This window comes from Mycobacterium shimoidei (assembly GCF_900417275.1).
GTDB lineage: Bacteria > Actinomycetota > Actinomycetes > Mycobacteriales > Mycobacteriaceae > Mycobacterium > Mycobacterium shimoidei.
In genome coordinates this window covers 2,239,275-2,700,647 of sequence record NZ_UEGW01000001.1, presented here as the reverse complement: position 1 = coordinate 2,700,647, position 461,373 = coordinate 2,239,275, and the positions used below count along the sequence as shown (strand labels likewise).

The following is a 461,373-nucleotide window of genomic DNA, read 5'->3' as shown; positions in this document are numbered from 1 at the left end:
CGCGGCCCGGAATCAACGGCATCCGTCATGTCACACCCTCGCCGGCAGGCTTGCCCAGCCCCTGACACTTGTGGTGCGAGCGCGCTTCGCTTTGTCGTAGTCGACCTCCCAGTCGGGCCATCTGGTGAGCACTTCTTCGAGCGCTATGCGTGCCTGAAGCCGCGCCAGCGCCGCACCGAGACAGAAGTGGATACCGTGCCCAAAGGAAAGATGAGCGGCCTGCCGGTGAATGTCGAATCTGTCGGGGTCGGCGAACTGCCTCTCATCGCGGTTGGCCGATCCGTTGAGCAGCAACATCACCGACCCCTCGGGCACCTGCTGCCCATAATGTTCGACGTCACGGGCGACATAGCGTGCCTGCACGGGCGACGGAGCCTCGTAGCGCAGCACTTCCTCGACCGCGCCGGGTATAAGGCTGAAATCCGCTGCGAGCTCGTGGCGCTGGTCCGGATGGTCCGACAACAGTTGCCCTGCGAAGCCGATCAACCGCGTCGTCGTCTCGTTGCCGGCGCCAACGAGCGTGCCCGCGTAGGTCAGCACCTCGGTGCGGGTCAACCGCCTGCAGCTGCCGTCGGGTTCCTCGATCTCAGCGTTGACCAGTTCGGTCATCAGATCATCGGAGGGATGTTCGTAGCGCCAGTCGATGAATTCCTCCAACATTGAGCCTTGCCGCGTCAGCGTGTCATCGGCGATTTCGGCCAGCCCCCCGTCTTTGAGTTCAAGTAGCCGGTCCGTGTTTTGCCGGATCGCGACCTGCCTATCCTCGGGTATGCCCAGTAGGTATCCGATGGTGCGCATTGGCATCCAGGCGCCGAGGTCGGCGATGAAGTCGAACGTGTCGGAGTCCGTATGAGGCTCCAACGCGCGCCTGCAAAACTCCCTGGCCAGCGGTTCGATGGCCGCCATCCGCCGTGGCGTGAAAACCCCGGACAACAACCGGCGGTGCAGGTCGTGAATCGGCGGGTCCTCGAACAGGATGATGCCGGGTGGTACGTCGACCCCGTTGAGGATGATGTCGATGGTCGTGCCTTTACCGGACCGATAATCCCTCCAGTTCACCAGCTCGCGGGCGACATCTGAGTACCTGCTCAACGCGTAGAAGCCGTACTTGTCGTTGTGATACAGCGGCGCGACGTCACGCAGCTGCCTCCACGCTGGGTACGGGTCGTCATCGATCTCGAAGTCAAATGGGTCGTAGTATGGGTCAACCTTCACCCTGTATGTCACATCACGAGAATAGGCGTTATCGGCCGCAGGCAAGGCTTTTTGCCTTCCATCCCGCTGATCGGGGGCTACCCGGACTTCGGCAACGGGACCTCAGGCGCGTTTTAGCTGTACGTCTAGCCTCAAATCACCGTCGACCGGTTTGTCCAGTGTGCGACGAATGGAGCGATCGCGGAAAGGTCGTAAAGCCCCGGGTCGGCCGCGATTACCGTCGGTATTGCGTTGACCGCATGCATGGCGGTGGCCAAGCAAGCCCGTTCGGAGTGATCCTCGTCGTGCGAGCCGATCACGAGGTGGAGCCTCATGTTCGGCTCGCCGTCGAAGGTCACCTCGTAGCCGATCTCTGTCGGCCAGTCCGGTGCGAGATCATCAGCCATGCGGGTGAGGTGCTCGACCGCTAATGTGGTTGCGCCACAATCGACCTCGACACCGAATCGCATGGCGGCAACCGTTCCGGCGGGGATCTCGCCGGCAGCCACCGTCAACGGCCGCGGTGTGGTCTGGACTTCGCGGAACCCCTGCACGGACCTGATCTTGAGCCCCAGCGACTGCGCGAGCACGGTGGCACTGCCGATCCAGGCACTCGCCGCGTACTCGGTGTTCGCCAGCAGCGGCGTGGTGTCTTCGGGCGTATGCCCGAACCCCATCGCATTGAAGATCAGGTCATGGCTGGCGTACGTCGAGTAGTTGAGCACTTCACGGACGCTGATCCGACCGACGCGTGCGGTGAGTCGCGACAGGATGGGTACCAACGATTCGCCGACGAATCCCGGATATATGCCAAGTCCGAGAAACGAGGATTGCCCTGTGCGACACGCATTCTCGATGCCATCTGCCAGCGATGCATGTAGCGACCGGGGATGGATGAACCGGCTTCCAGTGGCCACGACGTTCTTGCCCGACGCGAGCAGCTCGCAGACGTCGGCAAAACAGCCCGGGGTATCGGTTTCGACCTTGCCCATGTAAAGGACCACATCCGCGTCGGTGCTGATGATCTCGTCGCGATCGGCAGTAGTACAAAGTCCGAGTTCGCGGGCACCGCACAGCGTGCCTGCGTCCACCCCTGCCTTCGCAGGGTCGTAGACACGCACCCCGACCAGTTCGAGATCCGCCCGTGCGATGACGTGACGAAGTGACATCATCCCGGTAACGCCGGTCGCCCACTGGATCACCCGTGTCATCACAAACCTCGCGCTCAGTCCCACACCACGTCTAGCCGCGGCGGGGAACGGAACATCGTGCCGGTGATGTACGGCGGCGGCGCGTCCGGGTCGAGCCGCAGTCCGGGGAGTTCATCGAACAAAGCGTTGAAAATTTTAGTGGTCTCGAGCCTGGCCAGATGCATACCAAGGCACACATGTGCTCCGTGAGCGAAGCCGATGTGCGGCTTGCGATCCCGGAAGATGTCGAACGATTCGGCATCGTCCCATCGGGTCTCGTCGTGATTGGCGCTTCCCAGGTTGAGCATCATGGTCGCACCCTTGGGAATTTGCATTCCGCCTATCTCGGTATCGCAGGTCACCTCGCGCATGAAGTTCAGCAGCGGGGTTTCCCAGCGGATACCTTCTTCGATGGCTTGCGGCAGCAGGGTGCGGTCGTTGCGCACGGCATCGAGTTGGTCGGGGTGGGTCAGCAGCGCCAGCGCGAGACTGGCCGTCGACCGTGACGTCGTCTCCGCGCCAGCCGGCAGCAGGTTACGCATGAAACCGTAGATTTGTTCGTCGGACATCTTCACACCGTTGACTTCGGCGCCAGCCAAGATCGAAACCATGTCGTCCTTCGGCGCTTTGCGCCGGTCGGCCAGAATCCCGACGAAATACTCCTTCATCTCGGCCGATGCGCGCAACGCGCATTCCATGTCCCCCCTAAAACCCAGCAGGTCGATGGCGAGTCGATGGAACTGCAGCACATCGGAATCCGGAAGCCCCAACAGCGCCGCGATCACCCGCACCGGGATTGGCATGAAGACCGCATCGACGAGGTCGACGCGCTTGGCCTCCTTGAATTTCCCGATGGTTCTGGCCACCAACGGACCGACGAGTTCGACATCCCAGCGCTTCATCGAAGAGCGGGCGAAGGCGAACTCATGCAATTTGCGGTAAACCGCGTGTTCGGGTTCCTGCATCTCCAGGATCGTCGGACCCTGGAGCGGTCGAACGACATCTTCGTAACATCGCGTGCTGAAAGTGATGTTGTCGGTGAAGATCGCCTTGACGGTGTCGAACGTGTAAGCGGTGAAGGTCGGTGGCCCGTCACCCGAATTGCCGACCATCCCCATCTCCGGCCAGCCGGCGTGCACGGGGCCCTTCGCACGAAGTTCCTTCAGCAGCGGATATGGCGACGCGTCGCCATCGGCCCCCATGCCTTCGTTGAATCTGGCCTGCGCATCCCGAATGCTTTGTTCAAGCTGCTCGACAGTCGCCGCCTCGGCCATCTGACGACCCCTCACTGCTGCATCGGTTCAACCAACATACACACTGGTGGTTGATAACCTACATGATGTAGGTTGAGTAAAGCCAGTAACGGTAGATACGCGAAAGAGCTACCAGGAGCATTCGATTGGCAACTCGGGTCGTGCAATGGGCTACCGGGGCCGTGGGTCGCGCGGCCCTGCAGGAACTGATTGAGAATCCCGATTACCAGTTAGTCGGGGTGCTGGTGTACGACCCCTCCAAGGCTGGGCAGGACGCCGGGACATTGTGCGGGCTACCACCCACAACGGGAGTGCTCGCCACCATGGACAAAGAGGAGATCTTCGGCCTTGGCGCCGACGTCGTCGTCCACGCCGCCAGCAAGGCCCATGCCGTCGAAACCAACGCCGAAGATATCTGCCGACTGCTGGCGTCTGGAACCAGTGTCGTCACGACCACCTCATACAACCATCTGCCCACCTACGGGACGCAGACGGAACGCGCCTTTGTCGACGCGTGCCGTGCAGGCAAGTCTCGCTTCCACGCGGCGGGTGAAAATCCGGGCTTCATGTTCGAACGCCTGGTCGCCACGGTCACGGCGCTGTCGAAGACCATTGACCGAATCGACCTCTATGAGGCTACGGACGTGTCGGGGGTCGACAGCAAGCCGATGCTCGTCGATCTGATGGGCATGGGCCGACCACCCGAAGACGTCAGCGTCAATTCCCCAATCATCAAAAAGCTCGATTTGGCCTATCGCCAGGCGCTCAATGCCACCGCGGACGTACTTGGGATCACGTTGTCGCATGTTGACGTGTCCGTCGACTGCACGACACTCCCCCACGACCTCGAGGTGCGCGCCGGCACCATGGAAGCGGGAACCGTCGTTGGACAACGATTTTCGTGGGTCGGCCATTGGTCTGACCGGCCGCTGCTCGCCATCCACGAGGAGTGGGTCCTTACCCGCGACCTCCCGCAATGGGGCCTCAAGCCCCTCGCTCCCGGTGAAAAGGCGCCGTTGATCCGGGCCATCATCAAGGGAAAACCCAGTTTTGAATTACAGCTGGACGTCGGATGGGACGACTCGCCCACCGGAACGCACGCCGAGCCCGGTCATCTCATGATCGCCATGGCTGCGGTGCGCGCGATTCCCGACGTGCTGGCCGCGCCACCGGGCGTCGTAACCGCCCCGGTGTTCGGCGCGATCCGACTAGCGGGGGCCGACACCAACCGCGCGTGAGATGTGGTCGCTGGGCGCAGCGTGGAACACGTGCGCTGAACCGTCCGGCAGGATCCGTCGCGCGATCAAATAGTCCGTGCCCATCCAGCCCTGCCGGATGTAGCGGCCGAATCGCAAATACGTCCCCGGCGCCCCACTGGCCGACGGGATGAGTTTGACCTGTTCGATGCCGTGCTTGACGCCGCCTCCGGTCAACGGGCGTGCCGCCGCGAGCCCGCGCGCGATCACCGTCGCCACGTCGTGAGTAAGACCGGGCATCGAGTGTCGCGGCCTGCGGCCGAAGCGAGCCTCGAAACGATCCAGGAACGCCTGCCCGACGAGATTGCGCTCGTCATAGCTGTCCAGTCCGATCCAGCCCGACAGCTGCCGCATCCACTCGGCGTTGATGTGGGCCATCTCGAATGCGGTGGTGGTGTACCGCGGCGGATCCCACCCGGCCGCCAACAGCGCGTCCGTGAAGCCCCACAGCCCGTGGCCGAACCCGACATGCACCAGGGCGTCTGGTTCGGCATCGCGCAGCTGATTGACGACCTCGGATTTGTCGGCTTCCACTTGCGGTATTGCCACTGTGGTAACAACCTTCAATCCGGCAGCCGAATAAGCCTTTTCGGCGTATGTCAGGTACTCTTTGCCGATCAGAGATGCTTCGTAGGCGATGGCTATCCGGGACCGGCCGTCACCGAGCATCACGGCGGCGAGCATCACGGGCTCTTCGGGCATCGATCCGTTGTTCAGCGCGAACGTCCACTCGCCGAGTGCTCCCTCCGAGCCGGACAGGACGATGTTGGGAACCTTGGCCACTCGTTCGGCGTGTGCGGCTAATGGCACCGCATTGTCGGAGACGTACGGGCCGTAGATCGCTAAACAGCCCTCGGCGACTAATTCGTCGTAGGCGGTTTGCACGGCGTGGTAGGTGCCGTTCGGCAAGCCGACCACATGGCGCTCTACCAGTTCTATCGCCCGGTCGACGAGACCCGCGGAGACCGCCTCGTCGAAGACCAAACGCAGAGTATCGAGGGTGTCGTTGTCGGTGCCCGCCCGAGTCGGATAGTCGTTGAGCAGCCCGACTTTGAGCGGTGCCACCGACCCGTATGCGCGAACCTCTTCGTCTGCCATACCGGCAACATACAACATGAAGGTTGTTGCATCGGGTACGGAAATCGACGTTTACGACGTTTACGATTCCGCATATGCCGGTTATCGGCCGTCGCTGCCGTCCGGCTTTGGTCCGGCCGTAAAGGCCGCGCCCGCGTTGTCGCAACATACATCCTGAATGTTGCTACGATGCTCGGCATGGCAAAGCGCGGCGGCACCGACACGGAGCGTCGGGCAAGGGGCGATCAGACGCGGCGCAACCTCGTCGACGCCGGCCGGACCTTGTTCGTGGAGAGGGGCTATTTCAACACGAGCATCGGCGATCTGGTCGCCGTGTCGGGCGTGGGCACTCGCGGAGCGTTCTATCACCACTTCAGAGATAAAGCTGAGCTTTTCCGCGCGGTATTCGAGGAAGTCGAACGCGACCTGACATTGCGGTCGCTGGCCTCACCGCCGCGTGGCGCCGATCCCTGGGAGCGGCTCTCGGCCGGACTCCAGGGTTTCCTCGAGTCGGCAACCGAGCCCGAGGTTCAACGCGTGATGCTGCTCGACGGCCCAGTCGTGTTGGGCTGGCAGACCCTGCGCGCGATCCAGGAAAGCAACAGCATCGCCCTGATCAACGAGATGGTCCGCGAGGCGATTGCCGAAGGCGTCATCGACGATCAACCTGTCGGCGAACTGACACACATGGTGGTCGCCGCCGTTGAGGAAGGCGCACTGCTCGTCGCGCACGCCAAGCAACCCGCGCAGGCCCGCCGCCGAGCTGCGACCGTGCTCAACCGACTCTTGCTGAGCTTCGCGGCCGAGCCGCGAAAAGTACTGCGACGATAAGGCTTTGCCACAGGCCGCGCCAGTGGCGCAGCTTGCGGAAATGGCTGTTCACACAAACTGAATATCATGCTTCTACGACGGTGATAATGTTCCTCTCGAACTCTTCTCAAGGAGACCACATGCCTGACGTGCCACCTCTGAGAGTGGCTGTGGTCGGAGCGTCCGCAGGGCTTGGCCGGTGCATCGGGATAGGGCTCGCCGGCAAGGGCGCCCGGGTCGCCTTTCTCGCCAGACGACGTGACCGTCTGGCCAACGCCGCGAAAGAGGCCGGCGTTGGTGCCGTCGCCGTCGCCTGCGACGTCACCGACGGCGCGGCGTGCCAAATGGCGATGGCTGACGTAGTCGAAGCATTCGGCGGCCTGGACGCGTTGGTTTACACCACCGGTATCGGCGTGCTCGCCCCGCTGACCGACGTCAGCGCCGAACAGTGGGGGGAGTTGTTTGCCACCAACGTCACCGGCGCGTCACTGATTACGGCGGCCGCGGCGCCACACCTGGCCGCCAGCGCGGGATCAGCGGTGTATCTGTCGTCGCTGAGCGCATCGTACTCAGCGCCCTGGCCGCTGCTCGGCGCCTACGCGGTGTCCAAGGCGGCGCTGGACAAACTCGTGGAGGCATGGCGAATCGAGCATCCGAACATCGGTTTCACTCGGCTCGCAGTGGGCGATTGCTTCGGTGGCGAGGGCGACTCGCAGACCGAGTTCAACAAGACGTGGGATCCCAGGGCACTGGAGGACGCTATCCGCTACTGGATGGACCACGGCTACATGCAGGGCGGCCTCGTCGAAGCCGACCATCTCGTCGACGTCGTCCATTCCGTACTTCGCTGCGGTAACAGCAGTTTCATTCCGAGTTTGACCCTGGTTCCGCGGCCCTCCGGGGCCGTGGCCGAACTTCGACAATGGTGAAGGGCGTCTGAGCGTGACACCCGGACTTTTCCCGAAACGAAAAGAGGCGCGATGAAGTCTAAAGCAGCGGTGTTGCGCGGTGTCGGTGTGGACTGGGAGGTGACCGAAGTAGAGCTCGACCCGCCCCACGCCGGCGAAGTTCTAGTGAGGATGGCCTACGCAGGCATCTGTCACTCCGACGAGCACTTCTATACCGGCGACAGTGTGCCCACCGCGGAGATGGAACAGATGATGCGAGCGTCCGGCCTTCCGGTGCCTGAATGGTTCCCCATGCTTGGCGGCCACGAAGGCTCCGGTGTCGTCGAAGCAGTCGGCCCAGAGGTTACGACGCTCAAACCCGGTGATCACGTGGCCATCTCGTTTCTTCCCGCCTGCGGCAACTGCCGATGGTGCGCCACCGGCTACACCTATCTGTGCGACGTGGGTGCTGACCTCTACGACAAGGCGATGACCACCGACGGCACTCGGCGGCGCCACCTCGGAGATGAAGACCTCATGGCGATGATGCAAGTCGGTACGTTCTCCGAGTACGTGGTGGCATCCGAGCGCTCCCTGGTCAAAGTGCACGACTGGATCCCGCTGGAGGCCGCATCCTTGGTTTCTTGTGGTGTGACAACAGGGTTCGGGTCGGGCTCGGTCGCAGCAGGTACCGAAGTGGGCGACACCGTCGTTGTGGTCGGCGTTGGTGGAATCGGCATGAACGCCGTTCAGGGAGCAAAGGTGGCCGGCGCCAAGCACATCATCGCCGTTGACCCCAACGAGTTCAAACGCGAGATCGCACCGACGTTCGGCGCCACCCACACCGCTGCCGACACTGGTGCCGCGCTGGAGTTGGTCAAGGAAATCACCTGGGGTGTGATGGCCGACCGGGTCGTTCTCACACCCGGGGTGGTGCCGGTGGACATGGTGTTGGTCGCGATGATGTTGTTGCGCAAGGGCGGAACATGTGTGCTGACCGGGATGGCCAAAGTGACCGACATGATGGTGCCGATGATTCTCGGAGACATGGTCAATTCGTGTAAGACGTTCAAGGGTGTGCTCTACGGTGAGATGAACCCACGTGAGGCCATGCCGAAACTACTGTCAATGTACGAGGCGGGCTTGATCAAGCTCGACGAGCTAGTCACGCAGAAATACAAGCTCGACGATATCAACGAGGCCATGAAAGACCTTCGCGCGGGCAAGAACATCCGCGGCGTCATCGCATTCGAGTGACTGTCCGACAACCCCGCACTCAATCCACGATTTCGAATACATGCGATCCGGTGGTAATGAGTTTGCCGCCGGCGCCGTCGTCGTACCCACGCGTGCGCACGGCAATTGTCCGGCCAGGTCCTTTGATCACCTCACCGGCAAACCGGAAGGGACCGTACTTGCCGCGCGCGAGAAACATGACATGAGATGACACGCCTTGAAGTTTGTCGGTGCCGGCGCTGCGCGCTGCATGATCGATTGCTGCCGCCTCAAGAATGACGAACTGAGGTCCGACGTGCAGGGCTGCGTCGGGGGATGCGAACTCGGCGGACAACTCGGGTAACGTCCATGCGCCGTCGCTGCGTCGCCGGCCACCGAAGACCTGCCAAAGCGGCGGCATATTCGGTGCATCGGTGACTTCTATTGGATCAACCTCCATCCGCTGCAGTCCCGGTGGCGGGGTACCGATGCTGACCCCCTGCCCCTCAGTGATCGCCAGCACCCGGTCGGGCTGGTCCGCGTCGACGATTCGAGATCGGCTGTACGCCATCTGCCGGCCGCGTTTTAAGTCCTCGGTCTTCACTTCGAAGCGCTTCACATCGTGCCCGGGATCAACTACCTGGCAGGAATGTATGACCGGGTTCGGTACCGCTTCGAGATCAGTTACCAAACCTCCTTCTGGAGAGGCAATTCCCAGGACCGAGAGCAGAAGTCCACCCGCGCCGTTGCGCATGTCGTTGCGGACAGTCACCGTGTCGTCAGCTGGCCCGGTATTCATCGAGGCATGACGGCGGCCGATGTAACGGTAACTCAGCAATCCACCCCACCGGCGCCGCAACTCCGCTGCATATGCTTCGGGATCCGATGTGAGATCGCGGATGTCGCGTAGCACTGCATCTCCTCCGGTCGCCTGCCCGTTTCAGAATCTATGAGAATAGCAATTCTCTCACTTCGCAAACCAAAATGCCGGGGCGGGCCGTCTCCCTACCGGCGAAATCGTCTGCGGTGTCATCGATTTCGGGTCAGGCTGACCGAAAGGCCCAACAGCGGCTCTAATCGCGAATGTCCGCCGCCTTGTTGGTCGGTATCCCTTACTTCCCGGCCACGTCGCCTTGAAGTCCGCTCACCGGACTTTCAGTTCCCGGCGGCGGTTGGTAGCCGGCCGCCGAGTTTCGGAGCTGCCAGATTTGTTCAGGGCAGTACTGACTGACCGCATAGGAAACCAGGTAGTTCGCCGCGTACTCGTCGTTGGGGGTCACGTCGTTTTTCACATCGCCCATCACTTGGGCAAAGCTCTGGCCGGCACCGACCTTGTCGCAGATCCCGTGGCCGTAGCCGATGGCGTCGCCATTCGGGAAGTTGTAATGGCGTCGCACCGACACGTTGTACAAATAGTCGACGTCCGGCGACGGAACGGCAGATGCCTGTGGGGCTGCCACCAGCGCAGCTGCACTCATCGCGGTGGTGAAGACGAGCATCGGCACAGCCCGTGACCTGCGGCGCCTCCCCGAGGCGAAGCGATTGGCTTCGCTGAGCCGACGGACTGCAGGTATCGCACGGGGAGCAGGCATGCAACTGTCCTAATCGTTTAGTAGGGATGGATTGCTGGTCGTGGTGGCGACCAGGGTCTGTTTCCTGGTTGGTCTGCTGTCAGGTGATGCCTGGTTTGTCCCGACGCTCGACGTCTAGAGAAAGAACGGCGCGCCTGACGGCAGATCACCTCCGGTGGTGGTGGGATGCCGTTGCCCGAGCCCACCGCAGGGTTGACCTCCCGACTGTGTTTCCCGAGCCTTGAGCTCTTCGATAGAACGAGGTCCTGCGGTGAGCTGGAGTCACGGACGGCTAGTGAGATGACGGACCTAAGAGTCCCGCGATTAGGGCGCCGCGTGAGTCCACCGGTGACGGCATAACCATCGATCGAAGGAGTGATGACACCTTGGGCTTGTTTTGTGGAATTGATTGGGCCACTGAACATCACGATGTCGCCGTCATCGACGACGACGGGCGTGTGGTGGCCCGCGGACGGGTCAGCAATGATGCGGCCGGGTTCGCGGCTCTGTTGACGCTGCTGGCTGAGGCCGGTGACAGCGCCGCGCATCCAATCCCGGTGGGGATCGAAACCGATCGCGGACTGTGGGTGGCCGCGCTGCGCGAAACCGGCCGGGTGATCTACCCGATCAACCCACTGGCGGCCTCGCGGTACCGGGCACGGCATGCAGTGTCGGGGGCCAAATCCGATGCCACCGATGCGGTGCTGCTGGCCAATATCGTGCGCACCGATGCCGCCGCGCACCGACCGCTGCCCGCCGACACCGAGCTGGCCCAAGCCATCCGGGTGCTCGCCCGCGCCCAGCAAGATGCGGTTTGGGCGCGTCAGCAGATCGGCAACCAGATCCGCGACCTGCTCAAAGACTTCTACCCGGCCGCCATCGCCGCGTTCGCCGGGCTGCCCGAGGGTGGACTGGCCCGCGCCGACGCCCGCACCATCTTGGCCGCTGCGCCGACCCCAACGCAGGCGGCGACGCTGACTCCCGCCCGGCTGCGCCGACTGCTGACCAAAGCTGGCCGCCGACGCCATCTCGACCGCGATATCGAGCGGTTGCGCGCCGTGTTCACCGACACCTACCTGCACCAACCGCCGGCCGTGGAAAACGCGATGGGCATCCAACTGGCGGCGTTGTTGCGCCAACTCGAGGCCGCCTGCACCGCGGCCGACGAGCTGGCCGAGGCGGCGATCGCCCATTTTGAGCAACACCCGGACGCCAAGATCATCACCAGCTTCCCCGGCCTGGGGATGTTGGCCGGCGCCCGGGTGCTCGCCGAGATCGGCGATGACCGAACCCGCTTCGCTGATGCCCGCGGACTCAAAGCCTTCGCCGGATCCGCCCCCATCACCCGCGCCAGCGGCAAGAAAACCGTTGTCCTGCATCGCCACATCAAGAACCGGCGACTGGCCGCCGTCGGCCCGATCTGGGCACTGGGATCGCTGCGCGCCTCGCCGGGCGCGCGCCGCCACTACGATGCCCGCCGCGCCGCCGGAGACTGGAACCACCAAGCCCAACGGCACCTGTTCAACAAGTTCCTCGGCCAACTCCACCACTGCCTGCAGACCGGCCGGCTCTACAACGAACACCTGGCGTTTCCACCTCCTCTCTCGCTCGCGGCTTGACTCTTAACTTCGTGAGATGTCTTTCTCGTCGCTACTGCTCTATCGCTATATCGTGGCCGCGTCAAGGGGCTCGAGTCTTTGTGCTCCATACGGCAAGACATCCTGCTTGCGTCTACTTTGGCCGTCTGGACTTCTACCTTGACGGCGTCTGGACCGTCTGTAGCCGCACCGACGGATGTAACCCCTATCTATTAGACTAGCATATATTCACATATACGTTCCTGGGGTCCTCAAGTCGACCGCCGCGATGTGTGATCTGGCTATGTTGTCACGCGGCAGGCATACTGATACATTCCCGTCTACAGATGCGCCACGGTGCCGTAGCTCGGGTTGGATACAGCGACGGCTGAGTCTATTTACAAACTTTTACATATTCACTTATCCTGGTCTCTTCAGAGGGCACCCGAGGGCTCTCCAGAGAACAGGGACAACGCCTGGCACCGATGCGCACCGACAATCCATGAGGACTGCTTTTCCGATCACCGAGAGGTATGGCTGTGTATTTGACGCAATCGCTGCACCGCGCCCTGCAGCAACAGCCGGACAGCATCGCCACCGTCTACCGCGGGCGTGTGCGGACAACTGCCGACTCGGTCGAACGGATCGCCCGGTTCGCGGGAGCGCTGCGCGACATCGGTGTCGGGCGCGGCGAGCGAGTCGGTATCCTCGCCCAGAACTCCGACTATTACCACGAGTACCTGTTCGCCGTCCCGTGGGTCGGCGGTGTCCTCAATCCGGTCAACACTCGCTGGAGTCCGGCCGAGATCGCCTTCTCGCTCAGCGATTCCGATACCCGCATCTTGCTAGTCGACGACGCGTTAGCCCATCTTGTCCCCGCGCTGCGTGCCGAGTTCCATGGGCTGCGGACAGTGATCTTGGCCGGGGATGGGCAACTACCCGAGTCTGCGCTCCGCTACGACGATCTCGTGGCCTCGACCGGACCCATTGAAGATACCCGCACGGGCGGTGATGCTTTGCTCGGCATCTTCTACACGGGCGGAACCACCGGTCAACCCAGAGGCGTGATGCTCAGCCACCGCAACGTGCTCACCTCCGCGCTGGGAGCGTTGGCGAGCGGCTACTTCGCAACCGGCGCTGGCCGAGTCTTGCATGTCGCGCCGATGTTTCACCTGGCCGATATCGCTCTCTGGATCATGGGTAACCTCACCGGCTCTACCCATGTATTCCTGCCGAACTTTACCGTCAGTACGGTTTTGAACACTTTTGTCCAACAACAGATCACCACGGCCATGCTGGTGCCGACCATGATCGAGATGCTCGCCGATGACCCAGGCGCAACGCGGCTTGACCTCGGCGGAGTGCGGCACCTAATTTACGGCGCCTCCCCAATCGCAGAGCCGACTCTCCAACGCGCTCGAAAGATCTTCCCCAACGCGGCTTTCACTCAGGCATATGGGATGACAGAACTTTCGCCGATTGCGACCCTGCTCTCTCCCACCGATCATGACGTTCCCATGCTGCTGCGCGCTGCTGGTCGCGCAGCACCGCACACGGAGGTCCGCATCGTTGACGCCGATGATGTCGAGGTACCGCGCGGCGCCGTTGGGGAGGTGATCGTCAGGGGAGAGAATGTCATGCAGGGCTATTGGAATAACGCCGATGCAACAGCTGAGGCGTTACGCAACGGCTGGATGCACACCGGCGACGCCGGCTACATGGACGGTGACGGTTATGTGTTCATCGTCGATCGCATCAAAGACATGATCATCACCGGCGGCGAGAACGTTTACTCCGCGGAGGTCGAAAACGCACTCGCCAAGCACCCTGCGGTGAAAGCATGTGCCGTGATCGGCGTGCCTGACCCGCAATGGGGTGAACGTGTGCATGCCGTCGTGGTGCTCGAGCCGACGCAACGGGTAACAACGGAGGAGTTGCGAGAGCACTGCAAAAAGCTCATCGCCGGCTACAAAGTGCCCCGTAGCGCGGAGTTCGTCGACGCGCTACCACTGTCTGCCACCGGCAAGGTCCTCAAAGTTGCTCTGCGCGAAAGATGCTCGCAAGACGGCAATCAGTGAGGCCCAATCACTGGCGCGCTTGCGCGCTCTTCACGAACTACAAGAGTTACGGAGGGATCGACGATGACCGCACCAGAGCCGAGCACTGTCAGACGCGAAATCCAAGTGTGCAATCCGGCCGATGGATCCATTGTCGGACATGTCGAGGACCAATCAGCGGACGTCGTCGCCGCGACGGTGCAGCAACTTCGGCGACACCAGCCCGACTGGGAATCGATCGGGCCCAAGGGCCGAAAGCATTGGGTGCTGCAACTGCAAGACTGGATCTTCGACAACGCAGCCCACATCGCCGACGTCGTACAACACGAAACCGCCAAACCACGTTTCGATGCCAGCCTCGAGCCTGCCATGGTGGCTGACCTGATCGGTTACTACGCCCGCAACACCGAGAAATTCCTCGCCGACGAGCACCCATCGCCGCATTCACCGCTGGGAAAGGTAAAGAAGCTCACTACGGTATATCGCCCCCACCAGGTGGTTGGCGTGATCACCCCGTGGAACTTTCCGTTCGCCATGCCCGGAATCGACGTCGTACCCGCGCTGCTCGCAGGGGCCGCCGTGATACTGAAACCTTCAGAGGTTACCCCACTGGCCGCGCGAGAATTGCTGCGCGGCTGGACGGAGATCGGCGCACCCCCGGTTTTCGCTGTCTCAACGGGTCGTGGTGACACCGGCGCGGCTGTGGCCGACAACGTCGACTACGTGCAATTCACTGGGTCGACCCGAACCGGTCGCACGATCGCAACGGCGTGCGCGCAGCGGTTGATCCCCTACAGCCTCGAACTCGGTGGCAAGGACCCTGCCATCGTGCTTGACGATGCCGACCTCGACCGTGCCGCATATGGGATCGCGTTCGGCGGGCTACTCAATGCCGGACAGCTGTGTGTTTCGGTCGAACGGGTCTACGTCGAGAAAGCAGTCTACGACGATTTCGTCGCGCGGCTTACCCGGCACGTCGCTGAGCTACGCCAAGGTCAAGACGGTCGAGCCATAAAACACGACATCGGCGCGCTGGCCAACGCGCGTCAACTCGACATCGTCCAACGGCACGTCGACCAGGCCATCGCAGCCGGGGCGCGAGTTACCATAGGCGGCAAGCCAACCGGCGTAGGTACATTCTTCGAACCAACAATACTCGTGGACGTCGACCATTCGATGAGCTGCGTCACCGAGGAAACGTTCGGCCCGACGTTGCCGGTTATGAAAGTCAATGACGAAGCCGAGGCGATCCGGCTGGCCAACGACTCTCCGTATGGTCTATCAGCGACGGTGTGGACCGCCGACAGAGGCCGCGGCGAACGGATCGCCCGTCAGCTCCAAGTCGGCGCCGTCAACATCAATGACATGGCAGCCAACTTGTTCAACTTCGCCCTGCCGATGGGCGGCTGGAAAAAGTCCGGAATCGGCACTCGCTGGGGTGGCGCCGACGGGCTGCGTAAATATTGTCGCGCACAGGCGATCACTACACCACGGTTGCCCATTTTGACCAAGGAACCGATCTGGTTCCCGTTCTCCGCCCCGAAAATAGAGATTATGATTGCAGTGATGCGTGCCGTCAGCGCGCGCGGAACTCGCCGTATTGGCCGCACTCCGAGCAGAAAAGCGAAACGACGAATGGTCACCGCGACGCGGTTGGCACCTTAGTGATTCTATCCTAGCTACCAATTCGGACCATCGATTAAGAAGCTGCATGGTTGTAGCCAGTTACACAACGATATACCGGCAATAACGCCGAAAGTTCGTTAGCGAAGTGAAGTTTTGCTAGTGTAAGCGTGATAGCAACATAAATGTCTGCGAGGAGTACGATGGCCCCGGTCGGTGGCGGCGGCAAGTCAGTGGCGACCCGGCCGGCTAGAGGAACCAGGCCACGCAACCGACGACGGTTGATCATCGAGGCGGCCGCTGACCTGTTCTACAAGCGCGGATATGGCGATGTCACCATGAGTGAGGTCGCCGAAGCAGTGGCCATTGGCCCGTCTGCGTTGTATCGACATTTCAGGGGCAAAGACGATCTGCTGGAAGCTGTGGTCGAAGACAGCTTGGATAACCTCGAGGATGCGTTGCGCGCAGTCGACACGTCGGCCGACATCGCGGAAACGTTGGCCGGTGTAATTCTGCAGCGTCGCAGCGTCGGTGTGCTATGGCGGCGAGAGGCCCGTTATTTGACCGCCCAGGGTCGGCGCCGGCTGCGCACGATCGCTCGACGGATCGGTCAACGACTCGCCGCGCATATCCGTCAGCTACGTCCGAACCTCGGGTCTGCCGAAGCAGATTTGCTGGCATGGTGTGCACTTGGTGTGGCTAACAGCGTTTCATTTCACCGCCTTTCGCTGCCGGAACCAGCATTTACCGCACTGTTGAGTGAGCTTATCGCGATGCCGCTGCACGCTGACGTTGATCTTTTTCCCGCTGATCACGGCGAGCATCACAGTGCGCTCGCCGTGCGCTCACGCCGGGAGGCGATCCTTTCGGCTGCCACGATCCTGTTCGCCGAGAAGGGATTCTCGGCTACTAGCATCGACGACATCGGCGCCGCAGTGGGTATCGCCGGACCTAGCGTCTACAACCACTTCGCAGCTAAGACGGACATCCTGTCGGCGGCGATATTTCGCGGTAACGAGTCATTGTGGCGGGACTTCAGCCGCGCTGTCGCAGGGGCAGCCGATCCGGCCAGTGCGCTGGCGCGGGTGGTGCACAGTTACCAAGTCTTCGCCTTTGAAAATCCCTATCTCGTCGCAACTTTGCTGTCGGAGACCGCCTACTTGCCCGAACCCGACTGTCGCAATGCCCGACGCGCGCAACGGGAGTACATCGACGAGTGGGTACACCTTGCCACGCAAGTACACCTCAACTGGACGCCCATCGAGGCTCGAATTCGGATACAAGCGTGTCAAATGATGATCAATGACGTTGTGCAAATTCGGCATTTGCGTAGCTTCGCCGGTATCAACGCCACACTGGCGGATATCGCCGGTAACCTGCTCGAGGTGACCCCGAGCAATCAGAGCTGAACAGCCGTGTTTGACACACTGTGTGCCATGCCTTTCCGGGTTGCTGAACTACCGCTGAATTTGCAGACCCTGGAGGCTCCTCCGTGTCAGGATGCCCAGTCGGCGTGGGGGGTGGCGGCGGCGCTGAATCGAAGGGCGGGGTCAGCGTAACGGGCATCGGGGACGTCATAGAGCGCGTCGATCGCGGCCCGCAACACAGGGTAGCCAGCGCAGAGCATGGTGATCTCGTCGGTGCCGGGCGACAGCCCTGACGCCGCGAGCATCGCACGCACCGAACTCTCGTAGGTGTTCGTCTCCATCCGTTCCTCCTCGGGCCGAAAAGCAGCTAGCCACAACAGATGGCTGGCCATTGCAAATGCCAGCTGGTGTGCTTCTGGTAAACCTGACCGGCGCGCAATGCGGTCGCCTCGTCAAATGGCCGCGCGGCGATCTGCATTGACAATGGCATCCCGCCTGAAGTGAACCCCATAGGAACCGCGAGCACGGGATTGCCCACAAAATCCCAATAGACGGTGTTGACCAGCCCGGCCAGCCAACTAATGTCTTGGCAGTGTGACTTGAGCAGATCGTAACTGGGTGCACCGACCTTCAGGGTAGGACAGACAATCAGGTCGACCTCGGTGAACAGCTCCGCGAGGGCGTGCTGGGTGACACGGCGAACACGCTGCGCCTGAACGTAATCCGCGCCCGAGACGAGCGCTCCCTGGACAATCATGGCGCGAGTCATGTCGGAATAGTCTTCCCAGCGTCGGGCCAAGTCGTCACGGTGATAGGCGAGCGCTTCCGCCAATACCGTCACGATGCTTCCGGTCACCGCCTCGGCCGAGTAAGGAAGCCGCACATCACGGACATCCGCACCCTGCTCCGCCAGCACCGCCACTGCGGCCTCGAGCGAGGGCAACAGCGCCGGGTCGGCCTCGGCAGTGATCTGCTGCTCTGTCACCACGCCCACCCGGACACCCGCCAGGTCGCCGGTAAGACTCGCAGCGGCAGCGAACGGCGCGTCCACACAGTCGGGGTCGCTGGGATGATGACCCGCGATGACCTCAAGCACCGCAGCGCAGTCCTCCGCGCTCCGGGCCAACGGCCCAACGTGATCCAAGCTGTAGCCGAGCGGTACGCAGCCGGACTTGGGCACCCGGCCGAACGTGGGCATCAGGCCGCTCACCCCGCAGAAACCGGCCGGTATCCGGATGCTGCCAAGCGTATCGGTGCCGATCGCCGCGTAGAACAGACCAGCGGCGACTCCGGCACCGGACCCGGAGCTTGATCCGCCCGGCCAAGCCATAGTGTCCCAGGGGTTGCGCGGAATAGGGAATGGCTTGTCTGCGTCGGTGAGCCCGATGCCGAATTCCATCGCGGAGGTCTTGCCGGTGATGACCGCACCAGCCCGCTTGAGTCGGGCGACAACCGGGGCGTCGCATCCCGCGCCCCAAGCCGAGTCCAGAATCAAGCTCTGCGCCGTGGTCGGACCCTCCGCCATCGCTAGGACGTCCTTGACGCCGCAAGGAATCCCATGCAGCGGACCTCGGTCGACTCCGGCGGCCAGTTCTGCATCGGCCGTCGCGGCCGCGGCCATCGCGTAGTCGTCGAACCTAGCAAGGTAGACACCGATCATGCTGTCGAGCTTCTCGGCCCGCGCGATGACCGCCTCGGTGAGCGCAACAGAAGTGACTGCACCCGAGCGCAGCGCTGCCGCCGTCTCCGTCAGGGTGTTCGGGAAGTCGCCACAGCCGGAGCTCATTCTCCACCTCCGAAGATGCGGTGCCGGTAACTTTCTCGCAGTACGGGGTCGGCCTGCACGTAAGCCCGGCCGGTACCGGCAATGCGGTCGGCCCAGCGCCGCAGCTTCATGGGCATTAGCGACATCAGCAACAGCAAGACGCCCAATCGGCCCGGTACCGTGACGCGAAACTTCCCACGTCTCATCGCCGCAAGTATTGCGATGGCGACGTCGTCGGGGTCGACGGTGGAAAGTCGCTCCATCCAGGTCGGTAGAGAGGCACCGGCCGACAGCTCGGTGCGCACTACACCAGGCAGCACCACAACCACGCTCACGCCGTGCTCACGCACCTCGGCTTCCAACGCCTCGCTGAAACCGAGCACGGCGTGCTTGGTGGCACAGTAGGTCGCCACCGCTGGAAACCCCCTGACCCCGGCCAGCGACGCCACGTTGATGATGACCCCGTTGCCGCGGGGAACGAACCGCTGCATCGCCAGCCGCGAGCCGGCGATCACCCCGCGTAGGTTGATGTCGATTATCCGATCGGTGACTGCCGGGTCCTCATCGAAGAACAAACCGGTGGGCATGATGCCGGCGTTGTTAAGCAATACGTCCACTGGGCCAAGTGCAGCCTCAGCCTGATCGAAAAAGTGCTCGAAGGAGCCGGGATCGGTGACGTCCAGCCATAGCCCCACCACCTCGCTCCCAGTGGCGCCGCCGATTTCGGTGGCGACCTTCTGTGCCAGTTCGGCGTCAAGATCGCCGATCGCAACGCGGGCGCCTACTGCGGAAAACGCCGCTGCGCTCGCTCGACCGATCCCCCGCGCGCCCCCGGTCACGGCCACTGTCCTGCCGCGAAGGTTAGTGCGACTCTCGCTTGCCATCCGCACTCCAGATAAGCTTGAAGTGAATATTGCCTAGTCTTCTGGCTCAATATATTGGCTGATAATCACTTGGGTCAAGGCACCTTTGTCCAGCGTAAGTAAACATCCAAAAGCGAGATAGTTCGCAAGGAAGCGATGATGGCGCGCGCTTTGGCCGCCGTCGCTGATGAGCTGCCTGAACTTCCATAACTCAGCCCGTACGTCCGTCAACACCTGCTGGTGCGCACAAATCACTGCGCATTACCCGGTGGCTACGAAGAGTCGGCTTGCCCTTACTGCTCTGCACCGAGCGCTATCGGCTCGATGACATCGACGATCGCTACGCTGATCTGCTTACAGTGAAACTGTCTGTAATATCATTGATTTCGACTCGAGCTGAGTTGCGCTACCGGCCGCTCCAGCAGTTCGACCGTGACGCCGTCCGGATCCACAACGGTCGCGCACGCGCTGCCGTCCAGCCCGGCCATGATCCGGGGTTTGCCGCCCATGCCCAATGCGTCCAGCCGATCCAGCGCGGGCTGCACCGGTGTCACGAACGACACCAGGAACAGACCGCGGTGCGGCACACCGGGGCCGGGGGGTTCGGGCCGCGGCTCGCCGAGATCGATGAGCTCGAGCTTGCCACCGTCGTTGGCCGCGCCCAGGAACACTGTGCGCACATGGGAGGTCGCCACACCCAGTAGCGGTTCGAGATCGGCGTCGAGCGTGAAGTCGGCAAGCACGTCAAGCCCGACGCCGTCGCGGTAGAACCTCAGCGATACTTCCAGATCGGCCACACACAGCCCGACGTGGTCGACTCCGGTCATACCGGCTCCAGTCTGATCACGATCGCCTTCGACACCGGCGTATTCGATTTTGCCGCAACATTGTCCAGCGCTACCAGCGCATTGGTTTCCGGATAGTAGGCGGCGGCGTTGCCCACCGGCGTGGCGTATTCGACCACCATGAAGTCCTTGGCTCGCCGCTCCTGAACCGTCCCGTCACCGTCGACGAACTCCGACACCAGATCTACCCGGTCGCCTGCTCGCAGGCCGAACTTGGCAATGTCGGCCGCATTGACGAACACCACCCGTCGGCCACCCTTGACACCGCGGTATCGATCGTCGAGACCGTAGATGGTGGTGTTGAACTGGTCGTGACTGCGCAGGGTTTGCAGCACCAGTCGCCCTTCCGGCACCGGCACCCATTGCAGCGGGTTGATCGAGAAGTTGGCCTTGCCTGTGTCAGTGGGGAATTCGCGAGAATCGCGCGGTGGGTGTGGCAGCTGAAATCCGTCGGGCTGGCGAACCCTGGTGTTGTAGTCTTCGCAGCCGGGGACGACGGCGGCGATCGCGTCGCGAATGGTGTCGTAGTCGTTGTTGAACTGCTCCCACGGCACCGGATGGTCGGGACCCAGCAGGGTGCGGGCCAGCTGGCAGATGATCGCGACCTCACTGCGCACCTGATCGCTGGGCGGGGTCAGGCTGCCCCGCGACAGGTGCACCATCGACATCGAATCCTCCACGGACACTTTCTGTTTGACGCCAGCCTGAATATCGCGGTCAGTACGGCCCAGCGACGGCAGGATCAACGCCGTCGCCCCGTGCACCACATGGCTGCGATTGAGCTTGGTCGATACCTGCACGGTCAGCGAACAGCTGCGCAGGGCGGCCTCGGTAACTGCGGTATCCGGGGTCGCGGACGCGAAATTGCCGCCCATGCTCATGAACACCTTGGCCCGCCCGTCGCGCATGGCGCGAATGGCGCCGACGGTGTCCAAACCATGTTTGCGTGGGCTGACGATGCCGAACCGTTCGTCGAGTGCGGCAAGGAACGTTTCGGGCATCTGTTCCCAGATCCCCATCGTGCGATCGCCCTGCACGTTGGAGTGTCCACGCACCGGGCACAAGCCTGCCCCTGGCTTGCCGATCATGCCCCGCATCAGCAGCACGTTGGTGATTTCGGCGATCATCGGCACGGCATGTCGGTGCTGGGTCAGCCCCATCGCCCAGCACGCGACGATCCGCTGCGACGCGGCCATCATGTCGGCGACGCGTTGCAGCTGATCTCGCGAGATCCCGGTTGCCTCCAACACCGTGTCGAGGTCGACCGCGCGGGTATGCGCTTCGTACTCGGCGAAATTCGAGCAATGCGCGGCGATGAAGTCGCGATCCACCACGCTGCCCGGCGCGCGGTCGTCGGCCTCCAGCAGCAGTCGGCCCAGACCTGCGAACAACGCCATGTCGCCGCCGAGGCGGATCTGGACGAACTCGTCGGCGATCGGGATTCCGCGCCCGATGACGCCGTGCACCTTCTGGGGGTCCTTGAACCGGATCAGCCCGGCCTCGGGCAGCGGATTGACCGCGATGATCTTCGCGCCGTTGGCTTTGGCCTTCTCCAGCACCGACAGCATCCGGGGATGGTTGGTACCCGGATTCTGGCCGGCGATCACGATCAGGCCGGCGCGCGTGACGTCCTCGACGGTGACCGAGCCCTTGCCGACGCCGATCGCGTCGACCAACGCCGCGCCCGAGGACTCGTGGCACATGTTCGAGCAGTCGGGCAGGTTGTTGGTGCCGAAGCTGCGCACCATCAGCTGGTACAGAAACGCGGCCTCGTTGCTGGTGCGCCCGGAGGTGTAGAACACCGCCTCATCGGGGCTGGCCAGCCGGTGTAGTTCGTCGGCGATCAGCCGGTAGGCGTCGTCCCAGTCGATCGGACGGTAGTGGGTGTCTCCGGGACGCAGCACCATCGGCTGAGCGAGCCGGCCCTGCTGGCTCAGCCAGTGTTCGGGGCGCGACGCCAGGTCTGCGATCGAATGCCGGGCGAAGAACTCCGCGGTGACCACGTGCCTGGTCGCCTCTTCGGCGACCGCCTTGGCGCCGTTCTCGCAGAATTCGGCAAGCTTGCGGCCACCGTGCTCTTCCGGCCACGCACAGCCCGGGCAGTCGAAACCCTGCCGCTGATTCAGTCGGAGTAGCGAGGCCGCGGTACGGACAACGCCCATCGACGCCAGCCCGCGCCGCAGCGACACCAGCACCGCCTTGACGCCGGCGGCCTCGCGTTTCGGCGGCCTCGCCAGCACCGCGTGCTCGTCGTAGCGCACGTCGACGTCGCGGTCCTTCACGACGTCCATCTTGCCGGACAGCTACCGGAACGAATAACGCACCGGCAGGTGCTTGAGGCCACCGACGAACGTTGTCGCGACGAGCTGCGGGTCGCCGGCCAGCTCGATCGACTTCAGCCGGGGCAGCAGCTCAGTGAAAAAGCTGCTCACCTCCATGCGCGCCAGGGCCGCACCCAGACAGAAGTGCACGCCGTAACCGAAGGCCAGGTGCTTGTTGGGGTCGCGGCCGACGTCGAAACGGAACGGCTCATCGAACACCTCCTCGTCACGGTTCGCCGACACGTAAGACAGCAGTACCGACTCCCCCGCGGCGATCGGGACGCCACGCACGGTGGTGTCGCGTGCCGCGGTGCGCATGAACTCCTTGACGGGAGTCACCCAACGGATCATCTCCTCAGTGGCCAGCGGCATCAATCCCAGATCGTCGCGCAGCCGCTGGTGCTGATCGGGATTCTCGATCAATGCTCGCAAGCCGCCGGAAATCGTCGCGCTGGTGGTGTCGTGGCCGGCGGTGGCGACGATCAAGTAGTACGACACCGTCTCGATGTCCGACAGCGGCTCACCGTCGATGCGCGCGTTGGCGATCGCCGACGACAGGTCCTCGGTCGGGTGTTCGCGACGCGACGCGGTGACCGTGTTGAAGTAGTTGAACATGTCGAGCAGCGCCGGTAGCTGGTCCTCGTTGGTGGTGCCGCGCTTGAACTCGGCGTCGTCGCTGCCGAACAACTCCTGGGTGAGCCGCAGCATTCGGGGAAAGTCCGCCTCCGGGATGCCCAGCAGCGACATGATCACGTAGAGCGGGTAATTGACCGCGACCTCTTGCACGAAATCACATTCCGGTCCGGCGGCTTGCATCTTGTCGACGTAAATCTTGGCCAGCTCGTCGACGCGAACTTTCAGCGCCCGCATCGCCTTGGGGCGAAACCAATCCGCACCGATCGCGCGCATCAGCCGATGTTGCGGATCGTCCAGGTGAATCAGCGTGCGCACCCCCGCTGCCGCTTGCATCTCGTCGCCCTCGGCAGTCGTCAACACCGGGCGCGGCCAGTTGGTGAACAGCATGTTCTCGCGTTCGATATCCATGATGTCGACGTGTCTGGTGATCGCCCAAAACGGTCGATAGTTCGGCACATCCACCCACGACACGGGTGCATTGGCGCGCAGATGTGACAGCGCCGCATGCAATTTCGTCTCGTCGGTATAGGCCATCGGATCGGCCAGCAGCTTGGCGGCGTCGTCCATCGTCGGTGTGCTCATGGCGGCTCCTTACTGACGCAGCTCTTGCAATACCGCGGTGACGGTGGCCTCGGGAAGGGTGGGTGGCAACGACGGCATGACCCGGTCGATCACGCCGTCGCACCGGCTCGCCAGCGCGCTGGCCAGCTTTTCGACCGGCGCGACCACCGCGAACGCCTCGAGCATGTCGTCGTCGATCAGCGAAGCCATCGCATCCCACTCCCCTTTGCGCGAAAGCCGATGCAGCTCGTCCGCCGTTTCCCCCCACCCGTGCAGCTCGAGGACTTTGCGGTAGGCCGGTGTTGATCCGTAGAAGGCGATCTGTTTGCGCACCCGGGCCGCGCCGGCTGCCAATTCGGCGTCGTCCCTGCCGGTTACGGTGAACACCGGGCACGCCACCTCGAATGCGCCCCGCTCACGACCGCAACGCTGCATGCCGCGCTGCACCGCCGGCATCGTCACCTCGTGCAGGTAGCGCTTGGTTGTGAACGCGTGGACCAGCAATCCGTCGGCGACCTCACCGGTCATCTCGGTCATCGCCTCGCCCACAGCGGCGATGAAGACCTTCGGCGCGACAAACGGTTGGGGCTCCGGGGTGAACATCGGGGTCATCAGCGTGTGCGTGTAGAACTCACCCTCGAACGCCAGCCTGGTCCCGTCCTTCCATGCCGCCCAGATCGCATGCAGCGCCAGCACGAATTCGCGCATCCGCCGTACCGGATGGCTCCACGGCATGCTGAATCGCTTTTCGATGTGCGGCTTGACCTGCGTGCCCAGCCCGAGGATGAACCGGCCTTGCGAATAGGTCTGCAGATCCCACCCGAGATTGGCGACGATCATCGGGTTGCGGGCGAATGCCACCGCGATGCTGGTGCCCAGTTCCAGGCGCGAGGTGTGCTCGGCGGCCAGCAGCAGCGGCAGGAACGGGTCGTGATTGATCTCGCCGGTCCAGCAGCCGTCGTAGCCGTGTCGTTCCAACGTGCGCGCCAACTCCGGCACCCGGGCGAGCTCGCTGAAAAGACCGCCGTCGACCTTCATCGGGGCAACAAGCGGATCGCCATGCCGCCGACGCTACAGTAAGCGCTTCAGTAGGGTCAACGGAGGTTAGGCTCGATACGGCCCGTCGACAAGTGAGGACATGCGGATGACCAAGCCCCCGGACTGGGAGGAGACGCTCGACGATCTTGATCGCCGCCGTCAGTACGCGCGGGGCATGGGCGGGCCTGAGCGGCTCGCCAAGCATCGCGAAAAGGGCAAGCTCGACGCGCGGGCGCGCCTGGAGCGGCTGCTGGACCCGGGCTCGTTTCGGGAGCTCGGCACGCTGGTGGGCGGCGAGGCCGCCGCCGCCGATGCGATCATCGTGGGCTCCGGCTTGATCAACGGCTCACCGGTGATGGTGGGCGCCGAAGACTTCACCACGTTGGCCGGCAGCATCGGCCCTGCAGGCAATTCCAAGCGATACCGCATCGCCGAACTGGCGCTGCGCGACAAGATTCCGTTGGTGATGCTGCTGGAGGGCGCCGGCTTTCGGCCCACCGGAGGACACTACGGGCGCAGCCCGACCGACCTGCTTGCCCAGGCGCAGTGCTCGGGGCGTGTTCCCACCGTCAGCGCCGTGCTCGGACCGTCGGCCGGACACGGCGCCCTGGTCGCCCCGGTGTGCGATTTCCGAATCATGAGCCGTCAGGGTGCGATCTTCACCGCGGGACCTCCTGTCGTGAAAGAGTCTACGGGCGAAGACATTTCGAAGGAGGATCTCGGCGGTCCCGACGTCGCGCTGCCCAGCGGGGTGATCCACAACGTCGCCGAGGACGACGAAGCGGTGCTCGACACCGTGCGACGATATTTGTCCTACTTCCCACCCAGCGCATGGTCATATCCCACGTCGCTGCCCCCGGACAAAACCACCGAATTACGGCCGACGCCGGAACTGCTCGACATCGTCTCCCGCGACAATCGCCGCGTCTACGACATGCGCTCGGTGCTCGATGTGGTGTTCGACCGTCCCGACTGGCTGGAGGTGCAGCCGCAATTCGGGCGTGCGATCATCTGCGCGCTCGCCCATCTCGGCGGCCATCCGGTCGCGGTTGTCGCCAACCAGCCACAGGTGCTGGCCGGCTCGATCGACGCCGACGCCGCCGACAAGGCAGCGCATTTCATCATGGTGGCCGACTCGTTTCATCTGCCGATCGTGTTTCTTGCCGACAACCCGGGCATGCTGCCCGGCAGCCGGTCCGAACGCGCGGGCGTGTTACGCGCCGGCGCGCGGATGTTCGCCGCGCAGACCGTGGCCACCACGCTCAAGCTGCATCTCACGCTGCGTAAGGCTTACGGGTTCGGGTCAATGGTCATGTCGCTGTTGAGTTTTGACGCGCAAGTGGCGACGTTCGCCTATCCGGGCGCGACGATGGGCGCGATGAGCGCCGCCGCGTTGAGCCGCGCGTCGCACGCTGGCGAGGACCTCTCGACCCAGTTGCGTAACGCCGAGCTGCAGGCGTCGTATCGGTCCGCCGAACACTTGGGTTTCGACGAGCTCATCGACCCCCGCGAAACCCGCGACGCGCTGCTGACGGCGCTACGGCGCGGCCTGCACAGTCGCCAAGCGGCGCCCGAGCCGGTCACGCGCACCGTGATCCTGCCGTAAGTGGCCCGCGAAAGTGCAACTACCGACGGCGCTTCTCGGGAAACGCGTCGGTAGTTGCACTTTCGCGGTCAGAAGATGTAGTTCTCGCCGCTTGCCCGCACCGTGACGTCGCTGAGACTGATCCCCCAGGGCTGATCGATGACGTGCACCACCGCGTTCGCCAGGTCGTCGGGGGTGATCAACCAGTACTGCATCGAGTCGATATCCATCTGCTCTTGTCCGAGAGTCCCGTCTTGCAGCTTTGCGACGTTCTCCAAGAACTGGGCGGCTTTGTGTCCGACGATGCCGACGGCCGCCGCTTCGTTGACGACCCCGCTGGCGAGGTTGGTTCCCAGCACGCCGGTCGGCTTGATGTTGGTCACCTTGATTTTGCCTTGGGCCTCAACACGTAACGACTCCGAAAGCACATCGACCGCCGCCTTGGTCGCGCTGTAGACCCCGGAGCCCTCGGTTCCGGCGTTGCCGTAGATCGACGAGATGTTGACGACGTGTCCGCGGCCCCGCGCGATCATGGTGTCGTAGACGGCCGCGATCCCGTTCACCACACCCTTGATGTTGATGTCGATCGCTTCGTGCCACTTCTCCCACGCACCTTCGTGATCGGCGAAAAAGGCCAGCGGCATCACGCCCGCGTTGTTCACCATTACGTCGATGGCGCCGTAAGTCTGGACGGCTTTTTGGGCCGCCGCTTTGACTTGGCCCATGTCGGTGACATCGGCGACGCAGCCGATGCCGTCATAGCCAGCAGCACGGATACCGTCGAAAACCTCGTTCAGGGGCTCGGCGTTGACGTCCATGCCGACGACTTTCGCGCCACCGGCAGCACATTTCTCGGAGATCAACCTGCCGAAACCGCTGGCGGCCCCGGTCACGATAATGACCTTGTCTTCCAAATACGTCGACATAACGCTCATGGTCGCATGGCGCGGTACGCGGCGACGACCGGTTCCAATTCATCCGGGGTGGCGCCGTGCATGATCACCGCGTCGGCGCCGTAGTCGAACTCCTGGCGGATGCGCTCCACGCACTGTTGAGGCGATCCGGTGGCCGACGGTTCCAGCCATTCGTCGGGGATTAATCCGGCGATGTGCTCAATCTGCTCGGGTGTGGCTTTGTGGTCGATACCGCCGGCGATGGACGTCACCACTGAGTCTTCCCGAAACCGCTGCAGCACAGCGGGATCCCAACCGTTGGTGCGCACCAACAAATCGCCGTATCCCTGCAGGTAGGTCGCCAGCCGAGCGACGGTCTTCTTCAGCCGCAACTGTTCGGGAAGATGATCGCCGACGGTGGCGAAGCACGACCACACCCGCACGCTGTCCGGATCACGGCCGGCCTTCTCCGCGGCGTCTTTGACAGTGTTCACACAACGCTGCACCGTCTGCGGCGTGAAGTAGGTGTGCAAGATGACATCGTCGAACACCCGCCCGCCCAGGGCGAGCGACCGAGGCCCGAACGCGACCAGCGCCAGCCTGATGTCTTCGTTGAAGTCGGGGTCGAGCACCAGCACCGGGTACTTGCCCATCGGGCCGTCGTGGTTGAAGATCACCTCGCCGTGCCACAGCCGGCGCATGACCTGCGCCCAATCCTCCATCTGCGCGGTCGTCACCGCCGGGATGCCGAACGCACCGTAGATGGCGGCGATGCCGCGCCCGATACCTAACGTGAAGCGTCCGCCGGAAAGCCGGTGCATGGTCGTTGCCCACGACGCGGTGATCAGCGGATGGCGGGTGTTGTGATTGGTTGCGGCGGTGGCGATCTGCATCCGGTTGGTCACCGCGCAGGCAGCGCCGACGAGCGACGACGCCTCCTTGACGTTCCAGCGCTCGGAGATGAACGCGGTGCCGAGCCCCATTTCCTCGCCGCGGCGGGCCTCATCCATCAACGTTGCGGGCCCCTCGCCTCCGGCGCCGGCCAGCAGGTAGTAGCCCAGTTCGTCAAGAACGCGATCGCTCAACTCACTGCTCCGTTTCCCCACGCAGAATCCGTTCCGACACTAGCCTGACAGGCAGGTGACGCCTACTGTAATCGTTACAGTATTGGTCTGGGTCGTACTACCAATACCTCGAACTCGCGAAGAAAGGGCCGATGATGCGGCCCCTCGACGTCATATAGCGCAGGAGGCACGGTGTGAAGGTTCCCTTCACCTGGAAGGTCACCGGGTGGTTCATGATCGGCTGGTCACCGGAGTTTCCGGTCGGCGAGGTCTGCTGCCCGAATTAAGGCCTGAGCCAAGCGATCTGGTGTTGAGCCGCTGGCATGGCGTCGTCCCGACGGGTGGCACCGACCTCGACGCCGTTCTGCGCAATCTTGGAGTCTCCACGATCGTGGTGATGGACGCCGTCAACGCTGCCTACCGGGTCGTGGTGCCCCGCGACGCGGTAACCGTACCGACAAAATATGGTGATGCGATCATCGACAACACGTTGTCTTTGCTCGCAACCATCACCACCACCGAGGACCTGATCAGCGCATGGAACAATCCATGACTGGCAACGCACCACAACCGCGAAAGGCATGATGTCTGACACTGCGACGCAATTCACGGTGCCGGCGGTCGTAGCTGCCGTTGCGGGTGCGATCGGTGACCGCGAGCTGGTCATTCAGGGCGATCGCCGTTACACATACGCGCAGCTCGTCGAGCGGTCCAACCGGCTCGCGGCGTACCTGCACTCGCGGGGGTTGGGGTGTCACACCGAGCGGTCGGCGCTCGCCGGCCATCAGGTGGGACAGGACCTCATCGGCTTGTACGCCTACAACGGCAATGAGTTCGTCGAGTCGCTCCTCGGGGCCTTTGCGGCCCGGGTTGCCCCGTTCAACGTCAATTTCCGCTATGTCAAGAGCGAACTGCAGTACCTGCTCGCCGACAGTGGTGCGACGGCGCTGATCTACCACGCCGCATTCGCGCCGCGGGTGGCCGAGGTGCTGCCCGATCTTCCCCAACTGCGGGTGCTCATCCAGATCGCCGACGATTCGGGCAATGACCTGATCTATGGCGCAGTGGATTACGAGACCATTGTCGAACGCGGCGGACGCGTCGGATCCGAGGCGCCGCCGCCCGTGCAGCCTTCACCCGACGACTTGTACGTGCTTTACACCGGTGGCACCACCGGAATGCCCAAAGGCGTGTTGTGGCGCCAGCACGACATCTTCATGACGTCGTTCGGTGGGCGGAATCTGGTGACCGGTGAGACGGTCGCATCCGTCGACGAGATCGTCGCGGGAGTGTCGCAGAATGCCGGCAGCAAGTTGCTGATCTTGCCACCGCTGATTCACGGCGCGGCCCAATGGAGTGTGATGACGGCCATCACGACCGGTCAGACATTGGTCTTTCCGTCCGTGGTCAACCACCTGGACGCCGACGACGTCATGCGCACCATCGAACGGGAGAAGGTGCAGGCGGTGACGGTGGTCGGGGATGCGATGGCACGGCCGCTGCTGACCGCCATCGAGAAAGGGATCGCCGACGTGTCGTCGCTGGCCGCCGTGGCCAACGGCGGCGCACTGCTGACGCCCTACGTCAAAGAGCGTCTGATCGAGGCGCTGCCCAACGCGATGGTGATGGACGCTGTCGGGTCCTCGGAGACCGGTGGGCAGATGAGCCATTTGTCGATGGCGGGCGCGGTGGCCACCGGCACGTTCAACCCGGGTCCGGACACCTTCGTCGCCGCCGAAGACCTCGGGTCGATCTTGCAACCGGGTCACGACGGCATGGGATGGCTCGTTCAGCGCGGCTATGTTCCGCTCGGCTACAAAGGCGACGCGGCGAAGACCGCCGCAACCTTCCCGGTAATCGACGGCGTGCGCTATGCCGTTCCGGGGGACCGCGCGCGTCACCGCTCCGACGGCGTCATCGAACTGCTCGGCCGCGACTCGGTATGCATCAACTCCGGCGGCGAGAAGATCTTCGTCGAAGAGGTCGAAACCGCAATCGCGTCGCATCCGGCGGTAGCCGACGTGGTGGTCGCGGGCCGGCCCAGCGAGCGGTGGGGACAGGAGGTCGTCGCCGTTGTCGCGCTGACCGAGGGCGCCGACGCCGACGCCGACGAGTTGATTGCGCATGCCGCAAAGTCGTTGGCGCGTTACAAGCTTCCCAAAGCGATCGTGTTCCGGCCCGTCATCGAACGCAGCCCATCCGGCAAGGCGGACTACCGGTGGGCACGAGAGCAAGCAGTCAACGACTGCTAGGCAACGATGCATTCACCGGGCGAAGTGACACCGGTACGAAGCTGATGTGTTCGCGGGCATTCGCGCGGGTGGTGTGGGTCTAGGCTCGAAGAGAGCCAAGGAAAGGTACGCGATGTTTGCAGCGTTCGGATTCGAAACCCTCGGTGTCGTCATCGGCGACATGTACTTCGTCGACCCGACCCCGCTCGAAGGCCAGGCGACCCCGGAACGGGGAGTCAGATTGGAACTGCGCCTTGTCGATCGGGCTGAACCGCAGGGCTCCATCTACGCCGGCGTCCCGATCACCCTCGGCCGACCGGTCTGGCGGGTGGATCTTTTCGGATCAACCGAGAGTCCACCGGGGACGCTGGACCGGGCCCACCATCACCCTCGCTTTAGCGGTTGGGAACCCGGCCGACGGCACTTCGTTCCCGAGTTGTCGGCCGACCCGCTGTCCTGGCTGGCCGGTCAACTGGCTGACCCGGCCGCGGTACTGGACCGTGCAGGCGTCGAGGCCGACGAGGCGTCCGGAGCCGATATCGTCGGACTCGCCGCGGCAGGCCCGGAGATCGTCGCTACGGTGCAACGGATGCTCGATGGCGTACGCGACGGCGAACTGGCTCCCTCCCCCGCCGAGCCGGTTGCTGCCGCCCGCACCGGCTGGCTCTAGTCTCTGGTGACCTTGGTGGCCAATGACGCCAACTTGGCATCGAGTTCCTCTGCAGCATTTAGCAGTTCGCGATTGGGCTCGACGACCATCAACGACGACGGCTTGACGTAGATCAGGCCGCTGTGGTCGTTGTCATCCTCGACAAGCAGCAGCTCGACCGGAGCGAACAGGCCGGCCGTGACGTCGTAGCGCAACATGGTGATGGCGATCAACGGGTTACCGAGGATGACGCGCAACGCCTTACGGTCAATGCCGGCCTTGGTGATCCAGCCGCCGTGGTTGAACAGCCCGAACAACATGAATCCGCTTGGGCCAACATGGCGTTGAACTTCCTGCTGGTAGGACTCCCAGCTATCGGCCGCCGAGGCGATGTCGTCGATCGGTACTGGCGTGTCGCCGATGTCGGCGAGGAGCGCGGCGACCAATTCGTCGTAACTCTTGGAGCTCTCGTAGCGCAACCGGACTCCGTCAAAGCGGGTTTCAGATGCTGGCATGCTGGGCCTCGTCAAGGTCGATACTCGAGTCGTGATCGTGTACGTGGGACGCAGGGGTGCGATCCAGCATGAGGCTCAGCAGTTCGGGTCGACTGTAGTGGCCACTGGCGTCCATGAGGACCTTGCGGGTGTTGATTGATGAGAGGTCGAGATCTGCGACGACGTCGCCCTCGCCAGAGCGCAGCGGCTCGCCCAGATATTCTCCCTGGGGCGTGATGATCGCGGTGAAATTCCCACCAGAGATCGGTCCGATCGGGGCGCCGGTGTCGGCCATGATCTGCGCCTGCTGATCGGCGTCGAGCCAAGCGGTGGCGTTGATGACGAAAGCAGCCGACTCCAACGCGTGATTGCGCACGCTGATCTCGGTCTGCTGCGCGAACAAGTCGCCGCCGAACGATCCTGGAAACATGCTCGAATGGATTTGCTCGCCGTCATCGATCAGGGCATACCGAGCCAGCGCGTTGAAGTGCTCAAAACACGCCAGCTGCCCGATGCGTCCGACCGCAGTATCGACCGCCCGCAATCCGCTGCCGTCGCCCTGTCCCCAGACCATTCGTTCGTGATAAGTCGGCGAGATCTTGCGCCGCCGCTGTAGCAACGTGCCGTCGGCGTCGAACAACAACTGCGTGTTGTACAGCGAACCACCGTCTCGCTCGTTGACCCCGATCGACACCACCATGTTGGCGGCCCGCGCGGCCGCGCTGATCGCATCGACCTCTGGCGACGGTATCGTCACCGCCTGCTCCAGCAGCCTCAGGTGTTCGGACCGCATCTCGAAGGGACGCAGCACGAACGAAAAATACGGGTAGTACGGGATCACGGTCTCCGGGAAGGTCGCGAACTGCACATCGCGCCGCGCCAACTGCTCGATCTTGGCGATCACTCGTTCGACGGTGCCTTCCCGGCTGTAGAGCACCGGGCTGAGTTGCACTGCGGCAGCGCGGATTACGGTCATCGTTATGCCCTTCTAGTCGAGTCGTTCGATGATGGTGGCATTGGCCATCCCGCCGCCCTCGCACATGGTCTGCAACCCGTAGCGACCCCCGCGCTGCTCCAGCGCATTAACCAGCGTCGTCATGATCCGCGCGCCGCTGGCTCCCAACGGGTGTCCGATCGCGATCGCGCCACCGTTGACGTTCGTCCTGGCCAGATCAGCCCCGGTGTCCTTTGCCCACGCCAGCACGACAGGGGCGAACGCCTCGTTGACTTCGAACAGGTCGATGTCGGCCAGCGTCAGTCTCGCGCGTCGCAGCACCTTCTCGGTGGCCGGAATAACCCCGGTGAGCATGTAGAGCGGATCCGAGCCGACCACGGTCGTGGTATGAATTCTGGCCAGCGGTCGCAGCCCGAATCTCCTGGCAGCCTCGCCGCTGGTGATCAGCACCGCCGCGCTGCCATCGGACAACGGTGAGGAGTTGCCGGGCGTGATATGCCAATTGATCTGCGGGAAGCGCGCCTCCAGCGCGGGATCGTAGAAGGCCGGCTTTAGTCCAGCCAGCGTGTCGACGGTGGTGCCGGGCCGGATGATCTCGTCAGTCGCCAGCCCGGCGATCGGGGCGAGTTCATTGTCGAAGAGCCCGTCCTTGGTAGCCCGCGCCGCCTTCTCGTGGCTGGCTGCAGAGAACTCGTCGAGCTCGGCGCGCGACAAACCCCACTTGGCGGCGATCAGCTCGGCGCTGATGCCCTGCGGTACCAAGCCGTCGGGATAGCGCTGCGTCATGCCATCGCCGAACGGGTTGCTGCCCGGCAACAGCGAGCTGCCCATCGGGACCCGGCTCATCGATTCCACCCCGGCAGCGACCACGACGTCGTAGGCGCCGGCGAGCACGCCCTGCGCGGCGAAGCTGATCGCTTGCTGGCTGCTGCCGCACTGCCGGTCGACCGTGGTTCCCGGAACGGACTCGGGGAAACCCGCGCCAAGCAGGGCGTTGCGGGCAATGTTGACGGCCTGATCGCCCACCTGGGTGACGGCGCCGGCGATGACGTCGTCGATCTGGGCCGGGTCGATGCCGGTTCGCGTAACCAGCTCACGCAGGCTGTGCGCCAGCAGGTCGACGGGCAGCACTTCGTGCAAGGCGCCGCCGGGCTTGCCCTTGCCGATCGGAGTGCGTACCGCGCCGACAATGACGGCGTCGCGATCGTGGTATCCGGCCATGACTCCTCCTCGAGTCTGAGTATTGTGCGCTATATTCAGCTATACCACCTGGGTATACTGGAGGCAACTCAGTCCGGAGGTGATTTCGATGACACTCCTGCAGGGCCCGCTCGCTGACCGCGATGCCTGGTCGCCGATTGGCGAATGCGCCATCGAGAAGACCATGGAGGTGCTCGGGACCAAATCCGCGATGCTGATCATGCGCGAGGCGTACTACGGAACCACCCGGTTTGACGACTTCGCCCGACGGGTGGGTATCACCAAGGCCGCGGCCTCAGCGCGGCTCGGCGAACTAGTCGAGCTCGGTCTATTGCGGCGCCAACCGTACCGCGAGCCTGGGCAACGCAGCCGTGAAGAGTATGTGCTCACCGAAGCCGGCCTCGACTTCATGCCGGTGGTGTGGGCAATGTTCGAGTGGGGCCGACGTCACCTGCCGGGCCGTGACCGGCTTCGGTTGACGCACCTGACCTGCGGCGGCGATGCGCAGGTGCAAATACGCTGCACCAAGGGGCATTTAGTGAGTCCTGACGAACTCGGTATGCGACTGGTGAATTCGAAAAAGCCCCGTGGCGCACCCTGATCCGGGACTTGGGCCCGAGCTGGGTCCAGCTTACGGCAGCCGTAGCGCTGCCAATATCATCTACTGTAATATTTACAGTACGATCATTCGGCGGCGACGGGGAGCAGGTGTGGAAGGTCAACTTCGCAACGCCGTACGCAGCGATGACAAGCCCGCCGACTTCCTCCGCAACCCCTACCCGTACTTCGCCCAGAAGCGCCGCGGTGCCGGCGTGTTCCACGGAACGGTCATTGACTACTCGCAAACTCCCGAGTCACTGCGACCCAAAAACTCCTTCGCCGCGCTGTCATTCGAGGCGGTGAACAAGGCGTTTAGAGACGGGCAGGTCTTCAGCTCGGCGTACTACGACAACACTATCGGCCTGTTTATGGGCCCCACCATCTTGGCGATGGAGGGCACAAAACATCGCGAACACCGCAACCTGATATCCGCGGCGTTCAAGTCCAAGGCGCTAGCCCGCTGGGAACCGAGCATCGTTCTGCCGATCTGCAACGCACTCATCGACGAGTTCATCGAAAGCGGCGAGGCCGACCTGGTTCGCCAGTTCACGGTGGAATTTCCCACTCGAGTCATCGCCAAGCTCCTGGGCCTGCCCGCCGAAGACCTGCCGACATTTCGCCGCCGTGCCGTGCAGCTGATCAACTACACCGTCAAGTACGAGCGCGCTTTCGAGGCGTCGGCAGCGTTGAAGGACTACTTTCTCGACCAGATCGAGCAGCGCAGAGCCTCGCCCACCGAAGACATCATTTCAGACCTGGTCACCGCGGAGATCGACGGTGAGAAGCTGACCGATGAAGCTATCTATTCTTTCCTGCGGCTGCTGCTGCCCGCCGGACTGGAGACCACCTACCGTTCGTCCGGCAATCTGCTGTATCTGCTGCTCACCCATCCCGACCAGTTCGATGCGGTGCAAGCCGATCACGAGCTGATCCGGCCCGCGATTGAAGAGGCGCTGCGCTTCGAGACACCGCTGACCACCGTGCAGCGGTTCACCACCGAAGACACCGAGCTGCAAGGGGTCAGCATTCCCACGCGCTCGGCGGTCGACCTGTGTATCGGCTCGGCCAATCGAGACGAACAGCGTTGGGAGCGCTCCGAGGAATTCGACATCTTCCGCAAGCCGGTGCCGCACATCTCCTTCGCGGCAGGCGAACACACCTGCCTGGGCCTTCATCTCGCACGCATGGAGACGCGGGTGGCAATGGAATGCCTGTTGAATCGGGTGAGCAACCTCAAGCTCATCACCGACGACGACCCGCACATCTACGGCCAACCGTTCCGTTCTCCGACGTCGCTTCCGGTGACATTCGACGCGAAGTAGGGTCCGAAAAGTGGTCAAGGTGATGGAGGGCTTTCGAGTCCTGGAAGTTGCACAGTTCACGTTCGTACCGGCGGCCGGCGCCATCCTCGCCGACTGGGGCGCCGACGTCATCAAGGTCGAGCACCCGGTCCGCGGCGATACCCAACGTGGCTTCCTGAACATGGGTGGCATCCAGGTCGACCCGGACCGGCATCCGCTGATGGAGCATCCCAATCGGGGCAAGCGCAGCGTCGGCATCGACATCTCGACGCCGGGGGGCCAGGAAGTGATCTATGAACTGGCAAAGATCTCCGATGTGTTCCTGACCAACTACATGCCCGCGCAGCGGCAAAAGCACAAGTTCGACGTGGAGCACATTCGCGCGGCGAACCCGAACATCGTGTATGCCCGCGGCAGCGCCTACGGCGACAAGGGCCCTGAGCGTGATGTCGGTGGCTATGACGGGACAGTGTTCTGGACGCGCAGCGGGGTAGGGTACGCGCTGACGCCGGAGGAGCTGGGTGGCGCACTGGGACAGGGCATTCCCGCTTTTGGTGATTCCATCGGCGGCATGTTCATTGCCGGAGGTATTTCTGCCGCGCTGCTACATCGTGAGCGAACCGGCGAAGCCCTGGAGTTGGACGTGTCGCTGCTGAGCACGGCCTGGTGGGCCGCTGGGGCGAGTGTGACGCAAGGCATGGAAACCGGAGAAGTGATGCGCACGCCGATGCCTGGATCTACGGCGCCGTCGGTGAATCCCTTCATGGGCAACTACCTGACCTCGGACGGCGGCACGATCAACCTGTGCATCATCAGCCCAACCGGTCTGATCCGCGACACTTTCGAGCATCTCGGCATCCCCGAGGCCGCTGACGATCCCCGCTTCGCCGATGTGCTCTCACTGATACAAAATGCCGATGCAGCTGCCGAGCTTATTGCGAAGGCCTTCGCCGGCAAACCTTTTGACTACTGGCGTCGGCACCTAAAAACCATGAAAGGTCAGTGGGCACCATTCCAAAGCCTCATCGACCTGGCCAACGACGAGCAGGCGATAGCCAACGACATGATCGCTGAAGTCGAGTTGGCCAGCAGCGGAAAACCGTTCAAGGTCGTTCGCGGGCCGGTGCAGTTCAACCACGAACCGCTCGAGACCACCCGAGCCCCACAGCCATCCGAGCACACCGAGGTCGTCCTGCTGGAAACAGGCATGGACTGGGACCGCATTTCCGAACTCAAGGAATCGGGTGCTATTGCATGACTAAGCCCCTGGGCGCCAACCGTCAGGCAGGTGACCCGTAGGCCGGCTTGCCGAGGCCAAGCACGTACTGGGCGATCATATTGCGGAACACCTCTAGGGTGCCGCCGTAGATACCAACCAGCGGCGCGAAGCGATACACATACTCGGCGGCGCCGTCGTCGGCCGCGCCGTCGGTGCCGATCGGCAGCGCCGACGCCGTGCCGAGGATGTCCATCAGGTCCGGTGAGATGTCACGCATCGTCTGGGCGATGGCCACCCGGCCGAAGATGCTCGGCGCGCTCAGTGCCGCCTCCATGCGGGCGGCGCTGCGGCCCAACCGGTACGCCACTGAGCGATCGTCAATGAGCCTGCGCCCGCCAGGATCTTGTTCTCCGGCCTTGGCGGCGGCCTTGTCCACAGCGTCTGCCATGAAACCAGCCTGATGCGCCATGATCGACACATCCTGTAGCCCGTCGGGCGCGGCAGGCACCGCACCGTGCTCGACGTTGAGCGGCTCACGCAACACCGTCCAGCCGCCGTTGACCTCACCGAGCCGATACTTGTCGTCGACCCGCACGTCGCTGTAGTACACGATGTTCGTACGGTCGCCGTCGATCGTGCGGATGCCCTGGATATCGATGCCGGGCGAGTTCAGCGGAACCAGAAACATGGTCAGGCTCTTGTGCTTTTCCGCTTCCGGGTCGGTGTTGGTGATGAGAAAGACGTACTGGCAATTGTGCGCTCCAGTGGTAAACATCTTGGAGCCATTAATGATCCAGCTGGACCCATCCGCGTCGCGCACCGCGCGGGTCTTGCAGGTGGCCACGTCGGACCCGCCTTCGGGTTCTGTGTAACCCAGGCACATTCGCACATGCCCACTGAACACACCCGGCATCACCTCGTCCCGCAGTTCCGGTGACCCGAACTTCGCGACCGATCGCGCGATCATCGCGGTGGTTCCCCAGGTCACCCACGGCGTGTGCGCGCGGCGTTTCTCCAGTTCCCAGATGCGACGTTGAACCCTGCTGAAGCCACCCTCAGACGCCGGCTTCCACTCGCGTTCCAAGTAGCCGGCCGCGCCAAGCGCCAGGTGCACCCCTTCGTCGAAGTTGTCGCCGGTTTCCCGGTCCCGGCGTATGACATCTTCGGTCACATGCGTGCGCAGGAAGTCGCGGACCTCCTCGAGAAATGCCTGGTCGTCATCGGACAACGTGACGCGTGAGAAGTCCACCTAGGCATCCTTCCTCGAACCGCTTTCGCGTGCGGCGATCAACTCGCCGATGTACGTGGCGCTGGCACCGGGGTCGCCGCCGGCGACCGGCCAGCCCCTGGCACGCACCAGATACGCCGTCGCGGCCGCCTCCGCCGAAACACCTAGTCCGCCTTGCACATGCACCGCCATGGTTGCCGCCTTTGCCGCTTCCTCGGCCATGAAAACGAACGCGGCGTGCGCCAGTTCTGGACGCTCCTCGGGTTCGTTGTCCAGGAACCACGCCGCCCGATGCGCCAAACTGCGGCCGCTCTGCACGGTGATCGCCATGTTGGCCAGCGGATGAGAGATGGCCTGCAACGTAGAGATCGGCACGCCCAGCGTGTAGCGGGTCTTGGCGAATTCTGCCGCGATGGTCATGGTTTCTTCGACCAGGCCAACCAGCGCCGCGGCGGAGAGCACCCGCCATTCATCAAGGGCTCGTTGGTATTCGGCCATCGCGCCTGGCCCACTGGCCAAAACAGTTCGGCTGTCGGCGGCCCCTGGGTCAACCCAGGCCATCGGCAGCCGGCCGATGTTGTCCACCTTTGCCGGACGGGTGGCGAAGGTAAGGAGCACCACTGCCCCGTCCTGACTACCATCCCGGACGATGACCTGGTCGGCGATCGACCCGGTCGGCAGCAGCCGAACCCCCGCGACATTGTCCTGTTGCGGGTCGAACGCTGCGAGCTGCCTGCCATTGACCACATCGGATTCCATCGCGCCCAGTCTGGCCAACAGCCGGGCCGCACAGACATGGTCGATCCACGGTACCGGCGCCAGCGACCGACCGATCTCCTCGGCCACCAGCGTCAGATCGACCAGTGTCGCCCCGTCCCCGCCGACGGTGTCCGGTAGGGCCATCGTCGTTGCACCCATTGCGCAGAGCCGCTCCCATAAACTCTTGTCGAAGCCGGATTCCTCTGCAGCGCGGACGGTTTCAATTGGGCAATGGGTCTTGAAAAAGTCGCGGTAGGCGGCCTGCAGCGCCCGGTGGTCTTCGGTCAGGCTGTAATCGAGCCTACGCAGCTCATAGCGGTCCATGCTCAGCGCTCCTCCCGACCACCAAAGAAGAATTCATGTGCGTTGTTGTAGAGATAGTTCTCGAGGACGTCGGCGGGCAGATCCAAAGCGGCCGCTTCGGGGACAACCCGGCGCATTTTCAGCACCGGCCAGTCGGAAGCGAAGATCACCTTGCGCTGCCCGCGGGTCCGCATGTAGTGCAACAGGGTGTCGGGAAGTCGTTTCGGCGACCAGGCCGACGTCATCAGACGCAGGTTTGCGTACTTGATCAACAGTCGAATTGCGATGTCCCACCACGGGTCCGCGCCGTGGATCATGCACAGCTTGAGCTCGGGGAACCGCACGCAGACCCGGTCGAGGTGCATGGGATTTTGCACCTCTCCGGGTATCGGGGGCCCGGGAATGCCGGTGTTGATGCACAGCGGCAGCTCGAGCTCCGCGCACTTGGTGTAGAGCGGATAGTAGACCGCGTCGCTGGGCGGGTATTGGCCGTCACCCCAAAAGCTCGGGCCCACGACCGCATACACGACTGGTAGGTCGTTGACGACGGCACTGAGTTCTCGCAGCGAGGGCATCGGACGTAGCAGGTCGACGCCACCCATCGCCAGTGCGAACCGATCCGGCTTGGCTTCAACGAATTTGCGCGCGGTGATTGACGGCCTGGCGAGATTGTCCATCAGAATGGCCTTGCTCACACCCTGCTCATCCATTTCGTCGAGCAGCGCCGCCAGGTCCACCGGTTCGAACATCGTCTGGGGGCCTTTGAAATAGTCGTCGCGGACTTTGAGCATCCAGGTGGGCTGCTTTTCGGTTTCACCGAAATGCACGTTGACGAGGCAGTCGATCGCTTTCATCTCGACATCGGCGCCTTTACGCTCGCTTGCTGCACTGCTTGGGCTTTGGCCCACCGGTAATCGGCCTTGCCGTTCCCCAGCCGGTGGACGTGCTCGACGACGATGAACTCCTTGGGCGCCTTGAACCGCGCAAGTTGCGAACGGCAATGCGCGTCGAGCACCTCCCGGGCGGCATCGGCGCCACCGCGTAGTTCGACGAGGGCGACGAGTTCTTCACCCCACCGATCGCTCGGCCGCCCCACCACCAAGGCGTCGGCGACCGTTGGATGAGCACGCAGCACCTCTTCGACTTCCTCGACGAACACCTTTTCTCCTCCGGTGTTGACCACCAGCGAGTCGCGGCCGAAAAGCCGCAAGGTGCCGTCGGGTTCCAGGGCGGCGCGATCGCCGGAAATCACCACACGCTTGCCGTCCACGCAGGGAAACGTCTTACGGGTGGCATCGGGGTCGTTGAAATACCCGAGCGGGATGCGCCCCGCCCTGGCGGCCCAACCTACCCCGTGCTCACCGGGCGCGAGGAAGTGGCTGTAGTCCTCGGACACAACCAGGCCGCCTTCTCGCAGGGCGAAACTGTCGACTCGCGCGCCGTGCCGACTGTAGCCGAATCCCATGTTTCCGGTTTCCGACGAGCCGTATCCGTTGATGAGGGTGATGTGGGGCAGCAATTCCAGGAGTGCTTCTTGGTATTTGGGATTCGTCGCGGCACCACCGGTGCCGATCGTGGCCAGCGAAGACAGGTCGTAAGAGCCGCGCCGCAATTCGGCCACCAGCGGTGCGGCATAAGCATCACCGACCATCGTCAGCATGCCGACTCGTTCGCGTTCGGCCGTCTGCCACACCGCTTTCGGGTCAAGCTTCTTGGCGGTGTCGTACAGCACCACCGGAGTGCCGGCCATGATCGCCGCGAATGCGGTCCACATGCCCGCGGCATGCATCAGCGGTGAGACGGCGAACCACGGCGCACTTGGGGCACCACTCACTTTGTCGTGAATTTCCTGGGCCGACGCATGATCGGCTCCAACCATCGACGAAACATAGATATCGGACTGTCGCCACATCACACCCTTGGGCCGACCGGTCGTGCCGCCGGTACAGATCATCAGCAGGTCGTCCGGTGAGGCAGCCACCCGCAGGTCGTTATCTCCCTGCGCCAGCACGTCGTCCAGCGGCACCGCTCCGGGGAGCTCGGGGTTGGCGCTTCCATCCTCGACCGATATCAGCAGCTCGGCGCTGTCACACGACAGCACCTCAGCGAACTTGGCGCCCAGCACACGGTGGTAGATGATCGCCCGCGGCTGCAGGTACTCGAGTAGTTCCTTGACTTCGCGCGGCGCGTAGTTGTAGTTGATGTTCACCGGGACGGTTCGCGCCTTGAGGCAGCCGACGACCATATCGGGATACAGGTCGTTGTACATGACGAGCGCCACCCGGTCTTGTCCGCATTCCCAGTTCTGCAGCGATGCTCGTTCCCGATGAGCACCGAACCCTCTGCCGGTCAAGAAGTTTGCCAGTCGGCTTGTGCGATCCGCCGACTCCCCGAAGGTGCTGCGCCGATCGCCACAGATCGTCATCACCCGGTCCGGGACGACGTCTGCGATCGCGTCGAGAACCGCGCCGATGGTCCACTCGGTCACGGTCAGGCCGCCGAGCCAACCTTGACGCCAAGCAGGTCCAATGCGTTGTCACGCATGATCTTTCGAACATCGGTGTCGCTGAATCCATCAAGCTCTTCGGTGAACGACAGCGGCGACTCGAGGCCCTCTCCGTGCGGCCAGTCGGATCCGAACAGAATCTTGTCCACGCCCATCACCTCGGCGAGGGCAGACAGGTCGTCCTCGTAATAGGGCGCAATCCACACGTTGTTACGCAGCTGCTCGACGGGGTCTTCGGGGAAATACTGCGGCTGGTTGTTGGCTGCCTTTTTCAAACGCTTGATCAACCGGTAAACGAAGTAAGAACCGTTTTCGATGCTGACCACCCGCAATTTCGGGTGCCGGGTGAACACACCATGCACAATCATCGAGGCCATCGTGTCGTGGATTGCGCGGTCGTCGAGCAGCACCTGGTCCAACGGATCCTTGGCGCCAAACCCCTCGAAAGTCGACTTGCCGCCCCACATCGCCGCGATGTGCAGATATCCGCTGTCGCTCAGGTGAAATCCCACCGGTACGCCCGCCTCGGCCAGCCGGGCCCACACTGGATCATGGCTGGGATCGCCCAGTGATCGCGCCTTGATGCGCCCGGGTACCGGCGCCGGCCGCACCAACACCAGCTTCGCGCCACGTGCCAACACGAACTCGACTTCTTCGAGCGCCTTGACCGGATCGGCCAACGAGATAATCGGAGCTGCGATGATTCGGTGATCGGGTCGGTCGAAGCCCCAATCCTCATCCAGCCAAAGGTTGAACGCATGCAGTGACGCCATCGTGGCCTCGATGTCGTCCTTGAGGGCCTCCTCGACGCCGCACGCGAATGTGGGCAACATGAACACCGTCTCGATGCCCTGGGTATCCATCACCTGCACCCTCGCATCCCGGTTCTGGTACTCGGGGTGCTCGGCGAGGCGTTCGACCTTCATCAGCGACGCCGGGTCGACGCCGGCGGGAATCTCGCCGCGGAACAACAAATCCAGGCAGCCCGGCACGATGATCGGATCGAAGGTGGGATTCGGGATGAAGTGGTTGACTCGGTCGCCGATCACGGCCCAGGTGCGCTTGCCATCGCTGAGCATCTGTACGCCGCGCCGCTTGAACTTCTTGTCCAAGTGCCGGGTGAAGGCATCCAGCGGTTCGTAGTAATGGTTGTCGACGTCGATCGCCTGATAACCCAAATTGGTCATGATGATCCTTCGGTATCGGGGCTGCTCAGACCTGGAAAGCTGGGGGCTCGCTTCTCCAGGAAGCTGGTGATCCCTTCGATGACGTCGGGACGCTGCAGCGACTCCTGCAACAGGATTTCGGCCTGCGCACTGGACTGTGCGACGTCGCGCATGGCGTCACCGTAGGCCTGCCTCTTGATCACGGCCATCGAAGCCGGCGAACAGTTGCGGGCGATGTCCTCGGCGTATTCCATCACCCGGTCCATCAGCCGGTCGGCTGCGACGACTTCCTTGACCAGTCCGAGCTCGGCCGCCTCTTCCGCCAGAAAGGTCCGGCCGCTCAGCAGCAGGTCGAGCGCCACCGCCCAGCCGGTCAATCGCGGAAGTATCCAAGAGACACCGTATTCGGCGATGAGACCACGGCGCGCGAACGATGCCGCGAATTTGGCTCCGGCAGCAGCGAATCGGATATCGCACATCAACGCCTGGGTAAGACCGATGCCGGCGCACGAGCCGTTGACAGCGGCGATCACCGGTTTGCTCAACATGGTCAGGTGATACGGCTGTCGCTCCCCGACCAGCTCGTTGAGATTCGGTTGGTCAGGCTTGGCCAATGACTCGCTGGCCGACGCGGTCGACCCGAGGTTGGCGCCGGCACAGAACGCCTTGCCGCGGCCGGTCAGCACGATCACCCGAACGGCGGGGTCCGCTTCGGCGCGGTCCAGGCTGGAGTAGTAGGCCGTGGCGATGTCACCGCCCCAGGTGTTGAGGCGATCCGGCCGGTTGAGCGTCAGGACCGCCACGCCGGTCGGAGTGGTCTCGTACAGCACCGCTTCGCCCGTGGCGACACCTTCAGCGGTGCTCACATGACGCTCCTGTCAGCCAGTGGCGCGTTTCTGGGTGGCCGATCGCGGCCATCCGGCGGAAGCTATTACTCATACTGTATACCTTTCGGTAGCAAGGTCTCGCAAGGTGCGGCCGACGCATCGCCGAACCCCTCCAAGGGCCGACCACCGGTCAAGATCGACCCGGCTCACGCCTTGACCAATCCCAGCCGCCGGTAGGCTTTTTCGATCTGCGCCTTGGCCTCCGGCGGCAGCTCGGCTTGCGGCGGCCGGGAATATGGATAGCCCCCGATCGGCAGGCCCAGCAGCGATGCGGCGTACTTGAATGCACCGCCCCAGTGGGTGAAGTAGTCGGACCGTCCCGGATAGCAGGTGAACCATGAGCCGAGGTCGATGTCGAACTGGTCCAGGCCTGATTCCCGGGCGTAGTCCATCGCCTCGACGAGTTGGTCGTTGACGATCAGATCCCAGTACTCGGAGAGCAGGCGCCGTTGCGGTGTCTCGAACAGGTAGCCGGCGGTGCCCAGCTGGGCCGGGCAGACGATTCCGTCGCGCAGCCAGCCGGCCCGGTACACCGTTTTGTCGCATTCCCACAGCACCAAGTCAGGTGCCAGTTCGTGCAGCAATCGGCTTGCCGCCGGCCGGAAGGCACCCTCCTTGGTCGCACAGACCGCGGGAACCTCGTCGTAGATGCGTGCGCTTTCGGCCGGACTGAGCACATAGCCCGACGATGGTGAATTGAACATGCCGAGCGCGATATCGGTGCGATCCGCAACATATCTGAAGAATCGCAGCGCACCCTCGCCGCCGTGCAACTCCATCATCGGCGTCTGGATATAGGCGATGTCGGCGCCGACCTGCTGGGCGTGCAGCGTCAGATCCAGGCAATCCTTGGCCGACATCGCCGCGGTGCAGGCCTGCACGACTACGTCAGGATTGGCGACGCGCCCCTCCTCGATCGCCACCTCCAGCAACCGCTTGCGTTCGTCCAGCGTCAACGACCAGAACTCGGCCAGGCCGCTGGTGCACCACAACATCGGGTGCCTGAGATCGCCGACGCAATAGCGCACCAAGGCCCGATAGGCATCCCAGTCGATGTCGTCACCGTCGGCTCCGCAAAACGGTGTGTACAGCGAGTCGCCGATTCCCCGTAACGCGCTGCGCGCCCACGAACGGGCCTCACGAGCCGTTGCCATCGTGCGCTCCTTTCGCCGCCGGCCGTATTACGTGAAGTCCGAGCCTCCGTCGACGTTGATGTTCGCCCCGGTCATGTACGAGTTGCGCCGTGACGCCAAAAATGCGACGACCGGCCCGATTTCGTCCGGCAGTCCGGCTCGCGGCAGATGCGCCGGGTGACCGAAATGTTTGTCGATCGCTTTCATCAGCTCATACGGGTTGTCCCCGTCAACACCGACCGATTTCGCCCAGCCCACCAGTGACTCCGAAGCGATGCTGCCCGGAGAGACCACGTTGACCAGGATCTCGTCTTTGGCCAAAAGCAACGACAGGTTCTTGGAGATACTCGTCACCATCGCCTTGGCCGCCGTGTATGCGGGCAGGATCACACTTTGCCGCTGTGTCGAGTGCGCCGAGAAGTTCACGATTCGTGCCCACTGCGCCTTGCGTAACAACGGAAGAGCCGACCGCACGCAGTGCACCATTCCCATCGCGCCCTCGTCGACGGCTTGGCGCCACTGCTCGTCGGTGAGTGACTCGAAGTCACCCTGCACCGTCGGCCCGACCGCGTTGATGAGTATGTTGAGTTCGCCGTCCCAGCGCTGGGCGAGGTCGGCGAACGCGGCGTCGACCGCGTCGGCGTCGGTGACATCGGCCACCAATCCGACGGCATCGGGGCTGCCCCGGTTGGCCAAGTCCGCTGCCGCGCGGTCAAGATCTGGTCGAGACCGGCCGATGATCGCCACTCGGGCGCCGTCGTCGGCCAGGCACCGCGCCGTGGCCAACCCCATGCCGCGCCCGCCGCCGACGACGGCCGCGGTGGCGTTTCTCAGCCCAAGGTCCATGAAATATCAAAACCCCTACGATAGGTATTACAGTAGTAGATCGTAACGGCGACACAGCTGCAATGGTGCCGTTCAGTAGGCCCGCCAGATTTCCCGATGGAGGTGCCCGTAGTGGCGAAACAGGCGACCGCGGAAAAGCGTCAGCGGCGCGAACGCGGGTCCATCAACCCCGACGACATCATCAACGGTGCGTTCGAACTCGCCGAACAGGTCTCCATCGACAACCTGAGCATGCCGCTGCTGGGCAAACACCTCGGCGTCGGAGTCACCAGCATCTACTGGTACTTCCGCAAGAAGGACGATCTGCTCAACGCGATGACCGACCGCGCGCTGCGCAAGTACGTGTTCGACACACCGTATGTCGAAGCCAGCGATTGGCGGGAAACACTGCGCAACCACGCGCGTTCAATGCGTAAGACATTTATGGGCAACCCGATTTTGTGCGACCTGATTCTGATTCGGGCGGCGCTTTCGCCGCGGGCGGCCCGTCTGGGGGTTCAGGAGATCGAGAAGGCGATCGCGGGTCTGGTCGAGGCGGGACTGTCACCCGAGGAAGCCTTTGACACCTACTCCGCGGTCTCAGTCCACGTGCGCGGTTCGGTGGTGCTGCATCGGCTGCAGGAAAAGAACAAGGCGACCGACAACGGCGCTCGCACCATCGAGGACGCCATGGTCATCGATTCCGAATCAACGCCGCTGCTCGCCCAGATGACCGCAAAGGGGTATCACATCGGTGCCGCCGACGACAACAACTTCGAATACGGCCTCGACTGCATTCTCGACCATGCTGCCCGGCTGATCGAGCGGAGGTCGAAAGCGACTGGCAAGCAACGCAAGTCAGCTAAGCCGGGACGAACCAAAGCATCACGCTGAGCTACGGTTCCTCTGGCTCGGGCACGTTGAAATATTCATCGCGCAGCCGAAACGCCTCTTTGGTTCCGTGTTCTGCGCGCGTCTTGACGAAGTTGAACTCGCCGGGCGCGAACTGCAGATTGGTTCCGAACGCGTGGAATAGGTAGCTTGCCACTTCCTCACCCTGATAGGCCTGGCTCTGTTCGACGAGCCGGAACGCCTCCTTGGCGATGACGACGCCGTCAGCCGGCATCTTGGCTGCTTTCTCCGCCCAGTACCGGGCGCGCCTGGCGACCATGCCCGGATCGCAGGTGTCGGTGAAGATTCCCAGGTGCTCGACCGCACCGGCCTCGATGATGTCACCGGTCAGCAACATCCGTCGCGCCAGCACCGGGCCCAACCGATGGAAGAACATGTGCAGGCTGCCCAGCGCCGGTCCCAAGAAACGGGTGGCCGGCATACCGATCTTGGTGTTGCGGGCGATGACCGAGATATCGGTCATCAGAGCCATCTCGAATCCGCCGCCGAGCGCGTAACCACTGATCTCCCCGACGGTGACCTTCGGAAAGCCCATCAGATTGTGATAAAACCCGAACGACTTGCGGTCCACCGCTAGTCGGCGTCGCTGACTGGGCCGGCTCTCGGCGGCCGACTCGCCACGCTCCCCGTACCAGCCGTAGGCGTTGTTCATATCTGCGCCCGTACTGAAAACCCCGTCGGCGCCGCGCAGTAGCACTACCGTCAAGTCGTCGTCTTCGGCGACGCGATCCAGGTATCGGGCGATGGTCTCACGCATTGTCGCGTCGTAGGCGTTGCGTTGCTGCGGATTGTTGAACGTGATGGTGGCGATGCGCTTTTCGGTATCGATCTCGAAGAGAACACGATCATCTGCGGTTGTCATCTGACAGGGTCCTTTCTGCGCACACCATCCGACATGCGTTTTGCCTCGATGGTTTTGTCGCTGCCAAACGCGAGCGTGTTGCGACGCGCGGCGGCGAGATGATCTTGCGCCAGCCGCACCGCTCGTGCGGCGTTGCCGTCGCGGATCGCGGCAAGCAGCCGCTGATGGTCGCGCAGTGCGGCACGTCTGGTCTTGTCCACCATGGCCGTCGGATCGCCGTCGTCACTCCACACCGACGATTCGTGAGCCGACCAGATCAACTCCAAAGAGCCGATCAGCAAAATCATCGGTTCGTTGCCGCACCGAGAGACCAGGGCCTCGTGAAACCGGCGGGCATTCGGAACGTACTGTCCGACATCGTCGAACTGTGCTGTCTGTGCGTCGATTTCGGCCTGCAGATATGGCACGACCTCGGTCATCCGATCCACGCGAGCCGCGCACATCCCAGCGCAGATCGGTTCCAGGTGCAATAAGGCCTCGCTGACGTCGGCCGGCGTCGCCGCGCGGGCCTGCAACACCATGCTGATCATGTGCGCTGTCCGTTCGGCCGTCGGTGCCTGGACAATCGCTCCGCCGACATTGCCACGACGCACCGAGATCAGGCCGTCGGTCTCCAGCAGATGAATTGCCTCACGCAGCGCCGGCGGACTGACACCGAATTCACCGAACAAGCTTTCCTGAGAAGGCAGTTCGTCGCCTTCCTTCAAGCGCCCGGACAAAATGTCGTCGCGTAGTCGCGATGCCAGGATCTCGGCAACCCGAGGTTGGCGGATACGTGCCATGTCAGGGCTTCTCGGCTCGGCGCTTGCCGAACTGATATCCGGCCAGCTTGTCGGGCGGCAGCGCCAACGTATTGACCTCGCCGATACACAGCACCTCGTCGTCGAGCAGCAGCGTCGCCGTCGAGGTGATGCCCCGATCGGTCTGTGCACGGGCGATCTCGAAGCGCAAGTCGGTGAGGATGGGTGTCGGGCGTCGAAAGCGCACGTTGAGCGAACGGGTCTTGCCGGACAAGCCGATCACGCAATTGTGATGTTGGATGACGCAGTCGAAGAAGACGCCGAGAAACCCGCCATGGACCAGCCCGGGCGGCCCCTCGTATACCAACGGGAAATTGACGTGTCCCGATGCATTCTCAGCACCGAGGTCATCGAAGCGGTATTCGGGAAAGCAGGGGTTGAAAGCGCCGATGTCCGTGGCGTGGTCGAGGTACACGCGCCGGTTGCCATCGTCATCAGAGCCGATTCGCGGGGCATAGTCGGCGGGGGCCGCCAGCGTCAGCTGGCGTTCCCATTCGGCGCATTGCGCGAGCATCGCGTCCACCACCGGGTGCGGGTGCTCCAATGCCAGCAGCAGTGAGCTCAGGCGGCGGATGGCGGCGGCTGCGGCGGCGGTCTGAGCGAGCGGCTGCTCGCCAAACCGGGTTGGCTGCGGTCCGCTGCCGTCGGCCATCTGTCCTCTTTCCCGAAGCGGCTGTTCCGCCGCCAGGCTTTCCTTGCTAAGTTATACAGGGTTAGAAATCGTATTGCCTACTGTATGGGTAACCGTAGCGGCGGGAAAGGGCGGATTCAACGGTGAGTCAGCAGCTCGATCCCGGTGCCGACGACGGTTCGATTGAGGTGCGCCGGGACGGCGCGGTTTTGCGCCTCACGCTGGACCGCCCGTCTCGGCGCAACTCGCTCAATCAACCCATGATCGACACGTTCGTCAGCGCTTTGACCGCTGCCGCAACCGATGATTCGTTGCGCGCCATCCATATCCGAGGATCGGGAGGCAACTTCTGCGCGGGCGCTGACTGGATCACGACCAACGACAGCACCCGACCACGGCCGCGCACCGGCGACATTGTTCGGCGCCTCCCCCATACCGCCCACCGGGCGGTCGAACTGATTCACAGCATCCAGTTGCCGGTGGTGTGCACCGTGCAGGGCTGGGCCGTCGGCCTGGGGTGCAATCTTTCGTTGGCTGCCGATTTCACGGTGGCCGCCTGCGACGCGGTGTTCTGGGAACCATTCCTCACCCGGGGCTTCAGCCCGGATTCGGGCTCCACCTGGCTGCTGCCCCGACTGGTCGGGCTGACGCGTGCCAAACAGATGCTGTTGCTGGGTGAGAAAATCGGCGGATCGCAGGCAGCCGAATGGGGTCTGATCCACCAGGCCGTCGCTTCGACTGACCTCGACGAGGCATCCGAGCAACTGTTGACACAGCTGGCCTCCGGGCCCACGGTTGCGATCGGCCTGGCCAAACAGGCCATCAACTACAGCCTGCACGCGGCACTGGGCCAGGCGATGACTCAAGAGCTCTACAACGTCGAGCTGGCTTGCCGCACTGCTGATTTCAAAGAAGGACTTGACGCATTTCGGGAGCGGCGTCCGCCGCAGTTCCGCGGCCGGTGACGACGCACCCAGGCGAAGGGAAGACCATGTCGTACGACACCATCAAATATGAAGTCGACGGCCATAAGGCCACCATCACGTTGAATCGTCCGGATGCCCTCAACGCGCTGAGCCCGCACATGATCACCGAATTGCGTGCTGCCTACGCCGAAGCCGAGAACGACGACCGCATTTGGCTTCTCATCGTGACCGGAGCCGGGCGCGCGTTCTGCACCGGCGCCGACGTCAAGGAGATCCCCGGCGACGGCAAGGTGATCAACGAACGGCCGTACTTGTCGACCTACGAGCAATGGGAGGCCCCGCAGGAGGGTACCCCACCGTTTCGCACCATGGCCAAACCCGTGCTGGCCGCTATCAACGGGATTTGTTGTGGAGCCGGGCTGGACTGGGTCACAACCGGAGACATCGTCATCGCGTCAGACAAAGCTACGTTCTTCGACCCGCACGTCAGCATCGGGTTGGTCGGCGCGCGTGAGCTGGTCCGGTTAGGCCGGGTCGTACCCAGATCGGTCGCTCTGCGGATGGCCTTGATGGGCAAACACGAGCGGATGACCGCGCAGCGAGCCTACGAGCTCGGGATGATCAGCGAGATCGTCGAACACGAGCGGCTGCTGGAGCGTGCCCACGAAATCGCCGATATCGTGAACTCGAATGCACCGCTGGCAGTGCGCGGTACCCGACTGGCGATCATCAAGGGACTGGATCTGCCGCTGCACGAAGCCGAAATGCTGGCCGAATCCTTCCGCGAGCGCAACCTGCACACCGAGGACTCGCTCGAAGGCCCGAAAGCGTTCATGGAAAAACGGACGCCGGAGTGGCAGTGCCGATGAACTTCGAGACCATCACGTTCGAGGTGGATTCCGCCGACCACGTCGCCACCATCACTCTGAACAGGCCGGATCAACTCAACGCGTTCAACCGCACAATGTGCGACGAGATGGCCCAAGCCTGGCAGATCGTCAAAGCCGACGACTCTGTCAACGCAGTGGTGCTGCGCGCAGCCGGTGACCGTGCGTTCAGCGCCGGGCTGGACATCAAGACTCCGTACGGACAGCCCGAAAACATCTGGCATCACGCGGATCCCGGCGAAGCGCTCAGCCCGAAATGGCAGAAGATGTGGAAGCCGGTGGTGTGTGCGGTACAGGGCATGTGCACCGCGGGCGCGTTCTACTTCATCAACGAATCCGACGTCGTCATCTGCTCGACGGACGCCACGTTCTTCGATTCGCATGTCTCGGCGGGTCTGGTCTGTGCACTGGAGCCGATCGGCCTGATGCGCCGCATCGGTCTCGGCGAAACGCTGCGAATCGCGCTGATGGGCAACGACGAGCGCGTCTGCGCCGACACCGCGCTGCGGATCGGACTGGTATCCGAAGTGGTACCTGCAGAACGGCTGTGGGAGCGTGCTCACGAGATCGCCGCAACGATCGCGGACAAGCCCCCGTCGGCAACCCAGGGCAGCGTCAAGGCGATCTGGGAGTCACTGGACAAGCCCTATCGCGTCGCCATGGAACAGGGGCTGATCTACACCCGGCTGGGCAATCCGGTCGGCCTTGCCGAAGTGGCGGCCCGCGGCCAGCGTCCCGCCGTGCAGCCTAGGTTGCGCTGACGATGCATCCGCTCAGTGCGCGTATCGCCGCCGTGCTGGCCATCGACCCGGGCGCCGGGGCCATCGAGTATGAGAACCGCTGGCTTTCCTGGCAGGTGCTCGCGAACATGGCCGGCAAGGTTTGTTCCCTCGTCGGCAGCGATCAGCCTCAGGTCGGCGTTCTGCTGCGCAACACGCCTGCTCATATCGCCGCCCTGCTCGGGGTGCTGCTCAGCGGTGCCACGGTGGTCACCATCAACCCTGTGCGCGGCGACGAGCGCACCCGAGCCGACATCGACCAGTTGGACCTGCCGCTGCTGATCGGCGAACCCGATGATGTGACGGCACTGGCCGACTCCTCGGCGCCGGTGCGGATTTTCGGCCCGGCCGGCGAACTGCTGGCGATCCGAACCGGTGGCCTCGCCGCGGCGCGGCCGGGCGTTGCGGTGCGGATGCTGACCAGCGGCACGACCGGACCGCCCAAGCGGGTCGACCTCACCTACGACATGTTGATCCACAGCGTGTTAGGACCCGACGCGGGCACGCCGCCGACCACGCTGCGGCGCGGCATCGCGATCGTCAGTGCGCCGCTGGTGCACATCGGGGGTGTGTTCCGGGTGCTGCAATGCGTCGTTGAAGCGCGGCCGTTTGTGCTGCTGGACCGCTTCGAGCTCGATCGCTGGCTCGAGGCCGTGCGCAAGCACCAACCACGGACCGTGTCGTTGGTGCCGGCGGCACTGCGCACGGTGTTGCATTCGGACGTGCCGCGGGAGGATCTGCACAGCATCGTCGCCGTGACCTGCGGCACCGCTGCGCTGTCGGCCGACGACGCCGACGCGTTCACCGAAAAGTACGGCATTCCTGTCCTGACATCCTATGCGGCAACGGAATTCGGCGGCGGCGTCGCGGGCTGGACATTGACCGACTACCAAAAGCACTGGCAGACTAAACGCGGCAGTGTCGGCCGCGCCAGCCTCGGGGCACAACTGCGGGTGGTCGACGATGCGGGCACACCGCTGGGAGCGGACCAGATCGGATTATTGGAGGTCAGGCCGGGACAACTGGGGCCGGAGGCGGATTGGATGCGCACCACCGACTTGGCGCGTATCGACGCCGACGGTTTTCTGTGGATCGTGGGTCGCGCCGACCAGGCGATCATCCGCGGCGGCTTCAAGGTGATGCCCGACGACGTGCGGTCCGCCCTGGAGAGTCATTCCGCGGTGGCCGCAGCCGCGGTCGTCGGGAAACCCGATGACCGTCTCGGCGAGACACCGGTTGCGATGGTGGAGCTGCGAGAACCCGGTTCGGTTGACGCTGCTGCCCTGATGGACCATCTGCAGACCCGGCTCGCTCCCTACGAGGTTCCCACCGATATCGTGATCGTCGAATCGATTCCGCGGACACCTTCCGGCAAAGCGGATCTGAGTGCGGTCCGGCAGTTTTTCGCCGCGGCCGTGTCCGGTTGATCCATGTCAGGTGAGTCGCTGACGGTAGGCGCCGTTCTGCACCGGCAAGCGAGGTCCAGAGCCGATCACCCGGTGTTGGTCTGCGACGACGAACGTATCAGTTACTCCGAGGCGCAGCGACGTTCGGCGCTGCTGGCCCGCGGACTCATCGCGCTCGGTGCCGGCAAGGGAAGCCATGTCGGCCTGCTCTACCCCAACGGGGCGGCTTTTGTCGTCGCGATGCTTGCGGCGGCCCGGATCGGCGCGCTCGTCATTCCGTTCTCCACCTTTCTCACCGCGCGGGAGCTGCGCGAGCAACTGGTCGACAGCGATGTGCAAATTTTGCTTGCCGCCCGTTCTTTTCGATCCCACGACTACGTGCAGCGACTAGCCGAAGCGTTGTCGGACCCCGACTTCGCCTCGAAAGACCGGATGTTCAATGCCAGTGTGCCGCAGCTGCGTCATGTGCTGACCGAACCCGACCGGGTGTACCGGCTCGCCGAGTCGGTCGACGAGTCGCTGTTGGCCGCATTGGAAGACGACGTCGACGACTCCGACCCGCTGGCGATCGTCTACACCTCGGGTACGGCGAGCGCCCCGAAGGGGGTGGTCCACACCCACGGGGCGCTGTTGGCTCATCAGCAGAACCTCAACGAGATTCGCGGTCTAGTCGCCGAGGACAAGCTTTTCTGCAACTCACCGTTCTTCTGGATCGGCGGATTTGCCTTCGGGCTACTCGCCACCCTGGTCGCCGGTTCGACGTTGGTGTGCTCCAACGCTTCCGATGCGGCGCGAACGCTCGATCTGCTGGAGGCCGAACGCCCCACCGTCACCAACGGTTTTGTGGCCGGCATCGCCGATTTGGTGCGCCATCCGAGCTTTCCCGACCGAGACCTGTCGTCGATGCGAAGGGGTAACCTCTATCCGCTGTTGGCGCCAGAGGTGCGGCCTGCCGACCCTGAGTTGCGGCACAACATGTTAGGCCTCACCGAAGCGGGAAGCGTGGTGTTGATCAGCGGCGACGAGTCCGATCAACCCGAGTATCGGCGCGGATCGTTCGGCAAGCCGGCGCCCGGTTTCGAGACCAAGATCGTCGATCCGGAAACCGGGGTGCCGGTCGAGACCGGCGAGCTGGGTGAGCTCTGCATCCGCGGCCCCTATGTGATGCAGCGCTATTACAAGCGCAGCCGCGAAGAGTGTTTCGATGCCGATGGCTGGTTTCGCACCGGCGACCTGGTGGCCGCCGACCGCGACGGATTCATGTATTTCGTTCGCCGTCGCGGCGCCATGATCAAGACCGCAGGTGCCAATGTCTCACCGGCCGAGGTGGAGAAGGCGATCAGCAACGTCACCGACGGCGCTGCGGCGCATGTGTTCGGTATCCCCGACCCGGATCGCGGGGAGCTGGTGGCTGCCGTGGTCGTCGTCGATAACGGCAAGCCGTTCGACGAAGATGCGCTTCGCCAGGCACTCAAAGCCGAGCTTTCGGCGTACAAGATTCCAAAACAGATTGCGGCCTTATCGCCGGCCGATGTGCCGCTGCTGCCCAGCGGCAAGGTCGACCTGCGGCGATTACGAAAGATCTTCGATGCCTGAGGGCACCGTCGACGCGGTAGTGCGGTCTCGGGCCGCCGAGTATGGTGCGAAACCCGCAGTGATCGACCCCACGGGGCGCCTTAGCTACCACGAACTCGATTCGAGCACACACGAATTGGCCGCGGCGCTGATCGAAGCGGGCGTCGTCAAAGGCAGCCGAGTCGGGCTGATCATGCCCAACAGTGTTCGCTGGGTGCAGATTGCTATCGCGGTGACCCGCGTCGGCGGAGTATTGGTTCCGTTGAGCACCCTGCTTCGGCCCCCGGAATTGCGGGAGCAGCTTCGGGTCGCGGCGGTGCAGTTCCTCATCGGAGTAGAAGAATTCCGCGGTCACCGGTATCTCGACGAGTTGCAGGATGATCAGCTTCCCGCGCTGCGCCACGTGTGGGCCGCCGACCGGCTGACACCGGCCACAGCCAGCGAGGCCGCCACCAGAATCGTCGACCCGCTCACCGGGACAGTGACACCCGCCGATCCGTTGGTCATCATGTTCACGTCGGGAAGCAGCGGAGCGCCCAAAGGCGTGCTGCATTCGCATGGCAGTGCATTAGGTGCCGTGCAATCGGGTCTCGCGGACCGGTGCATCGACTCGGAAACCCGGCTGTATCTGCCGATGCCGTTCTTCTGGGTGGGCGGTTTCGGCGGCGGCGTGCTCTCGGCGTTGCTTGCCGGCGCCACCCTGGTCACCGAGGAAATTCCGCAGCCGCAAACCACTTTGCAGCTGCTGGAACGCGAACGTGTGACGCTGTTTCGGGGCTGGCCGGAGCAGGCCGATGCGTTTGCACGTCATGCCGGTGCTACGGATCTGTCGGCACTGCGACCGGGAAGCTTGGAGGCACTGCTGCCTGAGGCGCTGCGCGCCGAACCGGGAGCGCGCGCCACGTTGTTCGGCATGACCGAGACGTTTGGTCCCTACTGTGGCTACCGCGCCGATACCGATATGCCGCGATCCGCCTGGGGTAGCTGCGGTAAGCCGTTTCCTGGAATGGAGGTTCGCGTGGCCGATCCCGAAACGGGGCAGCCGGTCCCGCCGGGAACCGTCGGCATGATCCAGGTCCGCGGGCCGCACACACTGCGCGGGATCTGTTGGCGCAGTCGCGAGGAACTGTTCACCGTCGACGGCTACTACCCCACCGGCGACCTGGGCCGCGTTGATGACGACGGGTTTTTGTTCTACCACGGCAGATCCGACGACATGTTCAAGGTGAGCGGCGCCACCGTCTATCCCGGTGAGGTAGAACGGGCATTGCGGGCCATCGACGGCGTCGATTCCGCATTCGTCACCAAGGTGACTGGTGCACAAGGTGATCGCGTGGGTGCGGTCGTGGTGTGCGACCCGACCGTAATGACCGTAGAGCGACTCCGCGAGCAGTCGCGCGCACTGCTGAGCGCTTTCAAGGTACCGGCCGTGTGGCTGCTGGTCGACTCCGACGACGCAATTCCGCGCGGACCTACCGGTAAGGTCGACGCCCGTCGATTGCGGTCAATGCTGGCCGAGGTAAAGGCCGTGACGGACTAGACGCATTGGCGAAGAACCGAAGACCAGAGGTCAATTGCTATGCGCTGCAGTAATTTACAAGCGCTGGTTAACCGAGTGCTTTCATTCGGCCCGTATGACCATTGGAATCGAAATGTCGTCACTGACCAGATCACCGGGAAAACAGGGCGAGATGGCAGAAACGGTTGGCCCAACCCCGTCGACGGCGCCGATGACGATTTGTAGCCTATAGCCGTCTGGGGCATAGCCAAATCGGTTGGGTGTACGAAATCCGTCGCGTTCGATGACATACCAGCCCCAGCTCCGCCAGATATCGCCAGTCTGGGTAACGATCTTGTGCGGATCGGTGCTGGCTGGGAGTTTGAGTTCTCGGACGGTGTTGAAGTCATGGGGCGCGCTGGGGCTGGTGTCGTTGTCATCACAGGGATGGTTGTAGCCCGGCCCGGCATAACCGGTTGCGTCAAGTACCGCTCCTGCCGGCAGGGCTCGCAAGGTCTTCTTCAAGTATTCGAGTACTTTCTCTTGCGCTTCCTGCTGGCTCTTGGGAGTTACGGGCTCTAGTTTCCAACCCGGGGGTGGTGGAGATGTCATCGGTGGTCCTTCAACAATAGTTGGTCCGGATGGGGTGGGCGGTGCTACGGGCGCCTGTCTGTGATCACAACCAACAACGAACCATGTGAACAGGATGGCAACCGCGACGATGCGCCTGTGAGATTGGGACGCGAAAATATTCATTAGTGTGCCTTAACGTGCCTGTCCAATTACGTAAGGCGGTGGCACGTGTGCGATAACGCTTCCCATGTTGGCCAGTGCGGGATTGCCCAGGTCCCAGTAGCTGCTGTGGGCCGGGATGCTAGGCAACCCCCCAGGCCAGGTGGGTCCAGGCGCGGCTTCCAATCGAGTGGCACCGAAATTCGGTGCCATCGGGTCCCCGCCGAGCGTCCACTCGGTCGCGATTCGACCCAAGCCGATGATGTCGTTTTGCGCGCGCATAGCGTAGACATGAGCTCCGGGATCGAGGCTCAACTCGGCAGCGTGGTCGACAAGCACGCCCGGGCTGCCCACCGCGATAATGTTGTTGGCGTCGAGGTGATGCCCACCAGATGCGGCCGCACCAACGAGCGTAGAACCGTAGCTGTGGCCGATCACGGTATCGACCGAGGGCGACCCGACATGTGAGGCTCGCTGGCCGCTCTCGAACGCATCCAAAGCACTTGCACCCGCAAGAGCAGCGTCAGGATGCCGCGCCTCGAAAACGTCCATTGGGCGGTCATAGCCCATCCATGTCGTCACCGCGACCGTTTGGCGCGGATCCGCATCGTGCGCAGCGTTGTACATAGCCGTCGCCTTGGCATCAGCACCGCCGATGGTCGGGAGATCTTGACCCGTTCCCGGTACGAAGATGGCATTGCGAGTTGCCATGTCAGGGTTTCCAATCGCTATGGCGGCATGGCCCTGGTCGTCGATGAGCCCGAGGTAGCGCTGGGGTCCCTTCTTATTCAATTCTGCCTGCACGGCGTTGTAGCCATCGAGGTCATGTTTGGCCGCGGCGAGTTGGGGCAGCAAGGCGTGCAGTTGCGCAGCACTATCGTGATTGCCCATGTAAGCCTGACGGGCGAGCTCGTCGGCCTGCCTTTGAAGCCGGTCGACATTCGCTTGGGCTTGTTGGCGAAGTTCGGTCAGATGCAGCTGGTTGTAGTGGTTTTTGCCTAATTGGTCCGAAGGATCCCAGGGCATGCCCGGGTGATTGCCGATGTTGCGGTCCTGCCTGTAGAGCTGGTCTTTTTGCTCGCGGGTCAGACTTTGCCACCAATCGTGGAATTGCTTGGGATCTTCTGGGACCGACCTGGATGGCCCGTCAACAGATGGTGTGAGTGGCACCTCGCGTCCGTTGGACGCAGGTCGCACGGTTATTGGGCTGGCGGGTGGCTTGCCAAGCCGGGCTGCCCCAGCCTGGACAAGTTCGACGTTCTCAGCGTGCGTTTGTTTGACGAGGCTTTTTATGAAGAAGTCTTTCTGCTCTGCTGTTGCCTGCGCATCATTCGCAACCCGATTGATCAGCTTCTGAGCGTTTTCGACGTTTTCGATGATTTGCTGCTTGGTGCTGATGACCACGCTGGCTGAATCGCGGTAAAGCTTGGCCGCGGCCGCCGAGCCCTGCACATGGGCTTGCAGCGCGGCAATCTGCTGCTGGTGTTTCGTGCGCGCAGCGTTTGCGGCCTGACCCGACCACGCATCATCGTCGAAGAGCCTCGTGCTGCCCCGCTGAAAGACCCACAGCTGATCGTCAACCGCCTTTTGGTCGGCGTCGAACGCCTGAGCGGCATCGAGCAGCGTAGTCTCGTCAACCTCGGGCCACGCTGGCGGCGCAGTCATCTCGTCGCCATATGGCCCACCGGGTCGATCGACGCCCATCGGTTAGCCCGCTGTGGGAAATCCGCACAGTTGCCGGTCGATCTTGCCGCCCAGCGGTTCATCGGTTCCGACATAGGCACGCGCGGCGGTCCCGAGTGCCCGTGCATAGGTGGTCGATTCTTCCTTGACCACTGGTCGATCCGCGACCAGAAGAGTAACAGTGCATGTCACGTGGGCGGCGATCGCCATCGACAACGGATCGGCCCCAGCGGGAGAGACCGGCCGCGGAATCGCTGGGATCGCGTTGGCCGCAGCCAGTAACTCTTGCCCAATGCCGGAAACAATTCCGGGCTTCACCCGCAAGTTAAGCAGCACCATCAGCACCCCCGCCCTGTAATACGTCGTGTGGCGAATATACCGCCCCGTCAGCCCCCTTTAGCGCACCAATTATGGCGAGAACCGAGAAGCGCGCTCACCTTTGCCAGCGGTTGGCCAAGTCAACCTCGGGTTGATCTAGATAAGAGAATGTCCACAACCGATACTCAGGCCGATCCGATGCGCTGCGTGTTCGGGGCAGATGTAGCAAGTCACCACTCATCGATTGTCACACTCCGTACCAGCGACCGCGGCAGTCTTGGTGACCGGACGAGCCCTGCGAAGTGCCCCGCACGCATGGGAGCGTTGAGCGGACGGCAGCACAGGGCGCGCAACAAAGCCCGGAGGTAGCGGACCGCTAGCGCTATCAGCCGGGTTGGACCAGCATTCGCTGATCAGCCCGAAGGCATCATTCTGGCTGATACACATGATCTGGCCATTACTGATTACGGCGCTGGCTTCGACTCCACCGCAACGGTATTGACGTCTCAACACCAATGGGTTGTGCTGCGTGGCACTCATAGTTAGCTCTGCGAACGCGTATTCCGCCGTGAATTCGGGCGCGTAGCGCCGTCGACCACCCCGTGCTCGATCAAGTGGGCGATCAGCGGGGCAGCGCCGGCGGCAAGGTGCTGCGACATGGCTTTGCGGGCAAGCTCGTCATCCCGGTTCTCCAGCGCGGCCAGCACCCGACGGTGGTCCTTGACCGACTGGTCCGGCCAGCCCGGGATAGTGGGAAACACCGATTCTGGGGCGTACCGGGTGATTTGAGACATCAGCTGGGCCAGCTTCGGAGAGTCTGCGGCAACATTGATCGCCCGGTGGAACTCATGGTTGAGACGGACCGTCCGCTCGTCGTCATCACCGGCATAGGCCTTTTCGAGTTGGGCCTGAATCTCCTTGAGCTCACGCAACTGTTCATCGTCGATGTTGAGCGCCGCCCGGGCAGCCAGTTCACCACCGACGTGTGCCTGCACGTTGGCGACGTCGGCGAGATCGCGTCCCGTCACCGGTAAGACGACGAAGCCACGGCGCGGCTGTTGCGCCAGTAGCCCCTCGGCGCGCAGTTCGAAAAGCGCCTCGCGCACCGGCGTGACGCTGATGCCCAGTTCCGCGGCGAGCTGATCCAACCGAACGTATTCGCCCGCAGAGTAGGTCCCGTCGAAGATCCGTTTGCGGACGTAGCGCGCGACATCCTCGGAAAGCTGCGGCCGTGCGGCGAAATCGGGGATGCTCACGTCACACCTTGTACTCGGCCAGCAGCCGCTTGCTGATGATCTGCTTTTGGATCTCGCTGGTTCCCTCACCGATGAGCAGGAACGGCGCGTCGCGCATCAGCCGCTCGATTTCGTATTCCTTGGAGTAGCCGTAGCCGCCGTGGATACGGAAGCTCTGCTGGGTGACCTCCGAGCAGTACTCGCTGGCCAGGTATTTCGCCATTCCGGCCGCGACGTCGTTGCGCTCGCCGGAGTCTTTCAGTCGCGCCGCGTTGACCATCATGAGGTGCGCGGCCTCGACTTTGGTGGCCATTTCCGCTAACTGGAACGCGATGGCCTGATGCTCGGCGATCGGCTTGCCGAAGGTATGGCGTTGCTGCGCATAGCGCACCGCCAATTCGAAGGCGCGTATCGCCACCCCGCAGGCCCGCGCCGAGACGTTGACCCGGCCCACTTCGATGCCGTCCATCATCTGATAGAAGCCCTGCCCCGGTGCTGCGCCCAGGATGTCGTCGGCTTGCGCCACATATCCGTCGAAGATGAACTCGGTGGTGTCGATTCCCTTGTAGCCCAGCTTGTCGATCTTGCCGGGTATCACCAAGCCCGGCGCCACCTCACCGAAGCCGACCGGCTTTTCGATAAGGAACGCCGTCAGGTTGCGGTGCGGCGTGTCCGCTCCCTCGTCGGTGCGAATCAACGCTGCCACCAATGTCGAACTGGCGCCGTTGGTCAGCCACATCTTCTGGCCATTGATGGTGTAGGTGCCGTCGGGATTGCGGGTCGCCCGGGTGCGGATCGCCGCGACATCCGAACCCAGTTCCGGCTCGGACATCGAGAAGGCTCCGCGGACCTCGCCGGTGGCCATCCGCGGCAGCAGCCGCTGCTTCTGCGCATCGGTACCGTGCTGGCGCAGCATGTAGGCCACGATGAAGTGGGTGTTGAGCACCCCGGAAATACTCATCCAGCCGCGCGCCAGCTCCTCGACGCACAGCGCATAGGTCAGCAGCGATTCGCCCAGCCCGCCGTATTCGGCGGGAATCATCAAGCCGAACAACCCCATTTCGCGCATCTGGTCGACGATGGGCTGCGGATAGGTGTCGGCGCGTTCGAACTCCGGCGCGTTGGGGATGACCTCTTTCTCGACGAATTGGCGTACCGTGGCGACGATCTCACTCTGGAACTCGGTAAGACCAACCGTCTGGGCTAGCTTGGTCATTGCGTACCTCTCTCAACCGGCGATCGTTTTTGAGGTTGTCAACCGCTCGATGTCGACTGCGTCCAGCCCCAATCGCTCAGTGAGGACGGCGACGGTGTCGCCGCCAAGTCTGGGCGCGGCCTGGGCGGCCGGGTGGCTGCCGTCCAGCGCAGCCGGCAATCCTGGCGCCAGATAGTCGCCGAGGCCGTCTTGGTGCAGCTGTGAAAACAGCGGATTCCCGGTTACGCGTTCGTCTTCGGCTACCTCGGCGAAGGTGCGGTAGCGCTCGAACAGCACGGTGGTGGCGGATAACGCCGCCGTGATCTCCTCGGCGGTGTGGTCGGCGAACCAGGTCGCGAACAACCCGGAGAGGATATCGCGGCAACGGTACCGCTCGCCCTCGGCGTTGAAGTCGGCGCCGAGCGCCTCGGCCAGCGCCGACACTGCGGCACCGGTTCCCGTCACCTCGACGAGGTCCCGAAAGTGCCTGCCGGTCAACGTGACAACCATGAACGCGATGCCGTCGCGGCTGGTGAAATCCTGGCCGTACTGACCATAGATCGCGTTTCCCAGGCGTTGACGCTCGGTGCCGTTCACCTGAGGCTCGGTCAACAAGCCCAGGTTGCCCGCGGTGGCCAGCGCGACATCTTCCAGCGCAAGACTGATCTGGGCGCCCACGCCGGACTGGTCGCGGCGGCGCACCGCGGCGACGACGGCGAGGGCGGCGTAGAGCCCGCAGCAGACATCCCAGGCCGGCAAGACGTGGTTGATCGGACCGGCATGGTTTGTGGGCCCGGTCACCAGCGGAAATCCGGTTGCGGCGTTGACGGTGTAGTCCACTCCGGTGGACCCGTCGCCGCGGCCGAGCAACTGCACATGGATGACGTCGGCGCGCAGGGCGGCCAGCTGCTCATGCGAGAGCCAGGACATGCCCGCAGCGTTGGTCACCACGATGCCGTCGCCCTCGACGATCAGCCGCTGCACCAAGTTCTGCCCTTCGGCCGAACGCAAATCAATAGTGGCCGAGCGCTTTCCCTTGTTCAGGCCGGTCCAGTAGATCGAGGTTCCGGTTGCGGACAGTGGCCAGCGGTGAACGTCAGCGGCGCCGCCTATCGGATCGACACGGATCACTTCGGCGCCCAACTGCCCCAACGTCATTCCGCACAGTGGCGCTGCCACGAAGCTGGACACTTCGACGACGGTGAGGTCGCGCAGCGGCATGTTCACTGCGCTGAGGCCCGTTCGAACACCGCGGCCAGGCCTTGCCCTCCTCCGATGCACATGGTCTCCAGGCCGAATCGCGCACCCCTGCGATGGAGCTCGCGTGCCAGCGTGGCGAGCATCCGGGCGCCCGTCGCGCCGACCGGGTGGCCCAGTGAAATGCCCGATCCGTGCACGTTGGTGCGCTCGCGGTCGGCGGCGGTGAACTTCCATTCCCGCATCACCGCGAGGGCTTGCGCGGCGAACGCCTCGTTGAGCTCGATCACATCGATGTCGCTCAGGCTCAGCCCGGCCTTACCAAGCGCAATCTCGGTTGCCGGCACGGGGCCGATACCCATCACGTTGGGTGCGACGGCCGCAACGCCCCACGACACCAGCCGCACCAAGGGCCGCAATCCCAGTTCGTCGGCCTTCTCCGGCGTTGTCACCACGCACATCGAGGCGGCATCATTCTGCCCACTGGAGTTCCCCGCCGTCACCGTCGCATCCGGATCCTTATCCAGCAGCACGGGTTTCAGCTTGCTCAACGACTCCACCGACGTGTCGGCGCGCGGATGCTCGTCGGTGTCGATCAGTTCCTCGCCCTGGCGGGTGGGCACAGCGACCGGAATGATTTCCTCGGCGAAGATACCGTCCTTTTGGGCGGCGATGGCCCGCTGATGGGATGCCACCGCAAGCTCGTCCTGCTCGATGCGGGAGATGTTGTACTGCCGGCGGAGGTTTTCCGCAGTCTCCAACATGCCGCCGGGCACCGGGTGGTGGCGACCGCCCGCGGTGGTGCGTCCACGGGCAAGACCGTCGTGCACCCGCACTCCGCTGCGTGCACCGCCCCAGCGCATGTCAGTCGAGTAGAAGATCACATTGCTCATGCTCTCCACGCCGCCGGCAATGACGAGATCATTGTCGCCGCTTGCGATCTGCAAGCACGCCTGAATGACGGCTTGCAGGCCCGACCCGCAGCGGCGGTCAACCTGCATCCCCGGCACCGTCACCGGCAGTCCCGCATCGAGCGCCACTACGCGTCCGATGGCCGGGGCCTCACTGCTGGGATAGCAGTGACCGAGAATGACGTCCTGCACCGACTCCGGTGAGATGCCGGTTCGCTTCAGCAATCCCTTGAGCGCAGCGACGCCGAGGTCAACAGCTGTCTGCGACTTGAGCATTCCCCCGTAGCGGCCGATCGGTGTGCGTACGGGTTCACAGATGACGGTTTGCCGCATTTGTTCAGCCTTACTCAAATATGCCGCCCTCCAGTGACTTCCATCACAGTGCCGGTCATGTACGAGGACAGATCCGAGGCCAGGAATACGGCGACACCGGCGACATCACTGGGTTCGCCAGCGCGCCCCATCGGGATTTCCGCGACCTTCTCGTCCCAGATGCGTTGTGGCAGCGCCTCTGTCATCGCCGAGCGAATCAGACCGGGAGCGATCGCGTTGACCCGGACACCGAGGTAGGCAAGCTCTTTGGCCGCGGCTTTGGTCATGCCCACGATTCCGGCCTTGGCCGCCGAATAGTTGGTCTGGCCGACCATGCCGACCTTGCCCGAGACCGACGACATGTTGATGATGGCGCCGCGTTTGTTCTCCCGCATGATCGCAGCGGCCGTGCGCATGCCGTTCCAGGTGCCCTTCAGATGCACCGCGATCACTTGGTCGAATTGCTCCTCGGTCATCTTGCGCATCGTCGCGTCACGGGTGATCCCGGCGTTGTTGACCATGATGTCCAGGCCACCGAAGCGCTCGACGGCGGTCGCGACAAGTGCTTCCATGTCGGCTGCTGCCGTGACATCGCAGCGAACCGCGAGCGCGACGTCATCGCCACCAAGCCGTTTTGCCGCGGCCTCGGTGGACTCGAAGTTCACGTCGCCCAAAACCACTCGTGCACCTTCGGCCACGAACCGCTCCGCGATTGCGAATCCCAATCCTTGGGCCCCGCCAGTGATGACCGCCGTTTGACCGGTCAGCAACGACACCTGATCACCGTCCTCGCCTCGACTTGCTCAATTTCAGACATCGTATTTCATATATGATCGCCGCGAGCACCGGCCCAAAGGAGCTGTAGTGACCACCGCTGTCGACGACGAAGACTTCCAGGCAATCCTTGCGCAGACTCGTCAATTCGTCCGCACCGCCGTCATGCCTCGCGAGCAGGAGATCCTGGCCGCGGACCGGGTTCCCGACGATCTGCGCGAGCAGGCCAAGAAGATGGGCCTGTTCGGTTACGCCATTCCCCAAGAGTGGGGTGGACTCGGCCTTGATCTCGCTCAGGATGTCGAGCTCGCGATGGAATTGGGCTACACGTCGCTGGCGGTGCGTTCCATGTTCGGCACCAACAACGGCATCGCCGGTCAGGTTTTGGTCGGCTTCGGCACCGACGAACAAAAGGCCCGCTGGCTAGAAGCGCTGGCCTCCGGTGCGGTGGCCTCGTTCGCGTTGACGGAGGCAGGCGCGGGATCGAATCCGGCGGGCTTGCGCACCAAAGCCGTTCGCGACGGAGACGACTGGGTGATCTCCGGCGAGAAGCGCTTCATCACCAACGCGCCGGTCGCTGATTTGTTCGTGGTCTTCGCCCGAACCCGCCCCGCCGATGACGCGGGCCCCGGCATCGCGGTTTTCTTGGTTCCCGCGGATACCGACGGTGTCACGGTCGGCGCCAAGGACGCCAAGATGGGCCAGGAAGGCGCCTGGACTTCCGACGTCAGCTTCGCCGATGTTCGTGTTCCGGCCGGTGCCCTGGTCGGTGGCAGTGAAGACATCGGGTATCGCGCGGCGATGACCTCGTTGGCCCGCGGCCGGATCCACATCGCCGCGCTGGCCGTGGGAGCCGCTCAGCGCGCACTGGACGAGTCGGTGTCCTATGCGGCGACCGCCACGCAGGGCGGCACCCCGATCGGGAATTTCCAGCTGGTGCAGGCGATGATCGCCGACCAACAGACCGGGGTGATGGCCGGACGTGCCCTGGTGCGCGATGCGGCCCGGTTGTGGATCACCGACGAGGACCGCCGCGTTGCGCCGTCGGTCGCCAAGCTGTTCTGCACCGAGATGGCCGGAAAAGTCGCCGACCTCGCGGTGCAGATTCACGGCGGCAGCGGATACATGCGCGAGGTACCGGTGGAGCGGATCTACCGCGACGTCCGCTTGCTGCGCCTCTACGAGGGAACCAGCGAGATTCAGCGACTGATCGTCGGGTCGAACCTGGTCAAGGCGGCGCAGCGCAAACTGGGCTAGAGATAACCGGCCGCCCCATCCTCCGCGAGCGGGCGTGTCCCCGGTCGACACGCCGGGCATCACACCGGTTTTGCGCCCGCTCGCGCCAATGGGTGAGCTGGCAATGGGTGAGCCAATGGGTTACTAGCCGATCAGGTCCAGCGTGCCCAGGTCTCGGATCGCCTGACAGCCCCGGGCCAGCATGGTCAGCACCATCTCGTCGCCGCGGTCGGTGGCAGCGGCGAACGCGAACCCCAGGGCCGAAATCAGCAGAGCCTGCGGCATACCGAGTCGATAATCCCGCCAACAGGTTTCGCGGTCATAACCCTGGACACCGTAACCGCAGAGCACCCCGTGATATGTGTCAACCAGATCCGCCTCGATGCCTGCGCGTAACTCGGGCTGAAGACTGGTGGCGGTGAAGTAGGCCAAATCCCGTGCCGGCAGGCCCACGCCCAGCGTCTGCCAGTCGACCACCGTGATCGTGGTGGCGTCGGGACCGAACAGCATGTTGTCCAAGCGATAGTCACCGTGCAGCAGCGCAAACCGATCTTGCTCGGCGAGCAGCCAAGGAGTGACCAAACCCATTGCAACGCGAAAGGTTTCCCGGTCAGCAGCGGTCATCCGGTTGCCGAGTTTATCCAGCGTGATGTCGGCGCTCATTACTGCAACCTCGCCGAGACCCTTAGCGGAGGCTTCGTCTGGGCGCGTGAAGGCGATGCCCTGGAAATCAAGCCAGCGCGGATCACACCAACTGGGTCCGTGTAGGCCGGCCAGCGCGGTGACAGCGAGGCGTGCCTCCTGCTCACCGCATCCGGCCAGTTGGTCACCTTGCACCGCAGGGGCCTGATCGGCCAACAGCAGCGCATAGTCCATCGCATCGGCGGTGATCGCACAGTAAAAGCAGTGCGGTACCGGGATTTCAACCCGCTGGGCCACCGCGTCGTAGAACGCGCACTCGCTGCGGTAGCCGATCGTGACCCGGTCGCGCACGGTGTCGTCCTGGGCCGGCAACTTGATGACGAAGGTATCCGGCAACCCGCCGGGGTTGTGCGCATAGGTGGCCGATACCCGATACGTCGCACCGGTCTGCCCGGTGCCCACGGCAGTGACGCTGACTTGTGATACCTCGACGGGCCTGCCACGCTCGCTGAGCACGGCTGAGAGCCATTGCGAGGTGACGTCGTCGGGATACCGGGGAATGGCCATGGCCGTACTGTAAGACATACGGCACGGTTACGGCGTCAGCCTGAATTCGAGATGGAGATCGGTCAGGCCGCGCATCTGCCAGGTCGGTTCGTAATTGTAGCGGCGGGCATCTGCCGGACCGTGCTTCGCTTCGCAGATGACGATGTCGGCCATCCGATCGAGAACTCGGTTCAGCGAGATTCTGCCCTCTGCTCGAGCCAACGGTGCCCCAGGGCACGAGTGGTTGCCGCGTCCGAATGCCACATGCTCGCGCACGTTCGGGCGATCGAGGTGAAACCGGTCCGGATCGTCGAACTTGCGACCATCTCGATTGCTCGCGCCGGGCAGCAGCATCACCGTGCTTCCGGCGGCAATCGGGACGTCACCGACACTCGTCGAGGTCCGTGCCATCCGGAAATGCGATTTGACGGGGCTTTCCATCCGCAGCGTCTCTTCGACAAAAGCCAGGATGCGGTCGCGGTTCTCACGCAACAGTGCTTGCAGCTCCGGATCTTCAGCGATCATCCGCATCGCGAAGCTGAGCAGCTTTGTGGTTGTCTCTTGGCCTGCCGCGAACAAGAACGTAGCAAGGCGTACCACGTCGATGAGGTCGGGTGTCGATCCGTCCGGATATTTCGCCTCGGCCAGCTGCGTCAGCACGTCCTCGCGAGGTGCTCGACGGCGTTCGGCGATGTGGGCGGTGAACCTCTCGTCGAGCCATTCCAGCGGGTTATGGGCGCGGGTCAGCGAATTGTCTTTGATGCCACCGACAAATTGGCCCGAGAAGACAGCGCGAAACTCTTCGTGGTCCTCTGCGGGGACGCCGAGCAGGTCGGCAATGACCAGCCCCGAAAAGGGCCTCGCGTAGTCTTCGAGGGATTCGCAGGCGCCACGGGAGACGAATTCGTCAAGCTGCTGGTCGGCCAGGCACCACATGAAGTCTTCGTTTTCCTTGAGCCGCTTGGGGGTCAGCAGCCGGCTGAGTAGGCCGCGCGTGCGGGTGTGCTCTGGCGGATCTTGCGTAACGATGTGTTCGCTCATCGGAATCTGCGAACGATGCTGCTCGATCAGGGCCCCGATGTCGTCGCCCTCGGGTTCGAACGGCAGGCCGGAAAACGGGCCGGCAACCGAGACACACGACGAGAACGCCGGGTCCTTATACACCGCAAGGGCTTCCTGGTAGCCGGTTATGCTCACCACACCTTGTTGAGGTTGCGGCAGCACCGGGCAACGCTCACGCAGGTAGTCGAAGTACGGGTATGGATTGGAAATGAGAGACGCGTCGGTGAAGAAACCGACCGACTCGAAGTCGCTCACCGCGCCCTCCTAGGCCGGTGCGGGATCGAACAGCACCGGCAGCGACGTCGGGGAGCGGAAGATTTGTCCGCGGATGTGCGGGTCATCGCCGTCGGGGTCGAGGCGCAAATTGGGCAAGCGGTCGAGCAACAGGTTCGTCGCCACCCGCATCTCGAGCCGTGCCAAGTGCATCCCCAGGCAGACGTGGACACCGTAGCCGAAACCGATATGCGCTCTGGCCGAACGGAAGATGTCGAAGCGATCCGGATCCGGATACCGGTCGTCTTGCCGGTTGGCCGCACCCAGCATCGGCATGACCGAGGAGCCTGCGGGGATCGGAACGCCGGCCAACTCGGTGTCGCGAGTGGCCACCCGGGTAATGGTCAGCAGCGGCGGTTCCCAGCGAACCGCCTCTTCGATCGCCTGCGGCAACAGCGAGCGGTCAGACCGGACTGCATCGAGTTGATCCGTACTGGAAAGCAATCCGAACAGCATGTTACCCAGCGCCCGGTAGGTGGTCTCGACGCCGGCTGGAAGTAGCAACCGCAGGAAGCAGAAGATCTCTTCGTCGGACAGCTTTTCGCCGTCGATCTCGGCCTGGGCCAGGCCGCTGATGAGATCATCGCGAGGTTCGTCGCGGCGCGCCGCGAGAATCGGCGCGAAATACTCAGCCAATGCTTGCGAAGCGGCACGGCCCCGCTCGGGGTTGATGGTGAAACTCAGCAACGAGATCGACCAACGCTGAAACTGGGGATAGTCCTCTCGCGGCAGGCCCAGCAGACCGGCGATGATCTGGGTCGGGTACGGGAACGTGAATTCCTTCACCAGATCTGCGCTGCCGCGGGTGGCGAACTGGTCGATCAGCTCGTTGCCGATCTTGCCGACCAGTTCGTCCTCCCAGCGCGCCAATGCCTTCTGCGAGAAGGCTTTTGCGACCAAAGACCGGTGACGACCATGCTCTGGCTCGTCCATGCCGAGCATGACGTGCTTACCCAGCACATCGCCGAACGCATCGATGATGATCGCCGACGAGAATGTCTCGTTGTCGCGCAGCATCTGCTGCACTTCTTCGAAGCGGTAGACGATGAAGACCGGTTTGGACTCGTCGTGCGGCATGCCTGACATGTCGAGGCGCTGCACCGGTTGTTCACGGCGCAATCGGGCCAACTCGGTGTAGGGGTCGCGAACGTCACCCGAGACGGCATCGTCGAAGGCCCCGAAGTCCTCGAGATCGTCAAACAGTTGCACTGGTGCCCTTTCTCAGCCCGCGGGATACCCCACAGATTTGATTTCGGTGTACTGGTCGAAGCCCGCGACGCCGTTCTGGCGTCCTACCCCGCTGTACTTGTATCCGCCGAATGGTGTGTCGGCGCCGTACGGAGCGCCGCCGTTGACACCGATGAAACCGGCCCGGATCCGGCGGGCCACTGCCAGTGAGTGCTCCAGGGATCCCGACATCACGTTGCCCGCCAGCCCGTAAAGGTTGTCGTTGGCGATCCGGATCGCGTCTTCCTCATCGTCGAAGGGAATCACGGCCAGCACCGGGCCGAAAATCTCTTCCTGGGCGATCGTCATGGAGTTGTCGACGTCGGTGAAAAGCGTCGGCCGGACAAAGAATCCCTTGTCGAATCCGGTCGGCGCATCCGGACCGCCCACCAATGCGGTGGCGCCCTCTTCGACGCCCTTGTTGATGTAGCCCATCACGCGTTCCCGTTGTTTCGCTGAAATCACTGGGCCGCAGAGAGTTCCGGGATCCTGTGGGTCGCCCGGCATGACGTTCTCGTAGATGCCCTTGAGGATCGCAACGCCCTCGTCGTAGCGAGATCTCGGCAGCAGCATCCGGGTCGGGTTTGCGCACCCCTGCCCGGCGTGCATACACGGCGCGATGCCGATCGCGCAGGCCATCCCGAAATCGGCGTCTTCGAGCACGATGGTGGCCGACTTACCGCCGAGCTCAAGGAAGAGCCGCTTCATGGTCGCCGCGCCTTTTTCCATGATCCGCTTGCCGACCGCCGTCGAGCCGGTGAACGAGATCAGGTCGACCTTCGGCGACAGCGTGAGCTCCTCGCCCACGAGGTGATCCGACGCGGTGACGACGTTGACCACGCCGGGCGGGATATCGGTTTTCTCGGCGATCAGACGACCCAGCCGGGTCGCATTGAACGGAGTGTCCGGCGCCGGCTTGAGTACCACGGTGTTACCGGTGGCAAGGGCCTGTCCGATCTTGTTGATGGTGACTTCGAACGGGAAGTTCCACGGCACGATCGCACCGACCACGCCCACCGGTTCCCGCCATATCTTGCGCGTGGTCAGCGTGCCGGTGAGGCTGATCGTCTTGTCACCGAGGTCGGTTTCCCAGGGATATTCGTCGATGAGCCTGGCCGGATAGCGCAGCGCGTCTTCCAACGGGGCGTCCAGCTGGGGCCCGAAGGTGATCGCCCGCGGCGCGCCGACTTCGAGGATGAGCTCTTCGCGCAGCTCCTCGCGCTCGGCGTCGATCGCCTCGTGCAGCTGCAGCAGGCACCGCTGGCGCAATGCGCGGTCGGTCGACCAATCGGTCTCGTCGAAGGCGCGCCGGGCAGCGTCGATGGCCCGGTGCATGTCTGCTTTCGACGCGTCGGCGACCTCGCCGAGCACCTCCTCGGTGGCGGGATTGATGTTGGTAAAAGTGCCGGCTTGGCCGTCGACGAGTTTGCCGTCGATCATCATCTTGGGCTCGAAGCGGACCTTTACTGCCTCAGTCATGGTTGTCGCTCTCTGTCGATGGGGCTCGGCTTTCCGGCGGGCGTAGCGCGCCGGGACGTGGGATGCCCATCGCAAGACGGGTCACCCTATGGAGAGCCTTACTGGAAAGCAGCCGATTGGCAACCAGCAACATGCGCGCGTCGACGCCGACGGCGCGACGAGCAAACGGGGCGCGGTCTTCCAGGGCCTTGGCGAGGCCCCGTGCGAAACGTTCGGGTGGGCGTGCGAGCAGCCGCATTGCCGCGCGGCCGCGCCGGTCGATTTTGGTGTGGTGGGCGGCGTAGGGCCCGCCGAAATCGCGATAATCCAAGGCCCCGGCGTCGGTGATGATGTCGGTGTCGAAGGTCCCCGTCACCACGACGGTGACGCCGAGTCCGAACGGCGCCACCTCGCCGGCCAGCGATTCGGCCCACCGTTCAAGTGCGCCCTTCGCGGCCGAGTAGGCCGCGATCGCGGGCATGCCCCGGACCCCGCCCTGACTGGAGAGCACCACGATTCGGCCGCGTCCCGCCGCGCGCATCGACCCTAACAGCGCTTTGGTGAGCGATACCGGGCCGAAGACGTGGGTGGCAAACATGCGTTCCCACAGATCCATCGGCGTTTCTTCGAGCATCCCGGCAGCGGCGATCCCCGCGTTGTGCACCAGCGCATGCGGGGCCCCTACGGCTTCGAGGATCGCCTTGGCCGCGGCCGTCACCGAGGCAGAGTCGGTGAGATCCAGTGGGATGCCGATCAGTCGCGGATCGTCGTGTTGGGCGCCGGTCTTCGCGCGCAGCGCGTCAAGACCGGACTCCGGCGAACGCATGGCCGCCACGACACGCCAGCCGTGCTTGTAGAGGTGGGCGGCGGACGCTAAACCGAGTCCGCGCGAAGCGCCGGTGATGACGACGGTGCGCGGCTCACCCATTGCCCGGTCCACACCGTCCGCCGTCAGCCGGTGGTTCGACGTGCGGGCGTCCGTTGGGCTGCGCGCTCATCCAGGTCGACCAGATCCCGACCGAGTACGGTCCGGGCTGCCCGTTCTTCTCGTAAAACCCTTGCGGGTCATACACCTTGGCTTCTGGGTAAGGCCATGGGCACGCGACCGACGTCGCGGTTCTCGTCCACTTGATGATGGCGAATCCGGTGCCATAGCCGAAGTAGGCGACGTTGATGAGGACGAGCATCACCACGAACATGCCCAGCGCGGGCCGGCTGGCGAAAATCCGCGCCCGTTGGGCCAGCTTCTCAGCCACCGTACGACCGGTGTCATCGCGGTAGAGCAGCACGCCGGCCGGAATCATCACGAACGTCACCATCACGGTTTCCCAGATGAACGGGAATTGGTATGGCTTGCCAGCGAATATCGAGCCGAACGGAATCACTTGACTGTAAATGTAGAAGCCGGTGCGAACCAGCGTGACCTCGAGCATCGCATCGATGAGGATCCCTAGCGGCAGAATGATGGCCGCCAAGCTGATCAGCGGGTGACGCCAGACGAACGAGTCGACCGGCCGACGGGCCTGGATCTTGCGCAGGATCCAGATGGCCGGGAAGTAGGGGCCCAGATAGAACATGATGTAGCCGATAACCAAGAACGGTTCCACGGTGGGCGAAATCGAGACCAGTGGCCAATCTTCCGGCCAGTGCCAAAGTTCCGGGTTGTAGACCGCGAAGGGTGACCAGTTCATGATGGGGTCCTGCCAGACGATGAGCGTCGTGACGATGCCCATGAGCAGGACCGGGTGGGCGGGATGTCTGCGCCATGCCACCACGTAGACCGCGACGATGATGCTCATCGAGACGACCGTGAAGATCTGGAACAGATCCAGCCAATGGTGGTAGCCGAACAGCGGCTCCACCGGGCGCGGAGCGCCGCTGACTTCGGGATTGCGGATGCGCGGCGACACCGCACCTTTGCGGGCGTTGGCCGCGATGAGTGCCAGTAACGCAATGGCGATCGCGACCCACAGCCAGCCGATCCACCTGCGGCGCGGCTCCTCGGCGGCCTGGACCTCGGTGGCTGGCGCTGTCTGTTCTGCGGTCATCGGCTACTCCTCACCGAAGCGGTCGACGAGATGTGAGGTGACGCCGTCCGGATCCAGCTTGCGGGCCACCAGATAGCCGGCCCCCACCCAGGCGCGGCGGGTCCAGTTTCCGAACGACACGCGGGTGCCGGGTGCCCCGGAGGCGGCGGGCATCATCTTCACCCGCTCCAGGGCCTCCTTTACGCCGCGTGGACTCAACGGATGTGCGTCGCTCAGTGCGCGCGCCAACGTCATCGCGATGTCCCGGTTGACAACCGGCACACACCATTCCGGCCTGCGACCGTAGGCTTGCTGGTATTCGTCGAGGAACTTCTGCCCGACCATGTTGTTCTCGTCGTACTGGTCGACACCGACCCAACCCATGAACGCGTTCCACATGATCGGATTGAGCCAGGCATTCTGGAACGCGGTACTGGTGAATCGAGGTGGATCCCAGTCCAGCGCTTCGAGAGCCGGGTTGATGAAGACGATCCCGAACCCGAAGCCGCAGTGCACGATCGCCGGCGCCTTCGCTTCGTGCAGCGCACGCACCGCGTCGGAAACATCTTGTGCGGTCTGCGCAATCGAGGCTTCGGCCACAATGCGGATACCCTTGCGCTTGCACGCTGACCGGAAGTTCTTCAGGTAGGTCTCGCCAACGAGCGACTGCTCCTTCAGTACGCCGACCTCGCTATGGCCGCCTTTGGCCAGCAGATCCGACCAGAAGATCGGCTCGTCGGTGAGTGATCCCATCGGGAAGGAGAAGAACCACTCCCCCAGCGCCTCGTCCGAACCGGTGACACTGATCGCCGGCACCTTGAACCGCTCCTCGATCGCCTCGCTGGTGGGAACGGCGTTGTCGGTGATGCTGGGGCCAAAGATCGCCAGGCAACCCTCGTCGCACAGTTCGCCGTAGGCATCGATGACCGCCTTGACCGATCCTTTCGGTAGACCTTCGACCTCGCGGTAGATGATCTCGATGGACCGGTCGATCAGGCCTTGTTCGGTGGCCTGCTTGAACACCAGATCGAACGGCTGGGTCAGGTCTTCGAAGTAGGTTTTCGGAAAACCTTCGGGCAGCCGAAAGTCCATCAGGTAGCCGATTTTGATGGGCTCTGCGGCGCTCTCGTAGGACATCTCACCTCCAGTGGCGCACGACAACGGCCACCGCCCGACGAACGTGACCTAAAATTTGTTCAGACCCTAGCGTGCCTGCCGTCGCATCGTCAATCATCATGTCCGGCTTCGGCAGGCAGATACGCATCGATCATCTCGCCCAGCCCGCTGGCCACCATGGCATCGTCGGTGAGCGGGCCGGCGATGGCGGCGCGGGCGGCGCTGCGCGAGCCGAGCCCCTCCGCGATCAGCCGACCGGCGGCGATCAGCACCCGGGTGGAGGCAACCTCGCGCAATCCCGCGGTGTCCAAGCGTCGGATTGCCTGTCCCAACCGCACCAGCTGGGCCGCGGTTTCATGGTCGACGTTTGCCTCGCAGGCGACGATTTTTTCCTCGACGTCGGCCGTCGGAAAGCCGAACTCAATGGCGACCATGCGTTGTCGGGTGGAGTCCTTCAGGTCCTTCAGAACACTCTGGTATCCGGGGTTGTAGGAGACCACCAGGCAAAAGCCGGGCGCTGCATCAAGCGTTACCCCGAGCCGCTCAATCGGGAGTTGGCGACGGTGATCGGCCAACGGATGCAGTACCACGGTGGTGTCCTGGCGAGCCTCCACCACCTCGTCGAGGTAGCAGATGGCGCCCTCGCGCACCGCGCGCGTCAGTGGTCCGTCGACCCATTCGGTCTCCCCGCCGTGCAACAAGAACCGGCCGACGAGATCGGCCGTGGTCAAGTCGTCGTGGCACGCGACCGTGATCAGCGGCCGATCCAGGTCGTAAGCCATGGCTTCGACGAACCGTGTTTTTCCGCAACCGGTGGGGCCCTTGAGTACTACCGACAGCCCCTGCCGGAACGCCGCTTTGAAGACATACTCCTCGTTGCCTACCGGCACGTAGTAGGGGCGTGGGCGGTCCGTCCCAGTTGCCATGTCCGACAGTCCCTTTCCTGACTCCGTCATGCGATTCGTCGCCGTACGTCCGCTGACCCGAGTGCCGAGCGGAACAGCGGGCCGATCACTTGATGCAGTTGGTCAACCCGCGGGATGGTTGCGTGCGCGGCACTGCCGAACACTCGTTGCAGTTCGCTGACATCTGTGGCGGCGCCGATGGTCAGGCACAAGCAACCGGTCCCCCGGCGACGCGCCTCGGCCAGTGCCCGTCGTGCGTCAGCCGCGCCGTAGTCACGTTCGTAGCCGTGGTCGTAGGCCAAGCCGTCGGATATCACGACCAGCAATCGCCGGGGGGTTCCGGCCCGGCTCTCCAGCACAGCGGCGCCATGGCGGATCGCGGCGCCCAATCTCGAGAAGGCGCCGGGCTTTAAGCCGCATAACCGGCGCAGCGCCAGGGTGTCCAGGTGGTCGTCGAATCGCTTCACCGGCAGAACATGCACGGCGGATCGACCCTGTGATTGAAATGCATAGAGCGCCACCCGATCTCCCAGATCGTGCAGGGCCGCGGTCAAAACAGCCGCCGCTACTCGCTGCTGTTCGTGCACGGTTTGGCCGACGGTCCCCGGTTCGGCCGTCGAACCCGAGACGTCGAGCAGGATCAACACCGAAAGATCGCGCCGGCGGCGCAGACTGTCGAGGTAGACCGCTTCATCCGGCGCCGACCCGGCAATGGTTTCCACCCTCGCCTCGACCGCCGCATCGATGTCGACGTCATCACCCTGGGCCTGCCGGTGATAGCGATCCAGGCCCACACCGAGCCGGGCGAGCGCACGGCGCAATCGATAGCCCTCGGCCAATGGCAGCGAAGCCGTGTCGTCCGGACGAGGCGCGACTTCCTGCACGGTGCACCAGTTCGGTCGGTATTGCCGACGATGAAAGTCCCACTCCGGGTACTGGATTCCGCTCGCCTTGTCAGCATCGGTGTCTTCGGCCCCGAACGTCGCGCTCGATACCACGGCCAGCGCCCCGCCCCGGGTACCCGAACGCGAGCGATGCGTGGGCGCATCCGCACCCGGCTGTCCGTTGCCGCTGAGCTTTCGCACCGAGCTCAACATTTTCTTGAACCACCTGCCGACGACGCCTCCGCCACCCACCGGACTGGAGAAGATGTCCACGACATCGTCGGAGTCGTCGCTGTCGTCGTCGAGGTCCGTCAGATGCTTGCGCTGCCGGCGTGGGTCATGGCGCTCGGTTTTCTGCTTTGGTCCGTCGGCCTTGCTGGCCGTCAACAACTTTCGTGGATGGATTACCCCGAATGAATCAGGTGGCTCCTTGATCACCGCACCGCTGCGCAGCAAAGACAGCGTCGCGGCCGGTGAATCACTGCGACCGGCTACGTCGCGGTCGCAAAGAGTCCACACTGCCGGCGGCAGCAGCTCTTCGCTGGCCGCCAGCGCCCGATGCCCCTCTACCGCAAGGTATCGCGAGGCCAGCGTGCGGCGCCGGCCAAGACGCCGTACGATCGCCGGCTCCAGGCTTCCAGCCGCCAACAGACACGCCTGCACCGCTACCTGTTCAAGCTGGCGTCGCGCACTGGTATCGGCGTCGACGAACACCGTTTTGCCGTCCGTCCACGCCGCCTCACCGCAGACAGCGGCCGCCACTTGGAGATTGCGGCCGGAAAGAGCAGAGGCCAACAAGCTCCATCGCTGCAGCGCACTCGCCGAAATGTTGTTCGCCAACGACTTCCTCGACCGCCCATGTTGACCAAATATCTGTTCCAGCCTAAAGTCCGTCCTGGCCCCCGTCAATCAATCGAGGTGGTGCCCAGAATGATCGATTTCACAGGCCAAGCCGTGGTGGTCACCGGAGCGGGTCGCGGCCTCGGGCGCCTTTACGCCATCGAGTTGGCGCGCCGCGGCGCCTCAGTGGTGGTCAACGACGTCGGCGGAACCATGCACGGTTCGGGAGCTGACGAAACCGTCGCCGGCTCGGTCGTCAACGAGATCCACGCTGCCGGCGGTACGGCGGTAGTGTCACACGACTCGGTGGACAGCCCCGAGGGTGGCGAAGCCATCGTTGATCTGGCGGTAAACCGTTTCGGCCGGCTTGATGCGGTGGTCAGCAATGCCGGCATCTTAACCAGCATCCCGTTTGAGGAGCTGTCGGCCGATGACTGGCGCCGCATGTTGAGCGTGCACCTTGACGGCGGTTTCTATGTGAGTCAGCCGGCGTACCGGGTGATGAAATCGCAGGGCTACGGCCGTTTCGTGTTCATCTCATCGTCTGGCGGAATGTTCGGGCAGCCATTGGAGGCCCACTATGCCGCCGCGAAAGCCGGGCTGGTCGGGCTCGCGAACGTGATCGCGATCGAAGGCCAGCGGCATGGCATCCTCGCCAATACCGTGCTGCCGTTCGGACTTTCGCGAATGGCCACAAACACGGTCGGGGATCCAGAAGCAGTAGAGCAGATCGGCTTTCTCAAAGTGATCCAGCCCGAACTCGTCGTTCCGATCGTCGTCTACCTTGCCAGCCGAGCCTGCGATTTCACCCACCACAACTATTCGGCCTGCGCCGGGCGGTTCGCCAGGGTCTTCGTCGGACTGGGCGAGGGCTGGCTCGCGGACCCCGAGACCAATCCCAGCGCCGACGACATTGCGGAGCACCTATCCGAAGTGACTGCGACGGAACCCTTCACGGTGCCCGGCTCGATCTTCGACGAGGTCTTCGGCGTCTGTGACCGGCTCGGCGTCAACGCGTTTTCGCAGTGATCCACAGCTCTGCGGCTGCACGTCAGCGTAGCTACCGTCTGGTAGCGTTTAACCAAACATTCGTTCAGTCGGTTGGCTTGTGGAGGTGACGTGGCGCGCCGGCAACCAACCGATGCGGCAACCGCCGCGGGCCCTGCCCGTGGTGCCTACGACGACGGAACGCGGCGGACCGAAATCCTTCGAACTGCGGAATCGCTGATCGCGTCATCGGGCTTGCGCACCTCGCTGCAGGAGATCGCGGACGCCGCCGGCATTCTTCCTGGAAGCTTGTACCACCATTTCGAATCCAAGGAAGCGATCCTGGTGGAGCTGCTCCGGCGGTATTACGCCGATCTGGAGCGCATCGGGGCGATTGCTCGCGACAAGCTGGACCAGCCGGGGTCACGACCGGTGTCGGAAGCGATCATCGAGCTGGGTTCAGCCATCGCCCGCTGTGCCGTGGAGCATCGCGCCGCTCTGCAGATGTCGTTTTACGAGGCACCGACCGCAAACCGTGAGCTCGTCGAGCTGCTTCGACACCCGCCGACCGCTGTCCAGGACGCGATGTTGCAGACCCTGCGCGCCGGCAGGTGGAGCGGCTACATCAGGGCAGAGGTCGACCTGCCGACGCTGGCGGACCGGATTTGTCAGTCGATGATGCACGTCGGCCTCGACGTCATCCGCCATACCGCCGCTGCCGATCAGGCAGCCACGCTGCTGTGCCGGATCATGTTGCACGGTTTGGCCAGCCGCCCATACAGCGACAAAGAGTTGGATCGTTCGGCCGCATTCGCCGCTGCCGAGGAAGCAATCAAGACCTGGCCCGAGGAGACCGAATCCGCGGCCAACGACAAAGCGGCGCATGTGCGCGCGGTGGCCCGAGCGGAATTCGGCCGGAAGGGATACGAAGTCACCACAATCCGCGACATCGCGTCGGCAGCGGGCCTGGGCACTGGGACGGTCTATCGGTTGATCGGCTCCAAGGACGAACTGCTTGCCTCGATCATGGAGTCGTTCGGGAAAAAGGCCGGCGGAGGGTTCGTCAGCGTCCTTCGGGCAAACGCGACACCCATCGAGAAGTTGGATGCATTGACGTGGGTCAACATCAATGCGCTGGATCAGTTCCCGGACGAGTGGAAGATTCAGCTTGCCTGGATGCGGCAGTCTCCGCCCGATACTCCTAACCCCGGCCTGCTGTTCACCACGCGGCTGCGGCAACTCAAATCAATGCTGTCCGAAGGTATTCGATCTGGAAACATCCGGATCGACACTCCCTCGATCGAGATGCTGGCACGCTGCGTCATGGACGTCATCTGGATGCCGGAGAACATCGTCCGGGCGCAAGGCAAGAGCGCGGCGCTGATCAATGCCCGTGACACGGTGATACGCGGCGTTGCTGATCGAAATGCCCGCGATTAGCCGCTCGACCTGGCCTTTTGCCGGCCTCATCACCGGGTGGATCCAGGTATTGAACCAAAAATATGTTCCCCGTAAAGTTTTTGCGAGCCCACGCGACGGGCGCAGACAAGAAGGAGAGCAATGACCGGCATCGAGCAATTCCGGTACGACGGCAAGCGAGTCCTCGTCGTGGGTGGCGCCACGGGCATGGGAGCCGCCGCGGCGCAAACGGCAGCGGCGCTCGGCGCCGAGGTGATCGTGATGGATTACGCACCGGTGACCTACGACGCTGCCCGCAAGGTGACCGTCGACCTGTCCGAACGATCCTCAATCGACTCCGCGGTCGAGCAGGTCGGCGGCCCCATCGACGCAATCTTCTCGGCGGCCGGCGTTGCCGACGGGCCGAAGCTGATGAGAGTCAACTTCATCGGTCATCGCCACCTCATCGACCGGCTGCGGGCCGACGGCAAGCTTGCGCGTGGTGGGGCGATCTGCTTCATCTCGTCGGTGGCCGGCATGGGTTGGGAGAACGATCTGCCGCTGCTGCAGGAGTTCTTGGCCACGCCCGACTACGAATCGGCCGATGCCTGGTGCACGGCCCACGAGTCAGAGGGCATCATCCACTACGGGTTCAGCAAGAAGGCCATCAATGCCTACGTGGCAACGCAGGCGTTTCCGCTGCTGAAAGAGGGCGTGCGAATCAACGCCATCTGCCCCGGCCCAACCGATACGCCGCTGGCGCGCGCCAACGCCGACCTGTGGCTCAGCTTCGCCCAGGACTACCGGGACGAGACCGGTTGCCAGATCCACACACCAGAGCAGATGGCCAACACCATGGTCTTTCTCAATAGCGATGCCGCCTCCGGTATCAGCGGCATCACCCTGCTCGTCGACAACGGGCACGTGATGTCGTCGCTCACCGGCGCATATCCGCCCGGCAAGCCCATGATGGACCTGATCATGGGCCGGGTGACGCTCGCCTAGAGCGCATGGCGGGGCGGCGTGATCGGCAGGTCGAGTGAACTCAGCAGCCCCGCAGGTGCATCCACGACGTAGGGCACCGCGTTGACGACGCGCATGGCGGTGGCTGCCATTGCGCCTCGGCCTGCGCCGTTCCCCTCCGGGTCGCCCAATGTCATCGAGCAGTGGATATCGGGATCTCCCTCGATGTCGACACGATAGGTGGCGTCGCGCCGGGACCGGTAGGCCCGCACCATAACCTGATCTTTGTTCAGCTTGGAAGCAGCTGGGATGGCGTACAGCGGCTGTCGACGCCCTTGACCTCGGCTATCGGCGTTGATACGTTCCGGTGGAACAAACTTTAGGTTACGTTCTTTTGTCTCGCGGTGCAGATCTACGCCCAACGGCGAGGAGGAACAGCATGCGCTCTCACCGAGTTGTGGTGTGGTCCACAGGCGGTATCGGTTCGATTGCCGTCCGAATGATCAATCGCCGGCCCGATCTCGAATTGGTCGGGGTGTGGGTGCACTCCCCGGAGAAGGTGGGCAAGGATGCCGGCGAACTCGCGACCGGGGAGCCGATCGGAATCACGGCGTCCAACGATGTGGAGTCGCTGATAGCCCTTCGGCCCGACTGCGTGGTGTATGCGGCAAGCGGACCCGAACGCGATGCCATCGCTATCCCGGACTACGTGCGCCTGCTCTCCGCCGGTATCAACGTGGTCACCACGAGTACGACGCGGCTCGTGAATCCCGTTGCGTACGAACCCTCGACGTGGCGCGATGAGCTTGCCAGCGCCGCCGAGAAGGGCCAGGCATCTTTGTATGCCTCGGGGATAGAGCCCGGCTTCGCGGCCGATTATCTGCCGCTGGTGCTCATGACGCAGTCCGGGTCCATCGAGTCCATCCACGCCTATGAGATCGGACTCTACGATGACTACGGCGTGGCCGACATCATGATCAACGGCTTGGGATTCGGGCGGCCGCTCGACTTTCAGCCCTTCGTCGCCATCCCCGGCGCCATCGCCGGTGAGTGGCAGGGTCAGATCCGGATGATCGCCGACGCATTGGGCGTCGAAGTCCAAGAAGTCCGCGAATCCTACGATCGCAGCACGACGGATCGCACGTTCGAGGTTGCCTTCGGAGTCGTCGAGGCCGGAACCTGTGCCGCGGTGCGGATGCAAGCGATCGGCGTCGTCGACGGACGCGAGTCGATCGTGATCGAGCATGTGACACGGTTAGCGCACGACATCGCACCGGATTGGCCGACAGGGGTGGGCGATCTGTCGTACCGGGTGGTGGTCAAGGGAGAACCGAATATCGACTGCACGATGGCAGTCACGCACGACGACCCGCGTCGCGCCGGCATCCCGCACATGAAATCAGGGGCGGGAGCAATGTTCGCCACCGCCATGCGCGTGGTCAATGCGGTGCCACACGTCGTCGCCGCGCCACCTGGGTTGCTCAGCTCGTTGCACCTGCCACTGACGCTGCCGCAGCACGCCTTCGCCGCAGCCTGAGACCTGACCCACCTCTCGATCCACCCAACTGCTCCCAAGCTGGCGGTGCGACTGGTAAAAAGACCGTGTGAGAGGCCGAATCGTAGCCGCAGCCGTGACCGCTTCGGTGTTGGCGGCAAGCACGTCGGGATGCTTCATGCGAGCCGAGAAAGTACCGCAGAACACAGCTCGAATTACGGTCAACCACCAGACGCGCACCTCACATGCCCTGACGTGCACTCAAGTTCAGTGGTTGTGGACCGCTGACATCAGCGCTGCCCCGGCCCACGTCAAGACGGTCCTCCGGCTGGATGGCGAAGCGCCCAAACCCGAGTCGGTCGACATCGACAACTTCGAGGGCTTCACCGGTGTCGCCAACTCCGGAGTCGGCGACGCCAAAGTGGTGTTCGCTAACAACACCTATACCGTGACGGGCAAGGCGCAAGGGACCGACCCCGACGATGTCAGCGAACCTGCGATAGCGGACTTCAAGATCGAAGTGAGCTGTTGACGATCCGCCAATCGGCGGCCTCGCGCTGCTGACGCCAGAACTCGTCGAAACGCCCACCTGCCGCGAGCAGTTCGTCGACGCCGCCGTCCTCCACCACTCGTCCGCTGTCCACGAAGAGCACCCGATCGGCGTGCCGAATGCTCGCCAGCCGGTGCGCCACGATCACCCGGGTGCGCGGCAGTGGGTCGGCGCTGAGGGCATCGACGACGGCCGCCTCGTTTTCAGTGTCCAGAGCGCTGGTCGCCTCGTCGACAAGAAGTATCGGCGCGGGTTTGAGCAGAGCGCGCGCGATGCTGACTCGTTGGCGCTCACCGCCGGACAGCGCCGAGCCGGCTTCGCCGACGATCGTCTCGGTGCCGTCGGGCAGCCTGCCGGCGAGCTCGTCCACCCGCGCCAGCCGCATCGCGCGGTCGAACTGGTCGTCGCCGGCGCCGGGATCCCCGACATGCACGTTGTCGCGGATCGTGCCATGAAACAAATACGGGTGCTGGAACACCACGCTGCTCACCGCACACCGTGACGCGGGGTCCAGCGTGACGGCATCGACGCCGTCGATCAGAACCCGGCCGCGGGTGGGCTCGTGCAGCCCGGCGATCAGCGCCAGGATGGTGCTTTTGCCCGAGCCGGACGGTCCGACGATCGCTGTCGTAGTTCCGGGCTCCAGCGCGAAACTCACCTGATCGAGCACCGGTGCGCTGGCCTCGTCGTAGTTGAACGTGACGTCGTCGAACTCGATACGCGGGGCGGCATCGGCTCGCAGGATCTCGGTGCCGCTACGGCTGATTGGTGCGGCCAGCACCGACCGGATCCGGTCGAGTGTCGCGCGCGTGCTCTCCAGGGCGGGGGCCAGTTCGCTGATGGTGGTGAACGGCTCCAGATAGCGTGCGATCACGACGATCAACGCGATGGCCTCGGGCACCGAAAGCGTGCCGGTCACTGTCAGCGCGGTGGTCGCACCCGCCAGCAGGATGAGCGCCAGCTGGCTGGCGAGGCTGAACAGCAGCTGCCCCGGTACCTGCATGGCCAGCAACCGCATCGTCGCGCCGTGCTGAGCGACCAGCGCGTCGCCGACCATGCTTCTGGCCGGTTCGACGCGTCGCGCCGCCCGCAACGCCTGCTGGGTTCGGGCGAATTCGATGATCCGCTCGGTGAGCGCGGTGTTGGCCTGGGCTGCCGTAGCGTCGGCGCGCCGCGCCAGGCGCGCGGACGTCCACAGCGCCCCCAGCAGCAGCGGCACACCGCCCAGGGCGGCTAGACCAAGCTGCCAGGAAACCGGAATCAGTGCCAACGCGATGGCCGCCGGCAGCAGAATTGCGGTCATCAGCGGGGTCAGCAGATTGACCACCAGCCCGACGAGCTCGGGCCCCGTGGCCGCGATCGCCTGCCGGGCCGTCGCGGTGTTCTCGGCGGTGAACCACCTCAGCCGGACATCCGGAAGCCGGTCGGCCACGTCGTGCTGGGTGTGGTCGAGCACCGCGAAACCCAGGTCGAACCCGATCCGCGCGGTCGCGGTGTCGACCACCCACCCCATCGCGGTGGCGGCGGTCAGCCAGCCCAGCCACACCAGCGCGTGCTGCATTGTCTGGCTGAACAGCGCCCCCACCAGAGGGACGAGCAGCACCGTGGCCGCTGCCCGCACCGCAACCGAGAAGAACGCCAGCACGGCGTACGTGATCACCTTGGCCCGACGATCGGGTGGAACAAGGCTTATCCAGGTGCGAATCATCGCGCTCCCTCTCGAGCCGCGGTCGCGGCCAGCGCATCAGGCCTACCGCTGTCCCACAGTCGTCGATACCGCCCCCCGGCGGCGAGCAATTCGCCGTGGGTGCCGTGTTCGGCGATGCGGCCGTGATCAAGGACGACGATCTGATCCGCCTCGGTGATGGTGTGCAGCCGGTGGGCGATCACCAGCACCGTGCGCTCTCGGGTCAGCCTGTTAAGCGCTTGCTGCACAAGATATTCCGACTCCGGATCGGCAAACGCAGTGGCCTCGTCGAGGATCAGCACCGGCGTATCCGCGAGGATCGCTCGGGCGATGGTGAGTCGTTGCCGTTCTCCTCCAGAGAGTCCGACCCCGGCGCCCAGCATGGTGTTGTAGCCGTCCGGCAACCGCATGATGCGATCGTGGATCTGCGCCTGGCGAGCCGCGTCCTGAATTTGCGCGGCGGTCGCATCCGGTACGGCCAGCGCGATGTTCTCGGCGACAGTGCCATGCACGAGCTGGGTTTCTTGCAGGACGAAGCCGACCCGCGCGTAGAGCTCGTCGGCGGTCATGGAGCGAATATCCTGTCCGCCAACGCGTATCGCGCCTTGCTCGACGTCATGGAAGCGGGCCAACAGCGCGGCCAGTGTCGACTTGCCTGACCCGGACGGGCCGACCAGCGCGGTGACCGTTCCCGGCCGCAGCGTGAGCGAAACGTCCTGGATCACCGGAACTCCGGGCCGGTAGCCGAAGCTGACGTGGTCGAACACCACCGTCGCCGAGGCGTCGCCAATGCGTGGCCCCCGCTCTTGCTCACTGAGTTCCGGCTCGTCGAGCGTGATCTGCAATCGCCGGGCGGCCAGCATCCCCGCGCGGATGCCACCGAGCCCGTAAGCGATGCCGAGCAGCCGCGAGCCGAACGTGGTGCCCAACAACAAGAACGGCAACAGATTCACCGGGTCCATCCGGCCACTGACGACGAGTAACGTGCCGCTGACCGCAATGACCCACAGGAATGTCGAAGGGCGGGTCACCAGATCCATGAAAGTCTTTTTGTTTGCCAAGGGGCGCTGCCAGCCCACCAGGAATCCGACGTATTCGTCGAGCCGACGCCGGAAGCTGGACGCCGCCGCACCGCCGAAGACCCGAATCACCGGCTGCCCTTCGAGATACGCGCCGGCCTCGCCGCTCATCCGTTCCGCCCAGCGCTGCGATTGTGGGATGCGCGGACCCGACTGGATGGTGATGGCCGACGTCAGCACCAGATAAACCAGGACCGGCACGAACAGCACCAGCGCGACCCGCCAGTCGACGACGAAGAGGTAAACCAGCACGGCCACCGGCGCGACTACCGCGGCTATCGCGTCCGGAATGGCGTGGGTGATGAGGTAATGCAGAGACATTGTGTCGTCTTGCACCAGCTGCTTGATCGAACCCGAACCGCGAGCGGTGAACCAGCCCAACGGCAACCGCGACAGCTTGCTCAATAGCCGTGCGCGCAACAGGCCGGCGAACCGTGCGTCGACGATGTGCAACCACAGCGTCAGCGCGGCGCCGAGCACAGTGCCAACGCCCAGCAAAGCAACCGCAGCGATGGCGACCGTCCACAGCCGCGACGCCGCGGCGCCGGACACCAACAGCCGGGCCAACTCGACGAGCAGCACGAACGGCGCCAGCTGCAGCAGCGTTATGACGGCCTGCAACGCACCGGATGCGATCAGTTTCCACCGCAGCGGTGCCAGCAATCGGCCCGCAGCCTGAGCGCGCCAACGGCCGGGAGAGACCGGTTCTTTCTGTACCGCAACGGTTTCCGATTGGTTTTCAGCCGGCACGCCGGCTGGCCGAGGCTCGTCGCCGCGGCGGATTCCCATCTCGCGTCCCGCGCTCCAGTAGGCCTGGGCATGTATCTCGGATTTGGGAAACCCGAATTCGTCACGCAGCCGCTTGCGAATATTTTTCAGGCTCGCGGCCTCCGGCGTGGCCCAGGCATACCAGTTCGACCAGTCCCGGGTTTCGATCGCGTCGGCCAGCGACTTCTCATCGCGACGAGCCACCCAGTGCACGCGCAGTCGCGGGTGCTGGGCGAGCGGGATCAGCGCGTCGTTGGGGTCGTGTTGCTCGAGGTACAGCTCGATCGGGACATCGTCTGGGACTGTGCCGATGATGCCGTTGATACCCGGTATCGATGCCGCGTCCCCGATCAGGAGATAGCCGGCCGGCTGCTCGTCGGGCACATCGAAACGCGACGAGCCCATCAGCGACATCACCGGGATGGTGGCGCCGGGCTCGACCGTCCGCGCCCACGTCGACGCCGGACCGGCGGGCTCATGCAGCACAACATCGACCGCGAAGCGGCCCGCGGCAACATCAGCCTCGCTGATCGTGTAAGCGCGCTGGAACTCGGTCGTGGACCCTTCCGGGTCGGGAAACCAGAACCGCAGCCACGCCGCCGGTTCGGCTTCCGCATCCTCGAACAAGGTCGGCGAGGTCATCCAGATCCGCACGAAATGTGGTGCGATCCAGACGGTTTCGATCACTGTCGCGGTGTGGTCCCGCGCGCCGAAGCCCCGCAACATTGCGCCTTGAAAGCCGCGCGCCATCAGCGACCCTCTCCGGCTGCGGTCAATTCCGTCACGAACTCGCCGACCGGGCGGCCGGGCGGCAGCAGCGTAACCAGCCCGCGGATTGATGCCGCCAGCAACAGCCGCACGAGCTCAGTACTCGAAACCTGCGGCAGCCCGACGTGGGCGGCACCCAACTGCGGGTTACCGGCCAGCCGATCGGCGGCGGCGTCACGCTCCGCCGCGAACTCATCGGCTTGGTCTCCGCCGGTGACGTCGGCGTTGTGGTCCTCGCGAGCGGCCAGGCTGATCGCCAGCGTGGCAACCGCGCTACTCAAGACCATGGCCGCATCAGCCTCATAGCCGCGCCGGCTCAACGCCTCGACCTCGGCGGCCAACAGCCGGGCACCGGCCTCCCCGCGCGGAAACAGCACCTGAAGGTACGACGCGAGCCCTGGGTGCTCAGCGGTGAAGTCGCGCAGCTGAAGGCCCAACGACAGCAGATGCTGCTCGATATCGGCCCCTGGGTCATCGTGCAGCTCGAGCTCCGCCAGCAGACTCTCACCCACCAGCCGCTCGAGATCCCACCTGCCTTCGACATGGCGGTACAAGGCGGTCGGCGATACCCCTAGCCGGGCAGCGACCGCGTTGATGCTCAGCCGCCGCAGCCCCAGCTCACGGCCCGCCCGGACGATGTCTTCAAGCGCGATGAGCGGAGGTCGCCCTCCCTGACGCGATGTAACGGTCTGCACTTAGATTTCCCCGGCCATAGGTAAGTTACCCCCACAAACTAAGGGTTGCCTTACCAAAGGTCAACCTCGGGTCAGGGTTGCTCGTCAGGCGGTTGGGCGTCGCGGTCAGGGGGCGGCTGTTTCAACCACTTGCTGAGCCGGGCGAGCTGGTCGACAACAATGCCCACGGCCACGAGCATCAGTGTCACCACAATCGCGGTGGTCACAATTTCAATGGTGACAGATACCCGACCCCCTCAGGCAGCATCCTTCATGCACGTCAGCCGTAGATGTCAGTGCATGGTGATTGCATGGCGCTATGACCGAACGAATAACTCGCAGGGTCCACATCGCGCTGGCGGCCACCGCAGTCACCCTGGCTGGGCTTGGAGGCCTCACGTGGGCACCGACCGCCAAGGCCGATCCAATCGACTGCGATTTCACACACACCTGTAGCTACAGCCCGCGGTACAACGGTCCGATACTCAACACTTGGGATGTGCCGGGCACCTACGGCGGCTGGACGACGCTGCCGCTGATCTGCGATCCGATCACTGGCGCGTGCCGACAGTATGTAACGCCGTAGCAGTTCGCGGGTGTACATGAAACAGTCGGTGTAGCAGGATAATTCGTGCGGGCGGAGGGACTCGAACCCTCATGCTCTTTCGAGCGCCGGCACCTAAAGCCGGTGCGTATTCCGTTCCGCCACGCCCGCGCGCGTAGAAATCCTACCGCTCCGCTCATCGACGGATCTGTCGGTGGCCCCGCCTAGTTTTGGTTTAACGCAATGGCGAGAGGAGCGGCGGATGCGATCCGCGGAGGAGTTCGAAGCTGTCCGGGCTCTCATCGCAACCGGTATGAACGACTGCGCTATTGCTCGGGAGACCGGCATTCCGCGCCCCACAGTGCGGGATTGGTGACGCCGACCACAATTGAGTGTAAGAAGTCCGAGCGGATCGTCAACGTGCAACATTGCGCACCGTTTTTCCAACCTTCCCCCGGCTGCGTACTGCTACTTGCTTGGCCTCTATCTCGGCGATGGCTGCATCGTTGGGTACAAGCGCGTCTAGCGGTTGAGGATCGTCCTCGACGCCAAATACCCGGGAATCATCGCTCGGTGCCGCGACGCCATGGACACCGTGATGCCGGGCCAGCGTGCGGCAGCGCAACGTCGTAAGAGTCGTTGCATTGAGGTATCGATGTATTCCAAGCACTGGCCGTGCATATTTCCCCAGCATGGCCCCGGCAGGAAGCACCGCAGGCCCATTCGGCTAGAGCCATGGCAGGAAGTTCTCGTCAAGCAGGCCACCGAGGAATTCATACGCGGATTAATCGATAGCGACGGCTGTCGTGTCGTCGCCAACGATCGAGGTGTCCAAAGCGTCCGCTACCACTTCTCCAACCGATCCGACGACATCCGAGGGCTCTTCTGTGCGGCGCTGGATGATCTCGGTATCCCCTGGACCCGTAACGCCCGGTACCAGATCGCGATCTACCGCAAGGCAGCGACAGCACGGCTGGATGAGTTCGTCGGACCCAAGGCATAAACGCCCAAAGGCCCCCTCGGAGTACCGTCTAGGCGTGTCGACTACACGCCGTCGCAGATGGGCGCTGATCACGCTCGTCTTCGTCGCGGCCACCGGCTTCCTGGCCTTGGGCTGGTGGCAGTGGACGAGATTCCAATCTGCGTCGGGCACCTTTCAGAACCTCGGCTATGCGCTGCAGTGGCCGATGTTCGCCGCCTTCTGCGTGTATGCGTATCGCAAATTCGTCCGCTACGAAGAAACACCGCCAGCGCCACGGCGGGACCGGGGACCGACGCAGATACCGGAGGGGTTGTTGCCCGAACGTCCCAAACCTGCGTCGCCCCAAGATGATGACCCCACCCTGCGGGAGTACAACGCCTACTTGGCTGAACTCGCCAAGCATGACACCGACAACGAGAACAGGACCACCACATGACCCAGCCCGAGACGCCGCACGCGCAGCAGAGCTTGTCAGCTGAGAAAATTCGTCCTGCGCTGCTGGCTTACCGCGTCATGGCATGGGCGACGGGAATCTGGTTGACCTTGCTGTGCTGCGAGATCGTGCTGCACTACGTCTACGGCGTGAAGATCCAGTGGGTTGCCGTGGTGCACGGCTGGGTGTACTTCGTCTACGTGTTAGCCGCATTCAATCTTGCGATCAAAGTCCGCTGGCCGATTGCCAAGACCATTGGCGTATTGCTGGCCGGCACCATCCCGCTGCTCGGCGTAGTCGTCGAGCATTTCGAGACCAAAAGCATCAAGGCCCGCTTCGGGCTATAGCGCGCGTTGATCCGCCAGCGCCCGCAAAGCCGGCAGCAACTTTCTCAGTGCGCGACCGCGGTGCGACACCGCATCCTTGTCAGCCGGACTGAGCTGCGCCGCCGTGCAATTGGAACCCTCGGGAACGAAGACCGGGTCGTATCCGAACCCCCCTTCGCCGCTCGGCTCGTAAGCGATGCGGCCCGGCCATTCACCGCGCACCACCACCTCGCCTGCCTTGGAAACCAACGCGCAGGCCGACACGAACGCCGCGCCGCGCCGCTCGTCGGGCACGTCTCGCAACTGAGCCAACAACAGCGCGGTGTTGGCGGCATCGTCGCCGTGGCGGCCCGCCCAGCGCGCTGACAACACCCCGGGCATGCCGTTCAATGCGTCCACCTCCAGCCCGGAGTCGTCAGCGACCGACGGCAGCCCCGTCTCGGCGAACGCATGACGCGCCTTGGCCAAGGCGTTGTCCTCGAAGGTCGGGCCGGTTTCCGGTACCTCGTCGAACGGCGGCACGTCGTTGAGCGACACCAGCGGGAGCGTCAATCCGGCGGCATCGAGCACCCGACGTAACTCGGCCAGCTTCTTCGGGTTGCGGCTGGCCACCAGCAGGGCGGTCAGGTTCCGAACGCCTTCGGCGGCGTCGGCCCCTCGGGCAGCTCGCCGGGATACGGCAATTCCAAAGCCGCCCGTTGCGCTTCGAAGATTTTGTCGCAGGCACCAAGTGCCGCGTCCAGCATCTTGTCCAGGGTCGAGCGAGGGAACGTCGCACCTTCGCCGGTTCCCTGGATTTCCACCAGCGTCCCGGTGTCGGTGGCGACGACGTTCATGTCGACCTCGGCGCGCGCGTCTTCCTCGTACGGCAGGTCCACCCGGATCCGTCCGTCCACCACACCGACGCTCACCGCAGCGATCGCGCACGACAGCGGCCGTGGATCGGACAGCTTCCCTGCCGCCGACAGGTAGGTCACCGCATCGGCAAGCGCCACGTAAGCACCGGTGATCGCCGCGGTGCGGGTGCCGCCATCGGCCTGCAGCACATCGCAGTCGACCGCGATTGTGTTCTCCCCCAGGGCCGCCAGGTCAATGCACGCCCGCAACGACCGGCCGACCAGCCGGCTGATTTCCTGAGTGCGCCCGGACTGGCGACCCTTCACCGATTCCCGGTCGCTGCGAGTATGGGTGGCCGCCGGCAACATCGCGTACTCAGCGGTGAGCCAACCCGAACCCGACCCCTGGCGCCAGCGCGGCACGCCCTCAATGACGCTCGCCGCACACATGACTTTGGTGTGGCCGAATTCGACCAGCACCGAACCCGCCGGATGTGAGGTGAAGCCACGGGTGATGACCACGGGGCGAATCTCGTGGTCGAGGCGACCGTCTTCTCGTCTGGACACGCCGACCACCCTAACGGGTCGCCGTCGACTCTAACCGCGATCGCAAGCGCTGCGAAGCCTGGTGGCGCGGGTCACCGCGCCGTCGTACGTTCGGCCGCGGCGCCGGTGGAGTGCATGATTTCGAAGGTCTCGCCGCACACCACGGCGTGCACCGGCCCGTCGAATTCGGCCTTGGCCTCGCTGATCACGTCCTCGCGTGAGGTCCACGGCGGGATGTGAGTCAGCAGTAGCTCTCCAACGCGGGCCCGCGCGGCGATTTGGCCCGCTTCAGTGCCGGACAGATGCAAGTTGGCCGGCCGATGCGGCGAATGCGTCCAGGACGCCTCGCAGAGAAAGACGTCGGCGCCGCAGGCCAACTCGACGAGCGCGTCGCAGGACCCGGTGTCGCCGCTGTAGACAAAGGTCGCTCCGTCGGGGTCGGTGAATCGCAGACCGAACGACTCGGTCGGGTGCGCAACCAGCCGCGGCAGAACCGTCAATGCCCCCACGCTCACCGGCTCGCCGTCGACCCAGTGATGGATGTCAAAGATGTCGGTGAAATCGTCGATCTCCCCGCCATACGGCGAGGACGCCGCGCCCAGGCGTGTCCAGGTATCGCTCGGGCCGTACATCAGAGCTTTGCCGGTAGGTGGTGTGGGGTGATAGCGGCGCCATACGAACAGCCCCGGCAGATCCAGGCAATGGTCGGCGTGCAGATGTGACAGCAGCACATGCACCGAACTCGGGTCAGTTTGATGCTGCAGCGCCCCCAGCACACCTCCCCCGAAGTCGATGACCAGTGGTGGTGTGCCCGGCGCACGCAACAGGTAACCCGACGCGGGCGAATCCGGACCTACCACACTGCCCGAGCACCCGAGCACGGTCATTCGCACGGTCCCTACTGTGCCATGCCCGGCGCCCTGTTGGCGAAGACATCACGCTTTACTGTGCGCAAATTGCAACCTGCGTTGTCAGTCAGTGAACCGGGAAGTGGCGATGAACGGGCTGAACACCGGTAACGGCCGGCCCCAGGAACCGGGCCGCCAGATTGGTGAATGCCTCGGGGTCGCCAGTGGCTTCGAAGACGCGGGTCGCCGGCGGCGCGTCGTGCGGACGAAGCAGATCCCGCTCGGTAAGCACCCGCAGCAGCTCCTTGGCGGTCTCCTCGGCGCTGGAAACCAGCGTGACGGGGTCGCCCATCGCCAGCTGGATCACCCCGGACAGCAGTGGGTAATGCGTGCACCCCAGCACCAGCGTGTCGACGCCGGCGCGCTGCAACGGCTCCAGGTAACCCTCGGCCAGACCGAGTATCTGACGGCCGCTGGTGATGCCGCGCTCGACGAAATCGACGAACCGCGGGCACGCCACCGCGGTGATCTCGGTGTCGCGTGCGGCGGCGAACGCGTCCTGATAAGCGTGCGAGTCAATGGTGGCCCGGGTACCGATGACCCCGATGCGGCCGTTGCGGGTCGTGGCGACGGCGCGCCGCACAGCAGGCAGGATCACCTCGATGACGGGCACGTCATAGCGTTCGCGGGCGTCCCGCAGGCAGGCCGAGGACGCGGAGTTGCAGGCGATCACCAACGCCTTGACGCCGCGCTCGACAAGGTCGTCGCCGATGGCCAGCGCATGCGCGCGGATCTCGGGGATGGACAGCGGGCCGTACGGTCCGTTGCCGGTGTCGCCGACGTAGACGATGTCCTCGTCGGGCAGCTGGTCAATGATCGCCCGCGCGACCGTCAGCCCACCGACGCCGGAGTCGAAGACGCCGACGGGCGCCAGTGCGGTGTTCTTAGGGCGCCGCTCCTCCCCATCGCCGCGCTCTGCATCGTCGCCGGCGCGGCTCACGTCGGTAAGGCTCGCCGACGTTCGCGGGCCTTGCGTTCAGGACTGGACAACAAGTACGCGGCGAGCACCCCGGCAATCGCGCCGCACAGATGCCCTTGCCAAGACACACCGCCGCACACATTGAGCACCGGCACAGCGCCCCACAGCACGCCGCCGTAGAGGAACAGCACCAGGATGCCGGTGGCGATCTGCCAGCCCGAGCGAGTGAAGAAGCCGAACACCAACAAGAAGGTCAGCCAGCCGAAGATCAAGCCCGAAGCACCGATGTGATCGGTCTGCCCACACGATGAGCCGACGTTGCCGATCAACCACGTGCCGAAGCCGCCGACGATCCACACGATCGCGGTGGCCCAGACGAATCGCGACAGACCGGCCAACGTGACCAGGAAACCGAGCACCAATGCCGGCCCGGTGTTGGCGATCAGATGCGCCCAGTTGGCGTGCAGCAGCGGCGCGAAAACGATGCCCCACAACCCGTCGGTCTCCAACGGTCGAATCCCGTTGTAATCCCAGTGGTGTCCGCTCAGCTGATCGAAAAGCTCGACGAGGTACAGCACCGCCACGAAGCTGACGATCGTCGTAGCCCCGACCAGCGCCTTGGACCGCTTCTCTGGTTGTTGCGCCGGCTGCGCCGGGGGCTGGGCGCGGCGGATCATTGGCATAGCTGCCCCTGATCGCTTTGCCCCGCATCGTCGCCGGCGGTCAAGCCCATAGCTGCCCTTCTAACGCTTCCTCGGCTTCGTCCAAGGTACCGGCGTAGGCCCCGGTAGACAGGTACTTCCACCCGGCGTCGGCGACGACGAACGCGATATCGGCCCGTTCGCCGGCCTCGACGGCCTTGCGCGCGGTGCCCAGCGCGGCGTGCAGGACCGCACCGGTGGAGATGCCGGCGAAGATGCCCTCGACGTCGATCAGCTCGCGGGTGCGCCGCACCGCGTCGGCGGAGCCGACGGAGTATCGGGTGGTCAGTATGGCCGGGTCATACAGTTCGGGAATGAAGCCCTCGTCGATGTTGCGCAGCGCGTAGACGCCCTCGCCGTAGCGCGGTTCGGCGGCGACGATCTTGATATCCCCGACGTGCTCGCGCAGGAACCGGCCGGTGCCCATCAAGGTGCCCGTCGTGCCCAGCCCCGCCACGAAATGGGTGATCTCCGGCAGGTCGGCCAGCAGCTCGGGGCCGGTGCCTTCATAGTGCGAGTCGGTGTTGGCCCGATTGCCGTACTGGTAGAGCATCACCCAGGACGGGTTGGCCTCGGCCAGCTCCTTGGCCTTGGCCACGGCGGTATTCGATCCGCCTTCGGCCGGCGAGAAGATGATCTGCGCACCGTACAGCTCCAGCAGCTGGCGCCGTTCCACCGACGTGTTCTCCGGCATGACGCAGATCAGCTGGTAGCCCTTCAACCGGGCCGCCATCGCCAGCGAAATGCCGGTGTTGCCACTGGTGGGTTCCAGGATCGTGGCTCCCGGCTTGAGCACCCCGTCGGCCTCGGCCTGCTCGATCATCCGCAGCGCCGGCCTGTCCTTGATGGAGCCGGTCGGGTTGCGGTCTTCCAGCTTGGCCCACAGCCGCACGTGGGGTTCGTCGTCCCAGCGGGGTGATAGCCGGGGCAGGCCGACCAGCGGGGTGTTGCCCACGGCCTGCAACAGCGAGTCGTATCGGGTCATCTAGCCACCGGCGACGGCCGGCAGGATGGTGATCGAGTCGCCGTCAGAGATCGCGGTTTGCAGGCCGCCGGAAAACCGCACGTCCTCGTCATTGACGTAGATGTTGACGAAGCGGTGCAACTTCCCGTCATCGACGAGTCGCTCGGAGATGCCCGAGTAGTTGGTCTCCAGGTCGGCGATCACCTCTTGCAGGGTGCCGCCGCTGGCTTCGACTCGTTTTTGCCCGCCGGTGTGGGGCCGCAGGATGGTCGGGATGGACACGGTAACGCTCATTGGGCTCCTTCAGACTTACCCGGGTTGTCATCGGGCCGCGTCGCGGCCTGCATCGTCGCCGGGTACTCCTCAACGATGGTCACAGGCTCTTCGGTGACAACGCCGTCGACGATGCGGTAGCTGCGCAGCTCGTGGTGGTCGGGGTCGCGGGTGGACACCAACACGTAGTGGGCGTCGGGCTCGGCGGCGAGGCTGATGTCGGTGCGGCTGGGGTAGGCCTCGGTGGCGGTGTGCGAGTGATAGATGACGACCGGCACTTCCCCGGCCTCCTCCATGGCCCGCCACACCTTGAGCTGCTCGGCGGAGTCGAACCGGTAAAACGTCGGCGAGCGCTCGGCGTTGATCATCGCGATGTGCCGTTCTGGCCGGTCGGAACCCTCCGGACCGGCGAGCACACCGCAGGCCTCGTCCGGGTGATCGGCGCGCGCGTGGGCCACTATCGCGTCCACCAGGTCAGCGCGAATTACCAGCACGTCAGCGGTTGCCCCTTGGTTGATCGAACGCTCCGGGCAACAGGCCACGGTAGGTCGGTATTCCGGCCACCGGCTCGGCGACCACCACACCGTGCAGTACCGCGCGGGCCAGGCAGTCGGCGGCCGCCGCCCCGACGACGGTCACCAGCGCGGTCTCCGGCGAGAACGCTGCGGGCGTGTCGGCCGGTGGCGCCACCTCGACGGCGCCGGTGGCCAGCGCGAACACCATATCGCCGTCGATCGCGGTATGCGCAGGCCGGATGGTGCGGGCCAGCCCGTCGTGCGCGGCGACTGCCACGGCCCGGCACCCGGCCGGACTGAGCGCGGCGTCGGTCGCTATCACACCGATCGTGGTGTTCAGCGGGCTCAACCGGCTCTCCAGCGCCGCCAACGCGGCGATCTGCTCGGTCGGTGGCGGCGTCAACCCGAACTCGTCGGACAGGTACGCCAGCCACGGCAGCCCGGTGGCCGGGTTGACGACGTCGCCGGCGGAGTTGACCGCGGCCAACACGCCGACGGTCACGCCGTTGTCGAGGGTCGCCGATGCGGTTCCGATACCCCCTTTGAGCACACCGGCGCGCGCGCCCACCCCGGCGCCGACCGTCCCGACCGCTACGGAATCACCGGCGGCTTCGCATGCGGCGTAACCGAATTCAGCCGTCGGCCGGCAATCCCAGCCCCCGACCTCCAGGTCGAAGATGACCGCGCCGGGCACGATCGGCACAACTCCCCCGTCCATCGCGACGCCGCGTTGGTGTTCTTCCAACCAGCGCATCGCGCCGTCGGCGGCGGCCAGGCCGTAGGCGCTGCCTCCGGCGATCAGCACGGCGTCGACGTAGCGCACGCTTTTGGCCGGATCCAGCAAGTCGGTCTCTCGGCTGCCGGGGGCACCGCCGCGGGCGTCGACGGCACCGACCGTGCCGGGCGGGGTCAAGACGATGGTGACACCGCTGGCCCATCCCTGGCCCAACGTCGCGTCGGGATCGAGCCTGTGATGCTGACCGACGCGGATGCCAGCCACGTCGGTGATCGAGTTCACTGTCGGCCCATCAGCGCCAGCACCAGGTATTCCTGCAAGACGGTCAGCCACTGATACACCTCGAGATGAGGGGCCAGCGGGTGGTCGTCAGGCAGTCGATCCGGCCCTTCGGGGCGGATGTCGAGCATGGTGCCCAGCGCCAAGCGGACGTCGTTGACCGCGGCAATCCATGCGTTCGCGGCGTCCTCGGTGAGCTCGAAACGTCCGCCCTCGTCGGGAACCGTATCCAAGAGTTCTTGCGCCGCATGGCGTTTGGCGTCAATGATTTCCGGTTCGTGCAGGCTCCGCAGCGCTGCGTTCAAGCTGTCCGCAAAATCCGGGTCGTCGTCGTCGGGTTTGGAAAAGTCGGGCAGCAGCCGGCGCATCGTCTCGTTGTCGGGCGGTTCGGTGTTGCCCGTCTTGATGCCGGTGATCTGCTCGAGTTCGTCTGACGGTGAAGAAGATTCCCGTTCGTCGAGCAGACCGACCATTGACGCGACCAGGCTCTTGAGCAGGGTCGCTTCATGCGGTGCCAACGACGACCGAAAACGGGGACCTGCGGCGGTCTCAACCCGCTTCCATTTGCGCACTGTCCGAACCCGAAGCCCTCGGTTTCAGCGATCCTGCTGCATCGTGGCCCATAGTCCGGCCGCATGCAGTTTGGACACGTCGGCTTCCATGGATTCCCTGCTGCCCGACGACACTACGGCCTTGCCCTCGTTGTGCACTTGCAGCATCAGCTTGGTGGCGTGCGGTTCGCTGTAGCCGAACAACTTCTGGAAGACGTACGTCACGTAGTTCATCAAGTTCACCGGATCGTCCCACACGATGGTGACCCACGGTCCGGCGGTGACGTCGACCGGATCGGCGTGGCGTTGTCCTGTGGTGCCCGGCCTGGTCGGTGCTGACGCAGCCATAGCTCAAGGATAGGTGATGGCGGAGTCGTTACCGTTGCAGAGTGGACCACGTTCCGCTGACCGGGCTGCTGACCGACAAGTACGAGTTGACGATGCTGTCGGCGGCGCTGCGAGACGGCACCGCGCAGCGGCGCACCACGTTCGAGATGTATGCGCGCCGGCTGCCCGCCGGCCGGCGATACGGTGTGGTGGCCGGCACCGGCCGATTCTTGGAAGCGTTGCCGCAGTTCAGGTTCGACGATACCGCGCTGGCATCGTTGGCGGCTTTTCTTGACCGGGACACTCTGGACTACCTGCGCGATTTCCGATTTCGGGGCGACATCGACGGCTATGCCGAAGGCGAGCTGTACTTCCCGGGTTCACCGGTGCTTTCGGTGCAGGGCAGCTTCGCCGAATGCATCGTGCTGGAAACGCTGGCGCTGTCGATCTTCAACCACGACAGCGCTATCGCATCGGCCGCCGCCCGCATGGTCAGCGCCGCCGCCGGGCGACCGCTGATCGAAATGGGCTCACGACGCACCCATGAGCAGGCCGCGGTCGCCGCCGCGCGGGCCGCGTACATTGCGGGCTTCGCCGCGTCCTCCAATCTTGAAGCCCAGCGGCGTTACGGGGTGCCGGCCGAGGGCACGGCTGCGCATGCGTTCACTTTGCTGCACACCGGCGTCGACGGACCCGACGAGCAGGCCGCGTTTCGGGCCCAGGTCGATGCGCTGGGCACCGACACCGTCTTGCTGGTGGACACCTACGACGTGACGACCGGAGTCGCCAACGCCGTGGCGGTGGCCGGGCCTGAGCTGGGCGGCGTGCGCCTCGACTCCGGGGAGCTGGGTGTGTTGGCCCGTCAGGTCCGTGAACAGCTCGACCGGCTGGGCGCGACGCAGACCCGGATCGTGGTGTCCGGTGATCTCGACGAGTTCGCGATCGCCGCGCTGCGGGCCGAACCGGTACACAGCTACGGGGTGGGCACCGCGCTGGTCACCGGGTCCGGGGCACCGACGGCCAACATGATCTACAAGTTGGTCGAGGTGGACGGCATCCCGGTGCAGAAGCGCAGCACCCACAAGGAGTCGTATGGCGGCCGCAAGGAAGCCACGCGATTGTCTCGCCCGACGGGCACGATCACCGAGGAGGTCGTGCATCCCGCGGGCCGCCCACCCGAAACCACCGAGTCCTGTCGGCGGCTGACTGTCCCGCTGGTGCGCGACGGGCAGCCGGTCGCCGATGTGGACCTCGGCGTGGCGCGGGAGCGGGTGGCTGCTGGCTTGAGAAGCTTGCCGTGGGAGGGTCTGATGTTGTCGCACGGCGACCCGGCGATCCCGACAACACTGATCCCGGTTCCTCTTAAGGGCCCGCAGACACACCAGGAGTGACCACGGCCGAAGACTTGTCCGTGCCCGACCTGCTGGCGACCGCGGTGGCGGCGTTGGGTGGCAGTGAGCGCAGCGGCCAGCTGCAGATGGCCGCCGCGGTCATGCACGCCTTCGAATCCGGTGAGCATCTGGCTGTGCAGGCCGGTACCGGAACCGGGAAGTCACTGGCCTACCTCGTGCCGGCGATTGTCCGGGCCGTCTCCGATGACACGCCCGTGGTTGTGTCGACCGCCACGATTGCACTACAGCGCCAGCTGGTGGACCGTGACCTACCGCAACTCATCGACTCACTTGCCGACGCGCTTCCCCGCGAACCACGGTTCGCACTGCTGAAAGGCCGACAGAATTACCTGTGCCTGAACAAGATTCACAACGGCGCTAACGAGCCGGACACGCAAGATCAAAGCGAACTTTTCGAGCCGCTGGCCGTCACGGGGTTGGGCCGAGACGTACAACGGCTCACCGCGTGGGCGTCGACGACCGAGTCCGGGGACCGCGACGACCTCAAGCCCGGGGTGGCCGACCGGTCATGGACACAAGTCAGTGTCTCGGCGCGCGAATGCCTGGGCATGGCGCGCTGCCCGTTCGGCGCCGACTGCTTCGCCGAACGGGCGCGCAGCCGGGCCGGCGCCGCCGATATCGTCGTCACCAATCACGCCTTGCTGGCCATCGACGCCGTCGCCGACTCGGCGGTGCTCCCCGAACACCAGCTGCTGGTCGTCGACGAGGCCCACGAGCTGGTCGACCGGGTGACCTCGGTGGCCACCGGCGAACTGTCCGCCACCGCACTGGCAGTCGCCCACCGGCGCGCCGCCCGGCTGATCGAGCCCGAACTGGCCGACCGGTTCGAGGCCGCGACGGCGACACTCTCGTCGGCGATCCACGACGCGGCGCCCGGGCGCATGGACCGGCTCGACGAGGAAATGACCACCTACCTGACCGCACTGCGGGACGCGGCGAACACGGCCCGGTCGGCCATCGATACCGCACCCGCCGACCCGAAAGCGGCCTCGGCGCGCGCCGAGGCGGTCGCCGGCCTCACCGAAATCGCGGCCACCGCGGACCGGGTGTTGACATCGTTCACTCCCCCGATTCCCGAGCGCACCGACGTGGTCTGGCTCGACCACGAGGACAATCGTGGTGCGACGCGGGTGGTGCTGAAGGTGGCTCCGCTGTCGGTGGCGGGACTGCTGCGAAGCCGGGTGTTCGCCGAGTCGACGACGGTGCTGACATCGGCGACGCTGACCGTGGGCGGGTCGTTTGACGCAATGGCCACCGCGTGGGGACTGGCCGGTGACGGCGGTGACGCCTGCGACGGGCCGCGGTGGCGCGGACTTGACGTCGGATCGCCGTTCCAGCACGCCAAGGCCGGAATCCTGTATGTGGCCGCACATCTGCCGCCGCCCGGCCGGGACGGCACCGGCTCGGTCGAGCAGCTGAACGAGATCGCCGACCTGATCACCGCCGCCGGCGGACGCACGCTCGGATTGTTTTCGTCGATGCGGGCGGCCCGGGCCGCGGCTGAGGCGATGGCCGATCGGCTCGACACCCCGGTGCTGTGCCAAGGCGATGACAACACCGCGGCGCTGGTCGCGCAATTCAGCGCCGACGCCGCGACGTCGCTGTTCGGCACGCTGTCGCTGTGGCAGGGCGTCGACGTGCCAGGCCCGTCGTTGTCGTTGGTGATCATCGACCGCATCCCGTTCCCGCGGCCGGACGACCCGCTGCTGTCCGCCCGCCAGCGCGCGGTGGCGGCCCACGGCGGCAACGGCTTCATGGCGGTCGCGGCCAGCCACGCCGCGCTGTTGTTGGCGCAGGGCGCCGGACGGCTGCTGCGCCGAGTCGACGACCGCGGGGTGGTGGCGGTGCTCGATTCTCGGATGGCGACCGCCCGTTACGGCGGCTACTTACGCGCGTCGTTGCCGCCGTTCTGGCCCACCACCGACGGCGCCGCCGTCCGCGCGGCGCTGCAGCGGTTACGGACCGCGCCGCAAGCTTGCGCCGTTTGACGCTCTATTCGCGCTATTCACGGTCGGATCGCTCAGCGAGAGTGACCAAACCCAGCTCAGTCTTGTCGGCCAGCATCGGATGGTTCGGCAGTACCCGCACCGTGTAGCCGACCGCTCCGGCCACCGGCAGCGACGTGGTCGTTGAGAAGACGGCGTCGCCGCCGAACGCGGTGCCGGTATGTGACATCTCGATGGTCACCGGGTCCAGCAGCGTATCGCCCTCGTCGACCCGGCCCACCACCGCCTGCACCGCCACCTCGTCGGGGTTCAGCCCGGCAAGCTGCACGGTCGCGGTCAAGGTGAGACTTGAGCCCAGCACCGGCGTATCGGGCAGACCGGTGCTGTCGACGTCGTTGATGTGCACCTTCGGCCACGCGTCGAATGCCCGTTGCCGATAGGCCGCCAGCTCACGGGCGACATCGAAGTCCGTCCCGATCGTCTTTCGCAGGGATGCCGCCGCCGGGGTGTAGTACTGCTCGACGTAGTCACGCACCATCCGCGACGCCAGCACCTTGGGGCAGAGCGTCGCGACCGTGTGACGCACCATTTCGATCCATCGCGGCGGCACGCCCTGCTCGTCGCGTTCGTAGAACTTCGGCGCCACCGAGTGCTCGAGCAGGTCATAAAGGGCGGCCGCTTCCAGATCGTCGCGGCGGCCCTCGTCGACCATCGGCGACGCCGACGGTATCTCCCAACCGTTTTCGCCGTCGTAGCACTCGTCCCACCAGCCGTCGCGGATGGACAAATTCAACCCGCCGTTCAGCGCGCTTTTCATGCCGGACGTTCCGCAGGCCTCCAGCGGTCGCAGCGGGTTGTTCAGCCACACGTCACAACCCCAGTACAACCGTCGCGCCATCGACATGTCGTAGTCGGGCAGAAACGCGATGCGGTGGCGCACCTCTGGCCGGTCGGCGAATCGCACCACCTGCTGAATCAGCGCTTTGCCGCCGTCGTCCGCGGGATGCGACTTGCCCGCAACAATCATCTGGATGGGCTTTTCGTCGTCGAGCAGCAGCCGCTCGAGCCGCTCCGGGTCACGCAGCATCAACGTCAGCCGCTTGTACGTCGGAACGCGGCGAGCGAATCCGACCGTCAGCACGCCGGGGTCGAAGGCGGTGGAGATCCAGCCCAGCTCGGAGGCGGACGCCCCACGCTCCAGGCAGGAGCGACGCAGCCGCGCGCGGACTTCATCGACCAATTGCGCTCGCAGCTGCGAGCGGATCCACCACAGGTGCCCGGGATCCACCAAATGCATCCGTTGCCAGACCTCGGGCTCGGTGAACGAATCCGATCCAACCAGTTCCCGGCCCAGCCGGATCCACTCCGGCGCCGCCCACGTCGGGGCATGCACGCCGTTGGTGATCGACCCGATCGGCACTTCGTCAGGGTCGAATCCGCGCCACAGGTCGTTGAACATCAACCGGCTCACCCGGCCGTGCAGCCGGGAAACCCCGTTGGCCCGCTGCGCCAGCCGCAAACCCATGTGCGCCATGTTGAACTTGTCCGGATCCGCTTCGGCGCCCAGCGCGAGCATCCGGTCGGTCGCCACCCCGGGTAGTAACCCGGATTGACCATTGCCGTCGGGAGTGTCCTCGAAGTAGCGCCGGACCATCTCGATCGGAAAGCGGTCGATGCCGGCGGGCACCGGCGTGTGGGTGGTGAACACCGTGCTGGAGCGCACCACGGTCAGCGCGGTGTCGAAATCCAGCCCGGCATCGGTGATCAACTCCCGGATGCGTTCGGCCCCGAGGAATCCGGCGTGGCCCTCGTTCATGTGGAAGACCTCCGGCGACGGCAACCCCTCGATCTCGGTGAAGGCGCGGATGGCGCGCACCCCACCGACGCCGGCCAGGATTTCCTGTTTGATGCGGTGGTCCTGGTCGCCGCCGTACAACCGATCGGTGATGCCGCGCAGATCGTGTTCGTTCTCGGGGATGTCGGAGTCCAGCAGCAGCAAGGGAACACGGCCTACCTGCGCGACCCAAATCCGCGCCCGCAGCAGGCCGGCGTCGGGCATGGCCAGCTCGACGAGTACCGGGCGTCCCGGGGCGTCGGTGAGCAGCCGCAGCGGCAGGCCCTGCGGGTCCAGCGAGGGATAGGTTTCGTGCTGCCATCCATCAGCTGTCAGCGACTGGCGGAAATAGCCGGATCGGTAGTACAGGCTGACCCCGATCAAAGGCACACCGAGGTCGGACGCCGACTTCAGGTGGTCCCCGGCCAGAATTCCCAGGCCGCCCGAGTAGTTGGGCAGCACCTCTGCGACGCCGACTTCCATCGAGAAATAGGCGATGCTCGACGGCATCTCGACCCCGGCGCTCTGCTGTTGCTGATACCAGAGCGGACGGGTCAGATAATCGTTGAGATCAGCCGCCAAGGCGTCGAGTTGGTGCAGGAACCCCTCGTCGCCCGCCAACTCGTCCAGACGTGCCGGACTGACGGCACCCAGCAGCGCAACCGGATCCTGCCCGCACTGCGCCCACAGCTCCGGGTCGATCGCCGCGAAGAGATCCTGGGTGGGGTTATCCCACGACCACCTCAGGTTGGTCGACAGTTGCCCCAGCGCCGCCAGGCGCTCCGGAAGGTGCGCGCGAACGGTGAACCGGCGGAGGGCTTTCACGCTCCCCCACCTTACTGACGAGGGGCGGGCCGTGACGTGGCGACAAGAGCGCTTCGTGCACCCCCGGTGTGGTGCGCCATTACGGTGGGTATTGGGCGCAAACAGGCTTTGCCCGCGCAAGACCTAAGTGCAAGAGCCGGGCAACAGAAACGGAGTAACGGTGCCAGGTCGTGTCGAGGTCGATGACGTCCAGCCCGTGGTGTCCTGCGGCGCGTATCCGGCGAAGGCAGTGGTCGGCGAGGTGGTCCCGGTTCGCGCGTCGGTGTGGCGCGACGGTCACGACGCCGTGGCGGCAACTCTGGTGGTCCGTTACCTCGGGCCGCAATACCCGCAGGTCAGTGAGGCCCACCGGGTCAAGGCCGTGCAAGTGGCCCTCAAAGACGGCGCCGAGGCGGCGCCGCGGGTCAAGCCGCAGCTATTGCCGATGACCATGGGTGAAGAGCCCTTCGTCTTTCACGGTCAGTTCGTGCCCGACGCGATCGGTTTGTGGACGTTCCGGGTGGACGGCTGGGGCGATCCCATCCAAAGCTGGCGGCACGCCGTGACGGCCAAGCTCGACGCCGGCCAGGGCGAGGCGGAAATGTCCAACGACCTGCTGGTGGGCGCCCAGCTGCTGGAACGCGCCGCTACCGGGGTACCGCGCACCCAACGCGAGCCGCTGCTCACCGCCGCGGCCGCGTTACGCAAGCCAGGCGACCCGGTGACTCGGGCCGCCGCGGCGCTGAGCCCTGCGGTCGACGAACTGCTCGCGCACTACCCGCTGCGCGAGTTGGTCACTCGCGGCGGCCAGTACGGCGTCTGGGTGGACCGCCCGCAAGCCCGCTTCAGCGCCTGGTACGAGATGTTCCCGCGCTCGACCGGCGGCCGGGACGCCAAAGGAAACCCGGTGCACGGCACCTTCGCCACCGCGATCAAGGCCCTGCCCCGCATCGCGAAGATGGGTTTCGACGTCGTGTACCTGCCACCAATCCACCCGATCGGCAAGATCCACCGCAAAGGCCGCAACAACACCGCCACGGCTGCGCCCGGCGACGTGGGATCGCCATGGGCGATCGGCAGCGACGAGGGCGGTCACGACGCGGTGCACCCCAAACTCGGGACGATCGACGACTTCGACGATTTTGTCGCGGCAGCCCGCGACCTCGGTATGGAGGTCGCCTTGGACCTGGCGCTGCAATGCGCCCCGGACCATCCCTGGGTGCGTGAGCACCGGCAGTGGTTCACCGAGTTGCCCGACGGCACCATCGCCTACGCGGAGAACCCGCCCAAGAAATATCAGGACATCTATCCGCTCAATTTCGACAACGACCCGGCCGGGCTCTACGATGAGGTGCTCCGTGTCGTGCGGCACTGGATTAGCCACGGGGTCAAGTTCTTTCGCGTCGATAACCCGCACACCAAGCCGCCCGACTTCTGGGCATGGCTGATCGCTCAGGTCAAAGCCGTCGACCCTGACGTGTTGTTCCTCTCGGAGGCATTCACCCCACCGGTACGCCAGTATGGGCTCGCCAAATTGGGCTTCACCCAGTCTTATACGTACTTCACCTGGCGCACCGCGAAATGGGAGCTCGTCGAATTCGGGCAAGAGATCGCCGAATTGGCCGACTTCCGTCGCCCGAATCTGTTCGTCAATACCCCCGACATCCTGCACGCAGTCTTGCAGCACAACGGACCCGGCATGTTCGCGATCCGCGCCGTGCTGGCCGCGACGATGGGTCCCGCCTGGGGCATGTACTCCGGTTACGAACTCTATGAGCACCGCGCGGTGCGCGAGGGCAGCGAAGAGTACTTGGATTCGGAGAAGTACGAACTGCGACCCCGCGACTTCGCGGGCGCACTCGCCGAAGGCAAATCGCTCGAGCCGTTCATAACCCAACTCAACAACATTCGGAGGCTGCATCCGGCGCTGCGCGATCTGCGCACCATCCGATTCCACAGCATCGACAACGACGCCTTGCTGGCCTACAGCAAGTTCGATCCGACCAGCGGTGATTGCGTGCTCGTCGTGGTGACCCTGAACGCATTCGGGCCCGAAGAGGCGACGCTGTGGTTAGACATGCCCGCATTGGGTATGGAGCCTTACGAGCGGTTCTGGGTGCGCGACGAGATAACCGGCGAGGAATACCAATGGGGAGCAGCGAATTACATTCGGATCGATCCCGCCCGGGCGGTCGCGCACATTGTCAACATGCCGTTGATCCCCGCCGAGAAGCGATACCCGCTGCTGCACCGGAGGTGACGCCGCGATGAGCCCGACCGACCAACTCGCCGGGGCTCGTCTCGCGCCCGAGCCGAATGACCTGGACCGGCTCCTCGGCGGTGTGCACCACAACCCGCACAGCGTCCTGGGCGCCCATGAGTACTCCGACCACACGGTGATTCGGGCGTTCAAACCACACGCCGCGGAGGTGGTGGCACTCGTCGGCCAGCAGCGCTACCCACTGCAGCACATCGATTCCGGATTGTTCGCGGTCGCGCTGCCATTCACCAACCTGATCGACTACCGGCTCGAGGTCAGATACGACGGTGGTGACTCGCACGTCGTCGCGGATCCATACCGCTTTTTGCCCACATTGGGCGAAATGGACCTGCACCTGTTCTCCGAGGGCCGCCACGAACGGCTGTGGGAAGTGCTGGGCGCGCACCCGCGCTCGTTCACCACGGCCGACGGCGTGGTCTCGGGCGTGTCATTCGCGGTGTGGGCGCCCAACGCGAAGGGCGTCGGCCTGATCGGCGACTTCAACGGTTGGAACGGTAACGACGCGCCGCTGCGGGTGCTGGGCTCGTCGGGTGTTTGGGAGCTGTTTTGGCCCGACTTTCCGCCCGACGGGCTCTACAAGTTCCGCGTGCACGGCGCCGACGGGTCGGTCACCGACCGGGCCGACCCATTCGCGTTCGCCACCGAGGTGCCGCCACACACCGCTTCGCGGGTGTATACCAGCGACTACACCTGGGGCGACGCCGAGTGGATGAGCCAGCGCGCCCAGCGCAATCCGGTTTTCGAGCCGATGAGCACCTACGAGGTGCACCTCGGCTCGTGGCGCCCTGGGCTGAGCTACCGCGATCTCGCGCGCGAGCTGACCGATTATGTGGTGTCCCAAGGGTTTACCCACGTCGAGATGCTGCCCGTTGCCGAGCATCCGTTCGCCGGATCGTGGGGATACCAGGTCACGTCGTACTACGCCCCAACGTCGCGATTCGGCACCCCCGACGACTTCCGGGCGCTGGTCGACGCCCTGCATCAGAACGGCATCGGTGTGATCGTGGACTGGGTTCCGGCTCACTTCCCGAAAGACGCGTGGGCGCTGGGCCGTTTCGACGGCACGCCGCTCTACGAGCATTCCGATCCCAACCGCGGCGAGCAACTCGACTGGGGTACTTACGTATTCGACTTCGGCCGCCCCGAAGTCCGCAACTTCCTGGTGGCCAACGCCCTGTACTGGCTGCAAGAGTTCCACATCGACGGTCTACGGGTCGACGCCGTCGCATCCATGCTCTACCTGGACTACTCACGGCCGGCGGGCGGTTGGACACCCAACATGTATGGCGGACGCGAAAACCTGGAAGCGGTGCAGTTCCTGCAGGAAATGAACGCCACCGCCCACCGGACCGCCCCGGGCATCGTCACCATCGCCGAGGAATCGACTTCGTGGCCAGGCGTTTCGCGGCCGACTAACGTTGGCGGTCTTGGCTTTTCGATGAAGTGGAACATGGGCTGGATGCATGACACGCTCGGCTACATCAGCCACGACCCGGTGCACCGCAGCTATCACCACCACGAAATCACCTTCTCGATGCTGTATGCCTTCAGCGAGAATTTCGTGCTGCCACTCAGCCACGACGAAGTGGTTCACGGCAAGGGCACACTGTGGGGTCGGATGCCGGGCAACGACCATATGAAGGCGGCGTCACTGCGCAGTCTGCTGGCCTATCAATGGGCCCATCCGGGTAAGCAGCTGCTGTTCATGGGACAGGAATTCGGGCAACGGGCCGAATGGTCCGAAGAACGCGGTCTGGACTGGTTTCAGCTCGACGAGAACGGTTTCTCCGCGGGCATCCTACGTCTGGTACGCGACCTCAACGCGATCTATCGCAGCCACCCGGCGCTGTGGAGTCAAGACACCACCCCCGACGGCTACTCCTGGATTGACGCCAACGACTCGGCCAACAACGTGCTGAGCTTTCTGCGCTACGGCAACGACGGTTCAGTGATGGCCTGCGTGTTCAACTTCGCCGGATGCGAACACAGCAACTACCGGCTCGGCCTGCCCACTGCTGGGCGGTGGCGTGAGGTGCTCAACACCGACGCCACCGACTACAACGGCGCCGGTATCGGCAACCTCGGCGGAGTGGACGCCGCCGACGAGCCATGGCATGGCCGGCCGGCGTCGGCGGTCCTGGTGCTACCCCCAACTTCGGCTTTGTGGCTGGAGCCCGAGCAGCGCTAGTACAGTGCGCTGGCCAGGTTGCGCCGGGCCACGATCACCTCGGGGTCTGCCGGATCGAAAAGCTCGAACAATTCGAGGAGCCTGGTGCGCACCGAGGTTCGATCGTCACCGGTGGTCCGGCGCACCAACGCAATCAGCCGTTCGAAGGCGGCCGCCACGTCCTGGTTGAGGATCTGTACGTCGGCAGCGGCGAATGCGGCCTCGATGTCGTCCGGGGCGGCGTCGGCGACGGCAACGGCGTCGGGTTGCCGCGTGGTCGCGCGCATCAGAAACGCGATCTGGCGGAGCGCGCCCTTGGCTTCGGCGTGGTTAGGGTTGGCGTCCAGGATGGCCTGATAGGAGTCGCGCGCCGCAGCGAAGTTGCCCTCTTCGAGGTGCTGACGCGCCTGCGCCAGCGCCGGGTCGACTTCCTCGGCTTCGTCGGAATCGGTTGGGCCGCTGAGCTTTCCGGCCGTCGCCGACAGCAATGAATCCAACCACCGGCGCAACTGCTCGGGCGGCTGCATACCCTGGAAACTGGACAGCGGCTGCCCGGCGGCCAAGGCCACCACGGTGGGGACCACCTCGATCCCGAAGATCTGGGCCACCCGCGGAACAACGTCGACGTTGACGGTGGCCAACGACCACTTGCCGCGATCCTCCGCGGCCAGCGCCGACAAGGTGTCGGCCAGCTGCAGGCATACGTCACTGCGCGGCGACCACAACAGCACGACGACCGGCACCTGGTTGGACCGGACCAGTACCTCGTCTTCGAAGTTCGCCTCGGTGACTTCGACGCCGGCCGATCCGCCAGGCGCAGCGTCGCCAGCGCTGCGCTGCTGGGCTCGCTGTTTGAGGGCGGACAAATCCACCGCTCCGGCCAGGGCGGGGCCGATTGGAGGTCGCGGACGGCTCACGTGATCAAGTTTGGCACGGCGGATTTATCCCCCTGCGACCGGTCGCGGCAGCTTTTGGTGACCAAAATCACACTTCGGTGCCGACGGGTCTCGGTACGCACCCACAGCAATCATTGCCAGAGCGTTAGTCGAACGCCTGTGCGGGCCGTTGCGCGTCAGCCAGCGCGCAGGATGAGCGCGTCACCCTGACCACCGGCACCGCAGAGGGCCGCGACACCGTAGCCCGAGCCTCGACGCGCCAATTCCAGCGCGGCGTGCAAGGTGATGCGCGCTCCCGACATGCCGATCGGGTGGCCGATAGCAATGGCGCCGCCGTTGACGTTGACGATTTCCGGGTCGACGCCGAGCTCTTTGGTCGAAGCCAGCGCCACCGCAGAAAACGCCTCGTTGATCTCGACCACATCGAGCTGATCGACCGAGATACCCTCGCGGGCAAGTGCTTTCTTGATTGCGTTGGCGGGCTGCGACTGCAACGTGGAATCCGGGCCGGCGACTACGCCGTGCGCGCCGATTTCGACCAGCCACGACAATCCCAGTTCGGCGGCCTTGTCCTTGTTCATCACAACAACCGCGGCCGCGCCGTCGGAGATCTGGGACGCCGATCCGGCCGTGATGGTGCCGTCCGGCCGAAACGCCGGCTTGAGATTTGCCAGCGATTCAGCCGTGGTGTTGGCCCGAATGCCCTCGTCCTCGGTGAACTGCAATGGATCACCTTTGCGCTGCGGGATATTCACAGGCACGACCTCGTCGGCGAACACGCCGTCCTTCCAGGCAGCGGCGGCCCGCTGGTGCGACCGGGCAGCGTACTCGTCCTGTTCGCGACGGGTGAACTTGTCGATTTCGTTGCGCTGCTCGGTCAGCGCGCCCATCGGCTGGTCAGTGAACACGTCGTGCAGACCGTCGTAGGCCATGTGGTCCAGGACTGTCACATCGCCGTACTTGTAGCCGGCTCGACTGTCGATCAACAGGTGCGGAGCTTTCGTCATGGACTCCTGCCCGCCGGCTACCACCACGTCGAACTCCCCCGCCCGGATGAGTTGGTCAGCCAGCGCGATCGCGTCGATGCCGGACAGGCACATCTTGTTGATCGTGAGCGCGGGCACATCCCAGCCGATGCCGGCGGCCACCGCGGCCTGGCGGGCTGGCATTTGACCGGCCCCGGCCGTCAGCACCTGCCCCATGATCACGTATTCGACCGCCGACGCGGGAACCTTGGCCTTCTCCAGAGCGCCCGCAATCGCGATAGCACCCAGGTCGGTTGCCGAAAAATCCTTCAGCGAGCCCATCAACTTACCGATCGGCGTGCGTGCTCCAGCAACTATCACCGACGTCGTCATAGATACCTCCGGAAACGGGCGGAAACGGCCGAGGTTGACGGCCGGCGTGACGCAACCTTTCCCGTCAGGTTACCGTGACGTTATGACCCGCGCTGCGACGATGCAGAGCGCAGCGATGAGGAGGAGCAGCGCTATGACCACTGAACACGTTGACGTCCGTCGCACGCTGGCCAGCGCGTTGGTAACGGCGGTCGATCACGTGGGTATCGCGGTGGCAGACCTCGACGCGGCGATCGCGTGGTATCACGACCACCTCGGCATGATCGTGTTGCACGAGGAAGTCAACGACGACCAGGGGATCCGCGAAGCCATGCTGGCGGTGCGCGGCGCCCCGGTCGGCAGCGCGCAGGTGCAGCTGATGGCTCCGCTCGACGAGTCGTCGGTGATCGCGAAATTCCTCGACAAGCGCGGTCCCGGCATCCAGCAACTGGCCTACCGGGTGAGTGATCTGGACGCCCTGACCGAGCGGCTGCGCGACCAGGGTGTGCGGCTGCTCTACGACCAGCCGCGGCGAGGCACAGCGAATTCGCGGATCAACTTCATCCACCCCAAGGACGCCGGCGGCGTCTTGATCGAATTGGTCGAACCGGCCGCCGCGTCAACCGCCGCGAACTAAGACCACCTGCGGGTCGGACCGCGGGTGGCGCGGTTCGCCCAGCACGGCGTGTGCCAGTGCCGCCGATCCTCGATCGCGGCCCCACTCTCCTCCACCGGCCAAACCACCAAATGGGCAGTTCCCGAATGGATTTCGTGGTCGCAGCCGGGGCACCGGTAAGTCTTGGCGGCGCGGGCGCCTGCCACCGGCCGCACCTCGTATTCGTACCCGTCAGGACCGGTTTCCACGCGGCGCACAACCGGCAGCGGCACTACCCGCCGCCGACGCGGTGAGATACGACCCCGAGCCATAACACCAGTTTAGTGAGCCAGCTCAGAACAGTCGGTACTCGTCGCTGTCCATACCTCGCATTTGGTCGTAATCAAGTACAACGCAACGGATTCCGCGGTCCGCGGCCAACGTGCGAGCCTGCGGTTTGATCTGCTGGGCGGCGAGTATTCCGGTTACCGGCGCCAATACGCTGTCGCGGTTGAGCAATTCAAGGTAGCGGGTGAGCTGCTCGACACCGTCGATCTCCCCGCGCCGTTTGACTTCGACCGCCACCGACCGCCCTTGTTCGTCGCGGCACAACAGGTCCACTGGTCCAATAGCGGTCATGTACTCGCGGCGCACCAGGGTGTATCCGGCGCCGAGCAGCTGGACATGCTCGGCCAGCAGCGCCTGCAGATGGGCTTCCACGCCGTCTTTGACCAGCCCGGGATCCACACCCAGGTCGTGGCTGGAGTCGTGCTCGATGGCCTCGACCGTGATCCGCAATTGCTCACCGGCCTTGTTTTGCACCACCCAGACCGGCACTGCGCCGTCGAGCTCCTCAGTAAGCCAGCACGGCGGACTCATCCAGTTCAACGGTTTGTACGCCCGGTCGTCGGCGTGCACGCTCACCGACCCGTCCGCCTTGAACAGCAGCAGCCTGCGCGCGGACGGCAGATGCGCGGTGAGCCGTCCGAGATAGTCGACAGTGCACTGGGCGATCACGAGGCGCACCCCACTCACATTAGGGGTCGTGTCGACGACGATTTAGGCTGACGCCACCATGACGGCCCAGAAATCGGTGGCGCAACGCTTGGGGCGGGTTCTGGAGCGAGTGACCCGTCAAAGCGGCCGGTTGTCCGACACTCCTGCTTATGGGTCCTGGCTTTTGGGCAGCGTGGCCGAAAGTCAGCGCCGCCGGCGGATACGCATCCAGATCATCTTGACCGTCTTCCTCGTGGGGGCGAACTTCATCGGGATCGGCGTGGACCTTTTGTTGCTGACTGTCGCCTTCCCGGTACCGAGCGTTTTCAGCGACGCGCCGTCCTGGCTCACCTTCGGCCTGGTGCCGGCCTACATCGCCGTCGCGGTGATCGTGGGCACCTACTGGATCACCCGGCGCACCGTCGCCGCGCTGCGATGGGCGATCGAAGAACAACGCCCCACCCAGGCCGATGAGCACAACACGTTCGCGGCTCCGGCACGAGTCGCCGTGGCTGCCTTCAGCTTGTGGGCGGTGGGAGCGGCGTTGTTCACAACGCTCTACGGCCTGGCCGACAGCCTGTTCATCCCGCGGATCGCGTTCGCGACGAGCTTCTGCGGTGTCCTGGTCGCCACCGCTTGTTACCTGATCACTGAGTTCACTCTTCGACCGGTCGCGGCCCAAGCGCTCGAGGCCGGACCGCCGCCGCGCCGATTCGCGCCGGGCATCATGGGCCGGACGATGGTGGTCTGGCTGCTCAGTTCGGGGGTGCCCGTCGTCGGCATCGCACTGACGGCTTTCTTCGCGTTGACTCTACGGAATCTGACCCAGACGCAGTTCGGCGTGGCCGTACTGATTCTCGCGATCGCAACCTTGATTTTCGGTTTCATCTTGATGTGGCTGCTGGCCTGGCTCATCGCGACCCCGGTGCGGGTGGTGCGCGCCGCGCTCAAGCGCGTCGAGGACGGCGACCTGCGCGGCAATCTCGTGGTCTTCGACGGCACCGAACTCGGTGAGTTGCAGCGAGGCTTCAACGCGATGGTCAACGGATTGCGCGAGCGCGAGCGGATCCGTGACTTGTTCGGTCGCCATGTCGGCCGTGAGGTCGCCGCGGCCGCCGAACGCGAACGCCCCAAGCTGGGCGGCGAAGAACGCCATGTCGCAGTGGTTTTCGTCGACATCATCGCGTCAACCCAACTGGTGACAAAGCGACCGGCCACCGAGATCGTGCAACTACTCAACCGGTTCTTCGCGGTCATCGTCGACGAGGTCGACCGCCACCGCGGGCTGGTCAACAAATTCGAAGGCGATGCGACACTGGCCATCTTCGGCGCTCCCAATCACCTCGAGCATCCCGAGGACCAGGCGCTGGCCGCCGCCCGCGCGATCGCAGAACGCTTGCGAAACGAGGTGCCGGAGTGCCAAGCGGGGATCGGGGTCGCGGCCGGGCAGGTCGTCGCCGGAAATGTCGGCGCCAAAGAACGGTTCGAGTACACCGTCATCGGCGAGCCGGTCAACGAAGCGGCCCGGCTCAGCGAACTGGCCAAGGAGCAACCGACACTGCTGTTGGCCTCCTCGGAGGCCGTCGACGGCGCCAGCGAAGAGGAGCGAGCCCATTGGTCGTTGGGTGACACCGTCACGCTGCGCGGTCACGACGAGCCGACGCAATTGGCGGTGCCGGTCTAGCAGGGCCTCATTCTGATGTCGCTTTTCCGCTAGTGATGTCGGTCCCCAGGTGTAATCGTTGCAATCGTGCATGAAGACTTCGACCGCTGCTATCGGGCCGTGCAGTCCAAGGACGCCCGGTTCGACGGCTGGTTCGTCACCGCAGTGCTGACCACTGGCGTTTATTGCCGGCCCAGTTGCCCGGTGCGGCCCCCGTTTGCCCGCAACGTCGAGTTCTATCCGACCGCGGCGGCAGCACAGCGAGCCGGCTTTCGGGCATGCAAACGGTGCCGTCCAGACGCCTCGCCCGGCTCGCCGGAGTGGAACGTCCGCGGCGACGTGGTCGCCCGGGCCATGCGACTCATCGCCGACGGAACGGTGGACCGCGAGGGTGTCGGCGGCCTTGCCGCCCGGCTGGGTTACACCGTGCGTCAGCTGGAACGATTGCTGCAAGCTGAACTCGGCGCCGGTCCGCTCGCCCTGGCCCGCGCGCAGCGCACTCAGACCGCGCGGATACTGATCGAGACCACCGACTTGCCGCTGAGCGACGTCGCGTTTGCCGCCGGCTTCTCCAGCATCCGCCAGTTCAACGACACGCTGCGCGCGGTGTGTGACAGCACCCCGACGGAGTTGCGAAAACGCGCCGCCGCGCGCTTCGGCCGCAACCTCAGTTCGCCGAGCGCGGTGACGTTGCGCCTGCCGGTACGCACGCCGTTTGCCTACGAGGGAGTATTCGGCCATCTGGCCGCCGGCGCGATCGCTGGCTGCGAGGAGGTGCGTGACGGGCAATACCGGCGCACCCTGCGGCTGCCGTGCGGCAACGGGATCGTCAGCCTGGCACCGGCGCCCGACCACGTCCGCTGCCAGCTGGTGCTCGACGACTTCCGTGATCTGACGACCGCAATTGCGCGATGCCGACGGCTATTGGATCTCGACGCGGATCCGGAAGCAACGATCGATGTGTTGGCGGCTGACCCCGAGCTCAGGGCCGTGGTGGCCAAGGCACCGGGCCAACGGATTCCGCGCAGTGTCGACGAACAAGAGCTCGCTATTCGTGCCGTGCTGGGCCAGCAGGTGTCGACGAAAGCTGCCAGCACCCACGCGGCCAGGCTGGTGGCCGCCTACGGACAGCCGGTAGACGACGCCGACGGTGCGCTGACTCACACCTTTCCGTCGGTCGAACAGCTCGCCGACATCGACCCGGCCCAGCTGGCCGTGCCGAAATCCCGCCGCCGAACGCTGCTTGCCCTGATCAAGGATCTTGCCGCCGGGACCCTGGTGCTCGATGCCGGCAGCGACTGGGACGCCGCCCGACGACAGCTGCTGACGCTTCCCGGGGTCGGCCCGTGGACTGCCGAAGTGATCGCGATGCGCGGGCTCGGTGATCCGGATGCCTTCCCGGTAAGCGACCTTGGACTGCGGCGGGCCGCCGAACACCTGGGCCTGCCTTCCGGCCAGCGAGCACTTTTGGAGAGAAGCATGGCGTGGCGGCCCTGGCGCTCGTATGCCACCCAGCATCTGTGGACCACACTGGAGCACCCGGTAAACCGTTGGCCTGTAAAGGAGTCCGCATGATTTGCTATCGCACCATCGACAGTCCGATCGGGCCGCTGACACTGGCGGGTCGCGACGGTGTGCTGACCAACCTGCGCATGGTGGATCAGACATACGAGCCGAACCGTAGCGATTGGAAACTCGACGAGAGCGCCTTTCCGGACGCCGTCGATCAGCTCGGGTCGTACTTTGCCGGCGAGCGCACCGACTTCGACCTCGAACTCGCGTTGTCCGGCACGCACTTCCAACGGCGGGTGTGGCAGGCGTTGATGACGATCCCTTACGGGGAAACGCGATCCTACGGGCAGATCGCAGCACAGATCGGAGCGAGCGGGGCGGCCCGCGCGGTGGGACTGGCCAATGGACGAAATCCGATCGCCATTATCGTGCCCTGTCATCGCGTTATCGGGGCAAGCGGAGGGCTTACTGGTTACGGCGGCGGTCTGGACCGCAAACGAACGCTGCTCGAATTGGAAAAAAGGCGAAAAGCGGCGAATCTAACCCTTTTCGATTAGTTTTTTTGCGTGTAAAAAGGGCACCTTGTGGGTGCCCTTTTTGGTGTGTGTTCGGCGGTGTCCTACTTTTCCACCCGGGGTGGGTAGTATCATCGGCGCTGGCAGGCTTAGCTTCCGGGTTCGGGATGGGTCCGGGCGTTTCCCTGCCGCTATTGCCGCCGTAACTCTATTGTNCTTTTTGGTGTGTGTTCGGCGGTGTCCTACTTTTCCACCCGGGGTGGGTAGTATCATCGGCGCTGGCAGGCTTAGCTTCCGGGTTCGGGATGGGTCCGGGCGTTTCCCTGCCGCTATTGCCGCCGTAACTCTATTGTTTTGTGTTTGGTGGTGGGGTGTGGGGTGTTGGTGTGGTTGCGGTGGGTTGTGGGTAAGTTTTCGGCCGGTTAGTGCCAGTTCCCTGCACGCATTGCTGCGCTTGTAGGTCTGGTCTATTGATCCCGTGGTCTGCGGGGGGCCTTATCCCACTGATATGGGTGAGAAGCCTGGTCTTGGAGAAGGTTTCCCGCTTAGATGCTTTCAGCGGTTATCCTGGCCGAACGTGGCTATCCAGCGGTGCCCCTGGTGGGACAACTGGTGCACCAGAGGTTCGTCCGTCCCGGTCCTCTCGTACTAGGGACAGGTTTCCTCAAGCTTCTGACGCGCGCGGCGGATAGAGACCGAACTGTCTCACGACGTTCTAAACCCAGCTCGCGTGCCGCTTTAATGGGCGAACAGCCCAACCCTTGGGACCTGCTCCAGCCCCAGGATGCGACGAGCCGACATCGAGGTGCCAAACCATCCCGTCGATATGGACTCTTGGGGAAGATCAGCCTGTTATCCCCGGGGTACCTTTTATCCGTTGAGCGACACCCCTTCCACTCGGGGGTGCCGGATCGCTAGTCCCGACTTTCGTCCCTGCTTGACATTTTCGTCTCGCAGTCAAGCTCCCTTGTGCTCTTACACTCATCACCTGATTGCCGTACAGGTTGAGGGACCCTTTGGGCGCCTCCGTTCCCTTTTAGGAGGCAACCGCCCCAGTTAAACTACCCGCCAGGCACTGTCCCTGAACCCGGTTCAGGGTTCGAGGTTAGAAGCCCAATACGATCAGAGTGGTATTTCAACAACGACTCCACCCACACTGGCGTGCGGGCTTCACAGTCTCCCACCTATCCTACACAAACCGCATCGAACTCCAATACCAAGTTGTAGTAAAGGTCCCGGGGTCTTTTCGTCCTGCCGCGCGTAACGAGCATCTTTACTCGTACTGCAATTTCGCCGAGTCTATGGTTGAGACAGTTGAGAAGTCGTTACGCCATTCGTGCAGGTCGGAACTTACCCGACAAGGAATTTCGCTACCTTAGGATGGTTATAGTTACCACCGCCGTTTACTGGGGCTTAAATTCTCCGCTTCACCCCCCGAAAAGGGGTTGACGGGTCCTCTTAACCTTCCAGCACCGGGCAGGCGTCAGTCCGTATACCTCGTCTTGCGACTTCGCACGGACCTGTGTTTTTAGTAAACAGTCGCTTCTCACTGTTTTGTGCCACCCACTCCCGCCGCCCCCGGCACGCGGAGTTGACGGTATGCGGGTCCCCCTTCTCCCGAAGTTACGGGGGCATTTTGCCGAGTTCCTTAACCATAGTTCACTCGCACGCCTCGGTATTCTCTACCTGACCACCTGTGTCGGTTTGGGGTACGGGCCGTGTCTGCACTCACTAGAGGCTTTTCTCGGCAGCATAGGATCACCGAATTCACCTCATCCGGCTATGCATCACCTCTCGGGAACACGCCAGACGGATTTGCCTATCTGACTCCCTACGGGCTTGCCCCAGCACATCCACTCACTGGTACGGCTACCTTCCTGCGTCACCCCATCGTTTACCTACTACCAGCGAAGATCCCACGCAGCAGGTACGCGTCGATGATCCGAAGACCACCGATCACGCACCGTTTGGGTGGTTAGTACCGCTGATTCGGTATGGGCGCGCACACACGGGTACGGGAATATCAACCCGTTGTCCATCGACTACGCCTGTCGGCCTCGCCTTAGGTCCCGACTCACCCTGGGCGGACTGGCCTGGCCCAGGAACCCTTGGTCTTCCGGCGGGCAAGGTTCTCACTTGCCTAATCGCTACTCATGCCTGCATTCTCACTCCCCACACCTTCACCACACGATCACTCGGCGGCTTCACCGGTGAGGGGACGCTCCCCTACCCAACAACACCTGACGGTGTCGTTGCCGCGGCTTCGGCGGTGTGCTTGAGCCCCGCTACATTATCGGCGCGCAACCACTTGACCAGTGAGCTATTACGCACTCTTTCAAGGATGGCTGCTTCTAAGCCAACCTCCTGGTTGTCTATGCGACTGCACATCCTTTCCCACTTAGCACACGCTTAGGGGCCTTAGCCGGCGATCTGGGCTGTTTCCCTTTCGACGCACGGAGCTTATCCCCCGCCGTCTCACTGCCACGCTTTACGCACCGGCATTCGGAGTTTGGCTGACGTCAGTAACCTAGTAGGGCCCATCGGCCATCCAGTAGCTCTACCTCCGGCGCGAACCACGCAACGCTGCACCTAAATGCATTTCGGGGAGAACCAGCTATCACGGAGTTTGATTGGCCTTTCACCCCTACCCACAACTCATCCCCTCAGTCTTCAACCTAAGTGGGTTCGGGCCTCCACGCGGTCTTACCCGCGCTTCACCCTGGCCATGGGTAGATCACCCCGCTTCGGGTCCACAACACACCACTACACCCCCAAAAATGGGGGATACGCCCTATTCAGACTCGCTTTCGCTGCGGCTACCCCACCCGGGTTAACCTCGCGACATGTCGCTGACTCGCAGGCTCATTCTTCAAAAGGCACGCCATCACCCCACACAAACGCGGAGGCTTTGACGGATTGTAGGCACACGGTTTCAGGTACTCTTTCACTCCCCTCCCGGGGTACTTTTCACCATTCCCTCACGGTACTCATCCGCTATCGGTCATCAGGAAGTATTCAGGCTTACCGGGTGGTCCCGGCAGATTCACAGCAGATTCCACGGGCCCGCTGCTACTCGGGGACACTGCGACAACAGGCGGCATGTTTTCACCTACCGGACTCTCACCGTCTACGGCAGACCATCCCAGGCCACTTCGGCTAACACACCACTACTGCTGCTGCGGCCGGCGGACCACAGAACACAGACCCCACAACACCACACACACAACCCCCGCCGGGTATCACATGCGCGCGGTTTAGCCATCCTCCGCGTTCGCTCGCCACTACTAACGGAATCACAATTTTGTTTTCTTCTCCTACGGGTACTGAGATGTTTCACTTCCCCGCGTTCCCCCCCACCGCCTATACATTCAACGGTGGGTGACACCACATCACTGGTGCCGGGTTACCCCATTCGGACATCCTCGGATCCACGCTCGGTTGACAACTCCCCGAGGCATATCGCAGCCTCCCACGTCCTTCATCGGCCCCTGATGCCAAGGCATCCACCATGCGCCCTCACACACTTACACACACAAAACCAAAGAAAACAACTCGACAAACAAAACAACCAAGTTTTGCTTGCTAGATGCTCGCAACCACTATCCAACACTCAAACACCACACCCCACCACCAAAGATGAGGCAACAACACCAACCCCAAAGGGCCCGGGTGTTGTCTCAGGACCCAACAGTGTGCTCGGCTTCTCGCTCGTTGTTGTGCACCCAGCCCGCGCCCACTACAGACACGAACTCCTCACGGCTCGACTTCCGCCCACTGCGGAAGCCCCTTTTCGTGGTGCTCCTTAGAAAGGAGGTGATCCAGCCGCACCTTCCGGTACGGCTACCTTGTTACGACTTCGTCCCAATCGCCGATCCCACCTTCGACGGCTCCCTCCCAAACGGGTTAGGCCACCGGCTTCGGGTGTTACCGACTTTCATGACGTGACGGGCGGTGTGTACAAGGCCCGGGAACGTATTCACCGCAGCGTTGCTGATCTGCGATTACTAGCGACTCCGACTTCACGGGGTCGAGTTGCAGACCCCGATCCGAACTGAGACCGGCTTTAACAAGGATTCGCTTAACCTCACGGCATCGCAGCCCTTTGTACCGGCCATTGTAGCATGTGTGAAGCCCTGGACATAAGGGGCATGATGACTTGACGTCATCCCCACCTTCCTCCGAGTTGACCCCGGCAGTCTCTCACGAGTCCCCGCCATCACGCGCTGGCAACATGAGACAAGGGTTGCGCTCGTTGCGGGACTTAACCCAACATCTCACGACACGAGCTGACGACAGCCATGCACCACCTGCACACAGGCCACAAGGGAACGCCTATCTCTAGACGCGTCCTGTGCATGTCAAACCCAGGTAAGGTTCTTCGCGTTGCATCGAATTAATCCACATGCTCCGCCGCTTGTGCGGGCCCCCGTCAATTCCTTTGAGTTTTAGCCTTGCGGCCGTACTCCCCAGGCGGGGTACTTAATGCGTTAGCTACGGCACGGATCCTTAGGAAAGAACCCACACCTAGTACCCACCGTTTACGGCGTGGACTACCAGGGTATCTAATCCTGTTCGCTCCCCACGCTTTCGCTCCTCAGCGTCAGTTACTGCCCAGAGACCCGCCTTCGCCACCGGTGTTCCTCCTGATATCTGCGCATTCCACCGCTACACCAGGAATTCCAGTCTCCCCTGCAGTACTCCAGTCTGCCCGTATCGCCCGCACGCCCACAGTTAAGCTGTGGCATTCCACGAACAACGCGACAAACCACCTACGAGCTCTTTACGCCCAGTAATTCCGGACAACGCTCGCACCCTACGTATTACCGCGGCTGCTGGCACGTAGTTGGCCGGTGCTTCTTCTCCACCTACCGTCACCACGAGAAAACCCGCAGCTTCGTCGATGGTGAAAGAGGTTTACAACCCGAAGGCCGTCATCCCCCACGCGGCGTCGCTGCATCAGGCTTGCGCCCATTGTGCAATATTCCCCACTGCTGCCTCCCGTAGGAGTCTGGGCCGTATCTCAGTCCCAGTGTGGCCGGACACCCTCTCAGGCCGGCTACCCGTCGTCGCCTTGGTAGGCCATCACCCCACCAACAAGCTGATAGGCCGCGGGCCCATCCCACACCGCAAAAGCTTTCCACCACACACCATGCGACATGTGGTCCTATCCGGTATTAGACCCAGTTTCCCAAGCTTATCCCGAAGTGCAGGGCAGATCACCCACGTGTTACTCACCCGTTCGCCACTCGAGTACCCCCCGAAAGGGGCCTTTCCGTTCGACTTGCATGTGTTAAGCACGCCGCCAGCGTTCGTCCTGAGCCAGGATCAAACTCTCCAAACAAAAACCGTTTCAGAGAAACAACCCCGACAAAACAAAACAACCACACCCTGACACGGGGGCATCAGAATGCGGCAAAAACAACAACAAACAAAACCACCAAACACACTATTGAGTTCTCAAACAACACCCGTGAACAGGCAACCCTGCTACTATACTCCGCGACATTAGGGCGGTCAACTCCGATAGTCGCTCCCCTTCGGGGTGGACCGGAGTTGTTTTGTTGCCGCTATTCTACTCGCTCGATCTCGGCGCCGAGACTGACCAGGTTCTCCACAAACAAGGGATAGCCGCGGTCGATGTGGAACACGTCGTGCACCTCGGTGTCGCCGTCGGCCACCAGCCCAGCCAGGACCAGGCCGGCGCCCGCCCGGATGTCCGAGGCCCACACCGGTGCGCTGGACAGTTGCGGGATCCCCCGCACCACGGCGTGATGGCCGTCGGTGCGGGCGTCGGCGCCCAGGCGGATCATCTCCTCGACGAACCGGAAGCGTGCCTCGAAGACGTTTTCGGTAATCATCGACGTGCCGTCCGCGATTGCCGCCAGGCCGATCGCCATCGGCTGCAGATCTGTCGGGAACCCCGGAAACGGCAGCGTCGCAACGTTGATGGCCTTCGGGCGCTCGTATTGGACCACCCGGAAACTGTCGTCGGTCTGGGTGACCGTGGCGCCGGCGTCATGCAGTTTGTGCAGCACGAGCTGCAAGTGCGCCGGGTCGACGCCGGTCACCGTGATGTCCCCGCGGGTCATGGCGGCCGCGATGCCCCAGGTGGCCGCGACGATCCGGTCCCCGATCACACGATGCTCGGTCGGATATAGCCGCGAAACGCCGGTGATCGTCATCGTTGGTGAACCCGCGCCCTCGATCTGTGCCCCCATCTGGTTCAGCATCGTGCACAGGTCGACCACATCGGGCTCGCGTGCCGCGTTGTGGATCGTGGTGACGCCTTCGGCAAGTACCGCGGCCATCAAGATATTTTCGGTCGCTCCCACCGACGGGAACTCGAGCTGAATCTCCGCGCCCCGCAACGTGTCCGCCTGAGCGACGACGCAGCCGTGCTCGATGTTGCAGCGCGCTCCGAGCTGCCGCAGCCCAGCCTGATGCATATCCAGTGGGCGCGATCCGATGGCGTCACCGCCGGGCAGAGCGACCTTGGCCCTCTTGCACCGCCCGACCAGGGGGCCCAATACGCAGACCGACGCGCGGAACTGGCGGACCGCCGCGAAGTCGGCGTCGTACTTCGGCTCGTCCGGGGAGGTGATGCGTGCGGTGTCCCCAGTCAGTTCGACGGTAGCGCCCAGGCCCCGCAGGACTTCTGCCATCAACGGGACATCCAGAATGTCGGGGCAATTGGTGATCGTGCTGGTGCCCTCGGCCAGCAGCGCGGCCGCCATCAACTTGAGGACGCTGTTCTTAGCACCCCCCACAGCCACTTCGCCTGACAACCGGTTCCCGCCGGTCACCACGAAACGCTCCGCCACCCCGGTTAGTTTAGTGAGCGGTATCGCCGCTGTCAGTCGGCCGGTACGGTTTTGACCATGGCCGTACATCTGACCCGCATCTACACCCGCACCGGTGACGACGGGACCACCGGCCTGAGCGATTTCTCACGGGTCTCCAAAAACGATGCCCGCCTGGTGGCATATGCCGACTGCGACGAGGCCAACGCGGCGATCGGCGCCGCTCTCGCCCTGGCAAATCCCGACGAGCGGCTGACCAGGGTGCTCCGACAGATTCAGAACGACCTCTTCGACGCCGGCGCCGACCTTTCCACCCCGGTGGTGGAGAACCCGAAGTACCCCCCGCTGCGGGTGACACAGGATTACGTCGACCGCCTGGAGGCATGGTGCGACGAGTTCAACGAAGGATTGCCGCCGCTGAATTCTTTTGTGCTGCCAGGAGGTTCACCTCTCTCGGCGTTGTTGCACGTAGCTCGCACGGTGGTGCGGCGCGCCGAGCGCTCGGCGTGGGCCGCAGTGGAATCACATCCATCCGGGGTCAACACGTTGCCCGCGAAGTACCTGAATCGGCTGTCCGACTTGCTGTTTATCCTGTCACGGCTGGCCAACCCTGAAGGCGACGTGCTCTGGAAGCCCGGAGGCGGTAGAGCCAAGCCGGCCGAGTAGGTCAGGTACTGCGGCGTCGCGCGCGCGGCGACGGACGTGACTCCAGCCACGACAGAAACGCCGTCAGCGCTCCACGATCCAAAGCGATTTCATAACCGGATCTGCGTTCTTGGATCCCGTCGCGCAGTCCCAGTACCACGATTTCGTCGGTCATGATGTCGAACTCGTCCCCGCGCGGGCCACGACGGGAGATGATCTCGATTCCGCGCCTGCTCAGTCGACGATCGGGCCACAGGCGAACACTGGAGAGCCGGTAGAACGCGGCAGCGTCCCCGTGGTAGCGGACCACCCCGTGCCGCCAACCATGACCTCCGACGGCGGGGGTGTCGCGCAGGATCGCCGCAGTCCCACCTTGCCGCAGTTTCCAGAGCCGGTAGCTCAATGCGATTACGGCAACCGCTAATACGGCAATGAGCACGACCATGGCGGACATGAGCGCGCTCATCGGCGGCCTGGCCCCTAGTCGAGCGCGCCGACAGCGCGCAACCTGGCGCGGCCCCTAGCGGCGATACGAGGATCGTCGGACTCGGAATCCTGCCTTGCGGCGGACTCGTCGATCTCCGACTCGAATTCCGCGGATTCGGCGAGGATCGTGACTCCTTCCTCGGTCACCGACATAAAACCACCGTCGACCGCGATACGCAGATCGTCCTCACCCTCACGTTCGACGCGGACCATGGCGTCGTCGACCAGTTGCGCCACCACCGGGATGTGCCGTGGCAAAATTCCGATTTCGCCGACCGTGGTGCGAGTGAAGAGAAACGTCGCCTTGCCCGACCAGATCTTGCGGTCGACGGCAACGATCTCCACATTCAACTCCGCCATTCACACATACCTTTCGACGGTAACCCTCCCCGCGGGTTAGGAGCCAATCACAGTTTGGCGCCGAAGCTTTCGGCCTTCTTGGCCAGGTCGTCGAGACCACCGATCAAGAAGAAGGCCTGCTCGGGTACATGGTCGAATTCGCCCTTCGTGAGCTTGTCGAAAGCTTCGATGGTTTCCTTCACCGGCACGGTCGAGCCGGGCTGGCCGGTGAATTGCTCGGCGGCCATCATGTTCTGCGAGAGGAACCGCTCGATCCGCCGTGCCCTCTGCACCTGCTGCTTGTCCTCTTCGGAGAGCTCGTCGATACCGAGAATCGCGATGATGTCCTGCAGGTCCTTGTAGCGCTGCAGGATTCGAATTACTTCCTGCGCCACCCGGTAATGCTCTTCGCCAACCACGGCGGGATCCAGGATGGTCGAGCTGGATGCCAACGGGTCCACCGCAGGGAATATGCCCTTCGAGAACACCGCCCGACTCAGCTCGGTGGTGGCATCCAGGTGGGCGAACGTTGTCGCCGGCGCGGGGTCGGTGTAGTCGTCGGCGGGGACGTACACCGCCTGCATCGACGTGATGGATCGACCACGTGTCGAGGTGATGCGCTCCTGGAGCTCGCCCATTTCGTCGGCCAGCGTTGGCTGATAGCCCACCGCCGAGGGCATCCGGCCCAGCAGCGTGGACACCTCCGACCCGGCCTGGGTGAAGCGGAAGATGTTGTCGATGAACAGCAGCACGTCTTGGCCCTGCTCGTCGCGAAAGTACTCGGCCATCGTCAGCGCCGACAACGCCACCCGCATACGGGTGCCGGGCGGCTCGTCCATCTGGCCGAATACCAGCGCGGTGTCCTTGAGCACATCCGCCTCGCCCAGCTCGACCCACAGGTCGTTGCCTTCACGGGTGCGCTCCCCCACACCGGCGAAAACCGAGGTGCCACCGAAGTTTCGCGCGATACGGTTGATCATCTCCTGGATGAGCACGGTCTTGCCGACACCGGCACCGCCGAACAGCGCGATCTTGCCGCCGCGCACATATGGGGTCAGTAGGTCGACGACTTTCAGCCCGGTCTCGAGCATCTCGGTGCGCGGTTCCAGCTCGTCGAACGCCGGTGGCTTGCGGTGAATGGGCCAGTGCTCAAAGTCTTTTCCGTAGCCGGGGTCATCCAGGCAATCGCCAAGCGCATTGAACACATGGCCCTTGACACCGTCACCGACCGGGACCGAGATCGAGTCTCCGGTGTCGATCACGTCGACCCCGCGCACCAGTCCGTCGGTGGGTTGCAGCGAGATGGTGCGCACCAGATTGTCGCCGAGATGCTGTGCTACTTCCAGCGTCAACGTCTTCGCCAGCGACTTGAATGTGACCTCAGCGTGCAGCGCGTTGAACAGCTCAGGCACTGAGCCGCGAGGAAACTCGACGTCGACGACGGGCCCGGTGACCCGCACCACGCGGCCGTGATTATCGGCGCTCTTGGCGTTGTTCGATTTCTGAGCCTGTTTGGTGGTAGCAGCCATATCTTTTCGCTTCCTAAATGGGGCTTATCCAGCGGCCTCGGCGAGCGCGTTTGCGCCACCGACGATTTCGCTGATTTCCTGGGTGATCTGGGCTTGCCGCTCGCGGTTGGCCTGCAGCGTGAGATCTTTGATGAGATCGTCAGCGTTGTCGCTCGCGGACTTCATTGCGCGCTGGCGCGATGCCAGCTCTGATGCAGCGGAATCGAGCATCGCCGCATACACGCGGGTGGTCAGGTAACGCGGCAGCAGCGACTCGAACAGCGTTGTCGCGTCTGGCTCGAATGAGTACAGCGTGTGCAGCTCAGCCGGTCCCTCGACGTACTCCACAACCATTGGAGCGATCCGATGGGCCTCGGCGGACTGCGACATCATCGACTTGAACTCGGTGTAGACGATGTGCAGCTCGTCAACCGCGGGCTTGTCCTCCCGCTCCCGAGCCTCGCCGTTGTTCCCGGCGCCCGCCATGAAGGCGTCCACCAGCGTCTCGGCCACCTCCGCTGCATTCTCGTAGCTGGGTCGCTCGGAGAAACCCGTCCATGACTCGCTGATGTCCCAGTTCCGGAAGCTGTAGTAGTTCAGCGCTTTACGGCCGACGACGTACACCACCGGCGTCTTGCCTTCTTCTCGCAGCAGGGAGAACAGCTCTTCGGCCCGGCGTAAGACATTCGAGTTGTATGCGCCACAAAGACCACGGTCGGACGAGAGCACCAGCACGCCGGCCAGCTTGGGGTCATCCCGCTCGACGAGCAGGGGATGATCCAGGGCGGCTTCCGCCGCCAGGGTGGTCAGCATCCGGGTGATCTCGTCGGCGTAAGGTCTGGCGGCTTCTAACCGGGCTTGCGCCTTGCCGATACGCGAGGTCGCGATCATTTCCTGCGCCTTGGTGATCTTTTTGATCGATTGGGCGGAACGGATCCGGCCTCGCAGTTCGCGAAGTGTGGCAGCCATCTGAGATTACTTCTTCTTCTTTGGCGGCGCGGGCTTGTGAACCTGCACCGCTTCCTTGGCCAGTTCGCCTTCGTCGAGGGCTTCGACGTGCTCATCGGGCACCACCGAGCCGCCACCGGTCGCCGCGAAGCCCTTCTTGAACTCGTTGACCACCTCGGTCAGCTTCTCCGACAATTCTTCGCTGAGCTTCTGTGAGTCCCGGATCTCGGCCAGAATGGCTTCTTCGGAAGCCCGAACGTGGTCGAGGAACTCGCTTTCGAAGCGCCGCACGTCTTCCACCGGAACCGAATCCAGGTGGCCGCCGGTACCGAGGAAGATCGCAACCACTTGCTCTTCCACCGGAACAGGCTGGTTCTGCGGCTGCTTGAGCAACTCGACCAGGCGCTCACCGCGCTCCAGTTGGGCCTTCGATGTGGCGTCGAGATCGGACGCGAAGGCCGCGAACGCCTCCAGCTCGCGGTATTGCGACAGATCCAGTCGCAGCGATCCGGCCACCTCCTTCATCGCCTTGATCTGTGCCGCGCCACCGACTCGCGACACCGACACACCGACGTTGATCGCCGGACGAACACCCTGGTTGAACAGGTCGGACTCCAAAAAGCACTGCCCGTCGGTGATCGAGATGACGTTGGTCGGGATGTAGGCCGAGATGTCGTTTGCCTTGGTCTCGATGATCGGCAGCCCGGTCAACGAGCCGCCACCGAGTTCGTCAGAAAGCTTGGCGCAGCGCTCCAGCAAGCGCGAGTGCAGGTAGAACACGTCACCCGGATAGGCTTCGCGGCCGGGTGGGCGCCGCAGCAACAGCGAAATGGCTCGGTACGCCTCGGCCTGCTTGCTCAGGTCGTCGAACACGATCAGCACGTGCTTGCCTTCGTACATCCAGTGCTGAGCAATCGCCGAACCTGTATATGGCGCAAGCCATTTGAAGCCAGCGGAATCAGATGCGGGAGCGGCCACAATCGTGGTGTAGTCCATCGCGCCGCCCTCTTCGAGCGTGTGGTGGACCGAAGCGATCGTGGTGCCCTTCTGCCCGATCGCGACGTACACGCACCGCACCTGCTTATCAGGGTCGCCGGATTCCCAGTTCTGGCGCTGGTTGAGGATCGTGTCGACGCACACCGCGGTCTTGCCGGTCTTACGGTCGCCGATGATCAGCTGACGCTGTCCGCGTCCGATCGGGGTCATCGAATCGATGGCCTTGATCCCGGTCTGCAGCGGCTCTTTCACGCCCTGCCGTTGCACCACCGATGGGGCCTGGATCTCCAGCGCCCGGCGCTGGTCGGATTCGATGTCGCCGCGACCGTCGATCGGCTGACCGAGCGGGTTGACCACCCGGCCCAGGAACCCGTCGCCGACCGGGACGGACAAGACGTCGCCGGTGCGCTTAACCTGCTGGCCCTCTGCGATTTTTTCGAAGTCGCCGAGAATCACCGCGCCGACGCTGTGCTCGTCGAGGTTGAGCGCGACACCCAACACTCCGCCGGGGAATTCGAGTAGTTCCTGCGTCATCACCGACGGCAAGCCCTCGACGTGCGCAATACCGTCACCGGCGTCGATGACGGTACCGACCTCTTCACGAGCGGTGTCAGAGGTAAACGAGCTAACGTATTCCTCGATCGCGCCCTGAATGTCTTCAGCGGAGATTGTCAACTCTGCCATGGCTTTTCGTCTTCCTGCTTGTTGATTGGGGTATCTGGTCGTGGTTCAGGCTGGTGGGTGTGTCAGTCGGGTAGCTGGGTCTGTGCTTTGGCCAGGCGCGACGATAACGTCCCGTCGATCACCTCGTCGCCGACCGAGATCGAGAGGCCACCCAGTAGGCCGGGGTCGACTTGCATCTGCAGTGTCACCGGGTGACCGTAGATGCGGCTCAGCACCTCGGTGACACGGGTGCGTTGGGTGTCGGTCAGTTCGGTAGCCGCGGTGACGTGCGCGACGACCTCGCCGCGGCGAGCCACCGCCACTTCGGCGAGCCGCAGGACGGCTTCCTCGGCGGGTTGACCGCGCAGCAACTCTATGGTTTGCGACAGCAGCGCCGCCGCGATCGGGTTGACGCCGCCTGCGCTGTCAAGCACCTTGCGCAGCAAGCTGACCCGACCTTCGGCGGGCGCGGCGTAGTCGCCCAGCAGAATCGCCAGCCGCGGCTCGGCGTCGAGAATGCGGCTGAAGCGGAATAGCTGGTCTTCGACCTCGTCGACCTGACCGGCGCGTTCGGCCCGCATCAGCAAGGCGTGCCGGGCAATATGTTCGATGGCGTCGATCAGATCGGAGTTGGCCGACCAGCGTTCCGAGACAGCGCTTCTGAGAAGCTCGAGGGCGGGGTCGCCCACTTTGCCCGACACCAACCGCTCGAGCAGTTGGACTCGGGGTCCGGCATCTTCGGCCGGCACAGTCAGATACCGGGTGACCACGGCCTCGCGCTGTAGCAATGCGGCCACGGACGCCAGTTCGTCGGCGAGGGTCGACAGCCCCTCGTCGTCAAGGTCCTTCGATATCTCACCGAAGCGGTCGACCAGGTCGGTCAACGCCCGCCGGCTGGCCGAGCGCATCTTCGTCAGGACGGGATAGTCGATCTCGGCTTCCGACGGTGCCATGGCTTCGAGGTCATCGAGGAAACGGTCGACGGTGCCTGCTTGCTGTTCCGGGTCAGCCACGTACGAGCGCACCAGTTCGCCTGCCCGCCGCACGGATTCGGCGCCAATGTCCTGGCGCAGCTGGCGAACCAGCTGAGCACGCAGCAGCTCGACCTGCTTGGCGCCTTGGGTTTTGATCCGCTCGACCTCGACGTCAGCTTGGGCTCGCAGTTGCTCGGCGATCCGTTCGGCGTCGATGCGGGCTTCTTCGGTGACCCGATGCGCCTCGGCCTTGGCCTCTTCCAGCGCCGCGGCGTGGGCCCGGCCGGCTTCTTCCAGCCTCTTGGCCGCTGCGGCGGAATCTTCCAACTCACGTCGCACGGTTTCTTGCCGGTCGGCCATCAGCTTGCGCACCGGCGGTACGACAAAGCGCCATACCAGCCACACGATGACGATGAACCCGGCTAGCTGCCCCACGAAAGTCGACACTGCGGCTACCGCCCCGATCCGGTCGTAGTGACTGAGGTGGTGATCTCGACCCCGATGATGCGGCTCGCCAGCGTCGTGGCCATGCCCTCTACCCGAGAGTGCAGCTCCGCGGCCACGGCGTCGCCCTCCCGCTTGAGTTGCTCGGCAGCATCTTGAAGTGTCGACGTCACCTCTACCTCGGCGCGAGCACGCATCTCCTCGATGACCTTGCGGCCTTCGATCCGGGCTTGGTCGCGGGAGGCTGACGCCGCCACCCGGGCTTCGGTCATTGCCTTCTCGAAGTCCTCCTGAGCGGCGGCGAACTGCTCAGCCGATTTCTTGTTGTCCTCAAGTGTTTTGGTGACCATTCGCTCGCGCTCTTGCAGCACCTTCATGATCGGCGGCACGACGAAGGTGCCGATCACGCCGAGCACGATCAAGAAGATGATCAGCTCGACGAAGAAGGTGCCGTTAGGGATGAGGAAGTTATTACCCTCGGCTTCCTCGGCTGCCTGGCCGGCCAGCACCAGGATGCTTGCGCTCACGTCACCCATCTCAGCCGATTACTTGACTGGTGTTGCGAAAACGAACAGCGCCATGAACGCCAGGTTGATGAAGTACATAGCCTCCACCAGACCGACGGTGATGAAGAACGGCGTGAACAACCGGCCTTGCGCCTCCGGCTGCCGCGCTACGCCAGAGATCAGCGCGTTACCGGCGATGCCGTCACCGATAGCCGCGCCGACCGCACCGCCGCCCAAGATCAGTCCGCCGCCGATGAGTGCGCCGGCCGCGATTTGTGGGTCCAGTCCTGCCATTAGATTTCCTCCTTGACGTCTGGTAGCGGTCTACCAGATTCCTGATGTGGTCCTTGCCTCGTGCGAGCTCGATCGTCTACCCGTGGTCTTCTTCCATTTCCATTGCCTGACTGAAGTACAGGATGGTCAGCAACGCGAAGATGAAGGCCTGAATCAACCCGACGAACAAGTCGAACGCTTTCCATATCGCATTGGGCGCCCACAAAATGTACGGGGGGAACAGCGCGATCAAGGCCACCAAAATGCCGCCGGCGAAGATGTTCCCGAAAAGTCGGAGCGACAACGAGATCGGCTTTGCGATCTCCTCGACGAGATTGAACGGAGCCATGAAAGCGACGTGGCCCTTCAGCACGCTGATCGGGTGGCCCAGCACACCGCGGCGCCAGAAGCCGGCCGCGTGATAGCAGATGAACACGAACAACGCCAGCGCCAGCACGTAGTTGATATCGGCGGCGGCAGGCTTCAGCAGCTCGGTGGTGTGCCCTTCGGCGTCGGTGTACTGCAGCGGCAGTACCGAGAGCCAGTTAGAGATCAGAATGTAGACAAAGATCGTCACCGCGAGCGGCAATACAAACGGTGCGATCCGCATCCCGATCGCACTCTCGATTTGGTTGCGCATCCCGATGGTGATCGCCTCGAAGAACAGCTGCACCCCGCCCGGCACTCCGGTCGAAGTCACCTTGGCGCGCAGGAAGAACGCCAGCGCAATCACGATCACCGCGGCGATCGCGCTCGACAGGACCGTGTCGGTGTTGACGGTCAACCCGAACCAGGTAGCGGTGCTGTGTTCGCCGACTTCGATGTTGGCCTCGGCCAGGATCGCCTCAGTCATCGCCGTCTTCCCTCCCCGTGATCCCGGGCGCGCCGGGTTCTGGCTCGCCGGCTCCCGCGCGCAGCTTCTGCCAAACCGGCAAAGCGGTAGTAAAGACCAAAAGCAGCTGGAATATGGCGAGTCCGAAAACTATGCCCAATCCCTCCGGCCGGAAGATGAACGCGACGATCAGCGCGACCACCGAGATCACCGCCAGCCGTGCTGCGGAATTCAGTGCCATCTTTCGCTTCAGCGGATGCGCCTCGGCGGTGATCACCGCCACCGAGCGCCGCACGCCAAGGGCGTTGAGCAAGCCCATCAAAAGCCCGATCCCGAAGAACACGCCGATCATCGGGTGGTGCAGGAAACTGGCGACGACTACCGCCACAGCGGTAATGGCAACGGAGATGACAAACAACCGAATCGGCCGGAACGCAACCGCTGGGAACACCAACGGCGCATCCTGCGCTGGCGTCGTCACTGCTGCACCTCAGTTCCTCACTGGTTGTCCCGTGACGATCCGCTGCGCCCGGCTTCGCCGCGCTTGCGGTCGCCACGGTGGGAGTCGCCGCGTCGCCTGGTTGATTCTTGCGTGGCCCGCCACAGCGTATCGGAGGGCAAACAGCGCGCTCGAATCGCCCAAGGAGTAGCTCCCCATGTCGGTCGTACAACGGTCCGTACGGACAAAAGTCCGACGGCCGGGTGGCCGGCAACCCGCGAGGTTTTTTCGGGTTCTACCAGCACCGTACCACAAGATAGACGGCCCTACTACCCTTCGTCGTAGACGTCGTCGTCGCGGCGCAGCAGCGGTATCAGCGTCGCAATCGTCGCCAGCAGAAGCGCCGCCAGCATCACCGCGCCGGTGTAGCGCGGATCGAAGAAGATCGTGCTCGCCGTGCCGAACGCGACGATGCCGACCCATAGATAGATGAGCAGCACCACTCGGCGGTGGGAGTGCCCGATCTGCAACAGCCGATGATGCAGATGCATCTTGTCGGGGCTGAACGCACTGCGCCCCGCGCGGGTGCGACGCACGATCGCCAGCAGCAAGTCGAGCATCGGCACGAACATCACCGCGACGACCAACAAGAACGGCGACAGCAGGACGAACACGTCGCGGGCTCCGTAGGCGTTCTGCGAAATCGGCCCGGCAGCCGTGGTCGACGCGGCGGCCAGCATCAGTCCGATCAGCATTGACCCCGAATCGCCCATGAAGATCTTGGCCCGGTGGAAGTTGTGCGGCAGAAAACCCAGACAGGCGCCGGCGAGCACCACCGAGATCACAGCCGGCGGATAGAACAACACGTCACCGCCGTGGTCGCGAAGTAGGCCCACCGAGAACGTGCAGATTGCCAGGGCGGTGATCAGCCCCAGCCCGGCGGCCAGCCCGTCGAGCCCGTCGACGAAGTTCATTGCGTTGACGATGGATACGGTGAGCGCAAGCGTGAGCAGGATCGACGAGGCCTGGTCCAGCACGATGGTGCCGACGCCGCCCAACGGGATGTACAGCACGCTCCAGGCCACCCCCATGGTGACCAGCACACTGGCGGCGGTGATCTGCCCGGCGAACTTCGTCAGCGCGTCCAGCCCCCACCGGTCATCGACCAGACCGGTGGCGACGATCACCGTGCCGGCCACCAACACCGCCGGCATACCCGAGGAGTAGACGAACCCGCGGGTGAGCGCGGGCAGTTGCGATGCGAGGAACACCGCGGCGACAACACCGAGAAACATGGCCAAACCGCCCATCCGCGGCGTCGGCGTCACGTGCACGTCGCGCTCGCGGGGGTAGGCCACCGCCCCGAATCGGGTGGCCAGCACACGTACCGGACCGGTCGCGAAATAGGTGACGATCGCAGCGGTCAACCCCACCAGCGCGAGCTCGCGAAGTGGCACACCGGCACCGCGATCGGACAGCGCGACCAGACCGCCGGCAAGGCTGTTCACGTCGCCAAACACCCGCAAGACCGTACTCCACTCGGCCTGTTGATCAGATCATCCCGTCAGACTGCCGGGGTCCATGTCGAGCACCGCGGCAATGCGCTCCGCGCTGACCGGCCCGGGTCGCAGAATGCGCGGTGTTGGCCCGGTCAGGTCCACGATCGTCGAAGCCGCCTGCTGCTCGGCGATACCCGCGTCGAGATAGACGTCCACCAGGTCACCGAGTTGCCGACGCGCGTCCTCGGGGTCGACGGCAGGCTGACTGCCCGAGACATTGGCGCTGGACACCGCCATCGGCCCCACCTCTCGCAGCACTTCGATCGCCACGGGGTGCAGCGGCATCCGAAGCATTACCGTGCCGCGGGCGTCGCCGAGATCCCAGTGCAGCGACGGTGCCTGCCGGACCACCAGACTCAGTGCGCCCGGCCAAAACGCGCGAATCAGATCGCGGGCGCCCTCGGGCATCGTGTAGACCAGCCCCTCGATGGTGTGCCATGACCCGACTAGAACGCCCACGGGCATGTCGCGGCCGCGCCCTTTGGCCGACAGCAGCGCAGCTACCGCGGCGCTGTTGAAGGCGTCGGCGCCGATCCCGTACACCGTGTCGGTCGGCATGACCACCAGCCGACCGTTCTTGACCGCACCGGCCGCTGCAGCGATCCCGCGGGAGCGCTGGTCGGGGTCAGCGCAGTCGAAAACCTCAGTCACAGCTGGTCCGTTCGGCGCCCGGTCACGAACCTGGGCCGGCCCGCGAAATCCGCCCGCGCCACGACGTCGTCGAAAAGCCCGGTATTCCAGATCATTTGAGTTGTCAGCGCCGACGTGGTGGCGTCATGCTCGACGGCAAACAATCCACCAGGGCGCAGCCAGCGCCCGGCCAGCCGGGCGATGACGGTGATCAGCGCCATTCCATCGGGTCCACCGAATACAGCGTGGTGGGGCTCATGTTGGGAAACTTCGGGTTCCAGCGTGTCCCCCTCGGGAACGTACGGCGGGTTGGCCACGACGAGGTCGACGCGACCGTCGAGATCGCTGAGCAGATCGGGTGTCATGACGTCCGCCTGCAGCAGTTCGACCGCGGTGCCTGCCGCATTGCGCCGGGCGTAGTCGAGCGCGACATCGGAGTCGTCGATCCCGATCAGCCGGGCCGACGGCCAGTAGTGCGCCAGCGCGATGGCCAGCGCGCCGGATCCGGTGCAGACATCCACGATGACTGGGTCAGCGCAAAGCTGTTGCGCGGCCGCCCATTCCAGCATCGCTTCGGTTTCCGGACGCGGAGTGAACACACCTGGCCCGACGTGCAGTGTCACCGGTCCGAACTCGACGGTGCCGATCAGGTGTTGCAGCGGTACCCGGCGCGACCGCTCGGCGACAACAGCCTCGTATCGACCGAAGAACGCATCGTCGGGTGGGTCGAGCAGCGGTAGGCGTCCGCGCTGGGTGCCGGCCAGATGAGCAGCCAGCTGCTCGGCATCGTGACGGGCAGACACGATTCCAGCCTCAGCCAGCACCTCCGCAGCGGAGTCGATCGCGTGCCGGAGCCGGGACCTCATGATGTCTTTTGTAGACGGGCTTGTTTGTCCGCGGCACTCAGCGCATCGAACAACGCGTCGAGGTCGCCGTCGAGAACCTGGTCGAGATTGTGCGCCTTGAAACCGATCCGGTGATCGGTGATCCGGTTCTCCGGGAAGTTGTAGGTGCGGATACGTTCGCTGCGATCAACCGTGCGGATCTGGCTGGCCCGGTCGGCGGACGCGTCAGCCAGCGCCTGCTCTTCAGCCATCGCCTGTAAGCGGGCGGCCAACACCTGCATGGCGCGAGTCTTGTTCTGCAACTGTGAGCGCTCGTTTTGGCAAGTGACGACGATGCCGGTGGGCAGATGGGTGATTCGCACCGCGGAGTCGGTGGTGTTGACGCCCTGCCCGCCCTTGCCCGACGAACGGTAGACGTCGATGCGCAGGTCCGACTCGTCGATCTGCACCTCGGCGACTTCCTCGGGTTCGGGATACACCAGCACGCCGGCCGCCGAAGTATGCACGCGCCCTTGGGATTCGGTCACCGGCACCCGCTGCACCCGATGCACCCCGCCTTCGAACTTCATGCGTGACCACACCCCGTCGGGGGAATCGCCCTTGCTGGCAATGGACAACGTAGCGTCCTTGTAGCCGCCGAGATCCGATGTGGTTTCGTCCAGGATGGTCACGGTCCATCCGTGCCGCTCGGCGTAGCGGATGTACATCCGGGCCAGGTCGGCGGCGAACAGCGCCGACTCCTCGCCTCCCTCACCGGATTTGACCTCGAGCACAATGTCGTCGGGGTCGTGCGGGTCACGCGGCGCCAGCATGTCGGTGAGCTGGGTGTCCAGTTGGGCTTCCTGGGCTTCCAGCTCGGCGACCTCGGCGGCGAATGACTCGTCGGAAGCCGCCAGCTCGCGTGCGGCCTCCAGATCGCCGCGTACCGCTTCCAGCTTGCGGTGGGTGGCGACGATCGGCGCCAATTGCGCGAACCGTCGCCCGACCCGTCGCGCGTTGGTCGGGTTGTTGTGCAATTCCGGGTCGGCTAGCTGTCGTTCGAGGTCGGCATGCTCGGCCAGCAGCGCGTCGATAGCCTGCACGCTCTGGGTCATGTCAACCTCCTAAGCCGAACACAAAACGACGCCCGACCCGCGCGGGTTCCGCGGCAGGTTCGGGCGTCGGTGCTATTTGTCGGCCTGCGCAGACGATTCCGCCTGCTTGCCCGCGGCAGGCTTGCGCTTGCCGTAGCGCTTCTCGAAGCGAGCCACGCGCCCGCCGCTGTCCAAAATCTTTTGCTTACCGGTGTAGAACGGGTGGCACTGCGAGCAGACCTCGACCACGATCCGGCCGCTTTCCTTGGTGCTGCGGGTTTGGAAGGTGTTGCCGCACCCGCAGAGCACGGTGGTCTCGACGTATGCCGGGTGAATCCCTGATTTCATGAGTTCCTCTTCAAATCGTCGGCCGCCGGGTCGCCCGCATCACAGAAATAACGGACGTGAACCGGGACCTGAGGTGTTGGCGGTTGATTATGCCAGGTCAGCCACCGTTAGCCCAAACGCGGGGCCGGCGTTGTGCATTCCCGGTCGGCGCGCACGGCATAGGTAGTGCCCCGAGCCTCGCGGGTCCACAGCACGCCGCCCTCGGGCGCGGCGCCACGGGCTCTCAGTTCTCGTTTGAGGATCTTGTTGGTCGCCGTGGTGGGCAGATGATCGGTGAGCCAGACATACCGCGGCCAGGCTTTGGGTGACAGGTCGGATTGACCGGCCAGAAAGTCGCCAAATTGCTCGGGCGTCAATTCGGCCCCGTCGGCCAGCACGAGCGCCGCCATCACCTGGTCGCCGACCAGCTCGTCGGGCACGCCGTACACCGCCGCCTGGCTGACGGCGGGCAGCCGCTGCAGGATGCGCTCGATGGGCGCGGTCGTCATGTTCTCCCCGTCAACCCGCAACCAGTCCCCGCTGCGTCCGGCGAAGTAGATCCAGCCGTCCGCGTCGCGGTAGGCCAGGTCGCCGGACCAGAACATGCCATCACGCAGCCGCGAGGCGGTCGCGCCGGGATCGTTGTAATAGCCGGCGAACAACCCGGCTCCCGAGGTATTGACCAGTTCGCCGATGGCTTCCTCGGCGTTGATGAGCGCCCCGTCGGCGTCGAACTGCGCCACCGGGCACTCGGTGCGCGTCTCAGGATCGTAGATGGCGACACCGGGAAAGCCACGTCCCAGCGCACCCGGCGGGCAGCCGTCCTCGCGGGTGATGATGATGGCGCCTTCGGTGGAGCCGAAACCGTCCCACACCGTGCAGTCGAAGCGACGGCTGAATTCGGCGATATCACGGTCGCTGGCCTCGTTGCCGAATGCGACCCGCAGCGGGTTATCGCGGTCGTCGGGTTGCTCGGGCGTGGCCAGCACGTACGCCAGCGGTTTGCCGACGTAATTCATGTACGTCGCACCATAGCGGCGCAGGTCAGGCAGCAAGCCCGACGCTGAAAAGGTGGCCGGGACCATCGCGCTACCGGAACCGACGGCCACACTCCAGCCGGCCAGCAGCGCATTGGAGTGAAACAGCGGCATCGACAGGTAGCAGACGTCGGAGGCGGTGACCTCGAACCGCTCGATCAGCGCCGTCCCGGCGAACAGCACGGTCAGGTGGGTCACCTGGACCGCCTTCGGTTCGCCGCTGGTACCCGAGGTGAAGATCATCATGAACGTGTCGGTCGGCGCCACCTCGCGGTGCGGTGTCAACGCGCCCACCGTTGCCAGCAGCGCCGACCAGTCGGCGCCGGACGTGTCGAACACCCGCACTCCGGGCAGGTCGAGCCCCTCGAGCAGGCCGCGGTGGGCCGCATCGGTAATCAGGATCTGACAGTCGGCCCGCAAAATGTCACGGGCCAGCGCCGCGCCGCGGCGGGTGTCGTTGATGCCGCAGAGCACATAGCCGCCGAGCGCGGCGGCGGCCATGGCGGTGAGCATCTCAGGCGTGTTGCCCAACAGCGCGCCGACGTGCAGCGGTCGTTTCGGGTCGGCGACGCCGATCAGCGCGGCGGCGAACGCCGAGGCGTCTGCAAGGTGTTCACGCCAACTCCACACCCGCTCGCCGTATTTCACCGCGGGGGTGTCGTCGTCAACCCGCTCGCGCAGCAGTTGTTGGATCGTGTCCGCCACGGCACATCACTGTATGCCGCGTTAGTCGTTGTCCATTCCCGGCGTCGTCTTGGAAACCTGCACCAAGAACTCGTAGTTGTTCTTGGTCTTGCGCAGTTGTGACAACAGCAGGTCGATCGCTTGATGCGAATCCAGCCCGGACAGCACCCGGCGCAGTTTGTGCACAATGGCGAATTCGTCTGGCGAAAGCAGCAATTCGTCCTTACGGGTACCGGACGGGTTCACGTCGACCGCCGGGAAGACCCGGCGCTCAGAGATCTTTCGATCAAGTTTGAGCTCGGCGTTACCGGTGCCCTTGAACTCCTCGAAGATGACCGTGTCGCCGGTGGATCCGGTTTCCACCATCGCCGTGGCGATGATCGTCAGTGATCCGCCCTCTTCGATGTTGCGTGCCGCGCCGAGGAAACGCTTCGGCGGATACAGCGCCGTGGAGTCGACACCACCGGAGAGGATCCGTCCCGATGCCGGCGACGCGTTGTTGTAGGCACGCCCCAGTCGGGTGATCGAGTCGAGCAACACCACCACGTCTTTGCCCTGTTCGACGAGCCGCTTGGCGCGCTCGATCGCCAGCTCGGCGACCGACGTGTGGTCTGACGGCGGCCGGTCGAAGGTCGAGGCAATGACCTCGCCCTTGACCGAGCGCTGCATATCGGTGACCTCCTCAGGCCGCTCGTCGACGAGCACGACCATGAGATGGCATTCCGGGTTGTTCTGGGTGATCGCGTTGGCGATGTCTTGCAAGATCGTGGTCTTACCGGCCTTGGGCGGGGACACGATCAGCGCGCGCTGACCCTTACCGATCGGCATGATCAGGTCGATGACACGCGTCGTCAGGCGCTCACTGGTGGTCTCCAGACGCAGCCGCTGGTTGGGATACAGCGGTGTCAGCTTGTTGAAATCTGGCCGCTTCTTGGCGTCTTCGACCGGGCCACCGTTGACGCTGTCGAGCCGGACCAACGGGTTGAACTTCTGTCGCTGGTTGGGTTGCTCACCGTCTTTGGGCACCCGGACGGCACCGGTTACCGCGTCGCCACGACGCAAGCCGTTCTTGCGCACCATGTTCATCGACACGTACACGTCATGCGGCCCGGGGAGATAACCCGACGTGCGCACGAACGCGTAGTTGTCCAAGACATCGAGAATGCCGGCCACCGGCTGGACGACGTCGTCCTCGCGCAGTTCGGTTTCACCGTCGCCGGCCCGTTCGCCGCGACGCCGGCGCTCCCGGAACCGACGGCCCCGCCGGCCCTGGCGCCCTTCGCCTTCCTCGTCTTGCTGAGTCGAGCCGCGGCCCTGTTGCCCGCCGCCGTCTTTTTGGGTTTGCTCGTCCGTCTTGGTGTCCGGTTGGGCAGCTTGCGTCTCTTGGGCCTTGGCGCCTTGGCCATCACCCTCGGACTTGTCACCAACAGGTGCACCTGCCTCGCGTGCGGCGCCGCGGCGTTCCCGGCGCGGCGATTCGTCAGAGGCGTCAGAGGCGTCAGGGGCCGACTCGGGCTGCTCGACCGACGCGGTGGTGATGCCGTTGACGTCGGATCCCCCGCTGTCGCCGGTGTCGGCAGCAGCACCATTGGCCTGGCTCTGCCGCTCCCGGATCGCGGCGATCAGCTCGTTTTTACGCATACCCGAGGTGCCCTTGACGCCGGCCCGATTGGCCAGTGCGCGCAGTTCAGGCAGCACCATCGTTGAGAGGTTTCCACCCGATGGGGTGTTCGCATCGACCACCGCCGCGGAGCTCTCCGGGGCTTCGGCAGTGTTAGCAGTGTTAGAGGTCACAGAGCTCGACAGCTTCTCGTTTTCGGTGCTGTCGTCAGCCGTGATGAGGTCCGTATCAGTCACGGATTTCCTTTCTTCCCTCGCTGATCAAATCACGCGAGGGGTTCGTTGCATCCGGCAAATTCGCCGAGTGCTGTCAACCATCGACTCTGCAACGGTGACCGCCACGATTAGCAATTTGAAAGGCGAACCATGGTCCCCGAGAAGAAGTGGTGGTTGTCCTGCTGTGAACGCAGACCAGATGCTGCGATTGCGGGACGGCTTCGAGGATAACGCGGTTGGTTGCCGGAAGCAAGAAACCCCTTCACCGTCGTGTGAGTAGTCAGCTGTGCAGGGCCACGCCAGAACTCCAGCGAACTCCGTGTCCCGCTGCCATCTCCCTGACCGCGAAGCCGTTCGCGATGCCGTACTCCACGGCCTCGGGGGGCAATTGTGGGTCGGTGCTCAACGCAATCACTGCAGGCCCGGCCCCGGAAAGCACAGCCGCAACCTCACAACGCCGCAACAGCGCGATGTATTCCGCCGTCACCGGCATGGCCGGTGCACGCTGCGGCTGGTGCAGCATGTCCTCCGTCGCGGCCATCAGCAGGTCGGGGCGTTCGGTGAGCGCCACTACCAGCAGCGCGGCCCGGCTCACGTTGAAGCGGGCATTGTCGTGGCTGACCTGCGCCGGAAGCAGCCCGCGGGTCTTTGCCGTCGACGAGCGTTCCTCTGGGATTGCCGAAAACAGATGGATATCGGGGTGAAGCCGCAGCGGCACGGCCGCATAGCCGGCCGGCTCGCGGCTGCTGTCGGTCCACGAAACCACCGCTCCCCCCAGCACGGCGGCCGCGGCGTTGTCGGGATGGCCTTCGAATTGAGACGCCAGTTGGATGAGTTGGGCTTCGCTTAGCGGAGTCGAATCCGCTTGCACCAGAATGCCGTTGACCGCGGCAAGGCCACCGACCACTGCCGCTGCCGACGAGCCGAGCCCGCGCGAGTGCGGGATGGCGTTTTGACATCGCACCGTCAAACCGGGGACAGCCACACCTGCGGCCTCTAACCCGCACTCGACGGCTCGCACGACCAGATGGCCCGCATCCAGTGCCAGCTGTCCGACTCCCTCACCCTCGACCTCGACGGTCAAGCCGGAAGCCGTTGTCTCGACCCCGATTTCGTCGTAGAGGCTCAGCGCCAGCCCGATGCTGTCGAAGCCCGGGCCGAGATTGGCGGCGGACGCCGCCACGACGGCCTTCCCCGACAGCCCGGCCGGCAGCATCTGGGACACCGAAAACCCTTCCCTAGCAGGGTGCGTGGCGGCCTGCCGCGCTTGCGATCGCCACTACACCAGCCCCAGCTTCGCGACGACGGCGACAGGATCGACAGGCACAGGCGAAACGCTCGGCATGTCTTTCAGCGCCGTGTCGGGATCCTTCAAACCATTCCCGGTCACGGTACACACCACCGTCGATCCGGGGCGGACCCAGCCGTCCTCGATGGACTTCAGTAGACCGGCGATGCTGGCCGCCGACGCGGGTTCGACGAAGACGCCCTCGGCGCGGGCCACCAAGTGATACGCGGCCAGAATCTCCTCGTCGGTGGCGGCCAGGAACCGCCCCTTGGACTGCTGTTGCGCCTCCACAGCCGACGCCCAGGACGCCGGCGAGCCGATACGGATGGCGGTCGCGATGGTCTCGGGCTGGCTGACCGGTTCTCCGAGCACCAGCGGAGCCGCGCCGGCCGCCTGGGTACCCAGCATGCGGGGCAGCTTGTCGATCACCCCGTCGCGGTGATATTCGGTGTACCCCTTCCAGTACGCGGTGATGTTGCCGGCGTTGCCCACCGGCAACGCATGCACGTCCGGCGCCGTGCCCAGCACGTCGACGATCTCGAACGCCGCGGTTTTCTGGCCCTCGATGCGCAGCGGGTTGACCGAGTTGACCAACGAGATCGTCGGGAAGTCGGACGCCATTTTGCGGGCCAGCTCCAGACAGTCGTCGAAGTTGCCGTCGATCTGGATGATCTTGGCCCCGTGCATGACGGCCTGGGCCAACTTGCCCATCGCGATCTTGCCCTGCGGAATCAGCACCGCGCAGGTGATGCCGGCACGTGCGGCGTAGGCCGCCGCGGACGCCGACGTGTTGCCGGTCGACGCGCACAGCACGGCTTGCTGGCCTCGCGCTACGGCATCGGTGACCGCCATCGTCATGCCGCGGTCCTTGAATGAGCCGGTGGGGTTGAGGCCCTCGACCTTCAGATGCACCGTGCAGCCGGTCTGCTCAGACAACGTAGTCGCAGGGATCAGCGGGGTGCCGCCCTCGAACAGCGTGACCGGAGCCCAGTCATCGCCGACCGGTAGCCGGTCGCGGTATGCGGCGATCACACCCGGCCAGCGCTGGTGCGTGCTGGTCTTGGCAGCACTCGACGGGCTCATTTAGTCGGTTCCTTCCAGTCGCAGCACGCTCGCGACAGTCTGCACCACGTCCAGATCCTCAAGCGCGGCGACGGTTTCGGACAGCGCCCCGTCGGTGGCCCGGTGCGTGACTACCACGATGCGGGCACCGACTCGCTGACCGCCTTCGTTGACGACGCCCTCCTGGCGCACTTCGGCGATGCTCACTTCACGTTTGGCGAATTCCGCTGCCACCGAAGCCAATACGCCGGGCTTGTCGGCCACGTTCATGCTGACGTAATAGCGGGTCGACGCGAGCCCTATTGGCAGCACGGGCAGTTGAGCGTATTTGGACTCCCGCGGACCACGGCTGCCCAGCACCCGGTTGCGCGCTGCCATCACCAAATCACCGGTCACCGCTGAGGCGGTCGGCGCTCCCCCGGCACCTTGGCCGTAGAACATCAGCCGGCCGGCGGCCTCTGCCTCCACCACCACCGCGTTGAAGGCGCCGTTGACCGCGGCGAGCGGATGACTCAGGGGGACCAACGCAGGATAGACCCGCGCCGAAACCCGTTGCTGCCCATCAACCTCGACGCGCTCACAAATGCAGAGCAACTTGATGGTGCAGCTCAAAGCGCGCGCGGACGCGAAGTCATCGGGGGTGATGTGGGTGATGCCCTCGCGATACACGTCGTCGGCGGTGACCCGGGTGTGAAACGCGATAGACGCCAGGATCGCGGCTTTGGCGGCGGCATCATATCCCTCGACGTCGGCGGTCGGGTCGGCCTCGGCGTAGCCGAGCGCGCTGGCGTCGGCCAGGGCGCTGTGATAGTCGGCGCCGGTGCTGTCCATCTCGGACAGGATGTAATTGGTGGTGCCGTTCACGATGCCGACCACCCGCTGCACGACATCGCCGGCCAGCGACTGGGTCAACGGACGGATGACCGGGATGGCACCGGCCACGGCCGCCTCGAAATACAGGTCGACATGGGCGTTTTCGGCCGCCTGAGCCAGTTCACCGGTGGATACCGACAGCAGAGCCTTGTTAGCCGTCACGACGGATTTGCCATGCTCGAGAGCCGACAGAATCGCCTTGCGCGCCGGTTCGACCGGCCCCATCACCTCCACGACGATGTCGACGTCCTCGCGCGCGACCAGCTCTTCGATGTTGTCGGTGAGCAGCTCGACCGGCACACCGCGATCGGCGGCAACCCGGCGTACCCCGACCCCGCGAAGCACCAGCGGTGCGCCGATGCGGGCCGTCAGGTCGTCAGCGCTGTCCTCGATGATGCCGACGACTTCACTGCCGACGTTGCCCAATCCCAGTACCGCTACACCGACCGGCTTTTCGTCAGCGCTCATGTACGTCTCACCTCACCTCCAGACTCAGCAGATCGTCGATCGTCTCCCGGCGCAGGATCACGCGGGCCTGCCCGTCGCGCACGGCCACCACCGCGGGCCGACCGATCTGGTTGTAGCGGCTCGACAGCGAATAGCAGTATGCGCCCGTCGCGGCCACGGCAACCAGGTCACCCGGCTGCAGGTCGGCGGGCGTCCAGGCGTCCCGGACAACGATATCGCCGGTCTCGCAGTGCTTTCCGACAACACGGGCCAACTTCGGCGACGCATCTGAGCTACGGGAGACCAGCCGGACGTCGTAGTCCGCGCCGTAGAGCGACGTGCGGATGTTGTCGCTCATACCGCCGTCAACGCTGACATAGCAGCGGCGAACGGTTGCGCTCACATCGACGTCCTTGACGGTGCCGACCTCGTACAAGGTGATGGTCCCGGGCCCGGCGATGGCGCGTCCGGGTTCGACCACCAGCCTCGGCGGGGGCAGACCCACCGCGGCAGATTCGTGGTGCACAATGGCGCCCAGCCTGGCGGCCAGATCGGCCACCGGTGGTGGATCGTCGGACGGGAGATACGAGATCCCAAGGCCGCCACCAAGGTCAACAGTCGAGATTTGTGCGGTCTTATCGACACCGAACTCCGCGACAACGTCGTGCAGCAGACCGATGACCCGGTGCGCGGCCAACTCGAATCCGTCGACGTCGAAGATCTGCGACCCGATGTGACTGTGCAGCCCGACCAGTCGCAGGTGATCGGTGGCGAACACTCGCCGGATCGCGTCCATCGCGGCCCCGTTAGCCAGCGACAGCCCGAACTTTTGATCTTCGTGGGCAGTGGCGATGAATTCGTGGGTGTGCGCCTCCACGCCGACGGTGACCCGGACCAACACGTCTTGGACCACTCCGGCGTCGGCCGCGACGGAATCGAGGCGCTCGATCTCGGTGACCGAGTCCAAGACGACGTGGCCGATTCCGGCCTTGACGGCCGCGGTCAGCTCGGTGACCGATTTGTTGTTTCCGTGCAGGGCAATTCGCTCCGCAGGAAAGCCGGCGTGCAGTGCCACGGCGAGCTCTCCGCCGGTGGACACGTCGAGCGACAAGCCTTCTTCGTTGACCCACCGCGCAATCTCACTGCACAGAAAGGCCTTGGCGGCATAGTGCACGTTTGCGCCACCACCGAATGCGGTCGCGATCTCGCGGCATCGGGAACGGAAGTCATCTTCGTCGATGACGAACAGCGGCGTGCCGTACTCGCGTGCCAGCTCGGTCACGGCGACGCCCGCGACCCGGACCACACCGTCGTCACCGCGAACCGCGTTGCGTGGCCACACGTTCGGTGCCAGCCGCAACAGTTCCTGCGGGCTCGCCGGGCGCGGCGGGATACCCGCGTGATAAGTGTCGCCGGCGTGCCGTGGGCCGGCGGGGTGGGCGCTCACATCCGCTCCGGCGCGCTGACCCCCAAGATGGCCAATCCGTTGGCAATTACTTGGCGGGTGGCCTGGCACAGCGCCAGGCGTGCGGTATGCAGGTCGTTGGGCTCCTCGTCGCCCTGCGGCAAGACCCGGCATGAGTCGTAGAAGCGGTGGTAGTCACCGGCGAGGTCTTCCAGGTAGCGACACACCCGGTGCGGTTCTCGCAGTGACGCCGCGGTTTTGAGCACTCGCGGGAATTCGCCGAGTGCGCGGATCAGCGTGCCCTCTTTCTCGTGGGTGAGCAGGTCCAGGTGGCTGGTGTCGGGTTCCAGACCGAGCTGTGCGGCGTTGCGCGCCAGCGCCGAGAGCCGGGCATGCGCGTATTGCACGTAATAGACCGGGTTTTCGTTGGACGCCGACGACCACAGCGCCAGGTCGATGTCGATTGGGGTGTCCACCGACGAGCGGATCAGGCTGTAGCGCGCGGCATCGACACCGATCGCCTCCACGAGATCGTCGAGAGTGATCACGTTCCCGGCGCGCTTGCTCATCCGCACCGGCTGGCCGTCGCGGACCAGATTGACCAGCTGCCCGATCAGAACCTCGACGGTGGCCGGGTCGTCGCCGAACGCGGCGGCGGCCGCCTTGAGCCGGGAGATGTAGCCGTGATGGTCGGCGCCGAGCATGTAGATGCACAGGTCGAATCCGCGTTGCCGTTTGTCCAGGTAGTAGGCGAGATCACCGGCGAAATAGGTTGGCCGACCGTCGCTTTTGATGACGACGCGGTCCTTGTCGTCGCCAAACGCGCTGCTTCGCAGCCACGTTGCGCCGTCCTTCTCGTAGATGTTTCCTTTTGCGCGCAGCCGTTCGATGACCTCGTTGACATGGCCGCTGCTGTGCATGGACTCTTCGTGGGTGTAAACGTCGAAGTCGGTGCCGAAGTCGTGCAGGGACTGCTTGATGTGGGCGAACATCAAGTCGACACCGATTGACCGGAACGTTTCGTGCTGCTCCGCCTCGGGCAGGCTCAGCGCGTCGGGCGCTTTCTGCAGGACCTGCGCGGCGATCTCGCCGATGTAGCTGCCGGCGTAGCCGTCCTCCGGCGTCGGCTCCCCTTTGGCGGCGGCGATCAGCGAGTTGGTGAACCGGTCGATCTGCGCACCGTGGTCATTGAAGTAGTACTCGCGGGTTACCTCGGCGCCCTGGGTCGTCAGCAACCGGCCCAGCGCGTCGCCGACGGCCGCCCAGCGGGTGCCGCCGATGTGGATCGGGCCGGTGGGGTTGGCCGAGACGAATTCCAGGTTGACCTTGTGGCCGGCCTGGGTGTCGGAGTGGCCGTAGCTGGCACCCGCCTCGATGATGTTGGCGACGATGGCGCCTTGCGCCGACGCCTTCAGGCGCAGGTTGATGAAGCCGGGCCCGGCCACCTCGGCCGAGGCGATACCGTCGGCGCCGCCCAGCGCCTCGGCGAGCCATCCGGCCAGCTCGCGCGGGTTGACACCGACCTTCTTGCCCAGTTGCAGCGCCAGGTTGCTGGCGTAGTCGCCGTGTTCGGGGTTACGCGGCCGCTCGACGGTGACCGTGGCCGGCAGCGCCGCGGTGTCGAGCGCATGCTCGGTCAACACCGCGGTTGCGGTGGCCTTGAGCAGCTCGGCAAGGTCGGCGGGGGTCACGAGGGTCCATCCTATTGGCTGAGGTGGTCGCGGCCCGAATCCTTCCGGTGCTCGGCAGGACGCCGTCATGCGTTAGTCTGGCGGAGCCCGACGGCGCAGCATTTTTCGCATGCGCCCCCGTAGCTCAGGGGATAGAGCGTCTGCCTCCGGAGCAGAAGGCCGCAGGTTCGAATCCTGCCGGGGGCACCAGGCCGAAAACCCGTTCTGATAACAACGGGAACTCTTATTATCAGTTAGCCATGTAAGTGATGATAAGATGCGGCTATGCCGTCAGTTAGCTCAGGCACGGCAGTCAAATACGAAACCCTTATCTAGGGCACGCCGGCCCAGGCGGGTCGCCAGCGCTCTGACCTGCGCGCCGCCCACCGCCAGTCCGGCCCGTACGAAGCTGCTATCCCCGCGAACATCGCCGCGCTGGAGGTCAACCTGCCGTCTGCTGTGCTCGCTGACGCCGAGGAAGCCAGCCAAGAGATCGCCCGATTCGATACCGAACTCGGGGGCGAGATCGCCCCGTTCGCTTCGGTGCTGCTGCGGACAGAATCAGCAGCCAGCTCCAAGATCGAAAACCTGACCGCCAGTGCGCGGGCGATCGCTGAAGCCGAAATCTTGGGAACCAGCGGGCGGCGTAACGCGGCGATGATCGTTGCGAACATCAGGGCGATGCAGGCGGCAATCGACCTAGCCGACTCGATCAGCGGCGACGCCATTCTCGCCATGCACGAGGCGCTGATGCACGACAGCGAACCGGCTATCGCCGGCAAATGGCGTACCGAGCAGGCGTGGATCGGCGGCGGGAACTACGGTCCACGAGGCGCCGACTTCATCCCACCACACAAAGACCGCGTCCCTGCTGCTATTGACGACCTCATCCGATTCGCCAAACGCAGTGACGTCGCCGTCCTTCCACACATCGCGATTACGCATGCGCAATTCGCAACCATTCACCCATTCCCCGACGGCAATGGGCGCTGTGGCAGAGCCCTAATCCAGTCGATGCTGCGCAACAAACGGCTGGCACGCCAAGTCACCGTCCCCGTCTCAGCGGGACTTCTGACCGACACCAACTCGTATTTCGAAGCGTTGACCGCATACCGCGAAGGCGACCCCGCCCCGATCGTCCAGAGATTGTCAGAGGCGTCGATGCTGGCTGTCGCCAATGGTCGACAACTCGTGGCTGATCTGCAAAAGATCCGAGGGCAGTGGGCGTCGAAGATCACAGCCCGCCGCGGATCGGCTGTCCACCGTGTGGCTGATCTGCTCATCAAGCACCCTGTCGTCAACGCGCAACTCGTCAGCGATCAACTCAACATCGCGATCAGCAATGTCTATCGATATTTGGATCCGCTCGTCGAGTCGAAGATCATCGTCGAGTTCACCGACCGGGCCCGAAATCGGGCGTGGCGCGCCCCGCAGGTTCTCGGTGCTCTGGACGCTTTCGCCGAGCGCGCCCGTCGCCGCGCTCCGCTCGCCTGACGATTACGCGCCGCCGACGCGGCGAGCTAGTGATGATAAAGCCAACCCGAGGCAGGCGACGCCGGCCGCGCGACAGCTGCTATCTGTCTAACCGTGGCGAACATGATCATTCGCAATCACTGGTAGTGCTCGTACTCAATTACCGTGCGCGCTGGCGCGGCGTGCGGGACAGAGTCTTTCGACCCAACGGAAGCGCCGAACGTCACCAACCGCGCCCTTGGGAACCTGCAGGCAAGGTCCTGAGGGAAAAGGTCTTGCGATGCAGTATCTTTCAACGCTGCACTAGCACTGGCTACGGCAACTCGGTGTGCATCAGCATCACGTCGTAGGCCGACCACAACGACAGGTTGAAGTACAGGTCCTTGCCCGACGCCCACGGGTGCAGCATCGGCCCGTAGATGCCACCGGGAATCTGGAACGACGACACGAGCAATTGCTCTGGGCTCCACGGCCCCTGCGGAGCCGGCGCCGTCCTCGCCACGACGTCGTTGTTGCCGTTGGTGTAGAGCACCAGGTATTGCTTGAGGTAGGTGTTGTACTGGGCCGACATTTCGCCGACCGGGCCGGGAATCACCGGTGTGGCCGCAGCGGGATTGGCCGGGACCCACGCGTTCTGATCGCCGTTCCAGTACTGGTATTTGGTCAGATCCGCGATGAACCCCTGCGGAACTCGCGACAGATACGCCGAGCCGCCGCGTCCGGACGGGGTGCCGAACGAGTACACATAACCGTCGCCTGTCTTCAGGAACGCGCCCATCTGGAAGTTCTCGTTCCCGGGTATGTAGCGGGCATGGGGGACGCTGTCGGCAGCCGCCGGGCGGACGGTCTGCGGGTAGATCCCCCAGTTCTGGCCGTTGTCTTTGGACACCGCGATCGCCGAGTAGTTGGTGGACCATTCGCCGTCACGGCCCCAGTTCTTGATGGACATGAAGTTCATGTATTGCGTTCTGCCGATGGCGATTCCGGCGGTGGGGATCATTCCCTCCTGGGTTCCGGCCAATTTGATGCCGGGAATGACCTGCTTGGAGAATGCCGGAGACCGCACCGGTGAGCCGGAGTAATTGTTGTTGGGAACGCCCGGTGGCACAGTGATGCCGTCGTTCAGGTTCTGGTCGGAGGTGCGGAAGAGCACGTTGTAGCGCCATTGCTGGCCGTGGACCTTGCAATAGCCGAACGTGTCGCCGAAGGCCATCAGCACCTGACGGTTGACCGGATCGCCGTTGTCCCACATGATCCCGAGGTCGGTCCCGGAGATGCCGAACCGCTCCAGGGTCTTGTTCGGACCCATCGGTCCGGTCACCCACTCCACCAGCGAGGTTGGCGCCCCGGCGATCGAGGGAGGAGGCTCCGCCGCCGGCGGCGTCGGAGCGGCCTCCGGGGCCAGCGGAACAGCGTTCGGCGGCATCTGGCCTGCCCCCGGCGGCACCTGACCTGCCCCCGGCGGATTCGGTGCGGGCGGCACGATCGCCGCTTGCTGTCGCACCGGCCCGGAGACCCGGCCGTTGGGGTTCAGCAAGGCAGAAATCAGCGGACCCAGTTTCGGTAGCGGCGCGCGGGGGTTGGCGTTGCGCGGGCGGCGATAACTCGGGATCGGAGCGCGCGGGGCACGCGGAGCAGGTGTCTGTATCGTCGGCGCCGACTGCGCCGGTGGCGGGTCGACGTTGGCTTCCGGCGCCTCGCAGGTCAAGGCGGCCGCGTGCGGCGCGAGGCCTATCGAGCCGACGAGCCAAAACGCGGTCGCCGACGCCATCGACCCCGACATGATTCGACGCAGCGCCGACATGTCCCACCTTTCAGGCGCGAGCGCCGCATTGACGCCCGACAGTTAGCTCAAGTGACGATAGTTGCTGATGTGTCTGGTGTGACCAGTGAGTCACAGAAAGGTATGCATCCGTGACCGTGTCGCAATCCGAGTTACAAGCTGCCCAGATCGTCGGGGACGTCGACGGCGTACTGCCGCAGCACCTCGAGGGGGACCGTCTCAAGAGCGCGTTCATGGGTGGACGCCAACACCACGGGGGCGGCGCACCCGTCGCGGTGGGCCACCAGCCAGTTTGCGGCCGTCACACACCATCGGTCGCCGGGTCGCAACCCGGGGAACCGAAAGTGCGGTACCGGCGTGGACAGGTCGTTGCCGATCGAGCGTTGGTGCTGCAGGAATTCGGCAGTCACCACGGCGCAGATCGTGTGGCTGCCGAGGTCCTCCGGCCCGGTCGAGCAGCAGCCGTCGCGGTAGAAGCCGGTGAGCGGGTCGGTGCCGCACGGCTCCAGCGGTTCCCCCAGCACGTTGCGATCAGCCATCGGCCCAGTATCCCGCTGGCTCGCTGACCTCGACACGCACCCGGGCCCATGCGTTGTTGGCGTAGCCCTTCGGGTTCCATAGCTCGGCAGCCGATTCGGGTTGAGTGGTGCCGGCGGTATCCCAGGCGCGGGCGGTCACGCTCAGCGGCCCCGGTCTGGCGTCGACGGTCAGTGTCCAATGCCGCCACGCCCAACGTCCCTGCGCCGGAGCAAGTTTGGCCTCACACCAGGTGCGGCCGTCGTCGAGGGAGACCTCGACGCGGGCGACACGGTGGTCGTCGCCGGTAAAGGCGTAGCCGCGGATGGTCAGCGGGCCGGCCGCGACGTGGGCACCGTCGTCCGGCACCAGGATGTCGCAATTGAGCGCCACGGCCGACAACGAGATGCCGGTATCGGCCCCGACCCTGTCCGGATCGCAGTCGGGCGGCAGAATTCGGTAGGCAAACGCCTGAAAATAGTTGCGCGACGGCGTTTCCTGCACGGTGATCCCGCTGACCCACTTGACGCTGCGGGCGCCGATATACCCGGGCACCAACACCCGCACGGGACCGCCATGGATCCGCGGCAGTGGTTGGTCGTTCATCTGCCAAGCAAGCAGTACTTCGTCGGACATGGCTTTCGCCAGCGCGATCGAGCCACCGAAAGGCTGGGCCGGCGAGGCCAACGGCGAAACATCCGGAGCAACGAAAGCGGCGTGCAAGTCGTTACGACGAGTCCCAGCAGCGTCGAGCACATCCGCCAGCCGCGCCCCGTGCCATTCCGCGGTCGACGTCGCGCCTGGACCCCATGGGTCTTCGCCGGCGATCTCGCGGATCTCGTTGAAGCCGGCGCGCCGATTGCCGGCGCATTGCAGCGTGGCCACCACCCGGTGCTTTTTGAACCGGCTGGTCAGTTGGTCGAAGCTGATCCTGAGCGGATTGGCGACCAGGCCGTCGACGTCCACGTGCCAGTCGTCGGCCAAGATGTCGGGAATCGGACCGTGATTGCGGCAGTAGAAGACATCGAGTGCAGTGATCTCGTCGCGCGCCAGCGCCGACGCGGCCGCTTCGGCGTTGAACGGAAAGCGCTCGTGCACGATGGTGTCGGCGCTTTTACCCCACATCTGTCCAGCTTGCCGCAATCTCGAGGGGTTGAGCTTCGCCGAATCCCACGGCGGCGGCAGAGTTCAGTCTTGGCGGGGTGTCCGCTGCTGCAAAGTCGCCGCCACCTTCATGAACTCAGCCACTTTGGCCGCCGCCTCCAGCTTCTTGGCGGCAGCGTCGGGGTCGGCCTGCAGCGGCGCGTGCCACTCAGCGAGCGTCTCAAGCTCGCGGTCGAGGAACTGCTGGCGGCACTGGCCTCGCTGGATCTTGCCGCTCGATGTGGTGGGAATTTGCATCGGCACCGCTAAGACGATGGAATGTGCCTGAATCCCATGGTGTTTGGTGATCGCGGTCTGGATCGCACTCACCATCTCGTTCAGTTCATCCTCGCCGACGCGCTGACGCTGCACTTCCTGCACGACAACCAACTGCGCGGCGACATCTTGCCCCGGGATAACAGCGAAAACTGCGCCACGGCCGGACAGAAACGCCGGATGGCTGCCCTGCACGGTGAGCTCAATGTCGTTGGGGTAGTAGTTGCGGCCGTCGAGGACGACGAGGTCCTTGACCCGCCCGGTGACAAACAGTTCTCCGGAGCGCAGGAAGCCCAGATCACCGGTGCGCAGGAACGGGCCCTCGCCCGTGTCCGCGAGGAATGCCCCGAAGGTCTGCTTGGTCTCGTCCGGCTTTCCCCAATATCCGTCTGCGACGCTCGGACCGGCGACCCAGATCTCACCGACCTCGTCGATCGCGCATCGCACGCGGGTCACCGGATCGACGATGACAACATCCTGGCCGCCTTGGGGTGGGCCGCAGCCAATCAGCTCCACCGTCGCGGGGTCGTCGGGAGCGCCGTCGGTGACCCGGTCTTCCTGAAGCGCCGTGCGGTCTATGTGCGCAACCACTGGCAGGGGGGAATCCGTTCCTCCCGAAATCATCACGGTGGCCTCCGCCAATCCGTATGCCGGAGAAAAGGCCTCGATCCGGAATCCGGCCGGCGCGAAGGCATCAGCGAACGCCCGCAGCGTCGCGCCCTGTACCGGCTCGGCGCCATTGACGGCGGTGGCCAGGCTGGACAGATCCAGGGCGGCACGTTGCTCGGCGGTACTGCGTGTCACGCACATCTCGTAAGCGAAATTCGGCGCGATGGTGTAAGTCCCTCGATGCCGGCAGATGGCTTCCAGCCACTGCATTGGTCGTTTGATGAACGCAGTGGGCGACATTAGATAGGTAGTCGTCCCGACATAGAGCTGCAGAAAGATACAGCCGATGAGACCCGCGTCGTGATGTGGCGGCAGCCAGAACACGCTGATCTCCTGGTCGTCGCCGTGCCAGGCCTGGCGGATTGCCTCAACGTTATGCAGAACGTTGCGGTGCGTCACCAGGACACCCTTGGGTGATCGAACGGTCCCGCCAGTTCTACGAAAGTGTCTTCGGCTGGCCGGTGCTGCTCGAGGTTCCAGACAACGCCGACGAAGCAACCCGCAGCCAGCTGGCCTTTCTGTTCGGTGGAGTTATCTACGACCTGGGCGGCCTGCTGATCGGGCTGCGGCCGGTCGCAAGCGACCGCTTCGACGAGAATCGCGTCGGCCTGGACCATTTGGCCTTCCGATGCACCGACAAGGACGAATTGGACGCGGCGGCTAGGCATCTCGACGAGCTGGGTGTCGATCACGGGCCGGTCAAGGACATCGGTCCGTCCTACATCCTCGAGTTCCGCGACCCGGACAACATCGCCTTGGAGCTGACCGCGCCCAAGTAGCGCAGCCGACGTTGTGGTTGCCCGCTGAGAGTGGTTGACTGGCAAGCACAATGCCGATTGCTTTCAACCACACCATTGTCGCGGCCCGCGACAAGCGCGAGTCGGCGACATTCTTGACTGAGCTGTTCGGGCTGCCGGACCCGGTACCGTTCGGCCACTTCCTGGCCGTCGAACTCGAGCACGGCGCTACCCTCGACTACGCCGACGTGCCCGAAGACCAGGAGATACGCCCGCAGCACTACGCGTTTCTGGTCTCCGAGGACGACTTCGACGCCATCTACGGCAAGATCCAATCGCGCGGCCTGCAGCACTGGGCCGACCCCGCGGCGAAGCAGCCGATGCAGATCAACCACAACCACGGCGGTCGCGGCGTGTACTTCCAAGACCCCGCAGGCCATTTCCTGGAGATCATCACCCGGCCGTACGGCTCCGGCGGCTAAGCCCTAGGTGCCGTGGCGTTCGCGTTCCTGACCTTTGTACTCGTTGGCGAGCTGCTTTACGTGCTTGGGCAAGGTGCCGGCGGCGACGTCGGCCACCGTCGTTTCTTCCAGCACCGAACGCATGCTGGCTCGTAGCGCCCGCCATACGTCGGTCAGCGCGGCGGTCGGCCCGGAATACGGCAGGTCACCAAGGCCGATGTCACGCACGCTGGCCAGCGGCCCGTCGATGCAGCGCAGCACGTCGGCGATGCTGATCTCGGTGGCCGGCCGCGCCAGTTCGTAGCCGCCGTCCCGCCCGCGGTGGCTGCGCACCAACCGATCGGTGCGCAGGTCGGAGAGAATGTCTACCAGGAATTGCGGCGGTATGCCCTGCGCCTGCGCTAGATCATCGGTCTTGACCAGCACGCCGCTGTCGGCCGCCGCGAGCTGTACCATCGCCCGCACCGCATACTCCGCCTTGGCCGACATCCGCATTACGGGGATTCTTCCACTCGGCGCTATCCCGCTGTTCGCCGGTGACGGCCAGAACGGCGTCGGCGTATTCGGCGCGGCACACCAATAGATCCGGCAGCAGCGGGTCGGCCCGGTTGTACTGCAGCGACGATCCGTCGATGCGCGACGTGTGCAGCCCGGCCGCGCGGGCAACCGCGACCGGCGCCGCGGAATCCCATTCGTACTGGCCGCCGGCGTGGACGTAGACGTCGGCCAAACCCCGGACGACCGCGGCGACCTTCGCTCCGGCTGATCCCATCGTCACCAGGGTGCCGTCGAGATGGTCGCGCACTTGCATCGCGATCGCCGGTGGCCTGCTGCGGGAGACCACAATTCGTGCCGGGCCCGAAAATGGTTGCGGCGCCGCGACATCGGGAGTGGCGAGGGTAACGCCTTGTGCTGGGAGCGCGACGGCGCCCGCGACCAATTCACCGGACTGCCACAGCGCCACGTGGACGGCCCAGTCGTCGCGACCTAGTTCGGAGAACTCCCGGGTGCCGTCGAGCGGGTCGACGATCCACACCCGCTCCGCGCGCAGCCGCGCCGGATTGTCGACGCCCTCTTCGGAGAGCACCGCGTCGCCGGGCCGTTCCTGCGCCAGGGCCTCCATCAGGAAATCGTGGGACCGCTTGTCGCCCGCGGCCTTTCGCTCGGACTGCGTCGCGTCGGCGAACTCGTGGCGCACGCCGAGAAGCAGCTCGCCGGCCCGTGTCGCGAGTAGCGCTGCCAGCTCATGATCGCTCACGCGCGCGACCGCAGCAGGTCGATGACCAGCTCTGCGAGTTCCTCACAGCTGCGGTCGGGAGTCAGGCGCAGGTCCGGGTTCTTGGGTCGCTGATAGGGACTGTCGATACCGGTGAAATGGGTGATCTCTCCGGCACGGGCCTTGGCGTACAGGCCCTTGGGGTCGCGCTTCTCACAATCCTCGAGGGGGGTATCGCAGAACACCTCGAAGAAGTCGATCCCGGCTTGGGCGTGCACCTGGCGGGCAAGCTCGCGGTGTTCGGCGAGCGGGCTGATCGCCGGTACCAGCACCGTGTGGCCGGAATCAGCGAGCAGCGTGGCAACGTGAGCCAGCCGGCGCAGATTCTCGGCGCGGTCGGCCATGGAAAAACCGAGGTCGGCGTTCAGGCCGTGGCGCAGGTTGTCGCCGTCGAGAACATAAGCGGGAACACCACTGTCGAGTAGCTTCCGCTCTACCACCATGGCCACCGACGACTTCCCCGACCCCGAGAGTCCGGTGAACCACACCGTGCGACCCCGTGCCATCCGGTCCTCGGCGGTCACCAACGACTTGTGCCGGACCGTGTTCGGGCTGGACGTGCTTCCGGCGTCGCGCAGCACCATGCCCGCCGCCACAGTGCCGTTCGTGGCGGGATCGATCAGGATGAACGATCCGGTGCTGGCGTTGCGGGTGTACTCGTCGAGCAGCAACGGCACCTGGGTGCGCAGCGATACCCGGCCAAGCTCGTTGAGCTGCAATGCCGTTGCGCTCTTGTCGCGGTGCAGGGTGTTGACGTCGAGCCGGTAGTCCAGCGTGGTCACCTTCACCCGCGTGGTCCGGGTGGTGTGCTTGATGAGGTACTCGCGACCGGGCTCCAAGACCGAGCCGTCGGCCATCCAGCACACCGTCGCGTCGAAATCCTGGGTCACCCGCGGATGGTTGTTGGTGCGGGCGATCATGTCGCCACGCGAGATGTCGATATCGTCGGCGAGCCGCACCGAAACCGCCATCGGCGGAAACGCTTCGTCGACCGGCCCACTGGGGCTCTCGATCGCGGTGATGCGGCTGACCTTGCCCGCCGGCAGCACGATCACCTCGTCGCCCGGACGCATGACACCGCTGGCCACCGAGCCTGCGTAGCTGCGGTAGTCGTGATGCTCGTGCGTCTTCGGACGAATGACGTACTGCACCGGGAACCGGACGTCGACCATATTGCGGTCCCCGGCGATGTACACCTTCTCCAGATGCGACAGCAGCGCCGGTCCGTCGTACCAGGGGGTGCGGTCGGACTTAGTGACGACATTGTCGCCGTGCAGTGCCGACATCGGGATCGTGGCCACGTCGTGGATGTCCAGGCGGGTGGCGAACGCGTGGAATTCGTCGCGAATCGCCTCGAACATCTCTCTGTCCCAATCGATCAGGTCCATCTTGTTGACGGCGAGCACCACGTGCTGAATCCCCAGCAGCGACGCCAGGAATGTGTGCCGCCGCGACTGCTCCTGCAGACCGTTGCGGGCATCGACCAGCACGATCGCCAACTGGGCAGTGGAGGCGCCGGTGATCATGTTGCGGGTGTACTGGATGTGGCCCGGCGTGTCGGCGATGATGAATTTGCGCTTGGGCGTGGCGAAGTAGCGGTAAGCGACATCGATGGTGATGCCCTGTTCGCGTTCGGCCCGCAGACCGTCGGTGACCAGCGCTAGGTCGGTGTAGTCGTGGCCACGCTCCTTGGAGGTGCGCTCCACCGACGCCCACTGGTCCTCCATCACGGCCTTGGAGTCATACAGCAACCGCCCGATGAGCGTGGATTTGCCGTCGTCGACGGACCCGGCAGTCGCAAGGCGCAACAATGTCGTCATCAGAAGTACCCCTGCCGCTTGCGGTCTTCCATGCCGGCCTCGGATATCCGGTCGTCGGCCCGAGTGGCTCCGCGTTCGGTCAACCGCGACACCGCGGTTTCGGCGATGACCTCGGCCACGGTGGCCGCGTTCGACTCCACGCAGCCGGTACACGTGACGTCGCCGACCGTGCGGAAGCGCACCGTCGTCTCGAACACCTCCTCGTCGGCGCGCGGCTGCATGTGCCGGTGGACTGCCAGCAGCATCCCGTCGCGCTCGAATACCTTGCGGCGGTGCGCGAAATAGATCGACGGCAACTTGACCTTCTCGGCGCCGATGTAGGACCAGATGTCGAACTCGGTCCAATTCGACAGCGGGAAGACTCGGATGTGCTCGCCCTTGTGGTGCCGACCGTTGTAGAGGTTCCACAGCTCGGGGCGCTGGGACTTGGGATCCCACTGGCCGAACTCGTCGCGGAAGCTGAACACGCGTTCCTTGGCCCGTGCCTTCTCCTCGTCACGGCGGGCGCCGCCGAACGCCGCGTCGAACTTGTTCTCGCGGATCGCGCGCAGCAACGTCACGGTCTGGATCGGGTTGCGCGACGGGATCGTCTCGACCACCCGGCCCGCATCGATGTCGTCTTGCACTTTGGCCACCACCAGCCGCACCCCGGACTCGGCAACCAGCTCGTCGCGGGTGGCGATGACCTCGTCGAAGTTGTGGCCGGTGTCGACGTGCATCACCGGAAACGGAAGCCGTCCCGGGCGGAACGCCTTCAGCGCCAGGTGCAGCATCACGATCGAGTCCTTGCCGCCGGAAAACAGCAGGACAGGGCGCTCGAACTCGGCGGCGACCTCGCGGATGATGTGGATGGCCTCGGCCTCCAGCGAGCGCAAATGGCTCAGCTCGTATTGGCCGGCGGTCGGGCTGGCCTTCACTTGAGTGGTCATACGCACCCTTTTCTGGGTAAAGTTGGTAGGATTTACCAGACTTATGAGTATTACCGTGTATAAAACCAGCCCGAAGCGCGGCTGTCAATCAAGTGGTCGAGCGTGAACTACGGGATCCGAGTGTTCACACTCGATGCGATCGGTGCCGTCCTAGGACGAGAGCTTCACCTCGTTGAGCTTGCCGGTGGCGACGTCGAAGATGAACCCGCGCAGCGACTCGTGCAGGGTGATGAAGGGGTTGGCTTCAATGCGGCGCAACGACTGCCGCACGTCCTCCTCCACATCGGGGAACGCTTCGGCGGCCCACGGCGGCTTGATGCCGGTCTCGTCCTGGATGGCGCGCTTGAACTCGTCGTCCTTGAACGTGAGCATGCCGCAGTCGGTGTGGTGGATCAGGATGATTTCCCGAGTGCCCAGCAATCGCTGGCTGATCGCCAGGGACCGGATCGCGTCATCGGTGATCACCCCGCCGGCGTTGCGGATGACGTGGGCTTCGCCTTCGTTGATCCCGAGGGCGCGGTAGACATCCAGGCGCGCGTCCATGCAGGCAACAATCGCGACGTGTTTGCTGGGTGGCATCGGCAGCGGGCCGTTGAATGAACTCGCGTACCGGGCGTTATTGGCCAGATAGTCCTCGGTAACCGTCACGCCAATCTCCTTGCTTGTTTGCTGGATCGAGCACTTCGGGCGGCTGATTCTAACAATTCGATCGCTGCGGTTCACCCGTAGAAATCAGCCGGATCGGATCTGTTGGCATGAAACGGCCGGGGCGTCTCCTACGCTGGCGCCATGAGCCACGGGTGGGACCGGCGGGCATGATCCGCTTCCTGACGCGTCGGTTGCTCAACTACATCGTGCTGCTGGCGCTTGCGACGTTCTTGGCGTACTGCCTGACCTCACTGACGTTTCATCCGCTGGACAGTTTCGTGCAGCGCCACCCCCAGCCGCCGCCGGAGGCCATCCACGCCAAAGCCGTCGAGCTCGGCTTGGACAAACCCATACCGGTCCGATACGCGAAGTGGATTTCGGGCGTGGTGCACGGCGATTTCGGCACCACGGTGACCGGTCATCCCGTTTCCGATGAGCTGTGGCGCCGCATCGGTGTCAGTCTGCGCCTGGTCGTGATCGGTTCGGTGCTCGGCACCGCGATCGGCGTGATCGTGGGCGCCTGGGGTGCGATACGTCAGTATCGGCTGAGCGATCGGGTGATCACGGTGCTGTCGCTGATCGTGCTGAGCATCCCGGTGTTCGTGCTGGCGGGCCTGCTCATCCTGGCCGGCCTTCGGATCAACGATTTCGCCGGTGCCCGGATCTTGCTGTACACCGGTGAGACATCGCCAATCCCGTTGGACAATGCCTGGGATCAGTTCGTCGACCGCGTGCAGCACCTCATATTGCCGACGCTCACACTGGCGTTGGGTGCGATCGCAAGCTTCAGCCGCTATCAGCGCAACGCGATGCTCGACGTACTCGGTGAGGATTTCATCCGGACCGCTCGCGCCAAGGGCCTGACCCGCCGACGCGCGCTGTTCAAACACGGTTTGCGTACCGCGTTGATTCCGATGGCCACGTTGTTCGCCTACGGGGTCAGCGGGCTGGTCGTCGGCGCGTTGTTCGTCGAGAAGATCTTCGGGTGGCACGGGATCGGCGAATGGGCGTTGCTCGGTGTGTCGACTCAAGACACCAACGTGGTCGCGGCGATCACGCTGTTCACCGGCGCGGCGATCCTGCTGGCCGGACTGCTATCCGATGTCTTCTACGCGCTGCTGGATCCGAGGGTGCGGGTGTCATGACCACCGAAGTCCGCTCTGGCATCCATCCGGCCGGTTTCGCATCGCGGCGAAACCTGTTGATGCGTCGCTTCGTTCGTAACAAGCCGGCGGTAGTGGCGTTGATTTTGCTGGTCCTGTTGTTTATCGGCTGCTTCGCCCTGCCGCCGCTGCTCCCCTACGGATACAACGATCTCGACTACGACGCACTGCTGCAACCGCCGTCCGTGCGACATTGGTTCGGCACCAATAATCTCGGCCAGGACCTATTGGCCCGCACTCTGCGGGGCATGCAGAAGTCGTTGTTGATCGGCATCTGTGTGGCACTGATTTCGACCACCATCGCTGCCACCGTCGGATCGGTGGCCGGCTACTTCGGCGGCTGGCGCGATCGGGCGCTGATGTGGTTGGTAGACCTGGTGTTGGTGGTGCCGAGCTTTCTGCTGATCCTCATCGTGGCTCCGCGCGCCAAGCACTCCAGCAGCATTCTGTGGCTCATCGGGCTGCTCGCGGTGTTCAGCTGGATGGTCAGCTCACGGATGGTGCGTGGATTGACGATGAGCCTGCGAGAACGCGAATTCGTCCGTGCGGCACGGTATATGGGCGTCCCAAGCAGGCGCATCATTGCCCAGCACATTATCCCCAACGTCGCATCGATTCTGATCATCGACGCGACGCTCAACGTGGCCTACGCAATTCTGGCCGAAACCGGTTTGAGCTTCTTGGGTTTCGGTGTTCAGCCGCCCGACGTTTCGCTGGGGACGCTGATCGCCGACGGCACCCCGTCGACCACCACGTTTCCCTGGGTCTTCTTGTTTCCGGCCGGCGCGCTGGTGCTGACCGTGTTTTGCGCCAACCTCGCAGGGGACGGCCTGCGCGATGCCTTCGACCCCCGCAGCGGGTCGGCGCTCGGCAAGAAGCGGCGGTCGAAGTGACGACCTTGCTGCAGGTGACCGATCTCAACGTCACCTTCGAAACGGCCGACCTGGATGTGCCGGCGGTGCGGGGCACGAGTTACCACATCGACCCGGGCGAAGTGGTCGCCATCGTCGGGGAATCCGGCTGCGGGAAGACCACCGCCGCCATGGCCGTCGCCGGCTTGCTGCCCGAGTACGCCCGGGTGAGCGGATCGGTGCGGTTACACGGCCAGGAGTTGCTCGGATTGTCCGACCAGGCCATGTCGCGCATCCGTGGCAAGACCATCGGCACCGTCTTCCAGGACCCGATGTCGGCGTTGACGCCCGTCTACACGGTGGGCGACCAGATCGCGGAGGCCATCACGGTGCACAACCGCGGTATCGGTCGAGCGGCTGCCCGCAAGCGTGCCGTCGAGCTGCTCGAGCTGGTGGGCATCGCGCAGGCGCAACGCCGCGCGAAGGCCTTTCCGCATGAGTTGTCCGGCGGTGAACGCCAGCGGGTGGTGATCGCGATCGCGATCGCGAATGACCCCGATCTGTTGATCTGCGACGAACCGACCACCGCCCTGGATGTCACCGTGCAGGCGCAGATCCTCGATCTGCTGCGAACGGCGCGTGACGTCACCGGCGCCGGCGTGCTGATCATCACGCACGACTTAGGTGTGGTGTCGGAGTTCGCCGACCGGGCGCTGGTCATGTATGCCGGACGTCCGGTCGAAATCGCCGGTGTCCAAGAGCTTTACCGCAACCGTCGGATGCCGTACACCGTTGGGTTGCTGGGTTCGGTACCGAGGCTCGACGCCCCGCAGGGGACACGATTGATCCCGATACCCGGTGCGCCGCCGACAATGTCGTCACCGTTTCCCGACAACTGTCCGTTCGTACCCCGGTGCCCGCTGGCGATCGACGAATGCCGCTCTGCCGAACCGGATCTCGTCGCTGTCGGCGACGACCATTGGGCGGCCTGCATCCGCACCGACGACGTCGCCGGCCGCAGCGCCGCCGACATCTTCGGGGTATCGACAGCACCATCCGGCGTTGCCGACACCGACGGGCAGCCACCGGTCGTGCTGGAGGTGACCGACCTCGCCAAAACGTACCCACTTACCAAGGGGGTGGTGTTGCGCCGGAAAGTGGGTGAAGTGCGCGCGGTGGACGGGATCAGCTTCACCCTGCAGCAGGGCCGCACGTTGGGCATCGTCGGCGAATCCGGCTCAGGCAAATCGACCACCCTGTCGCAGATTCTCGAGCTCGACAAACCGCAGGCCGGCTCGATCAAGATTCTCGGCGCCGACGTCGGCGGGCTCGACTCGGCTACCCGCCGCACGTTGCGCACCGAGCTGCAGGTGGTATTCCAGGATCCGGTGGCGTCGCTGGACCCGCGGCTCCCGGTGTTCGACGTCGTCGCTGAACCGTTGATCGCCAATGGGTTTGACCGACGCCGGCGTGAGGAACGGGTCGCCGAGCTACTGCAGATCGTCGGGCTGAATCACGCCGACGCCAGCCGCTATCCCGGCGAGTTCTCCGGCGGGCAAAAACAGCGCATCGGTATCGCCCGGGCACTGGCCTTGCAGCCCAAGATCCTTGCGCTCGACGAGCCGGTGTCGGCGCTGGACGTTTCGATCCAAGCCGGGATCATCAACTTGCTGCTGGACCTGCAGGCGCAGTTCGGATTATCGTATCTCTTTGTGTCGCATGACCTTTCGGTGGTCAAACATCTCGCGCACCGGGTGGCCGTGATGTACAAGGGAACAATCGTCGAACAGGCCGACGGCGAACAGATTTTCACCAACCCGCAGCACGAGTACACCAGGCGCCTGCTGGCTGCGGTTCCGCGGGCGCACCCGGAGGCATCCAATGGTTAGGCGGCTTGCGGTACTCGCGGTGGCGGCGCTGTCGGTCGTCACCGGCTGCTCGAGCGGGTACCAGGACCTTCCGCAGGCCAGCGCCGCACGCGTCGGCACCACCAGCGACATCAATCCCCACGATCCCGCGACCTTGCGCGACGGCGGCAACCTGCGGCTGGCGCTGACGTCGTTCCCAGAGAACTTCAACGTGCTCCACATCGACGGCAACACCGCCGATGTCGGTTCGATTGTCGCGCCCACGCTGCCCGGGGCGTTCATCACCCAGGCCGACGGGTCGCTGAAAGTCAACACCGACTACTTCACCAGCGTCGAACTGACCAGCACTGACCCGCAAGTGGTCACCTACACGATCAACCCGAAAGCCGTGTGGAGCGACGGCACTCCACTCACTTGGGAAGACCTCAAAGCCGAAGTCGAAGCGTGTAGCGGGCGCGACGAGCGGTACCTGATCGCCAGCAGGGCCGGGTTCGAGCGAGTGAAGTCGGTGACCAGGGGTGTCGATGATCGCCAGGCCGTCGTCACGTTCGCTCAGCCGTACTCGGAGTGGCGCGGGATGTTCGCCGGCGGTATGCAGCCTCGCAGCATGACGTCGAACCCGGATGTGTTCAACAAAGGCCAGCTCGACGCCCCCGGTCCGTCGGCGGGCCCGTTCATCGTGTCCACGATCGACCGGGCCGCGCAGCGCATCGTGCTGACCCGTAATCCTCGCTGGTGGGGTGCCAAACCGCGGCTGGACTCCATCACGTTCCTGGTGCTCGACTCCTCCGCCGTCATTCCGGCCCTGCAGAACAATGCGATCGACGCCGCCGGTGTGGGCACGCTCGACGATATGGTCACCGCCCAGCGCACGCCGGGCATCGTGATCCGGCGAGCGCCGGCCCCCACCTGGTACCACTTCACCTTCAACGGCGCACCGGGATCGATCCTGGCCGACGAAAAGTTGCGGCTGGCCATCTGCCGGGGCATCGACCGTCAGGCGATCGTCAACGTCGTGCAGCATGGCCTCACCGAACACCCGGTGCCGCTGGACAACCATGTCTTCGTGGTCGGCCAGGTCGGCTACCAAAACAACAGCTCCCCAGCGGCTTTCGATCCAGAGCAGGCCCGCAGAGACTTGGACGCACTGGGCTGGAAGCTCAACGGGGCAGTGCGCGAGAAGGACGGTAAGCAACTGGTCATCCGAGACGTGTTCTACGACTCGCCGACCGCCCGCCAGATCGCCCTGGTCGCGCAGCAGAACCTGGCGCAAGTCGGTGTCAAGCTGGTGCTCGACGTCAAGCCGGGTACCGGGTTCTTCAGCCAATACGTCAGCACCGGTGATTTCGACATCGTGCAATTCGGTTGGGTGGGTAACGCTTTCCCGCTCTCTGCGCTGCCTCAGATCTACGCCTCGCACGGCGACAGCAACTTCGGCAAGATCGGCAACGCCGAAATTGATGCCAAGATCGACGAGACGCTGTCCGAGCTCGACGAAAACAAGGCGCGCGCGCTGGCTAATGAGGTCGACGCGATGATCTGGCAGGAAGGTTTCAGCCTGCCGCTGTTCCAGTCGCCCGGTGACATCGCGGTGCGCAGCACCCTCGCCAACTTCGGCGCCACCGGCCTGGCCGATGTGGTCTACACCGCCGTCGGATTCACTCGCTGACCCTCTGCGCCGCGAAAGTGCATTCCACGACGCATTTCACGAGTAACACCGTCGGTAGTTGCACTTTCGCGGTTAGGAGGAGATGAGGTCGGTGGCTTTTTCGCCGATCAACACCGAAGGGGCGTGGGTGTGCCCGCGGATGATGGTGGGCATCACCGACGCATCGGCAACCCTGAGCCCCTCGACGCCGCGGACCCGCAGCGCGGGATCCACCACGCTGGCTTCGTCGCTGCCCATGCGACAGGTGCCCACCGGGTGATAAAGAGTGTGCGAGCAGCTGGTCAGCGCCTCCTCGAGGGTGGCATCGTCGAGTTTGGTGGCGCCCACGGGCCGCGCGATGGCACCGAGTAGTCCGTTCAGCGGCGCGGTTTCGGCCATCCGGGCGCACATCCGCAGACCGGCCATCATCACGGCGCGGTCGGCGCCGTCGGGGTCCGACAGATAGCGGGGGTCGATTATCGGCTTGTCAAACGGGTCGGCTGAACGCAACAAAATCTGCCCACGACTTCGCGGCGTCAACAGGATCGGGCCGAACACGACCGCATGGCCGGGATACGGGTCACCGATGCCCTGGTCGAAGTACGGTGCCGGAGCGAAGATCAGCTCCAAATCGGGCAGCTCCACATCCGGACGGCTACGAACGAACCCGTACGCCTCACCGACGTTGGAGGTCAGCATGCCGCGGCGCCGCAGCAGATAATCGATCAGCTGCTTCGGTTTTTCGGCGGTGTAGAGACTGTCCTGCTGCACGTCGAAGCCCAGCGGGGTGACCAAGTGGTCGAGCAGATGCTGGCCCACTTCGGGGGCGTGGTACACCGCATCGATGCCGTGGTCATCGAGGTGGTCGGCATCACCGATACCGGAGAGCATGAGCAGCTGGGGGCTGTTGATCGCGCCACCGCACAGCACCACCTCCCGACGCGCTTCGACGACGCGACGCTGGCCGCCCTGGTCGAATTCCACGCCGACCGCGCGGCTGTCGTCGATGACGACGCGGGTGGCGGTCGCCCCGGTGAGCACGCGCAGGTTCTTTCGCCGCATCGCGGGCTTGAGGTAGGCGTCTGCGGTGCTCCACCGTGCACCCCGGTGCTGCGTGACGACGGTTTCGCAGAAGCCTTCCGGCTCAGGGGCATTGGGGCGTCCGGCGGCAAATCCGCACTCCCGCGCCGTCGCCAGCCAGGCCGTCGTCAAGCTGCGGGGGCTGCGCTGCCGTGACACCTTGATCGGACCTGTCACACCGCTGTCGTCGCCGCTGATGAAATGCCACGCGTCGGTGGCGTTCTCGATGCGGCGGAAGTAGCTCACTACCTGTGCGTAGGACCATTCGGGGCCGGCGTGGGTGGCCCACTGGTCGTAGTCTGCGCCGAACCCGCGGACCCACATCATCGCGTTCATCGACGACGATCCGCCGAGGACCTTGCCGCGCGGCCAATAGATCTCGCGGCCACCCAGCTCCTTCTGCGGTTCGGTCAGGTAATTCCAGTCCAGCTCGCTGCGGAAGAGCTTGGAGAACGCGGCCGGGATGCGAATGAATTTGTTGGTGTTCGGCGGCCCGGCCTCCAGGGCGACCACCGAAACGGCCGGGTCGGCGCTGAGCCGATTTGCAATGACAGCGCCCGCCGACCCTGTTCCAACGACCACATAGTCGCAGTTCAGATCCATGGCTCACCGCCTCTGCGGCTGAGTGTATTAACAGAGGCGGCCGATGCTCGTTGAATCGATAATTTGCCCGCTAAGCCGGCTCGCAGACCACAACCGGAATCACCCGGTCGGTCCATGACTGGAATCTGGCCCACCGCGGGTTCAGCGCGACCAGTCGCGGCCACAGTTGCGCCCGTTCGGCGTCGTCGGCGACTCGCGCGCGCATGCTGCGGATCTGCGACCCGATCTGCACCTGCACTTCTGGGTTGGCGAGGAGGTTGTGCACCCACTGCGGCTGTGTGGGCAGGCCGCCCTGTGCGGCCACCAGGACCACCCGGTCACCGTCGGCCAGGTAGACCAGTGCACGCGTCCGCGGTAGCCCGCTCTTGCGGCCAGTTGTGGTCAGCAAACACACCGGTAGGCCCAGCTCTCGGCCCCCGATGCGCCCACCGGTGGCTCGATAGATCGCGACGTTGATCTTCGAATACCACTTCATCAGGCGCGGAGCCAGCAACGAGAAAAGGACGGGCGGCCTTTTGGGCGACGACATTGCCCGAGTGTAAGTGGCGCACACTGGCCGACAACGCGGCGAGCGCTAGGCGCTCAACTCGATGCGGTGGGCGCCTTTGACTCCGTCGTATCGGGCCGGCATGCACGTCAACACGATGACTTGGCCGTTGGCGGCCAGCGTGTCGAACACTTGCGCCATCCGCGCCAACCGTTCGGGGTCGGTGAAGCCCAGCGCGTCGTCGATGAGTACCGGGACGGTGTCCTCCTTGGCGACCAGCGCCGCTCCGGCCAGTCGCGCCAGGATGCCGAGTTGTTCCTTGGCGCCACCGGACAACGAGTCATAGGGCACCGTGCAGCCGTCGAGGGTGCGGCTGCGGATACACAAGTCAGTGTCGACGTCGACCTCGAAGCTGGGCCCGAACACCGGACGGCCCAGTCGGTGCAGCTCGGCGCGGAACGGCTCCACGTAGCGCAACCGGGTGGCGTCGCGGTGCCGTGCCATCACCGATCGCAACAGCTGCACAGCTCGGGCTCGCCGGCCGACTCGGTGGTACTCGCTTCGGGCGTGCTCGTATATGGTTTCGGCGGCATCGAGTTTGCCCTGACGGCCTTCGGTGCCGAACACAGCGAGTTCAACAGTGATCTCGCGCAGGGCTTGCGCGGCCTCGTCGTGGCGGGTCCGTAACGCCTCGACTGCCTCGGTGGCTTGCGCCAACGCGGCGGCTACCACGTCCGGCTCGGCAGTGGCCAGCTGTTCGGACAATTCGGTGACCCGCTGCTGGGCGGTTTGCGCCTTACGCCGATCGGCGTCGGCGGCTACTGCCAGGTCATCGTCGGTGACGGAAGCCCGTTGCTGGACCAGCCGATCGGTGGCCGCGGCCAGCTCGGCCTGTTGAGTCGCGAGCTTGTCACGCAACACTGTTGTCTGCGTGGCGATCTCGGAATGCTTGGCGATCGCCACGGCCACCACCTTACGGTGGGTCTCCACCTCACGCGCGGCCTGGGCATATGCCGCGTCCGCCGCATCGAGTTCGGCACGGGCCGCGGCACTGTCGATGGCGGGGTCGGTGTGAGCCGACGAATCGGCACGCAGCTCAGCCAGCCGCGCGCGCAGTTGCTCAATCTTGTCGTCGCCGCACAACCCGGTCAGGACTGCGGTGAGCCGGTCCTGTTGTTGCAGCAAGTCGCGGCGCAGCCGGCCGGTTTCGCGGGCCGCCGCCACGTCGCTCACCTGTCCGGCAGCCAGTGCGGCGGTGAGTTCGTCTTGCGCCGCCGCGTATTTGCTCTGTACCTCGACCGCACTCACGCCGGGGCTGAACCGCGCCGTGACGACGCCGGGAACGGTGACTTCGGTTGCGGCGCTGGCGGTCATCGACCAGCACTGCCCGGCGGGCAGTGATACCGGTTGCCCGTCGACGGCAAGTTCGATGTCGGTGGCCGCGGTGAATTCCACTGTCGTGGAGATCAATGCGAGTTGCCCCTCGGCGCGGTCAAGCGCGGCCGCGGCCTGCTCGATTCGCTGCAATCCGTCGTCGGTCAACGCGATCGCGGCGCGCTCGGCACGGATCTTTTCGAGATCGGCTTGGGTAGCGTCGATCTTGGCCAGCCGGGCCGCCAGCCGCTCGGCCTCCTCGCGGCGGGACACCTCGTCCACCGTGCGACGAGCGGACTCGGCCCGCTGCCGCGCGGCCGCCACGACCCGTTCGGCTTGCTCGACCGCTTGCTCGGCGGCCACGACGACCTTTTGCGCGGTGGACTCTGCCGCTGCCATTTCGTCGACCTCGGCCTGTAATGCGGCCAGTGTCGCTGTGCGAGACTCGATTTCGTCCCGCAGCCGCAGCCGTTCGGCGTGCGCGGTCGACGAGGTGGTGCTGGTCGCGGACGCGGCGGTGGCGATCAGCTGTGCGTCTCGCAGTTGTTCGGTGAGCTCGTCGACTTTGTCGGCGGCGGCTTGGGCGGCGGCATGCCGGCTGTGCGCCGCCTCTTGCTGGTGCGACAGCTCGGCGAGTTCGGCAGTCAACGCGGCGTGGCGACGCACACGCTCGTCGATCTCGGCGACCGCGGCCGCGCACCGCGCCACCTCCGCTTCGGCATCATGCAGCGCCGCAGTGACGGCGGCCCACTCCCCCGTCGGGCGCCCGGTCGGGGTGAAGTAGCGGGCGTATTCGGCGTCGATGCGCTCAACCAGCAACGGCTCGTTGCCTGTCAGCGCGGCGGCGTCTCCGGCGGCGACGTCGAGCGCGCGTGACAACGCATCACAGCCGGACAGATCCACCGCGGCCGTCGACGCCGCCTGCAGCACCCGTTGGGCGTGCCACAACTCGGTGTCCACCGTCTCGGCCAGCATCGCGCGCACCCGTTCGTGCGCCTCATCGCCGGTCAGCTGTTCGCGCCGCGGCGTTAACACTGTCAGTTGCGTCTGGGACTTCTTGTGAAAGCGTTTGTGGTAGACGAATCGATATGGGCCAGTGCTGATTTCCGCGGTGACCTCGGAGCCGACGTCGGAGTTGGTCGGCTTGACCTGCTTGACTTCCTTTTTCGCAGAGCGGTCCTTGAATTCCAGCAGTAGATCCAGCGCCTCGATCATCGACGATTTGCCGATTTCGTTGGCCCCGCATACCACCACCACTCCCTGGTCGGGGAAGTCGATCTCGCGATGGGTGATGCCGCGGTAATTGCTCAGGACCAGCCGATGCAGCTTCATGCCGCGCCTCGATCGCCTTGATCGCCTCGATCTGCGAGCCGCAGCAACAGCGCCAACGCCGCCTGGGCGTCGTCGGCAGTCTCGGGGTCGCCCGCGCGCGCCGTCACCACCAACTCCTCGACGGCCGCCGCCGCGAAGCCGCCGATGCCCAGGTCGTCGAATTCGCCGTCGCCCGGGATGACGGCCAGGTCGGTGTGGCGATCCCAGCAGCCCAGCCAGGCGAACAGCCGCGAGTACCTGTCCAGGCAGGAGTCCAGTGCGGCGCGGTCGGTGACCGTCAGCGAACCGACCAGCGCCAGCCGCACCACCGTTCGGTCCTTGTCGGGAATCTGATCGAGATTGACGTCCAAATCGGCGATGTCGCGGTTGTCGTCGAGCTGGTGGTGCAGAGTGAGGAACCGCCAGCGGCCCACCCGGCGGGCCTGCACCGTGACGGGGCGTGCCGGATCGGTTTCGTCGACGTCGACGACGAGCACGTGGCCGGGGTGGGGTTCGACGTCGTCGAAATTGGTGACTTCCGGTGAACCGGAATACCAGACCCGCCCGCCGGCGCCGACCTCGGTGACCGAATGCTTGTCGCCCAACGCGACGTAGTGGATCGCGCCGCGGGACAGGGCATCCTGCAGGGCGGCCAGCCGGATCAGCGCCGGGTTGGTGGGATCGGGGTCGAGCACGTCGACGCCCCCGTGCGCGACCAGGATGCGGGTGACGCCGTCGACCGGCAGATCGGCGAGCACCTCGGCGGTCAGGTCGACGCCGGGCGATTTGGACCGCCAGGGCGCCGCGACGATCTGCAGGCCCGCCCGCACCTGATGGATGCCGGCGTGGTCGAGCACCACCACGTTGTCGGGGCATTCTGCTTTGAACAGCGCGCTGGTGTACACCGACGAGGCATCCAGCGGGTCATGGTTGCCCGGCAACAGGTAGACGGGAATCCCGATGGCGCGCATGGCTTCCAGCGACTGGCTGATCACCTGCGGGTCGAGTTGGTTGTGCTCGAAGACGTCACCGGCCACCACCACGAACTCGGCGCCGACCTCGGCGGCCAGCTGCCCGAGCCCGGCCACCGCGTCGCGGCGGGCCGCCGAATACCGTGGCTGGGCTTCGCCGGCCAGGAAATGACGCGTCATGCCGAGCTGCCAGTCTGCGCTGTGCACGAACCGCATGTCGCATCCCCTCTCTCGCCCTTCTCCTAGCCGGGCACCGCGAGTGTAGGACCGGCTCCCGACAAGTCCGGGGACCTCGATCGGCATGCCCGTGCCCTACCGTGGGTCGGGTGAGTGAGCCACGCCGGACGCTGGTGCTGCTGCGGCATGCGAAATCTGCGTATCCGGACGGCGTGGCCGACCACGACCGGCCGCTGGCGCCGCGGGGCGAACGAGAGGCGGGGCTGGCCGGCGAGTGGCTGCGCGCGAGCCTGCCGACCATCGATGCCGTGCTGTGCTCGACCGCCACGCGGGCGCGACAAACCTTGCTTCGTACCGGGGTCGAGGCGCCGGTGCGCTACGTCGAGCGGCTTTATGGAGCTACACCGGGAATGGTGGTCGAGGAGATCAACGGTGTCGCCGACGAGGTGACAACGTTGCTCGTCGTCGGGCACGAGCCCACCATGTCCGCGGTGGCCGCCGTCCTGGCCGGCGCCGAGGGCACCGATCACGTTGCGCTCGACGCGATCGCGGCGAAGTTCCCGACGTCGGGCATCGCGGCGTTGCGTTTTGCCGGCCAGTGGGCAGACCTCAGTCCGGGCGGCGCAGCGCTAGTCGGGTTCCACGTGCCGCGCTGAGATTGACACCAGCGCGGCGTGCTCTCGAACTTTCTCGCGGTGACGTCGATCTCGACGCGCTAGCAGCGCTAGCAGCGCTAGGAGTTCGTCGACAGCGTCAGCTCCATGAGCTTGATCGCCTGCGCGCACGCATCGATGCCGGGGGCCTGCGGGTTGACCCACCAGCCGACCACCCCGGCGGCGTCGCTGGCCACACCGCAGGAACCGTTGGGGTCGTTGGTCCGCATCACGATCGATTGCACACCATTGATGGAACGGTTCTCGATCTGATACTTGAGGTTCTCGGCGACCTTGCGCTCGTTGGCCAGACTGCCCTGCTCGAACCAGAACCGGGTGATGTCGATCAGGCCAGCCGGGTTGGCCGCCTGCCACCGGCATATCGCGCCGACGAAGGTGCTCTGGATGTCCAACGGGTCGGCGCCGACCGTCTTGGCGAGGATGTCGGTGGTCAGCACTTCGCATTCCTTGAGCAGGTTCGGGTACTGCTGTTCGGAGTTGTTGTTGCGCTGCACGTCCCCGGAACCCGCCTTGACCGCGGTGCCGCCCACCGATCTGGTGCAGCCGGTCAGCACCGCCAACACCGTCAGCGGCACGGCGAGGCTAACCAGAAGCCGGGTCAGCTTTGAGCGGTTCACTTCGAGTTCGCAATCGACTGCCGTGTCAGCTCTTTGGCTATATTGCACGGATCGGGGAAGGGCTTCTGGTTGAAGCTGACCGACCATTCGATGAAGTCGTCCTGAAACTGGATACCTACTTCGCACAAGGAATCACCCAACGTCGGCTCATTACCTACGGCGATGAAACCGCTATGGCCGTTGATGTTGATGTCTTCGACACTGGAGCGCGACAGCTCCTCGGTCTTGCGCTCCCGACCGATCGGGCTGCCGCGATACCAGGAGAAAGAGAAATGCGGGCCGAGGATGCCGCCGCCGGCCAGCCACTGGCACCCCACCGAGTTCTGCGCGGTGTTGACCAGCCCGCTTATCTGGGTCAGCTGGGCAACCGTCTCGTCGCTGATGCCGCCGCATTGCGGGAAGAACGGCCCGTGATGTCCCTCCGCGGCAGACGGCGCCGACGTCTGGGTCTCCTGCGGTTGGTCGGAGTCGGAATCAGAGCATGCGGCCGCCATCGGGATCACGGTCGCTGCCGCCAGGGCCAGCGCCCCCACCTTGCGCCGCACCGCTACGCGCACCTCTTGCTGGTCACAGCATGCACTGTAGCGGGAGCGTCTGTGGCCAACCCAGGCACCACGCTGACCAGGCCTTTCCAATCCACCGCGTCGTCCCGACTCGAGGCCGTCGGGTGTGCAACAGTTACCAGATGCTTCTGGCACTGCTGCGCCAGTACGCCCGGCCGTACCGATGGCTGGTCGCGGCGGTGATGACGCTGCAGTTAATCAGCACCCTGGCCTCGCTTTACCTGCCGACGGTCAACGCCAGCATCATCGACGACGGCGTCACCAAGGGTGACACCGCGACGATCGTCCGGCTCGGCATGGTGATGCTCGCCGTCACCGGGCTGCAGGTGATGTGCGCGGTCGGCGCGGTCTACTTCGGGTCGCGCGTCGGGATGGGGTTCGGGCGCGATCTGCGCTCGGCGATGTTCCGTCACGTCATCACGTTCTCCGACCACGAAACCGTCCGGTTCGGGGCGCCGTCACTGCTGACCCGCACCACCAACGACGTCCGGCAGATCCAGTTCCTGGTGCAGATGGGCTGCACGGTGCTGGTGACCGCCCCGATCATGTGCGTCGGCGGCATCTTCATGGCCATCCACCAAGACGCCGGGCTGTCATGGCTGCTTTTGGTCAGTGTCCCGGTGCTGGCCGGGTCCAATTACTGGATCGTGTCGCGCATGCTGCCGATCTTCCGGAGCATGCAAAAGCTGCTCGACAACATCAACCGGGTCATGCGGGAGCAGCTGTCCGGGGTTCGGGTGGTCCGGGCTTTCGCGCGGGAAACCTTCGAGCGTCAACGGTTCCGCGAGGCCAATCTCGCACTGTCGAACACCGCCTTGGCCGCCGGCAACTGGCAGGCCCTGATGTTCCCGGTCACCACGTTGACCATCAACTGCTCCAGCGTCGCGTTGATCTGGTTCGGCGGTCTGCGCATCGACGCCGGACAGATGCAGGTCGGCTCGCTCATCGCGTTCCTGGCTTACTTCACCCAGATCCTGATGGCGGTGTTGATGGCGACGATGACGTTCATGGTCTGGCCGCGGGCCTCGGTGTGCGCCGAGCGGATCAGCGACGTGTTGTCGGTCCGTCCGGCGATCAGCAGCCCGCAGAACCCGTCGAGCCCCCCGGCCGCCATGCAGGGCCTCGTGCAGTTGGACGCTGCGACGTTTTGTTACCCCGGAGCGGACCGCCCTGTGCTCCAGGATGTCTCGCTGACCGCTCACCCCGGCACCACCACGGCCATCGTCGGCAGCACCGGTTCGGGGAAGTCCACGCTGATCTCGCTTATCTGCCGGCTCTACGACGTCACCGACGGTGCGGTGCTCGTCGACGGTGTCGACGTGCGCGACTACGACATCGAAAAGTTGTGGGCGCGTATCGGGCTGGTGCCGCAACGGGGCTATCTGTTCTCCGGAACGGTTGCGGACAACCTGCGCTACGGCAAAGCGGACGCAACCGATGAAGAGATGTGGGAAGCCCTGCGGGTGGCGTCCGCCGAGGAGTTCGTGCGGGCACACGACGACGGGCTTCGAATGCGAGTCGCCCAGGGCGGCATCAACTTCTCCGGCGGGCAACGCCAGCGGCTGGCGATCGCGCGAGCGGTGATCCGCCGGCCGCCGATCTATCTGTTCGACGACGCGTTCTCCGCACTCGACGTGCACACCGACGCCCAAGTTCGGGCATCACTGCGCGAGGCTGCTGCGGATGCGACGGTCATCGTTGTGGCACAACGTATTTCGACAGTCAGCCAGGCCGACCAGGTGATCGTGATCGATGACGGACGGGTAGTCGGTGCGGGCACCCACCAAGCGCTGCTGGCCGATTGCCCCAGCTATCGCGAACTGGCCGAATCGCAATCGATGACCGCCGAAGTGGGGGGCCGGCGTTGACCGCCTCGATAGACCGACCGATGCGCGGCGTGGTCCAGACTCCCACGGAGCGTTCGCGCGACTTCACCGGTTCGGCGCTTCGGCTGGTGAAGCGCTTGGCGCCGCAGCGTGGACTCGCCGCCGCGGTGATCGTTTTGGGGATCTGCGGCACCGCGATCGGGGTCGTAGTTCCGCGTATCCTCGGGCATGCCACCGATCTGCTGTTCAACGGTGTGATCGGTCGAGGGCTTCCGGCGGGACTGTCCAAGGACGAGGCCGTCGCGGCGGCCCGGGCACGCGGCAACAACACCTTCGCCGACTTGTTGTCCGGGATGAACGTGATTCCCGGCCAGGGGGTGAACTTCGCCGCGGTCGCCCGGACGCTGGCGTTGGCGCTGATGTTGTATCTAGTCGCTGCCGTGATGATTTGGGCACAGGCTCGGCTGCTCAACCTGACCGTGCAGCGCACCCTGCAGGGACTGCGCTCCGACGTCGAGGACAAGGTGCACCGGCTGCCGCTGGCCTACTTCGACGGACGGCAACGCGGCGAGGTGCTCAGCCGGGTCACCAACGACATCGACAATGTGCAGACGTCGCTGGCGATGACGATCACCCAGCTGTTGACCGCGATTCTGACGGTGACGACCGTGCTGGTGATGATGCTTTCCATCTCGCCGCTACTGACCGTCTTCGCACTCGTGACAGTGCCGCTGTCATTGCTGGCCACACGCGCGATCACCCGGCGTTCGCAGCGGCTGTTCATCGCCCAGTGGGCCCGTACCGGGCGGCTCAATGCCCACATCGAGGAGACGTACAGCGGCTTCACATTGGTCAAGACGTTCGGCCATCGAGCACGCGCCGAAGACGATTTTTCGCGGCTCAACGATGACGTATACGAGGCCAGTTTCGGTGCCCAGTTCTTCTCCGGGCTGGTGTCACCGGCGACGACGTTCATCGGCAACCTGAGCTACGTCGCAGTGGCGGTAGTCGGCGGCCTGCAGGTGGCCACCGGACAGATCACAGTGGGAAGCATCCAGGCTTTCATCCAATATGTGCGCCAGTTCAACTGGCCGCTGACGCAGGTGGCTTCGATGTACAACACGCTGCAGTCCGGGGTGGCCAGCGCCGAGCGGGTATTCGAACTGCTCGACGAACCCGAAGAACCGGCCGACCGTGCGGCGACGCTGCCGTCCCCGAACGGTCAAAAAGCCACTGGGCGAGTCGAATTCGAGCACGTCAGCTTCGCCTACCGGCCGGGCACACCGGTGATCGAAGACCTGTCGCTGGTGGCCGAGCCCGGCAGCACGGTCGCGATCGTCGGCCCGACCGGCGCGGGCAAGACCACCCTGGTGAACCTGCTGATGCGCTTCTACGACGTCGATTCCGGCCGCATCTTGATCGACGGGGTCGATATCACCACGGTGAGCCGGCATTCGCTGCGTTCGCGAATCGGCATGGTGCTGCAGGACACCTGGCTGTTCGGCGGCACCATCGCGGAAAACATCGCCTACGGCCGGCCGGACGCCACCGAGGACGAAGTCATCGAGGCGGCCCGAGCGGCCTACGTCGACCGGTTTGTGCACACCCTGCCCAACGGTTATCAGACCTGGGTCAGCGACGACGGCGGCAATATCAGCGCCGGAGAAAAGCAGCTGATCACCATCGCCCGGGCATTCCTGGCCCGTCCACAGCTGTTGATCCTCGACGAGGCGACCAGTTCGGTGGACACCCGCACTGAGCTGTTGGTGCAGCATGCGATGCGCAAGCTGCGCCGAGGTCGCACGAGTTTCCTTATCGCGCATCGCCTCTCGACCATCCGCGATGCCGACGTCATCTTGGTGATGGAGTCAGGCCGCATCGTCGAGCACGGCAACCACGCCGAGCTCATGGCGCGCCGGGGTGCCTACTGGAAGATGGCCAGCGCCTAGGCTTAGCGAGCCTGCTGCTGCTGTGCTTAAAGAACATGACCGTCTCTTGCGAAATTGCACCGCAGACCAATCCGACCTGCGTACACTGCCGTCGTCCGGGATGTTTGCCAGCGGCGAACAGGCGCCAGTTGGTAACACATCCTTTACGTCGACCGGCGAGGTGACGGGATGGGGCAGCGGTGAGCGCGGCTGTTTACCACCGGTCGGTGACGTTTGCCCATGCCTCCGGTTGAGTCGACCGGAATCCTCAACAACCCCTGACTCTAAGGACCGCTATGAAGGCTACGTTCATCAAAAAGGCTCCTCATTTGGTCGCGGCCTCTTTCCTGGCGGCGGCCGGCGCGGTGACGGGTGCCCCTGCGGCAACCGCGGACGACAACAAAGCCGGGCTGGGAAGCCTGGAGAAGTCCATCGTCTTTCTGCAGACGCAGTGGGCCGGCTCCATCCTCGTCCCGCCCAGCGCCGATGCGGCCGGAGAGGGCTACTGGACAAAGAAACTCAAGTATTCGGTGACGTGCACCGGCTGGTATGCCAGCGAGCAGGCACATATCGTCACGGCCGGCCATTGCGTGGACCCCGGACAGGGGCGGCTGGTCCTCCTCGACGGCTACCTACACGAACAGGAAGCCCCGTCCTTCAAAGACGAGGCGTACGCCAACTGGCGGGTGGAAGGCGACCTCGGCGGATCGCCTCCCGACCGCAGCGTGCGCGCCATCCAGCCGAACGGCGTCGACGACGCAACCATCACTAGCCCGATAACGGTCGAAGTCGTCGACGTCAAGGCGCCCGAAGCCGGTGACATCGCGTTGTTACATGTCCCGAATATGAGTAAGCCGACTCCGGGCTTGGTTGTCGCCGAGAACGCGCCAAAGGTGGGCGAATCGGTGACCTCGATCGGCTTCCCCGGTGACTTGCAGGACATCGCCGATCAGAGTCAGATCGCTCGCAGCTCCTTCAAAACCGGAACCATTTCCAGCAATCAGGTAATGCCGTCCGGCGTGGTCCAGATTGAAGTCAGCACCGAACTGGCCCCGGGCATGTCGGGCGGACCGACCGTCAACAAGGACGGTCAGGTTGTCGGTGTGAACAGTCGAGGTCTGACCACCCAGGCCGGCTTCAACTTCATCACCAACACTCCGGATCTGCGAGCGTTTTTGACGTCGCACAACGTGCCGCTCGTCAAACCCGCCGCGCCGGCTGACAAATCGCAAACGCTGTTGTACGTCCTCGGTGGCGTCGGCGTGTTGGTGGTGGCCGCGATACTCGGCACACTGTTACTGCTGCTGGGACGCCGCCGTAAGCCGCAACTCGCCGGAGCCGGAGGCCCAATGCCTCCGGGTTATCAGATGCCGCAACAGCCGTCCTACCCGGCACAGACCCCGGGACAGGCCTGGACGCCCGGCTCGCCGCCTCAGCAAGCCGCGGCCAGCGCTCCCAGCTACGGGACGTCCGCGGCTCCGACGACCACCGCGAGTCCTTCTGGCGCGCAGACTGTTTCGTCGCCGCCGTGGCAGGGTGCCGGTCAGTCCGGTGGCGGCGACACCGTCACCGCCCCGGCCAGTATGCCGGGCAATGTCTGCTGGTCGTGCGGTGCCACCCACCGCCCGGCGGACCGCTTCTGCCCGGGATGTGGAAAGCCGTTGGGGTCGGGCTAGAGTTCGGGGCCCTGGGCGCGCAAATCGTCGACAGCCGACATGGCGTCCCGCAGTTTCGCCAGCCACTCTTGGGTGTGCTCGCCGACCAGCTTGACCGACCAGGCCAGCGCGTCCGAACGAGACCGGGCCACGCCGGCGTCGACCAGGGTGTCGAGTACTTGACGCTCCGGTTGCTTCAGTCGCGTCATCACCGGTACGGCGATGTGGGTGAACAGGATTCGTTGGTCGCCGGCCTGCACGCCCCAGGACACCTTGCGGCCGTAGCGCGCCTGGGCCTCGTCGGCGATGTTCATGCGCTCGGCACGCGTCTCCTCGCGGAACCGTGAGACCCGGCCCGAAAGGTGGGCTTCCGTCTCGTCTTTGTCAGAGGTCTCGGGCAGCTTGCCGACAACCGTGATTTCCTCACGGTCGACGGTGACCGTCGGATCGCCGTCGAACCATGTTTCGGGCAACCGTCCGGCAAACCACTCGGCGGCGTCGCTGGCGTCCGGCTGCTCAGCTTGCTGCCAACCGCCCGGACGGCCGTAACGTCGTCCATGCCCATGATGTGCTTTCATGATTACATAATTACACCATTACGCGGACATAGGAACCCTGTTCTCCGCCGGCGAACAACCGGGTTGCAACAGCGGCGCTCGGAGGTCGCGTCGCCCGGCGCGCAGTAAATCCAGTGGGATTGTGAAAACCCGTGAACCCGTGAAAACCATTGATACGACGCGTTCTGAGGCGTAAGTTTGACCGCGAAGCAGGCCCGGATGTGACCGTTCCAAAGTGCCGGTATCAGGGGTTGAAGCCGGCCGCGCAGGATGAGTGAGACGCCCCCCATGTCCACCGGGCCTGCCCTATTGCGTGCGGCTATCCCGACGTCTCGCCGCGCCGCGCACGGAAAAGCTTCAGTTCACCCTTGATGCCCTTGAGGTGGCGTGCGCCGGCGAACGACCAGCTGAAACCGGCCGCGTCGCCGAGTGCGTCGCGGGTCGACTCGGCGGCCAGCACCGCACCGGGGCGGGCCACCCCGGTCACCCGGCTCGCGACATTGACCGGGCTGCCGAACCAGTCGCCGGCCCGACTCACCGCCATCCCCGACGCGACACCGGCCCGCAGCCGCAGTAACTCGTTGTCGGTGTCGGTCACCTCGACGAGCTTGAGGACCGCGTCGAGCAACGGCGCCGGCTCGGGACAGACGAACATCACCGCGTCACCGATTGTCTTGACGAATCGCACCGGCGGCGCGGCCACGTCACGGGCCAATTCCGCCAGCCGATTGGCGAGCTGCTCCAGTTCCTCAGGCGGCACCGCTTCACCCAGCCGCGTGAACCCGACGAGATCGGCGAAGGCGACGCTGACCTGCCGCGCCCCGGGAAGGGCGGTGCCGGCCGCGCGTTCGGAGGCGTTGACGGCTTCGGTTTCCATCTGATGCCGCAGGTGCAACAACAGCATGTCTTCGATCCACGGACCCAGCAGTGGCGCGATCCGGGCGACCAGTTGCCGGGAGCGCTGCGCAATTTCCAGCTCGGTCGCGCCGGGCCGAAGGATGACCGCCAACGCGCTGTAGCGCATCACCTCCGCGGCGTTCGAAAGGCCTTCGGCCAGCACGCGAACCACCTGCACCAGGTCGTCAGGATTCAGGCCGACTTCGAGAAACCGTTGCACGTGTGCGGCGGCCTCGCCGTCGGCGCGCATGTGCACAGCGGCGTCCGGATCGTCGACCCGGGCCACTCCGATGGCGCGTTGCACGCGTTGCAGCAACTCCAGGTCCACGCCGTGGCGTTGCGCGATTTGGCGTGTCGAAACGTACGTGCCGTCATCACCGATCAAGCGACGGGAGGCCAGCAGCACCGGAATCGGGGAGTCGCGGATCTCCTCGGCGGTGACGCCCTGCTCGAGCAGCCACTCGATCAGCTCCGCCCGCTCCGCGCGTGCACTGCCCTCGAGACCGTCGAGTAGTTCGGCTGGCACGCCCACGTCGTCAACGTATACGTCGGCGCGTGCTCATGACACCGGCGGTCGTCGGTCCGCCCACGGCCGCACCGCCTCGATCTGCGCGCTCAACGCCAGCAGGGTGGCCTCGTCGTAGGGCCGGCCGACCAGCTGCACCGACATCGGCAGCCCGTCGGCGTCGAGTCCCCACGGGACCACCGCGGCGGGCTGACCGGTCAGGTTCCAGATCTGGAAATACGGGATCCGCGGCGCCAACGTCATCAAGGTCGAAATCACGCCGCGGCGCTGGCAGGCGCCGACGCGCAGCGGTCCCATGGCAGCTCCCGGAGTGAGCAGCACGTCGACGTCGTCGAAAATCGACTGGATGCGAGCGGTCAGTGCGGCCTCGCGCGCCCGCGCGGCCGCGATCCGCCGATCCGAGATCAGACGCCCGATGCGGACGACGGTGCGGGTGCGCGCCTCCAACCGCTCCGGGTGCGGCAGGGTGCGTGCGTCGTTGTAGATGCCCCGGAAATAGTGCAGCAGATAGTTGCCCCATAGGGCGGTCAGCGGATAGTCGGGATCGCGGGCGATCACCTGATGCCCCAGCTCGCGCAGCAATGCGCCCGCCTGCTCGACGGCTTTTCGCTGTTCTTTACCGCACCGGGCCACGGTCGGCAGTGGGATCTTGGTACTCAACGCAATTCGAAGTCGAGTCGGTGCCCGGGTGGCGGCCGCGACGAATCCGCCTTCCGGCGCAGGCAACGTCGTCGTCGCATCGAGGAACAGCGCGGCGTCGCGCACCGATCGCGCGAGCGGGCCGTTGACGCTCAAACCACACCAGGCATCGTGGTGCGGGCCCAACGGAACCCGATCGCGGTGCGGTTTGATACCGAACAATCCACACCAGGTCGACGGAATGCGAATGGAGCCGCCACCGTCGGAACCCAATGCGAGCGGGGCCAGCCCGGCGGCCACCGCCGCTCCGCTGCCGCCGCTGCTGCCTCCCGGTGTGCGGGCGACGTCCCAGGGATTGCGGGTCGCCCCGAAAGTCAGCGACTCGGTGTAAGGCATCATCATCAACTCGGGCACAGCTGTCTTGCCGAGGATCACCGCACCGGCTGCGCGCAGTGCGCGCACGACGTCGGCGTCCTCGGTGACCTCCGGGCCGTGCGCACTGGTGCCGTAAGTTGTTGTCTGCCCGGCGATATCGACGTCATCTTTGATCGCGATGGGCACCCCGAGCAGTGGTAGTCGCTCCCCGGAGTCGATGCGACGTTGCGCGGCGGCGGCCTCCTCGCGCGCGCTGTCGGCCAGCACGACGCGATAGGCGTGCAGCTGCGGGTCCAGTTGCGCGATGCGTTCCAGATAAACCTCGAGCAAGTCCGGGGCGGTGACGACGCCTTCGGCCAACATCCGGGCCTGTTCGGCCGCGCCCGCGAACGCCAGCTCACGTGAGTCCACGAGCAGGCAGACTACTCGACATGAACAACTCGGTGTTCGATTCGTTGACCGAGGAGCAGCTTCGGGCACGCCGGACGATCAAGTGGAACCTGTTCGGACCCGATGTGCTGGCGCTGTGGATTGCGGAAATGGACTTCCCCACCGCACCTGTGGTGCTCGACGCGGTACGCACGTGCGTCGACAACGAGGAGTTCGGCTATCCGCCGAGCGGCGAAGACCTGCTGCCGAACGCGACGGCCGACTGGTGTCGGCGCCGCTACGGATGGAGTATCCGGCCGGAGTCGGTTCGCATCGTTCCGGATGTGCTCAAGGGGATGCAAGTCGCCATCAACTTCCTCACCCGCCCTGAGAGCCCGGTCGTGTTGCCCGTTCCGGCATACATGCCATTTTTCGACGTCCTGCATGTCACAGGCCGCCCGCGAGTGGAAATCCGGATGACTCAAGAACTTTCGGGACGATATGTGATGGATCTGGACGAGCTTGACGCCGCATTCGCCGGCGGGGCGGGATCACTGATCCTGTGCAATCCCAACAACCCGCTCGGCACCGCGTTCACCGCCGACGAGCTGCGCGCCATCGTGGACATCGCGGCCCGCCACCACGCCCGGGTGATCGCCGACGAAATCCACGCACCACTGGTTTACGACCGAGCCCACGTTCCTGCGGCGTCGGTCTCCGAGACTGCCGCCGACACGGTGATCACGTTGCTGTCGGCGTCTAAAGGATGGAATCTGCCCGGGCTGGTGTGCGCGCAGGTGGTCCTGACCAATCCCGGCGATATCGACGCGTGGGACCGGATCAACATGCTGCACACGATGGGCGTATCCACGGTCGGGATTCGGGCCAACGTCGCGGCCTACAGCGCCGGCGCCCCGTGGCTGGACGAGTTGTTGGTCTACCTGCGGGCCAACCGTGATCACCTGGCCCGGACGCTGCCGGAGTCGGTTCCCGGACTCAAAATCAACAGTCCGGAGGCGACCTACATGTCGTGGGTGGACTTTCGCGCGCTGAATCTGCCGGCCGAGCCCGCCGAGTATCTGCTGTCGAAAGCCAAGGTGGCGCTGTCCCCAGGCATTCCGTTCGGGGCCGCGGTGGGGTCCGGATTCGCACGGCTGAACTTCGCTACTCCGCGGGCGATCTTGGACCGCGCGATCGAGGCGATGGCCGCGGCCCTGGCAGACTGACTACGGTGGCGCTATGTCCTGTGTGTTCTGCGCGATCGTCGCCGGTGAAGCGCCCGCCATCCGCATCTACGAAGACGACAACTACCTCGCCATCCTTGACATCCGACCGTTTACCCGCGGCCACACCCTGGTGTTGCCCAAACGCCACACCGTTGATCTGACCGACACCCCGCCGCAGACACTGGCCGAGATGGTGACAATCGGACAGCGGATCGCGAAGGCGGCCCGGGCCACCGAGTTGGCCGACGCCACCAACATCGCGATCAACGACGGCCGCGCCGCGTTCCAGACGGTGTCGCACATCCACCTGCACGTACTGCCCCGGCGCAACGGCGACAAGCTGACCGTCGCCAAGGGGATGTTGCTGCGCCGCGACCCCGACCGGGAGGCGACGGGCAAGATCCTGCGCGACGCGCTGGCGCGAATCGCCGCCGCTGCACAAGACTGAGCTCATGGCGATATCCCAATGGGTTGAACAGCAGCTCGGACCACCGCTGCTGCGCATGCACGACGCAATCTACAAGCGCACCAATGGCCGCATTGGTCACCGGATCCCCGGATTGGCTCCTATGTTGTTGCTGCACACGGTTGGTGCCAAGACCGGGCAGCCGCGCACCAACTCGCTGACCTATGCCCGCGACGGCGACAACTATCTGATCGTCGCGTCGAAGGGCGGCGATCCTCGATCGCCGGGCTGGTACCACAACCTACGTAAGAATCCGAACGTCGAAATCAACGTGGGCCCAAAACGTTTCGGCGTTACGGCGCGACCGGTGCTGCCTGACGACTCCGACTATGCCCGGTTGTGGGAGATAGTCAACAAAAACAACGCCGACCGGTACAAGGCCTACCAGCGGCGCACGTCAAGACCGATCCCTGTCATCGTGCTCACGCCCTAAAACAGTTCCTTGGCCAACAGCTCCAGTGTGGTTTCGCGTGCCGGTGCGGTGGCCGGGTCGGTGCCGCGGTGAGCCGACGCGACCGGGTGCACCATCACCTCGTCGACGTCGAACCGTGCCGCGAGGGCCCGCAGCTGGTCGGCGGCTTCGGCGGGGGTTCCGAGCACCGCCCGGCGCAGCCCGCTGTCGACGATGTGCTGCTGCGGCGGGGTGAGTTCGACGTCTTGCGCGTCTTCGACGAGCCCCAGTGGCCCGAGCGGCTCACCGGTACGCAGCCGCGCCATCATCTGCAGGTTCGGCAGTATCAAAGCCGTTGCCTCGTCGTGGGTTTCGGCCACCACGGCGTTGACGGTCAGAAAGGTGGTCGGCTCGGCGGCCAACTCACTGGGCACGAACTGCGACCGGTAGGTGGCGAGCGCTTCCTCGGTTCCCTTGCCGGAGAAGTGGTGGGCGAACACATAGGGCAGTCCCTTGGCGGCGGCCAGTTGTGCCGAATACATCGATGAGCCCAGCAGCCACAGCCTCGGTTCGGTGGCCGCGGCCGGGGTGGCCTTGAGCCGGTAGTCCCCCTCGCGCAGTTGCACCCGCACACCGGCGCTGCTCATCATCGCCCGCACGTGGTCGAGGTAGTCGGGGAACTGCTCGATATCCCGATCGTCACGGCCGGCCGGCCCGCGCAGCATGTAGGAAGTCACCGGGTCCGAGCCGGGTGCCCGGCCGATGCCCAAGTCGATGCGGCCGGGCGCTGCGGCTTCCAACAGCGCGAACTGCTCGGCCACCACGAGCGGCGCATGGTTGGGCAGCATCACCCCACCCGACCCCAGCCGCAGCCGGGTGGTCTGCGCCGCGAGGTAGGCGATCAGCACCGGCGGGCTGGTGGCGCCCACCGACGGCATGTTGTGGTGTTCGGCGACCCAGTAACGGGTGTAGCCGAGCCGGTCGGCGGTCTGCGCCAGCCGCACCGTGGCCGCCAGCGCATCGGCGGTGGTCTGGTCGGTGCGGACCGGGACGAGATCGAGGACAGACAGCCGCATGTTGGCGTCAACGTCGACGCTCACCGGGATAGTCCTGCCAGCCGCGCGGCCCGCCCGAAGACGTCGTCGAGCATCGCCGCGGTGAGCTTGCCGGTGAAAGTGTTCTGCTGGCTGGGGTGATAGCAGCCCAGCAGGATCACCTCGCCGTGCGCGGCTTGTAGCGTCGCGGTCGCGCCGTGGCCGAATTTGGGCTGTGGGCGCGGGATCTGGCCACCGGCAGAGCGGACCATGTCCAGCGTCGACCGCCATCCGAAGCCGCCCAGCGCCACGATGACCCGCACATCGTCGCCGGTCAGCCGCCACTCCGCGGTCAGCCACGGCGCGCAGGTCGCCCGCTCGGTCGGCGTCGGCGCGTTGGCCGGGGGCGCGCACCGCACGGCGGCCGCCACCCGGGTTCCGATGAGCGTCAGGCCGTCGGCGGCGTCCACGCAGATCGGCGAATTCGCCAGGCCGGCCCGGTACATCGCCGCAAAGAGCACATCGCCGGACCGATCTCCGGTGAACACCCGGCCGGTCCGGTTGCCGCCGTGCGCGGCCGGCGCCAGCCCGATAACCATCACCCGCGGATGCTCGGCCCCCCAGCCGGGCACCGGCCGGCCCCAGTACGGCTGATCGGCGAACGAGCGCCGCTTGATTTGCGCCGTCTGCTCGCGCCAGTCGACCAGTCGCGGACAGGCCCGGCACACCGACACCTGGGCGTCGAGCTGTCCGAGTGTTTCGACGGCTTCAGCCATGGCGACGACCTGCGCCGGGGACGACGCCACCGCGGTATGGGCGGTGGCCGGATCGCCCGGCCACCCGGTACCTGGCGGCACCGGAGATTCGAAGAGAGCACCGGTCCGTGGATGGGCGAGTTGGGCGAGGCTCACCGCTCTACTGTGCACGGTCGCCGAAATTGGGTCGTGACGCTGTCGGCTCAGTCGCCGAGGATCTTGCGTTTTTGCTGGTCGAATTCTGCGTCGGTGAGCATTCCGCGATCCTTGAGCGCGGCCAGCCGCTCGAGTCGCTCGACGGGATCGGACTCCGGAACGGCTGGCAGGACCGCTGCGTCGGCCAGAGCCTGTTCCTGCATCTGGGCGCCACGCCGCATCATCTCTGCCCGGAAGCCATCGGGATCGGCGATGGCCGCCCTGATCACGTCTGTCATCGGCATCCCCATCACATGGGCATCGGCCAGGTCGGGACGCGACGCGGTAATGGCGTCGATGGCCGTATCGGCTATTGCCACCGGTTCGTGATCGAGTTCGACGCGGCTGTGGTTTTTCGGGTCGTAAAGCACGCGCAGACGTAGGCCGGGACGCGGCCGGCTCAGCTGAGGGAACAGCGCAGCCACGCCGGCTTCGAAGGGTGGTTCGTTGTCGGGCATGACGCGCAATTGCAGCTTCCATCGAACCTGGTTGTTGGCAACCAAATTCGGGTTTCCGACCGACACGGAGATGGCCGACTGTTCGGCGGTGATCACCTCCGCGGACGCGCGAGCACCGACTTTGCGGAGTTTTCTTCGTTCGAACACTGGGCGACGACCCTTCTTGCGTCGCTCAAATTTAGCGTGGTCGCTGTCTCACCGGGCCACTAATCACCGTTGTGAAACGCTGCGCTGCGTCTCGGCTCCGTAGGATCAGGGTCGTGAACGCGGACGTGTTAGCCAGCCTGGTCGGCCAGCTGCCCGAGGGCATGGTGGTCACCGACCCGTCCGTCACCGAGGGTTACCGGCAAGACCGCGCCCTCGACCCGTCTGCGGGAAAGCCGATCGCGGTGGTGCGGCCGCGTCGCACCGAGGAAGTGCAGACCGTCATGCGGTGGGCCAGCGCAAATCGGGTGCCGGTGGTGACGCGTGGCGCCGGTAGTGGCCTGTCCGGCGGGGCCACCGCGGTCGACGACGGCATCGTGTTGTCGACCGAGAAGATGCGCGACATCGTCGTCGACCCGGTCACCCGCACGGCGGTCTGCCAGCCCGGATTGCTCAATGCCGAAGTCAAAAAGACCGTCGCCGAATACGGGCTGTGGTACCCGCCGGACCCGTCGTCCTATGAGATCTGCAGCATTGGCGGCAACGTCGCCACCAACGCCGGCGGGCTGTGCTGCGTCAAGTACGGCGTCACCACTGACTATGTGCTCGGTGTCCAGGTGGTGCTGGCCGACGGCACGGCGGTGCGGCTGGGCGGCCCGCGGCTCAAGGACGTCGCGGGGCTGTCGCTGACCAAGTTGTTCGTCGGCAGCGAGGGCACGCTCGGGGTGATCACCGAGGTGACGCTGCGGCTCGTTCCCCCGCAGCAGCCGTCGTCTGTGGTGGTCGCCAACTTCGCGTCGGTGGAGGCCGCCGCCAAGGCGGTGCTGGCGGTGACCAGTCGGCTGCGCCCGGCGATGCTCGAGTTCATGGATTCGGTGGCGATCAACGCGGTCGAGGACAAGCTGCGGATGGGCCTGGACCGTGGTGCCGCCGCCCTGCTGTTGGCCGCCTCCGACGAACGGGGGCAGGCGGGCGCTGAGGACGCCGAATTCATCGCCGCAGTCTTCACCGAACACGGTGCCACTGAAGTGTTTTCGACTGCCGACCCCGAGGAAGGCGAGGCGTTTGTCGCCGCCCGCCGGTTCGCGATTCCCGCCGTGGAGGCCAAGGGCCCGCTGTTGCTCGAAGACGTCGGCGTGCCGCTGCCCGCGCTGGCCGACCTGGTGAGCGGCATAGCCAGTATCGCCGCCGACCGCGAGTTGATGATCTCGGTGATCGCACACGCCGGCGACGGCAACACCCATCCGCTGATCGTCTACGACCCCGCCGACGCGGCGATGGCCGAGCGCGCGCAGGTCGCCTACGGCGAGATCATGGACCTTGCCACCGGCCTGGGCGGCACCATCACCGGCGAACACGGCGTGGGCCGGCTGAAGCGCCCCTGGCTGGCCGGGTATCTCGGTCCCGAGGCGATGGCGCTCAATCGTCGCATCAAGGATGCGCTGGATCCGCACGGCATCCTCAACCCCGGCGCGGGAATCTGATCCATCGCTCCTTGACACCAGTGGGCGATTGTCGTACGAATAAGACATGACGACGACGATGTCTCACAAAGCGCGCTTTGAGCTCTGCACAGCCGACACCTGGCCCGCCCCGTGGGCGATGTACAAAGCGCTGCGCGATCACGACCCGGTGCATCACGTCGTCCCCACGGACAGGCCCGACCACGACTACTACGTCCTGTCCCGGCATGCCGACATCTGGGCGGCGGCACGCGACCACGAAACCTTCTCGTCGGCGCAGGGACTGACGGTCAACTACCATGAACTCGAACTCATTGGATTGCAAGACAATCCACCGATGGTGATGCAGGATCCGCCCGTGCACACCGAGTTTCGCAAGCTGGTGTCGCGCGGTTTCACGCCGCGACAAGTCGAGGCGGTAGAGCCCAAAGTGCGCGAGTTCGTCGTGGAGCGCATCGAGCGGCTGCGCGCCAACGGCGGCGGTGACATCGTCACGGAGCTGTTCAAGCCGCTTCCGTCGATGGTCGTCGCGCATTACCTGGGTGTCCCGGAAGAAGACCGGACCCAGTTCGACGGCTGGACGGAGGCCATCGTCGCGGCCAACACTGAAGTCAACGGCATCGCCAGCGCCGGCGACGCGGTCACCTCGATGATGACCTACTTCACCGGCTTGATCGAGCGGCGCCGCCACGAGCCCGAAGACGACACGATCTCGCACCTGGTAGCCGCCGGGGTCGGCGCGGACGGCGACGTCGCCGGCATGCTGTCGGTGCTGGCATTCACCTTCACGATGGTCACCGGCGGCAATGACACCACCACCGGGATGCTGGGCGGCTCAATGCAACTACTCCATGAGCGCCCCGATCAGCGCCGGCTTCTGGTCGACAACCCCGATTTGATTCCCGACGCGGTCGATGAGCTGCTGCGGTTGACCTCTCCGGTGCAAGGCTTGGCGCGCACCGCCACTCGTGACGTGACGATCGGCGACACCACCGTGCCGGCGGGACGCAAGGTGCTGCTGCTTTACGGATCGGGCAACCGCGACGAACGCCAATACGGCCCCGACGCCGGTGAGCTCGACGTGCGTCGGTGTCCGCGCAACATCCTGACGTTCAGCCACGGCGCACACCACTGCCTGGGCGCGGCTGCGGCACGGATGCAGTCGCGAGTCGCACTGACCGAATTGCTGTCGCGCTGCCCGGATTTCGAAGTCGATGTGGCCGGCATCGTGTGGGCGGGGGGTAACTACGTGCGACGTCCGCTGTCGGTCCCGTTCCGGGTGCTGTCCTGATGGCCGGCAGCGACTGGCTGGCGGCCCGTCGCACCGAGGTCGCCGCCGACCGGATTCTCGACGCTGCCGAGCAGCTGTTTACCGCCAACGACCCGACGTCAGTGGGGATGAATGAAATCGCCCGCGCCGCCGGATGTTCCCGCGCGACGCTATACCGATACTTCGAGAACCGCGACGCGCTGCACACCGCCTATGTACACCGCGAAACCTACCGGCTCCACGACGTGATCACCGAGAAGATCCGCGGCATCCACGATCCGCGGGAGAGACTTGTCGCCGGTGTCATCACCACGCTGCGTCTGGTGCGCGAAAGTCCGCCGCTGTCATCCTGGTTCGCTGCCACTCGCCCGCCGCTGGGGGCGGAGATGGCCGAGCGGTCCGAAGTGATCACGAAACTGGCGGCCGCGTTCGTCAATCAGCTGGGTAACGACGATCCGGCCTTGGTCGAACGACGCGCCCGCTGGTTGGTCCGCGTGATCACCTCACTGCTGATCTTCCCCGGGCACGACGACACCGACGAGCAGAGGATGATCGAAGAATTCGTGGTGCCGGTCATGACCGGCCGGCTCAGCCGCGCACCCGAGTGAAGCGGTGCAGCAGCCACGCCAGCGGGATGGTGATCACCAGCGTCGCGACGAACAGGTTCAGCATCGAGCCGGTGTAGACCGGGTATCGCACCACCTCGACCATCGCGATCTCCATTGTGACCAAATGGATCAGGAAGATCTCGTAGGAGATCTCGCCCAACCACACCATCGGTCGGCTTGCCAGCACTCTGCTGTACCAACCGCGGTTGCCCAGCGCCAGCGGCGCCACCGCCAGCGCGGCGATGGCCGCGTAAAAGCCGGACTTGACCAGCGCTTCCGCCAGTCCCTGCGGTGACGTGGTCGGTGCGCCGGCGATAGGGGTAGCGGCGATCAGATAGCTGATCAGCGCCAACGGTATCGCGACGAACGCATAACAGCGCACGCCCATCGCCTGCAGCACCGCCAGCGCCATCCCGGCCAGGAACCACGCCAAGTAGGTGGGCAGCCACAGCCGAGCGCCGTTGGGCACGGAGGTGACAGAATGCACCAAGACCAGCCACGCCGGGGTAATCAAGGACAGCAACGCCAAAGCGGTCAACAACCGAACGGGTTGCCACCGCCGCTTGCACACCCTCACCAGCAGCAGGTAGGCCAACACCGGCAAAACTACGTAGAACGCGGCTTCCACCGCCAGGCTCCACATTTGGGTGAGTCCCTGATGCAGATACGAGCCCAGGTAGTTGCCGGTGTAAATCTGCGTCAACGTGAGGTTGCGCACCAAGCCAATCCAGTTGTGGCCAGGATTCGGGCCGGCGGTCCGGAACTGATAGACCAAGTAAGCGGCCAGCACCGTGACGACGTAGGCCGGCATGATGCGCCGTACCCGGTGCCACGCATAGCGACGCACCGACGGCGCCGGGCCGTCGGCCGCGATCGCCTGCACCCATGGCCGGAACAACAAGAAGCCCGACAGCACAAAGAAGATCGGCACCCCGATCTCCATCCGTGAGCCGAGCAGCCCGGCGTACCCGTGCGGATATTTGCCGGTTGTGTATGCCGCGTGTGTGCCCACCACGAGTAATGCGGCGACCGCGCGGATACCGGTCAGCGACGCAACGCGGTCCGGCCCAGCAACTTGCTCGAGTCCCCCCTGGGCTTCCTGGGCGTCCGAGACGGTCATCCGGCGTTTTTCCGCCGCGGTTTGGCGCCGTCTCGACGATCCGGTCGCAGATTGATCAGAACGCCCGAAATACGGGTGCGCTCAAGCGCTTTGAGCGCAGCACGGGGCAATTTGGCCGGCAACTCCACTAATGAGTAGTTCGGGCCGATCGAAATATGTCCGAAATCGCTGCGGTGCAGGCCACCCTCGTTGGCGATGGCGCCGACGATCGCACCCGGGCCAACCTTGTGCCGCTTGCCCACAGCGATGCGGTAGGTGGCGAACCCGTCTTTTGGTCCGCGTGCGGGCTTGGCCGACCGGTCCCGGCGCTCTGGCGGGCGACGGTCGGGCGGTGGCTCCGGCGGCATGAGAAACGACTCGCCGTCGCGGGACTGCACCGCGAGGGCCGCCGCGATGTCGGCCATCGGAACGTCGTGCTCGCGTTCGTAGTCCTCGACCAGTTTGCGAAACAATTCGGTTCCCGGAGACCCGATTGCATCGGTGATGGAGTCGGCGAACTTCGCCACCCGCTGCGCGTTGACGTCTTCCACGCTGGGCAGTTCCGCCTCGATGAGCTTTTGCCGGGTTGCCTTCTCGATCGACTTGAGCAGGTGGCGTTCGCGTGGTGAGACGAACAACAGCGCGGCACCCGATCGTCCTGCCCTGCCGGTGCGTCCGATCCGGTGCACATAGGACTCGGTGTCGTGCGGGATGTCGTAGTTGAGCACATGCGAGATGCGGTCGACGTCGAGTCCGCGGGCGGCGACATCAGTGGCGACCAGAATGTCGAGCCCACCGTCACGCAGCGCACTGATGGTCCGCTCACGTTGGGCCTGCGCAATGTCGCCGTTGATGGCCGCCGCGGAAAACCCTCGCGCACGCAGCCTTTCGGCGACTTCCTCGGTGGCCTGCTTGGTGCGGACGAAGACGATCATCGCTTCGAACGGCTCTACCTCCAGGATCCGGGTCAGCGCATCCATCTTGCGCGGGCCGGCAACTTGGATGTAGCGCTGCGAAATGTTGGCAGCCGTCTTGGTTTTGGTGTCGATGGAGACCTCGAGCGGCTCATGCAGGTATTTGGCCGTCAGCTTGCGGATCGCCGGCGGCATCGTCGCCGAGAATAGGGCAACCTGCTTGTATTCGGGGGTGTCGGCCAAGATTCGCTCGACGTCTTCGGCGAAGCCCATCTGCAGCATTTCGTCGGCCTCGTCGAGCACCAGGTAGTCGAGGTGCGACAGATCCAGTGTCCCGCGTTCGAGGTGATCGATGATCCGGCCGGGGGTCCCGACGACGACTTGCGCTCCGCGTTTGAGCCCCGACAGTTGCACGGCATACGAGGATCCCCCGTAGATCGGCAACACGTTGATCTGCGGCAGGTGCGCACCGTAGCGGCTGAACGCCTCAGCGACCTGTAGGGCAAGTTCACGGGTGGGCGCCAACACCAGTGCTTGCGTCGCTTTGCTACCGGTATCGATCTTGGACAGAATCGGAATCGCGAATGCGGCCGTCTTACCGGTGCCGGTCTGTGCCAACCCCACCACGTCTGACCCGGCCATCAACGCCGGAATGGTCGCCGCCTGGATGGCCGACGGCGACTCGTAACCGACGTCGACGACGGCCTGCAGCACCGAGGGGTGGATCTGCAGGTCGGCGAAGGAGGGAGTCGCGTCGTCTTGGGAGGCCATTGCCCAACGAGTCTAGTGCTCGTACTGCAACGATCCGGGTGTACAGCCGTGCCTGCCACACTCGCAGGCCGGCTGCCGGTACGGTGCTGCGTTGTGTGGAAGGGGTTGACGGGTGCCGTCGTGGTGACCACGGCCACCCTGACCGGCTGCGGATCAGGCGATTCGACCGTCGCCAAGACGCCGGAGGCCAGCACACCGCATCCGAGCACAGCCCCCGGCAGGGCCGCTCCCCCGCCGGCGGTCCTGACGCCGTCCGGTGGCGCCGCGCCGGCCGACCCGTGCGCAATCGATCTCGCCAATCCCGCGATCGCCCGGGCGGTTTCCGAGCTGCCTCGCGATCCGCGCAGCCACCAACCCTGGAACACCGAGCCAGTGGCGGGCAATTACAGCGAGTGCGCCCAGCTGTCGGCGGTGATCGTCAAGGCCAACACCAACGCCGAGAACGCCAACACCAGGGCGGTGATGTTCCATCTCGGCAAGTACATTCCGCAAGGGGTGCCCGACACGTACGGGTTCACCGGCGTGGACACGTCGCAGTCCACCGGTGACACGGTGGCGCTGACCTACTCCGGCGGGATCACCGGGTTGACCAGCGTGGTGAAGTTCCACTGGAACGGCAACGGGGTGGAGCTGATCGGAAACACCCCCGGCTAAGCCCGCCCACCCCTCTGCCGCGAGCGGGCGTGTTTGTACGTCGACACGCCGCTGCGGGCGTACATTTGCGCCCGCTCGCGGCACCGGGGTGTCGGATGGCTGACTTACAGTGGCGCTGTGTTCGTCATCGACGACAACGTCGTCTACAGCGCCTCGGACCTTGCGGCAGCGTCCCGATGCGAATACGCGCTGCTGCGCGCATTCGACGTCAAGCTTGGCCGCGGTCCGGCGGTGGCCGTCGAGGACGAGCTGCTGGCCCGCACCGCTGAACTCGGTGACGAGCATGAACGGCGCCAACTCGACCGGTATCGCGACGAATTCGGCGATGCCGTTGCCGTCGTCGGCCGTCCCGCATACACCATCGCCGGGCTGAGTGCCGCGGCCGATGCCACCCGGCGGGCCATCGCCGCCGACGCGCCGGTGGTGTATCAGGCGGCGATGTTCGACGGCCGCTTCGTCGGGTTTGCCGATTTTCTGGTGCGCGACGGCGCGCACTACCGCGTCACCGACACCAAGCTGGCCCGCTCGGCCAAGGTCACCGCGCTGTTGCAGCTGGCCGCCTACGCCGACACGCTGGCGCGCTCGGGTGTCGCGGTGGCGCCCGAGGCCGAACTGATGCTCGGCGACGGCACCGTGCTGCGCTACCGCGTCGATGAGCTGATTCCGGTGTATCGCGCCCAGCGGTCCAGGGTCCAACGGCTGCTCGACCAGCACTACGCCGCAGAGCAACCGGTGTCGTGGGAAGACGAGCGGGTGGGGGCGTGCTTCCGCTGTCCGCTGTGCCAAGAGCAGGTGCGGGCCACCGACGATCTGTTGCTCGTCGCGGGAATGCGGGTGAGCCAACGAGCCAAGCTGCTCGACGCCGGGATCAGCACAGTCGCCGAACTCGCCGATCACGCCGGCCCGATACCCGACCTGGCGCCCCGCGTCCTGGCCAAGCTCACCGCGCAAGCGAAGCTGCAAGTCACCGAACGCCGAACCGGCACTCCGCAATTCGAGATCGCCGACGCCCAGCCGCTGGCGGTGTTGCCCAACCCCGACGACGGTGATCTGTTCTTCGATTTCGAAGGCGACCCGATGTGGACCGCCGACGGCAGCCAGTGGGGGCTGGAGTACCTGTTCGGCGTCCTGGAAGCCCGGGGCGCTTTTCGTCCGCTGTGGGCCCATAACCTCGCCGAGGAACGTAAAGCCCTGACCGACTTTCTGGCCATGGTGGCGCGTCGGCGCAAGCGTTACCCCGGCATGCACATCTACCATTACGGGGCCTACGAGAAGACGGCGCTGCTGCGGCTCGCCGGGCGACACGGCGTCGGCGAAGACGAGGTCGACGAACTGCTGCGCAGCGGAATACTGGTCGACCTATATCCATTGGTTCGCAAGAGTATCCGCGTTGGCGCTGAGTCGTTCGGCCTGAAGGCCTTGGAGCCGCTCTTCATGGGCCGGGAGCGCGCCGGTGACGTCACCACCGCCGCGGATTCGATCACCCAGTACGCCCGGTTCTGCGCGCTGCGCTCCGACGGCCGCCACGACGACGCCGCCATGGCGCTCAAAGAGATCGAGGAATACAACCACCACGATTGCCGGTCGACGCGTGCGCTGCGTGACTGGCTGCTGATGCGCGCCTTCGAAGCCAGCATCACACCGATTGGCGCTCAACCTGTTTCGGATGGCGGTAGCGTCGAGCCAGCTGATTCGCTGGCAGCCACCCTGGCCGAATTCGCCGGTGACTCCGCCGTCGACGACCGTACCCCGGAGCAGACGGCGGTCGCGCTGATGGCCGCCGCGCGCGGCTATCACCGCCGCGAGGATAAGCCGTTCTGGTGGGCCCACTTCGACCGATTGAACTATCCGGTTGAGGAATGGTCGGATGACACAGACGTTTTCCTCGTCGAGGACGCGTCGGTAACAACAGACTGGAATCAGCCCCCACGAGCCCGCAAGCAGCAGCGCAGAGTGCGGCTGGCCGGAACACTGGCCCGCGGCGAACTCAAGTCCTCAGTGTTCGCGCTGTACGAACCGCCCGCCCCGCCAGGGTTGACCGACCATCCGGATCGTCGAGCGGCAGGCCACGCCGACGTGATCGAGGCCGACGATTTCACGGTGCCGACCGAAGTGGTGATCTTAGAACGAACAGCCAAGGACGGCAGCACCTTTCACCAGCTTCCGTTTGCGCTGACGCCGGGCCCTCCGATCGGGACGGCGAAGTTGCGGGAGGCAATCGAGGTGACGGCCGCCGAGGTTGCCGCCGGCTTGCCGCAGCTGCCGCGCAGCGCCATCTTCGACATCCTGTCGCGGCGCGCGCCGCGAACCCGCACCGGCGCGTCGCTGCCACGCCATCCCGACACCGCGGCGGCCATTACCGAGGCGGTGTTGGACCTGGACTCGTCATACGTCGCGGTACACGGACCGCCCGGAACCGGCAAGACCTACACGGCGGCGCGGGTCATCACTCGACTTGTCGCCGAGCACGGCTGGCGGATCGGTGTGGTCGCACAGTCGCACGCCGTGGTGGAGAACCTGCTCGATTGCGCGGTATCGGTTGGGATCGATCCGCAACGCGTCGCCAAGAAGCCCTATGACCGCGCCGATCCGGCCTGGCAACACATCAGCGAAAACGACTACGCCGCATTCATCACCGGTTCGGACGGGTGCGTAATCGGCGGCACGGCATGGGACTTCGCCAACGACAACCGCGTGCCGCGTGGCAGTTTGGACCTGCTGGTGATCGATGAGGCCGGCCAGTTCTGTTTGGCCAACACCATCGCGGTCGCACCCGCGAGCCGAAACTTGCTGCTGCTAGGGGATCCACAGCAGTTGCCGCAAGTCAGCCAGGGCACTCATCCCGAACCGGTCGACGTCTCCGCGCTCGGCTGGCTGGTCGATGGCCGGCGCACATTGCCCGCCGAACGCGGCTACTTTTTGGACCGCACCTACCGAATGCATCCCGCGCTGTGCGAACCGGTGTCGAGGTTGTGCTATGAGGGCCGGCTGCATTCTCATGTCGAACGCACCACCGCTCGTCGTCTCGACGGGTATGAACCCGGAGTTCACGCGCTTGCCGTTGACCATGAGGGCAACTCGACCGAGAGCCCGGAGGAAGCCGAAGCGATCGTGACCGAGATCGCCCGACTGCTCGGCTCGGCGTGGACCGACGAGCACGGCAGCCGGCCGTTGCAGGTTTCCGATGTATTGGTGCTGGCGCCCTACAACGCACAGGTTGTGCTGCTCCGCGAACGGTTGGCCGCGACCGGCCTCGGCGGCGTCCGAGTGGGCACCGTCGACAAGTTTCAGGGCGCACAGGCACCGATGGTGTTCGTCTCGATGACCGCTTCCTCCGTCGAGGACATCCCGCGCGGAATTCCATTCCTGCTCAACCGGAATCGGTTGAATGTGGCCGTAAGCCGGGCGCAATACGCGACGGTCATCGTGCACGCCGAGACGCTCACCGACTACCTGCCCGGCACCCCGACCGCTCTGGTGGATCTAGGCGCGTTCATGTCGCTGATCTCCAGGTTCGACTAGGACTCGTCTAGTAGTCGTCGTCGCGAAACGAATGCCGTCCGTAACCCGCCGACTCGTCGGGATCGGGCCGGTAGTGCCGATTGCGACGCGGCGGCGGTGACGCCTGTCCATGCAGTCCGTGACGCGGTGGGCGCTCGTAGCCGTTGCGATACTCCGAGGCGAATTCGGTGAGCGGCCGGAAGCGCTGCTCGTCGTCGACGTGGAAGCCGTTGTGCGCAAAGCCAATTGGCTCGGGTTTCGGAGGGTCGACTGGGGCATGCTCGACTGGGGCCTGCCGGGTTCTCAGCGGCTGCGTATCGGACTCGTTGACCTCGACCGGCTCGGGTCGGGCCTCGGGAGGACGTGGCACCAGGTATTCAAGATAGTCGTCGAAGTCGTCGGAAATATTGGGCATGGGACGGATCCGTCCGGTCCGGGCGCCCAACCCGTCGAGACGTGATCGGTCGTCCGCGGCGGGCCACCGCCCGGCGGCGTGAGCAGTGTTGGTCGACGGGGTGAAGCCGATCATGAACATCGCACCGGTCACCCCGAAAAGCGCGACAAACGCCGGCAGCAGCATCGCCTGGGACATCGCCGCCGAGAACGGCTCGCGGAGGAACTCCGGTAGCTGCAGCGCCCCGCCGTCGGGTGCCTCGCCATGCAGGCCACCCGGCATCGGCGGCAGCTCTTCGGTGATCCTCCACGTCATGAACGCTGCGATGCTGGCGCTGCCGAGCACCGCACCGACCTGCCGGGTCGTGTTGTACACACCCGAACCGGCGCCGGCCAGACGGGCCGGCAGGTTGCGGGTCGCGGTCGCGCCCAGTGGCGACCAGATGAACGCCATCCCGACGCCGAGCGTCACAAACGGCAAGGCCAGCCGCCAGATGGGCGTCGTCGGCGTCATCTCGATCGACAGCCAGGTCAGCGCGATCGCCAATATCGAGAATCCGAAGCCGATCACCGACCGGGGGTGGGCGCGGTCCACAATCCTGCCCACGATCGGGGCGAGCAGTCCGCTGGTGATCGCCATCGGAGCCGTCAGTAGCGCCGAGCGCGTCGGCGACAGTCCGCACGCCGCCTGTGCGTAGAACACCAACGGCAGCACCATCGCCGCCGCGGCGACCCCGATGACCGCCACTCCGACCGTGGACAGGCTGAAATCGCGGTCCCGAAAGATATCCAGCGGTATCAGCGGCTCGCGGGTGTTGACCGACTGCCAGTAGACGAAAGCGACCATGAAACCGATCCCGGCCACCATCACCGCCCAGATCCACGGCGCCCACCCCGCGGACTGGCCCTGCTGGAGGGCGAACACGATCAGGAACATCCCGACCCCGGACAGTGCGACGCCGGCGAGATCGAAGCGGTGCGGGTGGGTGGGCAACGCCGGGACCAACCAATACGCCAATCCGAGCCCGATCACGCCGATCGGGACGTTGACGATGAAAATCCACTCCCAGCCGGACGCGTCGACCAGGATGCCACCGGCCAGGGGACCCACCAGGGTGGCCATACCGGCGGTGGCGCCCCACACGCTCATCGCCACGCCACGACGATCGGGCCTGAAGATGCGGGTGATCGTCGTCAATGTCTGCGGCGTCAGCAGCGCGGCGCCGATGCCCTGCACCACCCGTGCGGCGACCAGCATGCCCACGCTGGCGGACAGACCGCACCACAACGACGCGGCCGTGAACACCGCCAGGCCGGTCAGGTACACGTTCTTCGGGCCGAACTGATCACCGAGTCGGCCGGCCACCAGCAGAGGCACCGCGAAGGCGAGCAAGTAGGCGCTGGTCACCCAGATGACCGTGTCGTATCCGGTTCGCAGCTCGGCCATGATGCTGGGATTGGCGACCGCGACGATGGTCGAGTCGAGCAGGATCATGAAGAAGCCGACCATCATCGTCCACAGCGCGGCCCAGGGGTTTCGGCTGTCAATCCGCGTCCTCGGCGGCGCACTGCGTCGGGGGCGTCCACCCGGTGCCCGAGTAGTCGCCGTGGGCGTCATGTGTTCACCTCGTCTCGGCCCCCGAAGCCCATGTCCTGCTGCCACTGCAGCCGACCGGAACGCAGCGAGTTAACGAACCGTCGCAGCCATGAAACTCGGCTCGCGTTGCGGTCAGCAAGTAATCCAACGCCGCCGGATACCCGACGGCCGGCGTGACGCCGGCGTCGCGGAGCGCCGTGATCTCGGCGGCTCGGGTCTCCATTGCCCCGATGCGCTCGTCAACGGCATTCGCCGCGGCCTCCGAACCGAGAGTATCGATGCATGCAAGTGCGCTGACAAGCCGCGGTGTGTCCGGTCGGGATTATTCCCGGTGGACCAGTTACGACGGCGCCTGCCCCACCTTCGGCGCCCGCGGCGTTAGCCTGGAGCAACGCCATTCGTCCGGCGACCAGGAGTAGCCGGCAACCGGGCACAGCTACGGAGGCACTATGAGCTCCCGAAGGAGCAGGTCCAAGGCGGACCCGCAGACCGCCGACAACGGCAAACCCAAGGCATCCGTGCGCGCATTAGCGCACGTCATCGAGCGTGTGTCGCGTTCACAGGCGCCCTTGGCGAAGACATATGTCGACCGGCTGCGCCACACCGACCCAGGCGCATCCCCGGCTGCGATCGTCTCCAAACTGGAAAAGCGTTACCTGGCCGCAGTGGCGGCCAGCGGGGCGGCAGTGGGTTCGGCTGCGGCGCTGCCGGGCGTGGGGACGGTGGCCGCACTCTCTGTTGCCGCGGGGGAAACCGCGGTGTTCCTGGAGGCGACCGCTTTCTTCGCCTTGGCGGTCGGCGCGGTGCACGGCATCTCCACCGACGACCGGGAACGACGCCGGGCTTTGGTGCTGTCCGTGCTGGTCGGCGACGACAGCAAGCACGCTCTGGCAGAACTGATCGGACCCGGCCGCACCAACGGGGCCTGGCTGTCCGATGGCGTGGCGACGCTGCCTATGCCGGCGGTGTCGCAGCTCAACTCCAGGCTGCTCAAATATGCCGTCCGGCGGTACACCCTGCGGCGCAGCACCTTGCTGTTCGGCAAGATGCTGCCGGTCGGTGTCGGCGCAGTCGTCGGCGGGGTCGGCAACCGCATCATCGGCAAGAAGATCATCACCAACGCCCGGGAGGCGTTCGGCGCACCGCCGAGCCGCTGGCCGGTCACCCTGCACCTGCTGCCGAGCGTTCGCGACGCGGGCTAGCGGGTCGCCGCCATCGAGCCCGCGGCGATCGCAAGCGCGGCGAAGCCGGGCGCAGCGGGTCGCCGCCATCGAGCCCGCGGCGATCGCAAGCGCGGCGAAGCCGGGCGCAGCGGGTCGCCGCCATCGAGCCCGCGGCGAGTCTGCTTTCAGGACGCCATCACAGCGGTGTCGACGACGCCGACGCGGATCCTCGGCAAAGGGTTAGCCTTTATGGGGCGGAAACCACAGGACCGCTGTAAGTGAGAGGCGAGCAGCTGCCGTGAGCAGTACGAATTCACCATTCGGGCAAAACGAATGGTTGGTCGAGGAGATGTACCGCAAATTTCGCGACGACCCCTCCTCGGTCGACCCGAGCTGGCATGAGTTTCTGGTCGACTACAACCCGGAGGCGACGAGCGACGTAGCGACCGCGGGTGACGGCCGCTCGACAGCCCCGGCTGCGCCGGCCGCCCCCGCCCAACCCGCGCCNTCTCTGGTCGTGGCCGGGATCAAACGTTGCGAGACGATGCGCTTCGCACAGTTCGTCACCGCCTATGAGGACATAGTCCGCCGCGCCCGCGATGGCAAGCTAACCGCTGAAGACTTTGCCGGCGTGACGATTTCGTTGACGAACCCCGGGACCATCGGCACCGTGCATTCGGTGCCGCGACTGATGGCCGGCCAGGGCGCCATCATCGGTGTCGGCGCAATGGAATACCCCGCCGAGTTCCAGGGCGCCAGCCCCGAACGGATCGCCGAACTCGGGATCGGCAAGCTCATCACGCTGACCTCGACGTACGACCACCGCATCATCCAGGGCGCGGAGTCGGGCGACTTCTTGCGCACCATCCACGAGATGATCCTGTCGGATGAGTTCTGGGACGATATCTTCCGCGAGCTCTCCATCCCCTACGAGCCGGTGCGATGGCGTCCGGACAATCCGGATTCGATCGTCGACAAGAACGCCCGTGTCGTCGAGCTGATCGCGGCCTACCGCAACCGCGGACATCTGATGGCCGACACCGATCCGCTGCGGCTGGACAACAACAGGTTTCGCAGTCACCCCGACCTCGACATCCTGACCCACGGCCTGACGCTGTGGGACTTAGAGCGCGTGTTCAAGGTCAACGGATTCGCCGGTGCCCAGTCCAAGAAGCTGCGCGACGTGCTGGGCTTACTGCGCGATGCCTACTGCCGCCACGTGGGCGTCGAGTACACCCACATTCTCGAACCCGAACAGCAGAAGTGGCTGCAGGAAAGAATCGAGGTCAAGCACGAAAAGCCCACCGTCGCCCAACAGAAATATATTCTGAGCAAGCTCAATGCCGCCGAGGCGTTCGAAACTTTTCTGCAGACCAAATACGTTGGGCAGAAAAGGTTCTCACTGGAGGGCGCCGAGGCCGTCATCCCGATGATGGACGCCGCGATCGACCAGTGCGCCGAGCACGCGCTCGACGAAGTCGTGATCGGGATGCCGCACCGCGGACGACTCAACGTGCTGGCCAATATCGTCGGCAAGCCGTACTCACAGATTTTCAGCGAGTTCGAAGGCAACCTGAATCCGGCACAGGCGCACGGTTCCGGTGACGTCAAGTACCACCTCGGTGCCACCGGTACGTACATCCAGATGTTCGGCGACAACGACATTCAGGTCTCGCTGACCGCCAACCCGTCGCACCTGGAGGCCGTTGACCCGGTACTCGAGGGATTGGTGCGGGCCAAGCAGGATCTGTTGGACAAAGGCATGTCCGAGGATGGCTTCTCGGTGGTGCCGATGATGCTGCACGGCGACGCCGCGTTCGCCGGGCAGGGCGTGGTGGCCGAAACACTGAACCTGGCGCTGCTACCCGGCTACCGGGTCGGCGGCACCATCCACATCATCGTCAACAACCAGATCGGCTTCACCACATCGCCGGAGCACTCCAAGTCCAGCGAGTACTGCACCGATGTCGCAAAGATGATCGGGGCGCCGATCTTCCACGTCAACGGCGACGACCCCGAGGCGTGTGAATGGGTGGCGCGGCTGGCGGTGGATTTCCGTCAGACGTTCCACAAGGACGTCATCATCGACATGCTCTGTTACCGCCGTCGCGGTCACAACGAGGGCGACGACCCGTCGATGACGAACCCGTACATGTACGACGTCATCGACAACAAGCGCGGGGTGCGCAAGAGCTACACCGAAGCGCTGATCGGCCGTGGCGATATCTCGATCAAGGAAGCCGAGGACGCCCTGCGCGACTACCAGGGCCAATTGGAGCGCGTCTTCAACGAGGTCCGCGAACTGGAAAAGCACGGCGTGGGTCCCAGCGAATCGGTGGAGTCCGATCAAATGATCCCCGCCGGGCTTTCCACGGCCGTGGACAAGTCACTGTTGGCCCGGATCGGTGATGCGCATCTGGCCATGCCGGAAGGCTTCACCGTGCACCCGCGGGTCAAGCCGGTGCTGGAAAAGCGGCGGGAAATGGCCTACGAAGGCAAGGTCGACTGGGCGTTTGCCGAGCTGCTGGCGTTGGGTTCGCTTGTAGCGGAAGGTAAATTGGTGCGGCTGTCCGGCCAGGACACCCGGCGCGGCACATTCTCCCAGCGGCATGCGGTGATCATCGACCGGGTGACCGGAGCCGAGTTCACGCCGCTGCAACTGCTGGCCACCAATCCCGACGGCACCCCCACCGGTGGTAGGTTCCTGGTCTACGATTCGCCGCTGTCCGAATTCGCCGCCGTTGGCTTCGAATACGGCTACACGGTGGGTAACCCGGACGCATGCGTGTTGTGGGAGGCGCAATTCGGCGACTTCGTCAACGGCGCTCAGTCCATCATCGATGAGTTCATCAGCTCCGGTGAGGCCAAGTGGGGGCAGCTGTCCAACCTGGTGCTGCTGCTGCCGCACGGCCACGAAGGCCAGGGTCCCGATCACACGTCGGGCCGCATCGAACGCTTCCTGCAGCTGTGGGCGGAGGGTTCGATGACGATCGCGATGCCGTCGACCCCGGGGAACTACTTCCACTTGCTGCGCCGCCATGCACTTGATGGAATCCAGCGGCCGCTGATCGTGTTCACGCCAAAGTCGATGCTGCGCAACAAGGCTGCGGTCAGCGACCTCAAGGAATTCACCGAGATGAAGTTCCGTTCGGTGCTCGAAGAGCCCACCTATGAAGACGGTGTCGGTGAACGCGACAAAGTCACCAGGATGCTGCTGACGAGCGGCAAACTGTACTACGAATTGGCGGCCCGCAAAGCCAAGGACAACCGTGACGACGTCGCGATCGTGCGGATCGAGCAGTTGGCGCCGCTACCCAGGCGGCGGCTCAACGAAACGCTGGACCGCTACCCGAACGTCAAGGAATACTTCTGGGTTCAAGAGGAGCCGGCCAACCAGGGCGCCTGGCCGCGGTTCGGCTTGGAGTTGCCCGAATTGATTCCGGATAAATTGGTTGGCCTCAAACGGATTTCGCGTCGTGCGATGTCGGCCCCGTCATCTGGCTCGTCGAAGGTGCACGCCGTCGAGCAGCAGGAGATCATCGACTCGGCGTTCCGCTGAGCCGTCCGGGTCACAGGTCCAGGACCAGATCGTCGCGCGGAGCAGCACAGCAGATCAGTACCGACCCCTCCGCCGGCTCCTCCAGCGGCGGCTGCAAATATGTGGCCGTGCCATCGACAATTGCGGTGAGACAGCTGTGGCAAACCCCACTACGGCACGCGAACCGAGTCGGCACATCGCAAGATTCGGCTAGCTCGAGAATGCTGCCGTAGTCCGGTGACCAGTAGACGGTCAGTCCGCTTCGCGCAAAAGTGATCGCCGGCCCGGTCCCCGGTGCGCCCGCGGGCAGATGCGGGCGTCTGCTGGGCGCCTCGAGCACACCCGGGTTGATGGCAGGCAACGCTCCGAACAGTTCGGTGCGTATCTGGCCGGAGCTGAATCCGCAGGCGACGAGAGTATCGCGCATGGCATCCATGAAAGGAATTGGGCCACAGAGGTAAATAGCGGCGTCGGTCGGAAGGTTCTGAGCCACAATCGACTGCTGGTCGAGTCGGCCGAGGCTGACCTCACCGCCCGCCTGCTGACCTGCGGTGTAGAAAATATGTTGTCGCGCGTCGGGGAGGGCGTCGATCAGCGAGCTCACCTCAGCGGCGAAGGCGTGCGTTTGACTGTTGCGTGTCGTATGCAACCACCAGATAGGACGGGAACTTCGGGCGGCGGCCAGCGCGTGCAGCATGGCCAGCACCGGCGTGGCCCCGATGCCCGCCGAGATCAAGACGACGGGTGTGTCGTCGTCGGTCAGACAGAACTCGCCGCGCGGCGCGGCCGCCTCGACAACCGATCCGGCCCCGACATGGGTGTGCAACCAGCGGCTCACCTGACCGTGGTCTTCGCGTTTCACACTGATCCGGTAAAACCGGGAAGTGGGATCGCCCGAAAGGGAGTAGCTGCGAGTGGGTTTCGGGTCAGTTGCGGTGGGGATCCGGATAGTGAGGTACTGCCCAGGAAGTGGTGTGGGCAGGGTGGCGTGATCATCGGGTTCGAGCCGGATCGACAAGACTGACGGGGTCTCGCGGTGGGTCGCGGTAACGCGCAACGGCCGAAAGCCCGTCCATGCGGGCTCGGCCGTGGTCGTCGCGGCCCGTTGTGCGGTGAGCAGGTCGGAAAACGATTGTTGCCAGCCGGGGCTGAGCGCGGGTATGTCGACGGCCTGGCGGAGTCGGGCCACGTCACGGTCAGGCAGGTACAGCAGAGCGTCGACGTCGGCGACACTGAGCTGACGCGGGCCGCGTCGGGTCAGCACGATCGCGTCGCCGGCCTGTACACGACCTTCGGTGATCACCCGGAAGTAGAAGCCGGGACGATGATGCGCGACGAGCAGATTGGGCATTTCCGGTTCGCCGAGGCGCATTCCGACCCGAAAGCAGGTGACGCGCGGCTGGGTGACCTCGAATTCGGCCTCGCCAACGCGGTAGCGGTCGCCGATGCAGACATCGCTATCGCTGAGCCCGGTGACGGTGAAGTTTTCCCCGAAGTGCGCCGGCTGCAGGTCGTCGCGGTTTAGTTGAGCCTTCCAATAGTCGTAGGACTCAGTCTGGTAGACCAGCACCGCACGTTGTTCGCCGCCGTGTCCGGCAAGGTCACCTTGGCCGTCGCCGTCGATGTTGAGCCGACGCACCATGACCGGGCCGGCTACGGGTGCTTTCCAGATCCCGGTGTGAACCGTTTTATCCCGCCACTGCACGTCTTGAGGCAGGCCGACGTTGACGGACACCAGCCGTGCCATCGGCTGCACAGTCGTCATTGGGCTGCCTCCCAGCGTCAGCAAGTGGGACGGCCAGCCCAGAATATGCGCGCCTTGGACCGAGAGTCAACGCCGGCTAATCGCCGCTATTGCGGATCGCTGTGGATGGTGCATACTGGGATGCACATCCCAAAACGAGTGGACGCGCCGGCGCTCCAGTCGAATCATGCCTCGGCTCAGAAGGATTGCTCATGCCGACTGTTCATCACCGCTTCACCAGCGTCGACAATCATCGGCTTTTCTTCCGGGAAGCCGGCCGCAGCGATGCACCGGCGCTGGTCCTGTTGCACGGCTTCCCGACAAGTTCGTATATGTTCCGGCACCTGATCCCGGCACTGGCCGACCGCTACCACGTGATCGCCCCAGATCATTTGGGCTTCGGACTGTCCGACGCGCCGGGAGTCGAAAGCTTTGACTACACCTTCGATGCCCTGACCGAGTTGACCGCAGGCCTGCTGGCCACGTTGGGCATCGATCGGTACGCGCTGTACGTCCAGGACTACGGCGCCCCGATCGGCTGGCGGCTGGCCCTTGCCAACCCGGCGGCGATTACGGCGATCATCACTCAAAACGGCAACGGTTACGACGACGGCTTCGTGGAAAGCTTCTGGAAAACGGTGTGGGACTACCACTCTGCGCAGACTCCCGAAACGGAGGCGCCGCTGCGGCAGTTTCTCACCCTCGACGCCACCCGCTGGCAATACCTCACCGGTGTGCCCGACCAGACACTGGTCGACCCTGAATCCTGGTATCACGACTATGCGCTGATATCCCGGCCGGGAAACGACGCCGTGCAGCTCAAGTTGTTCCTCGACTACGCCACCAATTCACCACTGTATCCCCGGCTGCACGAGTACTTTCGCTCCAGCAAGGTGCCGCTGCTGGCGGTCTGGGGTCGCGGCGACGAGATTTTCGGTCCGGCCGGCGCCGAAGCCTTTGCCCAAGACCTGCCCGATGCCGAGATTCATCTTCTCGATGGCGGTCATTTCCTGCTGGAGTCTGCGCTGGCAGAAGTCACCGAGCTGATTCGGGTCTTTCTCGCCAAACACCTACCCGCAACCTGAAGAGCACCGGAAGACACAAGTGGGTTGCGTATCCCATAGTCGGCGTCCGAGGGGATAGCCTGAGTTCATGGCCAGCACCGACCTCTCTGACCGAGAACCGTTGACCGCCAAGGGGCGAGCCACTCGCGACCGCATCGTGAAGATCGCGGCGGATTTGATCGTCGACGCTGGACTTTCGGCGCTCACCATGGACAACGTGCGCAAAGCCGCATCCGTAAGCGGTTCGCAGCTGGCGCACTATTTTGCCGATAAGCAAGCCTTGGTGCGTGCTGTCATCGCGCGACAGATCAACGTGGTGCTCGACTTCCACCGGCAGCCAAAGCTGCACGGACTGCAGTCGTTTGAGGACTTCGAACGCTGGATCGATCTGAACATGCGCTACCTGCGTCGCATCGGCTACTCCGGCACACCGACCTATCACGCCCTGACGGGGCAACTCGCGAAGTCCGACGACGCCACCCGAGAGTTGCTGGGAGCGGGCTACTGGCGGTGGGTGGAGCTGCTCGAGCAGGCGATCAAGCAGATGAAGAATCGGGGCGTCCTGATCGCAACGGCCAACCCGCGACAGCTGGCGATGGCTATCGTTGCTGCCCACCAAGGCGGGGGAAGCCTGACCTTCACCTATCGCGAGGATTGGCCACATGCCCACGCCGTGCGGTTCGCGGTGAATTATCTGCGTATGTTCGCCGCCGATCCCGCGGAGCGGGTTGCCCGGCCACTGGGCCGAGTGCGCAAGCGGCGCCAAAAACACTGAGGCGCCGGTCCCTCGCGCGTTGTGACCCTCTATCAGCACGACGGGCGGTACAGTCGACATCTCGGCGAGCAGTAATCCACTGGCTGAGGTAGTGCCAAAGGCAGCGCCATCGTGTCCGACAACGTGCGATTGACCCGCAAGGGAACGGCAACTCGAACGCGCATTGTCGACGTCGCGGCCAAGCTGATGTTCGAGCGCGGCGTCGTCGGCACCAGTATCGATCAGGTGCGCGGTGCGGCCGCCGTCAGCGGCTCCCAGATCGCGCACTATTTCCAGAACAAGCACGACCTGACGCGTCAGGTCATCGCCGCACGCCGAAACGACGTGGTGGCTTTTCACACTACGCCGCCGGTGGCTCCGCTCGACAATATCGAGGCGCTGCAGGCCTGGGCCGATGCCTGCATCGCCGAAGCGGACGCCGTGTACCGCCGCGGCGGATGCGTTTACGGCTCGCTGGCCGGTGAGCTGATCGAAGCCGACGAACAAATTCGCCAGGATCTCGCCGCCGGCTACGAACAGTGGATCGAGCTGTTTCGCGCGGGCCTGACCGCGATGCGCCGCCGCGGTGACCTGCGCCCCGACGCCGACCCACGGCACTTGGCAATCGCGCTGGTGACCGCGCATCAAGGCGGCGCAATGCTCACCCACGCCACCGGCAGTCCAGAGCCGTTGCAGGCAGCGGTTTACGGTGCCGTCGACTATGTACGCTCGTTCGCTACCGCACCCCGACGGCGCCGGGCGCCGTCGGCGCGCAAACGCAAATCCTGAGTCCCGCCCACCCCTGGACAACCTCACCCGGAGTGGCAATAATACTGGGTTATACATCCCATTCTTTTGGGAGTTCATGTCCAGCTGAAAGCCGCTGCACCCGGATTCCGCAGTAGGTGGGCTCGATTTGCAGCAATAGCCTTCGTCGAGGAAGGGAGCAAGCGATGGGTCTGGCATGGCAACAAGGACCACTGAACACCGGATCGGTCGGGCACTTCCTGACACCACAGCCCATGCCGGAACGATTGCTATTCGCTGAGCCGCTGCGCCGCCGGATGCGGGTCCGGTTCGCCGACGAATGGATCGTCGACAGCCAGGACGTGGTGCTGCTGCACGAGCCGGGGCGCTATCCGGTGGCCTACTTTCCACGCGGCGATATCCGGGCCGATGTGTTGGTTGCCGAAGACCGGACCACCAACCATCGCGAACTCGGCGAGGTGCACTGGTTTTCGGTTCGGACAGCAGACCGCGAAGCCAAGCACGCCGCCTGGTACTACCCCACCCTGCCCGATTACGCCGGTCTGCTCGAAGCGCGGGTGGCTTTCGCCTGGCGAGCGATGGACGCGTTCTTCGAGGAAGACGACCGCATCGTCGGTCACGCGTCGGACTTTTACCACCGCATCGACATCCGGAACACCTCACGCCATCTGGTGGTGCGAGACCGCGATCGGGTCGTCGCCGACACCCGCGCACCGCTTGCCCTATACGAGTCGGGTTTCGCGCCGCGCTGGTACGTGCCCCGCGCTGACATCGACGAAGCAGCGCTGAATCCCGTTGATGGGCAGACTTTTTGCCCTTACAAAGGCCTGGCCAGCTATTACAACGTCGGCGACCGCAAACGCGCCGCATGGTGCTACGTCAACGCATGGCCGGAAGTGGCCGCGGTGCGCAACCTGGTGTCGTTTGAACCCGACAAGATCGATGTCCACCTCGACGACACGCAGCTGCACCTCGAGCCCGGTCAGACCGTGGTCTCCCACGGCATCGACCGCGGGCTCGACCCCGACGAAATACTGCAGCAGAGCACGGTCTGAGTGGCGTCGCAATGAAGGCACAACTGGAGGTCGTGATGTTGCCGGTCTCGTCTCGAACGGAATTGGAAGATCGTGGCGTACACGTCAGCGAAACCCGGCATAAGGACAACCACGGCGGCTGGCGCGGGGGATTCCGACCCTGCATCGACGTCCTGCAAGAGCGCGGTCACTCGCCGACGTGACTGCGCCGTCAACGCCGGGTCCGCCGGCAGTACTGGTGTTCGATGTCAACGAGACATTGCTCGACTTCGACGCGATGGCACCGCTTTTCCGGCGGATCTTCGGTGATGGGCGAGTGCTGCGCGACTGGATGAGTCAGCTGTTCATGTACTCGATGACGATGACGCTGTCCGGCAGGTACGTCGACTACTTCACACTCGGGGAGAGGCTGCTGCAGATGCTCGCTGATATCCATGGCGTGACGGTCACCGCGCGGGATCTGCGGGCAGTACGAGACGGCATGTTGACGTTGCCGGCCTACCCGGATGCCACAGATGGCCTTGCCATGCTCCGCGACAACGGTTTTCGCCTAGTCACCCTGACCAACTCGCCACCGAATCCGGACGGGCCGACAGCATTGGAGCATGCGGGCCTAGGCCAGTTTTTCGAGCAAAAGTTCAGCGTCGACGCCGGTCGGGTCTACAAACCCGCTGCGCGGGTCTACCGCCACGTTGCCGACCGGCTTGGCGTGCCAACGTCGGCTTGCATGATGGTCGCCGCACATGTCTGGGACATCATGGGGGCACAAGGCGTCGGGTTCAGCTCGGCGTTGATCACCCGCCCCGGCAACGCGCCGCTGCGGGTCGAGGGCCTGCCGCAACCGACGCTTGTCGCGTCTGACTTGTGCGTGCTGGCTCGGCGCCTGGGCACCGCGCGAGCATGAAGTCGGAGGTGGCGTACGTGGTCGGCTACTTGCGCCCGGACTTTCCAGTACCGAAAGCAACCCAGATGAGAGGGGAACCGATGGAGATTGCCGGCAACCAGGAGTCGTCGGGGCCAGACCAGCTGCCAACGGCGCCGGCGGTGGTTCGAGAAAAGCCCGGCGGAGAATCCATGCGCGCGATCATCTTGGAAAGGTTCGGCGGGCTGGACAGCCTGGTCTACACCGACATCCCCAAGCCGTTGCCGAAAGACGGCGAAGTTGTCATACAGATCAAGGGATTCGGGATCAATCACGCCGAGATGCACATGCGTAGAGGGGAATGGGCGGAGGCCGCGGAAGTCAGTGGCATCGAGTGCGTGGGCACCGTCGACTCGTGTCCTGGCGGGGAGTTTCCGGTCGGAGCCAAGGTGGCCGCACTCATGGGTGGGCTCGGGCGAACCATCAACGGCAGCTACGCCGAGTACACCCGTGTGCGTACCGGCAACGTCGCGCTCATCGAGTCGGATCTGCCGTGGTCGCAGCTGGCTGCACTGCCGGAAACCTATGCGACCGCCTGGACGTGTCTTTTCCGCAGCCTGAACCTCACTGCCGGGCAAACAGTGGTAATCCGCGGGGCCACTTCATCTTTCGGCCAGGCTGCCCTGAAGATGGCGGCGGCCGCCGGTGCGCACGTCATCGCCACCACTCGCAGCCGGGAACGTTTCCCGCTGCTCGAGGAGCTCGGCGCGGCCCGCGTCGAGTTGGAACGGCGCGACCTGGCGCAGCACATCGCCGAAGCCAAACAACTCGACGCAGTGCTCGATTTGGTCGGCAACAGCACGATTCTCGACTCGCTCAACATGTTGCGCCGTGGCGGCACCGCGTGCCTGGCGGGATGGCTGGGTGGACTCGCTCCCATCGTCGATTTCAACCCATTGCTGCAGATGGCCAGCGGTGTGTATCTGTCGTTCTTTGGCAGCTTCGTCTTCGGCACCCCCGGCTTCCCGCTGTCGGACGTGCCGTTGGCGCAGATCGCGCGCCAAGTTGCCGAAGGGCAGCTCGATGCCAAACCCTCACACGTCTTTTCTTTCAACGAAATTCACGAAGCGCACCGAATCATGGAAGCCGGCGAAGCCGGCGGAAAAATGGTCGTCGTCATGGAGCCCGAGAAGGCGGCATGACGATGATCGAGCGCGAACTGCGGTGGGACTGCTTGACAAGCGCCGGGCAAACGATAAGCCGCTACGGCCTGGTGATCGTGTTGGCCTGGATCGGGTTCGGCAAGTACGTCAAGATGGAAAGTCGGGTTCTCATTCAGCACAGCCCGTTGATGTCGTGGGTTTACCACTTCCTGAGTGTCCATGCCGTCGCAGCCGCGTTGGGTACCGCGGAAATCGTCGCGGCCGTTCTCATCGCGGTGCGGCCGTTCTGGCCGAAGGTCTCGGCAGTGGGCAGCGCGATGGCGGTGGTGTTGTTGCTGGGGACGTTGAGTTTTCTGATCACCACGCCAGGAGTCGCGGCGGCTCATGCGGGCCCCATCCCCGTGCTGAGCGCGCAACCGGGCCAATTTCTGCTGAAGGACCTGGTGCTGATCGGGGTGGCGGTGTGGACCCTCGGTGATTCGCTCGTCGCCGCTGCTGCTCACAGGGCCCATGTACACAGAACCGACGGTACCGGCTAACCTCGACAGGACCCGACTGATAAGGAGTGTCCATGGAGGGCTTTGCCTGGAAGGTGGCCGTGGTCACCGGGGCTGGATCCGGGATCGGCCGTGCGCTGGCCATCGAGCTGGCCCGCTCAGGCGCCAAACTGGCGATCAGCGACGTCGACATTGACGGGCTGGCACAAACCGAGGAGCGGGTGAAGACCATCGGTGCACCGGTCAAGGCCGACCGCCTCGATGTCACCGAACGCGAGGCCTTCCTGGCCTACGCCGACGAGGTCGCCGAACATTTCGGCAAGGTCAACCAGATCTACAACAACGCCGGTATCGCGTTCAACGGCGACATCGAGATCAGCCAATTCAAGGACATCGAGCGGGTCATGGACGTCGACTTCTGGGGTGTGGTCAACGGCACCAAGGCGTTTCTGCCGCACCTGATCGCCTCGAGCGACGGGCACGTCATCAACGTCTCCAGCGTGTTCGGGCTGTTCTCGGTACCTGGTCAGGCGGCCTACAACTCGGCCAAATTCGCTGTCCGCGGCTTCACCGAGGCGTTGCGACAGGAAATGGTGCGCGCTGGTCACCCGGTGAAGGTGACCACGGTGCATCCGGGCGGCATCAAGACCGCGATCGCGCGCAACATGGAGGCCCCGGACGGGGTCGACATCTCCCATTTGAGCCGGACCTTCGACAAGCGACTGGCCAACACCTCACCGCAAAAGGCCGCCCGGATCATTTTGGACGGGGTGCGCCAGAACAAGGCTCGGGTGCTGGTCGGCCTGGACGCCAAAATCTTGGACGTGATGGTCCGGCTGACGGGCTCCCGCTATCAAGAGCTGATCGGGCCGGCGATGCGCCGACTGCTCCCCGGCCCGCGCTGATCCCGTACCCCTATCGTCCGAGCGGGTGCTCGCCGAGCCAGGCATCGGCGACCGCCTGCGGATCGGCACCTTTTGCGACCTGGCGACGCAGGTCGACCAGCGCGGCGGTGTCCAGTACCCCGGCCACCTCGTTGATCGCCAGCAGTTGCCGATCGGTCAACACATTGCGCCGATAAAGCGGCACCACGTTTTCGGCCTGCACCAGCGCCGGTTTGCCGTCGGCAAGCATCACCACATCGTCCGGCACATCCGGTGCGGCGGTGCTGGTCCACGCCGCGGTGACCTGCCCGGCCCGCAGCGCAGCGAACATTGCTGTGGCGGTGGGAAATTCACGTGGCGCGGGCAATTGGCACCGGCTGATCTTCCCGGGTGTCGGGGTTGCGACGATCGACGCCACGATCAGGCCGGCGCAATGCCGGGGCAGCGCGCTCAGGTCGTTGCCGCCCCACGCTTTGGCCGTCGCCGCGGTGACAACCAAGGCGGGCTTGTCCTCCGCGGCGGTCGTGTAGTCCCCAGCGGCGACGCCCTCGGGCAACACGCCCACCATGGCGCGGTAGACCTGCTCGTCGGAGCGCACCTTCGCGCCCGGGTCAAAGGTCCGCAACACCTGGCCGGTGAAGCCCGGGACGACGGTGAAGTCGCCGGCATCCAGCCTGCTCAGCGGGTCAGGCGCGGACTCGTTGCGCGCGGGGAACCCGTACGAACGCAGCGCCGCGACGTAGATGTCGGCCAGCAGCACCGATTGACTGTCGGGGCGCGAGCCGACTACCAGTTCGGCCGGGCGGTGCTCGGAAGCACCGCAGCCGGACAGCGCCAGCGTCGCGGCCAGCACCAGCAGAACAATCCTGCCGGCAGTCACTCCGCGGCAGCGGTGGCTGCCACCGCGGCGGCGACCGCCGGCCCGACCCGCGGGTCCAGCGGGCTGGGGACAATCCGGTCCGGCGCCAGGTCGTCGGCGACGACGGATACGATCGCCTCTGCCGCGGCCACCTTCATCGCTTCGGTGATCTTGCGGGCACCGGCGTCCAGCGCGCCAAGGAACACCCCGGGGAAGGCCAGCACATTGTTGATCTGGTTGGGGAAATCGCTTCGGCCGGTGGCGACGATCGCGGCGTGCCGGGCGGCCTGCTCGGGATGGATTTCCGGATCGGGATTCGACAGCGCGAACACGATGCTGTGCGGCGCCATCGTGGCGATCAGCTCTTCGGGCACGATGCCCGCCGACACACCCAAGAACACGTCGGCGCCTTTGAGCGCCTCGACCATGCCGCCGGTCAGCCCGTCGGGGTTGGTGCACTGCGCCAAGTCGGCTTTGACGGTGGTCAAATCGTCGCGCCCCGGATGCAGGATGCCGCGCGAGTCCAGCAACGTGATGTGCGAAATCCCCACCGACATCAGGATTTTCGCGCATGCCAGGCCAGCCGCGCCGACGCCGGAGATCACCACGCGCAGCGCGGTCATGTCGCGGCCGAGTACCTTCGTCGCGCCGATCAGCGCCGCCAGCACCACGATCGCGGTGCCGTGCTGGTCGTCGTGCATCACCGGGCAGTCCAGCGCATCGATCAGCCGGCGTTCGATCTCGAAGCACCGCGGCGCGGAAATGTCCTCGAGGTTGACCGCACCGAATGTCGGCCGCAGCCGCACCAGAGTGTCGACGATCTCGTCGGGGTCCTTGGTGTCCAACACGATCGGGATGGCGTCCAAGCCGGCGAACGCCTTGAACAGCGCGCATTTGCCTTCCATCACGGGCAGCGCGGCCGCTGCCCCGATGTCACCGAGACCAAGCACCGCGCTGCCATCGCTGACCACCGCCACCAGCCGGTTCGCCCAGGTGTAGCGGGCGGCCAGGGTGTGGTCGGCGGCGATCGCGCGGCTGACCTGTGCCACGCCGGGTGTGTAGGCAATCGACAGCGCGCGCTGGGTGTCCAGCGGAGTCCTTGACTCCACTCGAAGCTTGCCGGCTACATGCGCCTCGAAGATCTCTTCGTCTTCGAGCTCGATGTGCGCGTTTGTTTCGGACACGACTCGAGGGTACTGCCGGCTCAGATCAGGCCCAGCTCGGTAACGGCCTTGCGCTCGTCGGCAAGCTCGGCCGTCGACTTATCAATCCGGCTGCGGGAGAACTCGTTGATCTCGAGTCCTTGAACGATGCTCCAGTTCCCGTTCTCGGTGGTCACCGGGAACGACGAGATCAGACCTTCCGGCACACCGTAGGAGCCGTCGGAGACCACGGCCATCGACACCCAGTCGTCCTTGGGGCTTCCCAGCAGCCAGTCGCGGGCGGCGTCAATGGTCGCCGAGGCCGCCGAGGCCGCCGACGAGGCACCGCGCGCCTCGATGATGGCCGCGCCACGCTTGGCCACGGTCGGGATGAACTCGTTTTCGATCCACGCCTGGTCGCCGACCACCTCGGCGGCGTTCTTGCCTTTGATTTCGGCGTGGAAGATGTCCGGGTACTGGGTGGCCGAGTGGTTGCCCCAGATCGTCATCTTCTTGATGTCGGTGACGGCCGCACCCGTCTTTTTGGCCAGCTGCGAGATCGCCCGGTTGTGGTCGAGGCGCGTCAGCGCCGAAAACCGCTCGCGTGGAATGTCGGGCGCGTTGCTCATCGCGATCAGCGCGTTGGTGTTCGCCGGGTTGCCGGTCACCCCGATGCGGATGTCGTCGGCGGCCACCGAATTCAGGGCCTTGCCCTGTTCGGTGAAGATGGCGCCGTTGGCCTCCAGCAGGTCGCTGCGCTCCATCCCCGGCCCGCGCGGTCGCGCGCCCACCAGCAGCGCCAGGTTGGCGCCGTCGAAGATTTTGTTGGGATCCGCTCCGATCTCGACTCCGGCCAGGGTCGCGAAGGCGCAGTCGTCGAGCTCCATCACCACGCCCTCGAGCGCCTTCAACGCCGGCTCGATCTCGAGCAGGCGCAACTCAATCGGGCGGTCGGCGCCCAGCAGCGAGCCACTCGCCAGGCGGAACAACAAGCTGTAGCCGATCTGGCCGGCGGCGCCGGTGACAGCGACCTTGAGGGTGCTCACGTCGGGTCTCCTTGCTTAGTACGTCGGGACGAAACTAGCGCACCACGGCAGGCCGGAAATCTACCGGTCCCCCGAGCGGCTCACGGACAGGCCACGGCATGGCGCGTAGCATTGCCGAGGCTTGAGGCGATCTTTGCTGCGAACGGAGGTGACCGATGCCGTCGTTTCGTGCGTTGTCGCCGTCGCTGCGACCAGGTGTGCGACCCAAAAGCCCTGACGCCCTCACCCCGCCTGCGCAAACATCGGTCGAGCAGGTCATGGTCGATTGCGGCGTTTACGTCGACGGGGTGCGATTGCCCGGCGTCTACACGCACGCCGAGGCGCTTGCCAAGGTCCGCGACGTTGAACAAACCGGCCAGAGCGCGTTTGTCTGGATCGGGCTGCACGAGCCCGACGACCGCCAGATGCACGAAGTTGCCGAAGTGTTCGGGCTGCACCCGTTGTCTGCCGAGGACGCGGTGCATGCGCATCAAAGACCGAAGCTGGAGCGCTACGACGAAACGTTGTTCCTGGTTCTCAAGACTGTCAACTACGTTCCGCACGACTCGGTAGTGCTGGCCCGCGAGATCGTCGAGACCGGCGAGATCATGATCTTCGTCGGCCGAAACTTCGTGATCACAGTTCGGCACGGCGAACACGGTGGACTCTCCGAGGTTCGTAAACGCATGGACGCCGATCCCGAGCACATGCGGCTTGGCCCCTACGCGGTGCTGCACGCGATCGCCGACCGGGTGGTCGACCACTACCTCGCGGTCACCAGCCTGATGGAGACCGACATCGACGCCATCGAAGAAGCGGCTTTCGCACCGCGCCAACAAACCGACGTCGAACCGATCTACCAGATCAAGCGCGAAGTGGTCGAGCTGCGCCGCTGCGTCAACCCGCTGTCGGTCCCGTTCCAGCGGATGCAGACGCAACACAAGGACCTGATTTCCAAAGAGGTTCGGCGCTATCTGCGCGACGTCGCCGATCACCAGACGTACGCCGCGGATCAGATCGCCGGCTACGACGAAATGCTCAGCTCGCTCGTACAGGCCGCGCTGGCCCGGGTGGGCATGCAACAAAACACCGACATGCGCAAGATGTCGGCCTGGGCCGGCATCATCGCCGTGCCGACCATGATCGCCGGGATCTACGGCATGAACTTCGAATGGATGCCCATCCTGCACAAGGCGTGGGGCTATCCGGTGGTGCTCGTGGTCATGATGATCATCTGCATGGTGCTCTACCGCACATTCCGGCGCAATCAATGGCTATGACGGCGAGTACACGCGAGACATCAACGAGGCTGGGCTGCAGGTCGATCCGGATCCACAACGTCGACCCCGTCGCTTAGCCATGCCTGGCGCATAGCGTCGGCGCCTTTCAGCCGCACCCACGCCGCCTCGGTCGCGGTGATGGGCGTCGCGGACAGGAATTGCACCGGCTCGCACGGCGGTTCCAGCGACAGCTCGGCGATGTCACTGCGGCCCAACAACACGGCGGTGAACGGCGCCCGCCCCGAGGGCCAGGTCCACAGCGGCGCGCCGAGGTCGATCAAAGCATCCGGGACCAGCACCACACCCTCGACCGCCGGTGTTGCCGCCACGATGGCCAGGCTGCGCACCAGCCCGCTCACTGAACCCGGATCACGCAGGCGCATAACAACTTCCGCGCGTGGGCCGCGGTGCGGGTCGGCGACGACGGCCGTCGGGTCCACCATCGGATGCCGTGAACAACCCAGCGACGCGTAGTGCACCACCCCGTCGGCGCCGGCTGGAAAGCGCAGCACCTCGATGGGCTCGGTTCCCAGGAACGTCACGCTGGCGACATCGGGCTCAGCTCCGTCGAAGTGAGCACTCAAATGGCGGCGTACCCTGGCGAGCGTCACTCGGCGTCAGGTGGTGGTGGCACAGTCAGGTTGACACCGGAATCGGCGTCGAACACGGCGAGCTTTAAAGTGTCGAAAGCCAATTGGAGCGACTGTCCCTTGGCGGCTTTCGACTGGGCGGGCACCCGGGCGATGAACTCGTGAGTGTCTCCAGCCGACTCCTCTTCGGCCTCCGCTAGCTGTTCGGAATGCACGACAGCATTCTCGGTGGTGAAATACACGTACTTGTCGGCACCCAGCGACTCGACCATATCGACTTTCACCTCGAAGAGCAGGGCACTGAGTCGCTGATAGGCGTCGATGAGCGCGGCATCCTGCAGATGCTCCGGACGTATTCCCACGATGACGTTTTCGGGTGTCGGGTGCGCCGCGATGACGTCGTAAACCGGCTGCGTCAGCGTCACCTCGCCGAACGGCAGGATCAGCCCGGTCGGGGTCAGGGAGGCGGGGAAGAAATTCATCGCCGGCGAGCCGATGAAGCTGGCCACGAACAAGTTCGCCGGCCGTTCGTAGAGTTCGTCGGGAGTGCCGATCTGCTGGGCCACCCCGCCGCGCATCACCACCACCCGGTCGCCGAGTGTCATGGCCTCGGTCTGGTCGTGGGTCACGTACACGGTGGTGGTACCCAACCGCCGCTGTAGGCGCGCGATTTCACCGCGCATCGCAACCCGCAACTTGGCGTCCAGGTTCGACAGCGGCTCGTCCATCAGGAATGCCTTGGGATGGCGCACGATGGCCCGTCCCATCGCGACCCGCTGCCGTTGACCGCCTGACAACTGCGCAGGCTTGCGATCCAGAAGATCGGTCAGATCAAGGATTCTGGCGGTCTCTTCCACCTTCTCGGCGATCTCTGCCTTTTTCATCTTCGCCAGAGTCAGCGGGAACGCGATATTCTGCCGGACTGTCATGTGCGGGTAAAGCGCGTAGGACTGGAACACCATCGCGATATCGCGGTCCTTGGGTGCTTTCTCGTTGACCCGCTCACCGTCAATGCGCAACTCACCCGACGAGATATCCTCAAGTCCGGCAATCATATTCAATGTCGTGCTTTTCCCGCAGCCGGAGGGCCCGACCAGAATTACGAACTCGCCGTCGGCGATGGTGATGCTCAGGTCCTTCACGGCCGTCGTGCCGTCGGAGTAACTCTTGGTCACGTGATCCAACACAATCTCGGCCATCGAGCTATCCCTTCACCGCACCAGAGGTCAAGCCGGCAACAATCCGTCGTTGGAAGATTAGAACAAAAACGATGATCGGGACGGTGATCACCATCGCGCCGGCCGCGATGGATCCAGTTGGTTCCTCGAATTGCGTGTTTCCGGTGAAATTGGCGATCGCCACCGGAGCGGTGATGGCCGCTTTGGTTGCGGTCAACGACAGCGCCAGCAGCAAGTCGTTCCAGGCGAAGATGAAGACCAGAATCGCCGCGGTCACGATTCCGGGTGCCGCCAGCGGGACTATCACCTTGCGGAAGGCCTGGCCCGGTGTGGCACCGTCGATCTTGGCGGCCTTCTCGAGATCCCATGGGATTTCCCGGAAGAATGCCGACAACGTGTAGATAGCCAGTGGCAGCGCGAACGTGATGTACGGGATGATCAGCCCCGCCCAGGTGTCGAACAACCCGAGGGTGCGCTCGATATTGAAAATCGGTGTGACCAATGAGATTTGCGGAAACATCGCGATCAGTAACGCGGCACCGACCAGCAGGGTTTTGCCCGGAAAGTCCAGCCGTGCCACCGCATAGGCCGCCATCGCTCCGATGACCACTGCGATCACGGTGGTGATCAAACCGATGCCGATCGAGTTGATCAGTGCCGAGCTGAAGAAGTTGCCGCGGAAAATTCCGCGATAGTTGTCGAAGGTCACCGATGACGGAATCAGCTTGCCGTCCTTGACCGTTGAGGTCGGTTTGAGCGACAGCGACAAAATCCACAGCACCGGAATCAGCGCATAAACCAGCACCAGTGCGTCGATGACCACCCAGCCGGCGGCGCGCCTGGTGTCGATCCGGTCAACCACGACCGTCACCACCGGGCGCCGCGGCGCCGAAAACCTTGATGAAAATCAACGCGATCAGGGCCACGCACAGGAATATCAACACTGAAATCGCCGACCCCAGACCCACATTGAAGCCCTTGAACAAGTTGTCGTAGCCCAGTATCGACACCGAGCCGGTGTGGTTTGAGCCCCCGGTGAGGATATAGATGTTGTCGAAGATCCGGAACGCATCCAGGGTGCGGAACAGCAAGGCCACCACGATCGCCGGTTTCATCAACGGCAGGATGACTTTGAACAGTCGCCGCCAGGCGCCGGCGCCGTCGACCTGGGCGGCCTTCAGCAGATCGTCGGGCACCAACGCCAGCCCGGCCAGCAGCAGCAGCGCCATGAACGGCGTCGTCTTCCAGACCTCTGCCAAGATGATGATCGCCAGCGACGGGATCTGCGCGGTCAACGGCGCGGCACCTTGGGGCAGCAAGTTCGCCAGATACCCGGTGCCCGGCGTCCACGCGTAATACCAGCTGTACGAGGCGGCGACGGTGACGATGCCGTAGGGGATCAAGACCGCGGTGCGCACGACACCTTTGCCCACCAGCGTCCGGTGCATCACCAGCGCGGCCGCAAGGCCCAGCGCAAACTCGATCGCCACCGAAATGGCCGTGATGGCCAGCGTCACCGCCAGCGTCGTCCACCACAACCGGTCGGTCAAGATGGTCTGGTAATTGGCCAGCCCCACAAAGGCGGTGTTCTCCGGCGTGGCAAAGCTGTAACGCTGCAGGCTCAGCCAGGCGGCATACCCGATCGGGTAGGCGGTGACCGCCAGCATCAGCATCGCCGCAGGACCGACCAGAAAAAACGCCAGACGCCGCTCCGAACGGCTCTCGGGAGCCGCCGCGGTCACGGGATCAGCCCTTTCCCATCGATGGCCTTTTGCACCTGCTCGGTCAGCGCGTCAGCCGTCGTCTCCGGGTCGATCTTCGTGATGGGAGCCAACGTCGCCGAGATCCTGGTCGAGACCGCTTGGTACAGCGGTGTCTCCGGGCGCACCGCAGCATTGGTGAGTTGCTGACGAATGACGTCGTACATCGGATAGGCGGCCTGGAACTGCGGGTCGGAGTACAGCGATGCCCGCGCCGCGGGCAGACCACCTTCGATCGAGATGTACTTCTGATTCGGCAGGCTGCGCAGGCAGCGCACCGCCTCGAAGGCCTCGGCCCGATGGCGGGTCGTCTTGGCCACCGCCAAATTCAACCCCCCGATCGTCACCTGGGCCGGCCGGCCGGCTTGCACAGCGGGATAACCGGCGAATCTGAACACCCGCTGGCTCGCGTCGTAGGCCGTGCGGAACTGCTGAACAGTCGGCGCGAAGTTGCCCGCGCTGTCGATGCTGCCCGCCAGCTCTGGCCGCCTGTCGAGTGGTAGAAACGCCACCCCGCCTTTGACCGCGTTCTCCAGCATGGAAGGCAGCACAAACGGCCAGTTGACTTCCAGCGCGGCCTTGCCTTGCTCGAGCGCCAACCGGGCGGTGCCTTCGTCGGTCTGGGTGATGGACGGGTCGGCGCCGGGCGCAGTGGCCACCGCCTTGAGGATTTGCAGTGCCTTGATTGTCGCGGCCCGGTGCGCAGGCGTGTCGGTCAGCGTGACGGAGGTGCCGTCGTCGGAAAGCACACGGCCGCCGGCGCTGGCCAGCAACGTGTTGAACCACACCACGAGCCCCTCGTACTGCTTGGCTTGCACGCCGATCCAACTGGGTTTACCCGCGGCATGCAGCCGGCTTGCCTCAGCCACCACGGCGTCCCAGGTGGTCGGTGGCTTGTCTATCAAATCCGCTCGGTACCAAAGTAATTGAGTATTGGTAGTGATCGGTGCGGCGTACAGCTTGTGGAGACGACGGGCGGTCGCCAGCGGGCCGGGCAGCGTGTCGGCGGTGGCGTCGGCCTCCGCGCGACCGGCAGGATCGTCCGACAGCGGCAGCACCCAGCCCGCGTCGGCGAACTCCGCGGTCCACACCACGTCGATGGCCATCACGTCCAGCGTGCGGTCGTTGCCGGTGAGTCGACGAGCCAGTTGTAGCCGCTGGTCGTCAGCCGAGCGGGGCAAGCTGTACTGCCGGATAGTGAACCGCCCGCCGACCTGCTCGTTGCATCGCTGAGCAAGTGCGGTGAACGTCGCTGCTTCGTTGGCCGGTGTGTAGAGGCTGACCACCACGCCGTTGTCGGCGGTCCCGCATGAGGACAGTGCAACGGTGGTCAGCGTTGCCAACACGGCTGCGCCCAACCGCCATACGCGGCTGCGACTCGCCACCACACCGCCTCTCTTCTCTTCATGCGGTTGTCCCGCGCCAGAACGGTAGAGGCCCGCGCGCGTGATACGCAACACGCCGCGGTTTGGCCGCCCGTCAGATCGCCAGGCGGGCCAGCAGGTCGCGGGCCTTCTCGGCATTCTGCGGGTCACACAGTACGTCGTAACGCCCGGCCACCAGCTGCATGGTCGAGCTGAAATCGCGTGTTCCGCGTGCCATCGCATACGGGACGGCCGAAGTGATCAGGCCGAAGAACACCCCGGCGATAAAGCCGGTGCCCAGTGCGGCCCACGGGTTCGGGCTGAAAAAGCCCAGCACCAATCCGATGAACAGGCCCAGCCAGGCGCCGGAGATCACCCCGCCTCCCAGAACTTTCGGCCAGGTCAGCCGACCGGTTACTCGTTCGACTTGCATGAGGTCGACGCCGACGATCGTCACTTGCTGGACCGGGAAATCTTGATCGGAGAGGTAGTCGACCGCTCGCTGCGCCTCGGCATAGGTGGGGTACGAGCCCACCGGCCAGCCCTTCGGGGGCGTCGGCAATCCGGGCGCTCCGCGGCGCCCCGCGGCTGGGCTGGCGGGAGTGGCGCCGGGAACTTGTCCGGGCTGGAAGGGGCTGGTCATGGTCCTATTCTCCTCTGCGGAGTACCAACTGGCGACACGCCGCGCTGGGTCGACGGCGCTGTGTGCCGCCAGTAATTGTGATGGTCCGCATCCGGCACACATCGCCTAGTTTGAAAGGTCTAGTTTGAAAGCATGACAGTTCCTGGCGGCGACCCCGACGAGAAAGCGCAAGACCGCCCAGACCAGCCCTCCCAACCCCAGCAGCCCCAGCAAAACACGGGCAACTTCCCGCCGCCGTCAGCCGGCTATCCGCCTCCGGCCTACCCGCCGCCCTCCTATCCACCGCCGGGTGGACCGCCCCCCGGCTACGCGCCTGGAAGCTACGGCGGGTCGCCATACCCGCCTCCGCCTGCCGACTACCGCGCGTCTGCCGGCGGTTACGGGGCTCCGCCGCAGCCCGGCGGCTACCCCGATTACACAGGCGGCTATGGCCAACCACCCACAACCAACGCGCTGGCGATCGCCTCGTTGGTTGCCTCGCTGATTGGTTGGGTCTTCTGTCTGTCCGGTGTCGTCGGCATCGTGCTCGGCGCCATTGCACTCAACCAGATCAAGCAGACTCGGCAACAGGGATACGGCCTGGCCGTCGCCGGTATCGCGATCGGCGTCGTGGTCCTCGTCGTCTACCTGATCGCCGCCATCACGTTGGGCCCGCGCACGTTCGGCGTGCGCTAGCGACCATGGCCGGCCCCGACCAGCCGTTTCATAATCCCGGCGGCGAACAATACCCACGATGGGATAACCCACCCGCACCGGTCGATCCCCCGGCGCCCCTGGATTACCCGGACTATCCACCACCACAACCGCCGTACGGATACCCGGCGGGCCCCTACCCCGGATCGGGCGGATATCCGGCATATCCCGGCTACGGAGGCCATGGAGGCTACGGGGGCTATGGGGGCTATGGATACGCCGATCCCTACAACCCGTACCGACCCCCGCCTGCCGGCACCAACAGCATGGCGATCGCGTCGCTGATGACCTCGATCATGGGATTTCCGCTGGTGTTTCTGTGTTATATCGGCGTCGCGGGGTGGATCGCCGGAATCGTGTTCGGCATCGTTGCGCTCAACCAGATCAGCGAGACGTCCCAACCCGGACGCGGTCTGGCCATCGCCGGCATCAGTATCGGCGCGGTCGCGCTGGTGCTGTCGGTGATGGCCTGGATCATCTTTGTCCTGATCATCCGCACAGCCACCTAGCCACCCGTTGGCGGCTCGAAGCGCTTCGACTGCCGCTGCATGCCGGCGGCGCGGCCTTTGGCCGCGATGACCAACGCCATCTTTCGGCTGGCCTCGTCGATCATCTCGTCACCGAGCATGACCGCCCCGCGCGCACCGCCTGCCCTCGAGGTATGCCATTCGTAGGCTTCCAAGATCAGCTCGGCGTGATCGTATTCATCCTGGCGGGGGCTGAAAATTTCGTTGCCGGCCGCGATCTGATCCGGATGCAGCACCCATTTGCCGTCGTAGCCCAGCGCCGCGGACCGGCCCGCCACCCGCCGGAATCCCTCGATATCGCGCACCTTCAGGTACGGACCGTCGACGGCGGCGACACCGTGAGCGCGCGCGGCCACCAGAATCGTCATCAACGCGTGGTGGTAGGCGTCGCCGACGTCGTAGCCCTCGGGCTGCTCACCGACAACCAACGTGCGGGTGTTGAGGCTGGCCATCAGGTCGGCGGGGCCCAGCACCAGCGCCTGCACCCGCGGTGCGGCGGCGATTGCGTCGGCGTTCAGCAGCCCGCGGGCATCCTCGATCTGTGCATCGATGCCGATGCCACCCACTTCCAATCCGTGGATTGTCTCCAACTGGGTGAGCAGCAGGTCGAGCGCGGTGACGTGTGAGGCGTCGGAAACCTTCGGCAGCACAACAACATCCAGCGTCGCCTCGGGCGCAGCACCGACAGCTGCCACCACTTCGATGATGTCTGCGTGCGTCCACGGTGTGGTCCAGCCGTTGACCCGGACGCCGCGCAACTGCCCACCCCAGCCGGGCTCGGTGAGCGCTGCAGCCACCCGGGTGCGCGCCGTCGCTTTGGCGTCGGGTGCGACCGCATCCTCGAGGTCGAGGAAGACTTCGTCTGCCGGCAGCGCCTTGGCCTTTTCGATCATCTTCTGGCTGCTGCCGGGGACCGACAGGCACGTTCGCCGGGGTCGATAAGCGTTATTCACCATTTCACTCCTACAGTTTGAATCATGACGTCGATCAACCGGGTGTACGCAGCACGGCTTGCGCGCATGCTGGTGCTGGGCCCGTTGGGCGAGTCAGTCGGCCGGGTACGCGATGTCGTCATCAGCATCAGCATTGTTCGTCGACAACCACGGGTACTCGGTCTTGTCGTCGAATTGCCTTCTCGCCGAAGGATTTTCCTGCCCATGGGTCGGGTCGCCGCAATTGAGCCGAATGCGGTGACGCTGAACACCACCAGCGTGTCGCTGCACCGGTTCGAGCAGCGGCCCGGCGAAGTGCTGGTGCTGGGACAGGTTCTGGACACCAAAGTCCGGGTCGACGATCCCGAGCTGCCGCAGCTGGCCGATACCGACGTCGTGGTCACCGACCTCGGCATCGAACAGACCCGCACCCGCGACTGGGTGGTGACCCGCGTCGCCGTTCGCAACTCCCGCCGACTGGGTCGGCGCGCAAACGTCTACGTCGTGGACTGGGACAACGTGGTGGGTCTGACGCCATCGGCACTGGCAATGCCGGGACAGGGTGTGGCGCAGCTGCTGCACCAGTTCGAGGAGTGGCGGCCGATCGAGGTCGCCGACGCCCTGCGCGAGCTGCCACCGAAACGGCGCTACGAGGTGATCAAGGCGCTGGATGACGAGCGGCTGGCCGACATCTTGCAGGAGCTGCCCGAACAGGATCAGGCCGATGTGATAGCTCAGCTGGGCAACGAACGCGCGGCCTTCGTGCTCGAAAAGATGGATCCCGACGACGCCGCGGATCTGCTCGGGGTGATGAATCCCTCCGAGGCCGAGGTATTGCTGCGCCGGATGGACCCCGGAGAGTCCGATCCGGTGCGACGACTGCTGACGCACTCCCCCAACAGCGCGGGCGGCTTGATGACGTCTGACCCGGTGGTGCTGACCCCTGACACGTCGGTCGCCGAAGCGCTGGCCCGGGTCCGTGACTCTGACGTCCCCACGCCACTGTCGTCACTGGTGTTCGTGGTGCGCCCGCCCACCGCGACACCGACCGGGCAGTACCTGGGTTGTGTGCCGTTGCAGCGGTTGCTGCGCGAGCCACCGGCCACACTGGTCGGCGGAATCCTGGACACCGACCTGCCCTCGCTGGCGCCGGAAACCTCGTTGCCGGCACTGACCCGGTACTTTGCTGCTTACGACCTAGTCTGCGGGCCGGTTGTAGACGACCAGCAGCACCTGCTGGGTGCGGTGACCGTGGACGACGTGCTCGACCATTTGCTGCCGGATGACTGGCGGGAGCGCGCCGAAGAACCGGTGCTGGACGCGGCCGGTGGGTCATCGTGATCAGGCCGTCGGGGCGCCAGCGCCTGTACACCCCGCGCACCTCACGCACGCGCGCGCCGCGCGTCGACCCGGAGACCCTCGGGGCGGTAACCGAATCCGTCGCCCGGTTCTTCGGCACCGGCCGCTATCTGCTGCTGCAGACCATCGTGGTGGCGGCCTGGATCGTTTTGAATGTCTTCGCCGTGAGCCTGCGCTGGGATCCTTACCCGTTCATCCTGCTCAACCTGGCTTTTTCCACCCAGGCCGCCTATGCGGCGCCGCTCATCTTGTTGGCTCAAAACCGCCAGGAGAACCGCGACCGGGTTGCCCTGGACGAGGACCGTCGCCGCGCCGAACAGACCAAGGCAGACACCGAGTACCTGGCCCGCGAATTGGCGGCGCTGCGCCTGGCGCTCGGCGACGTCGCCAAGCTACGCGACTACCTACGCCACGAATTGGAACCTCTGCGTAGCCTCCTGGAGCAGCAGGCCCACCCGACCGCGGCAAGCACAGGCCACGGCGAGGACGCCCGCTCCACGAAGTCCGGGTAGCCGCAGCAAAAATGCGCTCGTAACATACTCCGCGATTGTGGACACGCCGCCACAACTGTTATGTATGGTGACTAAGTTCACGAGGCCCAAAGTGGTTTCACAAGTGCCTAATAGGGCTCGGAGACTGAGGACGGTCGGGTGCGCTTTCGGGGACGTTCAAGTGAGCGCACGGCGCTCGCTGGGAGCGCCCGCTTGCGAGAGTCGATACGCCGACGGATAGCCCACATAAGCGATACCCCGGTATTCGTTGTAGCCGCCATCATCTCGCTGGTATTCGCCGGCGCCGTCAGCGCCGCAGCTCCACCCTTGGCCACACCAAAACCGACCGTGCACGAAAACGGCATCGCTCGGGTTGCTGCCGTCGCGCCCGTTTCTCGCGATCCATCGGGCCCTTTGGTCATTTCGCTCGCACATCCGCCCAAGGCTTTGCATATCGCAGCGGGCAACTTGGCGGCGCCGCCACCGACTATGGTGGTGAGTGCCCCTGGCGCACTGCGTATTCCGACGAAGGCGCTGGCGGCGTACCGCAATGCCGAGCAGATAATGGCGGTGACCGCTCCGACGTGTGGGATCAGCTGGAACCTGCTGGCCGGCATCGGGCGCATCGAGTCGATGCACGCTAACGGCGGGGCGACCGACGCCCACGGCACCGCCATTCAACCGATCTTCGGCCCCGCGCTGGACGGCTCGCTGCCCGGCAACGAGGTGATCGTCCAAAGCAACACCGACGGACGGGTCACCTACGCCCGGGCGATGGGACCCATGCAATTCCTGCCCGGCACGTGGGCGCATTACGCCTCCGACGGCGACGGCGACGGTGTCGCCGATCCGCAGAACCTCTACGACTCCACGCTGGCGGCCGCCCGGTATCTGTGCAGCGGCGGGTTGAACCTGCGCGACCAACAGCAGGTGCTGGCGGCGATCCTGCGCTACAACAACTCGATGCCGTATGCCCAGAACGTGCTGGGCTGGGCGGCGGCGTACGCCACCGGCGTGGTGCCGGTCGACTTGCCGCCGCTGACCGGGCCCGCGCCACCGCTGGCCGACATGCGCCTGGAGCATCTGGAAAAGCCCGAGGGCCTCGGCCCGGACCTGCCGCTCAACATCCACGGCCTGCCATCCACCGACCCGCTGGCGCGAACGCCGCTGATCGACTTCGGGCCACCCGGGGCGTCCCCACAGCAACCGATGTGGCCGTGGCTGCAGCAGCAGACCGCTCCGCGCGCGTCGAACTGCACGGTGATCTGCATCGGGCCGCAGGACAGCATGCAGCCGCAGCCCGGACAACCGCCGTGGCTCGCGGCGTTGCCGCCCCCGGCACCACCGCCGTGGCTGGCGCCCCCGCCACCACNGCCTCCGGCGACTCCGGCGTGCCGATCGTGCTCAGCGCTCCCGACTCGGCGGTGGGCAAAGAGCTGCGCAATGTCGCCGACGCGTTGTCGTCACGGCGCCGTGGCCTGGCCGGCAGGTCTTTGAACCTGAACACCGTGCGCCACTAGCTCCCCAGCGAGATTGCCGTCAGGGTCGTGATTTTTCGAAAATCACGACCCTGCACGCAATCTCACAGCAATCTCACGTAGCGACCGCTCAGGTCGCGTCGGCGTCGAACGGCGCAGGGCCATCGGTGGGCAGCTGCGGCATTGCCGACGACGGGGTGGCGGGCTGTGAAACCGACTGCTGCGGCTGGTCGAACATGCCGGTAAACAGCGAATCGTCACCATCGAGGAGATGCTTGGTGAGCGCCGCACGCGGCGTCATACCCCGCAGTTTCTGCAACTCGCTCAGCGGCTCGCGCAGATCGTCGAATTCGGGCCCGATGTCCTCGCGCAGTTGAGCCGTCGTCGTGCGGAGGTAGTCGCGCGCCTGACGCAACGCGTTGGCGCTCCAGCGGATCGCGCCCGGGAGCCGCTCGGGACCCAGAACCACCAACCCGACTACCACGAGGACGAGCATCTCGCCCCAACCGACGTTGGCGAACACTTAACTGGTATCCGGCCCGGGTTTCACCGTCAGCGTGACGTGCCGCCCGTCGCGCACCACCTCGATCGGGGCGTCCTGCCCGATCGTCAACTGCCGTACCGCGACGACCATCTCGTCGGCATCGGCCACCGGCCGGTTGCCGACCTTGACGATCACGTCGTTCTCCAAAATGCCGCCCTGCTCTGCGGGACCACCGGCCTTGACGTTGGCCACCTGTGCCCCGGAGGCGATCGCGTTGCTCACCGATCGGGTGCTCAACCCCAATGTCGGATGGACGATCTTGCCGTCCCTGATCAACGTCTGGGCGACCTCTTTCGCCTCGTTGACCGGGATCGCGAACCCGAGTCCACTTGCGCTGTCCGACAACGACTTTCCGGCGGTGTTGATCCCGATCACCTGGGCGTCCATGTCGATCAACGGGCCGCCGGAGTTGCCGTGGTTGATCGAAGCGTCGGTCTGCACAGCATCGATGACGGTGTCGGTGTCCGAGCCTTCACCCGACAACGGGATGGGGCGGTGCAGCGCGCTGATGATGCCGTGCGTCACGGTGCTGCGCAGTCCCAGCGGCGCTCCGGCGGCCAGCACCTCGTCGCCGACGCGGACCTTGTCGGAGTCACCGAGTCGCGCCACCGACAAATTGTCGACGTTGTCGACTTTGAGGACAGCCAGGTCGGTCTTGGGGTCGCGGCCCACCAGGTTGGCCGGCACTTCCTTGCCGTCGTTGAACACGACGCTGGTCTTGTACTGGCTCGGATTGTTGGCCGCCTCGGAGATGACGTGGTTGTTGGTGACGATGTAGCCGCGGCCGTCGATCACCACACCCGAGCCCTGCATGCCCTCCTGGTCACTGACCGACTCGACGGTCACCACGGAGTCGGCGACCGCGGCGGCCACCTTCGCGAACCGGCCCGCGGGCGACTCCGCATTGCCGTGGGTGGACAAAGTGACCTTCGAGGTCGTGAACGCCTCGGCGACCTCGGCGGTCTTGCGGCCGACCCAGCCGCCGGCGAAACCGATCAGCAGCGCGATCACGCCGAGGATGGCCAACGCCCGGTAGGACACCTTGCCGCCGAACAACACCTCGCGAACGCCGAGCTTGCCGCGCAGCCCAGCCGCACCGCGTGGAGCCGGTGCCGCCAGCGCCGGGGTCCCCAGCGCGGCGCCCGCGCCCGGGTCGCGCCATGGGTCGTCAGGCTCCTCGAGCCCGTTGCCCCGGTCCCCGTCCAACGCCCCGGCATCGGTGGGGTGGCGCTGCAGCGATTCGACGCCGGGGAACGGCCGACCGAAGGCCTCGGCAAGCACCGGGTCGGCCGGCTCGTCGTGCGGCCGGAACTCGCTCTGGTCGCGGTACTTCTGCGGGCGGACGGCGTCGGCGACAAACGAGCCCTGCACACCGTCGGGACGGCTGAAGGTCTTTTGCGACGCGGCGTCAACCGGCGGCCGGTAAACGGGCCGCGGAGCTAACCGGTGTGCGCCGTACTTGTCTTGGTCGGAGGTCACGTCATCCTCTTTCGGGCGCGTGCAGAACGCGCGCTTTCGCCCCGGCGTGGATCACCGGCGTGGCCAACCTATTATCCACCCTACCGGCGCTTACGCCGGTCAGGCGTGGTGCCGTCGGCGAACGGCTCAGCGAGCGGGCCGTCGTCGGGTGGAGCGTGCGGAATCTGGGACAGCTGCCCGAGCAACGTGCTCGGGATGCGGATCGGGCTGGAGTCGCGCAATGCGGCACGAGCGCGGCGCTGATCCTCCACTTCGGCGGCACAGTCCGGGCACAGCGAAATGTGATGAGCCGCCCGCAAATGCGCGTTCATCCGCAGCTCACCGTCAACAAATGCGGCGACGGCCTCGATGGACAGGTGCTCGGTAGAGCCGAACTGACGGGGCGCACCGACGGGCGCGTCGCTCTGCGAGGCGAACTGAGAGGGGAGCCAAGAGAACGCGCGGCGGAACACATGTCCCCGGTCGACCATCACCTGCTCCTCTCGGCACCGGCCAGTATGCGCGCACTACCTCGAATGTAGCGCGCCGCCCGGCGCGCGACACCACTGAACAGCCCAGAAGGCGGAGTGTCGCTCAGGCGGTGGCGCCGTCGCGGGACCGCCCGGCGTGCTCAGGATGCTTGGCCAGATAGTCGCGCAGCGCCTGCCGGCCACGGTGGATGCGGCTGCGCACGGTGCCCAACTTGACGCCCAACGTCGCACCGATCTCCTCGTAGGACAACCCCTCGATGTCACACAACACCACCGCGGCGCGGAACTCGGGAGCCAACGAATCCAGCGCGGCCTGCAGGTCAGGCGTCAGCCGCGCATCGTGATAGATCTGCTCAGGGTCGGGCCCGGAGGCGGGCACCCGGTCGTAGTCGTCGGGTAGCGCCTCCATCCGAACGCGCCCCCGTCGGCGGACCATGTCGAGAAACAGGTTGGTGGTGATGCGGTGCAGCCAGCCCTCGAAGGTCCCCGGCTGGTAGTTCTGCACCGATCGGAAAACCCGGATGAACGTCTCCTGGGTCAGGTCCTCGGCGTCTTGCTGGTTGCCGGCAAGGCGATAGGCCAACCGGTAAACCCGGTCGGCGTGTTGACGCACCAGTTCATCCCACGACGGCATGGCCGCTCTGTCGCCCGTCGCGTCGAAGACCGCCGTACCGTACGGCTCCTCAGACGACTCCACCCAGCCGGCATCACGGTACCGGTCTGGGTGCGACATGCTGGCTGGGCTCATCGAGGTGGTGATGGTGAGATCCTCCGGATTCGTCGGGCCGTCAACACTGGGCAATACGTCATCGCGGGCAACGCGAAGGTTCCAAGCGGTATTCCCGCCGGACCGTTCTCCGCGTCCTCCGCGTTCCATGGCGCTACCTTCGCTTACCGGCGTGTGGGAGGTATGTGACGCGGGTGAACGTTCACTGAGAAATCCCGCCGCCGCCCGTTTGCGCTGGGCGTTCGGCTGGCGCTGTGACACAGACGACTTCGCTGGGCGGGCGTGTCGATCGAATGATGGGCGCGCCTGCCCGCGCGCCGCTGGAGTTGGTTCTACGCTGCGGGGCATGGCGAGCACCGACGAGACCCCGGGTCAACCGGCCCAAACCAGTCGGGCCGCCGCGATCTGTGCCCACGCCGAAGGATCGATCTCCGAGGACGCGATCTTGGCGAAGGCCCGCGAGCGCGCCGTCGATATCGGGGCCAGTGCGATCACTCCGGCGGTCGGTGCGCTGCTGAGTCTGCTGGCCAAGCTCAGCGGCGGCAAAGCTGTCGTCGAGGTGGGCACCGGCGCCGGGGTGAGCAGTTTGTGGTTGCTGTCGGGCATGAGCGACGACGGAGTCTTGACCACCATCGACATCGAGCCCGAGCATCAGCGCATCGCCAAGCAGTCGTTCAGCGACGCCGGCGTCGGGCCGTCTCGCACCCGGCTGATCAGCGGCCGCGCGCAGGAGGTGCTGACCCGGCTCGCCGACGAGTCCTACGACTTGGTGTTCATCGACGCCGACCCGATCGACCAGCCCGACTATGTCGTCGAGGGGATACGCCTGCTGCGCTCGGGTGGGGTCGTCGTCGTACATCGGGCGGCGTTGGGCGGACGCGCCGGCGATCCCGATGCCCGCGACGCCGAGGTGACCGCCGTGCGCGAGGCGGCTCGCCTGATCGCCGAGGACGAACGCCTCACCCCGGCATTGGTGCCGCTGGGCGATGGCCTGCTCGCCGCGGTTCGCGACTGATCGACTTTTTACGGGTTCCTGACGGGCCTCCCCTTGACCGCCGACTGAACGCGCGTTTAATGTACTGAACATGCGTTCAGCCGATTTGACCGCTGCCGCCCGCATCCGCGATGCGGCGATCAGGCAGTTCGGCCAGCACGGCTTCAACGCCGGCCTGCGCACGATCGCCGAGGCCGCCGGGGTGAGCGCCGCGTTGGTCATCCACCACTTCGGGTCCAAAGAAGGTCTGCGCAAGGCCTGCGACGACTACGTCGCCGAAGAAATCCGCACCGGCAAGTCCGAGGCGATGCGCTCCAGCGATCCGGCAACCTGGTTCGCGGCGATGGCCGAGATCGAGGAATACGCGCCGTTGATCGCATACCTCGTGCGCACCATGCAGTCCGGCGGGGAACTGGCAAATACCTTATGGCGCAGGATGATCAGCAATGCTGAGGTATATCTGGCCGAAGGTGTGCAGAACGGCATCCTCAAGCCCAGCCGAGATCCGAAGGCTCGGGCGAAGTATCTGGCGATCACTGGGGGCGGCGGCTTTCTGCTGTATCTGCAAATGCATGAAACCCCAACGGATTTACGGGCAGTATTGCGCGACTACGCGAACGACATGATATTGCCCTCCCTCGAGCTCTACACCGAAGGCCTGATGGCGGACCGCACCATGTACGAAGCCTTCCTGGCCAAAGCTGAACAAGGAGAAGCCGATGCCAGTTAACAGCTATCAGGTACCCATCGAAATTCGCCGTCTGAAAAAGAACTTCGGTGTCGTTCGGGCGTTGGACGGCCTGGACATGACGGTCCACGAAGGCGAGGTGCACGGATTCCTAGGCCCCAACGGGGCCGGGAAATCCACAACGATCCGGATCCTGCTCGGGGTGATGAAGGCAGACGGCGGGAGTGTCCGGTTGCTCGGTGGCGATCCATGGGCCAACGCCGTCGAGCTGCATCGCCAAATCGCTTATGTGCCAGGCGATGTCACCCTATGGCCGTCGCTCACCGGCGGTGAGATCATCGATCTGCTGGCGCGCATGCGCGGAGGCATCGACCAACAACGTCGCGCGGAGTTGATCGAGCGCTTCGAACTTGATCCGCACAAGAAGGCCCGCACCTACTCCAAGGGGAACCGCCAAAAGGTCTCGCTGATATCGGCCTTCTCGTCCAGAGCGCGGCTACTACTTCTCGACGAGCCCAGCAGCGGCCTGGATCCATTGATGGAGAACGTGTTTCAACAATGTGTCCGCGAGGCCCGCGACCGCGGTGTCACCATCCTGCTGTCCAGCCACATCCTGGCCGAGACGGAAGCGCTGTGCGAACGGGTAACCATCATCCGCGCCGGGCGAACCGTGGAGAGCGGTTCGCTGGAGTCCATGCGCCATCTCAGCCGCACCTCGATCAAAGCCGAGATGATCGGTGACCCCGGCGATCTCACCCGGATCAGCGGTGTGGACGATGTCAGCATCGACGGCAACACGTTGCATGCCCAAGTCGACAGCCAAAGCCTCGGCGAACTCATCCGAGTACTCGGCGACGCTGGTGTTCGCAGCCTGGTGAGCCAGCCGCCCTCCCTGGAAGAACTCTTCCTGCGCCACTACGGCGTCGACCCTGACGGCCGGCAGGAACGCAGCGGACAGCGGGTGGGGATATGAGCACCACATTGCAGCACCGTCCGGCTCATCTAGCGCCGCAGCGTAGTTCGAGCTTTTCGGGCACCCTGGGCCTGCTGAGGCTGTATCTGCGCCGCGATCGACTCGTGCTGCCGCTGTGGATGCTACTGCTCTCGGTGCCGTTGGCCAGCGTATACGTCGGCAGCGTCGCCAAGATCTACCCCGATCAGGCCGGCCGCGCCGCATTCGCCGCGTCGATCATGGCGAGCCCGGCTCACCGTGCCCTCTTTGGTCAGGTCTACAACGACACCCTCGGTGCCGTCGGCATCTGGAAAGCGGGGATGTTCCATCTGCTGATCGCCATAGCGGTCATCCTCACCGTGATCCGTCATACCCGCGGGGATGAGGAGACCGGCCGCGCCGAGCTCATCAACTCGACCATGGTGGGCCGCTACGCCAGTTTGACCGCCGCCTTGCTCATGTCGTTCGGTGCGTCGATCGGCACCGGCGCGCTCGGCGCCGCGGGATTGCTCACCACCGATGTCGCGCCGGGCGGATCGCTGGCCTTCGGCGCAGCGCTGGCCGCCTCCGGATTGGTCTTCACTGCGGTCGCGGCAGTCACAGCGCAGCTGTCCCCAAGCGCCCGGTTCACGCGCGGGGCGGCGTTTTCCGTGCTGGCGGTGGCTTTCACGTTGCGCGCCGTAGGTGACGCCGGCTCTGGCGAGCTGTCCTGGCTGTCGCCGCTGGGCTGGTCGCTGCAGGTGCGCCCGTACGCCGTAGACCGCTGGTGGGTGCTGGTGCTACATGTGGCCACGATCGTGGTGCTCACGGCGCTGGCCTACCGGCTGCTGGCCCGTCGGGATTTGGGTGCCGGCCTGATCGCCGAACGTCCGGGGCCGGCGACCGCGGGCGCCACACTGCGGGGCGCGTTCGGGCTCGCCTGGCGGCTGGACCGCGGCGCGTTGGTGTTGTGGACGCTCGGATTGTGCCTGTACGGCCTGCTGATCGGCAGCGTCGTGCACGGCATCGGCGACGAGCTGGGCGACAGCGGTGTCGCGCGCGAAATCGTCACGCGGATGGGCGGGACCAGCGCGCTCGAACAAGCCTTCATCACGGTGGCCTTCGGCATGGTGTCCATGGTGGCGGCCGCGTTCAGCATCTCGCTGTCGCTGCGCCCGCATCAAGAAGAGACCAGTCAGCGGGTGGAAACGGTGCTGGCCGGCGAGGTCAGCCGGTTTCGTTGGCTAGCAAGCCATTTGGTGATTGCGCTGGCAGGATCGGGAGCCGCGCTGCTGCTGGCCGGGCTGGTGGCCGGACTCGTCTACGGCGCCGCCGCCGACGACATCGGCGGCAAGTTGTCGATCGTCGTCGGTACCGCGGCGGCACACCTGCCCGCGGTATGGTTGCTGGCCGCCGTGACGGTCGCATTGTTCGGACTGCTGCCACGCTTCACCCCGGTGGCGTGGGGCGTGTTGGTGGGATTCGTCGCGCTGTATCTGCTGGGGTCGCTGTCCGGTGCTCCGCAGTGGCTGCTGAACGCCGAACCGTTCACGCATGTTCCGCGGGTCGGCGCCGGCGATTTCACCGCCGTTCCGCTGCTGTGGCTTCTACTGGTTGATGCGACACTGATTGTGCTGGGAATAGCCGCCTTTCGACGTCGTGACATACGAAGCTAAGGAGGCTTTTCATGAAAATGCTTGGCAAATTTGCATTCTCAAGCATCTGCGGCGCCACCGTGTTCGCCCTGTTGCTCTTCTTGCCGGCCGGCACATGGCGTTACTGGCAGGGGTGGGTGTTCTTGGCCGTGTTCGCGCTGTGCACCTCGATTCCCAGCGTCTACCTACTGCGCACCAACCCCGCGGCGCTCGAGCGGCGGATGCATGCCGGGCCGTTCTCGGAGACCAGGATGGCGCAGAAGGTCATCATCTCCGTCGCGGCGTTTTCGCTGTTGGGGATGATTGTGCTCAGCGCGCTCGACTACCGCTTCAACTGGTCGTCGGTGCCCGCTGCGGTGTCGCTGGCCGGTGACGTGCTGGTGGCAATCGGGCTGAGCGTTGCCATGTTGGTGGTCGTGCAGAACGCCTACGCGGCCGCGAACGTCACCATCGAGGCGGGGCAGAAGCTGGCCTCGACCGGTCTATACGGTCTGGTGCGCCACCCGATGTACGCCGGAGACGTGATCATGATGGTGGGTATCCCGCTCGCCCTCGGCTCATACTGGGCGCTTTTGTTGGTGATCCCCGGGCTGGTCGCGCTTGCTCTGCGCATCCGCGACGAAGAACAGCTGCTCACCCAGGAGCTCAGCGGATACGACGACTACCGGAGGCAGGTGCCCTACCGGCTGGTGCCGTACGTGTGGTGAAGCCCCGGCGAGCGGGCGCAAAATGACGTACACCGACGGCGTGTCGTGTGCAAACACGCCCGCTCGCGACGGGAGAAGAGCGTCAGATCCAGACGCCCTTACCGACGGCGACCACCCCGCCCGCGCTGATCGCAAAGCGTTCGCGGTCCTTGTCCAGATCCACCCCGACCATTTCGCCGGGCCCCACCACCACGTTCTTGTCCAGGATCGCGTGCCGCACCACTGCGCCGCGGCCGACCCGAGTGCCCGGCATGATCACGCTGCCCTCCACGATCGCGCCGTCGTCGACGACGACGTTGGATGAGAGCACCGAATTGCGCACCGAGGCGGCCGAGATGATGCTGCCGGCGCCCACCACCGACTCCTGGGCGGAGCCGCCGTTGACGAACTTGGCCGGGGCCAGATTTTCTGTCGCTCCCCTGATCGGCCAGCGCCGGTTGTACAGGTTGAACACCGGGTGCACCGACACCAGATCCATGTGCGCGTCGTAGAACGCGTCCAGGGTTCCCACGTCGCGCCAGTAGGCCCGATCGCGGTCGGTGGCGCCGGGGACCTCGTTGTCGGAGAAGTCGTACACCGCGGCCATTCCGTCCTCGACCAGCCGGGGGATGATGTCACCGCCCATATCGTGGTCGGAGTGGTCGTCTTCGGCGTCGGCGCGGATCGCGTCGACCAGCACCTTGGTGGTGAAGATGTAGTTGCCCATCGAGACGAAGGCGTGCTCCGGGTCGCCGGGGATTCCCGGCGGGTTGGAGGGCTTCTCGAGGAAACCGCGGATGCGACCGGAATCGTCGGCGTCGATGCAACCGAACGCCGTCGCTTCCGCACGCGGCACCCGGATGCCGGCCACCGTCGCGCCGGCCCCGCTGTTGATGTGGTAGTGGACCATCTGTTCGGGATCCATGCGGTACACGTGGTCGGCACCGAAAACGACGATGTAGTCCGGATCCTCGTCGAAGATCAGGTTGAGCGATTGGTAGATCGCGTCGGCGGAGCCGGTGTACCAGCGTGGGCCGAGCCGCTGCTGCGCCGGCACCGGGGTGATGTACTCCCCGGCCAAGCCGGAGAGCCGCCAGTTCTGCGAAATGTGGCGGTCCAGCGAGTGCGACTTGTACTGGGTGAGAACACAGATCCTCAGGTAGCGGGCGTTGACGAGGTTGGACAGCACGAAGTCGATCAGCCGATACGCGCCGCCGAAGGGAACCGCAGGCTTGGCCCGGTCTGCGGTCAGTGGATACAACCGCTTGCCTTCCCCACCGGCCAGGACGATGCCCAGCACGTGTGGTGCTTCCCTCATGGGTTCAAACCTATCGGCCGCTGCGCAGCACTGCCAGGTCAATTGCACGATTGGTCGACGTTGACGGACTGTCTGTCAACCCATTTGAGCTACCGTGACCCGATATGCGGGTGGCGATGATGACTCGGGAGTATCCCCCTGAGGTGTATGGCGGCGCCGGCGTGCATGTGACCGAGCTGGTTTCGCAGCTGCGCAACCTATGCCAGGTCGACGTGCACTGCATGGGCGCTGCCCGCCCCGGGGCGTTCACGTATCAGCCCGACCCGCGCCTGCAGGGGGCCAACTTCGCGTTGTCGACGCTGTCCACCGATCTCGCGATGGCCAACGCCGCCGGCGAGGCCGATGTGGTGCACACGCACACCTGGTACACGGGCATGGCCGGGCACCTGGCCGCCCTGCTCTACGACATCCCGCACGTGCTGACCGCTCATTCACTCGAGCCGCTGCGGCCGTGGAAGGCCGAACAGCTCGGCGGCGGCTACCGGGTGTCGTCGTGGGTGGAGCACACCGCGGTGACCAACGCCGATGCCGTGATCGCCGTCAGCTCGGGTATGCGCGACGACGTCTTGCGGGTCTACCCGGCGTTAGACCCGAGCCGAGTGCATGTCGTGCGCAACGGGGTCGACACCCAGGCCTGGTATCCCGCCGAACCCGACGCCACCGGATCGATATTGGCTGAGCTGGGGGTGGATCCACACCGTCCCATCGTGGCTTTCGTCGGCCGTATCACCCGCCAAAAAGGCGTTGATCATCTGCTGGCCGCCGCGCACCAGTTTGACGCCGACGCTCAGCTGGTGCTGTGCGCCGGGGCGCCCGACACTCCCGAGATCGGTGCAGAAGTCGCCGACGCAGTGGCCAACCTGGCCCGTACCCGCACCGGTGTGTTCTGGATCCAGGAAATGCTGCCGATCGGCGCTCTTCGCGAAATAATGTCGGCAGCAACGGTTTTCGTCTGTCCTTCGGTCTATGAGCCGTTGGGAATCGTCAATCTCGAGGCGATGGCATGCGCGACGGCCGTGGTGGCCTCCGACGTCGGCGGGATACCCGAGGTCGTCGTCGATCAAGTCACCGGATCGCTGGTGCCCTACGACCCCGGCGATCCGGTTGGTTACCAGGCCCGCCTGGCCGAGGCGGTCAACGCGCTGATCGCCGATCCGGCCAAGGCGAAGCGCTACGGGCAGGCCGGGCGCCGGCGTTGTATCGAGGAATTCTCGTGGGCGCAGATCGCCGCGCAAACGCTGGAGATCTACCGGAAAGTCTGTGCCTAGTTCGATTGCCCGGCGTTACTCATCGCCGCTCCGCGGCTGGGGGTGCTCCACTGCAGTGTCGCCGGGCGGCGGCGAGCGATCAGCTGGTGACGCCCTTGAGTTCGTCACCCAGCGCGGCGGCTTCTTCGGGCGTCAGCTCGACGACCAGTCGGCCACCGCCTTCCAGCGGTACCCGCATCACGATGCCGCGCCCCTCCTTGGTCGCTTCCAGCGGACCATCACCGGTCCGGGGCTTCATCGCCGCCATCGACTGCTCCCTCCAGGTTCGAGCCTGCCCGCCGATGCGGGCCTAGCCGGTACCGGGTACGCCACACCAGTGGAGACCCGGCCACGCCCGGCGTTGAACTGCCAATTCACCCCCCTATTGTTCCCTATGGGACCCGCCAGCGTGTACAAGACCCTGGTTCGGCGTGCTGCCGGCGATTCTCAACGGTGTGCCGGAGGAACCCAACATGCGCGCAGATGGTCGTCGACCATCCCGGTTGCCTGCATCAGGGCATAGGCCGTGGTCGGCCCGACGAACCGGAAACCGCGCCGCTTGAGTTCACGGGCCATGGCCACCGATTCCGCAGTTGCCGACGGCACCTGGGAGGCGTCGACGGGGCGCTGCGAGACCGGCCGCGGCGGCGGCGCGAAGGACCACAGCAGCTCGGAGAGGTCTTGCGATCCCAGGTTGGCTGCGGCACGCGCGTTGGCGATGGTCGCCTCGATCTTGGCGCGGTTTCGCACGATCGACGCGTCGGCCATCAGCCGGGCCACATCGTCGTCGGTATAGCCGGCGACGGTCTCGATGTCGAAGCCGTCGAAGGCCCGCCGGAAGTTCTCCCGTTTACGCAGGATGGTCAGCCAGGACAGACCGCTCTGGAAGGCCTCCAGACTCATCCGCTCGAACAGTGCGACGGGGCCGTGCAGCGGTCGGCCCCACTCGTTGTCGTGATAGTCGCGGTACAGCTCGCTGGAATCAGCCCAGGCGCAACGGACCCGCCCGTCGTCGGGCAATGCGGTCATGGCGAGTCCCGGCCCCCGTCCTCGCCATCGTCGTCGTCGCCGGTGGCCGATGCCTGCACCGACGCGAGCTGACCACGTAGCAGATCGAGCTCCCGGCCGAGGCGATCCAGCACCCAGTCCACTTCGCTGGTTTTGTAGCCGCGGAGCACTTGAGTGAACTTGACCGCCTCGACGTCCGCACCGGTGATGCCGGAAGCGGGCAACGCCGTCGCGGTGGTGGCCGCAGGCAGCGGCGGCAGCTGCTCGCCGCGGCCGAACAGCGCGCTGGCCACGCCGAACAGCACGATCGCCACCAGAATCAGCACGACCAAATACAGCAATACCAACGCCACGGAATCGAACCTAGCGCGGCGACAGGGTGTTCATCGGCGGCCGGTCGGTCAGCGACACCGGTGTGGTGTAGGGCGTGTATCCACAACCGTCTGGCCCGTCGACGAAAAACTGGGTGAGGCCCACCCCGGAGTCGGCGACACCGCAGCGCGACAACAGCGTGGCGATGACCTGACGGCTCATCGGCCCAAGCTCGGCCAGCGGCCGGTTACGGTGCTCCCGCACCCCCAGGTTGACCTGGGCGATCGCGTCGAGGCCCAGCCGATCGTAGGTGTCGATGAGCAAGCCGATCTCCACGCCGTAACCCGGCGCGAACGGTAGCGAAGTCAGCAACTCCCGGGTCGCGGCATATTCGCCCCCCAGCGGCTGCAGGACACAACTCAGCTCCGGCCGCAGCGCAGCCAACAGCGGCCGGGCCACCAGTTCGGTCACCCGCCCGCCGCCGGTGCCGCTGCCAGTCAGCGGCCGACGGTAGAAACTCTTGACCAGGTGAATGCCGTCGCCGGTGAGCAGCGGGCCGACCAGCCACGGCACGAACATCGGGTGCGGGTCGATCAGGTCGGAGTCGACGAACACCACGATGTCGCCGGTGGTGGCCGCCAGCGAGCGCCACAACACCTCACCCTTGCCCGGCCGTGGCGGTTCGTCGGGCAGGGCTTGTTCGCGCGTGACGACGCGGGCCCCGGCCGCGATCGCCCGGATCTCGGTGTCGTCGGTGGAGCCCGAGTCGAGCACGATCAGCTCGTCGACCAGGCCACCGACCACCGGCGAAATGCTGTCGATGACCGATTCGATGGTGTCTTCCTCGTTGAGGGCGGGCAGCACCACCGAAATTGTCCGTCCAGCCTTGGCGGCCACCAGCTCGTCGACGGTCTTGGCCGGGCGCCAGCTGCGGTCCGACAACCAGGTGTCGCCGGGGCGGGCGGCCAGGACGCCGTCGCCGACGAGATCGACCAGCTCCGATGCGGTCATGCCAGTCCTCTCACCGTGCGTTTCGGCGGCCGTTGTCCGCCGATCGAGGCCACCATCTCCAGCACCCGCCGGGTGGGCTCGACCTCGTGTACGCGAAACATCCGTGCGCCCGCGGCGGCCGCCAGCGCGGTGGCGGCCAGCGTGCCCTCCAGCCGTCCGGTCAGATCCACGCCCAAAGTCTCCCCGATGAAGTCCTTGTTGCTCAGCGCCATCAACACCGGCCAGCCGGTGTTTACGAGATCTGGTAGATGGCGCAATAACGCCAATCCGTGGAAGGTGTTCTTGCCGAAGTCATGAGTCGGGTCGATCAGCACCCGGTCGCGCGCCACACCGGTCGCAACGGCGGCTTCGGCCGCGGCGGTGACCTCGCGGATCACGTCGTCGACCACGCCGCGGGTGCTCATCCCATAACTCACCCGGAACGGGCGGGTGCGCGGCGGCAGGCCGCCGGTGTGCGAGCACACCAGCCCTGCGCCGAATTCCGCGGCGACCTCGGCGATCGCAGGGTCGAAGCCGCCCCAGGTGTCATTGATCAGGTCGGCACCGGCCCGGCACGCTCGCCTGGCCACCTCGGAGCGCCAGGTGTCGACGCTGATCAGCTGCTCGGGATAGGCGTCGCGCAGCCACTCGATAAAAGGCACCACGCGGGCGGTCTCGGCGGCGGTGTCGATGCTCTCCCCCGGCCCGGCCTTGACGCCTCCCACGTCGATGACGTCGGCGCCCTCGGCGACGGCCCGGTGTACCGCGGCCTTAGCCGCATCGTCGTCGAAGGTGGCGCCGCGGTCGTAGAACGAATCCGGGGTGCGATTGACGATCGCCATGATCAACGGGCGATCGGCGGCGACGGGCCGGCCGCACAGTGTGGGATGGCCGGCTGGCGCCGGCGGCGTGACACGCACCCGTCTATGGTGCCTGGTCACGGCGCGAGCCGGGCCACCGCCTCCGCGGCCGGGACGACGTCGTGGATGCGGTGGGCAGTCTCGCCCGCGTATAGCGCCGTGTGGTCGACTGCCGCGGTGCTCATCCCGGCCAGCGGCAGGGCCGGCGTGTACAGCGGCAGCCATCCGCGCTGCAGCGAGACCATGGTGTCCAGAGCCGTCAGCGGCAGTGCCTTTCCCAGCGGGGCACTGACCCGGTTGAGCCCCCGCATCCATCGTGGCCCGAGGTCGTCGCCGGCGCACCACCGGTCGGTGGCCGCGTTGGGCACCACCCGGTGTGCCAGATGCCAGCCCACGCCGAACAGCAACGTACGAAGGGTGCGCTCGGCGCCGAGCACCCGCTTCTTGTATTCGGGGTGGGCGCGCGACTCCTCGGTGAGCAGGAACCGGGTGCCAGCCACCGCGCCGGTCGCTCCGGCGGCCAGCAGCCGGCGCACATCGGCAGCGTCGGCCACTCCGCCGGCGGCCAGCACCGGAACGTCGTCGACCGCCTCGAGCACCTCGGGCAGCGTCACCTCCAGCGGACGGTCAGCCATCAAATGCCCGCCGGCTTCGACACCTTGCACGACCAGACCCGTCGCACCGGCGGCCAGCGCGCGCCGCGCTTGCGTTGCGCTGCCCACGGTGCACAACACCCGAGCACCCGTCGCCCGCAACGCGGTGATCCAGCGCGCCGAGATGCCGCCGTGCAGAACCACGAGTGGGACCTTGCCCGCGGCGCATGCATCGACGTGAGCCTTCCGGATGAACGGCACCAACAGATTTGCCGCTATCGGCCGTTTGCCCGCCAGCTCGGACGCGCGGCGCAGCTCGCCGGCGAAGGTGTGCGGGTCGGCGATTCCCACGGTGCCCAGCGCACCGGAAGCCGACACCGATCCGGCCAGTTCGCCGCCGGCCACACCGCCGCCCATGCCGGCCTGGATCACCGGGTGTTGCAACCCGAGTGCTTCTAACAGGTTCACCTGTCGCCTCCTTCCGGCGTGGCACGACTCGTCGCGCTACAACCACGGCAGCATTGCGGTCACCGCACATCGACGTGCCAAATGTAACACCAATGAATCTTGACAAAATACAGACTGCCGGCGAAGGCGGTAGTTTGATGCGCCAGAAGCGAAAAGGCCTTGATCCCAACAGAATCGGGAGCACGATCTCAGCGGCTGGTGCCAACTGCGTGCTACTTTGCTTTGCTCCGGTGCACGGGACGGGTCTTGGCACGACGCTGCGCGGCACGCACTACGACACAGCATCGGTCCTCGCGGGGCGCCAACACCGCTCGCGAAGGCCGCTCGCCACGCGCTTCGAGCATGCCCTGAATCAGTTCCAAGTTGAGCCCACACACCAACTCCGGATACTCACGCATCAGTTGGTGAAACGGGCAATTCCGTAACTCGATATCACCAGCGGCGGTTCGAGCAGGCTCATACCCAGACCCGCACAACGAGTCAATGACACCACCGTCGCCGGCGCTGGTGCGCCCGGCCTTACGCGCCGCTGCCGCCACCGCTGAGGCTACCGCCCCCGACGTATCGGCGGTGACGGCTTGGGCGAGCAACCTCGCCAGCAACCCGTAGTTTCGTGGCGGCACACTTGCCGAGAGTTCTTGCTGTGTACGGGTGTATCGCTTCGTCGGACGCCCAGCCCCGGGACCCGACCGACCGGGTGGACGCGCATAACTGACCGCGAGGATCCCCGCGTCGGCCAGCTTGTCCAGATGGTAGGCCGCCAGCGTGCGGCTGATGCCCACCGCGGTGGCGGCCTCGTCGCGCGCCACCGGCTTGTCACGCGAGGCGACATATTCGTAGAGACGGCGTCGCGCCGGGTCGTCCAGACTGCTCAGCCCTGCCACGGCATCAAGGCCGCCGCCAACACCGATATCCATCCGACCAATCTAACAGCAATGGAATTTGACAAAGGTAACTTCACCGGGGCAACCTCAACGGCCCCAGCGGAATTGGCACCTAATAAGCCACGGGTGCCTAGCTTGACTGCCGGGCCCACTGCTCATCAAGACCGGTGACGCGGCGAACCTCGACGAGGAACCATAACGTGCCGGCGACCACTCCGAGCACGGCGACCAGCGCTGCCGTGCCAAACCATTCGTACTGCCGGTAGGCGGCGGCCACCGTAGTGCCGATCATTCCGATCACGCCGACCGCCAGGAGGATGAACCCAGGCCAGAAGAAGTTGTCCTTCATCGTGATACCCGCATGCGGATGCGTCGTCCGAAAATGATCCGTCGGGTCATGATGCGTGTGCCCCATTACTTCTCCATCCGTCGTCGCTTACCGGCGGTATACCTCGGGCAACAAAATGGCGCAGATCGTTGTCATGAGCCACACCACGATCGTCGCGGCAACCCAGGAGGCCAGGCCAGAGATGCTCACCCCGTGAGAAAACGCCGCGGCAAGACTCATCGCGGCGACGGTGAGGACAAAGCCAGTACCTCCGAGCGCAAGAGCCACCCATTCCTGTGGCAGCTTCAAAATCCACACCGACAGAGTCGTCTGCGCCAGCGAGAAGAACGCGACCGCGAAGATGACCCCCGACGCCGACACCGAAACTCCGGGAACGACCCACCCCGCCACGATCAATCCGATTGTCCATGCCGCCAAGCGCGCGACGGCGCGCAGCCCAATCCGCCGCACGTCACCAGCAGCGAACGTTTCTCGCAGAGCGGTCATATTGCCTCTTGCATCCAGAGTTGAGACCCGTGCTTGAAGTCTCGAACGCAAGAGTTTCTTTAGTCAATATTTTTTAGTGTTAGAATCCGCACACAACGTCCGCTGCCCGCGAAGGCGCACGCCGCCGCGAGGATTCAGCCCCGGGGCCGTTTTCCGGCCGCAACCTCGTCTGGGTACTCGTCGTAGAACGGCACGTAGCCCTCGTCGCGGCCGGCCAGCACATAGATCGGGTCCTTGATGCCGGGCCCGTATGCCTGCTCGCGCAAATCCACCTTGCGGCTCTTGAAGGTGGTGGTGTGCTCCATCGAGTCGACCACGCGGATGAACAGCGGCAAGGCGTAGGGCGGCAGCTGTTCGTAGGCGCAGCGCGCCAATTCCTTGCCGTCGAACTCCGCGCCGTCGCGCAGCTTGACCGCCGCCATCCCGGCGCGCCCACCGGTGCGCGGGACTTCCACCCCGAAAACGGCGCATTCCTCGACCGACTTCTCAGCGCCCACCACCGCCTCGACCTGTGTGGTGGCGACGTTCTCCCCCTTCCACCGGAAGGTGTCACCGAGCCGGTCGACGAACGCCGCGTGCCCCATGCCCTGCGGGCTCATCACGTCGCCGGTGTTGAACCAGCAGTCGCCTTCGCGAAAAGCGTTGCGCACCAGCTTTTTCTCGCTGGCAGCCGGATCGGTGTAACCGTCGAACGGCTGCAGTTTGTTGACTGGGCTGAGCAGCAGGCCGGGCTCACCCGCGGGTGCTCGCATGACCCGGCCCCTCTCGTCGCGCAGCGGCGCGCCGGTGTCCGGGTCGTAGCGCACGTAGGCCAACGGCATCGGCGCGACGCCGGTCGACTTGGGCACGTTGAAGATGTTGATGAACGCGGTGTTGCCTTCGCTGGCCGCATAGAATTCGCAAACCCGCCCGATGCCGAACCGGGCGGTGAACTCCTCCCAGATCTCCGGGCGCAGCCCGTTGCCGGCGATGACCCGCACCTTGTGGGCACGATCGGTGGGCTTGGCCGGCTGGTTGAGCAGGTAGCGGCACACCTCGCCGATGTAGATGAACGCCGTCGCGTCGCTGGCGATCACCTCGTCCCAGAACCGCGACGCCGAGAACGAGCGGCCCAGCGCCAGCGTTGCCCCGGAGTTGATCACCGACGACACGGCGACCGTCAGCGCGTTGTTGTGGTACAGCGGCAGGCAGCTGTAGAGCGTGTCGGATCCCTTGAGCCGCAAGCCCAGTCCGCCGAATGCGGCCAGCGCCGCCAGCCACCGTCGATGGCTCATCACGCTGGCCTTGGGGTGGCCGGTGGTGCCGGAGGTGAAGATGTAGAACGCGGTGTCCTTGGCCAACACCGCCGACGCCGACGGCGGGTTGGCGGTGGGCGCGGTGCTGGCCAACCGGTCCATCTCCTCGATGGTCATCGGTGCGGGGCCCGGGTTGCCGCATTCGGTGAGCGCTTCGACCAGATCGGATTCGGCAACCAGCACCTTGGCGTCCAGCAGGCCCAGGCTGTGGGCCAGCACCTCGCCGCGCTGGTGGTAGTTGAGCATCCCGGCGATCGCACCGCATTTGACGACGGCGAGCATCATCAGCACCGTGCTGGGCGAGTTGCGCAGCATGATCCCGACCACGTCGCCATGGCCGACGCCCCGCGCGGCGAGCACGGCGGCGTACCGGTTGGCCGCTTCGTTGGCCTCGCGATAGGTCAGCTGCTGATCACCGAACCGCAGGAAGACCCGGTTGCCGTAGCGGGCGGCCCGCGCCTGGAACACCTTGCCGATCGACGTCTTCGACGTCGGGCGGGCCAGCAGCCCGGTCACCACACCACGCACTATCACCGGCACGTCGGCTAAGACGCCGGGCACCCGGCTTGCGATATCGACCAGCCCGACATCGGACACTTTGGCTCCCCATTTCGCTGCGTACGGTCTCTGGGTTCTCTGGCGGCGAGCCTAACCTTGTCGGGGTCAGGTATCGCTCAGCCGGGTGCGCAGGCGTCCAGTGCCGCATCGACCTCGTCGACCACCAGCAGTCGGTCCAGCGCCGCCTCCGAGACGTAGCCGGAATCGACCAACCCGTACAGCCAGGCGCGGAGCCCATCGAAGTGCCCGTCGGGATCGAGTACCACCACGGGTTTTTCGTGCATGCCGAGATATCCGGCGGTCCAAGCCTCAAACAGCTCCTCAAGGGTGCCGATGCCGCCGGGCAGGGCGAGGAACGCGTCGGCGCGCTCCTCCATGATCTGTTTGCGCTCCCGCATGGTGTCGGTGACGATCAGCTCGTCGGCATCGGTATCGGCGAGTTCGCGGTGAACCAGCATCTTGGGAATCACGCCGACGGTCCTGCCGCCACGGGCCCGCGCTGCGGTGGCCAGCGCGCCCATCGCCGAAACGTTGCCGCCGCCCCACACCAGGGTCCAGCCGCGGTCCGCGATCGCCTCGCCGACCTGAGCGGCCAGCGTCAACAGCTCCCGATGCGTCGGCCCGGATGCGCAGTACACACAGACCGCCCACTCATCAGCTTGCGAAGGCACACCCGAAACGTAGACCAGGCCGCCACACGCATTTCGGCCTAGTGCCATGCCGGCACAGCGGGGGCCATAGAATCCGGCGGGTGCCATGGGTTTGCACGCCGGACGAAGCGGCGCTGGACCGCGTAACGGTCGCCCTGGCCGACGCCGACCGGTCGGGCGTCGTGCTGATCGGACCCGACGGCATCGGCAAGTCGCTGACCGCACGGGTAGCCGCCGAAAGATTCGTAGCGGACGCGCCGTCGACCGTCGTCCGCTGGGTGACTGGCACCCCATCGGAGCGGATGGTCCCGTTCGGCGCGTTCGGCAGCCTCGTCGAAGTGGCCGAGATGGGCCGGCCCGCCGCGCTGCTGCGTGCCGCCCACGACTCGCTGGTGGGCGGCGATCTGCTGCTGGTGGTCGACGACGCGCACCACCTCGACGAATTGTCGGCCTCACTCGTCTACCAGCTGGCGCTGCGGCGCTCAGCGCGCCTGATCGTCACCGCCCGCGCACAAAGCGAGCTGCCCGCCGCAGTGACCGCGCTGTGGACCGACAATCTGCTCAACCGTGTCGAGGTGCAGCCGCTGGACAAGCCGCAGACGGCGGCGTTGCTGGAATCGGCGGGCTGGTCGGCGAACGTCGACGACGCCTTCGCGCGCAGCCACGGCAACCCGCTGTGCTTGCAGCGGCTTGTCGAGGACGGCGGGCTTCCCGACGGCGATACGTCACTTTCCGGACTGATCGACCGCTACCTCGGCGGCTTGGCTCAGGATGTGCGTGCGGTGCTGGATCATCTGGCGGTCGCCGAGCCCCTGCAGCGTGACGACCTGACCGCACTGGTCGGCGAGCAGGCCGTCGCCGCCGCACAAGCCGCCGGTGCCGTGACCGCCGACGCCGACGCGCTGGTCCGCGCCGCGCATCCGTGCTACGCCGACCGCGCCCGCGCCGCGTTGCCCTCCGAGCGCGCCCGCCGGTTGCGCACCGCGATTGCCGGGCAGTTGTCGGCGCGGCCCTCGGACCGCATCAGCGATCAGCTCCGCGTTGCGGCGCTGGCCGTTGACGGCGAGGAGCCGTATCCGGACGTCACCGAGGCGGCCCAGCAGGCGCTGCGACTCGGCAGCCTGATCCTGGCCGAACGGCTGGGCAGGGCCGCAGTGGATCAGTCCGGTGGTTTGGCCGCGCGGCTGTCACTGGCCTACGCGCTGGCCTGGCAGGGCCGCGGCCGCGAGGCCGGCGCTGTGCTGGCCGCGGTGGACCCCGACACGTTGTCGGACACCGAGCTGATGGCGTGGGCGCTGCCGCGGGCGGCGAACCAATTCTGGATGCTCAGCGAGCCGGAGCGGGCCACCGCGTTCTTGCAGACCACCCGCAACCGGGTCTCGGCGCCGACGGCCCGGGCCACGCTCGACGCGCTGGCCGCGACCTTCGCGATGAACGCGGGCACCCCGCTGAGCGCGTTGCGGGTCGCCGGCGAGGTGCTGGCGTCACCGCATGCCGACCAAGTCGGCGTGGGATGGGCGGCGTCGACGGCGGCGTTGTGCTCGGCCCGCGCCGGACGGTTCGACGACGTCGAGGCGCTCGCCGGCCGCGCGCAGGCCGTGGAGCATCCCGGTTTGTTGCGGTTCACCAGTGGGTTCGCCCGGATTACGACGCTGCTGATGGCCTGCCGGCTGGACGCGGCACGCGCGTTGGCGCAGCGCTACACCGACTTCGCCGAGCTGCAGCAGCCGGGCAGGGCAATCGGTGAGGTGCTGGTGGCCTACGTCGCCATCGCCCAGGGCGAATTCGACACCGCCATAGCACTTTTGGAGCCAGCGGCCGCGGCGCTGGAGCGTACCGGTTATTCGTGGGGTCCGCTATCGCTGATGCTGCTCACCCAGGCGCTGGCCCAGCGGGGCGACCAGCTTGCGGCGGCAAAGGCGCTCAGCCGAGCCGAGTCTCGGCATGGTCTGAAATCGGCGCTGTTCGCGCCGGAACTGGCGTTGGCCAGAGCGTGGTCGAAAGCCACGCGCGGCGATACCCCCGCCGCAATCGACGCCGCCCGCGAAGCCGTGCAGGCGGCCGAGCGTGGCGGCCAGTCGGCGATCGCGCTGCGCGCGCTGCAGGACGCCACCCGGCTCGGGGACACCCGTGCGGTGTACCGCACCGAGCGCCTCGCCGTCGAAGTGGACTGCGCGCTCGGCAGGCTCACCCTGGCGCATGCCCGCGCGCTGGCAGCCGGTGACTGCGCCGCACTGGCCGACGTGGCCGCCGACCTGGCCGAAGCCGGGCTGCATCCGGCGGCCGCCGACGCCGCGGCGCAGGCCAAGCGCGGTTAGCTGCTCAGATAGCCGCGCAGCAGGTCGACTGCGGCGGTGATCTGCGCGACCGCGACCCGCTCGTCGCGCCGGTGCGCCAGGTTGGGATCACCGGGCCCGTAGTTGACCGCGGGGATACCCAGGGCGGCGAACCGCGCCACATCGGTCCAGCCGTATTTGGCCCGGACCTGGCCGGCGGCCGCATCGACCAACGCCTTCGCGGCCGGCGCGGACAATCCGGGCAACGCGCCGGCCGCGCAGTCGGTTTGCTCGATGCGCACGTCGAGGCGAGCGAACACGTCGTGGAGGTGTGCCAGCGCAGCTTCCGGCGAGCGATCCGGCGCGAACCGGAAATTGACCGTCACCGACGCCGCATCCGGGATGACATTGCCGGCCACGCCCCCGTCGATGCGCACCGCCGAGAGGCCCTCGCGATAGATGCAGCCGTCGATGTCGACCTCACGGGCCTGATAGGCCGCGAGCCGGTCCAGCACGGCGCCCAGCTTGTGAATGGCGTTGTCGCCCAACCACGGCCGCGCCGAGTGGGCGCGTGTTCCGGTGGCATGAATGACGACTCGCAGCGTGCCCTGACAGCCCGCCTCGATGAAGCCGGCAGTGGGTTCGCCGAGGATGGCCACATCTGCCGCCAGCCAGTCCGGCAGCTCGCGCTCGATGCGACCCAAACCGTTTGCGGCGGCCTCGATTTCCTCGCAGTCATAAAACACCAACGTCAAGTCGTGCGCGGGTTCGCTCACGGTGGCGGCCAGATGCAGAAACACCGCATCCCCGGATTTCATGTCCGCCGCGCCGCAGCCGTGCAACATCTCGCCGTCTCGGCGACTGGGCACGTTGTCGGCGATCGGAACAGTGTCCAGGTGCCCGGCCAGCAATACCCGGGTGGGCCTGCCGAGCCGGGTGCGGGCCAGCACGGCGTCGCCGTTGCGGATGACTTCGAAGTTCGTCTGGGTGCGCAACGCGGACTCGACCTCGTCGGCGATGCGGGCCTCGTGCCCCGACTCGCTGGGGATATCGACCAACGCGGCAGTCAGCTCGATCGGATCCCCGGCTAAATCCAGCACGCTGCCCAGCCTACTGGGAGGCCCCCTCGCGCCGAGCAGACACAAAGGCACCCTCCGCCCCGGCGTGTCGGGGACTTTTGCGCTTGCTCGGCAGAAGAAAGTAGCGTTGCCCGCGTGACTGGAGCTTCGGGTATTGGGTTGGCGACGCTCGCCGCCGACGGGTCGGTCCTCGACACCTGGTTTCCCGCACCGGAACTGACTGACGGCGCGGAGAGCGGCACTGCACGGTTGTCGGGCACCGAGGTTCCCGACGAGCTGGCGGCCCTCGCAGGCCGCGACGAGGACCGCGGCACCGAAAGCGTCGTGGTCCGCACCGTGATCGGGTCGCTAAAGGACAAGGCCACCGACGCCTATGACGCGTATCTGCGATTGCATCTGTTGTCGCATCGACTCGTTGCGCCGCACGGTCTCAACACCGACGGCTTCTTCGGCGTGCTGACCAACGTGGTGTGGACCAACCACGGGCCTTGTGCGATCGAAGGTTTCGAGACCGTGCGGGCCCGGCTGCGCCGGCGCGGGCCGGTCACCGTGTACGGCGTCGACAAGTTTCCCCGGATGGTCGACTACGTCGTCCCGTCGGGGGTGCGAGTCGCCGACGCCGACCGCGTGCGGTTGGGCGCGCATTTGGCGGCGGGCACCACAGTGATGCACGAAGGATTCGTCAACTACAACGCCGGCACGCTGGGCGCCTCGATGGTGGAAGGCCGAATCTCGGCGGGAGTGGTCGTCGGCGACGGCTCCGACGTCGGTGGCGGTGCGTCGATCATGGGGACACTGTCCGGCGGCGGCACCGAGGTCATCTCCATCGGCAAGCGGTGTCTGCTCGGCGCCAATGCGGGGCTGGGGATCTCGTTGGGTGACGACTGCGTGGTCGAGGCCGGGTTGTATGTCACCGCAGGAACCAAGGTCACCATGCCCGACGGCAGCTCGGTCAAGGCACGGGAGCTTTCCGGCGGCAACAACATGCTGTTTCGCCGCAATTCGCAAAGCGGCGCCGTCGAGGTGGTGTCCCGCGACGGCCAGGGCATCGCGCTCAACGCCGACCTGCACGCCAACTAATCTTCGCGAACGGGCGCGTTTGTACACCGACACGCCGCACAGTGCGTACATTTGTGCCCGCTCGAAGCGGGTTCGAACGTCAGTCGCGCAGCAATTCTTTCTTGAGCACCTTGCCCAGCGCATTGCGCGGCAGACTGTCGACCACGCGCACCTCGCGCGGACGCTTGTGCACCGAAAGCTGCTCGGCGACATAGCTGATCAGCTCATCGGGGTTGGCATCGCCGACGATGAACGCGACGATCCGCTGACCCAGGTCCTCGTCGGGTAACCCGACAACAGCCGCCTCGTCCACACCGGGATGTCCCAGTAGCGCCGTCTCGATTTCGCCTGCGCCGACGCGATATCCGCCGGATTTGATCAGGTCGACCGACTCGCGTCCCACTATGCGATGCATACCCCCGCCGTCGATGACTGCGACATCTCCGGTGCGATACCAGCCTTCGGCGTCGAATACTTCGGCGGTGGCATCCGGCCGGTTCAGGTAGCCGTCGAACACCGTCGGGCCGCGAACCTGAAGCCGCCCAATGGTTTCCCCGTCGTGCGGTACCGGGCGGTCGGTGTCGTCGACCAGGCGTGTCTGCACCCCGGCCAACGGTAGGCCCACCCAGCCGGGGCGACGTTCGCCATCCGCGCGGGTTGACACCGTGATGAGGGATTCCGTGCTGCCATAGCGTTCGACGGGCGCGTGCCCGGTGAGCGTGACCAGCTGATCGAAAATCGGTACCGGCAGCGCGGCGCTGCCGGATACCAGCAGCCGGGCGGGCCGTAACTCCTCGGCCGCGGCCGGGTCGGCTACCACCCGCGACCAGACGGTCGGCACGCCGAAGTACAGCGTGCCGCCCACCCGCGAACGGGCCTGAGCATACCCCTCGGGAGTGGGTTTTCCGGTGTGCACGAACCGGTTTCCCACTCGCAACGAGCCGAGCAGACCCAGCACCAGACCATGTACGTGAAACAGCGGCAATCCGTGCACCAAGACGTCGTCGGGCGTCCACTGCCACGCTTGCGCCAACGCGTCGAGGTCCGCTGCGATCGCCTGCCGACTCAATGGCACACCCTTGGGCGGGCCGGTGGTGCCCGAGGTGTAGATGATCAGCGCGGTGGCCTCCGGCGGCGGCTCCGGATAGCGGTGCCAGGAGCGGGCGTGCATCCGCACCGGGATGTGCGGCAGGCCCTCCGGGTCCTCCGGCACCGGGCCCAGCCACACTTGCGCTCCGGAATCGGTGAGGATGTGTCGGCGCTCCGCCTGTCCGACGTCGGCGGGGACCGGCCCCACCGGGACTCCGGCGATCAGACAGCCGGTGACCGCCAGCACGGGGGGCACGGTCGGCGTGGCCAGCACCGCGACGCGCTCGGCCCCGCCGACCCGTTCAGCCACCGACGTAGCGGCCCCGACCAGATCGCTGCGGCTCAACACGACGTCGTCGATGTGTACCGCGTCGCGCAGATCGGTGGCGGCAGCGGAGTCGAGCGAGGTCAACAGCACGGCAGCGAGGTTACCGGGCGCGGCTGGACCGACTGTGAGAACCGTCTCGGCGGTCGACCCTTCCGCAAAGACATATTTAGAGGAATAATATGCACTAAATTAGTCGAATCGAGGGCACTGGGGTGGACGACAGTACGGGCCGGCGCCGCCGGGGGCCACAAAACCGGCAACGCGAACGGGTGCTGGATCTGGTCCGCGCATCTGACGGCCCGGTTGACGCGGTCGAACTTGCCGAGCAACTGCGGCTGCACGTCACCACGGCGCGTTTTCACCTCGAGCGGCTCTGCGAGCAGGGCCTGGTCTACCGCACCCGGGTTGCCTCCACGGGGGTCGGTCGGCCGCGCACCGGATACGTTGCGGCACAGGAATATTTCGACTATCAGAGCCTTGCCGAGCTGCTTGCGCTGGAACTCGGTGACACTGTCGAAAAGCGACGCCGCCGTGCCGAACGGGTCGGCCGGCGCTGGGCGCAGCGCGTTGCTGTCGGCTCGGACACCGACACCGACGCTGCCGCAGGAACTCTCGATCGCGGGGCGCAGCGCACAGCAGAGCTCTTCCGGCGAATGGGATTCGGACCCGAGCTGACTCCACCGGCCACACCGGGCACCCGCAGGCTGCTGCTACACGCCTGTCCGGTCCGGGAACTGGCCGCTGCCCATCCGGAAGTAGGCTGCGCGCTGCATCGGGGTCTGCTGGAAGGCTTGCTCGACCCGGCGTTGCGAGCCGAGCTGCAGCCGTTCGCCGAACCGGAGCTGTGCATCGCGCAGGTGATCGCCGATGACTGACTTGAACAGCCGCGCCGACATCGAGGCTCTGCTGCGACGGTTCTACGGCCGGGTTCTCGATGACGAGATACTCAGTGAGCCGTTCGCCGAGTTGCGCGCCCGCGGACTCGACTCGCACCTTCCGGTCATGTGTGACTTCTGGGAGACCGTATTGTTCCGGGCCGGCCGCTATCGGGGCAGCGCTCTGCACGCTCACCGTCGCGTACACGAACGGGCTCCGCTGTCCGGCCGTCACTTTGTCCGTTGGCTGACCACCTGGCACGACACCGTCGACGAAATGTATTGCGGACCAGTGGCCGAACACGCCAAAGTCCAGGCCGCCCGGATCGCCTGGGCGATGCACCGCCGGCTGACCGGCACCGACACCCCCGAACTCGACGCGCTGGCACAGCCCTGTGCTCGACGCTAGGCGAAGCCCCTACCCCCGCACGATCAGCACGGAGCAATCAGCGTGGGCAAGAATCGGCACGCTGTGCGGGCCCACCAACTCGGCGACCTTGTCGGCATCCTCAGGGCCGATCACGATGAGTTGAACCGCGCCGCGTTGTCCCTCCAGATAGCGCGTCACGCTGGTGCGGGTGGCGGCGACTTCAACGCGCACATCCGGATACCGGCGCAACCAGTGGTCCAGGCGTCGGTATAGCCTCTCGTAGCCGATCCCCAGGAGGGCCCACCGCCAGACCCCGAGCGCCAGAACCGAAGCCCTGCGGACCCGCGCCTCCTCCATGGCCCAACGTACGACCTCGTCGTTGCCCGGTTGGTCATCAAGGACGACCGCGATGAAACCACCTGGGGATGCCGTCGCATCGTCGTCACGCCGGATGATCGCGACTGGGCAATGTGCTTGTTCGGCAAGCTTTCTGGCGGTCGAACCCAGCAGCATGCTGGCCACCCGGCCGATTCCCACCGATCCGACGCAGACCAGCGAAGCGCCGCGGGATTCCTCGAGCAGCACAGAACCCGCGTCGCCCCGGATTGCTGAAGTGTCGACCTTCACCGGTAGGCCGGTGGCCTCAACCGCTGCACACGCAGCGCGCAACGCGCTCTCGGCGTATTCCTGCTGGAGCCGATGCGCCGTTTGCATGACGTGGACGAGCCGCAGCGGAACATCTTGGTGGAGAGCTTCTTTGGTTGCCCACTCGGCAGCTTTGATCGCGGCATCCGAGCCGTCGATGCCGACGACCACGGGTCCGGGTGATTTCTCCATCGCAGCTCCTTATCTTGGTCGACATCGACGCTATCGATCGATCAGCGAGTAGGCAGGAGCCGTAGGGCCTTTCCGCGGTAGACGTTGGACCCTGGCTAACAGGTCTCGATTGTCGACCCGGGTGTCAACCGATAGACACGACCGCGGCACTCCACCTGGATCGGCGCCGCCTCTGAAGGTTCAGCGCTGATTGTCGCCGACCGCCCGCTTACCCGCAGGTGCAACCGATGTCCGCGATACTGCAGCGGAAACGTCAGCGCACCCAGCTCTTCCGGCCATTCAGGGGCAAGAACCAGCCGGTCGCCACGCATCTCCAAACCGGTAAAGCAGCGTTGCAGCAGATCCACACTGCCGGCCATGGCCGCGAGGTGGATTCCTTCCGCGGTGGTGCCGCCCTGGATGTCGGCGATGTCAGACTTGAGAACCTGGCGGAAGTATTCCATCGCGCGGGCGCGGTTCCCGCGGGCCAGCACCCACGAGTGCACGACAGCGCTCAAGGTCGATCCGTGCGAGCTGCGCGGCAAGTAGTACTCGACGGTCTTCGAGATTTGGTCGGGTGCGAATCGGTAGCCGAGCCGGCCGAACAGATCCTGCAACTGCTCGGTGGACAAGAGATAGAACAACATGAGCGCGTCGGCTTGTTTGGACGCCTTGTAATGGTTGACGTTGTCGTCTTCGGCTTCCAAGATGCGGTCCAGCCGCTGAATGTTGCCGTAGCGCTGCCGATATGAGTCCCAATCGAGTTCGGCCAGATCGTCGTAACCTTCAAACTGGCTGATCACTCCGTCGCCGTGGAATGGCACGAACATGCGACGACTGATGTCGTCCCACCGGTCTAGATCGGCGCACTCCAGGGCCGTCGCTTCTTGTACGGCAAGCCTGTCGCGCAGCGGCAGGAGCGCCAGGGCCTCCATCGCGTGCACGATGACCCAGACGGCCATCACGTTGGTGTACGCGTTGTTGTCGATCCCGTCGTAAAGCCGGCCCGGATAGCCGGTGTGAAATTCGTCGGGACCAATGACACCGCGGATGACGAAGCGGTCGAGTTGGGTGTCAAATCGAGCCAAACTCACCCAGAACCGCGCGATTTCGACCATCATCTCCGCGCCGAATCTTTGCAGATATTCCAGATCGGCGGTCGCCTGGTAGTACTGCCAAACGTTGTACGCCACAGCGAGACCCACATGGTAGGCCCGGGCACTGGGATCTGGATTCCACCGCCCGGACCGGGGATTCAGATGCAGCCGCTGGCTTTCCTCGCGACCGCTACTGCCTGACTGCCACGGATACATCGCCCCACCCCGGCCGGCGGCCCGTGCGGCCCGACGCGCTTGAGGTAGCCGCCGGTACCGATAATCGAGAACCGATCGGGTGAATTCGGGCCGGCGCAAGTTCAGCACTGGCAGGACGAACAGCTCGTCCCAGAACACATGGCCGCGATAGGCCTCGCCGTGCAACCCGCGGGCAGGAACACCCACGTCGAGATCTGCGCTGTGGGGTGACAATGTCTGCAGCATATGCAAGAGATGTAGCCGTATCACGGGTAGCTCGTCGATGCCGTCGGTGATGTCGAGCGCGAAGCATTCCCACAGATGGGCCCATGCAGAGACATGGCCTGCCAGCAGATCTCGGTAGCGACCCACGAATTGCAAGCGCTGTGCAGCCTCGGTTGCCGGCTCGGAGATCGCGCGGTCGCGCCCGGTGTAGAGGGCGACCACCTTCTCCACCGTTATCGGTTCGCCGGCCTGCGCGGACAGCGTGATGTCATGGCCCACGCGTTGTCCGTCTTGCAGAATGAACTCATAGTTCGCGGGCCAACGTTCGTCGTTACGCCAGACTGCCGTGCGGACAGCCAGTGCCACCGAGATATGGGATTGGTTTGTCTCGACGACGGCAAGCACGGAATCGTCGGACAGCGATTCGGCTCGCAGGGTTGTGAGGTGGGTGCCGGAGAGATCGCGGTAGCGACTCACCAGGTCATTTTTGACTCCGACATCAATCAGAGATCGGAACTGGATTGTCCCCGACCAGTTCTCAGCTACGACCGTTGTCTGTAACACTCCCACGTGCGGCGCGTGCATTGCGATCAGACGGTGCTGCGTTACGGATGCGATATGTCCCGCGGCATCCTGGAAACGCAATGTGCGCGTCAACACGGCGCGGCGGACGTCCAGCTCTTGCCGGTAGGCCAACAGTTTGACCTCGTCAAGTTCAAACCAGGGACCGTCATCGATCCGGAACGTCAGCGGCAACCAATTGGGCAGGTTTACCATGCTCTCGTTTTCCACGGTCTGGCCGAGTATTCGGTCAGCCAGCCGGTTGTAGACACCCGCGACGTAGGTGCCGGGATAGTGCGCTTCGCTCGCCCACGCTTCCGGCGCACATCCGCGCGTTGCCATATAGCCGTTGCCGACGGTGCACAGCGCTTCCCGCAGACGCTCCTGCGTTGGCTCGTAGCCGTCGAAGACGATCGACCATGGAACCGTCGACGCAGAGTGTCGCCGGATATCTGCGGCAAGTCTCTCGACGAACGCTCGCACCGCATTCGGATTCTCGAGCGTGAACTGTGCTGCGGATGCCCGGTCGCCGTCTTCATCGTGCGCCACCAGGATGCCGATACCGTGGTAACGAACCATGTCGAACGCGTCCTCGTCGGTGAGCTCGTCACCGACATAAACCGGAATCAGCGCGGAGCGATCGTCGGAGAGTTCATGCAGGATCCACTCAATCGTCTTGCCTTTTTCCCATGCGACATCGGGGAGTAATTCGATGACTTTGCGTCCTTCGGCGACGCGGAAACCATCGCGCTTGGCGATCTGCCGCACGGCCGCAGTGGCACGGAAAACCTCATCCTCGGCGGTGTTGCGGTAGTGAACAGCAACGCCAAACCGCTTGTTTTCCACATTGATTCCGTCAACCTCAGCAAGTTGTTCTCGGAGTTCGGCTGCTGCCCGTTCGAAAGCGGCAACTGCTGCCAATGCAGTGTCGTTCTCGTGATGTGAGCCGTGCGCGTCCACCACATCGAAGCCGTGGCTTGCCAGGTACCAGATATTGTCCAAGCCCACCCGACTGCGAATGTCGGCTAGGTCACGGCCGCTCAGCACGGCCACCGTACACAACGGCGCCAATGCCCCGAGCAGCTCCGCCATGCCCGGCACAAGCTCGGCCGAGGAAGGATCGTCGGTGATCTCTGCCAGCGTCCCGTCAAAGTCGAAAAGCACCACCGGCCGCCGAAATGCCAGTGCCGCATCCAGCTGGGGGTAGCAGTCCAGCGCGTCGGGAAGTTCGGAGATCCGGCGATCTCCGGCGCGCGCCCTGATTTCGGCGAGCTCACCGACCACGACATCGGCGCCCAATCCCAGCAACTCCGGCGGGCCCACCGCCACGACCAGGGCAAAGCCACCGTCTTGTGCCGCAACAACAGCGCGTTCGGAGTTCACGACCAACACGCACCGGCCGGGCCGGACAGCCAGCCAGCGTGCCGCCACCCCCGGGACCGCAACGTCCGGCTGCCCAGACCCGTCGATCCGCACCGAAACATGAGCATCGACGCCACCGGCGCGCAACATCTCGTCGCACGCGCCGCCCAACGAATACACCGCCGATTTGACACCGGCTCGCTGCAAGGCGCGCATCAACGTGATCACGGCGTCGGCGTACGCAGGATCTGCTACGACTTCAGCTTCGAAGATCACTGCATCGTGGTAGCGGGGATCAACGATCACGGCAGCTCCATCTGATGATTTGCGTCAACCATCATCATTGCGCCGGCAGCGACCAGGTAGAGGTCTTGTGGCCATCTGATAAGGGACTTAGGCCCCCTAGTCACTGAAGCACGTCGGCCTGACGATGGGCTCGGTGGCCGCAGTAGCCGTCAGATGCAAGGAGACGAAACATGTCCGGCGCGCAGGACCGTTTGGAAGTGTTGGTTGGTGTCGACGGGTCCCCGGCGTCGAACTGTGCGGTCGACTTTGCGGCGCGTGAGGCCGCAATGCGAAATGCCCGGCTGACTATCGTGCACTCTGTCAATCCCATTGGACTTACCCTCCCGCACGGGTCGATACCGGCGAGTTTCTCGCAGTGGCAAGTGGAACGTGCACAGACGTTTGTCGAGAACGCGGCGGAGATCGCGCGGCAGGCCGGTCCGGCAGACCGTCCGATTCAAATCGATAGCGCGGTGCTGTTCGCCCCGGTGGTCTCCACCCTGGTCGACATGTCCAAATCGGCTCAACTGGTCGTCGTGGGTTCACGGCGACGTGGACGATTGGTCCCGGCTTTGCTGGGCTCGGTCAGCTCCAACCTGATCCGCCATGCACATTGCCCGGTTGCGGTCATTCACGACGAGGACCCGATGATGCCGCATCCCGATCAGGCACCCGTGCTGGTAGGCATCGACGGTTCGCCGACCTCGGAGCTCGCCACCGCCATCGCCTTCGACGAAGCATCGCGGCGAGGGGTGGAACTTGTTGCGCTGCATGTCTGGAGCGACGTCGAGGTGAACGACTTCCCGGCCATCGACTGGCCCGCGGTGAAGCCGGAAGCAGAAAGGATCCTCGCCGAGCGGTTGGCGGGGTGGCAAGAGCGCTACCCGGACGTGGCGGTGCGACGCCTGGTGGAGTGTGACCATCCGACCTATCACCTCGTCAAGCAATCCGAATCGGCGCAGCTGGTGGTGGTGGGTAGCCATGGCCGAGGCGGGTTCGCCGGCATGCTGGTGGGATCGGTCAGCAATGCGGTGGCCCACGCGTCCCGCATGCCAGTCATCGTCGCTCGCCAGCCCTGAGCGGCAGCGGGTCTCGATAGTCGAGCCGCAGGCGGCAGTAGAGCAGAAGGCGGCGAAGGAGGGCGATATGTCGGCAAGGACTGAGGACCTCGGCATCGTCGTGGGTGTCGACGGATCGGCAGCGTCAACTGCCGCCGTCGAGTGGGCGACTCATGACGCAGCGCTGCGCCACCGTCCGCTCACCGTGGTTCATGTGGTGAACCCCGCTACGCCCACGTGGCGGCAGTTCACGCCGCCGACCGAATTTGCAGTCTGGCAGGGTAACGAAGGGCGGAGGATTCTCGATGGTGCGCTGAAAATTGCGCGCGACATCGCCGGGAAAGCCGACTCGATCGCTATAACAAGTCAAATGACGGTCTCGGCCACTGTTCCCACCCTCGTCGAGCTGTCCCAGCGGGCCGATCTGATCGTCGTGGGCAACTCTGGGCGCGGAGCATTGGCTCGCGGTGTGCTCGGCTCGGTGAGTTCGAATCTGGTGCGGCACGCACATTGCCCTGTCGCAGTGATTCGCGACGAAGATCCGGTGCCGCATCGCGCGCAAGCTCCGGTGCTCCTGGGTATCGACGGTTCGTCGGCCTCAGATGCTGCGACAGCGATCGCATTCGACGAAGCGTCGCGCCGCAGGGTTGACCTGATCGCGCTACACGCGTGGAGTGATACCGAAATTTTTGAACTCCCGGGCTTGGACTGGCAGGCGGTGAAGGCCGAAGAAGAGCGGAGCCTCGCCGAACGTCTCGCGGGTTGGCAAGAACGCTACCCTGACGTCGCCGTGCACCGGCTGCTCGTCTGCGACCGACCGGCTCGTGTACTGATCGAACTATCGCCCGCCGCACAGCTTCTCGTGCTGGGCAGCCGCGGGCGGGGTGGGTTCACCGGTATGCTCTTGGGTTCAGTCAGCAACGCGGTCGTGCAAGCCGTCCAGATACCGGTGATCGTGGCGCGTTCGTCGTGAGCTGGTCGCTGACTAGCCCCACCCGGTCAGCCATTCCTCGACCCCGGCCCGCCCGACGGCGACCACAAGCACAAACGTCCTGGCACTGCCGCCGGCCGTGGTGGTGAGCACCAGCGGGTAGTAACCGTCGCGCACCGACGGCGCCACCGATATCGCGACGGTGGTGGTCGCGAATCCGTCGGTACCGAAGTGTCCGGACACCCGGTCGGCAGTGATGCCGTTGTCGTAGGACGCGGCGGTGATGATGTAGTCGCCGGGACCCTCAATCATCCGTTGAACGTCGACGGTCACCGTCTCGGTGGCGCCGGGGGCGATCGCGCGGACGACGGGTGAGACGTTGACGGTCACGCCTGAGCTGCCCGCACCGAACGACGGCGGCGCCGAGGACTCAGCGCTGCCCCAGCTCGTGTTGGGTTGCGCGGACAGCGAATACACCAACTCGCCGCCGTTTCGGATGATCGACTCCGGCAGCGACGTCTGATCGAAGGGCCGGCCGTTGACGCGCACACCGTCGATGTACTTGAGGCGTCGTGGGCCCGATGCGCCAGGTGCGACGATCCGAATTGATTTGTCGGGCGGCAATTTGATTTCGGCGCGATCAAACAGCGGTGTGTTGATGGTGAGGATCAGTGCTCCCGATGTGCTCGGATACAGACCCAGCGCTGCCCAGACATACCAGCTCGACAGCGCCCCCAGGTCGTCGTTGCCCGGGGCGCCGTCGGGTGTGGGACCGAACAGTTGGCTGCGCGCCCGGTCGACCAACGCCTGCGTCTTCCACGGTTGACCGATGTAGTTGTAGAGCCATGGAACCCCGAAGTTCACCTCATTACCCAGCCACAAATAGGGCTCTCGGGGACCCGCGTTGAGCTTCTTGGTGAAGCGGTCGAGCCGGTCTGCGACCGGGTTTCGGCCGCCCAGAGCAGTCACCAGGCCAGCGACGTTGTGCGGCACCCACCACAGATATTGCTCGGCATTGCCCTCGTCGTATCCGATTTGGCTGAAACATCCCAGGGCCGGCTGCACAACCCCTGGGCCATCCGGGAAGAAGCCGAGCGCGTTCCGCGGCGACAGGTAGCGGGTGGTGGGGTTGAACAGATTCTGCCAGAACTGTGACCTGGTCTGAAATTCGGTGGCTGTCGCGGAATCGCCGAGCGCTGCCGCGAACCGGGAGATGGCGAAGTCGTCGAGCGACCATTCCAGCGTGATCGATGCGCTGGGAACCGAACCATGGATGCACGACTGCGTTGTTTGCGGAAGGTAACCGCGTTCCAAGTAGGTTGCGATTCCCGGTCGCTCGACATAGCCGTAACGGCCGACACCACCCGTCGTTGCGGCGTTCACCATGTAACGCAGCGCAGTCGTGAGATCAAAGTCCTTGGCGCCGAAGGCGTAAAGGCTGACGATCAACGGCACCACACTGTCTCCGGTCATTTCCGCGGTCGCGGCATTGGCCAGCGCCCAGCGTGGAAACGCTCCGCTTTGCTCGGCGTCGTTCACCAGGGATTGGGCCATGTCGCCGGCACGTTCAGGAAATAGCAACCCATGCAACGCGGCAGTACCACGATAGGTATCCCAGTCGGAGAAGTTGGCGTATTGAGTGTGTCCCGCAGCGACGGTATGGACAACGTTGTCGAATCCGATGTAACGGCCATCGATGTCGTTGAAAGTGTTGGGGTGCAACAGCGAATGGTATAGGGCAGTGTAGAAGGTCATCAGGTCCGCTTCGTCGGCGCCGGCGACCGTCACGCGTGACAGCAGTGAGTTCCATTCTCTGGACGCGGCCACGCGTATGTCCTCGAAGCTTCCACCGCTTTCGGCGGCCAGGTTCGCTCTCGCTCCGTCAACGCTCACATAAGACAGTGCCGTACGCGCCTCGACCGCCGAGCCGGCCGGAAACTCGACGTATCCTCCGCTGTGTCCGGCGTAACTCGAATATGCGCTGCGCACACCCGGGTAAACCGAAAAGCCGCCCCACGTACCGTACGACGTGAACGGTCGGCTGAATCTCATCGCGAAATACACTGTGTAGACGTTGTTTTTGCCGCAAAATCCCCCGCTGGTCGCCGATCCGGTGATGGTGGTGTTGTCCTCACCGATCTGAATGGTCGCCGCGGAATTACCCGCGAGGGATCCGCTGGAGCGCACCTCGAACAGCGCGGGCCGACCGTCGTTCGGGTAGTGGAACCGGCCGAAACCGGTGCGGACCGTGGCGGTGAGTTCCGCGCTCACTCCGCTGTCGGGAAAGCGCACTCGATAGTAGCCGGGCCCACCCAACTCGCTGTTGTGGGCGATTTTCTCGTTGGCGTCCCAGGGATGCGAGCCGACAGGAGTGGTAGTGGGGAGCATCGAGATGTCGCCGAACGCTGCGCAGCCTACCGATGCATGCGTCATGCTGAATCCGGTTACGTGGTCCTTCCCGTAGTCGTATCCCGCGTAAGTGTCAACGGTGTCCGGCGAGTATTGCACCATGCCGAACGGCGCCGAAGCACCTGGGAAGTTGTTGATCTCCCCCACCGTCTCGCCGCCGGTCCCGGTGCCGATGAGCGTATCGACGTAGTCGACCGGATTGGTTACGAGCACCGGCTGGTACTCGACGTCGAGGTGCGGAGCCGTGATCAGGCCGGCACAGAGCAACATCACCACTGCCACCGCGGCGACGGCACTTTTTGACCGCATAGCCGTCTCTTTCCGTGAGAGCCTCAACTAGTCGTCGGCTGTTGACCCACCATCGCAGGCCGCAACGCGACCAGGACCAAACCCACGGCGAACACTGCGCCTGTGATCCACGGAAACCGGCCATCTGGAGCGAATCCAAGAGCAGCCAGGGACCACAGGCCGTACACCGTCATTGCCGCACCGCACAGCATGAGCGGTTCGGCCCATCGAGTAGCGCGCACAACATCCAGTGTGGGTAGTGGCGCTGCGGAAAAGCGTCGCTGCCAATACAACAGCCTGAGCTCAACCGCCGTCACGATGGCGAGAACGACTACCCATTCCAGCCGAGCCAGCCACCATGCGCCGGTCCCCTCTGTCGGTTGCGGTAACAATCCGGACGGATACCCGACGAGCGCCACGATCACCACCGGCACCATGTGCCACAAATACAGCGCCATCACATTGTTGTTGGCAACACTCAGCACACGCTGCACATGCCGACGGCTCAACACGCGGTTGAGCAGCGGCGCGGCGGTGATGGCCAGTCCCGCCTGAGTGGATGCGAAGGCCAGCATCGCCACCGATGGCGGTGATGAGTTCTCCATTGTCTGACCGGGAACCCCGATCATGCTGACCGGATAGTGTGCCCGCCAGATCAGCAACGCCAATGCAATCGCCGATACGACTGCGAGCACCACCGGCCTGCGTCCGGATAACAGCCCTTCACGCCAAGCGATTCCGAGTTGGTAGAGCGCCCCCCAGCACAACAGGTAGTTCAACCAATTGACGTAAGGTACGTGAGCGTGTACCGCTGCGGCGTCCGCCACGATGACTCCCGTCGCCAGCGCCGCCGGCACCCACAACCCCCAGCGTCGCTGTGCTGCAACGGCAATGGGAGTCAGCGACACGACCATCAGGTAGACGGCGAGGAACCACAGATGCATCGCCAGCGCCCAGCCGGCGTACTCCAGCGCCGAGCGCGCGACGCCGAAAACGCTGAGTGTCACCACCACAACCGACACCAGCCCGCCGTACACCGCTGTAGGACCCAGCACATGGGCCAACCGATGCCGAAGCCAGGCTTGGCGCGGCATCCCCTCGACTTCGCACCGATGCGTCCACGACACCGCGGCGGCATAACCTGCCACTAGGAAGAACACCGGGACCGCCTGGAAGGGCCAGGTCAACCATTGCGTCCAGGGCAGGTCGACCAGCGGATTCTGCCGACCGAACTCGCCATTGTCATAGGTCACGCATCCGGCCAGCCAATGCCCCAGCACGATGAGAACCACACCCGAGACGCGGTAAAGGTCCACCGCCAGCTCACGGATCGGCCGCTGCGTATTGAGTCCATCCATCGCATCAACGGTACGTCGGTTCAAGGTCTGCCGGCTCCGCGACGAAATCAAACAACCGCATGACGTCGTCTCGGTTGCAGACCGCCGTCCCGGGTGTCATGAGCATCGCGGCGCCCGCGGCAATGCCGAGACGAACCGACTTGGCGAGCCGCCATCCTCGGCACAACCCCACCGTGATCGCAGCGACCATTGCATCGCCCGCGCCCACGCCGCTCCCGGAATGCATATGGACTGCCCGAAAGCTTTGGCACCCTTGTTCGGTAGCCAATAGAGCACCCTGGGAGCCACGCGACACCACCACGACTTCGGCGCGGCCCCGCTCGATCAGTTCCAAGGCTGCGCCGGCCTGCTCGGCTTCGGTGAGAAGTTCCCGCCCGACGCATTCACGTAGCTCTCGCACGCTCGGTTTGAGCAGGAACACCCCTGACGTGACGCGTTGTAAACCGGCCCCGGAAGTGTCCAGAATCAGGCGTGACCCCACGTCCCGGCAGACACTTGCCACCGATTGATAGAAGTCGGCGGGCACACCGGGCGGCAAGCTGCCACTGGCCACCACGAACTGTGCCGACTGGGCCGCGGCGCGAAGCCGGTCCAGACAGCGGGCTTGTTCGGCGGCGCTCAACTGTGGACCCGGCAGGACGAAGCGATACTGCCGGCCGCTGCTTTCTTCATTGACCGTAAAGCTCTCCCGCGTCTTGTCAGCGATGTTGATACGGTGGAAGGCGATACCGGCGTCGATGAGTAGCGCGGCCAGCATCTCCCCAGTCGGACCGCCGACGGGGAAGACCGCCGACACCGACGCGCCGAGTACGTGTGCGACACGCGCAACGTTGATGCCGCCGCCGCCTGGGTCGTAGCGGACGCCGTAGCAACGGATTTTGTCGGTGGGTCGGACCTGCTGAGCGCTCGTAGTGATGTCCAGGGCCGGGTTCATCGTCAACGTCACGATTGCGGGCCGATGGTCGTTCGAGCTGACAAGGTTTTTCATCGTGTTGCCCAGCTCCTCAGAGGCCAGTCGGGTAGGTCTCGGGGGTCTCGCCGGCTTTCCATTGGCTGGTCACTTCGAGCGGCTCGAGTGCGTGCGTGTGCTCAATGTGGATCATCGCGTCGAACTGATCCGACGGCCGAACATGGTAGTAGTGGCTGTGCCTTTCCGTCGCCGGCTGGTAAATCACGCCGATCGCACGACCCAACCTGACCGTCTGCAACACAGCCGCCGCATCCCCATAGGGCCCCACAAGGAAAGCGGGGCGGCCTGTTTCGTGGAATAGCTCCTCCACGCTGCCCGGTAGCGCCGGTCGGACGATTTTGCGTTCGGCCACGCCGCCCCACTCGCTGGCTGCGGTGACAGTACCGGTGAAGGTGCTGAAGCCGATCAGCCGACAATCGTCGCCGTAATGTTCGCGGGCCAACTGGCCGAGCGTAATCTGACCGTCGGCGAACACCTCGGTCGCCCGCGCGTCGCCGACGTGTGAATTGTGTGCCCACACCACAATTCGCGCCGACGGGCTGTCGTGGTGCCGGTCGAGGTGTGCCAGCAGCGCTTGCAATGTCTGCGCCATGTGCTGGTCACGCAAGTTCCAGGACGTGACGCGGCCGCTGAACATCGCGCGGTAATAACGCTCGGCGTTGCGTACCACCTGGGCGTTCTGCTCCGCGTAGAAAAACTCGTCCTCGGCGAGCAATCCGTCACGGCGCGCATACTCAAGGGCCTTGCGCTGAATGTCGACGAGCTGCTCGATGGCTTGCCGTTCACACGACAGGCCGGCGCCGAACGCGGCCGCGAATCCGTACGCCTGACCGTCGTCGGCTGACGTGTGATCGAAACACGCGTATCGGGCCCGCGCACGAGCTGCGGCCACCGGGTCGATCTTGTCCAGGTAGGAAATCACCTCGTGCATCGACCGATGCAAGCTGTAGAGATCCAAACCGTAGAACCCGGTTTGGCGGCGACCGTCCGCTTTGCATTCCCGATTGGCGGCGCGGAGCCACTCGACGAAGTCGCGGACCACGACGTTGCGCCACATCCACGACGGGAAGCGCTCGAATCCCCGTAAGGCCTCCTCGGCAGTGGTGTCCGTGCCCAGCCCACGTACGTAGCGGTTGACCCGATAGGCGTCGGGCCAGTCCGCCTCAGCGGCTACCGCGCAGAACCCCTTCTCCTCGATCAACCATTTCGTGATCTCGGCCCGCGCCTGGTAGAACTCCTGGGTGCCGTGCGAGCTTTCGCCGATCAACACGACTCGAGCGTCACCGATCAACTCGGACAGCACTTCTCGTGGCGGCACACCCGCAGGGGCGTCGACAGCGACGCGTCGGATGACGTCCGCCGGTGTCTCTGCCGGTGCGGCAGTTGGCTTCGTGGTGGGCGTAGCCAGCAACGCGCGGACCTCGTCATCGGTGACCTGTCGGAAGTCCCAAAACGACGCGCCTACCGCCAGAAACGGGGTTGGCATCGACGCGCAGACCATGTCCTCGACAAGTCCGGCGAACTCGCGGCAGGTGGACTCGGGCGCCGCGGGCACCGCAATCACGATTTCAGCGGGCTCAGCCTCCCGCAATGCCTGCACCGCGGCGAACATGCTGGCACCAGTGGCCAGCCCGTCGTCGACCAGAATCACGGTCTTGCCGGCCACGTCAATCGGTTTGCGGCCGTCGCGATAAGCCGCTTCCCGTCTGATCAGTTCGCGTGCCTCGCGTTCGGCGATGTCGCGCAACTGCTGCGGGGTGATACGCAGCCCCCGCACCACATCGTCATTGATGACTACCCGGCCGCCGCTGGCAAGTGCACCCGCCGCGAACTCTTCGTGCCCGGGAACGCCGAGCTTGCGTACAACGAAAGCGTCCAGCGGCGCGTGCAGCGCCGCGGCGACCTCCCACGCGACCGGCACGCCGCCTCTGGCGAGGCCCAGGACTACGACATCGGGCCGATCGCGATAGGCCTGTAACAGGCCGGCCAGGACTTGTCCGGCTTCACGCCGATCGCGGAACATTCGCTCTGGTGTTGTGTTGCCAACACGGATTGCCTTAGTCATAACTGGGCTCACAAAATTGCTGTGTTAGTGGATAATCGGACTGACCGCCCAGCCAGCCGGGACACGATGTGGACCCGCAGCCGAGCGATGCCCGGCCGCGAGCCCGCTCACGGTTCATTGTCCGTTCGCGACCGTAATCGGCACATGCTTTTCAGGCGGCTTCGATTCGGAGATCCCTACCGAAACGACAAGGATGCCTTTGTCATACGTCGCCTTGACATCGTCCTCGTCGGCCCCCGCCGGCAGCGACACCGTGCGGACGAAGGAACCGTAGTTGAACTCTGAGCGCCCGTCGAAATCCTTCTTCTCGCTGCGCTCGGCTTTGATGGTCAACTGCCCGTCATGCACGGTGACGTCGATATTCTCGGCGGGGTCGACCCCGGGGATCTCGGCGCGTACCTCGTAGCGGCCATCCTTCATCTCATCCTCGAGCCGCATCAGTCGGGTATCGAAGACAGGACGAAGCCCGGCGAACGACGGGAAAGCCGTAAAGAGCTCCGAAATCTCCGGAAATAGCGGGCGCGGCTGATGCTGAACCTGAACTGCGGTCATGGTCTCCCTCCTGTCGACCGGTGTGACTTGTTGACGCAGCAATTCGAACGCCGTCGACCATCGGCGAAATAGGGGCCTAAGTCCTGGCCAACCGGGTCCTTGGTCGGCAATAGCGGCCAGATGGTGCGAAGAGCCTTAAGTGGCAGCAGGTTCCACCAGTGCCAGCACCTCGTCGAACCCGGCGACCAGTGCCTCGTGGAACACGTCGTAGTCGGGTATCGCGGCGCTGTCGACGTTGATGCCCAGCGCGCAGGTGTCAACGTAGGTGAGCAGCGTGACGTTGACGGCGGCGCCGATCGTCGGACCAAATGCGTATTGAATCCCCACCGGGGCACCGCCCAGGTAGACCCGTACCGGCAAGCCGGGCACGTCACTGGCGACGAAGTCGACGTTGCGCAGGATCGAGCCGATGTACCACCGGGGCATCAGGTTCAGGACGCCGGCGATCGCCTGGGTGTACGACAGCGACCGTTCGCGGCGGACGGCGTTGGCGCGTTCGTGGATCTCCTTGATCCGTCGGGCCGGGTCAGCGATGCCGACGGGCACGTCGAACCGCATCAGCGTGATCCGGTTTCCACCGATCGGATCGGTGTCTGTGCGCAGACTGATCGGCATAGTGAGGTGTAGGTCACCGACATCGACACCATGCTTTTCGTGGTATCGGCGCAACCCGCCGGCGACCCCGGCGACGAAGGCGTCGTTCAGCGCTCCCCCACCACGGTGTGCGGCCTCCCGCAGCGCTGGCATCGGCACCTGATGTACACCGAGGCGACGGATCATGCTGCGTTGGGTCATCAGCGTCGACCCGGTCCGGTTGAGCGGCCGAACGGTTCGGTAGATGGACGCTGCGGTGGACGTCGCCCACCCGAGGGTGGCCAGTGGCTGCCGTATGCCGCGGTAGATCAGGGCGGGAGCCGACTTAACCGTACCGGTCACGGCCTTGCTGACCAGGCCGGCGTTGTAACGCCACGCGTCGAGGTATCTGTCCAACGGCGATGACCCAGGTGCGTTGGGCCCAGCCGGCAGAACCTCACGCAGGTGGCCGGTTTCGGAAAGCGTGAACAGGCTCATCCCGATCTGGACTCCGCCGACGCCGTCGGTCAGGGCATGGTGGAACTTCAGTAATACGGCCGCGCGGCCATCGGGGAGGCCTTCGATCAACGTTGTCTCCCATAGCGCCCTGGCCCGGTCGAAGTCTTGCATGTGCGCCACTCGAGCCATCTCCAGCACCGCGTCCAACGTCCCGGGTGGGGGTACCGGCACCCGGCGCATGTGGTAGTCGATGTCGAAGTTCGGGTCCTCTTCCCACCGCGGTGGCGCCGGCGGAAGCGAGGCCACCACACGTTGCCGCAACATCGGAAGTTTCCGGCTCACATGGCCGAACAGTTCGCGCACGGTGTCCCAATCAGGGGACCGTTCCAGCAGCACCACTGTGACCACCGTCGACCGAAGCCGTGGATCGCTTTCCATCGCCCATGTGAACGCGTCGCTGTGGCGCATGAATTCAGGCATCGTTCACCTCACTGATATAACCGTACGGCTGGATACGACTCAGGTCAGCGGCCTGCGACGAAGAGGTGACTAAAGCCCCTAGAGGTCGGGACTTTCTGGTTTCACGCCGCAGCTCAGGACTTCTGGCCCTAGCACGCCTGCGGCACGGGTCGCAGCCTTGTGCCATGAGGCACAACGCAGTTCGGTTGGCCCTTTTGGGTTTAGGCCTGTATGCGGCGCGTCGCTACTACCGTAATTGGGGAACCACCAAGGACGAGTGCACGATGGCATTGCCCGGCGACGAGCTGGTCAAGGCTCCGGCGGTGCAAACAACCGAGGCGGTATCGATTGATGCGTCCGCCGACGAGGTGTGGCCCTGGTTGGTGCAGATCGGCCAGGATCGCGGTGGGCTTTACAGTTTCGAGACGCTGGAGAACCTGTTCGGACTGCGGTTCCGCAACGCCGGCCGTATCCACCCGGAGTGGCAGCACCTTGCCGTCGGCGATGTCGTGCGGCTGGCGCCGAAGGGCTGGATGGGTCTGCGCGACGGCGTGGCGCTGCGGGTGGTGGACGTGGTTCCCAACGAGCGGATCGTCTTGCGGGCGGCGCCGCCTGAGCTTCCCTGGGATGCGGTGTGGTCGTTGCACATCATGCCGCACTGGGAGGACCGTTGCCGGCTGGTCGTTCGCCGTCGACTTGGGATGCGGCACCCGGGCGAGGTGCTGGCAGCCGAACTCGCCGAACCGATCGGCGCCCTGCTGACTCGGGGCATGCTGCTCGGAATCAAGCGCCGCGTCGAGGCCAACCGGCGGCACTCAACGGCGAACCTGGACGGTAGTCGGTATGCCAGCAATTCCGACCGGTGAAAGCCAGTGAAGTCCCTGCCTTTCGGACCCGGACAAATGGACTTTGGACCCTACTGCCGTGCATGGTGCAAGCCCAGACTAATTTGTGGATCTGCTCGAAGGGCAGGTAATGAGGGGATGTAAATCCCTGCTTGACCCACCGTCCGAAGACGGGGATCCGCCTTCGAGCAGATCCTCTTATGCCGCTGGCAGGAGTGCAGGAATGGTTGGCCGCGTTGCGCGTCACGGGATCGTGGTGGGCGTCGACGGATCAGCACCATCGCGGATGGCGGTACAGTGGGCGGCTCGTGACGCGGTCATGCGTAAGCTTCCCCTTTTCCTCGTTCATGTGATCTACGCAGCGGTTCCAGTCCCTGCTGAACCCAGTCACGCGCAGAAGGCAGTCGGGCAGAAACTTATCGACGAGGCCAGAAACGTCATTGAAGGCCTGGCCGGCGAGGCTGGCCCTCAGATCGAGAGTGAAGTGTCGTTGGGACAACCCGTTTCGACGCTTGTCGAGCTCTCCAAACAGGCTCAGATGGTGGTAGTGGGGTGTCAGGGACAGAGCTTGCTGGACAGGATCCTGTTGGGCTCGGTGAGCAGCGGGGTGGTCCAGCGGGCGTATTGTCCTGTCGCGGTGGTTCACAACGAGTCTTTATCTGTGCTCGAAGAGGCTCGGCTGCCGGTCCTGCTCGGCATCGACGGATCGCCGGCATCGGAGTTTGCGACCGAAATCGCCTTCGAGGAAGCCTGTTACAGGGGCGTGGAACTAATTGCGTTGCATGCCTGGTGCGACGCGGGCGAATTCGCGATCGGCAGCACGGAGTGGTCGGCTCACCAAGCAGGCGCAGCGGCAACGCTTGCCGAGCGCCTGGCAGGCTGGCAGGAGCGCTATCCGGACGTGATCGTGCGACGCAGGATCGTGTCAAGTCATCCCGCGCGCCATCTTCTGGACGCTGCCGAGTCAGCCCAACTTGTTGTCGTGGGTAATCGGGGGCGGGGCGGGTTCGCGTTGTTGGGATCGGTGAGCACGGCGGTCGTGCAAGCGGCTCGGGTGCCGGTGATCGTGGCACGTCCAAGCTCACAGCCTGGATCGGAGGACCAATGACCCTACGTTCGGGTCAGTCATCTCGTTAAATTCTGACCTGAACGCATCCGCATGCCAGTTCGTCGCTCAGGCGCTTACCCGTCGGGGCTTTGGAGGTAACGACGTGGGCGGCTTCCCGATAGGACGCATTGCCGGATTTCCAGTAAGAATCAACTGGAGTGTGCTGGTTATTCTTTGGTTGTTCACCTGGAGCTTGGCCTCGACCCTGCCGGACAGCGCGCCAGGACACTCCGGAAGTGCCTACTGGATAGCCGGCGCCTGCGGTGCCGTCGTACTGCTCACATCGCTGCTGGCCCATGAGCTCGCACATGCGATAGTTGCCCGTCGTGCCGGCGTCAAAGTGCTCGACGTGACCTTGTGGCTTTTTGGGGGCGTCACCCGTCTGGGCGGGCAAGCTGACACACCGCGGAAAGCATTTTGGATCGCGGTATCCGGTCCGGTGACGAGCCTGGCGCTGTCGGCGGGATTTGCCGTGTTCGCGGCAGGGCTGAATATCGTTGGCGCCGTGCATGTCCTGACCGCCGTCGCCTGGTGGCTCTCCGGCGTCAACCTGGTGCTAGGGCTGTTCAACATGTTGCCGGGGGCGCCACTGGATGGTGGGCAGATCTTGCGCGCATGGCTTTGGCGCCGTCACGGTGACCCCGTTCGCGCCGCCGTCGGAGCAGCTCGGGGCGGGCGCATTGTTGCTTTCGTTCTGATCGGGCTGGGACTCGCGGAGTTCTTCGCCGGCGCTGTCGTCGCCGGTGTGTGGTTGGCCTTCATCGGGTGGTTCATCTTCGCGGCGGTCCGCGCGGACGAAGCCCGGGTTCTGGTGCGGGACGCTCTCAGTGGAGTTCGCGTGGCCGACGCGATGAGCCCACATCCGCACACTGCGCCCGCCGAGATCACGGTGCAAGAATTCATCGAGCGATACCTGCTCGGGGATCGACACTCTGCATATCCCGTTGCCACTCGTGACGGCTCGATCTCAGGACTGATCACGCTGGCGCAACTGCGTGAGGTGCCACCAAGCCGGCGCGCGAGCGCCCTGGTTGGCGAGACCGCCATCCCGCTGGATCGCGTACCAATCGCAGCTCCCGAGGAGCCCGTCACCGCCCTGTTGGAGCGGCTGACCCCCGGTTGGGGCGAACGCGCTCTCGTCATGGACGCCTCAGGGCTCGTGGGCATTGTCACCGCCCGCGACCTGACCCGGTTGATCAATGTGCATCAGCTCGTGACGCCCAGCCCGTACGCCGGAAGCCGTTGAGAGATCACACGTTGGTCAAGGCTTCGCTGATGATTTTGCGCGCTGCAATCATGTGCATGTTGGCCTGCGCCATCGATGAGAAGAACTCGCCGTCGTAGTCGACCGCCGAGCCGGCGACGACAGCGAGGCACATATGTGCTGCGGAGTGATAGTCCTCGATAGCGGCATTCAGCTCGGCGGTCAATTCGGCGTTGGGAGTTGGCAGATGGGCACGCAGCTTCACTTCGGCGGTGTCGTGCACTTGCTGGCAGGCCGCCCCCAGTGCGCCTGGCCGGAAGCGAGTAAACGCTGCATGTACATCCTCTGACGCGTTCTGCACCGCGATGAAGTCGTCTTGGGACTCCGACCACCAGCGTTGCAGAGCAACCGTATTTGACACGGTTGTGTCCGAGGGAGGCGCAGGTCGCGTCAGCTTGGTCGCGGCAACACCGGCTGCACCGCCGACAACCAGCGAACCAACGATCAGTCCCGCGACGGCGAGCCTTTTCGTCCGAGACCGTCTGGGTGGCGGCATCGGAGCCGGCGGAATCGGGTCGCCATCTGTCCCGTACCACTGCCTATCCGGATTTGGGGATGAGGCGGGATACATGCCCATCGCCTTCTTTCAGTCTCCTAGGTCACGATGCTGGTTGCCGACTGCGCAGCACTACGACCGGAACCTGCGCCGCCTGAGCGACCGCCGAGCTGACCGAGCCAAGCAGCATGCCGCCAAAGCCGCCGCGGCCGTGGCTACCAAGAACGACCATCTGGGCCTTCCGTGACTCTTTGATCAGCCAGCGGGCCGGCGTGTCACAGACGAGCCGCCGTTCGACCCGCACGTCCGGATATTGCTCCTGCCATCCGGCGAGCCGCTCACCGAGAACCTCCTCCCCCTCGTCCCGATAAGTGCGCCAATCCATCTCGAGGATCGGGAAGACACCCACATCGCTCCATGCGTGCAACGCGATAAGCGGCACACCCCTCAGTGCCGCTTCCTCGAATGCGAATGCGGTGGCCTCCTCGGAGGCAGGCGACCCGTCGATGCCCAGCAGAATCGGCGCGTCGGAGTCAGGCGACGGTGCGTTGCGGTGAACAATCACCACCGGACAATCCGCATGGTGCAGAACCCCGCTGCTCACCGACCCCAACAGGATCCGGCTGAGCGCTCCCCTGCCCCGGCTCCCCACGACGATCATCCGTGCGTCCTTTGAGGCGTCGACCAGGGCGTGCACAACATTGGAATATCGAATCTCGGTCGCGACGTCGCAGGGCTGCGATCCTTCTCTGGCAGCAGTAAACTCGTTGCGCGCCAGCGCGATAACTTCACGCGCGTTGTCCTCTTGCCATTTCGCAATGGTCGCCTGCTCCACTGCGATCGGCCAACTGACAACCACCGGTTGGACAACATGCATCAGTGTGACCGCTTCGTGGCGCAGGCATGATTCCCGCGCCGCCCACGATATGGCGGCACGTGACTCATCGGACCCATCCACTGCGACCAGCAATCCGTATTTCTTCGGCTCTTCAACCACCGTGCGCTCCTTTGAATGCGGTGAGGGTTTTGGACGAAGTCATCGCGGCGGCGGATCTTTTCGTCACGGCCCTTGATTGACCGTTCCCGATCCGCGCAGCCGGCTGCCAGGGTCCTTGGTCCCATCTGGGCACGCCGAATTGCCCGCTTGCCGGGGCCCTCGGACCGCGTTTGGCGCACCACGCTCGCCCGGCACAATGGGGTCATGGGCCAAACTCCCTCGGAGCCCTACGCCGCGGTGCATGAGACGCACACCGGCCTGGTGGTGCTGGTCGGCGAGCTGGCCTACAAGGGCAAAAAGCCGATACGCACCGACTTTCTGGATTTCAGTACGCCGGAGCGGCGCGAACAAGCATGTCAGCGCGAATTCGAACTGAACCGACGGTTAGCCGCCACGAGCTATCTCGGGGTGGCCCACCTGGAGATGCCGTGGAACCGCAGCAGCGAGCCGGTGCTGGTCATGCGACGCCATCCCGACTCGTGCCGGTTGGCGAGCATGGTGCGCCGCGGCCAACCGGTCACCGACGCGCTGACCGCGATCGCCGAACTACTGGCGCATTTCCACGAAACCGCCCAGCGTGGCCGACGGATCGAGTCCCAAGGCGAGGTCGATGCTGTCAGGGGTCGCTGGAAGGCGAACATCACGGAGTTGCGACCGTTCGCGAGCACAGTTGTCGACGGGCAGCGTCTCGACGCCGTCGACCGGCTCACGCAGCGATTCCTCGCCGGACGCGCACCGCTTTTCGCCGAACGGATTTCGGAGAAGCGGATCGTCGACGGACACGGCGACCTGCTCGCCGACGATATCTTCTGTCTACCTGACGGCCCGGAACTGTTGGACTGCCTCGAGTTCGACGATGACCTTCGGTACGTCGACGTCATCGATGACGCGGGTTTTCTGGCCATGGATTTGGAGTTCCTCGGCCGTGACGACCTGGCCCGGTTCTTCTTGGATGAATACCGTCGAATCGCGGCGGATCCGGCCCCGCGGTCGCTGCAGGATTTCTACATCGCCTATCGAGCGGTAGTCCGGGCCAAGGTCGATTGCGTGCGGTTCACCCAGGGCCACCGGGATGCCGCCGCCGATGCGTCACGCCACCTCGACATTGCGCTCGAGCACCTACAAGCCGGCGCAGTGCGGCTGGTCTTGGTCGGCGGTGGGCCCGGGACGGGCAAGAGCACACTGTCGCGGGGGCTGGCGCGCCGGGTCGGGGCGGAAGTGATTTCCACCGACGCCGTGCGCCGAACCCTGCAAGACTCGGGTGCTCTGCAGGGGGAGGTCGGCGTACTGAACGCGGGCCTGTACACCGAGGGCAATGTGGCCGCCGTCTACGCAGAGGTGCTGCGCCAGGCCGACCGTCTGCTCAGGCGCGGCCATTCGGTGATCCTCGACGGCACCTGGCGCGATCCACGCCGCCGCGATCAGGCGCGGCAGCTCGCAGTCCAAACAGACTCGGCCACACTGGAATTACGATGCGAGACGACGGTAGACACCTCGGTCGAACGAGTGGCCACCAGGCCGGCGGGCCCGTCCGACGCTACTCCCGAGATTGCCTCCGCCCTGGCTGCAGAGGCCTCGCAATGGCCGGAGGCCCACCGCATTGACACCAGCCGGCGTCCCGAGGACGCCGTCCACGCTGCCGAACAGTTGTGGCAGCTTGTCAGCCAGCCCAGCCCCTAGCGACTCCGCGTTGAAATTGCGCGCAGGGTCGTGATTTTGATCAACCAACGACCCTGAGCGCAATCTCAACGTCGACGAGGCAAAACCGGTAGGAGATGAGGGACTTTCGTCACACCCACTGGTGCCAACTGGACGCTGTGTGGGACTTCGCGCGTCATTAACGTCGCCCCTGGCACTGATTAATCAGCTTCGGGAGCAGCCATGGGATCTCACACCTACGTCCGTGACATCGCTTCGCTGCGCATCGGCGATGCCGACGACGCAGGTGGCAAAGGCGCCAACCTGGGCGAGCTGATAGCAGCCGGGCTGCCAGTGCCCGGCGGGTTCGTGTTGATGCGCGCGGCCTATCTCGATTCGATGGTGGCCGGCGGTGTCGACGCAGATCTTGCCTCCCTGCACCGCGAGGCGTTGACGCAGGTGGGCGACGCTGCCCGACTCGACGAGCTCTGCCAGCGGATGCGAGCTCTGGTCGCCAAGGCCGGTTTGGACGAAGTCGTCCGGGAACAGACAGTGGATGCGTATCGGCGCCTCGGCACCGACATGGTGGTGGCGGTGCGGTCGTCGGCCACCGGAGAGGATGGGCGCGACGCCTCCTTCGCCGGCATGAACAAGACCATCACGAATGTGGCCGGTGCCGATGCTCTCATCGATGCGGTTCAGCGCTGCTGGGCGTCGTTGTTCACCCCGCGTGTGGTGACCTACCGGGCCAGCCGTGGATTCACCGCCGACCCGGCCATGGCCGTGGTGGTCCAGCAGATGATCGCACCCGAGCAGGCCGGCGTCGCCTTCACCAAGGACCCCAGTACCGGCGAAGACCATGTCGTCATCGAGGCCGCGTTCGGTCAGGGCGAGGTGGTGGTTTCGGGCAAGGTGCAGCCGGACACCTATGTGGTCGACAAGCAGACTCTGGAGGTCATCGATTCCCGGGTGGGCTGCCAAACCTTCAAGATCGTGGCCGACGCGCAGGGTGCCGACACTGTCGTGGACCTCGATCCGGCACAGGCGAATTCCCGCGTGCTCGACGACAAGTCATTGCGCACCATCACCGAATTGGCTATCGCCGCCGAGCGGCACAACGGGTGCCCGCAGGACGTCGAATGGGCGATCTCGCAGGGCACCGTCTGGCTGGTGCAGGCCAGGCCGATCACGGTCCTGGGCGGTGCCCCGTCGGATGATCAGGGTCAGGGCGATGTCCTGGTGACCGGTCTTCCCGCTGCACCCGGATCGGCGTCGGGAAAGGTGCGGGTGCTGACCAGCCCGGAAGAGGGCACCCGGCTGATCGACGGCGAGATCCTGGTGGCGCCGATGACCAACCCCGATTGGTTACCTACCATCCGCCGGGCTGCCGCGCTGGTCACCGAAACCGGCGGAATGACTTGTCATGCCGCGATCGTGGCGCGCGAGTTGGGTGTGCCCTGCGTGGTCGGCGCCCGCCGGGCGACCACCGATCTGCAGGACGGAACGCTGGTCACCGTTGACGGCGCCAAGGGACAGGTCACCGCCGGGCGGGCAGCGACGCCGCAAGTCTCAGTCGTCGAGCGGGCTCCGTCCGGTGCTGCTGCCGCACCGATTACTGCAACAAAGATCTACGTCAACCTGGCGATGCCCGACACCGCCGAGACCGTCGCCGCCCAAGACGTGGACGGAGTAGGGCTGTTACGCGCGGAATTCATGCTCACCCAGGCACTTTCCGGCCGGCACCCGCGCGATCTCATCGCCCGCGGTGAGCAGCCCGAACTGGTGGACGCGCTCGCGCAGTCCGTGGGCCGCATCGCCGCCGCATTCAACCCCCGGCCGGTCGTGTATCGCACAACGGATTTCCGCACCAACGAGTTCCGCGGCCTGACCGGCGGCGAGCAGTATGAGCCGGTCGAGCATAACCCCATGATCGGGTATCGCGGCTGCTTCCGCTACGTCAAAGAACCGGATCTGTTCGCGCTGGAGCTCGATGCGCTCGCCCGAGTCCGTGAGCAAAACCCCAACCTGCACATGATGATTCCGTTCGTGCGGACCCGCTGGGAGCTCGAAGAGTGCCTGCATTTGGTCGATGCCAGCCCGCTGGGCCGACAACGCGGCCTGCACCGCTGGATCATGGCCGAAGTGCCCTCGGTGATGCACTGGCTGCCCACCTATATCGGGATGGGCATCGACGGGGTGTCGATCGGCAGCAACGATCTGACCCAGCTGATGTTGGGTGTCGACCGCGACTCCGACGTGTGCGCCGAGCTGTTCGACGAATCAGATCCTGCGGTGCTGGATGCGATCGGTCAGATCATCGGCACCGCACGGAAATTCGGTATCTCCTCGTCCCTGTGCGGTCAGGCACCATCGACCAACCCGATGTTTGCCGAGCACCTGGTCCGGTTGGGTATCACCTCGGTGTCGGTCAATCCGGATGCCGCAACCGCCGCACGACGCATCGTGGCCGCGGCAGAACAACGCCTGCTGCTGGAGGCCGCACGTACCGGCGACAGCACCTCCCGATAGGCCCGCGGCCCATCACAACAGCGGAGCCGCCCAGTACACGCGGGTGCCGCCGCCGGGCGCAGCACTAACGGAGCATTCGCCGCCGACTTGTGCCGCTCGGCGCTCCATGTTGGCCAAGCCGCTGCGGCGTTGATTGCCCTTCGGGATGCCGCGACCGTCGTCGATGACTTCGATGGCCAACCGGTGATCGACCACGATTCGCACCGTCAACCGAGTCGCCTCGGCATGGCGAACGGCGTTGCTGACGGCTTCGATGACGACAGCCTCAGCATGATCGGCCAAGTCGCCGGTAACGGCCGTCAGCGCTCCGGACATGTCCAAAACCGTTGCGATGCCCCGGTCTTCGGTGAGCTCGGCGACGGCGTCCTGGATTCGCAGCCGCAGATCCGGGCCGGAATCCGCGGGGGTTTGCAGTTTGAAGATTGTCGTCCGGATGTCCTCGATGGTGGCCTGCAGGTCGTTGAGGGTGCCGTTAAGCCGGTCAACGACCTCGGGAGAGCGAGCGCGCGCGATGGTGCCCTGTAAATCCAGGCCGGCAGCAAAAAGTTTCTGGATCACGTGATCGTGCAAGTCTTGGGCGATCCGCTCGCGGTCGGCCAGGATCTCCACTTCCCGAGCGTGTTCGCGGGCTTCGGCCAGCGCCAACGCGATGGCAGCGTGTCTGGCGAAATCGCTGACTAGTTCGAGGTAGTCGTCGTCGAACGGCAGCTGCTTGACATTGCGCGCCACGGCGATCACTCCCAGCGTCGCGTTGTTCGCGTGCAGCGGCATCACAATTGCCGAGCGCTCGCCGACATCGGTGAAACCCTCGATCGGGTATTGGAATGAGTTCGTGATCAGCGGCGAACCGCAGCGGATGGCGCCGCCCATGGTGGAGCCCTGCACTGGCACGTGGCGGCCGATTACCTCGGCGGAGTACTGGCCGGCCGTCGCGGCAACGACCAGCATCTCGATCTCGTCGGCCGGCACATCCGGCTCGGTCGGCACTAGCAGAATTGCCTGCTCGGCATCCGCTAACTCCATCGCCCTGCGGGCGATGAGGTCCAGCGATTGTGTCTGCCGGTCCGGGGACAGCACCGCGGTCATGATCTCGCGGCTGGCCGCTGTCCACCTTGCCGACGCCCGCTCCCGCTGAAATAGCCGCGCGTGGTCGATGGCGACTGCCGCTGCCGACGCCAAAGCCCGCGCGGCAACTTCATCGGCGTCGGAGAACACCCGGTCGGGCCGGTCGTCACCCAAGTAAAGATTGCCGAATACGGCTCCGCGCACGCTGATCGAAAGGCCGAGAAACGCCCGGATCGGCGGAGTGTGTTCGCTGATCCCGTGTTGGTGCAGATACGCCGTCAGGTCGTCGACGCGAAGGGCTTCTTCGACCGGCAGATCGCCAAGCCGCCTGGCGGTCTCGGCATCGATGCCCTCCTGGATGAACGACACCAGGCTGCCGGACGATCCGTAAACCCCCAACGCCCCGTAGCGCGCGCCGGCCAGTTCCATCGCCGCCTTGACGATCCGCTGCAACGTCACGTCGAGGTCCAGATCTGAACCGAGGTCGACGATTATCCGCAGGAGCCGTTCCATGCGGTCGCGGGACGCCGACAGCTCGTCGAGCTGCTCGTGTATTCGACGCACCAAACCGCGCGCTCCCAGCCGGGAAAACGCGGATTCTTCCGCGTTATTCTCCACAAGGCGAAAATAATCCGCTTTGCCGAATGGTGGGGAGCAAAGCCCTGATTTTGGCTACGGCTGCGAGCACCATGGATCACATGGACAGCGCGGTTATCGACAACGCCGGGCTGCGCCAGCTAGTGGCCACACTGATCGACCTCGGCTACCGGGTGGTCGGGCCGACGGTGTCCGAGGACGCGATCGTGCTGGCGGAGCTGACCTCGGCCGAGGACCTGCCGCGCGGGTGGGGGGTGGATGTCGCCCCTGGACGGTATCGGCTCCGCCACCGTGACGACGATGCGCTTTTCGGCCATTCGGCCGGTCCTCAGAGCTGGAAGCAGTTCCTGCATCCGCCCAGGCAGCGGGTGTGGTCGTCGGACGGGACGCCGCCTGAGCAGCCGCCGCCGTACGCGTTCATCGGAGTGCGGGCCTGCGACTTGTCGGCAATCGGGATCCTCAACGGCGTGCTCGGCGCCGGCTCCTATCCGGACCAGGGATTCGTGGGCCGATTGCGACGCACTTTCGTGGTGGCCGTCAACTGCACCGAGCCGGGCGGGTTGTGTTTCTGCGCGTCGATGGGAACCGGGCCCGAAGTCGGCCCGGGTTACGACCTGGCGCTCACCGAGCGTGTGGACGTCGATGGCTGCCACTACCTGGTCGACGTGGGCAGCGACGACGGGTCGCGGGTCCTGGCCGCGATCCCCCATCGTGATGCCGATCAGAACGAAATCGAATCGGCGCGCAAAGAGGTCAGCCGGGCAGCCGATCGCATGGGCCGAGAAATGCCCGAAGGGGACCTGCGGGAGCTGCTGGTCCAGTCCCGCGAGTCACCGCGTTGGGAAGACGTCGCCAGCCGGTGTCTGACCTGCGGAAACTGCACTATGGTGTGCCCCACTTGCTTTTGCACCAGCACCGAGGAGGTCACCGACCTAACCGGCGAGCATGCCGAACGCTGGATGCACTGGGCATCGTGCTTCGAATTCGACTTCACCTACACCCATCCGGAGAGCGTGCGGAAATCGGGCGAGTCACGCTACCGGCACTGGATCACACACAAGCTCGGGACCTGGCACGACCAGTTCGGCAGCACCGGGTGTGTGGGATGCGGACGGTGCATCTCCTGGTGTCCCACCGGGATTGATATCACCGAGGAGATGAACGCATTGGCTTCACTGGCCGACGGTCCCTGGCAGCCGAGACCGGCTACCAAACGCGACGATGACTGACGTCGCGGCATGGCCGTCGCCGGCGTCGGCGATGACGCCGGTGCCGCATCGCGTGCGCAGCAGGGTGGTCGAGAATTTTGAATCGGCAACCATCTGGCTGGAACCGGTGGGCCACCGGTTGGCATCGCCACGGCCCGGCCAATTCACGATGCTGTACGCCTTCGGCGTCGGTGAGATCCCGATGTCGGTCAGCGGTGTCAACGGGGACGGGGCCATCGGTCATACCATCCGATTGGTTGGAGCGGTCAGCCGTGCCCTGCACGATGTCGAGCCCGGCACGGTCGTCGGCGTTCGCGGCCCGTTCGGCACCGACTGGGACCTGGGCTCGTGCACCGGGCGAGATTTGGTCATCGTCGCCGGCGGCTGTGGGCTGGCTCCGCTGCGCCCGGTGATCCTTGCGACGCTGGCCGATCGGACGAGTTTCGGACGGGTCATGCTGGTGGCCGGGGCGCGAACGCCGCGACATTTGCTGTTTTACGACGAGGCCGCCGGTTGGGCGCAAGCTCCGGATCTGGAAGCGGTATTGACCGTCGACAGCGCGGGGCCGGACTGGCGGTGGCGGGTCGGCTTGGTCACCGAGCCGCTGCGTCGACTCACCCTCGAGCCCGCTCGTACCACGGCGCTGATCTGCGGACCGGAGTCGATGATGCGGTTCAGCGCCCAGGCGCTGCTCGCGAAAGGCATGGCCGCCGCCGATATTCGTGTCTCACTGGAACGAAACATGCAGTGCGGTATCGGCTGGTGCGGGCATTGCCAGCTGGGCCCGCTGCTGTTATGCCGCGACGGGCCGGTGGTGGGTTACGACGTCGCCGAACCACTGCTGCGGGTCAAGGAGCTGTAGATGAGTCCACCGACGTTGGCCGTCTGGAAGTTCGCCTCCTGCGACGGCTGCCAGCTGACCTTCCTGGACTGCGAGGACGAACTTCTCACCATCGCCGAACAGGTGCAGATCAGCACCTTCCTGGAAGCCTCTAGTGCCGTGGTCGGCGGACCGTACGACGTGTCGCTGGTCGAGGGATCGATCACTACCCCGGCCGACGAGCAACGCATTCGCCAGATCCGCGAACAGTCCACCGTGTTGGTCACGATCGGGGCGTGCGCCACGGCCGGCGGGGTGCAGGCGCTGCGCAACTTCGCCGATGTCGACGAATTCGTGTCTGTCGTCTATGCCCGCCCCGAGTACATCGCCACGCTGGCCACCTCCACACCGGCGTCGGCGCATGTGACCGTCGACTATCAACTTCAGGGCTGCCCGATCGACCGCGGGCAGCTCCTGGACACCCTCGCGGCGCTGCTGATCGGGCGCAAACCGCGGCTGCCGGCCAAAACGGTGTGCACCGAGTGCAAAATGCGCGGGGTCACCTGTGTTCTGGTCGCCGACGGCACCCCGTGCCTGGGACCGGTCACCCACGCCGGGTGCGGGGCGCTTTGTCCGTCGTATCGCCGCGGCTGCTACGGCTGCTTCGGTCCTGCCGCCACACCCAATTCGAAAGCACTGATCCCGCTGCTGCGCCGGGACGGAATGTCGGGAGATGACGTCGAGCGGGTCTTCTCGACATTCAATGTCGCCAACTTCACCGCAAAGCGAAACGACCGGTGAGCGAACGCAACCTCAGCGTGGGCGCCCTGACGCGCGTCGAGGGGGAGGGCGCGCTGCGGGTACGGCTGACCGACGGCACCGTCGAAAGCGCTGAGCTGAACATCTATGAACCGCCGCGGTTTTTCGAAGCTTTTCTGCGCGGCAGGTCGTACACCGAGCCACCTGACCTCACCGCGCGTGTCTGTGGCATCTGCCCGGTTGCTTACCAAATCAGCGCATGCAACGCGATCGAAGACGCGTGCGGAGTGACAGTGGACCCCGAACTGGTCGCGCTGCGGCGCCTGCTGTACTGCGGTGAGTGGATCCATAGCCATGTCCTGCACATCTACCTGCTGCATGCACCGGACTTTCTCGGCCACCCGGATGTAGTGAGCCTCGCCAAAGAACACCGCGAATTCGTCGAACGGGGACTGGCGCTGAAGAAGGCCGGTAACCGTCTGATGGAGCAGCTGGGCGGGCGGGCCATCCACCCGATCAACGTGCGGTTGGGTGGCTTTTATTCGGTGCCAACACGCGACGAGCTCAAGCCGTTGGCCAAGTTGTTGCGCCATGCCCTAGACGATGCGCTGTACACCGTAACCGAAGTCGCCCGATTCGACTTCCCGGAAACCGAATTCGACCACGAACTACTCGCACTAAGTGAGCCGGACCAGTATGCGATCGAGAACGGAATCATCACACGCGATTCCGGATTGCCCTTCGCCGCGGCTGAGTTCCTCGATCACGTGACCGAGGCACAGGTGCCACACTCCACTGCGCTGCACGCCACGCTGGACGGCAAGCGCTACCTGACCGGTCCGATGGCGCGGTATTCGCTGAATTCAGCTGCGCTGCCGCCGACCGCACAGCAAGCGGCCACCGAGGCCGGACTCGGTGCCACATGCCGGAATCCGTTCCGCAGCATCATCGTTCGTGCGGTCGAGGTGGTCTACGCCATCGAAGAGGCGCTACGGATCATCGCCGAATATCAACGACCGGCGCGGCCGTTCGTCGACGTTCCGGCCCGGGCCGCGATTGGGCACGGTGTCAGCGAGGCACCGCGGGGTTTGCTGTATCACCGGTATGAACTCGACGCAGACGGCTTGATCCGGACAGCCACGATCGTGCCTCCCACCTCGCAGAATCAGGCCGCCATCGAATATGAGATGGCGCAGCTGGTGGCCGCGAACCAGTCGCTGGACGACGCGACACTGACATCGTTGTGCGAGCGGGCAATTCGCAACTACGATCCGTGCATATCGTGCTCAGCGCATTTCCTGAACCTGACGGTGGAACGACGTTGACCGACGGCACCATCGTCATCGGCATCGGCAACCGGTTCCGCCGCGACGACGGCGTCGGCCCGGCTGTCTCCGACGAAATCGCAGCGCGTGCGGTGGCCGGGGTGCGGGTAGTGACCACGGCCGACGACCCGACCGCGCTGCTGGAGTCTTGGGGAAGCGCCGCGCGCGCCCTGGTGATAGACGCAGCGGTATGCGAAGATTCGATGCCCGGACGGATCAGGCGCTGGTCGGTGAGCGACCTTGAAGCGATGCCCGCGGTGAGTACACACGCCCTGGGGTTGGCACAGACCGCCGCATTGGGGCAGGCGTTGGGCCGGATGCCGGCCGAATTGGTGATATTCACGGTGGACACCGCCGACACTCGGGACGGGGTGGGCTTGACGCCGGCGGTCGCAGCCGCGGTTCCCAAGCTGGTAGAGGCCGTTATGGCCGAGTTGACCCAGGCGGCTGACTATCGAATGTGATCTGGACAGTTGGTCATGCCGTGGCCATGTCGCCAAGATGGTTCCCCGTGTCCGCACACCCGATTAACGGCCGCAGCCGGCGCCCGGTCACCCGCTCGGTTAGAACGCGCACGTAGTGGTCGTGCGGACCGGTAACCCAGGGCTGCAAAGTAATTCCCGACAACTTCGCCAAATCGTTCGCATCGGTGATGAGCTGCGCATGCCCCACCACCGTGACGCTCCAGCCGGCGCGCAGGTCTGGGTCGAGCTCATCTGCCTCGAAAGCCACCACAACGTTGTCAGTAGCAGCGGCCAATTTCTCTCCACCGGCAACGCGAATCACGATATCGCCGTGCCACAGCCGGAAGTTCACCGGCTGTACCGCGGGCAGCGCCTGTTCAGTGAAAACCAATCGACCTACGTGAACCGTCTGCAGTAGATCCAAGCATTGATCCCGCTCGAGGACTTCGAGCTCACGCTGCATCACCATCGGTTATCCCCTGAAGCCCTTGAAGTATTCGACCGCACGTTCTTCGGCACCGCCCACGAAGCGGTGCGCGGTGGCGCCTCGCTCAGCGCGGCAAGGCGCGCTACCGCCTGAGCGATCCCGCTCGCGAGCTCGTCGACGTCGGGCGCTGCGTCGTAGTCGGCGGTAATCCCGAAGACCAGCTCGTCGGCGTAGCTCAGGATCGCAATACCGGTTCGAAGTCCAAGTGCGATAGGCGGAATCGGCAGTAGCTGCCTCACCTCTCGCCCCGCGACATGCAATCGCCGTCGCGGCCCGGGAACATTGGTGGCCACGGTGACAACGCCTCGTTGCGGCAGCCGGGTCAAGACCCGAAGCGTCCATGCGGTGGCGGCAAACGGGACAAGTTTCGTGGCCAGCACAAGCGCGCTCCCTACTTGGCGTTGTCCGCTGGTCTTTGCCTTTGCCAGTCGGGCATGAACAGCCTGCAACTGCCGCAGCAGGTCGGAGTCCTCCACGGGAAGATAGGGCAGCATGAGCGATACGCGATTGTCCAGCGCGCTTTGGGATGCGTTGGAGCGCACTGACACCGGTACCAAGGTGGGCAACGACCGGCTGCGCGGGCGCTCGCCGCGGCGAAGCAACGCCGCCCGATAACTATTGGTAATCGCGGTTAGCGCAACATCATTGATCGTCACATCGAAGTTGCGGCACACATGGGCCACCTCGTCGAGCGGCACCCGTACCGCAGCGTAGCGACGCATATTCGTGACCGGGCCGGCCAGCCCAGATGGGTCTGCGGGCCGAGCCAACTTGGCCGCGATCTCAGCCGCCCCGCCGATCGCCCGCGCCACGGCACCCGACACAGACACAGACGCGTTCCACATCCCGCGGACCAAACTCAGCGGGTTGAGCGTCAACGTCGGTGCGTGGAAGCCATGCGAGGGCTCTTTGGCCGCGCGGATCTCGGACACGAACGTCTCAACGCCGCCCTCGTCGGAGAAGTGGGAGAGCAGGTGCATCGTGGCGATGCCATCGGCGATGCAATGGTGGAGCTTCATCAGGATCGCCCATTGGCCGTCGCTGAGGCCTTCGATCAACCAGCACTCCCATAGCGGGTGGTCCCGATCGATGCGGCGCTCCATCAGATCCGCCGCCAACCGGAACAGTGCGGCGGTGTCGCCGGGATGAGGGACGGCGGCCCGTCGGACATGATGGGTCAGATCGAAGCTCGGGTCGTCCACCCATACCGGTGCGCTGAGGTCAAGCGGCTGGACACGCAGTACCTGCTGGAGGCGCGGAACCTCGGTTAACCGGGGCCGCAAACGATCGACAAACGAGCCATGTTCAGGCATCGGACCTTCAACGACCGCCAGCGCGCCCACAGCGAGACTCACATGCGGATCCGAGTCCTCGGCTTTCAGGAAAGCCGCGTCAAAGCCCGGCAAGTACTCCATGCGTGTCAATGTCCTCCGCGTATAGGCGCTGCGTCAGGGCCAGAAGTCACAACTGGGAAGGTCGAGGGCCACCTGAATGTCGGCAGGTCTTGCAGTGCGAATCCGCTGTGCCGCCGAGCCGTGGCGAGTTAAATACCCAACAATTCCTCCACCGTCGAGAGGACGATCGGTATGACGACTGAACCGGCGCAATCACGGTCTCTCAGAGATGCAAACCCAGAGCCGCTGATCGGCAAGGGCTGGGTTCAGGGTGTGGCTCTGGTGCTGATCTTCGGCTTCCTGGTATTGGGCATCCTCGTCTTCCGCACGTATAGCGCGTCGATGCCACTGCCAAACAAAGTGATCACCGAGTCCGGCCAGGCCTTGTTCACCAAGGAGGATGTCACCCGCGGTCAGGAGCTCTATCAAGGGCGCGGACTAATGGAGTATGGGTCGGTGCTCGGTCATGGCGCTTACCTGGGACCGGACTACACGGCCGAATACCTGCGGATGGCCACTGACAACGTCGCCGAGCAGTTCCGTGCCCAAGGCGTGGCACATCCGCACGAGCGGGTGGCGAATGAGTTTCGCACCAACCGCTATAACGCCGAGACCAAGACCCTGGTGTTGACCGACCGGCAAGCGCGGGCGTTCCGCGACATCGAGCGGTATTACGCGAACTACTTCGGGGAGGACACCACCAAATACGGGCTGCGGCCCAAAATGATCACCGACAAGGCGGAGATCCACGACCTCACCGCGTTCTTCGCCTGGACCGCGTGGGCTTCGGCGGCGCAGCGGCCCGGTCACATCTACAGCTACACCAACAACTGGCCACCCGAGCAACGCGTCGACAACCACCCGACCGCGTCAGTGGTCGTGTGGTCGGCGTTGTCGCTCGTCGCACTTCTGGGCGGCATCGGGGTCATGTTCGCCATTTACGGTCGCTGGAGCCAGAAGGTCGGCTGGCACGGCGAGCAGGCCTCGACACTGTCGTTCCGCGAACCGGGCGAGGTGAGCCTGACACCGGCGCAGCGAGCCACGATCTGGTTCTTCGCGATCGTGTCGGTGCTGTTCTTGGCACAGACGATGGTGGGCGCGGCAGCCGAACACTACCGCGCTGACCTGTCGAGTTTCTTCGGGCTGGACCTGGCGCGGTTGCTGCCGTACAACTTGGCCCGCACCTGGCATGTGCAGTTGGCTTTGTTCTGGACGGCCGCGGCCTTCCTGGCCGGAGGCATTTTCCTGGTGCCATTCATCGCGCGCAAAGAGCCGCGGCGGCAAAGTTGGCTCGCCTACGGCTTGCTGGGCGCGGTCGCGTTGGTGGTGTTCGGCTCGCTGATCACCGAGGCACTATCGATTTACGGAGTTATCCCGCACGGCAGCCTGCTCTCCCAGCAGTGGGAATACCTTGACCTGCCGCGGTTGTGGCAGATTCTGCTGATCATCGGGATGTTCCTGTGGATCGCGATCATCTGGCGTGGCATGCGCGTCCGGTTACGAGGCGAATCGAAACTCAACATGCCATGGCTGTTTTTGTTCGCAGGCTTGGCCATTCCGGTGTTCTATGCCATCGGTCTGCTGGCCAGCAGCGGCACCCACTACACCGTGGCCGACTTCTGGCGGTTCTGGGTGGTGCATCTGTGGGTGGAGGACTTCCTCGAGCTGTTCACCACTGTCATGGTGGCCTACATCTTCGTGCTGCTCGGTGTGGTGCGTGAGCGGATCGCGCTCGGCGTGATCTACCTCGACATCATCTTGTATTCCGCCGGCGGCGTGATCGGCACGATGCACCACCTGTACTTCTCCGGCACCCCGGTCGAGCACATGGCGCTTGGTGCGTTCTTCTCGGCCGCCGAGGTCATTCCACTGACCTTCTTGACCGTCGAGGCATGGGCGTTCTTGCAGCTGGGCTCCCGCCAGCAATCCGGTGACGACAAGCCGTTCCCGCACCGCTGGGCAGTGATGTTCCTGGTCGCGGTTGGATTCTGGAACTTCTTGGGCGCGGGCATCTTTGGGTTCTTGATCAACCTCCCGATCGTGTCGTACTACCAGATCGGGACCGCGTTGACGGCCAACCACGGTCACGCCGCGCTGATGGGTGTCTACGGCATGCTCGCGGTCGGCCTGGCGATGTTCGCCTTCCGCTACGTAATTCCGGCCGACAAGTGGCCGGAGAAGTGGGCCCGGTTGTCCTTCTGGGGAATGAACCTCGGGCTGGCGTGGATGGTGTTCGCCACGCTGCTCCCATTGGGTGTGTTGCAGCTGTTCCACTCGGTCAACGACGGCTACTTCGAAGCACGGTCGCTTGGCTATATCACCAAGCCGGGCAACGCGTTGATCGAGTGGTTGCGAATGCCCGGTGACATCATCCTCATCGTCGGTGGCGTGTTGCCGTTCGTCTACATCGCCTGGACGGCGCTGCGATACTTCCGGTCCGGCTCGTCAGCCGAGGAGTTGCCGGAGCACCCGCTCTACACCGAGACCACCCCGGCTGGCGAGTCGCCGTCGCCGGCCAGGGAGTGAGCATGGCAACACCCGCCACCTCGGTGTGGTTGGTCGCCGGATACGCGGTGGTGTTGGCCGCGGTCGCCTGGGGTTTCGATGCGATGGCCCGGCGGGTCTCGCAGATGGCCGGCCGCTGGCGGACAGGTGGATTCGTCTACCGGTCCGACCACGATGCCTGGATATGCCCACAGGATCAGTGGCTGTGGCCGACCTCGTTCGATCCCGGGCACCGGGTTATGCGCTACCGCGCGCTGCCGGTGGTGTGCAACAGTTGCCCGGTGAAGTCGACGTGTACGACGTCGGATCACGGCCGGGAGGTCGTTCGGGAGATCGACCCCTGGCCCTACTCGGACGCCGGTCGCTTTCATCGTGGCATCGCCTGCTTTGTTGCCGGGCTGGGAATCGTCATGCCACTGGCGATGCTCGTCGAGCAGCACAGCGCCCTTGATGTGCTGATACTGGGCGGCACCGCTGTGCTGGTACTCGCGGCCAGTCTGCCCTTGGCACACCACTTGTGGAATACCCCGTCGAACTTCCCGGAGTATGTGCCGCACCGCACCGGCCTTCAGGAGCAGGCGGCTGCCGCGACAGACAGATATTCCACCCAGTGGGGAGGCGGCTGGACTCGGAAAAGGGACGTGCGATGAGCGCTGCGTTGATTGTGCTCGTAGTGGTTGCAGTCGCAGTAATCGCTGCTCTGGCCTTCGTTTCGCTGGTGGTGCTACGGGAATACGAACGCGGCGTGGTGTTTCGGCTGGGACATGTTCGCCCGCTTTACCGACCGGGACTGCGATTCTTGATTCCGCTGGTGGACAAGATGATTCGAGTGGACCAGCGGCTCGTGACTCTGACGATCCCGCCCCAGGAGGTAATCACCCGCGACAACGTGCCCGCCCGGGTCAACGCCGTCGTCATGTTTCAGGTCATAGACCCGATGAAGGCGATCCTGGAAGTGGAAAACTACGCGGTGGCGACCTCCCAGATCGCCCAGACCACCCTGCGGTCGCTGCTCGGCCGCGCCGACCTGGATACCCTGCTGGCCCACCGCGAAGATCTGAACAACGACCTGCGCGCGATCATCGAAAAGCAAACCCAGCCGTGGGGCGTCGAAGTGCGGGTCGTCGAAATCAAGGACGTCGAGATCCCTGAGTCCATGCAGCGGGCGATGGCCCGAGAGGCCGAGGCCGAGCGTGAGCGACGCGCCAAAGTCATCAACGCACGCGGCGAACTGCAGGCGTCGGAAGAGTTGCGCGCGGCCGCCGAGACGCTGTCCAAGAACCCCGCGTCACTGCAGTTGCGTTACCTTCAAACGCTGCTGGAGCTTGGCGCCGACCAGAATTCGACGGTGGTGTTCCCGCTGCCGGTCGACATCATCACCCCGTTCCTCAAACACCCAGAAGTGTTGGAAGACATCGCGAGCTCGCTGACCGAGCGGCGCTGACCACCCATTTCGGGTCCAATGGCCCGACGTTGAGGACCAATGGCCCTGCCGTCCGGCCGGGGGTCGTAGAAGCCTTGTTGGCAGGTAAAGATCGGAGGACAGGATGCCTGCCACCACGGTGGACACCGAAATCATCAAGGATGCGGTGCGCTCGGCGTGTCGAGCGCCTTCGCTGCACAACAGCCAACCGTGGCAGTGGGTGATCAATCGGGACGAGTTGCGGTTGTTTCTCGACCCGAGTCGGGTGATGCCGTCCGACCGATCAGCTCGTGAAGCGGTGATCAGCTGCGGCGCGGCACTGGATCACCTTCAAGTGGCGATGGCGGCCGCCGGCTGGCGAGCCATCATCGAGCGCTTCCCCAACCCCAACGATGCCAATCATCTGGCGTCAATCACCTTCGCCCCGATGGCCTTCGTGACCGACGGCCACCACCGTCGCGCCAACGCGATCTGGGTACGCCACAGTGACCGGCTACCGTTCGAACCGCCGGCGAACTGGGAATCGTTCGAGCCGGTGTTGCGCAACGCTATTGGCTCAATCGGCCGCTACGACGTGCACTTGGACGTCTTGGGTGATGACGCGCGCCCACGACTGGCGGAGGCCTCGCAGCTCGCCGAGTCGCTGCGGCTCTACAACTCCACCTACCACGCCGACCTAAGCCAGTGGACAGCACCTTTCGAAGCGTCGGAGGGCATTCCCTACAGCTCGTTGGTTTCGGCGGCCGAGGGTGACCGGGTCGGTGTCAATCGCGTGTTCCCCGCACCCGATCACAGCGAACGTCGCACCGAAATTCCAGACGACCACTCGATGATCGTGGTCCTGTCCACCGACACCGACACCCGTGCCGACGCGCTGGCAACAGGCGAAGTGCTTTCCACCGTCTTGCTGGAGGCCACGATGGCCGGCCTGGCCACCTGCCCCTTGACGCACCTCACCGAGCTGCACGTCACTCGCGAGATCGTCCAGACACTCCTGGAACACGACGCCGTGCCCCAAATCCTGATCCGCCTGGGCGAGGCCCCGGCCTCCGACGAGACGCCACCGCCCACGCCGCGGCGCCTTCTCGAAGATGTCCTCTACGTGGAGAGCTGAGGGGGTCTGTCATGCGTGATCCAAGCTCCCCCTGCGTGGTCGTCGGCGTGGACGGTTCACGTTCCGGGACCCAAGCCGCGCTGTGGGCCGTCGACGAGGCGATCGGCAACGACGTGCCACTGCAGCTGCTCTATGCGATCGAATTCACCAGTAACGATCCCGACGACGATGCTGCCGAGGTCGCCGCCGCCGAGAGGCTGGTCCACAGCGTTTTCAGCACGATCGAGGCGACGGGCAAGCCGGTCAAGATGGAATCCGAAATCGTGCATGCACGTGCGACCACCGCGTTGCTGGAAGCGTCACGGTCGGCGGCCATGGTTTGCGTCGGCTCCGTCGGTGCCCGCCATGCCATCCAGGGCAACATGGGATCTACCGCGTCGGCGCTGGCGGCTTCTGCACATTGCCCGGTGGCAATCGTGCCCAGGACCGCCCACGGATCCGGAATGATCCTCGCGGTCGTGGACGGATCACCGGCGAGCAACAGCGTGCTCGAGCGAGGCGTCGCAGAAGCCCTACTGCGTGACGTGCCGTTGCGGGTATTCCCGATGCGCCCGCCTTCCCACACCGGAAAGGGTCGCGTCGGCGGATTGGCCGATCGCCGCCAGCGGGTCAACACCGAACTCGAGCACCGTTTCACCCATTGGCGACGCAATCATCCGGATCTCGACATCGGGATGGTGTCCGACCACAGCAGCCTGCTCAACTTTCTGGAGCATCTGGTCAGGACCGGCACGCCCATCCAGATGGTCGTGGTAGATCCGTTGCGGCCCGGCCCCGCAGACATCCTCTTGAGCCCATCGGGTCGTGCCGCGCTGGAAGCCGCAGGTTGCACCCTGATGATTTGCGACAGACAGTGGTGGTTATGAATCTCGCCGACAGCGACACTACGAAGGTCACCGTCTTCCTCGTCGACGACCACGAAGTGGTGCGGCGCGGGCTGATCGATTTGCTCGGCTCCGACCCCGACCTCGAGGTGGTCGGCGAAGCCGGTTCGGTCCGCGAGGCTCTCGCACGGATCCCGGCGGCGCACCCCGACGTCGCTGTGCTCGATGTGCGGTTGCCCGACGGCAACGGAATCGAATTGTGCCGCGAGCTGCTGTCCACGATGGCCGATCTGCGCTGTCTGATGTTGACCTCGTACAGCTCCGACGAGGCCATGCTGGACGCTATCCTGGCCGGCGCCAGCGGATATGTCGTCAAGGACATCAAGGGCATGGAGTTGGCTCAGGCGATCAAGGACGTCGGGGCCGGACATTCGCTTCTCGACAATCGTGCCGCCGCGGCGCTGATGGCTAAACTTCGCGGCGAAGCCGAGAAGCCCGACCCGCTGTCGGGACTCACCCAACAGGAACGGATTCTGCTCGACCTGCTGGCCGAGGGGTTGACGAACAAACAGATCGCCGACCGGATGTTCCTGGCCGAAAAGACCGTCAAGAACTACGTTTCCAGGTTGCTGGCCAAACTGGGTATGCAACGGCGGACCCAGGCGGCGGTGTTCGCCTCGAAGCTCGACCGCCCCCGCCCGGCCGATGGATGACACCACCGCGCTGCGCCACACCCTGTCCCAACTGCGCCTGCGCGAACTCCTGGCCGAGGTGCAAGACCGGATCGAGCAGATCGTTGAAAGGCGCGATCGCCTCGACGGTCTGGTCGAGGCGATGCTGGTGGTCACCTCCGGGCTTGACCTGGATGCCACCCTGCGATCGATCGTGCATATGGCCGCCGAGCTCGTCGACGCTAAGTACGGTGCACTCGAAGTACATGACGAGAACAAACATGTGCTGAAGTTCGTCTTCGAGGGCATCGACGACGCCACAGTCGAACGCATCGGCCAGTTCCCGCAGGGTCGCGGCGTCGTAGGCCTGCTCATCGACGACCCCCGGCCCCTGCGGCTGGAAAACATCGCCGACCACCCCGCGTCGGTGGGCTTTCCGCCCCATCACCCGCCGATGCGGACCTTCCTGGGTGTGCCGATCCGGATCCGCGACGAGGTCTACGGGAACCTCTACCTGTCGGAGAAGGCCAACGGCCTGCTGTTCAGCGAGGACGACGAGGTGTTGGTGCGGGCGCTCGCGGCCGCGGCCGGCACCGCGATTGCCAACGCGCGGTTGTATCAGCAAGCGAAAGCGCGCCAGTCGTGGATCGAATCCACTCGCGACATCGCCACCGAATTGTTGTCGGGCGCCGAACCGGCAACCGTGTTCCGCCGCGTCGCGCAACGCGCGCTCATGCTGACCGATGCGGCGGCGGCTTTGGTCGCCATCCCCGTTGGCGATGACCTGCCCAACGAGGACGTCACCGAACTGCTGGTGGCCGAAACGGTCGGTGACACGGTCGCATCCGCCGCTGGTCAGACCATTGCAGTGGCCGACACACCGATTGGCAACGCCTTCACCAAGCGACTCCCGCAACGGATCGAACAAGTCGAGCTCGACGGCCTGGTCGAGGCCGGGCCCACGCTGTTGTTGCCGCTGCGCGCCGCCGACATCGTCGCCGGCGTGGTGGTCGTGCTTCGCGACCGCGGTTCGCCCGCGTTCACCGATGAGCAACTCGACACGATGGCCGCGTTCGCCGACCAGGCCGCGTTGGCATGGCAACTGGCCACCACTCAAAGGCGAATGCGCGAACTCGACGTGCTGACCGATCGGGACCGTATCGCGCGAGACCTGCATGACCATGTCATCCAACGGATTTTCGCCGTCGGACTGTCATTGCAGGGCACCATACCGCTCGCGCGCTATCCCGAGGTACGACAACGGGTTTCAGCTGCCGTCGACGACCTTCAGGCGATCATCCAGGAAATTCGCGTCGCCATCTTCGACCTGCACGGCGCGCCCTCAGACGCCATTCACTTGCGGCAGCGTCTCGACACAGCGATCGCTCAATTTGCTGATTCGGGCGTGCGCACCACGGTTCAGTTCATCGGGCCGCTGTCGGTTGTGGACGCCGCATTGGCTGACGATGCCGAAGCTGTTGTACGCGAAGCAGTTAGCAACGCGGTCAGACATGCCAACGCAACTGAAGTATCCGTTGAGGTCAGGGTGGAAGACGACCTGTGTATCGATGTCGTGGACAATGGCCGCGGGATCACCGGTCCGGTCACCGAGAGCGGCTTGGCCAATCTGCGTCATCGAGCCGAGAAGGCCCGCGGCGAATTCAGTGTCACCGCGGCACCCGGTGGCGGCACGGCCGTGCACTGGTCGGCACCACTGTCATGACACTATGTGAAGCGGCTGCCGTCGCACCGCACGACCATGTCCGAGAGTGGACGGCGCGGGGTGGACGGTAACGGCTCGGCGTAAGCCGGCACCCACCCGATTCTGAGCAGCATCTGCGGGTACCCGCTGTTGCCGAATACGTCTGCGCGGACCCGTTCGCGGATCTCTGCGATTTCCAGTGGTTCGGTGATCGGGCAGCTGGCCAGACCTAACACGGTGGCCGTGAGCAACACCAAGCTGGTGGCCTCACCGGCGCGAAGCCGAGCTACGTCGTCGTCGGCGCTGGTGCCCAGCGCCAGCACGATCGCATTGTCGAAGGCCGCTGGGGCTCCGGATGATTCGCCTAGCGCCGGGCCGGCGAACGCTCGTCGCGGAATCGACGCTGCCGAATCGAGCCTTGGCGTGTTGTGCGCCGGCACGCCGGCTTGTGAGCCGTATCGCCCGGTCCAGGTGCTCAATTCGTCGAGATATTCATAACTGGCGGCATGCTCCTTGGCGGCCTGCGACACCAACAGACTCAAATGAGTGAGCTTTTCGACTTTGCGCAGCATCACACCCACGCGTGCGGCGCGCGCACCCATCAGCACGATGTCATTGATCGAAACGGGCCGCGAACCGTAGTGGCGGCGATCGGTGCGCCGCTGCGGAATCGCTGCCGCCAGCTCGATATCGACTTCGGCCGCCGGATAGCGCGTGAACGCGATTGATGCGAGGTGGTTCCGGTCGACCCGGCTGGGAAACCGGTGCACCTTGGCCTGCCAGCCCAATGCGGCGAATGCAACCACAGCGTGATGCAGCGTTACGCCGCAGCTGATCATCAGATCCCGGCTGTCTGGATCGGTATTGCGCAGTTGCAGACTGCGGTCGGCGTGCAGGTGGAGCCTGTCCTCGTCGACACGCCACCACCAAGGCTGGGTGTTGTGTACCGAAGGCGCCCGGGTCGCAAGCGTCAGACCCGCACGGATGGTCTCGTCATCCGGGAAAATCTCAGTCACGTCTGACTCCTGTTCGCGACACGTCGTCTTGCTTCACGATGCCGCCGCGAAAGGGAAGTGGCCTAGAGACCGAAGACCCTATGTTTGAAGGACTTGAGGCTTGGCGCTCGGGTAATAGCCGCAAATAGCTAGGCACCGGCCACAAGCGACAGACCGTGACGGTCCCGGATCCGTGTGCGGCGCCTGCTGACTTTGCGCAGACGGGCCACCGCCGTCTCCACGCCGCGAGCGAGTTCGTCGACGTCGGGCATAGCATCGAAGTCGGCCAGGATTCCGAAGAACAGGTCATCGGCGTAACTCAGAATCGCGACACCCGTGCGGAGCCGCAACGCGATCGGCGGGACCGGCATCACTGCTGTCACCGTGCGTCCCATGATCTTTAGCGGCTCGGAGGGACCCGGAACATTCGTTGCGAGGGCTGCCACGCCGCGCTGAGGCAACCGCGTCAACAGCCGCACCAGCGGTGCCGTCAGAGCGAACGGAATGGCGTTGGCCATTGCGATGAATGCGGTTCCGGCTTGGCGCTGCCCGGCTGCCTTGGTCTTGGTCAGTCGCGAATGCACCGTCCGCAGCCGACGAATCGGGCTCTTCTCTTCGATCGGTAGGTAGGGCAGCATCACCGAGACGCGGTTGTCGGGGTCTCCCGCAGCGTCGGCAGAGCGAATCGACACCGGCACCAAGGTGCGCAGCGAATCGGGTAGTGGCTGCTCGCCTCGGCGGGTCAACAAAGCGCGGTAGCTCTCGGTCAGTGCCGCCAGCGCAACGTCATTGACCGTGACGTCGAACGCCTGGCATACCTCCTTGATGTCGCTGAACGCGACTCGGGCAGCGCTATACCGCCGCAGGCTGCTGATCGGTCCGTTCAGCGACGAGTCCGCCGACCCGCGCATCAGGCCGACGGCGAGTTCCGCGGTACCGCGGGCCCCGCGGATGACGTCGGCCGCCATGGCGGCCGACGTGCTCCACACCGAGCTGATCCAGGTGAGCGGATTGAAGCTGGGCGTGGGCAGCTGCAGCCATGACTTCTTTGGCTCTCGGGCCGCGCGAATGTGCCCGGCGAAGCTGTTGGCGATCCCGGCGTCGGAGAGGCCGGCGAGCATGTGGGCCATCGCGATTCCGTCGGCGATAGCGTGGTGAACTTTCATCAGCATCGCCCACCGGCCGTCGGTCAGGCCGTCGATCACCCAAATCTCCCAGAGCGGGCGGCTGCGGTCCAATCGCCATGACATCACGTCGGCAACCGAGGAAAACAGCTCGCGGTCGGTTCCAGGCTGCGGCAACCCGATGCGTCGCAGATGGTGAGCGAGGTCGAACTCGGGATCGTCGACCCATTCGGGTGGACTCAGGTCGAAGGGGCGCAGCCGGACCCGCTGGGCGAACCTGGGGCAACTCCCGATCCGCCGCGCCAGTGTCGAGGTCAGCGCGTCGTAATCGGGCATCGGCCCTTCGAGGATCGCCAAGCCGCCGACGGCCATGTTCGTCCGTGGGTCAGAGTCCTCGGCGTGCAGAAATCCCGCGTCTAGCGTGGATAGCCGCTCCATGACGACCTCCCGGGGTAAGTGATACGCACAGTTACATCATTCGGCGTGCGGCGGCGTCCCCAGTAGGGCCGGAAGTCCCGAAGTTGCCAAGGGCAAGACCTCAGCGGTCTCAGCGCTGACGAGCCACGATGACGGGGATGCGGGCCGCGTGCACCACCGCGGTGCTGACGGAGCCCAACAACATGCCGGCGAATCCGCCGCGGCCGCGGCTGCCGACGACAACCAGCTGAGAGCGCTCAGACTCATCGAGCAAATGCCGGGCGGGCTTACCCCACACGATCCGCGGATGCACGGCGACATCGGGGTAGCGTTCCCGCCAGCCGGCCAGCCGCTCGGCAAGTGTCTCCTCCGGGATAGCCTGCCGGGCTGTCCATTCCATGCTCGGGACGTCCTCGACGTCTGCATCACTGAATGCGTGCAGGGCAGTCAAGTCCACACCGCGCCGCGATGCTTCGTCGAACGCGATCGCGGTGGCCAGTTCCGATGCCGGTGATCCGTCGATGCCGACGAGGACCGGCAGCTCGGAGGGTTTCAGCGCGGACGGGTCTTCGTCGTGGATCACCGCAACCGGGCAGTGCGCATGGTGAACCAACCCGGTGCTGACCGAGCCGAGCAGGATCCGGCGCGCCGGGTGCCGCCCGCGACACCCCACCACCACCAGGTGCGCATCCTTGGACAGGTTGATGAGCGTGGACACCGGCACCGAGAAGAACAGTTCACTGATGACTTCGGGTGGGCCGCCGTTCTGACTGGTGTCCTCGACGACCTCGATCGCATCGGCGATGATCGCCTGACCGGCTTCTTCCAGCGCCGGGTCCTCGTCGGCGGGAACCGGAAGTGGGGCATTGGGCAACAGCCACGGTGCCGGGCCGAACGCCGGCGTGACGATCACGTGGACCAAGGTGAGCGGGACATTGCGCATCGTCGCTTCCCGCGTAGCCCACCGAACAGCCTTCTGGGAGTACGACGATCCGTCGACACCGACGAGGACACCGAAATCCTTGATCTGAGTCGACATTTCGTCACCCTCCTGTCCACTGTCGTGCACTGCTGTTCGGCCCGATCGTGATCGAGGGCCGATGTTGACGCTAGCGATCGGGCAGCCGTTGGTCTGGAGGAATTAGTCCTCGCGCAGTGGGCCATCTGGCCCTGGGTGACCAGTCGGTGGGTTACAGTTGAATTTATCCAAGTTAGGGTTGTAGAAATATGTAGGTTGCCCGGAGCCGTTCCGGTGACCCAGGCACTGAGACTTCAGGTAAGGAGGCACCGTGCCCGACAACACCCTTTCGGCAGCCCTGGAACGTGAGCACCGCGAAATAGACCGCAGCATCGAGTCTTTCATCGAAGCGCTCAATAGCCGCGACGGTGGTGCGGTGCAGCCGGAATTGTTGACGGCGGCGTTGGACGCACTGCGTCGACACATCTACCTAGAGGAGGCAATCCTGTTTCCTCCCCTTCGCGAAGCCGGCATGGTGATGCCGATATTCGTCATGACACGCGAGCACGGCGAGCTGTGGCGCACGGTCGACACCCTGACCGAAATGCTCGCCGACGGTTCGGCAAACGGACAACTCGCTGACACCTGCCACCAGTTGCTGGGCCAACTCGAGCAGCACAACTCCAAAGAGGAACCGGTCATCTACCCGCATGCCGATGCCGACCTGCCACCACAGGTGCGCGATGAACTGGCGCGATTCATCGACACCGGCCGCATCCCGGTTGGATGGATCTGCCAACAAGCGGCTACATGACACCGTTACAGGTGGTTGTGACCTACGGTCAGCACCGGACATCCTAGGCGGCTCAGGGCCTCCGAGTCGCAGCGACTGCGCTGCGCGCCGACGACGAACAACTGAACCGAATCGATCTTGTCGGCCAGATATTGGCAGACATCACCGAGCACGGCCACCGGCTCGACCTGCACGCCGGGGAAAAGCCGCGTCCAGCGCTCGATCCGGCGACTAAGGCGTGCCAGCGCCCTGCGGTTCCCGTCCGCGGTGTCATCTGGTGTCTCTGCGTGCCACGCGGAGACCACACGCAGGGGCGCGTGCCGTAGCCTGGCCTCTTCGAAGGCATGTTGCAGCACTGTCCCGTTCTCCGCCTCGACGACGATGCCGCTCACCTCGCGAGCACGGCGCGTGCATTTCGGCCGAGGGATCACCGCCACGGGTGATTGGGCCACCGTGGGCAGAACCGACGCGACTGAGCCACCGCCGCGACAGGCGCGCTTGGCCCCGATCGAGCCAATACAGACCATCACCGCCGACCGTGACTGGGCGGCCAGCTTGGCAACCGGCTTGCCCACCAAGATCTCGGTTTCGATCTTGACGGGCTCCCCGGTGGCCTCTACGGCCTGGCGCGCGGCGTACAACGCCGCACGAGCAGAGGCGAATTGGATGCGATCGGATTCGTCGCTGCAAAGATCCTTCGGATCGATCACGTAGAGCAGGCGAAGTGGAATATCCCGGCTGACGGCTTCGTCGATCGCCCAAATGGCGGCGTCGACCGCCGCCCTTGATCCGTCGATGCCTGCGATAACCGAGGGAGCTGACTGAAGATCGACCATCGTAAGCTCCTTCGCTCAAGCCGGCGAACTTCCTTGCTGAGATCGACATTAGGAGCCCGGACGCTGTGCCGCCCAGGGCCGTTGGTCCTGAATTCAGCGCCGTTGGTCCCGGTCAGGGTAGTTTCGCGACGGTCAACAGCACCGCCGAATCTTCCAGCGCTTCCAGGCTGTGCCGGGCATCGGGAACCTTCAGCAAATCGCCTGCGCGGCCCTCCCAGGACGCGTCTCCCGAGTCCATCCGGACACGACCTCTAAGTACGTACACGGTGGCCTCGCCGGGGTTGTTGTGTTCGCTTAGAACAGACCCCGCCAGCAAACCGACCACGGTTTGTCGCAGTACCCGTTCGTGGCCGCCTACCACGGTGTCGGCGGCGCGACCGCCATGAGAAGCCGCCAGTTCGAGCTGTTGGCGGGCCAATGCCTCCAAAGAAATCCGCTGCACGAGCTCAATTGCAGTCCGAACAGCCATACGAGTCAACCGTGGGCCGGCCGCACCTCATGACGCAAGGCCGGATTCGGCCTCCGGCTCGGGACCGAATCGGAACCGACGCCCGGTCACCGCCCTCGGCAACACCCGCACATAGTGTCGCTTGCGTGTCGCCGTCCACGGAATCAGCTGCGCTCGCTGCGCTTCGGCGAGCTCGTCGTCGGTGCGCAACATCCGCGCCACACCTCGTACGATCACGCTCCAACCCTCGCTGAGGCTGTGGTCGTCGGCCTCGAACAGCACGTTGTTGTTGATCGCGGTACTAACCAGCTTCGTGCCCTCGGCGGTGCGAAAGAGCACCGTCTTGTTCTGCACCACGAAGTTCACCGGGAAGATTTCCGGATGCCCATCGACCACCGTCACCAGTCGCCCCAATGCCACACTTGCCAGCAGGTTCCAGCTTTCGCTTTCCGAAAGAACGGTGATTGGAGCGTCGCCTGCGTCCATTAATGGCCTCCGTCCCAGTGCCGTCTCCCAGCGGGCTTGCCCGGAGCGTCTTTCAACGATGCGCCGTGAGAATTTTCAGTGGCCAGGGCAACAAGTCACAGCAGGTGTGGCCCAAAGTCACCACCGGCGTGCGCGCAGCGGCTCAGTCGTATGCCGGCAGCCACATCGCGTCGAGAATGGCTTGTACGACGTCACCATGCATTCTGCTGGCCACCCCGTCTTCGGCGGCGGCGTGATAGACGGCTTCAGCGACAACGGCCGAGACGGCCCGCAAGTTCTCAACTCCGGGAAGCAACGAAGCACCCGGAATAGCTGGATCGACCTGTCCGGCAACCGCTTTCGCCGCTGCCTGCAACATGTTCTGGGTCAGTCGTCTGGCGCCGGAGATTACCACGCCCAGTCCGATGCCGGGGAACACCAGCATGTTGTTGGCCTGACCGATGGTGTATGTGATTCCCCCGTACTCGATTGGGGGCACCGGACTGCCGCTGGCCACCAGCGCCTTGCCGTTCGACCATGCCACGATGTCCGCCGGCGCGGCTTCCATCCGGGAAGTCGGGTTGGAAAGCGGAAAAATCAGCGGTCTTTCGCAGGTCGCGGTCATCGCCGCGACGACCTCACGGGTGAACGCCCCGAACACCGTAGAACAGCCGATCAGGCTGGTGGGGGCCACCATCTTGATGGCATCGAGCAACCCGACCCGGGTCCCGGTACTCACCTGAAGCCCACCGCGATCCTTCGCGTACGGCACTTGGAAATCACGCAGATCCATGTCGTCGAACAGCACACCCTGCTTGTCGACCGCCCAGATCCGCGCCGTGGCCTCCTCGACGGCGCAACCATCGGCGACCATGGCGTCACGGATCTGATCGGCAACCCCGATACCGGCGGTCCCCGCGCCGAAGATCAGTACTTTCTGCTCGCGCATCGGGATACCGGTCACCTTCAACCCGCCGTAGAGGGCCGCCAGGACCACCGCACCCGTTCCCTGCATGTCATCGTTGAACACGCAGTAATCGGGCCCGTACCTGGTCAGGATCGCGCGTGCGTTCGCCGGCCCGAAGTCTTCGAAATGCAGCATCGCGCCGGGGAACAGCCGATGAACGGTCTCGATATAGCTATTGATGAAATCGTCGTACTCGGGGCCGCGCCGGCGTGTGTGGCGATTACCCAGGTAGAACGGATCCTGCAGTAGCTGTTCATTATCGGTGCCCACGTCGAGTGACACCGCGATACAGCGACAGGGATCGATACCTGCCCCTGCCGTATACAGTGCCAGCTTGCCCACCGCGATTTGAATCCCGCCCACACCCCAGTCACCGATGCCCAGGATCGATTCGGCATCGGTGCATACGATCAAATCGACGTCATCGGGGCCGAGCTCGAATGTCGCAAAGGAGTCCGCGATCTCGTCGGGTCGGTCGATACACAGATAGAGTCCACGCTGCCCGCGATATTCATCGGAGAAGCGCTGGATCGCCTCTCCGACCGTCGGGGTGTACACCACAGGTATCAGCTCGGGTAGATGGTCGACCAGCACCTTGAAGTACAGCAGCTCATGGCGGTAGTGAAGCTGCTCGAGAAGCAGGTTGCGGGCCAGATCGGTGGCAAGACCTTGTAATTGGTGCCATACGCGGTCGGCCTGTTGGTCAAGCGTGAGCACCGCCGACGGCAGCCGCCCGGTCAGTCCCAGGCGCCGCCGTTCCTCGTGGGTGAAGCCCACCCCGCGATTCAAGCTTGGCGTTGCCAGAGCCGGCGGAATATGCGGAACCCGGTGATGGGTCATCAGACCCCCTTGGAGCCAAAGGCCGCTTTTCTCAAGGACCAACGACTCTAACGCTGGATGGCTTGAACTTTAAAGTCAATACAACGAGGAAGTCCACGGTTGACAAGCGGGATCTGCATTCGATGAGCACGCACTGGCTGGTGATGGACGCCCCGGCCGATCAGGCGCGGGTGCCCTTTGCTGCACGGGTGGCAGGGGCAGGACGTTATCTGCCTCCGACGCATCTCACCACCGACGAGCTGATGTCCACCACACGCCATCGCACGCGCATCGACTTGCAACGGCTGACTGGCATCCGCGAGCGCCGCGTGTCGACAGGAGACCAGGATTCCTACAGTCTGGCAACCTTGGCCGCGCTGGACTGCCTCGACAAGGCGCGACAGGACGGCTCGTCGATCGATGTGGTAATCAATTGCAGCATCACGAAGTTCCGCGGCGGCCTCACTCAGTGGCTCGAGCCGTCGATGAGCAGCGCTGTCGCCCACGCGATCGGTGCGCACAACGCGATGACCTTCGACCTGTCCAACGCATGCGCGGGGATGCTGACCGGTGTCACCGTGCTGAATAACTGGATTCGACAGGGCATTGTCGACCGCGGGCTGGTGGTCAGCGGGGAGTACATCTCCCCGCTGTCAACGAACGCGGCCCGGCATGTCCGCACCATCATGAGCAAAGAACTCGCGTCATTGACACTGGGTGATGCGGGCGCGGCGCTGCTGCTCGAACGCGCCGGCGCTGCATCGGGCAGGGTCACCCTCGCGGGATTCACCACCGTTGCCGACTATTCGCGACTCTGCCTCGCCTACCCGAAGGGCCGGGAGCCGGGCGCTCGGATGTTCACCGATTCGCGTGGCATTCACCGCGCGGCGATGTCCAATACTCCCCTGCTGTTTCACGAAGTCCTTGACGCAGCCGATATTTCGATCCACGACATCGACCACGTGATAACGCATCAAACCTCCGCGCGTGCCATCCGCAAGGGCATGGCCGCGATGTCCGAGTCATTCGGTGACAGCCCACGACACGACGCCGTGATCACCGTGGATCGGTACGGAAACACTGCATCGACCACCCATACGGTGGCCCTCATCGAAGAACTGGAGGCCGGCCGCATCAAGCCTGGCGAAACGGTTGCGCTGATCGCTCTGGCATCAGGGCTGGAGATCGGCATCGTGTTGCTCACCTTGGACGAGGATCTGGTGAAGCGCTATGGGCACAGTCATTGAACAGATCGTCGTCACCCGTGGTGGATGGCGTGCCCACCACAGCGCGTTGCGTTTGGCAGTCGGCGCGGCCAAAAGGTGTCTGCGGCAAGCCGATCGACAGGGCAGCGACATCGATCTCCTCGTCAATTCCGGCATCTATCGCGACCGGAATCTGGGCGAACCGGCCCTGGCTGCGCTGATCCAACACGATATCGGCGCCAACGCGGAAGACCCCCACCCCGACGGACACGGCACGTTCTCCTTCGACATCGCCAACGGCACCTGCGGCCTGCTGACCGCCATGCAGATCGTCGACGGATTCCTGCACTCGCACGCCGTCCGGTGCGCGCTCGTTGTGACCAGCGATGCCGATCCAGGCCGTGGGCTGAGCCGACGCTTTCCCTTCTCGCCGGTCGGCGCGGCGCTGCTCTGCCGATGGCGTGACGACGGTGGCCTCGGCTCAGTCCGTTGGGTAAACGCGCCCGACGGCGGTGTGAGCTTCCGCGCCACCGTGGGACCCGGCCGCACCGGCAATGTGCTCCGATTCAGCGAATCCGAGGCGAAAGACCGCGAATTCGCCGCCGCTGGCGCAGAGGCCGCTGGTCGCTGTATCGCCGAGTCGTCTCTCGGATTCCCCGATATCGACGCCGTGGTAGCCGCGCCCGCCAGTCGCGGTTACCGCGCCGCACTCGCTGACGAGCTCGGTATACCCGTCGAACGAATCAAAGTCGCTGCAGACCCGAGAATCCACACCGCCTCGCTCGCCGCGGCACTGCACGACGACGGTACTCTTCTCCGTCCGGGCGCTCGTGTTCTGTTCATCGCTGCCGGGGCGGGAATAACGGCCGGCGCCGCCTTGTACTGCCAGCCTGACACCGGGAATAGCTGATGTTGCGCGGCACACGAAGGCGTGAGCGTCCGAGCCTTGACGAACGGCGGCAAGTAACGCGGTTGCAGGTGTATCTCGTGCTTTCGGCATTGTGGCCGCTGTTGCATCGTCGTCGACCTCATGACCGAGACCAGCGAAAGCGCAAGGGCGCTAACCGATCTGCAGTACATCCTCGAGCGGGCGCCGTGGTGTAGCCGGGGGCAGTTCCGCCATGGGCGGTGCCAGCCCCACACGGATCAGCGCCTGTGGTTCCCCCTCATCGGCTATCAGTTCGCGTACCAGCGAGCGGCTGTCGGGCAACTCGATCAGGTGAGTCAGCGTGCAGGTGGCCAAGCCGGCCTTCGTGCACTCCAGTAGCACGGCGGACAGGGCCTCGCCGCAACGCAGGGCGTCAAGTCGGGTGTCCTTGGCGGTGGACAACACCAGGATTTTCGACCAATCCACCGCGACTTCATGACGTCGGTCGGCGTGACTACGCGCCGGGAAGTCGCGTGCAACATCGACGCGGTGTCGTTCCGACGCGGATGCCAGGGCCTCTGGCGTTACACCTTCATACAGTGCGAAAGGCGATGTCCACCACTGGAGTTCGAGTTGGTAGTATCGATCTTCGCCGCGTAGCGTTTCGGTGAGCTGCGACGCCCTGGCCAGTTGGGGGCGTGCGTCGTCAGAAAGTACGTCGAGCATCACATCGCCGTCGTCGACGACGCTGCGCAGCACGGGCTCAAACGACTCCCAAAATGTCGGGTATCCGAACGGCAGCCGGTCGGTTCGTCTTTCCAATATCGCATCCGCATACTCGCGGTCAGCGTCGGTCACGCGATTACGCGGGCTGAGCTCGATCGAAGCCAGATGCTCCGGGTTCTGCGAATCCGGGAATCGCTTGATGCTCGACTGCCAACCGGCCGACGCCATCGCGACACGGAAATGATCGAGTACGGCTCCACAACTGATGATGGCCTCGCGGCCAGACGGATCAGCGCGGCGTACCCTGCGACCCGTATCCAAGAACAGTTGCATCGTTCGACTCTCGGGTATCCATCGCCACTGCCATGGTTGACTGTTGTGAATCGAGGGAGCGCGGCATGCGAGCAGCACGGCGTTTTCGACAACCCGATTGTCGGGAACCGCTCGAGGCATATCAGCTCCTGGTGACGCGACCCATCCGAAGTCCACTATTCGCAGATTGATTGCGTCGCGGCAGAGCAGAAAGTCCCGACTAAGCGTGCAACGGCCGCTCGCCGATGACGCGGTCGCGACGCAGCGCGTCGAGCTCTTCGTCGGTGACGCCGAGACCGTGCAGAACCTCGGTGTTGTGCTGGCCCAGGGTGGGCGGCGTGATGCGGTGGTGCCGGGCCGGTCCGGGCGTGATCCGGAAAGGCCAGCCCGGATAGCGGTGCCGGCCGGTGACCGGATGCTCGAAGTCCTCGTAATAGCCGCGGGCATCGAGCTGCGCGACGTCGTACATCCGGTCCGCGGTGAGAACCTCCTCGGCCGGGACGTTGCGCGCCTGAAGGGCTGAAACGATCTCGCTCGGCGCCAGCGTCCGTGTCCAGGCCGCAACGAGGTCGTCGAATGCATCGGGCGACAAGGCGAACGGGTCCGCCGTCTTTTCGGCTTCCTGGCGACCCATCGCGGCGACCAACTGCGACCAATCGGCATGGTCGCGTACCGACAGCGCCACCCAGGCCCCTTCGACCGCCGTCGGATAGACACCCTGACAATAGCCGCGCTGCCGGTTTCCCGTCCGCGGCGAGACGGTGCCGGTCATCGAGTACTCGATCACGGGCTCGGCGGTGATGGCCGCGCATACTTGGATTTGGGCAATCTCGATCAGCTGACCTTCGCCGGTGCGACGCCGATGTTCCAGCGCGGCCAGCAACGCGATCCCGGCGTGCACACCGACGATCGGATCGGCGGGACCCTGCAGGTTGCACGGCGGACCGTCGGGGTAGCCGGTGACGGCCGCCATTCCCGATGTCTGTTCGAAGTTCAGTGCCCAGCCGACGTAGTCGCGCCACGGCCCGTCCAGCCCGAAGCCGGGCATGCGAACGAAGATCACGTCGGGGCGCAGCGATACCAGCGACTGGTAATCCAGCCCGAACTGCCCCATCACCCGCGGTGAGAAGTTCTCGATGACGACGTCGGCTTCGCGGGCTAGCTTGCCGACCAGTTCACGGCCGCGCTGTGAGGTCAGATCCAGGGTGATATCGCGCTTGTTGAGGTTGGTGGCCTGCCATATAGTGCTGCGCTCGTACCAGTCGGGGCCCTCGTGCGGGTACACGCCGGAATATCGATGGCCGTCCGGACGCTGGATCGACTCGACCTTGACGACGTCGGCGCCGAACGCGCCCAGATAACAGGTCAGATATGCCCCGGACCAAAACGTAGTCAGGTCAAGGACTTTCGTCCCAGAGAATGGTGATGCCGGATCGGCCGTCCGGGCAACCGGGCGCCTCGGCGTCGGTGAGACTTTTGCGGACCGAAATGCCGGGCCGGGACAACGAAATGACCAATCCGCTCCGCCGCCGTCGACAAAGAATTCCCGCTTGACGTACTGCGGACACTGCAGCACAGCGGCGGCATCTGCGACTGGGGACGCCGGGATACGCAGCGCCTGACTGAGTTCCACGATCTCGGCAACGGTCCGTTCGGCGAGCCAGGGCCGAGCTGCGGCGAGAAATTCGGCGCGCTGGGAGCTGTCCAGCATGACCGCGATCTGCTGGTCGCCGAACTCCGGCAAGCCGAGCATCGCGCATACGTCCAGCCAGTGCTGCCCGGTCAGGCAGTTGACTCCGACCCAGCCGTCGGCCGCCGGCACAATGCCCAGCAGCGGCGAGGACCGGGTCTTACCGGACCAGCCGAGGGCACGCATCCGTTCGGCCATCAGCATCGGGTACGGCAGGGTGGACAGCAGCGACTCGAGCACCGAGACGTCGACCTCGATCACGTTGTCGGACACACTGATTCGCAGGGCAGTGAGCGCACCGAGTGCCGCATAACCTCCGGCAACGTATTCGGAGATCCGGGCGCCGGCCTGTACCGGAGGGCGATCCGGGTCTCGGCCACTGACCCACCCCGACGCCGCCTGCATGGTCAGTGTCGTAGCTGCGCGATCGCGCGACGGCCCGTGCTGGCCGAAATTCGAAATGCGCACGACCACCAGTTTCGGGTTGAGTCGGCTCAGCACGTCGGCACCCAGTCCCCAGGAGTCCAGCGTTCCCGGCGACAGTGCTTCGACCAGAACGTCGGCCTGGGTGATCAATTGATGCGCGAGCGTCGCGTCGCGCGCCAAATCCATGGTGACGATGTGCTTTCCAGTGTTGAGATACTCGAACAGCCCACAGCGGTCCGGGTCGGGCACGCCGTCGGGAAACGGCCCCCATCGGCGCAACGGGTCCCCGGCAGGGGGTTCGATCTTGGTGACGTCGGCGCCGACATCGACCAGAAGCTTGCCGCAGTACGGCCCGGAGACCTCGTTGGCGATCTCGACCACCCGAAGCCCCGCGAGGGCCTCCATCAGGTGGGCAGCCCCATGGCCTTCGGTTCCATGTACTGGCGCAGCCCGGAAATGCCGCCGCCTTCGCGGCCAATGCCGCTTTGCTTGAAGCCACCAAAGGGCGCGTCACCAGTGCCGTAGCCGTTGATGGCGATCTGACCGGTGCGAATTCGGCGCGCCACAGCGACCGCGCGGTCGGTGTCGGTGCCCCACACCGCGCCGGAGAGCCCGTATTGGGAGTTGTTGGCGATGTTCACCGCGTCGTCGTCATCGCGGTAGCGCAGCACCGACAGCACCGGTCCGAACACCTCTTCCTGCGCGACGCGGGCATCGGGCGTGACGTCGGTGAGGATGGTTGGTTCGAAGTAGAAGCCGGTGTCCAGTCCGTGCGGGCGTCCGCCGCCGGTGGCTAGTTTCGCTCCATCGTCGAGTGCCGCGGTGACGTGCGCCGAAACCCGTTGCCGTTGCGCATCACTGATCAGCGGGCCCATCTCCACATCCGGATCGGTCGGATCGCCGACGTTGATCGCGCGCGCGAGCCCCACCAGCCGGTCGACGACCTCATCGTGGATCCGCGGCGGAACCAGCAGCCTACTGTGCAGAATGCACGCCTGCCCGGCATGAAACGAGCACGAGTCGAACATGATTCGATCCAGCATGTCGTCGGTGAGTTCGACGTCGTCGAGAAGGATGCTGGCCGACTTCCCGCCGCACTCCAGCAGGATGCGCTTCATGTCCCGGCCGGCCGCGGCCATCACCTCGCGACCGACCGCTGAGCTGCCGGTGAAACTCACCATGTCGATGCGCGGATCGGTGGTCAACAAACGGCTGGCATCGATGCTGCTGGGTGTGACGACATTGACCACGCCGGGCGGGATGTCGGTGTGCTCGTCGATGATGCGGGCCAACGCCAAGCCGGCCAACGGTGTCAGCGGCGACGGCTTGAGCACGACGGTGTTGCCGGCGGCCAGTGCGGAACTGACCTTCCGGGCGTTGAGAGTGTGCGGAAAGTTCCACGGCGTCAGAATCGAGACGACACCGAGCGGCTCGTAGCGCAGCACAGTCGTCCCGGCCGTGCCGAATGCGTCGATCTGCTCCTCGACCGGCTGGCCGGCCAGATCGGCGGCGTGCTTGACCATGAAGCCCGAGCCGTCGATATGGATCAAGCGTTCGTTTGCGGTGCAACCCCATTCGACTTGGGCCAGCGCGAAGAGCTCATCGCCGTACTCCAGCAGGGCGTCGCCGAATTGGTTCAGGCAGCGGACACGCTCCTCCGGCGAAGCCGTGGGCCACGGCCCGGAATCGAATGCGGCCCGCGCGGCCGCGATCGCACTGTCGACCTGGGCGGTGCTCGAATCGGGCGCGGAGGCGATCACCGTCTCGGTGGACGGACAAATGTCGTCGTAGCGCCCGCCGTCGGGATCGACCCACTGGCCGTCGATGTAAGCGCCATAGGTGTCGGTGATGAACTTCGAGGCGGCCATGGGGTTCCTAACAGACGGTCCGGCAGCTCAACGTTCGGTGTACACCTGTCGGACCACTGTCGTCAATCCCCTTTCCAGCCCCTTCTTAGTTCGACAAGCTGCCAAGGGCATTGACATCATGTCGGCATCCGGAGTAGACAAGTGCATCGGACAGATCGGGTTTAGGTGTACGATCGTCCTCGCCGCGAGGGAGGTTTCGTGCAGACCGAAGTCCCGCTGCACTCGCCGGACTTCTACGCCGGCGACCCCTATCCGTCCTACCGGCAACTGCGCGCGACGAATCCGGTCTGCTGGAACGACGTCACAAAATTCTGGGCGCTGCTCAAATATGAGGACATCCGTTTCGTCTCGAGCAGCCCGGCGATGTTCACCTCGACCAAGGGCATCACCATCCCGGATCCGGCGATGCCCAACCCGGTGCAGGAAGGCAGCCTGATCTTCACCGATCCGCCGCGGCACCGACAGCTGCGCAAGCTGATCAACTCCGGGTTCACCCGTCGCCGTGTCGGGCTGCTCGAGCCGAAGATTCGCGACATCGTGCGGGGAATCCTCGACGGCATCGAAGCCGGATCCGTGCATGAGTTCGCCGAGGAAATCGCCGCCCCGCTGCCCACCCGGATGATCGCCGAGCTGATCGGAGCGCCGCCGGACGACTGGGAGCAGTTCCGCGCGTGGTCGGATGCGGCTACCGGCACCGCCGACCCGGAGATCGATCTTGATCCGCTGGTGGCGGCGAGTCAGCTCTACGAGTACTTCGAGAAGCTGATCGTCGCGCGGCGCGCCGAGCCGCGCGACGACCTGCTGTCGGTGCTGGCGGGCGCCGAGATCGATGGACAGCGTCTGAGCGACGAAGACCTGCTCAACTTCACCTTCTTGCTGTTGGTCGCGGGCAACGAGACCACCCGCAATCTGATCGCGCTGGGCACCTTGGCGCTCATCGAACACCCCGACCAGTGCCGCCTGCTCGTCCAGCAGCCCGCGCTGATCCCGGGCGCGGTCGAAGAGATGTTGCGCTGGAACAGCCCGGTGGTACACATGGCGCGCACCGCGACGACCGACGTCGAGATTCGCGGCCGGCTGATCGCCGAAGGTGACGTCGTCGTGATGCTCTACGGGTCGGCCAACCGCGACGAGGACATCTTCGGTAGCGACGCCGAGGAGTTCCACATCACCCGACACCCGAACCCGCATATCGCATTCGGCTGCGGTGAACATTCTTGTATCGGCGCGCAACTCGCACGCCTCGAGGCCAGCGTGTTGTTCGATGAGTTGTTGCGCCGCTTTCCCCGCCTCGAGCTGGTTGGTCCCGTCGACCGGATGCGTGCGACCATGGTGCCCGGGGTCAAGCGGATGCCGGTACGGCTGGGAGGCTGAGCGATGCATCTGGAGTACACACCCGAGCAGGAGCGCCTGCGCGCCGAGATCCGCGCCGCGCTGGAACAGGTGATGACGCCCGAACGCAGCGCAGCGGTCAGCCAGACGCTGGAAGGCGCGCCCGAAGCCCGCGAAACAATACGCGCCCTGGCTGCCGCCAACCTGCTCGGCGTTGGGTGGCCCAAAGAATATGGCGGACGAGGATTCTCGGCGATCGAGCAATTCATCTTCTCCGAGGAGGCCAGACGGGTCAACGCACCGATCCCACTGGTGACCCTCAACACCGTCGGCCCGACACTGATGCAGTGCGGCACCGAGGAGCAAAAGCGGAAATTCTTGCCGGCAATCTTGGACGGCAGCGTCGAGTTCGCGATCGGCTACTCCGAACCGGATGCGGGCAGCGACCTGGCGTCGCTACGCACCACCGCGGTCCGCGACGGCGACCACTATGTGATCAACGGTCAGAAAATGTTCACCAGCGGCGCCGCCTACGCCGACTACATCTGGCTGGCCGCGCGCACCGATCCGAACGCCAAGAAGCACAAAGGCATCTCGATCTTCATCGTGCCGACGTCGTCGCCGGGCTTTTCCTGGAAACCGCTGCACACTATGCCGGGTATCTCCACGTTCTACACGTTCTACGACGACGTGCGGGTACCGGCGTCGGCGATGGTCGGTGCCGAGAACGACGGCTGGAGCCTCATCACCACCCAGTTGAACTTCGAGCGTGCCGCAATGGGGAATCTGGGCGCACTGGAGCCGCTGTTCGAAAAGACACTGGAGTGGGCCAAAGCCACCGAGGTCGACGGCCAGCGTGTCATCGACCAGCCGTGGGTGCAGCTCGTTCTCGCCCGCGTCGAGGCGCAAGTTGCCGCATACAAACTCATCAACCTGCGGGTGAATGCCGCAATGACCAAAGGCGTGCTCGCGATGGCAGAAGCCTCGGCGGCCAAGGTTTTCGGAACCGAACTGACCCAGCAGGTGGCCCGTCAGTTGCTGGAGGTGCTCGACGGCAGCGGCGTGCGCTGTGGAACCGACGCTCCCCTGCGCGGCGCGTTGGAGTCCGCGTACCGGTTCGCCGTCATCAACACCTTCGGCGGCGGCGCCAACGAAATCCAGCGGGACATCATCGCCATGGCCGGATTGGGCATGCCCCGGGCCCCCCGTGACCTTCGCACAAGCGGAAATTAGGAGGACAGCCTGAAGTGACCGACTCAGAAACCATCGCCGCCAAGGTGCGGGCCCTCGTCGGTCAGCCGACCGGTAGCGGGAAGCCTTCGGTGGCACCAGATCCGGTCAACCAGCCGATGATCCGGCATTGGGCGTACGCGTTGGCGGACATGAACCCCGTCTACATCGACCCGGAGTTCGCCGCCAAGTCGCGGTTCGGCGGGATCGTCTCACCTCCGGTCATGCTGCAGACCTGGACGATGCCGTCGCCGATATTGGAGGGCATCGGCGAACGTGGCGGCGCACCCGTCGAAATCACGAACAACCCAACCGAATTCTTAGATGATGCGGGCTACACCGGCACGGTGGCGACCAACTCGGAGTTCGAGATCGAGCGCTACCCGCGACTGGGCGACGTCATCAGCGCGACGACGGTGTACGAATCGGTGTCCGACGAAAAGAAGACGGCTCTGGGTACCGGCTTCTTTTTGACCTGGCTGACGACCTACACCGATCAGAACGGCGAGGTTCTGGGACGCCAGCGATTCCGGGTTCTGCGATTCAGGCCGGAGCGCTGATGGCGACACGACTTGCACCGGCGATCACCGCCGACACCGAGTTCTTCTGGAACGGGCTGCGGGAGAACAAACTTCTGATCCAACGCTGCAGCGGATGTGGGCAGTTGCGCCACCCGCCGCGCCCCATGTGCCCCAACTGCCGCTCGCTGGACTGGAACACCGTCGAGTCATCGGGCCGCGGCAGGGTGTACAGCTACGTGATGCCACATGAACCCAAGTTTCCGTTCTTCGACTACCCCTACGTCGTCGTGCTGGTGGAACTCGAAGAAGGTGTACGGCTGGTGTCCAATCTGACCGACGTCGAGCCGGCCGACATCACGGTGGGGATGCCGGTGGAGGTGTACTACCAAACTTTCGACAACGACCTTGTCCTACACCAATTCCGGCCGAAGGGCTAGGCACTGCGGATGGATTTCACGTTCACCGAAGAGCAAGAGACAATCGCTAAGCTCGCGCGCGATCTCTTCGAGCACCGGGCCACACCCGAACGGTTGACGGAGCTCGAGTCCAAAGAGGTTCGCTACGACGCCGAACTGTGGCAGGAACTCGCCGAATCCGACCTGTTAGGTGTTGCACTGCCGGAGTCAGCGGGCGGCAACGGCGGTGGCTTTCTGGAGCTCGGTGTGCTGCTGGCCGAGGTCGGCTGGGCCGTCGCGCCGGTACCGGCCTATGCCACGCTGGTGCTGGGCGCGGATCCCATTGCACGGCATGGCAATCCCGACCAACAGCAACGCTTCCTGCCGGGCGTCGTCACCGGAAGCCGCATCCTGACCGCGGGGCTGGCCGAACCGGGCCGCTCCGACCCGGCCACTCCGATGACCACCGCACGACGCGACGGCGGCAATTGGCGCCTCGACGGAGTCAAAGAGCTGGTGCCGGCCGCCCAGCTCGCCGACACCGTCCTGATCCCCGCTTCGACAGCGGACGGTGAGGTCGGTCTGTTCCTGCTGGCCACCGACGCCGCGGGTGTCGAGATCCGGCCCGCGAGCACCACCAGCCGTGAACCGCATGCCGACGTCTTCTTAACCGGCGCAACAGTTTCCGATGCTGACAGACTCGCCGGCGCCGGGCCGATCGAGTCGCTGTGCACCCGGGCACTGGTCGCGTTGTGCGCACTCCAACTCGGCGTCGCGGACCGGGCGTTGCGCATCGCCGCCGCCTACACCACCGGCCGTGAGCAGTTCGGTCGCCCGATCGGCAGCTTCCAGGCGGCGCAGCAACGGATGGCCGACGCGTTCATCGATGTCGAGGCGATGCGGTGGACGACCTGGCATGCGGCCTGGCTGATCAGCGAGGGCCGGCCCGCCGAGCGGGCAGCACGCATCGCCAAGTTCTGGGCCGCCGAAGGCGGTGCTCGGGTGGTGGCGACCGCCCAGCAGGTGCACGGCGGCATTGGGATCGACACCACGTACCCTCTGCACCGCTACTTCTTGTGGGCCAAGCACAACGAACTCGCCCTCGGTCCCGCCTCTTTCCAGCTCGCCCGGCTGGGCAGCACATACCCGGAAGGACAGCCATGACGACCGCCAAAGCACGCACCACAACTCTGCAGTGGCGCGACATCGAGATGGGCGACGAGGTGACTCCCCTCGAAATCCCGGTCACCACAACAATGATCGTCGCAGGCGCGATCGCCTCGCGTGACTTCATGCCGGTGCACCACGACCGTGACTACGCGAACAAGCAGGGCTCACCCAACCTGTTCATGAACATCCTGACCACCAACGGCTACTGCGTGCGCTTCCTCACCGACTGGGCGGGACCCGAAGCGATGGTCAAGAAATTGTCGATCCGTCTCGGTGTGCCGTGCTTTCCCGACGATCCGCTGCGCTTCACCGGCAGCGTGACCGGCAAAACGGAGGGCCGTGACGGTGAAGGATTCGTCGAAGTAACCTTCAAAGGCGCCAACAGCCTTGGCGATCATGTGTCGGGCACGGCGGTGCTGAGCCTGCTGGACGGAGTCGGCGAATGAGCCGCTCGCTGCCAGGAACCACGGCCATCGTCGGGATCGGCCAGACCGAGTTTTCCAAGGAATCCGGGCGCAGCGAGCTGCAATTGGCGTGCGAGGCGGTCAGCGCCGCGCTCGACGACGCCGGCCTGGCGCCCAGCGACGTCGACGGCATGGTCACGTTCACCATGGACGCCAGCGACGAGATCGACATCGCCCGCAATGTGGGCATCGGCGACCTGAGCTTTTTCAGCCGCGTCCATCATGGCGGCGGTGCGGCAGCGGGCACCGTGCTGCATGCGGCGATGGCGGTCGCGACCGGTGTCGCCGAAGTGGTGGTGTGCTGGCGTGCCTTCAACGAACGGTCCGGGTTCCGATTCGGCGGCAGCGGACGCACCAGCGCCGAAACCCCGTTGTTCATGGCCCACTACGCGCCATTCGGATTGCTCACTCCTGCAGCGTGGGTCGCGATGCATGCGCAGCGCTACATGTCCACCTATGGAGTCACCAACGAGGACTTCGGCCGGATCGCCGTCGTGGACCGCGCGCATGCGGCCAACAATCCCGACGCCTGGTTCTACCAGCGGCCGATAACGCTGGCGGATCACCAGAATTCCCGCTGGATCATCGAACCCGTACTACGACTACTGGATTGCTGTCAGGAAAGCGACGGCGGTGTCGCGCTGGTGGTGACCAGCGCCGAACGCGCCCGCGACCTGCGCCAGCCACCGGCAATCATCACCGCCGCCGCGCAAGGCGCGGCCGCGAACGGTGAAATGATGACCAGCTACTACCGCGAGGACATCACCGGGCTCCCCGAGATGGGCGTGGTCGCCGAGCGGCTGTGGCGCGATTCAGGACTAAAGCCGCAAGACATCCAAACCGCCTTCATCTACGACCATTTCACGCCGTTCGTGTTCACCCAGCTCGAGGAACTGGGATTCTGCGGGCGCGGTGAGGCCAAGGACTTCGCCACGGTCGAGCGGCTGTCGCTGGGCGGGGAGCTGCCGATCAACACCAACGGCGGACTGCTGGGCGAGGCCTACATCCACGGCATGAACGGCATTACCGAGGGTGTGCGTCAGGTACGTGGTACCTCGTACAACCAAGTCGACAACGTTGAGCACGTACTGGTCACGTCGGGCACCGGCGTGCCGACCAGTGGATTGATTCTCGCACCGGCCAGTTAGACAGGGGACGATCATGCCCAAGCTCGCGCTGTTGACCGCGGTGGGCGGACCGATCGAACTGGCCGAGTTTCCGCTGACAACGCCGGCGCCGGGCACCGCAGCACTGAAATTGCGGATGGCCGGAATCTGTGGATCCGACCTACACATACTCCGCGGTGAGCTCCCGTTGTTCTACCCGTTCGCGATGGGCCACGAGATGGTCGGCGAGATAGCAGAACTCGGCGAGGGGTTGACCACCGATGCGACCGGCGAGCCGCTTGCGGTGGGTGATCGTGTTGTCACGCCGTATTTCTGGACGTGCGGCCAATGCCGCGCATGCGCACGTGGCAGGCCGCATGCCTGCCAGAACCTGATGGCAGGCGAGTTCCGCACTCACGACCAGGCTCCGCATTTCGTCGGCGCGCATGGCGAGTACTACTACACCACGCGCCGCCAACCGTTGTACAAGGTGCCGGAGGATCTTCCCGACGAAGCCGTGACGCCGCTCAATTGTGCGCTGGCCCAAGTGCTGTTCGCGCTGCGTGACGTGCGGCTGGGTGACACCGTGGTCATCCAGGGTGCGGGCGGACTCGGCATCAACGCCGCCGCCGTCGCGCGCACCGCGGGCGCAGCGGAGGTCATCGTGATCGACAAGATTTCCGAGCGACTTGACGTTGCGTCGGACTTCGGTGCCACGCACTGCATCAATGCCGCCGACATGTCGACCGCACAAATCACCGAGCAGATCCACAAGCGTACGGGTGGAATCGGTGCCGACTGGGTGCTGGAAGTTGTCGGTGTACCAGGCGTCATTCCCGACGGCCTCGGATTCCTCAACCACGGTGGCACGCTGCTCGAAGTCGGCAACATCGGAACCGGCCGCACGTTCGAACTCGACCCCAGCGTGCTGGTCTACGGTAACAAATCGGTGCGCGGCGTGATGCTCTACGACCCGGTGACCTTGGCCGTCGGTCTCGATTTTCTGCAGCGCACCAGCTTTCCGTTCGGCCGCTTGATGCCCAAACCGTTCCACCTGGCCGATGTCGGCGCCGCTTTCGAATCCGCCAATGCCGGCGTAGTGCCGCGAGGTGCGTTGATCCCGTGACGACCCAGGCTCGTGCGTTGACCCACGCGACCGATACCCGCGAACTCATCGTCGAATCGGCCTACGCGTGTTTCCGCCGGCAAGGACTGCAGAAGACGACGATCGTCGACATCGCCAGGCACGCGGGCGTATCCCGCAGCACGGTCTACGAATACTTCAGCGACAAGGCCGCAATCGTCGAAGCGTGCGCTGAGCATGCCTCTGCGAGCTTCTACCGGCAGATGTCGCAGGCAATGGACCGAGGCACATCTTTAGAAGAAAGATTGAGTCGCGCAGCGGTATTCGTGACGCAAGCCCGACGTGCCATCGCCTCCGAGGAGTACTTCGACGAAGTCGCGATCAGCGTGCTGCTCACCAAGGACGCTGCGGTGTTGCTGCGCGAATGCGTCGACTTCTTCGCGCCCTACCTCAACGCGGTCAAGCTGACCGGTGAGGTTCGCAAAGACCTCGACGTCGAGGCTGCGGGTGAATGGTTTGCTCGAATCTTGTTCTCGCTGTTCAGCACACCGTCATCGACGCTGAATATGGACGACCCCGACGTGGTCGCCGAGTTTGTGCGCGCGCACGCGGTCCGTGGATTCGCCACCGAACGCCCGCGGCCGCGGCGAGCGGTCGGATCCTAGCGACTCGGCTCAGCGTGAATGCGCCGCGATTTTCCCGCCCTGGGTTCACTCTGGGCGCCAAGGATTCACACTCGGAACAGGTCAGCCCGCTGTCGAGCTAGGTAACTCGGATCCAGGTTCGCGTTGGTCGGGTGGCAGATCGGGTCGCGGAAACAGCGGGCGCAGCGCGGCCGGCGGCTTAAACGGTGCCCACTCGCCGCTGGGCTGCGCCAGCCGGTCAGCGACCGCCCACACCACCGCCGGGTTGTGGCCGTAGCCGAAGTGGCTGCCCATCACCGCGATGTTCTCGGCTTGGGGGGAACGAAGATCCAGGCACGCCTGCCAGGCGACCACTCCGTCGTAGCGGGAGTAGATCGAGGTCGCCGGGACCGGCAACGGCTCGGTTTCCAGATCCAGCGGCGCGGCACCCCGGTCGACGTGCAGGTGTGAGAAGCGGTTGAAGGCCGCACTGGCACGGGTTTGGTTTCGATCCGCTAAGCGAAATGGGCTGCCCAGGGTGATCACCTGGCGCACAGACGACGGCCGGCGCCGGGCCATCCCCCGCGCGTAGATGCCGCCGAGACTCCAGCCGATCACGCTGACGGGGCTGCCGTAGCGGGTGTGCAAGTCACGTAACCGGTCACCCATCCCGGCGACCGCTTGAGGCGTCGGACCGATGTTTCGGCCGAGCCGCCAGCCGTGCACCCGGTACCCCAGACCGCGCAGAATCCGGCGCAATGCCAATGTCGAGATGTCGTCGGCCAGCAGACCCGGCAGCACCAGCACCGGGTGTCCGTCCCCGGCCGGCAAGGCGCGTCGCAGCGGCAGCGACGAGAGCAGCAGGCCGAACTCGACCGCCGCACGCGCGGGGTCGGTCAGCGCCAGGGGCAAGGACGGCGCACCGGATCGGCGCGGGCGCTCGACGGGTTGAAAGACAGCCATGAGTATCAGCCTGCCATCAAGCCGCAAACCTGTTTGGCATACCGTCGAGCCGGTGTGGGTATGTGCGGGGCACACTCACGAAAGGTTGCGATGAGCTCGGGCGTAGAAACAGCGACTATCACCACGCAGGTCCCGGCCCGCCTGGACCGGCTGCCGTGGTCGCGGTTCCACTGGCGGGTGGTCGTCGGCTTGGGCGGCGTCTGGATTCTGGACGGCCTGGAAGTCACCATGGTCGGCAATGTCGCAGCCCGGTTGGTCCAGCACGACAGCGGCATCGACATCAGTGCGGCACAGATTGGCGTCGCGGCGGCCTGCTATATCGCCGGCGCCTGCTCGGGCGCGCTGTTCTTCGGTCAGCTCACCGACCGATTCGGCCGCAAGAAGCTGTTCATCGCCACGTTGGCGATCTACCTTGCGGCCACCGCGGCGACTGCCCTGGCCTTCGCCCCCTGGTACTTCTTCGTGGCGAGGTTCTTCGCGGGCACGGGTATCGGCGGCGAGTACGCCGCAATCAACTCCGCCGTCGACGAGCTGATCCCTGCAAGGGCCCGGGGACGCGTCGATCTGGCGATCAACGGCTCCTACTGGCTCGGATCGGCCGCCGGTGCCGCCGGCGCCCTCGTCTTGCTGAACACGGCCATCTTCCCGATGAACATCGGCTGGCGGATCTCGTTCGGTATCGGAGCGGTGTTCGGGTTGGCGGTGCTGCTGGTGCGCCGCAGCGTTCCGGAAAGCCCGCGCTGGCTCTTCATTCACGGCCGGCAAGACGAAGCCGAGCGCATCGTCGACGGCATCGAGGCCGGCATCGAGGGGGAAACCCGGCAACCCTTGCCGAAGCCGGAGGGATCGTTGACGATCCGCCAGCGCAAGTCGATCCCGTTCCGGGAGATTGCCAAGGTGGCCTTCACGCTCTATCCGCGCCGCGCGATCCTTTGTCTGGCGCTGTTCATCGGGCAGGCGTTCATGTACAACGGCGTCACCTTCAACCTCGGCACCATGTTGAGCGGTTTCTACTCGGTCGCCTCCGGCACAGTCCCGGTGTTTTTCATCTTGTGGGCACTGTCCAACTTCGCGGGCCCGGTGCTGCTCGGCCCACTGTTCGACACGGTCGGACGAAAACCGATGATCTCGCTGACCTACCTTGGTTCCGCCGTGGTGGCGGTCGTGCTGGCCGGCATCTTGGTGAGCCAATTCGGCGGTGTCTGGACGTTTTTGGGTGTACTCATGGCGTGTTTCTTCCTGGCGGGTTCGGGTGCCAGTGCGGCCTACCTGACCGTCAGCGAAATCTTTCCGATGGAAACCCGTGCCCTGGCCATCGCGTTCTTCTATGCCGTTGGCACTGCCATCGGTGGCATCAGCGGACCGTTGCTGTTCGGTCAACTGATCGAATCCGGAAGCCGGCAGCTGGCCGCGCTGTCGTTTCTGATCGGCGCCGCAGTCATGGCGATCGGGGGAGTGACCGAACTGATCCTGGGCGTCAAGGCCGAAGGTCAGCGACTGGAAGATCTCGCGGTGCCGCTGACTACCGCGGACAGCTCATGACGGCCGGCCGTTGGGCATGCCGGCTGATGGGGCACCGGCTACGTTTTCACGCCGACGGCCAAACCATGCATTGGGAGTGCGCGCGTGGCTGCGGTCAAGCCGGTGGCCACAAGACCTATGACACCGCCGAACAAGCGATCCGCTACGCCGCGGCGTTCGACCGCACCGGCGACTTGGACAAGCGGGCACCAATGCTCGGACTGCTGCCACTTCGGTTGTGGCACAAGCTACGTCAGTAGTTGCGGTCCCAGCTGGCGGGCAACATCGGCACCGCCGTGCCGGTGTCGAAACAATCATCGGCCTGCGTGACCAGCCCTGCTGGGGCGTGCATTCCAGCGAGTCCCAATGAACCCGCGCCGCAATCGGAGTGCGTCGCGCCAGCTGGTTCGTCTTCGGTTGCGCCCCAGTCTGGTTCGGCGTCGACATGCATCGGCATGAACTGCTCACCGTAGCCGGGCAGGCGCTTGCGCTGACGCCGGCGGGCGCGCGCCTGCCTTCGTGTCGACGCCCGCGACGCAGCCGCGGCGCTATCCGGCTCGGGCGTCTTTCGTTTGGCGCTGGAACTGGCGGAGGAACCCAGGCCCGAGCCGAAGCCGATGCCGGGTGGCGCCACCACGTAAGGCGGGACGAAGCCGGCCCCGCTCGCCGGCATCGCCGACGGCGGTGGCGCCGGAGCGGCAACGCTGCTCACCGTCGACGCGGGTGCCGCAGCGGGCGCCGAGCCGGCCGCGGCGGACGCCGCCCCGAAAGTCGGACCTGTCCCCGCTGGAGGCCAGCCGTCGAGCGCAACGGGCTCCGGCGCCGGCGCCGGCATGCCACCCGGTTGTGGCAAGCCGGCCAGCCCGGCCAGCCCGGCGAGACCCGGTGCGGATCCGGCCGAGGCGGGCAGGGCACCGGCCATCGCCGCGGCAGCCAGCAGCTGCGGCGACTGGCTCACTGTGGTTGTCAGCTGGGCGATGTGGGTAGGCCAGTCGAACAACGCCAGCGCGGCTACATATTGCAATGCCTGTGTCGGATTCTGCGACAACTGCAGAGAGTTCTCGAACAGTTCGAGGGTTCGCGCCAGATACCAGATCGGCTGGCTGGCATCCGCATAGTAGTCGTAGACATGGCCGTTGAGCGTGCCCCCGGCCGGGTTCCAATCGATTCCGAAGTTGTGCAGGATCTGAGCGACAAAAGTAGTCAGGGCGTTGGAGACCGTCGGGTCGTGCGCGAGCGGGCCATCGGTGATACCGAGACTTTTCAGGATGGGCTCGAGCGCATCCAGCAGCCCCCGCAGCGGATTAGTGGTCACCGGGCTTTGGGCGGCGGATTTCAGGATTTGCGGCGCCGGAACCGGCTGCGGCGTCGACGCCACCGCCGCAGTGGAGACGGCCTGATAGGTAGTCATCGTGGTAGCGGCCTGAATCCACATCCGCACATAGTCGGCCTCGTTGAGCGCGATGGGGATGGTGTTTATCCCGAAGAAATTTGTCGCCACCAGCACCGCGTGGGTGGCGTGGTTGGCGGCCAGTTCGGCCAGGGTCGGCATCGTCGCCAGCGCTGCGGTGTGGGCTGCGGCCGCGATCTCGTGCTGGGCGGCCGTCGCTGCGCTGTCGGCGCCGGCCTGCAGAAGCCAGGCCACGTAGGGCTCGTGAGCGGCCAGGTAGGCGTCGGCGCCCGAGCCTTCCCAGGTGCCGGCCCGCACTGCGGCCACCAGTTCATTCAGCTCGTCGGCCGCGGCGACGTATTCGGTACTGAGCGAGGCCCACGCTGCTGCGGCCGCCAGTAGAGGTCCCGACCCCGGGCCGCTGCTCAGCAGCGCGGAATGCACCTCCGGCGGAGAGGCCATCCACACCGGCGCAGTCATGACCCACCCCTTTGGGCTGTGATTTCGGGTGGCCCAACTTTAATATTCGCCTGGCCTGATGAAAAGCGTTATCGGCTGATTCCGCGCGCCGCAGCTCGTGTGTGAGGGATTGTCCGAATCACCACGTCTACTCCGGCTCCCGGGTACGTTTCGCCTGCATGAGCGGGACGTTGTCATGTCGGGTCGAGCAACTGTCGAGCGCGAAGCCTGCGACGATATTTGACCTACTGATGGATGTCGAGCGTTGGCCAGATTTCATGCCGACTGTGTCCGCCGCGTCATGGGAGCGGCACGGAGAGCCTGACACCGGAAAGGGTGGGGTCAGGCGGATGCGCATCGGGCACAGCGTGATACGCGACACGATCGTCGGGGGAACGCGTCCACATCATCATGCCTATGTCGCATCGCTCCCGTGGTACATGTTGCTCAGGGATTACCGGGGTGACATCCGCGTCGAAGATCGCCCGGACGGGTGTCGCATCATCTGGACCGTGACGTGCGCACCGCGCATTCCCGGCTTCGCAAAATTCATGGAGTCCAGGCTCAGTGCATCCTATGCGCGTCTGGCACAGGCGCTGGCCCAACAAGCAGAGGGCGCCACACCGCTCGAGTAACACAACCTCTTACCGGTGACCTTGCCCTCAGCGCTTGGCCAGCGCGCGCACGAAGAACTTCAAGTTGGCCGGCCGTTCGGCCAGCCGGCGCATGAAATATCCGTACCAGTGTGTGCCGAACGGCACGTACACCCGCACCTGATTGCCGGCGCGCACCAGCCGCTGCTGCTCGTCGTCGCGAATGCCGTACAGCATCTGGTATTCGAAATCTCCTGGTGCCCTTCCAGATTCGTTCGCCAGGGTGGGCACCGCACTGATGATGGCCGGGTCGTGTGTGGCCACCATCGGGTAGCCCGACCCGACCATCAGTATCCGCAGGCACTGTAGATACGAGTCGGTGACCGCAGCACCGTCACGCAGGGCGACCGACGCGGGTTCGTCGTAGGCGCCCTTGCACAGCCGGACTCGGGCCCCGCTGGCCGCGAATTGTTCGCAATCGCCGCGGGTGCGTCGCAGGTAGGCCTGCAACACAACTCCCAGCCAGGGAAAGTCGGCTCGCAGCTCGGACACGATGGACAGTGTCGAATCGGTGGTGGTGTGGTCTTCGGCATCGACGGTTACCCAGGCCCCGACTTGCTCGGCAGACTCGCAAATGGCGTGCGCGTTTTCCAGCGCGACCTTTTCGCCGTCGCGGTCCAATGCCTGACCCAGCGCCGAAAGCTTGAGGGATACCTCGAGCGGACGCACACCCTCGTGAGTGGCGTCCGGCCGCTGGCCCAATGCCTTGAGAAGTTGACGGTATGTGCCTGCCCTGGCTTTGGTGTCGTCAACGTCGGTAACATCCTCACCGAGATAATCGATGCTGACGAAGCGGTGCGAATCTCGCAACATTGCAACGCTATTCAGTACCGAGTCGATGGTCTCCCCCGGTACGAACCGGCGTACCACCTTACGGGTGACCGATAGCCGCTCGGTGGTGCGCCGCAACCTGTCGGAGCGGCTCGCCGCCAGAATCGCCGGGCGTACCGTGCTGGCGAACAGCCGCGATCGCCCCGGTTCAATGGGGGCGACCCGCTTCGCCCGGCTTCGCCGCGCTCGCGATCGCCCCCGCCCCGATGACATCAGTCCGCCGACATGTGTGGATATTCGTGATGGACAGCCGGCAAGAAGGTTTCTTTGATCGTGCGCGCCGAGGTCCAGCGCAGCAGGTTCAGCGCGGAGCCGGCCTTGTCATTGGTGCCCGAGCCGCGGGACCCGCCGAATGGTTGGCGGCCCACCACTGCCCCGGTCGGCTTGTCGTTGACGTAGAAGTTCCCCGCCGCGAACCGTAGCCCGCGCTGGGCGGTCAGCACCGCGTCGCGGTCCTCGGCGATCACTGCGCCGGTGAGCGCATACCGCGACCCGGTATCGATCACGTCGAGGATCCGTTCGTATTGGTTGTCCGGGTAGACGTGCACGGCCAACAGCGGACCGAAGTACTCGGTTGCAAACGCCTCGTCACCTGGATCGTCGGACAGCAGCACCGTCGGACGCACGAAATAGCCTTCGCTGTCGTCGTATTCACCGCCGACGGCGATCGTGAGGCCGGCTGCGCTCTTGGCTCTCTCGATGGCTTTGACGTTCTTGACAAACGCCCGCTGGTCGATCAGCGCACCGCCGAAGTTGGTGAAGTCGGTGATATCACCAAACCGCAGCTCGGCGGTGGCGGCCAGGAAATCATCACCCATCTTCTGCCACACCGAATGCGCAATGAACGCGCGCGACGCCGCCGAGCACTTCTGACCCTGGTAGTCGAAGGCGCCGCGGATCAAGGCGGTGCGCAACACGTCCGGCCGGGCCGAGGCGTGGGCGAGCACAAAGTCCTTGCCGCCGGTCTCCCCCACCAGGCGCGGGTAGCTGCGGTAGCGCTCGATGTTGGTGCCGACCTCCCGCCACAGGTGCTGAAACGTTGCGGTCGATCCGGTGAAGTGGATACCGGCCAGCCGCGAATCAGCAAGTGCCACATCAGAAACCGCATAACCATCCCCGGTGACCAGGTTGATCACCCCGGGCGGCAGTCCAGCCTCCTCCAGTAGCCGCATGGTCAGATAGGCGGCCAAGGTCTGGGTGATCGACGGCTTCCAGACCACCGTATTGCCCATCAGTGCCGGAGCAGTCGGAAGGTTGCCGGCGATCGAGGAGAAGTTGAACGGCGTTATGGCATAAACGAATCCGTCCAACGGCCGGTAGTCGGTTCGGTTCCATTCGCCGTTGCCACTGATTGGCTGTTGCGCCAGGATGTGCCGGGCGAACGCCACGTTGAACCGCCAGAAGTCGATCAGCTCGCAGGGCGCGTCGATCTCGGCCTGGTACGCGCTCTTGGACTGGCCGAGCATGGTCGCGGCGGCGATTTTCTCCCGCCACGGCCCAGCCAACAGCTCAGCCGCCCGTAGAAAGATCGCAGCACGTTCGTCGAACGGCATGGCCGCCCAATGTGCCCGAGCCGCCATGGCCGCCTCGACGGCCGCGGCGGCCTCGGCGTGCCCTGCGTTGGTGAGTGTGCCCAGGCGGGCGGAGTGCCGGTGTGGCTGCACGACGTCAATCCGCTCACCGCTGCCCATGCGGTGCTCGCCGCCGATCACGTGCGGCAGGTCTATCGGATCGCCGGCCAGTGCGGCCAGTTCGGCGCTCAGCCGAGCACGCTCGGGTGAATTCGGCGCGTAGTCGTGGACCGGTTCGTTGCTGGGCAATGGAACGTCGGTGATCGCGTCCATGTTGTCAGGATGCCCCCCGACGGACCGGAATGCGAGGAAGCGCCGCGGCCTTGAAACGCCGGGTTAGGTGGAAGTTCAGCTGCTCAGGCTTTGGACGGAGCCGTCGGGTACACCTTGATAGCGGTGTCACGGCCGGAACCGGCCGAAATGCTCGCAGCCTCACCGCGGGCCAACGCCACGGTTGCGACGATCACCAGCACCACCGCGGCTGCCAGCAGAATCGACTCCGGGCCACTGGCATCGAGCGTCTCGTTGAGTACGAAGACCCCCAGCGCCACAGCGACCACGGGTTTCGCCACGGTAATCGTCGGCAGTGACGCGGTGAGCGCACCGGCCCGGAACGCGGACTGCTGAAAGATCATCCCGGCGACCCCCGCCAGTATCCACGCATACAGCTCGGGGGTAGCCAGCAAGTGGATGGCGCCCTGGTGCAGCACCTCGACGATGCCCTTGGTCAGCACCGCGAACAGCGCCAGCGACGAACCCGACACCGCCGCCAGCAGCACCGCCGAGGTCGGACGGTCCTGCCAGATCCGGGCCCCCAGCACGCAGAGCGCCAATGCCGGGCCCATCACCAGAGCCACGACGATCCACGCCGTCAGCGAGCCGCGGGAATGCCCGGCCGACGGATCGCCGACCTTGATGACCAGTGCCAGCGCCGCGGCCAACACGATCGCCCAGACCCACTCTCGACGGCTGATCGGATGGCGGGCCACTCGCGCATAGATGGGCAACGCGAACAGCAGCACCGTCACCTGCAACGCGGTAACCAACATGACCGAGCCTCTGTCCAGGGCCGCGGCCAGCAGGCAGTAACTGGCGACGTCTCCCAGGCCACCCGCCCACCACCGACCGTCGCGCACCAACATGCCGAACAGCGTCAGGTGGCCGACGCGGTCCTCGGTGATCTGCTGTGCAATCCGTTGACGAACCACGCTGCCAATCGCGGCAGCCAGCGCGGCGCACAGCGCGAACAGCCCTGCGATCTGCACATTCGCCATTAAGCGACCTCCTCGCTGACGCCAGCCGGGCAACCTTTATCACCAAAAGTTTCTTTCGCGGTAACTCTAGTGTCCACAGTGTGCGCAGCAGCGCGCACGACGAAACTGGTTGATCGCGAGGCAAATCTCACAGCGGAAACTTGACACCGGTGAGCCGCTCCGACAGATCCCACAGAGCGGTGGCGGTGCTCGCCCGTTTGGCCGGCCAGTTGCGCCACGTCGGCCCGCTGCGGCCATAAAACGCGAATTGTGGGCCGACGAAGGTGTTGCCCGGCAGATCCTGCGACGCCGCGTACAACGTCTGCCGCGCGCCGAAGTCAGCATCGGTGGATACCACACGGTCGACGCCCATCACCACGGCGTCGCTCAACTTGTGGCCGGACTGGCCCTGAAGATTGGTGTGCGACCAGCCGGGGTGGGCGGCCAGCGCGCGCAGCGAACTGCCGACGGCCCTCAAGCGGCGCTGCAGCTCGCTGGTGAACAGCAGGTTGGCCAGTTTCGACTGGCTGTACGCCAGCCACCTCGAGTATGGCCGGGACTGCCAGTGCAGGTCTTTGATGCTGATGTAGCCGAACATGTGCATGAGCGACGACACCGTCACGACCCGGTCGGTGAGCTTGGGCAGCAGCAGGTTCGTCAAAGCGAAGTGACCGAGGTGATTGGTGCCGATGTGGCGCTCGAACCCGTCGACGGTCAGCCCGAAGTCGGCGGCCATGATGCCGGCGTTGTTGATCAGGACGTCGACGTGATCGATCCCGTCGGCGAAGTCCCGGACTGAGGACAAATCTTCCAAGTCGAGTTCCCGGACCTCGACGCGGCCGGTTTCGGACCCGGGCATGCGGCGGGCCGCGGCCTCCCCTTTGTCGGTGTTGCGCACGGCCAGGATGACGTGCGCACCGACCCGAGCCAATTCGCGGGCGGTCACCTCGCCCAGTCCGCTGTTGGCGCCGGTGACAATGGCGGTGCGCCCAGCGAACGAGGGCAGATCCGCCGCGGTCCAACCAGCCATGGCAGCCACCCTAATGAACTCGTGCCGCCGCGGCCGGGTACAGGTCCGCGTCCGCGCCGGCGGGCTCGTCGCAGGTATCGTCCAGGGAATGCGCGCGGAATCTCCCCCGGTCCCCTGGGCGTCGGACCTGTCCGCCCCGCATACGCTGGGGTCCTGCGGATGTATCTAGGCGTCATCGTCAATCCCAAAGCGCGCAAGAACCTTGCTGCGCGCGGTGATCGCGCGGCGGACCTTCGGCGCGTCGTCGGCCGATGGGGCGAGGTGCACGAAACCGCGTCCATCGACGAACTCCGCAAGACCATCGAGCAACTCGCTCCACAGGTCAGCCACCTGGTGGGCGATGGCGGCGACGGTGCGCTGCACTGGTTGATCAACGAAACGGAGCAGCGCGTCGCCGATCCCGAACACTGGCCGACGTTCGTGCCCACCAACGGTGGCAGCGTCAACGCCGTCGCGCGCAAGGCGGGAATACGCGGAAGCGCCGACGCGATCGTGCGCGCGCTGACGGCTGCCGCCGAGAAAAACCGGCCTCCGCCCGAGGTGTTCCTTGACACCTTGCAACTGGACGGTGAAACGGCCGACGGCGCGGCATTTCACCGCCTCTGCTTCGGCCTGGCCGCCGGAGGTGTCGGTAACCGGTTCTACGACAAGTACTACGCCAACCCTGACCATGGCCGGGCGGCAGTCGCACGGGTGATCGGCCGCACGTTCGGCGACTACATCGGCAACAAGGTGGCCCCCAGCCGCATGCACCGGCCCAACTGGGCGACACACCTATTCGCTCCGACGCATGCCCGCGTCGTGATCGACGGCGAGGAGGTGCCCACCCGAACGCACCGGCTGCTGCACGCCGGCGCAATCGACCTACGGATCGGTGGTCCGTTTCGGCTGTTCCCGAAGGCCGCCCAAGCCGGTCTGTTGCATTTTCAAGCCGGCGAGACCCGGCCATCGAAGATCGTCGTCCAGCTTCCGGCGGCCCTCACCAGCGGCAGCGTCCGGGGTCGGGGGGTCCGCGACGTCAACGGCCGGGAGATGATCATCGAGGCCGACGACGAGCCGCTGTCGCCGATCATTGATGGCGAGCGCTTCGACGGCATCGTGAAGCTGGTGGCGCACGCCGGGCCGCGCATCCGCGTCGCGCACGTCTCTGCACCCTGGCGTATCGCAATCCCGACCTGATCGAGCGCAGGCAAGCCCACCGCACCAGAGCTTCTGTGTCCATAGCCGCGGGTCTGTCAGCAGTTCAGTATGTCCGTTTCAGTAGCTCCGTACGGCAAAGGCTGTACGGTGTCGCCATACACCATCAGGAGCCCATTCCCGCAGGCAGAGACAGAAGTTTGCTGAAAATCTCTAGCTCGGAGCCTACCAACCGGTAACCCGGCTGGATATTGATTTGCAGACCTGGCTCACCCTGTCGGGGTCACCGGGCGGGCGCCGCGGCCTATAGCCGCCTGGCGAACATCGATCATTAGTTACGGAAACCGGAACCGCGTACCTCAGTAGTCCCGTATTTCAGGCCGTTTACCTGCATAGATGCTGGTCAGAACGGTGCTGAAATACTGAACTACTGTCGTACGGAAATCATCGGAGCAGCGGGCGTCACCGACCGCGCCGGTGCGCCACCCTCCCATCGGATGCATAGATTTACTCAGTAGCTAAGTGCCAACTGTGAAATTGATGTAAACCCTTGAAAAAGCTGGACGATGCTTTGCCAGCGGCCGGTCCTCGGGGCTACGATCGGTCTAACGCGCGTGCCTTTAGCAGTTTCCGCGTGTGCCTCTAGCAGTTTCATTGATCGCAGTTCGGACGAGCCTGGAAGGGAGAGTGACTCCGTGATGGAGACGCTTATTGACTACCTGGAGAAGTGGGAAGCGGAAAAGCCGGACCAGATCCTCTACCGGTTCGTCGACGTCGATGGCCACGAGATCGAGCACTACACGTACCAAAGCTTCGCCGAGCGGACACGTGAGCTGGCTGCCTATCTGTATGCGGACGCCGGGCTGCGCAAGGGCGACCGGGCGCTGCTGGTCTACCCACCCGGGCTGGAGATGGTGGCCGCTTTGTTCGCGTGCGCGCGCATCGGCGTGATCGCCGTCCCAGTCAGCCCTCCGCTGCCGATGACGTTCGAAGCAGGGCTGTCCAAGCTCAGCTACGTCGCGCGCGATTGCCAGGCCAAGGCGGTGCTGTCCACCAAGCAGTTCGAGTACGACTTCCGCCTGCTGCTCGGCGATGGCGAAGGCGCGCAGGCCTGGCCCGGCGCCGTTCGTCCCCCCGAACTGCCCTGGCATGCAACCGATGCCGCGCAGGACTTCGGCGGCGGACCCGTGCCGGACTCCCCTAATTCGGTGCTGTTCTTGCAGTACACCTCCGGCTCCACAAACGACCCCAAGGGCGTGGTCGTCAGCCACGCCAACGTCATCGCGAACAGCGCGGGCTTCCATGACGACAACGAGGTGGCGGTGAGCTGGCTGCCGCAGCACCATGACATGGGGCTGATTTCCGCCTACTTCTTCATTCTGGTGCTCGGCGGCACCACCCACGCGATGTCGCCGGCCGACTTCCTCGTGCGGCCGGCTGCGTGGCTGCGGCTGATCAGCGACGTGCGCGCCACCCACTCGCCGGCGCCGAACTTCGCCTTGGAGTACTGCCTGCGCGAGGACAAGCTGCCCAGCTCCGAGCTCGAGGGAATCGATCTGAGCAGCCTCGAGAGCATCGTCGTGGGCGCGGAGCCGCTGCGGGCGAAGAGCTTCACCCGATTTCGTGAGCGGTTCGCGCCCTACGGCCTGGACCCGAGCGCACTGACCGGTGCGCACGGGTTGGCGGAAAACACCCTCGTCGTCTCCATGAAGGGTCGCCAGACGCTGGCCCTGAACAAGCGGGCGCTGGACAAGAACCTGGTGCGGGTGGAAAAGGCGTTACCCGAGAACAACAACCAGGCCCCGGTGGTCAGCTGCGGCAAGCCGCTGGATGGCAACATCGTGCGCATCGTCGACCCCGAATCGCGCCAGGACCTCGGCGAGGGCCGGATCGGCGAGATCTGGGTGGACGGCCCGTCCAAGGCGGGCGGCTACTGGCGTCGGCCCGAGAAATCCGCGGAGACCTTCGAAGCGCGCATCGTGGGCGATGCCGAGCACACCTATCTGCGGACCGGCGACCTCGGCTTCCTGTACGAGGGTGAGCTGTTCTGCTGCGGCCGAACCAAAGATCTGATCATCGTTCGCGGCGTCAACTCTTACCCCGGCGACATCGAAAGCGTCGTGGAACAGGCCGCCGAGATCCGCAAGGGCTGCACCGCCGCGTTCTCTGTCGAGCGCGACGACGAAGAGGTGCTGGTTGTCGTTGCCGAGGTGCGCGACGAGAACAAGCTGCCGGACGGCAAAGCGCTGGCGCGAACGATCCGCCGGCAATGCCACATCGATCCGCACACCATCGTGTTCGCGCGGCAGCGCAGCGTGCCCAAGACGACTTCCGGCAAGATCCGGCGCGCGGAGACCCGCAAGCGCTGGCTTAACGGCGAGTTGCCGGTGCTGGGCAGCTACAGCAACCCGGTCCAGGACGACCTGGATGTCGACGCTGGTCCGCTGGAGCGGTTCCGCTACCTCGTCGAGAGCTACGACCTCAGCGGGGACGAGGACTGCTCGTTCGCCGACCTCGGCATCGACTCGCTGACGCTGGCCGAGCTCCGCACCGACCTGCAGCGCCTGCTCGAAGAGAACGGGGCGGGAGAGCTGGCCGACGAGGTCAACACCCGGTTGTTGCAGCGACTCACCGTCGCCGAGCTGTTCCAACTGGTGCGACAGTTCGATGACGACTCCGGCCAGCCGCTGCAAGCCGTGCGGGAGCAATTGGATCGGATTTCCGCCGAATACGAGGCATACGAGGCCAAGCAGATGCGCGCCGACGCGCAGCTGGCGCTGCCGGATCTTCCGCCGGCGCGACCGGGCACGCCCACCGACATCCTGTTCACCGGTGCCACCGGGTTCTTGGGACCGTTCCTGCTGAGCAACCTGCTTGCGCAGACGGGCTACACCGTCCACGCGCTGGTCCGCGCCACCGATGCGGGGCACGGTCTGGATCGAATCATCGCGTCGCTACGCCGGGCTCAGCTGTGGTCGCCGGAACTCGACGCCGAGGTGCGGTCGCGGGTGAAGGTGATCTGCGGGAACCTGGCCGAACCCAACCTCGGGATCGGTGAGGCGGCGTTCGGCGAACTGGCCGAGCGCATCGACATGATCGTCCACAACGGTGCGCTGGTGGACTACGTCCGCACCTACGACGGTCTGCGGCCGGCCAACGTTCTCGGCACCAGGGACCTGTTGCGGCTGGCGATGACCACGCACCGCAAGGCCTTCCACTTGGTCTCCAGCACGTTCATCTACGGCTGGAGCACCCTGCCGGTGGTCGGCGAGTGGGACGCGAACACCGAGATGAAAGGCCTGGACTTCGGCTACTCGCAGACCAAGTGGGTCGCCGAGCAGCTGACGCTGGCCGCGCAGCAGAAGGGTCTCGACGTGCGCATCTACCGGCCGTCGCTGATCTCTCCGACCAGCGCTGGCTTCGGTAGCCAGGAGGACATCCTGGTTCGCCTGACCGCGTTCATGATCCAGCACGGCATCGCCGTCAACGCGCTCAACCAGGTCAGCCTGCTGCCGGCGGACCTGATCGGCGAACACATCGTCGCCCTGATGGGCCTACCGGCCGAGGCGGGCACGGTCTTCAACATGACCGCGGATGACTACTACAACCTGACGGACGTCACCCGGATCTTGTCGGAGCGCTACGGGTACCGATTCGACTACCACGACATCCCGTCGTTTGCCCAGGAGGCGAACCGCCGGTGCGGGCCGCGTGATCCGCTGTTCCCGCTGGTCGATTTCCTGATCCGCTCCGCGGACAAGATCTCGGCGATGCGGGACAAGCGTTACGACAACGCCCAATACCGGTACGCACGAGCGCTGGCCAAGGTTCGGTTGCGCGAACCGGCACTGACCGACACCGTCGACCACCTCGTGCGGTTCCTGCGGCAAGAGCGTCTGATCACCGAATCGGAGGCGGAGGCGCAGTGCAGCGCGTGACCGCCACGCGGGTTGGCTTTCCGCCCGTCTTCCCGTCCTCACCGGCGGGAAGGCGGCGGGAGGCCGCTCGGCAGTAGATTTGAGGGGTATGCGCATGTCTAACCAGACGACAAGCAGCAATGCCAGGGAGTTACCAATGTTCAGCGTCGATGACCAGGTAGCGGGTCCGCACGACGCGTCACTCGACCACGAGCGCCTCGTGCTGCAGCCGCGTGACGTTGAGTTCGACTGGGCGAAGCTGCCGTTCTACTACGTGCCCAATGAGCCGTTCGCCACTCACTTCTGCAATGTCTTGCACCTGCTGCTGCCAGCGGGCGAGGAGTGGATCGTCGATGTGTTCAAGAAGGCGTTGCCGCTGATCAAGGACGACCAACTGCGACTGGATGTGCAGGGATTCATCAGCCAGGAGGCGATGCATTCCCAGGCGCACGCCGGGGTGGCCGAGCACTTCGCGGCGAAGGGTATCGACCTGACACCGTTTACCGATCAAATCCGTTGGATGTTCGGCAAACTCGTCGGCGACCGGCCCCGGTGGAGCCGTCGACGCCAGCAGAGCTGGTTGGTCGAGCGGGTGTCGATCGTGGCGGCCCTCGAGCACTACACCGCGATCCTCGGTGAATGGATTCTCGACACTCCGCAGCTTGACGCCCTCGGCGCCGATCCGGTGATGCTCGACCTGCTCCGCTGGCATGGCGCCGAAGAAGTCGAGCACAAAGCGGTCGCATTCGACACCATGAAGCACCTGCGCGGTGGCTACTGGCGACAGGTGCGCACCCAGCTGCTGGTGACCCCGGCGATGCTATGGCTGTTCATTCGCGGCGTGCGGTTCATGTATTCGGTCGACCCGTACATGCCGCCCGGCAGCAAGCCACGCTGGCGGGACTACTTCGCTGCGGCGCGAAAGGGTTTGGTGCCGGGGCCGTTCGAGTTCCTGCGCGTCGTCGCCGCGTACTACACGCCGAGTTTCCATCCGTCTCAGCTGGGCGGGGTCGGGCGTGCGATCGACTACTTGGCCCGATCACCGGCTGCCCGCGCGTCGCACTGATGAGGCACACCGTAACGGCGTCGGACGGCGTCATGCTTGCGGTCCACGCTTACACCGAGTTCGATCCGCGCCGGCCGACCATCCTGGCAATTCACGGCTACCCGGACAACCACCATGTGTGGGACGGGGTTGCCGGGCAACTCACCGGCCGATACAACGTCGTGGCGTACGACGTACGCGGTATCGGTGAATCCTCAGCGCCAGCCGACCGCTCGGGATATCGCCTCCCGCAGCTGGTTTCGGATATCGGCGCGGTGATCGACAGCCTCGACGCGACCGAGGTTCACCTGTTGGCGCACGACTGGGGGTCGATCCAGGCCTGGGCGGCCGTTACTGACGACTCCGTGATGGGCAAGATCGCCTCGCTCACCTCGATCTCGGGACCGCATCTGAACTATGCGGGCAGGTTTCTGCGCTCAGCGCGCACACCGCGGGCCGCGGCGGATGTCGCCAGGCAATTCCTGGCTTCCTCGTACATCTGGTTCTTCTTGTGCCCAGGTGTTCCTGAGCTGGCGGTCCGGTCCGGGGCGACGCCGAAAGTGTTCGACGCGGTGGCACGTATCGGCCGGTCGAGCACCCGCAGCCAACGTGGTGCGGTGCCCCGATCGACCCGCGACTATCTCAATGGCCTGAACCTCTACCGCGCCAACATGCCCGGAGCGCTGTTTTCGCCCGGACAGCAGTTACCGCAAACACGTGTCCCGGTGCAAGTGCTGGTGCCGCGCCAGGATTATTTCGTGTCGCCGCCCCTGCAACGGTTCACCGGCGCGATTCCACAGCGCAGCCGGGTCGTGCCGATCGAGGGCGGTCACTGGGTGGTGGCCTCGCGGCCCGACGTCATCGCCCGGCTGACCAGCGAGTGGGTCGATCTGGTCAGCGAGGGCGCGAGCGCGGTCGGCGAGTCCGCCGTCGCCCGTCGCGGCGAGGTGAAAGGCGCGCTCGCGCTGGTAACCGGGGCCGGCGCCGGGATCGGCCGTGCCACCGCCGTGGAGTTGGCCCGTCAAGGTGCAGCGACCGTGGTGGTGGTCGACCGTGACCAGCCCGCCGCCGACGACACGGCGGAGGCGGTCCGGGCGTGTGGAGCCGAGGCCGCTGTTTATCAGGTCGACGTCAGCGACGAAGCGGCGATGAATAGCCTTGCCGCACAAGTGCGCGACAAGCATGGTGTGGTCGACATCCTGGTCAACAATGCCGGCATCGGGATGGCCGGCCGCTTCTTGGAGACGACCGCGGAGCATTGGGACACCATCATCGGGGTCAACATGCGCGGCGTCATCAACGGCAGCCGGGCGTTCGGCGCCCAGATGGTCGAACGCGGTCAGGGCGGCACGATCGTCAACATCGCGTCGGCCGCCGCTTTCCTGCCGTCGAAATCCATGGTGGCCTATGGCACCACCAAGGCGGCGGTGCTGGCATTGAGTGAAGCGATGCGTGCCGACCTCGCCGACGAGGGCATCGCGGTCACGGCGGTGTGCCCGGGTTTCGTCAACACCAATATTGCCAAAAGCACTGTGTACGCGGGCTTGTCGGATGAAGCGCAGGAGCGGGCCCGGCAGAAGGCCGACGCCGCGTATCGGCGGCGCAACTACAGGCCGGAAGCCGTCGCGGAGGCGATCGTCAAGGCCATCCGCACCGGTCCCCCGGTGCTGCCGATCGCACCCGAATCCCGGATCGGGTACGCGATGCGGCGCCTCAGTCCCGCGCTGGTCCGGCTGTTCGCGCGATTCGACATTCGACAGACATGAGGATGACTGTGAAGCACAGCATTTGGGACAGCAGGCCAGCCGATCTGTACGGTCGCCGGAAACGCGACCGAATGTTGACCGCGCTGTGGGGCGTAGGCACGCTGTTCGGCGGCTTCGCGTCGGTGTCGCGGTGGGCACCATCGCGGATACAGCCGGTGCGGCGGGCCATTACCGCGGTGGTCACCAAACGCGAGATGCTCGCACCCGACGTCGTCAGTTTGACGTTTGCCGATCCCGACGGCGGGCTGCTGCCGGCGTGGACTCCCGGCGCACATATCGACGTCCGGCTGACCTCCGATCGCCGCCGGCAGTATTCGCTGTGCGGGCCGCCCGGGCGGCGCGTCGATTACCGGATCGCCGTGCGCCGCATCGCCGATGGTGGCGGCGGTTCGATAGCGATGCACGACACCTTCGACGTGGGCGACACCCTGGTGTTCGAAGGGCCCCGCAACGCGTTTTATCTCGTCACCGACGAGCGCGAGGTGCTGTTCGTGATCGGGGGCATCGGCGTAACGCCCATCCTGCCGATGATCCAGCTGGCCCAGCAGCACGGAATCAACTGGCGCGCCGTCTATGCCGGTAGGAGCCGGATGTACATGCCGCTGCTCGATGAGGTGCTGGCGGTGGCGCCGGATCGGGTCAGGGTGTGGGCCGACGATGAGCGCGGCCGGTTCGCCACCGCCGAAGAGCTGCTCGCCGACGCCGGACCCACGACGGCTGTCTACGTGTGCGGTCCGACCGGCATGCTGGATTCGGTGCGCGCCGCGCGCGCGAAGTACCCCAATGCGCCACTGCACTATGAACGGTTCAGCCCGCCGCCGGTCGTCGACGGTGTTCCTTTCGAGTTGGAACTCGCGCGCTCCCGGCGGGTGCTGAGCATCCCGAGCAACCGGTCGGCACTCGACGTCATGCTCGACCACGACCGGTCGGCCGCGTACTCATGCCGGCAAGGTTTTTGTGGGACCTGCAAAGTGAAGGTGCTGGCCGGAGAGGTCGATCGGCGCGGGCGCACCGCCGAGGGCGACGACGAGATGCTGGTCTGCGTCTCGCGCGCCAAGGGCGATCGAGTGGTGATCGACGCCTAAACCCTTGTTTTCGTGTAGATCTCGGCCAGAAACTGCTCGACGGCCACCGCCGCGTGCCCGGCACGTGGAGATCCGAAGATGTCGAAAGCATGCTGTGCAAACGGCAATTCGGCGTACACCACCGGCTGGTTACTGACCTCGCGCAGCCGCGCGGTGAAGACGCGGGCCTGCTCGACGGGGATCAGCGAGTCATTGCGCCCGTGCAGCACGAAAAACGGTGGCGCGTCCGGGGAAACGTAGGTGATCGGCGAGGCGGCACGGAAGGCGTCGGCGGTCTCATGGCGCGACAGTTTGAACACGTACTTCGCCAGTGACGGCACCATCAGCGGATGCAACGAGGAGTCGGTTGCGCAGAAGTCGTACACGCCGTAGAACGGAACCGCTGCGCGCACGCTGGTGTCGGCATCCTCGAAACCCGGCTGAAACTGCGGGTTATTCGCCGTCAGCGCCGCCAGCGCGGACAGATGCCCGCCCGCGGAGCCGCCCGTGATGGCGATCCAGTTCGGATCTCCGCCGTATTCGGCGATGTGCTCTCTAGTCCAGGCCAGCGCACGTTTGACGTCGATGAGGTGGTCCGGCCAGGTCGAGCGTGGGCTGAGGCGATAGTTGATCGCCACACATACCCAGCCCAATTCGGCCAGATGACTCATCAGCGGGTAAGCCTGTTGGCGTTTGCTGCCCACCATCCACGCGCCGCCGGGAACCTGCAGCAGCACCGGCGCGCGCCCATCGCGGTCCAAGTCGGGACGACGCCAGATGTCGAGGTGGTTGCGGGAACCGTAGGGGCCGTAGCTGATGTCGGTGTGGTGCGCGTAGTCGCCGTAGATCCGCATCATCCGCAGCACGCTGGGCGATTTGGCGGTGCCGGCGCCCGCCGGCCGCTTCCACAGATCACCCGAACCCGTACGACGGCCGGCGCCCAGCCCGGCATCCAGCGCGGCGGTGAGCGTACCGTCTGCCTGGCGGCCGACGCGGTGAAGGCCGAACAGCCCGAGCCACGACACCGCTGACACCAGCCAGCTGACCCAGCGTAGCCGCGAGGAAAGCGAGCGGCTCAGCGCCGCCACTGTCGCCGCGTGAGCGCTGAGAACGTATAGCGAGAGTTCCGAGGCGAACACGCCGTAGGCGAAGGCGTACAGCGATGGATAGCCGCGTTTACTCAGCGGCCGATATCCGTTTGCGGTGAACACCAGCCCCGCCAGCGAGGCCAACATGACTAGCAATCGCTTCACGGTGGTCACTTAACCATCCGGGCAGATCCGCTGATGCCGGTGGTCCGAACCGCTTGATCGCTTGTGCCAACTGGCCATGCCGCAACAGATTGCGCGCTAGGGTCCGGCTCACCAGACTTCGCTGAGTTCCAGGAGCCCGATCACGGCAGTGGTTGAGGGATCTGTTCGCGCGGCTACCGGTCGCAAGGTGGCATACGCGCAGATGGGGCCGCGGGACGGAACGCCGCTGTTCTGTTTCCACGGTGACCCTGGGTCGCGGTTGGACTGGGACCACCCACTTAACCGACCGGTGGTCGACGGTTCGGGTATGCGGCTGATCGGAATCGACCGTCCCGGATTCGGTGGTTCCGCGCACCAAGCCAAACGCCGGTACGGCGATTGGCCCACCGATGTGCTCGCGGTTGCCGACGCGCTCGGGGTCGGGCGTTTCGGCATCGTTGCATACTCCGCTGGCGGTCCTTACGCGATTGCTTGTGCCCTGGCGTTTCCACAGAGGTTGACCTTCGTCGGCATCGTTAGCGGTATCGGGCCGGCCGAGAACCCTCGTCATTTCGATGGCATGCCCATAAGAATGGTGACTGCGATTCGCCTGGCCCGCATGGCCCCGTCGCTGTCTCGTTGGTATGTCGCGCGCACCTCGCCAGAGCAGTTCTCACGGGTCTTCGAACGAAACCTTCCCTCGGTAGATCGAGCACTTATGCGCGAAGCGGGCTTGGATCAGCTGCTCGGTGACGCTTTTTCCGAAGCCACCAGAAATAGCCCGCACGGGATGGTCGAAGACTGGCGACTCATGGGTGCGCCGTCGGGACTGGATTACACTGATCGCGCTCATCGAAAGTCCCCAGGTGTGCTCGTTGAAATTCCCCACCTGTGAGCGGTGGTCAGTGTAGTGGTTGGCGGGTGCCGGTGGCGGCGCGGCGCAGCGTTTCGGCGGCGTGGTGGTGGTCGCGCAGACGGTAGGACTCACCGTCGAGGTTGATGACCACTGAGCGGTGCAAGAGGCGGTCGAGCATGGCGGCGGCGACCGTGGTGTCGCCGAGGATGTCTCCCCAGGCACCGACGCCGCGGTTGGTGGTGATCACGATGCTTGTCTTCAAATACCGTTGGGAGACAACCTGAAACAATGCTGAAGCGGCCTCGGCGGGCAGCGGCAGGTAGCCCAGTTCATCGATAACCAGCAATGTGGGTCCGGCGTAGAAGCGCATGGTGGTGGCCCAGCGTCCCTCGATCGCGGCGCGGTGGCAGCGGGCGGCCAGATCGGCAGCGGTGGTGAAGTAGGTGCGATAGCCGGCATGGGCTGCGGCGCGGGCCAGGCCGACCGACAGGTGAGTCTTGCCGGTGCCTGGCGGGCCGATGAACAAGATGTTGGTGGCCGACTCGAGGTATCGACAGGTGCCCAGTTCGTCGATGAGCTTGCGGTCGATCCCGGCCGCGGCGTCGACGTCGAAATCATCGAGAGTGGCCGGCGTGGGTAGGCAGGCAAAGCGCAGCCGCCCGGCCAGGCGGCGGGCGGTGGTGGCATCGACCTCCACGGCCAGCAGCCGCTCGAGGGCCACGGTCAGCGACAGATTCTCGGCGTTGGCTTGGTCGAGCACGGCGGGCAGCGCTTCGGCGGCGGCGTGCAATTTGAGTTCGGCCAGATGCGAGCGCAGCTGCTGATAGCGCGAGGCCGCCGCCGACGGCGTGGCTGCGGCGGTGGTCGTGGTGGTGGTTTTCGGGGTACGAGGGGTAGGAGTCATTTCACGGTCCTGTTCTGGGCGGCCCGCTCATAAGCGGACAAGTCGACGACAGAGGAATCGGTTGATGGTGTTGATGTTTCGGCATCTGCTGTGTTGGCGGCTTTGAGCCGCAGCAGGTGTGCGGCCGCGGCTTTGGCCGCCGGCCCGGGCGGGATGCGTTCCTTGCGCCGATGCGGGCGGCCGGTGGCCGCGGTGGCCATCGCGGCGGCATCCAACGCGATGACATGACCGCTGTCGCGCACCATCACTCCAAGCCCGTCGGCGGCCAGGTGGTGGCGGGCGATCACGATCCCGGTCGTGGTCGCGATGTCGACAAACTCACCGCCGACCGGATGGCTGACCACGACCTGGGCGGCGGCCAGCTCCGGGGGTACTGAGTAGCGGTTGCCGCGGTAGGACACCAACGCTTGCCGCGAGGCCGTGCGCTGCTCGCAGATGATCACCGGATAGGGCATCGCTGGCACGGGCTGCAACGGTTCGCCCGCCGCGACGGTGGCCACCGACGATCTGCCGTCGGCGGTGGAACGCAGGCGGGTGTCCCCGCGCATCCGGGCGAAGCGGTCCACGCTGGCTTGGGCCGCCTCCACGGTCGTCTCGTCGGCCAGGGTGCGCCACCAGCGTTGGGCGGCGGTGTGGTTGACCTTTTCCACCACGCCCTTGCGATTGCCGCGCCGAGCCGGGCAGACCGCCACCGACACCCCGTAGTGCTTGGCCACCCCGGCAAATGACGCGGTCACCCGCCCGCTGCCGGGATCGCACACCGTGGTCATCCGATCAAAGCGCCACACCCGCGTCACCCCACCCAGGGCGCGCGTCACGCGGTCTAGGGCAGCGACCAGATGCGGCTGATCCTGCGACGGCGACAACGCCGCTCGCCACTTGCCTGAATGGGCCAGCGAGCCGACCAGCAGCTGCGCAGTTTTGCCCCACCCCCACGATCCAGGTGGATTCGGCAATTCCAGCCAATCCCATTGCGTTTCGTGGCCGGGCGGATGCGGGATCACCGTATTCGGACGTTCTGTCGCCGTGCGGCAGGCCTCACACACCGGGCGCAGATCGCGTTGGCGGATGTTGCGGGTCAGGCTCTGATACGACAGCGCGAACCCCAGCTCCTCCAGTTCGTCGAACAGGGTGCGCGCCCACAGGTGCGGATCCTCAGTCAACCTCGCAGTGACGTAGTCGACGAACGGCTCGAACGGATCCGGGCTGGGCCGCGCCCGCACTCCCGGTTCAGCGTCGCCGTTGAGGTACTTGCGGACCGTTTTGCGGTCGAACCCGGTGTGGCGGGCGATCGCCGAGATCGACCAACCACGGCGGCGCAGGGCATGTACTTCCACATCGTCCTCCCATGTGAGCATGAGAAAGCGGGCCTCCTTCGGAACGGCTGCAGGCGTCAGACACCAGCAGCTTCCAAGGAGGCCCGCCCTTCTCGGCGGAGCCACACGGGTGGGGAATTTCGATGAGCGTCAGTGGGGAATTTCAGTGAGCGCGATCAACACCGCGGTTCAGTGTCCGATCCGGCTTTGGCACGGCGAATCTGACGGCTTCGTCCCGGTTCACCACGCGAAGTATGTGGCGTCGCTTCTTCCCAAGGCCCATTTGGATGTGCTACCCAACGTTGGGCATCTGCACACACAGGCCCTGTGGCGCGACGTCCTGAATGCAGCCCGGGAAGTTAGCAGCACGGCATAGCAAAACAGTCCGCTGAACTCACGACCCCGGGCCTGAACGCGATGATCTGAATCACCATAATCACTTGCGCCACTATGGTTTCGTTGGGTCCCACGGTGGTGCGGTGTTGTCGGACCGGTTGTTTATTATTCGAACATGCGTTCGAGTAGTCGTGAGGAGATCGTGGGGGTCTTCGACGCGCTGGACGCCGCCCTCAAAGGCGCCCTGGACCTGACGTTCGAGGTGTTGACCGTCCCGGAGTCGTTGGCGATGCTGGCGCGCTGCGAGAAGCTGCGCCGTCAGTTGCCGGCGGTGGAGCATCCGTTGATCAACCAGCTCGGCGAGCACGCCGACGAGGCCGAGTTGGGTGGGCGGTTGGGTGCGGTGTTGGCCGAGCGGTTGCGCATCACCCGCGCGGAGGCCAACCGGCGCATCGGGGAGGCCGCCGACCTGGGGCCGCGGCGCGCCATGACCGGTGAACCGCTGGAGCCGGTGTTGGCGGCGAGTGCGGCTGCGCAGCGCGCCGGTGCGATCGGGGGCGGGCATGTGGCGGTGATCCGCCGGTTTTATCACCGGTGCCCGAGGCGGTCGACATTGATACCGCCGGGCACGCCGAGGCCCAGCTGGCCGCGCACGGCGAGGAGTTTCGCCCCGATGAGCTGGCCATGTTGGCCGATCGGCTCACCGATTGTTTGAACCCGGACGGGGATTTCACCGACACCGATCGGGCGCGGCGGCGCGGCCTGGTGCTGGGCCGCCAAGACGGCGAGGGGATGTCGAAGATCAGCGGGTATCTGACCCCGCAGGCGCGCGCCACCGTGGAGGCGGTGTTCGCCAAGCTGGCCGCCCCGGGCATGTGCAACCCCGACGACCAGACCCCGTGCGTGGACGCGGCCCCACCGCAAACAGCCGTGGCGGCCGACACCCGCAGCACGGCCCAGCGCCCGATTCATGACGCCCGTGTCGTTGACGATGTCGCGGCTAAGCTTGCAGCGCAATCATATTGGCATCGCAAAGAGCGGGCACTCGATAGCATCAAAGACACACCCAAGACAATCCAAGCAGTTAGGGATTTGATTTCGACGGCGGACGATACCCAGGTGGCTGTCCTGGCCGAGGAGCTGGGCGACTACCTGGCGAGCCGGAGCATGCCGACCGACTGGTTGCCGGATGCGCTCGCGGCGAAGTTGCCAGGGCTAGCTGATTCGCAGGCAGACAGGATGTCAAGGAGTGACAGCGTGACATTCTGCTTGCGAGCCATCAAAAGCTCACGCATGCAATGGAAGCCGACACCGCCGCGCCGCCGCTGCTTGATCCAGCCGATGTCACGGGTGAGCCGTATTCGGGCAGATAATAGTGATTGATGACCACTCCGACCTGATCGCGGAACGCGACAGGCTCCAAGCCGAGGTGGCGCAGCTGCGCGTGAGCCTCGACACTGGCGTTCCGGCTTCGATGCTGTCTGAGGCCACCACCGAAGACGAGGCGCGAGCGATCGCAGATAAGCATTGGCGTGGCGGGCCGAAGCACCGCAACCGCAGCCGGCGCTAGCCGCTACGGCCTATCGCGTAGGCCAGATCAGCCGGGAGCAATTGCGCGACCTCAGTCCCGAGCAGGTCAGAGCCGCCCACCGCCATGGCCGTCTGCAAAGCATCGGCGCACCACCACCGCCGCAATAGATGCAGCAATCAGCCGTTGCCCGCGCTTTTGAAGAAACCGCCCAGAAAGCCCTCTCGAAGCGGTATCACTGTGGCATGGCTAAAAAGAAGAAGGACGACGTCACCGAGGTTACCGACGTCACCGATTTCATCGAGGAGACGTTCAAATTCTCGGAGGAAGATAACGTCCTTTTTCGGGGCCAAAGGCAGACCAGCTGGGATCTTAAACCGTCGTTGGCGCGGATAAAGATACGTAATCCAGCAGATACTCCGGAGTCGGTCGAGCAGGCGCTGATGGGGGGTTTCATCGGCAATACTTGCCTCATGTGACCCGAGAGCTGAAAGACGAATGGGACGTACTGGCAGTGGCCCGGCATCATGGCCTACTCACCAGGCTGCTCGATTGGTCAACGAATCCGTTGGTTGCGCTCTGGTTCGCCGTTCGTGCACCGGCCGAGGATGAACCGGGAGCGGTGTTCATGTTTGAGCCCAAGAGCGATGACTTTGCAGCCGACCACGAGCGAAAAGGTTCTCCGTATCAAGTCACTCGAACACGCTTTTTTCAGCCAAGCCACATGACCGCACGAATAGTGGCGCAGTCTGGTTGGCACTCCGTCACTGCTTGGAGCGAAGCCGCTAACGAGTTCACCGCACTCGATCAACTTCCGCTCTACAAGGACAGGATCAAGCGGATACATATTCCCCCGGATCGCTTCCCGTGGATACGATCCGATCTGGACCGGTTAGCGATCAACGAGGTGACGCTCTTCCCGGACCTCGTCGGTCTTTGTACGCATCTGAACTGGTTCCACACCCTACTTGCGGACGAGTCCGACGAGACGACCTAGCACACCCGACCTGCGCACGTCACCACCTGTCAACTCGACCCTGGGACCGGGGAAGCCCCCAGGTCGATGGCCGCGCCGATGGCCGAAAACCATCACCGCATAGCAAGCGAACGCGACCTGTCGCGCTGGATGGACGAAAACGCCTACGTATCTTGGCTGCCCATTCCCGATCCTTGGCTTTTAGAGACTCATCTCCTGGAAACGTTGGATCTCCCGCTGAATGTCGGCTGCCAGGTGAATGGGACCACTTCAGTGCTGGTTTTGCCATGAGCATGGGACCACCTGTTTGCCATTGATGGGACCACCTGGCTGGCGTTTTGCCAGTTATGGGACCACCCCGGCGTGGCTTCGGGTCTTCCGGTTGTTGAGCCGCTGTATTGGCCAAATGAGCTACCGGGAGGTGTCGGTGATCGAGGTTGTGGAGATGCTGCGGCTGTGGTTGCAGGGGCGGGGATTGCGGGAGGTGGCCCGGCTATCGGGAACCGACCGTAAGACGGTGCGCCGGTATGTCGATCGGGCGCGGGCGTGTGGGCTCGACCGTGACGGCGGTGAGTGTCAGCTGTCTGATGAGTTGATCGCGGCGGTGATCGCCGAGGTTCGCCCGCATCGGCCGGCCGGCAAGAGCCTGGCATGGGAAGCTATCGCCGCCGAGCATGAACGGATCAAGGCCTGGCTCAAAGACGGGCTGACGTTGACCAAGGTCCACACCTTGTTGGGACGTCGGGGTGTGGTGGTGTCGTATCGGACTCTGAATCGTTATGCCACAACTGAATTGGACTTCGGTCGGCGCCAGGCCACGGTGCCGGTGGCCGATTGTGAACCCGGCGCGGAGGTGCAGGTTGACTTCGGGCGGCTCGGCATGCTCACCGACGCTAGCGATGGTCGCCGTCGGGTGGTGCACGGGTTGATCTTTACCGCGGTGTACTCACGGCACATGTTCGTCTGGCCCACCTACCGCCAGACCCTAGCCGATGTGGTCGCCGGGTTTGAGGCGGCGTGGAAGTTCTTCGGTGGGGTGTTTTCGGTGGTGATACCGGACAACATGAAGGCCATCGTCATCGCCGCTGATGCCACCGAGCCCCGGCTCAATGATTCCTTCCGTGAGTACGCCCAGTCGCGTGGGTTCGCGATCGATCCGGCGCGGGTCCGCAGCCCGAAAGATAAGCCGCGGGTGGAGCGCATGGTGTCCTATGTGCGGTCGAATTTCTATGCCGGAGAAGACTTCCGGGATCTCGATGACTGTCGTAGCCGCGCCGAGCAGTGGTGTCGCGATACCGCGGGGATGCGCATCCATGGCACCACCCGGCTTCGTCCGGCCGAGGTGTTCACCGCTGACGAACTCCCGGCGCTGAAGCCGGTGCCCGACACCGTGTTCGACGTTCCGGTCTGGACGCACCCGAAGGTGGCCCCGGATCGGCATGTGCAGGTCGCCAAGGCGCTCTACAGCGTGCCCGGTGAGTTGATCGGCAAGCGCATCGCTGCCCGCGCCGATGCGCACTCGGTGAAGCTGTACTGGCGTGGTGAGCTGATCAAGGTCCACCCGCGGGTGGCGCCCGGCCGCCGTCACACCGATCCGGCTGATCTGCCCTCGGAGGTGTCGGTCTATGCCATGCGTGACATCACCACGCTGCAGCGCAAGGCCGCCGCGCACGGCGCTTATGTGGGCACGTATGCGTCCGCGGTGCTCGAGCATCCGTTGCCGTGGACCAAGATGCGCCAGGTCTACCGGTTGCTGGGGTTGGTGCGCCGCCACGGCGGCGCCGCGGTCGACGATGCCTGCCGGCGCGCTCTGGACGCCGAGGTCATCGACGTCGGGCTCATCGAACGGATCCTGACCCGCAATGGCGGGGAACAACTCCCGCTGATACCCAAACCGCCGGCACAGGCGTCGCGGTTCGTGCGCCACAGTTCGGATTTCGCGGTGCGGAGGCCCTCGTGAGCCCCACCCGCCCCGACGCCGCGCCGGCGGTCAAACCGATCGAGGTCTCCGCCGACCTCAAAGCGTTGATGCGTCGCCTCAAGCTGGGTCAGCTGCTCGACACCCTGCCCGAACGGTTGGCGTTGGCCCGCACCAACCGGCTGCCGCATCACGATTTTCTGGAGCTGCTGTTCGCCGACGAGGTCACCCGCCGCGACCGCGAATCCGCAGCCCGACGCGCCAAGGCCGCCCACCTCGATCCGGCGATGCAGTTGCAGGCCTGGGACGACTCCGCCGCGGTGGCCTTCGATCAGCAGCTGTGGGCCGAGCTGACCTCGCTGCGGTTTTTGGCCGATGCCTACAACGTGCTCATCATGGGGCCGGTCGGAGTGGGAAAGACGTTCCTGGCCAACGCATTAGGACATATCGCCGTCCGCCGCGGGCGCAGCGTGCACACCGAGCGGGCCGACAAATTGTTCAAACGCCTGCGCGGGGCACGCCTGGACGGCAGCTACGAAGACGAGATGCGCAAGCTGCATCGCGTCGAACTGCTCATCGTCGATGATCTGGCGCTGCACCGGCTGGAGGCCACCGAAACGACGGACTTCTACGAGCTGATCGTCGAGCGCCACCGCAAGGCCTCCACGATCATCACCAGCAACCGGGAACCACCCGAGATCCTGACCATGATGGCCGACCCGCTACTGGCCCAATCAGCGATGGACCGGCTGCAATCAGCGGCCTACGAACTCGTCGTCGAAGGCCAGTCCTACCGGCAACGCCAAAAGCCAAAGCCGGTCCCTCCGACTGCGTCGGATTGACCGGCAACGGCTCCGTCAGTCACCATCAACACGGCCCGTGACCGGAAGACGAACTGGTCCCATCCTCATGGCAAACCAGTGGTCCCATCACCCTGGCAGGCGACAGCTGAACTTGGACCAAAACAAGCGACACCCGTTTCATCGGACCTTGAGGGACTACCGACGTGCGGCGGCAGAGTGCGCACGCGCACTACCCGTCCTGCCAAACCCCGGTGTCGGCGGGACGCAGATCGATTAACCACTGGGGTTCGAACCTGATTGGCGTCCATCTAGGGTGCACAACTGGAGCATTCATTCAAAGACCGCGGCTGCACCCGCCCCGGCTGCCCGGTACCCGGCTATCTCACCGAAGCCCACCACTGCACCCCCTATGCCACATGCCGCAGCACCGACGTCAACAACCTGACCCTGGCCTGCGGCCCCGATCACCGGCTCACCGAACAAGGCTGGACCACCCGCAAAAACACCCACGGCGACACCGAATGGATCCCACCCCCACATCTCGACCACGGCCAACCCCGCACCAACACCTACCACCACCCCCAAAAACTCCTCCGCAAACACGAAGACCACAACGAAGACGACAACGATCCGTAGCGCCCCGCAGCGGCTCCGTATGCTGAGCGAGTGCCCAACACCGTTCGAAGGGAGCCGCCGTGGACGACGCAGTCACGTTGGCAGAAATCGAAGCGATCAAACGTTTGAAGGCACGATATTGCCGTCACCTGGATGCCAAGGACTGGCAAGCATGGCGCGAGGTCTTTGCCGACGATTTCGTCAGTGACACCAGCGAAGCGGGCGGCAAGGTGATAACCGGCGCCGAAGAGTTCATCAGCTTCATTCGCCGGACCCTGGGCAAGCCCTCGCAGCCCACCGTCCATCAGGTGCACGCCCCGGAGATCGAACTGACCTCGCCCACCACGGCGACGGGCGTCTGGGCGCTCAACGATGTGGTCAGGCTCGGTCCGGGACTCAACCTGCAAGGCTACGGGCATTATCACGAGACCTACGAGAAAGCCGCCGGGCAGTGGCGCATCAAAACCTCCAAGCTGACCCGACTGCGCGAGGACATCTTCAATCCGGTTCTCTCCGTACGTATTTCGAACCGGATGCGGACCGCTGCAGGGCGGGTGGCAAGGCGGCGGCTGCGATGAAGAAGCTGGTGATCGGCGCCAGTGGATTTCTGGGCTCTCATGTCACCCGGCAGCTGGTTGCCCGGGGCGACGACGTACGAGTCATGCTGCGGCACACGAGTTCTACCAAGGGCATCGACGACCTCGACGTCGAGCGTTGCTACGGCGACATCTTCGACGACGCGGCGTTGGCAAGCGCGATGGCGGGCTGTGACGTCGTCTTCTACTGCGTGGTAGATGCGCGGATGTGGCTGCGCGATCCCACGCCGCTGTTTCGCACCAACGTGGAGGGATTGCAGCACGTCCTCGACGCTGCCGTAGAGGCGCGGCTGCGGCGGTTCGTATTCACCAGTACCGCAGGAACAATGGCGATCAGCGACGGTACGCCGGTCACCGAAGACGCTCCGCACAACTGGGACGAGGGCGGCGCCTACATCGCTTCCCGCGTGGCTGCAGAAAACCTGGTGATGACGTACGTGCGGGAAAAGGGCCTGCCTGCGGTCGCGATGTGCATCTCCAACACCTACGGGCCCGGCGACTGGGGGCCCACGCCGCACGGGGCGCTGATCGGCCAAGTGGCGCGCGGCAAGTTTCCGTTCTACTTCGACTTCTCCATGGAAGTGGTCGGCATCGAGGACGCCGCGCGGGCGATGCTGCTGGCCGCTGAGCGTGGCCGGATCGGTGAGCGCTACATCATTTCCGACCGCTACATGAGCACCCGGGAGCTCCATGGCATCGCCGCCACCGCCGGGGGTCGACGTGCGCCGCGCATCAAACTCCCCCTGCCACTGCTATACGCGGCCGCATATCTGAACGACTTCGCCGGACGAATCCTGCGGCGCGACTTTCCGTTTGCCGTTGTCGGGCTGCGCACCGCCGAACTGATGTCACCACTCGACCACAGCAAGGCCACCCGCGAACTCGGGTGGAAGCCAGAGCCCGTCGAGGAATCCATCCGCAAAGCGGCCAGATTTCATATCGATCAGGCCCGGTAGCATCAGTACCCGTGGCGCGCGAAGCCTACGCTCATGACGCCGTTGTGACGATCGAGCCCGGGGCAGACTCCCGCGCGGTCGGTGGCGCGATAACCGTTGCGCTGTGCGGGCACTGGGACCATCAACCGCCGTGTCCGTTGGCGCCTCACCACACGACGGTTACGCCGGTCGGCGAGCGCTTCGAAGTTCGGGTCCTGTTCGCCACCGAGCCGGCCAACGAACACCGGGTCCGGGTCCTGATCGCTGGTGCGCTTGCCGGCGGCCGGCTGAGCGGGCCGGACGGGCGGATTACCACCTGGTGCCTGCAGTCCGACGCCCCGAGCGATGTTCACCGAGACGAGCAGGAGCATGCCCGCCGGCTCGTCGGCGCATAGTTGACGGGTTAACGGCAGCGCCGTCCGAAGGCAAAATTAGAGGCATGGACGCGAGGGTGATCACCCGCGGCCGGTTGGGCATGCTGATCGGCGCCGTGCTGCTGGCCGTTGGCCTGATAGCGCTGTCCTTCCCGGTCTACCTCGACTCATATGACAGGTACGGCCTGCAGGTCAAATGCGGCAATGGCTATGTCACCCAGCTGTTGCAGGCGACTGTCGACGATCATGAACAGCCTCCCGGGGCCGCCACCCACTACGTGGACGAGTGTAAGAGCGCGCTGCTCCACCGACGCGTTCTGACGCTGCCATTGACCGCTGCTGGCACCGTCATCCTGATGGCCGTGCTGATCGCGTGGATGCGGGCCAAGTCGCCGAATTCCGCTGCGCCGCCGTGTGAACAGCGGCCCGACCACACCGAGGAGGAATTCCACGAAGCCGCGGTGCTGGATCGCCGGTACCGCGCGCATCGGCCGCCACCTCACGACACCACGCTCTAGCTCGATTTGGGCGACAACGCCCTCAGTCGGTGACCAGCGCACCGCCGACGAGGTCGTCGAAACGTTCCAGTGCCTCGTCGCCCTCGATGTCGACGCCGCGCAGCGGCCCGGGATCCGCCAGGTACCGCTGCACGTACAACCGCGCCAGCAACGCCTTGCGATCCGTGCCGAATGTGGCGCGCTCCCAGGCGGCCTGCTCGGTGAGCAGGGCACCGGCGTAGACATCGCCCATGAATTGGGCCAGCGCGAAAAGCCGCGCTTCGGCCACGCTGCCGTCCAGTTTCCGCCAGGCCGTGATCGCCGCGTCGAGGTCGTCGATCCGGCGTGACACCAGCTGCGTCGTCGCGTCGTCGTCGGAAACCGACACCGCGTCGCGTAGCCGCTCCAACAGCGGCTGGTGCGCCTCGCTGCGTTCGATCCCGCGACGAACGTCCAGGCACAAGATGTTGTCGGGTCCCTCCCAGATGGTGTTGACCTGCGCGTCACGCAACAGCCGGGCTACCGGCCAATTTTCGATATAGCCGTTGCCGCCGTGGATTTCGATCGCATCCGAGGCCATGGTGATGCCGAGCCGACAGACCTTGAGTTTGGTGACCGGAACCGCGATGCGTTGGGGCACGGCTTTGGGCTGGCGGTGATTGACAGACCCGGTGCCGTCGAATGTCAACGCAAGTGCCGCTTCGACGTCGACGATCATTTCGGCGAGCTTGCGCCGGATCAACGGCTTGTCGATCAGCGCGCCGCCGAACGCCTGTCGCTGCCGGGCATAACACAGCGACTCGACCAGTGCGCGGCGTGCGTTGCCGACCGCGAACAGCGCGATGCCCAGCCGCGCGGAGTTGGTCAGCTCCATCATCCGTCCCAGCCCCTTGCCGTCGTGCGGGCCTTCACCGGACGGTTCACCGGAGAGCAAAAACGCTTCCGCGTCAACGAATTCGATTTCGCCGGAGGCGACCGACCGGGTGCCGAGCTTGTCTTTGAGACGACGAATCCGCACCCCGTTGCGGGAGCCGTCGCGGCGGGTGCGCAGCACCAGGAAGTTGGCGACGCCCCGGCTCGAGTCCGGCGCGCCCTCCGGTTTGGCCAGCACCACGAACACCTGCCCGTCGCAGTTGGACGCAAACCACTTGAATCCGTTGAGCAGCCAGGCATCACCGTGCCGGGTCGCGGTCGTCTCCAACGCACCGAGGTCTGATCCGCCGGTGCGTTCGGTCAGCAGCTGGGCGGTTTCGCCTTCCCATTCGCCGCTGGCGAATTTGGCCAGCACATGCTCACGCACGTCGGCCGGGGCGTAGGCGGCGACCAGTGATTTGACCATGCCGCCGCCAGTGCCCAGCGCGCAGCTCATCCCGATGTCGGCCTGGTTCAGCAGGTAGTTCGCCGCGAACAGTGGCAGCGTCGGGTTGAATCCGGCTTGGCGGACACCGTCTTTGAGCGCCTGGTTGGCGTCGAGCACCGCGCGTTTGGACTGCTTGAATGATGCCGGCTGTACGACTCGGCTGACGTCGTGGCCCCAGCGGTCGTAGCGCTCGAGTCGCGGCGGGTTGCGATCGGTCTCCTCGGCCCACCGCGCCACCGGGCCGCCCATCAGCTCGCCGATGCTGCTCAGATGCGGCTCGGCTACTGCCAGGGCGTCCGGCTGCAGGTAGTACGCCATGATGAACTGCAGGCTCGGGTCGCTGCGATACCAGTTGAGTCCGACAGCTCCGGTGTAGTTCTCCGTGCGGTACCGTTCGGACTTCTCCGGGGTGCAAAACGCCAGCCGGTCCACCGCTTCGCGGTCGTAGTCGCTCACACTGCGACGGTATTACACGGCGCTTTCCCCGACAGTCGCGCGACCGCCGCGGCAATGCGCTCATCGGTCGCGGTCAACGCCACCCGCACATGACGAGCCCCACCCGGGCCGTAGAACTCGCCGGGCGCAACCAGGATGCCGCGCTGCGCCAGCCACGCGACGGTGTCTCGGCACGGTTCACCGCGGGTCACCCACAGATACAGCCCGGCTTGGGAATGGTCGACGGTGAAACCGGCCGACCGGAAGGCGGTCAGCAACGCGTCACGCCGACGCCGGTAGCGGCCGCGCTGCTCGTCCTGGTGGGCGTCGTCGTCCAGTGCGGCGACCATGGCGGCCTGCACCGGGGTGGGCACCATCATCCCGGCGTGCTTGCGCACCGCCAGCAGCTCGGCGACTACCCGGGGATCGCCCGCGACGAAGCCGGCCCGATACCCGGCCAGCGACGAGCTCTTCGACAGCGAGTGCAGTGCGAGCAGGCCGGTGTGGTCGCCGTCGCACACCGACGGATGCAGCACCGACAGCGGCTCGGTATCCCACCCCAGGCCCAGGTAGCACTCGTCGGAGGCCACCAGGGCGCCGCGCTCACGGGCCCACCCGACGACTTTGCGCAGGTGGTCCACGCCAAGCACCCGGCCGGTCGGATTGCTCGGGGAATTGAGGTACACCAGCGCCGGCGTCTGCGGCCCAAGCTGGGTCAGCGAGTCGGCGTGGATCACCTGGGTACGGGCCAGCCGCGCCCCCACGTCGTAAGTGGGGTAAGCCAATTCGGGTACTACCACCTGATCCTGCGGTCCCAGACCCAGCAGCGTGGGCAGCCAGGCGATGAACTCCTTGGTGCCGATGACCGGCAGCACCGCCGCTTCGGTCACCCCGGTGATGCCGTAGCGGCGGTTCAGCGCCTTGACCGCCGCCTCCCGAAGTCGCGGCGTGCCCGCGGTGGCGGGATATCCCGAGGACGCACTGGCGGCGGCGAGCGCCTCCCGGATCCGCGGCGCGACCGGGTCGACGGGCGTGCCGACGGACAGGTCGACGACGCCGTCGGGGTGCGCAGTGGCCAGCGCCCGCGCCTCATCGAGGGTGTCCCAGGGGAACACCGGCAACGACGCCGACACCGGCGGCCGGCGAGTGCCCAAGCCGCTCAGTCGCCCTCACCCTGTGGGGGCAGATCCTTGACCACCTGCGGATCGTTCTCGGTCATGCCGACCTTTGCCGCCCCGCCCGGTGAGCCGAGCTCGGCAAAGAAGTCGGCGTTGATCTGGGTGTAGTGGCTCCATTGTTCGGGCACGTCGTCTTCGTAGTAGATCGCCTCGACGGGGCAGACCGGCTCGCATGCGCCGCAGTCCACGCACTCGTCGGGATGGATATACAGCATCCGAGCGCCCTCGTAAATGCAGTCGACCGGGCACTCCTCAATGCATGCCTTGTCTTTGATGTCGACGCAGGGTTCGGCGATCGTGTACGTCACGAAGGTCTCCTCCAGGTGCGGGTCAACGACGCGGATCCGTTGGTTACTGATACTAGACGTTGCAGACAAAAAGCAACCACGTGCCACCCCCTATGCGCCTTGGTGCAGTGCAACTAGTTGCATATGGCGCTGGATTCTCCCTATGCTGCCCCGGTGGCGCTACAGCACGCGATCCTGGTGTCACTGTGTGAACAGTCCGGTTCGGGCTACGAGTTAGCTCATCGGTTCGATCGCTCGATCGGCTACTTCTGGACCGCCTCCCATCAGCAGATCTACCGTACGTTGCGGGCAATGGAGGGTGACGGCTGGGTGCGCGTTACCCGCATCGCTCAACGGGGCCGACCGGACAAGAAGGTCTACGCGGTTTCTGATGCAGGCAGGGCCGAGCTGGCCCGCTGGATTGGCGAGCCGCTATCGGGGCGCGGCAGCGCGCTGTCAGACACCCGCACCCGCGATTTGGCAGTCAAGTTGCGGGGAGCTGCCTACGGTGACGTGTCGGTGCTACGCACCCAGGTCATGATGTTGCGTGCCGAGCATGCCGAATTGCTGGACATCTACCGCGGATTCGAGAAGAGCCAATTCCCCGATTCGTCGGCGCTGCGCGGTGCCGCGCTGCATCAGTACCTGGTGCTACGCGGCGGCATCCGCGCCCAGGAGGGCGTGATCGAGTGGCTGGACGAGGTGGCAGCGGCACTGGGGGACAAGCCATGACGTATCCGAAACTATTGTCGCCGTTGGATCTTGGCTTCACCACGCTGCGCAACCGGGTGGTGATGGGATCGATGCACACCGGGTTGGAGGACCGATCAGGCCACATCGACCGGCTGGCCGAGTATTTCGCCGAACGCGCCCGTGGCGGCGTCGGGCTGATGATCACCGGCGGTTATGCCCCCAACCGGACCGGCTGGCTGTTGCCGTTCGCCTCGCAGCTGGTCTCCCCCGCCGAGGCCCGACGGCATCGGCGGGTCACCAGTGCGGTCCATGAGGCCGGCGGCAAGATCTTGCTGCAGATCCTGCACGCAGGACGCTACGCGTACCACCCGCTGTCGGTGAGTGCCTCGTCAATCAAGGCGCCGATCAACCCATTTCGCCCACGGGCACTGTCGTCGCGCGGTGTCCTCAGCACCATCTCTGACTTCGTCCGGTGCGCTCAGCTGGCCCGCGAAGCGGGCTACGACGGCGTGGAGATCATGGGCAGCGAGGGGTACTTGATCAACCAATTCCTGGCTCCGCGCACCAACAAGCGCACCGACATCTGGGGCGGCAGCGCTGAAAACCGTCGCCGCTTTCCGGTGGAGATCGTGCGTCGCACCCGGAGCGCTGTCGGCCCGGATTTCATCATCTGCTACCGGATGTCAATGGCCGACTACGTCGAGGACGGTCAGAGTTGGGATGAAACCATCGCTCTGGCAACCGAAATCGAGGCTGCGGGCGCGACAATGATCAACTCCGGTTTCGGGTGGCACGAGGCGAGAGTGCCGACGATCGTCACCTCGGTTCCGCGCGGCGCGTTCGTCGATATCAGCCATGCCGTCGCCACCCAGGTCAGCATCCCGGTGGTGGCGTCCAACCGGATCAACATGCCGCAGGCCGCCGAACAAATCCTGACCGACACCGACGTGCAGCTGGTCTCGATGGCGCGGCCGCTGTTGAGCGATCCGGAGTGGGTGCGCAAGGCCGCCGCGGATCGAGCCCACGAGATCAACACCTGCATCGCCTGCAACCAGGCCTGTCTGGATCATGCGTTCGCGCATAAGCCGGTGTCGTGTCTGCTGAATCCGCGGGCCGGCCGTGAGACCGAGCTGGTGCTGTCGCCGACCCGGCGTGCGCGCACCGTGGCGGTGGTCGGCGCGGGCCCGGCCGGGCTGGCCGCGGCGGTCAACGCCGCCCAACGTGGCCACCGCGTGACGCTGTTCGAGGCCAACGACTACATCGGCGGCCAATTCGACCTGGCCAGGCGCATTCCCGGGAAAGAGGAATTCAGCGAAACCATCCGGTATTTCACGACAATGCTGGACAAACACGGCGTTGCGGTGCGGCTGGGAGTCCGCGTCACGGTCGACGAGCTCATCGGTTACGACGACGTCGTGCTGGCTACCGGTGTGGCGCCGCGGATACCGACGATCCCCGGCATAGACCATCCGATGGTGCTGACGTATGCCGAGGCCATCACCGGCATCAAGGCGGTAGGCAAGAGTGTGGCCGTCATCGGTGCCGGCGGCATCGGATTCGACGTCTGCGAATTGCTGGTCACCGAAACCTCGCCGACGCTGAATCTAAAAGAATGGAAGGCCGAATGGGGCGCGGCCGACCCGCAGGAAGCCCGCGGGGCGCTGGTGGCACCGATCCCGGCCCCGCCGGCCCGTGAGGTGTATCTGCTGCAGCGCACCAAGGGCCCGCAGGGCAAACGGCTGGGCAAGACCAGCGGCTGGGTACACCGTGCATCGGTGAGAGCCAAAGGTGTGCAACAGCTTTCCGGAGTCAATTACGAGCGCATCACCGACGACGGGCTGCACATCAGCTTCGGGGCGAGCCGGCAGCGACCGCGGCTGCTGGCCGTGGACAACGTCGTGGTGTGCGCCGGCCAAGAGTCAGTGCGCGACCTCGAAGACGGATTGCGTGCGCACGGCGTAACCCCGCACATCATCGGCGGTGCCGCGCTGGCCACCGAGTTGGACGCCAAGCGCGCGATCCGGCAGGGCACCCAGCTCGCCGCGCGACTTTAATTCGCGCACTGGCGGCTCGTCAGCCGCTGAATAGGCCAACCGTGCGGGTGTCGGCGATGGCCGCATTGGCGATGCTCTGGGTTGCCTCCTGTGCCGCCGTGGTCGGTGCCAACGCCAACGGTTCGCTCAGCGCGTACAGCTGGAAGCGGTAGTGGTGCACGCCCGTCCCGGCGGGTGGACACGGGCCTAGATACTCGGCTTTGCCGCCGGAGTTCAAGCTGACGCTCGCTTGCTCAGGTAGCGGACCGCCCCCTATTTCGGTGGTCGACGGCGGAATGCCGGTGACCACCCAGTGAACGTAGAGCCCGCCGACGGCGTCGGGATCATCGACGACCAGAGCCAGCGACTTGGCCGCTGCAGGCACGTTCTCCCAGCGAAGCGGCGGCGGCACATTGCGGCCCTTGCAGGTGTACTCGACCGGGATCTCGGCGTTGTCCGCGAACGCCGAACTGGACACGGCGAACTTCGGGGACTCGGTTGGCGCCGCGGACTCGGTTGGCGCCGGGGACTCTGCTACCGAAGAAGTCTGCTGCGGAGGAGTTTCTTTAGCGCCGTTGCACCCGCTAACCGCAAGAATCAGTAGCGCGACAGCGGCCAACGCCAGCCTCATGGGGCTGTGTATACCCCCCGCCGGGCATGGCGTAAAGAGCTCAGCAGCTCGACTTCGGCCCGCGCAGCGGGTTAGGCGGCCAGCGGGGCGTAGGTGGTGGTGCGCTGACGTGCCGGGCGGCCGATGCCCTCGGCGATCGCAACCAGCTCCGCCACCGTCTTGGCCGACCCGTGCTCGGATCCGGCCATCCGCGAGATGGTCTCTTCCATCAGCGTGCCGCCCAGGTCGTTAGCGCCGCCGTTGAGCATCACCTGCGTGCGCTCCACACCCAACTTCACCCAGCTGGTCTGGATGTGAGAAATCCTTCCGTGCAACATGATTCGTGCTAGTGCATGGACCGCGCGGTTATCTCGGTGGCTGGGCCCGGGCCGCGACCCGCCCGCCAGGTACAGCGGCGAATTCTGATGCACGAACGGCAGCGGCACGAATTCGGTGAAACCCCCCGTGCGGTCCTGAATGTCGCGCAACACATTCAGGTGGCCCACCCAATGCCGGGGGTTGTCGACGTGGCCGTACATCATCGTCGACGACGACCGCAGTCCAACCTCGTGCGCGGTGGTCACGATCTCGATCCACATCGACGTCGGCAGCTTGCCCTTGGTCAGCACCCACCGCACTTCGTCGTCGAGAATCTCGGCGGCGGTACCGGGGATGGTGTCCAGGCCGGCCTCGCGCAGACCGATCAACCACTCCCGGATCGACAGACCGCTCTTGGTCACCCCGTTGGCGATCTCCATCGGGGAGAACGCATGCACGTGCATCGACGGCACTCGATCTTTGATCGCGCGCACCAGATCGGCGTAGCCGGTGACCGGCAACTCCGGATCGATCCCGCCCTGCATGCAGACTTCGGTGGCACCGGCAACGTGCGCCTCCCACGCCCGGTCGGCGACCTCGGCTGTCGACAGCGAGTAGGCGTCGGCATCGCCCTTGCGCTGAGCGAACGCGCAGAACCGGCAGCCCGTGTAGCAGATGTTGGTGAAGTTGATGTTGCGGTTCACCACGAAAGTCACGTCGTCACCCACCGCGTCGCGTCGCAGCGAATCAGCCAGTGCGGCAACGGCGTCCAACGCCGGGCCGTCCGCGCAGGCCAACGCCAGGTATTGGGCGTCGCTCAGACCGGCCGGGTCGCGTTCGGCCGCGCGCAACGCGGCCAAGACGTCGGTGTCGATGCGTTCGGGCGCACGGGCGGCCAGCTCGTGCACCTGCGAGCGGATGGAATCCCAGTCGCCGAACGCACTGTCGAGGTCGCTGCGAGTCTCAGTGGCCCGGCCCTGCACGTCGATCGCGGCGTTCAGATCCACCCGGCCGGATGACCCGACGTCGTCGGGCTCCTGCCACGGCATGCCCACCGGTTTGACGTCGCGGGCCAGCCCGGTCGCCGGATCGGCCAGCGCCGCGACGTGTGCGTGAACCCGCGGGTCGATCCACGCCGCCCCGGCCTGCACATACTTGGGCTGCGCGGTCAGCCGCTCCACCAGGTCGTAGCCGGCCTCTGCGGTGATGGCGGCAAGCTCATCCAAAGCGGGCCAAGGTCTTTCGGGGTTGACGTGGTCAGGGGTCAACGGCGAGACGCCACCCCAGTCGTCGACGCCGGCAGCGATCAGCGCCAGACATTCCTTGCGCGACACCAGGTTCGGCGGCGCCTGCACGCGCATGCCCGGGCCTAGCACCAGCCGCGCGACAGCCACCGTCGCCACAAAATCGTCGATCCCGGCATCGGGCGCCGACGCCATCGCGGTGTGCGCTTTGGCTCGGAAGTTCTGCACGATCACTTCCTGAACGTGTCCGAACTCCTTGTGCGACTTGCGGATCGCATGCAAGGTCTCGGCGCGCTCGCGCAGTGTCTCACCGATGCCGACCAGCAGGCCGGTGGTAAAAGGAATCGACAGCCGGCCGGCATCGGTCAGCGTGCGCAACCGGACCGCCGGATCCTTGTCCGGACTGCCGTAATGCGCAAGTCCCTTGGTTTCGAACAGCCGCCGCGACGTGCTTTCCAGCATCATGCCCATCGACGGGGCGACCGGCTTCAGCCGCGACAGCTCCGACCAGCTCATCACCCCGGGGTTCAGGTGCGGCAACAGCCCGGTTTCTTCGAGCACCCGGATCGCCATCGCCCGCACGTAGGACAAGGTGGAGTCGTAGCCGCGTTCGTCAAGCCACTGGCGCGCTTCGGGCCAGCGGTCCTCCGGCCGGTCGCCGAGCGTGAACAACGCTTCCTTGCAACCGAGTTGGGCGCCGCGACGGGCGATGTCCACGATTTCGTCGGGCTCCAGGTACATGCCGGCGCCCTGGGCGCGCAGCTTGCCCGGCACCGTGACAAAGGTGCAGTAGTGACAGCTGTCCCGGCACAGATGGGTCACCGGGATGAACACCTTGCGCGAATAGCTGACCGGCAGCCGCCCGGTCGAGCCACGCCGCCCGGCCGATTCCAAACCCGCGTCGCGCACCCGGGCCGCGCTGCGGCACAGATCGTCGAGATCGTCGCCGCGTGCGGTCATGGCGATCGCCGCCTCGTCGACGTTGAGCGCCACCCCGTCGCGGGCGCGCCTCAGCACACGCCGCAGCGCCGACGGGCTCGGTTTTGATGGGACCACGGGGTTCGGCAACGCGACGGTCTGGTCGCCTGGGGTCAGCGGCACGTTCGTGTAACTTCCGCTCGGTCGAATTTCATCCGCGGGTTCCACCGATCTGCAGCCTCGGCGCCTGCCATAGGGGCAACAGTAGCGCCAGCCGGATTCCGACCGGCGAGCGCGCTCGACGGGAAGCTAGTGCCGGACTTTGCGTCGCCACAGCACCCATGCCGGCGGTGCCGTGCCCAGCACGATCAGCAACAGCGCGCCGTAGGCCATCACCCCCTGACCGCCGAGGATGATATCGCCCCCCGGTCCCCCCAGGGTCATCGCGGCCACCGTCAGCAACCAGGTCCACAGTGGCAAGGCCGCCACCCGCGCCGACTTCGTCCAGCGCCCGGCGGCCCAGACCAAAGCGGCGTTGAGCAGGCCGCTGAGCAACGCGCTGACGGGAAATGGGATCGAACCGATGTAGGTGGGCAGCAACAGCGCGCCGGCCAGTGCCGAGAGGATCCCGTCGACGGCCAGCAACGTCAGGACGACGATGCGGGTGGCCGGATCTGTCGCACCGGTTTCGTCAACCGGGCGGGCGCGCGGCTTGGTGTCGGTCAGGTGGGGATGCTGTCGATCTGCGAATAGATCGAGGAGATGACCCACTGGAAGCTGTCGAGCCGGTCCTGCCAGTGTTGCTGGTTGTAGTCCAGGTCGGGATCCATGGTGTTGGAGCCTACCGCGTCGTCGGCCCGGACAGGTCGAGACCGGCCAGCAGATCGGTCTCCCAACCCCGGGCGTCCCGCTCGCCGGGACTGCCGTGGGCAAGGACGTAATGCTCCTGGCCGATGATGGGCAAGGCGAGGTTGTTCGACAGCGCACACGCCCGTCCGGTCGGGCCGACGGCGACCTGGGTGGCATGCGCGGCGAGCGCCGCCGCCTTGGCGGCCACAGCGTCCTGGGCGTCGACGACGGCGTCGATCTGTTCGTCGGAGTACACCAAGCCGTCAAATTCCCCGCCCTCTTGCGGCACCACCCATTCGGGTCGCAGGTCATCGGGTGTTAGCGCGGCCAGGCCGGCGCCAATGCCGGTCCTGGCGATCACCGTCCAGTAGAACTTCGGCACCGCCCACGGTGTCCCCGGGTAGGCATCGTCGGTGGCTGCCGCCGACAGCGCCGCGGTGGTGACGACGTGAGTATGGATGTGGTCGGGATGCCCGTAGCCGCCGTTGGGGTCGTAGGTCACAACCACATGCGGACGCAGCTCGCGGATCAGCGCAACCAGTGCGCCGACGACCTCGCGCTCGTCGGCGTCGATGAAGCGCTGTCGCTGCCGCGGTGCGGTACCGGCCATGCCCGAGTCACGCCAACGACCCGGGCCGCCCAGAAAGATCGGGGGACCAATCCCCAAGGCCCGCAACGCCGCAGTGAGCTCGCCGATGCGGTAGCCGCCGAGTTGGTCGGCGTGATCGGCGGCCAGCTGTGCCCATTGGTCGCCGATGACTTCGCCCTCCTCGCCGAGGGTGCAGGTGACGACGTGCACCTGCGCGCCACGTGCGGCGTAATGGGCGATGGTCGCCCCGGTGGTCAGGCTTTCGTCGTCGGGATGGGCATGCACGAACAGCAGTCGCGGCGTCTCGGGCATGGACGAACAATACAAGGCTGCCCGCAGCGCAATAGTGCACGCGCCGCCGCAAACGCCGAGCTAGCAGCACCAAATGAAGGCCGCCGACGGCTACGATCAAGATCATGGTGCGACAAAACAGCGCGGTCCGCGGCCGCCGCCGGGGTGCGGAACTCGAGCACGCACTGTACGACGCGACGCTGGATGAGCTGGCTGCCGTTGGATATGCCGGGCTCACCATGGAGGGCATCGCGGCACGAGCGCGGACCGGTAAGGCCGCGCTGTATCGACGTTGGGCGACTAAGCGTGCGCTGGTTCAGGATGCGTTGCGCTACGCGCTGCCCCCCCTACCCGAGCCGCGAAAGGGCCGGTCGGTGCGGGAAAACCTGTTGGAAGTCTTCACCGCTCACTGCAATTTGCTGGCCGGCAAAACGGCATTTCCAAGCCTGCCGATCATCGGCCAGCTCATCCACGAACCGGAACTGCGTCTCGTCTTTGCCGACGCCGTCGTCGAACCCCGTTTGCGCATCATCGAATCCATCCTGCAGGCCGGAACGGACAACGGCGAGATCGACCCGGCGCGGCTGACCCCGCTGACGGCACGCGTGGGACCCGCATTGATCAATCAGTACCTGTTACTCAACGGCGTTCCGCCCAACAAGCGGTTCCTCAAACAGGTCGTCGACACGGTGATTCAGCAGATCACTCCCGTGTAGTCGCGCTGAGATCAGAAGGCGCCGAGCAGGGCGCCCATGCCGATGATCTGCCCGAGCTCCACGACATTGCCGAAGGCAATGACGTCTTGGAAGACGGCCGGAAGATCTTGGGCCAGGACGGCCTCGAAGGCGGCTGTGTTGATGAGGTTCTGCAGCGCCGCGACGAAGGCGGTCGTGTTGAGGTCCTGCAGCGCTTCCCCGAGAGCCTCGCTCTGAACGACGAAATTGCTGCTGAAATCCTCGCCGGCAGAAGCGAGGTCGTTGCCCAGTGTCGTCAGCGAGGCTTCCAGGTTCGCGAGATCGACAGCGAAGGCGCTCATGGCATTGGCGAGGTCAGCGGTCAAGAAGGGACCCTGCGCGCCTGCGAGCGCGGCGGCTTGGGAGCCGGCCCCATCGGTGGCACCGAGCGACGACCCGTTGACGGCCCCGTTGATGCCGGGCGTCTCGAGGTTCAGCGCAGGAGCAATGGCGCTGGCGTCAGCCGGGTCGACCACGATGCCGTTGGCGTTGAAGAGACTGGTCAGCGGGTTTTCGATGAAGTCGGTTTCGTGGACGATCGCATTTGCGCCGTTCAGACCGTCGATCGTCGGGCCTGCGAGGTCGCCCAGTGCACCGATGGTGTCCCGGTCCACCGTCAGCAGACCATCGAAATACTCTTTGTCGAAGCCAGGGTCTCCGACCGGCAACGGCAGGAAGATGCTGCTGTCTCCGGTGGCCTGCACCGCCGGCGAGCGGACCTCAAGTCGTGGCGGCGTCAACCTCGGTGTCAGCACCGGTGTCACGCCCGGTGTAACCGCGATGACACCTACCGCAGTAAGCGCAACGGTCGCGGCGAGGCTGTGACGAGCGGCGAGTTGCATGTCGGCCCCCAGGGGTAATGGCCACGTGCCGGTGTGGGCAGCCAAATCTTACCTGAGTAAAGCCTGAGAGCAAGGCTTAATGTCGGTTTTTCAGCGTTCTCGCAGCGACGGCGCGTCCAGCACCGATGGCCAGCTCACTGGGCAACTTTGATCCATTGACCGGCGTCGCCGACGATTCCGACAGGCACCGAACCTGAGAGACTCACATTGCGGACACTGGGGCCAGCGGCCACGATCGTGGTGTCCTGCAGGATCGGCAGCACCGTCGACATGTTCCACAACCGCGGCTCGACCGCATTGATGACGTCGTTGATGTTCTTCGTGCCGGCCAGCGCGGCATCGATGTTCGACTGGATGCTGTGGTCGCAGATCCCGGTGATGTTCGACGGCGCCTGCACCAGCGCTCCCGGCTCGGGCCCCCGGTTCGGCGTCGTCGGTGTCGGGGTGGTCGACGTGGTGGCGGAAGCTGACGTAGAGGTCGGGGATGCCCCCGGGGTCGGGGCGGGCGCCGCGACCGACGTCGACACCGTCGTGGCCTCCAGCGCGGGACACCCGTACCGGGAGGCCAGCAACGTCGCCAGATTCCCTCCGGCCCGGCGCCATCCGACGATGGCGTCCACCCGATTGTTGGTCAGCGCGTCACGATAGAGCGTCACCGGATCCAAAGCGAGGACCGTCGCGGCGATACCGACGTTGCGCAACTGGTCGGCGGCAGTGTTGGCCACTGCTACCGACGTCGGGTCGTTGGCCGCTACCCCGATGACCAGAGACAGCTGATTGCCGTCCTTGCTGATCCGGCCCCGGGTGATCTCCGGCGCCCCGCTGCTCGGCGTCCGATCTGTGGGTGGCGGCACCGTCGGCGAGGTGTCGTTTTCGATCTGATATCCCGCCGACTGCAATAAAGCCAGCGCTGCTGATTGGCTCATCGCCGGCGGCGCTGTCGGCACGTACCCGGGGTCGCTCGGCGAGCGGATCTGCGCCTGGTCCAGCGTCACGGTGTTGTCGCTGCCGGCGCCCACCGCGGCGAGCAGGTCGACGTCGAGCAGTCCCAGGATCGCCTTGCGCACTTGAACATCGGCCAGCTTGGGCACATTGGCACGCAACGTGAGCTGCATGACCCGCGGCGCCACGATCCGCGCGGTCCGCACCTCCGGGATCGCTGACAGCTGCGCGAAGGCCGCCGACCCTCCGTGCACCTGAGCCACCTGGGTGTCGCCGTTGCGGATCGAATCGGCCAGCGCCGCGGGCGCACCGGCACGCCGGAACAAGATCAGATCGGGTTTGGCGGGTGGGCCCCAGTAGCGGTCGTTGCGGGCCAGCAGAATCTCGTCGCGTTGTGGGTCGATGTTTTCCACCCGGAACTGCCCGCCGGTGACCGGCAACGCGCGCGCCAGCCCGGCGGGGAAGCCGCCCGGCACGTCTTTGACGATGTGGGCGGGCAGGATGTTGTTGAACAACTCTCGCCACGCCGGGTACGGCCGCGCGAAGGTGACGACGGCCTGCTTGCCGCCGTCGATCGATTGCACGCCGGTGATCAGGTCGTAGCCGGCCGGGTCGACCACACCGGGCTGGCCGACCATTTGCCGCCACAGATACCAGAAGTCGTCGGCGGCGATCGGCGCGTTGTCGGTCCATTGCGCCTCGGGTCGGATCTTGTAGGTCACCGTGAAGGGGTTGTCGTTGGTCACCTCGGCGGAGATCAACAGTGTCGGATCCATTTCCCAGCGCGATCCGGTCGGCTCGGAGGGGTCGGGCACCGGCCGGAATGTGCTGGGCAACACCAGCGAGCTGATCGCGGCGTTCACCGCCGACAGGTCCGACACCAGGTGTGGGTTGAACCCGGCTCCGATCGAGTCGATGCCCATGATGATCTGAGTGACCCGCTGCGGCGGCGGCTCCGTGCTCTTGGGCGTTTCCGTGCTCTGCGGCGCCGGCGGCGGGTTGACCGTACAACTCACCAGCATCAGGGACGACCCCAGCACACCGATGGCGAGGCGAGCTGGTTTCAGCACGCCCCACAGGGTATCGGCCGATCGCCCGGTCGCTAGCCCCATCTACGCCCGGGCCTTGGCCCGCGCACGGCTACGTGCCCGGGCCGCGGCGTTCAGCTCGACCTTGCGCACCCGCACCACCTCCGGCGTCACCTCGACGCACTCGTCGGGTCCGCAGAACTCCATGGCCTGCTCGAGGTCGAGCTCGAGCGGCTTGGGCAGCGTTTCGATGACGTCGGCAGTCGAGGAGCGCATATTGGTCAGTTTCTTTTCCCGGGTGACATTGATGTCGAGATCTTCCGGGCGCGCGTTGACGCCGACGACCATGCCTTCGTAGGTGTCCTGGCCGGGCTCGACGAAGAACTGTCCCCGGTCGGCCAGCTGGAGCAGCGCGAACGGCGTGATGGTTCCGCTGCGATCGGACACCAGCGACCCGGTGTGGCGGGCCCGGATCTCTCCCGCCCACGGCGCATAACCGTCGAAAACGGCGTGGCCGATCCCGGTGCCGCGGGTTTCGGTGAGGAAATCGGTGCGCCAGCCGATCAACCCGCGGCTGGGCACCACGAAATCCATCCGCACCCAACCGGTGGCGTGGTTGGCCATCTCGACCATGCGGCCCTTGCGGGCGGCCATCAACTGGGTGACCGCACCGACGTACTCCGCGGGGCAATCGATGGTCATCGCCTCGAACGGCTCGTGCAGTTGGGCGTCGATGATCTTGGTGACCACCTGCGGCTTGCCGACCGTCAGCTCGTAGCCCTCCCGGCGCATCTGCTCGACCAGCACCGCCAGTGCCAGCTCACCGCGGCCCTGGACCTCCCAGGCGTCGGGCCGGACGATGTCGAGCACCCGGATCGACACATTGCCGACCAACTCGGTGTCCAACCGCGCCTTCACCATTCGTGCGGTCAGCTTGTGCCCGGGCACCTTGCCTGCCAACGGCGAAGTGTTGGTGCCGATGGTCACCGAAATCGCCGGCTCGTCGACGGTGATGCGCGGCAGCGCAACGGGATTCGCAGGGTCCGCGAGGGTGTCGCCGATCATGATCTCCGGGATACCGGCGACCGCGACGATGTCGCCGGCCACGGCCTGTTCGGTCGGTGAGCGCTCGACACCTTCGGTGGCCAGTAGTTCGGTGATCTTCACGGTGGCGACGACGGGTTGCCCGTCGATCTCGCGCAGCCAGGCAACTTGCTGGCCTTTGCGCAATCGCCCGTTGTAGATGCGGACCAGCGCCAGTCGGCCCAAGAACGCCGACGCGTCGAGGTTGGTCACCAGCGCCTGCAACGGAGCGTCTGGATCGCCGCTGGGCGGTGGAATGTGTTGCAGCAGAACGTCGAACAGCGGATCGAGGTTCTCACCGTCCGGAATCTGGCCGTCCGACGGTGGCACGGTGCTGGCTACCCCGGCGCGTCCGGAGGTGTACAGGGTGGGCAGCCCGAGGGCCGCTTCGGCGGCCTTGGCCGCGTCGTCGTCGAGGTCGGCGGCCACGTCGAGCAGCAGGTCGTGACTGGCGTCGACGACCTCGGCGATGCGGGCGTCGGGCCGGTCGGTCTTGTTGATGACGAGGATCACCGGCAGATGCGCAGCCAGCGCCTTGCGCAGCACGAACCGCGTCTGCGGGAGGGGACCTTCGGAGGCGTCGACCAACAGCAGGACCCCGTCGACCATCGACAGGCCGCGTTCGACCTCACCACCGAAATCCGCGTGGCCCGGGGTGTCGATCACGTTGATGACGGTCACCGATCCGTCGGGGTGATGGCGGTGCACGGCGGTGTTCTTGGCCAGGATCGTGATGCCTTTTTCGCGCTCCAGATCACCGGTGTCGAGCACCCGCTCGGTGGCCTCGCCGCGCTCATGCAGCGCGCCGGACTGCCGCAACATGGCGTCCACCAAGGTCGTCTTGCCGTGGTCGACATGCGCGACGATGGCGACGTTGCGGAATTGCACCGGGTGATTCTGCCAGTGCGGCTTGCGTTCGCGGAAATCGAGGCGCTACCAGCCGCGTCGGCGCGGCGCCGACCCCACTATTTCCCGGTCTTCTTTCTTGACTTCCTTCTTGTCGCCCGCCGCGTCACGGGAACGGACCGCCTCGCGGCTGCGGTAGACGATGTAGGGCCGGAACAGATATCCGATCGGCGCGCTGAAGGCGTGCACCAACCTGGTGAACGGCCACAAGCAGAACAGCACCATGCCGATCGCGGCGTGCAACTGGTAGTCGAGCGGTGCGCCGACCATGTTCTCGCCGCCCGGCCGCAGATCGAAAATGCCGCGGAACCACACCCCCACCGTGTTGCGGTAGTGGTACACGTGGGCGTGGCCACCCATTCCGGTGCCGAGCAAGGTGCAGTACAAGCCCACCAGCAGCGCCAGCGCCAGCACCACATACATCACCTTGTCGGACAACGTGGTGGCCATCCGCACCGGTCCACTGGTCATCCGCCGGTAGATCAACAACCCGATACCGATCACGGTGGCGGTACCCGCGATGGTCCCGAGCAGCACCGCCTGGACGTGATAGGCCTCCTGGCTGATATGCAGTGCGTCGGTGAACCGCGGGGGAATCACCAAACCCATCACGTGCCCGGCGAACACCGTCAGGATGCCGAAGTGGAAGATGGGACTGGCGATTTGCAGCAGCCGCGACTCATAGAGCTGTGAGGAACGGGACGTCCAACCGAACTTGTCGTAGCGATAGCGCCACCAGCTGCCGACGATCAAGACCGCCAACGTGACGTACGGGGAGATGTCCCAGAAAATTGCGGCGCGATCCAATTCTAGCCGCCTCCTTTTTCCCGTCGTGGTGGCACGGTCAATGTGAACGGTTGCAGGCCAACAGCTTCCGCGGGCGGCCCGGAGTCGGCCAACCGGCGGGCGCGCTGCACATCCTGGTCGGTAACGCCGGGCAGCGTCTCGCACACGGCCGCGATGGTGTCCGCGTACGGCGACTGCGCTTCGGTCAGGGCTTGTAGCAGCACGTCGATGGGCACCCGGTGCTCGACCAACAGTTGCCGGCCCGCCTCCGGGTCGACGGTCGCCGCGAACTCGAGCACGACCGGCAGGTGGTCGGGGGCTTCATTGCGCGGCGGCTGCACTCCCGCTTGCCGGTAGACGGTGGCGAATGCCAGCATCTCCCGCCCGCGGTTGCGCGTGTCGCCGGCGGTCCAGTACGTCAGGTACATCGTCGACCGACGCCGCATGTCGAAGGTTTCGACGTAGTCGCTGGCGGCGGCCAGCGGATCGGTCGCCCGCAGCGCGGCGACCGTGCGGGCCAGCAGCTCAGCGGCGCGCCCGTCGATATGGGTCAGCAGCCTCTCGACGGTGTCGAGCCGCTCGTCGTGCTGTTCGTCGGGGTAGGCCAACAGCAACGACGCTGCCTGCCACACCAACCGGTCACTGCGCGCGGGTCCTCGCGATCTGTTCAGCAGTTTCATTGCTTCTGCTTCCCGGGGAACATCCCGGCCGGCACACCTCTGCCGTCCCAGTTCAACAGGTTCACTCGCGACCGAGGGCGGGCGTCGCCGGCCGGTCCTGGCGAGCCCGGCCGCTGCTGCATCGCGTGGAACGCCTCCACCGCAACCGGCACCGCTTCCTCGGCGGCGTTGTCGAACGGACCCGACTCATACATGCCCGGACCGCCGTCGCCCGACAACGAACACTCCATGTCGTGCGCGGCGGCCGGAATCTCGCCGGTGTAGGCGGTCGGAATGACGTAGCGATCTTCGTATTTCGCGATCGCGAGCAGACGATACATCTCGTAGATCTGCTCCTCGGTCATCCCGACAGCCGCCGGGATATGCGGCTGGGTCTCGCGGCCGAGGTTGATGTCGCGCATGTACGAGCGCATGGCCGCCAGTCGCCGCAGCACCGCGTCGACAACGGAAACGTCACCGGCGGTGAACAATTCAGCCAAGTACTGGATCGGGATGCGGAGCGCGTCGATCGCGCCGAACAGGTTGCCGACCTCCTCGCCGTCGTGCCCGTCGCGACTGATCGCGTCGACCACCGGCGAAAGCGGCGGCACATACCAGACCATCGGCATGGTCCGATACTCCGGATGCAGCGGCAGCGCCACCTTGTACGTCTTGATCAGCGCATAAATGGGCGAACGTTGCGCGGCTTCGATCCAGTCGTCGGATATGCCACCGGCCCGCGCGGCGGCGATCACCTCGGGATCGTTGGGGTCCAGCAAGATGTCGCATTGCGCCTCATACAGGTCGGTGTCCTTTTCCACCGTCGCCGCTTGCAGCACCCGGTCCGCGTCGTAGAGCACCAGCCCCAGATAGCGCAGCCGCCCGACGCACGTTTCCGAACAGATCGTCGGCAGGCCGACCTCCATGCGGGGGTAGCACAACGTGCACTTCTCGGCCTTGCCCGTCTTGTGGTTGAAATACACCTTCTTGTAAGGGCATCCGGACACGCACATCCGCCAACCACGGCAGCGGTCCTGGTCGACGAGCACGATGCCGTCCTCGCTGCGCTTGTACATCGCGCCGGACGGGCAGGAGGCGACGCAAGACGGGTTGAGGCAGTGCTCGCAGATACGCGGCAGGTAGAACATGAAGGTCTCTTCGAGCGCAAGCTTGACCTCTTGGGAAACTTGGCTGACCTTCTTCAGGATCGGGTCCTCGGCCAGGATCTCCGGCGATCCGGCGAGGTTGTCGTCCCAGTTCGGTCCCCAGGTGATCTTCATCGGTTCGCCGGTGATCTGGCTGCGCGGCGCGGCGACCGGGAACGTGTCGCCCAGTGGTGCCGAGGTCAGGTTCTCGTAGTCGTAGGTCCACGGCTCGTAGTAGTCGTTGATCTCCGGCAACTTGGGGTTGGCGAAGATCCGCAACAGCTTGTGGATCCGGCCGCCGTCGCGCAATCTCAGCCGGCCCTTCTTGTCGCGGATCCAACCCCCGCGCCAACGATCCTGATCCTCGTAGGTGCGTGGATAACCTTGACCCGGGCGGGTTTCGACGTTGTTGAACCAGACGTACTCGGTGCCGGTGCGGTTGGTCCAGGCCTGCTTGCAGGTCACCGAGCAGGTGTGGCAGCCGATGCACTTGTCGAGGTTCATCACCATCGCAAGCTGGCCCATAACTTTCATCGTTGATCTCGCTCCGCAAGCGTCGCTCGGGCTATCAATATTCGACCTTCTGGCTGCGGCGGCGCACGACGGTCACCTCGTCGCGTTGGTTGCCGGTCGGACCCATGTAGTTGAACGCGAACGCATGCTGACCGTAGCCGCCTGCCAAATGGCTGGGCTTGATCCGCACCCGCGTCAGCGCGTTGTGGTTGCCGCCGCGCCTGCCCGTGGTCTCACTGCGTGGGGTGTCGACAGTGCGTTCCTGGACGTGGTAGACGAATACCACACCCTCGGGCATCCGGTGGCTGACGATCGCCCGACACACGAAAACGCCGTTGGTGTTCACCGCTTCGACCCAATCGTTGTCGCGCACCTTGATTTTCGCGGCATCGCCGGGACTCATCCACATCGTGGGACCACCCCGAGACAACGACAGCATGTACAGGTTGTCCTGGTAGGTGGAGTGGAACGACCACTTGGAGTGCGGGGTCAAATACCGCACGGTTAGGCCGATTCCGTCCTCGGTCGCACCGAGCTCCGGCTGGCCGAACAACCGCGACATGTCCAGCGGCGGGCGGAACACCGGCAGATGCTCGCCGAGCTCCTCGACCCAGTCGTGGGCCAGATAGAAGTGCATGCGTCCGGTGAGCGTGTGGAACGGCTTGAGGTTTTCGATGTTCACCGTGAACGGCGCGTAGCGGCGACCGCCGGTTTCGCTGCCGGACCACTCGGGGCTGGTGATCACAGGTTGCGGACGCGACTGGGTGTCCGCGTAGGTGATCCGCCTTTCTTCGCTGCCCTCAGCCAGATGAGCCAGCCGCTGACCGGTGCGCTTCTCCAGCTCCCGGAAACCTTCGACGGCGAGCCGGCCGTTGGTCGTCCCGGATAGCAGCAGAATCGCGTCAGCCATCTGCTGTGCGGTGGTAATCGCCGGACGGCCTTGGCCGACGCCGGAATTCAGCACCCCGAACCTGGCGGCCAGCTGTTCGACCTCGGGGAAGGGGTGCACGGTGAAGCCCTTGGTGGTCAACCCGAATTTGTCGACCAGCGGACCGAGCGTCCGCCATTTGTCATAGGTCGCGGCGTAATCGCGTTCCACCACCGTGAGCTTGGCCATCGTCCGGCCAGGCACCGGCGTCTCACCGGTGTGCAGCCAATCGCGTTCGGTGCCGTCCGGGTAGGCCATCGCGTCCGGAGTGTCGTGCTGCAGCGCGGTGAGCACCACATCCGTGCGCGTGCCCAGATGACGTTTCGCCATCGCGCTGAAGGCGCGCGCGATGGCGCCGAATGCGTCGTAATCGCTGCGGGTTTCCCACGGCGGATCAGTCGCGGCAGAAAACGAATGCACATAGGGGTGCATGTCGGTGCTGGACAGGTCGGCCTTCTCGTACCAGGTCGCCGCCGGCAGGACCACGTCGGACACCAACGTCGTCGAGGTCATCCGGAAGTCGATCGACATCATCAAGTCGAGCTTGCCTTCCGGAATTTCGCGATGCGAAGCCACGTCGGTCGGCCGCACCCCGTCGGCCGGGGGCTCGGCCAGCACATCAGAGTCGGTGCCCAACAGGTGCCGCAGGAAATACTCGCCGCCTTTACCGGACGACCCGATCAGGTTGGCCCGCCACACTGTGAGCACCCGCGGCCAGTTGGCGGGGTCGTCGGGGTCGGTGACGGCGAGCTTGAGCCTGCGCTCGCCGAGTTGCTCGGCGACGTAGTCGGCGATGTCGCGACCCGCGGCGACTGCCTCGTCGGCGACATCGAGGCTGGACCGGTCGAATTGCGGGTAGAACGGGCTCCAGCCCATCGCGACCGACGAGGCCAGTACGTCCATCGTGTGCTTGCCGGCGAAGCGGCCCCGGCCGATCGGGCTGGCCAGCTTGTCCGCCGCGTAGCCGTCGTAGCGCCACTGGTCGGTGTGGGCGTACCAGTACGAGGCGCCGGGCACCTGCCGCGGCGGCCGGGACCAGTCGGTGGCCATCGCCATCGTCGTCCACCCGGTGAGCGGACGCACTTTTTCCTGACCGACGTAGTGCGCCCATCCGCCACCGTTGCGCCCCATCGATCCGGTCAACATCAGCAGCGCCAGCACCGCACGGTAAATGGTGTCGCCGTGGAACCATTGGCAGATTCCGCTGCCCATGATGATCATCGACCGTCCGCCGGATTCCTCAGCGCTGCGGGCGAATTCCTTGGCGACGCGGATGGCCTGGGTAGCTGACACGCCGGTGATCGGCTCCTGCCAGGCCGGGGTGTTGGGTGAACTGGGGTCGTCGTAGCCGGTGGGCCAGTCGCCGGGCAGCCCCGGACGCGCGACTCCATACTGGGCCAGCATCAGGTCGAAGACCGTGCACACCAAGTGCTTTCCGACTTGGCGCACCGGCACACCGCGAGCAAGGGTGGTGCCTTCACCGGTGATGGTGTCGAAGTTGGGCAGCTGGACCAGCGCGGTCCGGCGCTCGCCGGTGGTGGGCTGCGAATCGTCCACGCTGAGCGCCGGTGTCAGGGTCCCGAGGTCGAGGTTCCACTTGCCCATACCGTCTTCGCCGTAACGGAATCCCAGCGACCCGTGCGGTATCACAACTGCGCCGGTGACCTCGTCCAGCACCGCCGGCTTGAGGGCGGCGTTTTCTACCGCGTCGCCGATGTCTGCGGCGGTGAGGTTCTTGCCGGGCACCAATGTGTCGCCGCGTTCCTCCAGCTTGATCAGGAACGGCAAGTCGGTGTAGCGGCGCGCATAGTCGATGAAGAACGGAACCTGTTGCTGCACATAGTATTCCGAAAGGATCACGTGGCCCATCGCCATGGCCAGCGCGCCGTCGGTACCTGCCGCGCACGGCATCCACTCGTCGGCGAACTTGGTGTTGTCGGCGTAATCGGGGCTGACGGTCACCACTTTGGTGCCGCGGTAGCGGGCTTCGGCCATCCAGTGCGCGTCGGGGGTGCGGGTGATGGGAACGTTCGAGCCCCACATCATCAGATAGGCGGCGTCCCACCAGTCGCCCGACTCGGGCACGTCGGTCTGGTCGCCGAACACCTGCGGTGAGGCCACCGGCAAGTCGGCATACCAGTCGTAGAACGACGTCATCGGGGCGCCGATCAGCTCGAAGAACCGCGACCCGGCCGCGTACGACACCATCGACATCGCCGGAATCGGTGAGAAGCCGGCGATCCGGTCGGGCCCGTAGGTCTTGATGGTGTGCACGTGGGCAGCGGCGATCATTTCGGTGGCTTCGGCCCAGGTCACCCGGACCAAGCCGCCTTTGCCGCGGGCCCGCTGGTAGCGGCGACGACGTTCGGGGTCGGCTTGGATGTCCGCCCAGGCCAGCACCGGGTCGCCGAGCCGCGCCTTGGCCTCCCGGAACATCTCGACCAGCACACCGCGCGCGTAGGGATACCGCACCCGGGTCGGTGAATAGCTGTACCAGGAGAACGATGCGCCGCGGGGGCAGCCGCGCGGCTCGTACTCCGGACGGTCCGGACCCACCGACGGGTAGTCGGTCTGCTGGGTTTCCCAGGTGATGATTCCGTCTTTGACGTAGATCTTCCACGAGCACGAGCCGGTGCAGTTGACCCCGTGCGTCGAGCGCACCACCTTGTCGTGGCTCCACCGATCGCGATAGAACACGTCAGCCTCCCGGCCGCCACGGCGGGTAACCGTGCGCAGATCGGCGGAAATCTCGCCGGGGGTGAAAAAGCGCCCACTGCGCTCCAACAACTCCTCGAGAGGACCTCCGACGTGGGGGGTGACGGTCAAGGCGAAGACCTCCTTTGTAAGTGCGGCGCGCCTCGTTGCTGTGGCGGGGCCGAGAGCCCCGCTGTCGTGGATCCGGGAGTGGTCAGCGACTCGACGGCGAACTCGCTGACCCGTCTGACCAGATTCGGCGTGGCCATCGCCATCGGCGGCCCCCGCGCTGGTCAGCAATCGGTCCCAGCATAGGTGTTGGTAACTCGGCCAACCAGACAGCGGCGTGACAGGGTGTTGACAGCAACCCCGAAACCCCCTCCTCGGCGTCCGTTGCCATTTGCCGAGGTGGCCGCATCCACGCGTTACAGGAAACCATCTGGGCTGCTACGAACATGACAACTAGAGGTTAATATTTCGTGCCGATTTGTATTAACAGAATGAGCCGCATTAGCTTCGACAATTCTGTAACTTTTCTGCAAATTCGCTGTGAATTCCGGCATTTCCATGCGCAGGACCGCCGCTCTTCGTAGTGGCATAGTGCCCGTCCCGAGCTTGCAGCCATGCGGGGTGAGTTGTCATCACCCCAACCAGCTATTCACCCGGATGACTGGCGCGTCACAGGGCGAGCGCCAGGTCGGCGAGCCAAGCGCGGTCGGAGGGCACCCAGTCGACGTCGTGCAGCTGCGCCGCGGTCACCCAGCGCAGTGCACGGTGATCATGCGGGCGGGGTTCACCGCGCACCAAGCGCACGCGATATGCCCGCAGCGTCGTCGTCGCATCGAGGGCGACGTCCTCACCCAGACGTTCCCCGACTTCGACGTCGACACCCAATTCCTCGGCGAGCTCGCGCACCAGCGCGGCGGGTTCGGATTCACCTGGCATCACCTTGCCGCCCGGCAGCTCCCAGCGGCCCGCCAACTCCGGTGGCCGGCGACGCTGGGCCACCAACAGCGACGACTTTGCGATGAGGGCCCCGGCGACGACGATCTGGTTCGGCACGCCGAGACGCTATACCGTCGGACTATGGCTGTGTTAACGGATGAACAAGTAGACGCCGCACTGCCCGAACTCGCCGGTTGGGAGCGTGCCGGCGGCGCACTGCGACGTTCGATCAAGTTCCCGTCGTTTATGGCCGGGATCGACGCCGTGCGCCGGGTGGCCGAACACGCCGAAGCCAAGGACCATCATCCGGACATCGATATTCGTTGGCGGACAGTGACTTTCGCTTTGGTAACACATTCCGAAGGTGGTATCACGAAAAACGACATCGACATGGCGCGCGACATCAACGGGATTGTCGGCGAGTAATCGCGCGCGCTCGAGGCGCTGCGATCCATGCCAACGTCGCCAGTGCGGCCACCAGGTACGCCAGCCCGCCCCAGGCCAGATACCACGCTCGCCCGCCCTGCCAGATGGTCGGTTGCGCGAAGCTGAGTAGCCACGGCACGCCGACGATGACCAGCGCGAGCCAGCCCCAGCCGAGGATTCGCGCGCCGCGCCGCGCCGACAGCGGCCCGTGGATCAACCAGATCATCAGCGGCACCAGCCACACCCAGTGATGGGTCCAGGAAATCGGCGACAGCAAAAGTCCGAACAGCTCGACAACCAGCAGTCGGCCGAGCCGGTCGTCGTCGGTCAATGCACGCCAGGCCGCGACGGCGAGCACGGCGGTCACGGCGATACCGGCCAGCACCACCGGGCCATAACCGGTGTCGTGGCCGAAGATTCGACACATACCGCCGCGCCAAGACTGGTTGAAGGCCGTGCACATCGGTCCGACCCGATCCGGGTCGCGGATCAAATCGGTGAAGTAATAACGGGTTTCGTCGGCGACGATCAGCCATGACACCGCGACCGTCGCGAAAAAGACGACCGCCGAGAATGCGGCCGCGCCCCAGCGCCGGACAGCGACGAAATACAGGCCGGTGATCGCGGGCGTGAGCTTCACCCCGGCGGCCACGCCGACCAGCAGCCCCGACAGCCACCAGCGCATCGTGAAAACGGCGTAGAGCCCGGCCAACACGAGCAGCACGTTGACCTGTCCGTAGTCGAAGGTGCTGCGCAGCGGCTCGATCCAGATCGCAATCGCGGTCCATAGCATCGCAACACGGTGGCCTGCGCCGGCCGCCACCCCGAGCAGCCGTTGGCTGACGCGGACCACGCCGTAAAGGGCGACGATGGTGCCGATCTGCCAGCAGAACGCGACGACGGCAAAAGGCAACAGGTGCAGCGGATAGAACACGATGGCCGCGAACGGCGGGTAGGTGAACGGCAGCGGGAAGTCCGGCGTCTGGTCGCCATAGACGTAGCTGTACAGGGTGCCGGGATGATCCAGGGCCGCCGCGCCACCGATGTAGACGTGCAGGTCGACGAAGTTAGCGCCGTTGGGGATCAGGTAAGTCCATGCCAGCCGCGCGGCGACGCTCAACGACAGCAGCACCGGCGCGGCGGTGGTCAGTGATAGCGCCCGCCGCCGGCCGGTAGTTGCCGCCGGAGCGGCCGAGGTGGTGTCTATTCGGCCGACTTTAGCGGCGTCCGGGCCGTGGGGCAGCCGGCGGCAGAACCGTTGGGTCACCGCGGCCCTTCGGGTGCGTAACGATCGAATAAATGCCACACGTGTCACTTGAGTCACTCTGACATCACGCGAACTATCGGGCGCGGGTCCTAACCACCGATCACCACGGGAGAGTCATGCCATCCATCTGGACTTTGTTACGTGCCACTGCCATCCTCGGCGGGTCGGCCGCCGCACTGCTCGCCGGCGGCATCGCCCACGCCGACCCGGCGCCCACGGTTCCGGTTCCCGACATTGCGGGGCAAGTCGCCGGCACAGCGGCCAATGCGCCGCAGATGTTGCAGGGCCTCGCCACGGCGCTGGGCGCGACGCCGCCGTCGCCGCCGTTGGCCAGCGCCGGTATTCAGGTACCCAAGCCCGCGACGACAGCATTACCCGGCGCAACCTCGCTGGTTCCCGGCGCGACGACTCCGGGGATGACGCCCGTCGTACCAGGTGCAACGTCCGCCGTGCCGGGGCTCCCGCCGGCCGCTGCGACGGCGACGCCGGCGGGCGGACCGTCGCAGTTGTTGCCGCAGGCGCAGGTCAGCCTGCCGCAGCTGCCGTTCTCTCCGGTGCCACTGCCCCAACAACTCTCGCTGCCCGGCGACCTGATGGCGCTGGCCAACGGCGGGGTGCCGGTCACGCGCAGCGTGCCGACCATAACGCCGGCGGCGTCCGGCAGCAGCCCGCTGCTGTTCCCGCTTTCCGCACTGCCCTGACACCCGCGGTTGGCCGGCCAATCATGCGTTGGCCGGCCAACTCATTACCGAGGATCGGGAGAAACCGTGAAACGCACCTGGAAACTGGCTAGTGGCATTGGCGCCGCGGCCGTCGTGTCGACCACCGCATTTGTGCTGTGCCCCAACGCCGTTGCCGACCCGACCCCTCCCCAGCCGTTACCCGCCCAACAACTGCCGGGCCTGCCGGCGCTCACGCAGCTGAGCCCCATCATTCAGCAGGCGGCCGCCGACCCGCAGCAGGCCCAGCAGTTGCTGATGGCCGCCGCGGCGGCGTTCACGCACAGCCCGACAGCGCCGGATGCATCGAAAAACGTTGCCGCGTCGGTCAACCAGCTGGTGCAAGAGCCCACGGCGCACATCCCACCGGTCGGCGTCGAGCCGGGTGCTCAGGCCCATCTGCCGACGGGCATTGACCCCGCACATGCTGCCGGCCCGTCGCCGGAACCCGCTGCCGGCCCGAACGTCACACCGGTTGCGGCCCCGGTGCCGCCCCCGCCCGCGCCGGCCGCGCCGCGCGCCAGGTGGGCCCGCCGGCCCTCTCGCCCGTCCCCGCTTTGCCCCCCCCCCCGGGCACGGGGGGGCCGGCCGCCGCCCGCGGCGCGCCCGCCACTGCCAAGCCGATGCTCATCACCACTGCAGCCACTCGCACGGTCAGGCCTCGGCGAAGACGTCGATGGTCATGGTTTCGATCATGCCAACACCCGCACCCNACTCCCCGCCCACCCAGGACTTCATGTACCCGTCGATCGGCACCGGCTGCGCGGCCGACGGCGGTAACGTCATCGCCACCGCGCTTTCGGTGGCGGGCCCGGCCAAGATCCCGGCACCCGGCCCCCAATCCGGTCAGACCGCCTACGTGTTCACCGCCGTCGGCACACCCGGGCCGGCGGAGGAGCAGAAGCTTCCGCTGAACGTCACCTGGGTGAACCTGACCACCGGCAAGTCGGGCAGCGCCACGCTCAAGCCGCAACCTGACATCAACCCGGACGGGCCCACCACGTTGACCGCGATCGCCGACACCGGTTCGGGCAGCATCCTGTCGACGATCTTCGGCCAGGTGACCACCAAAGAAAAGCAGTGCCAGTTCATGCCCACCATCGGGTCGACGGTGGTGCCCTAACGGTCCTTATCTAGCGCGAGGGGGCGCCGTTGTACGCCGCGCGCGGCGTGTCTGTGTACAGACACGCCCGCCCGCTCAGAAAGCTCAGCCGCTAGTAGGCCATGAACAGGATCGCGTCCCGGTCGTACTCCAGGCCGGGATGAACGCTGGCAAGGTGGGCCTGGGTCAGTTCGACCAGCTCGTCTTCGTCCTTGCCGACGATGGCCTCACCGCATGGACACGTCAGGTGTGTCTTCACGTTGCCGCCTTTCCCTTCGACTTCTGGGCCGCTTTCAGCTGTTTCTTGTGTGATCGCACCTGCTCGAGCGAACGGGTGTCGACGATATCGGCAACCGACATGTGGGTGCCGGCCTTGCCATAGTCGCCCGCCGCCGCCCGCCACCCGGTCGGGGTGACGCCGTATTGCTTGCCGAGCAGCGCAAGGAAGATGCGTGCCTTCTGCTCACCGAAACCGGGCAGCACCTTGAGCCGGCGCAGCACCTCGGCTCCGTCCGGGTCACCGGCGGTCCACAGTGCCGCCGCGTCGCCGTCGTAGCGGTCCACGATGATTCGCGCCAGGGCCTGGATGCGCTTGGCCATCGCGCCCGGAAAGCGGTGCACCGCAGGCCTTTCCGAGCACAGTGCGGCGAACTTGTCCGGGTCGTAGTCGGCGATTTCGGCGGCGTCGAGGCCGCCCATCCGGTCGGCGATTTTCTTCGGACCCGCGAACGCGGTCTCCATCGGCACCTGCTGGTCGAGCAGCATCCCGACTATCAGCGCGAAAGGATCGGAGTCCAGCAGAGCGTCGGCCGCCGGATCGCCGGCAAGCTGTAGGTTCGGCACCCGGCCAGTTTAGGACTGCGCGCTGGCTCGTTGCCGCCGAGCTTAGATAGGGGTAAATACCTAGACTCCCCGCACCCCTTCCGCGGTTAGGTTTGCGGCATGAACCAACTACTCGGGTTTCCCTCCCCTGCCGACGTGGCCGCGCAAACGCCCACCGGTCGCGACCGGGCTATCGACGTCATCCGCATTGCCTCGCTGCTCGGAGTCGTCGGCGGCCACACCATCATGGCGACGAGCATGATCGCCGACGGCGTCCTGGTCTGGGACAACCTGCTCACCACGTCGACGTTCTTTCAGGCGCTGACCTGGATCTTCCAGATCATGCCGCTGTTCTTCTTCGCGGGAGCGGCCGCCTGTGTTCAGTCTTGGCGGCCCGGCGGGAGCTGGGGCGGCTGGCTGATGAAACGCTGCACCCGGCTGTACCGACCGGTGTTCTACTACTTGGCCTTCTGGGCAGTCGCCTTGATCGCGCTGCGCCAGATCCTCCCGTCGCACGTCTACGACCCGGTGGCGGGCGTCAGCGTCCAATTGCTGTGGTTCCTCGGCGCGTACGTGCTGGTACTGGCGACCATGCCGCTGCTGTACCGGATCACCACCACACGCCGGCTTGTCTTCAGCGTGGCCGGGTTGTACGCGTTCGTGGCGATCATCGACATCGTTCGGCTGCACACGCCGGGCGCCGGCCTGCTCGGTTATCTGAATATGGCGGCGTGGGTGATCCCGGGGATGTTCGGCGTCGCCTACCGGCGCAGCTTGGTCTCGACGCGCGCTGCGCTCACCATCGGACTGCTGATGCTGGGCGTCAACCTGGCACTGGTGTGGATCGGTCCCTACGACGTAAGCCTGGTCGGGATCCAGGGTCAGCGGTTGGCGAACATGGCGCCGCCGTCGCTGCTGCTGGCCGGCCACGCAATCATGATGTGCGCGTTGATAAGTGCGGCCGCACCCGCGATAGCCCGCTGGGCCCAGCGGCCACGGGTGTGGTGGCTGACGGCGATCGGCAACTCCGGTGCGATGACGCTGTATCTCTGGCACATGCCCGCGCTGCTCGGGGTACACCTGCTGTTCGACTACCTCGGTTTCTACCGTTACCCCGGCCAGCCGCATTTGGTGCTGCTGAGCATCGTGCAAACCGCCGTGATGGTCGGCCTGGTCGGGGTCTTGTTCGTGGCACTGCGGCCGCTGGAGAACTCGGTCCTGCCCGGTTGGGATGGCGGCGTCGTGGCGACGCCCGGATCACGCAGCGTGGCCGTCGGCATCTTGCTGTGTCTGGCCGCGGCGGCGACGCTGGCGTCGGTCAAATGGGGTTTGAAGGACGACGGGCTCTCCTGCATGGCGGTTATGCTGTCGGCTCTTCTCGGCGCTCGAATGCTGGCCACTTTTAGCCACGAAGCGACAAGACGCCTTGCGCTGAAGTAAGTTAGCCGCTCTTGCGGCGAAATTCTCGACGGCTCTCCACGGGCCCATGAGCACGTGGCTGCTTGGCGCCGCCGTCCTTGTGCGCCGATCCGCCACCCGACTTCGCCTTCTTACGGTCAAGGGCTTCGCGGAATTTGCGCTTGGTCTCGTCCTCCGCCATGACGGCAGCGTACCCCGTCAGTGCATACCCGGAGGCATGCCGTAGACGTGACTGATCGGCATCGTCAACAGCACTCGGCGTTCGGTGACCATCGCCTGGCGGAACTCATCCCAGTCGGGGTGTTCACCGGCCATGTTGCGGTACAAGGTGATCAGCGCCTCGACCGTGTCGTCGTCGGTCTTGGCCGCCGGAGGAGTCAGCTCCGCGGTGCCTTCGGCAACCGCATAAGACCATCCGTCGTCGGAACTGACCAGAAGTGACGCCCGCGGGTCACGCCGTAGATTGCGGGTCTTGGCGCGCGGCTCGGCGATCGACACCTGCACGGCGCCCACCCGGGCGTCGAAGTAATACCCCACATTGGACAGCTGGGGACGCCCGTCGCGCTTGATGGTCGCAAGGACCCCGAGAGAGTTCCCGCTGATCATGGCCAGCAGCTTGTCGTCGAACACTTGGCGTCCCATGGGAGAAAGCCTACGTCGCAGAACTGGCTGTGGCCGCAATTCGATTACCATCACGGCCATGAGCACCGTCCACCCTTGGGACGTTGGGCTTTTCGCGGCGGGAACATGACCCGGTACGCGGCGTTTCTGCGCGGCGTCAATGTCGGTGGCGTCAATCTCAAGATGGCCGAAGTTGCCAGGGTGTTGACCGCGGCCGGCTTCGGCGACGTCCGCACCATCCTGGCCAGTGGCAACGTGCTGCTGGACTCGTCCGCCGACCCCGACCGGGTGCGTAAGAATGCCGAGACCGCGCTGCGCAACGAGTTCGGCTATGACGCGTGGGTGCTCGTCTACGACGTCGACACGGTCCGGGCCATCGTCGACAACTATCCGTTCGAGCCCGAGGTTCACGGCTACCAGTCTTACGTCACGTTGGTCAGCGATCCCGCGGTGCTTGACGAGCTCGCCGCGCTGAAACCCGGGCCCGACGAGAAGACCGCCCGCGGCGACGGCGTCATCTATTGGCAGGTGGCCAAGGGCGCCACCCTCAACAGCGCCGTCGGAAAAACAATGGGCAAGTCGCGGTACAAGTCGTCGACCACCACCCGCAACCTGCGCACGCTGGTCAAAGTCGCCGCTGGGTAGGGTTTCCTCGATGAGCTCCGCCCCGCAAAGCCCCACCCTCACCGGGGTTTCCGAAACCGCCCTGCTGACACTGCGGGCGCGGGCCCGAGAAGCCGCCCGCGGCGACGGCATCATCGAAGACCCGATGGCGATTACCCTGATCAACTCCATCGACTTCGACTTTGCCAAGTTCGGCCCCACCCGCCAGGACATCGCGCTGCGTGCGCTGGCGTTCGACACCCACACCCGGCGCTACCTGGATCGGCATCCGGCCGCAACAGTGGTCGCGTTGGCCGAAGGCCTGCAAACCAGCTTCTGGCGGTTGGACCGCGCGATCCCAGATGCCCAATTCCATTGGCTGACAGTTGACCTGCCACCCATCATCGATCTTCGCGCACGGCTGTTGCCGGAATCGCCGCGGATATCGGTGTGCGCGCAGTCGGTCCTGGATTACAGCTGGACCGAACGAGTCGATCCGTCGCATGGCGTGTTCATCACCGCCGAAGGTCTGCTGATGTACTTGCAGCCCGAAGAAGCGCTCGGGCTGATCGCCGAGTGCGCCGGCAAGTTTCCCGGCGGTCAGATGCTGTTCGATCTGCCACCGGTTCTGCTCGCGCGGCTGGTCCGGCGCGGGCATCCGACGTCGTTTCGCTACCGGGTTCCGCCGATGCCCTTCAGCATGTCGGTCAGACAAGCCGCGAACCTGGTGAACACCGTGCCGGGGGTCCGCGCTGTCCACGATTTGCCGCTGCCACCGGGCCGTGGCCTGATTTTCAACCGGCTGCTGTCGACCGCGTACCGGATACGCGCGCTGAATGCACTGCGCCCGACGCTGACGCTGCTGGAGTTCGGCTAGTCGTCGGGCGCGTCATCCAGGTAGCGTCGCGCCTCCGCTTTTCCCAATCCCAACCCGCGGGCGACATCGAGGTACGCCCGGGCCGCGGCGGCCATCGCGCTGTCCGACGGGTCGACGCGGGCGACGAATGTTCCGAAACGCCCACGGGTTTCGACGATGCCGGCCGTCTCGAGCTCGCGGTAGGTGCGCGCCACCGTGTTGACGGCCAGCCCGAGTTCGGCGGCCAATTCGCGCACGGTGGGCAGTCGGGTCCCCGGCGGCAATGTCCCGGCTCGCACCGCGTCGATGATCTGAGTCCTCAGCTGGTCGAACAGCGGACGGCTCGCCTGTCCGTCGATCTGTAGCAAGGCACCCAGCCGCACCCACCCAGTATCGCGCAGAGCCTCGCTATGTTGGAGGTGTGCGAGTAACGGTGCTCAGCGGTGCGGGAATCTCCGCCGAAAGCGGTGTGCCGACGTTTCGGGACGACAAGAACGGCCTGTGGGCCAAGTTCGATCCCTACGAGCTATCCAGCGTGCAGGGTTGGCTGCGGAACCCCGAACGGGTGTGGGGGTGGTATCTGTGGCGTCACTATCTGGTCAGTCGCGTCGAACCCAACGAAGGGCATCTAGCGGTCGCGGCGTGGGAGGATTACGCCGACGTCGTCGTGGTCACCCAGAATGTCGACAATCTGCATGAGCGCGCCGGCAGCACGACGGTGCATCACGTACACGGCAGCCTTTTCGACTTTCGTTGTGCCACTTGCAATAAGCCGTATACGGGTGAACTACCGGAGATGCCCGAACCAGCACTGGAAGTCGAGCCGCCGGTGTGCGTCTGCGGCGGGCTGATTCGGCCCGACATCGTGTGGTTCGGTGAGCCGCTGCCCGACAAAACGTGGGAGCTCTCGGTCGAGGCGACGAAGGCTGCCGACGTCCTTGTCGTCGTCGGTACCTCCAGCATCGTCTACCCGGCCGCCGGACTACCGGAGCTGGCGCTGGACCGCGGCACCGTCGTCGTCGAGGTCAACCCGGAGCCGACTCCGCTGTCGTCCAGCGCCACGCTGAGCGTGCGCGAAAGCGCCAGCAAGGCGCTGCCGACGCTGCTGCAGCGCCTTGGCTGAGTGGAGCTAAGCCGGTTCTAAGCCGGTCTGCGGGCACGCCCCAGTGCAAACTCCGAAACCGGCAACGGCAACCACACCGGCATCGTCAGCTCCCGTCGAGCATTGTCGACGGTGAACCCGGCGCCAGTGATCGTCCGTTCGGTGTCGCGGTGAGTGTGGCAATTGCCCAGCAGGCGCGGCCACAGCGTCGCGTCGGCCAGCCGTTGCAGCCGGCCGCGAAAGCCGACGCTGGCCACATGCTCGAGGTATCGCAGCTGCCCGCCTGGGCGAAGCCGCGAATACAGTTGGCGCAGCACGGCATCGGGGTCGCCCACCGAGCACAGCACCAGCGAGCAGACCACCGCGTCGAACGGTTCCTCGGCGGCGAAGTGCTCGACCGTCGAATCGGTGACCTGAACCGATACCGGCGCCTCGGCCGCGGCCGCCCGGGCCCGCGCCGCGAGCCGGAGCTCGGGTTCGACTGCCACCACATGCTCGACGGGATCCGGGTAGAAGGCGAAGTTGGTTCCGACACCGGCCCCGACTTCCAGCACTCTGCCCGACAGCCCGGCCAGATTCTCCCGGCGCAGGGCGCGAATCTGGTCCGTTTCATGCGCGGCGATCGTGGGCCAGATGCGGGCAAAGAACGGGTGGTCGACCGTTGTCGCCGGCGACGATGTCACGCGGGTTTGCCTCCCGACGATGTGTCCACCGGGCCCGCGGCCAGCAGCAAGTCCACCGCCTGCTGCGAGGCGCCATCGGAACCGGCCAGCCCGGCCACCATATGCCCGCAGCAAACCGCTCCCAGCACCCGCTCGGCGAACTCTTCGGTGTCCCCGAATGGCAGATAGGGCTTGGCAATCAGCAGCGACGCCACCCCGTGCGCGGCACTCCACATCTCCAGGGCGAGGCTCGCCGGGTCACCGGGAGGGTAGACACCCTCGTTGATCAACGCCTGCACGGTGACCCGCATGTGCTCGAATGCCGAGCTGGCCAAGGTGGCGTCCACACCGTTACCGGGGCGCCACTCGCCCATCGTCGCGATCCGATACAGCTCCGGACTCTCGGTGGCGAACCGAACATAGGCCAGCCCCTGTGCACGCAGCACCGCCAGCGTCGACGGCTGTCCTGTTCGCGCCCGCTGCATTTCCCAGTCGAGCTTGCTCAGGTAGCGTGCGCACACCGCATCCAGCAACGCGTCCTTGTCCTCGAAATGCAGATAGATCGATGGCGGCGTCACACCGACGCGCCGGGCCACCGATCGAATCGAGACGGCCTTGGCATGCCCGGTTTCCAGCAGCAATTCGGTTGCGGCGTCCAAGATCTCGTCGTGGAGCAGGTCTCCGGATCCACGAGGTGCGCGGTGACGGCGGAACTCGGCCATGCTAGGCCCCGTCCGTCGTGACCGATGCCGGCTCCTGATCGGCCGGCTCCACCGGCTGGCCCGTCGGTGTTACGGCCGCGACCTCATGGATACCGAACCGCTCGTGAAGCCAGGCCAGCGGTTGAGGCGCCCACCAGCTCCACCGACCCAGCACGTGCATGAATGCCGGAACCAGCACCATCCGCACCAGGGTGGAGTCGACCAACACCGCCAGCGTGAGTCCGATGCCCAGCATCCGCATGAACGACACGTGCGCGGGAATCAGCGCGGCAAACGATATCGACATGATCAGCGCGGCGGCGGTGATCACCCGGCCGGTGCGCGCCAGCCCGAGTGCGACGCTGTCGTCGTTGGCCGCGCGCGTCCGTGGTGAAGCCAGCCAGTACTCACGGATGCGGGAGACCAGGAATACCTCGTAGTCCATCGAGAGCCCAAATGCGATGCAGAACAACAACACCGGCATGTTGGCTTCCAGCGTTCCGGTGGGTGTGGTGCCCGCAGCGCCGAGATGCCCGTCCTGGAAGATCCATACCAGCGCGCCGAACGCCGCCGACAGCGACAGCACGTTGAGCACAAGCGCCTTCAGCGGCAACACCACGCTGCCGGTGAGCAGGAACAGCAGCACGAACGTGATCGTGGCGATCAACCCCAGCACCAGTGGCAGCCGGGTCATGATCGCGCTGACGCTGTCACGGTTGATCTGCACCAGCCCGGCGAATTCCACCGAGCGCCCGGCCGGGCCGGGCACATCGTGCAACCGGTCCAGTTGGGCGGCGGAGGCTTGCGAGAAGAGCGGCGCCGTACTCGCGACGGTCAAAAACGCGCTGCCGTCGGCGATTCCGGTGGGCGCCGCCGGCGGACCGACCAGCCTTCCGCCGGCGAACGTCCCGGTCGGGGCGGTCACCGCCGAGACGTCGGGAACCCGGGACAGCGCGGCGGCATACTCTTCCAGATCGGCCGGGGTCAGACCGCGGGCGTCGGGGACGACGACGGGCACCGCCGTCGCCGAATCGTCGGCGAAATCATTGCGCAACTGGTCACCGACCTGATGCGCCGACTCCGAGTTGGGCAGCACCCGGTCGTCGGGGAAGCCCCACTTCACCCCGAGGAATGGGGCCCCGAGCATCAGCAGCAACGCGACGACGGCCAACCCCACCGGCACCGCACGTCGCATCGCGAACTTGGTTGAGCGGTACCAGAACAACTGTTCCACCGGTTTGTGTGCCGGATCCGGGCGCCGCAGTACCCGGCGCGCCAGGCGGCGCATGTCGAACGAGTCGAGCCGCGGCCCGAGTAAGGCGATGGCCGCCGGAGTCACCAAGATGGCCGCGCCCGCGACGAAGGCAACGGTGGCCACGCCGCCGTAGGCAAACGATTTCAAAAAGTACGACGGGAACAGCACCATCACGGCCATCGACAAGGCGACGGTGGTCGCCGAGAACAACACTGTGCGTCCGGCGGTCGCCATGGTCCGGATCAGCGCCTCGTCACGAGGGGTGCCCTCGGCCAACTCGTCGCGGTAGCGGTTGATGATCAACAGCGTGTAGTCGATCGCCAGGGCCAAGCCCATGGCCGTGCTCAGGTTGAGCGCGAAGATCGAGACGTCGGTACGCAACGCGATCAACCGCAGTACCGACATCGAGCCCACGATGGCCAGTGCGCCCAGTGTCATCGGCAATGCCGCCGCCAACAGTCCACCGAACACCCACACCAACACCAAGAAACTCAACGGAATCGCGATCGACTCCATCAGCAGAAGGTCACGTTCGTTCAGGTGGGTGATCGCGGCGTAGACCATCGCCACCCCGCCCGCGCGCACGGTGACGCCGTCGCGGTCATGAACAATTTCCGCGCATAGTTTCTCGGCATATTTTTGAGCGTTGTTTTCGCCGCCCTTGAGATTGACCACGATCAGTCCGGACTTGCCGTCGGTGCTGACCAGACCGGCTCCGACCTGCGGCGGGGATGTCCACGCCGAGGAGACGTTGTAGACCCACGGTGAGCGTTGCAGGTGCGTGACGATATCGGTGCCGACCTGGCGCGCGGGCTGGCTGTTTGCGCCGCCGGGAGCGGTCACCACGATCAGCAGCTTCTGGTCGCTCTGGCCGAAATCGTCGGACAGCCGGGCGATGGCGCGCGCCGACTCCGACGTCGGATCCTGAAAACCGCCCGCGGACAAGCTTTTCGCCACTGGGATCCCGAAAATCGCCGCGGCCACCAGCACCAGGGCCGCAATCGACAGGATCTTTTTGGGCGCGGCGAGGGCCAGTCGGGCAATTCGCTGCAGCATGCGCGTCCTTCCGCCGCGATACCTGCGGTAACTTATCGGCGATAAGCTACGAGCAGTCGTCCCGCTCGGTCCCTTATGCCTCTACGGAGGACATGGCGTTGCACTCGGGTTGGTTCAACCAGTGGAGACGATTCACAGAGCTTATCGTCTGCACATATTAGACGCTTGCGTAACTGACGCCACCACTTTCCAACCTACCCGGCGGTAGGATTGCCACCGTTTTCCGAATCGTGACTCAACGATTCCTTAATGCTGACCCATACGCTCATAAGCATGTGGATCGACGACTCGAGTGCCGACGTCATCAAGGCTGACTTCGAGGCTCTCTACCACGGCGACGTCCTGGTAGAAGGCGAAACCTCGGAGCAGCTCGACGACGAGCACCCGCTGCCCACCGCCAGCTGACGGCGGGGCGGCCAGGTAGGCCGCGCCGTGATGAGATGAGCTTGGTCTCAATCCGGCAGTTGTCGTTTCCGTTTCCAAAACCCGGCTAAAAACCCCGCCAAGCGGGGTTTTTTCATGGCTCAGGCGTTATCTGGGCGTCATCTGGGCGCCATTCGGATGGCGCCGTCGAGCCGGATGACCTCTCCGTTGAGCATGGGGTTCTCGATGATGTGCACGGCCAGCGCGCCGTACTCGTCCGGTTTGCCCAGCCGGCTGGGATGCGGCACCTGCTTGCCCAGCGACTCCTTGGCAGGCTCGGGCAGCCCGGCCAGCAGCGGAGTATCGAACAGACCCGGCGCGATGGTCACCACCCGGATGGCCTTGCCGGCCAGATCCCGGGCGATCGGCAGGGTCATGCCGACCACGCCGCCCTTCGACGCCGAATACGCGGCCTGTCCGATCTGCCCGTCGAAGGCCGCCACCGACGCGGTGTTGATGATCACCCCGCGCTCCTCGCCGATCAGGTCGGTGTTGGCGATCCGCTCCGCGCCGAGCCGCAACACGTTGAACGTTCCGATCAGGTTGACCTCCACGACCTTGCGGAATGCGTTCAGCGGAAAGACGCCGTCCTTGCCCAGTACCCGGATGGCGTTGCCGGTGCCCGCGCAATTCACCACGATGCGCAGCGGGCCCAGCGACTCAGCGATGTCCAGCGCCGCGGTCACCGCCTTTTCGTCGGTGACGTCGGCCGGCGCGAAACGCGCGCGCTCGCCGAGTTCGCGAACCACCCCCTCCCCCTTGAGGTCGAGCACGACTACCTGGGCACCGACGTCGAGTAGACGCTTGGTGGTGGCCAGGCCCAGGCCCGACGCACCACCGGTGACGAGCGCTACGGCGTCTTGGATCTGCACTGAGACGTTCCTTTCGTCTGGGTCGGTCGGCGACTATACCCAGTCGCGCAAAACGGCTTCGGTGTCGGCTCCGGGCTCTTTCGGTGGTCGTGGGGTGTCGGGGACGGTGCGCGAGAACCGCGGCGCCGGTCGCGGTTGCAGCCCGGCGCCGGTGTCATAGAAGGTTCCGCGCTCGGTGACATGCGGCTCGGTCTCCACCTCGCCGAACGCCAGGACCGGCGTCACGCACGCGTCGGAGTCGGCGAACACCTTGGCCCAGTGGTCCCGGTCCCGGCTGGCGAACACCTCGGTGAACCGGGCGCGCAGCTCGGGCCAGCGGGCACGGTCGTTCTGAGCGGGCAGGTCGGCGGGGTCGAGCCCGAGACCGGCCAGCATCGCCGCATAGAACTGCGGCTCGATCGCGCCCACCGCGACGTAGCGGCCGTCGGCGCATTCGTAGGTGTCGTAGTAGGGCGCACCGCCGTCGAGCATGTTGGTGCCCCGCTCGTCGGTCCACATGCCCATGCCGCGCATCGCCCACATCATCTGCACCAGCATCGAGGACCCGTCGATCATCGCCGCGTCGACAACCTGCCCTTTGCCGGAAGTCTGTCGTTCCCACAACGCGGCCAAGACGCCGACCAGCAGGAACATTGATCCGCCGCCGAAGTCGCCGACCAGGTTCAGTGGCGGCACGGGGCGTTCGCCCTTCCGCCCGATCGAGTGCAGCACGCCGTTCAGCGAGATGTAGTTGATGTCGTGGCCGGCCTGCTGGCTGCGCGGGCCTGTTTGACCCCAGCCCGTCATGCGGGCGTACACCAGCCGCTCGTTGACTCGCGCGCAGTCCTCGGGGCCCAGGCCGAGCCGCTCGGTAACGCCCGGCCGGAATCCCTCGATCAGCACGTCGGCTTTGGCGACGAGCTTGAGCACAAGTTCTCTGCCCTCGGCCGCCTTCAGGTCGGCGACGACGAACCGGCGGTTGCGCAACATCGGATCGGTGCCGCTCGCTGCGGTTTTCGGCGGCCGGTCGACGCGCACGACATCGGCGCCGAGATCGCCGAGGATCGTCGCGGCATGTGGGCCGGGCCCGATACCGGCCAGCTCGATCACCCGCAGCCCTGCCAGCGGTCCCGCCATCTATGACCTCCTTGCCCGACGACTACTTCTCAGGCATCCTCGCAGCCGCACCAAAGGCCGCTGCATCCCGGTCACTTAAGGTGTCCCCCATGACCGCCATCGATACGCCGATCGACGCCCTGACGCCCATCGCCGGCCTGTCTGTCACGCTCTGTAACGGCGTGCTGTCGGTGACCATCGACCGCCCGGACAGCCTCAACTCGCTGACGACGCCGGTGTTGTCCGGCATCGCCGAGGCGATGGAGCATGCGGCTACCGACCCGCGGGTGCAGGTGGTACGGCTCGGCGGCGCAGGCCGCGGCTTTTCCTCCGGCGCGGGGATGAGCGCCGACGACGTTTCCGGTCGCGGACCGGCGACCGACATCATCGTCGAGGCCAACCGTGCGGTGCGGGCGATCACCGCGCTGCCGCGGCCCGTCGTGGCCGTCGTCCAGGGACCCGCGGCCGGGGTCGGCGTGTCACTGGCTCTGGCGTGTGACCTTGTATTGGCTTCGGACACAGCGTTTTTCATGCTCGCCTTCACCAAGGTCGGGCTGATGCCCGATGGCGGCGCTTCGGCGCTGGTCGCCGCGGCCGTCGGCCGTGCGCGCGCTATGCGGATGGCACTGCTGGCCGAACGGCTGCCGGCCGCCGATGCGCTGGCCGCCGGTCTGATCAGCGCGGTGTACCCGGCCAACGACTTCGACAGCGAGGTCGACAAGGTCATCGAGGCGTTGCTGGCCGGTCCCGCGGTGGCGTTCGCCAAGACCAAGCAGGCCATCAACGCGGCTACTCTCAGCGAACTCGAGGCCGCCCTGCACCGGGAGTTACAGGGTCAGGCGGTGCTGCTGCGCTCGCATGACTTCATCGAGGGCGCAACGGCTTTCCAGCAGCGCCGGCCACCCAACTTCACCGACCGCTGAGGGCCACCCCCTTTTCTCGGCGCGAGCGGGTCCTCGGCGCGAGCGGGCGTGTTTGTACGCCGACACGCCGTAAAGTCCGTACAACTGCGCCCGCTCGCGCAAGGGGGGCGCAAAGACGTTAAAGCCCGAACAGCGGCGGTAGCGCCAACACCACGACCAGACTCCACATGAAGTGCGTCAGGATCGGGGCGAGCACTCCCCCGGTCGCGCGACGTTCCCACGCGCACACGGTGCCGAGGATGATCGCGGCGAATCCGAGCATCAGGTTCTGGCTGGCCATGGTGGCGCATACATACAACGCAGTTGAGATGAGCAACGGGTGATAGCGACCCAGCGCGGTGTAGAGCGCGCCGCGGTAGAACATCTCTTCGGCGACGGCGCCCACCAACGCGATCGCCAGCGCCAACCGCCACGAATCCTGACCAGCGAATTGCAGTACGCGGGTGACCAATTCGGCGGCGGCCGGGATTTCCCGGGCAATCAGCCCACCCAGCACGAACACTCCGCCCAGCAGCAGGCCGACGGCGCTGCCGGTGATGATGGGGCGCTGGTTGCGGCCCCGCCAGCAGATACCACCCAGATGCAGCGGCCCGGAGACCAACGCTCCGATCGCCCACAGCACGCTCAGCGCCAGGGTCAGCCAGTAGAAGCTTGGCTCACCGGCGCGTCGTGTCATCGAGAACCCCAGCACCACCGCGCCGCCCACCAATACGACGGCGACCACGATGCGCCGCCGGCGCACGACCGCCGGTGGTTCATGGTGCGGCACAGCGACATTGGTGATCGCACGGCGGATCTCCGCTATTGCGCTGGTTTCGGTCATGCGAAGAGCACCTTCGGGGTCGCACTGATCAGCATGTCGAGGCCGGTTCGCACGACACCGGCGATTGGACCCGGGACGGTGTTCACCAGGCCCAGACCGGGCCGCACGATGCGCGGGGTCACCGCCTGGGCGAGCCGGCGAAGGCGCAGCGCGTCGCCGCCGGCCCACTCCGGATCGCTGTCGGCGAGGTGATGCGGGTCGGCCAGCGCGTTGACCGGTTTGGGCCGGCGGCTCGACAACGCCCGCACGATGGCTTCCTCGACGCCGAGCAGGCCGCCGGGCGGGTCGGGCACCCGGTCACGCAGCCCCGGGCCGGCGGCACGCATCGGATGATCCAGCGACTCGACCAGGTCTGCGGCCAGCCCGTCGGGCACCGGCAGGGCGATCGCCGTGACCCGCGAGGCCACCGCGGTGCCCAGCCCGCGCACCGGCAGACCCGTGTGCCACTGACCGGAGATCCGGGCGTAGGTCTGCAGCAGTTCGCGGTAGGACGTGGTTTCGGGGCCACAGATGTCGTAGGCGCCCGCCGGCACCCGCTCGCCGTCGGCGGCCGCGATCAGGTAGTGCAGCACGTCGCGAATGGAGATCGGGTCGACCGGGTTTTCCATCCACTCCGGTATCGGCATGAGCGGAAATCGATCGCCCACATAGCGCAGCATTTCGAACGACGTCGAACCGCTTCCGAGGATCAGCGCCGCGCCCAGCCACACCACCTCCGGGCCATCGTCGACGGAGAGCGCTGCGGCCACCTCCGCCCTGCTGGTCAGGTGCTCGGACAGGCTGTCGCCGTCGGGCACGAAGCCGCCCAGGTAAACGATGCGCCGCACGCCGGTATCGCGGGCAGCCACCGCGACGTTTGTCGCCGCAACCTGGTCGGCGTCCCGGAAGCCGGGCTGACCGATCGCGTGCACCAGGTAGTAGACGACGTCGACGGGCCCGGCCACGGTCAATGCCGCGCGCGCCGAGGCCTCTTCGGAGGCGTCGAGATGAACGGCTGACACGTCGTCGCACCAGCCGAATTCGCCCAACCGCTGAGGGTTGCGGCTGGCGACCACGACCTGGTGACCCTCCGCGAGTAACGCTGTGACGAGGCGAGATCCGATATAGCCTGTTGCGCCGGTCACAAGAATCCGCACACACCCAACCTAGCGATCGCAACGACCGTCGGCAGGAGAACCCCCGCAGCGACGTTTACCGAAGTCATACGTCAGTTGGGCAGGTGTTGAATTCGCCGTAGTTGCACCGATATTGAACTCCCGGGCGGTGTACGACGTGTCATTGACGTGAATAGCCAGCTGCCCAGCGCGCCTTTGGCGACACCCGTAATTGATGCGATGACGTCCAATACGGGATCGCCGTCCATCGCGGGGGTCGCCGTCGAATTTCCGCCCCACCGGCACAGCCAAGGCGAGGTGATCGCAGCCCTGGCCGACTTCGCGGGCCCGGAATTCGAGCGTTTCGCCGCCACCAGCGGGGTTGCCGCCCGGCAGCTCGCGCTGCCGTTGTCGCAATACTCCACGCTGAACGGCTTCACAGAGGCCAACGACGCATACCTGGATATTGCCCTCGAGCTGGCTGAGCAGGCCCTGTTGTCCGCATTGGACGCCGCCAAGGTCAAACCATCCGAAGTCGACATCGTATTTTCGACGACGGTTACCGGGCTGACGGTGCCCTCGTTGGAGGGGCGGCTGATGGCGCGAACAGGTCTTCGGCCCGACGTCAAGCGCGTCCCGTTGTTCGGACTCGGCTGTGTCGCCGGCGCGGCCGGCCTGGCGCGGGTGCATGACTACCTGCGCGGCTATCCCGATCACGTCGCGGCTCTGCTCGCGGTCGAACTGTGTTCTCTGACCGTGCAACGCGAGGACCGTTCGATCGCAAATCTCGTTGCGGCCAGTCTGTTCGGTGACGGCGCCGGAGCTCTCATCGCGACCGGGGCCACCCGGTCACCGACTGGGCCGAGAGTGCTCGCCTCCCGCAGCCGCACTTACCCTGACACCGAAGACGTGTTGGGCTGGAACATCGGAAGCTATGGATTCCAGATCGTCTTGTCGGTGGAGATCGCAACCGTCGTCGAGAAATACCTCGGCGAGGAGGTTCGGGATTTTCTCAGCGACTATGGGCTGAGTGTCGCGGACATCTCGGCGTGGGTAGTCCACGCCGCCGGTCCCAAGGTAATCGACGCGGTCGAAAACGCGCTAGAGCTTCCCGGCGATGCTCTTACCATCACACGGAATTCGCTGCGCGACAACGGAAATCTTTCGTCAGTGTCGGTGCTGGACGTACTTCGGCCTATCATGGACGACCCACCGGCGCCCGGTTCGTTCGGCTTGATGATCGCCATGGGTCCGGGTTTCAGCTCCGAAATCGTACTGCTGGGCTGGTAAATCGGTGGCTTGGAGGGCCAGTTCGCTACGCGCAGCGCCTATTTGACTAGTGTTTAATACCACATTCTGCCTGAGGCTGAACCAACAAACTGTCAACAACGTGACTACTTACATGGATACGATCAGAGCATGCCACCGGTGACTCCGCGGGCTTCGGTACCCGACGCGACGACAAGCCCTTCGCTCGCGTCGGCGAAGGTTGTGTTCCCGCCGCACTACAGCAGCCAGCAGAACATCTCGTCGGCGGTGACCGGGTTCGGTGGGGCCGACTTCGAGCGATTCAGCGCCAGCAGTGGAGTCAAGTTTCGGCACCACTCCGTGCCGCTGGAGCGTTACGGCGAGTTGAGCGGCTTCACCGAGGCCAACGAAATTTTCCTCGACGTCGCGCTGGACCTCGGCGAACAAGCGTTGCTGGCAGCATTCGACGCCGCCAAGGTCAAACCGTCCGAAATCGACATGATCTTTTCCACGACGGTGACCGGCCTCGCGGTTCCGACACTGGAGGCACGACTGGCCACCCGGGTCGGGCTGCGGCCCGACGTCAAGCGCCTGCCGCTGTTCGGGCTGGGCTGTGTCGCCGGTGCTGCCGGGGTCGCCCGGATGTATGACTACTTGCGCGCTTACCCAGACCAGGTCGCGGCGCTGCTGGCGGTCGAGCTGTGCTCGCTGACCATCCAGCGAAGCGACCATTCGGTGGCGAACATGGTGGCCTCGAGCCTGTTCGGCGACGCGGCCGGCGTCGTCGTCGCCAAAGGCGCCAACCGGGAGTCGACAGGACCACGGGTGCTGGCAACCCGCAGCCGGATCTACCCCGACACCGAAGACGTGATGGGCTGGCGGATCGGCACCGAGGGTTTCAAGATCGTCTTGTCGGTCGAAGTCACCACGGTGGCCGAGAAGTTCCTCGGCGAAGACGTCCGCAAATTCCTCGCCGATTACGGGCTGACCACAGACGACATCACGACCTGGGTCTGCCACCCGGGCGGCCCGAAAGTCATCGAATCAATCGAGAACGTCTTGGATTTGCCTGTCAACGCGCTCGATCACACCCGGAATTCGTTGCGGGACAACGGCAATCTGTCGTCGGTGTCGGTTCTCGACGTGCTGCGGGCCAACCTGGCTGATCCACCGCCGCCCGGCTCGTACGGATTGATGGTCGCCATGGGCCCGGCGTTCTGCTCGGAACTCGTGCTACTCGGCTGGTAGCGATGTATTACCTGCTGATCCTGGCGGTCGGCATCGAACGGCTGATTGAGCTGGTCATCTCCAGACGCAACGCCCAGTGGGCATTTGCCCATGGGGGCAGGGAATTCGGGCGTGGTCACTACCCGGTGATGGTTGTCGTGCACGCCGGGTTGCTGATCGGCTGTGTCGCCGAGGTGTGGGCGTTGCACCGGCCGTTCATAGCGTTGCTCGGCTGGCCGATGCTGGCCCTGGCGGCGCTGAGCCAGGCGCTGCGTTGGTGGTGCGTGACGACGTTGGGCCGCCGATGGAACACCTTGGTCATCGTTCTGCCCGAAACGCCGTTGGTGCGACGTGGTCCGTACCGCTGGTTGCACCATCCGAACTACGTCGCGGTGGTGCTCGAGGGTGTGGCGCTGCCATTGGTGCATACCGCATGGCTGACGGCGGCCACCTTCACCGTCGTCAACGCCCTGCTGCTCACCGTGCGGCTCCGGGTGGAAAACCAAGCGCTGGGTTACACGTGAGCGCCCGCGCCAGCGGCCATGCAGAGCCGAGCGATGAGGAGCGGCGCGTTGACCTATGATGCCGACCTGCTGATCGTCGGCGGCGGTCCGGGCGGGCTGGCCACCGCGTTACATGCTCGCCGGCACGGACTTTCGGTGATCGTGGCCGAGCCCCGGCCGGATCCGATCGACAAGGCTTGCGGTGAGGGGTTGATGCCCGGCGGGCTGGCCGAACTGGCATCGCTCGGCGTCGACCCGGCCGGTGTGCCGTTTCAGGGGATCGCGTATCTGAGTGGGCATCACCGCGTCGAGGCGCGGTTTCGCCGGGGTCCGGGCCGCGGGGTGCGGCGCACCACCCTGCACGCAGCGTTGGCTGCACGTGCCAAACAGGAAGACACCGAATGGGTTTCGACGAGAGTTACCGATGTCGCGCAGGACGCGGCCGGCGTGAGCGCAGCCGGTGTGCGCGCGAAGTGGTTGGTGGCGGCCGACGGGCTGCATTCGGCGGTGCGTCGTGCCGTCGGCATCAAGGCGGTGGCCGGTAGACCGCGACGCTACGGCGTACGGTGGCACTTTTCGGTGCCCGTCTGGTCGGAATTCGTCGAGGTGTACTGGTCGCCCTGGGGCGAGGCGTACGTGACGCCGGTGGAGCCGGATCTGGTCGGCGTGGCGATCTTGTCGTCGCACCCGCCCGACCTGGGCTGGTTCCCCGAGTTGGCACACCGCCTGCACGGGGCCGATCGCGGCCGGGCCCGTGGCTGCGGGCCGCTGCGGCAAGTGGTCTCCCGGCGGGTCGCCGGACGGGTGCTACTGGTCGGCGACGCTGCGGGATACGAAGATGCGCTGACCGGCGAGGGCATCAGCCTGGCGGTCAAGCAGGCCGGCGCGGCGGTGAGCGCAATTGTGCAGGACGATCCGCTGTCCTACCAGAAGCAGTGGCACCGCATCACCCGCGACTACCGCCTGCTGACCCGCACGCTGGTGCTGAGCACCACGCTGCGGCCGGCCCGCCACGCCATCGTGCCGGCGGCCAGCGCCCTTCCCGGGGTGTTCCGCGGGGCAGTGAACATGCTGGCGCGGTGATCAGCGGCGACCCGCTGCGCCCGGCTTCGCCGCGCTTGCGATCGCCGCGGTGATTAACGGCGACCCGCTGCGCCCGGCTTCGCCGCGCTTGCGATCGCCGCGGTGAGCTGACTCAGCGCGCCTTCCAGACCGGCGGACGCTTCTCGGCGAAGGCCAGCGGGCCTTCTTTGGCGTCTTCGGATCGCAGCAACGTGCCGAACTCCCGGGTGGTGCGCGCCCACGCCGCCTCTTCGTCGGGGATGATGCCGTCGTCGGCGCCGTAGGCGATTCGCTTGCTGGCCTGGACCGACAGGGGTGCGTTCACCGTGACGCGCTGCGCCAGCGCCAGCGCGGCGTCCAGCACGGTGCCGTCGGGAACGACCTGGTTGATCAGACCCCACTTGAGCGCATCGGCCGCGCTGATCGGCTCGCCGGTGTACAGCATTTCGAGCCCCACCTTGCGTGGCAGCTGCTGGACGATCCGGAACACCCCGCCAGCGCCCGCGATCAGCCCGACCTTCACTTCCGGCAGCCCGAACTGCGCCCGCTCCTCGGCTACCACCAGGTCGCTGGCCAACGCCAGCTCGGTACCACCGCCCAGCGCGGTCCCGTTGACCGCGGCAATCGTGGGCTTGTCGATGAAGTGGCGCACGTAGCCGGCGAATCCCCACTCCGCGTGGTCGGGATGGTAAATGTTCTCCCGACGCGAGATTGCCTTGAGATCGGCTCCGGCGCAAAAGGATTTGTCGCCGGCACCGGTGATCACCACCGCCCTCACGTCGGCGTCGTGCTGCGCTTGTTCAAGCGCGTCGCCGACGGCGATGCTGACGGCACCGTTGACGCAGTTGCGCGCCTCCGGCCGGTTGATGGTGATGATCAAGACGTTGCCGCGGCGCTCGGTGAGCGCCGCGGCTTCGGTCTGTGTCACAGCAATTCCAGGATGGTGGCGTTGGCCTGGCCGCCACCCTCGCACATGGTCTGCAGCCCGTAGCGAATTCCCTTGTCGCGCATGTGGTAGAGCATCGTCGTCATGATCCGGGCACCCGACCCGCCGAGCGGGTGGCCGAGCGCGATCGCGCCGCCGTTGGGGTTGAGCTTCTTCTCGTCGGCGCCGATGTCCTTCAGCCAGGCCAGCGGCACCGGCGCGAACGCCTCGTTGACTTCGAACACCCCGATGTCCTCGAGCTTCAAACCGGAGCGCTTGAGCGCCTTCTGGGTGGCCGGGATCGGTGCGGTGAGCATGATCACCGGGTTGGCGCCGGCGAGCGTCGCGGTGTGCACCCTGGCAATCGGGTTGAGTTTCAACGACTTCGCCTTCTCCGCCGACATGAACAGCAGCGCGGCCGAGCCGTCGGAGATCTGGCTGGAGTTGCCCGCGTGGATGACGCCGTCTTCCTTGAACGCCGGCTTCAACTGAGCCATCTTTTCCATCGTCGTGCCGCGCCGGATGCCCTCGTCCTTGAGCACCACGTTGCCGTCCTGATCTTTGATGCCCACGATCTGGTCGTCGAACGCACCGGAATCCTGTGCCGCCGCGGCTTTTTCATGGGAGCCCAGCGAGAACTCGTCGAGTGCGGTGCGGTCGAATCCCCACTGCTCGGCGATCATCTCCGCGCCGATGCCCTGGTTGGGGATCGCGCCGTCGTAGCGGTCCAAGAACGCCTGCGAGTAGGGCCGTCCGCCGTTGGCCAGCGACGCCCCCATCGGGGTCCGCGACATCGACTCCACACCGCCGGCGACGACGACGTCGTAGTGACCGGCGATCACACCGGCCGCGGCGAAGTGCACCGACTGCTGGCTAGACCCGCACTGGCGGTCGACGGTGACACCGGGCACGGTCTCGGGCCAGCCGGCGGTCAGCAGCGCGGTGCGGGCGATGTCGAGCGCCTGCTCGCCGGCCTGCATGACGCATCCCCAGATCACGTCCTCGACCAGCCCGGGGTCGATGCCGGCCCGCTCCACCAGCCCGTTGAGTACCTGCGCGGACAGGTCCGCGGGGTGCACCCCGGACAGGGCACCGTTGCGTTTCCCGACCGGTGACCGGACTGCCTCGACGATGACGGCTTCAGCCATGAGTTCTCCTTACGAAAGAGGTTGTGCCTCGATTGTTGACCAACCCGTTAGTCGACTCGCGGCGGGGGGCTGAAACCGCGGGTAGCGTCGCAACCATGGCGCGCATCGTCATTGTCGGCGGCCACGGCAAGGTGGCGCTACACCTGGCCCGGATCCTGACCGAACGGGGCGACGAGGTGACATCGGTGTTCCGCAACCCCGACCACACCGACGACGTGGGGGCGAGCGGTGCTCGTGCGGTCCGCGCCGATATCGAGCAGCTGGACACCGATGCGCTGGCCGGTCTGTTGGCCGGCCAGGATGCCGTGGTGTTCTCCGCCGGCGCCGGCGGCGGTAACCCGGCCCGCACCTATGCCGTCGACCGCGACGCCGCCATGCGTGTCATCGACGCGGCCGGCCGGGCGGGCGCGCGCCGGTTCGTGATGGTGTCTTACTTCGGCGCCGGACCGGACCACGGTGTGTCGCAAGACAATCCGTTTTTCCCGTACGCACAGGCCAAGGCCGCCGCCGATGCCCACCTGCGGGCCAGCGACCTGGACTGGACGATTCTCGGGCCGGGCCGTCTCACGCTGGAGCCGGCCAGCGGGCGCATCGCCGTCGGGGCGGCGGGCGGGGAGGTTTCCCGGGAAGACGTCGCATTGGTCGCGGCTGCGGCGCTGGCCGACGGGTCGACGATTGGTCGGACGATCGACTTCAACGCCGGCGGGGTGCCGATCGCCGAGGCGCTGGCGGGCCGCTGACCGCGGAAAGGTAATCTTTGCTGCACAGCTGGTCTGCCGGCACGCGTGTCGGCATCGAGCAAGACAGGTCATTGGTGTCTTGCGAGAGGGAACTCCGGTGAGAATCCGGGACTGTCCCGCAGCGGTATGCAGGAACGACCGCCGTCATCAGCACTGGTCCAAGCACGAACCGGGACTGGGAAGCGACGGCCAGTAGGAGCACCACCGCGGTGCGCGCCTGCGAGTCCGAAGACCTGCCGGCTGGGCCGGACGCGCCGCGTCCGGCGGGCTCATCGCCTCGTGGAATGGGCGTCCGGCCGCAACGGTTGTATGTGCCGTGCGTCCAACTGGCGATGACCCTCACGTCGAGTGAAGGACATACACGTGATCGCTAGACCCTTTACCGCCACCATCACCGGCTCTCCGCGCATCGGCCCCCGCCGCGAGCTCAAACGCGCGACGGAAGGTTATTGGGCCGGACGAACCAGCCGCGCTGAGTTGGAGTCCGTCGCCGCACAGCTGCGTCGCGATACCTGGGCGCAACTGGCCGAGGCCGGGCTGGACTCGGTGCCGGTGAACACGTTCTCCTACTACGACCAGATGCTCGACACCGCGGTACTGCTCGGCGCGCTGCCGGCCCGGGTCGAGTCGGTGTCCGACGAGTTGGACCGCTACTTCGCGGCGGCTCGCGGCACCGACGAGATAGCGCCGCTGGAGATGACCAAGTGGTTTGACACCAACTACCACTACATCGTGCCGGAAATCGGGCCGGACACCACGTTCACCCTGAACGCGGGTAAGGTGCTTGCCGAGCTCAAAGAAGCGCTATCGCAAGGGATTCCGGCTCGTCCGGTGATCATCGGGCCGATCACATTCCTGCTGCTGAGTAAGGCCGTCGACGGCGCCGGCGCACCGATCGAGCGGGTCGACGAGCTGGTCCCGCTCTACGCCGAGCTGCTCGGGCAGCTCGCCGCGGGCGGTGCCGGCTGGGTGCAGCTCGACGAGCCGGTACTGGTCACCGACATCCACGCCGACGCGCCCGCGCTGGCCGAGAAGGTGTACACGGCGCTGGGATCACTCGACAACCGGCCGGCGATCCACGTGGCCACCTACTTCGGCGATCCGGGCGCTGCACTGCCCGCACTGGCCCGCACCCCCGTCGAGGCGATCGGCGTAGACCTGGTGCGCGGCTCGGACTCCTCGATCGCGTCGGTGCCCGAACTCGCCGACAAGGTGCTGGTGGCCGGAATCGTCAACGGGCGCAACGTCTGGCGCACCGACCTGGAGGCGGCGCTGGGCCGACTCGCCAGCCTGCTCGGGTCGGTCAAAGCGCTCGCCGTCTCGACCTCGTGCTCAACGCTGCATGTGCCGTACTCGCTGGAGCCCGAAACCGACATGGACGCCGCGCTGCGCAGCTGGCTGGCCTTCGGGGCCGAGAAGGTGCACGAAGTGGCCGTGCTGGCACGTGCGCTGCGCGACGGCCGCGACGCGGTGGCCGATGAGATCGCCGCGTCCAATGCGGCGCTGGAATCACGCCGTTCGGATCCGCGACTGCACAACAACCAGGTGCGCGCCCGCATCGAGTCGATCGCCAAGTCGGGCGGCACCGAGCGCGGCCCGGCCGCTCAGCGCCGCGAGGCCCAGAACGCGCGCCTGCACCTGCCTCCGCTGCCGACCACCACGATCGGCTCGTATCCGCAGACCTCGGCGATCCGCAAGGCGCGCGCGGCGCTGCGTTCCGGCGAAATCGACCGCGAGGAATACGAGAAGCGGATGAAGCGCGAGATCGCCGAGGTCATCAAGCTGCAGGAGGATCTCGGCCTCGACGTGCTGGTGCACGGCGAACCGGAGCGCAACGACATGGTGCAGTACTTCGCCGAGCAACTCGACGGGTTCTTCGCCACCCAAAACGGCTGGGTACAGTCCTACGGCAGCCGCTGTGTGCGCCCGCCGATCCTCTACGGCGACGTCGCCCGCACCCACCCGATGACGGTCGAGTGGATCACCTATGCGCAGTCGCTGACCGACAAGCCCGTCAAGGGCATGCTCACCGGTCCGGTGACGATCCTGGCTTGGTCGTTCGTGCGCGACGACCAGCCGCTGGCCGACACCGCCAATCAGGTTGCGCTGGCCATCCGCGACGAAACGGTCGACCTTCAGTCGGCCGGCATCGGGATCATCCAGGTCGACGAGCCCGCGCTGCGCGAACTCTTGCCGCTCCGCGACGCCGACAAGCAGGAGTACCTGCGGTGGGCGGTGGGCGCGTTCCGGCTGGCGACATCGGGGGTCTCGGATTCCACCCAGATCCACACCCACCTGTGCTACTCGGAGTTCGGCGAGGTGATCGGGGCCATTGCGGACTTGGACGCCGACGTCACCTCGATCGAAGCCGCCCGCTCGCACATGGAAGTGCTCGACGACCTGAACTCGGTCGGCTTCGCCAACAGCGTGGGGCCCGGCGTCTACGACATCCACTCCCCGCGGGTGCCGAGCACCGACGAGATCATCAAGTCGTTGCGTGCGGCGCTGAAAGCCGTGCCGGCTGAGCGACTCTGGGTCAACCCGGACTGCGGTCTGAAGACCCGCAACCCCGACGAGGTGCGCGCGTCGCTGAAGAACCTGGTTGCCGCTGCCAGGGAGCTGCGAGCGTCGGCCTAGTGTCCCGACACTCGACGGGCCCGGTACTCCTGGCGTAGTTGCCAGTCCCGTCCGTCACGGCTGCGTTCATCGCACCAGCGAAACGAGTCCGCGGCGACGTCACGGAAGCTCCACCGAATGTCGGTGCCGTCGGGCAGCGTGCCGTCCTGCACGATGCCGGCGGCATCGGCGCGGCCCAGCTGGGTGAGCCGGACTCCTAACTGCGGTTCGGTCCACTGGATGTGCCAGGCGTCGATGGCCGGGTCATACACCCGCAGCGTGGTCCCGTGGAACATGTTTTCGGCGTGCCAGACGTCTTGGATGGCCCGGCCGTCGAGCACCCAGTCCGCGACCATCCAGCCGGTGACGCGGCGCGCGCCGTCATCGCCATAGGCCGTGACATCCACGTCCCAGCACCCGACCAGCCATCCGTAAAGCGCCATTGCGTCGGCCCGGTCGGCGGGCGGGCCAGTACTGATCAGCGCCTGCACAAGCGTTGACATGTCAGGCCGCCACGATGTCGAACTCGTTGCCCTCGGGATCAGCCAGCGTGCTCCAGCGGTAGCTGTCGTCGGCTCGGTCAGCGAGCCGGGTCGCGCCGAGTTCCACGGCGCGGTCGACGGCGGCAGCCAGGTCGTCCGCGACGAGGTCGACGTGAACCCGATTTTTGACCTGTTTGTCCTCGGGCACCCGCACGAACGCCAGGTGCGGAGGAGACCCGCGGTCGGCCGACATGCCGATTGACGCGAAATCGGCGGTCGCGCCGTCGTCAAGCGGACTATGCAGCAGCTCGGACCAGAAGCGGCCGAGTGCGGCGGCGTCGGCGCAGTCGAAAGTCACTGTGTACAGCGTGACGTCCATCGATAACTCCTCGGGTGCGATGGTCAGGATCTGGTGCGGAAAATCGGCCAGCACACCTCGGTGCGGTGCGCCGCCTCGTTGTCGGTGTCGAACTCGGACACCAAGTAGTACTCCCGGATGGGACCGTCGACGCCCAGTTCCCGTTCGGCAACATGGGTCCCCAACGCTGCATAGGTCCGGTCGATTTCGTCAAACGAGCCGCGGTGCAGCGCGACCGCCAGTTCGGCGGCGGGCACGTCGAGCGGCTGCACTCGGCCGCGGCGGGCGGGCGATCGACGAACCGGCCGGAATGCCACGACTTCGCCGCGCCCGGCCTCGAAGAACTCTGCCGAGTACAGGGCCCCGCGAACCCCGGCGGCCGCGGCGTTGTTGACCGCAGAGTCGAGCTCAGCGAATGCGTCCGACCACCAGTTTCCGACGTCGGTCATCGCGACGTGATCGATAACCGCCACTACCGGCGTCGCGGGCACCGATCGATAGCCGATTTCCTGTGTGCCTCGGGGTTTTTCGAGCAGTGCCTGTAGCGAGGCGACGCTGGCCTGGGTCTGCGCCAGCCGATCGTGCAGCCGTTGCAGATGAGCCAGAATGGCGCGGTTGCGGTCGGTGACCCGCTCGGCGTGGACTACCTCGGCGAGCTCCTCCAGCGGCATGCCCAGGTCCCGCAGCCTGCGGATGACCTGGGCGATCGGCACCTGATCCGTGCTGTAGTAGCGGTATCCAGAAGACGGGTCGACCTGGACCGGTGCCAGCAGGCCGCGTTCGTGATATAGCCGCAACGCCTTGACGGTGAGATAGGTCATTCGGGAGAAGTCCCCGATGGACAGCAGTGTCGGCACAGCGTCGAGTGTGGAATCTCCCCCGGGGGCAGAGTCAATACATCACTCAAGCGGGGCGGTCACGTCGGCGTCAACGTGCACCGGAACGTCGTCGTCCCACGGCTGCCGGGTGACCATGTCCGCGACACACACATAGCCGCGCTCGAATTCGCCGGTAGCGGCGTCGACGAGCCGATACCGCTGGGTTTGGCGGTGGATCGGCTGCGCGTCGAGCATCACGATGCGCACCTCGCCTGGTTCGAACCGGCACCGCTTGTGCAACGCTGCGACCAATTGCTCGTTGCTGAAGTGCCCGTCGCCGAAATTCCAGCCGACGGCGGTGCTGCACAGCCGCTCGCCGTCGGTGAGGACGTAGTCGTCCTCGTTCTCGCCGGCCATCGCGCGGTGCGCCAAGGTGAACAGGGCACGACCGTGAGTGTTGAAGGCGCGGAACGCATATCCCATATACATCGGGATCTGGGCGGCCTCCTTGCTGCCGTAGAACCGCTCCAGCTGTGCAGCGGGCATGCTGGCGATCGCCACGATGCCGGTACTGATCTTCGCGTCGGCGGACGGCTTGATGCACCACAGCGTGGTGTCCCAATTGCCTGCGTAGTAACGCATGGCCGGCAGGAAAGACACCTTGCGGGGGAACAGGTTTCCGAGCACGACGGTCCCCGCGACGACGGCGAAAAGCAGGAGCGGCAGCGGTGTGGTCAGATCCCCCAGCCCGACCGAGGCATGGCCGACGAACAGCGACAGCACCGAGAACATCATGAAGACGTTCCACTCCAGCGGCACCCCCATCGGGATCGCCGACAGGATGCCGAAGTGGAAGCACAGCATGACGAACGCGGCGATCGCGGTGGGCCAGCCGCCGTGGCTGAAGAACAGCACCAGCGGAACCAAACCCTCGATCGCCGTGGACAAATGCGCGAGCCACCGCGACAGCCGACCCGGGCGCAGGTCGTCGGGGAAGCGTTCGAAGAACTTCTGTTTGATGATTTTCGGCCGAAACACCGGATTGTTGCTCATCATCGTCGAGATGACGAACGGAAAGTGCTTGTTGAGTTTCGATACTGCCGCGCCCAACCAGATGACCAGGAACACCAGTTTGGCGCCCAGGATCATGTCCACGCCGTAGCCGGCGAATAGGAAGGCCACGGTGAGCGAGGCGTACACCTCGCCGCGGGCGGCCAAGAAGATCACCTTGTCCCGCAGGCCCAGCACCGCGAGCACGCCAAGCACCGCCCAGATCTGCCAGGCCGGCAGCACCCCCACCGTCGTGCCGAGTGCGGGTATCGGCCCGGTCCCGTCGGAAAAGAGCGCGATCCCCAGCAGCACCAGCAGCGCGCCGTACAGCAGCGCGTCGACGGCGGTGCGCTCGTCTCCTTTGGTCAGCGGTATCCGACCCGGCCACGGCGGCAGGCGGATGGTGCCGGGACGCAGCCAGTACAGGATCGAGCCCATGGGCGGGAAGAACCGATTGTTGAGCGGCCCGAAGCCGCAACCCAGGCCGACCACTTCGAACAGCATGGTGTAGAGCACCATCTTCTCGAACACGATCGGCTCGGCGTACCAGTGCGCGACATTGGTGAAACCGGTTATGCCGTTGGTGCTCAGCGCGATCAGCCACCCCGTCAAGATGTAGAGGCCGACCTTGACGACATAAAACAGATGCAGCAGTACCGGGGTGCCGAAACCGACCTCGGCCCAGTGCCGGGCCATCGGGATGATCTTCTCAGCGCGGGTGCCCTTGCTCCATTCCTCGAAGTCGATCTGTGGGGTGTCCTGTTTGAGAAATCCCATGGCGCCTAAGACTAGAACGTGTTCTAGGCGGACGGGGCCCGGTTCTTGACTACTACTTGCTGTAGTAGTAAAACTGGTCGCGGGTGGTGATCATGATGATCGAACAGATCGAGCAACGCCAGAGCGATTCGATTTGGTTCCTACCTTGGGCCGCAATGGCATTCGCAATCGGCTATACGGTGCACGGCCTGGACCATCTGCGCCGCGGCATGTCGGCTTCGCCCCCGTTCATCATGGGCGCCGGCATGGTGCAGGGGTTGGTCGTCGTGACGGCAATCGCGCTGGTGGCGATGAATCACCGCCGTGCGCCGCAGGCGGCGATCGTGGTCGGCTTCGGCAGCGCGCTGGGTTTCACGTACGCGCACTTGTTGCCGACCTTCCTGCCCGGTTATCAGGACAGCTACATCTCGCCGCCACACATCAACGTAACCTGGTTCTCGTGGCTGAGCGCCCTCACCGAGATCGGCACGGGCGTTATCTTCGGAGTCGTCGGGATCGCCCGCCTGCGGGAGGTGAACAATGCCAGGGACTCTGTTCTTCGACGGCGCGTGCGGAATATGCACCAGGGCGGTGGATTCGATCCTGAAACTCGATCGGACCGCAGCGCTGCGGACCGAACCGCTGCAGGGCCCGGGAGTCGCTGAGCGACTGGGTGTTTCACCGTCACACCTGCTCGACTCTGCGCGTTGGTTGGATGAATCCGGCGCGGTGTACGACGGCGCGGAGGCCATGAACGCCGCCATATCGGCCGCGATCGGCACCAAAGTGCCGTTGATCCTGTACCGCCTCCGTGGTGTCCGGTTCGTCGAAGACACGATTTACCGGTGGGTGGTCGATCATCGCTACCGGTTTCGCGGCACGACGCCGTACTGTGAGTCGCATCCCGCGGCTTGCTGACCGGGATTGCGCGAATGAGCAACGCGACCACGAGCCGACCGGCCACGCTGTGTGAAGCCTTCCAGGCCACAGCCGACAAGCACCCGGACGCCGTGGCGCTGCGGACACTCGGCGACACGGTGACCATCACCTGGCGCCAATACCGCGATCGGGTGCGGGCGATCGCGACAGGGCTGGCCGGGCTGGGCATCGGTGCGGGCGGCACTGTTGCGCTGATGATGACCAACCGGCCGGAATTCCATCTGTGCGACACCGCGGTCCTGCACGCCGGGGCCACGCCGTTTTCGGTGTACAACACCAATCCGCCCGAGCTGCTGGCGTATCAGTTCGACAACGCCGACAACCGAGTGGTGATCTGCGAGCGCCGGTTTTTGCCGCAGGTTCTCGCCGCGACACGGCAGGGTGGCAAGGTCGAGCATGTCGTGTGTGTCGACGGGTCGGCGGACGGCGTTATCACGCTCGAGCAACTCGAGAAATCACCGGCCTTTGACTTCGACTTCGAAAAGTCCTGGCAACTGGTCAAACCCGACGACGTACTGACCATCGTCTACACCTCGGGGACCACCGGGCCACCCAAGGGCGTAGAGCTGACACACACCAACTTCATCGAAAACGCCCGGATCACCGAAGAACTCGGCGGAATCACCCACGACGATCGCAGCGTTTCGTACCTGCCCGACGCGCACGCCGCCAACCGCTGGATCACCCACTACCAGAACCTGCTCTACGGTCTGCAGATCACCACCGTCGACGACCCTAAGAACATCCTCCCGGCATTGACCGAGGTCCGGCCGACAATCTTCCTCGGCGTTCCGCGGGTATGGATCAAAGCGAAAGCCGGGCTGGAAGGCGCCGTCGCCGCCGAATCGCCCGTCAAGCGGGCACTTGCCACCTGGGCATTTCGGGCAGGCGTGAATCGGGCTCGCGCCGCTTCAGCGCAACGCGCCCTCGGCCTCGCCGCGACGTTGCGCCACAGCGTCGCCGACCGGCTGGTGCTGTCGAAGGTGCGGGCACAGCTCGGCATGGACCAGTTGCGTCTCGGCGTCACCGGCGCGGCCCCGATCCCACCGGAGGTCCACGAGTTCATCCTCGGTTTGGGCATCCCGGTGTGCGAGGCGTACGGCATGACCGAATGCACCGCGGGGGCAACCCTGAACCGGCCCGACGCGATCAAGATCGGCACGGTGGGGACACCCGTGCCCGGAACAGAGGTCGCCGTCGCGCCCGACGGGGAGATCCTGGTGCGCGGCAAAAACGTCATGCGCGGTTACCGCAAGGCACCCGAGAAGACAGCGGCGGCAATTGATTCGGACGGCTGGCTGCATACCGGCGACATCGGCGAGATCGACGACGACGGCTACCTCAAGGTCATCGACCGCAAGAAGGAACTCATCATCAACTCTGCCGGCAAGAACATGTCCCCGACCAACATCGAAAACACCATCGCGGCCCACTGCCCGCTGGCCGGGCCTGTCGCAGTCATCGGTGACGCCCGCCCCTACAACACCGCGCTGATCACGCTCGATCCCGACGCACTCACGAATTACGCGACAGCGCATAACCTTTCCGGCTCGATCACTGAACTAATGACCGACCCGGCAGTGCGTGCGGAGATCGACGCCGGCATCGCCGCCGCCAACGACAAATTGTCGCGGGTCGAGCAGATCAAGCGATACACCCTGTTACCCGACATCTGGGAGCCGGGCAGCCAGTACCTCACGCCCACGGCCAAGCTCAAACGAAAGCCGATCGCCGCCGGGTACGCCGCCCAGATCGAGGCGATGTACCAGTCGACTTGACGTGCCGGTGCCCCGCGGGCAGAATACTACACAGTGTAGGAAATTGTGGAAGGGGACCGCGTGAGCACGCTGCGTGAATGGCTGTCGCTGCCCGACGTCGAGCCGGCCGAGGATTACGGGTTCTTCGGTCCCGACTCGGTGACTTGGAAGGTGTGGAGCTACCCCACCTCGCTGTCGATCGGGTTTCAGCGCGCGGTCGTCATCGAGGAGCTCGACCCGGCGCTGGTGGCGTCGGTCGACAAGACTCATCAGATCTACGACCGGCCGCGCACGCGCTACGACCGGACGCTGCGCTACTTCGCGATGGTGGCCTTCGGTGACAGCCGATCGACCGCTGAAGCCGCCGATGTGCTGGTCAAGGTGCACTCCAAAGCCATCGGCACCGACGACGTCACCGGCAAGCCCTACGACGCCAACGACCCGGCATCGCAGCTGTGGATCCACCTGACCGCCTGGCATTCCATCCTGGTCGCCTACGAGAAGTACGGTCCCGGCAAGCTCTCCGCCGAACAAGAGGCGCAGTACTGGGCGGAGTGTGCCCGCGCCGCCGAGCTGCAGACCTGCTCGCCCGCCGACGTCCCGCGCACCCGCGAGGGCATCCGGGGATATTTCGAGCAGATGCGCCCGCAGCTGATCGGCTCGGATATCGCCCGCCAGGCCATGCGCCATCTGCTGCAGGCCGAGGTGATGCTGCCGCCGATGCCGCCGCTGCTGCGCCCGTTCACGCAGATCATCACCGGCTTCCTGCGCCGGGGCACGCTGGCGACGATGCCGCGCTGGATGCGGGAGATGGCCGGCCTGTCCACTTCCCGGGCACTGGACGCGCTGGTGGTGCTGCCGCTGCGCGCGGGGTTCACCGTGATCAGCCGCAGCACCCGCTTGCAGCTGATGTTGCTGCGGCTGCTCTCCCCGACCACGCTGCCCATCGGCGCGAGGGTGCTGCGGGCCATCCCGCCGGTCAATCCGGTCACCACCACGCCACGCGAGGCCCAGGCGCGCTACGGCTACGCCAACCCCGCGCAGGCCCATCTCGAGTTCCGCGAAAAGCAGCGGACCAGGGTGTTCGGCGAAGGCCGTGCACCCAGTGACGAGGGCATTGTGGAGTCCGAGCGAATTCTCGGCAGGGTGGGCTGACCGCTGGGCAATACGCTGGTCGTCATGACCCCGTCGAAAACCGAGACGACCACTCGCGTCCGGGCCGAGCATTTGGGTCCCGAGCGGCGCCGGCCCCAGGTGCTCGACACCGCGCTGGAGATCGCCGCCGAGCAGGGCGTGGCCAATGTGACGATGGCCGCGGTCGCCGAGCGGATGGAGGTCACCCGACCGGTCGTCTACGCCTGCTATGCGGGACGCGGCGAGCTGCTTTCGGCGCTGCTCGAGCGCGAGCGATCCTGGGCGCTGTCCAACATGCTCGCGATGCTTCCCCCGCAGCGGACCGGCTCGATCCAGCAGATGTTCGTCGACGGGTTTTCCACACTGCTGTCCAGCGTGCGCGAGCGCCCTGCGTCGTGGCGGATCATCGTGGCGGCCGACCCGGATCCCGCCCTCACCGCCGACATTGCGCGGGGCCGCGCACAGATCGCCGAGCGGGTCAGCACGGTGATGCGCCCGCTGATGGAACGATGGCAGGTTCGCGATATCGACCGCGCCCTGCCGGTGCTCACCGAGGTGTTCCTGACGATCTGCGAAACAGCCGTGCGCATGATGCTCGACGCTCAACAGAATTGGGCGCCCGACGACCTCGCTGACATTGTCGGCCGTGCAGCCTACCGAGCCCTGCGGGCCACCACCTGACCGGAAAGAAGTAAACCACAGTGTATTTCACCCTTCGTCGTCTCGGCCTGGTAGCGGCGAGCGTCGCCGTCAGCCTGGTCACCGGCTGCTCGGGCGACACCGGTACCGCACCGATCACCAGTGCCACCGAGACCACCGCGCGGATTGCCACCGCGGCGGGCATGGTGATGGTGCAAGGTGAAATCCTGGCGAAATACCGGTCCGTCGGCGGCACTGACGGCCCGCTGGGCTTGCCCATCGGCGACGAACAACCGGCCGCGAACGGCGGCCGGTGCACGATCTTTCAGAACGGCGCAATCTACTGGTCACCGCAGACCGGTGCGCACATCGTCCGCGGCCCGATCCGTCAGGCTTGGGAACACGAATATGGTGGCGCCGGTGGGCCGTTGGGCTACCCGATCGCCGACGAACAAACCATTCCCGGTGGTTGGCGGTCAGAGTTCCAACACGGCGTCATCACCTACACCGGTGATCAAGCACACGTCGAGATCCCAGCGCGCGCTGCGGATGGCCCGAGTACTCAGACAGGGGCCGGATGAGCGCATTGGATGCGGTCTGCTCCATGACGTGCGCCGTCCACCCGGTGATGCGACTCATCACGAACAGCGGTGTGAAACAAGGGATGTCGAAGCCCATCAGGTAGTAGGCCGGGCCGGTCGGGAAATCCAGGTTCGGTTTGATCCCGGTCGCTGCGAACATCTCAGTTTCCAGCACCTGGTAGATGTCCAACCAGCGCCGCCCGTCGCAGGCGGCCGCAACCTCGGCCAGCGCGGCTTTCATGGTCGGCACCCGCGAGTCGCCGTTCTTGTAGACGCGATGCCCGAAGCCCATGATCTTCTCCTTGCGAGACAGCTTGGCGTGCAACCACGCCGACGCCCTGGCTGGATCTGCGATCTCGATCATGTCGCGCATGACGGCCTCGTTGGCGCCCCCGTGCAGCCGACCTTTCAACGCGCCGATCGCGGCGGTGACGGCGCTGTAGATGTCGGACTGCGTCGAGGTCACCACCCGGGCGGCGAAGGTGGAGGCATTGAAACCGTGCTCGGCGTACAGAATCATCGACTGCTCGAACGCCGAAACCATTGTGGTTTTCAAGGGTTCGGGGACCTCACCGAAGCACATTCGCAGGAAGTTCTCCGCGTAACCGAGCTGACTGTGCGGCGCAATCGGTTCCAGGCCACGCCGACGGCGCATGTCGGCGGCAATGATCGTCGGCAACACCGCGAGCATTCGCAGCGCTTTGGCGTGATTCGCCGATTCGGCGCTGTCGTCCTCGTCGGGATCCTCCGCGCCCAGGTAACTGATCGCGGTGCGTACCACGTCCATCGGATGGCAGTTGTCGGGCAGCTTGGCCAACAGTGACAGCATTGAGCGGTTCAGCCGGCGGTTGGCGCGTTCCCGCTGACAGAACAGCCCCAGCTGGCCGTCGGTAGGGAGCTCGCCGTGCCACAGCAGATAGGCGACCTGCTCGAAGCTGCAGTGCGCGGCCAGGTCCTGGACCGGATAACCGCGGTAGGTCAGCGAGTTGGTTTCGGGCACAACCTTGGAGATCGCGGTGGTGTCGACCACCACGCCGGCTAACCCTTTGTGAATCATTGGTTGCCTCCGCTCGCGAGGTCGTTGTCGAAATCGGTGTAATCGGCGTAGCGCAGCAACTCATAGAGCCGGCTGCGCGACTGCATGCGGTCCAGTAGCCCGGATTGCGTTCCGGCCTCGTCGATCTCACGCAGGCCACCCTCGACGGCGAACATCGCCAGCCGCAGTGTGGTCACCGGATAGATGACGGCGTTGTAGCCGATGTCGGCAAGCTGTCGGACAGTGAGCAGCGGCGACTTCCCGAACTCGGTCATGTTGGCCAGCAGCGGGATGTCGACGGCTCCTCGAAACCGTTCGAAATCTGCTGGGCCGGTGAGCGCCTCGGTGAAGATCAGGTCGGCGCCGGCATCGGCGTAGGCGCGGGCCCGGTCGATCGCGTCAGACAGGCCCTCGATCCCAGCGGCGTCGGTGCGCGCGCAGACGACGAAGTTGGGATCGCGGCGCGCGGCCACCGCCGCGCGTAGCCGCTTGACCATCTCGGCGGTCGAGACGACCGCCTTGCCGTCGAGATGCCCACAGCGCTTGGGGTTGACCTGGTCTTCGAGATGACATCCGGCCACTCCGGCGTCCTCCAGCATCGTCACGGTTCGCGCGGCGTTCACCGGCTCACCGAATCCGGTGTCGGCGTCGACCAGCGTGGGCAGCTCGGTGACCGCGGCGATCTGCGCGCCGCGCGAGCTGACCTCCGTGAGCGTGGTCAGCCCGATGTCGGGTAATCCCAGGTCGGCCGAGAGTGCGGCACCGGAAACATAGACGCCCTCGAAACCGATCTCCGCGACAAGCTTGGCCACCAGCGGCGAGAACGCCCCTGGGAAACGTTGCAGCCGACCGGAATTCAGCCCAGACCGAAAGGCCGCGCGTTTGTCGGCGGGACTGGCGTGCGCCGTCGGCAATCCCGTCACCGGAAGATCCCGGACGGTATCGTCGGCGCCTTGTCCAGCGCCTCGGAGCGCACCCGTACGTTCAGCGCGCCCAGGTCGCCACCCTTCAGGTCGCTGACGCGCTGCACCGCGTCGAGAAAGCGACGTCGCTCGGCGGCGTCTACCACACTCTCGGCCAGGCCGTTGAACTTGGCCACATACTGCTCGCGCCCAAACGGCCGCGCACCCAATGGATGTGCATCGGCCACGGCAAGCTCATCGGTGATCACCTCGCCGCTTTTCAGCGTCACCTCCGCGCGCGCGCCGAACGCCTTCTCGGCCGGATCAATCGAGTGATACCGCCGGGTCCACTCCGGATCTTCGACGGTGGAGACCTTTTGCCATAACTCGACGGTGTCGGGCCGGTGCGCGCGCTCGGGAGCATACGAGTGTTCGTGGTGCCAGGTGCCATCCTGCAGCGCGACCGCGAAAATGTAAGGCAGCGAGTGATCCAGCGTTTCACGAGATGCGTCGGGGTCGAATTTCTGCGGGTCCCCGGAGCCGGTGCCGATCACCACATGGGTGTGGTGGCTGGTGTGCAACACGATCGACGCGACCTGATCGAGATCGCCGATGCGCTCACGCAGCCGGCGGGCCAAGTCGATCGGAGCCTGGCTCTGGTACTCCGCGGAATGTTCTTTGGTGTAGCTGTCAAGGATGGCGCGCTTGGGCTCGCCGGGGGCGGGCAACGGTACCTGATAGACGTGTTCAGGTCCCGCCAGCAGCCAGGCGATGACACCGTCCTCGCCCTCCCAGATCGGCGCGGGCGAATTCTCGCCGCGCATCGCCCGGTCGACGGCCTCGATGGCCACCTTGGCGGCGTGTGCCGGCGCGAACGCCTTCCAGCTCGAGATCGAGCCCTTGCGGGACTGGCGGGTGGCCGTGGTCAGGTGCAGCGCCTGCCCGATAGCCTGGTAGATGGTGTCGACGTCCAGGCGCAGCATGGTGCCCAGCCCGGCAGCCACCGAGGGGCCCAGATGCGCGACGTGGTCGATCTTGTGTTCGTGCAGGCAGATTCCACGGGCCAAGTCGATCTGGATCTCGTAGGCGGTGGCCACCCCGCGGATCAGATCGGACCCGCGCGCGCCAAGCTGTTGGGCGACCGCCACCAGCGGCGGGATGTTGTCGCCGGGATGGGAGTACTCGGCGGCCAGAAACGTGTCGTGGAAGTCGAGTTCGCGGACGGCGACCCCGTTGGCCCACGCCGCCCACTCCGCGGAATACGACCCGTCCACACCGAAGACGGTGGCGCCGGGCCGAGCTCGATGAGCGAGGGCCTGATGACGCGCGGTGGCGACCGGCCGGCGCAGCACCGCGGCGGCACTGACCGCGGCGTTGTCGATCATCCGGTTGATCACCATCGCCTCGGTTTCGGCAGGCACCGGCACCGGATCGACCGCTACCTGTGCGATCTTGTAGGCCAGCTGCTCGGTGCGCGGGAGCTGGTCGGCGCTGCGGTGGGTCCGGACCGAGTGGATCAACATAATTCGCACACTATGCAACTGAATGGACCAGCGAAAGTCCCTGTATCTGCGTAATTTTGTGTCCTTCAGCGATGCATATTGCGAATATTGTGAAAGCTGACGGTAGTAGCATCGGCACCCGTGGCGAAGATGTTCTCCGGAGCGCGGCTGCGGCGGCTGCGCGAAGAGCGCGGGCTCACCCAGGTTGCCTTGGCCCGGGCGCTGGATCTGTCGACGAGCTATGTCAACCAACTCGAGAACGACCAGCGGCCCATCACCGTGCCGGTGCTGCTTGCGCTCACCGAGCGGTTCGATCTGCCGCCGCACTACTTCTCGTCCGATTCCGACGCCCGGTTGGTCGCCGATCTGTCCGACGTCTTCACGGCCACCGGTGCCGACGAGGTCAGCCACGCCCAGATCGAAAAACTGGTAGCCCGAATGCCCGAGGTCGGCCGGAGCCTGGTCGCCGTGCATCGCCGGCTGGCCGACGCCACCGAGGAGTTGGAGGGCTACCGCTCGCATGCGATCACCGAAACGGCGTCGCCGACGGAGCACCCGATGCCGTTCGAGGAAGTCCGCGATTTCTTCTACGACCGCAACAATTACATCGGCGAACTCGACGTCGCGGCCGAGCAGATGTTCATCGAGAACAAGATGACGATCGGCGGGCTGGATATCCAACTGGCCGAGCTGATGCGGGATAGGTTCGGCGTCACCGTCGTCGTGGACAGTCAACTCGGCGAACACGCCAAGCGCCGCTACGATCCCGATACCCGTGTGCTGCGGATCGCGCACTGGCTGCAGCCCGGCCAGCGCGCCTTCCAGATCGCCACCCAGCTCGCGCTGGTCAGCCAACCCGACCTGTTGTCGGCGATCGTCGCCACTGACGATCAGCTCAGCCCGGAATCGGCCGGCGTCGCCCGAGTCGGACTGGCCAACTATTTCGCCGGTGCATTTCTGTTGCCATACGAAGAGTTTCACCGTGCCGCAAACGAATTGCGCTTCGACATCGATTTACTTGCCCGCCGGTTCGAGGTCGGCTTCGAGACGGTGTGCCACCGACTCTCCACCCTGCAGCGCCCGCAGCTGCGCGGGGTGCCCTTCATCTTCGTCAGGACCGACAAAGCCGGAAACATCTCAAAACGGCAGTCCGCCACCGCATTTCATTTCAGCCGGGTCGGCGGCAGCTGCCCACTGTGGGTGGTGCACGATGCGTTCGCGCAGCCGGGACGCATCATCACCCAAGTTGCGCAGATGCCCGACGGGCGTTCGTATTTCTGGATCGCCAAGACCACCACGCCGGAAGGGGCGGGTTATCTGGGACAGCACAAGAGTTTCGCGATCGGTTTGGGATGCGATTTGGTACATGCCGACAAACTGGTGTACTCGACCGGGATCGCCCTCGACGACCCGGCCACCGCGGTACCCATCGGCGCCGGATGCAAGATCTGCAACCGGCCGGCCTGCCCGCAGCGGGCCTTCCCCTATCTGGGCGCACGCGTCGTCGTCGACGAGAACACCGGCAGCACTTTGCCGTATTCGGCTGGGTCAGAACAACATTGGGAAGTCGGTCAGAAGCTCGCTCGAGGTCAACTGAATCAGCTCTGACATGTTCTCCCACTCCCACGTGGCCACCTGACCCAGTTCGGTCGGGAAGTCGTCGTTGGCTGCCAGGACCGCGGTGGCAAAATCGTCACGGGCATTGAGCAGCCCGGCGATGATGCCGGTGTTCGGGTCGGTCACCACGTCGTTGAAAAGCGTGTCGAGCTGTCCGGGCAGCAACAGCGACAGGATGGTCTCGCCGACCGCGAACTGGACGGGCAAGTTGATGTCGCTGGCCAGCAGCGGCAGATTGTTGATGATCGCTGACAAGCTGCCGACCGGGTTGGTGAAGATGTCATGTGTGACGCTGCCCCAATCCGGGGTGAGCGCCGGAGTGAACCGCAGCGCCAGCGGCGTGAATGGCTCGCTGCCGAACACGTCCTCGAAATTGTCCCGACCCATCAGGCCTTGCAGCCCGTGCAGTATCAACTCCTGTGTCACCCAGTCGGGTTGGGCGTTCATCCTGGACACGTCCAGGGCGTAGTCGTAGGAGAACACCCGTTGTGACATGTCCGCGGCGAATTCCGCGGGGCTGACGGTCGGTGTGTCGGCGGGCAGGTAGTTGGCCACCTCGTCCACCGGCACCACCTGGGTGCTCACCTGCAGGCCCGTCGGGTCCGTGCCGTCGGGGATGTTCTCGAATCGGGCGAAAATCTCGCCGCGGGTCAGGCCGGTGGTGTCCAGCCAATTCGCCACACCCGGGTTGGTGTCGCTGACCACGTAGTAGGTGTAGCCGTCGGAGGCGTGGTAGGCCGTGGTGTTGTTGAGGGTGGTCTGCGCCAAGACGTAGGGCAGCGCCGCACCGAACACGTTCATCAGTTCGATCCCGCTGTAGCCGGAGTCCACGTCCGGCACTTTCACGATCAGCGCCTCGCCGGCGTCCAAGTCGAAATTCCCGGCGGAGACGTCCGCGCTCGGCAGGCCGGTGGCGAACAACTCCGTTTCCGGGGTCAGCAGGCTCATGGTGTTGGCCGGAAGCCCGATCCCGGCGATCTCGGCCAACCCCATGTTCTGTTGGTTGAACGGTCCGACGATATTGGCGAACGCGGTGAACAACGTGGTCAACAAGGAGTCGACCGAGGTGATCGGCGGAGTCTCCACCGGCGCGTCGGACTCGTCGGCGCTGGGAAACAATCCGGTGTCGGGTATGGAGAAAAACGCCGGGCAGTCGGCAACACAGCGGATGCTGACGCTGCCGGGGCCCAGCGCCCAGTTGCCGAGCATGTCGCGAATCAGCAGGGAAGCAGCGCCATTGGCGGTGGCGTCGGTGTCATCGAGGAAGTTGACTGCGCCCGCCGGGTCGTCCGGGCCGATGAAGACGGTGTACGTGCCGTCGGAATTGACCACCAGATTGTGATCGAGCTCCAGAACGCTCTTGTTCACCGCGCTCGAACCGGTGATCAGCTCGGTGGCGATAGCCAACCCTTCGGTGCCTCCGCCAATGGTGCCGGTGAGCTCATACGTGGCGCCGGGCGCAAGGCCGGCGGTCGCGTGGTAGTAGATGTCGGGGGTGAAAAACTGGAAGTACTGGCGGGGATTTGCGGCATCCCCGGCCACCGCCTCGGGCGATTGGAAGAACACCCCGCCGAAAAGCTCGGTGACTCGGGAGAGCCCGGCCGACAGCAGTTCGTAGTTGGTGTTCTGCAGGCTTGTGAGCAGCGTGGCGTTGCTCTCGGGGGTGGCAAACGGTAACGCGGAGTCGTAGGCCACCGCCTGGTCCATGACGCTCAGCAGGTGGTCGAGCGCCGGCTGATACGAACTCGATCCGTCGTCTGCCGTGGCCGGGGCCGCTGCGACGGTCATCGCCAGCGCACCGGCCAGCGCAGTGGTGGCAATACCGGCCGCTTGCAGCACGCGCCTGGTCATACGTTGCCTTCCGGACGGTTGTGACGGATAGTCGTCACATCGGGCCGCCAAATTAAGCTGATTCTCAGGAAGGGTACACCGCGCTCTCAGCCAGCAAGTGCGTATAGGGATCACCCATGCCAGACGTTGACTTCTGTGTCGTAGGGGCGGGATTTGCGGGATTGACCGCCGCGCTGCGGTTGCAGCAGGCGGGCCGTTCGGTGGTCCTCATGGAAGCCCGCGACCGTGTCGGCGGGCGCACCTACACCGAAAACTTGCCGGACGGATCCTGGATCGATCGCGGCGCCGCCTGGATCGGACCGGGTCAGGACCGAATCTATGGGCTGCTCAACGAATTCGACGTGCCGACCTACAAGCAGTACGTCGACGGCGAGTCGATGATGATCATCGACGGCAAACAACACCGCTATGCCGGCACCATCCCATGGACGATCAGCCCGTGGGCGACCACCAACCTCGGGGTCGGCTTGCTCAAAGTCCGGCAGATGTGCCGGTCGATTCCGCTGGAGGCGCCCTGGACGGCGCGCAAGGCCGTCGAATGGGATCAGATCAGTTTGGCGGCGTGGATCGACCAGAACCTGTGGTCCCAGCAGGCACGCGACATGCTCGACATGGCTTTGGCGGGGCCGTATACGTCGGCGGCGTCCGAGGTGTCGTTGCTGTGGGTGCTTTACCAGATGGCCTCGGGCGGTGGACCGGACTTCGTGGTGTCGAACAAGGACGGTTCGCAGGATGCCCGTCCGGTAGGCGGGATGGGTGCGATCTACCGTCCGATGGCCGCGGAGCTCGGCGATGCGCTGCAGCTGTCGCAGCCGGTGCGGCGAATCGCGCACGACGACGATGCCGTCACGGTCTGCTCCGATGAACTGCGGGTGCGGGCCCGCCGGGTGATCGTCGCCGTTCCATTGGCGATCGCAAGCCAGATCAGCTACGAGCCGATGCTGCCGGTGGATCGTTCGTTTTTGCAGCAGCGCATGCCGGGCGGCGCAATCGTCAAGATCTCGGTTGTCTACGACGAACCGTTTTGGCGTGCCGACGGCCTTTCCGGCCAGTCCGCCGCGCCGGGCTCGTTGGCCACCTTGACCATTGATGCCTGCACCGATACCGGCGCGCCCGGAGTGCTGTGCGTGATCACCGAAGGCCCGACCGCACGACGGCTGGGACAACTCGAGGAATCCGCGCGCAAAGCGGCCGTCGTCGGCGAACTCGTCGACCGGTTCGGCGAACGCGCCGGCTCACCGGTGAGCTACCACGAGCAGAACTGGGCTCTTGAGCGCTATTCGGGCGGCGGCATGATCAGCCACGCGCCCACCGGGGTATTGACACAATTCGGCCCCGCCCTTCGCCAACCCTGCGGTCGCATCCACTGGGCCGGCACCGAGAGCTCGGCTGTCATGTGCGGCTGGGTCGACGGCGCCGTTCGGTCCGGCGAGCGGGCCGCGGCCGAAGTGCTGGCGTGCGAGACCGCTAGTTCTGCGCCTGCTTGACCGGCTTGCGGTAGAAGAGCAGCAACTGGCCGATGCCGCCGCCCAGACCCAGCAACACCGCGATCAGCAGGCCTTTCCACCCGTAGTAGTTCCAGCCGAAGATCAGCTGATCCAGGCTGTACTGACCGGGGCCGATGGTGGCCACCACGACGGCGCTCACAGCGAGCACCATGCAGTACTCCCAGCCCTCGTTGATGATGAAGAATCCGTTCGGCCGGTGCACGGTCCAGATGGCGACGAACATGAGCGCGACGAAGCCGGCGGCGGTGACCGGGGTGAGCAGGCCGGCGGCCAGCCCCAGGCCGGCGCTCATTTCCGTGCTGGCCGCGACCACGGCCTGGAACGTGCCGGCCTTCATGCCGATGCTGGAAAACCAGCGCGCGGTGCCCGGAATGCGTCCGCCGCCGAAGAATTTGTTGTATCCGTGCGCGGCCAGGGTCAGGCCGAGCACCACCCGCAAGATCAGTAAACCGACGTCGTAGGCAGTCATATCCGCAAACCTAGCAAGTGTGAGCTCGGCGCAGGTGGCCTCCGGGTTCCTGGCGAGGGCGCCGCTGACGGGGTTTGCCGGAAGGTAACCTCGGGGCGTGTCACGACGCGCCCCCGCCCAGCCTTGGCCGGCACAACCTGTGCTGCCACTGGACGGTGAGGGCGAGTATCCACCGGAGATCCTGGGCCACAAGGGCTACAGCATTCACACGATGCGTCGGCACGGCCTGCCCGTCCCGCCCGCGTTCTGTATCACCACACAGATAGGCGCCCGATACCTCACCGAGCCCGAGTCGACGATCGACGCGATCTGGGACGACGTGCTCGCGGGAGTACGCCGGCTCGAGGCCGCGACTTCGCGCACGTTCGGGCGTGGCCCGCGCCCACTGCTGGTCAGCGTCCGCTCCGGTGCGGCGGTGTCGATGCCCGGGATGATGGACTCGGTGCTGGACCTGGGCATGACCGACGCCGTCGAGCAGGCCTTGGGTACCGCCGCGTTCGGCCGCGACACCCGGCAACGCTTCACTCGCCGGTATCGGCACGTTGTCGCCGACCCGGTACCCGACGATCCTTATCTGCAGTTGCGGGCAGCCATCGAGGCGGTGTTCACGTCGTGGAATTCGCCGCGCGCCGTCGCCTACCGAGCGCACCGCGGAATCGGAGACCAGGGCGGTACTGCCGCAATTGTGCAGGCGATGGTCTTCGGCAACCTAGGCCCTAATTCCGGTGCCGGCGTGATGTTCTCCCGCAATCCGATGACCGGGGCGAGCGAAGTATTCGGTGAATGGCTGCCCGGCGCTCAGGGTGACGACGTGGTCTCGGGCACCGTTGACGTCCAGCCGATCACTGCGCTGCGGGATCAGCAACCGCGCACCTACGACGAACTGAGCGCCGCGGCCCAGATGTTGGAGTCGTTGAGCTCCGATGTACAGGAGGTCGAGTTCACCGTCGAGGAGGGCACACTGTGGCTGCTGCAGACCCGGGCGGCCAAACGCTCGGCGCAGGCCACCGTGCGACTGGCCCTACGCCTGCGGCGTGACGGGTTGATCGATGACGCCGAGGTGCTGCGGCGGGTAACGCCGGCGCACGTCGACGCGCTGCTGCGTCCCGCGCTGCAGCCCGAAACCCGTTTGACTGCAGAAGTTTTAGCTAAAGGGCTTCCGGCGAGCCCAGGAGTCGCATCGGGCCGGGTCTACACCGACGTGCAGGCCGCGGTGGACGCCGCCGAACGCGGCGAGGACGTCATCCTGGTCCGCGGCCACACCAGCCCCGACGATATTCACGGCATGCTGGTGGCCCGCGGTGTCGTCACCGAAACCGGTGGCACCACCAGTCACGCCGCTGTCGTCAGCCGCGAACTGGGCCGGGTGGCCGTGGTGGGATGCGGCAGCGGGGTGGCCGAATCGTTGGCGGGCAGGCTGGTCACCGTCGACGGCAATACCGGCGAAGTACTCGACGGCACACTGGAATTGACCGCCTGGTCAGAAGACGAGAGCCCCGAGTTGCGCGAGTTGGCCGAGATCACCCGACGGGTCGAGCGTCAGGACGACCAAGCGCGCGCATGAGCGAATTAGCTGTGCTGCAAGCGGTTCGGCTGAAGGGTCGGGTATCGACGGCTGACCTGACGGCGACGTTGGGCGAGGACGAGTCCTCGGTCGCGGTCACCGTCGAGCAACTGACGGCATCGGGTCTGCTGATCGGCGGCGCGACCCTACGGATCACCCCCGAGGGCCGTGCCCGCCTTGGTGAGCTGCTGGCTGATGAGCGCAACGGGATCGATGCGGCGGCCTTTGCCGTCGTCTACGACGACTTCCGTTCTGTCAACGGCGAATTCAAGGCCCTCATCACCGACTGGCAAGTCAGGGACGGAGAGGCTAACACCCACGAGGACACCGATTATGACGCCGGTGTCCTGGCTCGTCTCGACAGCGTGCACCAGCGGGTACTGCCGATCGTCGCTGCCGCCGCCGGCCAGCTGCCCCGGCTGAATCGGTATGCGGCCAAGCTGCAGGCGGCGTTCGAGCGGATCAAAGCCGGCGAAACCATGTGGCTGTCGCGACCTTTGATCGACTCCTACCACACCGTGTGGTTCGAACTGCACGAAGAGCTAATTCTCGCCGCAGGCCGCAGCCGGGATGTGGAAGCGAAAGCCGGTGGCGCCGGCTAGAGTTCGTCATCAAGGCGTCGCGCATAGGCGTCGATGTCGGTGATGGCCGATTCGGCGGCGTGAATGCTGATCGCGACAGTATCGCCGAGACCGTGTACGCCGTGGGTCAGCCCCATCGCCGGCGACAGCGCCGGGTAGCCCGCGGTCAGCAGCACGGGCGCGTCACCGAAATGCAAGTCCGCGGGGCCGCGGTCGACGCTGGACACCACGGTGTTGCCCGACACCATGATTGGCCGAGCATCGGGGTCGAACTGCGCCACACCCCAACGCAGTAACGCGGCCGGCACCGCGGCGAACGCCCGGTCGGCCGAGAGCGCGGCGGGGTGCTCGGTACGTCGGCGGGCAGCGGCCAAATCCGCCATGATCCGCTCCGTTCGAGCCTTCCACGACAATTCCGGGTACAACCCGACGGCCACATTGCGGAAATGGTTATGGGCGCGTCGAGCACCGGGTTTGGCCATCGGCACCTCCGCGTTGAGCGAGCCGCCCGCATCACCCAGATGCCGCCAGAGCGCCGTCGACACCGCGGCCAGCACCGCGACGGAAACGGTCGGCCCGGCCAGCTGCGAGCGGTGGCGCACCAGGGTACGCACGGCGCGCACACCGGCCGGGCGCGCGTTGGTCATCTTCACCGGCTGCGGTCGCACCGGCCGGTCGAGTAGCCCGGCTTCGGTGTCGGCCCGCAGCTGGCGGTGGGTGCGTGCGGCCTGCAGCGCACGCCACGGCAGAAAGCCTGGTCTGGGTGCGTCGACATCGGGCACGGGCACCGCGCGGCCGAACAGCCAGGCGGCCATCGCCGACGCGCGCGAGCCGTCGGCCAACGCGTGGGCGACCTGCAAGACCGCGACGGTACCGACCCCGGTGCTGCCCGGCATGTCGTGGACATCGCTGAACACGTGCAGCCGCCACGGCGTCCGGCGGACGTCGAGCTGGTGTTCGGCGAGCCGGACCACGGCATCCAGACAGCCGCGCCAGCTCCGGTCGCTCAGGCGGTGTCGTTGGACATGCTCGGGCCCGACGGCCATCGGGACCCAGCGCGGGTAGGTCAGCGCGCACCCGTCCTCGACCCGGATCGTCAGCGAGCGGCACGCTTGCGCTCTTAAGCAGATCTGCTCGACGGCGTGCTCCGAGTCCGCCGGCACGCCGTCGAATGCATACAGCAGGAACTGGTCATTGGGGATTTTGGCCGACATCCAGTAGAACTGCGCGTCGACTGCCGCCATCGGGGTCGACATGCGTCGACACTAACGCCGTAGCGTTAGCCGGCCGAGCCGATGAACCTCAACACCGCTGCGGCAACGGCATCCGGGGCGTCGAGCTGCAAGAAATGTCCGGCATGCTCGACCACGACGACGTCGCTGCCGGCCGGCAGCACCTTTTCCGTCCAGTGCGCGAACGCCGATGTCATGCAGCCGTCGTCGCTGCCGTGCAGGTACAGGCTCGGCAGCCTCGGCGTCGACCGCCAGTGCCTGTGCAGCTCGGCATACTGCGCCGGTGGCCGGGTGTTGCGGATGAGGGCCCGGTACGGCCCCAGCGCGGCGTGCCAACTCTCCGGTGTTCCGATCGCGGCGTCGACGTGGCGCAGATCCTCTTCGGCGTCGTAGTGCGGCGACCAGCGCCGCCACAGTCGGGGCAATACCCATGACGCTGAACGCTCTGGCAGCCAAGGCAATTGAAAGTAGAAGATGTACCAGCTGCGCAGCAGCTGCGGGGGCAGTTGGCGAAGCAGTCGGACCCCGTCGGCGACCCCGGACGGGCGGAACCCGGCAGCAACCGGCACCGACATGATGACCGCCTTGGCGAACGGACTGTCGGGCATGGCGGCCAGACCCGCCGCCGCGATGGCACCCCAGTCGTGGCCGATGATCACGTCGCGATCGGTGCCGCCGGCCGCGGACCGCACCCGCAGCGCGTCGTGCATCAACGCCCCGACGTGATAGCTGCCGTCGGACGGAATCGACGATGGCACATAGCCTCGCATGAACGGTGCGACCACCCGCCAGCCCGACTCGGCCAGCCGCGGCGCGAGCTTGCGCCAGCTGTAGGCAGTGTCGGGAAAGCCGTGGAGGCACAACGCAATCGGGCCATCGTCCGGCCCCCAGGTCAGCGCTTTCAGCTCAACCGCAGGGGCGTGCGCATCGATCCAACGCGGTCCGGTCATCACTCGATCCTTGCACGCTCGCCAGCGATATCCGCCCGTGACCGGTGGATTACAGTCGCGCCACTGCGTCTTCCAAGTCCGCGATGACGATCTTGCGCATCCCGAGCATCGCCGTCGTCGCGGCTGCGGCGCGCCTGGGATCGGGATCGCTCAGCAGCTCGAAAAGCCGCTGCGGGACAATCTGCCAACTCAACCCATAACGGTCTTTGCACCAGCCGCATTGCGATTCCGCGCCGCCGTCGGTCAGCCGGCTCCAAAAGTAGTCGACCTCGTCCTGGTCTGCGCAGGTGACGGTGAACGACACCGCTTCGGTGAACGGGAACTGCGGACCGCCGTTGATGCCGATGAACCGGACACCGTCGAGCACAAAGCTGCCCGACACCACCTCACCCGGCACGCCCGGGCCGGCATCCGTGTAACGGTTGAGCGCCTCGATGCGCGAGTTGGGAAAGACCGAGGTGTAGAACTCGGCAGCCTCCTCCAGGTTGTTGTCGAACCACAGCGATGGCGTGATCGGTGGCATGGCCCTCCTTGTCGTCGATTTACTGTTGATCGACCTCGGCGGCACCCAAAAATCATCGCGCCGCTAACGTCAGAGCCGTGAACAGCAGACCGCAGACCGTCAAGTACTCCGGCGTCGACGACATCACCTTGATCGCAGACGAGTGGAATCGAGGCACCGGAGACGGACGGCCTTCGATCCTGATGTTGCACGGCGGCGGCCAGAACCGGTTCTCCTGGAAGAACACCGGCCAGATCCTCGCCGACGAGGGATTTCACGTGGTCGCGCTCGACAGCCGAGGTCACGGTGACAGCGATCGGGCGCCCAACGCCGACTACAACGTCGAGACGTTGACCAGCGACGTCATGCATGTGCTCGATGCCATCGGCCGGCCGGTGATACTGATCGGCGCCAGCATGGGCGGGTTGACCGGCATCCTCGTGGCGGATCGAGCCGGAGCGGACCGGGTCACACGATTGGTCCTGGTCGACGTGGTGCCACGGTTCGAGAAAAACGGCAGTGCCCGCATTCGGGACTTCATGTTCAGCGGTCTGAAGGGCTTCGACACGCTTGAACAGGCCGCGGACGCCGTCGCCGCGTACCTGCCCCATCGGCCCAAACCACGCAGTCCGGAAGGCTTGAAGAAGAACCTGAGGCTGCGCGACGGCCGCTGGTACTGGCACTGGGATCCGGCGTTCATGACCAAACCCGGTGATGACCCGCAGCTGCGTACCGAGAAGTTCGAGCGCGCCGCGGCATCTCTGCGTATCCCGGTGTTGCTGATCCGCGGAAAGCTGTCCGACGTGGTGAGTCCCGAGGGAGTGCGGCACTTCCTGGACACCGTCCCCAACGCGGAATTCGTCGAACTGTCCGGGGCGGGTCATACCGCAGCCGGCGACGACAACGACGCGTTCAGCGACGTCGTGGTGGAATTTGCGAAGCGCTGAGCGCTAGCGAGGTTAGTTCGCCGGTTTCTCGGCGTGCCCGCCGAACTGCTTACGCATCGCGGACAATGCCTTGTTCGCGAAGTCATCGAGGGACCGCGAGGCGAACCGGGACTGCAGCGCCGTCGTCAGCACCGGGGTGGGGACCCCCTCGTCGATCGCCGCGATGGCAGTCCACCGGCCCTCGCCGGAGTCGGAGACTCGCCCGGAGAACTCCGCCAGCTCCGGCGACTCGTGCAACGCGATCGCGGTCAGATCCAGCAGCCAGGAGCCGATCACGCTGCCCCGCCGCCAGACTTCGGCAATCTCCGGGATGTCGAAGGTGTACTGATAGAACTCGGGGTAGGTCAACGGCGCCGTTTCGGCATCACCTTGTTGCACGTGCTTGCCCACGTCGGCATTACGCAGGACGTTCAGGCCCTCCGCCAGCGAGGCCATCATCCCGTACTCGATGCCGTTGTGCACCATCTTGACGAAGTGCCCCGCCCCGGGCGGCCCGCAATACAGATAGCCCTTCTCCGACTGGGCCACCTCGCCGTCGCGTCCCCGGGTGCGCGGCGCCGCGTCCACGCCGGGCGCGACGGACGCAAAGATCGGTTCGGCGTGAGCGAAAGCCTCCTTGTGGCCGCCGATCATCAAACAGTAGCCGCGTTCGCGGCCCCACACACCGCCGCTGGTTCCGCAGTCCAGCAGGTGGATGCCTCTGTCGGACAAAGTCTTTGAGTGTTTGATGTCGTCGCGGTAGTACGAGTTGCCGCCGTCGATCACAATGTCGTCTTTGTCGAGCGTCGTGGCCAGCTCTTTGATCACACCGCTGGTGATATCGCCGGCCGGCACCATCACCCACACCACCCGCGGCTTACTCAGCCTCTCGGCCAGCTCGGCCAGTGATGACACCCCGGTGGTGTTGTCCTCCCCGGCCATCGCCTTGACCGCGTCGGGGTTGTGGTCGTACACCACGCATTGGTGTCCGTCTTTGGCCACGCGGCGCACGATGTTCGCGCCCATCCGGCCAAGTCCGATCATCCCTAGCTGCATGCGCCTGTCTCCTTACTTTTCGGCGGCATCCATGGTTCTTGCCAGCTCCGGTGACCGCGCATCAAGGCCTGCGCCGCCTCGGGTCCCCACGAGCCAGGCTCGTACAGCTCTACCTTGCCTGGATCGTCGAGCAGCGGCTGCACAATTCGCCACGTCTCTTCGATGCTGTCTTCGCGGGCGAAAAGCTGACGATCGCCGGTCAATCCCGCATGCAGCAGACGTTCGTAGGGGCGTATCGGTTCTCCCAAATCCTCGGCGAACGACGAATCCAAGTGGATGTCGCGCCATGAGTCGCCGTCCTGAGCGGCCAACTGTATGCGCATCCCCGGATCGGGGTCGATGCGCAGCACGATCTGGTTCGGCTCGGCCCGTCTGCGCTTGGGCAAGAACGCCAGCGCGGGCACCCGGCGGGTGAACAGCCGCACCTCGGTTATTTTCTCGGGCAACGATTTACCGGCCCGCAGGAAGATCGGCACGCCGGCCCAGCGCCAGTTGTCGATCTCCATGCGGATCGCGACGAATGTCTCGGTCTGCGAGCCTTTCTTCACCCCGTCGATATCGGTGTACCCGCGGTATTGACCCCGCACATAGTGGCTGGGGTCGAGCGCCGGCATGGCGCGAAACACCTCGGCCTTTTTGTCGTTGAGATCATCGGCGCTCGGTCCGACCGGTGGGTCCATCGCAACCAACGCGAGCACTTGCAGCAGATGGTTCTGCACAACGTCACGCAACGTGCCCACCGCGTCGTAAAACTCGCCGCGATCCTCGACGCCGAAATTCTCTGCCATGGTGATGTGGATCTCAGCGATGCTTCGCCGGTCCCACAGCTCGGCCAACATTGTATTGGCGAACCGCAGGTATTCCAGTTCGACAACCGGTTGCTTGCCCAAGAAGTGGTCAACACGCAGAATCTGGTCCTCGCGCAACATCTTGCGCAGCCGGGCGTTGAGCTCGATCGCCGAAGCCAGGTCGTGTCCGAACGGCTTTTCCACCGCAACCCGAGAGCGGTCCAGTAACCCGGCTTTACCTAGGTTTTCGACGATCGGCGCGAACAGCGACGGCGGCATTTCCAGGTAGTACAGGCTTTTGCGGCCCGAACCGATCTGATCGGCGAGCTGTTGATACAGCCCCTCATCGGTGACGTCACCACTTTGGTAGGACAATCGGTCGGCCAACCGGGCGAACACCTTGTCGTCCAACTTCTCGCCGCTGTCTTCGATGGCTTGGCGGGCCCGCTTGACCAAGTCGTCTTTTGAGATGTCGTCGCTGGCCACCCCCAATATCGGGCACTGCAGCAGTTTGCGCCGTTCCAGGCGGTACAGGGCTCGGAAGGTCATCTTGCGGGCCAGATCTCCGGTGATCCCGAAGATCACCAGCAGATCCGTGGAGCTACCACCGGACAATCCAAGACCTCCACGACACATCGAGCAACTCGCTAACCAGGCGAACCGGAGGCCTTCGAGGCAGGTCAGGCCACATCAGGAAAAATGCCTGGAATGGGTTGGCCCATGATAGCCATCTACGTGCTGGCCGCCGTCGCCGCGGGCGAGGCCGTCGCACTGGTGACGATGTGGGTGGTGCTGACTCGCAGCCGACGAGAGACCGATGCGCTGCGCCAGCGGGTCGACAACCGCAGTTGGCTGCTCTCCGGTGGCCGTGAGGCGGTCAAGACGGTATGGCAGACCGCGAACCTGGTGCGCAAAGAAGGGTTCGGCGCGGCGGTGCGCAGTTCGATCGAGGACCTGGCCGACTGGGCCGAGGTGGAGCGACCTGACCTGGCCCGGGTCACTCCCGACGGCCGGGTGGTGATCCTGTTCTCCGACATCGAGGAGTCCACCGCGCTGAACGAACGGATCGGCGACCGCGCCTGGGTCAGGCTGATCGACGCACACGACAAGCTGGTCCGGCGGCTGGTCAAGAACTACTCCGGGCACGTCGTCAAGAGCCAGGGCGACGGTTTCATGATCGCCTTCTCGCACGCCGAGGATGCCGTGCGCTGTGCTGTCGAGCTTCAGCAGAAGTTGCACGGAGATGCTAAGCACAAGCGGCGCAATGGTTTTCGAGTGCGAATCGGGATCCATATGGGCCGCTCGGTGCGCCGCGGCGACGACCTGTTCGGCCGCAACGTTGCGATGGCGGCGCGGGTGGCCGGACAGGCCGGTGGCGGACAGATTCTGGTCAGCCAAGCGGTGCGCGACGCGGTCAGCGACTGCGAGGACATTTCGTTCGACGACGGGCGCGACGCCGAGCTCAAAGGCTTCAGCGGTGCCCAGCGGCTGTACGCGGTTACTGGCTAGGTTCGGCTTCGGCTTCGGCCAGCCGCTGATGGAGCCGTGCCCGGACCTCGTCGGGCGTGTATGCCTTGCGTCGGCGCTGATCGCGCGCCACCAGCACTCCCCCGGCAGCCACCCCGACCAGACCGGCTAACCCGAGCCACTTCCATACGTTGCGCATGACCACAGTCTGCCTATGGTGCTGTGGTGGACACCACTACCGTGACGCTCGACCAGGCGCTGGACGAGACCCGCACCGGCGACATCTGGCTCTTCCGCGGCCGCTCCCGGCCGGACCGCACCATCCAAACCTTGTCGAACAGCCCGGTCAACCACGTCGGCATGACGGTGGCCATCGACGATCTTCCACCGTTGATCTGGCACGCCGAACTCGGCGACAAGCTCGTCGACGTGTGGTCGGGCACCCATCAACGCGGAGTGCAGCTCCATGACGCCCGCCAGGCCGTCGAGCGCTGGGTGCTGCACTACCACCAGCGCTGCTGGCTGCGCCAGCTGACGCCGTATGCCACCCGGGAGCAGGAAGACCGGCTGCTGCGGGTCATCGCCCGGCTGGACGGCACTCCGTTTCCGAGCGTGGCACGACTCACCGGCCGTTGGTTCCTTGGGCGAGTCCCAAAGCTCTACGACTGGACGAGGGGAATTCCGTTCGTGGATAAGAAGTCTCGCGAGGTGACGCAGCGGCGCAAGGCGCAAAGGCTGCAGGCCGGCCTGGAGACGAGCTACTGCGCCGAGACGGTGGCGATCACTTACGAAGAGATGGGGCTGCTGGACACTCACAAGGATCCGAATTGGTTCGATCCCGGCTCATTCTGGAGCGGAGACAACTTGCCGCTGGCGCCCGGTTACCGGTTGGGCGAGGAGATCGCCGTCACAGTGCCATCGGCCGACGAAGCCTAGACTTGTCAGCAGTATGTCATCCACCAAGCCGGGCATCTTTGCCTACATCGCGTACTGCTACACCCAGCGGCGTCTTCCCGACTCGATGCGCGAGTGGGTCGCCCACGACCTGGCCGGTGCGGGCGCGATCCGCCGGTTCATGGTCCGCGCAGCGATACCGCCGCTGCTTTTACTCGCCCCGTTGTGGCTGCTGCCCGTTGCCCAAAACGCGCTGTATGTGCATGTCGAGATGACGGTGCCGATCTACGCCTGGGCGTTGGTGGTTTCGTTCGCGCTGAACAAGGTGTGGCGTCGTCATCGGCTGGCCCAGCATGGACTGGATCCGAATCTGGTCGATGTGATCAAACGGAAGAAAAACGCGAAAATGCACGAGGATTACATCCGCCGCTACGGCCCGCGTTCGGATCCGGCCGACGTCAACACCAACCCGTTCTTCTGAGCCCTCGACTGACCCTCGACTGACCCTCGACGCATTTCGTCCGTTGCACCAGGTCCCGCCCCTTTGTTGTGGCATTCTGCGGGCATGTCCGCTCTGTCGGCGGCTGCTGTTTCGGGAGTTGTGAGCTTTCTGTTCACCGAGCTCCATGAAGCGCGGGCACGCTGGTGACCGCGACGGCCGGGTGCCGCGCCTGTGGGACACAGCCGCGGGAAGGCGCGCGGTTCTGCGACACCTGCGGTTCGCCGATCACGCCCGTCACTGAGCACGCCGAGTACAAGCAGGCGACGGTGTTGTTCGCCGATGTTGTTCATTCGATGGACATCGCTGCGTCGGTTGGTGCTGAACGGCTACGCGAGATCATGTCAGAGCTGTTGGATCGTTCGACGACTGTCGTCGAGCGGTACGGCGGCAAGGTGGACAAGTTCACCGGTGATGGACTGATGGCGATCTTCGGCGCCCCCGTTACGTTGGAGGACCATGCCCTTCGCGCATGCCTTGCAGCACTCGACATCCAACGCCAATTGGCGGCCCTCTCCGAAGAGGTCGATCGCCGCGACGGCGTCGCGCTGCAGCTGCGGATCGGACTGAACTCCGGTCAGGTAATCGCCGGTGAAATCGGTTCTACCACCGCAAGCTATACCGCCATCGGCGAACAGGTCGGGATGGCGCAGCGGATGGAATCGGTCGCTCCACCCGGTGGTGTGATGCTGAGCGACTCGACGGCCAGGCTGGTAGGGAATGGTGTCGTGCTTGGTGAACCCGAACTGGTCCACATCAAAGGCGGAAGCACGGTGACCGCCAGGCGCTTACTGACCATCGGCGAGCGTCAACCAGCGCGTCACACCGAATCGAAACTCGTCGGACGCAATTGGGAGCTCGCGACGATCGAAGAGATCCTCGGTGAGGCCACCGACGGGTCGGGGTGCATCGTAAACATCGTCGGACCACCAGGTATCGGCAAGAGCAGACTGGTTCGTGAGACCGCCGCACTCGCAAGCGGTCTCGCCGTACCGGTGTTCAGCACCTACTGCGAGTCTCATGCCACCGACATCCCGTTCCACGTGGTAGCCAGAATGTTGCGTGCCGGAATCGGTATCGACCAACTCGAGGCCGACACCGCGCGCACACAGGTACGTGACCGTTTCCCCGGTGCCGACTCCGAGGATCTACTGCTGCTGGACGACTTGCTGGGAATCCGCGATCCGGCGACACCACTGCCCGATATCGCCGCCGACGCCCGGCGCCGCCGATTGACCACGCTCGTCAATGCCGGCGCATTGGACCGCCGGGAAGCGGCGGTGTACGTCATCGAGGATGCGCACTGGATCGACGAAATCAGCGAGTCGATGCTGGCCGATTTCCTGACCGTCGTCCCGCAGATTCCGTCGCTGGTGTTGATCACCTACCGCCCGGAATATCAAGGCGCGCTCAGCCGCGTCCCCGGCTCGCAGGCAATCGCCTTACGGCCGTTGAACGATGCGCACACAGTGGAGTTAACGGCCGAGCTGCTCGGCGCCGACTTGTTGACAGCCGACCTGGCGGCGCAGATCGCAGACCGCGCGGCCGGAAACCCCTTCTTCGTTGAGGAGATCGTGCGCGACCTGGTCGAACGAGGCGTGCTGCAAGGCCAGCCGGGCTCCTATCAACCGCAGGGCGAGGTTGCAGACGTCGAAGTGCCGGCCACACTGCAAGCCACCATCGGCGCACGCATAGATCGCCTCGCGGCATCGGCCAAACAGACCCTGAATGCCGCGGCGGTCATCGGCGCACGATTCGACGGCGAGCTACTCGACACTCTGATTCCCGACGTGGACGTGGCGCCGCTGATCGAAGCCGAACTCATCGGCCAGGTGAGCTTCGCGCCGAACGCCGAGTATGCGTTTCGTCATCCGCTGATCCGCACCGTCGCCTACGAGTCACAACTGAAATCCACTCGCGCGCAATTGCACCGAGATCTCGCGGCGGCAATCGAAGCGCGCGCATCGGCGGACGAGAACGCGGCGCTGATCGCCGAACACCTCGAGGCGGCCGGGAATCTGCACGCCGCCTTCGACTGGCACATGCGCGCCGGGACATGGTCGACATTCCGCGACATGGCCGCAGCGCAGACGAGTTGGCGGCGGGCCCGTCAGGTCGCTGATCGGTTACCTGACGACGACCCTGATAGCTTGGCAACGCGTATCGCACCGCGGACGTTGTTGTGCGCGACGGCGTATCGGATGGGCGGCAGTGGCGCCGACACCGGCTTCGAGGAGCTGCAAGAGTTGTGCACCGCCGCCGGTGATCAGCGATCGCTCGCAATCGGACTGTCAGGGTTTTTGACGTTGCAGGACATGAAAGGGCACCGCCGCGAGGCATCGCAGCTCGCCGACAAACTCGTAGGAGTACTGGAGGAGATCGGCGACCCAACGTTGACGGTCGCACTGGCTTTTCCCGCGATGATCGCCAAGCACGAGACCGGTGAAATGACCGCCGTGCTGCGGTTGGCCCAACTCGTCATCGACCTTGCCGAGGGCGATCCCGACAAAGGCAAACTGGTCACCGAATCTCCATTGACGATCGCCACTACCTGCCGCGGCTTGGCCCGGTGGTGCCTGGGCATTGCCGGCTGGCGAGATGACTTCGACCAAGCCATCGTGACGATGCGTGCGCTGTTGGCTGACCCGGGGACGCTGGGCGGCGTTATCTGGTTTACCTATGTCTACGCGATCTCATACGGGGTGCTGTTGCCCGGTGCGGAGGCCTTGCGCGACACCGCCGAATTCCTGTCAATAGCAGAGCAATCGGGAGACGATCTCGCTCTCGATCTGGCTCGGGGAGTTCACGGCCTCGCTCTGGCATACCAGGACGGTTCCGAGCGCCGGCGTGGCTTCGAGCTGCTCGCCAAGGTGCGCGAGCGGTGCGAGAACAACCAGTTCGCCCTGACCAATCTGCCGATTGTCGACAGCCACATCGCCCGGGAAAGGGCACGGATCGGCGATGTCGCAGGTGCCATCCAATTGGCTCGCGCCGTGGTCGACGACTTGCTGAACTCCGGTGGCTGTTTCTGGACCGCGTTGGCCGCCAGTGTCCTGGTGGAGGCATTGCTGCAGCGCGGCGGTGAAGGCGATCTCGGTGAGGCCGAGCGTGTGATTACTCAGTTGGCCGCTGTGCCAACCGATCCCGGCTTCGTCGTGAATGAGATCTCATTGCTGCGGCTGCGGGCGCTGCTGGCCCGCGCCCGCGCCGATGAGGCTGCCTATTGCGACTACCGCGACCGCTACCGGGCGATGGCGACGTCGCTTGGTTTCGAGGGGCACATGCAGTGGGCCGCGGCGCTGCCGTGACAGCGAGCGTCTACCGCGCCGGCAGGGTCCGCCTCGCTTGCAGGGTGACGCCGGGCACCGTGTTCGCCAGGTCCGGTCGGCTCTCGGCAAACCCACGAATCGCACGGTAGAACGACCAAACTTGGCGCGGCGACGGGACTTTGGGCAGCCACGCCAGCTCCCAATGAATGCCGTTGATTGGGTCGTCGAAGAACACGGCGTAATAGCCGGGCCAGTACTGCGGATACTCCTTGGGTTCGTCGGTCACGGGGATGTTCCGGCTGACCAAGAATTCGCGATGAAAGCGATCGACCTCTTTTCGGCTGCGGGCCCACAGTGCAACGTGATTGATGCCGACCGCCTGGTCGCTGTGCGTCAACTTCCCCCCGGTGCGGGCGGGCTGAATGCCGATGTAGCTGTGTGGGTTGAGATACCGCGTCATGTAATAGATCGACTGGTATTCCATGTTCAACGACGAGAAGCTGCTGTACCCGAGCCAGCCGAATAGTTCGTCATAGAAGGCGATGGAGTCGTCGTAGTCCAGCACCGCGAATTCGACATGACTGACTCCACGCCACCGCATTACGCCTCCTTGTATCTAGATGGGAGTCCAGATTCCGTTGTTCCAGAATCCCCAAGCATTGTCAGTGGTCTTCCACATGACATGCGCTCCGGGCGCCCACGGTGGTGGAGGTGGCTGCGGCGGCGCCCATATCGGCGGAGGTCCCCACTGGCCGAAGCCCGCCGGACCCGCCGCGCCTTCCCAGTCGTGGCACTGGTGCCAGTCCCAGTCATAGGCCGTACCCCAGCTCGGGTCCCATGGATCACCTGGACACCAGTGATGGCCAGGGGCCGCCTGAGCCATGCCGCCAACCAGTCCGAACGCGGACAAAACCAACCCGACAGCCGCCAACACGCTCATCGACCGCTTCACAATCGCCATCTTCCAGGCTCCTTTCGACAAGCCGTCTTAGTTGGGTGTTGGTGGCGGTTGGGGCTGGAAGGGTTCGTACACCACCACCACTCGGCGCGCTCGCCTAGGGGCCCCGGACCCGGCGGGGCTGTCTACTTCCCAGCGGTATCGCGGGTGGCGAGACCCCAAAGCGGGGCATTGTCGTGTGCGGCGAAGTGTCGCGTCTATGGAGAGATTTGTCGGTAGCCAGACTTTACTCGCGAGTGATGATTGACCGCTAGCTGAGGTTGACGGCTTCGGTCGATCCTCTGGTTTGTTTCGTAGTGGTTACATCCCGGCACTCGCCGAGCAGGTCGACGGCCGGGTATTTGTCGGCGGTCCCTGGGTAGAACGTCGCGACGACATTGTTCTTCTTCAGCACACTGCCGTGGCTATGAAGGTCCGGGTCTCCAGCCCAGCCAAGGCTCTGAAGGCGTTGAACCATGTCGGCGATCTCGGCCTCTGACGCTTCGAAACTCGACGCGGGCGGGTAACTGATGGTCAATCTTCCACGGAAAGGCGGGTCACCCTGATCGTTGCACGACGAGTGCCAGAAGAAGGCGTCGGTGACGTGTAGCCCAAGGGCGTGGACGATCTCGCGGGCGGCGTCGACGACTTGAGCTTTGGATTGCTCGGGCGTCATTGGATTCGTGACGCTGGCGGCTTGCATCTTGTTCATCACTCCGCATCCTGACGTTACGACTGCGACCATGGCTATGACTGTTTTGATGGCAATTTTGAGCATCTGACTGCTCTGCGTTCTCGTATGCAAGTTGCACCTTTTGCTATCGGTGGTAGTGCCCGCTGGTGCCCGGGCGGTACAGTTCGGGATCGCTGGCGCCCGGAGCGCCGAAAGCCTCGATGATTTGACCTAGGAGAGTGTCGCGGTGCGGGGCGGTCATGCCGTGACGCTCTAAGGCGTCGCCGTGGCCGGATGCGATGTCGGCCATGCTGAACAAGGATTCGCTGCCGGGATCGTAATAGTGACTATGGTCGTTGAACGTAAGTCCGGGGACCTCGGCTTTGAACCGGGTTGACCCGAAGCCATCCACTGCTGGGTCCGGGCCCAGCGCGACGGTGACGTCGGTTCCCGGCACGTGCACCTGTGGTATATCGCCCAATTGGGTGATCGGGTCGGTCGAGGCGGAGCCCACATAAACGTGGCCCCCTTGCGCTAGATGAAAATCGGCGGCGCTGTGGGCCATGTCGGTGCCCGGGCATCCGATTAGAACCACGTCGTTGGCGTGCATCCCGTAACCGGCCGCGGCGTCGGCCACCGTGGTTGAGCCATACGAGTGTCCGATCACCGTGACATCGGAGGCACCCTGATGAGTGACATTGAGCGCGTTGACATCCGACGCCAACAAGGCACCCCCTTGATGCGCGAGCCCGGTCTGGCCCACCTGAGGATCGGCGAGGCTGTCGGGTGCGTTGTAGCCCATCCACGCCACAACCGAGGTGGCCTTGCCATGGTTAGCGGCCCAGGTCTCGTTGTACAGATTCGCCGCATCGTCGCTGGAAAGCCAGCCTTCGGTGACGCTGTGACTGGTGCCGGGCACCACCACAGCGGTATTTGCTGCGGTGTCCGGGTTGCCGATCGCGATCGCCGCACGACCTTGACCACCGAACTTGTCCGGCTCGTACACCTGGAGAAACGTAGGAGCATGGGTCTTCCTGCTGTTTTCCTCTAGCCCATTTTTAACTTGGACCGCGTTGGTGTAGCGGGCGACATCGGTAGCGGTGAGGCCATAGTTCTGCGGATGAGCGGTCACCTCCTGGACTGAGACATGGTGACGTGACGCTGCGTTGGTGACCCTGTCCAAATCGTGTTGCATGACGGTCTTGTTGGCGGTGCTGCGGTCGGCAACGTAGATGCCGTCGAGGTTGCCCAACGCGTCCGGGTGCTCGCGCAGTAGTTGATCTTTCTGCTGCTGGTTCAGTGAGTCCCACCACCGTTTGACGTCGTTGGAGTTGGTGCCAGCTTTCGGTATCTGCGGGCCGGGGTCCTGGGGCGGTGTGAGCGGTGCTTCACGTCCGGTGGATGCTGGCCGCACGGTAAGCGGAGTTGCTGGTAACTTGCCCAGCCTGGCCGCGCCGGTTTGGACAAGTTGAACGTTTTCAGCGTGCGTCGCTCTGACCAGTCCTTTGATGAAGTAGTCTTTCTGCTCGGCTGTTGCCTGTGAGTCGTCGGCGACCTGGTTAATCAGCTTCTGGGCGTTCTCGACGTTTTCGATGATCTGCTGCTTGGTGGTGAGCACCACGCCTGCCGAATCGCGATACAGCTTGGCGGCCGCAGCCGATCCGTTCACGTGGGCTTGTAGCGTGCTGATCTGCTGCTGGTGTTTGGCGTTCGCGGCGTTGGCGGCTGTACCCGACCACACATCGTCGTCGAAGAGTCTGGTCCGTGCTTGCTGGAAGGCCCACAATTGCTCGTCGACAGCCTTCTTGTCGGCATCGAACGCGTCGGCGGCATCTAACAGGGCCGTTTCGTCAGCCTCGGGCCAGGCTGGCGGCGCGGTCATCTCCGGGCCGTAAGGTCCGCCGGGTCGTTCAATGCCCATTGGCTAATCCGATGCGGGCAGGCCGGCCATCTGCCGGTCAATCTCCTCGCCCAGCGGTTCGTCGGTGCCGACATAGGCACGAGCGGCGGCGCCCAAAGCCTGCGCGTAGCCACTAGCTTCAGCTTTGGCTGCTGGGCGGTCCGCAACCAGCGGAGCCACAGAGCTGGTTACGTGGGCTGCGATGGCCGTCGACAGCGGATCGGTACCAGCCGGAGAGACTGGTTGGGGCGCGTCGGGGATCGCGCTGGCAGCGCTCAGCAACTCTTGTCCCACACAGGAAAGAGCCCTGGCCTTGACTCGCAAATTAAGCACCGCCACCAGCACCTCGCATCGCATACTTCGTGTGGCAAATATACCCAACCGTCAGCCACCTCCGGCGCACCAAATTGTCGCCACAACCGAGGTGGGACGGTCACCTTGGCCCGTGGTTTGTCTATGTCCCCAGCGTCGGCGCAATCAGATCGCGCACCCGTTGGGCGTATCCGTATTCGATCCGTTCGATCTCGGCAACCATCCGCTTGACGCGATCCTCATAGACGACGGCCTGTTCGACGCGCGATGTTTTCGGCTACTAGTTGCACTCGGATATCGGGGTCGCCAGTGCTGTACAGGGTTAGCCAGTCCGTGATTGCGGTGGCGGTGAATCGTTGGCCACCTGGTAGCTTTCGGATTGCAGCCGGGCCAGATCGGCCGGGCGCACCTACCGCCCACCCCCGCCAGCGGTAGCAAAGCCCGCTGCCCACACGGAAAACCCTTATGGTGCAACACAGTTCACCACGCCGATTATCCGGTTCGGGCAGCCGCTGTGCGCCGACTGTTATGACTACACCGGGCATGTGCTGTTCAATTGGCACGCCCCGGAACTGTGGCGCGCTCTGTTCCACCCGGCGCTTCACCGTAACCATGGTGTGGGCATTGGCCGATGACCAGCCAAGCTTCCAGGTCACCACCGCCGCCAGCGAGCGCGCACCGGTTATCCCCCACAGCCCGTCGCGATACAACTCCGCGGCAATCTGCACAATGCGCCCATCAATCGCATTGCGCTGACCAGCCAACTCCGCTAACTCCTCTGACAACACCTCCAACCGCTCAGCCGGGCGAACCCCCGCAGCAGGCGATGCAATCGAGGACAAAACCGCATCATCACACCCGGGTACGACAATTACCCCCGCCGATCCACTGCGAGCTCCGAATCCGCGACTTTGCCGCTGGGCGTTGAGCCGAAATTCCACGACGCCAGTACACGTATTCGATACACGTCGTATGCCTGTAGCTGGTCGGCGATGACCGAATTATCTCCAGTCGTTGTTGCGCACCGCTGCGCGGCGTTAGTCTTTGCCGATGATCGCGGGCGATAAGGCGCCTGACTTCACGCTGTTCGATCACACCGGTCGGCCTCGGACGCTGTCCACGTTCCTTTCTGACGGGCCGGTGGTGCTGTTCTTCTTCCCATTAGCCTCTTCACCGATCTGTACAGCGCAGGCGTGTCATTTCCGGGACCTGAGCGACGAATTTGCCAAGGTGGGCGCACATCGGGTGGGGATCAGCACGGATGCCGTCGACAAACAGGCCCACTTCGCCCAGCAGCGCTCGTTCGACTATCCGCTGCTCTCCGACGCGGACGGCGTGGTGTCCGAGCTGTTCGGAGTACGCCGAGGCAGGCTCGCCAAGCTGCATAGATCCGTCGTGGCGCGTGATGAAGCCCGGCGTGGCCAGCACAGCCGACGCCGCGGCCTGCTGGCCCGGCTGCTGCCGGTCCGACGGACCACATTCATCATCGACACCGACCGCACCATCCTGAAGGTCGTTTCCAGCGAGCTGCGCGCATCGGTGCACGCCGACCAGGCCTTATGGTTCCTGCAGAACCGCAACGCGGCGCATGGTTCGTCGCAGTCGGAGGGCACGGTCGAACCGATCGGCGAATGGTTCACAAAGCCGGAAGCCGTGGACGAGCCGAGCCTGGTCCGGCCGTACGCGCTGAAGGCAGGCGGTACCGACTGTGGGGCCGAACTGGCACTCGAAACTCCGGTCGAAGCGCTCAACACCACAGCAAAGCCGCCACGCTGGTCGAGGAACGATGTACGAGGCCAGATCCTGACGTGTTGCCGGCAGAGCCCCTCGGTCGCAGAGATCGCTGCTCGTCTGTCCTTGCCGGTCGGTGCGACGCGGTTCCTGGTCGACGATCTGGTGACCCAGGGTTACCTGCGGGTGCACGCTCCCCTCAATGACTCGATGACCATCGACGAAAGACGTGAGCTGATACGAAGGACCCTGCGCGGCCTACGAGCACTCGAGCGGTCAGCCGATTAGCCAACGACCAAGTCGACATCGCTCGACCGTGGGCCGTATGTACGAAAATCCCGACGATTGCGTACATATGCCCCACGCTCGGCGCATCACTGTCGACCTTGCGCACAGCAGTTGCTAGACGTTGAACCGGAATTCCACCACGTCGCCATCGGCCATCACGTAGTCCTTGCCTTCCATCCGGACCTTGCCGGCCGCCTTGGCCGCGGCCATCGAGCCGGCGGCGATCAGGTCGTCATAGGACACGATCTCGGCTTTGATGAAGCCCTTTTCGAAGTCGCTGTGTATCACCCCGGCCGCCTTCGGCGCGGTGTCGCCTTGGTGAATGACCCACGCGCGCGCTTCTTTTGGGCCGGCCGTCAAGAACGTCTGCAACTTCAAGGTGTGAAAGCCGGCGCGGGCCAGCGCGTCGAGGCCGCGCTCGGTCTGCCCGATCGACTCCAGCAGCTCGGCGGCCGACTCGTCATCGAGTTCGGCCAGCTCGGCTTCGATCTTGGCGTCGAGGAACACCGCGTCGGCCGGCGCGACGAGCTCGCGTAACTCGGCCTTGCGGGCTTCGTCGGTCAGCACCGCCTCGTCGGCGTTGAAGACGTACAGGAACGGTTTGGTGGTCAGCAGATTCAGCTCCCGCAACGGCGCTGTGTCCAGCCCGGCCGCGAAAAGGGTTTTGCCGCCGTTCAGCACCTCTTGAGCGGCGAGGGCGGCCTCGTAGACCGGTTTGCGGTCCTTGTTGTTGCGGGCCTCTTTCTCCAGCCGCGGTACTGCACGTTCGAGTGTTTGCAAATCGGCGAGTATCAACTCGGTCTCGACGACCTCGATGTCGGATTTGGGGTCGACCTTCCCGGCGACATGGGCTACATCGTCGTCCGAAAACACCCGCACCACTTGGCAAATCGCATCGCACTCGCGGATATTGGCCAGGAACTTGTTACCCAGTCCGGCCCCCTCGGAAGCGCCTGCCACCAGCCCGGCGATGTCAACGAAGGTCACCGGCGCCGGCACGATCCGCTCCGAACCGAACATCTCGGCCAGCTTCTCAAGCCGGGGATCAGGCAGCGGGACGACGCCCTCGTTGGGTTCGATCGTGGCAAATGGGTAGTTGGCGGCCACCACGTCGTTCTTGGTCAACGCGTTGAACAGCGTCGACTTGCCGACGTTCGGCAAACCCACGATCCCCAGGCTCAAGCTCACAGGGAGCTCAGTCTACGGAGCAAGACCGGGCAGGTCTTTACGGGTCTTTCGCTGCCCAGCCGGTACGGTCGACGTGTGTCAGCACAGCGGGGAAGACCGGCGGTGACCGCGAGTCGCCGCTCGATTTACCCGAACCTTCCGGGTGTGCCGTGGTGGGCCGCCGTGGTTGTTGCCGTGACCGCGACCGCCGCCGGTTTCGCGTTCGACGCCGGGTCGGGCAACAAGGAACTGACCAATGTCTTCTCCGCTCTCTATGTCGTTGGCTGCGTGGTCGCGGTGCTGGCAGTGCAGCAGGCCGGGGTGTTCACCGCGGTCATCCAGCCGCCGCTGATCCTGTTCTGCGCGGTTCCCGGCGCGTACTGGTTATTCCACGGCGCCAAAATCACCGGGTTGAAGGATCTGCTGATCAATTGCGGTTATCCGCTGATCGAGCGGTTCCCGCTGATGCTGTTCACCTCGGCCGGTGTGCTGCTGATCGGCATGATCCGCTGGTATCTCGGCATGTCGGTGCGCTCGACTGCGTCCGCGGAGGAAGCGAAGACCACCGACACGCCCAAGCCGGGCATCATCGCGAAGTTCGTGACGTTGTTCGGCCGCGACCCCGCCGTACCCGAGCACACCCGCAAGTCGACCAGAACGCGGCGCACCGAGGCGGCGGGGCGTCCGACGAAGAGCTCCGCGACTCGCGCCGCCAAACGGCCGGCCACTACCCGCACACGTCGGCCGGCTCTGGATGAGATGGCAGAGCCCACCCGGCGCCGACGGTCAACGCGCTCCCGCGACGTGGAACCGCCCGAAGCGCCGCGGCGTTCCAGGGTGCCGCGCGATCCGGATCTGCGGGGCCGACCGCCGCGAGAGATCCGCCGCGAGCCGCATGTGCGTCGCACCCGCGGAACGGGCAGTCCATTCGACCCGCACGAACCAGACGGTTACGAGCGCGTCAGGCCTGCCGAGCCGCGCCGTCGTTCCCCATCCACCCCATCCAGTGGAAGCGCCACCCACCACCCGATATCGCGGGTGCGCTATCGCGGAGCCGCCCGCACGGACGACCCGCGCAAGCCATGGGACTACGAGGACTAGCCGGATCGAGCCGGCCGAATCTCCCGGGGTAGGGCGAACACCAGCGTCTCGTTGGCGGTCGTGACCGGCTGGACGACGTCATATCCGTGCTCGGCCAGCCGCTCGAGCACGCCTCGTACCAGTATTTCGGGCACCGACGCTCCGGAGGTGACGCCGACGGTGGTGACGCCGTCCAACCAGGCCGGGTCGATGTCGTCGGCGCAGTCGACCAAGTGCGCGGCCGCCGAACCGGCGCCCAGCGCCACCTCGACGAGCCGCACTGAATTCGACGAGTTCGCCGACCCGACGACGATCACCAGCTCACACTCGGGTGCCATCGCCTTGACCGCGACCTGGCGGTTCTGGGTCGCGTAGCAGATGTCGTCGCTGGGCGGGTCCTGCAGATTCGGGAAGCGTTTGCGCAGCCGCTGTACGGTTTCCATCGTCTCGTCGACGCTCAGGGTGGTCTGCGAGAGCCAGATGACCTTGTTCTCGTCGCGGACCCTGACGTTGTCAACGGCCTCGGGTCCGTCCACCAACTGCACGTGGTCGGGAGCCTCGCCGGCGGTGCCGACGACTTCCTCGTGGCCCTCGTGCCCGATGAGCAGGATGTCGTAGTCGTCACGGGCGAAGCGCTTGGCCTCGTTGTGCACCTTGGTGACCAGCGGGCAGGTGGCGTCGATCACTCGCAGACCGCGTTCGGCGGCCGAGGTGTGCACGGTCGGCGCCACACCGTGTGCGGAGAACACCACGATGGCACCCTCGGGCACCTCGTCGGTTTCGTCGACGAAGATCGCTCCCGCTTTGGCGAGGGTGTCCACCACGTGCCGGTTGTGCACGATTTCATGGCGCACATACACCGGTGGGCCGTGCTTTTCCAGCGCGCGTTCGACCGTCTCGACGGCGCGGTCCACGCCCGCGCAGTATCCGCGGGGTTCGGCAAGCAGCACCCGTTTGCCGGTCGCGGGCTCGACCACCGAACTGGACGCGCCCGGAATCCCCATGTTGACGGTCGGCGGCATGACAACCAGGGTACTTTCCGACCACACCGCGCAGCCAGCTTGGAGTTGACCGCAGGTTTAAGGCAGGCTGGGACACATGGCTACTGCACCGTATGGGGTTCGGTTGCTGGTGGGAGCGGCGACCGTCGCCGTCGAGGAGACCATAAAGCTGCCGAAGACGATTCTGATGTACCCGATGACACTGGCCAGTCAAGCGGCGCACATCGTCATGAAATTCCAGCAGAACATGGCCGAACTGGTGATCAAGGGCGACGCCACCCTGGAGACGATCTTTCCGCCCAAGGACGAGCAGCCGGAGTGGGCGACGTTCGACGAGGACTTGGAAGAGGACCAGCCGACGGACGCCGCCGACACGGATCGGCGTGCCGAGGGACGGTTTGCGTTGTACTCGACGTCGGACGCCCCCGCCGATCCGCCGACGAAACCAGTGCGCACCCACGACAAGAAATCGGCGTCGAACGTGCCGGTGCCGGCCGTGGCGACCGAACTCGACTACGAGTCGCTGACGCTGGCCCAGTTGCGGGCCCGGCTGGCCACGCTGGACGTCGACGAGCTCGAAGCGCTGCTGGCCTACGAGGAGGCCACCAAGGCGCGCGCGCCGTTCCAGACGTTGCTGGCCAACAGGATTACCCGCGCGACCGCCAAGTGACCCAGCCCGCACCGCCGAACTCGGCCGAAAACCCGTTCCCGGTTCGCGCGGTGGCCATCCGGGTCGCGGGCTGGATCGACAAGCTGGGCACGGTCTGGGTGGAAGGCCAGCTGACTCAGATCAACCTGCGGCCGGACTCCAAGACCGTGTTCATGGTGCTGCGCGATCCGGCGGCCGACATGTCGCTGACGGTGACCGCGCCGCGTGACTTGATCCTGGGCGCGCCGGTGAAACTGACCGAAGGTGTGCAGGTGGTGGTCTGCGGTAAGCCCACGTTCTACACCGGACGGGGCACTTTCTCGTTGCGGCTCAACGAGATTCGTGCGGTCGGCATCGGAGAACTGCTGGCTCGTATTGAGCGGCTGCGCCGGCTGCTCGACGCAGAAGGGCTTTTCGACGCCCGGCTCAAGCGGCCAATCCCGTTCCTGCCCAGCACAGTTGGGCTGATCACCGGTCGCGCCAGCGCCGCCGAGCACGATGTCACCACCGTGGCGACAGGACGCTGGCCGGCGGTGCGCTTCGCGGTTCGCAACACCGCCGTGCAGGGGCCCAACGCGGTTCCGCAGATCGTCGAGGCGCTGTCCGACCTGGACGGCGACCCCGATGTGGACGTCATCGTGCTGGCCCGCGGCGGCGGCAGCGTCGAGGACCTGTTGCCGTTTTCTGACGAGACGCTGTGTCGGGCGATCGCGGCGTGCCGCACCCCGGTGGTGAGTGCGGTTGGTCACGAACCCGACAATCCGTTGTGCGATCTGGTCGCCGATGTGCGCGCCGCGACCCCGACCGATGCCGCGAAGAAGATCGTGCCGGACACCGCCGCAGAGCAGCAGCTGATCGCCGACCTGCGCCGACGCAGCGCCCAGGCGCTGCGTAACTGGGTGTCCCGTGAGGAACGCGCGCTGGCGTCGTTGCGCAGCCGCCCGGTGCTGGCGCAGCCGTTGGCCGCGTTGCAAGCCCGCGGCGATGAGATCCACCGCGCCCGCTCGGCGGTACGCCGGGATATCACCCGGCTCATCGATGTAGAGACCGATCGCGTCGGGCATCTGGCCGCCCGGCTGGCGACGCTGGGGCCTGCCGCCACGCTGGCCCGCGGCTATGCCGTGGTGCAGACCGTTCCGCCGTCCGGGCCCGCGATGGTCTTGCGCTCGGTCGACGACGCTCCGGCGGGCACCAGGTTGCGGGTGCGGGTGAGCGACGGAGCCGTCGCGGCGGTGAGCGAGGGACTGACAGATGGCGAGTGATGAGATTAGGGACATTAGTCAGCTGGGGTACGAAGAGTGCCGCGACGAGCTGATCGAGGTGGTGCGCCAGCTGGAACAGGGCGGGCTGGACCTCGATACGTCGCTGAAATTGTGGGAAAGAGGCGAACAGCTGGCTAAACGATGTGAGGACTACTTAGCTGGAGCGCGCAAGCAGGTGGCCGATGCGTTGGCCGCCACCGAGAACGAAGACGCCGATAAATAGTTGAATCCTCAAGCAGTTTGAGCATCCGTGCTCGAAACTGAAACACGTTTCAGTTATCCTCTGCGGCATGGGTGATGCATCGTTGACCACCGAACTCGGCCGCGTCCTGGTCACCGGCGGATCCGGCTTCGTCGGCGCGAACCTGGTGACCACGCTGCTCGACCGCGGCTATCGGGTGCGCTCCTTCGACCGCGCACCATCACCGTTGCCTGACCGGGCGGGGCTCGAGGTGTTGCAAGGCGACATCTGCGACCCCGCGGTCGTCGACACTGCGGTGGACGGTATCGACACGGTGTTCCACACCGCCGCGATCATCGAGCTGCTGGGCGGCAAGTCGGTGACCGACGAGTACCGCCGACGTAGCTTCGCGGTGAACGTCGACGGCACCAAGAACCTCGTGCACGCGGCGCAAAAAGCCGGAGTCAAGCGGTTCGTCTACACCGCGTCGAACAGCGTGGTGATGGGTGGTCAGCGCATCTGCGGTGGCGACGAAACGCTTCCCTACACGAAGCGATTCAACGACCTCTACACCGAGACGAAGGTAGTCGCGGAAAAATTTGTATTGTCCCAGAACGGGATTGAAGGGTTACTGACCTGTTCGATCCGCCCCAGCGGTATCTGGGGCCGCGGTGACAAGACGATGTTCCGCAGGCTGTTCGAAAGTGTCGTGGCCGGCCATGTCAAGGTACTGATCGGCAGCAAGAACGCTAAACTCGATAACTCCTACATACACAACCTGATTCACGGCTTCATCTTGGCCGCTGAACATTTGGTGCCCGGCGGCACCGCGCCCGGCCAGGCGTACTTCATCAACGATGCCGAACCGATCAATATGTTCGAGTTCGCACGGCCGATCGTCGAAAAGTGCGGGGTGCCATGGCCGCGCGCACGGGTATCGGGCCGGCTGGTGCGTGACCTCATGTCGGTGTGGCAGCGACTGCACTTCCGGTTCGGCCTGCCGCAACCGCCGCTGGAACCCCTTGCGGTGGAACGGCTCTACTTGGACAACTACTTCTCGGTCGCCAAGGCGCAGCGGGATCTGGGTTATCAGCCGCTGTTCACCACCGAGCAGGCGATGGCCGAGTGTCTGCCGTACTACTGCGAGTTGTTCGAGGAGGTCAAGGCCGCTGCCCATCCCCACCTGGCGGCGGTTGTCGCCGCGGCGCCACCCGAATAACGGTCACATCGCTTCGGCGAGCGCGATATGTCCTTTGTATCCAACTTCGTTCGCTCTTGTGCGGTAGCGGTCCACGAAGGAGCGGTAACCGGTTTCGTCACCATTCGCGCGGGCCAACAACGCTCTGAGCCGAAGCAACGGAATTTCGAACAATACAAAGCCCGGTTCGGTCGGCACCGCCGCGAGCCGGTCGATAGCCGACTGCGCGTCCTCGATGTCGGACTTTTTGCCGCGCATTAGTAGTGACTCCACCAGCACGGCGGTGGCCTCGCCACGCCAATTCATCGCGCCGGCATCGAAGCAGCGGTCGACGGCTTTCCTGGACAGCCCGATGGCAGTGTCCAGATCGCCGGTTTCCTGCATCACTCTGGCGGTTCCGATGTCGGCAATTGCAGCGCCAATGATCGGGGAGCGCTGTTGCAGTGCGTCTTCCCGCATTTGCGTGAGCAGGGCGAGAGCGGCCTCGCGATCGGACCTTTTTTGGTGTGCGAACGCGATGGCGTGAGCCATCCCGGCTAGCGCAACCGCCAGGTCATCGCCGGACCGCTCGGCGATTGACACTGCGGCGGCGGTTTCTCGCAGCATTTCTTGGTCGGGTCGCCAAGGTTCGAGCGCAATGCAGAAGGACTTGTAGCAGACTGCGACGACAAATCCGAGCGGGTCGATATCCCGCCCCATCGACATGGCGAGGTCAAGATCTTCTGCCCAACCACCGAGACCATGGCAGAACCGCGCCAGACCGCGCCAAGCGAGCGCGCTTGTCAATGGTGACGCGAGAATCAAACTGCCCTTGGTGGGATCACCTTCTGACCAGTCGATGATGCGCTGCGTCCAACTGAGCACTTCCGACATCTCGCCGGCCTCTGATTTGGCGTAGATCGGTCCGGTGAGGAGCGCGACGGCGTCGGGGTCTTCGCTCGACTCGATCAGCTCGGCGGCCTCCGTAGCGAGCTGGGCCGCCTCGCGGTCGCGTCCGTGAAAGGCCAGCGTGACCAGCAGGCCACTCATACCGATGGCGAGCGAGAGCTTGTCGCCCGCGGCAGCGCATAGTTCGCGCAGTTCCTCGAATCTGATTTCAGCGACACTCTTACCGACCCGCCACGCGCTACCACACACGCAAGTCCGCGATGCGATGCGCATCGCGAGACGGGTGGGCTCGTTGACCGGCAGCCGGTCTGCGATGTCACATGCTCGTCGCCAGCTCATATATGCGGCGCGGATATTACGGTGCTGCGCCCAATTCCCCGCCCGCATGCGAAATTCGAAGGCCGCGGTTAACTCATCGGCGGCCTCGAGATGCTCGGCGATCAGCGCTGCGTTCTCGTCAAGCTCATCAGGGTGGCGTTGTTCGATCGCGATGGCCAACCGCCGGTGCAGTTCGGCTCGGCTTGACTTCAGTTGCGATTCATATGCCACAGTGCGGATCAGCGGATGACGAAACGCGTATTCGGCGTGTGGGGTGAACCGCACCTGGTCGACCAGTTCGGCTTCTATCAGAGTTCCTATCTCGGCATCGCCGTCGAGCAACGCCAGTTCGTCTGCACTGAACCGCAATCCGATCACCGCCGCCGCGTTCAGCGTCCGTTTGGCGTCGCTGTTGAGCCGGTCGATGCGCGCGGCGATGGTGGCCTGCAAGGTTGCTGGTACGGCGGTGTCGGCGTGCTCGACGTGGCAGACATACTGGCCGCGGCCACCGGTCAGCACACCACGTTCGGCAAGGTCGCGCACTATCTCCTCGGCGAAGAACGGGTTTCCCGCGGCCCGCTGTGCGACCTCGTCGCAAAGTGCCGCCACGGACGGGTCCGAACCGATCAATTCGGTTGCGAGCGTGGCCGACTGGGCAGCATTCAGCGGTGCAAGGGTGATGGTTTGCGAATTCGGTGTCCGGGTCAGTGCGCCGCGGTATTCAGGGCGGTACGTGATCAATACCAGGGATGGTGTTTGCGGCGCAACGACCAAGAACTGCGCCAGCAGGGACTCACTGACGTCGTCTATCCAATGGACGTCCTCGACAACGTAGACGGCGGGTGTGGTGCGTGCCAGCGAGATAGTGTTGACCAATTTCGTGAGCCGTCGACGTCGGGCATCCGGATCGATCGCGGGTAGTTCGACGTTGCCATCTCGGATACCGAGTAGGTCATCCAGGAGTACCAGGTCTTCGGGATCGCCGTCAGGGACACGCTCGCGAATCCGCGCTCGGGCTGATTCGTCGTCGAAACGGGTTACGCCGAGGGCTGTGCGGAGGAGCGATGTCACTGTGTGGAACGGGATCTCGTTGGCGTGCGATTCACAGTATGCGGCGAACACCTCCACGCCACGCTTCTGTGCCAGGGCGGTGACCTCGCGGACGATGCGGCTCTTACCAATCCCGGGCGGGCCAACGACACCGACCACGCAACCTGCCCCATCGATCGCCTGATCGAGGATGCCGCTCAGTGCGCCCATTTCCCAAGTGCGGCCCACCAACGAGGGATCTTGGCGCCCCACACCAAGATGCGCCGATGCTGCCGCAAGTAACCGACGTGCTCGCACCGGCTCGGTAACACCCTTGATCTGTACCAGCTCCGGTTCGCCCAACGTCGCAAGGTGTTCGACCAGCCGGGCGGTTGACTCGCTGAGCATTACCCCGCCGGGTGGCGCGACAGACTCCATTCGTTGCGCCAAACCGACCTGTTCACCGATCGCCGTATAGGTCAGCGGGTTCGCATCAATTTCACCGGCGATCACTTTTCCGGAGTTCAACCCAATCCGAAGCTCTAGCAAGACGCCGTCATGACGCTGCACTTCATCAGCCAGGCCGTGGTTTTCCGCCTGTATCTCCAATGCTGCCCGGCATGCGCGAAAAGCATGGTCCTCCAATGACACTGGAGCACCGAACAATGCCATGATGCCGTCGCCGGTGAACTTGTCGACGGTGCCGCCGTAGCGCTGCACGACTGCTGCACAACGGTGGAACAGCTCGGTCATGATGCCGTGCAGCCGCTCGGTACCCACAGTGACCGCGATGTCCATCGAACGCACCACATCGACGAACAGAACCGTCACCTGCTTGTACTCGGCGGGCACCGTCACCGTGCTGATCGGCGAACCGCAGGAGTGACAAAACCGCGCACTCTGAAGTGGCTCGGTGCCGCATGTTTGGCATGTGCCGGTCGCCGTCATCCGCTGCCCCGCCGATCATGAGCCGGGTTTCAACGGGCTCAGGATACGGCTTTTCGCCAATTACCAGGGCGTTTATCACTTAGTCGTGTGCCCAATACGCGAGCGCGACGACAACCCCCGCAATTACACGTCGGCGTGTAGCGTAATGCGCCATGCGCGCCGACGATGATGCGGTGAACGAAGCGATGAGGAGGAGCGGCGCCGGATGACCGAGACAGTGCTAGTCACCGGGGCCCTCGGACTGGTCGGATCGGCGACCGTGCGGCAGTTGGCCGCCGACGGCCATCGCGTGGTGGCCACCGACCTCGACGTACCGGCCAACCGCAAGAAGGCAGCAACGTTGCCCGCGTCGGTCGAGGTCCGTTGGGCCGATCTGACCGACCCCAACGCCGTGGAGGCACTGCTGCAGGCGGTGCGCCCGGCGGCGATCATCCATCTCGCCGCGATCATCCCGCCGCTATGTTATGCGCGCCCGGCGTTGGCCCGCGCCGTCAACGTCGACGCCACCGCGACATTGCTCAACTGCGCCAAGGCATTACCCGAGCCACCGCGATTCGTGCAAGCGTCGAGCGTCGCCACCTACGGTGCCCGCAACCCACACCGCGTCACCAATCTGCTCACCGCCGACACCCCGCTGCGGCCCTCAGACATCTACGGCGTCCACAAGGTGCAAGCCGAGCAGCTGGTACGCGACTCGGGGCTGGACTTCGTGGTACTGCGGCTCGGTGCGGTGCTCACCGCCGACCCACGCTTCGATATCGACTTGGACACCATCTACTTCGAGGCCGCACTGCCGATCGACGGTCGCATTCAGTCCGTCGATGTGCGCGACGCGGCGCGCGCCTTCGCCGCCGCCGCCACCGCACCCGCGGTCGGTGAGACGCTGTTGATCGGCGGCGACGAGTCGCACCGCCTGCTCCACGGCGAGCTGGCGCCGGCCACCGCCGCGGCGATGGGACTGGTCGGAGGAGTTCCCATCGGCCGCAAGGGCAACCCCGACAGCGACGACGACTGGTTTTCCACCGACTGGATGGACACCACCCGATCGCAGCAACTTCTTGATTTCCAACGGATTTCGTGGCCACAACTGCTCGTCGACGCCGCCGAGCGGATGAGCTGGCGACGGTACCCGGCGCGGTTGGTGGCACCGCTGGCGAACGCGATGCTGCGGCGCCGCTCACCGTACTACCGTTACCCCGGTCAGCACGCCGATCCGTGGGGCGTGATCGGCGCCAAGTGGGGTGGCTTCCGGCCGGATTGGGGGCCAGCGTGACTCGTGGGGCCGTTGTGGTGGGCGGAGCGTCCGGCATCGGCCGGGCGGTGGCGCACGCGCTGGCCGCCGAGAACTATCGCGTCACAGTCGCCGACCGCAACGCCGACGGCGCCCAGGCCGTCGCCGCCGAGCTCGGCGACCCGCACACCTCGGCGGTCGTCGAGGTCACCGACGAGGCTTCGGTGCAGCGGCTGTTCGCGCAAGCCGGACCGCTCCAGATCGTCGTCAACACCGCCGGGTTCGGCGGGTTCGGACTGATCACCGAGCTTGCGGTCGAGGAGTTCCGCGCGGTGGTCGACGTCTGCCTCACCGGCGCTTTCCTGGTGATCAAGCATGCCGCGCCGCAACTGCGCGACGGCGGAGTGCTGGTGTCGTTGAGTTCGCTGAATGCCCGCCAACCCGCGGCGGCGATGAGCGCCTACTGCGCGGCCAAGGCGGGGCTGTCGATGCTGACCCAGGTCGCCGCGCTGGAACTGGGGCCGCGCGGTATCCGGGTCAACGCCGTCGCGCCCGGAATCGTGCACACCCCGCTCACCGAGCCGCTCACCCAAATTCCCGGTGTACTCGACGACTACCTGGAGAACACCGCGCTGGGCCGCGGCGGTACCGCCGAGGACGTCGCCGAAGCCGTGCTGTTCATGTGCAAGGCCCCGTGGCTGACCGGTGAGGTGCTCGACCTCAACGGTGGAGCTCATCTCAAACGCTATCCCGACGTGTACGGACATGTGATGAAATCGGCAGGCCCGCAGTGAGTTTCACCGGCAAGCAGGCGATCGTCACCGGGGCCGGCTCGGGTATCGGCGCGGCGCTGTGCCGCGCGCTGGTCGCGGCCGGCGCCGACGTGGTCTGCACCGACATCGACGCTGCCGCCGCCACCAGAACGGCTGATTCACTGAAGGGTCCGGGCAGCGCACGGTCGGCCCGTCTCGACGTCACCGACCCGGCGGCCGTGCAGGCCGCTGTCGACGACGTCGTCGCCCGCACCGGCCGGCTCGACCTGATGTTCAATAACGCCGGGATCGCCTGGGGTGGCGACACCGAACTGCTCACGCTGGAGCAGTGGAACGCCATCATCGACGTCAACATCCGCGGCGTCGTACACGGGGTGACCGCCGCCTACCCGGTGATGCTGGCCCAAGGGCACGGCCACATCGTCAACACCGCGTCGATGGCGGGGCTGACCGCGGCCGGACAGATCACCAGCTACGTGATGACCAAACACGCCGTCGTCGGGTTGTCGCTGGCCCTGCGATCGGAAGCCGTTTCGCGCGGGGTGGGGGTGTTGGCGGTGTGCCCGGCCGCGGTCGAGACGCCGATCCTGGACAAGGGCGCGGTCGGTGGGTTCGTCGGCCGCGACTACTACCTGCGCGGACAGGGCATGAAAACCGCCTACGACCCCGACCGGCTGGCCCGCGACACCCTGCGGGCAATCGAACGCAACAGGGCTTTGTTGGTGGTACCCAAACGTGCGCACGCGTCGTGGTTGTTCGCCCGGCTGGCACCGGGTCTGTTGCAGCGGTTGTCGATCCGATTCATTGCCCAGCAGCGCGCCCGGCAAGCTGCGCAGGCACCTGCCCGACAATGAACACCGAGTTCACGCCCACCCAAAAGCGTGCGCTTGCGGTTGTCACGCTGATCGCCCTGCTGTTCGCCGCGTACTTCCTGCGCAGCTATTTCGTGCTGATCGTGGTTGCGGCCGTCGGGGCATATTTGTTCACACCGGTTTTCAACTGGTTTGACCGGCGACTGTCCACCGGGCTGGCCGCCGCCTGCACGTTGCTGTCGGCGCTGGTTGCCGTGATCGTGCCGATCAGCCTGCTGGTGTTGCTCGCGGTCGTGCAGATTTCCCGAATGGTCGGCCAGATCGCCGACTGGGTGCAGCGGACCGATCTGAGCAAACTCGGGGACCAGGGTTTGCGTCTTGCCAACGAGCTGCTCGCCCGGGTGCCGTTCGTACACACCACGGTCACTGCCGAGTCGCTGCGAAAAGCGATGGTGACCGTCGCGCAGAAAGCCGGCCAGTGGTTCCTGGGCGTCCTGCAGGACGCGGTCGGCAGCGCATTCGGTGCCGTCACCTCGGCGATCATCTTCTTGTACGTGTTCGTCGCGCTGCTAACCCATCGCGAGAAGCTGCTCACGCTGATCCGCCGGCTCAATCCGCTCGGTGAGGAAGTCACCGACTTGTACCTGCGCAAGATGGGTTCGATGGTCCGTGGCACCGTGAGCGGGCAGTTCGTTATTGCGCTGTGCCAGGGCGTGGCCGGCGCCGCGTCCATCTACATCGCCGGATTTCACCATGGGTTCTTCATTTTCGCGATCTTGCTGACCGCGCTGTCGATCATCCCGCTGGGCGGCGGAATCGTCACCATTCCGTTCGGGATCGGAATGATCTTCTTCGGCAACGTCTTTGGTGGCGTGTTCGTGGTGCTTTGGCACCTCATTGTGGTTACCAACCTGGACAATTTTCTGCGGCCGGTGTTGGTCCCGCGCGACGCCCGGCTCAATCCCGCGCTGATGCTGCTCTCGGTGTTCGCCGGTATCGCGATGTTCGGACCGTGGGGCATCGTCATCGGCCCGGTGCTGATGATCGTCATCGTCACCACGATCGACGTCTACCTCGCGGTGTACAAGGGTGTCGAGCGACAGAACGAGGACGAAAAGCCGGCTACCTCAGCCGCTGAGTGAGGAATTCGACCACGCGCTTGCGGGCCTCATAGGCCGGGTGTCCGTCGACCTCGCGGACCTCGTCGGTGAGCACCGAATGAGCCATCCGGCTGAAGCCGTGCTCGTTGCCTGGGCCGGAAGGGATTTCGATCACCTCGAACGCGTCGCCGAGTCGCTCTTTGAGCGTGGTAAAGCGTTCGCGCGGCGACGTCTTGTCCTCGCTGAACCGCAAACCCATTGCGCACAGGCCTTCATCGGCGGCGCGCTCGGCGACGCGGTTCAGCTCCGGTTCGCTGAGCCCGGGATCGCGTCGGTGGCGCAGGGTCAGCGGTAGCGGCACCGACGGTTGACTGAGCACCGGCGCCAGCACGCTGTCGTCGACGGCGGCGGCCAGCGCGAAGCCGCCGGTGAAGCATTGGCCGATCACCCCGACTCCCTTGCCCGGTGTCGAGGCGTTGAGGTCACGGGCAAGCGCACGCAGGAACTGCGACACCGGTCGATTCTTGTTGGTCGCGAACGCCGCGAATTCCCTTGCCACACAAGCACGCGCGATGGTCGGAAGCACATAGCCGAGCGACACCGCCCGGCCCGGCTCGCCGAACAACGACGGGATGGCGACCGTGAACCCGTTGTCCACCAGGTGATTCCCCAACGCCAGCACCCCGGGATGGATGCCGGGCATCTCGGGAATCAACACCACACCGGGGCCCTCACCTTTGCGGTAGACGTCATGGGTGTAGCCGCCGCCGGTGAACGGCGCCGACGACCAACCGGTCAAGTCTGCTTCGGGTGCTGTCACTGGATGTCCTAATCGTTTAGTAGGGATGGATTGCTGGTCGTGGTGGCGACCAGGGTCTGTTTCCTGGTTGGTCTGCTGTCAGGTGATGCCTGGTTTGTCCCGACGCTCGACGTCTAGAGAAAGAACGGCGCGCCTGACGGCAGATCACCTCCGGTGGTGGTGGGATGCCGTTGCCCGAGCCCACCGCAGGGTTGACCTCCCGACTGTGTTTCCCGAGCCTTGAGCTCTTCGATAGAACGAGGTCCTGCGGTGAGCTGGAGTCACGGACGGCTAGTGAGATGACGGACCTAAGAGTCCCGCGATTAGGGCGCCGCGTGAGTCCACCGGTGACGGCATAACCATCGATCGAAGGAGTGATGACACCTTGGGCTTGTTTTGTGGAATTGATTGGGCCACTGAACATCACGATGTCGCCGTCATCGACGACGACGGGCGTGTGGTGGCCCGCGGACGGGTCAGCAATGATGCGGCCGGGTTCGCGGCTCTGTTGACGCTGCTGGCTGAGGCCGGTGACAGCGCCGCGCATCCAATCCCGGTGGGGATCGAAACCGATCGCGGACTGTGGGTGGCCGCGCTGCGCGAAACCGGCCGGGTGATCTACCCGATCAACCCACTGGCGGCCTCGCGGTACCGGGCACGGCATGCAGTGTCGGGGGCCAAATCCGATGCCACCGATGCGGTGCTGCTGGCCAATATCGTGCGCACCGATGCCGCCGCGCACCGACCGCTGCCCGCCGACACCGAGCTGGCCCAAGCCATCCGGGTGCTCGCCCGCGCCCAGCAAGATGCGGTTTGGGCGCGTCAGCAGATCGGCAACCAGATCCGCGACCTGCTCAAAGACTTCTACCCGGCCGCCATCGCCGCGTTCGCCGGGCTGCCCGAGGGTGGACTGGCCCGCGCCGACGCCCGCACCATCTTGGCCGCTGCGCCGACCCCAACGCAGGCGGCGACGCTGACTCCCGCCCGGCTGCGCCGACTGCTGACCAAAGCTGGCCGCCGACGCCATCTCGACCGCGATATCGAGCGGTTGCGCGCCGTGTTCACCGACACCTACCTGCACCAACCGCCGGCCGTGGAAAACGCGATGGGCATCCAACTGGCGGCGTTGTTGCGCCAACTCGAGGCCGCCTGCACCGCGGCCGACGAGCTGGCCGAGGCGGCGATCGCCCATTTTGAGCAACACCCGGACGCCAAGATCATCACCAGCTTCCCCGGCCTGGGGATGTTGGCCGGCGCCCGGGTGCTCGCCGAGATCGGCGATGACCGAACCCGCTTCGCTGATGCCCGCGGACTCAAAGCCTTCGCCGGATCCGCCCCCATCACCCGCGCCAGCGGCAAGAAAACCGTTGTCCTGCATCGCCACATCAAGAACCGGCGACTGGCCGCCGTCGGCCCGATCTGGGCACTGGGATCGCTGCGCGCCTCGCCGGGCGCGCGCCGCCACTACGATGCCCGCCGCGCCGCCGGAGACTGGAACCACCAAGCCCAACGGCACCTGTTCAACAAGTTCCTCGGCCAACTCCACCACTGCCTGCAGACCGGCCGGCTCTACAACGAACACCTGGCGTTTCCACCTCCTCTCTCGCTCGCGGCTTGACTCTTAACTTCGTGAGATGTCTTTCTACCGGCCGACCGGCAACGGTGGTTGTAACTGGGTGGCCCACGCCAGCGTGCGGAACTGGTCGCTACTTCCCGCGCCGGTGACGGTGATCTGCGCGGGGCCGGCCGCACTGTCCAGCCGGGTGGTCCATACCGGCTCGACACCGTCGCCTTCATAGGTGACCCAGGTGGTGCCGTCGACGTCGACCTTGCCGGTGGGGTACATGGCGGGGTGGATCCAGCCGACGAGCTTTTCCTCGTCGGCGTTGCTCTGGTTCAGGCTCAGATACATGCCGGTCGGGCTGATGTATCCGACCGTGGAGACCACCGCCCGCACCCGCTGACCGGTCGAGGGATCGGTGCGGCCGTCCTCGATGCCGCCGCGGCTGCCGGAGTTGGGCTGCCAGCCTTGCGGCAGCCGGGGCAGCCGGACCGGGAAGCCGAGCGTCTCGGCGTCGGCGTGCAGGGCGGCGTCGGCGTCGTAGGACGGCACCCGTCCGCGGTTGGACGCCCCGGGCGCAAACGCACACATCCCCAACAGGCCCGCCAGCACGATACAGGCCACCACCAGCGGCGCCAGCGACCAGAACATGTCGCGCCCGTCCTGCAGCAACCGCGACTTTGCCGGCTTGGCCGACGGCTGTGGCTGCGAGCTCACACGACGAGTATCCCAGCTCGGTACGGCCAGCCTGTTTCTGGGACAATCGGGCACATGACCGCCACTCCCAACTCCGCCGCTACCTCCTCGTCGGAACCTGGCTCGTCGTCGCGGACGTCTTCACGTCGCGAAGCCCCGGACCGCAACCTGGCCTTAGAGCTGGTACGGGTGACCGAAGCGGGTGCCATGGCCGCGGGCCGCTGGGTGGGTCGCGGCGACAAAGAAGGCGGTGACGGCGCCGCCGTCGACGCGATGCGTGAACTGGTCAACTCCGTGTCGATGCGCGGCGTGGTGGTCATCGGCGAGGGCGAGAAGGACCACGCGCCGATGCTCTACAACGGTGAGGAAGTCGGTAACGGCGACGGACCGGACTGCGATTTCGCCGTCGACCCCATCGACGGCACCACGCTGATGAGCAAGGGCATGCCCAACGCCATCTCGGTGCTGGCCGTCGCCGACCGGGGCGCGATGTTCGACCCGTCGGCGGTGTTTTACATGAACAAGATCGCCGTCGGGCCCGAAGCCGCCCACGTGCTGGACATCACCGCGCCGATCGCCGAGAACATCAAAGCGGTCGCCAAGGTCAAGGACCTGTCGGTGCGGGACATGACGGTGTGCATATTGGACCGGCCCCGGCACGCCCAGCTGATCGACGACGTCCGGGCCACCGGGGCGCGCATCCGGCTGATCACCGACGGCGACGTGGCCGGTGCCATCTCGGCGTGCCGGCCGAACTCCGGCACCGACATGCTGGCCGGGATCGGGGGCACCCCGGAGGGCATCATCGCGGCCGCCGCCATCCGCTGCATGGGCGGCGCGATCCAGGCGCAGCTGGCTCCCAAGGACGACGAAGAACGGCAGAAGGCGATCGACGCCGGCTACGACCTCGAACAGGTGCTGACCACCGAAGACCTGGTGTCCGGTGACAACGTGTTCTTCTGCGCGACCGGCGTCACCGACGGCGACCTGCTCAAGGGTGTGCGCTATTACCCCGGCGGCTGCACCACCCAGTCGATCGTGATGCGCTCGAAGTCGGGCACGGTACGGATGATCGAGGCCTACCACCGGCTGTCGAAACTCAACGAATACTCGGCGATCGATTTCACCGGCGACTCCAACGCCCAGTACCCCCTGCCCTGACCACAAGCTGTCCACAAGCTGACAACAAGCGAGGAATACAACCGATGGCCTCTGATGCCGAATACCGCATTGAACACGACACCATGGGCGAGGTCCGGGTGCCGGCAAAAGCGTTATGGCGTGCGCAGACTCAACGTGCGGTGGAGAACTTCCCGATCTCGGGCAGGGGGCTGGAGCGCACCCAGATCCGTGCGCTGGGCCTGTTGAAGGGTGCCTGCGCCCAGGTCAACAAGGATCTCGGGCTGTTGAGCCCGCAGAAGGCGGACGCGATCATCGCCGCCGCCAACGAGATTGCCGACGGCCGCCACGACGACCAGTTCCCCATCGACGTGTTCCAGACCGGGTCGGGCACCAGTTCGAATATGAACGCCAACGAGGTGATCGCCAGCATCGCCGCAGCCAACGGTGTCACGGTGCACCCCAACGACGACGTGAACATGTCCCAGTCGTCCAACGACACCTTCCCGACCGCCACACACATTGCAGCCACCGAAGCCGCAGTGCGCCACCTCATTCCGGCGCTGGAGATACTCCACGACGCGCTGGCCGGCAAGGCCCGCGAGTGGCGCACGGTGGTGAAGTCGGGCCGCACCCACTTGATGGACGCGGTTCCGGTGACACTCGGCCAGGAGTTTTCCGGATACGCCCGCCAGATCGAAGCCGGTATCGAGCGGGTGCAGGCGTGTCTTCCCCGCCTCGGCGAGCTGGCGATCGGGGGCACCGCGGTGGGAACCGGGCTCAACGCGCCCGATGGTTTCGGCGCCAAGGTTGTCGAGGTTCTGGTGGCCAAAACCGGGTTGACAGAATTGCGCACGGCCACCAACTCTTTCGAAGCCCAAGCGGCCCGCGACGGATTGGTCGAGGCGTCCGGCGCGCTGCGCACGATCGCGGTGTCACTGACCAAGATCGCCAATGACATTCGCTGGATGGGATCGGGTCCGCTGACCGGGCTGGCCGAGATTCAACTTCCCGACCTGCAGCCGGGCAGCTCGATCATGCCGGGTAAGGTGAATCCTGTTCTGCCGGAAGCAGTTACACAGGTTGCAGCGCAGGTCATCGGTAACGACGCCGCGATCGCCTGGGGTGGTGCGAACGGCGCCTTCGAGCTCAACGTCTACATCCCGATGATGGCGCGCAACATGCTGGAGTCGTTCAAGCTGCTGACCAACGTGTCGAAGCTGTTCGCCGAGCGGTGCATTACCGGGCTGGCCGCCAACGTCGAGCACCTCCGTGAATTGGCCGAGTCGTCACCGTCGATCGTCACGCCGCTGAACTCGGCGATCGGCTACGAGGAAGCGGCTGCGGTGGCCAAGGAAGCGCTCAAGGAGCGCAAGACGATCCGCCAAGCCGTGATCGACCGCGGACTGATCGGTGACAAGCTGTCCGAGGAGGAACTCGACCGTCGACTCGACGTGCTGGCAATGACCAAAGTCGACGAGTAAGGGTCCGCTACCAGACCAGCGGAGCCAGGTGCTTGCGCGCGTACTCGCGCACCGCCGCGTCGTCGCGGGTATCGAGCCGCCGACTCGGCACCTGAGCCAGCGAACAGGCCAGCCGGATATGCAATTCCGAGACGGCCGACAGCTCAGCGTCAGGCATGGCGGCACCGGCGGCACGCAGTGCCTTGGCCATCGCCGCGGACGCACTGTCCAGGAAAGCCTTGGCCTGTTGACACATTCCGGCCACCGTACTCAAGTCGGCGTCGAGCTGCAGGAACTGACGCATCACCGGTTCAGTGGTCAACAACCGCAGTCCCTCGCAGAAGGCCGCCACCGCAGCGTCTTTGGGACCGGAGTCGATGGCGACCGTGCGCAGCCGCGCCATCGCGAAGTCGAAGGTGCGGCGCCCCAATTCGGTGATCAGCGTGTCGCGGTTCGGAAAGCGGCGATACAGCGTGCTGCGGCTGACCCCCGCCGAACGGGCGATCACGGCGAGGCTGGTGCGGCTTACTCCGACCAGGGCGACTTCTTCCGCCGCCGCCTTGAGGATGGCGTCTTCCTGCTCGGTGCGGCTGGCGGTGTTGCGTGGGCGTGGCATCGGAAACAGTGTGTCAGCCCGCCGGTGGTTACGTGCCGTTGTTGGGGCCCCCCGGATTGGCGCCCGGGATGTCGGTAATCGGGAAATTGGGCATCGGAGCCGGCGACGGCGTGTTCGGCAATGTCGGGATCTCGCCGGCCGGGATGTCGTGCAGGTCGTCAGCAGGCGGACCGTTTTCACGGCCGCCGTAGCTGCTGCCCGGCGCGCGCGGGCCGAGCAGTTGGCTCACCGTCACCAGGTGATACCCGTTGGCCTTGAGCACCGGGATGAACTGGTAGGCCAAATCGACAGTCGACGAGTACGTGTCGTGCAGCAACACCACCGAGCCCGGTTTGATCTGCGACATCAGCACGGCCCGGCTGGCCGCAATGTTGGAGTCATTGATCCAGTCGAAAGGGATGACATCCCAGAGGATTTCAGCTTGCCCAAGCTTCGCGGCCGCTTGACGCACCGCCGCATTGGACAGGCCGCCGGCGGGGCGGTACAGCGTCGGCGTCCGCCCGGTGGCGGCGGCGATCGCGTCGTTGGCCTTCGACAGCTGGGCCGGGATTTCCGCGGGCGGGATCGCCGTCAGGTCGGGATGTTCCCAAGTGTGGCTGCCGATCTCCATACCTGCGTCGGCGATGCGTTTGGCGCCGGAGGGATTGGCCGCCACCTTGTTGCCGATCAGGAAGAAGGTGGCCTTGGCGTCGTTGTCCGCCAGGATGCGCAATAGCCGGTCAGTGTAGGGGGTGGGCCCGTCGTCGAACGTCAGAGCCACGCACTTGACCCGTGCGCAATCCACATCGTCGGCGTCAGCACGGCGCACATGACCGGTCAGCACGCCGATAGCCACCACTATCGCGGCCACGACGACGCCGACGACGGTCAGCCCGTATCGCCAACCCTGGCTATCGCGGATTTTCCGCACCCTGGCAGCTTACCGTCGCGCCCACGGGCTCCGGCTAAGGCAGCGGCCCGCTGCTGATCTCCTCGAGCATGTCGGTGACCAGCGCGGCGACCGGGGAGCGTTCACTGCGCAGCAAGGTGATGTGGGCAAACAGTGGGTGGCCCTTGAGCTTCTCGATCACGGCGACCACCCCGTCGTGGCGGCCCACTCGCAGGTTGTCGCGCTGCGCGACGTCGTGGGTCAACACCACCCGCGATCCGGTGCCCAACCGCGACAGCACGGTCAGCAGCACGTTGCGCTCCAGCGACTGCGCCTCATCGACGATGACGAACGAGTCATGCAGTGAGCGCCCGCGGATGTGCGTGAGCGGCAACACCTCGAGCATGCCGCGGGAGAGCACCTCGTCGAGCACCGCCGGACTGGCCAGCCCCTCGAGGGTGTCGAAAACCGCTTGGGCCCAAGGGCCCATCTTGTCGCTCTCGCTGCCGGGCAGATAACCCAGCTCTTGCCCACCCACGGCATACAGCGGACGGAACACCACCACCTTGCGATGGGTTCGCCGCTCCAGCACCGCCTCCAGGCCCGCGCACAATGCCAGCGCCGACTTGCCGGTGCCCGCCTTGCCGCCCAGCGACACGATACCCACCGACTCGTCGAGCAGTAGATCCAACGCCACCCGCTGCTCGGCCGAGCGCCCGCGCAGCCCGAACACCTCGCGGTCACCGCGGACCAATTGCACATGTTTGGCTGCGTTGACCCTGCCCAATGCATACGAGCTGCCACCCAGCAACCGAATCCCGGTGTGGCAAGGCAAGTCTCGAGCACCGGGTAAATCAACCTCGCCGTCGGCGAACAACACGTCGATGTCCGCGGCGGAGGCTTCGATCTCAGCCATACCGGTCCACCCGGACGTGACGACGTCCTGCGCGTGGTATTCGTCGGCGGTCAACCCGACCGCGCCGGCTTTCACCCGCAGCGGAATGTCCTTGCTCACCAAGGTAACCTGCTTGCCCTCAGCAGCGAGGTTCGCTGCGCAGCACAGGATCCGGGAGTCGTTGTCCTCGGTTCGGAAACCCGCCGGCAACACGGCGGGGTCGCTGTGATTGAGTTCGACGTGCAGCGTACCGCCCTGCGTACCAACAGGAATCGGCTGATCAAGGCGCCCGTGTTCGAGCCGCAGATCGTCGAACAAGCGCAACGCCTGACGGGCGAACCAACCCAGTTCATGGTGGTAGCGCTTGGCTTCCAGTTCGCTGATCACCACCAGCGGCACCACCACTTCGTGCTCGGCAAACCGGGTGCAAGCCCAGGGATCGGACAACAGCACCGAGGTGTCAAGCACGTAGGTCCGGATATCAGTCACGGAGCGCTCCTGAGTTGACGGCCGCGCGACCCCGCGCGGTTGGACGGGGCTGCGGCACCAGGACCGGGGCCGGTCCTGCGATCGTCGTGACATAAGGGTGCCGTCTGGACAGCAGAGCATGTCGCTAGCCATCGAGATCGACGCTACTCCGCTCAACGGGTACCGGCCGTGCAGGCGCGCCGGATACCACCGCGAGCGTGCATGTTTGTACGCGACACGCCGGTCCTCAGCGTGCAACTGCGCACGCTCGGCAGAAGGCGGTCAGCTGACGAACTGCTGCACCTCAGGCTCGTCGGCCAGCCCCCAGGCGGTGATGCGATCCGAGATCACCTGGCGCAGCTGTGGTTCGCCGAAAATCCCGGCCTCGGCCATCTTCTGCACCTTGTCCTGGTAGGCGTCGATGTCGGCACCGACGACGTCGAATTCCGCCGCGCGGGCAGCGATCGCGGCCACCGTCTCCTCACGGGTGTAGTCCAGGCAGTGCGCGACGAGCTTGGCGAAGAAGTCCTCGTGGCGTTCTTCGTCCTTGGCGATCCGGCCGATCAGCCCGGCCAGGACCGGCTCCTCGATCTGAGCGGCCAGATTGCGGCAGAACACCGCGTGGGCGCGCTCGAAGAAGGCCATGTACACCAGCGTTTCGATCTGGCTGTAGTGGTCGGCCCGGTAGCCCTTCATCACGTGCTCGACACGGACCTCCTCGTTGGCGACCGGGTCCACTTCGCGGGTCACCACGAGGTAGTTGCGCAGTGCGACGGCGTGCAGGTGCTCCTCGGCGGTCCACCGGCCCAGCCAGCGGCCCCACCAGTCCTCCAGGATGAAGTGCTCGACGAGCTCGCGGTGACGCCCGGCCAGGTTGTCCTTGGTGATCAGCAGGATCTCGCAGGCATCGGTCACCACGCGGGGCAGCGTCGCCTGCGAGGGATCCCAGTCCCGCCCGCCGAGTAGGGCAAAGTTCTCGCCTCGGTCGAACGGCACGTAATCGTGCGCGAACCAGAGCTCTTCGGTGTTCAGGTGGTGGTCCATGAGCTGCTCGACCACCGGCTCCAGTTCCAGGATCAGCGCGTTAGGTACAGGTTTCACGGCCATGAAAGTAACTGTAACCCGTGTACACAGGTTTCGTGAAACCGTCTTGGGTCTAGGAGTCGACCAGCTTCCAGTCTTCTAGGCCCTCATACAGTGGAAACGCCCTGGCCAACCGCGTGACCCGGTCCCGCAGCGCCGTCACGTCAGCCGACACGCCGGCGGCCAGTGCGGTGGCGATGATGTCGGCGACCTCGCTGAATTCGGCGTCGCCGAAGCCGCGGGTGGCCAGTGCGGGAGTACCGACCCGCAGGCCCGACGTCACCATCGGCGGGCGGGGATCATTGGGCACCGCGTTGCGGTTGACGGTGATGCCGATCTCGTGCAGCAGGTCCTCGGCGACCTTGCCGTCCAGCGGGGAATCACGCAGGTCGACCAGCACCAGATGCACGTCGGTGCCGCCGCTGACCACCGACACCCCGGCGTTGGCGACGTCGGGGGCCAGCAGCCGCTCGGCGATGATCCGCGCCCCGGAGACGGTGCGCTGTTGACGGTCGGCGAATTCGGCCGTGGTGGCGATCTTCAGCGCCACGGCCTTGCCGGCGATGACGTGCATCAGCGGGCCGCCCTGCTGGCCCGGGAACACCGCCGAGTTGATCGCCTTGGCGTATTCCTGCTTGCCCAGGATCATGCCGGAGCGGGCGCCGCCGAGTGTCTTATGCACGGTGGTGGACACCACGTCGGCGTGCGGCACCGGCGAGGGGTGCAGCCCGGTGGCGACCAGGCCGGCGAAGTGCGCCATGTCCACCCACAGCTTGGCGTCGACCTCGTCGGCGATCGAGGCGAACGCCGGGAAGTCGAGGATGCGGGGGTAGGCCGACCAGCCGGCGATGATCACCTTGGGTTTGAAGGCCCGCGCCTGATCTCGAACCCGGTCCATGTCGATCAGGTGCGTGGTGGGGTCGACACCGTAGAAGCCGACGTCGTAGAGCTTGCCGGAGAAGTTCAGCTTCATGCCGTGCGTCAGGTGTCCGCCGTTGGCCAGGTCCAGCCCCAGCAGCCGCTCCCCCGGGGTCATCAGTGCGGCCAGCACCGCCGCGTTGGCCTGGGCGCCCGAATGCGGCTGCACGTTGGCGAACTCGGCGCCGAACAGCGCTTTGGCCCGGTCCCGGGCGATGTTCTCCACGGCGTCGACGTATTCGCAGCCGCCGTAGTAGCGCCGGCCGGGCAGGCCCTCCGCGTACTTGTTGGTCAACACGCTGCCCTGCGCCTGCAGGACCGAGCGCGGCACGAAGTTCTCCGAAGCGATCATTTCCAGCGTGTCGCGCTGACGGCCCAACTCCTTGCCCACCAGTTCGGCGATGTCGGGATCGACGTCGGCGAGCGAAGCCGACATCACGGACGAGGTGGTGTGGGGTGCGGCAGTCACGCGGGTCAGTCTATCCAGCGGCGCTGACGCTAGGTGGGCTCCTCAACCCAACGACGACGGGATCAGTGGCTCGTCCAGCAGCCGGCCGAACCGTTCGGTCAGGCTGACACCCGCGGGTCGGTCGTCCAACCAGCGTCGCAGCAGGCGGTATCCCTCGACGTAGGTGCTGGTGTAGGCACGCCACAGCGGCGACGACAGGAACCGCAGCATTTGCCGGGCGCGGGCGTCGTCGACCAACAACCAGCGGCGCAGGAACTGCGCCACTTCGTCGATGTCGCGGTGCTCGTCGTGCAGCATCAGCGCCGCGTCCTGCCGGACCCCGGCCAGCGCAGCGGATGCCTCCGACACCGCCTCCGCGCGCTCGCCGTCGAACCGCAGCCCGAGATCGGCGTAGATCTCGGCGGCCCAGCGGCCCCAACCCGGGCCGATCGCGGCGTAGAGCGCCAGGTCCGCCAAGCCTTCGGCCATCAGGCACTGCGGGGTGTTGACCAAAAAGATGGTCTGCTCGGCTTGTCCGTGCCGTTTGACCAGACCGGCCTCCTTGCGGCAGTGCTCGGTGTGATGCCCGGGATAGGACTCGTGGGCAACCAGCCGGGGCAGGTTCGACATCAGCTGCTTGAGGTCGGCGTTGACGGCCACTGTGGAGCGGAAGTCGCCCAGGTAGTAGTTGAATCCCGACCATGGTTTGTCGGTGACGACGTGATACTCGACGGTCTCGGTGTCCGGCAGCGGGTATTCCGCACGCACCCGGTCGCGCAGCGCGCTGGAGAACGCATCGATGCATTCGGCCAGCCGGTCCGGCGGGATCTCGTCGGCCGCCCGGTACGCGATCATCCGCTCGACCAGCGGACCGGTTCCGCCGAGCAGCTCGTCGAGGCGGGCATGAGCCTGCCGGTAGGTGTCGACGTCGCCCTTACCGATGTCGACGTCGAAGTACTCGCGCACCTCCTCGACGAAGCCGACGTCGGCTCCAGCGAACTTGCGCCCGGCGCATGCCAGGGCACGCAGGTGGACGCCAAGATAGTCGGCGCGGGCTTGGTCAAACCCGTTGCGCCGCGGCGTATCCGGCAGCGCGGCGAGCAGCCGCTCGGCCTGCCGGGCCAGGTCGGCGGGGTCGGGCGCCGGTTCGTCGGCGACGGCGCGCCGCAACGCGGGATCGCCGGTGAATGCGTCGACATAGCCGGACTCCACCCGGTCGAAGCGCAAACCCAGCAGCAGATACTCGCGGATCAACGCAGCCGGCTCCATAGCTGGTAACGCTATCGGGGTCGCCGAGTGGCGGCGCGGCCGCGGCTGCAAGACTGACACTTATGCCGCGGCCGAGCGAGCCGAGCCCCTATGTGGAGTTCGACCGACGTCAGTGGCGGGCGTTGCGCATGTCGACGCCGCTGTCACTGACCGAAGACGAAGTGGTAGCCCTGCGAGGTTTGGGCGAGCAGGTCGACCTGCTCGAAGTCGAAGAGGTGTACCTGCCGCTGGCCCGTCTGCTGCACCTGCAGGTCGCCGCCCGCCAGCGACTGTTCGCCGCCACCGCCGAATTCCTCGGTGAACCACAACAGAACCCCGACCGGCCGGTGCCGTTCATCATCGGGGTGGCCGGCAGCGTCGCGGTCGGCAAGTCGACCACGGCCCGTCTGCTTCAGGCGCTGCTGGCCCGCTGGGACCACCA

General features: G+C 65.1%; 415 protein-coding genes, 2 tRNA genes, 4 rRNA genes, 9 pseudogenes and 1 riboswitch (1 of these 431 cut by a window edge). Of the genes and pseudogenes, 187 read left to right on the top strand and 243 right to left on the bottom strand.

Annotated features, from left to right (window positions below; all coding sequences use genetic code 11):
- Nucleotides 1-30 precede the first annotated feature (30 nt).
- The 3 genes from MSP7336_RS13200 to MSP7336_RS13190 form a co-directional block, all read right to left on the bottom strand.
- Nucleotides 31-1,227 carry a cytochrome P450 gene (locus MSP7336_RS13200; protein WP_069394433.1) on the bottom strand — a complete coding sequence of 399 codons (1,197 nt, stop codon included), beginning with the start codon at nt 1,225-1,227 and terminating at the stop codon, nt 31-33.
- Between the two features lie 119 nt (nt 1,228-1,346).
- Nucleotides 1,347-2,405, bottom strand: a complete 1,059-nt coding sequence (locus tag MSP7336_RS13195; RefSeq protein ID WP_069394432.1) for an NAD(P)H-dependent amine dehydrogenase family protein — start codon at nt 2,403-2,405, stop codon at nt 1,347-1,349.
- Between the two features lie 14 nt (nt 2,406-2,419).
- Complete coding sequence (locus MSP7336_RS13190) at nt 2,420-3,658, bottom strand: cytochrome P450 (RefSeq protein WP_069394431.1); 1,239 nt, start codon at nt 3,656-3,658, stop codon at nt 2,420-2,422.
- 140 nt (nt 3,659-3,798) lie between these two features.
- On the opposite strand from MSP7336_RS13190, the gene MSP7336_RS13185 reads away from it, so the two are divergent.
- A complete protein-coding gene (locus MSP7336_RS13185) occupies nt 3,799-4,875 on the top strand; it encodes a dihydrodipicolinate synthase (protein WP_113963872.1) in 1,077 nt (358 codons plus the stop codon).
- Here MSP7336_RS13185 and MSP7336_RS13180 read toward each other — a convergent pair.
- On the bottom strand, nt 4,846-5,991 hold the full coding sequence (locus tag MSP7336_RS13180; protein WP_113964902.1) for an ABC transporter substrate-binding protein: 1,146 nt from the start codon (nt 5,989-5,991) through the stop codon (nt 4,846-4,848). The genes MSP7336_RS13185 and MSP7336_RS13180 overlap by 30 nt on opposite strands.
- Before the next feature lie 177 nt (nt 5,992-6,168).
- Here MSP7336_RS13180 and MSP7336_RS13175 point away from each other — a divergent pair, with 177 nt between their 5' ends.
- From MSP7336_RS13175 to MSP7336_RS13165, 3 genes are all read left to right on the top strand, one after another.
- Complete coding sequence (locus tag MSP7336_RS13175) at nt 6,169-6,801, top strand: TetR/AcrR family transcriptional regulator (RefSeq protein WP_069394634.1); 633 nt, start codon at nt 6,169-6,171, stop codon at nt 6,799-6,801.
- Between the two features lie 119 nt (nt 6,802-6,920).
- A complete protein-coding gene (locus MSP7336_RS13170) occupies nt 6,921-7,709 on the top strand; it encodes an SDR family oxidoreductase (protein ID WP_069394429.1) in 789 nt (262 codons plus the stop codon).
- Between the two features lie 51 nt (nt 7,710-7,760).
- The gene (locus tag MSP7336_RS13165) at nt 7,761-8,924 is read left to right on the top strand and encodes an NDMA-dependent alcohol dehydrogenase (RefSeq protein ID WP_069394428.1); all 1,164 of its coding nucleotides are present in this window, start codon (nt 7,761-7,763) and stop codon (nt 8,922-8,924) included.
- Between the two features lie 19 nt (nt 8,925-8,943).
- On the opposite strand, the gene MSP7336_RS13160 is transcribed toward MSP7336_RS13165, so the two are convergent.
- Together MSP7336_RS13160 and MSP7336_RS13155 are read right to left on the bottom strand one after the other, a co-directional pair.
- A complete protein-coding gene (locus MSP7336_RS13160; RefSeq protein ID WP_069394427.1) occupies nt 8,944-9,795 on the bottom strand; it encodes a hotdog family protein in 852 nt (283 codons plus the stop codon).
- 199 nt (nt 9,796-9,994) lie between these two features.
- Entirely contained in the window at nt 9,995-10,381 is a 387-nt protein-coding gene (locus MSP7336_RS13155) for a DUF732 domain-containing protein (RefSeq protein ID WP_069394633.1), read from the bottom strand.
- 464 nt (nt 10,382-10,845) lie between these two features.
- Here MSP7336_RS13155 and MSP7336_RS13150 point away from each other — a divergent pair, with 464 nt between their 5' ends.
- The 4 genes from MSP7336_RS13150 to MSP7336_RS13135 all read left to right on the top strand — a co-directional run bounded on the left by MSP7336_RS13150 (nt 10,846) and on the right by MSP7336_RS13135 (nt 17,119).
- On the top strand, nt 10,846-12,072 hold the full coding sequence (locus MSP7336_RS13150) for an IS110 family RNA-guided transposase (RefSeq protein WP_181786972.1): 1,227 nt from the start codon (nt 10,846-10,848) through the stop codon (nt 12,070-12,072).
- A 497-nt stretch (nt 12,073-12,569) separates the two neighbouring features.
- Complete coding sequence (locus MSP7336_RS13145; protein ID WP_113964901.1) at nt 12,570-14,108, top strand: long-chain-fatty-acid--CoA ligase; 1,539 nt, start codon at nt 12,570-12,572, stop codon at nt 14,106-14,108.
- A gap of 63 nt (nt 14,109-14,171) precedes the next feature.
- A complete protein-coding gene (locus MSP7336_RS13140; protein WP_113963871.1) occupies nt 14,172-15,752 on the top strand; it encodes an aldehyde dehydrogenase family protein in 1,581 nt (526 codons plus the stop codon).
- A gap of 161 nt (nt 15,753-15,913) precedes the next feature.
- The gene (locus tag MSP7336_RS13135; RefSeq protein ID WP_113963870.1) at nt 15,914-17,119 is read left to right on the top strand and encodes a TetR family transcriptional regulator; all 1,206 of its coding nucleotides are present in this window, start codon (nt 15,914-15,916) and stop codon (nt 17,117-17,119) included.
- Between the two features lie 86 nt (nt 17,120-17,205).
- Here MSP7336_RS13135 and MSP7336_RS13130 read toward each other — a convergent pair whose 3' ends face one another.
- The 7 genes from MSP7336_RS13130 to MSP7336_RS13095 all read right to left on the bottom strand — a co-directional run bounded on the left by MSP7336_RS13130 (nt 17,206) and on the right by MSP7336_RS13095 (nt 25,106).
- Nucleotides 17,206-17,418 (bottom strand): hypothetical protein, encoded by a 213-nt coding sequence (locus MSP7336_RS13130; RefSeq protein WP_069394423.1) that lies wholly within the window; start codon nt 17,416-17,418, stop codon nt 17,206-17,208.
- Nucleotides 17,419-17,444: 26 nt separating this feature from the next.
- Nucleotides 17,445-18,863 carry an amidase gene (locus MSP7336_RS13125; RefSeq protein WP_113963869.1) on the bottom strand — a complete coding sequence of 473 codons (1,419 nt, stop codon included), beginning with the start codon at nt 18,861-18,863 and terminating at the stop codon, nt 17,445-17,447.
- Nucleotides 18,860-19,726, bottom strand: coding sequence for an SDR family NAD(P)-dependent oxidoreductase (locus MSP7336_RS13120; RefSeq protein ID WP_113963868.1), 867 nt, complete (start codon nt 19,724-19,726; stop codon nt 18,860-18,862). The genes MSP7336_RS13125 and MSP7336_RS13120 overlap by 4 nt, the downstream gene beginning before the upstream one ends.
- 356 nt (nt 19,727-20,082) lie before the next feature.
- A complete protein-coding gene (locus MSP7336_RS13110; protein ID WP_113963867.1) occupies nt 20,083-20,532 on the bottom strand; it encodes a VOC family protein in 450 nt (149 codons plus the stop codon).
- Complete coding sequence (locus tag MSP7336_RS13105) at nt 20,529-22,841, bottom strand: FdhF/YdeP family oxidoreductase (RefSeq protein ID WP_069394418.1); 2,313 nt, start codon at nt 22,839-22,841, stop codon at nt 20,529-20,531. Before MSP7336_RS13105 ends, MSP7336_RS13110 begins: the two co-directional genes overlap by 4 nt.
- 12 nt (nt 22,842-22,853) lie before the next feature.
- Nucleotides 22,854-24,074, bottom strand: a complete 1,221-nt coding sequence (locus MSP7336_RS13100; RefSeq protein WP_069394632.1) for a cytochrome P450 — start codon at nt 24,072-24,074, stop codon at nt 22,854-22,856.
- A gap of 24 nt (nt 24,075-24,098) precedes the next feature.
- Nucleotides 24,099-25,106 carry an LLM class F420-dependent oxidoreductase gene (locus MSP7336_RS13095; RefSeq protein ID WP_069394417.1) on the bottom strand — a complete coding sequence of 336 codons (1,008 nt, stop codon included), beginning with the start codon at nt 25,104-25,106 and terminating at the stop codon, nt 24,099-24,101.
- Between the two features lie 106 nt (nt 25,107-25,212).
- Here MSP7336_RS13095 and MSP7336_RS13090 point away from each other — a divergent pair, with 106 nt between their 5' ends.
- On the top strand, nt 25,213-26,712 hold the full coding sequence (locus MSP7336_RS13090; protein WP_113963866.1) for an acyl-CoA carboxylase subunit beta: 1,500 nt from the start codon (nt 25,213-25,215) through the stop codon (nt 26,710-26,712).
- A gap of 68 nt (nt 26,713-26,780) precedes the next feature.
- Here the strand turns inward: MSP7336_RS13090 and MSP7336_RS13085 are convergent, their stop codons facing one another.
- A complete protein-coding gene (locus MSP7336_RS13085) occupies nt 26,781-27,617 on the bottom strand; it encodes an SDR family oxidoreductase (RefSeq protein WP_113963865.1) in 837 nt (278 codons plus the stop codon).
- A 5-nt stretch (nt 27,618-27,622) separates the two neighbouring features.
- Nucleotides 27,623-28,669: a TIGR03857 family LLM class F420-dependent oxidoreductase gene (locus MSP7336_RS13080; RefSeq protein ID WP_113963864.1), complete on the bottom strand. Its 1,047-nt coding sequence runs from the start codon at nt 28,667-28,669 to the stop codon at nt 27,623-27,625.
- 250 nt (nt 28,670-28,919) lie between these two features.
- Here MSP7336_RS13080 and MSP7336_RS24260 point away from each other — a divergent pair.
- From MSP7336_RS24260 to MSP7336_RS13065, 3 genes and pseudogenes are all read left to right on the top strand, one after another.
- Nucleotides 28,920-29,201: pseudogene (locus MSP7336_RS24260) on the top strand (cysteine hydrolase family protein); the annotation flags it as partial.
- Nucleotides 29,202-29,232: 31 nt separating this feature from the next.
- The gene (locus tag MSP7336_RS13070; protein WP_113964900.1) at nt 29,233-30,900 is read left to right on the top strand and encodes an acyl-CoA synthetase; all 1,668 of its coding nucleotides are present in this window, start codon (nt 29,233-29,235) and stop codon (nt 30,898-30,900) included.
- Between the two features lie 112 nt (nt 30,901-31,012).
- Nucleotides 31,013-31,549 (top strand): hypothetical protein, encoded by a 537-nt coding sequence (locus MSP7336_RS13065; protein WP_113963862.1) that lies wholly within the window; start codon nt 31,013-31,015, stop codon nt 31,547-31,549.
- Here MSP7336_RS13065 and MSP7336_RS13060 read toward each other — a convergent pair.
- From MSP7336_RS13060 to MSP7336_RS13050, 3 genes are read right to left on the bottom strand one after another with little or no spacing between them, the layout of a single operon-like run.
- Entirely contained in the window at nt 31,546-32,043 is a 498-nt protein-coding gene (locus tag MSP7336_RS13060) for a DUF302 domain-containing protein (RefSeq protein ID WP_113963861.1), read from the bottom strand. The two genes, MSP7336_RS13065 and MSP7336_RS13060, sit on opposite strands and share 4 nt — an antisense overlap.
- Nucleotides 32,030-32,998, bottom strand: a complete 969-nt coding sequence (locus tag MSP7336_RS13055; RefSeq protein WP_069394411.1) for a carbon-nitrogen hydrolase family protein — start codon at nt 32,996-32,998, stop codon at nt 32,030-32,032. The genes MSP7336_RS13060 and MSP7336_RS13055 overlap by 14 nt, the downstream gene beginning before the upstream one ends.
- Before the next feature lie 12 nt (nt 32,999-33,010).
- Nucleotides 33,011-34,198, bottom strand: coding sequence for a thiolase family protein (locus MSP7336_RS13050; RefSeq protein ID WP_113963860.1), 1,188 nt, complete (start codon nt 34,196-34,198; stop codon nt 33,011-33,013).
- Nucleotides 34,199-34,286: 88 nt separating this feature from the next.
- Here MSP7336_RS13050 and MSP7336_RS13045 point away from each other — a divergent pair, with 88 nt between their 5' ends.
- From MSP7336_RS13045 to MSP7336_RS13035, 3 genes are all read left to right on the top strand, one after another.
- On the top strand, nt 34,287-34,778 hold the full coding sequence (locus MSP7336_RS13045) for a winged helix-turn-helix transcriptional regulator (protein ID WP_069394630.1): 492 nt from the start codon (nt 34,287-34,289) through the stop codon (nt 34,776-34,778).
- Nucleotides 34,779-34,887: 109 nt separating this feature from the next.
- Nucleotides 34,888-36,099 carry a cytochrome P450 gene (locus tag MSP7336_RS13040; protein ID WP_113963859.1) on the top strand — a complete coding sequence of 404 codons (1,212 nt, stop codon included), beginning with the start codon at nt 34,888-34,890 and terminating at the stop codon, nt 36,097-36,099.
- A gap of 22 nt (nt 36,100-36,121) precedes the next feature.
- Nucleotides 36,122-37,336: a CaiB/BaiF CoA transferase family protein gene (locus MSP7336_RS13035; RefSeq protein WP_113964898.1), complete on the top strand. Its 1,215-nt coding sequence runs from the start codon at nt 36,122-36,124 to the stop codon at nt 37,334-37,336.
- A gap of 22 nt (nt 37,337-37,358) precedes the next feature.
- On the opposite strand, the gene MSP7336_RS13030 is transcribed toward MSP7336_RS13035, so the two are convergent.
- The 8 genes from MSP7336_RS13030 to MSP7336_RS12995 form a co-directional block, all read right to left on the bottom strand.
- Nucleotides 37,359-38,546 carry an acyl-CoA dehydrogenase family protein gene (locus tag MSP7336_RS13030; RefSeq protein WP_069394408.1) on the bottom strand — a complete coding sequence of 396 codons (1,188 nt, stop codon included), beginning with the start codon at nt 38,544-38,546 and terminating at the stop codon, nt 37,359-37,361.
- On the bottom strand, nt 38,547-39,608 hold the full coding sequence (locus tag MSP7336_RS13025) for an acyl-CoA dehydrogenase family protein (protein WP_113963858.1): 1,062 nt from the start codon (nt 39,606-39,608) through the stop codon (nt 38,547-38,549).
- A gap of 2 nt (nt 39,609-39,610) precedes the next feature.
- The gene (locus MSP7336_RS13020; protein ID WP_069394406.1) at nt 39,611-40,441 is read right to left on the bottom strand and encodes an amidohydrolase family protein; all 831 of its coding nucleotides are present in this window, start codon (nt 40,439-40,441) and stop codon (nt 39,611-39,613) included.
- Nucleotides 40,438-42,075: an acyl-CoA synthetase gene (locus MSP7336_RS13015; RefSeq protein ID WP_069394405.1), complete on the bottom strand. Its 1,638-nt coding sequence runs from the start codon at nt 42,073-42,075 to the stop codon at nt 40,438-40,440. Before MSP7336_RS13015 ends, MSP7336_RS13020 begins: the two co-directional genes overlap by 4 nt.
- A 2-nt stretch (nt 42,076-42,077) precedes the next feature.
- Nucleotides 42,078-43,280: an amidohydrolase family protein gene (locus MSP7336_RS13010; protein WP_069394404.1), complete on the bottom strand. Its 1,203-nt coding sequence runs from the start codon at nt 43,278-43,280 to the stop codon at nt 42,078-42,080.
- Nucleotides 43,277-44,125: an enoyl-CoA hydratase gene (locus MSP7336_RS13005; protein WP_113963857.1), complete on the bottom strand. Its 849-nt coding sequence runs from the start codon at nt 44,123-44,125 to the stop codon at nt 43,277-43,279. Before MSP7336_RS13005 ends, MSP7336_RS13010 begins: the two co-directional genes overlap by 4 nt.
- 167 nt (nt 44,126-44,292) lie before the next feature.
- Nucleotides 44,293-45,300 carry a dihydrodipicolinate synthase family protein gene (locus MSP7336_RS13000; protein WP_069394402.1) on the bottom strand — a complete coding sequence of 336 codons (1,008 nt, stop codon included), beginning with the start codon at nt 45,298-45,300 and terminating at the stop codon, nt 44,293-44,295.
- A gap of 27 nt (nt 45,301-45,327) precedes the next feature.
- Complete coding sequence (locus tag MSP7336_RS12995; protein ID WP_069394401.1) at nt 45,328-46,125, bottom strand: SDR family NAD(P)-dependent oxidoreductase; 798 nt, start codon at nt 46,123-46,125, stop codon at nt 45,328-45,330.
- A gap of 96 nt (nt 46,126-46,221) precedes the next feature.
- Between MSP7336_RS12995 and MSP7336_RS12990 the strand changes: the two genes are divergently transcribed.
- Nucleotides 46,222-46,998, top strand: a complete 777-nt coding sequence (locus MSP7336_RS12990; protein WP_069394400.1) for a TetR/AcrR family transcriptional regulator — start codon at nt 46,222-46,224, stop codon at nt 46,996-46,998.
- 1 nt (nt 46,999) lies between these two features.
- Here MSP7336_RS12990 and MSP7336_RS12985 read toward each other — a convergent pair whose 3' ends face one another.
- The 3 genes from MSP7336_RS12985 to MSP7336_RS12975 are packed head-to-tail and all read right to left on the bottom strand — an operon-like array spanning nt 47,000 to nt 49,330.
- On the bottom strand, nt 47,000-47,878 hold the full coding sequence (locus tag MSP7336_RS12985) for an enoyl-CoA hydratase/isomerase family protein (protein WP_113963856.1): 879 nt from the start codon (nt 47,876-47,878) through the stop codon (nt 47,000-47,002).
- Nucleotides 47,875-48,660: a FadR/GntR family transcriptional regulator gene (locus MSP7336_RS12980; RefSeq protein WP_113963855.1), complete on the bottom strand. Its 786-nt coding sequence runs from the start codon at nt 48,658-48,660 to the stop codon at nt 47,875-47,877. The genes MSP7336_RS12985 and MSP7336_RS12980 overlap by 4 nt, the downstream gene beginning before the upstream one ends.
- A 1-nt stretch (nt 48,661) precedes the next feature.
- On the bottom strand, nt 48,662-49,330 hold the full coding sequence (locus tag MSP7336_RS12975) for a hotdog family protein (protein ID WP_069394397.1): 669 nt from the start codon (nt 49,328-49,330) through the stop codon (nt 48,662-48,664).
- A 122-nt stretch (nt 49,331-49,452) separates the two neighbouring features.
- On the opposite strand from MSP7336_RS12975, the gene MSP7336_RS12970 reads away from it, so the two are divergent.
- Genes MSP7336_RS12970 through MSP7336_RS12945 form a run of 6 tightly spaced genes read left to right on the top strand, consistent with a single transcriptional unit; the run spans nt 49,453 to nt 56,422 of the window.
- Entirely contained in the window at nt 49,453-50,274 is an 822-nt protein-coding gene (locus tag MSP7336_RS12970) for an enoyl-CoA hydratase/isomerase family protein (RefSeq protein ID WP_113963854.1), read from the top strand.
- 26 nt (nt 50,275-50,300) lie between these two features.
- On the top strand, nt 50,301-51,104 hold the full coding sequence (locus MSP7336_RS12965) for an enoyl-CoA hydratase/isomerase family protein (RefSeq protein ID WP_069394395.1): 804 nt from the start codon (nt 50,301-50,303) through the stop codon (nt 51,102-51,104).
- Entirely contained in the window at nt 51,101-51,883 is a 783-nt protein-coding gene (locus MSP7336_RS12960) for an enoyl-CoA hydratase/isomerase family protein (RefSeq protein ID WP_113963853.1), read from the top strand. The genes MSP7336_RS12965 and MSP7336_RS12960 overlap by 4 nt, the downstream gene beginning before the upstream one ends.
- Nucleotides 51,880-53,328 (top strand): class I adenylate-forming enzyme family protein, encoded by a 1,449-nt coding sequence (locus MSP7336_RS12955; protein WP_113963852.1) that lies wholly within the window; start codon nt 51,880-51,882, stop codon nt 53,326-53,328. The genes MSP7336_RS12960 and MSP7336_RS12955 overlap by 4 nt, the downstream gene beginning before the upstream one ends.
- Before the next feature lie 3 nt (nt 53,329-53,331).
- On the top strand, nt 53,332-54,903 hold the full coding sequence (locus MSP7336_RS12950; RefSeq protein WP_113963851.1) for a class I adenylate-forming enzyme family protein: 1,572 nt from the start codon (nt 53,332-53,334) through the stop codon (nt 54,901-54,903).
- Complete coding sequence (locus MSP7336_RS12945) at nt 54,896-56,422, top strand: class I adenylate-forming enzyme family protein (protein ID WP_113963850.1); 1,527 nt, start codon at nt 54,896-54,898, stop codon at nt 56,420-56,422. Before MSP7336_RS12950 ends, MSP7336_RS12945 begins: the two co-directional genes overlap by 8 nt.
- A gap of 81 nt (nt 56,423-56,503) precedes the next feature.
- Here the strand turns inward: MSP7336_RS12945 and MSP7336_RS12940 are convergent, their stop codons facing one another.
- From MSP7336_RS12940 to fabG, 8 genes are all read right to left on the bottom strand, one after another.
- Nucleotides 56,504-56,992, bottom strand: a complete 489-nt coding sequence (locus tag MSP7336_RS12940) for a hypothetical protein (RefSeq protein ID WP_084226297.1) — start codon at nt 56,990-56,992, stop codon at nt 56,504-56,506.
- 153 nt (nt 56,993-57,145) lie between these two features.
- The gene (locus tag MSP7336_RS12935) at nt 57,146-58,777 is read right to left on the bottom strand and encodes an alpha/beta hydrolase (RefSeq protein ID WP_181786730.1); all 1,632 of its coding nucleotides are present in this window, start codon (nt 58,775-58,777) and stop codon (nt 57,146-57,148) included.
- A gap of 42 nt (nt 58,778-58,819) precedes the next feature.
- On the bottom strand, nt 58,820-59,134 hold the full coding sequence (locus MSP7336_RS12930; RefSeq protein ID WP_244917547.1) for a PE domain-containing protein: 315 nt from the start codon (nt 59,132-59,134) through the stop codon (nt 58,820-58,822).
- 521 nt (nt 59,135-59,655) lie between these two features.
- Nucleotides 59,656-60,369: a GntR family transcriptional regulator gene (locus MSP7336_RS12925; protein WP_113963847.1), complete on the bottom strand. Its 714-nt coding sequence runs from the start codon at nt 60,367-60,369 to the stop codon at nt 59,656-59,658.
- Nucleotide 60,370: 1 nt separating this feature from the next.
- Nucleotides 60,371-61,564 carry an acyl-CoA dehydrogenase family protein gene (locus MSP7336_RS12920; RefSeq protein WP_113963846.1) on the bottom strand — a complete coding sequence of 398 codons (1,194 nt, stop codon included), beginning with the start codon at nt 61,562-61,564 and terminating at the stop codon, nt 60,371-60,373.
- 12 nt (nt 61,565-61,576) lie between these two features.
- Nucleotides 61,577-62,764: a CoA transferase gene (locus MSP7336_RS12915; protein ID WP_113963845.1), complete on the bottom strand. Its 1,188-nt coding sequence runs from the start codon at nt 62,762-62,764 to the stop codon at nt 61,577-61,579.
- Nucleotides 62,765-62,766: 2 nt separating this feature from the next.
- Nucleotides 62,767-63,984 (bottom strand): acetyl-CoA C-acetyltransferase, encoded by a 1,218-nt coding sequence (locus tag MSP7336_RS12910; RefSeq protein WP_113963844.1) that lies wholly within the window; start codon nt 63,982-63,984, stop codon nt 62,767-62,769.
- A gap of 14 nt (nt 63,985-63,998) precedes the next feature.
- Complete coding sequence (fabG, locus tag MSP7336_RS12905) at nt 63,999-64,739, bottom strand: 3-oxoacyl-ACP reductase FabG (RefSeq protein WP_113963843.1); 741 nt, start codon at nt 64,737-64,739, stop codon at nt 63,999-64,001.
- A gap of 88 nt (nt 64,740-64,827) precedes the next feature.
- Between fabG and MSP7336_RS12900 the strand changes: the two genes are divergently transcribed.
- Nucleotides 64,828-65,994, top strand: coding sequence for an acyl-CoA dehydrogenase family protein (locus MSP7336_RS12900; protein ID WP_069394386.1), 1,167 nt, complete (start codon nt 64,828-64,830; stop codon nt 65,992-65,994).
- A gap of 123 nt (nt 65,995-66,117) precedes the next feature.
- Here the strand turns inward: MSP7336_RS12900 and MSP7336_RS12895 are convergent, their stop codons facing one another.
- From MSP7336_RS12895 to MSP7336_RS12855, 9 genes are all read right to left on the bottom strand, one after another.
- Nucleotides 66,118-67,182 carry a phosphotransferase family protein gene (locus MSP7336_RS12895; protein ID WP_113963842.1) on the bottom strand — a complete coding sequence of 355 codons (1,065 nt, stop codon included), beginning with the start codon at nt 67,180-67,182 and terminating at the stop codon, nt 66,118-66,120.
- Between the two features lie 27 nt (nt 67,183-67,209).
- A complete protein-coding gene (locus tag MSP7336_RS12890; protein WP_113963841.1) occupies nt 67,210-68,478 on the bottom strand; it encodes a cytochrome P450 in 1,269 nt (422 codons plus the stop codon).
- 9 nt (nt 68,479-68,487) lie between these two features.
- Nucleotides 68,488-69,705, bottom strand: coding sequence for a cytochrome P450 (locus tag MSP7336_RS12885; protein ID WP_069394383.1), 1,218 nt, complete (start codon nt 69,703-69,705; stop codon nt 68,488-68,490).
- A 12-nt stretch (nt 69,706-69,717) separates the two neighbouring features.
- Nucleotides 69,718-71,202, bottom strand: coding sequence for an aldehyde dehydrogenase family protein (locus MSP7336_RS12880; protein WP_113963840.1), 1,485 nt, complete (start codon nt 71,200-71,202; stop codon nt 69,718-69,720).
- Nucleotides 71,195-72,109, bottom strand: coding sequence for an SDR family oxidoreductase (locus MSP7336_RS12875; RefSeq protein WP_113963839.1), 915 nt, complete (start codon nt 72,107-72,109; stop codon nt 71,195-71,197). The genes MSP7336_RS12880 and MSP7336_RS12875 overlap by 8 nt, the downstream gene beginning before the upstream one ends.
- On the bottom strand, nt 72,102-73,229 hold the full coding sequence (locus tag MSP7336_RS12870; protein ID WP_113963838.1) for a spirocyclase AveC family protein: 1,128 nt from the start codon (nt 73,227-73,229) through the stop codon (nt 72,102-72,104). Before MSP7336_RS12870 ends, MSP7336_RS12875 begins: the two co-directional genes overlap by 8 nt.
- A gap of 3 nt (nt 73,230-73,232) precedes the next feature.
- Entirely contained in the window at nt 73,233-74,345 is a 1,113-nt protein-coding gene (locus MSP7336_RS12865; protein ID WP_113963837.1) for an ABC transporter substrate-binding protein, read from the bottom strand.
- Nucleotides 74,346-74,434: 89 nt separating this feature from the next.
- Nucleotides 74,435-75,250 (bottom strand): CbbQ/NirQ/NorQ/GpvN family protein, encoded by an 816-nt coding sequence (locus MSP7336_RS12860; RefSeq protein WP_113963836.1) that lies wholly within the window; start codon nt 75,248-75,250, stop codon nt 74,435-74,437.
- Nucleotides 75,251-75,276: 26 nt separating this feature from the next.
- Nucleotides 75,277-76,953 (bottom strand): nitric oxide reductase activation protein NorD, encoded by a 1,677-nt coding sequence (locus MSP7336_RS12855; protein ID WP_244917457.1) that lies wholly within the window; start codon nt 76,951-76,953, stop codon nt 75,277-75,279.
- 90 nt (nt 76,954-77,043) lie between these two features.
- On the opposite strand from MSP7336_RS12855, the gene MSP7336_RS12850 reads away from it, so the two are divergent.
- The 3 genes from MSP7336_RS12850 to MSP7336_RS12840 all read left to right on the top strand — a co-directional run bounded on the left by MSP7336_RS12850 (nt 77,044) and on the right by MSP7336_RS12840 (nt 80,343).
- A complete protein-coding gene (locus tag MSP7336_RS12850) occupies nt 77,044-77,982 on the top strand; it encodes an SDR family NAD(P)-dependent oxidoreductase (protein ID WP_113963835.1) in 939 nt (312 codons plus the stop codon).
- Nucleotides 77,983-78,072: 90 nt separating this feature from the next.
- Nucleotides 78,073-79,380 (top strand): TetR/AcrR family transcriptional regulator, encoded by a 1,308-nt coding sequence (locus tag MSP7336_RS12845; RefSeq protein ID WP_113963834.1) that lies wholly within the window; start codon nt 78,073-78,075, stop codon nt 79,378-79,380.
- Nucleotides 79,381-79,500: 120 nt separating this feature from the next.
- Nucleotides 79,501-80,343, top strand: coding sequence for an SDR family oxidoreductase (locus MSP7336_RS12840; RefSeq protein ID WP_069394375.1), 843 nt, complete (start codon nt 79,501-79,503; stop codon nt 80,341-80,343).
- Here the strand turns inward: MSP7336_RS12840 and MSP7336_RS12835 are convergent.
- Nucleotides 80,340-80,558, bottom strand: a pseudogene (locus tag MSP7336_RS12835) (dihydrodipicolinate reductase); the annotation flags it as partial. The gene MSP7336_RS12840 and the pseudogene MSP7336_RS12835 overlap by 4 nt on opposite strands.
- A gap of 182 nt (nt 80,559-80,740) precedes the next feature.
- Between MSP7336_RS12835 and MSP7336_RS12830 the strand changes: the two are divergent.
- Both MSP7336_RS12830 and MSP7336_RS12825 read left to right on the top strand, forming a co-directional pair.
- The gene (locus MSP7336_RS12830) at nt 80,741-81,838 is read left to right on the top strand and encodes an NAD(P)H-dependent amine dehydrogenase family protein (protein WP_069394373.1); all 1,098 of its coding nucleotides are present in this window, start codon (nt 80,741-80,743) and stop codon (nt 81,836-81,838) included.
- A 136-nt stretch (nt 81,839-81,974) separates the two neighbouring features.
- Nucleotides 81,975-82,328, top strand: a complete 354-nt coding sequence (locus tag MSP7336_RS12825) for a lipoprotein LpqH (protein ID WP_085178739.1) — start codon at nt 81,975-81,977, stop codon at nt 82,326-82,328.
- On the opposite strand, the gene MSP7336_RS12820 is transcribed toward MSP7336_RS12825, so the two are convergent.
- From MSP7336_RS12820 to MSP7336_RS24500, 4 genes are all read right to left on the bottom strand, one after another.
- Nucleotides 82,306-84,054 carry an ABC transporter ATP-binding protein gene (locus tag MSP7336_RS12820; RefSeq protein WP_113963833.1) on the bottom strand — a complete coding sequence of 583 codons (1,749 nt, stop codon included), beginning with the start codon at nt 84,052-84,054 and terminating at the stop codon, nt 82,306-82,308. The genes MSP7336_RS12825 and MSP7336_RS12820 overlap by 23 nt on opposite strands.
- On the bottom strand, nt 84,051-86,630 hold the full coding sequence (locus MSP7336_RS12815; protein ID WP_113963832.1) for an ABC transporter ATP-binding protein/permease: 2,580 nt from the start codon (nt 86,628-86,630) through the stop codon (nt 84,051-84,053). The genes MSP7336_RS12820 and MSP7336_RS12815 overlap by 4 nt, the downstream gene beginning before the upstream one ends.
- Nucleotides 86,630-87,343, bottom strand: a complete 714-nt coding sequence (locus tag MSP7336_RS12810; RefSeq protein WP_113963831.1) for a TetR/AcrR family transcriptional regulator — start codon at nt 87,341-87,343, stop codon at nt 86,630-86,632. The genes MSP7336_RS12815 and MSP7336_RS12810 overlap by 1 nt, the downstream gene beginning before the upstream one ends.
- A 71-nt stretch (nt 87,344-87,414) precedes the next feature.
- Nucleotides 87,415-87,549: a hypothetical protein gene (locus MSP7336_RS24500; RefSeq protein ID WP_264078135.1), complete on the bottom strand. Its 135-nt coding sequence runs from the start codon at nt 87,547-87,549 to the stop codon at nt 87,415-87,417.
- Nucleotides 87,550-87,641: 92 nt separating this feature from the next.
- On the opposite strand from MSP7336_RS24500, the gene MSP7336_RS12805 reads away from it, so the two are divergent.
- Nucleotides 87,642-87,908, top strand: a complete 267-nt coding sequence (locus tag MSP7336_RS12805) for a hypothetical protein (RefSeq protein WP_113963830.1) — start codon at nt 87,642-87,644, stop codon at nt 87,906-87,908.
- 46 nt (nt 87,909-87,954) lie between these two features.
- On the opposite strand, the gene MSP7336_RS12800 is transcribed toward MSP7336_RS12805, so the two are convergent.
- Nucleotides 87,955-88,037, bottom strand: a tRNA-Leu gene (locus MSP7336_RS12800).
- Nucleotides 88,038-88,521: 484 nt separating this feature from the next.
- On the opposite strand from MSP7336_RS12800, the gene MSP7336_RS24255 reads away from it, so the two are divergent.
- The 3 genes from MSP7336_RS24255 to MSP7336_RS12785 are packed head-to-tail and all read left to right on the top strand — an operon-like array spanning nt 88,522 to nt 89,628.
- Nucleotides 88,522-88,869 (top strand): LAGLIDADG family homing endonuclease, encoded by a 348-nt coding sequence (locus tag MSP7336_RS24255; RefSeq protein ID WP_244917456.1) that lies wholly within the window; start codon nt 88,522-88,524, stop codon nt 88,867-88,869.
- Nucleotides 88,870-88,903: 34 nt separating this feature from the next.
- Nucleotides 88,904-89,284: a hypothetical protein gene (locus MSP7336_RS12790; RefSeq protein WP_113963829.1), complete on the top strand. Its 381-nt coding sequence runs from the start codon at nt 88,904-88,906 to the stop codon at nt 89,282-89,284.
- Nucleotides 89,281-89,628 carry a DUF3817 domain-containing protein gene (locus MSP7336_RS12785; RefSeq protein WP_113963828.1) on the top strand — a complete coding sequence of 116 codons (348 nt, stop codon included), beginning with the start codon at nt 89,281-89,283 and terminating at the stop codon, nt 89,626-89,628. Before MSP7336_RS12790 ends, MSP7336_RS12785 begins: the two co-directional genes overlap by 4 nt.
- Here the strand turns inward: MSP7336_RS12785 and rdgB are convergent.
- The 11 genes from rdgB to clpS all read right to left on the bottom strand — a co-directional run bounded on the left by rdgB (nt 89,623) and on the right by clpS (nt 97,183).
- Complete coding sequence (rdgB, locus tag MSP7336_RS12780) at nt 89,623-90,234, bottom strand: RdgB/HAM1 family non-canonical purine NTP pyrophosphatase (RefSeq protein WP_113964896.1); 612 nt, start codon at nt 90,232-90,234, stop codon at nt 89,623-89,625. The genes MSP7336_RS12785 and rdgB overlap by 6 nt on opposite strands.
- Nucleotides 90,231-91,010: a ribonuclease PH gene (gene rph, locus MSP7336_RS12775; protein ID WP_069394623.1), complete on the bottom strand. Its 780-nt coding sequence runs from the start codon at nt 91,008-91,010 to the stop codon at nt 90,231-90,233. Before rph ends, rdgB begins: the two co-directional genes overlap by 4 nt.
- A 71-nt stretch (nt 91,011-91,081) precedes the next feature.
- Nucleotides 91,082-91,876: a cyclic nucleotide-degrading phosphodiesterase gene (locus tag MSP7336_RS12770; protein ID WP_113963827.1), complete on the bottom strand. Its 795-nt coding sequence runs from the start codon at nt 91,874-91,876 to the stop codon at nt 91,082-91,084.
- 88 nt (nt 91,877-91,964) lie between these two features.
- The gene (gene murI, locus MSP7336_RS12765) at nt 91,965-92,837 is read right to left on the bottom strand and encodes a glutamate racemase (protein WP_181786726.1); all 873 of its coding nucleotides are present in this window, start codon (nt 92,835-92,837) and stop codon (nt 91,965-91,967) included.
- The gene (locus MSP7336_RS12760; protein ID WP_113963826.1) at nt 92,834-93,499 is read right to left on the bottom strand and encodes a rhomboid family intramembrane serine protease; all 666 of its coding nucleotides are present in this window, start codon (nt 93,497-93,499) and stop codon (nt 92,834-92,836) included. Before MSP7336_RS12760 ends, murI begins: the two co-directional genes overlap by 4 nt.
- Before the next feature lie 40 nt (nt 93,500-93,539).
- Nucleotides 93,540-94,502 carry a cysteine synthase gene (locus MSP7336_RS12755; protein WP_069394362.1) on the bottom strand — a complete coding sequence of 321 codons (963 nt, stop codon included), beginning with the start codon at nt 94,500-94,502 and terminating at the stop codon, nt 93,540-93,542.
- A complete protein-coding gene (locus MSP7336_RS12750; protein WP_069394361.1) occupies nt 94,503-94,775 on the bottom strand; it encodes a MoaD/ThiS family protein in 273 nt (90 codons plus the stop codon).
- A complete protein-coding gene (locus tag MSP7336_RS12745) occupies nt 94,772-95,248 on the bottom strand; it encodes a M67 family metallopeptidase (protein WP_232320923.1) in 477 nt (158 codons plus the stop codon). The genes MSP7336_RS12750 and MSP7336_RS12745 overlap by 4 nt, the downstream gene beginning before the upstream one ends.
- A gap of 1 nt (nt 95,249) precedes the next feature.
- Nucleotides 95,250-96,287, bottom strand: a complete 1,038-nt coding sequence (locus tag MSP7336_RS12740) for a P1 family peptidase (protein ID WP_069394360.1) — start codon at nt 96,285-96,287, stop codon at nt 95,250-95,252.
- Nucleotides 96,284-96,856, bottom strand: a complete 573-nt coding sequence (gene aosR, locus MSP7336_RS12735) for an oxidative stress transcriptional regulator AosR (protein WP_069394359.1) — start codon at nt 96,854-96,856, stop codon at nt 96,284-96,286. The genes MSP7336_RS12740 and aosR overlap by 4 nt, the downstream gene beginning before the upstream one ends.
- Nucleotides 96,857-96,880: 24 nt before the next feature.
- On the bottom strand, nt 96,881-97,183 hold the full coding sequence (clpS, locus tag MSP7336_RS12730) for an ATP-dependent Clp protease adapter ClpS (protein WP_069394358.1): 303 nt from the start codon (nt 97,181-97,183) through the stop codon (nt 96,881-96,883).
- Nucleotides 97,184-97,224: 41 nt separating this feature from the next.
- Between clpS and MSP7336_RS12725 the strand changes: the two genes are divergently transcribed.
- Together MSP7336_RS12725 and MSP7336_RS12720 are read left to right on the top strand one after the other, a co-directional pair.
- Entirely contained in the window at nt 97,225-98,553 is a 1,329-nt protein-coding gene (locus tag MSP7336_RS12725) for a nicotinate phosphoribosyltransferase (RefSeq protein WP_069394357.1), read from the top strand.
- The gene (locus tag MSP7336_RS12720; protein ID WP_181786724.1) at nt 98,550-100,562 is read left to right on the top strand and encodes an ATP-dependent DNA helicase; all 2,013 of its coding nucleotides are present in this window, start codon (nt 98,550-98,552) and stop codon (nt 100,560-100,562) included. Before MSP7336_RS12725 ends, MSP7336_RS12720 begins: the two co-directional genes overlap by 4 nt.
- Before the next feature lie 13 nt (nt 100,563-100,575).
- Here MSP7336_RS12720 and MSP7336_RS12715 read toward each other — a convergent pair whose 3' ends face one another.
- Nucleotides 100,576-103,179, bottom strand: coding sequence for a glycosyltransferase family 1 protein (locus MSP7336_RS12715; RefSeq protein ID WP_113963825.1), 2,604 nt, complete (start codon nt 103,177-103,179; stop codon nt 100,576-100,578).
- A gap of 160 nt (nt 103,180-103,339) precedes the next feature.
- Here MSP7336_RS12715 and MSP7336_RS12710 point away from each other — a divergent pair, with 160 nt between their 5' ends.
- Both MSP7336_RS12710 and glgB read left to right on the top strand, forming a co-directional pair.
- A complete protein-coding gene (locus MSP7336_RS12710) occupies nt 103,340-105,418 on the top strand; it encodes an alpha-1,4-glucan--maltose-1-phosphate maltosyltransferase (protein WP_181786722.1) in 2,079 nt (692 codons plus the stop codon).
- Between the two features lie 7 nt (nt 105,419-105,425).
- Nucleotides 105,426-107,627 carry a 1,4-alpha-glucan branching protein GlgB gene (gene glgB, locus MSP7336_RS12705; RefSeq protein WP_113963823.1) on the top strand — a complete coding sequence of 734 codons (2,202 nt, stop codon included), beginning with the start codon at nt 105,426-105,428 and terminating at the stop codon, nt 107,625-107,627.
- On the opposite strand, the gene MSP7336_RS12700 is transcribed toward glgB, so the two are convergent.
- Both MSP7336_RS12700 and MSP7336_RS12695 read right to left on the bottom strand, forming a co-directional pair.
- Nucleotides 107,624-108,523, bottom strand: coding sequence for a tetratricopeptide repeat protein (locus MSP7336_RS12700; protein ID WP_113963822.1), 900 nt, complete (start codon nt 108,521-108,523; stop codon nt 107,624-107,626). The two genes, glgB and MSP7336_RS12700, sit on opposite strands and share 4 nt — an antisense overlap.
- Nucleotides 108,524-108,678: 155 nt before the next feature.
- Nucleotides 108,679-109,860 (bottom strand): acetyl-CoA C-acetyltransferase, encoded by a 1,182-nt coding sequence (locus MSP7336_RS12695; protein WP_069394353.1) that lies wholly within the window; start codon nt 109,858-109,860, stop codon nt 108,679-108,681.
- A gap of 133 nt (nt 109,861-109,993) precedes the next feature.
- Here MSP7336_RS12695 and mce point away from each other — a divergent pair, with 133 nt between their 5' ends.
- Nucleotides 109,994-110,476 carry a methylmalonyl-CoA epimerase gene (mce, locus tag MSP7336_RS12690; protein ID WP_069394352.1) on the top strand — a complete coding sequence of 161 codons (483 nt, stop codon included), beginning with the start codon at nt 109,994-109,996 and terminating at the stop codon, nt 110,474-110,476.
- On the opposite strand, the gene MSP7336_RS12685 is transcribed toward mce, so the two are convergent.
- Together MSP7336_RS12685 and nucS are read right to left on the bottom strand one after the other, a co-directional pair.
- Entirely contained in the window at nt 110,473-110,766 is a 294-nt protein-coding gene (locus tag MSP7336_RS12685) for a hypothetical protein (protein WP_113963821.1), read from the bottom strand. The genes mce and MSP7336_RS12685 overlap by 4 nt on opposite strands.
- A gap of 22 nt (nt 110,767-110,788) precedes the next feature.
- A complete protein-coding gene (gene nucS, locus MSP7336_RS12680) occupies nt 110,789-111,460 on the bottom strand; it encodes an endonuclease NucS (protein WP_113963820.1) in 672 nt (223 codons plus the stop codon).
- A 49-nt stretch (nt 111,461-111,509) separates the two neighbouring features.
- Between nucS and MSP7336_RS12675 the strand changes: the two genes are divergently transcribed.
- The 3 genes from MSP7336_RS12675 to MSP7336_RS12665 all read left to right on the top strand — a co-directional run bounded on the left by MSP7336_RS12675 (nt 111,510) and on the right by MSP7336_RS12665 (nt 115,162).
- Nucleotides 111,510-113,114 carry an adenylate/guanylate cyclase domain-containing protein gene (locus MSP7336_RS12675; protein WP_069394349.1) on the top strand — a complete coding sequence of 535 codons (1,605 nt, stop codon included), beginning with the start codon at nt 111,510-111,512 and terminating at the stop codon, nt 113,112-113,114.
- A gap of 66 nt (nt 113,115-113,180) precedes the next feature.
- On the top strand, nt 113,181-114,668 hold the full coding sequence (locus MSP7336_RS12670; RefSeq protein WP_113963819.1) for a DNA-3-methyladenine glycosylase 2 family protein: 1,488 nt from the start codon (nt 113,181-113,183) through the stop codon (nt 114,666-114,668).
- Nucleotides 114,665-115,162 (top strand): methylated-DNA--[protein]-cysteine S-methyltransferase, encoded by a 498-nt coding sequence (locus MSP7336_RS12665; RefSeq protein ID WP_069394347.1) that lies wholly within the window; start codon nt 114,665-114,667, stop codon nt 115,160-115,162. Before MSP7336_RS12670 ends, MSP7336_RS12665 begins: the two co-directional genes overlap by 4 nt.
- A 49-nt stretch (nt 115,163-115,211) precedes the next feature.
- Here MSP7336_RS12665 and rrf (MSP7336_RS12660) read toward each other — a convergent pair.
- The 5 genes from rrf (MSP7336_RS12660) to murA form a co-directional block, all read right to left on the bottom strand.
- Nucleotides 115,212-115,325, bottom strand: a 5S ribosomal RNA gene (rrf, locus tag MSP7336_RS12660).
- Between the two features lie 24 nt (nt 115,326-115,349).
- Nucleotides 115,350-115,463 (bottom strand): 5S ribosomal RNA (rrf, locus tag MSP7336_RS12655).
- A gap of 59 nt (nt 115,464-115,522) precedes the next feature.
- Nucleotides 115,523-118,650 (bottom strand): 23S ribosomal RNA (locus tag MSP7336_RS12650).
- A gap of 276 nt (nt 118,651-118,926) precedes the next feature.
- Nucleotides 118,927-120,461 (bottom strand): 16S ribosomal RNA (locus tag MSP7336_RS12645).
- The 16S, 23S and 5S rRNA genes sit together here, the layout of an rRNA operon.
- 226 nt (nt 120,462-120,687) lie before the next feature.
- On the bottom strand, nt 120,688-121,941 hold the full coding sequence (gene murA / locus MSP7336_RS12640; protein WP_069395570.1) for a UDP-N-acetylglucosamine 1-carboxyvinyltransferase: 1,254 nt from the start codon (nt 121,939-121,941) through the stop codon (nt 120,688-120,690).
- Between the two features lie 57 nt (nt 121,942-121,998).
- Here murA and MSP7336_RS12635 point away from each other — a divergent pair, with 57 nt between their 5' ends.
- Nucleotides 121,999-122,586: a cob(I)yrinic acid a,c-diamide adenosyltransferase gene (locus tag MSP7336_RS12635; protein WP_069395416.1), complete on the top strand. Its 588-nt coding sequence runs from the start codon at nt 121,999-122,001 to the stop codon at nt 122,584-122,586.
- 1 nt (nt 122,587) lies between these two features.
- Here MSP7336_RS12635 and MSP7336_RS12630 read toward each other — a convergent pair whose 3' ends face one another.
- The 22 genes from MSP7336_RS12630 to argS all read right to left on the bottom strand — a co-directional run bounded on the left by MSP7336_RS12630 (nt 122,588) and on the right by argS (nt 145,730).
- The gene (locus tag MSP7336_RS12630) at nt 122,588-123,031 is read right to left on the bottom strand and encodes a DUF2550 domain-containing protein (protein ID WP_069395417.1); all 444 of its coding nucleotides are present in this window, start codon (nt 123,029-123,031) and stop codon (nt 122,588-122,590) included.
- Nucleotides 123,032-123,045: 14 nt separating this feature from the next.
- The gene (locus tag MSP7336_RS12625) at nt 123,046-123,411 is read right to left on the bottom strand and encodes a F0F1 ATP synthase subunit epsilon (protein WP_069395418.1); all 366 of its coding nucleotides are present in this window, start codon (nt 123,409-123,411) and stop codon (nt 123,046-123,048) included.
- Between the two features lie 47 nt (nt 123,412-123,458).
- Nucleotides 123,459-124,919, bottom strand: coding sequence for a F0F1 ATP synthase subunit beta (gene atpD / locus MSP7336_RS12620; RefSeq protein ID WP_069395419.1), 1,461 nt, complete (start codon nt 124,917-124,919; stop codon nt 123,459-123,461).
- 24 nt (nt 124,920-124,943) lie between these two features.
- Complete coding sequence (locus MSP7336_RS12615) at nt 124,944-125,867, bottom strand: F0F1 ATP synthase subunit gamma (RefSeq protein WP_069395420.1); 924 nt, start codon at nt 125,865-125,867, stop codon at nt 124,944-124,946.
- A 6-nt stretch (nt 125,868-125,873) separates the two neighbouring features.
- Nucleotides 125,874-127,526, bottom strand: coding sequence for a F0F1 ATP synthase subunit alpha (gene atpA, locus MSP7336_RS12610; RefSeq protein WP_113963818.1), 1,653 nt, complete (start codon nt 127,524-127,526; stop codon nt 125,874-125,876).
- A gap of 62 nt (nt 127,527-127,588) precedes the next feature.
- The gene (locus MSP7336_RS12605) at nt 127,589-128,926 is read right to left on the bottom strand and encodes a F0F1 ATP synthase subunit B/delta (RefSeq protein WP_069395422.1); all 1,338 of its coding nucleotides are present in this window, start codon (nt 128,924-128,926) and stop codon (nt 127,589-127,591) included.
- 5 nt (nt 128,927-128,931) lie between these two features.
- The gene (locus tag MSP7336_RS12600; RefSeq protein WP_069395423.1) at nt 128,932-129,459 is read right to left on the bottom strand and encodes a F0F1 ATP synthase subunit B; all 528 of its coding nucleotides are present in this window, start codon (nt 129,457-129,459) and stop codon (nt 128,932-128,934) included.
- A 9-nt stretch (nt 129,460-129,468) separates the two neighbouring features.
- On the bottom strand, nt 129,469-129,714 hold the full coding sequence (locus MSP7336_RS12595; protein WP_099539703.1) for a F0F1 ATP synthase subunit C: 246 nt from the start codon (nt 129,712-129,714) through the stop codon (nt 129,469-129,471).
- 85 nt (nt 129,715-129,799) lie between these two features.
- Complete coding sequence (gene atpB / locus MSP7336_RS12590; RefSeq protein ID WP_069395424.1) at nt 129,800-130,555, bottom strand: F0F1 ATP synthase subunit A; 756 nt, start codon at nt 130,553-130,555, stop codon at nt 129,800-129,802.
- A complete protein-coding gene (locus tag MSP7336_RS12585; protein WP_069395425.1) occupies nt 130,548-131,015 on the bottom strand; it encodes an ATP synthase subunit I in 468 nt (155 codons plus the stop codon). Before MSP7336_RS12585 ends, atpB begins: the two co-directional genes overlap by 8 nt.
- 287 nt (nt 131,016-131,302) lie before the next feature.
- Nucleotides 131,303-132,499 carry a glycosyltransferase family 4 protein gene (locus MSP7336_RS12580; protein ID WP_181786720.1) on the bottom strand — a complete coding sequence of 399 codons (1,197 nt, stop codon included), beginning with the start codon at nt 132,497-132,499 and terminating at the stop codon, nt 131,303-131,305.
- Nucleotides 132,500-132,529: 30 nt separating this feature from the next.
- A complete protein-coding gene (locus MSP7336_RS12575; RefSeq protein ID WP_069395427.1) occupies nt 132,530-133,183 on the bottom strand; it encodes an L-threonylcarbamoyladenylate synthase in 654 nt (217 codons plus the stop codon).
- Nucleotides 133,180-134,028, bottom strand: coding sequence for a peptide chain release factor N(5)-glutamine methyltransferase (gene prmC / locus MSP7336_RS12570; RefSeq protein WP_113963816.1), 849 nt, complete (start codon nt 134,026-134,028; stop codon nt 133,180-133,182). Before prmC ends, MSP7336_RS12575 begins: the two co-directional genes overlap by 4 nt.
- Entirely contained in the window at nt 134,025-135,101 is a 1,077-nt protein-coding gene (gene prfA, locus MSP7336_RS12565) for a peptide chain release factor 1 (protein WP_069395429.1), read from the bottom strand. Before prfA ends, prmC begins: the two co-directional genes overlap by 4 nt.
- Before the next feature lie 72 nt (nt 135,102-135,173).
- Nucleotides 135,174-135,428, bottom strand: a complete 255-nt coding sequence (gene rpmE / locus MSP7336_RS12560) for a 50S ribosomal protein L31 (protein ID WP_069395430.1) — start codon at nt 135,426-135,428, stop codon at nt 135,174-135,176.
- Between the two features lie 107 nt (nt 135,429-135,535).
- Complete coding sequence (gene fadD1 / locus MSP7336_RS12555; RefSeq protein ID WP_113963815.1) at nt 135,536-137,149, bottom strand: fatty-acid--CoA ligase FadD1; 1,614 nt, start codon at nt 137,147-137,149, stop codon at nt 135,536-135,538.
- Between the two features lie 21 nt (nt 137,150-137,170).
- Entirely contained in the window at nt 137,171-138,985 is a 1,815-nt protein-coding gene (gene rho / locus MSP7336_RS12550; protein ID WP_069395432.1) for a transcription termination factor Rho, read from the bottom strand.
- A 259-nt stretch (nt 138,986-139,244) separates the two neighbouring features.
- The gene (thrB, locus tag MSP7336_RS12545) at nt 139,245-140,180 is read right to left on the bottom strand and encodes a homoserine kinase (protein WP_069395433.1); all 936 of its coding nucleotides are present in this window, start codon (nt 140,178-140,180) and stop codon (nt 139,245-139,247) included.
- A 63-nt stretch (nt 140,181-140,243) separates the two neighbouring features.
- A complete protein-coding gene (thrC, locus tag MSP7336_RS12540) occupies nt 140,244-141,335 on the bottom strand; it encodes a threonine synthase (protein WP_069395434.1) in 1,092 nt (363 codons plus the stop codon).
- Complete coding sequence (locus MSP7336_RS12535; protein ID WP_113963814.1) at nt 141,336-142,655, bottom strand: homoserine dehydrogenase; 1,320 nt, start codon at nt 142,653-142,655, stop codon at nt 141,336-141,338.
- 7 nt (nt 142,656-142,662) lie between these two features.
- Nucleotides 142,663-144,081, bottom strand: a complete 1,419-nt coding sequence (lysA, locus tag MSP7336_RS12530) for a diaminopimelate decarboxylase (RefSeq protein ID WP_113963813.1) — start codon at nt 144,079-144,081, stop codon at nt 142,663-142,665.
- Nucleotides 144,078-145,730, bottom strand: a complete 1,653-nt coding sequence (argS, locus tag MSP7336_RS12525) for an arginine--tRNA ligase (RefSeq protein ID WP_069395437.1) — start codon at nt 145,728-145,730, stop codon at nt 144,078-144,080. Before argS ends, lysA begins: the two co-directional genes overlap by 4 nt.
- Before the next feature lie 113 nt (nt 145,731-145,843).
- On the opposite strand from argS, the gene MSP7336_RS12520 reads away from it, so the two are divergent.
- Nucleotides 145,844-145,919, top strand: a tRNA-Arg gene (locus MSP7336_RS12520).
- A 249-nt stretch (nt 145,920-146,168) separates the two neighbouring features.
- Complete coding sequence (locus MSP7336_RS12515; protein WP_342353127.1) at nt 146,169-147,203, top strand: Fic family protein; 1,035 nt, start codon at nt 146,169-146,171, stop codon at nt 147,201-147,203.
- A gap of 292 nt (nt 147,204-147,495) precedes the next feature.
- Here the strand turns inward: MSP7336_RS12515 and MSP7336_RS12510 are convergent, their stop codons facing one another.
- From MSP7336_RS12510 to MSP7336_RS12495, 4 genes are all read right to left on the bottom strand, one after another.
- Nucleotides 147,496-148,986, bottom strand: coding sequence for a glycoside hydrolase family 183 protein (locus tag MSP7336_RS12510; RefSeq protein ID WP_181786718.1), 1,491 nt, complete (start codon nt 148,984-148,986; stop codon nt 147,496-147,498).
- Between the two features lie 131 nt (nt 148,987-149,117).
- Complete coding sequence (locus MSP7336_RS12505) at nt 149,118-149,504, bottom strand: DUF2237 family protein (protein ID WP_113963812.1); 387 nt, start codon at nt 149,502-149,504, stop codon at nt 149,118-149,120.
- A complete protein-coding gene (locus MSP7336_RS12500) occupies nt 149,497-150,606 on the bottom strand; it encodes a sulfite oxidase (RefSeq protein WP_113963811.1) in 1,110 nt (369 codons plus the stop codon). Before MSP7336_RS12500 ends, MSP7336_RS12505 begins: the two co-directional genes overlap by 8 nt.
- A gap of 63 nt (nt 150,607-150,669) precedes the next feature.
- Nucleotides 150,670-151,968 (bottom strand): fatty acyl-AMP ligase, encoded by a 1,299-nt coding sequence (locus tag MSP7336_RS12495; RefSeq protein WP_244917455.1) that lies wholly within the window; start codon nt 151,966-151,968, stop codon nt 150,670-150,672.
- Nucleotides 151,969-151,982: 14 nt separating this feature from the next.
- On the opposite strand from MSP7336_RS12495, the gene MSP7336_RS12490 reads away from it, so the two are divergent.
- Both MSP7336_RS12490 and MSP7336_RS12485 read left to right on the top strand, forming a co-directional pair.
- Nucleotides 151,983-152,348, top strand: a complete 366-nt coding sequence (locus MSP7336_RS12490) for a VOC family protein (RefSeq protein ID WP_244917454.1) — start codon at nt 151,983-151,985, stop codon at nt 152,346-152,348.
- A 50-nt stretch (nt 152,349-152,398) separates the two neighbouring features.
- Nucleotides 152,399-152,788, top strand: coding sequence for a VOC family protein (locus MSP7336_RS12485; RefSeq protein ID WP_069395441.1), 390 nt, complete (start codon nt 152,399-152,401; stop codon nt 152,786-152,788).
- Nucleotides 152,789-152,791: 3 nt separating this feature from the next.
- Here the strand turns inward: MSP7336_RS12485 and MSP7336_RS12480 are convergent, their stop codons facing one another.
- The 5 genes and pseudogenes from MSP7336_RS12480 to MSP7336_RS12460 all read right to left on the bottom strand — a co-directional run bounded on the left by MSP7336_RS12480 (nt 152,792) and on the right by MSP7336_RS12460 (nt 157,440).
- Nucleotides 152,792-153,262 carry an Rrf2 family transcriptional regulator gene (locus MSP7336_RS12480; RefSeq protein WP_069395442.1) on the bottom strand — a complete coding sequence of 157 codons (471 nt, stop codon included), beginning with the start codon at nt 153,260-153,262 and terminating at the stop codon, nt 152,792-152,794.
- Nucleotides 153,263-153,302: 40 nt separating this feature from the next.
- A pseudogene (locus tag MSP7336_RS12475) lies at nt 153,303-154,025 on the bottom strand (3'(2'),5'-bisphosphate nucleotidase CysQ); the annotation flags it as partial.
- Entirely contained in the window at nt 154,022-155,863 is a 1,842-nt protein-coding gene (gene cysC / locus MSP7336_RS12470; RefSeq protein WP_113963809.1) for an adenylyl-sulfate kinase, read from the bottom strand. The gene cysC and the pseudogene MSP7336_RS12475, both read right to left, overlap by 4 nt.
- Nucleotides 155,863-156,792, bottom strand: a complete 930-nt coding sequence (cysD, locus tag MSP7336_RS12465; RefSeq protein ID WP_069395444.1) for a sulfate adenylyltransferase subunit CysD — start codon at nt 156,790-156,792, stop codon at nt 155,863-155,865. The genes cysC and cysD overlap by 1 nt, the downstream gene beginning before the upstream one ends.
- Before the next feature lie 150 nt (nt 156,793-156,942).
- Nucleotides 156,943-157,440, bottom strand: coding sequence for a beta-class carbonic anhydrase (locus MSP7336_RS12460; RefSeq protein ID WP_069395445.1), 498 nt, complete (start codon nt 157,438-157,440; stop codon nt 156,943-156,945).
- 167 nt (nt 157,441-157,607) lie between these two features.
- On the opposite strand from MSP7336_RS12460, the gene MSP7336_RS12455 reads away from it, so the two are divergent.
- The 4 genes from MSP7336_RS12455 to MSP7336_RS12440 are packed head-to-tail and all read left to right on the top strand — an operon-like array spanning nt 157,608 to nt 162,991.
- A complete protein-coding gene (locus MSP7336_RS12455) occupies nt 157,608-158,585 on the top strand; it encodes an ABC transporter permease (protein WP_069395446.1) in 978 nt (325 codons plus the stop codon).
- Entirely contained in the window at nt 158,582-159,496 is a 915-nt protein-coding gene (locus MSP7336_RS12450) for an ABC transporter permease (RefSeq protein ID WP_069395447.1), read from the top strand. The genes MSP7336_RS12455 and MSP7336_RS12450 overlap by 4 nt, the downstream gene beginning before the upstream one ends.
- Nucleotides 159,493-161,343, top strand: a complete 1,851-nt coding sequence (locus tag MSP7336_RS12445; protein ID WP_069395448.1) for a dipeptide ABC transporter ATP-binding protein — start codon at nt 159,493-159,495, stop codon at nt 161,341-161,343. The genes MSP7336_RS12450 and MSP7336_RS12445 overlap by 4 nt, the downstream gene beginning before the upstream one ends.
- Nucleotides 161,336-162,991 carry an ABC transporter family substrate-binding protein gene (locus tag MSP7336_RS12440; RefSeq protein WP_113963808.1) on the top strand — a complete coding sequence of 552 codons (1,656 nt, stop codon included), beginning with the start codon at nt 161,336-161,338 and terminating at the stop codon, nt 162,989-162,991. The genes MSP7336_RS12445 and MSP7336_RS12440 overlap by 8 nt, the downstream gene beginning before the upstream one ends.
- A 72-nt stretch (nt 162,992-163,063) precedes the next feature.
- Here the strand turns inward: MSP7336_RS12440 and MSP7336_RS12435 are convergent, their stop codons facing one another.
- The 4 genes from MSP7336_RS12435 to MSP7336_RS12420 all read right to left on the bottom strand — a co-directional run bounded on the left by MSP7336_RS12435 (nt 163,064) and on the right by MSP7336_RS12420 (nt 169,012).
- Nucleotides 163,064-164,653 carry a GMC family oxidoreductase gene (locus MSP7336_RS12435; RefSeq protein WP_113963807.1) on the bottom strand — a complete coding sequence of 530 codons (1,590 nt, stop codon included), beginning with the start codon at nt 164,651-164,653 and terminating at the stop codon, nt 163,064-163,066.
- A gap of 70 nt (nt 164,654-164,723) precedes the next feature.
- Nucleotides 164,724-165,182 (bottom strand): nitroreductase family deazaflavin-dependent oxidoreductase, encoded by a 459-nt coding sequence (locus MSP7336_RS12430; RefSeq protein ID WP_069395451.1) that lies wholly within the window; start codon nt 165,180-165,182, stop codon nt 164,724-164,726.
- Between the two features lie 45 nt (nt 165,183-165,227).
- Nucleotides 165,228-167,846, bottom strand: a complete 2,619-nt coding sequence (locus MSP7336_RS12425) for an AAA family ATPase (protein ID WP_113963806.1) — start codon at nt 167,844-167,846, stop codon at nt 165,228-165,230.
- On the bottom strand, nt 167,843-169,012 hold the full coding sequence (locus MSP7336_RS12420; protein WP_069395453.1) for a metallophosphoesterase family protein: 1,170 nt from the start codon (nt 169,010-169,012) through the stop codon (nt 167,843-167,845). The genes MSP7336_RS12425 and MSP7336_RS12420 overlap by 4 nt, the downstream gene beginning before the upstream one ends.
- A gap of 110 nt (nt 169,013-169,122) precedes the next feature.
- On the opposite strand from MSP7336_RS12420, the gene MSP7336_RS12415 reads away from it, so the two are divergent.
- Nucleotides 169,123-169,629, top strand: coding sequence for a SixA phosphatase family protein (locus MSP7336_RS12415; RefSeq protein WP_069395454.1), 507 nt, complete (start codon nt 169,123-169,125; stop codon nt 169,627-169,629).
- A gap of 77 nt (nt 169,630-169,706) precedes the next feature.
- Here the strand turns inward: MSP7336_RS12415 and MSP7336_RS12410 are convergent, their stop codons facing one another.
- Together MSP7336_RS12410 and MSP7336_RS12405 are read right to left on the bottom strand one after the other, a co-directional pair.
- Nucleotides 169,707-170,249 (bottom strand): DUF3558 domain-containing protein, encoded by a 543-nt coding sequence (locus MSP7336_RS12410; protein WP_069395571.1) that lies wholly within the window; start codon nt 170,247-170,249, stop codon nt 169,707-169,709.
- Between the two features lie 11 nt (nt 170,250-170,260).
- Complete coding sequence (locus tag MSP7336_RS12405; protein WP_069395455.1) at nt 170,261-170,809, bottom strand: DUF3558 domain-containing protein; 549 nt, start codon at nt 170,807-170,809, stop codon at nt 170,261-170,263.
- A 140-nt stretch (nt 170,810-170,949) separates the two neighbouring features.
- Here MSP7336_RS12405 and MSP7336_RS12400 point away from each other — a divergent pair, with 140 nt between their 5' ends.
- The 3 genes from MSP7336_RS12400 (at nt 170,950) to MSP7336_RS12390 (ending at nt 176,257) form a co-directional block, all read left to right on the top strand.
- Nucleotides 170,950-172,695 (top strand): ABC transporter ATP-binding protein, encoded by a 1,746-nt coding sequence (locus MSP7336_RS12400; RefSeq protein ID WP_069395572.1) that lies wholly within the window; start codon nt 170,950-170,952, stop codon nt 172,693-172,695.
- 20 nt (nt 172,696-172,715) lie between these two features.
- Nucleotides 172,716-174,602 (top strand): ABC transporter ATP-binding protein, encoded by a 1,887-nt coding sequence (locus tag MSP7336_RS12395; protein WP_069395456.1) that lies wholly within the window; start codon nt 172,716-172,718, stop codon nt 174,600-174,602.
- 275 nt (nt 174,603-174,877) lie between these two features.
- Nucleotides 174,878-176,257, top strand: coding sequence for a trypsin-like peptidase domain-containing protein (locus MSP7336_RS12390; RefSeq protein ID WP_113964890.1), 1,380 nt, complete (start codon nt 174,878-174,880; stop codon nt 176,255-176,257).
- Here MSP7336_RS12390 and MSP7336_RS12385 read toward each other — a convergent pair.
- The 3 genes from MSP7336_RS12385 to MSP7336_RS12375 form a co-directional block, all read right to left on the bottom strand.
- The gene (locus MSP7336_RS12385) at nt 176,254-176,814 is read right to left on the bottom strand and encodes a hypothetical protein (RefSeq protein ID WP_069395458.1); all 561 of its coding nucleotides are present in this window, start codon (nt 176,812-176,814) and stop codon (nt 176,254-176,256) included. The genes MSP7336_RS12390 and MSP7336_RS12385 overlap by 4 nt on opposite strands.
- A gap of 298 nt (nt 176,815-177,112) precedes the next feature.
- Nucleotides 177,113-178,222 (bottom strand): adenylate/guanylate cyclase domain-containing protein, encoded by a 1,110-nt coding sequence (locus MSP7336_RS12380; RefSeq protein WP_069395459.1) that lies wholly within the window; start codon nt 178,220-178,222, stop codon nt 177,113-177,115.
- 27 nt (nt 178,223-178,249) lie between these two features.
- Entirely contained in the window at nt 178,250-179,641 is a 1,392-nt protein-coding gene (locus tag MSP7336_RS12375) for an amidase (protein WP_113963805.1), read from the bottom strand.
- A gap of 20 nt (nt 179,642-179,661) precedes the next feature.
- Here MSP7336_RS12375 and MSP7336_RS12370 point away from each other — a divergent pair, with 20 nt between their 5' ends.
- Genes MSP7336_RS12370 through MSP7336_RS12360 form a run of 3 tightly spaced genes read left to right on the top strand, consistent with a single transcriptional unit; the run spans nt 179,662 to nt 181,724 of the window.
- Nucleotides 179,662-180,825: a MalY/PatB family protein gene (locus tag MSP7336_RS12370; RefSeq protein ID WP_113963804.1), complete on the top strand. Its 1,164-nt coding sequence runs from the start codon at nt 179,662-179,664 to the stop codon at nt 180,823-180,825.
- Between the two features lie 13 nt (nt 180,826-180,838).
- Nucleotides 180,839-181,273: an HIT family protein gene (locus MSP7336_RS12365; protein ID WP_069395461.1), complete on the top strand. Its 435-nt coding sequence runs from the start codon at nt 180,839-180,841 to the stop codon at nt 181,271-181,273.
- 4 nt (nt 181,274-181,277) lie between these two features.
- Entirely contained in the window at nt 181,278-181,724 is a 447-nt protein-coding gene (locus MSP7336_RS12360) for a nitroreductase family deazaflavin-dependent oxidoreductase (RefSeq protein ID WP_069395462.1), read from the top strand.
- Here the strand turns inward: MSP7336_RS12360 and MSP7336_RS12355 are convergent.
- The 3 genes from MSP7336_RS12355 to MSP7336_RS12345 are packed head-to-tail and all read right to left on the bottom strand — an operon-like array spanning nt 181,721 to nt 184,271.
- Nucleotides 181,721-182,758: an LLM class flavin-dependent oxidoreductase gene (locus MSP7336_RS12355; protein ID WP_069395574.1), complete on the bottom strand. Its 1,038-nt coding sequence runs from the start codon at nt 182,756-182,758 to the stop codon at nt 181,721-181,723. The genes MSP7336_RS12360 and MSP7336_RS12355 overlap by 4 nt on opposite strands.
- Before the next feature lie 20 nt (nt 182,759-182,778).
- Nucleotides 182,779-183,627: a uracil-DNA glycosylase gene (locus MSP7336_RS12350; RefSeq protein WP_069395463.1), complete on the bottom strand. Its 849-nt coding sequence runs from the start codon at nt 183,625-183,627 to the stop codon at nt 182,779-182,781.
- 47 nt (nt 183,628-183,674) lie between these two features.
- The gene (locus tag MSP7336_RS12345; RefSeq protein ID WP_069395464.1) at nt 183,675-184,271 is read right to left on the bottom strand and encodes an SHOCT domain-containing protein; all 597 of its coding nucleotides are present in this window, start codon (nt 184,269-184,271) and stop codon (nt 183,675-183,677) included.
- A gap of 113 nt (nt 184,272-184,384) precedes the next feature.
- Here MSP7336_RS12345 and MSP7336_RS12340 point away from each other — a divergent pair, with 113 nt between their 5' ends.
- The 3 genes from MSP7336_RS12340 to MSP7336_RS12330 are packed head-to-tail and all read left to right on the top strand — an operon-like array spanning nt 184,385 to nt 187,609.
- Nucleotides 184,385-185,752, top strand: a complete 1,368-nt coding sequence (locus tag MSP7336_RS12340; protein WP_113963803.1) for an FAD-binding oxidoreductase — start codon at nt 184,385-184,387, stop codon at nt 185,750-185,752.
- A gap of 46 nt (nt 185,753-185,798) precedes the next feature.
- Entirely contained in the window at nt 185,799-187,022 is a 1,224-nt protein-coding gene (locus tag MSP7336_RS12335; protein WP_113963802.1) for a cytochrome P450, read from the top strand.
- Nucleotides 187,022-187,609 carry a TetR/AcrR family transcriptional regulator gene (locus MSP7336_RS12330; protein ID WP_113963801.1) on the top strand — a complete coding sequence of 196 codons (588 nt, stop codon included), beginning with the start codon at nt 187,022-187,024 and terminating at the stop codon, nt 187,607-187,609. Before MSP7336_RS12335 ends, MSP7336_RS12330 begins: the two co-directional genes overlap by 1 nt.
- On the opposite strand, the gene MSP7336_RS12325 is transcribed toward MSP7336_RS12330, so the two are convergent.
- Complete coding sequence (locus MSP7336_RS12325) at nt 187,590-188,729, bottom strand: acyltransferase family protein (RefSeq protein ID WP_069395467.1); 1,140 nt, start codon at nt 188,727-188,729, stop codon at nt 187,590-187,592. The two genes, MSP7336_RS12330 and MSP7336_RS12325, sit on opposite strands and share 20 nt — an antisense overlap.
- Nucleotides 188,726-190,393, bottom strand: coding sequence for a DEAD/DEAH box helicase (locus MSP7336_RS12320; protein WP_113963800.1), 1,668 nt, complete (start codon nt 190,391-190,393; stop codon nt 188,726-188,728). Before MSP7336_RS12320 ends, MSP7336_RS12325 begins: the two co-directional genes overlap by 4 nt.
- A 93-nt stretch (nt 190,394-190,486) precedes the next feature.
- On the opposite strand from MSP7336_RS12320, the gene MSP7336_RS12315 reads away from it, so the two are divergent.
- Both MSP7336_RS12315 and MSP7336_RS12310 read left to right on the top strand, forming a co-directional pair.
- Nucleotides 190,487-191,047, top strand: a complete 561-nt coding sequence (locus MSP7336_RS12315; protein ID WP_244917453.1) for an LppP/LprE family lipoprotein — start codon at nt 190,487-190,489, stop codon at nt 191,045-191,047.
- A gap of 117 nt (nt 191,048-191,164) precedes the next feature.
- On the top strand, nt 191,165-194,569 hold the full coding sequence (locus MSP7336_RS12310) for a TM0106 family RecB-like putative nuclease (protein WP_113963799.1): 3,405 nt from the start codon (nt 191,165-191,167) through the stop codon (nt 194,567-194,569).
- Nucleotides 194,570-194,576: 7 nt separating this feature from the next.
- On the opposite strand, the gene MSP7336_RS12305 is transcribed toward MSP7336_RS12310, so the two are convergent.
- Nucleotides 194,577-196,559 (bottom strand): MFS transporter, encoded by a 1,983-nt coding sequence (locus MSP7336_RS12305; protein ID WP_113963798.1) that lies wholly within the window; start codon nt 196,557-196,559, stop codon nt 194,577-194,579.
- Nucleotides 196,560-196,987: 428 nt separating this feature from the next.
- Here MSP7336_RS12305 and MSP7336_RS12295 point away from each other — a divergent pair, with 428 nt between their 5' ends.
- Entirely contained in the window at nt 196,988-197,740 is a 753-nt protein-coding gene (locus tag MSP7336_RS12295) for a hypothetical protein (RefSeq protein WP_069395577.1), read from the top strand.
- 259 nt (nt 197,741-197,999) lie between these two features.
- Nucleotides 198,000-201,260, top strand: coding sequence for a multifunctional oxoglutarate decarboxylase/oxoglutarate dehydrogenase thiamine pyrophosphate-binding subunit/dihydrolipoyllysine-residue succinyltransferase subunit (locus MSP7336_RS12285; RefSeq protein ID WP_113963797.1), 3,261 nt, complete (start codon nt 198,000-198,002; stop codon nt 201,258-201,260).
- 10 nt (nt 201,261-201,270) lie between these two features.
- Here the strand turns inward: MSP7336_RS12285 and MSP7336_RS12280 are convergent, their stop codons facing one another.
- A complete protein-coding gene (locus MSP7336_RS12280) occupies nt 201,271-202,986 on the bottom strand; it encodes an MOSC and FAD-binding oxidoreductase domain-containing protein (protein ID WP_113964888.1) in 1,716 nt (571 codons plus the stop codon).
- Nucleotides 202,987-203,195: 209 nt separating this feature from the next.
- Between MSP7336_RS12280 and MSP7336_RS12275 the strand changes: the two genes are divergently transcribed.
- The 8 genes from MSP7336_RS12275 (at nt 203,196) to MSP7336_RS12240 (ending at nt 210,030) form a co-directional block, all read left to right on the top strand.
- The gene (locus MSP7336_RS12275; protein WP_113963796.1) at nt 203,196-204,068 is read left to right on the top strand and encodes an alpha/beta fold hydrolase; all 873 of its coding nucleotides are present in this window, start codon (nt 203,196-203,198) and stop codon (nt 204,066-204,068) included.
- Nucleotides 204,069-204,135: 67 nt separating this feature from the next.
- Nucleotides 204,136-204,822: a TetR/AcrR family transcriptional regulator gene (locus MSP7336_RS24250; RefSeq protein WP_113963795.1), complete on the top strand. Its 687-nt coding sequence runs from the start codon at nt 204,136-204,138 to the stop codon at nt 204,820-204,822.
- A 111-nt stretch (nt 204,823-204,933) separates the two neighbouring features.
- The gene (locus MSP7336_RS24245; protein ID WP_244917452.1) at nt 204,934-205,590 is read left to right on the top strand and encodes a TetR/AcrR family transcriptional regulator; all 657 of its coding nucleotides are present in this window, start codon (nt 204,934-204,936) and stop codon (nt 205,588-205,590) included.
- A 164-nt stretch (nt 205,591-205,754) separates the two neighbouring features.
- Nucleotides 205,755-206,624: a DUF427 domain-containing protein gene (locus MSP7336_RS12260; RefSeq protein ID WP_113963794.1), complete on the top strand. Its 870-nt coding sequence runs from the start codon at nt 205,755-205,757 to the stop codon at nt 206,622-206,624.
- Nucleotides 206,625-206,802: 178 nt separating this feature from the next.
- Nucleotides 206,803-207,507, top strand: a complete 705-nt coding sequence (locus tag MSP7336_RS12255; RefSeq protein ID WP_113963793.1) for a haloacid dehalogenase type II — start codon at nt 206,803-206,805, stop codon at nt 207,505-207,507.
- 80 nt (nt 207,508-207,587) lie between these two features.
- Nucleotides 207,588-208,667 carry a zinc-binding dehydrogenase gene (locus tag MSP7336_RS12250; protein WP_220178587.1) on the top strand — a complete coding sequence of 360 codons (1,080 nt, stop codon included), beginning with the start codon at nt 207,588-207,590 and terminating at the stop codon, nt 208,665-208,667.
- Complete coding sequence (locus MSP7336_RS12245; protein ID WP_181786716.1) at nt 208,664-209,167, top strand: DUF417 family protein; 504 nt, start codon at nt 208,664-208,666, stop codon at nt 209,165-209,167. Before MSP7336_RS12250 ends, MSP7336_RS12245 begins: the two co-directional genes overlap by 4 nt.
- A gap of 32 nt (nt 209,168-209,199) precedes the next feature.
- On the top strand, nt 209,200-210,030 hold the full coding sequence (locus tag MSP7336_RS12240) for an SDR family NAD(P)-dependent oxidoreductase (RefSeq protein WP_113963791.1): 831 nt from the start codon (nt 209,200-209,202) through the stop codon (nt 210,028-210,030).
- 10 nt (nt 210,031-210,040) lie between these two features.
- Here MSP7336_RS12240 and MSP7336_RS12235 read toward each other — a convergent pair whose 3' ends face one another.
- From MSP7336_RS12235 to MSP7336_RS12225, 3 genes are read right to left on the bottom strand one after another with little or no spacing between them, the layout of a single operon-like run.
- The gene (locus tag MSP7336_RS12235) at nt 210,041-210,889 is read right to left on the bottom strand and encodes a glycine betaine ABC transporter substrate-binding protein (RefSeq protein ID WP_069395478.1); all 849 of its coding nucleotides are present in this window, start codon (nt 210,887-210,889) and stop codon (nt 210,041-210,043) included.
- On the bottom strand, nt 210,886-212,052 hold the full coding sequence (locus tag MSP7336_RS12230) for an NAD(P)-dependent malic enzyme (protein ID WP_069395479.1): 1,167 nt from the start codon (nt 212,050-212,052) through the stop codon (nt 210,886-210,888). The genes MSP7336_RS12235 and MSP7336_RS12230 overlap by 4 nt, the downstream gene beginning before the upstream one ends.
- 20 nt (nt 212,053-212,072) lie before the next feature.
- The gene (locus MSP7336_RS12225) at nt 212,073-213,056 is read right to left on the bottom strand and encodes a malate dehydrogenase (RefSeq protein ID WP_069395480.1); all 984 of its coding nucleotides are present in this window, start codon (nt 213,054-213,056) and stop codon (nt 212,073-212,075) included.
- A gap of 155 nt (nt 213,057-213,211) precedes the next feature.
- Here MSP7336_RS12225 and corA point away from each other — a divergent pair, with 155 nt between their 5' ends.
- Nucleotides 213,212-214,315: a magnesium/cobalt transporter CorA gene (gene corA, locus MSP7336_RS12220; protein ID WP_084226393.1), complete on the top strand. Its 1,104-nt coding sequence runs from the start codon at nt 213,212-213,214 to the stop codon at nt 214,313-214,315.
- Nucleotides 214,316-214,335: 20 nt separating this feature from the next.
- Here the strand turns inward: corA and MSP7336_RS12215 are convergent, their stop codons facing one another.
- The 6 genes from MSP7336_RS12215 to MSP7336_RS12190 form a co-directional block, all read right to left on the bottom strand.
- Nucleotides 214,336-214,926 carry a suppressor of fused domain protein gene (locus MSP7336_RS12215; protein WP_113963790.1) on the bottom strand — a complete coding sequence of 197 codons (591 nt, stop codon included), beginning with the start codon at nt 214,924-214,926 and terminating at the stop codon, nt 214,336-214,338.
- Nucleotides 214,923-216,104: an ABC transporter ATP-binding protein gene (locus tag MSP7336_RS12210; protein WP_113963789.1), complete on the bottom strand. Its 1,182-nt coding sequence runs from the start codon at nt 216,102-216,104 to the stop codon at nt 214,923-214,925. The genes MSP7336_RS12215 and MSP7336_RS12210 overlap by 4 nt, the downstream gene beginning before the upstream one ends.
- 4 nt (nt 216,105-216,108) lie before the next feature.
- Nucleotides 216,109-216,933, bottom strand: coding sequence for a carbohydrate ABC transporter permease (locus MSP7336_RS12205; protein WP_113964884.1), 825 nt, complete (start codon nt 216,931-216,933; stop codon nt 216,109-216,111).
- A gap of 4 nt (nt 216,934-216,937) precedes the next feature.
- Nucleotides 216,938-217,825, bottom strand: coding sequence for a carbohydrate ABC transporter permease (locus MSP7336_RS12200; protein WP_244917451.1), 888 nt, complete (start codon nt 217,823-217,825; stop codon nt 216,938-216,940).
- Complete coding sequence (locus tag MSP7336_RS12195) at nt 217,822-219,231, bottom strand: extracellular solute-binding protein (RefSeq protein WP_113963788.1); 1,410 nt, start codon at nt 219,229-219,231, stop codon at nt 217,822-217,824. Before MSP7336_RS12195 ends, MSP7336_RS12200 begins: the two co-directional genes overlap by 4 nt.
- A 91-nt stretch (nt 219,232-219,322) precedes the next feature.
- On the bottom strand, nt 219,323-219,850 hold the full coding sequence (locus tag MSP7336_RS12190; protein WP_069395485.1) for a general stress protein: 528 nt from the start codon (nt 219,848-219,850) through the stop codon (nt 219,323-219,325).
- 132 nt (nt 219,851-219,982) lie between these two features.
- Here MSP7336_RS12190 and MSP7336_RS12185 point away from each other — a divergent pair, with 132 nt between their 5' ends.
- The gene (locus tag MSP7336_RS12185) at nt 219,983-220,525 is read left to right on the top strand and encodes a DUF4190 domain-containing protein (RefSeq protein ID WP_069395486.1); all 543 of its coding nucleotides are present in this window, start codon (nt 219,983-219,985) and stop codon (nt 220,523-220,525) included.
- A gap of 5 nt (nt 220,526-220,530) precedes the next feature.
- Nucleotides 220,531-221,052: a DUF4190 domain-containing protein gene (locus MSP7336_RS23820; protein WP_113963787.1), complete on the top strand. Its 522-nt coding sequence runs from the start codon at nt 220,531-220,533 to the stop codon at nt 221,050-221,052.
- Here MSP7336_RS23820 and MSP7336_RS12175 read toward each other — a convergent pair.
- Nucleotides 221,049-222,023: an HpcH/HpaI aldolase/citrate lyase family protein gene (locus MSP7336_RS12175; RefSeq protein WP_113964883.1), complete on the bottom strand. Its 975-nt coding sequence runs from the start codon at nt 222,021-222,023 to the stop codon at nt 221,049-221,051. The genes MSP7336_RS23820 and MSP7336_RS12175 overlap by 4 nt on opposite strands.
- Nucleotides 222,024-222,047: 24 nt before the next feature.
- Here MSP7336_RS12175 and MSP7336_RS12170 point away from each other — a divergent pair, with 24 nt between their 5' ends.
- The 3 genes from MSP7336_RS12170 (at nt 222,048) to MSP7336_RS12160 (ending at nt 225,349) form a co-directional block, all read left to right on the top strand.
- Nucleotides 222,048-223,343, top strand: coding sequence for a magnesium transporter MgtE N-terminal domain-containing protein (locus tag MSP7336_RS12170; RefSeq protein ID WP_069395489.1), 1,296 nt, complete (start codon nt 222,048-222,050; stop codon nt 223,341-223,343).
- A complete protein-coding gene (locus MSP7336_RS12165; RefSeq protein WP_113963786.1) occupies nt 223,340-223,873 on the top strand; it encodes a DUF1003 domain-containing protein in 534 nt (177 codons plus the stop codon). The genes MSP7336_RS12170 and MSP7336_RS12165 overlap by 4 nt, the downstream gene beginning before the upstream one ends.
- A 138-nt stretch (nt 223,874-224,011) precedes the next feature.
- On the top strand, nt 224,012-225,349 hold the full coding sequence (locus MSP7336_RS12160; protein WP_425325745.1) for a lytic transglycosylase domain-containing protein: 1,338 nt from the start codon (nt 224,012-224,014) through the stop codon (nt 225,347-225,349).
- Between the two features lie 111 nt (nt 225,350-225,460).
- Here the strand turns inward: MSP7336_RS12160 and tatB are convergent, their stop codons facing one another.
- The 4 genes from tatB to sigE form a co-directional block, all read right to left on the bottom strand.
- The gene (gene tatB, locus MSP7336_RS12155) at nt 225,461-225,853 is read right to left on the bottom strand and encodes a Sec-independent protein translocase protein TatB (RefSeq protein ID WP_069395493.1); all 393 of its coding nucleotides are present in this window, start codon (nt 225,851-225,853) and stop codon (nt 225,461-225,463) included.
- Complete coding sequence (htrA, locus tag MSP7336_RS12150) at nt 225,854-227,353, bottom strand: serine protease HtrA (RefSeq protein WP_069395494.1); 1,500 nt, start codon at nt 227,351-227,353, stop codon at nt 225,854-225,856. It lies immediately after the preceding gene.
- A gap of 80 nt (nt 227,354-227,433) precedes the next feature.
- Complete coding sequence (rseA, locus tag MSP7336_RS12145) at nt 227,434-227,823, bottom strand: anti-sigma E factor RseA (RefSeq protein WP_069395495.1); 390 nt, start codon at nt 227,821-227,823, stop codon at nt 227,434-227,436.
- A gap of 103 nt (nt 227,824-227,926) precedes the next feature.
- The gene (gene sigE, locus MSP7336_RS12140; protein WP_113963785.1) at nt 227,927-228,700 is read right to left on the bottom strand and encodes an RNA polymerase sigma factor SigE; all 774 of its coding nucleotides are present in this window, start codon (nt 228,698-228,700) and stop codon (nt 227,927-227,929) included.
- Nucleotides 228,701-228,896: 196 nt separating this feature from the next.
- On the opposite strand from sigE, the gene MSP7336_RS12135 reads away from it, so the two are divergent.
- From MSP7336_RS12135 to MSP7336_RS12115, 5 genes are all read left to right on the top strand, one after another.
- Nucleotides 228,897-229,565 (top strand): O-methyltransferase, encoded by a 669-nt coding sequence (locus MSP7336_RS12135; protein WP_069395497.1) that lies wholly within the window; start codon nt 228,897-228,899, stop codon nt 229,563-229,565.
- A 70-nt stretch (nt 229,566-229,635) separates the two neighbouring features.
- Nucleotides 229,636-230,274, top strand: a complete 639-nt coding sequence (locus MSP7336_RS12130; RefSeq protein ID WP_113963784.1) for a TetR/AcrR family transcriptional regulator — start codon at nt 229,636-229,638, stop codon at nt 230,272-230,274.
- The gene (locus MSP7336_RS12125) at nt 230,264-231,205 is read left to right on the top strand and encodes an ABC transporter ATP-binding protein (protein ID WP_113963783.1); all 942 of its coding nucleotides are present in this window, start codon (nt 230,264-230,266) and stop codon (nt 231,203-231,205) included. Before MSP7336_RS12130 ends, MSP7336_RS12125 begins: the two co-directional genes overlap by 11 nt.
- Nucleotides 231,202-232,839 (top strand): ABC transporter permease, encoded by a 1,638-nt coding sequence (locus tag MSP7336_RS12120; protein WP_181786712.1) that lies wholly within the window; start codon nt 231,202-231,204, stop codon nt 232,837-232,839. The genes MSP7336_RS12125 and MSP7336_RS12120 overlap by 4 nt, the downstream gene beginning before the upstream one ends.
- An 11-nt stretch (nt 232,840-232,850) precedes the next feature.
- Nucleotides 232,851-233,525, top strand: a complete 675-nt coding sequence (locus tag MSP7336_RS12115; RefSeq protein WP_113963782.1) for a methyltransferase family protein — start codon at nt 232,851-232,853, stop codon at nt 233,523-233,525.
- Between the two features lie 82 nt (nt 233,526-233,607).
- On the opposite strand, the gene glgC is transcribed toward MSP7336_RS12115, so the two are convergent.
- Entirely contained in the window at nt 233,608-234,822 is a 1,215-nt protein-coding gene (glgC, locus tag MSP7336_RS12110; protein WP_069395502.1) for a glucose-1-phosphate adenylyltransferase, read from the bottom strand.
- Between the two features lie 104 nt (nt 234,823-234,926).
- On the opposite strand from glgC, the gene glgA reads away from it, so the two are divergent.
- Nucleotides 234,927-236,090 carry a glycogen synthase gene (gene glgA / locus MSP7336_RS12105; protein ID WP_069395503.1) on the top strand — a complete coding sequence of 388 codons (1,164 nt, stop codon included), beginning with the start codon at nt 234,927-234,929 and terminating at the stop codon, nt 236,088-236,090.
- Nucleotides 236,091-236,169: 79 nt separating this feature from the next.
- Here glgA and MSP7336_RS12100 read toward each other — a convergent pair whose 3' ends face one another.
- The 11 genes from MSP7336_RS12100 to MSP7336_RS12050 form a co-directional block, all read right to left on the bottom strand.
- The gene (locus MSP7336_RS12100; RefSeq protein ID WP_003931055.1) at nt 236,170-236,337 is read right to left on the bottom strand and encodes a DUF3117 domain-containing protein; all 168 of its coding nucleotides are present in this window, start codon (nt 236,335-236,337) and stop codon (nt 236,170-236,172) included.
- 179 nt (nt 236,338-236,516) lie between these two features.
- Entirely contained in the window at nt 236,517-237,089 is a 573-nt protein-coding gene (locus tag MSP7336_RS12095) for a DNA-3-methyladenine glycosylase I (RefSeq protein WP_069395584.1), read from the bottom strand.
- Nucleotides 237,090-237,094: 5 nt separating this feature from the next.
- Nucleotides 237,095-237,430 carry a DivIVA domain-containing protein gene (locus tag MSP7336_RS12090; protein ID WP_069395585.1) on the bottom strand — a complete coding sequence of 112 codons (336 nt, stop codon included), beginning with the start codon at nt 237,428-237,430 and terminating at the stop codon, nt 237,095-237,097.
- A gap of 10 nt (nt 237,431-237,440) precedes the next feature.
- Entirely contained in the window at nt 237,441-238,400 is a 960-nt protein-coding gene (locus MSP7336_RS12085; RefSeq protein WP_113963781.1) for a glucosyl-3-phosphoglycerate synthase, read from the bottom strand.
- Entirely contained in the window at nt 238,397-239,221 is an 825-nt protein-coding gene (gene folP, locus MSP7336_RS12080; protein ID WP_244917542.1) for a dihydropteroate synthase, read from the bottom strand. Before folP ends, MSP7336_RS12085 begins: the two co-directional genes overlap by 4 nt.
- Nucleotides 239,222-239,316: 95 nt before the next feature.
- Nucleotides 239,317-240,300, bottom strand: a complete 984-nt coding sequence (locus MSP7336_RS12075) for an NAD(P)H-dependent flavin oxidoreductase (RefSeq protein WP_069395505.1) — start codon at nt 240,298-240,300, stop codon at nt 239,317-239,319.
- Nucleotides 240,301-240,512: 212 nt separating this feature from the next.
- Complete coding sequence (locus tag MSP7336_RS12070) at nt 240,513-241,217, bottom strand: helix-turn-helix transcriptional regulator (RefSeq protein ID WP_069395506.1); 705 nt, start codon at nt 241,215-241,217, stop codon at nt 240,513-240,515.
- 97 nt (nt 241,218-241,314) lie between these two features.
- On the bottom strand, nt 241,315-241,599 hold the full coding sequence (usfY, locus tag MSP7336_RS12065; protein ID WP_069395507.1) for a protein UsfY: 285 nt from the start codon (nt 241,597-241,599) through the stop codon (nt 241,315-241,317).
- A 21-nt stretch (nt 241,600-241,620) separates the two neighbouring features.
- Complete coding sequence (locus MSP7336_RS12060) at nt 241,621-242,019, bottom strand: phage holin family protein (protein WP_232320986.1); 399 nt, start codon at nt 242,017-242,019, stop codon at nt 241,621-241,623.
- 134 nt (nt 242,020-242,153) lie between these two features.
- Nucleotides 242,154-243,911 carry a long-chain-acyl-CoA synthetase FadD6 gene (gene fadD6 / locus MSP7336_RS12055; protein WP_069395508.1) on the bottom strand — a complete coding sequence of 586 codons (1,758 nt, stop codon included), beginning with the start codon at nt 243,909-243,911 and terminating at the stop codon, nt 242,154-242,156.
- A 77-nt stretch (nt 243,912-243,988) separates the two neighbouring features.
- A complete protein-coding gene (locus MSP7336_RS12050) occupies nt 243,989-244,591 on the bottom strand; it encodes an LOG family protein (protein ID WP_069395588.1) in 603 nt (200 codons plus the stop codon).
- 32 nt (nt 244,592-244,623) lie between these two features.
- Between MSP7336_RS12050 and MSP7336_RS12045 the strand changes: the two genes are divergently transcribed.
- Nucleotides 244,624-246,840 carry an ATP-binding protein gene (locus MSP7336_RS12045; protein ID WP_342353125.1) on the top strand — a complete coding sequence of 739 codons (2,217 nt, stop codon included), beginning with the start codon at nt 244,624-244,626 and terminating at the stop codon, nt 246,838-246,840.
- Here MSP7336_RS12045 and dapE read toward each other — a convergent pair.
- Complete coding sequence (dapE, locus tag MSP7336_RS12040) at nt 246,837-247,898, bottom strand: succinyl-diaminopimelate desuccinylase (RefSeq protein ID WP_113963779.1); 1,062 nt, start codon at nt 247,896-247,898, stop codon at nt 246,837-246,839. The genes MSP7336_RS12045 and dapE overlap by 4 nt on opposite strands.
- A gap of 114 nt (nt 247,899-248,012) precedes the next feature.
- On the opposite strand from dapE, the gene dapD reads away from it, so the two are divergent.
- A complete protein-coding gene (gene dapD / locus MSP7336_RS12035) occupies nt 248,013-248,957 on the top strand; it encodes a 2,3,4,5-tetrahydropyridine-2,6-dicarboxylate N-succinyltransferase (protein WP_069395511.1) in 945 nt (314 codons plus the stop codon).
- 79 nt (nt 248,958-249,036) lie between these two features.
- On the opposite strand, the gene MSP7336_RS12030 is transcribed toward dapD, so the two are convergent.
- Nucleotides 249,037-250,443, bottom strand: a complete 1,407-nt coding sequence (locus MSP7336_RS12030) for an acyl-CoA synthetase (RefSeq protein ID WP_113963778.1) — start codon at nt 250,441-250,443, stop codon at nt 249,037-249,039.
- A gap of 122 nt (nt 250,444-250,565) precedes the next feature.
- On the opposite strand from MSP7336_RS12030, the gene MSP7336_RS12025 reads away from it, so the two are divergent.
- Nucleotides 250,566-251,228 carry a helix-turn-helix transcriptional regulator gene (locus MSP7336_RS12025; RefSeq protein ID WP_244917450.1) on the top strand — a complete coding sequence of 221 codons (663 nt, stop codon included), beginning with the start codon at nt 250,566-250,568 and terminating at the stop codon, nt 251,226-251,228.
- Nucleotides 251,221-251,637 carry a group III truncated hemoglobin gene (locus tag MSP7336_RS12020; protein ID WP_069395514.1) on the top strand — a complete coding sequence of 139 codons (417 nt, stop codon included), beginning with the start codon at nt 251,221-251,223 and terminating at the stop codon, nt 251,635-251,637. Before MSP7336_RS12025 ends, MSP7336_RS12020 begins: the two co-directional genes overlap by 8 nt.
- A gap of 9 nt (nt 251,638-251,646) precedes the next feature.
- On the opposite strand, the gene MSP7336_RS12015 is transcribed toward MSP7336_RS12020, so the two are convergent.
- Together MSP7336_RS12015 and otsB are read right to left on the bottom strand one after the other, a co-directional pair.
- Entirely contained in the window at nt 251,647-252,435 is a 789-nt protein-coding gene (locus MSP7336_RS12015; protein WP_113963776.1) for a universal stress protein, read from the bottom strand.
- 95 nt (nt 252,436-252,530) lie between these two features.
- Nucleotides 252,531-256,160: a trehalose-phosphatase gene (otsB, locus tag MSP7336_RS12010; protein ID WP_244917449.1), complete on the bottom strand. Its 3,630-nt coding sequence runs from the start codon at nt 256,158-256,160 to the stop codon at nt 252,531-252,533.
- 170 nt (nt 256,161-256,330) lie between these two features.
- Here otsB and MSP7336_RS12005 point away from each other — a divergent pair, with 170 nt between their 5' ends.
- Together MSP7336_RS12005 and MSP7336_RS12000 are read left to right on the top strand one after the other, a co-directional pair.
- Nucleotides 256,331-257,218 (top strand): universal stress protein, encoded by an 888-nt coding sequence (locus MSP7336_RS12005; RefSeq protein WP_069395517.1) that lies wholly within the window; start codon nt 256,331-256,333, stop codon nt 257,216-257,218.
- Nucleotides 257,219-257,285: 67 nt separating this feature from the next.
- A complete protein-coding gene (locus tag MSP7336_RS12000; RefSeq protein ID WP_113963775.1) occupies nt 257,286-258,170 on the top strand; it encodes a universal stress protein in 885 nt (294 codons plus the stop codon).
- A 12-nt stretch (nt 258,171-258,182) separates the two neighbouring features.
- Here the strand turns inward: MSP7336_RS12000 and MSP7336_RS11995 are convergent, their stop codons facing one another.
- The 6 genes from MSP7336_RS11995 to MSP7336_RS11970 form a co-directional block, all read right to left on the bottom strand.
- Nucleotides 258,183-260,846 carry a GH92 family glycosyl hydrolase gene (locus MSP7336_RS11995; RefSeq protein ID WP_113963774.1) on the bottom strand — a complete coding sequence of 888 codons (2,664 nt, stop codon included), beginning with the start codon at nt 260,844-260,846 and terminating at the stop codon, nt 258,183-258,185.
- A 23-nt stretch (nt 260,847-260,869) separates the two neighbouring features.
- The gene (locus MSP7336_RS11990) at nt 260,870-262,183 is read right to left on the bottom strand and encodes an acyltransferase family protein (RefSeq protein ID WP_113963773.1); all 1,314 of its coding nucleotides are present in this window, start codon (nt 262,181-262,183) and stop codon (nt 260,870-260,872) included.
- Nucleotides 262,184-262,187: 4 nt separating this feature from the next.
- On the bottom strand, nt 262,188-263,171 hold the full coding sequence (locus tag MSP7336_RS11985) for a 1-phosphofructokinase family hexose kinase (RefSeq protein WP_069395520.1): 984 nt from the start codon (nt 263,169-263,171) through the stop codon (nt 262,188-262,190).
- Nucleotides 263,172-263,187: 16 nt separating this feature from the next.
- Nucleotides 263,188-265,218 (bottom strand): erythromycin esterase family protein, encoded by a 2,031-nt coding sequence (locus MSP7336_RS11980; RefSeq protein ID WP_181786710.1) that lies wholly within the window; start codon nt 265,216-265,218, stop codon nt 263,188-263,190.
- Between the two features lie 114 nt (nt 265,219-265,332).
- On the bottom strand, nt 265,333-265,770 hold the full coding sequence (locus MSP7336_RS11975; RefSeq protein WP_069395522.1) for an Hsp20/alpha crystallin family protein: 438 nt from the start codon (nt 265,768-265,770) through the stop codon (nt 265,333-265,335).
- 135 nt (nt 265,771-265,905) lie between these two features.
- On the bottom strand, nt 265,906-267,282 hold the full coding sequence (locus tag MSP7336_RS11970; protein ID WP_113963772.1) for a wax ester/triacylglycerol synthase domain-containing protein: 1,377 nt from the start codon (nt 267,280-267,282) through the stop codon (nt 265,906-265,908).
- Nucleotides 267,283-267,446: 164 nt separating this feature from the next.
- On the opposite strand from MSP7336_RS11970, the gene MSP7336_RS11965 reads away from it, so the two are divergent.
- The 3 genes from MSP7336_RS11965 (at nt 267,447) to MSP7336_RS11955 (ending at nt 270,460) form a co-directional block, all read left to right on the top strand.
- Nucleotides 267,447-268,127: a hypothetical protein gene (locus MSP7336_RS11965; RefSeq protein ID WP_069395524.1), complete on the top strand. Its 681-nt coding sequence runs from the start codon at nt 267,447-267,449 to the stop codon at nt 268,125-268,127.
- A 202-nt stretch (nt 268,128-268,329) separates the two neighbouring features.
- Entirely contained in the window at nt 268,330-269,214 is an 885-nt protein-coding gene (locus MSP7336_RS11960; RefSeq protein ID WP_069395525.1) for a universal stress protein, read from the top strand.
- Nucleotides 269,215-269,317: 103 nt separating this feature from the next.
- Nucleotides 269,318-270,460 carry a site-2 protease family protein gene (locus tag MSP7336_RS11955; protein ID WP_069395526.1) on the top strand — a complete coding sequence of 381 codons (1,143 nt, stop codon included), beginning with the start codon at nt 269,318-269,320 and terminating at the stop codon, nt 270,458-270,460.
- A 4-nt stretch (nt 270,461-270,464) separates the two neighbouring features.
- Here the strand turns inward: MSP7336_RS11955 and MSP7336_RS23560 are convergent, their stop codons facing one another.
- Both MSP7336_RS23560 and MSP7336_RS11945 read right to left on the bottom strand, forming a co-directional pair.
- Complete coding sequence (locus MSP7336_RS23560; RefSeq protein ID WP_139819652.1) at nt 270,465-270,839, bottom strand: hypothetical protein; 375 nt, start codon at nt 270,837-270,839, stop codon at nt 270,465-270,467.
- 238 nt (nt 270,840-271,077) lie between these two features.
- A complete protein-coding gene (locus MSP7336_RS11945; RefSeq protein WP_069395528.1) occupies nt 271,078-271,971 on the bottom strand; it encodes a universal stress protein in 894 nt (297 codons plus the stop codon).
- A 204-nt stretch (nt 271,972-272,175) separates the two neighbouring features.
- Here MSP7336_RS11945 and MSP7336_RS11940 point away from each other — a divergent pair, with 204 nt between their 5' ends.
- Both MSP7336_RS11940 and ppsA read left to right on the top strand, forming a co-directional pair.
- Nucleotides 272,176-273,651 (top strand): bifunctional aminoglycoside phosphotransferase/ATP-binding protein, encoded by a 1,476-nt coding sequence (locus tag MSP7336_RS11940; protein WP_069395529.1) that lies wholly within the window; start codon nt 272,176-272,178, stop codon nt 273,649-273,651.
- A 201-nt stretch (nt 273,652-273,852) separates the two neighbouring features.
- On the top strand, nt 273,853-276,138 hold the full coding sequence (ppsA, locus tag MSP7336_RS11935) for a phosphoenolpyruvate synthase (RefSeq protein WP_113963771.1): 2,286 nt from the start codon (nt 273,853-273,855) through the stop codon (nt 276,136-276,138).
- A gap of 12 nt (nt 276,139-276,150) precedes the next feature.
- Here ppsA and MSP7336_RS11930 read toward each other — a convergent pair whose 3' ends face one another.
- Nucleotides 276,151-277,716, bottom strand: coding sequence for a GAF domain-containing sensor histidine kinase (locus tag MSP7336_RS11930; protein WP_232320992.1), 1,566 nt, complete (start codon nt 277,714-277,716; stop codon nt 276,151-276,153).
- A 185-nt stretch (nt 277,717-277,901) separates the two neighbouring features.
- Between MSP7336_RS11930 and MSP7336_RS11925 the strand changes: the two genes are divergently transcribed.
- The 5 genes from MSP7336_RS11925 to MSP7336_RS11905 are packed head-to-tail and all read left to right on the top strand — an operon-like array spanning nt 277,902 to nt 282,376.
- Nucleotides 277,902-279,029, top strand: a complete 1,128-nt coding sequence (locus MSP7336_RS11925) for a 4Fe-4S dicluster domain-containing protein (RefSeq protein WP_069395589.1) — start codon at nt 277,902-277,904, stop codon at nt 279,027-279,029.
- Complete coding sequence (locus tag MSP7336_RS11920) at nt 279,022-279,870, top strand: FAD/NAD(P)-binding protein (RefSeq protein WP_069395532.1); 849 nt, start codon at nt 279,022-279,024, stop codon at nt 279,868-279,870. The genes MSP7336_RS11925 and MSP7336_RS11920 overlap by 8 nt, the downstream gene beginning before the upstream one ends.
- Entirely contained in the window at nt 279,871-280,629 is a 759-nt protein-coding gene (locus MSP7336_RS11915) for an NADH-quinone oxidoreductase subunit B family protein (RefSeq protein WP_069395533.1), read from the top strand.
- Nucleotides 280,626-281,912 (top strand): Ni/Fe hydrogenase subunit alpha, encoded by a 1,287-nt coding sequence (locus tag MSP7336_RS11910; RefSeq protein WP_113963770.1) that lies wholly within the window; start codon nt 280,626-280,628, stop codon nt 281,910-281,912. The genes MSP7336_RS11915 and MSP7336_RS11910 overlap by 4 nt, the downstream gene beginning before the upstream one ends.
- On the top strand, nt 281,909-282,376 hold the full coding sequence (locus tag MSP7336_RS11905) for a hydrogenase maturation protease (RefSeq protein ID WP_069395535.1): 468 nt from the start codon (nt 281,909-281,911) through the stop codon (nt 282,374-282,376). Before MSP7336_RS11910 ends, MSP7336_RS11905 begins: the two co-directional genes overlap by 4 nt.
- 13 nt (nt 282,377-282,389) lie before the next feature.
- On the opposite strand, the gene MSP7336_RS11900 is transcribed toward MSP7336_RS11905, so the two are convergent.
- On the bottom strand, nt 282,390-282,845 hold the full coding sequence (locus MSP7336_RS11900) for a pyridoxamine 5'-phosphate oxidase family protein (protein ID WP_069395536.1): 456 nt from the start codon (nt 282,843-282,845) through the stop codon (nt 282,390-282,392).
- Nucleotides 282,839-284,278 carry a WS/DGAT/MGAT family O-acyltransferase gene (locus MSP7336_RS11895; protein ID WP_069395537.1) on the bottom strand — a complete coding sequence of 480 codons (1,440 nt, stop codon included), beginning with the start codon at nt 284,276-284,278 and terminating at the stop codon, nt 282,839-282,841. The genes MSP7336_RS11900 and MSP7336_RS11895 overlap by 7 nt, the downstream gene beginning before the upstream one ends.
- A 171-nt stretch (nt 284,279-284,449) precedes the next feature.
- Here MSP7336_RS11895 and MSP7336_RS11890 point away from each other — a divergent pair, with 171 nt between their 5' ends.
- The 7 genes from MSP7336_RS11890 (at nt 284,450) to MSP7336_RS11860 (ending at nt 292,517) form a co-directional block, all read left to right on the top strand.
- Nucleotides 284,450-286,783, top strand: a complete 2,334-nt coding sequence (locus tag MSP7336_RS11890) for a nitric-oxide reductase large subunit (RefSeq protein WP_069395538.1) — start codon at nt 284,450-284,452, stop codon at nt 286,781-286,783.
- A gap of 2 nt (nt 286,784-286,785) precedes the next feature.
- Entirely contained in the window at nt 286,786-287,412 is a 627-nt protein-coding gene (locus MSP7336_RS11885; RefSeq protein ID WP_069395539.1) for a hypothetical protein, read from the top strand.
- Complete coding sequence (locus tag MSP7336_RS11880) at nt 287,409-288,206, top strand: slipin family protein (protein WP_069395540.1); 798 nt, start codon at nt 287,409-287,411, stop codon at nt 288,204-288,206. Before MSP7336_RS11885 ends, MSP7336_RS11880 begins: the two co-directional genes overlap by 4 nt.
- 103 nt (nt 288,207-288,309) lie before the next feature.
- Nucleotides 288,310-289,299, top strand: coding sequence for an Acg family FMN-binding oxidoreductase (locus tag MSP7336_RS11875; RefSeq protein ID WP_069395541.1), 990 nt, complete (start codon nt 288,310-288,312; stop codon nt 289,297-289,299).
- A gap of 11 nt (nt 289,300-289,310) precedes the next feature.
- Entirely contained in the window at nt 289,311-290,165 is an 855-nt protein-coding gene (locus MSP7336_RS11870; protein ID WP_069395542.1) for a universal stress protein, read from the top strand.
- Complete coding sequence (gene dosR, locus MSP7336_RS11865) at nt 290,162-290,836, top strand: hypoxia response regulator transcription factor DosR/DevR (RefSeq protein ID WP_113963769.1); 675 nt, start codon at nt 290,162-290,164, stop codon at nt 290,834-290,836. The genes MSP7336_RS11870 and dosR overlap by 4 nt, the downstream gene beginning before the upstream one ends.
- Nucleotides 290,829-292,517 (top strand): GAF domain-containing sensor histidine kinase, encoded by a 1,689-nt coding sequence (locus MSP7336_RS11860; protein ID WP_069395544.1) that lies wholly within the window; start codon nt 290,829-290,831, stop codon nt 292,515-292,517. The genes dosR and MSP7336_RS11860 overlap by 8 nt, the downstream gene beginning before the upstream one ends.
- A gap of 2 nt (nt 292,518-292,519) precedes the next feature.
- Here the strand turns inward: MSP7336_RS11860 and MSP7336_RS11855 are convergent, their stop codons facing one another.
- From MSP7336_RS11855 to MSP7336_RS11845, 3 genes are all read right to left on the bottom strand, one after another.
- Nucleotides 292,520-293,512, bottom strand: a complete 993-nt coding sequence (locus MSP7336_RS11855; protein WP_069395545.1) for an Acg family FMN-binding oxidoreductase — start codon at nt 293,510-293,512, stop codon at nt 292,520-292,522.
- A gap of 128 nt (nt 293,513-293,640) precedes the next feature.
- On the bottom strand, nt 293,641-295,053 hold the full coding sequence (locus MSP7336_RS11850) for a WS/DGAT/MGAT family O-acyltransferase (RefSeq protein ID WP_069395546.1): 1,413 nt from the start codon (nt 295,051-295,053) through the stop codon (nt 293,641-293,643).
- A gap of 109 nt (nt 295,054-295,162) precedes the next feature.
- Nucleotides 295,163-296,071 carry a universal stress protein gene (locus MSP7336_RS11845; RefSeq protein WP_069395590.1) on the bottom strand — a complete coding sequence of 303 codons (909 nt, stop codon included), beginning with the start codon at nt 296,069-296,071 and terminating at the stop codon, nt 295,163-295,165.
- A 250-nt stretch (nt 296,072-296,321) separates the two neighbouring features.
- Here MSP7336_RS11845 and MSP7336_RS11840 point away from each other — a divergent pair, with 250 nt between their 5' ends.
- Entirely contained in the window at nt 296,322-296,804 is a 483-nt protein-coding gene (locus tag MSP7336_RS11840; RefSeq protein WP_113963768.1) for a hemerythrin domain-containing protein, read from the top strand.
- 5 nt (nt 296,805-296,809) lie between these two features.
- Here the strand turns inward: MSP7336_RS11840 and MSP7336_RS11835 are convergent, their stop codons facing one another.
- The 4 genes from MSP7336_RS11835 to MSP7336_RS11820 all read right to left on the bottom strand — a co-directional run bounded on the left by MSP7336_RS11835 (nt 296,810) and on the right by MSP7336_RS11820 (nt 300,339).
- Nucleotides 296,810-297,619, bottom strand: coding sequence for a universal stress protein (locus MSP7336_RS11835; protein WP_069395548.1), 810 nt, complete (start codon nt 297,617-297,619; stop codon nt 296,810-296,812).
- 112 nt (nt 297,620-297,731) lie between these two features.
- Complete coding sequence (locus MSP7336_RS11830; protein ID WP_069395591.1) at nt 297,732-298,061, bottom strand: cupin domain-containing protein; 330 nt, start codon at nt 298,059-298,061, stop codon at nt 297,732-297,734.
- Nucleotides 298,062-298,115: 54 nt separating this feature from the next.
- A complete protein-coding gene (locus MSP7336_RS11825; RefSeq protein ID WP_069395549.1) occupies nt 298,116-298,553 on the bottom strand; it encodes a pyridoxamine 5'-phosphate oxidase family protein in 438 nt (145 codons plus the stop codon).
- 142 nt (nt 298,554-298,695) lie between these two features.
- The gene (locus tag MSP7336_RS11820) at nt 298,696-300,339 is read right to left on the bottom strand and encodes an NAD-dependent malic enzyme (RefSeq protein ID WP_113963767.1); all 1,644 of its coding nucleotides are present in this window, start codon (nt 300,337-300,339) and stop codon (nt 298,696-298,698) included.
- Between the two features lie 122 nt (nt 300,340-300,461).
- On the opposite strand from MSP7336_RS11820, the gene MSP7336_RS11815 reads away from it, so the two are divergent.
- Nucleotides 300,462-301,565 carry a 3-oxoacyl-ACP synthase III family protein gene (locus MSP7336_RS11815; protein ID WP_113963766.1) on the top strand — a complete coding sequence of 368 codons (1,104 nt, stop codon included), beginning with the start codon at nt 300,462-300,464 and terminating at the stop codon, nt 301,563-301,565.
- Entirely contained in the window at nt 301,549-302,433 is an 885-nt protein-coding gene (locus tag MSP7336_RS11810; RefSeq protein WP_113963765.1) for a 3-oxoacyl-[acyl-carrier-protein] synthase III C-terminal domain-containing protein, read from the top strand. The genes MSP7336_RS11815 and MSP7336_RS11810 overlap by 17 nt, the downstream gene beginning before the upstream one ends.
- Before the next feature lie 150 nt (nt 302,434-302,583).
- Here the strand turns inward: MSP7336_RS11810 and MSP7336_RS11805 are convergent, their stop codons facing one another.
- From MSP7336_RS11805 to MSP7336_RS11795, 3 genes are all read right to left on the bottom strand, one after another.
- Complete coding sequence (locus MSP7336_RS11805) at nt 302,584-303,570, bottom strand: Acg family FMN-binding oxidoreductase (protein WP_113963764.1); 987 nt, start codon at nt 303,568-303,570, stop codon at nt 302,584-302,586.
- Nucleotides 303,571-303,649: 79 nt separating this feature from the next.
- Nucleotides 303,650-305,953 carry a CaiB/BaiF CoA transferase family protein gene (locus MSP7336_RS11800; RefSeq protein WP_113963763.1) on the bottom strand — a complete coding sequence of 768 codons (2,304 nt, stop codon included), beginning with the start codon at nt 305,951-305,953 and terminating at the stop codon, nt 303,650-303,652.
- On the bottom strand, nt 305,950-307,413 hold the full coding sequence (locus MSP7336_RS11795; protein WP_069395555.1) for an aldehyde dehydrogenase family protein: 1,464 nt from the start codon (nt 307,411-307,413) through the stop codon (nt 305,950-305,952). Before MSP7336_RS11795 ends, MSP7336_RS11800 begins: the two co-directional genes overlap by 4 nt.
- Nucleotides 307,414-307,611: 198 nt before the next feature.
- Here MSP7336_RS11795 and MSP7336_RS11790 point away from each other — a divergent pair, with 198 nt between their 5' ends.
- From MSP7336_RS11790 to MSP7336_RS11750, 9 genes are read left to right on the top strand one after another with little or no spacing between them, the layout of a single operon-like run.
- On the top strand, nt 307,612-308,787 hold the full coding sequence (locus MSP7336_RS11790) for a cytochrome P450 (RefSeq protein ID WP_069395556.1): 1,176 nt from the start codon (nt 307,612-307,614) through the stop codon (nt 308,785-308,787).
- A gap of 3 nt (nt 308,788-308,790) precedes the next feature.
- Nucleotides 308,791-309,978 (top strand): acyl-CoA dehydrogenase family protein, encoded by a 1,188-nt coding sequence (locus tag MSP7336_RS11785; protein WP_069395557.1) that lies wholly within the window; start codon nt 308,791-308,793, stop codon nt 309,976-309,978.
- A 14-nt stretch (nt 309,979-309,992) separates the two neighbouring features.
- Nucleotides 309,993-310,535, top strand: a complete 543-nt coding sequence (locus MSP7336_RS11780; protein ID WP_069395558.1) for an FAS1-like dehydratase domain-containing protein — start codon at nt 309,993-309,995, stop codon at nt 310,533-310,535.
- Nucleotides 310,535-310,933 (top strand): Zn-ribbon domain-containing OB-fold protein, encoded by a 399-nt coding sequence (locus MSP7336_RS11775; protein ID WP_069395559.1) that lies wholly within the window; start codon nt 310,535-310,537, stop codon nt 310,931-310,933. The genes MSP7336_RS11780 and MSP7336_RS11775 overlap by 1 nt, the downstream gene beginning before the upstream one ends.
- A 9-nt stretch (nt 310,934-310,942) precedes the next feature.
- The gene (locus tag MSP7336_RS11770) at nt 310,943-312,055 is read left to right on the top strand and encodes an acyl-CoA dehydrogenase family protein (RefSeq protein WP_113963762.1); all 1,113 of its coding nucleotides are present in this window, start codon (nt 310,943-310,945) and stop codon (nt 312,053-312,055) included.
- The gene (locus MSP7336_RS11765) at nt 312,052-312,507 is read left to right on the top strand and encodes a MaoC family dehydratase (RefSeq protein ID WP_069395561.1); all 456 of its coding nucleotides are present in this window, start codon (nt 312,052-312,054) and stop codon (nt 312,505-312,507) included. The genes MSP7336_RS11770 and MSP7336_RS11765 overlap by 4 nt, the downstream gene beginning before the upstream one ends.
- Nucleotides 312,504-313,673: a lipid-transfer protein gene (locus MSP7336_RS11760; RefSeq protein ID WP_069395562.1), complete on the top strand. Its 1,170-nt coding sequence runs from the start codon at nt 312,504-312,506 to the stop codon at nt 313,671-313,673. Before MSP7336_RS11765 ends, MSP7336_RS11760 begins: the two co-directional genes overlap by 4 nt.
- A 13-nt stretch (nt 313,674-313,686) precedes the next feature.
- Nucleotides 313,687-314,757 carry a zinc-binding dehydrogenase gene (locus MSP7336_RS11755; protein WP_113963761.1) on the top strand — a complete coding sequence of 357 codons (1,071 nt, stop codon included), beginning with the start codon at nt 313,687-313,689 and terminating at the stop codon, nt 314,755-314,757.
- On the top strand, nt 314,754-315,380 hold the full coding sequence (locus MSP7336_RS11750) for a TetR/AcrR family transcriptional regulator (RefSeq protein ID WP_069395564.1): 627 nt from the start codon (nt 314,754-314,756) through the stop codon (nt 315,378-315,380). The genes MSP7336_RS11755 and MSP7336_RS11750 overlap by 4 nt, the downstream gene beginning before the upstream one ends.
- Nucleotides 315,381-315,461: 81 nt before the next feature.
- Here the strand turns inward: MSP7336_RS11750 and MSP7336_RS11745 are convergent, their stop codons facing one another.
- Nucleotides 315,462-316,307, bottom strand: coding sequence for an esterase/lipase family protein (locus tag MSP7336_RS11745; RefSeq protein WP_181786974.1), 846 nt, complete (start codon nt 316,305-316,307; stop codon nt 315,462-315,464).
- Between the two features lie 84 nt (nt 316,308-316,391).
- On the opposite strand from MSP7336_RS11745, the gene MSP7336_RS11740 reads away from it, so the two are divergent.
- Both MSP7336_RS11740 and MSP7336_RS11735 read left to right on the top strand, forming a co-directional pair.
- Nucleotides 316,392-317,843 (top strand): MFS transporter, encoded by a 1,452-nt coding sequence (locus MSP7336_RS11740; RefSeq protein WP_113963760.1) that lies wholly within the window; start codon nt 316,392-316,394, stop codon nt 317,841-317,843.
- Nucleotides 317,840-318,082, top strand: coding sequence for a hypothetical protein (locus MSP7336_RS11735; RefSeq protein WP_069395567.1), 243 nt, complete (start codon nt 317,840-317,842; stop codon nt 318,080-318,082). The genes MSP7336_RS11740 and MSP7336_RS11735 overlap by 4 nt, the downstream gene beginning before the upstream one ends.
- Here MSP7336_RS11735 and MSP7336_RS11730 read toward each other — a convergent pair.
- Nucleotides 318,076-319,692 carry a PPE domain-containing protein gene (locus MSP7336_RS11730; RefSeq protein WP_069395568.1) on the bottom strand — a complete coding sequence of 539 codons (1,617 nt, stop codon included), beginning with the start codon at nt 319,690-319,692 and terminating at the stop codon, nt 318,076-318,078. The two genes, MSP7336_RS11735 and MSP7336_RS11730, sit on opposite strands and share 7 nt — an antisense overlap.
- A gap of 158 nt (nt 319,693-319,850) precedes the next feature.
- On the opposite strand from MSP7336_RS11730, the gene MSP7336_RS11725 reads away from it, so the two are divergent.
- Nucleotides 319,851-320,306, top strand: coding sequence for an SRPBCC family protein (locus MSP7336_RS11725; protein WP_085178708.1), 456 nt, complete (start codon nt 319,851-319,853; stop codon nt 320,304-320,306).
- A gap of 27 nt (nt 320,307-320,333) precedes the next feature.
- On the opposite strand, the gene MSP7336_RS11720 is transcribed toward MSP7336_RS11725, so the two are convergent.
- The 4 genes from MSP7336_RS11720 to MSP7336_RS11705 all read right to left on the bottom strand — a co-directional run bounded on the left by MSP7336_RS11720 (nt 320,334) and on the right by MSP7336_RS11705 (nt 325,009).
- The gene (locus tag MSP7336_RS11720; protein WP_069398182.1) at nt 320,334-321,287 is read right to left on the bottom strand and encodes a proline dehydrogenase family protein; all 954 of its coding nucleotides are present in this window, start codon (nt 321,285-321,287) and stop codon (nt 320,334-320,336) included.
- An 80-nt stretch (nt 321,288-321,367) separates the two neighbouring features.
- Nucleotides 321,368-322,999 (bottom strand): L-glutamate gamma-semialdehyde dehydrogenase, encoded by a 1,632-nt coding sequence (gene pruA, locus MSP7336_RS11715; protein WP_113963758.1) that lies wholly within the window; start codon nt 322,997-322,999, stop codon nt 321,368-321,370.
- A gap of 83 nt (nt 323,000-323,082) precedes the next feature.
- Nucleotides 323,083-324,000 (bottom strand): DMT family transporter, encoded by a 918-nt coding sequence (locus MSP7336_RS11710; protein WP_069398175.1) that lies wholly within the window; start codon nt 323,998-324,000, stop codon nt 323,083-323,085.
- A gap of 127 nt (nt 324,001-324,127) precedes the next feature.
- The gene (locus MSP7336_RS11705; protein ID WP_069398176.1) at nt 324,128-325,009 is read right to left on the bottom strand and encodes an oxidoreductase; all 882 of its coding nucleotides are present in this window, start codon (nt 325,007-325,009) and stop codon (nt 324,128-324,130) included.
- 159 nt (nt 325,010-325,168) lie between these two features.
- Between MSP7336_RS11705 and MSP7336_RS11700 the strand changes: the two genes are divergently transcribed.
- The 5 genes from MSP7336_RS11700 (at nt 325,169) to MSP7336_RS11680 (ending at nt 333,959) form a co-directional block, all read left to right on the top strand.
- Nucleotides 325,169-326,188: a diacylglycerol/lipid kinase family protein gene (locus MSP7336_RS11700; protein ID WP_069398177.1), complete on the top strand. Its 1,020-nt coding sequence runs from the start codon at nt 325,169-325,171 to the stop codon at nt 326,186-326,188.
- A 656-nt stretch (nt 326,189-326,844) separates the two neighbouring features.
- The gene (locus MSP7336_RS11695; RefSeq protein ID WP_113963757.1) at nt 326,845-330,084 is read left to right on the top strand and encodes a thioester reductase domain-containing protein; all 3,240 of its coding nucleotides are present in this window, start codon (nt 326,845-326,847) and stop codon (nt 330,082-330,084) included.
- A gap of 136 nt (nt 330,085-330,220) precedes the next feature.
- Nucleotides 330,221-331,129: a metal-dependent hydrolase gene (locus MSP7336_RS11690; RefSeq protein WP_069398179.1), complete on the top strand. Its 909-nt coding sequence runs from the start codon at nt 330,221-330,223 to the stop codon at nt 331,127-331,129.
- Nucleotides 331,129-332,874 (top strand): SDR family oxidoreductase, encoded by a 1,746-nt coding sequence (locus MSP7336_RS11685; RefSeq protein WP_113963756.1) that lies wholly within the window; start codon nt 331,129-331,131, stop codon nt 332,872-332,874. The genes MSP7336_RS11690 and MSP7336_RS11685 overlap by 1 nt, the downstream gene beginning before the upstream one ends.
- A 2-nt stretch (nt 332,875-332,876) precedes the next feature.
- A complete protein-coding gene (locus tag MSP7336_RS11680) occupies nt 332,877-333,959 on the top strand; it encodes a PDR/VanB family oxidoreductase (protein WP_113963755.1) in 1,083 nt (360 codons plus the stop codon).
- Here MSP7336_RS11680 and MSP7336_RS11675 read toward each other — a convergent pair.
- Nucleotides 333,956-335,173, bottom strand: a complete 1,218-nt coding sequence (locus tag MSP7336_RS11675) for an alpha/beta hydrolase (protein WP_113963754.1) — start codon at nt 335,171-335,173, stop codon at nt 333,956-333,958. The two genes, MSP7336_RS11680 and MSP7336_RS11675, sit on opposite strands and share 4 nt — an antisense overlap.
- Nucleotides 335,174-335,393: 220 nt before the next feature.
- Between MSP7336_RS11675 and MSP7336_RS11670 the strand changes: the two genes are divergently transcribed.
- Nucleotides 335,394-336,065, top strand: a complete 672-nt coding sequence (locus MSP7336_RS11670) for an alpha/beta fold hydrolase (RefSeq protein ID WP_142706784.1) — start codon at nt 335,394-335,396, stop codon at nt 336,063-336,065.
- Between the two features lie 7 nt (nt 336,066-336,072).
- Here the strand turns inward: MSP7336_RS11670 and istB are convergent, their stop codons facing one another.
- Both istB and istA (MSP7336_RS11660) read right to left on the bottom strand, forming a co-directional pair.
- Nucleotides 336,073-336,930 (bottom strand): IS21-like element helper ATPase IstB, encoded by an 858-nt coding sequence (gene istB / locus MSP7336_RS11665; RefSeq protein ID WP_113963752.1) that lies wholly within the window; start codon nt 336,928-336,930, stop codon nt 336,073-336,075.
- Nucleotides 336,927-338,288, bottom strand: coding sequence for an IS21 family transposase (gene istA / locus MSP7336_RS11660; RefSeq protein ID WP_113963347.1), 1,362 nt, complete (start codon nt 338,286-338,288; stop codon nt 336,927-336,929). Before istA (MSP7336_RS11660) ends, istB begins: the two co-directional genes overlap by 4 nt.
- 469 nt (nt 338,289-338,757) lie before the next feature.
- Between istA (MSP7336_RS11660) and MSP7336_RS11650 the strand changes: the two are divergent.
- The 12 genes and pseudogenes from MSP7336_RS11650 to MSP7336_RS23810 form a co-directional block, all read left to right on the top strand.
- A pseudogene (locus MSP7336_RS11650) lies at nt 338,758-339,545 on the top strand (DUF222 domain-containing protein); the annotation flags it as partial.
- Between the two features lie 412 nt (nt 339,546-339,957).
- Nucleotides 339,958-340,152 carry a hypothetical protein gene (locus MSP7336_RS11645; protein WP_113963750.1) on the top strand — a complete coding sequence of 65 codons (195 nt, stop codon included), beginning with the start codon at nt 339,958-339,960 and terminating at the stop codon, nt 340,150-340,152.
- Between the two features lie 128 nt (nt 340,153-340,280).
- Complete coding sequence (locus tag MSP7336_RS11640) at nt 340,281-340,589, top strand: hypothetical protein (protein WP_113963749.1); 309 nt, start codon at nt 340,281-340,283, stop codon at nt 340,587-340,589.
- Nucleotides 340,586-341,107: an FRG domain-containing protein gene (locus MSP7336_RS11635; protein ID WP_181786708.1), complete on the top strand. Its 522-nt coding sequence runs from the start codon at nt 340,586-340,588 to the stop codon at nt 341,105-341,107. Before MSP7336_RS11640 ends, MSP7336_RS11635 begins: the two co-directional genes overlap by 4 nt.
- A gap of 66 nt (nt 341,108-341,173) precedes the next feature.
- Nucleotides 341,174-341,377, top strand: a complete 204-nt coding sequence (locus tag MSP7336_RS24580; protein ID WP_113963747.1) for a GIY-YIG nuclease family protein — start codon at nt 341,174-341,176, stop codon at nt 341,375-341,377.
- A 115-nt stretch (nt 341,378-341,492) separates the two neighbouring features.
- Nucleotides 341,493-343,046, top strand: coding sequence for an IS21 family transposase (istA, locus tag MSP7336_RS11625; protein ID WP_113963393.1), 1,554 nt, complete (start codon nt 341,493-341,495; stop codon nt 343,044-343,046).
- The gene (locus tag MSP7336_RS11620) at nt 343,043-343,846 is read left to right on the top strand and encodes an ATP-binding protein (protein ID WP_113963002.1); all 804 of its coding nucleotides are present in this window, start codon (nt 343,043-343,045) and stop codon (nt 343,844-343,846) included. Before istA (MSP7336_RS11625) ends, MSP7336_RS11620 begins: the two co-directional genes overlap by 4 nt.
- A 297-nt stretch (nt 343,847-344,143) precedes the next feature.
- Nucleotides 344,144-344,443: pseudogene (locus tag MSP7336_RS24240) on the top strand (HNH endonuclease signature motif containing protein); the annotation flags it as partial.
- Nucleotides 344,444-344,502: 59 nt separating this feature from the next.
- A complete protein-coding gene (locus MSP7336_RS11610; RefSeq protein WP_113963746.1) occupies nt 344,503-345,000 on the top strand; it encodes a nuclear transport factor 2 family protein in 498 nt (165 codons plus the stop codon).
- On the top strand, nt 344,997-345,974 hold the full coding sequence (locus MSP7336_RS11605) for an NAD-dependent epimerase/dehydratase family protein (RefSeq protein ID WP_113963745.1): 978 nt from the start codon (nt 344,997-344,999) through the stop codon (nt 345,972-345,974). Before MSP7336_RS11610 ends, MSP7336_RS11605 begins: the two co-directional genes overlap by 4 nt.
- An 11-nt stretch (nt 345,975-345,985) precedes the next feature.
- Nucleotides 345,986-346,348 (top strand): hypothetical protein, encoded by a 363-nt coding sequence (locus tag MSP7336_RS11600; RefSeq protein WP_113963744.1) that lies wholly within the window; start codon nt 345,986-345,988, stop codon nt 346,346-346,348.
- Between the two features lie 44 nt (nt 346,349-346,392).
- Nucleotides 346,393-346,845 (top strand): hypothetical protein, encoded by a 453-nt coding sequence (locus MSP7336_RS23810; RefSeq protein ID WP_181786704.1) that lies wholly within the window; start codon nt 346,393-346,395, stop codon nt 346,843-346,845.
- Between the two features lie 22 nt (nt 346,846-346,867).
- Here MSP7336_RS23810 and MSP7336_RS11590 read toward each other — a convergent pair whose 3' ends face one another.
- The 3 genes from MSP7336_RS11590 to fdxA are packed head-to-tail and all read right to left on the bottom strand — an operon-like array spanning nt 346,868 to nt 350,105.
- Nucleotides 346,868-348,640 carry an acyl-CoA dehydrogenase family protein gene (locus MSP7336_RS11590; protein ID WP_113963743.1) on the bottom strand — a complete coding sequence of 591 codons (1,773 nt, stop codon included), beginning with the start codon at nt 348,638-348,640 and terminating at the stop codon, nt 346,868-346,870.
- Nucleotides 348,637-349,752, bottom strand: a complete 1,116-nt coding sequence (gene dapC, locus MSP7336_RS11585; protein WP_113963742.1) for a succinyldiaminopimelate transaminase — start codon at nt 349,750-349,752, stop codon at nt 348,637-348,639. The genes MSP7336_RS11590 and dapC overlap by 4 nt, the downstream gene beginning before the upstream one ends.
- A gap of 26 nt (nt 349,753-349,778) precedes the next feature.
- Nucleotides 349,779-350,105: a ferredoxin gene (fdxA, locus tag MSP7336_RS11580; RefSeq protein WP_069396961.1), complete on the bottom strand. Its 327-nt coding sequence runs from the start codon at nt 350,103-350,105 to the stop codon at nt 349,779-349,781.
- A 153-nt stretch (nt 350,106-350,258) separates the two neighbouring features.
- Between fdxA and MSP7336_RS11575 the strand changes: the two genes are divergently transcribed.
- Nucleotides 350,259-350,816 (top strand): PadR family transcriptional regulator, encoded by a 558-nt coding sequence (locus tag MSP7336_RS11575; RefSeq protein ID WP_113964877.1) that lies wholly within the window; start codon nt 350,259-350,261, stop codon nt 350,814-350,816.
- Nucleotides 350,813-352,831 (top strand): NADPH-dependent 2,4-dienoyl-CoA reductase, encoded by a 2,019-nt coding sequence (locus tag MSP7336_RS11570; RefSeq protein WP_113963741.1) that lies wholly within the window; start codon nt 350,813-350,815, stop codon nt 352,829-352,831. The genes MSP7336_RS11575 and MSP7336_RS11570 overlap by 4 nt, the downstream gene beginning before the upstream one ends.
- Before the next feature lie 19 nt (nt 352,832-352,850).
- On the opposite strand, the gene MSP7336_RS11565 is transcribed toward MSP7336_RS11570, so the two are convergent.
- The 4 genes from MSP7336_RS11565 to mshB all read right to left on the bottom strand — a co-directional run bounded on the left by MSP7336_RS11565 (nt 352,851) and on the right by mshB (nt 357,650).
- Nucleotides 352,851-353,441 (bottom strand): YbhB/YbcL family Raf kinase inhibitor-like protein, encoded by a 591-nt coding sequence (locus MSP7336_RS11565; protein WP_113963740.1) that lies wholly within the window; start codon nt 353,439-353,441, stop codon nt 352,851-352,853.
- 71 nt (nt 353,442-353,512) lie between these two features.
- On the bottom strand, nt 353,513-356,083 hold the full coding sequence (locus tag MSP7336_RS11560; RefSeq protein WP_069396964.1) for a bifunctional FO biosynthesis protein CofGH: 2,571 nt from the start codon (nt 356,081-356,083) through the stop codon (nt 353,513-353,515).
- 126 nt (nt 356,084-356,209) lie between these two features.
- Nucleotides 356,210-356,671, bottom strand: a complete 462-nt coding sequence (locus MSP7336_RS11555; protein ID WP_069396965.1) for a hypothetical protein — start codon at nt 356,669-356,671, stop codon at nt 356,210-356,212.
- Nucleotides 356,672-356,741: 70 nt separating this feature from the next.
- On the bottom strand, nt 356,742-357,650 hold the full coding sequence (gene mshB / locus MSP7336_RS11550) for an N-acetyl-1-D-myo-inositol-2-amino-2-deoxy-alpha-D-glucopyranoside deacetylase (protein ID WP_069396966.1): 909 nt from the start codon (nt 357,648-357,650) through the stop codon (nt 356,742-356,744).
- Nucleotides 357,651-357,754: 104 nt separating this feature from the next.
- On the opposite strand from mshB, the gene MSP7336_RS11545 reads away from it, so the two are divergent.
- A complete protein-coding gene (locus tag MSP7336_RS11545) occupies nt 357,755-358,345 on the top strand; it encodes a TetR/AcrR family transcriptional regulator (protein WP_069396967.1) in 591 nt (196 codons plus the stop codon).
- 11 nt (nt 358,346-358,356) lie between these two features.
- Here MSP7336_RS11545 and MSP7336_RS11540 read toward each other — a convergent pair whose 3' ends face one another.
- The 8 genes from MSP7336_RS11540 to MSP7336_RS11505 form a co-directional block, all read right to left on the bottom strand.
- On the bottom strand, nt 358,357-359,250 hold the full coding sequence (locus tag MSP7336_RS11540) for a hypothetical protein (protein WP_139819672.1): 894 nt from the start codon (nt 359,248-359,250) through the stop codon (nt 358,357-358,359).
- Between the two features lie 89 nt (nt 359,251-359,339).
- A complete protein-coding gene (locus MSP7336_RS11535) occupies nt 359,340-361,259 on the bottom strand; it encodes an ABC transporter family substrate-binding protein (protein WP_084226521.1) in 1,920 nt (639 codons plus the stop codon).
- Complete coding sequence (typA, locus tag MSP7336_RS11530) at nt 361,260-363,146, bottom strand: translational GTPase TypA (RefSeq protein ID WP_113963739.1); 1,887 nt, start codon at nt 363,144-363,146, stop codon at nt 361,260-361,262.
- Between the two features lie 45 nt (nt 363,147-363,191).
- Nucleotides 363,192-363,971 (bottom strand): respiratory nitrate reductase subunit gamma, encoded by a 780-nt coding sequence (narI, locus tag MSP7336_RS11525; protein ID WP_069396970.1) that lies wholly within the window; start codon nt 363,969-363,971, stop codon nt 363,192-363,194.
- Between the two features lie 2 nt (nt 363,972-363,973).
- Nucleotides 363,974-364,630, bottom strand: a complete 657-nt coding sequence (narJ, locus tag MSP7336_RS11520; protein ID WP_113963738.1) for a nitrate reductase molybdenum cofactor assembly chaperone — start codon at nt 364,628-364,630, stop codon at nt 363,974-363,976.
- Nucleotides 364,627-366,288, bottom strand: a complete 1,662-nt coding sequence (gene narH / locus MSP7336_RS11515; RefSeq protein WP_069396972.1) for a nitrate reductase subunit beta — start codon at nt 366,286-366,288, stop codon at nt 364,627-364,629. Before narH ends, narJ begins: the two co-directional genes overlap by 4 nt.
- A 34-nt stretch (nt 366,289-366,322) precedes the next feature.
- Nucleotides 366,323-370,021: a nitrate reductase subunit alpha gene (locus MSP7336_RS11510; protein ID WP_113963737.1), complete on the bottom strand. Its 3,699-nt coding sequence runs from the start codon at nt 370,019-370,021 to the stop codon at nt 366,323-366,325.
- Nucleotides 370,022-370,567: 546 nt separating this feature from the next.
- Nucleotides 370,568-370,951 carry a (deoxy)nucleoside triphosphate pyrophosphohydrolase gene (locus tag MSP7336_RS11505; RefSeq protein ID WP_069396974.1) on the bottom strand — a complete coding sequence of 128 codons (384 nt, stop codon included), beginning with the start codon at nt 370,949-370,951 and terminating at the stop codon, nt 370,568-370,570.
- 24 nt (nt 370,952-370,975) lie between these two features.
- Between MSP7336_RS11505 and MSP7336_RS11500 the strand changes: the two genes are divergently transcribed.
- Entirely contained in the window at nt 370,976-371,260 is a 285-nt protein-coding gene (locus MSP7336_RS11500; RefSeq protein WP_069396975.1) for a 4a-hydroxytetrahydrobiopterin dehydratase, read from the top strand.
- On the opposite strand, the gene MSP7336_RS11495 is transcribed toward MSP7336_RS11500, so the two are convergent.
- A complete protein-coding gene (locus MSP7336_RS11495) occupies nt 371,238-372,527 on the bottom strand; it encodes a mannosyltransferase (RefSeq protein ID WP_425325744.1) in 1,290 nt (429 codons plus the stop codon). The two genes, MSP7336_RS11500 and MSP7336_RS11495, sit on opposite strands and share 23 nt — an antisense overlap.
- A gap of 116 nt (nt 372,528-372,643) precedes the next feature.
- Between MSP7336_RS11495 and MSP7336_RS11490 the strand changes: the two genes are divergently transcribed.
- Together MSP7336_RS11490 and MSP7336_RS11485 are read left to right on the top strand one after the other, a co-directional pair.
- Nucleotides 372,644-373,228 carry a hypothetical protein gene (locus tag MSP7336_RS11490; RefSeq protein ID WP_113963736.1) on the top strand — a complete coding sequence of 195 codons (585 nt, stop codon included), beginning with the start codon at nt 372,644-372,646 and terminating at the stop codon, nt 373,226-373,228.
- Nucleotides 373,229-373,294: 66 nt separating this feature from the next.
- Nucleotides 373,295-374,369, top strand: a pseudogene (locus MSP7336_RS11485) (Rv1157c family protein).
- Between the two features lie 91 nt (nt 374,370-374,460).
- Here the strand turns inward: MSP7336_RS11485 and MSP7336_RS11480 are convergent.
- Both MSP7336_RS11480 and MSP7336_RS11475 read right to left on the bottom strand, forming a co-directional pair.
- On the bottom strand, nt 374,461-374,607 hold the full coding sequence (locus tag MSP7336_RS11480) for a hypothetical protein (RefSeq protein WP_007169078.1): 147 nt from the start codon (nt 374,605-374,607) through the stop codon (nt 374,461-374,463).
- Nucleotides 374,604-375,191: an HhH-GPD-type base excision DNA repair protein gene (locus tag MSP7336_RS11475; protein WP_113963735.1), complete on the bottom strand. Its 588-nt coding sequence runs from the start codon at nt 375,189-375,191 to the stop codon at nt 374,604-374,606. The genes MSP7336_RS11480 and MSP7336_RS11475 overlap by 4 nt, the downstream gene beginning before the upstream one ends.
- Before the next feature lie 99 nt (nt 375,192-375,290).
- Between MSP7336_RS11475 and MSP7336_RS11470 the strand changes: the two genes are divergently transcribed.
- The gene (locus MSP7336_RS11470; RefSeq protein WP_113963734.1) at nt 375,291-376,610 is read left to right on the top strand and encodes an acyltransferase family protein; all 1,320 of its coding nucleotides are present in this window, start codon (nt 375,291-375,293) and stop codon (nt 376,608-376,610) included.
- 1 nt (nt 376,611) lies between these two features.
- On the opposite strand, the gene MSP7336_RS11465 is transcribed toward MSP7336_RS11470, so the two are convergent.
- Nucleotides 376,612-376,770 carry a DUF5302 domain-containing protein gene (locus MSP7336_RS11465; protein ID WP_113963733.1) on the bottom strand — a complete coding sequence of 53 codons (159 nt, stop codon included), beginning with the start codon at nt 376,768-376,770 and terminating at the stop codon, nt 376,612-376,614.
- Between the two features lie 17 nt (nt 376,771-376,787).
- Nucleotides 376,788-377,231, bottom strand: coding sequence for a PPOX class F420-dependent oxidoreductase (locus MSP7336_RS11460; protein ID WP_069396981.1), 444 nt, complete (start codon nt 377,229-377,231; stop codon nt 376,788-376,790).
- A gap of 105 nt (nt 377,232-377,336) precedes the next feature.
- Here MSP7336_RS11460 and MSP7336_RS11455 point away from each other — a divergent pair, with 105 nt between their 5' ends.
- Together MSP7336_RS11455 and MSP7336_RS11450 are read left to right on the top strand one after the other, a co-directional pair.
- A complete protein-coding gene (locus MSP7336_RS11455) occupies nt 377,337-377,855 on the top strand; it encodes a DUF1697 domain-containing protein (protein ID WP_069396982.1) in 519 nt (172 codons plus the stop codon).
- Between the two features lie 10 nt (nt 377,856-377,865).
- Complete coding sequence (locus tag MSP7336_RS11450; protein WP_113963732.1) at nt 377,866-378,690, top strand: class I SAM-dependent methyltransferase; 825 nt, start codon at nt 377,866-377,868, stop codon at nt 378,688-378,690.
- On the opposite strand, the gene MSP7336_RS11445 is transcribed toward MSP7336_RS11450, so the two are convergent.
- The gene (locus MSP7336_RS11445) at nt 378,687-379,052 is read right to left on the bottom strand and encodes an Rv1152 family transcriptional regulator (RefSeq protein WP_069396984.1); all 366 of its coding nucleotides are present in this window, start codon (nt 379,050-379,052) and stop codon (nt 378,687-378,689) included. The genes MSP7336_RS11450 and MSP7336_RS11445 overlap by 4 nt on opposite strands.
- A 38-nt stretch (nt 379,053-379,090) precedes the next feature.
- On the opposite strand from MSP7336_RS11445, the gene MSP7336_RS11440 reads away from it, so the two are divergent.
- Nucleotides 379,091-379,792: an NAD-dependent deacylase gene (locus tag MSP7336_RS11440; RefSeq protein ID WP_069396985.1), complete on the top strand. Its 702-nt coding sequence runs from the start codon at nt 379,091-379,093 to the stop codon at nt 379,790-379,792.
- 17 nt (nt 379,793-379,809) lie between these two features.
- On the opposite strand, the gene MSP7336_RS11435 is transcribed toward MSP7336_RS11440, so the two are convergent.
- From MSP7336_RS11435 to MSP7336_RS11425, 3 genes are read right to left on the bottom strand one after another with little or no spacing between them, the layout of a single operon-like run.
- Nucleotides 379,810-380,454 carry a class I SAM-dependent methyltransferase gene (locus MSP7336_RS11435; protein ID WP_113963731.1) on the bottom strand — a complete coding sequence of 215 codons (645 nt, stop codon included), beginning with the start codon at nt 380,452-380,454 and terminating at the stop codon, nt 379,810-379,812.
- On the bottom strand, nt 380,451-381,155 hold the full coding sequence (locus MSP7336_RS11430) for a TetR/AcrR family transcriptional regulator (protein WP_113963730.1): 705 nt from the start codon (nt 381,153-381,155) through the stop codon (nt 380,451-380,453). Before MSP7336_RS11430 ends, MSP7336_RS11435 begins: the two co-directional genes overlap by 4 nt.
- A 1-nt stretch (nt 381,156) precedes the next feature.
- Entirely contained in the window at nt 381,157-383,445 is a 2,289-nt protein-coding gene (locus MSP7336_RS11425; protein WP_113963729.1) for an MMPL family transporter, read from the bottom strand.
- 273 nt (nt 383,446-383,718) lie between these two features.
- On the opposite strand from MSP7336_RS11425, the gene MSP7336_RS24495 reads away from it, so the two are divergent.
- Nucleotides 383,719-383,850, top strand: coding sequence for a hypothetical protein (locus MSP7336_RS24495; protein WP_113963728.1), 132 nt, complete (start codon nt 383,719-383,721; stop codon nt 383,848-383,850).
- A gap of 137 nt (nt 383,851-383,987) precedes the next feature.
- Here MSP7336_RS24495 and MSP7336_RS11415 read toward each other — a convergent pair whose 3' ends face one another.
- Together MSP7336_RS11415 and MSP7336_RS11410 are read right to left on the bottom strand one after the other, a co-directional pair.
- Nucleotides 383,988-384,740 carry a 3-hydroxyacyl-CoA dehydrogenase gene (locus MSP7336_RS11415; protein ID WP_069396989.1) on the bottom strand — a complete coding sequence of 251 codons (753 nt, stop codon included), beginning with the start codon at nt 384,738-384,740 and terminating at the stop codon, nt 383,988-383,990.
- 33 nt (nt 384,741-384,773) lie between these two features.
- Nucleotides 384,774-385,856 carry a CaiB/BaiF CoA transferase family protein gene (locus tag MSP7336_RS11410; RefSeq protein ID WP_113963727.1) on the bottom strand — a complete coding sequence of 361 codons (1,083 nt, stop codon included), beginning with the start codon at nt 385,854-385,856 and terminating at the stop codon, nt 384,774-384,776.
- An 89-nt stretch (nt 385,857-385,945) separates the two neighbouring features.
- Between MSP7336_RS11410 and MSP7336_RS11405 the strand changes: the two genes are divergently transcribed.
- Nucleotides 385,946-386,758 (top strand): enoyl-CoA hydratase, encoded by an 813-nt coding sequence (locus MSP7336_RS11405; protein ID WP_113963726.1) that lies wholly within the window; start codon nt 385,946-385,948, stop codon nt 386,756-386,758.
- Between the two features lie 118 nt (nt 386,759-386,876).
- Here MSP7336_RS11405 and MSP7336_RS11400 read toward each other — a convergent pair whose 3' ends face one another.
- Both MSP7336_RS11400 and MSP7336_RS11395 read right to left on the bottom strand, forming a co-directional pair.
- Nucleotides 386,877-387,581 (bottom strand): CPBP family intramembrane glutamic endopeptidase, encoded by a 705-nt coding sequence (locus MSP7336_RS11400; protein WP_069396992.1) that lies wholly within the window; start codon nt 387,579-387,581, stop codon nt 386,877-386,879.
- Nucleotides 387,578-388,717, bottom strand: coding sequence for an NAD(P)H-binding protein (locus tag MSP7336_RS11395; protein ID WP_069396993.1), 1,140 nt, complete (start codon nt 388,715-388,717; stop codon nt 387,578-387,580). The genes MSP7336_RS11400 and MSP7336_RS11395 overlap by 4 nt, the downstream gene beginning before the upstream one ends.
- A gap of 198 nt (nt 388,718-388,915) precedes the next feature.
- On the opposite strand from MSP7336_RS11395, the gene MSP7336_RS11390 reads away from it, so the two are divergent.
- The 4 genes from MSP7336_RS11390 to MSP7336_RS11375 all read left to right on the top strand — a co-directional run bounded on the left by MSP7336_RS11390 (nt 388,916) and on the right by MSP7336_RS11375 (nt 392,736).
- A complete protein-coding gene (locus tag MSP7336_RS11390; protein ID WP_113963725.1) occupies nt 388,916-389,965 on the top strand; it encodes a type III polyketide synthase in 1,050 nt (349 codons plus the stop codon).
- Between the two features lie 129 nt (nt 389,966-390,094).
- Complete coding sequence (locus MSP7336_RS11385; RefSeq protein ID WP_113963724.1) at nt 390,095-391,171, top strand: type III polyketide synthase; 1,077 nt, start codon at nt 390,095-390,097, stop codon at nt 391,169-391,171.
- Between the two features lie 2 nt (nt 391,172-391,173).
- Nucleotides 391,174-391,674: an isoprenylcysteine carboxyl methyltransferase family protein gene (locus tag MSP7336_RS11380; RefSeq protein WP_069396996.1), complete on the top strand. Its 501-nt coding sequence runs from the start codon at nt 391,174-391,176 to the stop codon at nt 391,672-391,674.
- A 48-nt stretch (nt 391,675-391,722) separates the two neighbouring features.
- Entirely contained in the window at nt 391,723-392,736 is a 1,014-nt protein-coding gene (locus MSP7336_RS11375; RefSeq protein ID WP_244917448.1) for an NAD(P)/FAD-dependent oxidoreductase, read from the top strand.
- 112 nt (nt 392,737-392,848) lie between these two features.
- Here the strand turns inward: MSP7336_RS11375 and MSP7336_RS11365 are convergent, their stop codons facing one another.
- A complete protein-coding gene (locus MSP7336_RS11365) occupies nt 392,849-393,649 on the bottom strand; it encodes an enoyl-CoA hydratase-related protein (protein WP_372507669.1) in 801 nt (266 codons plus the stop codon).
- Nucleotides 393,640-394,788: a thiolase family protein gene (locus tag MSP7336_RS11360; protein WP_069396999.1), complete on the bottom strand. Its 1,149-nt coding sequence runs from the start codon at nt 394,786-394,788 to the stop codon at nt 393,640-393,642. The genes MSP7336_RS11365 and MSP7336_RS11360 overlap by 10 nt, the downstream gene beginning before the upstream one ends.
- Before the next feature lie 95 nt (nt 394,789-394,883).
- On the opposite strand from MSP7336_RS11360, the gene MSP7336_RS11355 reads away from it, so the two are divergent.
- Nucleotides 394,884-395,528, top strand: a complete 645-nt coding sequence (locus tag MSP7336_RS11355; RefSeq protein ID WP_069397000.1) for an SDR family oxidoreductase — start codon at nt 394,884-394,886, stop codon at nt 395,526-395,528.
- Nucleotides 395,529-395,540: 12 nt separating this feature from the next.
- Nucleotides 395,541-395,783, top strand: a riboswitch (cobalamin riboswitch).
- A 108-nt stretch (nt 395,784-395,891) separates the two neighbouring features.
- Nucleotides 395,892-398,165, top strand: a complete 2,274-nt coding sequence (metE, locus tag MSP7336_RS11350; RefSeq protein ID WP_113963722.1) for a 5-methyltetrahydropteroyltriglutamate--homocysteine S-methyltransferase — start codon at nt 395,892-395,894, stop codon at nt 398,163-398,165.
- Here the strand turns inward: metE and MSP7336_RS11345 are convergent.
- From MSP7336_RS11345 to MSP7336_RS11330, 4 genes are read right to left on the bottom strand one after another with little or no spacing between them, the layout of a single operon-like run.
- On the bottom strand, nt 398,162-398,647 hold the full coding sequence (locus MSP7336_RS11345; RefSeq protein WP_069397002.1) for a hypothetical protein: 486 nt from the start codon (nt 398,645-398,647) through the stop codon (nt 398,162-398,164). The genes metE and MSP7336_RS11345 overlap by 4 nt on opposite strands.
- 1 nt (nt 398,648) lies before the next feature.
- Nucleotides 398,649-399,005 carry a VOC family protein gene (locus MSP7336_RS11340; protein ID WP_113964875.1) on the bottom strand — a complete coding sequence of 119 codons (357 nt, stop codon included), beginning with the start codon at nt 399,003-399,005 and terminating at the stop codon, nt 398,649-398,651.
- Between the two features lie 23 nt (nt 399,006-399,028).
- Nucleotides 399,029-399,841 (bottom strand): MerR family transcriptional regulator, encoded by an 813-nt coding sequence (locus MSP7336_RS11335; protein ID WP_113963721.1) that lies wholly within the window; start codon nt 399,839-399,841, stop codon nt 399,029-399,031.
- 42 nt (nt 399,842-399,883) lie between these two features.
- Complete coding sequence (locus tag MSP7336_RS11330; protein WP_113963720.1) at nt 399,884-401,629, bottom strand: DUF3556 domain-containing protein; 1,746 nt, start codon at nt 401,627-401,629, stop codon at nt 399,884-399,886.
- Between the two features lie 92 nt (nt 401,630-401,721).
- Here MSP7336_RS11330 and MSP7336_RS24235 point away from each other — a divergent pair, with 92 nt between their 5' ends.
- Genes MSP7336_RS24235 through MSP7336_RS11305 form a run of 6 tightly spaced genes read left to right on the top strand, consistent with a single transcriptional unit; the run spans nt 401,722 to nt 406,658 of the window.
- Entirely contained in the window at nt 401,722-402,273 is a 552-nt protein-coding gene (locus MSP7336_RS24235; protein ID WP_244917447.1) for a hypothetical protein, read from the top strand.
- A complete protein-coding gene (locus tag MSP7336_RS11325) occupies nt 402,200-402,526 on the top strand; it encodes a thiol-disulfide oxidoreductase DCC family protein (protein ID WP_232321073.1) in 327 nt (108 codons plus the stop codon). Before MSP7336_RS24235 ends, MSP7336_RS11325 begins: the two co-directional genes overlap by 74 nt.
- 14 nt (nt 402,527-402,540) lie before the next feature.
- Nucleotides 402,541-404,325 carry an AMP-dependent synthetase/ligase gene (locus MSP7336_RS11320; protein WP_069397004.1) on the top strand — a complete coding sequence of 595 codons (1,785 nt, stop codon included), beginning with the start codon at nt 402,541-402,543 and terminating at the stop codon, nt 404,323-404,325.
- A gap of 60 nt (nt 404,326-404,385) precedes the next feature.
- Nucleotides 404,386-405,459: an oxygenase MpaB family protein gene (locus MSP7336_RS11315; RefSeq protein WP_069397005.1), complete on the top strand. Its 1,074-nt coding sequence runs from the start codon at nt 404,386-404,388 to the stop codon at nt 405,457-405,459.
- A 24-nt stretch (nt 405,460-405,483) separates the two neighbouring features.
- Nucleotides 405,484-406,119: a TetR/AcrR family transcriptional regulator gene (locus MSP7336_RS11310; RefSeq protein WP_069397006.1), complete on the top strand. Its 636-nt coding sequence runs from the start codon at nt 405,484-405,486 to the stop codon at nt 406,117-406,119.
- Between the two features lie 20 nt (nt 406,120-406,139).
- On the top strand, nt 406,140-406,658 hold the full coding sequence (locus tag MSP7336_RS11305) for an LGFP repeat-containing protein (RefSeq protein ID WP_232321074.1): 519 nt from the start codon (nt 406,140-406,142) through the stop codon (nt 406,656-406,658).
- On the opposite strand, the gene MSP7336_RS11300 is transcribed toward MSP7336_RS11305, so the two are convergent.
- The 3 genes from MSP7336_RS11300 to prpD are packed head-to-tail and all read right to left on the bottom strand — an operon-like array spanning nt 406,576 to nt 410,119.
- Nucleotides 406,576-407,715 (bottom strand): bifunctional 2-methylcitrate synthase/citrate synthase, encoded by a 1,140-nt coding sequence (locus MSP7336_RS11300; RefSeq protein WP_069397007.1) that lies wholly within the window; start codon nt 407,713-407,715, stop codon nt 406,576-406,578. The genes MSP7336_RS11305 and MSP7336_RS11300 overlap by 83 nt on opposite strands.
- Entirely contained in the window at nt 407,712-408,617 is a 906-nt protein-coding gene (gene prpB, locus MSP7336_RS11295) for a methylisocitrate lyase (protein ID WP_113963719.1), read from the bottom strand. Before prpB ends, MSP7336_RS11300 begins: the two co-directional genes overlap by 4 nt.
- On the bottom strand, nt 408,614-410,119 hold the full coding sequence (prpD, locus tag MSP7336_RS11290; protein WP_181786701.1) for a 2-methylcitrate dehydratase PrpD: 1,506 nt from the start codon (nt 410,117-410,119) through the stop codon (nt 408,614-408,616). Before prpD ends, prpB begins: the two co-directional genes overlap by 4 nt.
- 129 nt (nt 410,120-410,248) lie before the next feature.
- On the opposite strand from prpD, the gene MSP7336_RS11285 reads away from it, so the two are divergent.
- Nucleotides 410,249-411,706 (top strand): short-chain fatty acyl-CoA regulator family protein, encoded by a 1,458-nt coding sequence (locus MSP7336_RS11285; protein WP_084226527.1) that lies wholly within the window; start codon nt 410,249-410,251, stop codon nt 411,704-411,706.
- Here MSP7336_RS11285 and MSP7336_RS11280 read toward each other — a convergent pair.
- A complete protein-coding gene (locus MSP7336_RS11280) occupies nt 411,647-413,566 on the bottom strand; it encodes a hypothetical protein (RefSeq protein ID WP_113963718.1) in 1,920 nt (639 codons plus the stop codon). The genes MSP7336_RS11285 and MSP7336_RS11280 overlap by 60 nt on opposite strands.
- Before the next feature lie 116 nt (nt 413,567-413,682).
- Here MSP7336_RS11280 and MSP7336_RS11275 point away from each other — a divergent pair, with 116 nt between their 5' ends.
- Complete coding sequence (locus MSP7336_RS11275) at nt 413,683-415,053, top strand: flavin monoamine oxidase family protein (protein ID WP_069397011.1); 1,371 nt, start codon at nt 413,683-413,685, stop codon at nt 415,051-415,053.
- On the opposite strand, the gene MSP7336_RS11270 is transcribed toward MSP7336_RS11275, so the two are convergent.
- A complete protein-coding gene (locus MSP7336_RS11270) occupies nt 415,034-415,543 on the bottom strand; it encodes a DoxX family protein (RefSeq protein ID WP_069397012.1) in 510 nt (169 codons plus the stop codon). The genes MSP7336_RS11275 and MSP7336_RS11270 overlap by 20 nt on opposite strands.
- 139 nt (nt 415,544-415,682) lie before the next feature.
- Here MSP7336_RS11270 and MSP7336_RS11265 point away from each other — a divergent pair, with 139 nt between their 5' ends.
- Together MSP7336_RS11265 and MSP7336_RS11260 are read left to right on the top strand one after the other, a co-directional pair.
- Nucleotides 415,683-417,107: a pyruvate, phosphate dikinase gene (locus MSP7336_RS11265; RefSeq protein ID WP_113963717.1), complete on the top strand. Its 1,425-nt coding sequence runs from the start codon at nt 415,683-415,685 to the stop codon at nt 417,105-417,107.
- Nucleotides 417,104-417,709 (top strand): hypothetical protein, encoded by a 606-nt coding sequence (locus tag MSP7336_RS11260; protein WP_069397014.1) that lies wholly within the window; start codon nt 417,104-417,106, stop codon nt 417,707-417,709. Before MSP7336_RS11265 ends, MSP7336_RS11260 begins: the two co-directional genes overlap by 4 nt.
- On the opposite strand, the gene MSP7336_RS11255 is transcribed toward MSP7336_RS11260, so the two are convergent.
- The 3 genes from MSP7336_RS11255 to MSP7336_RS11245 are packed head-to-tail and all read right to left on the bottom strand — an operon-like array spanning nt 417,706 to nt 420,393.
- The gene (locus tag MSP7336_RS11255; protein ID WP_113964874.1) at nt 417,706-418,932 is read right to left on the bottom strand and encodes a wax ester/triacylglycerol synthase domain-containing protein; all 1,227 of its coding nucleotides are present in this window, start codon (nt 418,930-418,932) and stop codon (nt 417,706-417,708) included. The genes MSP7336_RS11260 and MSP7336_RS11255 overlap by 4 nt on opposite strands.
- A 35-nt stretch (nt 418,933-418,967) precedes the next feature.
- Entirely contained in the window at nt 418,968-419,870 is a 903-nt protein-coding gene (locus tag MSP7336_RS11250; RefSeq protein ID WP_069397015.1) for an alpha/beta fold hydrolase, read from the bottom strand.
- A 49-nt stretch (nt 419,871-419,919) separates the two neighbouring features.
- Entirely contained in the window at nt 419,920-420,393 is a 474-nt protein-coding gene (locus MSP7336_RS11245; RefSeq protein WP_113963716.1) for a VOC family protein, read from the bottom strand.
- A gap of 77 nt (nt 420,394-420,470) precedes the next feature.
- Between MSP7336_RS11245 and MSP7336_RS11240 the strand changes: the two genes are divergently transcribed.
- On the top strand, nt 420,471-421,319 hold the full coding sequence (locus MSP7336_RS11240; RefSeq protein ID WP_069397017.1) for an alpha/beta fold hydrolase: 849 nt from the start codon (nt 420,471-420,473) through the stop codon (nt 421,317-421,319).
- A gap of 12 nt (nt 421,320-421,331) precedes the next feature.
- On the opposite strand, the gene gnd is transcribed toward MSP7336_RS11240, so the two are convergent.
- Nucleotides 421,332-422,354: a phosphogluconate dehydrogenase (NAD(+)-dependent, decarboxylating) gene (gnd, locus tag MSP7336_RS11235; RefSeq protein ID WP_069397018.1), complete on the bottom strand. Its 1,023-nt coding sequence runs from the start codon at nt 422,352-422,354 to the stop codon at nt 421,332-421,334.
- Nucleotides 422,345-423,778, bottom strand: a complete 1,434-nt coding sequence (locus MSP7336_RS11230; RefSeq protein WP_069397019.1) for a glucose-6-phosphate dehydrogenase — start codon at nt 423,776-423,778, stop codon at nt 422,345-422,347. The genes gnd and MSP7336_RS11230 overlap by 10 nt, the downstream gene beginning before the upstream one ends.
- A gap of 63 nt (nt 423,779-423,841) precedes the next feature.
- Here MSP7336_RS11230 and MSP7336_RS11225 point away from each other — a divergent pair, with 63 nt between their 5' ends.
- Nucleotides 423,842-424,651 carry an adenylate/guanylate cyclase domain-containing protein gene (locus MSP7336_RS11225; protein ID WP_069397020.1) on the top strand — a complete coding sequence of 270 codons (810 nt, stop codon included), beginning with the start codon at nt 423,842-423,844 and terminating at the stop codon, nt 424,649-424,651.
- Here MSP7336_RS11225 and MSP7336_RS11220 read toward each other — a convergent pair.
- Nucleotides 424,641-424,808 carry a hypothetical protein gene (locus MSP7336_RS11220; RefSeq protein WP_113963715.1) on the bottom strand — a complete coding sequence of 56 codons (168 nt, stop codon included), beginning with the start codon at nt 424,806-424,808 and terminating at the stop codon, nt 424,641-424,643. The genes MSP7336_RS11225 and MSP7336_RS11220 overlap by 11 nt on opposite strands.
- 41 nt (nt 424,809-424,849) lie before the next feature.
- Between MSP7336_RS11220 and MSP7336_RS11215 the strand changes: the two genes are divergently transcribed.
- From MSP7336_RS11215 to MSP7336_RS11205, 3 genes are all read left to right on the top strand, one after another.
- Nucleotides 424,850-425,545 carry a guanylate cyclase gene (locus MSP7336_RS11215; RefSeq protein ID WP_372507668.1) on the top strand — a complete coding sequence of 232 codons (696 nt, stop codon included), beginning with the start codon at nt 424,850-424,852 and terminating at the stop codon, nt 425,543-425,545.
- 13 nt (nt 425,546-425,558) lie between these two features.
- Complete coding sequence (locus MSP7336_RS11210) at nt 425,559-425,984, top strand: DUF5313 domain-containing protein (RefSeq protein WP_113963714.1); 426 nt, start codon at nt 425,559-425,561, stop codon at nt 425,982-425,984.
- 164 nt (nt 425,985-426,148) lie between these two features.
- On the top strand, nt 426,149-429,310 hold the full coding sequence (locus MSP7336_RS11205; protein WP_280524365.1) for an adenylate/guanylate cyclase domain-containing protein: 3,162 nt from the start codon (nt 426,149-426,151) through the stop codon (nt 429,308-429,310).
- A 10-nt stretch (nt 429,311-429,320) separates the two neighbouring features.
- Here MSP7336_RS11205 and MSP7336_RS11200 read toward each other — a convergent pair whose 3' ends face one another.
- From MSP7336_RS11200 to MSP7336_RS11180, 6 genes and pseudogenes are all read right to left on the bottom strand, one after another.
- On the bottom strand, nt 429,321-429,872 hold the full coding sequence (locus tag MSP7336_RS11200) for a VOC family protein (RefSeq protein ID WP_113963712.1): 552 nt from the start codon (nt 429,870-429,872) through the stop codon (nt 429,321-429,323).
- A 15-nt stretch (nt 429,873-429,887) separates the two neighbouring features.
- A complete protein-coding gene (locus MSP7336_RS11195; protein ID WP_425325743.1) occupies nt 429,888-430,232 on the bottom strand; it encodes an Mtp family mycobacterial-type pilin in 345 nt (114 codons plus the stop codon).
- A gap of 27 nt (nt 430,233-430,259) precedes the next feature.
- A pseudogene (locus MSP7336_RS24675) lies at nt 430,260-430,345 on the bottom strand (hypothetical protein); the annotation flags it as partial.
- 134 nt (nt 430,346-430,479) lie between these two features.
- Nucleotides 430,480-430,986 carry a hypothetical protein gene (locus MSP7336_RS11190; protein WP_244917446.1) on the bottom strand — a complete coding sequence of 169 codons (507 nt, stop codon included), beginning with the start codon at nt 430,984-430,986 and terminating at the stop codon, nt 430,480-430,482.
- 40 nt (nt 430,987-431,026) lie between these two features.
- Nucleotides 431,027-432,802 carry an alpha/beta hydrolase gene (locus tag MSP7336_RS11185; protein ID WP_113963710.1) on the bottom strand — a complete coding sequence of 592 codons (1,776 nt, stop codon included), beginning with the start codon at nt 432,800-432,802 and terminating at the stop codon, nt 431,027-431,029.
- Nucleotides 432,803-432,805: 3 nt separating this feature from the next.
- Entirely contained in the window at nt 432,806-433,120 is a 315-nt protein-coding gene (locus MSP7336_RS11180) for a PE domain-containing protein (protein WP_220178572.1), read from the bottom strand.
- A 403-nt stretch (nt 433,121-433,523) separates the two neighbouring features.
- Here MSP7336_RS11180 and MSP7336_RS24670 point away from each other — a divergent pair.
- Nucleotides 433,524-433,674: pseudogene (locus MSP7336_RS24670) on the top strand (replication initiator); the annotation flags it as partial.
- Here the strand turns inward: MSP7336_RS24670 and MSP7336_RS24230 are convergent.
- Nucleotides 433,654-433,935, bottom strand: a pseudogene (locus MSP7336_RS24230) (DUF222 domain-containing protein); the annotation flags it as partial. The pseudogenes MSP7336_RS24670 and MSP7336_RS24230 overlap by 21 nt on opposite strands.
- A 208-nt stretch (nt 433,936-434,143) precedes the next feature.
- On the opposite strand from MSP7336_RS24230, the gene MSP7336_RS24665 reads away from it, so the two are divergent.
- Entirely contained in the window at nt 434,144-435,112 is a 969-nt protein-coding gene (locus MSP7336_RS24665) for a redoxin domain-containing protein (protein ID WP_069397023.1), read from the top strand.
- A gap of 114 nt (nt 435,113-435,226) precedes the next feature.
- On the opposite strand, the gene ychF is transcribed toward MSP7336_RS24665, so the two are convergent.
- On the bottom strand, nt 435,227-436,300 hold the full coding sequence (ychF, locus tag MSP7336_RS11165) for a redox-regulated ATPase YchF (protein ID WP_069397766.1): 1,074 nt from the start codon (nt 436,298-436,300) through the stop codon (nt 435,227-435,229).
- Between the two features lie 75 nt (nt 436,301-436,375).
- Between ychF and MSP7336_RS11160 the strand changes: the two genes are divergently transcribed.
- A complete protein-coding gene (locus MSP7336_RS11160) occupies nt 436,376-437,380 on the top strand; it encodes a DUF6542 domain-containing protein (protein ID WP_181786697.1) in 1,005 nt (334 codons plus the stop codon).
- On the opposite strand, the gene MSP7336_RS11155 is transcribed toward MSP7336_RS11160, so the two are convergent.
- Nucleotides 437,377-438,381: a 4-hydroxy-3-methylbut-2-enyl diphosphate reductase gene (locus MSP7336_RS11155; protein WP_069397765.1), complete on the bottom strand. Its 1,005-nt coding sequence runs from the start codon at nt 438,379-438,381 to the stop codon at nt 437,377-437,379. The genes MSP7336_RS11160 and MSP7336_RS11155 overlap by 4 nt on opposite strands.
- A 76-nt stretch (nt 438,382-438,457) precedes the next feature.
- Between MSP7336_RS11155 and MSP7336_RS11150 the strand changes: the two genes are divergently transcribed.
- From MSP7336_RS11150 to MSP7336_RS11135, 4 genes are read left to right on the top strand one after another with little or no spacing between them, the layout of a single operon-like run.
- The gene (locus MSP7336_RS11150) at nt 438,458-439,030 is read left to right on the top strand and encodes a lipid droplet-associated protein (protein WP_069397764.1); all 573 of its coding nucleotides are present in this window, start codon (nt 438,458-438,460) and stop codon (nt 439,028-439,030) included.
- Nucleotides 439,027-440,271 (top strand): exodeoxyribonuclease VII large subunit, encoded by a 1,245-nt coding sequence (gene xseA, locus MSP7336_RS11145; RefSeq protein ID WP_069397763.1) that lies wholly within the window; start codon nt 439,027-439,029, stop codon nt 440,269-440,271. The genes MSP7336_RS11150 and xseA overlap by 4 nt, the downstream gene beginning before the upstream one ends.
- The gene (locus tag MSP7336_RS11140; RefSeq protein ID WP_069397762.1) at nt 440,261-440,494 is read left to right on the top strand and encodes an exodeoxyribonuclease VII small subunit; all 234 of its coding nucleotides are present in this window, start codon (nt 440,261-440,263) and stop codon (nt 440,492-440,494) included. The genes xseA and MSP7336_RS11140 overlap by 11 nt, the downstream gene beginning before the upstream one ends.
- A 55-nt stretch (nt 440,495-440,549) precedes the next feature.
- Nucleotides 440,550-441,671 carry a 3-beta-hydroxysteroid dehydrogenase gene (locus tag MSP7336_RS11135; protein ID WP_069397761.1) on the top strand — a complete coding sequence of 374 codons (1,122 nt, stop codon included), beginning with the start codon at nt 440,550-440,552 and terminating at the stop codon, nt 441,669-441,671.
- A 3-nt stretch (nt 441,672-441,674) separates the two neighbouring features.
- On the opposite strand, the gene MSP7336_RS11130 is transcribed toward MSP7336_RS11135, so the two are convergent.
- Nucleotides 441,675-444,743, bottom strand: coding sequence for an ATP-binding protein (locus MSP7336_RS11130; protein ID WP_308207469.1), 3,069 nt, complete (start codon nt 444,741-444,743; stop codon nt 441,675-441,677).
- A gap of 295 nt (nt 444,744-445,038) precedes the next feature.
- On the opposite strand from MSP7336_RS11130, the gene MSP7336_RS11125 reads away from it, so the two are divergent.
- The 4 genes from MSP7336_RS11125 to MSP7336_RS11110 are packed head-to-tail and all read left to right on the top strand — an operon-like array spanning nt 445,039 to nt 448,791.
- Nucleotides 445,039-446,106, top strand: a complete 1,068-nt coding sequence (locus MSP7336_RS11125) for an NAD-dependent epimerase/dehydratase family protein (RefSeq protein WP_069397759.1) — start codon at nt 445,039-445,041, stop codon at nt 446,104-446,106.
- A complete protein-coding gene (locus MSP7336_RS11120; RefSeq protein ID WP_113964872.1) occupies nt 446,103-446,858 on the top strand; it encodes an SDR family NAD(P)-dependent oxidoreductase in 756 nt (251 codons plus the stop codon). The genes MSP7336_RS11125 and MSP7336_RS11120 overlap by 4 nt, the downstream gene beginning before the upstream one ends.
- Nucleotides 446,855-447,691: an SDR family NAD(P)-dependent oxidoreductase gene (locus MSP7336_RS11115; RefSeq protein WP_113963707.1), complete on the top strand. Its 837-nt coding sequence runs from the start codon at nt 446,855-446,857 to the stop codon at nt 447,689-447,691. The genes MSP7336_RS11120 and MSP7336_RS11115 overlap by 4 nt, the downstream gene beginning before the upstream one ends.
- The gene (locus MSP7336_RS11110; protein WP_069397757.1) at nt 447,688-448,791 is read left to right on the top strand and encodes an AI-2E family transporter; all 1,104 of its coding nucleotides are present in this window, start codon (nt 447,688-447,690) and stop codon (nt 448,789-448,791) included. Before MSP7336_RS11115 ends, MSP7336_RS11110 begins: the two co-directional genes overlap by 4 nt.
- Here the strand turns inward: MSP7336_RS11110 and MSP7336_RS11105 are convergent.
- Nucleotides 448,772-449,569, bottom strand: a complete 798-nt coding sequence (locus MSP7336_RS11105) for a dienelactone hydrolase family protein (RefSeq protein WP_069397756.1) — start codon at nt 449,567-449,569, stop codon at nt 448,772-448,774. The two genes, MSP7336_RS11110 and MSP7336_RS11105, sit on opposite strands and share 20 nt — an antisense overlap.
- A 370-nt stretch (nt 449,570-449,939) precedes the next feature.
- Between MSP7336_RS11105 and MSP7336_RS11100 the strand changes: the two genes are divergently transcribed.
- Entirely contained in the window at nt 449,940-451,166 is a 1,227-nt protein-coding gene (locus MSP7336_RS11100) for an IS110 family RNA-guided transposase (RefSeq protein WP_181786972.1), read from the top strand.
- A gap of 24 nt (nt 451,167-451,190) precedes the next feature.
- Here MSP7336_RS11100 and MSP7336_RS11095 read toward each other — a convergent pair whose 3' ends face one another.
- Nucleotides 451,191-451,826, bottom strand: a complete 636-nt coding sequence (locus MSP7336_RS11095; RefSeq protein ID WP_113963705.1) for a DUF4245 domain-containing protein — start codon at nt 451,824-451,826, stop codon at nt 451,191-451,193.
- A 54-nt stretch (nt 451,827-451,880) separates the two neighbouring features.
- Between MSP7336_RS11095 and glpX the strand changes: the two genes are divergently transcribed.
- Nucleotides 451,881-452,966, top strand: a complete 1,086-nt coding sequence (glpX, locus tag MSP7336_RS11090; protein WP_113963704.1) for a class II fructose-bisphosphatase — start codon at nt 451,881-451,883, stop codon at nt 452,964-452,966.
- A gap of 44 nt (nt 452,967-453,010) precedes the next feature.
- Complete coding sequence (locus tag MSP7336_RS11085) at nt 453,011-454,408, top strand: class II fumarate hydratase (RefSeq protein WP_069397753.1); 1,398 nt, start codon at nt 453,011-453,013, stop codon at nt 454,406-454,408.
- A 7-nt stretch (nt 454,409-454,415) separates the two neighbouring features.
- Here MSP7336_RS11085 and MSP7336_RS11080 read toward each other — a convergent pair whose 3' ends face one another.
- From MSP7336_RS11080 to MSP7336_RS11055, 6 genes are all read right to left on the bottom strand, one after another.
- Nucleotides 454,416-455,003 carry a TetR/AcrR family transcriptional regulator gene (locus MSP7336_RS11080; RefSeq protein ID WP_113963703.1) on the bottom strand — a complete coding sequence of 196 codons (588 nt, stop codon included), beginning with the start codon at nt 455,001-455,003 and terminating at the stop codon, nt 454,416-454,418.
- 28 nt (nt 455,004-455,031) lie between these two features.
- Nucleotides 455,032-455,913, bottom strand: a complete 882-nt coding sequence (locus MSP7336_RS11075; RefSeq protein WP_113963702.1) for a polysaccharide deacetylase family protein — start codon at nt 455,911-455,913, stop codon at nt 455,032-455,034.
- A 34-nt stretch (nt 455,914-455,947) separates the two neighbouring features.
- Nucleotides 455,948-457,255, bottom strand: a complete 1,308-nt coding sequence (gene phoH2, locus MSP7336_RS11070; protein WP_113963701.1) for an RNA 5'-3' helicase PhoH2 — start codon at nt 457,253-457,255, stop codon at nt 455,948-455,950.
- Between the two features lie 261 nt (nt 457,256-457,516).
- Nucleotides 457,517-458,341, bottom strand: coding sequence for an acyl-ACP desaturase (locus MSP7336_RS11065; RefSeq protein ID WP_113963700.1), 825 nt, complete (start codon nt 458,339-458,341; stop codon nt 457,517-457,519).
- 49 nt (nt 458,342-458,390) lie between these two features.
- A complete protein-coding gene (glyA, locus tag MSP7336_RS11060; RefSeq protein WP_069397770.1) occupies nt 458,391-459,671 on the bottom strand; it encodes a serine hydroxymethyltransferase in 1,281 nt (426 codons plus the stop codon).
- Between the two features lie 75 nt (nt 459,672-459,746).
- The gene (locus MSP7336_RS11055; RefSeq protein ID WP_113963699.1) at nt 459,747-460,952 is read right to left on the bottom strand and encodes a DUF885 domain-containing protein; all 1,206 of its coding nucleotides are present in this window, start codon (nt 460,950-460,952) and stop codon (nt 459,747-459,749) included.
- Nucleotides 460,953-461,014: 62 nt separating this feature from the next.
- On the opposite strand from MSP7336_RS11055, the gene coaA reads away from it, so the two are divergent.
- Nucleotides 461,015-461,373: the beginning of a type I pantothenate kinase gene (coaA, locus tag MSP7336_RS11050; RefSeq protein WP_069397747.1), read on the top strand. 580 nt of this gene lie beyond the right edge of the window; 359 of the gene's 939 nt are visible here — the first part of the coding sequence; the start codon lies at nt 461,015-461,017; its stop codon lies off the right edge, out of view.

Coding starts and splice junctions, on each gene's coding strand:
- MSP7336_RS12995 (WP_069394401.1), bottom strand. CDS start 46,125: ATGGACCTTGGGCTGAGAAACGCCACCGCGGCCGTCGTCGGCGGCGGG.
- prmC (WP_113963816.1), bottom strand. CDS start 134,028: ATGAGGTCCCGGCTCCGGCACGCGATCGACTCCGCTGCGGAGGTGCTG.
- MSP7336_RS12945 (WP_113963850.1), top strand. CDS start 54,896: ATGCCTGAGGGCACCGTCGACGCGGTAGTGCGGTCTCGGGCCGCCGAG.
- istA (WP_113963393.1), top strand. CDS start 341,493: ATGAGCTACCGGGAGGTGTCGGTGATCGAGGTTGTGGAGATGCTGCGG.
- MSP7336_RS12060 (WP_232320986.1), bottom strand. CDS start 242,019: ATGACCGCTCTGCGAGAAACGTTCGCTGCTGGTGACGTGCGGCGGATT.
- MSP7336_RS11450 (WP_113963732.1), top strand. CDS start 377,866: ATGAGCTCCGCCCCGCAAAGCCCCACCCTCACCGGGGTTTCCGAAACC.
- MSP7336_RS11150 (WP_069397764.1), top strand. CDS start 438,458: ATGGCTACTGCACCGTATGGGGTTCGGTTGCTGGTGGGAGCGGCGACC.
- MSP7336_RS11990 (WP_113963773.1), bottom strand. CDS start 262,183: ATGGATGGACTCAATACGCAGCGGCCGATCCGTGAGCTGGCGGTGGAC.
- MSP7336_RS12615 (WP_069395420.1), bottom strand. CDS start 125,867: ATGGCTGCCACACTTCGCGAACTGCGAGGCCGGATCCGTTCCGCCCAA.
- MSP7336_RS12135 (WP_069395497.1), top strand. CDS start 228,897: ATGGCGAGCACCGACGAGACCCCGGGTCAACCGGCCCAAACCAGTCGG.
- MSP7336_RS13175 (WP_069394634.1), top strand. CDS start 6,169: ATGGCAAAGCGCGGCGGCACCGACACGGAGCGTCGGGCAAGGGGCGAT.
- MSP7336_RS12535 (WP_113963814.1), bottom strand. CDS start 142,655: ATGAGCGCTGACGAAAAGCCGGTCGGTGTAGCGGTACTGGGATTGGGC.
- MSP7336_RS11675 (WP_113963754.1), bottom strand. CDS start 335,173: ATGTTGGCCTCGCTGGCGGGGCTGGTGTTCACCGCAAACGGATATCGG.
- prpD (WP_181786701.1), bottom strand. CDS start 410,119: ATGTTGATCCACTCGGTCCGGACCCACCGCAGCGCCGACCAGCTCCCG.
- MSP7336_RS11755 (WP_113963761.1), top strand. CDS start 313,687: ATGCCCAAGCTCGCGCTGTTGACCGCGGTGGGCGGACCGATCGAACTG.
- MSP7336_RS11535 (WP_084226521.1), bottom strand. CDS start 361,259: ATGGGGCTAGCGACCGGGCGATCGGCCGATACCCTGTGGGGCGTGCTG.
- MSP7336_RS11490 (WP_113963736.1), top strand. CDS start 372,644: ATGCCATCCATCTGGACTTTGTTACGTGCCACTGCCATCCTCGGCGGG.
- MSP7336_RS11735 (WP_069395567.1), top strand. CDS start 317,840: ATGACGGCCGGCCGTTGGGCATGCCGGCTGATGGGGCACCGGCTACGT.
- MSP7336_RS12825 (WP_085178739.1), top strand. CDS start 81,975: ATGCGAGCCGAGAAAGTACCGCAGAACACAGCTCGAATTACGGTCAAC.
- MSP7336_RS11940 (WP_069395529.1), top strand. CDS start 272,176: ATGGGCCAAACTCCCTCGGAGCCCTACGCCGCGGTGCATGAGACGCAC.
- MSP7336_RS12365 (WP_069395461.1), top strand. CDS start 180,839: ATGTCCTGTGTGTTCTGCGCGATCGTCGCCGGTGAAGCGCCCGCCATC.
- MSP7336_RS13125 (WP_113963869.1), bottom strand. CDS start 18,863: ATGAGCTCCGGCTGTGGCGACTTCCCGAACACCCTGACGGAGACGGCG.
- MSP7336_RS11700 (WP_069398177.1), top strand. CDS start 325,169: ATGTATCTAGGCGTCATCGTCAATCCCAAAGCGCGCAAGAACCTTGCT.
- MSP7336_RS11310 (WP_069397006.1), top strand. CDS start 405,484: ATGACCCCGTCGAAAACCGAGACGACCACTCGCGTCCGGGCCGAGCAT.
- MSP7336_RS13195 (WP_069394432.1), bottom strand. CDS start 2,405: ATGACACGGGTGATCCAGTGGGCGACCGGCGTTACCGGGATGATGTCA.
- MSP7336_RS12005 (WP_069395517.1), top strand. CDS start 256,331: ATGTCCGGCGCGCAGGACCGTTTGGAAGTGTTGGTTGGTGTCGACGGG.
- MSP7336_RS13065 (WP_113963862.1), top strand. CDS start 31,013: ATGTTTGCAGCGTTCGGATTCGAAACCCTCGGTGTCGTCATCGGCGAC.
- MSP7336_RS12305 (WP_113963798.1), bottom strand. CDS start 196,559: ATGACGCCCACGGCGACTACTCGGGCACCGGGTGGACGCCCCCGACGC.
- MSP7336_RS13105 (WP_069394418.1), bottom strand. CDS start 22,841: ATGGACGTCGTGAAGGACCGCGACGTCGACGTGCGCTACGACGAGCAC.
- MSP7336_RS12190 (WP_069395485.1), bottom strand. CDS start 219,850: ATGACCAGCCCCTTCCAGCCCGGACAAGTTCCCGGCGCCACTCCCGCC.
- MSP7336_RS13035 (WP_113964898.1), top strand. CDS start 36,122: ATGGAGGGCTTTCGAGTCCTGGAAGTTGCACAGTTCACGTTCGTACCG.
- glgC (WP_069395502.1), bottom strand. CDS start 234,822: ATGAGGGAAGCACCACACGTGCTGGGCATCGTCCTGGCCGGTGGGGAA.
- MSP7336_RS12860 (WP_113963836.1), bottom strand. CDS start 75,250: ATGGCAACTGGGACGGACCGCCCACGCCCCTACTACGTGCCGGTAGGC.
- MSP7336_RS12755 (WP_069394362.1), bottom strand. CDS start 94,502: ATGACCCGATACGACTCGCTGTTGCAGGCCGTGGGCAACACCCCGCTG.
- MSP7336_RS12115 (WP_113963782.1), top strand. CDS start 232,851: ATGAAAATGCTTGGCAAATTTGCATTCTCAAGCATCTGCGGCGCCACC.
- MSP7336_RS12100 (WP_003931055.1), bottom strand. CDS start 236,337: ATGGCGGCGATGAAGCCCCGGACCGGTGATGGTCCGCTGGAAGCGACC.
- MSP7336_RS12275 (WP_113963796.1), top strand. CDS start 203,196: ATGCCGACTGTTCATCACCGCTTCACCAGCGTCGACAATCATCGGCTT.
- MSP7336_RS11405 (WP_113963726.1), top strand. CDS start 385,946: ATGACCGCCATCGATACGCCGATCGACGCCCTGACGCCCATCGCCGGC.
- usfY (WP_069395507.1), bottom strand. CDS start 241,599: ATGGGGCACACGCATCATGACCCGACGGATCATTTTCGGACGACGCAT.
- istA (WP_113963347.1), bottom strand. CDS start 338,288: ATGCTCACATGGGAGGACGATGTGGAAGTACATGCCCTGCGCCGCCGT.
- MSP7336_RS12830 (WP_069394373.1), top strand. CDS start 80,741: ATGCGCTCTCACCGAGTTGTGGTGTGGTCCACAGGCGGTATCGGTTCG.
- MSP7336_RS11380 (WP_069396996.1), top strand. CDS start 391,174: ATGTATTACCTGCTGATCCTGGCGGTCGGCATCGAACGGCTGATTGAG.
- MSP7336_RS11250 (WP_069397015.1), bottom strand. CDS start 419,870: ATGACCGGACCGCGTTGGATCGATGCGCACGCCCCTGCGGTTGAGCTG.
- MSP7336_RS11210 (WP_113963714.1), top strand. CDS start 425,559: ATGTCATCCACCAAGCCGGGCATCTTTGCCTACATCGCGTACTGCTAC.
- MSP7336_RS11870 (WP_069395542.1), top strand. CDS start 289,311: ATGCGTGATCCAAGCTCCCCCTGCGTGGTCGTCGGCGTGGACGGTTCA.
- MSP7336_RS11280 (WP_113963718.1), bottom strand. CDS start 413,566: ATGACCAGGCGCGTGCTGCAAGCGGCCGGTATTGCCACCACTGCGCTG.
- MSP7336_RS11470 (WP_113963734.1), top strand. CDS start 375,291: ATGAACCAACTACTCGGGTTTCCCTCCCCTGCCGACGTGGCCGCGCAA.
- MSP7336_RS11455 (WP_069396982.1), top strand. CDS start 377,337: ATGACCCGGTACGCGGCGTTTCTGCGCGGCGTCAATGTCGGTGGCGTC.
- MSP7336_RS11425 (WP_113963729.1), bottom strand. CDS start 383,445: ATGCTGCAGCGAATTGCCCGACTGGCCCTCGCCGCGCCCAAAAAGATC.
- glpX (WP_113963704.1), top strand. CDS start 451,881: ATGACCGCCACTCCCAACTCCGCCGCTACCTCCTCGTCGGAACCTGGC.
- MSP7336_RS11725 (WP_085178708.1), top strand. CDS start 319,851: ATGAGCGGGACGTTGTCATGTCGGGTCGAGCAACTGTCGAGCGCGAAG.
- MSP7336_RS11200 (WP_113963712.1), bottom strand. CDS start 429,872: ATGCGGTGGCGTGGAGTCAGTCATGTCGAATTCGCGGTGCTGGACTAC.
- MSP7336_RS12910 (WP_113963844.1), bottom strand. CDS start 63,984: ATGCGGCAAACCGTCATCTGTGAACCCGTACGCACACCGATCGGCCGC.
- MSP7336_RS11500 (WP_069396975.1), top strand. CDS start 370,976: ATGGCTGTGTTAACGGATGAACAAGTAGACGCCGCACTGCCCGAACTC.
- MSP7336_RS11275 (WP_069397011.1), top strand. CDS start 413,683: ATGCCAGACGTTGACTTCTGTGTCGTAGGGGCGGGATTTGCGGGATTG.
- MSP7336_RS11915 (WP_069395533.1), top strand. CDS start 279,871: ATGAGTCCACCGACGTTGGCCGTCTGGAAGTTCGCCTCCTGCGACGGC.
- MSP7336_RS12990 (WP_069394400.1), top strand. CDS start 46,222: ATGGAGGTGCCCGTAGTGGCGAAACAGGCGACCGCGGAAAAGCGTCAG.
- MSP7336_RS12325 (WP_069395467.1), bottom strand. CDS start 188,729: ATGACCGTCTCGGACGCCCAGGAAGCCCAGGGGGGACTCGAGCAAGTT.
- MSP7336_RS12360 (WP_069395462.1), top strand. CDS start 181,278: ATGGCGATATCCCAATGGGTTGAACAGCAGCTCGGACCACCGCTGCTG.
- dosR (WP_113963769.1), top strand. CDS start 290,162: ATGAATCTCGCCGACAGCGACACTACGAAGGTCACCGTCTTCCTCGTC.
- MSP7336_RS13110 (WP_113963867.1), bottom strand. CDS start 20,532: ATGACCGGAGTCGACCACGTCGGGCTGTGTGTGGCCGATCTGGAAGTA.
- MSP7336_RS11980 (WP_181786710.1), bottom strand. CDS start 265,218: ATGACTAAGGCAATCCGTGTTGGCAACACAACACCAGAGCGAATGTTC.
- MSP7336_RS12895 (WP_113963842.1), bottom strand. CDS start 67,182: ATGGCCATTCCCCGGTATCCCGACGACGTCACCTCGCAATGGCTCTCA.
- MSP7336_RS11245 (WP_113963716.1), bottom strand. CDS start 420,393: ATGCCACCGATCACGCCATCGCTGTGGTTCGACAACAACCTGGAGGAG.
- MSP7336_RS11260 (WP_069397014.1), top strand. CDS start 417,104: ATGAGCGAATTAGCTGTGCTGCAAGCGGTTCGGCTGAAGGGTCGGGTA.
- MSP7336_RS11810 (WP_113963765.1), top strand. CDS start 301,549: ATGGGCACAGTCATTGAACAGATCGTCGTCACCCGTGGTGGATGGCGT.
- MSP7336_RS11850 (WP_069395546.1), bottom strand. CDS start 295,053: ATGGAGCGGCTATCCACGCTAGACGCGGGATTTCTGCACGCCGAGGAC.
- MSP7336_RS13010 (WP_069394404.1), bottom strand. CDS start 43,280: ATGACCAATTTGGGTTATCAGGCGATCGACGTCGACAACCATTACTAC.
- MSP7336_RS11230 (WP_069397019.1), bottom strand. CDS start 423,778: ATGTGTCGTGGAGGTCTTGGATTGTCCGGTGGTAGCTCCACGGATCTG.
- MSP7336_RS12840 (WP_069394375.1), top strand. CDS start 79,501: ATGACCGGCATCGAGCAATTCCGGTACGACGGCAAGCGAGTCCTCGTC.
- MSP7336_RS13020 (WP_069394406.1), bottom strand. CDS start 40,441: ATGAAAGCGATCGACTGCCTCGTCAACGTGCATTTCGGTGAAACCGAA.
- MSP7336_RS12390 (WP_113964890.1), top strand. CDS start 174,878: ATGAAGGCTACGTTCATCAAAAAGGCTCCTCATTTGGTCGCGGCCTCT.
- MSP7336_RS12245 (WP_181786716.1), top strand. CDS start 208,664: ATGACGATGATCGAGCGCGAACTGCGGTGGGACTGCTTGACAAGCGCC.
- MSP7336_RS12695 (WP_069394353.1), bottom strand. CDS start 109,860: ATGACGACGTCGGTGATAGTTGCTGGAGCACGCACGCCGATCGGTAAG.
- MSP7336_RS12510 (WP_181786718.1), bottom strand. CDS start 148,986: ATGTCGGCGCTGCGTCGAATCATGTCGGGGTCGATGGCGTCGGCGACC.
- MSP7336_RS12185 (WP_069395486.1), top strand. CDS start 219,983: ATGACAGTTCCTGGCGGCGACCCCGACGAGAAAGCGCAAGACCGCCCA.
- glgB (WP_113963823.1), top strand. CDS start 105,426: ATGAGCCCGACCGACCAACTCGCCGGGGCTCGTCTCGCGCCCGAGCCG.
- MSP7336_RS12940 (WP_084226297.1), bottom strand. CDS start 56,992: ATGACATCTCCACCACCCCCGGGTTGGAAACTAGAGCCCGTAACTCCC.
- MSP7336_RS11080 (WP_113963703.1), bottom strand. CDS start 455,003: ATGCCACGCCCACGCAACACCGCCAGCCGCACCGAGCAGGAAGACGCC.
- MSP7336_RS13120 (WP_113963868.1), bottom strand. CDS start 19,726: ATGGCAAGCGAGAGTCGCACTAACCTTCGCGGCAGGACAGTGGCCGTG.
- MSP7336_RS12020 (WP_069395514.1), top strand. CDS start 251,221: ATGACTGACTTGAACAGCCGCGCCGACATCGAGGCTCTGCTGCGACGG.
- MSP7336_RS12320 (WP_113963800.1), bottom strand. CDS start 190,393: ATGGCCTCCCAAGACGACGCGACTCCCTCCTTCGCCGACCTGCAGATC.
- sigE (WP_113963785.1), bottom strand. CDS start 228,700: ATGGAACGCGGAGGACGCGGAGAACGGTCCGGCGGGAATACCGCTTGG.
- MSP7336_RS12295 (WP_069395577.1), top strand. CDS start 196,988: ATGAGCTCCCGAAGGAGCAGGTCCAAGGCGGACCCGCAGACCGCCGAC.
- MSP7336_RS11605 (WP_113963745.1), top strand. CDS start 344,997: ATGAAGAAGCTGGTGATCGGCGCCAGTGGATTTCTGGGCTCTCATGTC.
- corA (WP_084226393.1), top strand. CDS start 213,212: ATGCCGTCGTTTCGTGCGTTGTCGCCGTCGCTGCGACCAGGTGTGCGA.
- MSP7336_RS11835 (WP_069395548.1), bottom strand. CDS start 297,619: ATGGTCGATCTTCAGTCAGCTCCCTCGGTTATCGCAGGCATCGACGGA.
- MSP7336_RS11185 (WP_113963710.1), bottom strand. CDS start 432,802: ATGGGCATTGAACGACCCGGCGGACCTTACGGCCCGGAGATGACCGCG.
- MSP7336_RS11190 (WP_244917446.1), bottom strand. CDS start 430,986: ATGCTCAAAATTGCCATCAAAACAGTCATAGCCATGGTCGCAGTCGTA.
- MSP7336_RS13155 (WP_069394633.1), bottom strand. CDS start 10,381: ATGCTCGTCTTCACCACCGCGATGAGTGCAGCTGCGCTGGTGGCAGCC.
- MSP7336_RS11465 (WP_113963733.1), bottom strand. CDS start 376,770: ATGGCGGAGGACGAGACCAAGCGCAAATTCCGCGAAGCCCTTGACCGT.
- glgA (WP_069395503.1), top strand. CDS start 234,927: ATGCGGGTGGCGATGATGACTCGGGAGTATCCCCCTGAGGTGTATGGC.
- MSP7336_RS11110 (WP_069397757.1), top strand. CDS start 447,688: ATGAACACCGAGTTCACGCCCACCCAAAAGCGTGCGCTTGCGGTTGTC.
- MSP7336_RS13170 (WP_069394429.1), top strand. CDS start 6,921: ATGCCTGACGTGCCACCTCTGAGAGTGGCTGTGGTCGGAGCGTCCGCA.
- MSP7336_RS11270 (WP_069397012.1), bottom strand. CDS start 415,543: ATGACTGCCTACGACGTCGGTTTACTGATCTTGCGGGTGGTGCTCGGC.
- MSP7336_RS12935 (WP_181786730.1), bottom strand. CDS start 58,777: ATGACTGCGCCGCCAGCGTGGCCCGAGGTTGACGAGACTACGCTGCTC.
- MSP7336_RS11320 (WP_069397004.1), top strand. CDS start 402,541: ATGAGCAACGCGACCACGAGCCGACCGGCCACGCTGTGTGAAGCCTTC.
- MSP7336_RS12330 (WP_113963801.1), top strand. CDS start 187,022: ATGGCCGGCAGCGACTGGCTGGCGGCCCGTCGCACCGAGGTCGCCGCC.
- MSP7336_RS24250 (WP_113963795.1), top strand. CDS start 204,136: ATGGCCAGCACCGACCTCTCTGACCGAGAACCGTTGACCGCCAAGGGG.
- MSP7336_RS11730 (WP_069395568.1), bottom strand. CDS start 319,692: ATGACTGCGCCGGTGTGGATGGCCTCTCCGCCGGAGGTGCATTCCGCG.
- cysD (WP_069395444.1), bottom strand. CDS start 156,792: ATGACCACTCAAGTGAAGGCCAGCCCGACCGCCGGCCAATACGAGCTG.
- MSP7336_RS12625 (WP_069395418.1), bottom strand. CDS start 123,411: ATGGCGGAGTTGAATGTGGAGATCGTTGCCGTCGACCGCAAGATCTGG.
- MSP7336_RS11225 (WP_069397020.1), top strand. CDS start 423,842: ATGCCTGGAATGGGTTGGCCCATGATAGCCATCTACGTGCTGGCCGCC.
- MSP7336_RS12480 (WP_069395442.1), bottom strand. CDS start 153,262: ATGCGGATGTCGGCCAAGGCGGAGTATGCGGTGCGGGCGATGGTACAG.
- MSP7336_RS11785 (WP_069395557.1), top strand. CDS start 308,791: ATGCATCTGGAGTACACACCCGAGCAGGAGCGCCTGCGCGCCGAGATC.
- MSP7336_RS11220 (WP_113963715.1), bottom strand. CDS start 424,808: ATGCGCAACGTATGGAAGTGGCTCGGGTTAGCCGGTCTGGTCGGGGTG.
- MSP7336_RS11845 (WP_069395590.1), bottom strand. CDS start 296,071: ATGTCGACTCAGATCAAGGATTTCGGTGTCCTCGTCGGTGTCGACGGA.
- MSP7336_RS12280 (WP_113964888.1), bottom strand. CDS start 202,986: ATGGCACGGCTGGTGTCCGTCAACGTCGGCCTGCCTCAAGACGTGCAG.
- MSP7336_RS12820 (WP_113963833.1), bottom strand. CDS start 84,054: ATGATTCGCACCTGGATAAGCCTTGTTCCACCCGATCGTCGGGCCAAG.
- MSP7336_RS11430 (WP_113963730.1), bottom strand. CDS start 381,155: ATGGCCGAGTTCCGCCGTCACCGCGCACCTCGTGGATCCGGAGACCTG.
- MSP7336_RS11705 (WP_069398176.1), bottom strand. CDS start 325,009: ATGGCTGGTTGGACCGCGGCGGATCTGCCCTCGTTCGCTGGGCGCACC.
- MSP7336_RS12430 (WP_069395451.1), bottom strand. CDS start 165,182: ATGTCGTCGCCCAAAAGGCCGCCCGTCCTTTTCTCGTTGCTGGCTCCG.
- MSP7336_RS11740 (WP_113963760.1), top strand. CDS start 316,392: ATGAGCTCGGGCGTAGAAACAGCGACTATCACCACGCAGGTCCCGGCC.
- MSP7336_RS13140 (WP_113963871.1), top strand. CDS start 14,172: ATGACCGCACCAGAGCCGAGCACTGTCAGACGCGAAATCCAAGTGTGC.
- MSP7336_RS12985 (WP_113963856.1), bottom strand. CDS start 47,878: ATGACAACCGCAGATGATCGTGTTCTCTTCGAGATCGATACCGAAAAG.
- MSP7336_RS13025 (WP_113963858.1), bottom strand. CDS start 39,608: ATGGACCGCTATGAGCTGCGTAGGCTCGATTACAGCCTGACCGAAGAC.
- MSP7336_RS12335 (WP_113963802.1), top strand. CDS start 185,799: ATGACGACGACGATGTCTCACAAAGCGCGCTTTGAGCTCTGCACAGCC.
- folP (WP_244917542.1), bottom strand. CDS start 239,221: ATGGCGATCGTCAATCGCACCCCGGATTCGTTCTACGACCGCGGCGCC.
- MSP7336_RS11670 (WP_142706784.1), top strand. CDS start 335,394: ATGGGGCCGCGGGACGGAACGCCGCTGTTCTGTTTCCACGGTGACCCT.
- MSP7336_RS13090 (WP_113963866.1), top strand. CDS start 25,213: ATGACCAAGCCCCCGGACTGGGAGGAGACGCTCGACGATCTTGATCGC.
- MSP7336_RS12865 (WP_113963837.1), bottom strand. CDS start 74,345: ATGTCCTACGAGAGCGCCGCAGAGCCCATCAAAATCGGCTACCTGATG.
- MSP7336_RS11975 (WP_069395522.1), bottom strand. CDS start 265,770: ATGACCGCAGTTCAGGTTCAGCATCAGCCGCGCCCGCTATTTCCGGAG.
- MSP7336_RS11890 (WP_069395538.1), top strand. CDS start 284,450: ATGACGACTGAACCGGCGCAATCACGGTCTCTCAGAGATGCAAACCCA.
- MSP7336_RS12385 (WP_069395458.1), bottom strand. CDS start 176,814: ATGAAAGCACATCATGGGCATGGACGACGTTACGGCCGTCCGGGCGGT.
- MSP7336_RS11920 (WP_069395532.1), top strand. CDS start 279,022: ATGACTGACGTCGCGGCATGGCCGTCGCCGGCGTCGGCGATGACGCCG.
- MSP7336_RS12805 (WP_113963830.1), top strand. CDS start 87,642: ATGACCGAACGAATAACTCGCAGGGTCCACATCGCGCTGGCGGCCACC.
- MSP7336_RS11255 (WP_113964874.1), bottom strand. CDS start 418,932: ATGGCGGCAGTCGACGCGCAGTTCTACTGGATGTCGGCCAAAATCCCC.
- MSP7336_RS12950 (WP_113963851.1), top strand. CDS start 53,332: ATGTCAGGTGAGTCGCTGACGGTAGGCGCCGTTCTGCACCGGCAAGCG.
- MSP7336_RS12920 (WP_113963846.1), bottom strand. CDS start 61,564: ATGACCAAGCTAGCCCAGACGGTTGGTCTTACCGAGTTCCAGAGTGAG.
- MSP7336_RS12880 (WP_113963840.1), bottom strand. CDS start 71,202: ATGACTGAGGCAGTAAAGGTCCGCTTCGAGCCCAAGATGATGATCGAC.
- MSP7336_RS11765 (WP_069395561.1), top strand. CDS start 312,052: ATGACGACCGCCAAAGCACGCACCACAACTCTGCAGTGGCGCGACATC.
- MSP7336_RS13070 (WP_113964900.1), top strand. CDS start 29,233: ATGTCTGACACTGCGACGCAATTCACGGTGCCGGCGGTCGTAGCTGCC.
- MSP7336_RS12125 (WP_113963783.1), top strand. CDS start 230,264: ATGCCAGTTAACAGCTATCAGGTACCCATCGAAATTCGCCGTCTGAAA.
- glyA (WP_069397770.1), bottom strand. CDS start 459,671: ATGTCGGCTTCGCTCGCCGACGTCGATCCCGACATCGCCGAACTGGTG.
- MSP7336_RS12600 (WP_069395423.1), bottom strand. CDS start 129,459: ATGGGTGACGTGAGCGCAAGCATCCTGGTGCTGGCCGGCCAGGCAGCC.
- MSP7336_RS11900 (WP_069395536.1), bottom strand. CDS start 282,845: ATGGTGATGCAGCGTGAGCTCGAAGTCCTCGAGCGGGATCAATGCTTG.
- MSP7336_RS11410 (WP_113963727.1), bottom strand. CDS start 385,856: ATGGCGGGACCGCTGGCAGGGCTGCGGGTGATCGAGCTGGCCGGTATC.
- clpS (WP_069394358.1), bottom strand. CDS start 97,183: ATGGCTGCGTCAGCACCGACCAGGCCGGGCACCACAGGACAACGCCAC.
- atpB (WP_069395424.1), bottom strand. CDS start 130,555: ATGACTGAGGCGATCCTGGCCGAGGCCAACATCGAAGTCGGCGAACAC.
- MSP7336_RS12875 (WP_113963839.1), bottom strand. CDS start 72,109: ATGGGTGAGCCGCGCACCGTCGTCATCACCGGCGCTTCGCGCGGACTC.
- MSP7336_RS12450 (WP_069395447.1), top strand. CDS start 158,582: ATGACCACCGAAGTCCGCTCTGGCATCCATCCGGCCGGTTTCGCATCG.
- mshB (WP_069396966.1), bottom strand. CDS start 357,650: ATGCCCGAGACGCCGCGACTGCTGTTCGTGCATGCCCATCCCGACGAC.
- MSP7336_RS11065 (WP_113963700.1), bottom strand. CDS start 458,341: ATGGCCGTGAAACCTGTACCTAACGCGCTGATCCTGGAACTGGAGCCG.
- MSP7336_RS12770 (WP_113963827.1), bottom strand. CDS start 91,876: ATGACCGTGCTCGGGTGCTCGGGCAGTGTGGTAGGTCCGGATTCGCCC.
- ppsA (WP_113963771.1), top strand. CDS start 273,853: ATGGGATCTCACACCTACGTCCGTGACATCGCTTCGCTGCGCATCGGC.
- MSP7336_RS11695 (WP_113963757.1), top strand. CDS start 326,845: ATGGAGACGCTTATTGACTACCTGGAGAAGTGGGAAGCGGAAAAGCCG.
- MSP7336_RS11690 (WP_069398179.1), top strand. CDS start 330,221: ATGTTCAGCGTCGATGACCAGGTAGCGGGTCCGCACGACGCGTCACTC.
- atpD (WP_069395419.1), bottom strand. CDS start 124,919: ATGGCTGCTACCACCAAACAGGCTCAGAAATCGAACAACGCCAAGAGC.
- MSP7336_RS11195 (WP_425325743.1), bottom strand. CDS start 430,232: ATGGCGATTGTGAAGCGGTCGATGAGCGTGTTGGCGGCTGTCGGGTTG.
- pruA (WP_113963758.1), bottom strand. CDS start 322,999: ATGGACGCGATCACCGACGTTCCATTGCCCAGCAACGAACCGGTCCAC.
- MSP7336_RS12210 (WP_113963789.1), bottom strand. CDS start 216,104: ATGGCCGAGATTGTGTTGGATCACGTGACCAAGAGTTACTCCGACGGC.
- MSP7336_RS12250 (WP_220178587.1), top strand. CDS start 207,588: ATGGAGATTGCCGGCAACCAGGAGTCGTCGGGGCCAGACCAGCTGCCA.
- MSP7336_RS13180 (WP_113964902.1), bottom strand. CDS start 5,991: ATGGCAGACGAAGAGGTTCGCGCATACGGGTCGGTGGCACCGCTCAAA.
- MSP7336_RS12015 (WP_113963776.1), bottom strand. CDS start 252,435: ATGGAGAAATCACCCGGACCCGTGGTCGTCGGCATCGACGGCTCGGAT.
- MSP7336_RS11640 (WP_113963749.1), top strand. CDS start 340,281: ATGCAGCAATCAGCCGTTGCCCGCGCTTTTGAAGAAACCGCCCAGAAA.
- MSP7336_RS12500 (WP_113963811.1), bottom strand. CDS start 150,606: ATGTGGGGTAAAAGCGCCGACACCATCGTGCACGAGCGCTTTCCGTTC.
- MSP7336_RS12975 (WP_069394397.1), bottom strand. CDS start 49,330: ATGGCCGACGGCAGCGGACCGCAGCCAACCCGGTTTGGCGAGCAGCCG.
- narH (WP_069396972.1), bottom strand. CDS start 366,288: ATGAAAGTTATGGGCCAGCTTGCGATGGTGATGAACCTCGACAAGTGC.
- MSP7336_RS12980 (WP_113963855.1), bottom strand. CDS start 48,660: ATGGCACGTATCCGCCAACCTCGGGTTGCCGAGATCCTGGCATCGCGA.
- MSP7336_RS11860 (WP_069395544.1), top strand. CDS start 290,829: ATGGATGACACCACCGCGCTGCGCCACACCCTGTCCCAACTGCGCCTG.
- MSP7336_RS11565 (WP_113963740.1), bottom strand. CDS start 353,441: ATGAGGCTGGCGTTGGCCGCTGTCGCGCTACTGATTCTTGCGGTTAGC.
- istB (WP_113963752.1), bottom strand. CDS start 336,930: ATGACTCCTACCCCTCGTACCCCGAAAACCACCACCACGACCACCGCC.
- MSP7336_RS12505 (WP_113963812.1), bottom strand. CDS start 149,504: ATGGCTGATCGCAACGTGCTGGGGGAACCGCTGGAGCCGTGCGGCACC.
- thrB (WP_069395433.1), bottom strand. CDS start 140,180: ATGCTGCCGGCCGGGCTGTCGGGGAAGGCCGTCGTGGCGGCGTCCGCC.
- MSP7336_RS12425 (WP_113963806.1), bottom strand. CDS start 167,846: ATGAAGCTGCATCGGCTGGTCCTGAGCAATTACCGCGGCATCACCCAT.
- MSP7336_RS11285 (WP_084226527.1), top strand. CDS start 410,249: ATGTTCTCCGGAGCGCGGCTGCGGCGGCTGCGCGAAGAGCGCGGGCTC.
- MSP7336_RS11355 (WP_069397000.1), top strand. CDS start 394,884: ATGGCGCGCATCGTCATTGTCGGCGGCCACGGCAAGGTGGCGCTACAC.
- MSP7336_RS24580 (WP_113963747.1), top strand. CDS start 341,174: ATGGCCGCGCCGATGGCCGAAAACCATCACCGCATAGCAAGCGAACGC.
- MSP7336_RS11815 (WP_113963766.1), top strand. CDS start 300,462: ATGAGCACGCACTGGCTGGTGATGGACGCCCCGGCCGATCAGGCGCGG.
- MSP7336_RS11805 (WP_113963764.1), bottom strand. CDS start 303,570: ATGCCTCGAGCGGTTCCCGACAATCGGGTTGTCGAAAACGCCGTGCTG.
- MSP7336_RS11795 (WP_069395555.1), bottom strand. CDS start 307,413: ATGGCCGCCTCGAAGTTCATCACCGACACCTATGGCGCTTACATCGAC.
- MSP7336_RS12435 (WP_113963807.1), bottom strand. CDS start 164,653: ATGGATCTGAACTGCGACTATGTGGTCGTTGGAACAGGGTCGGCGGGC.
- mce (WP_069394352.1), top strand. CDS start 109,994: ATGACCACTGAACACGTTGACGTCCGTCGCACGCTGGCCAGCGCGTTG.
- MSP7336_RS11995 (WP_113963774.1), bottom strand. CDS start 260,846: ATGCGGTCAAAAAGTGCCGTCGCCGCGGTGGCAGTGGTGATGTTGCTC.
- MSP7336_RS11925 (WP_069395589.1), top strand. CDS start 277,902: ATGGACAGCGCGGTTATCGACAACGCCGGGCTGCGCCAGCTAGTGGCC.
- MSP7336_RS11960 (WP_069395525.1), top strand. CDS start 268,330: ATGGTTGGCCGCGTTGCGCGTCACGGGATCGTGGTGGGCGTCGACGGA.
- MSP7336_RS13095 (WP_069394417.1), bottom strand. CDS start 25,106: ATGAAGGTCGACGGCGGTCTTTTCAGCGAGCTCGCCCGGGTGCCGGAG.
- MSP7336_RS11570 (WP_113963741.1), top strand. CDS start 350,813: ATGACGTATCCGAAACTATTGTCGCCGTTGGATCTTGGCTTCACCACG.
- MSP7336_RS12440 (WP_113963808.1), top strand. CDS start 161,336: ATGGTTAGGCGGCTTGCGGTACTCGCGGTGGCGGCGCTGTCGGTCGTC.
- MSP7336_RS11775 (WP_069395559.1), top strand. CDS start 310,535: ATGGCGACACGACTTGCACCGGCGATCACCGCCGACACCGAGTTCTTC.
- MSP7336_RS12815 (WP_113963832.1), bottom strand. CDS start 86,630: ATGGCGCGCGGCTTTCAAGGCGCAATGTTGCGGGGCTTCGGCGCGCGG.
- cysC (WP_113963809.1), bottom strand. CDS start 155,863: ATGACGACATTGTTGCGCCTTGCGACTGCCGGGTCCGTCGACGACGGC.
- MSP7336_RS12665 (WP_069394347.1), top strand. CDS start 114,665: ATGATTTGCTATCGCACCATCGACAGTCCGATCGGGCCGCTGACACTG.
- gnd (WP_069397018.1), bottom strand. CDS start 422,354: ATGCAGCTAGGGATGATCGGACTTGGCCGGATGGGCGCGAACATCGTG.
- rseA (WP_069395495.1), bottom strand. CDS start 227,823: ATGGTCGACCGGGGACATGTGTTCCGCCGCGCGTTCTCTTGGCTCCCC.
- MSP7336_RS11300 (WP_069397007.1), bottom strand. CDS start 407,715: ATGATTCACAAAGGGTTAGCCGGCGTGGTGGTCGACACCACCGCGATC.
- MSP7336_RS11965 (WP_069395524.1), top strand. CDS start 267,447: ATGAGGCACAACGCAGTTCGGTTGGCCCTTTTGGGTTTAGGCCTGTAT.
- MSP7336_RS13085 (WP_113963865.1), bottom strand. CDS start 27,617: ATGTCGACGTATTTGGAAGACAAGGTCATTATCGTGACCGGGGCCGCC.
- MSP7336_RS13000 (WP_069394402.1), bottom strand. CDS start 45,300: ATGGCAACGGCTCGTGAGGCCCGTTCGTGGGCGCGCAGCGCGTTACGG.
- thrC (WP_069395434.1), bottom strand. CDS start 141,335: ATGAGCCCGTCGAGTGCTGCCAAGACCAGCACGCACCAGCGCTGGCCG.
- atpA (WP_113963818.1), bottom strand. CDS start 127,526: ATGGCAGAGTTGACAATCTCCGCTGAAGACATTCAGGGCGCGATCGAG.
- MSP7336_RS12370 (WP_113963804.1), top strand. CDS start 179,662: ATGAACAACTCGGTGTTCGATTCGTTGACCGAGGAGCAGCTTCGGGCA.
- MSP7336_RS11930 (WP_232320992.1), bottom strand. CDS start 277,716: ATGGAACGGCTCCTGCGGATAATCGTCGACCTCGGTTCAGATCTGGAC.
- MSP7336_RS12850 (WP_113963835.1), top strand. CDS start 77,044: ATGATCGATTTCACAGGCCAAGCCGTGGTGGTCACCGGAGCGGGTCGC.
- MSP7336_RS11825 (WP_069395549.1), bottom strand. CDS start 298,553: ATGGACGCAGGCGACGCTCCAATCACCGTTCTTTCGGAAAGCGAAAGC.
- MSP7336_RS13060 (WP_113963861.1), bottom strand. CDS start 32,043: ATGCCAGCATCTGAAACCCGCTTTGACGGAGTCCGGTTGCGCTACGAG.
- MSP7336_RS13100 (WP_069394632.1), bottom strand. CDS start 24,074: ATGGACGACGCCGCCAAGCTGCTGGCCGATCCGATGGCCTATACCGAC.
- MSP7336_RS13045 (WP_069394630.1), top strand. CDS start 34,287: ATGACACTCCTGCAGGGCCCGCTCGCTGACCGCGATGCCTGGTCGCCG.
- MSP7336_RS12000 (WP_113963775.1), top strand. CDS start 257,286: ATGTCGGCAAGGACTGAGGACCTCGGCATCGTCGTGGGTGTCGACGGA.
- MSP7336_RS11875 (WP_069395541.1), top strand. CDS start 288,310: ATGCCTGCCACCACGGTGGACACCGAAATCATCAAGGATGCGGTGCGC.
- MSP7336_RS11760 (WP_069395562.1), top strand. CDS start 312,504: ATGAGCCGCTCGCTGCCAGGAACCACGGCCATCGTCGGGATCGGCCAG.
- MSP7336_RS11140 (WP_069397762.1), top strand. CDS start 440,261: ATGGCGAGTGATGAGATTAGGGACATTAGTCAGCTGGGGTACGAAGAG.
- MSP7336_RS13135 (WP_113963870.1), top strand. CDS start 15,914: ATGGCCCCGGTCGGTGGCGGCGGCAAGTCAGTGGCGACCCGGCCGGCT.
- MSP7336_RS12630 (WP_069395417.1), bottom strand. CDS start 123,031: ATGAGCGCGCTCATGTCCGCCATGGTCGTGCTCATTGCCGTATTAGCG.
- MSP7336_RS11460 (WP_069396981.1), bottom strand. CDS start 377,231: ATGGGACGCCAAGTGTTCGACGACAAGCTGCTGGCCATGATCAGCGGG.
- MSP7336_RS12395 (WP_069395456.1), top strand. CDS start 172,716: ATGCGCGGCGTGGTCCAGACTCCCACGGAGCGTTCGCGCGACTTCACC.
- MSP7336_RS12760 (WP_113963826.1), bottom strand. CDS start 93,499: ATGCCAATGATCCGCCGCGCCCAGCCCCCGGCGCAGCCGGCGCAACAA.
- rpmE (WP_069395430.1), bottom strand. CDS start 135,428: ATGAAATCAGGGATTCACCCGGCATACGTCGAGACCACCGTGCTCTGC.
- MSP7336_RS11155 (WP_069397765.1), bottom strand. CDS start 438,381: ATGCCGCCGACCGTCAACATGGGGATTCCGGGCGCGTCCAGTTCGGTG.
- MSP7336_RS13055 (WP_069394411.1), bottom strand. CDS start 32,998: ATGACCGTAATCCGCGCTGCCGCAGTGCAACTCAGCCCGGTGCTCTAC.
- MSP7336_RS11545 (WP_069396967.1), top strand. CDS start 357,755: ATGGTGCGACAAAACAGCGCGGTCCGCGGCCGCCGCCGGGGTGCGGAA.
- MSP7336_RS12420 (WP_069395453.1), bottom strand. CDS start 169,012: ATGCGGTTCGTGCACAGCGCAGACTGGCAGCTCGGCATGACGCGTCAT.
- MSP7336_RS11885 (WP_069395539.1), top strand. CDS start 286,786: ATGGCAACACCCGCCACCTCGGTGTGGTTGGTCGCCGGATACGCGGTG.
- MSP7336_RS24665 (WP_069397023.1), top strand. CDS start 434,144: ATGATCGCGGGCGATAAGGCGCCTGACTTCACGCTGTTCGATCACACC.
- MSP7336_RS12960 (WP_113963853.1), top strand. CDS start 51,101: ATGAACTTCGAGACCATCACGTTCGAGGTGGATTCCGCCGACCACGTC.
- MSP7336_RS11085 (WP_069397753.1), top strand. CDS start 453,011: ATGGCCTCTGATGCCGAATACCGCATTGAACACGACACCATGGGCGAG.
- MSP7336_RS12635 (WP_069395416.1), top strand. CDS start 121,999: ATGGCCGTACATCTGACCCGCATCTACACCCGCACCGGTGACGACGGG.
- MSP7336_RS11880 (WP_069395540.1), top strand. CDS start 287,409: ATGAGCGCTGCGTTGATTGTGCTCGTAGTGGTTGCAGTCGCAGTAATC.
- narJ (WP_113963738.1), bottom strand. CDS start 364,630: ATGAAACTGCTGAACAGATCGCGAGGACCCGCGCGCAGTGACCGGTTG.
- MSP7336_RS12170 (WP_069395489.1), top strand. CDS start 222,048: ATGACGTCGATCAACCGGGTGTACGCAGCACGGCTTGCGCGCATGCTG.
- MSP7336_RS11345 (WP_069397002.1), bottom strand. CDS start 398,647: ATGTCAACGCTTGTGCAGGCGCTGATCAGTACTGGCCCGCCCGCCGAC.
- MSP7336_RS12785 (WP_113963828.1), top strand. CDS start 89,281: ATGACCCAGCCCGAGACGCCGCACGCGCAGCAGAGCTTGTCAGCTGAG.
- MSP7336_RS11680 (WP_113963755.1), top strand. CDS start 332,877: ATGACTGTGAAGCACAGCATTTGGGACAGCAGGCCAGCCGATCTGTAC.
- MSP7336_RS24255 (WP_244917456.1), top strand. CDS start 88,522: ATGTATTCCAAGCACTGGCCGTGCATATTTCCCCAGCATGGCCCCGGC.
- MSP7336_RS24495 (WP_113963728.1), top strand. CDS start 383,719: ATGTGGATCGACGACTCGAGTGCCGACGTCATCAAGGCTGACTTCGAG.
- MSP7336_RS12240 (WP_113963791.1), top strand. CDS start 209,200: ATGGAGGGCTTTGCCTGGAAGGTGGCCGTGGTCACCGGGGCTGGATCC.
- MSP7336_RS13050 (WP_113963860.1), bottom strand. CDS start 34,198: ATGGCCGGATACCACGATCGCGACGCCGTCATTGTCGGCGCGGTACGC.
- MSP7336_RS12685 (WP_113963821.1), bottom strand. CDS start 110,766: ATGGCTCGGGGTCGTATCTCACCGCGTCGGCGGCGGGTAGTGCCGCTG.
- MSP7336_RS12400 (WP_069395572.1), top strand. CDS start 170,950: ATGCTTCTGGCACTGCTGCGCCAGTACGCCCGGCCGTACCGATGGCTG.
- MSP7336_RS12355 (WP_069395574.1), bottom strand. CDS start 182,758: ATGCGGCTGTCTGTCCTCGATCTCGTCCCGGTCCGCACCGACCAGACC.
- MSP7336_RS12455 (WP_069395446.1), top strand. CDS start 157,608: ATGATCCGCTTCCTGACGCGTCGGTTGCTCAACTACATCGTGCTGCTG.
- MSP7336_RS12675 (WP_069394349.1), top strand. CDS start 111,510: ATGACGGCCCAGAAATCGGTGGCGCAACGCTTGGGGCGGGTTCTGGAG.
- MSP7336_RS11360 (WP_069396999.1), bottom strand. CDS start 394,788: ATGGCTGAAGCCGTCATCGTCGAGGCAGTCCGGTCACCGGTCGGGAAA.
- MSP7336_RS12070 (WP_069395506.1), bottom strand. CDS start 241,217: ATGGATATCGGTGTTGGCGGCGGCCTTGATGCCGTGGCAGGGCTGAGC.
- MSP7336_RS12750 (WP_069394361.1), bottom strand. CDS start 94,775: ATGAGCGTTACCGTGTCCATCCCGACCATCCTGCGGCCCCACACCGGC.
- MSP7336_RS13190 (WP_069394431.1), bottom strand. CDS start 3,658: ATGGCCGAGGCGGCGACTGTCGAGCAGCTTGAACAAAGCATTCGGGAT.
- MSP7336_RS11985 (WP_069395520.1), bottom strand. CDS start 263,171: ATGAAAAACCTTGTCAGCTCGAACGACCATCGGCCCGCAATCGTGACG.
- MSP7336_RS12870 (WP_113963838.1), bottom strand. CDS start 73,229: ATGACCGCAGAACAGACAGCGCCAGCCACCGAGGTCCAGGCCGCCGAG.
- MSP7336_RS13165 (WP_069394428.1), top strand. CDS start 7,761: ATGAAGTCTAAAGCAGCGGTGTTGCGCGGTGTCGGTGTGGACTGGGAG.
- MSP7336_RS12120 (WP_181786712.1), top strand. CDS start 231,202: ATGAGCACCACATTGCAGCACCGTCCGGCTCATCTAGCGCCGCAGCGT.
- MSP7336_RS11055 (WP_113963699.1), bottom strand. CDS start 460,952: ATGGAGCCGGCTGCGTTGATCCGCGAGTATCTGCTGCTGGGTTTGCGC.
- MSP7336_RS11340 (WP_113964875.1), bottom strand. CDS start 399,005: ATGGACGTCACGCTGTACACAGTGACTTTCGACTGCGCCGACGCCGCC.
- MSP7336_RS24235 (WP_244917447.1), top strand. CDS start 401,722: ATGATGATCGAACAGATCGAGCAACGCCAGAGCGATTCGATTTGGTTC.
- MSP7336_RS11390 (WP_113963725.1), top strand. CDS start 388,916: ATGACGTCCAATACGGGATCGCCGTCCATCGCGGGGGTCGCCGTCGAA.
- MSP7336_RS11385 (WP_113963724.1), top strand. CDS start 390,095: ATGCCACCGGTGACTCCGCGGGCTTCGGTACCCGACGCGACGACAAGC.
- MSP7336_RS11895 (WP_069395537.1), bottom strand. CDS start 284,278: ATGGAGTACTTGCCGGGCTTTGACGCGGCTTTCCTGAAAGCCGAGGAC.
- MSP7336_RS11330 (WP_113963720.1), bottom strand. CDS start 401,629: ATGGGATTTCTCAAACAGGACACCCCACAGATCGACTTCGAGGAATGG.
- MSP7336_RS23820 (WP_113963787.1), top strand. CDS start 220,531: ATGGCCGGCCCCGACCAGCCGTTTCATAATCCCGGCGGCGAACAATAC.
- MSP7336_RS11820 (WP_113963767.1), bottom strand. CDS start 300,339: ATGACCCATCACCGGGTTCCGCATATTCCGCCGGCTCTGGCAACGCCA.
- MSP7336_RS11685 (WP_113963756.1), top strand. CDS start 331,129: ATGAGGCACACCGTAACGGCGTCGGACGGCGTCATGCTTGCGGTCCAC.
- MSP7336_RS12965 (WP_069394395.1), top strand. CDS start 50,301: ATGTCGTACGACACCATCAAATATGAAGTCGACGGCCATAAGGCCACC.
- MSP7336_RS12050 (WP_069395588.1), bottom strand. CDS start 244,591: ATGGCACTAGGCCGAAATGCGTGTGGCGGCCTGGTCTACGTTTCGGGT.
- MSP7336_RS11400 (WP_069396992.1), bottom strand. CDS start 387,581: ATGACCGAAACCAGCGCAATAGCGGAGATCCGCCGTGCGATCACCAAT.
- MSP7336_RS12930 (WP_244917547.1), bottom strand. CDS start 59,134: ATGGTGCTGCTTAACTTGCGGGTGAAGCCCGGAATTGTTTCCGGCATT.
- MSP7336_RS12260 (WP_113963794.1), top strand. CDS start 205,755: ATGGGTCTGGCATGGCAACAAGGACCACTGAACACCGGATCGGTCGGG.
- MSP7336_RS12915 (WP_113963845.1), bottom strand. CDS start 62,764: ATGCCGCTGCGCGACCTCACCGTCGTCGAAGTGTCCAGCTTCGTGGCA.
- MSP7336_RS23810 (WP_181786704.1), top strand. CDS start 346,393: ATGGACGCGAGGGTGATCACCCGCGGCCGGTTGGGCATGCTGATCGGC.
- MSP7336_RS12485 (WP_069395441.1), top strand. CDS start 152,399: ATGCCGATTGCTTTCAACCACACCATTGTCGCGGCCCGCGACAAGCGC.
- prfA (WP_069395429.1), bottom strand. CDS start 135,101: ATGACCCAGAGCGTGCAGGCTATCGACGCGCTGCTGGCCGAGCATGCC.
- MSP7336_RS11125 (WP_069397759.1), top strand. CDS start 445,039: ATGACCGAGACAGTGCTAGTCACCGGGGCCCTCGGACTGGTCGGATCG.
- MSP7336_RS12085 (WP_113963781.1), bottom strand. CDS start 238,400: ATGACCGCATCGGAGCTGGTCGATCTCGTCGGCGACGGCGTCCTGGCC.
- MSP7336_RS11770 (WP_113963762.1), top strand. CDS start 310,943: ATGGATTTCACGTTCACCGAAGAGCAAGAGACAATCGCTAAGCTCGCG.
- MSP7336_RS12130 (WP_113963784.1), top strand. CDS start 229,636: ATGCGTTCAGCCGATTTGACCGCTGCCGCCCGCATCCGCGATGCGGCG.
- MSP7336_RS11970 (WP_113963772.1), bottom strand. CDS start 267,282: ATGCCTGAATTCATGCGCCACAGCGACGCGTTCACATGGGCGATGGAA.
- MSP7336_RS13130 (WP_069394423.1), bottom strand. CDS start 17,418: ATGGAGACGAACACCTACGAGAGTTCGGTGCGTGCGATGCTCGCGGCG.
- MSP7336_RS11710 (WP_069398175.1), bottom strand. CDS start 324,000: ATGGCGAATGTGCAGATCGCAGGGCTGTTCGCGCTGTGCGCCGCGCTG.